Annotated in this window: 244 protein-coding genes, 4 tRNA genes and 1 pseudogene; 130 read left to right on the top strand and 119 right to left on the bottom strand. The window is 58.5% G+C overall.

Annotated elements, in window-relative coordinates:
• Positions 1 to 113 precede the first annotated feature (113 nt).
• From H8B15_RS03050 to H8B15_RS03060, 3 genes are all read right to left on the bottom strand, one after another.
• A complete protein-coding gene (locus H8B15_RS03050) occupies positions 114 to 521 on the bottom strand; it encodes a hypothetical protein (RefSeq protein WP_187318190.1) in 408 nt (135 codons plus the stop codon).
• A 36-nt stretch (positions 522 to 557) separates the two neighbouring features.
• The gene (locus H8B15_RS03055; RefSeq protein WP_187318191.1) at positions 558 to 1,403 is read right to left on the bottom strand and encodes a cyanophycinase; all 846 of its coding nucleotides are present in this window, start codon (positions 1,401 to 1,403) and stop codon (positions 558 to 560) included.
• Between the two features lie 295 nt (positions 1,404 to 1,698).
• Entirely contained in the window at positions 1,699 to 2,130 is a 432-nt protein-coding gene (locus H8B15_RS03060; protein ID WP_187318192.1) for a hypothetical protein, read from the bottom strand.
• Positions 2,131 to 2,488: 358 nt separating this feature from the next.
• On the opposite strand from H8B15_RS03060, the gene H8B15_RS03065 reads away from it, so the two are divergent.
• Positions 2,489 to 3,181: a YetF domain-containing protein gene (locus H8B15_RS03065; protein WP_187318193.1), complete on the top strand. Its 693-nt coding sequence runs from the start codon at positions 2,489 to 2,491 to the stop codon at positions 3,179 to 3,181.
• Between the two features lie 6 nt (positions 3,182 to 3,187).
• Positions 3,188 to 3,880, top strand: coding sequence for a DUF421 domain-containing protein (locus H8B15_RS03070; RefSeq protein ID WP_187318194.1), 693 nt, complete (start codon positions 3,188 to 3,190; stop codon positions 3,878 to 3,880).
• A 64-nt stretch (positions 3,881 to 3,944) separates the two neighbouring features.
• On the opposite strand, the gene H8B15_RS03075 is transcribed toward H8B15_RS03070, so the two are convergent.
• The gene (locus H8B15_RS03075) at positions 3,945 to 5,333 is read right to left on the bottom strand and encodes a UDP-N-acetylmuramate--L-alanine ligase (protein ID WP_187318432.1); all 1,389 of its coding nucleotides are present in this window, start codon (positions 5,331 to 5,333) and stop codon (positions 3,945 to 3,947) included.
• A gap of 442 nt (positions 5,334 to 5,775) precedes the next feature.
• On the opposite strand from H8B15_RS03075, the gene dnaB reads away from it, so the two are divergent.
• From dnaB to H8B15_RS03100, 5 genes are all read left to right on the top strand, one after another.
• Entirely contained in the window at positions 5,776 to 8,340 is a 2,565-nt protein-coding gene (gene dnaB / locus H8B15_RS03080; protein WP_246455311.1) for a replicative DNA helicase, read from the top strand.
• Positions 8,341 to 8,497: 157 nt separating this feature from the next.
• Positions 8,498 to 9,301 (top strand): pyrroline-5-carboxylate reductase, encoded by an 804-nt coding sequence (gene proC, locus H8B15_RS03085; RefSeq protein WP_187318196.1) that lies wholly within the window; start codon positions 8,498 to 8,500, stop codon positions 9,299 to 9,301.
• Positions 9,302 to 9,320: 19 nt separating this feature from the next.
• Positions 9,321 to 9,908 (top strand): Crp/Fnr family transcriptional regulator, encoded by a 588-nt coding sequence (locus H8B15_RS03090; protein ID WP_187318197.1) that lies wholly within the window; start codon positions 9,321 to 9,323, stop codon positions 9,906 to 9,908.
• A gap of 112 nt (positions 9,909 to 10,020) precedes the next feature.
• The gene (gene ygiD, locus H8B15_RS03095; RefSeq protein ID WP_216859060.1) at positions 10,021 to 10,908 is read left to right on the top strand and encodes a 4,5-DOPA-extradiol-dioxygenase; all 888 of its coding nucleotides are present in this window, start codon (positions 10,021 to 10,023) and stop codon (positions 10,906 to 10,908) included.
• A 96-nt stretch (positions 10,909 to 11,004) separates the two neighbouring features.
• Positions 11,005 to 13,464 carry a M1 family metallopeptidase gene (locus H8B15_RS03100; RefSeq protein ID WP_187318198.1) on the top strand — a complete coding sequence of 820 codons (2,460 nt, stop codon included), beginning with the start codon at positions 11,005 to 11,007 and terminating at the stop codon, positions 13,462 to 13,464.
• 38 nt (positions 13,465 to 13,502) lie between these two features.
• Here the strand turns inward: H8B15_RS03100 and H8B15_RS03105 are convergent, their stop codons facing one another.
• Positions 13,503 to 13,937, bottom strand: a complete 435-nt coding sequence (locus H8B15_RS03105) for a winged helix-turn-helix transcriptional regulator (RefSeq protein ID WP_187318199.1) — start codon at positions 13,935 to 13,937, stop codon at positions 13,503 to 13,505.
• 99 nt (positions 13,938 to 14,036) lie between these two features.
• On the opposite strand from H8B15_RS03105, the gene H8B15_RS03110 reads away from it, so the two are divergent.
• On the top strand, positions 14,037 to 14,897 hold the full coding sequence (locus H8B15_RS03110; protein WP_187318200.1) for an SDR family oxidoreductase: 861 nt from the start codon (positions 14,037 to 14,039) through the stop codon (positions 14,895 to 14,897).
• 141 nt (positions 14,898 to 15,038) lie between these two features.
• Here H8B15_RS03110 and H8B15_RS03115 read toward each other — a convergent pair whose 3' ends face one another.
• Together H8B15_RS03115 and H8B15_RS03120 are read right to left on the bottom strand one after the other, a co-directional pair.
• On the bottom strand, positions 15,039 to 15,875 hold the full coding sequence (locus H8B15_RS03115) for an MIP/aquaporin family protein (protein WP_187318201.1): 837 nt from the start codon (positions 15,873 to 15,875) through the stop codon (positions 15,039 to 15,041).
• 106 nt (positions 15,876 to 15,981) lie between these two features.
• Positions 15,982 to 18,405 carry a TonB-dependent receptor gene (locus H8B15_RS03120; RefSeq protein ID WP_187318202.1) on the bottom strand — a complete coding sequence of 808 codons (2,424 nt, stop codon included), beginning with the start codon at positions 18,403 to 18,405 and terminating at the stop codon, positions 15,982 to 15,984.
• Between the two features lie 247 nt (positions 18,406 to 18,652).
• On the opposite strand from H8B15_RS03120, the gene H8B15_RS03125 reads away from it, so the two are divergent.
• Positions 18,653 to 20,008 (top strand): PepSY domain-containing protein, encoded by a 1,356-nt coding sequence (locus tag H8B15_RS03125; RefSeq protein ID WP_187318203.1) that lies wholly within the window; start codon positions 18,653 to 18,655, stop codon positions 20,006 to 20,008.
• A 10-nt stretch (positions 20,009 to 20,018) separates the two neighbouring features.
• Here H8B15_RS03125 and H8B15_RS03130 read toward each other — a convergent pair whose 3' ends face one another.
• Positions 20,019 to 20,471 carry an ankyrin repeat domain-containing protein gene (locus H8B15_RS03130; protein WP_187318204.1) on the bottom strand — a complete coding sequence of 151 codons (453 nt, stop codon included), beginning with the start codon at positions 20,469 to 20,471 and terminating at the stop codon, positions 20,019 to 20,021.
• 72 nt (positions 20,472 to 20,543) lie between these two features.
• Entirely contained in the window at positions 20,544 to 21,578 is a 1,035-nt protein-coding gene (locus tag H8B15_RS03135) for a bile acid:sodium symporter family protein (protein WP_187318205.1), read from the bottom strand.
• Positions 21,579 to 21,803: 225 nt separating this feature from the next.
• On the opposite strand from H8B15_RS03135, the gene H8B15_RS03140 reads away from it, so the two are divergent.
• Genes H8B15_RS03140 through H8B15_RS03150 form a run of 3 tightly spaced genes read left to right on the top strand, consistent with a single transcriptional unit; the run spans position 21,804 to position 28,068 of the window.
• Positions 21,804 to 24,479, top strand: a complete 2,676-nt coding sequence (locus H8B15_RS03140; protein ID WP_246455297.1) for a TonB-dependent receptor — start codon at positions 21,804 to 21,806, stop codon at positions 24,477 to 24,479.
• 37 nt (positions 24,480 to 24,516) lie between these two features.
• A complete protein-coding gene (locus tag H8B15_RS03145) occupies positions 24,517 to 25,632 on the top strand; it encodes a DUF4249 domain-containing protein (protein WP_187318207.1) in 1,116 nt (371 codons plus the stop codon).
• A 21-nt stretch (positions 25,633 to 25,653) separates the two neighbouring features.
• The gene (locus H8B15_RS03150) at positions 25,654 to 28,068 is read left to right on the top strand and encodes a hypothetical protein (protein WP_187318208.1); all 2,415 of its coding nucleotides are present in this window, start codon (positions 25,654 to 25,656) and stop codon (positions 28,066 to 28,068) included.
• A gap of 80 nt (positions 28,069 to 28,148) precedes the next feature.
• Here the strand turns inward: H8B15_RS03150 and H8B15_RS03155 are convergent, their stop codons facing one another.
• Both H8B15_RS03155 and H8B15_RS03160 read right to left on the bottom strand, forming a co-directional pair.
• Positions 28,149 to 29,195, bottom strand: coding sequence for an LLM class flavin-dependent oxidoreductase (locus H8B15_RS03155; RefSeq protein ID WP_187318209.1), 1,047 nt, complete (start codon positions 29,193 to 29,195; stop codon positions 28,149 to 28,151).
• A gap of 138 nt (positions 29,196 to 29,333) precedes the next feature.
• Positions 29,334 to 30,944 carry an MDR family MFS transporter gene (locus H8B15_RS03160; RefSeq protein WP_187318210.1) on the bottom strand — a complete coding sequence of 537 codons (1,611 nt, stop codon included), beginning with the start codon at positions 30,942 to 30,944 and terminating at the stop codon, positions 29,334 to 29,336.
• Between the two features lie 138 nt (positions 30,945 to 31,082).
• On the opposite strand from H8B15_RS03160, the gene H8B15_RS03165 reads away from it, so the two are divergent.
• Entirely contained in the window at positions 31,083 to 31,862 is a 780-nt protein-coding gene (locus tag H8B15_RS03165) for a sulfite exporter TauE/SafE family protein (protein ID WP_187318211.1), read from the top strand.
• A 158-nt stretch (positions 31,863 to 32,020) separates the two neighbouring features.
• Here the strand turns inward: H8B15_RS03165 and H8B15_RS03170 are convergent, their stop codons facing one another.
• Positions 32,021 to 32,479, bottom strand: a complete 459-nt coding sequence (locus H8B15_RS03170; RefSeq protein WP_187318212.1) for a hypothetical protein — start codon at positions 32,477 to 32,479, stop codon at positions 32,021 to 32,023.
• A 196-nt stretch (positions 32,480 to 32,675) separates the two neighbouring features.
• On the opposite strand from H8B15_RS03170, the gene H8B15_RS03175 reads away from it, so the two are divergent.
• The 9 genes from H8B15_RS03175 (at position 32,676) to H8B15_RS03215 (ending at position 45,241) form a co-directional block, all read left to right on the top strand.
• Positions 32,676 to 33,701 carry an SDR family NAD(P)-dependent oxidoreductase gene (locus tag H8B15_RS03175; RefSeq protein ID WP_187318213.1) on the top strand — a complete coding sequence of 342 codons (1,026 nt, stop codon included), beginning with the start codon at positions 32,676 to 32,678 and terminating at the stop codon, positions 33,699 to 33,701.
• A 410-nt stretch (positions 33,702 to 34,111) separates the two neighbouring features.
• Positions 34,112 to 36,136: a tetratricopeptide repeat-containing sensor histidine kinase gene (locus H8B15_RS03180; protein ID WP_187318214.1), complete on the top strand. Its 2,025-nt coding sequence runs from the start codon at positions 34,112 to 34,114 to the stop codon at positions 36,134 to 36,136.
• A 203-nt stretch (positions 36,137 to 36,339) separates the two neighbouring features.
• Positions 36,340 to 37,506: a hypothetical protein gene (locus H8B15_RS03185; protein WP_187318215.1), complete on the top strand. Its 1,167-nt coding sequence runs from the start codon at positions 36,340 to 36,342 to the stop codon at positions 37,504 to 37,506.
• Between the two features lie 171 nt (positions 37,507 to 37,677).
• Positions 37,678 to 38,313, top strand: a complete 636-nt coding sequence (locus H8B15_RS03190) for a response regulator (RefSeq protein WP_187318216.1) — start codon at positions 37,678 to 37,680, stop codon at positions 38,311 to 38,313.
• A gap of 65 nt (positions 38,314 to 38,378) precedes the next feature.
• Positions 38,379 to 39,977 carry an autotransporter outer membrane beta-barrel domain-containing protein gene (locus H8B15_RS03195; RefSeq protein ID WP_187318217.1) on the top strand — a complete coding sequence of 533 codons (1,599 nt, stop codon included), beginning with the start codon at positions 38,379 to 38,381 and terminating at the stop codon, positions 39,975 to 39,977.
• A complete protein-coding gene (locus tag H8B15_RS03200; RefSeq protein WP_187318218.1) occupies positions 39,952 to 40,230 on the top strand; it encodes a hypothetical protein in 279 nt (92 codons plus the stop codon). The genes H8B15_RS03195 and H8B15_RS03200 overlap by 26 nt, the downstream gene beginning before the upstream one ends.
• Before the next feature lie 55 nt (positions 40,231 to 40,285).
• Positions 40,286 to 42,025 (top strand): LVIVD repeat-containing protein, encoded by a 1,740-nt coding sequence (locus tag H8B15_RS03205; RefSeq protein ID WP_187318219.1) that lies wholly within the window; start codon positions 40,286 to 40,288, stop codon positions 42,023 to 42,025.
• A gap of 42 nt (positions 42,026 to 42,067) precedes the next feature.
• Positions 42,068 to 43,819, top strand: a complete 1,752-nt coding sequence (locus H8B15_RS03210; protein WP_187318220.1) for an LVIVD repeat-containing protein — start codon at positions 42,068 to 42,070, stop codon at positions 43,817 to 43,819.
• A gap of 12 nt (positions 43,820 to 43,831) precedes the next feature.
• Complete coding sequence (locus tag H8B15_RS03215) at positions 43,832 to 45,241, top strand: T9SS type A sorting domain-containing protein (RefSeq protein WP_187318221.1); 1,410 nt, start codon at positions 43,832 to 43,834, stop codon at positions 45,239 to 45,241.
• A gap of 745 nt (positions 45,242 to 45,986) precedes the next feature.
• Here H8B15_RS03215 and H8B15_RS03220 read toward each other — a convergent pair.
• From H8B15_RS03220 to tkt, 6 genes are all read right to left on the bottom strand, one after another.
• Positions 45,987 to 46,598, bottom strand: coding sequence for a hypothetical protein (locus tag H8B15_RS03220; protein ID WP_187318222.1), 612 nt, complete (start codon positions 46,596 to 46,598; stop codon positions 45,987 to 45,989).
• 92 nt (positions 46,599 to 46,690) lie between these two features.
• Complete coding sequence (locus H8B15_RS03225) at positions 46,691 to 48,286, bottom strand: MutS-related protein (protein WP_187318223.1); 1,596 nt, start codon at positions 48,284 to 48,286, stop codon at positions 46,691 to 46,693.
• 173 nt (positions 48,287 to 48,459) lie between these two features.
• Positions 48,460 to 48,969 carry a Riean_0653 family protein gene (locus H8B15_RS03230; protein WP_187318224.1) on the bottom strand — a complete coding sequence of 170 codons (510 nt, stop codon included), beginning with the start codon at positions 48,967 to 48,969 and terminating at the stop codon, positions 48,460 to 48,462.
• A gap of 129 nt (positions 48,970 to 49,098) precedes the next feature.
• Positions 49,099 to 49,452 (bottom strand): spore germination protein GerW family protein, encoded by a 354-nt coding sequence (locus H8B15_RS03235; RefSeq protein ID WP_187318225.1) that lies wholly within the window; start codon positions 49,450 to 49,452, stop codon positions 49,099 to 49,101.
• A gap of 189 nt (positions 49,453 to 49,641) precedes the next feature.
• Positions 49,642 to 52,452, bottom strand: a complete 2,811-nt coding sequence (locus H8B15_RS03240) for a bifunctional transaldolase/phosoglucose isomerase (RefSeq protein WP_187318226.1) — start codon at positions 52,450 to 52,452, stop codon at positions 49,642 to 49,644.
• A 388-nt stretch (positions 52,453 to 52,840) separates the two neighbouring features.
• On the bottom strand, positions 52,841 to 54,892 hold the full coding sequence (gene tkt, locus H8B15_RS03245) for a transketolase (RefSeq protein WP_187318227.1): 2,052 nt from the start codon (positions 54,890 to 54,892) through the stop codon (positions 52,841 to 52,843).
• A 229-nt stretch (positions 54,893 to 55,121) separates the two neighbouring features.
• On the opposite strand from tkt, the gene modA reads away from it, so the two are divergent.
• The 5 genes from modA to H8B15_RS03270 all read left to right on the top strand — a co-directional run bounded on the left by modA (position 55,122) and on the right by H8B15_RS03270 (position 59,206).
• Positions 55,122 to 55,889 carry a molybdate ABC transporter substrate-binding protein gene (gene modA, locus H8B15_RS03250; RefSeq protein WP_187318228.1) on the top strand — a complete coding sequence of 256 codons (768 nt, stop codon included), beginning with the start codon at positions 55,122 to 55,124 and terminating at the stop codon, positions 55,887 to 55,889.
• Between the two features lie 171 nt (positions 55,890 to 56,060).
• Complete coding sequence (modB, locus tag H8B15_RS03255) at positions 56,061 to 56,735, top strand: molybdate ABC transporter permease subunit (protein ID WP_187318229.1); 675 nt, start codon at positions 56,061 to 56,063, stop codon at positions 56,733 to 56,735.
• Positions 56,732 to 57,586 carry an ATP-binding cassette domain-containing protein gene (locus tag H8B15_RS03260; RefSeq protein WP_187318230.1) on the top strand — a complete coding sequence of 285 codons (855 nt, stop codon included), beginning with the start codon at positions 56,732 to 56,734 and terminating at the stop codon, positions 57,584 to 57,586. Before modB ends, H8B15_RS03260 begins: the two co-directional genes overlap by 4 nt.
• Before the next feature lie 310 nt (positions 57,587 to 57,896).
• Entirely contained in the window at positions 57,897 to 58,757 is an 861-nt protein-coding gene (gene mutM / locus H8B15_RS03265; RefSeq protein ID WP_187318231.1) for a DNA-formamidopyrimidine glycosylase, read from the top strand.
• 44 nt (positions 58,758 to 58,801) lie between these two features.
• Positions 58,802 to 59,206: a SpoIIAA family protein gene (locus H8B15_RS03270; protein ID WP_187318232.1), complete on the top strand. Its 405-nt coding sequence runs from the start codon at positions 58,802 to 58,804 to the stop codon at positions 59,204 to 59,206.
• Positions 59,207 to 59,302: 96 nt separating this feature from the next.
• Here the strand turns inward: H8B15_RS03270 and H8B15_RS03275 are convergent, their stop codons facing one another.
• Positions 59,303 to 60,181: a M48 family metalloprotease gene (locus H8B15_RS03275; protein WP_187318233.1), complete on the bottom strand. Its 879-nt coding sequence runs from the start codon at positions 60,179 to 60,181 to the stop codon at positions 59,303 to 59,305.
• 219 nt (positions 60,182 to 60,400) lie between these two features.
• The gene (locus H8B15_RS03280) at positions 60,401 to 62,689 is read right to left on the bottom strand and encodes a hypothetical protein (protein WP_187318234.1); all 2,289 of its coding nucleotides are present in this window, start codon (positions 62,687 to 62,689) and stop codon (positions 60,401 to 60,403) included.
• Positions 62,690 to 63,108: 419 nt separating this feature from the next.
• On the opposite strand from H8B15_RS03280, the gene H8B15_RS03285 reads away from it, so the two are divergent.
• From H8B15_RS03285 to H8B15_RS03295, 3 genes are all read left to right on the top strand, one after another.
• Positions 63,109 to 63,540 (top strand): YsnF/AvaK domain-containing protein, encoded by a 432-nt coding sequence (locus H8B15_RS03285; RefSeq protein WP_187318235.1) that lies wholly within the window; start codon positions 63,109 to 63,111, stop codon positions 63,538 to 63,540.
• Between the two features lie 40 nt (positions 63,541 to 63,580).
• Positions 63,581 to 64,429, top strand: a complete 849-nt coding sequence (locus H8B15_RS03290; RefSeq protein ID WP_187318236.1) for a YsnF/AvaK domain-containing protein — start codon at positions 63,581 to 63,583, stop codon at positions 64,427 to 64,429.
• Positions 64,430 to 64,619: 190 nt separating this feature from the next.
• Complete coding sequence (locus tag H8B15_RS03295; protein ID WP_187318237.1) at positions 64,620 to 66,422, top strand: glycoside hydrolase family 15 protein; 1,803 nt, start codon at positions 64,620 to 64,622, stop codon at positions 66,420 to 66,422.
• Between the two features lie 207 nt (positions 66,423 to 66,629).
• On the opposite strand, the gene H8B15_RS03300 is transcribed toward H8B15_RS03295, so the two are convergent.
• From H8B15_RS03300 to H8B15_RS03310, 3 genes are all read right to left on the bottom strand, one after another.
• Positions 66,630 to 68,822 (bottom strand): bifunctional alpha,alpha-trehalose-phosphate synthase (UDP-forming)/trehalose-phosphatase, encoded by a 2,193-nt coding sequence (locus tag H8B15_RS03300; protein WP_187318238.1) that lies wholly within the window; start codon positions 68,820 to 68,822, stop codon positions 66,630 to 66,632.
• A 567-nt stretch (positions 68,823 to 69,389) separates the two neighbouring features.
• Positions 69,390 to 69,617 carry a hypothetical protein gene (locus H8B15_RS03305; protein WP_187318239.1) on the bottom strand — a complete coding sequence of 76 codons (228 nt, stop codon included), beginning with the start codon at positions 69,615 to 69,617 and terminating at the stop codon, positions 69,390 to 69,392.
• 375 nt (positions 69,618 to 69,992) lie between these two features.
• A complete protein-coding gene (locus H8B15_RS03310) occupies positions 69,993 to 71,006 on the bottom strand; it encodes a chemotaxis protein CheB (protein WP_187318240.1) in 1,014 nt (337 codons plus the stop codon).
• 177 nt (positions 71,007 to 71,183) lie between these two features.
• Between H8B15_RS03310 and H8B15_RS03315 the strand changes: the two genes are divergently transcribed.
• On the top strand, positions 71,184 to 74,255 hold the full coding sequence (locus H8B15_RS03315; protein WP_187318241.1) for a CheR family methyltransferase: 3,072 nt from the start codon (positions 71,184 to 71,186) through the stop codon (positions 74,253 to 74,255).
• A gap of 55 nt (positions 74,256 to 74,310) precedes the next feature.
• Entirely contained in the window at positions 74,311 to 75,966 is a 1,656-nt protein-coding gene (locus tag H8B15_RS03320) for a PAS domain-containing sensor histidine kinase (protein WP_187318242.1), read from the top strand.
• A 7-nt stretch (positions 75,967 to 75,973) separates the two neighbouring features.
• On the opposite strand, the gene H8B15_RS03325 is transcribed toward H8B15_RS03320, so the two are convergent.
• The 3 genes from H8B15_RS03325 to H8B15_RS03335 all read right to left on the bottom strand — a co-directional run bounded on the left by H8B15_RS03325 (position 75,974) and on the right by H8B15_RS03335 (position 76,933).
• Positions 75,974 to 76,213 (bottom strand): hypothetical protein, encoded by a 240-nt coding sequence (locus H8B15_RS03325; protein WP_187318243.1) that lies wholly within the window; start codon positions 76,211 to 76,213, stop codon positions 75,974 to 75,976.
• A gap of 249 nt (positions 76,214 to 76,462) precedes the next feature.
• Positions 76,463 to 76,534, bottom strand: a tRNA-Glu gene (locus H8B15_RS03330).
• A gap of 327 nt (positions 76,535 to 76,861) precedes the next feature.
• A tRNA-Glu gene (locus tag H8B15_RS03335) sits at positions 76,862 to 76,933 on the bottom strand.
• A gap of 337 nt (positions 76,934 to 77,270) precedes the next feature.
• On the opposite strand from H8B15_RS03335, the gene gap reads away from it, so the two are divergent.
• From gap to H8B15_RS03360, 5 genes are all read left to right on the top strand, one after another.
• Positions 77,271 to 78,278, top strand: coding sequence for a type I glyceraldehyde-3-phosphate dehydrogenase (gap, locus tag H8B15_RS03340; RefSeq protein ID WP_187318244.1), 1,008 nt, complete (start codon positions 77,271 to 77,273; stop codon positions 78,276 to 78,278).
• Positions 78,279 to 78,442: 164 nt separating this feature from the next.
• The gene (locus tag H8B15_RS03345) at positions 78,443 to 79,309 is read left to right on the top strand and encodes a diacylglycerol/lipid kinase family protein (RefSeq protein WP_281383869.1); all 867 of its coding nucleotides are present in this window, start codon (positions 78,443 to 78,445) and stop codon (positions 79,307 to 79,309) included.
• Positions 79,310 to 79,438: 129 nt separating this feature from the next.
• On the top strand, positions 79,439 to 79,789 hold the full coding sequence (locus H8B15_RS03350; protein WP_187318246.1) for a translation initiation factor: 351 nt from the start codon (positions 79,439 to 79,441) through the stop codon (positions 79,787 to 79,789).
• Positions 79,790 to 79,824: 35 nt separating this feature from the next.
• Entirely contained in the window at positions 79,825 to 80,388 is a 564-nt protein-coding gene (locus tag H8B15_RS03355) for an HPP family protein (RefSeq protein WP_187318247.1), read from the top strand.
• Entirely contained in the window at positions 80,385 to 80,786 is a 402-nt protein-coding gene (locus H8B15_RS03360; RefSeq protein WP_187318248.1) for a DUF1622 domain-containing protein, read from the top strand. The genes H8B15_RS03355 and H8B15_RS03360 overlap by 4 nt, the downstream gene beginning before the upstream one ends.
• Positions 80,787 to 80,940: 154 nt before the next feature.
• Here the strand turns inward: H8B15_RS03360 and kdsB are convergent, their stop codons facing one another.
• Positions 80,941 to 81,684, bottom strand: a complete 744-nt coding sequence (kdsB, locus tag H8B15_RS03365; RefSeq protein ID WP_187318249.1) for a 3-deoxy-manno-octulosonate cytidylyltransferase — start codon at positions 81,682 to 81,684, stop codon at positions 80,941 to 80,943.
• Positions 81,685 to 81,858: 174 nt separating this feature from the next.
• On the opposite strand from kdsB, the gene H8B15_RS03370 reads away from it, so the two are divergent.
• The 4 genes from H8B15_RS03370 to H8B15_RS03385 all read left to right on the top strand — a co-directional run bounded on the left by H8B15_RS03370 (position 81,859) and on the right by H8B15_RS03385 (position 87,224).
• Positions 81,859 to 82,848 carry a LysM peptidoglycan-binding domain-containing protein gene (locus tag H8B15_RS03370; RefSeq protein ID WP_187318250.1) on the top strand — a complete coding sequence of 330 codons (990 nt, stop codon included), beginning with the start codon at positions 81,859 to 81,861 and terminating at the stop codon, positions 82,846 to 82,848.
• Between the two features lie 125 nt (positions 82,849 to 82,973).
• Entirely contained in the window at positions 82,974 to 83,759 is a 786-nt protein-coding gene (locus H8B15_RS03375) for a TIGR02757 family protein (protein WP_187318251.1), read from the top strand.
• A gap of 127 nt (positions 83,760 to 83,886) precedes the next feature.
• A complete protein-coding gene (locus H8B15_RS03380; protein ID WP_187318252.1) occupies positions 83,887 to 84,510 on the top strand; it encodes a DUF4136 domain-containing protein in 624 nt (207 codons plus the stop codon).
• Positions 84,511 to 84,776: 266 nt separating this feature from the next.
• Complete coding sequence (locus H8B15_RS03385; protein WP_187318253.1) at positions 84,777 to 87,224, top strand: endonuclease MutS2; 2,448 nt, start codon at positions 84,777 to 84,779, stop codon at positions 87,222 to 87,224.
• 207 nt (positions 87,225 to 87,431) lie between these two features.
• Here the strand turns inward: H8B15_RS03385 and H8B15_RS03390 are convergent, their stop codons facing one another.
• The 3 genes from H8B15_RS03390 to H8B15_RS03400 form a co-directional block, all read right to left on the bottom strand.
• Entirely contained in the window at positions 87,432 to 88,415 is a 984-nt protein-coding gene (locus H8B15_RS03390) for a mechanosensitive ion channel family protein (protein ID WP_187318254.1), read from the bottom strand.
• A 104-nt stretch (positions 88,416 to 88,519) separates the two neighbouring features.
• Positions 88,520 to 89,551 (bottom strand): UDP-N-acetylmuramate dehydrogenase, encoded by a 1,032-nt coding sequence (gene murB / locus H8B15_RS03395; protein ID WP_187318255.1) that lies wholly within the window; start codon positions 89,549 to 89,551, stop codon positions 88,520 to 88,522.
• 44 nt (positions 89,552 to 89,595) lie between these two features.
• Positions 89,596 to 90,993, bottom strand: a complete 1,398-nt coding sequence (locus tag H8B15_RS03400; RefSeq protein ID WP_187318256.1) for a sugar MFS transporter — start codon at positions 90,991 to 90,993, stop codon at positions 89,596 to 89,598.
• Positions 90,994 to 91,161: 168 nt separating this feature from the next.
• Between H8B15_RS03400 and H8B15_RS03405 the strand changes: the two genes are divergently transcribed.
• The gene (locus tag H8B15_RS03405) at positions 91,162 to 91,527 is read left to right on the top strand and encodes a transposase (protein WP_187318257.1); all 366 of its coding nucleotides are present in this window, start codon (positions 91,162 to 91,164) and stop codon (positions 91,525 to 91,527) included.
• Positions 91,524 to 92,024: a transposase gene (locus H8B15_RS03410; protein WP_187318258.1), complete on the top strand. Its 501-nt coding sequence runs from the start codon at positions 91,524 to 91,526 to the stop codon at positions 92,022 to 92,024. The genes H8B15_RS03405 and H8B15_RS03410 overlap by 4 nt, the downstream gene beginning before the upstream one ends.
• Here the strand turns inward: H8B15_RS03410 and H8B15_RS03415 are convergent.
• Together H8B15_RS03415 and H8B15_RS03420 are read right to left on the bottom strand one after the other, a co-directional pair.
• A complete protein-coding gene (locus tag H8B15_RS03415; RefSeq protein ID WP_187318259.1) occupies positions 92,013 to 92,426 on the bottom strand; it encodes a DUF1810 domain-containing protein in 414 nt (137 codons plus the stop codon). The two genes, H8B15_RS03410 and H8B15_RS03415, sit on opposite strands and share 12 nt — an antisense overlap.
• Before the next feature lie 1,267 nt (positions 92,427 to 93,693).
• On the bottom strand, positions 93,694 to 94,671 hold the full coding sequence (locus H8B15_RS03420; protein WP_187318260.1) for a hypothetical protein: 978 nt from the start codon (positions 94,669 to 94,671) through the stop codon (positions 93,694 to 93,696).
• Positions 94,672 to 94,851: 180 nt separating this feature from the next.
• Here H8B15_RS03420 and H8B15_RS03425 point away from each other — a divergent pair, with 180 nt between their 5' ends.
• The 3 genes from H8B15_RS03425 to H8B15_RS03435 all read left to right on the top strand — a co-directional run bounded on the left by H8B15_RS03425 (position 94,852) and on the right by H8B15_RS03435 (position 98,883).
• Positions 94,852 to 96,036 (top strand): THUMP domain-containing class I SAM-dependent RNA methyltransferase, encoded by a 1,185-nt coding sequence (locus H8B15_RS03425; protein ID WP_187318261.1) that lies wholly within the window; start codon positions 94,852 to 94,854, stop codon positions 96,034 to 96,036.
• A 49-nt stretch (positions 96,037 to 96,085) separates the two neighbouring features.
• Entirely contained in the window at positions 96,086 to 97,846 is a 1,761-nt protein-coding gene (locus H8B15_RS03430) for a M14 family metallopeptidase (RefSeq protein ID WP_187318262.1), read from the top strand.
• Positions 97,847 to 98,223: 377 nt separating this feature from the next.
• A complete protein-coding gene (locus H8B15_RS03435) occupies positions 98,224 to 98,883 on the top strand; it encodes a sugar transferase (protein WP_246455298.1) in 660 nt (219 codons plus the stop codon).
• On the opposite strand, the gene H8B15_RS03440 is transcribed toward H8B15_RS03435, so the two are convergent.
• The 7 genes from H8B15_RS03440 to H8B15_RS03470 all read right to left on the bottom strand — a co-directional run bounded on the left by H8B15_RS03440 (position 98,880) and on the right by H8B15_RS03470 (position 107,085).
• Positions 98,880 to 99,122, bottom strand: a complete 243-nt coding sequence (locus H8B15_RS03440) for a hypothetical protein (RefSeq protein ID WP_187318263.1) — start codon at positions 99,120 to 99,122, stop codon at positions 98,880 to 98,882. The genes H8B15_RS03435 and H8B15_RS03440 overlap by 4 nt on opposite strands.
• A 307-nt stretch (positions 99,123 to 99,429) precedes the next feature.
• Complete coding sequence (locus H8B15_RS03445) at positions 99,430 to 100,233, bottom strand: hypothetical protein (RefSeq protein WP_187318264.1); 804 nt, start codon at positions 100,231 to 100,233, stop codon at positions 99,430 to 99,432.
• A 136-nt stretch (positions 100,234 to 100,369) separates the two neighbouring features.
• Positions 100,370 to 101,608 (bottom strand): bifunctional 3,4-dihydroxy-2-butanone-4-phosphate synthase/GTP cyclohydrolase II, encoded by a 1,239-nt coding sequence (locus tag H8B15_RS03450; protein ID WP_187318265.1) that lies wholly within the window; start codon positions 101,606 to 101,608, stop codon positions 100,370 to 100,372.
• A 60-nt stretch (positions 101,609 to 101,668) separates the two neighbouring features.
• The gene (locus tag H8B15_RS03455; protein WP_187318266.1) at positions 101,669 to 102,892 is read right to left on the bottom strand and encodes a glycosyltransferase; all 1,224 of its coding nucleotides are present in this window, start codon (positions 102,890 to 102,892) and stop codon (positions 101,669 to 101,671) included.
• An 11-nt stretch (positions 102,893 to 102,903) separates the two neighbouring features.
• A complete protein-coding gene (locus H8B15_RS03460; protein WP_187318267.1) occupies positions 102,904 to 104,154 on the bottom strand; it encodes a glycosyltransferase family 4 protein in 1,251 nt (416 codons plus the stop codon).
• A gap of 129 nt (positions 104,155 to 104,283) precedes the next feature.
• Entirely contained in the window at positions 104,284 to 106,323 is a 2,040-nt protein-coding gene (gene dnaG, locus H8B15_RS03465) for a DNA primase (protein WP_187318268.1), read from the bottom strand.
• Between the two features lie 102 nt (positions 106,324 to 106,425).
• Positions 106,426 to 107,085: a head GIN domain-containing protein gene (locus H8B15_RS03470; protein WP_187318269.1), complete on the bottom strand. Its 660-nt coding sequence runs from the start codon at positions 107,083 to 107,085 to the stop codon at positions 106,426 to 106,428.
• Positions 107,086 to 107,226: 141 nt separating this feature from the next.
• Here H8B15_RS03470 and H8B15_RS03475 point away from each other — a divergent pair, with 141 nt between their 5' ends.
• The 3 genes from H8B15_RS03475 (at position 107,227) to H8B15_RS03485 (ending at position 109,928) form a co-directional block, all read left to right on the top strand.
• Positions 107,227 to 108,327 (top strand): Mrp/NBP35 family ATP-binding protein, encoded by a 1,101-nt coding sequence (locus tag H8B15_RS03475; protein WP_187318270.1) that lies wholly within the window; start codon positions 107,227 to 107,229, stop codon positions 108,325 to 108,327.
• Positions 108,328 to 108,382: 55 nt separating this feature from the next.
• On the top strand, positions 108,383 to 108,718 hold the full coding sequence (locus H8B15_RS03480; RefSeq protein ID WP_187318271.1) for a NifU family protein: 336 nt from the start codon (positions 108,383 to 108,385) through the stop codon (positions 108,716 to 108,718).
• A 253-nt stretch (positions 108,719 to 108,971) separates the two neighbouring features.
• Entirely contained in the window at positions 108,972 to 109,928 is a 957-nt protein-coding gene (locus H8B15_RS03485; RefSeq protein ID WP_187318272.1) for an ADP-ribosylglycohydrolase family protein, read from the top strand.
• On the opposite strand, the gene H8B15_RS03490 is transcribed toward H8B15_RS03485, so the two are convergent.
• The 3 genes from H8B15_RS03490 to H8B15_RS03500 all read right to left on the bottom strand — a co-directional run bounded on the left by H8B15_RS03490 (position 109,919) and on the right by H8B15_RS03500 (position 112,843).
• Positions 109,919 to 110,959 carry a DoxX family protein gene (locus H8B15_RS03490; RefSeq protein ID WP_187318273.1) on the bottom strand — a complete coding sequence of 347 codons (1,041 nt, stop codon included), beginning with the start codon at positions 110,957 to 110,959 and terminating at the stop codon, positions 109,919 to 109,921. The two genes, H8B15_RS03485 and H8B15_RS03490, sit on opposite strands and share 10 nt — an antisense overlap.
• Before the next feature lie 87 nt (positions 110,960 to 111,046).
• Complete coding sequence (locus H8B15_RS03495) at positions 111,047 to 112,366, bottom strand: helix-turn-helix domain-containing protein (protein WP_187318274.1); 1,320 nt, start codon at positions 112,364 to 112,366, stop codon at positions 111,047 to 111,049.
• A 120-nt stretch (positions 112,367 to 112,486) separates the two neighbouring features.
• On the bottom strand, positions 112,487 to 112,843 hold the full coding sequence (locus tag H8B15_RS03500; protein ID WP_187318275.1) for a four-helix bundle copper-binding protein: 357 nt from the start codon (positions 112,841 to 112,843) through the stop codon (positions 112,487 to 112,489).
• A 178-nt stretch (positions 112,844 to 113,021) separates the two neighbouring features.
• Between H8B15_RS03500 and recQ the strand changes: the two genes are divergently transcribed.
• On the top strand, positions 113,022 to 115,253 hold the full coding sequence (gene recQ / locus H8B15_RS03505; protein WP_187318276.1) for a DNA helicase RecQ: 2,232 nt from the start codon (positions 113,022 to 113,024) through the stop codon (positions 115,251 to 115,253).
• A 106-nt stretch (positions 115,254 to 115,359) separates the two neighbouring features.
• Here the strand turns inward: recQ and H8B15_RS03510 are convergent, their stop codons facing one another.
• Positions 115,360 to 116,067, bottom strand: a complete 708-nt coding sequence (locus H8B15_RS03510; RefSeq protein WP_343069127.1) for a precorrin-2 dehydrogenase/sirohydrochlorin ferrochelatase family protein — start codon at positions 116,065 to 116,067, stop codon at positions 115,360 to 115,362.
• Positions 116,068 to 116,365: 298 nt separating this feature from the next.
• Here H8B15_RS03510 and H8B15_RS03515 point away from each other — a divergent pair, with 298 nt between their 5' ends.
• On the top strand, positions 116,366 to 117,172 hold the full coding sequence (locus tag H8B15_RS03515) for a LexA family transcriptional regulator (protein ID WP_187318277.1): 807 nt from the start codon (positions 116,366 to 116,368) through the stop codon (positions 117,170 to 117,172).
• A gap of 177 nt (positions 117,173 to 117,349) precedes the next feature.
• Positions 117,350 to 118,069, top strand: coding sequence for a pirin family protein (locus H8B15_RS03520; RefSeq protein ID WP_187318278.1), 720 nt, complete (start codon positions 117,350 to 117,352; stop codon positions 118,067 to 118,069).
• Positions 118,070 to 118,189: 120 nt separating this feature from the next.
• On the opposite strand, the gene H8B15_RS03525 is transcribed toward H8B15_RS03520, so the two are convergent.
• Positions 118,190 to 118,438, bottom strand: a complete 249-nt coding sequence (locus H8B15_RS03525) for a hypothetical protein (protein ID WP_187318279.1) — start codon at positions 118,436 to 118,438, stop codon at positions 118,190 to 118,192.
• A gap of 240 nt (positions 118,439 to 118,678) precedes the next feature.
• Here H8B15_RS03525 and H8B15_RS03530 point away from each other — a divergent pair, with 240 nt between their 5' ends.
• The gene (locus H8B15_RS03530; protein WP_187318280.1) at positions 118,679 to 119,362 is read left to right on the top strand and encodes a GAF domain-containing protein; all 684 of its coding nucleotides are present in this window, start codon (positions 118,679 to 118,681) and stop codon (positions 119,360 to 119,362) included.
• Positions 119,363 to 119,590: 228 nt separating this feature from the next.
• Here the strand turns inward: H8B15_RS03530 and H8B15_RS03535 are convergent, their stop codons facing one another.
• The gene (locus H8B15_RS03535) at positions 119,591 to 121,447 is read right to left on the bottom strand and encodes a M2 family metallopeptidase (protein WP_187318281.1); all 1,857 of its coding nucleotides are present in this window, start codon (positions 121,445 to 121,447) and stop codon (positions 119,591 to 119,593) included.
• Positions 121,448 to 121,553: 106 nt separating this feature from the next.
• Positions 121,554 to 122,240, bottom strand: coding sequence for a GNAT family N-acetyltransferase (locus tag H8B15_RS03540; protein WP_187318282.1), 687 nt, complete (start codon positions 122,238 to 122,240; stop codon positions 121,554 to 121,556).
• Positions 122,241 to 122,443: 203 nt separating this feature from the next.
• On the opposite strand from H8B15_RS03540, the gene H8B15_RS03545 reads away from it, so the two are divergent.
• Positions 122,444 to 123,220, top strand: a complete 777-nt coding sequence (locus tag H8B15_RS03545; RefSeq protein ID WP_187318283.1) for a sterol desaturase family protein — start codon at positions 122,444 to 122,446, stop codon at positions 123,218 to 123,220.
• Between the two features lie 152 nt (positions 123,221 to 123,372).
• On the opposite strand, the gene H8B15_RS03550 is transcribed toward H8B15_RS03545, so the two are convergent.
• Positions 123,373 to 124,320 carry a zinc-dependent peptidase gene (locus H8B15_RS03550; protein WP_187318284.1) on the bottom strand — a complete coding sequence of 316 codons (948 nt, stop codon included), beginning with the start codon at positions 124,318 to 124,320 and terminating at the stop codon, positions 123,373 to 123,375.
• A gap of 204 nt (positions 124,321 to 124,524) precedes the next feature.
• Between H8B15_RS03550 and H8B15_RS03555 the strand changes: the two genes are divergently transcribed.
• Positions 124,525 to 124,782, top strand: coding sequence for a hypothetical protein (locus H8B15_RS03555; protein ID WP_187318285.1), 258 nt, complete (start codon positions 124,525 to 124,527; stop codon positions 124,780 to 124,782).
• A gap of 23 nt (positions 124,783 to 124,805) precedes the next feature.
• Here the strand turns inward: H8B15_RS03555 and H8B15_RS03560 are convergent, their stop codons facing one another.
• Entirely contained in the window at positions 124,806 to 125,171 is a 366-nt protein-coding gene (locus H8B15_RS03560; protein WP_187318286.1) for a low molecular weight protein tyrosine phosphatase family protein, read from the bottom strand.
• A gap of 97 nt (positions 125,172 to 125,268) precedes the next feature.
• Between H8B15_RS03560 and H8B15_RS03565 the strand changes: the two genes are divergently transcribed.
• Positions 125,269 to 127,533, top strand: a complete 2,265-nt coding sequence (locus H8B15_RS03565) for a glycoside hydrolase family 3 N-terminal domain-containing protein (protein ID WP_187318287.1) — start codon at positions 125,269 to 125,271, stop codon at positions 127,531 to 127,533.
• Between the two features lie 125 nt (positions 127,534 to 127,658).
• Here the strand turns inward: H8B15_RS03565 and H8B15_RS03570 are convergent, their stop codons facing one another.
• On the bottom strand, positions 127,659 to 127,859 hold the full coding sequence (locus H8B15_RS03570; protein ID WP_187318288.1) for a hypothetical protein: 201 nt from the start codon (positions 127,857 to 127,859) through the stop codon (positions 127,659 to 127,661).
• A 127-nt stretch (positions 127,860 to 127,986) separates the two neighbouring features.
• Complete coding sequence (locus tag H8B15_RS03575; RefSeq protein WP_187318289.1) at positions 127,987 to 129,390, bottom strand: DEAD/DEAH box helicase; 1,404 nt, start codon at positions 129,388 to 129,390, stop codon at positions 127,987 to 127,989.
• Positions 129,391 to 129,562: 172 nt separating this feature from the next.
• On the opposite strand from H8B15_RS03575, the gene H8B15_RS03580 reads away from it, so the two are divergent.
• The gene (locus H8B15_RS03580; protein WP_187318290.1) at positions 129,563 to 130,906 is read left to right on the top strand and encodes an NAD(P)/FAD-dependent oxidoreductase; all 1,344 of its coding nucleotides are present in this window, start codon (positions 129,563 to 129,565) and stop codon (positions 130,904 to 130,906) included.
• Between the two features lie 175 nt (positions 130,907 to 131,081).
• Here the strand turns inward: H8B15_RS03580 and H8B15_RS03585 are convergent, their stop codons facing one another.
• A complete protein-coding gene (locus H8B15_RS03585) occupies positions 131,082 to 132,023 on the bottom strand; it encodes a YihY/virulence factor BrkB family protein (RefSeq protein ID WP_187318291.1) in 942 nt (313 codons plus the stop codon).
• A 100-nt stretch (positions 132,024 to 132,123) separates the two neighbouring features.
• Between H8B15_RS03585 and H8B15_RS03590 the strand changes: the two genes are divergently transcribed.
• Positions 132,124 to 132,645, top strand: a complete 522-nt coding sequence (locus H8B15_RS03590) for a DUF2062 domain-containing protein (RefSeq protein WP_187318292.1) — start codon at positions 132,124 to 132,126, stop codon at positions 132,643 to 132,645.
• A gap of 133 nt (positions 132,646 to 132,778) precedes the next feature.
• Here H8B15_RS03590 and H8B15_RS03595 read toward each other — a convergent pair whose 3' ends face one another.
• The 4 genes from H8B15_RS03595 to H8B15_RS03610 all read right to left on the bottom strand — a co-directional run bounded on the left by H8B15_RS03595 (position 132,779) and on the right by H8B15_RS03610 (position 135,356).
• A complete protein-coding gene (locus H8B15_RS03595; RefSeq protein ID WP_187318293.1) occupies positions 132,779 to 133,735 on the bottom strand; it encodes an enhanced serine sensitivity protein SseB C-terminal domain-containing protein in 957 nt (318 codons plus the stop codon).
• Between the two features lie 75 nt (positions 133,736 to 133,810).
• Positions 133,811 to 134,227, bottom strand: a complete 417-nt coding sequence (locus tag H8B15_RS03600; RefSeq protein ID WP_187318294.1) for a c-type cytochrome — start codon at positions 134,225 to 134,227, stop codon at positions 133,811 to 133,813.
• Positions 134,224 to 134,928 carry an SCO family protein gene (locus tag H8B15_RS03605; protein ID WP_187318295.1) on the bottom strand — a complete coding sequence of 235 codons (705 nt, stop codon included), beginning with the start codon at positions 134,926 to 134,928 and terminating at the stop codon, positions 134,224 to 134,226. Before H8B15_RS03605 ends, H8B15_RS03600 begins: the two co-directional genes overlap by 4 nt.
• Positions 134,925 to 135,356: a hypothetical protein gene (locus H8B15_RS03610; RefSeq protein WP_187318296.1), complete on the bottom strand. Its 432-nt coding sequence runs from the start codon at positions 135,354 to 135,356 to the stop codon at positions 134,925 to 134,927. The genes H8B15_RS03605 and H8B15_RS03610 overlap by 4 nt, the downstream gene beginning before the upstream one ends.
• A gap of 227 nt (positions 135,357 to 135,583) precedes the next feature.
• On the opposite strand from H8B15_RS03610, the gene H8B15_RS03615 reads away from it, so the two are divergent.
• The 6 genes from H8B15_RS03615 to H8B15_RS03640 all read left to right on the top strand — a co-directional run bounded on the left by H8B15_RS03615 (position 135,584) and on the right by H8B15_RS03640 (position 144,648).
• On the top strand, positions 135,584 to 136,261 hold the full coding sequence (locus tag H8B15_RS03615) for a winged helix-turn-helix domain-containing protein (RefSeq protein ID WP_187318297.1): 678 nt from the start codon (positions 135,584 to 135,586) through the stop codon (positions 136,259 to 136,261).
• Positions 136,262 to 136,542: 281 nt separating this feature from the next.
• Positions 136,543 to 137,907, top strand: a complete 1,365-nt coding sequence (locus tag H8B15_RS03620) for a HAMP domain-containing sensor histidine kinase (protein WP_187318298.1) — start codon at positions 136,543 to 136,545, stop codon at positions 137,905 to 137,907.
• Between the two features lie 152 nt (positions 137,908 to 138,059).
• Positions 138,060 to 138,359, top strand: coding sequence for a hypothetical protein (locus tag H8B15_RS03625; RefSeq protein WP_187318299.1), 300 nt, complete (start codon positions 138,060 to 138,062; stop codon positions 138,357 to 138,359).
• A 63-nt stretch (positions 138,360 to 138,422) separates the two neighbouring features.
• A complete protein-coding gene (locus H8B15_RS03630; RefSeq protein WP_187318300.1) occupies positions 138,423 to 139,574 on the top strand; it encodes an efflux RND transporter periplasmic adaptor subunit in 1,152 nt (383 codons plus the stop codon).
• 161 nt (positions 139,575 to 139,735) lie between these two features.
• On the top strand, positions 139,736 to 142,903 hold the full coding sequence (locus tag H8B15_RS03635; RefSeq protein ID WP_187318301.1) for an efflux RND transporter permease subunit: 3,168 nt from the start codon (positions 139,736 to 139,738) through the stop codon (positions 142,901 to 142,903).
• Positions 142,904 to 143,178: 275 nt separating this feature from the next.
• A complete protein-coding gene (locus H8B15_RS03640) occupies positions 143,179 to 144,648 on the top strand; it encodes a TolC family protein (RefSeq protein WP_187318302.1) in 1,470 nt (489 codons plus the stop codon).
• A 185-nt stretch (positions 144,649 to 144,833) separates the two neighbouring features.
• Here the strand turns inward: H8B15_RS03640 and H8B15_RS03645 are convergent, their stop codons facing one another.
• Positions 144,834 to 145,994 carry a LacI family DNA-binding transcriptional regulator gene (locus tag H8B15_RS03645; RefSeq protein ID WP_187318303.1) on the bottom strand — a complete coding sequence of 387 codons (1,161 nt, stop codon included), beginning with the start codon at positions 145,992 to 145,994 and terminating at the stop codon, positions 144,834 to 144,836.
• A gap of 325 nt (positions 145,995 to 146,319) precedes the next feature.
• On the opposite strand from H8B15_RS03645, the gene uxuA reads away from it, so the two are divergent.
• The 24 genes from uxuA (at position 146,320) to H8B15_RS03765 (ending at position 191,979) form a co-directional block, all read left to right on the top strand.
• Complete coding sequence (uxuA, locus tag H8B15_RS03650; protein WP_187318304.1) at positions 146,320 to 147,570, top strand: mannonate dehydratase; 1,251 nt, start codon at positions 146,320 to 146,322, stop codon at positions 147,568 to 147,570.
• A gap of 79 nt (positions 147,571 to 147,649) precedes the next feature.
• Positions 147,650 to 149,752, top strand: a complete 2,103-nt coding sequence (locus H8B15_RS03655; RefSeq protein WP_187318305.1) for an alpha-glucuronidase family glycosyl hydrolase — start codon at positions 147,650 to 147,652, stop codon at positions 149,750 to 149,752.
• 43 nt (positions 149,753 to 149,795) lie between these two features.
• The gene (locus tag H8B15_RS03660) at positions 149,796 to 150,614 is read left to right on the top strand and encodes an SDR family NAD(P)-dependent oxidoreductase (protein WP_187318306.1); all 819 of its coding nucleotides are present in this window, start codon (positions 149,796 to 149,798) and stop codon (positions 150,612 to 150,614) included.
• A 30-nt stretch (positions 150,615 to 150,644) separates the two neighbouring features.
• A complete protein-coding gene (locus H8B15_RS03665; RefSeq protein ID WP_187318307.1) occupies positions 150,645 to 153,773 on the top strand; it encodes a SusC/RagA family TonB-linked outer membrane protein in 3,129 nt (1,042 codons plus the stop codon).
• Positions 153,774 to 153,832: 59 nt separating this feature from the next.
• Positions 153,833 to 155,746 carry a RagB/SusD family nutrient uptake outer membrane protein gene (locus tag H8B15_RS03670; RefSeq protein ID WP_246455299.1) on the top strand — a complete coding sequence of 638 codons (1,914 nt, stop codon included), beginning with the start codon at positions 153,833 to 153,835 and terminating at the stop codon, positions 155,744 to 155,746.
• A 233-nt stretch (positions 155,747 to 155,979) separates the two neighbouring features.
• A complete protein-coding gene (locus tag H8B15_RS03675) occupies positions 155,980 to 157,929 on the top strand; it encodes a sialate O-acetylesterase (protein WP_187318309.1) in 1,950 nt (649 codons plus the stop codon).
• Positions 157,919 to 160,114, top strand: coding sequence for a glycoside hydrolase family 3 N-terminal domain-containing protein (locus H8B15_RS03680; protein WP_187318310.1), 2,196 nt, complete (start codon positions 157,919 to 157,921; stop codon positions 160,112 to 160,114). The genes H8B15_RS03675 and H8B15_RS03680 overlap by 11 nt, the downstream gene beginning before the upstream one ends.
• Before the next feature lie 120 nt (positions 160,115 to 160,234).
• Complete coding sequence (locus H8B15_RS03685; RefSeq protein WP_187318311.1) at positions 160,235 to 162,103, top strand: endo-1,4-beta-xylanase; 1,869 nt, start codon at positions 160,235 to 160,237, stop codon at positions 162,101 to 162,103.
• A 168-nt stretch (positions 162,104 to 162,271) separates the two neighbouring features.
• Positions 162,272 to 163,798, top strand: coding sequence for a xylulokinase (locus tag H8B15_RS03690; protein ID WP_187318312.1), 1,527 nt, complete (start codon positions 162,272 to 162,274; stop codon positions 163,796 to 163,798).
• Positions 163,776 to 165,107: a xylose isomerase gene (gene xylA / locus H8B15_RS03695; protein ID WP_187318313.1), complete on the top strand. Its 1,332-nt coding sequence runs from the start codon at positions 163,776 to 163,778 to the stop codon at positions 165,105 to 165,107. The genes H8B15_RS03690 and xylA overlap by 23 nt, the downstream gene beginning before the upstream one ends.
• Before the next feature lie 152 nt (positions 165,108 to 165,259).
• Positions 165,260 to 166,375, top strand: coding sequence for an endo-1,4-beta-xylanase (locus H8B15_RS03700; RefSeq protein WP_187318314.1), 1,116 nt, complete (start codon positions 165,260 to 165,262; stop codon positions 166,373 to 166,375).
• Positions 166,376 to 166,478: 103 nt separating this feature from the next.
• Positions 166,479 to 169,196, top strand: a complete 2,718-nt coding sequence (locus tag H8B15_RS03705; protein ID WP_246455300.1) for a glycosyl hydrolase 115 family protein — start codon at positions 166,479 to 166,481, stop codon at positions 169,194 to 169,196.
• Between the two features lie 385 nt (positions 169,197 to 169,581).
• Positions 169,582 to 171,948, top strand: a complete 2,367-nt coding sequence (locus tag H8B15_RS03710) for a glycoside hydrolase family 127 protein (protein ID WP_187318315.1) — start codon at positions 169,582 to 169,584, stop codon at positions 171,946 to 171,948.
• A 73-nt stretch (positions 171,949 to 172,021) separates the two neighbouring features.
• Positions 172,022 to 173,698: a glycoside hydrolase family 43 protein gene (locus H8B15_RS03715; protein ID WP_187318316.1), complete on the top strand. Its 1,677-nt coding sequence runs from the start codon at positions 172,022 to 172,024 to the stop codon at positions 173,696 to 173,698.
• Positions 173,699 to 173,788: 90 nt separating this feature from the next.
• Positions 173,789 to 175,096, top strand: a complete 1,308-nt coding sequence (locus H8B15_RS03720) for a glycoside hydrolase family 43 protein (RefSeq protein WP_187318317.1) — start codon at positions 173,789 to 173,791, stop codon at positions 175,094 to 175,096.
• Between the two features lie 89 nt (positions 175,097 to 175,185).
• Positions 175,186 to 176,478, top strand: a complete 1,293-nt coding sequence (locus H8B15_RS03725; RefSeq protein WP_187318318.1) for a family 8 glycosyl hydrolase — start codon at positions 175,186 to 175,188, stop codon at positions 176,476 to 176,478.
• A 100-nt stretch (positions 176,479 to 176,578) separates the two neighbouring features.
• Positions 176,579 to 178,099, top strand: coding sequence for a glycoside hydrolase family 43 protein (locus H8B15_RS03730; protein WP_246455315.1), 1,521 nt, complete (start codon positions 176,579 to 176,581; stop codon positions 178,097 to 178,099).
• Positions 178,100 to 178,250: 151 nt separating this feature from the next.
• Entirely contained in the window at positions 178,251 to 179,597 is a 1,347-nt protein-coding gene (locus H8B15_RS03735; RefSeq protein ID WP_187318320.1) for a family 43 glycosylhydrolase, read from the top strand.
• A gap of 144 nt (positions 179,598 to 179,741) precedes the next feature.
• Entirely contained in the window at positions 179,742 to 182,372 is a 2,631-nt protein-coding gene (locus H8B15_RS03740) for a TIM-barrel domain-containing protein (RefSeq protein ID WP_216859061.1), read from the top strand.
• 33 nt (positions 182,373 to 182,405) lie between these two features.
• Positions 182,406 to 184,484, top strand: coding sequence for an alpha-glucuronidase (locus H8B15_RS03745; protein WP_187318321.1), 2,079 nt, complete (start codon positions 182,406 to 182,408; stop codon positions 184,482 to 184,484).
• A gap of 60 nt (positions 184,485 to 184,544) precedes the next feature.
• Positions 184,545 to 186,173, top strand: coding sequence for a glycoside hydrolase family 43 protein (locus H8B15_RS03750; RefSeq protein WP_187318322.1), 1,629 nt, complete (start codon positions 184,545 to 184,547; stop codon positions 186,171 to 186,173).
• A gap of 88 nt (positions 186,174 to 186,261) precedes the next feature.
• Positions 186,262 to 188,190 (top strand): alpha/beta hydrolase-fold protein, encoded by a 1,929-nt coding sequence (locus H8B15_RS03755; RefSeq protein WP_187318323.1) that lies wholly within the window; start codon positions 186,262 to 186,264, stop codon positions 188,188 to 188,190.
• 293 nt (positions 188,191 to 188,483) lie between these two features.
• Positions 188,484 to 190,973, top strand: a complete 2,490-nt coding sequence (locus tag H8B15_RS03760) for a glycoside hydrolase family 95 protein (protein WP_187318324.1) — start codon at positions 188,484 to 188,486, stop codon at positions 190,971 to 190,973.
• A 49-nt stretch (positions 190,974 to 191,022) separates the two neighbouring features.
• Positions 191,023 to 191,979 carry a glycoside hydrolase family 43 protein gene (locus tag H8B15_RS03765; RefSeq protein ID WP_187318325.1) on the top strand — a complete coding sequence of 319 codons (957 nt, stop codon included), beginning with the start codon at positions 191,023 to 191,025 and terminating at the stop codon, positions 191,977 to 191,979.
• Between the two features lie 89 nt (positions 191,980 to 192,068).
• On the opposite strand, the gene H8B15_RS03770 is transcribed toward H8B15_RS03765, so the two are convergent.
• The 5 genes from H8B15_RS03770 to H8B15_RS03790 form a co-directional block, all read right to left on the bottom strand.
• Complete coding sequence (locus H8B15_RS03770; RefSeq protein WP_187318326.1) at positions 192,069 to 193,550, bottom strand: hypothetical protein; 1,482 nt, start codon at positions 193,548 to 193,550, stop codon at positions 192,069 to 192,071.
• A 42-nt stretch (positions 193,551 to 193,592) separates the two neighbouring features.
• Entirely contained in the window at positions 193,593 to 194,024 is a 432-nt protein-coding gene (locus H8B15_RS03775; protein ID WP_187318327.1) for a hypothetical protein, read from the bottom strand.
• A gap of 6 nt (positions 194,025 to 194,030) precedes the next feature.
• Positions 194,031 to 195,488, bottom strand: coding sequence for a GMC oxidoreductase (locus H8B15_RS03780; protein ID WP_187318328.1), 1,458 nt, complete (start codon positions 195,486 to 195,488; stop codon positions 194,031 to 194,033).
• A gap of 168 nt (positions 195,489 to 195,656) precedes the next feature.
• On the bottom strand, positions 195,657 to 196,157 hold the full coding sequence (locus H8B15_RS03785; RefSeq protein ID WP_187318329.1) for a DUF4112 domain-containing protein: 501 nt from the start codon (positions 196,155 to 196,157) through the stop codon (positions 195,657 to 195,659).
• A gap of 131 nt (positions 196,158 to 196,288) precedes the next feature.
• Positions 196,289 to 197,734 (bottom strand): DNA integrity scanning protein DisA nucleotide-binding domain protein, encoded by a 1,446-nt coding sequence (locus H8B15_RS03790; protein WP_187318330.1) that lies wholly within the window; start codon positions 197,732 to 197,734, stop codon positions 196,289 to 196,291.
• 155 nt (positions 197,735 to 197,889) lie between these two features.
• On the opposite strand from H8B15_RS03790, the gene H8B15_RS03795 reads away from it, so the two are divergent.
• Positions 197,890 to 198,129: a hypothetical protein gene (locus tag H8B15_RS03795; RefSeq protein ID WP_187318331.1), complete on the top strand. Its 240-nt coding sequence runs from the start codon at positions 197,890 to 197,892 to the stop codon at positions 198,127 to 198,129.
• 153 nt (positions 198,130 to 198,282) lie between these two features.
• Here H8B15_RS03795 and H8B15_RS03800 read toward each other — a convergent pair whose 3' ends face one another.
• Positions 198,283 to 199,518 (bottom strand): BaiN/RdsA family NAD(P)/FAD-dependent oxidoreductase, encoded by a 1,236-nt coding sequence (locus H8B15_RS03800; protein WP_187318332.1) that lies wholly within the window; start codon positions 199,516 to 199,518, stop codon positions 198,283 to 198,285.
• A 163-nt stretch (positions 199,519 to 199,681) separates the two neighbouring features.
• Here H8B15_RS03800 and H8B15_RS03805 point away from each other — a divergent pair, with 163 nt between their 5' ends.
• On the top strand, positions 199,682 to 200,869 hold the full coding sequence (locus H8B15_RS03805) for a cation:proton antiporter domain-containing protein (protein WP_187318333.1): 1,188 nt from the start codon (positions 199,682 to 199,684) through the stop codon (positions 200,867 to 200,869).
• Positions 200,870 to 201,043: 174 nt separating this feature from the next.
• On the opposite strand, the gene H8B15_RS03810 is transcribed toward H8B15_RS03805, so the two are convergent.
• The 13 genes from H8B15_RS03810 to fbaA form a co-directional block, all read right to left on the bottom strand.
• Complete coding sequence (locus tag H8B15_RS03810; protein ID WP_187318334.1) at positions 201,044 to 202,825, bottom strand: chloride channel protein; 1,782 nt, start codon at positions 202,823 to 202,825, stop codon at positions 201,044 to 201,046.
• Positions 202,826 to 203,028: 203 nt separating this feature from the next.
• The gene (locus H8B15_RS03815; protein WP_187318335.1) at positions 203,029 to 203,856 is read right to left on the bottom strand and encodes a mechanosensitive ion channel family protein; all 828 of its coding nucleotides are present in this window, start codon (positions 203,854 to 203,856) and stop codon (positions 203,029 to 203,031) included.
• 104 nt (positions 203,857 to 203,960) lie between these two features.
• Complete coding sequence (locus tag H8B15_RS03820; RefSeq protein ID WP_187318336.1) at positions 203,961 to 204,734, bottom strand: enoyl-CoA hydratase/isomerase family protein; 774 nt, start codon at positions 204,732 to 204,734, stop codon at positions 203,961 to 203,963.
• Positions 204,735 to 204,837: 103 nt separating this feature from the next.
• A complete protein-coding gene (paaZ, locus tag H8B15_RS03825; protein WP_187318337.1) occupies positions 204,838 to 206,889 on the bottom strand; it encodes a phenylacetic acid degradation bifunctional protein PaaZ in 2,052 nt (683 codons plus the stop codon).
• Positions 206,890 to 207,117: 228 nt separating this feature from the next.
• Positions 207,118 to 208,305 carry a 3-hydroxyacyl-CoA dehydrogenase NAD-binding domain-containing protein gene (locus tag H8B15_RS03830; protein WP_187318338.1) on the bottom strand — a complete coding sequence of 396 codons (1,188 nt, stop codon included), beginning with the start codon at positions 208,303 to 208,305 and terminating at the stop codon, positions 207,118 to 207,120.
• 160 nt (positions 208,306 to 208,465) lie between these two features.
• Positions 208,466 to 209,248 carry an enoyl-CoA hydratase-related protein gene (locus H8B15_RS03835; protein ID WP_187318339.1) on the bottom strand — a complete coding sequence of 261 codons (783 nt, stop codon included), beginning with the start codon at positions 209,246 to 209,248 and terminating at the stop codon, positions 208,466 to 208,468.
• A gap of 23 nt (positions 209,249 to 209,271) precedes the next feature.
• Complete coding sequence (paaD, locus tag H8B15_RS03840; RefSeq protein ID WP_187318340.1) at positions 209,272 to 209,814, bottom strand: 1,2-phenylacetyl-CoA epoxidase subunit PaaD; 543 nt, start codon at positions 209,812 to 209,814, stop codon at positions 209,272 to 209,274.
• Positions 209,815 to 209,871: 57 nt separating this feature from the next.
• A complete protein-coding gene (gene paaC / locus H8B15_RS03845) occupies positions 209,872 to 210,675 on the bottom strand; it encodes a 1,2-phenylacetyl-CoA epoxidase subunit PaaC (protein WP_187318341.1) in 804 nt (267 codons plus the stop codon).
• A gap of 11 nt (positions 210,676 to 210,686) precedes the next feature.
• The gene (gene paaB, locus H8B15_RS03850) at positions 210,687 to 210,974 is read right to left on the bottom strand and encodes a 1,2-phenylacetyl-CoA epoxidase subunit PaaB (protein ID WP_187318342.1); all 288 of its coding nucleotides are present in this window, start codon (positions 210,972 to 210,974) and stop codon (positions 210,687 to 210,689) included.
• A gap of 83 nt (positions 210,975 to 211,057) precedes the next feature.
• On the bottom strand, positions 211,058 to 212,002 hold the full coding sequence (gene paaA / locus H8B15_RS03855) for a 1,2-phenylacetyl-CoA epoxidase subunit PaaA (RefSeq protein ID WP_187318343.1): 945 nt from the start codon (positions 212,000 to 212,002) through the stop codon (positions 211,058 to 211,060).
• Positions 212,003 to 212,158: 156 nt separating this feature from the next.
• Complete coding sequence (gene paaE / locus H8B15_RS03860; protein WP_187318344.1) at positions 212,159 to 213,235, bottom strand: 1,2-phenylacetyl-CoA epoxidase subunit PaaE; 1,077 nt, start codon at positions 213,233 to 213,235, stop codon at positions 212,159 to 212,161.
• 144 nt (positions 213,236 to 213,379) lie between these two features.
• Positions 213,380 to 213,961, bottom strand: a complete 582-nt coding sequence (locus tag H8B15_RS03865; RefSeq protein WP_187318345.1) for a TetR/AcrR family transcriptional regulator — start codon at positions 213,959 to 213,961, stop codon at positions 213,380 to 213,382.
• A 287-nt stretch (positions 213,962 to 214,248) separates the two neighbouring features.
• A complete protein-coding gene (gene fbaA / locus H8B15_RS03870; protein ID WP_187318346.1) occupies positions 214,249 to 215,331 on the bottom strand; it encodes a class II fructose-bisphosphate aldolase in 1,083 nt (360 codons plus the stop codon).
• 274 nt (positions 215,332 to 215,605) lie between these two features.
• Between fbaA and H8B15_RS03875 the strand changes: the two genes are divergently transcribed.
• Positions 215,606 to 216,436: a phosphatase PAP2 family protein gene (locus H8B15_RS03875; RefSeq protein WP_187318347.1), complete on the top strand. Its 831-nt coding sequence runs from the start codon at positions 215,606 to 215,608 to the stop codon at positions 216,434 to 216,436.
• 174 nt (positions 216,437 to 216,610) lie between these two features.
• Here the strand turns inward: H8B15_RS03875 and H8B15_RS03880 are convergent, their stop codons facing one another.
• Together H8B15_RS03880 and H8B15_RS03885 are read right to left on the bottom strand one after the other, a co-directional pair.
• Positions 216,611 to 217,048: a nucleoside deaminase gene (locus H8B15_RS03880; protein WP_216859062.1), complete on the bottom strand. Its 438-nt coding sequence runs from the start codon at positions 217,046 to 217,048 to the stop codon at positions 216,611 to 216,613.
• Between the two features lie 178 nt (positions 217,049 to 217,226).
• Entirely contained in the window at positions 217,227 to 220,247 is a 3,021-nt protein-coding gene (locus H8B15_RS03885; RefSeq protein ID WP_187318348.1) for a PD-(D/E)XK nuclease family protein, read from the bottom strand.
• A gap of 57 nt (positions 220,248 to 220,304) precedes the next feature.
• Here H8B15_RS03885 and H8B15_RS03890 point away from each other — a divergent pair, with 57 nt between their 5' ends.
• On the top strand, positions 220,305 to 221,231 hold the full coding sequence (locus tag H8B15_RS03890; RefSeq protein ID WP_187318349.1) for an alpha/beta hydrolase: 927 nt from the start codon (positions 220,305 to 220,307) through the stop codon (positions 221,229 to 221,231).
• A 58-nt stretch (positions 221,232 to 221,289) separates the two neighbouring features.
• On the opposite strand, the gene H8B15_RS03895 is transcribed toward H8B15_RS03890, so the two are convergent.
• From H8B15_RS03895 to H8B15_RS03940, 10 genes are all read right to left on the bottom strand, one after another.
• Positions 221,290 to 223,155 carry a glycoside hydrolase family 97 protein gene (locus H8B15_RS03895; RefSeq protein WP_187318350.1) on the bottom strand — a complete coding sequence of 622 codons (1,866 nt, stop codon included), beginning with the start codon at positions 223,153 to 223,155 and terminating at the stop codon, positions 221,290 to 221,292.
• Between the two features lie 276 nt (positions 223,156 to 223,431).
• Positions 223,432 to 225,630: a GH92 family glycosyl hydrolase gene (locus H8B15_RS03900; RefSeq protein ID WP_187318351.1), complete on the bottom strand. Its 2,199-nt coding sequence runs from the start codon at positions 225,628 to 225,630 to the stop codon at positions 223,432 to 223,434.
• 84 nt (positions 225,631 to 225,714) lie between these two features.
• Positions 225,715 to 226,878: a glycoside hydrolase family 76 protein gene (locus tag H8B15_RS03905; protein ID WP_187318352.1), complete on the bottom strand. Its 1,164-nt coding sequence runs from the start codon at positions 226,876 to 226,878 to the stop codon at positions 225,715 to 225,717.
• 106 nt (positions 226,879 to 226,984) lie between these two features.
• Positions 226,985 to 228,124: a SusE domain-containing protein gene (locus tag H8B15_RS03910; protein ID WP_187318353.1), complete on the bottom strand. Its 1,140-nt coding sequence runs from the start codon at positions 228,122 to 228,124 to the stop codon at positions 226,985 to 226,987.
• Positions 228,125 to 228,305: 181 nt separating this feature from the next.
• Entirely contained in the window at positions 228,306 to 229,910 is a 1,605-nt protein-coding gene (locus H8B15_RS03915; protein ID WP_187318354.1) for a RagB/SusD family nutrient uptake outer membrane protein, read from the bottom strand.
• Positions 229,911 to 230,103: 193 nt separating this feature from the next.
• The gene (locus H8B15_RS03920; RefSeq protein WP_187318355.1) at positions 230,104 to 233,553 is read right to left on the bottom strand and encodes a TonB-dependent receptor; all 3,450 of its coding nucleotides are present in this window, start codon (positions 233,551 to 233,553) and stop codon (positions 230,104 to 230,106) included.
• A gap of 95 nt (positions 233,554 to 233,648) precedes the next feature.
• Positions 233,649 to 234,713, bottom strand: coding sequence for a FecR family protein (locus H8B15_RS03925; protein WP_187318356.1), 1,065 nt, complete (start codon positions 234,711 to 234,713; stop codon positions 233,649 to 233,651).
• A 117-nt stretch (positions 234,714 to 234,830) separates the two neighbouring features.
• On the bottom strand, positions 234,831 to 235,436 hold the full coding sequence (locus H8B15_RS03930; RefSeq protein ID WP_187318357.1) for an RNA polymerase sigma-70 factor: 606 nt from the start codon (positions 235,434 to 235,436) through the stop codon (positions 234,831 to 234,833).
• 99 nt (positions 235,437 to 235,535) lie between these two features.
• Entirely contained in the window at positions 235,536 to 237,728 is a 2,193-nt protein-coding gene (locus H8B15_RS03935) for a xanthine dehydrogenase family protein molybdopterin-binding subunit (RefSeq protein ID WP_187318358.1), read from the bottom strand.
• Between the two features lie 180 nt (positions 237,729 to 237,908).
• The gene (locus tag H8B15_RS03940) at positions 237,909 to 238,388 is read right to left on the bottom strand and encodes a (2Fe-2S)-binding protein (RefSeq protein WP_187318359.1); all 480 of its coding nucleotides are present in this window, start codon (positions 238,386 to 238,388) and stop codon (positions 237,909 to 237,911) included.
• 140 nt (positions 238,389 to 238,528) lie between these two features.
• On the opposite strand from H8B15_RS03940, the gene H8B15_RS03945 reads away from it, so the two are divergent.
• A complete protein-coding gene (locus tag H8B15_RS03945) occupies positions 238,529 to 239,032 on the top strand; it encodes a vitamin K epoxide reductase family protein (protein ID WP_187318360.1) in 504 nt (167 codons plus the stop codon).
• 229 nt (positions 239,033 to 239,261) lie between these two features.
• Here the strand turns inward: H8B15_RS03945 and H8B15_RS03950 are convergent, their stop codons facing one another.
• Both H8B15_RS03950 and H8B15_RS03955 read right to left on the bottom strand, forming a co-directional pair.
• Positions 239,262 to 240,464, bottom strand: a complete 1,203-nt coding sequence (locus tag H8B15_RS03950; protein WP_187318361.1) for a TCR/Tet family MFS transporter — start codon at positions 240,462 to 240,464, stop codon at positions 239,262 to 239,264.
• Between the two features lie 62 nt (positions 240,465 to 240,526).
• Positions 240,527 to 243,961, bottom strand: coding sequence for a UvrD-helicase domain-containing protein (locus tag H8B15_RS03955; protein WP_187318362.1), 3,435 nt, complete (start codon positions 243,959 to 243,961; stop codon positions 240,527 to 240,529).
• 52 nt (positions 243,962 to 244,013) lie between these two features.
• Here H8B15_RS03955 and H8B15_RS03960 point away from each other — a divergent pair, with 52 nt between their 5' ends.
• The gene (locus H8B15_RS03960; RefSeq protein ID WP_187318363.1) at positions 244,014 to 244,763 is read left to right on the top strand and encodes a hypothetical protein; all 750 of its coding nucleotides are present in this window, start codon (positions 244,014 to 244,016) and stop codon (positions 244,761 to 244,763) included.
• Between the two features lies 1 nt (position 244,764).
• Here H8B15_RS03960 and H8B15_RS03965 read toward each other — a convergent pair whose 3' ends face one another.
• Positions 244,765 to 245,190 carry an acyl-CoA thioesterase gene (locus H8B15_RS03965; RefSeq protein ID WP_187318364.1) on the bottom strand — a complete coding sequence of 142 codons (426 nt, stop codon included), beginning with the start codon at positions 245,188 to 245,190 and terminating at the stop codon, positions 244,765 to 244,767.
• A gap of 204 nt (positions 245,191 to 245,394) precedes the next feature.
• Here H8B15_RS03965 and H8B15_RS03970 point away from each other — a divergent pair, with 204 nt between their 5' ends.
• Both H8B15_RS03970 and H8B15_RS03975 read left to right on the top strand, forming a co-directional pair.
• A complete protein-coding gene (locus tag H8B15_RS03970; protein WP_187318365.1) occupies positions 245,395 to 245,589 on the top strand; it encodes a cold-shock protein in 195 nt (64 codons plus the stop codon).
• Between the two features lie 388 nt (positions 245,590 to 245,977).
• Entirely contained in the window at positions 245,978 to 247,912 is a 1,935-nt protein-coding gene (locus H8B15_RS03975) for a DEAD/DEAH box helicase (protein WP_187318366.1), read from the top strand.
• Between the two features lie 177 nt (positions 247,913 to 248,089).
• Here H8B15_RS03975 and H8B15_RS03980 read toward each other — a convergent pair whose 3' ends face one another.
• Complete coding sequence (locus H8B15_RS03980) at positions 248,090 to 248,545, bottom strand: PA2169 family four-helix-bundle protein (RefSeq protein WP_187318367.1); 456 nt, start codon at positions 248,543 to 248,545, stop codon at positions 248,090 to 248,092.
• Positions 248,546 to 249,096: 551 nt separating this feature from the next.
• Here H8B15_RS03980 and H8B15_RS03985 point away from each other — a divergent pair.
• A complete protein-coding gene (locus H8B15_RS03985; protein ID WP_187318368.1) occupies positions 249,097 to 249,813 on the top strand; it encodes a bacteriorhodopsin in 717 nt (238 codons plus the stop codon).
• A 32-nt stretch (positions 249,814 to 249,845) separates the two neighbouring features.
• Positions 249,846 to 250,844: a Brp/Blh family beta-carotene 15,15'-dioxygenase gene (locus H8B15_RS03990; RefSeq protein WP_187318369.1), complete on the top strand. Its 999-nt coding sequence runs from the start codon at positions 249,846 to 249,848 to the stop codon at positions 250,842 to 250,844.
• On the opposite strand, the gene H8B15_RS03995 is transcribed toward H8B15_RS03990, so the two are convergent.
• On the bottom strand, positions 250,841 to 252,088 hold the full coding sequence (locus H8B15_RS03995) for an aminoacetone oxidase family FAD-binding enzyme (protein WP_187318370.1): 1,248 nt from the start codon (positions 252,086 to 252,088) through the stop codon (positions 250,841 to 250,843). The two genes, H8B15_RS03990 and H8B15_RS03995, sit on opposite strands and share 4 nt — an antisense overlap.
• 60 nt (positions 252,089 to 252,148) lie before the next feature.
• Positions 252,149 to 252,994 carry an SDR family oxidoreductase gene (locus H8B15_RS04000; RefSeq protein ID WP_187318371.1) on the bottom strand — a complete coding sequence of 282 codons (846 nt, stop codon included), beginning with the start codon at positions 252,992 to 252,994 and terminating at the stop codon, positions 252,149 to 252,151.
• 108 nt (positions 252,995 to 253,102) lie between these two features.
• On the opposite strand from H8B15_RS04000, the gene H8B15_RS04005 reads away from it, so the two are divergent.
• The gene (locus tag H8B15_RS04005; protein WP_187318372.1) at positions 253,103 to 253,972 is read left to right on the top strand and encodes an SDR family oxidoreductase; all 870 of its coding nucleotides are present in this window, start codon (positions 253,103 to 253,105) and stop codon (positions 253,970 to 253,972) included.
• A 182-nt stretch (positions 253,973 to 254,154) separates the two neighbouring features.
• On the opposite strand, the gene H8B15_RS04010 is transcribed toward H8B15_RS04005, so the two are convergent.
• Both H8B15_RS04010 and H8B15_RS04015 read right to left on the bottom strand, forming a co-directional pair.
• Positions 254,155 to 255,009 carry a LysM peptidoglycan-binding domain-containing protein gene (locus tag H8B15_RS04010; protein WP_187318373.1) on the bottom strand — a complete coding sequence of 285 codons (855 nt, stop codon included), beginning with the start codon at positions 255,007 to 255,009 and terminating at the stop codon, positions 254,155 to 254,157.
• A 56-nt stretch (positions 255,010 to 255,065) separates the two neighbouring features.
• Complete coding sequence (locus tag H8B15_RS04015) at positions 255,066 to 255,365, bottom strand: YciI family protein (protein WP_187318374.1); 300 nt, start codon at positions 255,363 to 255,365, stop codon at positions 255,066 to 255,068.
• 107 nt (positions 255,366 to 255,472) lie between these two features.
• On the opposite strand from H8B15_RS04015, the gene H8B15_RS04020 reads away from it, so the two are divergent.
• Complete coding sequence (locus tag H8B15_RS04020) at positions 255,473 to 256,228, top strand: glycosyltransferase family 2 protein (RefSeq protein ID WP_187318375.1); 756 nt, start codon at positions 255,473 to 255,475, stop codon at positions 256,226 to 256,228.
• Positions 256,229 to 256,364: 136 nt separating this feature from the next.
• Here the strand turns inward: H8B15_RS04020 and H8B15_RS04025 are convergent, their stop codons facing one another.
• Together H8B15_RS04025 and H8B15_RS04030 are read right to left on the bottom strand one after the other, a co-directional pair.
• Positions 256,365 to 257,654, bottom strand: a complete 1,290-nt coding sequence (locus H8B15_RS04025) for a metal-dependent hydrolase family protein (protein ID WP_187318376.1) — start codon at positions 257,652 to 257,654, stop codon at positions 256,365 to 256,367.
• 109 nt (positions 257,655 to 257,763) lie between these two features.
• Complete coding sequence (locus H8B15_RS04030) at positions 257,764 to 259,998, bottom strand: S46 family peptidase (RefSeq protein ID WP_187318377.1); 2,235 nt, start codon at positions 259,996 to 259,998, stop codon at positions 257,764 to 257,766.
• A gap of 183 nt (positions 259,999 to 260,181) precedes the next feature.
• On the opposite strand from H8B15_RS04030, the gene H8B15_RS04035 reads away from it, so the two are divergent.
• Positions 260,182 to 260,670: a DUF421 domain-containing protein gene (locus H8B15_RS04035; RefSeq protein WP_216859063.1), complete on the top strand. Its 489-nt coding sequence runs from the start codon at positions 260,182 to 260,184 to the stop codon at positions 260,668 to 260,670.
• A 125-nt stretch (positions 260,671 to 260,795) separates the two neighbouring features.
• On the opposite strand, the gene H8B15_RS04040 is transcribed toward H8B15_RS04035, so the two are convergent.
• The 7 genes from H8B15_RS04040 to H8B15_RS04070 form a co-directional block, all read right to left on the bottom strand.
• Positions 260,796 to 261,293 (bottom strand): YkvA family protein, encoded by a 498-nt coding sequence (locus H8B15_RS04040; RefSeq protein WP_187318379.1) that lies wholly within the window; start codon positions 261,291 to 261,293, stop codon positions 260,796 to 260,798.
• Positions 261,294 to 261,425: 132 nt separating this feature from the next.
• Entirely contained in the window at positions 261,426 to 264,476 is a 3,051-nt protein-coding gene (locus H8B15_RS04045) for a T9SS-dependent choice-of-anchor J family protein (protein ID WP_187318380.1), read from the bottom strand.
• 201 nt (positions 264,477 to 264,677) lie between these two features.
• Entirely contained in the window at positions 264,678 to 265,874 is a 1,197-nt protein-coding gene (locus tag H8B15_RS04050; protein ID WP_187318381.1) for a hypothetical protein, read from the bottom strand.
• Between the two features lie 145 nt (positions 265,875 to 266,019).
• Entirely contained in the window at positions 266,020 to 266,853 is an 834-nt protein-coding gene (locus tag H8B15_RS04055; protein WP_187318382.1) for a type 1 glutamine amidotransferase, read from the bottom strand.
• Positions 266,854 to 266,967: 114 nt separating this feature from the next.
• Positions 266,968 to 268,065: a carboxylate-amine ligase gene (locus H8B15_RS04060; protein WP_187318439.1), complete on the bottom strand. Its 1,098-nt coding sequence runs from the start codon at positions 268,063 to 268,065 to the stop codon at positions 266,968 to 266,970.
• Between the two features lie 260 nt (positions 268,066 to 268,325).
• Positions 268,326 to 269,327, bottom strand: a complete 1,002-nt coding sequence (locus H8B15_RS04065; protein ID WP_187318383.1) for an ATP-grasp domain-containing protein — start codon at positions 269,325 to 269,327, stop codon at positions 268,326 to 268,328.
• A gap of 163 nt (positions 269,328 to 269,490) precedes the next feature.
• Positions 269,491 to 270,201, bottom strand: coding sequence for an alpha/beta hydrolase-fold protein (locus H8B15_RS04070; RefSeq protein ID WP_187318384.1), 711 nt, complete (start codon positions 270,199 to 270,201; stop codon positions 269,491 to 269,493).
• Between the two features lie 137 nt (positions 270,202 to 270,338).
• Between H8B15_RS04070 and H8B15_RS20940 the strand changes: the two genes are divergently transcribed.
• Positions 270,339 to 271,862: an alpha/beta hydrolase-fold protein gene (locus tag H8B15_RS20940; RefSeq protein ID WP_246455301.1), complete on the top strand. Its 1,524-nt coding sequence runs from the start codon at positions 270,339 to 270,341 to the stop codon at positions 271,860 to 271,862.
• A gap of 390 nt (positions 271,863 to 272,252) precedes the next feature.
• Here H8B15_RS20940 and H8B15_RS04085 read toward each other — a convergent pair whose 3' ends face one another.
• Complete coding sequence (locus H8B15_RS04085) at positions 272,253 to 272,876, bottom strand: AlbA family DNA-binding domain-containing protein (RefSeq protein WP_187318385.1); 624 nt, start codon at positions 272,874 to 272,876, stop codon at positions 272,253 to 272,255.
• 162 nt (positions 272,877 to 273,038) lie between these two features.
• The gene (locus tag H8B15_RS04090; RefSeq protein ID WP_187318386.1) at positions 273,039 to 273,470 is read right to left on the bottom strand and encodes a DUF3127 domain-containing protein; all 432 of its coding nucleotides are present in this window, start codon (positions 273,468 to 273,470) and stop codon (positions 273,039 to 273,041) included.
• 162 nt (positions 273,471 to 273,632) lie between these two features.
• On the opposite strand from H8B15_RS04090, the gene H8B15_RS04095 reads away from it, so the two are divergent.
• Entirely contained in the window at positions 273,633 to 274,592 is a 960-nt protein-coding gene (locus H8B15_RS04095; RefSeq protein ID WP_187318387.1) for an isoaspartyl peptidase/L-asparaginase family protein, read from the top strand.
• A 178-nt stretch (positions 274,593 to 274,770) separates the two neighbouring features.
• Here H8B15_RS04095 and H8B15_RS04100 read toward each other — a convergent pair whose 3' ends face one another.
• The 3 genes from H8B15_RS04100 to H8B15_RS04110 all read right to left on the bottom strand — a co-directional run bounded on the left by H8B15_RS04100 (position 274,771) and on the right by H8B15_RS04110 (position 278,468).
• On the bottom strand, positions 274,771 to 275,619 hold the full coding sequence (locus tag H8B15_RS04100; protein WP_187318388.1) for a hypothetical protein: 849 nt from the start codon (positions 275,617 to 275,619) through the stop codon (positions 274,771 to 274,773).
• A gap of 54 nt (positions 275,620 to 275,673) precedes the next feature.
• Positions 275,674 to 276,582 carry a cyanophycinase gene (locus H8B15_RS04105; RefSeq protein WP_187318389.1) on the bottom strand — a complete coding sequence of 303 codons (909 nt, stop codon included), beginning with the start codon at positions 276,580 to 276,582 and terminating at the stop codon, positions 275,674 to 275,676.
• A gap of 89 nt (positions 276,583 to 276,671) precedes the next feature.
• On the bottom strand, positions 276,672 to 278,468 hold the full coding sequence (locus H8B15_RS04110; protein ID WP_187318390.1) for a M1 family metallopeptidase: 1,797 nt from the start codon (positions 278,466 to 278,468) through the stop codon (positions 276,672 to 276,674).
• 393 nt (positions 278,469 to 278,861) lie between these two features.
• Between H8B15_RS04110 and H8B15_RS04115 the strand changes: the two genes are divergently transcribed.
• The 4 genes and pseudogenes from H8B15_RS04115 to H8B15_RS04125 all read left to right on the top strand — a co-directional run bounded on the left by H8B15_RS04115 (position 278,862) and on the right by H8B15_RS04125 (position 282,526).
• Entirely contained in the window at positions 278,862 to 280,628 is a 1,767-nt protein-coding gene (locus tag H8B15_RS04115; RefSeq protein WP_187318391.1) for a L,D-transpeptidase family protein, read from the top strand.
• 427 nt (positions 280,629 to 281,055) lie between these two features.
• Positions 281,056 to 281,202 (top strand): annotated as a pseudogene (locus H8B15_RS21345) (helix-turn-helix domain-containing protein); the annotation flags it as partial.
• 288 nt (positions 281,203 to 281,490) lie between these two features.
• Complete coding sequence (locus H8B15_RS20945; protein WP_246455302.1) at positions 281,491 to 281,628, top strand: hypothetical protein; 138 nt, start codon at positions 281,491 to 281,493, stop codon at positions 281,626 to 281,628.
• Between the two features lie 724 nt (positions 281,629 to 282,352).
• A complete protein-coding gene (locus H8B15_RS04125) occupies positions 282,353 to 282,526 on the top strand; it encodes a hypothetical protein (protein WP_185283885.1) in 174 nt (57 codons plus the stop codon).
• Between the two features lie 115 nt (positions 282,527 to 282,641).
• Here H8B15_RS04125 and H8B15_RS04130 read toward each other — a convergent pair whose 3' ends face one another.
• Both H8B15_RS04130 and H8B15_RS04135 read right to left on the bottom strand, forming a co-directional pair.
• Entirely contained in the window at positions 282,642 to 283,118 is a 477-nt protein-coding gene (locus tag H8B15_RS04130; protein WP_187318393.1) for a hypothetical protein, read from the bottom strand.
• A 142-nt stretch (positions 283,119 to 283,260) separates the two neighbouring features.
• On the bottom strand, positions 283,261 to 284,679 hold the full coding sequence (locus H8B15_RS04135; protein WP_187318394.1) for a DEAD/DEAH box helicase: 1,419 nt from the start codon (positions 284,677 to 284,679) through the stop codon (positions 283,261 to 283,263).
• A 309-nt stretch (positions 284,680 to 284,988) separates the two neighbouring features.
• Between H8B15_RS04135 and H8B15_RS04140 the strand changes: the two genes are divergently transcribed.
• Entirely contained in the window at positions 284,989 to 285,519 is a 531-nt protein-coding gene (locus H8B15_RS04140; protein WP_187318395.1) for an NUDIX domain-containing protein, read from the top strand.
• Positions 285,520 to 285,623: 104 nt separating this feature from the next.
• Here the strand turns inward: H8B15_RS04140 and H8B15_RS04145 are convergent, their stop codons facing one another.
• A complete protein-coding gene (locus H8B15_RS04145; protein WP_187318396.1) occupies positions 285,624 to 286,181 on the bottom strand; it encodes a hypothetical protein in 558 nt (185 codons plus the stop codon).
• A 309-nt stretch (positions 286,182 to 286,490) separates the two neighbouring features.
• On the opposite strand from H8B15_RS04145, the gene H8B15_RS04150 reads away from it, so the two are divergent.
• The 3 genes from H8B15_RS04150 to H8B15_RS04160 all read left to right on the top strand — a co-directional run bounded on the left by H8B15_RS04150 (position 286,491) and on the right by H8B15_RS04160 (position 291,455).
• Positions 286,491 to 287,960 carry a PhoX family protein gene (locus H8B15_RS04150; RefSeq protein ID WP_187318397.1) on the top strand — a complete coding sequence of 490 codons (1,470 nt, stop codon included), beginning with the start codon at positions 286,491 to 286,493 and terminating at the stop codon, positions 287,958 to 287,960.
• A gap of 112 nt (positions 287,961 to 288,072) precedes the next feature.
• Positions 288,073 to 289,929, top strand: coding sequence for a cytochrome c peroxidase (locus H8B15_RS04155; protein ID WP_187318398.1), 1,857 nt, complete (start codon positions 288,073 to 288,075; stop codon positions 289,927 to 289,929).
• Positions 289,930 to 290,018: 89 nt separating this feature from the next.
• Positions 290,019 to 291,455: a 3' terminal RNA ribose 2'-O-methyltransferase Hen1 gene (locus H8B15_RS04160; protein WP_187318399.1), complete on the top strand. Its 1,437-nt coding sequence runs from the start codon at positions 290,019 to 290,021 to the stop codon at positions 291,453 to 291,455.
• Between the two features lie 123 nt (positions 291,456 to 291,578).
• On the opposite strand, the gene tnpA is transcribed toward H8B15_RS04160, so the two are convergent.
• Positions 291,579 to 292,040 carry an IS200/IS605 family transposase gene (tnpA, locus tag H8B15_RS04165; RefSeq protein WP_187318400.1) on the bottom strand — a complete coding sequence of 154 codons (462 nt, stop codon included), beginning with the start codon at positions 292,038 to 292,040 and terminating at the stop codon, positions 291,579 to 291,581.
• A 348-nt stretch (positions 292,041 to 292,388) separates the two neighbouring features.
• Positions 292,389 to 292,802, bottom strand: coding sequence for a hypothetical protein (locus H8B15_RS04170; protein ID WP_187318401.1), 414 nt, complete (start codon positions 292,800 to 292,802; stop codon positions 292,389 to 292,391).
• 24 nt (positions 292,803 to 292,826) lie between these two features.
• Between H8B15_RS04170 and H8B15_RS04175 the strand changes: the two genes are divergently transcribed.
• The 4 genes from H8B15_RS04175 to H8B15_RS04190 all read left to right on the top strand — a co-directional run bounded on the left by H8B15_RS04175 (position 292,827) and on the right by H8B15_RS04190 (position 298,773).
• On the top strand, positions 292,827 to 295,484 hold the full coding sequence (locus H8B15_RS04175; RefSeq protein WP_187318402.1) for a polynucleotide kinase-phosphatase: 2,658 nt from the start codon (positions 292,827 to 292,829) through the stop codon (positions 295,482 to 295,484).
• A gap of 20 nt (positions 295,485 to 295,504) precedes the next feature.
• Positions 295,505 to 296,758: a hypothetical protein gene (locus H8B15_RS04180; protein ID WP_187318403.1), complete on the top strand. Its 1,254-nt coding sequence runs from the start codon at positions 295,505 to 295,507 to the stop codon at positions 296,756 to 296,758.
• A gap of 13 nt (positions 296,759 to 296,771) precedes the next feature.
• Positions 296,772 to 297,545, top strand: coding sequence for a nucleotidyltransferase domain-containing protein (locus H8B15_RS04185; protein WP_187318404.1), 774 nt, complete (start codon positions 296,772 to 296,774; stop codon positions 297,543 to 297,545).
• A gap of 142 nt (positions 297,546 to 297,687) precedes the next feature.
• On the top strand, positions 297,688 to 298,773 hold the full coding sequence (locus H8B15_RS04190) for a DNA polymerase beta superfamily protein (RefSeq protein ID WP_187318405.1): 1,086 nt from the start codon (positions 297,688 to 297,690) through the stop codon (positions 298,771 to 298,773).
• A gap of 632 nt (positions 298,774 to 299,405) precedes the next feature.
• Here H8B15_RS04190 and H8B15_RS04195 read toward each other — a convergent pair.
• Entirely contained in the window at positions 299,406 to 300,431 is a 1,026-nt protein-coding gene (locus H8B15_RS04195) for a LacI family DNA-binding transcriptional regulator (protein ID WP_187318406.1), read from the bottom strand.
• 395 nt (positions 300,432 to 300,826) lie between these two features.
• On the opposite strand from H8B15_RS04195, the gene H8B15_RS04200 reads away from it, so the two are divergent.
• From H8B15_RS04200 to H8B15_RS04275, 15 genes are all read left to right on the top strand, one after another.
• On the top strand, positions 300,827 to 304,099 hold the full coding sequence (locus tag H8B15_RS04200; protein WP_187318407.1) for a SusC/RagA family TonB-linked outer membrane protein: 3,273 nt from the start codon (positions 300,827 to 300,829) through the stop codon (positions 304,097 to 304,099).
• Positions 304,100 to 304,265: 166 nt separating this feature from the next.
• Entirely contained in the window at positions 304,266 to 306,128 is a 1,863-nt protein-coding gene (locus tag H8B15_RS04205) for a RagB/SusD family nutrient uptake outer membrane protein (protein ID WP_187318408.1), read from the top strand.
• A 155-nt stretch (positions 306,129 to 306,283) separates the two neighbouring features.
• On the top strand, positions 306,284 to 306,628 hold the full coding sequence (locus tag H8B15_RS04210) for a cupin domain-containing protein (RefSeq protein ID WP_187318409.1): 345 nt from the start codon (positions 306,284 to 306,286) through the stop codon (positions 306,626 to 306,628).
• A 25-nt stretch (positions 306,629 to 306,653) separates the two neighbouring features.
• A complete protein-coding gene (gene pelA, locus H8B15_RS20950) occupies positions 306,654 to 308,693 on the top strand; it encodes a pectate lyase (RefSeq protein ID WP_246455303.1) in 2,040 nt (679 codons plus the stop codon).
• A gap of 33 nt (positions 308,694 to 308,726) precedes the next feature.
• Positions 308,727 to 310,259, top strand: coding sequence for a tagaturonate reductase (locus H8B15_RS04225; RefSeq protein WP_187318410.1), 1,533 nt, complete (start codon positions 308,727 to 308,729; stop codon positions 310,257 to 310,259).
• A 6-nt stretch (positions 310,260 to 310,265) separates the two neighbouring features.
• Complete coding sequence (locus tag H8B15_RS04230) at positions 310,266 to 311,915, top strand: UxaA family hydrolase (protein WP_187318411.1); 1,650 nt, start codon at positions 310,266 to 310,268, stop codon at positions 311,913 to 311,915.
• A gap of 305 nt (positions 311,916 to 312,220) precedes the next feature.
• The gene (uxaC, locus tag H8B15_RS04235) at positions 312,221 to 313,660 is read left to right on the top strand and encodes a glucuronate isomerase (protein ID WP_187318412.1); all 1,440 of its coding nucleotides are present in this window, start codon (positions 312,221 to 312,223) and stop codon (positions 313,658 to 313,660) included.
• 148 nt (positions 313,661 to 313,808) lie between these two features.
• Positions 313,809 to 314,822 (top strand): sugar kinase, encoded by a 1,014-nt coding sequence (locus tag H8B15_RS04240; protein WP_246455304.1) that lies wholly within the window; start codon positions 313,809 to 313,811, stop codon positions 314,820 to 314,822.
• A 91-nt stretch (positions 314,823 to 314,913) separates the two neighbouring features.
• On the top strand, positions 314,914 to 315,573 hold the full coding sequence (locus H8B15_RS04245) for a beta/alpha barrel domain-containing protein (RefSeq protein ID WP_187318414.1): 660 nt from the start codon (positions 314,914 to 314,916) through the stop codon (positions 315,571 to 315,573).
• 4 nt (positions 315,574 to 315,577) lie between these two features.
• On the top strand, positions 315,578 to 316,900 hold the full coding sequence (locus H8B15_RS04250) for an MFS transporter (protein WP_187318415.1): 1,323 nt from the start codon (positions 315,578 to 315,580) through the stop codon (positions 316,898 to 316,900).
• A 2-nt stretch (positions 316,901 to 316,902) separates the two neighbouring features.
• Positions 316,903 to 317,370: a nuclear transport factor 2 family protein gene (locus H8B15_RS04255; protein ID WP_187318416.1), complete on the top strand. Its 468-nt coding sequence runs from the start codon at positions 316,903 to 316,905 to the stop codon at positions 317,368 to 317,370.
• A 44-nt stretch (positions 317,371 to 317,414) separates the two neighbouring features.
• Complete coding sequence (gene fbp / locus H8B15_RS04260) at positions 317,415 to 318,428, top strand: class 1 fructose-bisphosphatase (RefSeq protein ID WP_187318417.1); 1,014 nt, start codon at positions 317,415 to 317,417, stop codon at positions 318,426 to 318,428.
• Positions 318,429 to 318,466: 38 nt separating this feature from the next.
• Entirely contained in the window at positions 318,467 to 320,125 is a 1,659-nt protein-coding gene (locus H8B15_RS04265; RefSeq protein WP_187318418.1) for a glycoside hydrolase family 28 protein, read from the top strand.
• Positions 320,126 to 320,419: 294 nt separating this feature from the next.
• Positions 320,420 to 322,339, top strand: a complete 1,920-nt coding sequence (locus H8B15_RS04270; protein WP_187318419.1) for a glycoside hydrolase family 88 protein — start codon at positions 320,420 to 320,422, stop codon at positions 322,337 to 322,339.
• A gap of 146 nt (positions 322,340 to 322,485) precedes the next feature.
• The gene (locus H8B15_RS04275; RefSeq protein ID WP_187318420.1) at positions 322,486 to 324,102 is read left to right on the top strand and encodes a glycoside hydrolase family 43 protein; all 1,617 of its coding nucleotides are present in this window, start codon (positions 322,486 to 322,488) and stop codon (positions 324,100 to 324,102) included.
• Between the two features lie 183 nt (positions 324,103 to 324,285).
• Here the strand turns inward: H8B15_RS04275 and H8B15_RS04280 are convergent, their stop codons facing one another.
• The 4 genes from H8B15_RS04280 to H8B15_RS04295 form a co-directional block, all read right to left on the bottom strand.
• A complete protein-coding gene (locus H8B15_RS04280) occupies positions 324,286 to 324,996 on the bottom strand; it encodes an SDR family oxidoreductase (protein WP_187318421.1) in 711 nt (236 codons plus the stop codon).
• A gap of 102 nt (positions 324,997 to 325,098) precedes the next feature.
• Positions 325,099 to 326,034 carry a helix-turn-helix domain-containing protein gene (locus H8B15_RS04285; RefSeq protein WP_187318422.1) on the bottom strand — a complete coding sequence of 312 codons (936 nt, stop codon included), beginning with the start codon at positions 326,032 to 326,034 and terminating at the stop codon, positions 325,099 to 325,101.
• A 271-nt stretch (positions 326,035 to 326,305) separates the two neighbouring features.
• Positions 326,306 to 326,379 (bottom strand) — tRNA-Asp (locus H8B15_RS04290).
• Between the two features lie 47 nt (positions 326,380 to 326,426).
• A tRNA-Asp gene (locus H8B15_RS04295) sits at positions 326,427 to 326,500 on the bottom strand.

The raw sequence follows: 326,500 nt of genomic DNA on the forward strand, positions 1-326,500 counted from the left end.
CCTGCACAAAGTCGGTCTAACGGGATGCCTCCCGTGGGGCACCTTCCTCAGCTGGCACAGCCGAGCGAGTGTAGAAAGGGCAGAAGTTCTACCTGAATACAAAAAGCACAGCACTAGACCTTGACAGCCGTTTGCATGTCTACTGCCTCTGGTTGGAGCAGGCTACCTAGCAGCTGGCGCACAGTAGCCACGTTTGCCACAGCGTAGCGGGTCAGCGAGCGGGGCGTGGGGCCTACCTTCAGGGTATATGCTTCTGGAGGTAGGGCCGCAAAGGTGTCCTCGTCGGTACGGTCGTCGCCTAGGGCCATGCTGTCGGCGCGCAGTTGCTCACGTACGTGGTCCTGCTCGGCGGGCTCGTCTACGGAGAGGCCGGGCCAGCCTACCCACACGTTGCCCTCGGCCCGGTAGATGGAGCCCAAGCCCGTGGCCAGCCCGCCTTCGCTGGGCTGAAAGGTGAGGCCCGTGGCCGTGCGCTGTATTTTGGTAGGTAGGCGGTTGGAAATGATGATGGTTCTGGACATCAGTCGAAAGCGATAGGCAGGGTAGGACAGAAGACCTTATTCTGCCTCGTTGAAATCCGGCAGCGTGAAGCGCTGGCCCTTGGAAAGTAAGTGCAGGCGCAGGTCGCGGATGGAAAACACCTCGCCGGGCGCAATGTCGGGGATGGTGTTGCCGGTGCAATGATGCCCATCGAGCACTACCACTATGCCGTTGCCGATAACCTCCACCTCGCGGCCTTTGCTTATCAATACCGCCGTGTCTTCTTCCAGCCCCAGGCCAATGCAGCCGGGGTTGGTAGCAATAATCTGGGCCATGCGCACGATGCGGCCACGGGCAATAAAGTGGGTGTCGATGGCCACATCGCGCAGCAGTTGCAGGCCGGTGGTGATGTGAATTTCGTCTTTGACAAACCTGGCATCGTTGCGGCCTTGGTAGATCATGGGTGTGCTCATGGCCGTGGCCCCGGCGCTGGTGCCGGCAATAAGCAGGGGCTCGTGGAGGTAGCGCTCGGTGAGGCGGTGCAGCAGCTGGGTGCCGCCAAGCAAGGCCGTGAGGCGCAGCTGGTCGCCGCCCGTAAACAGCACCCCGTCGGCCCGGTTGAGAACGTCCAGCGCCTCGGGGCTGTTGGCCTGCTCGCGGCTCTGTATGTCGAGCACTTCCACTTGCTCAATTCCCAGGGAGGAAAACACCTCTACGTAGTCCTGCGCTGCCGCGGCAGCGTCTTCGGCCGCCGTGGGGATGACCACGATGATGCGGGAGCCGTGTAGTTCATCCACAAAGCGCTGCAAAATAAAATCGGCCGATCTATCGTGGTCCGATGCGTGCTCATCGGTCTTGTGGCGCTGTTCGTGGCCGCCAATAGCCAGTAGGCGGCCCTTTGGTGGTGGGGTATGGGTAGGCATGAAGGGAAGGCAAGGAAAAGAGAGGCAGCAAACACGCTCCTACCCGCTGTAGTGGGTAGGAGCGTGCACACTAATAGTTTGGGGACAACAACGGCGGCGTGGTAGCCAACCACGTCCCCAGCCCTTCGATACGGGGTGCCGTAAGGACGGACTCAGCTTGTTGTACGGTGCGAAAAGCCAGCTGGAAACGTCAAAAACACGGATTCGGCACAGGAGAAATGCGTATTTTCTTCAACGAGTACTAGTGCTTTCAGTCGGTGGGTAAGACGCTGCCTACCCCTCGCCACCCGCAGGTTCAGTTTGCCGGCGTGCCTGCGTACCCTACGGGGGGGAGCTGCCACAGCCGCCCGCCGCCGGTAGGCAAGCACTGCAGGCGATAGTAGCCACGAAGCCGCTGCCCGGCAAAGGCGAGACGGAGCATGCCGCGGGCCAGTTGGGTGCGCAGCTGGGCGCCAGCGCCAGCGGCCGGTATCACTTGAACCGAGCCGGTTTCCAGGCACCGTAAAGAGGGCGTAGCATTCTCGATAGCGAATTGCCAGAGTAGGACCGGGTGCTTGGCTACCTGCTGTAGTGGTTGAGACAACACCCAGCTAGCCACCACCCCCGTGCCATCTTCCAGTACCAGCTCATGGTAGGTAGGAATACTGGGCGAGCAGCGAATAGCAAAGCAAAGAGCCAGGTGGGGTGGTACTACCACTACATCGGCAAACATGAGTTCGGGATTCATAGCGAGGGTAGGACGAGATAGAAGCATGCTCTGTATAACGGTACCTGCCCCGATACAGCGGTACAGAAAATACGGATTTCCGAAGGCGCATTCTCTCGTATACTCCGAATTTGTACCTAATACGCTCAGCAGAAATTGTCTAAAATATTGATAAGAAGAGAGTTGATTAGTACGTATTTTCTGCGAAACACCCCTTTGGGCAACGCTTGACCATAACTATTAGACGCGCCAAGCAGTAAAGCGTTGGTGGTTAAACGATAGGTAGTGAGACTGTCCTAGTACCTGAGCCAATACGCTAATGCCGCGGCGGTAGCGCGCTTGCCGGCGGGTGATGGAAGGGGAGGGCCTCACACAGGATATGAAGAAAGAGGAGATACAGATAACCGATTGGCAACGCATTCTGCTGGGGCAGGCCCCAGTTGAGTTTCTGTTGGAAGTGGTTGTGCGCACGCTCATCATCTACTTGGTGCTGGTGCTGGCCATGCGCGTGTTGGGTAAGCGCATGAATGCGCAACTCTCAGTGGCCGAGCTGTCGGTGATGATTATGCTGGGGGGCATTGTATCGGTGCCCATGCAGGTACCCAACCGGGGGCTACTGCACGGTATACTGGTGCTATCGTGCATGGTGGGTATGTACCGGGGCATCAACTGGCTGGCCTACCGGTTTCGGCGCGTCGAGCAGCTGACCCAGGGCAACCTGCACATCGTCGTCACCGATGGCGTGCTGGATCTGGAAGCCATGACCCGCGTCCGGCTCTCGCGGCAGCAGCTGTTTGCCAACCTGCGCGCCGCCGAAATGCAGCAGCTTGGGCAGGTGAAGCGGGTGTATATGGAGGCCAATGGTAAGTTCAGCATCTACCCGCAGGAGCCGCCCCGCCCCGGATTATCGCTCCTGCCCGAGAAAGATCCGGCCATTCGGCAGGCCGAACCTGAAGACAGCGCCGTGAAAGTCTGCCTGCAGTGCGGCCACCCCGAGCCGGCCGACCACAAGCCCTGGCAATGCCCGCACTGCGGCCACCAGCACTGGACATATGGGGTACATACGCTCTGATTTGTTATGAAACCAGAAGACATTCACCTCACCGATTGGCTCCGCATCTTGGTAGGCGAAGTGCCGGTTAGCTTCTACCTCGAAGCCATGCTGCGCGTGGTGTTCATCTACGTGCTGCTGCTGGTCTGCATGCGCCTCATGGGTAGCCGCATGGGCTCGGTACTGACCCGCAACGAGATGGTAGCCATGGTGTCGTTGGCGGCGGCCAATGGCGTTGCCCTCATGGCCCCCGACCGCGGCCTGCTGCCGGTGGTAGTGGTGGCGGCCATCATTGTAGGCTACCAGCGCCTGATTGCGTGGTGGGCACTCCGTAGCAAGAAGTTTGAGAGTGTGGTGCTAGATGATGTGCGCATACTGGTGCAGGATGGTTGCTTGGAGCTTAATGGACTGCAAAACAGTGTATTGTCGCGGGAACAAATGCTCTCGAAGCTGCGGCAGGCCAGTGTTGCCAACCTAGGTATGGTGCAACGTGCCTACCAAGAGGCCAGCGGATCATTTTCTATCCTGACGTTCACAGCGCCACGGCCCGGCCTGTCCATTCTGCCAACAGAAGACACGGCTTTTCGGGACGAGCAGCAGAAAGCCGAGGACCAATTTGCCTGCGCCAGCTGTGGCCACCTGGAGTCCGATAAGCAAGCCCCTGCCCACCAGTGTACCCGCTGCGGCGAGCAGGAGTGGCAGCCCGCCGTGCTAGGGTAGGAGGCGGCCAAGCGCAGGCCATTGAACTACCCCAGCACAGCGGCTGCCACAGTCACATTTGTCTTTACTTATCAACCACCTCTGTTGCTAAGGCTGTCAGATCCAGCCCATCAAACGTACCAGAGGTCATCATCAGCAGATTGGTGTCTTGCCAGTGTTGTTGATGCAGAAACTCAGCCAGGGCCTTGCTATCGGTGAAAACCTGCAAATCGGGGCGTTGGAAAGCCTGCTGCACAGCCTCAGGGGGTAGGGCCGGTAAGCGCTTGTGCTCCAGCACGTGCGGGTTGAAATACACCACTGCTACGTCGGGCGCGTCGAAGGTATGGGCGTATTGGGGTAGGAAAGCCGGGTTGAGCGAGCTGAATGTATGCAGCTCCAGGCAGGCCACCAGACGCCGTTTCGGGAACTGCTGCTTCAGGGCCGTGGCGGTGGCTTTCAGCTTGCTGGGTGAGTGCGCAAAGTCCTTGTATACCACCGAATCCTGGCCCTCGCGTACCAGCTCCAGGCGGCGTGCAGCGCCTTTGAAAGTGGCAATGGCTTCGTAAAAATCCTTGCCTTTGATGCCTAACTGCTTGCAGACCTCCTTGGCTGCCGAGATGTTGCGCAGGTTGTGCGCGCCAAACACCTGCACCGGCACCTGCTCGTCGCGCTTGGTGAGAAGGTAGGTCTTGCCGTCGCGCAGCACGTGCTCGTGCGGGCCGTAGCCCACGTACTTCACGTCGGGCGAGGTAGGCACGGTCACGAGCTGCACCTGCTCGTCGTCCTGGTCGTAGATGAGGGTGCCGGCCTTGGGCGTCATCTCCGCGAAGATTTTGAACTGCTCGCGGTAGATTTCCTCCGTCGGAAACACGTTGATGTGGTCCCAGCTAATGCCGGAAATCACGCCGATGTGGTGCTGGTAGAGGTGAAACTTCGGCCGTCGGTCGATGGGCGACGACAGGTACTCATCGCCCTCGATGATGATAATGGGCGCATCCTCCGTGAGCTGCACCATCAGATCGAAGCCCGCCAGCTGGGCACCCACGGCGTAGTCGAACTTGCGCTGGTGGTAGCGCAACACGTGCAGAATCAGCGAGGTGATGCTGGTTTTGCCGTGCGAGCCGCCAATCACGATGCGCTGCTTGTCCTTGCTGGCCTCGTAGATGAACTCCGGGAACGAGTACACGCGCAGGCCCAACTCCTGAGCGCGCAGCAGCTCGGGGTTGTCGGGGCGGGCGTGCATGCCCACAATCACGGCGTCGAGGTCGGCGGTTATTTTCTCCGGAAACCAGCCTTCTGCAGCCGGCAGCAAGCCGGCGGCTTGTAGGCGGCTTTTGGCTGGCTCAAATATCTCGTCGTCGGAGCCCGTGACGTGGGTACCGCGCTGGCGCAGGGCCAGGGCCAGATTGTGCATGATGCTGCCGCCGGTAGCAATCAGATGAAGGCGCTGGAAGGAGGAGGGGGTAGCAGGCATTGGGTAAGCAAAACGATAGGCAAGCAGATGGGCGGCAAAGGTAGGCAGATAGAACATACCAGCCAGGGTAGAGGTTAGGAAGGAAGTAGTTGGCGAAGGCTGGTTATGATTAGAGCAGGCGCGGCGTGCGGTTGCCTACCAACGCAACCAATCAATTGCTCCCAGCGTCTGGCTGGCACGCAGCAAGGAACATAGTAAAAGAAACTGTATTTCCCACACCTGTTTTCTTCGCGTTAGCCGTTAGTTTTGTACCCCTTTTGCCCGGCCTGGCCGGGTGCGTGCCGGGCACGTCCGACTGAGCATTTTTTGGTGCAGTCGCCGATTGCTCCCCTAGTTCTGCTTACCTTGTATTTCCCCTCACCCCATGAACGACCGGATGGATGACCGCCTGAAACAATCGGCCTCGCGGGCCAAAGCCGCCTGGAACAGCCGCCCCCCGGCCATGACCATGGCGGCGCCCGCCGGCAAATTGCCCCCGCAGGCCCGCGAGCTGGAAGCGGCCGTGCTCGGCGCGCTCATGCTCGAAAAGGACGCCCTCACCACCGTTATCGACATCCTGAAGCCCCAAAGCTTCTACGATGACCGCCACCAGAGCATTTTCAAGGCTATTCTGAGCCTATTCGATAAATCGGAGCCCATTGACCTGCTCACTGTCAACCAGGAGCTAAAGGAGCTGGGTGAGCTGGAAATGGCCGGCGGCACGCACTACGTGGCCAACCTTACTTTCAAGGTGAACTCGGCGGCCAACATCGAGTACCACGCCCGCATCATCACCGAAAACGCCATCAAGCGCGAGCTGATCCGCATTGCCAGCGAGATTCACCGCGACGCGTTCGAGGACACCACCGACGTGTTTAACCTGTTGGACGCCACCGAGCAGGCGCTGTTTGAAGTGTCGGAATCCAACATCCGCAAGAACTTCGACGACATGCGCTCTTTGATGGGCAAGGCCATCAAGGAGCTGGAAGAAAAGAAGAATCAGAAGGACGGTCTCACCGGCGTGCCCTCCGGCTTTTCGGCCCTGGACCGCGTAACCAGCGGCTGGCAACCATCTGACCTAGTGATTATTGCAGCACGCCCCGGCATGGGCAAGTGTCTCGGCAAAGGCACGAAAGTGCTGATGTACGATGGCACCCTGCGCAACGTGGAAGACGTGCAGGCCGGTGAGCTGCTGATGGGCGACGACTCCACGCCCCGCCGCGTGCGCAGCATTGCGCGGGGTAGGGAGAATATGTATTGGGTGCGCCAGAACAAGGCCGAGGACTACCGCGTCAACGAAAGCCACATTCTGTCTTTGAAGCGCAGCCGCACCGAAGGCCCGCACCGCAAGGGCGACGTGCTGAACATTACAGTAAAGGACTGGCTGACGAAGTCCGACAAGTTCCGCTCGAACTACAAAGGCTATAAAGTGCCCGTGGCATTTGCCGCGCAGGACGTTCCTGTGGATCCGTATTTTCTGGGTGTATGGCTGGGCGATGGTAGCTCCGCCAACTGTCGCATCACGGCCCAGGATGCAGAAATCATTGAATACCTGAATGAATACGCCGATGCGCTGGACCTGCAAGTGACGGTAGGCGTAGTGGCCGACCGCTGCAACAGCTACGGTATTACCCGCGGGCGACAGGGCGGTAGCCTAGCGCAGTTTTCTTTGCAAGACGAGCTGCGCCAGCTAGGCGTGCTCGGCGACAAGCATATTCCGCAGACTTACCTGATCAACAGTCGCGAGAACCGCCTGCGCCTACTGGCCGGTCTCATCGACTCCGACGGTCACCTCGACCCGGTGAGCAACGGCTACGAAATCACCCAGAAAAACCATCGCCTGGCCCGGCAGATTAAGTTTCTGGCCGATTCGCTGGGTTTCCGCACGTCGCTGAAGAAAAAGCGCGCCGCTATCAGCGCCATTGGCTACGAGAGCGAAGTGTACCGCGTGCGCATCTACGGCGACATCAGCTGCGTGCCGGTGCGCATTGCCCGCAAAAAAGCACAGCCTTGGCAAAGCCCGGTGGACTGGCGCGTGACGGGCATCACGGTCGAGTTTGATCAGGAAGACGACTACTACGGCTTCGAAATCGACGGCAACCGCTTGTTTCTGCTCCAGGACATGACGGTGACGCACAACACGGCTTTCGTGGTGTCGGCCATGCGCAACGCGGCCGTGGACCACAAGAAGCCGGTGGCTATTTTCTCGCTGGAAATGTCGTCTATTCAGCTGGTAAACCGTCTGATTTCGGCGGAGGCGGAGCTGGATTCGGAGAAGATCAAGAAAGGCAACCTGGCCGACTACGAGTGGGCGCAGCTCAACCACAAGATTTCCTCGCTGTCGTCGGCGCCGATTTTCATTGACGACACGCCCGCGCTCAGCATCCGCGAGCTGCGCACCAAGTGCCGCCGCCTCAAGGCCCACCACGATATTCAGATGATTATCATCGACTACTTGCAGTTGATGACGGGCAACTCGGACGGGGGCAAGGGCGCTGGCAACCGCGAACAGGAAATTGCCTCTATCTCGCGGGCGCTCAAGGGCATTGCCAAAGAGCTGAACGTGCCCGTGCTGGCGCTGTCGCAGCTCTCGCGCTCCGTGGAGACCCGCGGCGGCGACAAGAAACCGCAGCTGAGTGACCTGCGTGAATCCGGTTCTATCGAGCAGGATGCTGATATGGTGGTGTTCCTGTATCGCCCGGAATACTATAAGATTACGGAGGATGAAATGGGCAACCCAACCCAGGGCATGGGCGAGGTGATTATTGCCAAGCACCGGAATGGCTCCCTGGAAACCGTTCAGCTCAAGTTCATTGGTCGCTTCACCAAGTTTGCCGACCTGGACGGGGTAGGCGGCTTCGAGGGCGGCGACTACAACCCCGGCGCCTTCCCCACCAGCACGTTCGACGAAGAACCCGGCGCCTTTGCCCCGAACACCATTCGCCTGGGTTCGCGCATCAACAACGACGGGCCCGCTCCGCAGGCCTTCCCCCGCAGCAACTTCGGCAACGAAGACCCGCCGTTTTAGAATAAAAACTCCTGTCATCCTGAGCACAGCGAAGGACCTTCTCACGCGTGGACGACTGACGTACTAACGACTCGTTCACACGTGAGAAGGTCCTTCGCTGTGCTCAGGATGACAGGAGTTTCCTACCTTGTCAATCCAACCTTCTACCCTCACAGCAATGCGCGTAGCAATTATTGGATGCGGCAATATGGGCATGGCCTACGCCAAATCCTTCCTGCAAAACAACCTGGTGAAGCCCGAGAACATGCTGCTGGTGGCCAGGAGCCCGGCCCGGCAGACGGAGCTGGAGGGTAGGCAGGCCGGGCGCGTGATGCTAGGCATCACGCAGGAGGTAGGCCAGTATGATCTGGTGATTGTGGCCGTGAAGCCCCAGGATTTCAGCGCGGTAGCGCGGGAGCTGCGGGAGGTGGTGCAGCCTCAGCAGATGGTGCTGTCCATCATGGCTGGCATCCCCATTGCACGGTTGCAGCAGGAGCTGGGGCATCCGCTCATCATCCGGGCTATGCCCAACACGCCGGCCCTCATTGGGCTGGGCATGACGGCCTACGCCGCCGCCGAGGGCCTCACGGTGCGGCAAATTCGGCAGGTAGAAAACCTGATCAACTCCACCGGGCGGGCCGTGTTTTTGGAACAGGAAAACCTGCTGGATGCCGCTACGGCCGTGAGCGGCAGCGGCCCGGCGTATTTCTTCTACATCGTGCGGGCCATGATTGAGGCCGGCCGACAGCTGGGGTTCGACGAAGCCCTGGCCGCGCAGCTGGTGAAACAAACGATGCTGGGCTCCTTTCACCTGCTCAACAACTCCGAAAAGTCGTTGGATGAGCTGATTAAGGCCGTGGCTTCCAAAGGCGGCACCACCGAGGCAGCCCTCACGGTGTTTGGCGAGCGGGATTTGGCGGGGGCGCTCATTGGGGGCATCAGCGCCGCCGAGCGCCGGGCGGGGGAGCTGTCGAAGGGGTAGGAGCAGGATACCATTTTGCATGATGCCACTTGCTGCCTTTCAGAGTTACCTTCAGCGCCACTTGCCCGGCTTGCTTGAGGAGGAAGTAGCAGTATTTACGGGGCTATTTACTCCACGTACGCTCCGGCGGCAGGAGGTATTGGTGCACCAGGACGAAGTAGGGCGACACGGTGCGTTTGTACTTTCAGGTTGCCTGCGCGCCTACGTGACGGACGCCAAGGGCAAGGAGCATATCCTGCAATTTGCCCCCGAAAGCTGGTGGATAGCTGATCAGTATAGTCTGCTGCACCAAGCGCCCGCGCAATTCTCCATCGACGCCGTCGAGGCTTCCAATGTGCTGCTCTTCGACCCCGCTTTCTACCCCCGGCTGCGGCAGCTGGGGCCGGAACTACAGCAGTTTTTCTACGAGCTGCTGCAAAACAGCGTGGCTGCCATGCAGCATCGCCTTATCGGGGTGCTCAGCGCCACTGCCGAAGCCCGCTACCTTGATTTTCAGCAGCGTTACCCTACGCTGGCGCAACGGTTGCCGCTTCGCCATATTGCGGCCTACCTAGGCATCACGCCGGAGTCGCTAAGTAGGCTGCGCAAGGAGTTAGCGCGAGGATAGGAGCGGGTAGCTTTCGTGAAGGGCGCATCACCAAATGGGCCATTTCTTATCCTACATCAAGGCCTTGCACTCCTAGGTAGGGTACTTTTGTTATCATCAAATGGATAACCCCATGCACCGCAGAGACTGCTTGAAAACACTGGCGGTGCTACCCTTCGCTTCAGCCATGAACTCCCTGCAAGACCTCCACAAAACCGCCTCTACCTTCCAGAAAACCGATAAAATGCCGGTGCTTTTCGTCGGGCACGGTTCGCCGATGAACGCGCTGGCTGATAACCCCTTCACCCAAACCCTGCACCAGCTGGGTAGGGATATCCGGGACCGGCAGCCGCCGCGGGCGGTGCTGGTGGTGTCGGCGCACTGGCTCACGCGCGGCACCTACGTGGCCGTGAACGAGCGGCCCGAAACCATCCACGACTTCGGCGGCTTCCCCGACGAGCTGTTTGCCATGCAGTACCCCGCACTCGGCGCACCCGACGTGGCCCAGGAGGTGCTGGCCGCCCTCCCCGACGCCCAACCCACCGACGAGTGGGGCCTCGACCACGGCACCTGGACGGTGTTGCACCACTTGTTTCCGGAGGCCGATATTCCGGTGTTCCAGCTCAGTATCGATTACGGCCGGCCGCTTACTTTTCATGCCGAGTTGGCCCGGCAGCTCCAGTTTCTGCGGCGGCGCGGGGTGCTGGTGGTAGGCAGCGGCAACATTGTGCACAACCTGCGGCAGAGCATGCCCCATTTTATGCAGAACAACCCCGCGCCCCACGCCTGGGCCGTGGAGTTTGATGCCTGGGCCAAGCAGAAAATCGACCAGCGCGACCTGCTGGCGCTGGCGCACTACCAGCAAGCTGGTGCCGCCGGCCCCCTCGCCGTGCCTACCCCCGACCACTACATCCCGATGCTCTACAGCCTGGCTCTGGCCGAAGCTGACGACGACATTCGGCACGCCTTCGAGGAGGTGAGCTTTGGGGGCATGAGCATGCGCACGTTTGTGGTAGGGTAGGGGCAGCGTGCGGGGCTGACTACCCAAGGCAGCAGGCAACCCTCTGTGCGGGCCGCGCATCTGCTATAGCGCAAGTTTCTTCATCTTGTGCTGCTGATGCGAAACCTACTCCTGCTGCTGCTCGCTTTTTTTGTTGCTACCCCGGCGGTTGCCCAGCAACCAACCGACACCGTGTATCGCGCCACGCCGCGTAAAATCAACGACCTGGTGCACACGCGGCTGGACCTGCGCTTCGACTACCCCAAGCGCTACGCTTACGGCAAGGAGTGGCTGACGCTGAAGCCGCACGCCTACCCCACCGACTCGCTGCGGCTGGATGCGCAGGGCATGGATATTCAGGCAGTGGCCTTGATGAACGGGGATGCGCCGCAACCACTCCAATACGACTACAACCAGCAGCAACTGCTGATCCGGCTGGGCCGACTGGTGCCGACGGGCGAGGCGTACACCATCTACATCGAGTACACGGCCAAACCCGACGAGCTACACGCGAAGGGCTCGGCGGCTATTCGGGATGCCAAGGGCCTTTATTTCATCAACCCCGACAGCGCGGAGGCCGGCAAGCCTGTGCAAATCTGGACGCAGGGCGAGACGGAAGCCAACTCGGCCTGGTTCCCGACCATCGACAAGCCCAACCAGAAGTCCACCTCCGAAATCAGCCTGACAGTACCCGCCAAGTACGCTACCCTCAGCAATGGCCTGCTGGTGAGCCAAGTGCCCGCTGGCCCCGGTCTGCGCCGCGACACCTGGAAAATGGCGCAGCCCCACGCGCCCTACCTGTTTATGCTGGCCGTAGGCGACTTCCGCAAGACCACCGATACCTGGCGCGGCAAGGAGGCGAGCTACTACCTGGAGCCGCAGTACGCGGCGCAGGCCCGCGCTATTTTCGGCCAGACGCCCCGCATGCTGGAGTTCTTTTCGGAGCGTTTGGGCGTGGAATTTCCGTGGCAGAAGTACGCCCAAGTGGTGGTGCGCGACTACGTGAGCGGGGCGATGGAAAATACCACGGCTTCCTTATATGGACCGCACGCCCAGGGCACCGCCCGCGAGCAGCTGGACTGGGAGTACGCCGATGTGGAGCGCGAAATGGCCCACGAGCTATTTCACCAGTGGTTTGGCGACTACGTGACGGCCGAGGGCTGGAGCAACCTGACCATGAACGAGTCGTTTGCCAACTTCTCGGAGGTGCTGTGGGCCGAGTACGCCCACGGCCCCGACGCCGGCGCCGCCCAGGCCGACCGCAGCCTGCGCAACTACCTGAGCAATGCCGGCAACTATGCCAAGCCGCTCGTGCGCTTCACCTACGCCGACAAGGAGGACATGTTCGACGGGGTAAGCTACCAAAAGGGCGGCAGCATCCTGAACATGCTGCGCAGCTACCTGGGCGAAGACGTCTTTTTTAAAGGCCTGCGACGCTATTTGACGCAAAACGCTTTCGGAACCGGCGAGGCCCAGCAGCTGCGGCTGGCCCTGGAAGAGGCATCGGGGCAGGATCTGAACTGGTTTTTCAACCAGTGGTACTACCGCGCCGGCCACCCCATCGTCACGATTGACTACGCTTGGGATGCGGCCCGCAAAGAGCAGCAAGTCACCATCAAACAAACCCAGCCGGGGCCGGCGTTTCAGCTGCCACTGGCGGTGGATGTATACGCGAATGGCCAGCCCACGCGCCACCACATTACCGTGCGGAAGGCCGCCGAAACCTTCCGCTTTCCGTCGGTCAGCAAGCCGGATCTGGTGAACGTGGATGCCGAAAAGGTGTTGGTCTGGCAAAAAACCGACAACAAGCCGCTGGCCGCGTACGCCTACCAGTTCCGCCACGCCCCGCGCTACCTCGACCGTCGCGAAGCCCTGGCCACCGCCCAAACGCAGCGCGCCCAGCCAGTAGCCCAACAGCTATTGGTGGCGGGTCTGGCCGATCGGTCGCCGGTGCTGCGGCAGTTTGCTATCGAAGCCCTGGAACTCCAGCAGGTGGGTTTGCGCAAAGCGGCTGCGCATGTGCTACGCAGGCTCGCCACCACCGATTCGTCGGTGCAGGTGCGGGCGGCGGCGCTGCTGGCGTTGGGTTCGCTCAAGGAGAAGCAGTACGCCCCGCTGTTTGTGCAGGCCCTGGAAAGTCCATCGTACCGGGTGCAGGGGGCGGCGCTGCAAGGGTTGCTGCCGCTGAACCCAAAGCTGGCGCTGGCTCGCGCGTTGGCCCTGGAAGCCGACAATACGGGTGCCCTCACGGTGGCCCTGGTGCAGGTATACGGCCAGGTAGGCACCCTGGCGCAATGGCCCCTCATGCGGACAAAGTACGACGCCGCTGCCCCTATCAGGCGCCTCGACATGCTGCCCGGCCTGGGCGAAATCCTAGGCCGCCTCGACGACCCTACCGCCCTCACCGAAGGCATTACCCGTATCAAAGACCTGACGGTGGGCTTTAAACCCTACCTGGATTATAAACGGCTGATTGGCCTGCTCCGCCAGATTCAGCAGCGCCAGGCCGGCCGCCCCAATGCGGCGCTTGCGGCCACACTGGTAGCGCAGGCCGTAGCAGAAATTGAAGCAGCGTAGGCGAGGGTAGGGCGAAAAAACAGTGACGAGGGCGGGCTCTACCCGTCGCCTTTCTCCCGCGCCGCAAATGCCTGCCGGGCCTGGGCTACCTCCTGCGCGTGCGCATTGGCCCAGGTGCCCAGTCCCGAAAAGGCTACGAGCAGACTGTGGCCCAGCGGCGTGAGCTGATATTCCACGCGGGGCGGCACCTCGGCGTATACGTGGCGCTGCACTAGCCCATCGGCTTCCAGGGAGCGGAGCGTGACGGTAAGCATCCGCTGCGATACGTCGCCGATTTGCTTGCGCAACTCGTTGAAGCGCAGCGTGTCGGCGGCGCCCAGATGCAGGATGCAGAGAAAAGACCACTTATCGCCGATGCGGTCTAAGACGTGGCGCACGGGGCAGATGCTGGTGGCCGTTTGGATATTCTGTAAAATTTTTTTTGCCTCGGCTTGAAAAGTAATTGGCTGATTTTCAGTGATAGTTACGTGCATGTGCCTTAGGAAGAAGTAAATGCCTTCTTGCGGACGCAAAACGCGTCTACTAGTTTTGAGTTACTAAAAGTAACTATTGTACTTAAAAGAACCAAGCTCATGATTGCTATTACCGGAGCTACCGGCCACCTGGGCCGCGCCACCCTCAACGCCTTATTGTCTAAAGTTCCTGCTAACCAACTAATTGCTTTGGTGCGGGATCCGCAAAAAGCCACCGACCTGAGTGATCAGGGCGTGCAGGTACGGCAGGGCAACTACAACGACCCCGCCACGCTACAAGCGGCCTTCCAAGGCGCAGAAAAAGTGCTGCTGATTTCTGGCGACGATCTGGAAAACCGCTTGCAGCAGCACAAGAACGTGATTGACGCGGCCAAGAAAGCCGGGGTGCGCCACGTGCTCTATACCAGCGTTACGAACCCCTCGGCCGATTCGCACTTCGGAGCCTCGCCCAGCCACGTGGCTACCGAGGCCTACCTCAAAGAGTCAGGGCTGACGTATACTATGCTGCGCAACACACTGTACCTGGATATTCTGCCCATGATGATAGGCGAAAATGCGCTACCCAGCGGCCAGCTCTACGCCGCAGCTGGTGAGGGCAAAGTGAGCTACGCCCTGCGCCAGGACCTGGCCGAAGCCACCGCTGCCATTCTGGCTACCCCCGGCCACGACAATCAGACCTACGACCTGGCGCCTGCGCCGGCCTACTCCTTTCAGGATGTTGCGGCTACGCTGAGCGAGGTTGCCGGGCAGCCGGTGCAGTACGTACCCATCTCGCCGGAAGCCCTGGCCGCCGGCATGCGCGAGCACCACGTGCCCGAACCCGTAGTGATGATGATGGTCGGCTTATCAAAAGCCATGGCCGCTGATGAGTTCAACCTCAGCAGCCCTACCCTGGAGCAACTGCTGGGCCGCCGCCCCACCGACTTGAAAACGTTCCTGACGGGCGTTTACGGCAAGTAATGGGCGCACCTTATCAGGCCATGCATCCCAGGGCTGAAGCCCTGGGCTACGGAGCGGTTTCATTCTTGCTTCTGCTCCGCTGACTAGCCCAGGGCTTCAGCCCTGGGATGCATGGCCTGATAAGGTATTGGAACCAGCTGGCTACTCGTCGCCCTGCGGATCGGGGAACTGGGGCTGTTGCCGGGCATACGGACCGGCTTCGGCGGGGGTGGCGCAGCCGGCCAAAACGGCGCACTCAAATGTCGCGCCGTGGTAGTAGCGTTGAAACAGCACCGCCACCAGCCACATGGAGGCAATGGGCGCCACAAAATACACCCATAGCCCCGTGAAATTGCCAGCCGCCACGGCTGTGCCCAGCGACCGGGCGGGGTTCAGGCTCATCCCCGACAGCGGCGTTTCGAAACCAATATACAAGGCCAGCAAGCCGGCCAGCAGCCAGCCAGCATACTTGCGCCGCTGCTCGGAGTGCAGCGCCCAGAGCAGCACAAACATGAAAAAGGCCGAAATAGCGGCTTCGGCCAGCAGTGCCACACCCACGCCCCAGTCGCCGGGCACCGTCACGTTCTGCTTGATATCTGGGTGAGTATACCAAGGCGCCAATACCTGCTCCATCAGGAAGCCGCCGGTCAGAGCGCCCCCAAACTGAAACACCACGTACCAAAACGTATCGGTGGCGCTGAGGCTACCCAACTGCCAGAACGCCAGCGTGACGGCCGGATTGAGGTGCGCCCCCGAGCGTTGCCCCCAGGCGCTGTACGTCATGAGGGCAACGGCCAGGCCAATGGGTAGGCCCAGCACCACGTGGCGCAGCAGGTCGTTGTCGCCCAGCCACTGCCGCACCGGCGAGGTAGGGTGTTGCACCACCACCGCCGCGCACGACGCCACAATGATAAATGTGGCCGCTCCGGCTGCTTCCGCTACATAGTAGGTCCAATGGCGCCGGAGGGTAGCGAGCAGGCCAGAAGTGGAGGTGGACATAAACGGGAGCTGCGTGAAGCAAATAGTATTCGCTTAACGCAGCCCCGGTTAAAGTGTTGGCGTCGCTACGGTCGGGCTTTACTTTGGGAGGAGCTGCCGCGGTTTTTTACAATTGGTAGGTGAGCGTGGCGGCCAGCTGGCGCGGCGCAATGGGGTTGATGCTGTTGTCGTCGTGGGCGTTATAGCTGAGCTTGTTGAGCAGGTTGGAAAGCTTCAGGCGCAGCGTGAGGCGCTGGTAGGCATAGCCCACCGACGCATCAAATTGCGTGTAGCCAGGCAGCGGAATCAGCTGAAACGTGTCGTTGAGGCGGGGCTGGCCGTCGGGGGTCACCTTGCGCGTGTTGCGGCCCGCCTGCCGCTCGCCCACATAGTAAGCCGTGAAGCCGGCTTGCAGCCCGCGCAGCGTGGAGTGGTCGAGGGTGTAGAACACGCTCAGGTTGGCTGTGTGGTTGGGGTTGTAGCGCAGCAGGCTTCCTACCTCGTAAATGTTGCTTTTGGTGTAGGAAGTGTGGTTGTAGCTGTAGCCCCCAATCAACGACCAGCCCTGGTAGGGCTTGCTAAGAATGTCCACTTCCAGGCCTTTGCTGGTCACCTCGCCCGCCAGTTCCTGGGCGTTGGGGAAGTCGGCGTTGTAGCGCGGGTCGTTTTGCAGAATGGTCTGCGCTTGCCCGTCGTTCACGATGTGGTAGGCCGTCACGTTGGCCGACAGTGCCCCGTCGAACAGGTCGTTTTTCACGCCTACCTCCAACTGGTTGAGGGTAGAAGGCGGCAGTGCTGCCCCGTTCTGGTCGGTGCCCGAGTTCAGCACAAACGAGTTGGAGTAGGAGGCAAAGACGGAGCTGGTCTTGATGGGCTGATACACAAGGCCCAGGCGCGGCGAAAAAGCATCATCATACCGCTTGCTCTGCGTGAGGGAGTAGTCCTTGTAAGCCAGCGACTTGGTGCCGGTTTCCTGGTAGGTGTAGCGCACCCCGGCCAGCACTTTCACTTTCTCACCCACACTAATCAGGTCTTGCACGTAGGCCCCTACCCGCCGGATGGGCGTATGGTTGCGCGAGGCCAGCGCCAGGGCGGGCAAATCGGCCCGCTGCTTGTACTTGTCTAGGTCCAGGATGTTGATTTTATCGTAGGCCACGGCCGTGTACGAGGGCGTGGTGGTGTTGTACTTATCGGCATCCATACCTACCAGCACGGCGTGGCTGAGGAAGTACGTCTTGAACTTGCCCGTTACGTCCAACTCGCCCAAAAAGTAGTCCTGCATGGTCTGGCTGCCTTGCGCGTTGCGGCTCCAGTCGCCGTTTTCGAGCACGCCAATGGGGCGGGACGTGCTGCGCTGGTCGTTGTCGTAGCCCTGGTAGCCACCGATCAGGCGCACCTGCCAATTGTCGGAGAGGTGGTGGGTGAGGGTGGTGGTGAGGCTGGTTTGGTCGGTACGGTTGTACGCCCATTTTGGCCCCAGGAACCGGCTGCGCGGCACGTCCACGATGCGGTAGTTGATGGTGCCAATGCCGTAGTCGGGCGTGCGCTCGTCGTGCAGGTAGTCGCCCTCCACCAGTAAATCAGTCTTTTGACCTACCTTAAATAGCAGCGACGGATTCACGTAGAAGCGGTTTGATGAAACGCCCTGACGGAAGCTGCGGGCGTTTTCGTAGGTGGCATTCACCCGGTAGGCCACGTGCTCAGAGCTATTCACGGCCCCGTACACATCCACAAAAGGCTTATAAAAATCATAGCTACCCACGCGCATGCCCACCTGGCCGCCTTGCTCGAAGCGGGGCTTTTTAGTGACCAAGTTGATAACGCCGCCGGCCGCCACGTTGCCGTACAAAATGGCGTTGCTGCCCTTCATCACCTCGAAGCTTTCCAAAGCCGTGGCTTCTGGCAGAGCGCCGTTGTTGTAGCGCACCCCGTTTTTGAAAGTGTTATTGCTACCCATCGAGAAGCCCCGGCTAGCCAACTCTTCCTGGGTGCCACCGGTAGTACCCATCACGTACACGCCACTCACGTTGGCCAGCGCGTCGCTCACGCGCAGCACCTGCTGCTGCTCCAGCACCCCCTGGTCGATGGTCACGATGCTCTGAGGCAAATCCAATGGCCGCACCGGTAGCTTGCCCGCGGCCACCGGCTTTTCGTTGATGGTGCGGTTGCCTGTCACGGTTACTTCCGAAAGCTGGCGCTGGTCTTTCGCCAGCGTGAGGGGGGGTAGCGTAACCGATTCACCTGCTTTTATTTGCACCGTCAGGAGCTGGGTCACGTAGCTCACATGCGTCACGGCTACTTTCAGCCAGCCAGCCGGGGCCTGCAAGCGAAAACTGCCTTCCGCATCTGTGCTAGTACCCAGTGAAGTGCCCTGCACCAGTACCGAAACCGACTCCGCCGCTTGCCCGTCGGCTAGCTTTATCTGTCCAGTCAGCGTGCCGGTTGCTTGCTGCATCTGTCCGGCCGCCTCCCGCGGTGCCGACTGCGCCCAGCCAGTTGCGGGCAAGGAAAAACCAAGAAGTAAGGAAAGGGAGAGGAGACGTGCTGCCATGCGCTATTTAGATAGATTCAAAATATGAGCAAAGCAACTGTTAAATTAGAATTAAACCAAATAAGTCAACTATTATTTTTATAAATTCTAAATAAGATAGTAAGTTTGGCTTGTCGGAGATAAGCACCTGCGCCTAGACAAACCAGCGCGATAAACACGCGCATACGCCGTGCTGTAACTCATCGTCTGTTTGACTGATCTGCGCTTCTCCTTTCAGCTTTCCTCTTTATCCTTCATTTTCCTTTCCGTGAAACCTGAGAAAAAAAATTACACGCTTCGCCGGTTTATCCTAGACATTCACCTATGGCTGGGGGTAGGCAGTGGCCTGATCCTGTTCGTAGTGTGCCTGAGCGGTACCTTGTATACCTTCCGCACCGAAATTGTGCAGGCCGTGGAGGCACAGGCCTACCACATCGCGCCACCTGCTACCGGGCAGCCGTTGCCAGCTGCTACCCTGGTAAGCCGGCTGGAGCAGGCCTACCCCGCCAGCAAAGTGGTAGCCCTTAGCATTCCCGCTGATGCTGAGCGGGCCTGGACTTTCTCACTCACCACCCGCGAAGCCCTGGCGCGCCAGCAGGCCGAGGAAAAAGCCGAGCAGCAAGCGGGCGGCAAGCCCGGTGGCGAAGGCCATAAAAAGGGCGGTGGCAAGGAAGGCCGGGGCGGTAAGGGAGGACATGGCGGCAAGCGCGGCAACCAGGACTCACAAACGCTCCTCGTAAATCCCTACACCGCCGCCGTGCAAGGCAACACCGACACCGGCCTGTCGGAGTTCTTTCGGAGCGTGATGGGTCTGCACCGCTGGCTGCTGATGGAAGGCGGGGTAGGGCAGCTGCTGGTGGGTAGCGCCACGCTCATCTTTATCGTGTTGCAGCTGACCGGGTTGGCGCTGTGGGTGCCGGCCAAGCTGAAGCAATGGAGCAAGTGGAAAATGTGGCGGCCCGGTTTCGTGATTAAGACCAACGCCAGCCGCAAGCGCCTCAACCACGACCTGCACAATACGCTGGGATTCTACGCGCTGGGTCTGCTCACGGTGATGTCGCTCACGGGCCTGTGCTGGTCGTTTGAGTGGTACTGCGACGGCCTGAGCAGCCTGCTGGGCGCCAAGGTGTTTGGCGGGCGGGGCGAAAAGCCGCTGCCCTCGGCCGTGCCCGCCACCGCGGGCCGCACCCTCTCTGCCGACGACTACCTGGCCCTGGCCAACCGCCAGCTGGCCTACCCCGGCGACGTGCGCCTGACCCTACCCAAGGGCCCCGAGGGCTCGGTGAGCGTGCAGAAAACCAAAACGGGCTTCTTCGCCCTGGCCGCCGCCGACCGCCTCACGCTGGACCAGTACAGCGGCGCCGTGCTCAAGGCCGATATCTTCGCCGCCAAGCCCTTCAACGAGCAGCTAACCAGCCTCATCAAGCCCCTGCACACGGGCGAGGTAGCGGGTACTTTTTCTAAGATTCTCTACTTTCTGGCCTGCCTGATAGCCACCAGCCTACCCATTACGGGCGTCATTATCTGGCTGAACAAGCGGCAGAAAAGCACCCGGCGCGCTACCCGGCGGGCGGCCGCGCCCGAGGTACTTGGCCAGCCGGCCACCGTGGGCCGACCGGCGTAGCAGGCTGAAATTACTTGGTTTTGGGTTCGAGGAGGGCAACTACGGCGGCGTGGTTGCCCTCTTTGGCATAGGCCAGGGCCGTTTTGCCTTCCTCATCTTTGGCCTTGGCGTCGGCGCCGTTGGTAAGCAGGAGCTGTACCATTTCGAGGTAGCCCTTAGCAGCGGCGGCCATCAGAGGCGTCAGCTGAAATTTGTCGCCTTTGTTTACCTGGGCTTTGTGTTGCAGCAGGCTCTTGGCCACGTCTAGGTGGTTGTTGTCAGCGGCAATGAAAAGGTAGGAGGTAGGGAAGCCCGGCACCATCTCCACGGGGGTATTGGCATCGGCGCCGCTTGTGAGTAGCGTTTGTACCTCCGTGGGCTTGTTTTTCAGTACGGCGGTGCGCAGGTCTTTAGCGGGCGTTTGGGCGAGGGCGGAACCAGCTATAAATACAAAAAAAGCAAGAATAACTATACGTTTGGGCATAGAAAAAAGGGAAAGTCAAAACGGTGGGACAACAAAAGTACAAATCGCCCGTCAACTTTCTGGCCACAAATTCTAGGCGCTTACCGGCGCCGCGGCAGGCTGTTGGCTCATGCGCTGGGCCATAGTGCTGGCCACAATAATTTGCAGCGCGTGGTAGAGCATCAGCGGAAGCAGCAGTGCCCCCGTAGCCGCCCCCGGAAACAGCAAACTGGCAAAGACGCTACCGTGCACCAACGATTTTTTGGAGCCGCAAAAAACAGCCGTAATCCGGTCTTCATGCGGAAAGCCGAGTAGGCGTCCCAACCCCCACACCAGCCCAAATACGGCAAAATACAGTGCTATCATGCCCACGCTTAGCAATACCACGTCCTGTATGGCATAGCTACGAAATACACCTTCGGCAAAAGACTCGCAGAAAGCTGTAAAGACGATCAGCAGAATAATTACTTGATCGGAAGTGCGCAGCAGTTTGCCATTGCGCTCGGCAAAGGCACCCAGCCAACGGTTGAGCAGCACCCCTGCCGCTACGGGCACAATCACCTGTCCAACCAGATCGAGGATAAGGTCCTGCAACGGAATACCCGCAGCGCTGGTGTGCAGCACCAGCCCAGCCAGCAGCGGCGTAAGCACAATGCCCAGCAGCCCCGAAAGAGTAGCGTTGAAAATAGCCGCCGGAATGTTGCCCAGCGCAATGCTCACCATCACCACCGAGGTGGAAACCGTGCTGGGCAACGCGCATAGAAAGAAAATGCTTTGCCAGAGCAGTTGCCCTTCCTCACCCGTAAAAAAAGGCCGTACGGCCAGCGCCAGCAGCGGAAATAGCGCAAACGTAGTCAGCTGCGTGAGCATGTGCAGCTGCCAGTTGCGCATGCCGGCCTTCAGCTTGGCCGGGCTCAGGCGCAGGCCATAGGCAAAGAAGATAATGCTCACGCCCACCGTGGTAATGGTGTGCCAGGGTAGGGGGCTGGCGGCGCTGCCAGCATCCGGAAACAGATAAGCGAGTAGCACCACGCCACCCAGGCCAAGCAAAAACCATTCGCTGGCAATGCGAGCTAGCAGGGCAGAAAAGCCAGTAAGAGGGGTAGGCACAGGAGTTGGCTGGGACATGAAAAGGAAGAATAGTATGCCAGCAAAAATACTACGACTATGAGGGAGCTGCTATTAGAATTTCTCTAATGGTCGAAATGGAAATAGCGTTACCTTAACAGGAGTATATAAATTATTACTACTCTTTAGATGAAGAATAAATATCTGTTATGCTGGTATACTATATTGGTATGCTGGCTTTTACCTTGGCAATTAATAGCGCAAACGGCTTCATCCAAAGGGCTTATGCTTAGCCTTGCCGATGAACCTTTTGAGATACTAGTGCAGAAAGTAGAAGCACAATCGACGTATCACTTTTACTATGATACCACGCAAGTACAGGGACTGCGCATTACGATACAGGTAGTAGGGCAACCACTGCCTAGTGTGCTGAAGGCAGTATTAAAGGATTCTAAATTATACTTTGCTATTGATGAGCAACATAACGTCTTCATCACAAAAGGCACTCCTGTCTATACACAATTGCCTGGAGAACAGAGTGCCACTTCGGTGACGACACATATTCTCCCAGTTAAAAAATCCGAAAGGCTGATATCTGACCCAGATCATTTTAGTGCCTTGGAGCGTCGTCTATACGAAATTGGGAATGGAAATCGGCAGCTAAGCGAGAAAAGTACTATATCGGGATACGTGCGACTTGCAACGTCTGGAGAGCCAATTGTGGGCGCTGCTGTGTATGTCGAGCCATCTGGCCTAAGTACAGCTACGGATGCTGAGGGGCGTTATTCGCTAACGCTACCAAGCACGCGCTACGAATTGTGGGTGAAAGGTATTGGGTTGCGTAGCACCAAACGTCAGATTTTGCTTCGTGCCGATGGCCGCCTGGACATTGTAGTAGACAACAACAATACAACCTTACAGGAGGTAATAATTCAAGGGCAACATAACAAGAATGTGACTAGTACACAGATGGGTATTGAGCAGTTGGATATCAAAACCATTCGTCAGGTGCCCACGGCTCTTGGTGAGGCAGACGTATTGCGGGTCTTGCTTACGTTGCCCGGAGTGAAATCAGTAGGAGAAGGCAGTACAGGTTTGAATGTGCGCGGCGGCGGCACCGACCAAAACCTAATTCTTTTCAACTCGGCGACTATCTACAATCCTTCCCACTTATTTGGTTTTTTCTCAGCGTTCAATCCCGACATAGTTGATAAGGTAGAATTATATAAAGCCGCCATTCCAGCGCAGTTTGGAGGTCGATTATCATCGGTATTGGATATTACCTCCCGCGATGGCAACACGGAGAAACTCCATGGCACAGGTGGTATAGGGTTGCTCACTAGTCGATTGGCCTTGGAAGGACCCATTGTGAATAAGAAGAATACTTTTTTGGTAGGTGGCCGCACCACTTATTCAGATTGGCTTCTGAAACAATTGCCGAGTAAAGAATTCAATCGGAGTGCGGCCGCTTTCTATGACGGCAATGTCCAGTTGAAGCACATATTCAATAATCATAATACGCTTACAGGCAGCGCTTATATCAGCCGTGACCGTTTTCGGCTGGCGTCAGATACTGTCTATCGGTATACCAATCAGGCGGCAAGTTTAAAATGGCAGCACGTTGTGAATGAACGTTTAGCTGGGAATATCACTGGGACATACAGTCGATATTATTATGACATTACCAATCAGAACAACCCGGCCGTAGCCTCAGCTCTATCTTATAGCTTGCTACAGGCTTCAGTCCAGGCAGATGCTAGCTACTTACTTAGTGATAAGCACACAATTGAATTCGGAGCCGGTTCTACCCTCTACAACATAGAACCTGGCAGTCTAAAGCCCTTAGGTAATGAATCTTTGATAGCAGGTACGACACTAGCTCATGAAAAAGCTCTGGAAAGTGCTCTATATGTATCAGATAAAATAACTATAGGGCCGCGTTTATTAGCGACAGTTGGGCTGCGTTACTCATTTTTCAATGCACTAGGACCACGCAACGTATATCGTTATTTATCCGGCGCGGCCCGCTCAGAATCGACTATTATCGACACGGTAGCGTACGGTGCTTCGCAAGTGCTGGCTACTTACCATGGTCCAGAATATCGCGTGGCCGCGCGTTATGCATTCAACGACAATTCTTCTGTAAAACTAAGTTATAATCGGACGCGTCAGTACATCCATATGCTGTCAAATACGACAGTCATGTCGCCTACCGATGTCTGGAAACTGAGTGATGCTAACGTGCGTCCTCAAGTTGGTGATCAAGCAGCCATTGGTTATTACCGAGACGCTAAACAACACACTATTGAAACATCAGTAGAAATATATTATAAGAAATTACATGACGTAGTAGATTATAAAAGCGGCGCTTTGCTATTGCTTAACTCACATATCGAAACAGATATTATCAATGCACAGGGTAGAGCGTATGGAGTAGAGTTTTTAGTTCGTAAGCTAACGGGAAAAATTAATGGCTGGTTAAGTTATACCTATTCCCGATCTTTAATCAGAACTAAAGGGCTGTCGTCAGATGAAATTATTAACCAAGGTAAATACTATCCTAGTAATTTTGATAAGCCGCATGATGTAAGCTTAGTTGGTAACTATCGATTCAATAAACGATTTAGTACATCTCTTAATTTTGTCTATAATACTGGAAGACCCATTACATTGCCTTTAGCTAAATATTATGTAAATAATACAGTGCGTGTATATTATTCGGAACGCAATGCATATAGAGTCCCCGATTATTATCGTTTCGATATAGCGTTAAATATTGAAGGAAATCATAAAATAACTAAGTTTTCACATAGCTCATGGAATATAGGTATTTATAATTTGACAGGGCGTAAAAATCCATATTCTATTTATTTCAAATCCGTAGATGGCGTAGTAAAAGGATACAAGTTGTCTATTTTTGGGCGACCTATCCCTACGGTTACATATAATTTTAAGTTCTAACTATATGATCTGTATAAGACTATTACTTGGGGGAATAATGCTACTACTAGCAAGCTGTGTAGAAACATTTGATCCGGAAGTAGCTGCTAGGCAAACGACTCTACTCGTAGTCGATGGTTTCATTAACAGTAGGGGTGTCACAACTATTAAGCTTTCGCGCACAGCGAACTTACAGGATACTGCAACAACAGCACTACCGGAAAAATCTGCTACTGTGCAAATAGAAGAGGAACTTGGCCGGAAAGTACCTTTAGTTGAAACGCTTCCAGGTACTTATACTTCACCAAATCTTACACTAGAGATAGGAAGGAAATACCGCATATGCCTGCGTACAGCAACACAAAAGGAATATGTATCGGATTATGTAGCAGCTATTACTACACCTGTTATTGATCATATTTATTGGCGTCCTACGAGGGATGGTGCAGCTATTTATGTCGATTCTCACGACGAGCCTACCAATACGCGTTACTATCGGTGGGCTTTTGAAGAAACATGGGAATTTACGTCAGCTTTCAGATCTCTAGTTGAATATAACGTAGAAGCAGATACAGTCGTGCCTCGTAAGGATAACATCTATAATTGCTGGGCAAGTAGTTATTCATCGTCTATAAATCTAGTTAACACAAATTCGCTTGTTGAGAATAAAATAGTTAGGCATACCCTAACAACAGTACCATCTAACTCTGTTAAGCTTCGTTTTAAATATAGTGTGCTAGCGAAGCAGTATGCGCAGACTAAAGAAGAATATGATTATTGGGCTTTATTAAAAAAGAATACCGAAGATATTGGGAGTATATACGGACCATTGCCAGTGCAACTGTCAGGGAATGTGCATGCTGTGGAGAGTACAGAAGAAGCGGTAATTGGATTCGTTGGAGTATATTCTCAGGAGGAAAAAAGGCTATTTATTGATCGTAGCGAAATCCCGGCTGATTGGGAACCCGCTGCTGGCTTAGCAGATCGATGCATTGGCCCTGATACGTTGTTGCCCAGAGATAAATATTTGTTTGCATTGCCTAATGTGCGCCCTATTGGTTACATTCGGAATGAGAGAAACTATTTTCAGATATTAGCTTATACATACTCTTCAGATATATGTGTTGATTGTCGAAAAACAGGTGCAAATGTTAAACCCTCTTTTTGGCGTTGATATTTGCCCTATTGAGAAACTATGATAGGATACATTGAAAAGTATTTCTGCAACTATAGTAGCAGTGTTCTAGCGATTTTGGTAATGCTAGTTTTGCATGCTCAGCATAGTATCGCGCAAACACCCGGCGAGCAGCTATTAAATTATAATAAACGTGCGCTGACTGAGAAAATATACTTGCACACTGATCGAAATACATACCTCAGTGGCGATGTTATATGGTTTAAGCTATATATAGTTGATGGTACGAATCACCAGCCATTGAATTTGAGTCGGGTAGCGTATGTGGAGGTCCTGAATGATGCCGATCAGCCAGTAATACGGGGTAAAATTGCAGTGAATAAGGGGCATGGGAATGGTTCGTTTACTTTGCCTTATCCTACTATTTCGGGGCGTTATAGAGTCAGAGCCTATACCAGCTGGATGAAGAACTTCAGTGCCGATTACTACTTCCATACAGCCATCGATGTGATAAATCCAGCAGAAGCAGTGTCTCATGTTGCAACTGCCTCGGCTGCTAGTGCATACGATGTGCAGTTTTTTCCCGAAGGCGGTAGCTTGGTACAGGGTATAACCAGTAAAGTAGCTTTCAAGCTAACCGACCAATGGGGACGCGGTGTGACAGGCAAAGGAGAAATTCTAAATCAGCAAGGGAAGAGAGTTGCAACGTTTGAGTCGCAACACCTAGGAATGGGCTTTTTTGAATTGACTCCAGCCAGTACACAAGACCTGTATACGGCTGTAGTACAGATAGGTAGCATACGCATTAGAAAAGAATTGCCAGCTGCCCAAGCCCAGGGAATTGCTCTGCGGTTGATAGATGAATCGCCTACCCAACTCCGCATGGTAGTGCAAACGGGGAATACAGAATTGGTTGAGCCAGTTCTACTGCTGCAACATACACGGCAGCACCCACCTACGCTGACTAGCGGACAACTAGTGAATGGGCAAGCTGAATTTTGGGTAGACAAGCAGAAGCTGCCCGAAGGTATCTCGCATTTTACCGTGTTCAATGCCGCTGCACAACCGGTTTGTGAGAGGTTGTACTTTAAGGCGCCGCAACACACGCTTCGGCTTAAAGCGGCAACTACCACCCGCGTTTATGGTAGCCGGCAACGAGTAATAGTAGATATTCATACAACAGCACCAGCAGGCCAGTCAGAACCCGCAAATGTCTCGATAGCCGCATATCGGGTTGATTCTTTAACGAGCGGTAATCCCACGGCGTCTATTGACAATTATCTGTGGTTGACTTCCGATCTTAGAGGCTGGATAGAACAGCCGGAGTATTATTTTACAGGTACCACTGCTGCTACTGCAGCTGCCGACAACCTCATGCTAACTCAGGGCTGGAGCCGTTTTACGTGGCAAGATGTACCAACCAGCTCAAAGCCAACAGTAGTATACTTGCCCGAACAAACTGGGCATCTGCTACAGGGAACCGTACTGAAGCGTGGCACCGACGAACCTAGCTCGAATATCACAGTTTATCTGGCCAGTCCTGATAAAGTAAAACGACTCTACAATAGCGTTAGTAAGATAGACGGCTCGGTATTATTCGAGATGGAAGACTTTTATGGACCTCGAGAGGTAGTAGTGCAACCCAATAATAGTGTAGACAGCACTTATTATGTTGTGCTAAAGGATCCATTCTCGCTGCAGTATAGTACAAACTACTCGGCCAAAAGGGTGAGTTTAACGCCAAGAATGATCGATTTGCGTCGAGACTATGTAGCACAACAGGTAACAGCAGCTTTGCCCTTAGTTTCTCAAATACATTATCGTTGGCCAGAAATTGATAGCACTGCATTTTACGGGAAACCGGACCATTCGTATCAGTTAGACAAGTACGTACGCTTCAAAACGATGGAGGAAGTGATGCGAGAGTACATACGGGGCGTACAGGTACGCAATCGTAAAGGCAAGTTCCGTTATATGTTATATAATCACGTAGATAACACCTTGTTCAAAGAGAATCCGTTGGTGATAGTGGATGGTGTGCCAATGTTTGACCTGAATGCAGTAATAGCTATTGATCCATTGAAAATAAAACAAATAGATGTGGTTACTGCTCGTTACTTTCAAGGCAATACTGCCTACAATGGTATTGTAAGTTACTCCACGTATCAGGGCGATTTGCAAGGCGTAGCCCTTGATGCTCATGCCCTGTTGCAGACCTACGACGGTCTACAATATCAACGGGAGTTCTACTCTCCTCGCTATGATACGAACCAAACTAAGCAGAGTCGCCTACCCGATTTTCGAAACCTACTATACTGGAATCCGGAGGTAGTAACTGGTTCTGATGGTAAGCAGGAAGTGGAATTCTATACTTCGGACCAGCCCGGTACCTACCGTGTGGTGGTGCAAGGTCTTTCCACCAACGGCCTTGCTGGCAGCACCAGCTACACATTTGAAGTGAAAAAACCTTTGTAGACGCAAGGAGAAAACCAACCAAAGAAAAGGCCCGATACGACTGTATCGGGCCTTTTCTTACAACCGAAGGGACGAAAAAGCTAGACCAATGTTGGTTGAACTGCCGTAGATGGCTGCAACGCGAATGCCTCGGCCAGCAGCTCGTAGGACCGGAGCCGGTCCTGGAAATCGTAGGTGATGGTGACGGCAATGATTTCCTCTACACCGTATTCAGCCGCCAGCTTTTCCAGCTGCATTTTCACTTGCAGGGGCGTGCCGCTCACCATGCGCTGGCGGTTGTACTCCAGACGGGCACGCTGGGCAGAGGCCAGCGGATAGTCGCGCACGGTGGCGTAGGGTGGAATGGGGCCGCGCATGCCGGTTTCGAGCAAAGTCATTTGCAGGGCCAGGGTGTCTTCCAGTTCCTGCGCCTTTTCCTCCGTATCAGCACACAGCACAAAAATGGCCATGCTAGCTTCGGGCCGAGGTAGGCGCGTGGATGGCCGGAATTTCTCGCGGTACTGCTGCACCGCCTCGGGGCCGCCGTGGGGGTTGATAAAGTGCGCGAAGGTGAAGGCCATGCCTAGGTAGGCCGCAAACAGCCCGCTTTGCCCACTGCTGCTCAACAGCCACAGCTCGGGTACAGTGTCAATCAGCGGGGCGGCTTTAATTTTGGTTTGGATAGTTTCTGGGTCGGCGCGGTCGGTGAGGTAGCGGTCCAGGTCCATGAGCTGCTCGATGAAGTCCTGCTCGCTGAACTGATTGCTGGGGTTGAGTACCTGCGCCGTGAGGCGGTCGGCGCCGGGTGCCCGGCCAATGCCCAGGTCGATGCGGTTGGGAAACAGGCCTTCGAGCAGGCGGAAGTTTTCGGCTACCTTCAGGGCCGAGTAATGCGGCAGCATCACCCCACCCGAGCCAATGCGGATGTGCTGGGTCTGCCCCGCTAAATGGGCCATTAACACCTCCGGCGTAGTGCCGGCCAGCGACTCGGAGTTGTGGTGCTCCGACACCCAGAAGCGGGTGTAGCCCAGGGCCTCGGCGTGCTGGGCCAGCTGCACGGTTTCCAGCAGGGCCTGCCGCGCCGTGCCGCCCTGCCTAACTGGCGACTGGTCGAGCACACTCAGGCGGATAGAAGAAGGAGTTTTCATGAGTAGTTTGCCAAGTATAACACGTCATTTCGACCAGCGGGAGAAATCTCGCGTGCTGATGTGAGACACTGAAATTACTGCCAAGCGAGGTTTCTCCCGCTGGTCGAAATGACGAACTGTATGAATTAACAGCCATCCCTACCCAAAGTTCTGCTCGGCTATAGCAGGCTCGCCTACCTCGTTGGTTTTGCGCAATGGGCGTTCGGGCACAAACCACGTGGCCGCCCAGCCCAGCGACGCCAGCACAATCACCACCAGATACACTCGGTGAATGGCCTTAGAAAACGCGTGGCGCACGGCGGGCGTGGGGCCGGCCGCGCTGGGCGCCGCCGCTAGCTCGGGCGAGAGGGTAGGACTATCGGAGGTAGTGGCGGCGGTGCGCGAAGCGGCACCGGCCGTAGCTTGAGCGGCGGCGGGTAGGGACTGAGCCAGCGTGAGCGTGAGCACCGTACCCAGCAGCGCCGTGGTAATGGCCCCGCCAATCTGCCGGAAAAACTGGCTGGCGGAAGTAGCCTGACCCATCAGCGGCTGCTCTACGGCATTCTGAATGGCCAGCGTATACAGCGGCATGGTAGGCCCCAACCCCAGGCCGCAAATGGCCAGATACACTAGCACGCGCGTGTAAGAAACGCCTTCGGGCATGGTAGCCAGCAGGCTCAGGCCTGTGAGCAATACCACGCCGCCGCCCAGCATCCAGCGCTTGTAGTGCCCAAAGCGCGACACCATCTGCCCGGCCACCACCGAGCCCGTTACAACCCCCAACGACTGCGGAATCAGGCTAATACCGGCCTTGGTGGCCGATACGCCCATCACATTCACCATAAAGAGCGGTACAAAAATGACGAGCCCCAGAAACGCCCCGCCCAACAGAAAAATAGCCACGTTGGCCGCCCGGAACACCGGGTTCTCAAATAGGCTAAAGGCCAAGATGGGATTGTCGGAGCGGAGGGAACGGAGCACGAACAGCACCAGCGATACGGCCGCTCCCACTAGTAGCCCCAGCGTGAGCGGGGAGGTCCAGGGGTAGGTGGCCTTGTTGAGCTGCAGGGCTACCACCAGCGGCACCAGCCCCACTAGCAGCAGCAGAGCCGCCAGGTAGTCGAGGCGGCGGCCGGTTTCCTGCGGGGCCAGCTTGGGCATGTAGGTGAGGATAAACCACAGGGCCAGCGCACCCAGCGGCAGGTTCACGTAGAATACCAGCCGCCAGCCCGCCACACCCGGAATCCAGCCGGTGCCGTGGTCGGTCAGCAACCCGCCCAAAAACGGCCCCAGCACCGACGACGTGCCGAACACCGCTCCTGTAAAGCCTTGGTATTTGCCCCGCTCGGCAGGCGGAAACAGATCAGCAATGATGATGAAGGCCAGCGCAAACAGCCCCGCGCCGCCCAGCCCCTGGATGCCCCGAAAAATGACCAGCTGGTTCATGCCGTCGCCCAGCAGGGGTAGGGGGCCAAACTCGCCCGCCAGCCCGCACAGTGCCGAGCCGATCAAGAAAATAATGACCACCGTAATTTCCAGTGTGCGCCGCGGGTACATATCGGCCAGCTTGCCGTAGATGGGTACCAGGGCAGTGCTGGCCACCAGGTAGGCCGTGGCCACCCATGTGAAGCGGTCGAGGCCGTTGAGGTCGGCCACAATGCGGGGTAGGGCGGTGGAAACGATGGTTTGGTCGAGCGCGCCCAGAAACATGGCCAGCAGCACGCCGGCCAGCGTCAGGAGTTTTTCGCGGTGGGAGAGGGTCTCCGTCATACGGGGGAGGGTAGGATTCCCGCAGAGGTACGCGCCCGGTGCGTGGAGGTTGGATGGACTAGCTGTTAGCCTTCGTTCTGAAAAGCTATTCGCTCATAGCCACTAGCTAACAGCTAAATCAACTCTATCTTCGCCCGCATGATTGCCACGAGTACCATTGCCCTATTGTGCGGGTTTGCCTTTCTGGCCGGTTTCATCGATTCCATTGTGGGCGGCGGCGGCCTGATTCAGACGCCTGCTATGCTCCTGCTGCTACCCGGTGTGCCGGTGCCTACGGTGCTGGGCACGGGCAAAGTATCGTCGATGATGGGTACGCTGATTGCCCTGCGCCGCTACGCCGGGCAGGTGCCCATTCGGTGGCGGGTGGTGGGACTGGCGGCGGGCACAGCGGGCGTATTTGCGCTGCTGGGCGCACGCGCCGTGAGCCACTTACCGCAAGATTTGGTGCGGCCGTTGGTGCTGGGGCTGCTGGTGGTTATTGCCGTGTATACCTTCTGGCGCAAGGATTTTGGGCAGCTGCACGCCCCGCGCCTGTCTGCCCGGCGCGAGCTGCTCTACGGCGTGCTGATAGGGGTAGGGTTGGGCTTCTACGACGGCTTTTTTGGTCCTGGCATGGGCAGTATGCTGCTATTTGCATTTGTAGGCCTGTTTGGCTACGATTTCCTCACGGCCTCCGGCTCGGCCAAAATGGTGAATGCCGCCACCAACTTCACCAGCCTCGCCTACTTCGCCATCACCGGCCAAATCATCTACCGCGTGGCCCTCCCCATGGCCGCCTGCAACATGCTGGGCGCCACCCTGGGCTCCCGCCTCGCCCTGAAAAAAGGGGTAGGCTTCGTGCGCGTGCTGTTTCTGGTAGTCGTCAGCGGCGTTATTCTGAAGCTGGCTTGGGAGATGTTTGGGGAAATGGTGAGATAGTGAAATGGTGAGTTGAAAAAGCATCTGTCATTCTGAGCTTGCGAAGGACCTTATGCCCGCAGAACAAGTCGTTGTTACGGTGGTCGTTCTCGCGTGAGAAGGTCCTTCGCAAGCTCAGAATGACAGACGCTTTTTCAACTCACCATCTCACCATTTCACTACTCACTCCCATACCCCGGAGCTGGGTTGCCCTGAGCGGCGCTGCCGCTGGGCACACCCATTTTCTCCTCGCGCTTACGCTGGTAGCGGTCAAACTGAGTAGGCGATAACACCTCCTTCAGCGCGGCCAGGCGCGACTGGCTCACATCTTCCACGATGCCAGCCATCTTGCGCAGGTCGCGGCGGTACTGGGCGCGGGCGGTTTCCACGGCCCGCATGCTGGTTAGGTTGATTTTCTGCACTTTCTCCACCTGCTGCGGATTCAGGCCCAGGCCTTTTTGCATATTGGCGGTGAGGGTAGTGGCGCGCTCCGTGAGCTGGGTTTCGTTGAGGGCCGGCGTGGCAGCAGCGGCAGCCGGCGTGGCGGTTCGGCTAGGTAGGGGCTTGGTATTCTGCGCCAGCAGGGTAGCCGGCGCGGCCAGTAAAAAGGCTGATAAAAGCAGGGAACTTGATTTCATATCGGATGTAAAACTACGGCAGAAAGCGAAAGGTAGGCTGGGCGTAAGCACGCCGGCTGTGCTACTTCCTCTAAAGATAGTGCCAGACTAATCGGCTATGCCTAACGCGCCCCGAGCTGTTTTGATGCCCGGCACCGCAGATTCTGTACGCGCCGGGCGCAACCTTTTCGGCGCACTTCGCATACAGCTTTCTATTATGAAGCGAGAAACCCGAAACAACTGGCTGACTGCCCTTGGCGCCGGTGCCGCGCTGGCCGCCGCTACCCTCTACACCAACCGCCGGGGCAGCTACGAGCTGCGCAACCGGGTAGTGCTCATCACGGGCGGCTCGCGCGGGCTGGGCCTGCTGCTGGCCCGCCAGGCAGTGGCCGAAGGCGCTAAAGTAGCCATCTGCGCCCGCGACGCCGACGAGCTGGAACGCGCCCAACGCGAGCTGACCGCCGAGGGCGGCGAGGTGGTAGCCCTGGTGCGCGACCTCACCGACCCCGTAGCCGTGCGTACGCTCGTGACGGAAGTGCAGGGCCACCTCGGCCCCATCGATGTACTCATCAACAACGCCGGCATCATCTCCACCGGTCCGCTCGACAACCTGGACGAGCGCGACTTTCAGGACTCGATGAACACGCACTTTTGGGCACCCCTGCACGCCATGCAGGCCGTATTGCCCGATATGCGCCGCCGCGGCGAGGGCCGCATCGTGAACATTGCCTCGCTGGGTGGCAAAGTGGCCGTGCCGCATCTGATACCCTACAGCGCCAGCAAATTTGCATTGGTCGGGCTTTCCGAAGGCTTCCGGAGCGAGCTGAGCCAGCACGGCATCAAGGTAACTACCGTGTGCCCTGGCCTGATGCGCACGGGTAGCCCGCGCAATGCCATCGTGAAGGGTCAGCACCGCAAGGAGTACGCCTGGTTTATGATTGCCGACTCCTTACCCGCCATTTCCATGAACGCCGAAACGGCGGCCCGCCAGATCTGGAACGCCTGCCGCCGCGGCGACGCCGAGTTGATCTTGGGTCTGCCTGCTAAGCTGCTGGCTACCTTCCATGGCCTGTTCCCCGGCCTCGCCGCCGACGTGCTGGGCTGGGTCAACCAAACCCTACCCGACCCCGCCGGCGACCTGGGCGACGTGCGCCGCCGCGGTAGCGAACTGGAATCGGATATCACGCGCTCCTGGATAACCACCCTGACGCAAGAAGCGGAGGAGGAGAATAATGAGGTGTAGGGCCTTGTTGCTAACAAGCCGTCTTTTTGTGAAACGAGGCTCCAATACGGTTTTGCATAAGCCGTGTTGGAGCCTCGTTTCAGCGTTTTTACTGCACTGACCTACACAAAGACAAGGGCATTAGACTTGTTCTTCGATTAAAATCCGCACGAAAAAGAACGTCCTGCTTCGACAAACGGACGCCAGATGAAGCAGGACAGACGTTCTTTTCAATTCTTATTCTTCAGGAACAAGTCTATTCTGTATCTGCTTCAAAAAATAGACAATAAGCTGTTGCAGAGATGAATAATTGGGCTGCCAGCAGGCCGCGTGTTGGCGCCTGTAGGTGCTTTGCTGAGTGGCAATATGTCGCGCATGTATTTTCCTACTGACATAGGCAAAAAGCGCGGTTGTTTTGTTTCTTTGCCTGCATGGCGCAACGGTATCCATTTAATTTATTCTGGATCATACTGTTGCTGGTATACCCCCTTGCGGGTGCTGGTCAAACCGTGCCGCTTCCCCCGGTTCCGGATAGTTTACGTGCCGTAGTATCTGCCACCAGTCCTCCCACGGCTGCGGCCTTGCTGCGGGTAGCGCAGGCCTATTTGGCACCGTTCGACTCGGCCGGCGTGGTAGGGTACGCACGCGCTGCTGAGCGCGCTGCGCGCCGGGCCCGGCAGCCCCACGTTGCCGGGCTGGCCCTGGACCTGCAGGGCGACTATTACCGCCAGGCCGGTCGGCCGGCGCTGGCACTGCCGCTGTTGCAACGCGCTGGGCAACAGCTTATTGGTGCCTCAGCCCGGCTGCAGGCCGAGACCCGCTACCACTTGGGCATGGCCCTGGGCGACCTGGGCCAGCCCGGCCGGGCCCTGGTGCTATACGGCGAAGCTGGCCGCCTGGACCCCACCAACAGCGAGTTGCAGGCACAGCTGCTAAACTCCACGGGCCTGATTTACGCCCGGCAAAGCCAGCTCGATTCGGCGGCAGCCTGCTTTTTCCGTTCGTTGCGGCGGGCCGAGGGGTTGCCGGCGGGTACTGGTCCCGCGGCCGCCACACTCGGTAATCTGGGGCGGGTATACCTGCGGCAGGGCCGCTGGCGCGAGTCGGCCCGCTACCTGCGCCGGGGCATGGCCCTGGAAGCGGCCGACCTCGACACGATGGGGCTGGCCTCCTCCTGGCAGTTCTTGGGCGAGGCGCTGCTGGCCCAGCCCGATAGCCTGGCAGCAGCGCTGGCCTGCTTCCGGCGCTCAGAGCGGCTGGCCCGGCGCAGCCACTTAGCCAACTACCTTCCCGCTGCCTGGCTGCTGTTGGGCAAGGCTTATGAGCAGCGTGGCCAGCTCGACTCGGCCCAGTACTATCTAACGCGGGCCGTGGCGGCCCAGCAGGCTCGTGGGGCGGCGGGTACGCTGGCCCCGGCCCTGATGGCGCTGGCCGAATTTAGGGGGCGGCGGGGCCAGTGGCCGGCCGCCGAGCAGGCGGCTCGGCAAGCCGAAGTGGCCTCTGGTACCACGCTGCCCCTGCGGGCTGAGGGCTGGGAGGTGCGCCGCCGCGCCGCCCTGGCCCGCCACGACTACCCGGCCGCCTACGCCGCCCTGGTGCGCCAGCAAGCCGTGCTAGACTCCGTACGGGCCCGCGACAATCAGCAACTCACGGAGCTGATGCGGGCCGCGTACGAAACCGACGAGGCTGAGGCCCAGGTAGGGGCACTGCGCCACGAGGGCGAACTGCTGCGCCTGCGCCAGCAGCGGCTGCTGTTGGTGTTGGTGCTGGGGGCAGTGCTGCTACTGGCAGGCGCGGGGCTGCTGCTGAGTGCCTACCGCCGCCGCCAGTTGCGCCAGGAGCTGGCCTTGCGCACCCGGCTCTCGGCCGATTTGCACGATGAAGTAGGGGGCTTGCTGACGCAGATTTCAATGCAAACCAACCTACTGGGAGCCGGCCTCTACTCGCCCGCCGAGCAGCAGGTGCAGCTGCAAGAAGTGGCTACGGCCAGCCGCGCCGCTGCTGCTCAGCTGCAAGACGTGGTGTGGGGCTACGATGCCCACAACGACACGACCAGCAGCCTGCTCGACCGCATGCGCGACTACGCCTACGAGCTACTAGGCAGTGGCGAACGGACCCTGCTCTTCACAGCCGACGCGGCCCAGCTGCCGCCGCAGCTACCCATGGAAACGCGCCGCGCCCTGTATCTGATTTTCAAAGAAGCCCTGCACAATGTAGCCAAGCACGCCCCGGCTGCCCAGCAGGTGAGCGTGACGCTGGCTGCCGCGGAAGCCGAGCTGGTGCTAACGGTGGCCGACGATGCCCCCGCCCCGGTTCGGGCGCCGCGGGCCAGCGGCCACGGGCTGCGCAACATGGCTGCCCGGGCCGAGGCGGTAGGCGGTAGTTGCAACGCGGGCTACAGCGCCGTGCCGGGCCACCCGGGCTGGGGCGTGCAGGTGCGCGTGCCGGTGGGATAGGGTAGGAGGGTAGGAGGTTTTGGGTCAACATTCCTGACCTGCCTGCGCCCTGCCCCGAGGTTGGAGAGGGTAGGGAGGTAGGGGCTCAGGGGGTACAAACTTCAACTAGTAGCAACTTCCAGACTCCCAACCTCCTACCCCTTCACCACTGGTACATCAAGATGTACTACCGCCGTATGGGGGTAGGGCCGTGCTTTGCAGACATGAAACACACCTACCTGCTCTGCGCGCTGTTGGCTCCGCTGGCCGCTACGGCCCAAACCGGCGGCGTGGGTATTGGCACGAGTGCGCCTGATGGCTCGGCCGTGCTGGAGCTGTCGGCGGCGAACAAGGGGCTGCTCGTGCCCCGGCTGGATTCGGCCGCACGCGTGGGCATTGCCAATCCGGCCACGGGCCTGCTCGTGTTCCAGACTGCGCCACGCCTGGGCTTCTATTACTACGGCGGCGCGGCCGGCTGGCTGTTTCTGGCTGATAAGGCCCGTGGCGGCGACAACCTAGGCAGTCACACCGCCACCCGTAACCTGAACCTGGGCGCCCACCAGCTGGTGGGCAACGGCGGCACAGCGGGCCTGGCCGTCAGCAGCATCGGCCACGTGGGCATCGGTACGGGTGGCACTGCCCCGCGCGGGCCGTTAGACGTGGCCAGCGCCGGCGACACGTATTTGGTGCGGGACCCCGCCAATAGCAGACTCCAGAGCGTGTACCTGCCCGGCCACCTGTACCTGGCCCCGTACAGCAGCGCCGATCCGGTGGCCTATGTGCAGGCCCGCGTGCCTAGTCCCACGCCCAGCACCAACCTGGGCCTGACCCTGCGCACCACTCATGCCGGCACGCTCACGGATGCCCTGACCCTGAACGCCGATGGCAGCGCCAGAACCGCTGGCCCGCTCAGCACCCAGGGTAGCGTAACGGTGCCTGCCACCAGCGCCTTCGCCTACGCCGCTCCCAAAGCCTACGTCCTGCACCTGAGCCGGGCCGACTTTACAGCGCAGAGCGGCGGGGCAGCGCGGCAGGACGGCGTCTTGCGTACGTTCTACCTGAGCAGTGGGGAAGGCGTGTTCGAGGCCCCGGTGCATCTTCCTCAAGGCGCTTCCATCACCAGCTACGACGTGTTTTTGCGGGATACCAATGCCAGCAGCCAGCTGACCGTGTCCCTGCAAGCGGCCGACTTCACGGCCAGCACCCAGATTACGCTAGGGGCCTTATCGTCGGTGGACAACGCCAATTACCAAACCATCAACCTACCGGTGAGAGGGGTAGTCGACAACACTATGTATAGCTACTTCCTGCTAGTACGCTTTCCTACCAACAGCGCCAACCTGAGCGTGGGCAGCGTACGGATACACTACACCATTACCCAGGCCGAGTAAGCCCCGGCCGGGCCGGGTCGCTGACGCTTTACAACGGGCCGGGCTTCGTTAGCTTCGCGGGTGGTAGCAGCACTGGAAAGTTGCTGATGCGCACCTACAATGCAGGCGGCACGTTCACCAACCGGGACTTCATTTTTTGGTATTTCAACCCTGATATTTCTACCGTTCTTTATGTCTATGTTGTTGACCCTGGCCATCATCGAAGACCTACCCGCCGTGCGCCGGGGGCTGGAAACTTACCTCTGCGCCCAGCCCGAGTTCAGCTGCACGCTGGTGGTGGGCTCGGTGGAAGAGTTTCTGGAAAAAGTCGGGCAGGAGGCTACGCCGCCCCGGCTGGTGCTCTCCGATATTGGCCTACCCGGCCGCTCGGGCATCGAGGGCGTGGCCCTGATCAAGCAGCGCCTACCCCACACCGAGGTAGTACTCCTCACGGCCACCATGGGCGACCCGGCCCGCGTGTTTCAGGGGCTGTGTGCCGGGGCGGTGGGCTTCTTTCTGAAAACCACCCCGCTGCCCGACCTCAAGGCGGGACTGCTGGCCGTGGCCGAGGGCGGCAGCAGCATGAGCCCGGCCGTGGCCCGCGAGGTGGTCAAGTACTTCCAGCCTGCCCCCGACCCCACGCAGGTGCTTTCAGCCCGCGAGCTGCAAGTGGTGCGCGCCATCGAGCAGGGCCTGAGCTACAAGCTGATTGCCGACCAGCTCGGCATCAGCCTCAACACCGTACGCCGCCACATCAAAAGCGTGTACGCCAAGCTGCACATCAACAGCAAAGGCGAGCTGCTGGCCCGCAACGTGCGCCGCGGTTAAACCCGCCCGGCAGGTACATCAAGATGTACTTTCGCCATATAAAGTAGGACGCGTGCTTTGTAAACATGAAAGCACTTCTCCTCCCTGCCCCTTGCCGGCTGCTGTTGCTTGTGCTGCTGAGCGTGCTGGCTGGCCCTACCCTGGCGCAAACGGGTGGTAGCGTGGGCATCGGCACTGCCACTCCGGACGCCTCGGCCGTGCTCGACTTGTCGGCCCCGAACAAGGGCCTGCTCATCCCGCGCCTGGACTCGGCGCAGCGCGTGCGCATCGCGGCCCCGGCCACGGGTCTGCTCGTGTTTCAGACCAGCCCGCGGGTAGGCTTTTACTACTACGCCGGCAGTGCCGCGGGCTGGCGCTACCTGCCCGACCAGACACGCAGCAGCGGCGGCGACAACCTGGGCAACGGGGTAGCCACCACCGTGAACCTGCAAGGCAATGCGCTGGTAGGCAATGGGGCCGAGCTGCCGGCCGGCGTGCGGGGGGTAGGCGTACGCGCTGATGGAGGCCTGAATGTAGGCCAACACACGCCAGGCGAGAATCTGTACCTGGGCTACCAGGCCGGGCAGGCTAACACGACCGGCTACTACAACCAGTTTATTGGCTACCAGGCCGGGCAGGCTAGCACTGCCGGCAATTACAACCAGTTTATTGGCTACCAGAGCGGCTATTATAACACGACCGGCAGCTATAATCAGTTCAGCGGCTATGGCAGCGGCTTTTATAACACGACGGGCGAACTAAATCAATTCAGCGGCTACGAGAGCGGTGTTTTTAATAGGGCGGGCAGCAATAACATATTTACTGGCTACCAGAGTGGCTACAACAACACGACCGGAAGCTATAATCAGTTTAGCGGTTACCAGAGCGGCTACAACAACAACGGTAGCTATAATCGGTTCGGCGGCTACCTGAGCGGCTACAGCAATACGACTGGTAACTTCAACGAGTTCAGCGGCTACCGGAGCGGCTTCTACAACACAACGGGCAGTAATAACTGGGCCTTCGGCTACCTGGCCGGCCCTACCACAGGCGACCTGACCAACGCCGGGGCTATCGGCAACCAAGCCCAGGTCAGCCAGAGCAACTCGCTGGTGCTGGGTGGCACGGGCCGCAACGCCGTGCGCGTGGGCATCGGCACTACGGCGCCGTATTCGCAGCTCAGCAACACGGCCGACAACGTGGTGGGCAGCGACGGCTTCGGCGTGAGCAGCCCCTCACTGACGTGGAGCAGTCCCGAGCAGGGCTACACGGCCGCCTTCTACAACGGCAACACGAGTGGGGCCGGTGGTGGGGCGCTGGCCGTGAAGGTGGCCTCGGCCTCGGCCGGTACCGCAGTCCTGGACGTGAGCCGGGGAAGCACGCAGAACGCCACGGGTACGACGCTGCTGCGCGTGCGTGCTGATGGTAACGTGGGCATCGGTACGAGCAGCCCGGCCTACATGCTGGATGTGGCCGGCACCATTCGCGGCAACAACGTGTCGCCTTCTGATGTGCGTTTCAAGCAGCAGGTGCGGCCGCTAACCGGGGCCCTGGCTGCGCTAACGCTGGAACGCGCTGGGCGTGGCCCACGGCGGGGTAGCCGGGGCCGAACAGGTAGGCTTGCTGGCACAAGAGGTGGAGCAGGTCTATCCGGAGCTGGTGAGCACAGATGCGCAGGGTTATAAGGCCGTCAACTACGCCCAGCTCACGCCTGTGCTGCTGGAGGCAATTCGGGAGCTGGCGGCCCAAAACGAGGTGCTACAGGCGCAGCTACGCCTGCAGCAGCAGCGCACCGATACCAGCACAACCGCCTTCGAGCAGCGCCTGCGGACCCTGGAGGCCGCCGCCGACCGCGCCGCCGTGCTCACGCTGCAAGCCCAACTGGCCCGGCTCCTGGGCGAAGCCCCGCCGTCTGCGCCAGCCCCCGCCGCCCGCTGATTCGCCTGTATTCTACGTCTCATCGCCTACCCTCCTTATTAGCACGCTACCCTTTATGAAAAAGGCATTTCTGATACCCCTGGCCTTCCTGCTGCTGGGCTACCGGCCGGCGCGGGCCCAGCAGGAGCGGGTGGGCATCGGTACCCTCAACCCAACCCAGACGCTCGACGTGAATGGCAACCTGCGTGTGCGCCCGCTCAAGCCGCCCGGCGGCAACCAGCTACTGGTGGCCCAGCCTGATGGTACCCTGGGCCTGAGCCAGCCGCTGTCGGCCACGGCGGGCCTGGGGCTGTATACCCAGGTGGCCAGTACCTCCCCCGTTACGGTAGGACCCGTCAGCGGCACGGCCTACACGCAGGTAGCAGCAGCCGGGCGCTACCTGTTCGTGGCCGGCGGCAACCAGTTCCGCGCCTACGACGTGCAGGCCGTTCCCACCGTACCCGCTTTCTTAACCAACACCACGGCGTCCGGCACCATAGGGGCGCTGGCCGTCAGCGGCAGCGCCGTGTACGCGGTTAATTCAACGGAGCTGGAAATATTCAGCCTTTCCAGCAGCTCCCCCCTGTCACTCTCCCGCCAACGTTCCGTGCCGCTGACTCCGCCCGGCACCACGAGCACCACCATCTACGATGCCGTACTGGCCGGCGGCTACCTCTACGTGGCGGCCAGCTTCAGCGGCTCCAGCTACGGCACCGCCGCAGTAGTGCGCGTCTTCGACCTGACCAACCCCTTGCAGCCTGTGGCCGCCGCCACGCTGCCGCTGGGCCTGACCGGCCGGGTGCAGCTGGCGACCGACGAAAGCCGCGGCCGTTTGCTGGTGGTCCCCGATGCCGGCTCCTTGCAGGTGTACGCCCTGGCCACGCCGACAGCGCCTACCCCTGTGCTGATTGCCACGGCTCCGGCTACGGCGCCGCGCCTACCCACCTTTGAGGGAGGGGTAGCGGTGGTGGGCGGCATCCTGTACGGGGTCAACAACGCCACCACCCCGCCCACCCTCGACGTGTACGACGAAGCCAGCCCGGCCGACCCCTCGCAGCCCGCGGCGCTGGGCGCGGTGCGCCTGCCCAAGAAGGTGCGCGGCCTGGCTGTGGCCGGCGAATATGCCTACCTGCTCACGGCCGATGCCAGCAGCTACGAGCTGGTGGCGGTGCGGGTGGCGGCCCCGGCCCTGGTGGGCCTCGACGCGGCCGGTAACGTGGCCAGCGTGGCGCCGGTGCTGCCACCCACCGACAACCTGGGCAACCACCGCGCCACCCAAAACCTGAACCTGGCGGGCTTCCAGCTCGTGGGGAACGGCGGTAGCCAGGGCCTGCGCCTCGACGCGAGCGGGCGGGTAGGCGTGCTGACGGCCCCCAGCAACAGCTTCCGCCTCGACGTGGGCGGGGCGTTGCGCACCACCAATATGGCGGTGACGGGCACCCTCGCCACACCGACGCTCACAGCCAGTACCAGCCTAAGCACGCCCAGCCTGCTGGCCCCCGTTACCGGCGCGCACCCGTGCCTGGCGGCGGCCACCGGCCAGGTAATCGTCAGCGGGAACAACACGGCGAGCAGCGGCAGCGACAATTACTCGGTGGCGCGCACCGGCACGGGCACCTACCGCCTCACGTTCACGGCCGGCCCGCTGGCAACGGGCAATCTGCAGGCGGCCGCCTTTTTGGCCGCGCTGGTGGGCACCCCGGGGTTCGTTACGTTCACCGCCTCCACTACCAATCCCTACATCGACGTGTACACCCGCAACCCCAACGGGACGCTGACCGACCGGGACTTCACTTTCAGCGTGTTTCTACCTTAATCCCAGCCCGACCTTTTCTTTCTACCCACGCTTTTTTCTGATATGACTACACCTTCTACCCTCTTATGGTGGCGAATGGGGCTGTTGCTAGTGAGCTTGCTGCTGAGCGGCACCGTGGCCCTGGCCCAGCACATTGGCATCGGCACCAACGCCCCAACCCAAACCCTCGACGTGAACGGCAACCTGCGCGTGCGGAGCCTGAGCAACCCTGGCAGCAACGGTCGCCTGCTCTCGGTGCTGCCCGATGGCACACTCACGGCGGGCGAGCGGCTGGGCACGCTGTCGGGCCTGGGGGCCAGCTCGCAGCTGCTGCCCTCGCCTGTGCTGTCCCCGATACCTCTGGGCAACAACACGTTCTATGCCGATGAGGCAACCGACGGCCGCTACTTATACATACTGGGCGATAACGAGGTGCGCGTGTACGACATGGCGACGCCCACCCAACCCACGCTGGCGGCCCAGCCGACGGCCTTGCGCCCCAATGCGGGGGGGATACGGCTAGCCGTGGCCAACGGCTACGCCTACGTCGTCAACGGCACCGATATGATGGACGTGTACCAGCTTACCACGCCCACCACTTTTACCTTCCGGCGCACCATCGTCAACCGGCCGGCCGGGGCCTCCGCAACGGCGTACATGGACATGACGGTGTCCGGCAACTACCTGTATTACGTGGGTAACTTCCCCGGTCTTAGCCCGACTGTTAAGCTGCTGACCTATGACCTGACCGACCCGGCTAATCCTGCGCTGCTGAACATGCTGGACGTGCCCAATAGCCGGGGGGAAATCCGCCCCGTACACCTGGCCGCCGACGAGCGCACCAATACGCTGTACGCCCACATCGGGGGGTACCCCTATTCACTATACCAAATGGCCGCGCCGGGTGTTCCTACGACGCTGCGCACCACCGGCTCCTCGAGCAGCACGAGCCCGCGCCTGCTGCTGAAAATGAGCATCTTGGGCGGAACACTCTACCAGATAAATGTCGACGCGCAGCAGCTCCACATACTCGACGTAAGCAACAGCCCGGCTTCCCCTCAGGATATTGTCACGATACCTACGCCCGCCCGCGTGTATGGCATAGACATTATCGGCCGCTACGCTTACCTTTTCAGCCAATCGAGCAGCGGGTATGCCATCTACGCGGTTCAGGTAGGGGCGCCCTCGGTGCTGGCCTTCGACCCCAACGGTAACATCAGCACCCAGTCGGCGGTACTGCCCACCATCTCTGACAATCTGGGCAACCACACGGCCGTGCAAAACCTGAACCTGGCCAGCTACCAGCTCGTCGGCAACGGCGGCGGCAGCGGCCTGAGCATCAGCAGCAGCGGCCAGGTGGGCATTGGCACCACCACGCCCGCTGCTACCCTCGACGTGAACGGCGCCACCCGCGCCACCAACCTAACGGCCACCGACGCCGTCCAGGCCGGTACGGTGCTAGCCAGCACCAACGTGCAAACTTTTGCCGTGCTCACGCCCGCCACCGGCAACCACAACATGCTGGTGCAGGCCTACGGCTCCATCGGCAGTGCGGGCAACGCCTACGGCTCTACCGACAACTATTCTGTGAACCACACGCCCGGCAGCAACACCTACCGCATCCGTTTCACCCCCGCCAGCGGCCTGGGTTCTACTACCCTCAGCGCCGCCGTGGTCAACCTCACGCTCTACGGTACCAACCCCGGCTTTGCCACCTACACGGCCACCGAGTCGGGTAGTATCGACGTGACGACAACCAACGCCAACGGCCAGGCGGCCGAGCGGGGCTTCAGCTTTACCGTGTACCTACCCTAACCCGTCATCGCTATGCAACAATTCATTTCAATGGCGGGTCTGCTGCTAGGACTCACGGCAGGCACCGCCGCCGCCCAAACCCTTACGACCACCGCCGGCAGCAGCCTGACCGTGCAAAGCGGCGCCACGCTCTACGTGGTGGGCGGCGTGCAGCAGGCCAGCGGGGCTACCCTCACCAACGCCGGCACCGTGCAGCTCACGGGCGACCTACTCAACGCCGGCACGCTGACTTCGCCGGGCCTGCTGTTGTTCAGCGGTAGCCAGAATCAGACCTTCTCGCCCGGCTCCGCTACCGTAGAAAAGCTGACGGTGGCCAACACCGGTGGCGCTGGCAATAACCGCCTGCTGCTACCGGCCGACCTCACCATCGGCACCCAACTCACGCTCACGCAGGGCTTGCTGCGTACCCAGGGTAGTGCCACCCTGCTGATCCCCAACGGCGCCCGCGTGGAGGGCGAGGCCGACGGCCGGTACGTACAGGGCCGTCTGCAAGTGAAGCGAACGGCAGTAAATGGCACCGTGGACTTCACCAACGGCTTCACGCTCACTACCAACGGCCAAAACCTAGGAACTGTGACAGTAACGCGCACGGCGGGTCTGCAACTAGGTGGGGTCAGCTACGGGCAGAGCGGTACCAACCAGGGCATCGACCGGATGTGGCAGGTGGAAGCTACCCAGCCGCTCGGCCCAGCTACTCCGGCCACCGTGAAGGTGAGTTGGGTGGCCGACGACGACCACGGACTGACGCTGCCGACCACGGCGCAGCTCTGGCGTGCCGAGCAAGGCACGGGCCCGTGGGCGCCGCAGGGCGCGCCGGTCAGCGTCAGTGCCCGTTCGTTTACGGCCAGCGTTGGGCAGCTGGGTATGCTTACCCTTAGCAGCTCCAACCAGCCCCTACCCGTGGAGCTGGTGCGCTTCACGGCCGAGCGCCGCGGTGCCGCGGCGCTGTTGCGGTGGAGCACCGCCTCGGAGGTGAACAACGACCGATTTGAGGTAGAAGTGAGCGAGGACGGGTACGCGTTTCGGCGTATTGGCCAGGTGTCGGGCCACGGCACCAGCAGCCTACCCCACGAGTACCAACTACTTGACTCAGAGCTGGCTCGCTACGGGGCGGCGCTGGTCTACTACCGCCTGCGCCAGGTAGACCACGATGGCACCACCCACTTTTCGCCCGTGCGCACCCTAGTTGTCAGTGGGCAGCTGGAGCTGGCTTTGTTTCCAAACCCAACCAGTGGAGCTACCACACTAACGGGTGCGCTACCCGGCGCAGCGGTGAGCGTGTACGATTCTATGGGCCGCCTGGTGCACACGAGCACCACCGATGCAGCTGGCTCGGCCCAGCTACGACTGCCGGCTGGTAGCGCCGCGGGTGTGTACATGGTGCGAACTGGTCAGCACGCTTTGCGCCTAATAAGGCAATAGGTAGGCGGTAGCTATTCTCTCATGGGCTTTGCTTAGCCTCCACAATCCATCCGCTGCCGTGCTGGGCCGGTCTAAACCGTGACGCAGGAAGTGAAGAAACGGGAAGGGTAGCGCAAGAAGTTGAGCAGTGCAAACTACTCAGGTCCTCAATCCGTTATGTTGAGGACCTGAGTAGTTTCCGTATATTCCACCAACAAACCAGGTCAAACGCATGAAAACCATCTCGATTCTCCTTGCTAGCGCTGCGCTGCTTTATATCTCGGTTTCAGCCGCTGCTCAAACAGCTCCGAAGCCAAAGACCAAAACGACTACATCTTCTCAACCGCGCACCAGTAAGAAAGCAGCTTCTAAAAATCTGGCTGTTATTAGAGACACGGCTGCTTTCCGCCGTTCGAGCCGACCCGACGCGATACCACTACGAGTACGGCCTACAAATAGTAAGTATGAATAGAGGATTCTGGCAGTATCGGGCTAGCGTAATCTAATAATTTGTCACATCGCCTTGCCGGCCTCGCCGTCGACGTATTGGACTATATCTGCCCGGCCCCGTCGGCGTGTGCCGCTGCGGCAGCGAAACCCACGCGCTCCTGGCCTGAATAATTATGCTGACGCAGGAAGCAGAAGAGAAGTAGGCATTTCTACTACTTCAAGGAATAAAGTAGCTTCGAATACTGGTGAAAGCGGGTTATTATCATTGCAGTGCTTTGTAGAAAGATGAGCAGCACAAGTGATTTAGTAGATTTGATTAGCGCCCCTGTCTAAGGAGTCGTTGTAGCGTGTTGGTGACCCGAATAGCTTGCTGTCGGCCGGCATCTTTGCCAGCACACGCTTCAAAAAAGACGGGCGCGTAAAAGCGGGCGCTCCGAATCGATTTCTTGTCGATGAACCATAAGGTGACGTCCTCTCCATCCTCCACGACACACTTCCCCAAAACTCTTCTTGCTTGCTCGTCACTTTGGACCGACCACAAAAGAACAGGCTTCAAGCTTTGCCAGCTATATCGAAGCGAATCAGATGCAATTGGTTGGGGCAGTAGGTAGCGGTTTGTATCGGGCGTGGTAGCACGAAAACGCGCTTCTTCCTTACTGAATTTCTGTACAAGCTGACCAGGAAAATAATGGCCAAGTATATTCCGGTATGGGCTGCGATAAGTGAAGAAAGCAAGTCGACTATGATGGATAGCCAGGATAAGGTAGCTCGCTGACTCGTTCCAGACGGAACTGCTTTGGTAGACGATTGTACTGTCAAAGTTTTGCTGAAAGAAGGTATGTAGAGGAGTCGTTACTTGTGCCTGGCTTGGAAAGGCAGCACGCAACAAACCAAGTGAAAGAGCAAAACGAATCCAGTAGGAGAACATGCAGATGCGGAAAGTGCAATGGGGTATTATGAAATGAAAGCCATAATTCCTCCAGGAAGGTACTTACTGAGTAGATAGTAGGCTCATCACGTCTACCCCCGTACGGTCAGGTGCGTACTATTCGGCTGCACCCGCGTAGCCAAGGAGGCGCTGAGCGCCTGCGCCGCCGCTACCACCTGCGCCGGGTAGTGCAGGCGCGCCAACAACCGAATGGCATTGCGCGTGGTGAGCGGACCGGACTTGAGGCGGTAGTCGAAATACCAGTCTTCCTCCGTCACGGTTTCGCAAAAGTGGTATTCAATAAAGCACGACTGCAAGAGCGAGCCCAGCTCCCCATCGTGGGTGGCTGCCACTACCCAGCTGCGGGGCTGCAAGTATTCTAGCACCGCCTTGTTGGCAGCGATGCGCTCCTGCGTGTTTGTGCCTTTGAACAGCTCATCCAGCAGCAGCAGATAACTGCCGGGGGCCGCGTCGCAGGCAAGCAGCAACTGCCGCATGGTTTCGGCCTCGACCAAATAATAGCTTTTGCCCGTGGACAGGCTGTCGGCCATGTTGAGGCTGGTGAGTACCCGGCAAAAAGGGGCGCGATAAGCGGTGGCGGGGCACGTGGCTATTGTTTGGGCCAGTAAGGCGTTTATGCCCAGCGTGCGCATGAAGGTAGTTTTGCCCGCCATATTCGAACCGGTAAGCAGGACGCCGAATTCGGTCAACGTGAGGTCGTTGGGCACGCACCCCGGCACCAGCGGGTGGTAGCCGCCTTGCAGTTGGACACCCTCGGTAGATGGCCCAAAGTGCGGTACGCAGGTAGCGTGGCGCTGGCGGAAGCTGGCCACCGCCAGGGCGCTATCTACATAGCCCACGGCCTCAAAGACAGCCCGAATGGCGGGCGCCTGCCGCTGTACGGCCACCCGGCAGCGGGCATATAACAGCTGGTCAACCAGCAGCAGCATCTTGAGCAGTTCCAGTATCCCCATATTATCCTCTACCTGAAAGAAAGCCGCTTGCCGCAAAACACCTCCCAAAAGGGTCAGGGGCGCGGCCAGCAGTTGCAGCGGCTGTAGGGGTAGGGCTGTCCGGTGCAACTGCTGGCCTGTCCGGTGCAAGCGACCCAGTTGCAACAGCGGCCGAACATAAAGCTGAATCCGGGTGCGATGCCGAAGGTGAAACACCGCATTGAAGCAACCAAACGCAAGCGTGACCAACCAAAGCACGGGGAACCAAAAGCCTCCGAACACCGTGGCCAACAGCCCTAGCGAGAGCAGCGCCGCGAAGCGTACGTTGGGCAACGCGGGTAGGGGCTCCTCGCTCAGCAAATCGACCAGGTAGTACGCCTCTGGGGCCGTCAGCTGGTCGAGGGCGAGCAGGGCTTGGCCGCGGGGTTCGGGTTGCTGCGCCAGCAGGGTCGCGGCGGCGTCAAACTCATGCAGAGCAGCTTCATCGCCGAGCGGGCTACGCAGGCGGTGGTAGAGGCATTGCTCGCCTACCGGGCTCACAGTGGCGTTGAGCAAGGTAAAGAGCGAGTCGCCGTTCAGGTCGGCCCAGGTTTGGTCGGGTAGGCGGTGGTAGGCGGGCTCGTGCTGCACATGGTTGTAGTAGCGGGCCACTAGGGGAATACGTGGAGTATGCGCAGCCGGCTGTTGCCAGGCTGCCTCTAGGCGTTGTAAGCGCTTGCGGGAAGAAGTCCACATAAGAGGATAGGATAGCTACTAGGGCGTAAGTAATAGGAATAGTTGGTAGCTGTAAGTAGTTCTAAAGGTAGCTAAGTGCTGTTGCTTTAATAAATCAGATTCTCAATTACTACTTAGGAAATAAAGATCATCGAGAGTGATATAGATAGTGCCATATTTCATGATTGTACTTATTAATAGCGGAAGTCGAATCGGCCATCCGTGACGTGAATATGTTGGCCAGTAGCGCTTTGTGTGCCTGTAAATTGAAATCTGCCTGCAATAATATGCTGTGCACTATCTAGGCGCGTAATAGTTAATTCGCCCGGATTTGTATCCCGAGTTTGATAGTCGCTACCAAGAAAAAACGTTGCCTGAGACTCTCCTTGGTATGTACCTAAATGGTACGTACGGCCCTGTTCTAAACGGATATTTCGAATATTAATAATTACTGCGGGATACTCACTGTCCTGCGCATCTACAAAAGAAAAGTATAGGTTTGAAACCTGCTTGGCGTGTAAAAAAGTATAGCCAAATTGTAGTCCCTGCGTCGGCCACTTGCTACGAGGAATCAAAATCTTATCATCTGCTTTGCAGCCGGCTGTATTGGTTCCGGTAGTGGTTTCGGGCGGTAGCGCTGGTGTCAGATTAGCCTTAGAGCATGCAGCTAGGTAGAATAGAAGACAAGGAAGAAGGTAACGCATAGGTGTAAAATAGAGAATGTTTTATGCTAAAGTAAAAGCCTGTGGCGGAAGGAATATTATATTATCTGATTTTTTAACTGCTTGATATAATGATATGGTATTTACAAGCAGATAATATGTTCATCTCATCTACCGCCACAGCTTCGGCAGGCTCCGCAGCAGCGCCCACGCTACCACCCCACTTACAGCAATAATAGAAGCCGTAGAGCTACGAATCGGCCGGAAGCGAGAGGTGCCTTCTTTTAACTCGATATAGCCAACGGGCGTGACGACCACGCCCCCACCACCGCCGGAGCCAGCGGCTTCGGGCAGGCGGCCGCCACCACCGCCCCCAAAGCCGTAGCACACCCGCGCCACGGGAATCACCGTAAGGCCGTTGCGTTCTACGGGGTCACCGTATACGGTGCGGGCGGTGGCCGTGGTGCTGAGTTGTTCTGCCAGACGTTGGGCTACTGTGAGGGTAGGGGAATCGGAAGGAATCATGAGAAAAGCATTTGATAAAAGAACGTCATGCTGAGCCTGTCGAAGCATCTCGCGTGCTGACGAAAGATACTATCTAGCATCAGCACGCGAGATGCTTCGACAGGCTCAGCATGACAACTGGACGAAAATAACAAAAGAAGCCAGCGGCATACACCGCTGGCTTCTTCATGATTCAACCAAAAACCTGCTCTAGAAAGCTGCCAGCAGCGTTTTCAGCCCAGCGGCGGCATCGTTGCCGAGGTGCACGTGCAGGGTGCGGCGGTCGGCGCTTTGCAAGGCTTCCAGGTCGCCTTGGGCCTGGGCGTCTTGCAGGGTGCCGAAGGAGTAGGAACGGCCGGGGAGGGGCAGATCCTGCGGGTGGCCGGCCGTGAGTTGCAGGAACAAGCCCGTGTTGGGGCCGCCCTTGTGGTACTGACCGGTAGAGTGCAGGAAGCGCGGACCATAGCCAAACGTGGTAGCTACGTGCATCTTGTCCTGAATCTTCTGGCGCAGCTCCGCCGTCTCCTCGTTCACCTTTTCCGACTCGGTTAGGTAGGCCTGAATGGAAACGTAGTCGCCAGCCTTCGCCTGGGCGAAGAACTGCTGCACCAGCTCCTGGGCCGAGCTGCCCGATACGCTGCTGTAGTAGTCCAGTCCGCCTTCCGACAGCGCTTTTTCCTGCTCCGGCAGGCTGCCTTTCTCGGCTACCTCCTTCATAATCTTGTCGGTAGCGGTTTTGGCGGCCTGCACGTTGGGTTGGTCGAAGGGGTTGATGCCCAGCACCGCGCCGGCAATGGCCGTAGCGGCTTCCCAGCGGAAGAACTCGGCGCCCAGGTCCAGCGCATCCTTCATGCGGATGGTGATAACCGGGTGGCCGGCCTCTTGCAGCGTCTTCAGCTTCTGCGTGTTGTTCTCGTCGGCTTCGTTTTCGTAGCCCACGTACACAAACACGCGGTCCTGGCCGTACACTTCGGGCTTGCCCAAGTGCTCGCCGGCTACCGGCAGAATGCCTTTGCCTTCTTTGCCGGTGCTTTCGGCCAGCAACTGCTCCAGCCACAGGCCCAGGTCGCTGAGCGACTTCGGTACCACCAGCGTGAGCTTGTCGCGGCCTTTGGTGGACAGCACGCCCAGGGCCGTGCCCAACTGCAAGCCGGGGTTGTTGTCGCTGGGACCGTAGGCACCGCAGGCGCGCATCATGATGATGGCGCGGGCCAGCAGCTCGCCCACGTTGATGCCGTAGAGAGCGGCCGGCACTAGGCCGAAGAACGTGAGAGCCGAGAAACGGCCGCCTACCTCGGGGAAGTTCAGGAACACCTTGCGGTAGCCCAGCTCCTTGGCCGTCTCGATGAACGGAGAGCCGGGGTCGGTGATGCCGATGAAGTTTTCGCCGGCTTTGTCGCCTTTCACAGCCTTCACCTTCTCGTAGAAATAGTCGCCAAAGGCCAGCGGCTCGGCCGTGGTGCCCGATTTGCTGGCCACGATGAACAGCGTGTGCTCCAAGGGTACGGCCTTCTCAATTTCCTGCACCGTGCCGGGGTTGGTGGTGTCCAGAATCAGCACGTCGAGGCCGTTTTCGCCTTTCGGGAATGACTTTTTGAACACAATGGGCGCCATGGTGCTGCCGCCCATGCCCATTACCACCACGTGCGTGAAGCCCTCGGCCTTGGCTTCCTGGGCAAACTGCTCCAGGCGGCCTACCTCGTCTACCATCGTTTCGGCCACGCGCAGCCAGCCCATGTAGCTGCGGATGCTCTCCTGGGCTTTCGCGTCCTGGGTCCACAGGTCAGCCTGCTTATTCCAGAAGCCGGTGATGAAGTCGGAATCTTTGTATTCTTTGATTTTGGCGTCTACCTCTTGCTGGTACTCACCCAGCTGCATATCGGCCTCAACCGGCTGCAAATCCAGTGCTTGCACGCGTTTTTTCTCAATCGAGTCGATCAACTTGGCGAAGGGCTCCTTGAATTTTTTGCCGCCATCTTCTTCCAAGAACTGGGTACGCTCTTTCAAGTCGATGCCCAGCTTAGGTAGGGCGTTCAGCACTTCGTCTGCCTGGTCGAGGTTGGTTTCCAGCGTGTTGGCTACCTTGCCTTTCTCGCGGAACAGGTCCAGCGTTTCCACCGGAATGGTGTTTACCGTCTCCGGACCAATGAGGCCGTCTACGTAGCGTAGGTCGTCGTACTTGGGGTTTTTGTTGCCGGTGCTGGCCCACAGCAGGCGCTGCGAGTTGGCGCCTTTCTCTTTGAGCGCTTCCCAGCGCGGACCAGCAAAAATGCCTTTGTAGAGTTGGTAAGCCTTCTTGGCGCTGGCCAAAGCCACCTCGCCCACCAGGGGCTCAGCTATTTTGGCTTTGTCGCCGCCTTCTTCCACCATTTTCTCCAGCACAGGGTCCAGCAGCACGTCGATGCGCGAGAGGAAGAAGCTGGCTACGGAATTGATGTTGTCGATGGCGCCGCCGGCTTTCACGCGGTCTTCTAGGCCCGAAATGTAGGCTTCAGCCACTGCCTCGTAGCGCTCCAGCCCAAAAATCAGCGTCACGTTCACGTTCACGCCTTCCGAGATGAGCTTGCGGATGGCGGGTAGGCCTTCCAGGGTAGCCGGCACCTTAATCATCACGTTGGGGCGGTCTACGGCTTTCCAAAAGCGCAGGCCTTCCTCAATGGTACCCTCAGTGTCGTTGATGAGGTTGGGGCCTACCTCCAGGCTCACGTAGCCGTCACCGGAGTTGTCGTGGCTGTCGTAAAGTGGGCGGAACAGGTCGCAGGCGTGCTGCACGTCGGCCACAGCCAATTCGGCGTAAATATCGTCGGCCGATTTGCCTTGCAAGGCCAAGGCCCGGATGGTGGTATCGTAGTCGTCGCTGCCGCCGATGGCTTTTTCAAAAATAGCCGGGTTCGACGTCACGCCGCGCAAATCTTCTTCCTTGATGCGCTTTTCCAGCTCCCCGTTGATGAGGATTTTGCGACGGATAAAGTCCAGCCAGATGCTCTGGTCGAATTCGCGGATTTTGTTGAGTGCGTTCATAAAAAATGGGTAGAAGCTGGGGCCGGAGCCCCGGCCGGAAACGTGTTAGGACAGTTCGCGGCGCTAAGCTAGGGAAAACCAAATATTCAGACTAATGGATATCGGAGGTAGAAGACCGAAACCGTTGCCGAGGTAGGGAAGGGGGAAGTAGAACAAGAACGTCACTTCGAGCGCAGCGAGAAATCTCGCGTGCTGATGATAGGTAGTAATGTCATGCTGAGCTTGTCGAAGCATCTCGCGTGCTGATGGTAGATAGTATCTCTCGTCAGCACGCGAGATGCTTCGACAAGCTCAGCATGACATTACTACCTATCATCAGCACGCGAGATTTCTCCTCCTTGCTTGATACGCAACATGGTCGAAATGACGTTCTTTTGGTACTGATATCCTACTTCAGCACTTCCTTCTTCTCAATACCCACGTCGTTGTCTTTCAACAGCTCGCGGGCTTGATTCACTACGTTTTCTACGCTGAAGCCAAATTCGGCCATCACTTCCTCGCCGGGGCCGGATTCGCCGAAGCGGTTCATGCTGATGGTGGTGCCTTCGTCGGTCACGTACTTGTGCCAGCCGATGGGCGAACCGGCCTCGATGGCAATGCGCTTGCGCACGTTGGGGGGTAGGACTTTGTGCTGGTAGTCAGTTTCTTCCAGCTCAAACAGCTCCCACGAGGGCATGCTCACCACGCGCACAGCCACGCCTTCCTGTGCGAGTTTCTCCTGGGCCTCCAGCGCCAGCGACACTTCCGAGCCCGTACCAATCAAAATCAACTCCGGCTTACCGTTGTCGGCGTCTTTCAGGATGTAGGCGCCTTTGGCTACGCCCTCGCGGGCCGAGCCCATGGTGCTCTGGTCCAGCACCGGTAGCTTCTGGCGGGATAGGATAAGCGCCACCGGCGTTTCGGCTTGGGTGAGGGCAATGCGCCACGATTCCACGGTTTCGTTGGCATCGGCGGGGCGCAGCACAATCAGGTTGGGCACCGTGCGCAGGCCAATTACTTGCTCCACTGGCTGGTGGGTAGGGCCGTCCTCGCCCAAGCCAATGCTGTCGTGGGTGAACACGAACGTAGCCGTGGACTGGGCCAGCGCCGTGAGGCGAATGGAGCCGCGCATGTAGTCGGAGAAGTTCAGGAACGTGCCGCCGTAGGGACGCACGCCGCCGTGGCGGGCCATGCCGTTGAGGGCACCGCCCATGGCGTGCTCGCGCACCCCAAACCAAATGTTGCTGTCCTCGTAGCGGCCCGGCTGGAAGCTTTCCTCGCCTTTGGTCGACATTTCGTTGGACGAGGCCAGGTCGGCGGAACCGCCGAACAGGTAGGGCACGCTTTTCTTAAGGGCCGTGAGGGCCTTACCCGAGGCTTGGCGGGTAGCCAAGGGGCCGTCTTCGGGCTTAAATACGGGTAATTCAGCATCCCAACCATCAGGCAGGTCGTGGCTGAACGCGGTTTCAAATGCTTTTGCTTCGGCGGCAAACTCTTTTTTATAAGCGGCAAATTGCTCGTTCCATTCCTGTTGCAGCTTGGCGCCGCGCTGGCCGGGCTCCAGCAAGTGCTGCTTCACCTCGTCGGGCACAAAGAACTTCTCGTCGGGATTCCAACCCAGGAACTCCTTGGTTTTTCGCAGGTTTTCGGGGCCGAGGGGCGAGCCGTGCACTTTATTGGTGTTTTCCAGCGGCGAGCCGAAGCCAATAATCGTCTTCACGGCAATAATGGATGGGCGGTCCGTTTCGTTTTGGGCTTCGCGGATGGCAGCCTCAATGGCGTCGAGGTCGTTGCCGTCGCCTACCGTTTGGGTGTGCCAGCCGTAGGCATCGAAGCGGGCCATGGGGTCCTCGGTGTAGGCCAAGCTGGTGGGGCCGTCGAGCGAGATGCTGTTGTCGTCGTACAGATAAATCATCTTGCCCAACTTGAGGTGACCCGCCAGCGAGGCGGCCTCAGAAGCAATGCCTTCCATCAGGTCGCCGTCGCTCACCAGCACGTAAGTGTAGTGGTCGACTACGTTGTGGCCGGACTTATTATAGGTAGCAGCTTGGAAAGCTTCTGTCATGGCCATGCCTAGGCCATTGGCAAAGCCCTGGCCCAGCGGTCCGGTGGTTACCTCCACGCCCGCCGTCAGGTTCGACTCGGGGTGGCCGGGCGTTTTGGAGCCCATCTGCCGGAAACGCTTCAGCTCCGACATCGGCAAATCATAGCCGTAGAGGTGCAACATGCTGTAGAGCAGCGCCGAGCCGTGTCCAGCCGACAAGATAAACCGGTCGCGGTTGGGCCAGTTTGGGTCTTGCGGGTTGAAGCGCAGGAAGCGCGACCACAGCACATAGGCCATGGGCGCGGCACCCAGCGGCAGGCCGGGGTGGCCGGAGTTGGCCTCCTGCACCATATCAACGGATAACAGACGTAGGGTGTTGACGCTCAGCTGGTCCAGGGATTGTTGGTTTTCGGGCATGGTACAAAAACGTTGAAAGAAAGTAAGGTGCGAAAGAAGGATAATCGGCCTAGGTGCCGGTAGCCGCCGCGGCTGGTTGCGCCAAGGGGCATTGCTACTTAGTACGGGAAAAACGACGCAAACGATGAATAAAACCTAGGGTCGACGGCCGAAAGCCCAGCCAAAAAACCAGATTCGTCGTTATACCTTTGCGTATACAACGCTTATTCCTACCCCGCTCCTACGTATAATGTCCCGTTTGCCTTTCGTGTTGCCGGCGTTGCTGCTCCTGCTGAGTCTGGCCAGCGCCACGCCGCCCCTGCCGGCAGCACCCGCGCCCCTCACCATCGCCGCCGCCTCCGATTTGCAGTACGTGATGGATTCGCTGCTCGTCCTCTACCGCCGGCAGCAGCCCCGGCAGCAGGTGAAGGTAGTGTATGGCTCATCAGGCAAGTTCTACCAGCAGCTCAGCCACGGTGCGCCGTTCGATATGTTCTTTTCAGCTGATAAGAGCTACCCGCTCAAGCTGCAACAGCAAGGCCTCACGGCCAGCGCGCCCCAGCGCTACGCCACCGGCCGGCTGGTGGTGTGGAGCAAGAAGCTCGACCCGCGTAAACAGGGTATGAACGCGTTGTTGAATCCGGCCATCCACAAAATAGCCATGGCTAACCCCGCCCACGCGCCCTACGGCCAGAAAGCCCAAGAAGCTCTACAACATTACAACCTGTACGATAAGCTGAAACCGCGCCTCGTGCTGGGCGAAAATATCAGCCAAACGGCCCAGTACGCCACCACCGGCGCCGCCGACGTGGGGATACTCGCGTTGTCCCTGGCCCGCAGCCCGCAACTGCGTCGGCAGGGGCATTACTACCTCATTCCCGCTGACGCACACACGCCTCTGGAACAGGCGTATGTGGTGATGAAGCGCGCCGCTGGCAATCCGGCAGCGGCTTCGTTCACGGCGTTTATCAGTGGCGCTTCGGCTAAGGCTGCATTGAAGCGGTATGGGTTTGAGTAGGAGTGAAGCAGAAGGCCGTCATGCTGAGCGTAGCGCAGCAGAGTCGAAGCATCTCGCATGCTCCCGGTAATTTTCTGGCGATTGAGATTAGCGTAGCACGCGAGATGCTTCGACTCCGCTGCGCTGCGCTCAGCATGACGTTCTGTTTTACCTTATTCCTACCCTCTCCCTTTGTCCGACTTCGCCCAAACCCTACTCCTCACGGCCAAGCTCGCTACCCTCACTACCCTGCTACTGTTGCTGCTGGGCGTGCCGCTGGCGTACTGGCTGGCATATGCCCGCTTTCGGGGGAAGGCAGTGGTGGAAGCGCTGGTGAGTTTGCCACTGGTGCTGCCGCCCACGGTGATTGGGTTTTACCTGCTGCTGGCGTTTAGCGCCGATAGTGGGGTAGGACGCTTCTTGGTGCATACGTTGGGGCTAGAGCTGAACTTTACGTTCGGCGGCATTCTGATTGGGTCGTTGGTGTATAGCCTACCCTTTATGGTGCAGCCGGTGCAGGCGGCCTTGCACAATCTGCCCCACTCCTTGCGGGAGGCAGCGTATACGCTGGGCAAGTCGCGGCTGACGACCTTGTGGCGGGTGCTGCTACCTAACATCCGGCCGGCCCTGCTCAGCGCCTCGGTCCTGACGTTTGCGCATACCGTGGGCGAGTTTGGGGTGGTGCTGATGATTGGCGGCAACATTCCGGGCCAGACACGGGTTGCTTCCATCGCCATCTACGACGCCGCCGAAAGCCTCGACTACGCCCGCGCCAATCACTACGCGCTGGTGCTGGTGGGGCTGTCTTTCGCGGGGCTACTGCTGCTGGCCGCTTTCACCAAACGCTCCGCCAGCCGCCTGCTGTGATTGACCTGCACCTCACCAAACCCCTGCAAACCGCGCACGGCCCGGCCCTGCTGGACGTGCGCCTAACCGTGGCGGCCGGCGAGCTGACGGCCATCTACGGTGCCTCGGGCGCCGGCAAAACCACGCTGCTGCGCCTGCTGGCCGGCCTGAGCCGACCGGCCAGCGGCCATTTGCGGGTAGGCGAGGAGGTGTGGTACGATCAGGCCCGCGGCATCTGGCTGCCGCCGCAGCGTCGCAGCATCGGATTTGTATTTCAGGATTACGCACTGTTTCCGAATATGACGGTGCGCCAGAACCTGGAGTTTGCCCTACCCGATACATCGGGTAAAGCGTTGGTGGATGAGCTGTTGGAGCTGATGGACCTGGGCGAGCTGGCCCGGCAGCGGCCGCAGCAACTTTCGGGGGGGCAGCAGCAGCGCGTGGCCCTGGCGCGGGCCCTGGCCCGGCAGCCTCGCGTGTTGCTGCTCGATGAGCCCCTGGCCGCCCTGGACGTGCCTACCCGCCTGCGGCTGCAAGCGGCGCTAGCGGCGGCGCACCAGCGCTTCCAGCTCACTACCCTGCTCGTAAGCCACGACTACGCCGAAATAACCCGCCTGGCCACCCGCGCCGTGGAGCTGGACGGGGGTAGGGTAGTGCGCGATGGGGTACCGGCGGTAGTGCTGCCCGTCGCTAATGCCACACCCGGCTTCCGGCTGACCGGCACCGTTGTAGCGGCCGTGCCTTCGGCTACCGGCCAAACGTTGCAGGTAAGGGTAGGGGAGGAAGTGATACGTGTAGAAGTGGATGCCACCACGCCCTACCAACCCGGCGACATGCTGGTGCTAACGGGTAGCGTGCAACGGGGGAGGTAGCTATTTGTCTGAGTTAACTACCGCACGATGTAGAGACGCATACTTGCGTCTCGTCGTTGCTGATGTTGGTTGCTGGAACGGTGCTGACGCGAGTTGTTCAACGACGAGACGCAAGTATGCGTCTCTACACATCTTTTCAGCTAATTCAAATAGCCGCTAACGCAAAGGTATTTGAGTGTTTGAATAAAGGCGAAACTCCACAGTAAGACAGCGCGTTTCTTACTCACCATCTCACCATCTCACAATTTCACCACTCACCATCTCACCATCTCACCATCTCACCATCTCACCACTCACCACTCACCTTCCTGTGCCCGAACTACCCGAAGTCGAAACCTACCGCCGGTTTCTGGATGACCTTATTTTGCATCAGCCCATCACGGCGGTAGAAGTGCGCGACGCCCACGTGCTCACCACCGACGAGGATACGCTGCGGCGCTACCTGGTAGGGCGGCACGTAACGGCCACACGGCGCCTGGGCAAAAACTGCTTCCTCGAACTCGACAACGACACCGTGCTGGCCCTGCACTTCGGCATGACCGGCGACGTGGGTGCCTACCGCGACGACCCCGACGCCCCGCGCTTCACCCGCGTGGCCCTGCACCTGGCCGACGGTATGCGCATTGCCTTCGTGGACCCGCGCAAGTTTGGCCGCATCCGGCTGGCCGGCAGCGTAGCGGAATACCAGAAGCTCAAAAAGATTGGCCCCGATGCCCTCGATATCACCTGGGAGCAACTGCAGGCGGCGCTCAGCAAGAAAAAAACCTTGCTGAAACCTGCTTTGCTAGACCAGCGCATCACCGCTGGCCTTGGCAATTGGATTGTGGATGAGGTGCTGTTTCAGGCCAAAATCAACCCCGAACGGCTGTGCAACACGCTTACCCAAAAGGAGTTTAAGGCCCTGCACGCGGCCATTCAGCTGGTGTTGCAAACGGCCATTCAACACGAAGCTACCTACCGACACTTCCCGGCGTCGTTCCTGATTCATGCCCGCGAGTGGGACGACTCAGCCACGCCGGGCACCGACAAGCACCGGTTCTGTCCGCGCCACCCGCGCACCGAAATTGAGAAGAAATACGTGGGCGGTCGGGCTACCTATTACTGCCCCAAATGTCAGCCAGTGCCTGCCACGGCCAGCGAAACACCGGATAGTAGCAGAACCTCGGGGTAGGGAAAGCGTAAGAAGTATCCCCTCCACTTTTAACGAATTCGCTTATGTTTCGCGCTGTTGACTACCCCGACGAAAACCTGCTGGCCTTATACATTGGCGGCATGCTCACCAAAGCTGACTACCAAGGCGTGGTGCCTACCCTCGAAAAAAAGGTACAGCAATACGGTAAGGTAAATGCCTACCTCGAATATGAAGGTATTGAGGATGTGACGCTGAAAGCCTTATGGGAAGAACTGAAAGAAGACGTAAAACACTTCACTAGCTTCAACCGCGTGGCCGTGGTCAGCAACGACAATGCACTGGTGAAAGCCGGGGCCGCGCTCAGCTCCGTCATCACGCCCACCGATGTGAAGCACTTCAACCCCGAAGAAAAAACGGTAGCCCTGCAATGGGTGCGCGGCGAAAACGCCGTGGCCTCGCCGCATACGGTAGACGTGTATTCCTCGTAGGATCAGTAGAGGCGCATTATACGCACCCCTACAACGCAAAAGAGCCAACCGCGTGCGGTTGGCTCTTTTGCATTTCATGCTACGCCCGCCTTCTGCTTACGAAGCGTCGGTGAGCATCGCCACTAAGCGGCCGTTGGGGTTATATACCGCCCCAGAGGTATCAATATATAAGCGGCGCTGCTTGGAGTCGACCAGGATCAGGGGGAAATCCTCGTCGTCGGAGCGGGTAATGCGGCCTACCACCTCGGCGGTGCGGGTGCCGGGCTCTACGTGCACCACGTTCAGGCGGTCGGTGAGGTAGAAGGGCTCATCGGGGGCATCGCGGAAGGTGAGCTTGCCCACAATGGCAGTGCGACTGGATACGTTGCGGGCCACGGCGGGTGCCGTAGTCTGCGGACGTAGCACAGCGGGTGCAGCCGAAGGCGCCGTGGTGCGGCTAGCAGCCGCAATCTGCGTGTTCGACTGCTGCCAGCCGCGGCTGATAGCAGCCAAGCGCTGGGTGCGGCCAGGGTGGGTAGCCGAACCATACTCGTCCGATACGACGGCCATAGCAGCCTGAGCCTGCGCCAAGCTGGCGCCCATCTTGCGTAGCACGAAACCCGAAAACTCATCGGCTTCCAACTCGTCGGCGGGGTTGGAGCCGCGGCCCGTGAGGGTGTGGCCGTTGAGGTGGTGCCCCATTTCGTGGGCCAAAATGCTGGTGCCGGCCCAGTCGGTGCGGCCGGCGCGGTTTACGGCCGCTACAAACTGCGGATTATACAATAAGTAGCGCTGGCCATTGTAAACCACGGCCGCGGCATTGTCTACCTCCGAGGTAGCCTGCAACTCGAAGCGTGGTTTCAGGCCTACCACCGAGGTGATATCGCGCAGCACGTCGCGCTGGCCGGTGGACGTTTGGGCGTAGGAGGTGCTGGTCAACAGTACCCCCAGCACCAGAAAAAGACCCGCCAAGCGGCGGAAGAAGGCGTAGGACATGGAAGTGAGTTCTGAGTAGTTGATAGCAGAAGGTGCGTACTGCGCCAAATAATCCTATCTGGCCGTGGTATTTGCTTCTATCTATACAACGCCGAAACCTGCCTGTTTCGTTTACTTTTCCTGTGGTGAGGAGCCTTTTTTACAGAAAATACACCAAAAAAAACGAGGCGCCTCCCATCCGGAAAGCGCCCCGCTGTGTAGTCAGTAGGAAGGTAGGGCCTACAAGCGAATACCGATGCCTGGCCCGAATAGGAAGAACATTTTTCCTTTGTTCATCAAATAGCCCCCGCCCAGGTAAAGCGGGAAGGTGAGCTTGGCGTCGCTGCGGGTAGGGTATACAGAGCCCAGTACCACTAAGCCCAAGTCGCGGGAAGCATTGGCGTCTTGGCTTAGGTTGAAGGCATTGAGGGCCACAAAGCCGGCGCCTACCTTATACGGCCGGGGCTTATTGATTTTGTTGGGGTTGTAGAACGTGAGCTGGGCCAGCGTAGCCAAGCTGATACCGCCAAAAGAAGTATAGCCCTTCACGTCGCTATTAATCTGCTTGGTGAGCAAACCAGCTGGGAAGCTGATGTCAATATCAAACTTCACTTTGCGCTGCAACACCAGGTCCAGGGTCTGCGTGTATCCTTTGTCGCCGTACTGGCTAGCTTGGTGCTGCACCGTCACGTAGATGTGCGCCCAGTCATCGAGGTCGTAGGTTTTGCGCGAGAGCAGGCTGTTGAGGTTGATGTTGCCTACCTGGCACTGCGGGTCGCGGTAGAAGGCAGCGCGCACCGAGTTGTCGCCGGGGCACACCACCACGTTTTCGATGGTTCGCATCTCAATCAGGTTGCCTTTCGCATCCTGGGTTCTGATCTGAAACGTGAGGTATTGCTTGCCATACAGCTGCTGGTCGGCGTCGATGGCGTTGGCATCAAAGGAAAACACTACATCGCGAACGGTGCGGGGGTAGAGAATAGGGCCGTTGAGGGTCGTGACGGGGCGCGCGGCCTCTCCAAAAGTCACCTTCACGAAATCCAGCGGATGGGGGCGCTGAAACTCGCGCACGTTCAGCCCCTGGCCGGTGTTCTGGTTGCCGTTGTAAATGGCTACGCGCTTCTTATCAATGCCTATGGGCACCTGCAAGCGGTAAATCACGGCCGCCTCGGAGCGCACCGACGAGTCGGAGGGTACCACGCGCACGTCCTCGAAGCGAAACGGCGCCTTTAGCAGCGACTCACCCTCCAGGCGCACGTCCACGGTTTCGCCGGGGTTCACGTTGGTGTTGGTGGTCCAGTCGCCGCCGCGGTGGCGCACGCTCACGGTCGTGATGGTCGTCTTAGGCGAGATGTTGAAGTTGGTGATGTACTTGGGTTGGTCACCGTCTTTGATGTAGAGGTAGCTATCCGTTTGGCGGTGCGTGTTGTAGACACGCAGCCAGCACAGCACCCGGTCGTTGGAGAGGTACTGGCGCGTAAAGATTTCGGCGATAAGTGCCCCGCCGGTTTCCTCCTGGTCCTCTACCCGGTAGGTATGCTTCAGGTCGAAGGTGCGGCCGTTATCGAGGATAATTTCCACGCCTTTGCGGCGCGAGCTTTCATCCAGCGTAATTTCTTTTTTATCGACGCTGAGGAAGCGCAAGCGGCTGCTCTTCACCGTGAATTCCTGCCGGATAGGGGGTAGGGAATAGCTCAGCTTCCGGCCATTCTCAATCAGAAAAGGCCGCTCGGTTTGCATGCGTAGCGTAATGGAGCGCGTGCCCGTTACGTTGGGTAGCACGTGCAGCTTCAAGCCACCGTTTTCCTGGGCCACGCGGTAGTCAATATCCTGGCCGTGGGTCCACTCGCCGGTGGCGCGCACGTTTTTCACGTTGTTGCTGGTCAGATCGAATACCTTTTCCTCGCCCACAAACAGCTCCGTATCGGTGGGCCGAAAGTCGAGGGAAGTGTGCGTTACGGGCAGCAATTGCACCGTTTGGGTGAACTGGGGGCCGCGCAAGCTGTCGAGGTTGGGCTGGGCAAAGGTGAGATTAAGGTAGCGCACCCCGGTTAGGCCCTTGAAGCGGATTTTGGTGCGGTAGTACTCGTTGTTGACTGGCGTAAGCGAATCCAGCTGCTGGAAGTCGGCCGAGCGCACCAAGCGCAGCGGCGCGCTGGGGTTCATGCGCACGGGGTAGGCCATAATCTCGGCCGTTTCGTCTTCCTGGCGATAATAGAAATACAGGTTCAGCTCGCCCTGCACGGCAATCATATTGCGGCTGAGAGCATAGTTGGTGGTATCGGTGCGCAGCAGTAGCTCGCGCAGCAGGGTGGCGCTACGGGTAGCGGCGGGGCTGACCGTTGCCGGGGCCGGCGACTGACTAGTGCGGTAGGAGGGCGCTGGGGTGGAAGCCGGCACATCGGGCGCCGGCGCCGGGCTGGTAGGCTGCTGCGCCCAGCTAAAAAAAGGAAATAACCACAACAGCACGAAAAACGACAACCCACCTGCACCCCGTAGGGCACGACGCAACGAAGAAGGCAATAGCACGGACAGCAAAACAGAGGCGAACAAACAAAGCAAGCGCCGAAGCGCAAGCAAAGGTAGGGCCACGAGGCCGATTCGCGCAGAAATTTGGCGTGTCTCTCCTGCATTTGCCAGCCTGCAATGAAAGAGCAGGTTGGTCGCAGAAGCCTGTTTCAACTTTTTCTTTGCCCGCAAATGCCTACGGAGTACAGCCATTTTCTCCAACTTCTGGCGCACTGTAGCAATCAGGCCAAACGGACTGGTATAGTGCAGGGAAGGGCTAATAAGAGCCTGTGGGAAGGTACGTGTTCTATAAGAATAGTTCTATCAAACAATTTATAGGGTGCTCGACAGTAGATTGATTTTCAATAACTTGATAGAGTAGTGTGCGTAGGAATAGAACAGATAGTTTTGAATCTGATCCAGGCCAAAGCCTGCTGCCAATGCCTACCAATGACTTTGCTAATCAGCCGCCGCTTTCGTCAGCGAAAGTCCCTATACTCGAGGAGCGAGCAGTGGTTCACCGCGAGGTAGTAGAAAGTGGTCGAGTACGCTTATCCAAGACCGTACACGAGCACCAGGAAGATGTAGACGTTGTGCTGCGCCACGAAGAAGTGCAGGTGGAACGCGTAGCCGTCAACCAGTTTGTGGCTGATGGTGTGGCCCCGCCAACACCGCGATACGAGGGTAATACACTCATTGTACCAGTTGTGCGGGAGGTCGTCATGAAGCGCCTGTTGATTGTAGAAGAGTTGCATATTCTAAAGCATCAAGTGGAAACCCGCGAAACGGAAACCGTGACGCTCCGCCACGAAGAAGTAGATGTGCTGCGCTACCCCGCCAACGACACCACCAACGCCTCCCCTGATCAGTGATTTTCTGTCATACTTATTTTACCACCTAACCCCTAAAACCATGACTCATACCGTAATTGGAATGTTCGATACCGCCGACCAGGCAAAATCTGCTGCTCAACAACTTGCTAGCGCTGGCTTCAGCCTAGACCATGTAGATGTGGCCTCGCGTAACGACGATACAACTGATACGAATAATGTAAATCGCGGCCGGTATCGCAGCAATACCAACCGCAACGAAGAAAGCACCAGCGACAGCATCAGCGACTTCTTCAGCAACCTGTTCAGCGATGATGACGACAACGCCCATCGCTATGCCCATGCGGCCCGTGAAAGCGGTTCGTTGGTAACCGTGCATGCACACTCAGCTGAAAATGCCCATCAGGCGGCTGAAATTCTGGACCGTTGCGGTGCAGTAGATGTAAACGAGCGCGCCGAGCAGTCTGGCTACAAAGGCAAGGCTACGAACGCAAACAATGCGAATGCCAACGCCAACGTAACCAACCAAAACACCAATGATCAGGTGTCGGCGAAGGTAATCGAGGAAAACCTACAGGTAGGCAAGCGCGTGGAGCAAACGGGCGGTGCCCGCCTGCGTAGCCGTATCATTGAGCGTCCCGTAGAAGCCAGCGTGCGTCTGCGTGAGGAGCACGTAAATGTGGACCGCAAACCCGTAGACCGCCCCGCTACCGAGGCCGATTTCGCAGCTTTCAAGGAAGGAAACATTGAAGTAACCGAAAGCGCCGAGCGCGCCGTAGTGGGTAAAGAAGCCCGCGTAGTGGAAGAAGTAACGCTGGGCAAAGAAGTGACCGAGCGTGAAGAAACCATTCACGACACGGTGCGCAAGACAGAAGTAGATGTAGAAAACCTGAACAAAGGCACTGCTAACGACCCACGTCGCCAGAGCTAAGCTTGTTTGTGTAAATACACTTGTAAAAAAGACGGCTGCTTGCAGCCGTCTTTTTTATTATAGATGCAGTGGGATAGACACCCCAACAGCGTAAGAGTACCGGGTTGCGTAACCCAACACTACCCAGCACGGTATTAGAAAAGCACTAGGTGCCCACCATAGTGGCTGGGCCATTTCTTTTTCCTCTCGAATGACCACACTTCCCCCTACCTCCCGCACCCATACTTACAACATGGGCCTGATTGGCAACTGCGCCTTCCTGGGCCTGATTGGAACCGATACGGCCGTGCGTTGGCTGTGCTGGCCCCGCTTCGACAGCAGCTTTGTGTTTGGCAGCCTGCTCGACTCACAGAAGGGTGGTGAATACAGCATCCGGCCGGCCGAGGGGGAGTTTCGGAGTAACCAGTACTACCTTGACAATACCAACGTACTATGCACCGAGATTGAAACCCGCGACGGCCGATACCGCGTCACGGACTTTGCCCCACGCTTCGCGCAGTACGACCGCAATTACAAGCCGCTGATGTTTGTGCGCAAGGTAGAGCCCTTGCAGGGCACGCCCCGCGTGCACGTGCGCTGCCAGCCGGTAGGGCAATATGGCGAGCAGGCGCTCAGCCGCCGCCGCAGCTCCAACCACATTGCCTTTCTAGGGTTGGAAGAGGAAATTCGCCTCACGACCAATATTCCGCTCACGTATGTGTTGGATGATCAGAGCTTTGTGCTGAATGAAACGTTCTATCTGGTGCTCACGTACGGTGCCCCGCTGGAAGCGCCGTTGGAAAGCACTGCGGAGCGGTTTCTGCGCGAAACCACTCAGTATTGGCGCAAGTGGGTGAAAAGCATGAGCATTGGCACGTTCCATCAGGCGGCAGTAATTCGCTCGGCCTTGGCCCTCAAGTTGCACCAGTACGAGGACACGGGCGCCATCATTGCCGCTACCACTACCTCCCTACCCGAAGCGCCCGGCTCGGGCCGCAACTGGGATTACCGCTTCTGCTGGATGCGCGACACGTATTATATCCTCACGGCCTTCAACAACATTGGTCACTTCGAGGAGATGGAGCGCTACTTCCACTACATCGCGAATATCTCGACGAAGGTAGGCGACAAGTACCAGCCGCTCTACAGCATCAGCGGGGCATCGAAGCTGATTGAGGAGGAGCTGGATTTGGAAGGCTACCTCGGTAACCGCCCCGTGCGCATCGGCAACGACGCCTATACGCACATCCAAAACGACGTGTATGGGCAGGTGCTGGTGGCGCTGCTGCCGCTCTACGTGGACAGGCGCTTCATCGACTTCGAGCGCACCCACACCGAAAAGCTGATTTATGATGCCCTGCGCCTGATCCGGCAGACAATGAACCAGCCCGATGCGGGTTTGTGGGAATTCCGGACCCTCTCGCAGTACCACGCCTACACTTACCTGTTCCATTGGGCCGGCAGCCACGCCGCGTGCAAGGTGGCCAGCTACTTCCAGAACCCCGAGATTCAGCGGATGGCGCAGGAGCTGATGGACGAGTCCGCCGACAAGATTGAACAATGCTACAACCAGCAGCGCGGCGTATACACCAATGCCATCGGCTCGCCCCACCTCGATGCCAGCACCATGCAGCTGATCTTGATGGGCTACCTCGATCCGTCCTCCGAGAAAGCCAAGCAGCACCTAGTAGAGCTGGAGAAAGAGTTGATGACACCCGAAGGCCTGTTTTACCGCTACCGCCACGCCGACGACTTCGGCACGCCCGAAACCACCTTCCTGATCTGCTCCTATTGGTACGTGGAGGCCCTGGCCGCTGTTGGCCGCCTCGACGACGCCATTCGCGAGTTTGAGAAGCTACTTAAGTATACCAACCACCTGGGCTTGCTCTCGGAAGACGTAGATGCCAAAACTGGCTCGCAGTGGGGCAACTTCCCGCAGGCTTACAGCCATGTGGGCTTAGTAAACGCCGCCTACCGCATCTCTAAAAAGCTGGACCGCCCCAATTTCTTGTAGGGTGTACCTCACCCCCCGGCCCCCTCTCCTCGGGGAGAGGGGGAGACACGGCGGATTTCTTCTGAATAAAGAACGAGTATATTGGAAGTCAAAAGCCTCTCCGGTACTGAACAACTGTTCAGTACCGGAGAGGCTTTTTTGTATGCAGTTTTGCTGCCGTGGCTCCCCCTCTCCCTGAGGAGAGGGGGCCGGGGGGTGAGGTAAGCCCTACTGCGGCACTTTCGCTTCAGCCAGACCTTGCAGCAACTCCTGCACCTCCACCGTACTGGGCACGTGGAAGCGCGCCAGCGAGCGGCTGTTGCGGCCTACCTTAATAGTATAAGCATCCTTGGGCATGGCGCCGAACGTATCCTCATCGGTGCGGTCGTCGCCGATGGCTAGGATAAAATCGGGCTCGTAGGTGGCTACCCAGCGGGCGGCGGCGGTGCCCTTGTTGAGGCCGGCGGCTTTAATCTCAATCACCTTGTTGCCTTCCAGCACCTGCAAGTCGCTGTTGCTAGTTAGGAAGTTGAGGTGGCTGATCAGTTCGCGCACGCGCACAGCGGCCAGTTCGGCATCGGCGCGGCGGTAGTGCCACACCAGCGAGAAGTCCTTGTCCTCGATAAACGACCCCGCCGTGCGGCTCACGTACAGCTCTAGGGTAGGGCGGATTTCCTTCATCCAGTCGTTGCGCATGGGCTGAAACAGTGTCCAGTCCTGGCCCGCGGCCCGCAGCCACACGCCGTGCTCGGCAATGAAATCGACTGGCAAGTGGCCCAGCCATTTCTGCAGCGTCTGCCGGTCACGCCCACTGATAATCACCACCCGATTATGCGGGTCGGCGCTCAAAGCTGTCAAAATGTCTAAAATCTCAGGTGATGGGGCAGCCTTCTGCGGATTGGGGTGAAAGGGAGCCAGCGTGCCGTCGTAGTCGAGCAGGAGCAGGCGTTGCGAAGCGGCAGTATAGTGTTGGCGGAGGGCGGCGTTTTCTGCCTCGTCCAGCATTTCAGTGGCCAGGGTCATCTGTTTGATTTTAGTGTAGGCCAGACGGTTCATAAACAGCTCCGTCCAGTGATATACATTGTAGTGCTGCACCAACGCCTGCATGTTGTGCAGACGCACTTTTTGTTCTTCCTCGGGCATTTCCAGCGCCTCGTGCATGGCCTCGGCCAGCTGGTTCATGTCGGAGGGATTGATGAGCAGTGCGTCGGACAGCTCGCGGGCGGCACCGGCCCGCTCACTCAAAATCAGCACCCCGCTGCGGTCGGCTTTGCTGGCAATAAACTCCTTAGATACCAAGTTCATACCGTCGCGGATGGGCGTTACCAGCGCTACCTCGGCCATGCGGTACAGGGCCGTTAGCTCCTCCAGGGGTAGGGAGCGGTAGAAGTAGTGAATGGGGTTCCAGGTGATGGTGCGGTAGTCGGCGTTGATGCGCCCCACCAGTTCGTCGATTTCCTCCTTCAGCTCCTGGTACTGCGCCACCTGGTCGCGCGAGGGTACTACCAGCATAATCAGCGTGGCACGGCCCTGCCACTCGGGGTAGCGCTGAAGCAGCAGCTCAAAGGCCCGCAGCCGCTGGGCAATGCCCTTGGTATAGTCGAGCCGGTCGATGGACAGGATAATGCGGGCGTTGGGTAGGGCTGCCAGGTAGTTCTGCTCGTGCTCTTGCGCTGCCTCCGAGGCCGCCGCGTTGGCGTAGCGCTCGTAGTCAATACCCATCGGAAAAGCATCAATCAGCACTGTGCGGTTCTTCAGCTCCAGGCGGCCGTTCTGGCTGGGGTAGCCCAGCAGTTGCGACACCGAGCTGAGGAAGTGGCGCATGTAGCCAAACGTGTGAAAGCCAATCAAGTCGGCACCCAGCATGCCTTCCAGTAGCTGCGTGCGCCAGGGTAGGGCGCGCAACAACTCATAGGACGGAAACGGAATGTGCAGGAAAAACCCGATGGTGCTGTGCGGCCGGGCCTTGCGCAGCATCTGGGGTAGCAGCAGCAGTTGGTAGTCGTGCACCCAAATGGTGTCGTCGTCGCCGGCCGTTTCCAGCACAGCGTCGCAGTATTTCTGATTTACGGCCACGTACGTCTCCCAGTGCTGCTCGTTGTACACGGCATACTGGCTGAAATAGTGGAAGGTAGGCCACAGCGTTTCATTGCTGAACCCCTCGTAAAAACCTTTAATCTCGTCGTCGGTCAGGAAGACCGGCTGCATGCTGTCGGCCTGTAGTTTGGTGGTAATCTGCCGCCGCTCCGTTTCGTCGTCTGCTACCAGGCCGGGCCAGCCAATCCAGACGTTACCCTCGGCCCGGTAAATAGAGCCCAGCCCTGTCGCCAATCCGCCTTCGCTGGGGGTAAAGGCCAGGTCATCATCGGTGCGCTGTACTTTAGTAGGCAAACGGTTAGAGACAATAATAGTACGCGACATAGAAAGGAAGCTTGGTGAAAGAAAGAGTAGGCATTCAAATACTAAGTAGTACGGAGCAGAATTGTTTATTACTGATTGGGAATAACGATTATTACAAACGATAGGTTAGGCTAAGGTTATCAGATACAATCTACCGCCGCAAGAATTCAGTTTTCAGCAGCATAGCTGAGTTTGCTGCTATTTATAGAATACCATAAAAAGTAATATAATGCTACTCTAGTCAGCCGTAATGCTATCTTTTTGTGACTCGCTGTACGGCTGTGCTACCAACCGTGCAGTGCGAATATTCTGACAGGTGCTGGTAGTAAACAGTATTGATTTTAGTTACACTCTACTGCGCACATATAGAATACTGCAAACCCGTTAAGGCCTTGTAGATAAAGAAAAAATATAGGGGTAGAATATCTCATAGCCAAATAACCAAGCGCATACGTTGTGTTGCATTGGCTGCTTGCTGTAATAGAACGGTATTGTTGCGTAGTTTACGTAAGAACAATCAGCGGCACTAAAAACAAAAATCCGACTAGCTGGTGCTGGTCGGATTTTTTAAAACAAGAGTTGGGTAAACTACTCAGCAGTTTCGGTCTTGCGCGGACGGCCGGGCTTGCGGGCACCTTCCGCGCGTGGCTTACGCTCCTTAGGGGTAGGGGTATAGCCGGGTTGCAGCATTTCGTTTAGCTCTTCCAACAGCGAATTTACTTTCGTAACGTTTTTGCGAATCTGGTTGAGTAGTTGCTCGTTGGTAGCAGCATTATCAACAATTTCCTGCAGGCGGGCAATATCCATGGTTGCCATTATGAGTTAAGTTGTGAGTTTAAATTAACGTGTTGTAAATGTTACGTGACAAATATAGTGTTAGTTCCTACGTGGAAACAATAAAAAATAAATTAATTAGTAAGAGTGCGCATTTATAGGATGCGCATAAGATTGTGCCTGCTGCTGTTTTCCTGCTTTTTTATTCTGCCGATGCGTGCAGCTGTTGTAGCGAGCGGCTACAAAACAATTTGTTTTTGCTGATACCATCATCTAAAAGGATGAAATACTACACCTGCTATTGATGGTTTACTTAAAATGATAGTCATCTACAAGTGATTCAGTAGTAGCAGCTAAAGGTGAAATGCACCTTCTGAGAACTGCTTAGCTGTTGCCACTCGCAACCACAACAAGCCATTATTTTTTTTCCGCAGACGAACTACCATTTTCGCTGCCGCTCAATAAAAATTCGCGCAGCCGGTTAATATGCCGTTTGATTTCTTCGAGGCGTTCTGCCTGTTGTATGCTCCAGTATCCTTCGCCGCGGCTGGCCATGTTGCTGAGCAGGTTTTTGCGCTCTTCCATCATGCGCAGTGCTACCCACAGCGTTTCCTCCATTTCGTGCTGCGAAGATTCGAGCAGGGCCTCGGCAGTATAGGCGTGGCCGGTGTGGCAGCGAAAGCGCAACACGTTTCCTTCGTTCACTTCCCATAGGTTGCCACCGCAGCCGGGGCAGGTGAGGGGTACCTGGTGCCCAATCTCACTAACTTGCTCTACTGTTCCCATAACACGCTCGGCAATAGCCGCTTCTAGTTGCAAATCATGCGGAATATGTAATGGATCCTCTGGCTCATAGGCTTTCTGCCCTACCAGCTCCGTTAGCAGCGCGCCCATCTGGCTGATGGGCACCACGTAATCAACGGCCACGTGGCGCAGGGCACTTTCGGGCATGCTGGTAAACGCAGCATCAGCGGGGTCTTGCACCACGGCAGTGCCGCCGCAGCGCTTCACAAAGTCGAGGCCGGCAGTGCCGTCGTGCAGCATTCCCGTTAGTACTATGCCAATGACGTGGGAACCGAAAGCCACGGCGGCCGAGCGAAACAGCGCATCGGCGGCAGGGCGGTAGTTGTTCTCGTGCGGGCCTTTGGTAACCAATATGCGGTTTTCGCGCGTGAGCAGGTGCCGATCGGGCGGGGCCAGGTAGAGGCTGCCGGCCAGCAAAGGCATCTGGTCTTCAGCCAGCTGACAGTGCAGAGACGTGTGCATCGACAGCCTATGCACCAGAGGCTCACCCGTAGAATCGGGCGCCAAGTGTTGCACCACCAGTACGGCTGCCGGAAGCGTAGCGGGGAGCTGCGCTACCAACCGCGTGAGAACCGGCATACCGCCAGCGGAGGTACCAATAACAATAAGAAAAGAAGGAGTAGCCACGAAAATGTAGAAGGATAAGGTGGAATGCCAGGCGTAGAATACCTGTATACTTACGCGCCGAAACGACAGGCCGCCTATGCCGAATTAACTTAATTTAGTGAAAATTTGCTGATACGTGTCGTGTACTACGCGTACTGTTCTGCTGATTTTCTACTTCTATCGTCATTCTATAGTAGCATGAGTTCACCCAAGCAGCCCACTACGCAACTGAACAGTGACCAAGCTGCACACCCTGTGGAGGATGCCGCCGCAGCTACTACACTAGCCCATCTGAGTCGAAAGCCGTCGGGGGTAGGGGTGGTGCCCGCCGGTAGCGAAGAAGACCGGTTTACGGTGGTAGCAATGGGAGGCTCGGCGGGGGCTTTGGAGGCTTTTGAGCGGTTTTTTCAACATTTGCCCTCGCATACAGGGTTGGCCTACGTGGTGGTCACGCACTTGTCGCCCACGCAAGATGGGGAGCTGGCGCAGGTAATTCAGCACTTCACCACCATGCCCGTGCTTGAGGCCAAAGACGGTATGCGGGTGCGCCCCAATCATGTGTATGTGATTCCGCCCAAACACGACCTGAGCCTGCTGCATGGGGTGCTCTACCTGCTTAAGCCCACTCACACGCCGAGACACCGCCTACCCATCGACTTTTTCTTGCAGAGCCTGGCCAAAGACGTACGCGAGCGGGCGGTGTGCATCATCTTCTCTGGGATGGGCGCCGATGGTAGCCTGGGGCTGAAGCTGGTGATGGAAAACTTTGGGATGGTGATGGTGCAGGATCCCGAAACGGCTGTCTACGACTCGATGCCTCGCGCCGCCATGGCCACCGAGTTTGTAGACTTTGTGCTGGCGCCGGAAATGATGCCCGCCAAGCTGCTCGACTACGTGGAGCGGCCCCTGCTGGGGCGCCCGCCCCGCCCCAGCGAAAACCGGGACGACACCACTAGCAAACCAGCTCACGCCCTACAAAAAATCTTCCTGCTAATTCGCTCCCAAACCGGGCACGACTTCAGCTACTACAAGCGCAATACGGTGTTTCGGCGCATCGAGCGGCGCATGAATGCGCATCAGATCAAGGAATTCACCCACTACGCGCGCTACTTGCAGGAAAACCCCCACGAGGTAGAGCAGCTGTTTCGGGAATTACTGATTGGCGTCACCAAGTTCTTCCGCGACCACGAGGCTTTTGAGCACCTGAAAACGCATCTGCGGCCCGTGTTGCAGCGTAAGGAAACCGACAGCACCATTCGGGTGTGGGCGCCCGGCTGCTCTACCGGCGAGGAGGCCTACTCCCTGGCCATGCTACTGCTCGAATGCCTGGACGCGGTAGACCCCAGCCGCTACCTCAAAATCCAGCTGTTCGCCACCGATATCAGCGCCGAAAGCATCGACTTTGCCCGTAATGGACTTTACCCCGAGAATATCGCGGCTGATGTGAGCCCGGAACGCTTAGAGCGTTTTTTTCAGAAGGTAGATGGCCGCTACCAGATTCGCAAAGAAGTGCGCGATTTGGTGGTGTTTGCCCTGCACAACATCAACAAAGACGCGCCCTTCACGAAGCTGGACCTGCTGTGCTGCCGCAACCTGCTGATTTACTTGAGCGGGGAGCTGCAAGAAAACCTGTTGCCCGTGTTTCACTACGCGCTCAACCCCAACGGTATTCTGTTCCTGGGGCCGAGCGAAAACATTACGGGTTTCCAGGATTTGTTTCAGCCCCTGGATATGAAGTGGAAGATTTCGCGCCGCACCGAGACGGCCGCGTCGTTGCCGCGACTTGCCAATTTCCCATTTTCTTTATCGAGCCATCCCATGGCTTCGCCCGTACCGCCCGTGCTTACTCCCACTTCTGCCGCCGCTCGCCGCGATGGCGGCCCCTTTGCCTCTCTTGTTCAGAGAGAGTTGCTACGCGCCTATGCGCCGCCGGCTGTAGTCATCAACAGCAAGGGCGAAATCCTGTACGTGAATGGCCGCACGGGCAAGTACCTGGAGCCGGCTCCCGGCATGAGCGGCATGAATCTGTTTGAGATGGCCCGCGAGGAGCTGAACTTTGAAATCAGTGGGGCCGTGTACCGGGCTACCCAGTCGCGCGAGGATGTGGTGGTTGAAAACGTGCGGGTGCGCACGGATACGGGGTTGCAGGTGTTGCGGCTATCGGTGCGGCACCTAGGCGAAACTGACAGCCTAACGGGCTTGCTGCTGGTGGTATTCGAGGATCAGCCTACCCCTCGCCGCCTGCGCTTGGGTAAGCAGAGTACTTCCCTCGAGCAGCGCAACGATGTGGCTTCGGCCCTCGAAAAAGAGTTGCAATACACCAAGCACCGTCTCCAGACCACCATTGAGGAAATGGAAAGCAGCCTGGAGGAGCTGAAAAGTACCAACGAAGAGCTGCAATCGGCCAACGAGGAGTTGCAAAGCACCAACGAGGAGGCCATGACTAATAAGGAGGAGATGCAGAGCCTGAACGAAGAGCTGCTGACCTTGAACATGCAGTATATGGCGCGCACGGAGGAGCTAACGCAGTCGGCTAACGACATGAAAAACTTGCTCGACGCCACCGAAATTGCCATTATCTTCCTCGATAACGACATGTTGGTGAAGCGCTTCACGCCGCCCGTGGGCCGCATCATCAACCTGATGCCCAGCGACGTGGGGAGGCCCCTCATGCACTTTGCTTCCAACCTGCGCTACGAGCACCTCATCCGCGATGTGCAGCAGGTACTCAGCCGCCTCACCAGCCTGGAGGCCAACATACAGACCGTGAACGGGCAGTGGTACACCATGCGCATTTTGCCTTACCGTACCCTCGATAATTATATCAGCGGTGCCGTTATCACGTTCACGGAAATCACCAGCCTGAAGCAAATGGAGCAGCAGCTACAGGAAAGTGCCCGCTTTGCCGCCAGCATTCACGAGGCAGTGCGCGAGCCCCAGCTCACGCTCGACCAACATTTGCGGGTGCTCACGGCCAGCCGCTCCTTTGCCGACGCCTTTCGGGAGCCGAGCGACCAGTTGCCGGGCAAACCGCTCATCAGCCTCAACGGCGGTGCCTGGGACAAACTGGCCCTGCGCCACCAGCTGCACCAGTTGCTCGATCCTAAATCGGAGCAGATGGAGTTCAACGACTTGCTACTGGATATGGTGCTGCCAGAGATAGGGCAGCGGCAGGTGGTGCTGTATGGCCGGCGCCTGCTACACCAGGGCCAGCCCACCAACCAAGTGCTGCTAGGCGTGAAAGCCATAGTAGAGGGTGCCGCGCTCTGAGCCGCACACCGCACTTGGGTATCGCTAATTTTAGAAATTTCAATCTGCTTGGAGTATGGGAAGGATTGAAGAAGAGCAACCGCAGGACGACTCCCGCGCTAAACTAGCGCTGAGCGCGCTGCGTCAGCGGGCCGAGGAACGGCGGCAGCTGACTACGCGGCCTGCACCAGCTGGTACACCGGCCGAGGTGCGGCAGCTGGTGCAGGAGCTGCAAGTGCACCAGATTGAGCTGGAAATGCAGTATGAGGAACTGTTGCTGGCTCAAGTGGAGGCCGAGAAAAGCCGCGCGCAGTATGTTGATCTATACGAGTTTGCGCCCGTGGGCTACTGCACCATCGCCGTCGACGGTCAGCTACAGCAGTTGAATTTGCGCGCCAGCCAGCTATTGGGTGCGCCGAGGCAGCAGCTGGTAGGGCGGCGCTTGACGTTGTTCGTAGAGATGAGCAGTCGGGAGTCGTTTATGGTGTTTCTACAGCAGCTGCTCATCACTGAGCAAGGCCAGACCCTGATACTGCCCATGCGCCGCATTGATGACAGCGTGTTTTATGCCCGTCTGGAAGGTATGTCTGTACTCACGGGCACCACCGAGCCGCAGTGCCGCTTGGCCCTGTTCGATGTAACGGAGCAATACCAGGCGCAACAAGCACTAACCATCAGCATGAAGCGGTTTCGTACGCTCTTTGAGCAGAGTGAAGACGGTATGCTGCTGCTGCGCAACAATCGGTTTGTAGACTGCAACAACAGCGTCCTGCGCCTGCTGCAACTACCCCATAAAGAAGCTTTGCTTGGCCAACATGCCTCGGCTTTCTCGCCCGAGCGGCAGCCCAATGGCTTGCAGTCCTTTGCCCTGGCCGATCATTACTGGGATGAGGTACTGCTGCGCGGCTCCTTGCAATTTGAGTGGTGTCGACTGCGGGCCAACGGAGAGCCGTTTTGGGAGGAAGTGCTGCTCACCTCAATTCCCGAGGAAGAGGGTAGCGCATTGGTGCACGCCAACTGGCGCGACATCACAGACCGCAAGCTGGCGGAGGTTGAGCGGGCTACCCAGCAGCAGCGCCTCGCCGATGCCGTACTGAACGCCCAAGAAGTTGAGAAGCGCCGTATTGCGGAGTCGTTGCACAACGGGCTGGGACAGTCGCTGTATGCCGCCAAGTTGCACCTAGACCATATCCAGGTAGGGAACGAGCAAGCCTCGCAGCAAGCCAAATCGAAGGTAGGGCAGCTGTTGTCCAGTGCCATCAAGCAGGCCCGCACGTTGTCGCACCAGCTTGTGCCCACCATGCTGGACGACTTTGGGCTGGAAGCGGCCATGAAAGATATCTGCCGGATTTGCAGCAGCCCGGTCTTACAGCTACGCTGCCACGTGCAGCCCCTACCCGCCAGCCTGCCCAAAAACCTGCAAATTGCCGTGTATCGCATGGCGCAGGAGCTAACCAACAATATCGTAAAACACGCCCAAGCTACGCAAGCACAGCTGCGCCTATATAAGGAGGGTAGCTACCTCATTCTTCAGGCTCTCGACAACGGCCGCGGCTTCGACGCGCAGCAGTCATCTTCCTCCGATAGCTTGGGGCTGAGTGCTATCCGCGACCGGGTGCGCCTGCTAAACGGCAACCTGAACATCGACTCGGAGACCGGGCAGGGGACGGACGTCACGGTTTCTCTACCCTTGGCCCAGGACAGATTCACTACGGCGGCCTCCGCAGGCTGAGCGCCGCCTAAAGCGACTGGCGGTCGGAACCGAAGGGTACAGGTGAGGGTAGGGCGCAGGGCGCGGCCAGCAAATCGCAGACTTCCTGCCAGCTCAGCTCGCCGGCCACATACCGCTGATACAGAGCCTGGGCGCGGGCCGGCGTTTTGAGGCCCATATTTTCCCGCACAATTAGCATCTGCCGAAGCACGTGTGCCCGCTGCTGCTGCGTCTGGGCAAAGGGGCCGAATTTAGGATTGTGAGCCATAAGAATACTGGAAAGGAGAGGATAGGACGAGTAGCAAATTTGCTAAATTGTATATAGAGAATCAATCGTATAAACCCGTAAGTGGCTTAGTGACAATTACGTAATTAACCTCGTTTTAGAAATCAGTATCGAAAGCAGGAGTAGGTAACCGTGGTAAGCAAATACACGGCAGTAGTCAGTGGGAACACATTTTTGGAACAAAAAAAGGCCATCTGCCGGAGGGCAGATGGCCTTGCAAAGCGGGGGAAGTAGTCCGTAGGGGAATCGAACCCCTGTTGGCAGAATGAAAATCTGCAGTCCTAACCCCTAGACGAACGGACCAGATAACTGTGCCCCGATGCGCTTTGGTGCTGCAAAGGTAATATCAGATCATAAGAATGCAAGTAGGCAGCAGAAAAAAATATTATGCAAGCTATTTCCGTGCTTTCTGGGCTTGTTTAGCTTACCGAAAATTAGTGCTGGCGCTGCTAAACGGCTGGCGGCGCTTCAGCCTATACCGGAAGTAGATGTTGCTAGTCGCCGGGTGTATAACAGAACCGTCGGGTAACACGCCCCACCCGTGTTGTAAAGAAAAGTGAATAATGAAACCATAGGACAATAAAAAAGGCCTTCTGCTGGGGAGCAGAAGGCCTTGCAAAGCGGGGGAAGTAGTCCGTAGGGGAATCGAACCCCTGTTGGCAGAATGAAAATCTGCAGTCCTAACCCCTAGACGAACGGACCAGATAACTGTGCCCCGATGCGCTTTGGTGCTGCAAAAGTAGCGTAGGGAAACTTCAACGCAATATCTGATGCGAAAAAAAAGTGTACTCGCTGGCAAATAGATTGATTTACAGGTAGAAAATTTTTCGTTTTTACCTCATCATACGAAGCGGAATAGCTACGAACTGCCATCTGTACGTACTAAAGGCATTTACCTGCCAGCGCGGAAACACTTCCGAAACACTTGTCCTACCTGGCTGGTTAATTTGGCGAAGTTAAGGAGGCCCTTTACCTTCGCCTCGCCTAACCCTAAACCCGACCCGCACTTGTGCGGGCCGATTAACCCCTTTTTCCTGCTATGGCTAAGATTAAAGTCGCCATCAACGGATTTGGCCGCATTGGCCGCCTCACGTTCCGGTCGCTGCTCAAGCGCGACAACGTGGAGGTGGTTGCCATCAACGACCTGACCGATAACAAGACCCTCGCCCACCTGCTCAAGTACGACTCGCTGCACGGCCGCTTCGACGGCACGGTATCGTACGATGAGGACAGCCTGACCGTGAACGGCCAGCGCATCACAGCTCTGGCCGAGCGCGACCCCAAGCTGCTGCCCTGGGGCGACATGGGTATTGATGTAGTGCTGGAATCGACCGGCCGCTTTGTAGACGAGGCAGGCGCTGGCCAGCACCTCACGGCTGGTGCCAAAAAGGTAGTGATTTCGGCTCCGGCTACCGGCAACATCCCCACGGTTGTGCTGGGCGTGAACGAAGATATCCTGACCGGCGACGAGACCATCCTCTCCAACGCCAGCTGCACCACCAACTGCTTGGCCCCCATGGCGAAGGTGCTGGATGATGCGTTCGGTATTGAGAAAGGCTACATCACCACGGTGCACGCCTACACTTCGGACCAGAACCTGCAAGACGCGCCACACAAAGACCTGCGTCGTGCCCGCGCTGCTGCCTATAGCATCATCCCTACCAGCACTGGCGCCGCTAAGGCCGTGGGTTTGGTATTGCCCCAGCTGAAAGGCAAGCTCGATGGTATTGCCATGCGCGTGCCTATTCCAGACGGTTCTACCACCGACCTGACGGTAATCCTGAAAACGGAAGCTACCAAAGAGCAGATCAACGAGGCCATCAAGAAGGCCGCCGAAGGTCCCCTGAAAGGCATCCTGGAGTACAGCACCGATCCGCTGGTAAGCATCGACATTGTAGGCAACACGCACTCGTGTATCTTCGACTCGCAGCTGACGGCCGCCAACGGCACGCTGGTGAAAGTTGTAGGCTGGTACGACAACGAAATCGGCTACAGCTCGCGCACCGCTGACCTCATCGAGAAGCTCGGTGTGAAAATGCAGGGCTAAGCTCCGCTCACAGTGCATGAGAAAGCGGCCTACCCACACCGGGTAGGCCGCTTTTTTGTAAGGGCATACCAATAGAATTGCCGACTTTTGAACCCCAAACGAATCCTCTACCCACTACTCACTACTCACTACTCACCATCTCACCATCTCACCATCTCACCACCTTGCGCATCTGTTTTATTCTGAATCCGATGTCTGGCACCAATCGTCGGCAAGATGTAGCGGGGCTACTGTCGCGCTACCTCGATCCGGCGCGGGTGACCTACGAAGTGCGCCACACCGAATACGCCGGCCACGCCGTACAGCTGGCCCGCGACGCCGCCGAAGCTGGCTGCCGGGTGGTGGTGGCCGTGGGGGGCGATGGCACGGTGAACGAGGTAGGGCGGGGGCTGCTGGGCACGGGGGCTGCCCTAGGCATTTTGCCCCGTGGCTCTGGCAACGGCCTGGCCCGCCACCTGCGCGTGCCGATGGCGCTTACAGCCGCCATCAAACGTCTGAACGCCCCGAAATTCCAGCGGATTGATGCGGGTTGTATCAATGGGCATCAGTTTTTTTGCACAGCGGGGGTAGGGTTCGATGCCCATGTGAGCAAGTGCTTTGCCGTAGCGGGTACTCGCGGGCTGGCTACTTATGTGAAGGTAGCCCTACACGAATATCGCCGCTACCAACCTACGCCGGTGCAGGTGCATTTTGCTGATAACGTGTTAGAAACCAGTTGCTACGTGTTGGCCTTTGCCAATGCTGCGCAGTATGGCAATAACGCTTACATCGCTCCAAACGCCAACATTCAGGACGGTTTGCTGGATTTGTGCCTGATTGATGCATTACCCTTGCTGCGGGCAGTGCGTGTAGGGGTAGGGCTGGCGCTGGGCAACTTGCCTACCTCGGGTGCCGCCGTATACCACACTGCGCAGCAGGTACGGGTGGAGGCCGCGCAGCCGCTCGGCTTCCACGTAGATGGCGACTACGTTGGCGAAGACACTCACTTTGCCGTGGAGCTAACCCCACTGGCGCTGGAAGTGGCCGTTTGAAATAGTAGTGAGATGGTGAAGTTGTGAAATAGTGAGTTTGCTGTTTTGTCACACAATCCACACCATCTCGCCTACACCATGTCGTCAGAACCTCAAACTCACCATTTCACAACTTCACCATCTCACCTGATGAAAGCTGATAAAAATCGGAAAGGCCGCGAAGGCATTGTGTACTCGACTAGTAGTGACTTTGAATACCAGTACAACGACGAAGCCGCAGTGACGACGTTGCCGCCTCAGCAGCAAAATCTGCGCGTGCAGCTCGACAAAAAAGCCCGCGCCGGCAAGCAAGTCACCCTCGTAACCGGCTTCGTAGGCACCGATGCCGACTTGCAAACGCTAGGTAAGCTGCTAAAAACGAAATGTGGGGTAGGCGGCAATGCTAAAGACGGCGAAATCCTCATTCAGGGTGACTTCCGCGATAAAGTAATGGCCGTGCTACTAGCTGCCGGCTACAAGGCAAAAAAGGCGGGCGGCTAAACCAGCCTGACTCGTGGGCGTATGCACAAGTCAGTATGGCCGCCTCTGCTCCCTCCAAATCAACCGCTCCGCTCGCCGATGCACCCCGTGGCATGGGCCGCAAGCGCCTGAGCGTGCGCGCCGAGCTGCTGCTGGCCTTGCTGCCCACAGCTACGGTGCTGGCGGTGCTGGCTCTGGTGGAGGTATATAGCCACCAGCGGCTACTGTTTGCCTCTTTGGCTTCCAGCGCTTTCCTCATCTACCTCGACCCCGAACACGCCACCAACAGCGGCCGTACGCTGCTGCTCTCGCAGTGCGCGGCGGCCGTGGCCGGCTTTGGCTTCTACGCGTGGCTGGGGCCGGGCTACCTCCCCGCCGCGCTGGCCATGCTCACGGTGATTGGGCTGATGGTGGTGCTGGATGCGGTGCACCCGCCGGCCGTATCCACGGCCCTCAGCTTCGCCTTTCAGGGGCAGAAGGCCGATAACCTGCTGCTATTTGGGGCCGCCGTGGGGCTGATTCTGGTGCTGGTGGCTCTGCAACGAGGCTCGGTGTGGCTGTTGCGCCGTCTCACTCACACGTCGTCTGCCGCTGCCGCGGCCCTTACCCAACCCCGATGATTGCTACCCCCGAAAGTCTGGGAGTTGAAGGCTCCGTCATTGCTGCCGTGCAGTGGATCAAGCTGACTGTGGAGGCCATTGGTGCCTGCATCATTGGCCTGGGCGTAATAATTGCCGGCAGTCAGTTTGTGTGGGCGCTATTGCGTCGCCAGCCCGCCAACTTCAATGCCATTCGATTGATGCTGGCCCGTTATCTGGCCGTAGCGCTGGAATTTCAACTCGGCGCCGATGTATTGAGTACAGCCATTGCGCCAGGGTGGGAAGAAATTGGGAAGCTCGGCGCCATTGCTGTGATTCGTACGGCGCTTAACTACTTCTTATCTATTGAGATGAAGCAGGAAAGCGCATCCGAACACGAGGAGCGCGTAGCCGCTCAGGCCTCGGGGGAGGAGAAGTAGGGTAGGAGGGTGTGAGGGTAGGTAAGGTAGGAAGTCTGTCATCCTGAGCTTGCGAAGGACCTTATCATGGTTGAACGGGTCGTTGTGATGCCTGTCGTTCTCACGTGAGAAGGTCCTTCGCAAGCTCAGGATGACAGCCTTCTCCTACACCCTCTTACCCTATCATCTGCGCCAGCGCCCGCGTCACATCCTCTGGCGTATCAATGCCTAGAGTAGCCAACTCGGTTTCGGCGGTGCGGATACGGTAGCCGTGCTCCAGCCACCGCAGCTGCTCCAGGCTCTCGGCTAGTTCGAGGGGAGAGGGGGGTAGGCGGGTTAGCTCGGCCAGCACAGCGGGACGGTAGGCGTAGAGGCCGATGTGGCGCAGATAGTGGTGGTAGGCCAGCCAGTCGGCGGGGTTGTGCTGGCGCTGGTAGGGTAGGGGGTGGCGGCTGAAATACAGCGCCTCGCCCCGCGTGTTCAGCACCACTTTGGGCAAATGTGGGCTGCGGAGCTCCTCCTCGCTCACCACGTGCTTCACTAGCGTACCAATCTGGGTTTCAGCGTCAGTAAATAAATCCAGTAGCAAATTGATCTGTGCGGGATGGATAAACGGCTCGTCGCCCTGAATATTCACCACGCAATCGGCCGTTTCGCCCAATTGCTGGTAGGCCTCATACACGCGGTCGGTACCGCTGGGGTGGTCGGAGGACGTCAGCACGGCCTCGCCGCCAAAATCCAGCACATGCTGGTGAATGCGGGTATCATCGGTGGCCACTACCACGCGGCTGAGGTTAGCTTGCCGGGCCTGATTCACCACCCGCTGAATCATGGACTGACCACCCAAATCAATTAATGGCTTGCCGGGTAGGCGGGTGGAAGCATAGCGAGCCGGAATGATACCAATGGCGTGTAGCATGGGCGGGAGGGTAGGGAAAATCTGGAACAGCGCAAAATAAGCATCTTTCCGCCCGCGTTTCCTATTGAGGAATGGTACTGTGCGGAGATTAATCTTTATCTTTCGGCCTTATTACGGGTAAAAAGCGTGGGCTGGAGCGTGAGGTTGCCCGGTGCTCTTTTCCACGATATAGTTATGATGATTCGTCTTTCTTTTTTGCTGGTGCTACTTGTAGGTACGAGCCGTGCCGTTTGTGCCACCGTATTGCCACCAGCTGTGCTGCCCGATTCGATTGGGGTAGAATACCGGGGCAATAAAATGCTAATCAAGCACTTGGTAACTGCCGGTGAAACGCTATACGGCTTGTCGCGGCGCTATAAGGTGACGGTGGAAAGCATTGTGGAAGCCAATCCACAGTTGCAGGGTGCCCTAGTGAAAGGCCAGGTGGTGCTAGTGCCCCGCACCCGCGTGGTCCTGACGCCCGCTCCGGCTACCAGGGCCACAGCCGCCGCGTCCTCTGCCACAACGCCTGCCGCCCGCGCCCTACCCACCGATGCCCGCGGCAACCATGTGTATACTGTGAAGCCCGGCCAGACGCTGTTTTCCATTGCCCAACGCTACGGCGTGAGTACCACGGAGCTGATTCGGCTGAACCGCCTACCCGCCTCGGGTGTCGTGAATGCCAACCAGACACTGATTATCGTGCCGGCCGCTGCTGGTAGCGTGGCTGCGGCCAAGGCAGCGCCTACCCGGCCCGCGCCAACGGTTGTAGCACCACCGGCCGCTGCTGCCGCGCCCCGTCCCGAAGACCCCGACCGCAACCGCCCAAAAGAAACTCCAGCGCCCGCACCCGTTGAAGCTCCTACCACCGACGACCCCGAGGACGAACGTGCCCCGGAGCATGCCAGCGAAATTGTGAGCCGTGTGCGCGAAAGTGGCCTGGCTGCCATCATCGAAGGCTCTACCACCGAAAAGTACCTGGCTCTGCACAAAACCGCGCCCGTAGGCACCATCATGCAGGTGCGCAATATCATGAACGGCCAGTCGGTGTACGTGCGCGTGATTGGCCACCTGCCCGATACCGGCGACAATGCCAACATGCTGGTGCGCCTCTCGCCCCGCGCGGTGCAACGCCTCGTCACCCCCGATCAACGCTTCCGCGTGGAGACGTCCTACGTGCCGTAAGTGGTGAGATGGTGAACTAGTGAAATGGTGAGTTTGATATTTTATCGGCGCCACTTGCGCGAACTGCACTAATAGCACCAGTAGAACGTCAAACTCACCATTTCACTAGTTCACCATCTCACCACATGAACACCGCCCAGCTGCGGGACTTTCTGGAGGAGCACTATGACCGCTACGACCAGCCCGCTTTCATCGAAAACGACCCCATTAGCCTACCGCACCGCTTCACCCAGAAGCAGGATATTGAAATCAGTGGGTTGTTTGCAGCGCTGCTGGCCTGGGGGCAACGCAAAACCATCATCAACAAAACCAGCGAACTGCTGCGTCGCATGGACGACGCGCCCCACCAGTTCGTGCTGCACCACTCCGACGACGACCTAAAGCAGCTGCTAGGCTTCTGCCACCGCACCTTCTGTGATACGGATCTGCTCTACTTCGTACACTGGCTGCGGTGGTATTACCAACAGCATGAGTCGTTGGAGGATGCCTTTTTACATGGCGACACGCAAAAGGAGCGGTTGCAAAACTTTCACAACCTGTTTTTTAGCTTAGCCGACGCCCCTCAGCGCACCCGCAAGCACGTGGCTACTCCAGCCCGCGGTTCGGCCTGCAAACGGGTGAATATGTACTTGCGCTGGATGGTGCGCCCCGACGTGCGTGGCGTAGATTTTGGCCTCTGGACGCGCCTAGCGCCCGCCAACCTCATTTGTCCCTGCGATGTGCACGTAGAGCGTATTGCTCGCCGCCTGGGCCTGATGACGCGCACCGTGGTAGACTGGCAGGCTGCCGAAGACCTCACAGCTCACTTGCGCACTTTCGATCCACTGGACCCAGTGAAGTATGATTTCGCGCTGTTTGGACTAGGGGTAGAGGAAAAAATGGAGAACAAACAAAACCCAATTTTTAGGTAAGAAAGCATTGAAATGGTATTAGCATAATTCTGCTAAATATTTATAAAATATTGTCATGCTTTAAACAGCTCGCTATCATCGGCGTAAAGTGTAATAGAACTTTTATTTCACAGAAACTCTGATAATCATGAAAATAGCTTCTTTATTTCTCGTTTGCGGTTTGGCTGCCGGTATGGCTGGTTGCTCCGGTTCAGAGTCGGCCGTGGTAGTAGGTAGCGACCAGCGTGGCGACGCCAACCAAGCCACGAATGCGTACAGTAGTGTGCCTTCCACGGCAAGTTCTGACGCCGTAGACTTCTCAAAGTATAAAACGTATTCCTGGGCCTCGCAAGTACGCGATGAGGGCAATACGGTATACTTTCTCAACGATTTGGTATTCAAAGCCATGGTGCGCGATGCCGTAGACCACGAAATGGTTTCGCGGGGTTACACCTACTCTCCTAGCGGTGGCGACCTGCTGTTGAACTTCCGGGTATTCGACCAACCCACTGAAATCAGATCCAACGAGAACCTAGGCAACGGCTACTGGGGCACCAGCGAAACCTACGCTTATAACCCACGCAATCAGGTGAAACTGGATCGGGGTAGCATTTTGGTGCAGATGATTGACCGCGACAAGAGCGTGGAAGTGTGGCAGGGCTACGCCTCAGGCTTAACCAACGGTAATGCCTTCGACAAAGACAAAAACAAAGTATACACGGCTGTCGGGCAGATATTTAATAAGTACGAATATCGCGGCGATAAACTGTAGTGTCTTGCTGCCAATTAGTTATGCGAATAAAAGGCCAATGCTGATGCGTTGGCCTTTTGCGTTGTGCTGCATGTTAGTGATAATGCATAGGTAAAGAGACTTGGACAATAGAACCGGCACGCGACTCCTGTAAAAGAAATACTACCCGCCTACCCAATGGCACTGCCGTAAAAACCACGCTATATATCGTGCAAGGCGAATCTTTCTACCGGATATCGGTGTTTATCTTTGTACGTTCTATCAAAACCGCAACGCGCGCTTTACTATTGATTTTCCCGAATAACTTCGAACATAAAATAGGCTTCTCGCAGCTGCGGGAGCTACTGGATTCGCTCTGCTTGAGCCCGCTGGGACGGCAGTTTGTAGCCAAGATGCAGTTTCAGACCAAGCACGACCAACTGCTGAAGCTGCTCCAACAAACCGATGAGTTTCGGCAGCTGCTGCAATCGGGTGCCGATTTTCCTGGGCAGCACTACCACGATGTGCACCCGCACCTGGTGCGCGCCAACCTGCCCGGCGCCTACCTCGACGTAACGGCGTTTTTCGCCATTAAAATGTCGTTGCGGACTATCCGCGAGGCATTAGTGTTCTTTGTGCACGCCGAGGAAGGACTCTATCCTACGCTGCGCCTGCTGGGGATTGGCGTGCAGGTAGACCGCAACCTGCTGGCTACTTTGGACAAGGTAGTGGACGACGACGGCCACGTGCGCGACAATGCGTCGCCGCTGCTTTTCCAATTGCGCCAGGAGCTGATTAACCGTCAGGGGATGCTGCGCAAGCAGATTGCCGGGGTGCTGCGCCACGCCCGCGAGCAGGGTTGGGTGCCTGATGGCGCCGAGCCAACCATCCGGGGCGGCCGCCTGGTGCTGCCGGTGCTGGCTGAGCATAAACGCCGCGTGAAGGGCCTAATCCATGATGAATCGGCGACGGGCCAGACGGTGTATATCGAGCCGGAAGCGGTATTTGAGCTGAACAACGACATTAAGGACCTCGACAATGCCTACCAGCGCGAGCTGATTCGCATCCTGACCTCGCTTACCGACCAGCTTCGTCCGCACATTCCCGATTTGCGCAAGGCCTATCAGTATCTGGGGCTGATTGATTTCATTCGGGCTAAAGCCCGCCTGGCGCAGCGCCTAGAGGCCACGCTGCCTACCTTGCACCCGCGCCCGCTGATGCAGTGGCGCACGGTGCGCCACCCGCTGCTCTTCCTCGCATTTCAGGAACAAAGTAAGAAAAAACGCGCTTCGGATGAGCCGCAGGAGGCGCCCCGCGAGGTGGTGCCGCTGGATATCGACCTGACGCCAGAGCAGCGCATTTTGCTGATTTCGGGGCCGAACGCCGGAGGTAAGTCGGTGGCGATGAAGACGGTAGGATTGGTACAGTACATGCTGCAATGCGGCCTGCTGATTCCGGCCGACGGCACCTCCGAGGCGGGCGTGTTCGAGGATGTGTTCCTGGACATCGGCGATGAGCAGAGCCTGGAAAACGACCTGAGTACCTACTCCTCGCACTTGCTGAACATGAAGCAGTTCCTGCTTTTTGCCGGCAAGCGCAGCCTGATTCTGATTGACGAATTTGGTACCGGTACCGAGCCGGTACTAGGCGGCGCCATTGCCGAAGCCGTGCTAAATCAGCTGAATCAGGTGCGGGCGTTTGGGGTAGTCACCACGCACTACACCAATCTCAAGAACTTCGCCGAGCGTACCGCGGGCATCGTGAACGGCGCCATGCGCTACGACCCCGAGCAGCTACAACCGCTCTACCGCCTGGAAATCGGTAAGCCGGGCTCGTCGTTTGCCATCGAAATTGCCCGCAAAATTGGGCTGCCTAAGCAGATTGTGGAGCGCGCTACCCAGCTGGTAGGCAAGGATAAAATCCGCTACGACCGCCTGCTCGAAGGTCTTGAAAAAGAGAAAACCGAGCTGGAGCAACGCACTGCCGAAGCCACCAAGCAGGAGCGCCGCCTAAAGAAGGCCGCGCAGGAGTATCAGGACCTGAAGCGCTACCTCGAGGAAACCCAACTCGATGTGCTGCGCGACGCCAAGCAAAAAGCCAAAGCGCTGCTGAAGGACACCAATCAGCAGATCGAAGCCACCATCACCGAAATCCGCCGCTCGCAGGCCGAGAAGGAGCAGACCAAGGAGGCTCGTCAGAAGCTCGACACGTTTGTGCGTGAGAAGCTGCAAATCGAGCCGCCTAAGCCTCGCCCTACCCGCGAAATGGCCGATGCGGCTACCCTGAAAGCCGGCGACCGGGTGGCCCTGCTGGGGCAGGAAGGTCACGGCGAAATCATCGGGGTGAAGGGTAAAAATGCCGAGGTGCTGTTTGGTGGCATGAAAACCTTTGTGAAGGTGAATCAGCTGGAAAAGCTGAGCCGGGCCGAGGTGCGCGAGCGGGAAAAGAAGGCCGAAAAAGCCGTGTACTCTGGTGCCGGTGCGGGCCTCGACCTCACGGGCCGCATGGCCGACTTCAGTCCTACCCTCGACCTGCGCGGTGAGCGGGCTGAGGACGCCCTACACAAGGTAATGGCCTTCGTAGACGACGCCGTGATGTTCGGCATTCCCGAAATCAAAGTGCTGCACGGCCGCGGCAACGGCATACTACGCCAAGTGGTGCGCGACTATTTGCGCTCCGTGCGTAGCATTGCCACCGTAGGCGACGAGCACGCCGACCGCGGCGGCGACGGCGTAACGCTGGCCGTGCTGAAGTAAACGGGTAGGAAAATATGTAAGAACGTCATGCTGAGCGCAGCGTAGCGGAGTCGAAGCATCTCGCGTGCTCCCGGTAATTTCCTGACGTTTGAGATTAGTGTAGCACGCGAGATGTTTCGGCAAGCTCAGCATGACGGACTATCTCATGCAAAAAGCCCCACGCTTCCTGTAAGCGTGGGGCCTTTTGCATGAGATAATTCCCAATACTTACGCGGGCTTTTCTTCCGCAACAGACTTCTCGGCAGCCGATTTTGCTAGGATTTCCTGCTCCACCACGCGGGCGGGCCGGGGCACGTCGCCTTTGCCGGCAGGCCAGCCTTCGCGCTGGGCACTCCGGTCGCCGTCGGTTTCTTCAGTCTGGTCGTGCAGCAGAATTTGCTGGGTAGGGAAGGGTAGGTCGATGCCATTGAGCACCAGCTTGTTTTTAATGGCCTCGAGCACGCCGTCCATCGATTCCATATAGTCGGAGCGGCGGGGTGGGTTGATCCACCAGCGGGCGCGCAGGTTCACGGTGCTATCAGCCAAATCCACTACTAATGCTTCGGGGGCTGGATCTTGTAGCACTCCTTCCACCTCGCGCATGGCCTCCAACATCAGTTGGCGTGCTTTAGCAATATCATCGCCGTAGCCAATGCCCACATCATACTGCAAGCGGCGCTTTTCGTAGGCCGTATTCACGGTTACGGAGTTGATAAATAGCTCGGCGTTGGGAATTACTACCCGGCGGCCATCGTAGGTTTTGATGGTGGTAGCGCGGGTCTGGATGGTTTCGACGGTACCCTCAAAGTCCTTGTACTTGATTTGGTCGTCGATGCGAAACGGCTCGGTGAGCAGGAGCAGGATACCCGCCAGAAAATTCTGGAAAATGTCTTTGAACGCAAAGCCAATGGCTACGCCGCCTACCCCCAGCGCACTGATGAGCGTGGTAGGGGTGAAGCTGGGAATCATGACGGTGAACGTGACCAGGATGCCCACAATCAGCATAAACACGTAGGCCAGCCGGCTCAGCAAGAGCGTCAGGCTTTGGCTATGCTGGCGGCTGGCCGTCACTTTCTGTACCAACGACCGGACGCCGCTGGCAATAAACAGGAAGACAATAAAGACAACAACACCCAAAATCAGATTGGGGAGCAGGGCCATAAAATCCCTGCCCATGGCGTTTATTTTCTGCCAGGCAATAGAAAAATTCATAGAAATACGTGCTGGTAACCTGCCAGCAGCATAGCGGGCAGTGAGTAGGAGCTTGACAGTAGACACGTAAGTTGCCGCTCCAGGGTTACCAGCAAGGACTCCTGCTACATAATATTTACCTCGGGGTGCAGCTCCACGCCAAACTTGGCCCGCACCGACGCGATAATCTCATACGCCAGCGCTTGGATATCGGCGCCCCGCGCGCCGCCGTGGTTCACCAACACCAGCGCCTGCCGGTCGTGCACGCCGTAGTCGCCGCGGCGGTGGCCCTTCCAGCCGCTGTGCTCGATAAGCCAAGCGGCGGGCACCTTCACGCCGCCGGGCACGGGGTAGCCGGGCAAGTCGGGGTAGGCGGCTTTCAGCTCGTCGTATTTATGCTGGGAGAGCTCGGGGTTTTTAAAAAACGAGCCGGCGTTGCCGATTTCGGCGGGGTCGGGGAGCTTGCTGCGCCGGATGCTGATAACGGCCTCACTCACCTGCCGCGGAGTAGGCTCTGCGTCGATGCCCATGTCCTGCAAGGTGGTAGCAATGGCACCGTAGCTGACGTTGGGCCGGGCTTCGCGCAGCAACCGAAATACCACGCTGGTCACGATAAACTGGTTTTTCAGTGGGCCTTTAAACACGCTTTCGCGGTAGCCGAAACCGCAGGCAGCCCGGTCGAACGTGCGTACCGCGCCGGTACCGATTTCCATCGCTTCCAGGTACTCAAACGTATCTTGCAACTCGGCCCCATAGGCCCCAATGTTTTGCAGCGGCGCCGCGCCCACCGTACCCGGAATCAGCGACAGGTTCTCAATCCCGCTCAGGTCCTGATCCAGCGCAAACTGCACCAGCCCGTGCCACGACTCGCCCGCCCCGGCCCGCACCAGCGCCGTGCCGCTGGCCGTGTCTTCCTCCGTAATCTCCAGCCCACGAATCTCGTTTTTGAGCACTATGCCATCGAAATCCTTGGTAAATAGCAAGTTGCTGCCACCACCGAGTACCAGCTTCTCGGCTTGCTGTACTTCGGGCAGTTGCAGCAGCAGCCGCAACTCTTCGGCGCTGGCAAAACGGGCAAACAGCCGGGCATGGGCATCAATGCCGAAGGTGTTGTAGGGGCGGAGAGAAATGTTGGCTTCGAGGGTAGGAGTACGCATGGCGCAAAGATACGCCCTAACGCTAACAGGCGCTTTATCCAGCGTTAGCGCACCCGGTAGCCACTCGCTGCATAAAACAGCAGGTAGGCGTAGCATAGCGCGGGTATGATGAAGGCGATGCGTAGCCCACCGCCGTTGGTGGCGATGAAACCCATAAGGGGCGGAATGATAGCGCCACCCACAATGGCCATAATCAGGTAGGAAGAGCCTTGTTTAGTGAAGGCCCCCAATCCTTTGATAGCCAGCGGAAAAACGACCGGCCATATAATTGAGTTCATCAGGCCGCAGAGCACAATCAGCCACAGTGCCGTTTCGCCGGCTGTAAGCACTGATGTGAGCACCAGTCCTACCCCCATGGTGCACACGCCTATCAGCAGAAAACGGTCGTTGAAGCGGCGCAGCAACGGAATGCCCACAATGCGTCCTATCATCGACCCAAACCAATAGGAGGCCACTAGCACGGCCCCCACCGCTTTGGTGAAGCCAGCGGTGGTGTCAATCGGATCGGGCGCCTGGCCAAATAGAGCCGCTGCCCAACCCGTAGCCGCGCTCAGGCCGCGCACCAGTTGCTGCGTGAAGTCGCTCAGCTGTGTAATGCCCTGCGATTCGCCGTAGCGAATCAGGAAGGAGCCCAGGCCTACCTCCACACCCACATATAGGAAGATAGCCCCGATGCCCAGCACCAAGTGGCGAAAATCCAGTGCCGAGCGGCGGCCAGCTATGGGTGCCGCCACGGCCTCGGTTTCATCCACTGGAATGCTGTCGATTTCGGGCAGCTTTAGCAGGAAAAATAAGCCCGCCAGCACTGCCAGGAAAATAGCCAAACCCAGGTAGGGCGTCTTCACCAGCGCCGATTCTTCGGCCAGGCGCTGGGCAGTAGGTAGGGCCGCCAGCCGCGCCTTCAGCACCGCAGAGCCACCAAATAGCAACAGCCCGCCCACCAGCGGCGACAAGGTGCCACCCAGGTTGTTGGCCACACCCACAATGCTCACGCGGCTGGCTGCCTGCCGCGCCGGACCCAGCACTGCTACATAGGGGTTGGCGGCTACTTGCAGCAGCGTAACGCCCGCGCCCAGCGCTGCTAAGCCCGCCAGAAATAACCCAAACGCCCGCGAGTTGGCCGCCGGAATAAACAGCAGCGCTCCGCACGCCATAATCAGCAGCCCCAACACAATGCCGCGCTTATAGCCTACCTTCTCCAAGATGCGCCCCGCCGGCAGCGACATCAGAAAATACGCCCCAAAAAACGCCGATTGCACCGCCGTTGACTCAAAGTCGGTGAGCTGGCACACGTCTTTGAGGTAGGGCATCAGCACGTCGTTGAAATTCGTGACGGCCCCAAACAGGAAGAACAAGGCCGTCATGGCAGCCATGGGCACAAAGTAGCTGCCCGTAGTAGCCGTAGCGGCGGTAGGCGAGGAGGTAGTAATAGGAGCAGCCATGCAGGCAAGAATAAGCGACGAAACAACAGGACGGCCCTTGCGGGCCGGGAGTAATGTTACGGAATTTGGGAGTAACTACTTTAAGAGCATGTTGGGGAATTGGCTAAAGTGATAAATAAAAACGAGTCAGTAAGTTGCGCAGGGAGTTCCTAGGCTCCGCTTCGCTTTATGGTTGACGGCTATCAACCTCTTACTGACTCGCAGTGGCAAGTTATTGGTTCGCTGCTACTCGTGCAACGCCGACGTCGTCTGTGTTTGCGTCAGGTCTTCAATGCGGTGCTGTACGTGTGTCGCACCGGCTGCCAATGGCGGGCTTTACCACCCACATTCCCGGCCTGGACAGCCGTGTACTACTACTTCTATCAGTGGCAACGCACCGGCCGTTGGCAACGACTCAACCATGTGTTGAACGTGTTAGACCGGCTGCGCGAAGGACGGCAGGCCTTGCCCTCGCTGGCCTGCGTAGATAGCCAAAGTGTGCGCCTGGCTCCACGTATCTTCGAACACCGGGGCCTGGATGGGGCAAGTGCGTGAACGGGCGTAAACGCCAGATTCTGACCGACTCGGCGGGCCGTATCTGGGCAGCGCACGTGCACGCGGCGCACCAGCACGACTCGGGCTGCGGCCCGGCCCTGCTGCCCCACCGCAGTTGGTGGATGGCGCGCCTAACCACGGTGCTCACCGATCAAGCCTACCGCGGCCGCTTCGCCCAGCACGTGGCCGGCTTGGGCTTATGCCAGGAACTGGCCAGTCGCCCACCCTCCGCTACGGGCTTTGTGCCCATCGCCAAACGCTGGGTCGTCGAGCGTACCTTTGCCTGGCTCACCAGCTTCCGCCGCCTAGCCCTGGACTACGAATTCACCCCAGCCAGTCATAGTACGTGGCTACTCGTCGCTAACTTGACCATCTGTCTAAACCGCCTAACGCAAATTCCCCAACACGCTCTAATACATCGCTACAACGTGTTGCATGTTGCCCTGCCTGGCTACTCTGCGGCTATGTGGCGCAGTTGCTTTTATCTATGGAAGTAGTTGCAGCGTTTTGTTGTCCTTGGCGCCGTTGAAAAACTTGTCCAGCACGGATTGAAAAACCGGGTCAGCTTTGGGTAGGGAAGCAAATAACGTCATAGAGGATTTCAGTTTCAGATCATCAGGGCTACCAAAGATACTAGTAGCGTTGCTGGAGCTGAGCTTCAGTAATGCACTGCTGATTTCCAGTAATCTGCTTCCCAAAACAGGATGCGTGAGATACGCTTCGGCTTCTGCCGCGTCTTGTATAGCGTAGAATTTCGACGTTTCGCTAAAACCTAAGCCTTGTATCTGTGGAAAAATATACCACATCCAATGGCTACGCTTGCGGCCGTTTTTTATTTCGGATAAGGCAGTTTGATAATCGGACTGTTGGGCATCGAGGAAACGGGAGAGGTTGGGCATAATAAGGTTGATATTACAGAAAGCGAAAGATGCAATGTTAATAATATTTAATTTCTCTCTTTCTTAGATAAATAGGCTTATTATCAACTATTTTTAACTGCTCAATTCAGTTGTTGTGATTGTCAAATTTATAGTTAAAAGTTATTATTTTTTTGTCTTTTCCATCAATGTAAATTATTTTTGATATATTTTTATATTTATCATAGTAATATTCTACGGAAGTTGATTTAATATTTTTAAATATTCTATAGTCTGACTTTAGTAATCCGTTTTTGTAATAAGAGTATATCTTATGAAATGTGGTGTCATTAGCTGCATCTGTATGATACTCTTCCGCTTTTCTGCCCTTGCTGTCGTATTGGTGATATACGATGTTATATAATCTAGATTCGTTAGGGTTGTGAAAATCTTCATTGTAATACTCTATTTTAGCAATGCTGTCATTGCTGTTATAGAAGTACTTTTTCTCAGCCGTATCAACTCCATTCTCATCTCTCTGTTGAATTTTAGACTTATCAGCTAATTCTACCCAGATAAAGGGAGAATGGGTTGCCTTTTCTTTTATTTTTCCAGATGGTATATAGTGATATATGGTTCCGTAGCTTTCTCCATATTCGTCAAAATTCTTCGCCTTGATTAGCTTGTTATCTTTGTCGTATATATATGTTATGTATTTGTATTGTCCTATAAACTGAGGTGAATATAAAATTGAGCTTATAATGTTATTAGCGTTATATTTGTAGTTTGTTATAACGAAAAGAGAATCGTTTAAGCTAACCTTTTTTTTGAGTTATTTTACTATTTTAGTTATATAGATAAATAAAATTTTGTAGTATATTTCCATTTTTATAATACCATGTTTCCTCTACGATATTTCTGTTTTTATCATAAGTTCTATTATAATTTAAATAATGCGTCCATGGAGTATGAAACCAGAAAGTATTAAATCTGGAGAAAGTAAAATCTGGGCTAGAGAAACCATAATGCCCGTATTCGCCCTCGGTGCTGAATAGCTTTATATTCTGCTTGACACTGTCTAAGAAGATTAGCTTCTCTCTTATTGTTCTCACATTACCCTTAATGCTGTCTGACTGAGCAAATGTGAGATATGGAAAAAATAGAAAAATGATAAATAGTGTCTTGTTCATTTGCTGTTTGACAATGGTCATTGGATCGATATGGAATAGTAAGTGACTGTAGATGTTCGTTATTATTGAATTAGCTCAAGATACTTATTCTTGGTCTCAACCAAAATACTACACGTCTCCTACAGCGGTACGCGGCACCGCAACTCCCGGTAAGCGGGCATATCATCTTGCCCCGTTAGCGACTCGAACATACTAATGAAAGTGCGCACCAGCTCAGGGTCGGCGGTTTGCATGGCGCGAGCGTCGGCTACCCGGTCGAGGTTGTACTGGCCCAGAAAGACCAACAGCGCGCGGAATGGTTCGTTAGCCTGCGCATCGGCACGAATAAATAGCTGTAGCGGGAGCACAGAGGTGGCATAGTGCGGCGGTAGCTGCGCCTGGGTTTGATTGGTGTGCTGCGCGGCGCTTTCCTGGAAGGCCTGCTCCACGGCGTGCAGCACCTGATAGTGCGCTTGGCGGTGCTCATTCCACTCGGTAGCTGTGATTTGCAGCTCCGGATGAAACTGCTGCCACACGCCCTGCGCATAGCTGTGAAACAGCGTATTAGCCTCTTTGGGGGGCGGGAATAGCTCTGAGGTTTCTTCGGTGGTGAGGGTAGCCAAATAGAACTCGCGGGCATCGCGGGCGCGGTCTACTAATAAGGATTGGATGCGGTCGGTGAGAGCCTGCGTCTCGCGAGGATTAAGCGGAGGATGGTGGTGCCGGGCATAGAAAGTGCCAATGGAGGCCGAGTCGGTGAGCACAGCGACGTATTCGCTATCCTTGGCATCAGCGAGAAAGTCGCGAATTTCCGTCATAATTGGCTGAAAGCCACGGTAGAGCTGGCGGGTAGCGTCGCTGATAGTTGTCACAGCCTGATCGATGTGGCTTTCTACAGTAGTGCTGCGCTCCACTAATTGCTGCGTTTCCTGACTGATCTGCTGCATTTGCTGTAGCGCCTCGTCGGTTTTGCGGGAGGCATTGTCGGCTGCTTTCCAGCTCTGAAACGCCACAAAAAGCGCCAGAAACGACGCCACACTACCAATAATGGAGTAACGGGAACCTAGCAGTTCAGAAGCAGCTAGCCCTACCCCAATCAGCACTAGAAACAATGCCATGTAGAACAGGCTACTCTTATTCGGGTCAAAAAGAAAGGAAGGATGCATGAGAGTAGCGCAAGTAGTTGGCGAAGCTAGGCTAAGGATAGGAGAAGCTCTACTTCTAGCTCCCAACGATACGCGAACTGCAAAGTTCGCGCTACTCCCGACCTTTGCGCTTTCACTTATTTCCTTTGCTCTATGGCCAACCGCCGTTCTCGCCCGTTTCAGATGACTGCCACCACCCAATTTGGCCTCGAAGAGGTGCTGGCCGATGAGCTGCACCAGCTGGGTGCCCACATCGAAAAGGTAGGGCAACGGGCCGTGGAGTTTAGTGGCGACAAGCAGCTACTCTACGAAGCCGTACTCTGGTGCCGTACCGCCATGCGGATTTTGGTGCCCTTCGCCGGCTTCTACGCCCGCGACGAAAAAGCCCTCTACCGCGAGGTAGGCCGCATCGACTGGCAGGAATTTATTGGTCCCGACCAGACGTTTGCCATTACGGCCGTGGTCAATAAGTCATCGTTTGAGCACTCGTTATTCGTAGCCCAGCTCACCAAGGATGCTATTGTGGACCAGTTCCGCAACCGCACCGGTCAGCGCCCCAGCGTGGACGTGAGAAACCCCGACATCCGCCTGCACCTGCACATGCTGGAAAACGAGGTGACCCTGAGCCTCGACGCGGCCGGCGACTCGCTGCACCGGCGCGGCTACCGCCAGCAAACCAACGTGGCCCCGCTCAACGAAGTATTGGCCGCTGGCCTGCTGCTACTCACGGGCTGGGACGGCAAAAGGACGCTCATCGACCCCATGTGCGGCTCGGGTACGCTGCTCACCGAGGCCGCGCTCATTGCTCAGCACATTGCGCCGGGCCTCTACCATCAGGGAAAGTTTGGCTTCGAGAACTGGCCCGATTTCGAGGCGGCTCTCTGGGAATCGGTGCAACTAGATGCTCGTCAAATGCGCCTGGAGGAGCCGCAAGCCTACCTCGCCGGCTCCGATATTTCCCGCGAATATATTGAGCTGGCCCGCGAAAACGTGGCCGCCGCCGACTTGGAAGATTTTATTCGCCTGGGTGTGCGCGACGTGGCCGAGGCCAAAGCCCCCGTTAAAGAGGCCCCCGGTATTGTCATCATGAATCCGCCCTACGGAGAGCGAATCGGGCAGGAATCGGAGATGGAAGCTCTTTACAAAACCATTGGCGACACGCTCAAATCCGGTTTCCAGGGCTACGACGCCTATATCTTCACCGGCAACCTGGAAGCCGCCAAGCGCATTGGCCTGAAAACTTCCCGCCGCATTCCGCTCTACAACGGGCCGATTGAGTGTCGATTATTGAAGTACGAGCTGTACCAAGGCTCTCGCAAAGCGGCACGCCCGGAGTAGGGTAGGGGTACTTTTTTCTAGCTTCACGCCGTCATTGTTGTCATCTGCTATGTTGCCACTCGTTCTTTCCGCGCTGCTTCTCGCGTCTTCACCCGCCACACCGCCCGCCGATTGGAGCACGCCGTTCGAGCGTAGCAGCGGCAACACAACGGCCACGTATGCCCAGTGCATTGCCTACTACCAGCGCCTCGATAAAGCCTACAAGGAAATCACCGTGCGCGAAGCTGGTGAGACTGACTCTGGCCGCCCGCTACACGAGGTAGTAATTTCGACGGGCGGTGGCAAGGCCGACCCTGCTACTGCTCGTCGGCAGGGCCACCGGGTGGTATTAATTCAAAACGGAATTCATCCCGGCGAGCCAGAAGGCATCGACGCAAGTATGATGCTGGCCCGCGACCTGGTGCAGAAGCCCGAGTTGCGTCAGCTGTTGCGCAATACCACCATCGTGCTTATACCTATATATAATGTAGGTGGGGCACTGAATCGCAATAGCACTACCCGCGTGAATCAGAATGGCCCCGAAAGCTACGGCTTCCGGGGCAACGCCCGTAACCTCGACCTGAACCGCGATTACGTGAAGCAGGATTCGCGCAATGCCCGCGCCTTTGCGGAGCTGTTTCGGCGCTGGCAGCCCGATGTGTTTCTGGACAACCACACGTCTAATGGCGCTGATTATCAGTATACTATGACGCTGATTCCAACACAGAAAGATAAATTACACCCTTCGCTCAGCCAGTATCTGACCACGCAGATGCTACCCGCTCTGTACCAGGGTATGAGCCAGAAGCAGTGGCCCCTAACGCCCTACGTCGATTTTCTGGGCCGCACGCCCGATGCCCGTGGGCTGGTTGGTTTTCTGGAAACGCCACGGTACTCCACGGGCTACGCGGCGCTGTTCAATACCATTGGTTTTGTAACGGAAACCCACATGCTGAAGGCTTTCGCGCCTCGCGTGCGGGCCACCTATGATTTTATGACGGTGCTGCTGCAAACTATGCAAGCGCAGGATGCCGCCCTGACGCAGGCACGCACTGCGGCTGCACAGCAAATGGCAACGCAGCAGGAGTTTCCGCTGGCCTGGCAGCTCGACACTACGCGCGCCGAGACATTCACGTTCCGCGGGTATCTCGGTCACCTGAAGCCGAGTGAGGTGAGTGGTCAGCCGCGCCTGTACTATAACCAACAGGAGCCATACACCAAGCCCATTCCCTTCTACAATACGTTCCGGGCAACCATTACGGCGCGTCGGCCGGTAGCCTATCTTATCCCGCAGGCCTGGGGTGAGGTAGTGGAGCGGTTACAGCGAGCTGGGGTGCAGCTTCAGCGTCTGCGTCAGGATACTACCCTCACGGCCGATTTTTACCAAATCAATGATTATAAAACCAGCGCACGACCATACGAAGGGCACTATCTGCACTCGCAGGTGCAAATAACTGCACAGCCACAAACCGTGCGTTTCCTCCGCGGCGATTATGTAGCCCAACTCAACCAACCAACTGCCCGATATCTAATGGAGATGCTTGAGCCACAAGCTACTGATTCCTTTTTTGCGTGGGGGTTCTTCGACAGTATCCTGCAGCAAAAAGAACACTTTTCGGACTATGTGTTCGAGGATCTAGCGGCTGAGTTACTCAGACAGCAGCCAATGCTACGGATACAACTGGAGAAAATGAAACAGGAAGACGCTGCTTTTGCAGCTAATGGTATGGCCCAGTTGGAATGGGTATACCGCAACTCCCCGTACTATGAAGCGGCCTATCTACGCTACCCCATAGCGCGTTGGTTGGGAAAAGAACTGTTAACAGACTAATAATATAATATAACCTGCATTATCCAGGAAAATTGCAGGCATATCCATATTGTATTATAGGTGCTACTTAAACCATAGATGTTGTAGCTGCGTATCAGGCAAAGTAGCTACTAAATATGGCTACCCGCGCGGATATAGCGCAATCTGCACTACCCTCTCCCAATAGGTCCCACCCGCTGTATTGTCTTCTATAATACTACCTGCAAGGGTTGATTACACGGGTGTGCCCCAATAATGAGCTTGTGCAGCAAGTAGTACACTTAAGGATTACAGAGGTTAAATGTTGTTTTTTTGAAAGATTTTTTTGTGTTATTTTTGAATTAAATAGTATTGCACTATATTTATAAAAAATTTCAGAAAAAGAACAGTCAGCAGGAATGGTACAAGTTGTAAAATCATCCCTAGTGAAAGGCCACAATAAAATGCGTCAGACGCCTGTTGTTCGGGTTTTTTGGCGGAAGCGGGTGTTTGATATGGTCTTTGCCTCTCTTGTGACAGCTTTATTACTAAGCTGGTTACTCCCGTTGTTGGCAATCTTAATCAAGATGGAGTCCCGTGGTCCCGTGCTGTTTAAGCAACTCCGGACAGGTAAAGACGGCAAACCCTTCTATTGCTACAAACTGCGTACGATGTATCTCAACGACGATAGCGAACAGCGGCAAGCCAGCCGCGGCGATAGTCGGATTACGAGAATAGGTGGCTTGCTACGCAAAACCAGTTTGGATGAATTACCACAATTTATCAATGTACTCCGCGGAGAAATGTCTGTAGTAGGGCCTCGGCCACACATGCTACAGCATACGATGATCTACTCCCAAATCATCGACAACTTCATGGACCGCCATGCTGTAGTACCTGGTATTACGGGGCTAGCACAAGTAGCAGGTCATCGGGGCGAAACCCGGGAAACGGAGGCGATGGTGAAGCGTGTGCACGCTGATATTTTTTACATCAGCAACTGGTCCTTCGCTTTAGACCTGAAAATAGTATTGCTTACTATACGGCAAGCTATACGCGGCCACGAAAACGCGTTCTAAGCCTGCTGTTGTCTGGTCGAATAAGCCGGCGTCTTACCAGTAGCACGCTCGCGGGTAGCGTATTCTCGTTTGAGTCGCTTTACATCGGCCAGCAGCTCCTCTAGCTCGGTGGCAATAGTTTCAGCTGTGGCACCATAGACGGTACGCCGATTGGTCCAGTCCATAAACTGCTTAATCTCCTTCCTGGCGTAGTCAATCATCATGGAAGCATTCTCCAAAAAGTCATTTTCAGGTTCCATAAGGAAATAGTGTTTAATACAGGTAGAGACTGCCAGCTGAGAAGTGTGCAAGATTACAAGCAATAGTGGGGCCGATTTGCAGTATTCCAATCTTATTCCGTGCAAAAGGCCTTGCTTGCTTATCTCTCTACTATATACGAAAGATTGCGTGAAAAAGTGCAATTCGTTTGCGATAAGGTTATTTCTTCTAAATAAATAACCGCAATCGTTTCCGTAATCTGGACAAAAAATATAATTATATAAAGATTATATTAGTGTTATTTTACAAATACAGCAGATAAGTCCTATTTTGAAACTATAAAAATTATTATCGAACAGCACTATGCAAGGAGTTTACATAATTCACGATGTAGGCTAATTCACGAGCATTAGTGTAGTCCAAATGATTAATCTTCGCATATGCCTCTATCTGGCGCTGCTGTTGGTGAAAGGTATTGAGTAGATCCTTTTTGGGATTACGTAAGGCGATAATACGTCCATCTGGGAAACCCAGGTAAAAATCATCTTTAATATCTGTGTAGAATTGGGTTGGAGGAATACCGGCACCATACGGATATCCTCCACGGTAGGCGCCGTATCCATACGGAGAGCCATAGGTGGCAGCGCGTTGTACCAATGATTCCCGGCGAAGAAGTACCGTAGGGCCGTTGCTCAGCTGTTCGAAAAAGCCTGGCGACTTGAAATCACTATAGTCATTGTCCCGATTCCAGCGATATACCTGAAACACCCGCACCAAGCTGGTATCGGGGCGCTCCTGGCGGCGCCGTAATGGGCGGGTACTGTAGAAAGGATTGCCGTAGTAATAACCAGCACGGGCATCGTAGAAGTCATCGTAATAATACGGATTGCGACGACGGTCAATTTGCTCACCCTTCACAGCAAAGCTTTGCACCGCTATGGCCGACAGGGTGCGCACGGAGCCATCAGCAAGCTGAATCTGTACTACATCCTCGCGGCGGTTGAGGGTGAGAGGGCCCTCTAATGTATCGCCGGTAGTTAATAGAATAGAGCTATCGGTGAATTGCTGAACTAAGCCCTGCTGTTGGGCCTGCGCCGAAACCTGCCACAGCCAGCTTACTAGGAAAACGAGAAAAGGAGCGAAGCGTTTCATAAGCGTAAGCAAGTAAAATCTCACAACAATCGTCGTATCAGCTTCATTCCACCACACAAAGCCGGATATCCAGTCTTCTTAAACAACGGTAGTTTAAGAAGACTGGATATCCGGCTTTGTGTGGTATAATATGAATCTACTCGGCAGCAGGCGAGCCAGGTTGCTCTGACAGTAGTTGGCTCAGAATCGTGTGGCCCAATTTGTCGCGCTTCGTTGTAAGGTAGCGCTGGTTGTGTTCATTGGGTGCAATTTCAATCGGCACAGTATCAACCACTTCAAGGTTGTAAGCAGCCAGACCCGTACGCTTGCGCGGATTGTTGGTGAGCAGGCGCATCTGCGAAATACCCAAATCGCGCAGAATGGAAGCGCCTACCCCGTAGTCGCGTTCGTCCATCTTGAAGCCCAGCTCCAGGTTGGCTTCTACCGTATCGCGACCTTGCTCCTGTAATTTGTAGGCCTTCAGCTTGTTAAGAAGTCCGATGCCCCGACCTTCCTGGTTCATGTAGACGATGACACCTCTGCCTTCGCGCTCAATCTGCTGCATGGCTTGGTGGAGCTGCGGACCGCAGTCGCAGCGGCAGCTACCGAAGATGTCGCCGGTTACGCAGGAGCTGTGCACCCGCACCAGCACCGGTTCGGGACCGGCAATATCACCCTTCACCAAGGCCAAGTGCTGGGCGCCATTAGAACGCTGGGTATAGGCAATCAGGTCGAAGTCGCCCCAGTCGGTAGGCATCTTCACAGATATTTCGCGGGTGATGAGGCTTTCCTTTTCGAGGCGATACTTGATAAGGTCCTGCACCGAAATAAGCTTCAGGTTCCACTTATCGGCTATTTGGCGCAGCTCTGGCAAGCGGGCCATTTCGCCGTCTTCGCGCAGGATTTCCACCAACACACCCGCTGGCTCGAAACCTGCCAGACGGGCCAAGTCTACGGCTGCTTCGGTGTGACCAGCGCGGCGTAGGACGCCTTCTTTGCGGGCCTTCAGCGGAAAAATATGACCGGGTTTGCCCAAATCCTCCGGCTTGGTTTCGGGGTCGATGAGGGCCAGAATGGTCTTGCTGCGGTCGGATGCCGAAATACCGGTCGTGACACCGTTCTTGAGCAAATCAATGCTAACGGTGAAGGGAGTAGCGTGCAGGGCCGTATTACGGCCCACCATTAAGTCCAGTTCCAGCTCGTTGCAGCGGACTTCGGTGAGGGGCGCGCATACCAATCCGCGGCCATGGGTGGCCATAAAGTTGATGACCTCAGGGGTAGCGCAACGGGCGGCGCAGATGAAGTCGCCCTCGTTTTCGCGGTCTTCGTCGTCGACAACAACGACCACCTTGCCAGCGCGGATATCGGCAATGGCATCTTCTATGGAATCAAGCATCAGAGTAGTATTCGAAAAATGAGCAGTCAGCTACTCTACAACCAGTAGCAGGCCGCGAAGTTACGGCGCAGGCTCCGGAGAATCGGCAGGAGAAGTTACGGCATCTGCTATAGCGTGCGTACGCATGATGTCTTCTAGCCGGATGGTGGCAGCGCTCCAGTTATAGTGAGTGCGCACAAACTGTAATCCTTGCTCAGCGAGGGTAGCGGCTGCTTCGGGGTAGGAGAGAAGTTGTATGATATGCGCGGCTAGGGCAACGGCGGTGTCGCCGATCAGTATCTGCTCGGTAGGAGTGCCGCGCAGTGCCGCGTTGGCCAGCGTAGTCGTGACGCAGGGTAGACGCATCGCCATGGCTTCCAGTAACTTGTTCTGTAGGCCAGTGCCCGTGCGCATGGGTGCTACAAACACCCTGGCGCCTGCGTAAGCAGTGCGGATATCGGGTAACCACCCACTGACCGTGACGCCTTCCGTGGCAAGTGCCAGCACGCGTGCGGTAGGGGTAGTGCCCGCAATCAGGAGCCGAGCGTGTGGGTGTTGCCGGCGCACCAGCGGCAGAATTTCCTCGGCTAGAAACACGGCCGCATCTATATTAGGCGGGTAGGCCATGTTACCACAGAATAACAGCTCGTATTCTTTGGGTGCCTTGGTAGGCTGAAAATGTGTGGTGTCGATGCCATTTAGCACCACCCGGATTTGCTGGCGTTGGGGGTGATTGATGAGCTGGCGGTCTTGGTCGGAGATGATGGTATGCGCATGAAACCACTCGAAGACCAGCGCTTCGTAGCGCCGCAAACGCTGCGCCTCTAGCTGAAACACAGGGCGTTGCCAGCGAGGTGACCGCGCCGCCCGGCGCGCTACCCCAGCCGAGAATACATCCATGTAGTCGAGCGTGCAGGGCAACTGCTGGTAGTGGGGGCGTAGGTACTCCGCCATCCGTATCAGCTGACAGTACACGTGGTCGGGCCGGAAAGTGTGGAGCAGCCGGGTAAGCAGCCGTTGTGCCGCCGGGTCCTGGAAGTATCCAATTTGCAAGGGTAGGGCACAGGCCAGCGCAGTGGCCAGGCCGCGGGCCATGCCAGCGCGGCGCAGGCGGTGCACATGCACGCCGCCTGCACAAAATGGGGCTACCTGTGCGTAGGAAGCCGCTGGTACGTCCTCATCGGTGAGAGCCAGCAGGCAAATGGTGTGGCGCTGGGCCAGCTCGCGCAGTTGGTAAAAGGCCCGCAGCTTATCGCCTTTGTCGAGGGGGTAGGGAAAACGAGACAGCAGAACCAGCAGCTTCATACGCCGCAAACTTACGCGCTTTCGCGCAGGCGGCCCAGGCTCTCGTATAATTGCAGAAAACGCTCAATCACTCGGCGGTTGTCGTAAAGGCGGGCAATAGTACGTTGTGCCTCACAGCCAATCTGTTGGTAGGGAAGCTCGCCTTCGTAGTAGGCCCGCAGCCGCGCCACCCACACTTGCGGCTCATCGCAGAGCAAAATGTCGTGTCCTTCGCGCACGGCAATGCCTTCGGACCCCAGGCCAGTACTTAAAATACACTTGCCCAGTGCCATGCCTTCAATAATCTTGATGCGCATGCCGCCGCCCGAGAGCAAGGGCACCAGCATCAGCTCGTACTGCTGCATGAAGTGGGCGGCCGACTCCACAAAGCCGTGCACGTGAATGTTGTCGCGGCCGTGGCGCTGCTGGATGCTGGGCGGCGTAGACTTGCCGGCCAGGTGCAGCTCCAGCTTGGGCAGCTGCTCGTGCACCTGCGGCCAGATGTTCGTCAGAAACCACTCTACGCCTTCGCGGTTGGGTAGCCAGTCGAGCGAGCCGATGATGCAGGCTGTGCGCGGCCGTGGGTGTTGGGTAGGATCGGGCGCCAGGCGCGTGGCATCTACGCCGGCCGGAATAAATGTAACCGGCTCGGGGCAGCCCAGTGCCAGCAGCCGACGCCGGTCAGGCTCCGTGATGGCGGCTGTGGCATCGAAACGGGGTAGGTAGTGGCGCTCAAATTGCTCTAGGCGCCGGGCCAGGTGGCGCAGATACCAGGCTTTTGCGAAGTTATATTCCCGTCCGGCCAACATCTGCCAAATCGTGTGTTCCACGTTGTGAGCCCGTAGTACCACCGGCACATGGGGCGCCGCTCGTCGGATGGTATCGATATACCACGCTACAAACGTGCCTTCTACCTGCACTACGTCGATGGTTTCGGTGTGCAAAATTTTCGTGAGCTGTTCGGCAAGCGCCGGGCTCACGAAGCGCTCCACATTGTACGGAATGCTACCCAGCAGCAAGTTGCGCAGGGCACGGACAGGCCGCAGGCGCGTATCCACGGGCACCGTCACCAACCGTACGTTGGGGCCGAGATGGTGGAGTACATCGGTGGGCTGCGCATGCTTGGGCGTGTTGGCAGCCATTACCGTTACGCGGTGCCCTGCCTGTGCCAATCCGGCTACCACATCATACATGGCAATGGCGCCCCCATCGTGGGGTGGGAACGGGACGCGCGGACAAAGTTGCAGGATGTGCAAGGGTAGGAAGGTAGAGTAAGCCGACAAAGCTACAAAGAAGCCAAAGGCATTCCCGGCCCGAACTCAATCAAATTGTGACACGCACCACAGGCGCCGACGTAGCATTTCTTACGGTTGCGGGCCATCCAAAAGACCAACTGCAACCAGGAGTAGGCGCTACGCCCGGCGCGGAATAACAGTGCCCAAATGGCTGGCAAGCTCATTATCAAGCCGTTTGTAGAGCATCAGGGCTTCCAGAATTTTATCAACGGCGGCCGGGTCGGTGGCGTCGCGCAGCTCTTGTTGCAACTGGTCTAGCTCGCGCTGCACGGTTTCTTTTTTCAGGCGCAGCAGGGCGTTGTCGCAAGCAATTTGCAGCTGGTCCAGCTCGCGGGGCACGTAAATCTGGTGGGTGCTCCAGTTGGGACTCAGCTCGTACTTCTCCGTCGCCAGGTCGCTCACCAGGGCCCGAATGTCGCCGCGGCTGTGCTGGATGAAGTGGCGCACGTCGGGCCAGCGGCCCTCGTTCATTTCTTCCTGGCAGAGGTGCAGCAAATCGGCGTAGATGGGTGTGCGCAAGGGCGTTTCCTCTAGCTGCGCCAGCAGGTAGTGCGCTACCGTTACCTCGGGTTGCAATAATTGAGGCGCGTAGAGCAAAAGCAGCCGCACAATTTCCCGCTCGCACACGGCTAGCACGTCTTCGATAGGCTCTATTTCTTCCTTGGGTGTGGCGGCACCCAGCTCCTCGGGAGTAGCGCCGTACATTAGCATCTCGGCAGCTTCCTCGTCGGAAAGGGGAAGGGCCGGGGCGGCGGATTGCTGCCGGCCAGGGGTAGGCAGGGCCGATGGGGTAGGGGCCGCCGGGCTACCCCCGGGCGCCTTGCCCGAGGCCGTGCGCACCAGCTTGTTGTACTCCGTAATCAGCACCTGCTCATCAATGCTGAACGCGGCGCTGGTTTGCTGCAAAAACACCTGCCGCTTGATGGGGTCGGGCACTTTGGCTATGCTCTGGAGCACGTCGCGGATGGCCTCGGCCTTCTTCACGGGGTCTTGCGCCGCCTCGCGGGCTACCAGCTTGGTTTTGAAGCTGATGAAATCCTGGCTTTGCTGGTCGAGGTGTTCCTGGAAGCGCTGGTCGCCTACCTTGCGGATGTAGCTGTCGGGGTCGTCGCCGTCCGGGAATAGCACCACGCGCACGTTCAAGCCGCCTTCCAGCAGCATATCCACCCCCCGCAACGAGGCTTTGATACCGGCCGCGTCGCCGTCGTAGAGCACCGTCACGTTATCCGAATAGCGCTTGATGAGGCGAATCTGCCCGTCGGTGAGCGAGGTGCCCGACGACGCCACCACGTTCTTTATGCCGCCCTGGTGCAGGCTCAGCACGTCGAGGTAGCCTTCTACCAGGTAGCACACTTCCTCCGTGCGGATGGCTTGCCGCGCCTGGTACAGCCCGTAGAGGATATCCGACTTATGGTAAATCTCCGACTCCGGCGAGTTCAGGTACTTGGCCGTCTTGTCGTTGGGCTTGAGCGTGCGTGCCCCGAAGCCCACCACGCGCCCCGAGATATTATGAATCGGGAACATCACGCGCCCCCGGAATCGGTCGTAGCGGCGGCCGGTGTCCTGGCCCGCGTCGTCGGTGCGGGTCACCACGAGGCCGGTTTTTTCCAGGTACTTGCGGTCGTAGCCGGCCTGTTCGGCAGTTTTCAGCAGGTCGTCCCACTGGTCGAGGGAGTAGCCCAACTCGAAGGTGGTAATCGTAGTCTGATTCAGGCCGCGCTGGCGCAGGTAGCTTAGCCCAATGCCCTGGCCCTCATCTGATTTCAGCAGCAACTTGTGGTAGTGGTCTTTGGCCCAGCTCGAAATGATGTATTGCGAATCCTTCTCGTTCTGGGCCAGCTGCTGCTCGGGCGTTTTTTCTTCCTCCTGAACGTCGATGCCATATTTCTTCGCCAAGTACTTCAGCGCCTCCACATAGCTGGTGCCCTCAATATCCATGATGAACTGCACCACCCCGCCAGCCTTGCCGCACCCAAAGCACTTATACAGGCCCTTGGCCGGCGCCACCGAGAAGCTGGGCGACTTCTCGTGGTGAAACGGGCAGCATGCCCACAGATTCTGGCCTTTCTTTTTCAGGGGTACAAAATCGCCTACCACCTCCACAATGTCGGCGTGGTGGATGATCTGATCAACGGTTTCTTTCGGGATGCGGGCCATAGGGTAGCAAAGATAACACGGCTTCGCGGCGGCTCAGGTGGAGCCGCCGCGAAGCCGTGTATACGGATGTATTGCCAAGTGTTCCGGGCGCTGCCCGGCAGCTTACTTGCGGTTGTGAATATCACTGCTACCCGACGCCCGCGACGACAGCTTCACGGCCGATACATAGGCGTCGCTGCTGCCGCTGGCTTGCACGCTGGCCTGCTGGCTCACCAGCTTAGCGGCGTGGTAGTCGCTGCTGCCACTGATCTGTACCTGCTGGCGCTCTACCTGGCCGGTGAGGTATACGTCGCTTGCCCCGGAGGCCTGCACGTTCAGGCTTTTGGCGTTCAGTTGAAGGGTCACGTCGCTGGCGCCGCTGGCCTGAATCGCGAAGTTGTCGGCCGTGAAGGGCGTTTTGCCCTTCACATCGGTGGCGCCGCTCAGCTTCAGGGCCGTCAGGCTGGAGCAGGTAATGTAGACTTTTACCCCGTTCTTTTCGCCGTTCAGTAGGTTGCGAAGGGCGGCGGTCATGCCCTCACTTTCGCGGTAGATGCGCAGCACGCCGTTGCGCACTTCGGTTTTGATGTACGCTTGCGCTTCCTCAGGCGCTTCCACCACCACGCTTGTCTGTGGGCCCTGCGTCAGGTAAATGGTAGTAGCCCCGCTAGCCTCCAGCTGGGTGAAAGCTTCGAGTGAGCGGTCTTGTTTGGTTTGCGCAACGGCTGAGGTAGCGAGCAAGCCCAGAACCAACATCCAGAGAGTGAGTGCAAAGAGTTTCATGGCGAAGAAGGGTGTATAGGTTGTCGATTGAAAGGGTAGATGTGTGGTTGCCATTTTTGGTTGCCTGAGTCCCGTAAAAAGGTAGGGCAACTTCCGCCCGCGTTTCTGGGTTATCTTTGCACCTCGGAAACACTCCTACTTATGGCTATTACTACCGAAGACGTCCTAAAAGCCCTCAGCTACGTCGAAGAACCGGATTTGGGCAAAGACCTCGTGACCCTCAATATGGTGGAGGACGTGCAGGTAGACGGCAAAAATGTGTCGTTCACCGTCGTGCTCACTACCCCCGCCTGCCCGCTTAAAGAGCTGATTCACAACGCCTGCGTGCGCGCCGTGCATACGATGGTCGACAAAGACGCGGAGGTGAAGATCAACATGACCTCGCGCGTGACCACCATGCGCCAGAACCGCGACATCCTGCCCGGCGTGAAAAATATCATCGCCATTGCCTCTGGCAAAGGCGGGGTAGGCAAGAGCACCGTCACGGCCAACCTGGCCCTGGCCCTGGCCCGCACCGGCGCAAGGGTAGGCCTGGTCGACGCCGATATTTCCGGGCCCAGCATGCCGTTGATGTTTGGCGTGGAAGATGCCCGTCCGCACGTATTTCAGGGCCCCGACGGCCGCAACCTGATTCAGCCCATTGAGCGCTACGGCGTGAAGCTAATGAGTATTGGCTTCCTGGCCCCGGCCGAGTCGGCCATTGTGTGGCGCGGCCCGATGGCGTCGTCGGCGCTCAAGCAGTTCATTACAGAAGTCGACTGGGGCGAACTGGACTACCTGCTACTCGATATGCCCCCCGGCACCTCCGACATTCACCTGACCATGGTGCAAACCGTGCCCGTCACGGGTTCCCTCATCGTGACCACGCCGCAAAAAGTGGCCCTGGCCGATGCTGAGAAGGGCTTGCAGATGTTCCGCCTACCCCAAATCAACGTGCCCGTGCTGGGCGTGGTGGAAAATATGGCGTGGTTTACGCCCGCCGAATTACCCGATAACAAATACTTCATCTTCGGCGAAGGCGGCGGCGCGGCCCTGGCCGATAAGCACGGTGTGGCCCTGCTGGGCCAGATTCCGCTGGTGCAGAGCATCCGCGAAAACGGCGACCAGGGTACACCCGCCATTTTGCAGGAAGGCACGGCCGTGGCCGCTACCTTCGAGCAGCTGGCTGAGGAGCTGGCCCGTCAGGTGAGTATCCGCAACGCCGTGGCACCGCGCACCAATGTGGTGCAGATGAACTCCTAACCCGGTATCCGAATATTTTTTCGAACTTCGCGGACCGCCCACTTGTATAGTTAGTATGACGCATACCCCCACTATTGCCGACCATCCGCTGTTGCCGCGCATCGAGCAGGCCCTGGATGGCATCCGCCCCTACCTGGCCGCCGACGGAGGCAACGTGCGCGTGCTCGACATTACCGACGATATGGTGTTGCAACTGGAACTGCTAGGCGCCTGCGGCACCTGCCCCATGTCGCCGATGACACTGAAAGCCGGCGTAGAGGAATCGGTAAAGAAAGCCGTACCGGAAATTCGCTCGGTGCAGGCCATCAACTCTACGCCCATGGCCGAACAGCCCGCTGGCCAGACCGGCCACCCGCTGCCGCCCACGCCCGTGCCTACCCCAGAATTTTAGCATTCCTGCTATTGGCTTATAAAACAGCGCCAGCTTTCTACGCAGAAAGCTGGCGCTGTTTGTTTATAGCATTATATCTGTCTGTATTTCTTCGCTTGTCATCCTGAGCTTGCGAAGGACCTTCTCACAGTAGAACGAGTCGTTGAAACGTCTATCGTTCATGCGTGAGAAGGTCCTTCATCACTGGCTTAATGCGCCACATGTTCAGGATGACAGATGTAAAAGGATAACTAAACGAATTGCAATAAGTACTATGACAACTATTTCTACCCTGGAATTCCAGATTCGCGCCGCCTTACTTGGTCTGGCCGTAGGCGACGCGCTGGGTGTGCCCGTAGAGTTTGAAAGTCGTGCCCGCCGCAAGCTCGACCCGGTAGTAACTATGCGAGATTACGGCACCCACCAGCAGCCCGCCGGCACCTGGTCCGACGATGCCTCGCTGACGTTCTGCCTAGCCGAGGCCATTGCCGATGGCTACACGGTGCAGAAAGTGGCCCAAAACAGCGTCCGTTGGTACTCCGAAAATTTCTGGACGCCGCACGGCCGCGTGTTCGATATTGGCATTACCACAAGGGAGGCGCTGCAACGACTGCACACTGAGAAAAACCTGCTTTTCGCGGGCGGCACCGACGAATATAGCAACGGCAACGGTGCCCTAATGCGCATTCTGCCGCTGGCCTTTTACCGGCTGGACGCCCCCGTGACAGAGCGTTTTTGGCTGATACGGGAAGTGTCGGCCATTACGCACGGGCACATGCGCTCGGCGGTAGCGTGCCTGCTATGCCTGGAAATGGCTAGGCATCTCCTCGCTGACTTGACGCCCGCCGCGGCCTATCAGCGTCTGTGTCAGGAGGCGCCCGCGCAGCTTCAGGCGTTGCGCATTCCAACGCAGGAAGTGCAGCATTTTCAGATCGTGCTAAGTGGCCGCCTACCCGACTTACCCGCACAAAGCATCAATAGCGGCGGCTACGTGCTGCACACGCTGGAAGCGGCGCTATGGTGCCTGCTGCGCCACGAAACCTACGCCGAAACGGTGCTAGCCGCCGTCAACCTCGGCGACGATACCGATACGACCGGGGCGGTAGCGGGCGGCTTGGCGGGGCTGTATTATGGCGAAGCGGCTATTCCGGTGGAGTGGCTGCAAGTGCTGGCGCGCCGTGCGGATATTGAAGCGTTGTGCCGCCGGATGGCGCAGGCTATTCAGCGCTGAAGCTGGTACTCGTGGCGCAGTAAAAACGTGGTGTCGCTGGCGAAGCGTACTTCTTTGCGTACTGAGTAGCGCTGGTCTGCTAGAAGTACCGTGTGGCGGATGGTAGCCGGGCGGTTATCGTCCTGCCCTTCCCCAACCAGCACAAGCTGCAACGTATGGCCCGGCAACTGTTGCTTGTGGTGCAGCTGCATCAACAGGCCATCCCACTCCATACGGGTGCCATCGGCGAGTATGCGCAGGTGGTCCGTACCAGCAACCGTTCGGCCATCTGGTTCGCGGTAGCTGTACTGTAGCCGCAGGTCTTGCGGGGCGGTTTGCGTGGCATGTAGCTGCGTAGCCAGCGTCACAAGCTGTTGGCTGCGGTAGTCGCGGTAGGTAAGGGTGCCGTGCCAATCGGCATGGAGCAAGGGTTGCCAGTCGGCGGACGTGATGGTAGACAGCGGGCGGGCGAATTGAGCCGCGGCTGGTTGTGTGAAGAATACGACAAGCACAGAGGCGGCAGCTATAACCGCTTGCCGCGGGTGGCTGCCAGCGGCGGTGCGGGCCGAGCGGCGGGCCAGCCAATAATCGAACGAGTAGCGCCCGCCGCCGATTGCTGCTATCAACACAAATGCCCAGAACAGCAGCTGTTGGTAATACATACCCACGATAAGTTCGGGCGATTCGTACCAGAAAAAAGCAATGATGAGAAACTGAATGGCCAGTTGTGCCGCAGCTACCCGGGTGAAAAGGCCAGCCGCCACCAGCAAGCCGCCCACTAGCTCGCCCCAAATGGCTAGCACCGCCCAGAAGTAGGGCGAGGGGTAGGTGAAGCCCAGTTGCGCCACCTGCGCCACAAACCAGTCGGGAGCCGTGAGAGCCCCAGGCTGCCACAGAAGCTTGCTCAACTCGTTGGTAGAAGTAAAGTTGATGAGCTTCGACCAGCCCGCGCCAAGGGCAATGGAAACGCCCAGGTGCAGACGCAGGCAGAGGTAGGCGACATCGAGCGCGTGGCCGCCCAGCGGAGCGGTGGCAGGTAGGAGGGTTTTCATGGGGATACGTTGAGGTGAAACGATAGGCCAAAAGAAGCCCCTAGCTCACCTCATGGCGCCCCGGTATATAACCTGGGACGTCCCAATTTATAGATTGCGCCCTGCGGCTTCGCTGGGCGTGAGGCCGCGCAGCTTGCGAAACACGCGGTTGAAAGTGGATTTGGAATTGAAGCCCGACTCCAGCGCCACCGCCAGCAGCGTATAGTGCCGAAATCGGGCATCTTGCAGCCGCTGCTCGGCTTCTTGCACCCGATACTCGTTGACGAAGTCGTTGAAATTTTGCCCGCAGCCAGTGTTAATGACTTTCGAGAGCCACGAGGTATTGGTTCGGAGTTGCGCAGCCAGTTCGGCCAGGGTAAGCTCGGGCGCCAGGTAGGGCTGGGCAGCGCGCATGTGTAGCAGCAGGCGCTCGGTCCAGCGTTGCAGCTCCGGTGTGGCTTCGGCGAGAACTGGCGGCTGGCTTTCGGTTGGTGGCAGTGTCACGGCCGTGCCATGAGCGAGTGCACCAGGCACCTGCGCCATATCACTGGTTGCCACCGTTGGCGTCTGCGCCGGGGTAGGGATGGGCGCGGTATCGCCGGCAATTTCCGGCAGAGTCGGGTCTGGCTGAAAGTGCAGCGGAGCCGTGAGACGGTGGTGGGTGAGCAGGCCGGCAATGCTGAGGTAGTATAACAGAATGCCGGTGAAGAGGTAATCATACCAGGCCTGGTAGTAGCTGAGCGTGGCAATAGCTGCATTCACCACTGCAAACCCACAGGCCATGCCTACCGCTATAGGCACGGCCACCACCACGTTGCGCAGCCACACAAAGCGAATGCGCTCCGTATCGGAAAAGTTGTTATTAAGGTACTGACGATACGCCCGGTAGTCGCGCAACGTCAGCAAGGCGTAGCCCGCAACGGATGCGTAGCCCAGCAGCTCAGCCCAGGTAGTAACGCGCACGGTATCGAGCCAGGTCAGCCAGGTACCCTTCGTGCCAAAGTGCTCGGGTAGGAGTAGGCCCAGCGCAAGGTGCTGCCAAACAATATCGTGCAAAAACAGCAGCAGGCACCACCCCAGATACAGCAGCGCCGGCACAAAGTGCCAGCCATCGGCGCGACGAAAGCGAAAGTCCTGGTTGGTGAGGCTGCGGAAGTAGAAATACAGCACCGGTCCGACGGTCAGCCAGTTGTTGAACGGAAAATAGAACATGAAGGTGCTGAACGCATTATGCGCGTCGTACCACCCCGCAAACCCCAGCATCCACTGCGCCACCCGAGCCGTGCTCAGCAGCAAGAGCACCGCCAGCCAGCTATCGGCCGGCGTGCCGTGCTGCCGGCCCCGCGTGAGCAGCACCACGCTCACCACCAGCCCTTGCACAAAGAAGGGTAGGAGCAGCGCGCTATAGGCGTTGAAAATGAATGGCATAGCCCCAAAGGACGACGCTAGCTAGCGTCTTTGCAAGCGCCGTATGCGGCAAAACAAAAACGGTTACGCCGAGCACTGCTCAGCATAACCGTTTCAACGTCTGGTATGGAAAAGGGGGTGCTACGCGGCAGCGTACTGCTTGCAGGCATCCACGCAAGCCTGGCAGGCCTCGGCGCAGTGCTTGCAGTGGTCGGCTTCGTGCTGACCGCACTCGTCGGCGCACTTCTGGCAGATTTCGATGCACTCTTTGATGACGTGCTTGGCGTGGTCGGAGTTGCGGGCGATGAAGGCGGCGGTGAGGCGGCAGATGTCGGCGCAGTCGCGGTCCAGCTCGATGCAGGGCACCATCATCTGGATGTTGTCTTCGTGCAGGCAGGCGTCGGAGCACATTTCGCAGGCTACGATGCAGCGGCTGAGCGCATCGAGGACAGCTTGATTCTTTTGCAGATTGGCAATGGAGGCGGGAACGTGACCCATAGGAGGAGAGCTTTAAAATGAATGAAAAAAGGCGGCGCAGATTGCCCGGCGCCTTTTTTGTATACGCAGGGTAGGGGTAGGACGCCGGTGCAGAATTGTGCGGGATGTGTGCACGATTTCCGCGCCTATCCGGTTTACATAAGCTGCAATTCCCGCCAAATCGCCGTATTTTTACCCAATGCTATTCACCCCCGAACCGCTCGCCCCTACCCTCGACTCAGCCCGCCGCGTGCTGAAGCAATACTACGGCTACGACCAGTTTCGGCCCATGCAAGGCCAGATTATCGAGTCGATACTGGGCGGGCAGGATACGGTGGTGCTCATGCCCACGGGTGGTGGTAAGTCGGTGTGCTTCCAGGTGCCGGCCGTGGTGCAGGCCGGCGTATGCGTGGTGGTGTCGCCGCTGATTGCCCTGATGAAGGACCAAGTAGAAGCACTGAAAGCTAACGGCATTCCAGCCGCCTACATCAATAGTAGCGTGGGCCTGAGCGAGCAGCAAAGCATCACCTCCGACTGCTATAACGGCGCTCTAAAGCTGCTGTACGTTTCGCCGGAAAAACTGCTGTCGGAAGGCTTTTTGACTTTTCTGCAACGCCTCAAAGTCAGCATGTTTGCTATAGACGAGGCGCACTGCATCTCCTCGTGGGGCCACGACTTCCGGCCCGAGTACACGCAGCTGCGTGTGCTGCGCGAGCAGTTTCCGCAGGTGCCCATCATTGCCCTCACCGCCACCGCCGACCGCCTCACGCAGCGCGACATCCAGCAGCAGCTGCGCCTGAACCAGCCGCAGGTGTTCTTGTCCTCGTTCGACCGCCCCAACATCAACCTCATTGTACGGCCCGGCCAAAACCGGGTAGGGGGTGTGCTGGAGTTCATTGAGCGCCACCCCGGCGAGGCGGGTATCATTTACTGCCTCTCGCGCAAGCAGTGCGAAACGGTGGCCGGCAAGCTCAAGGAGAAAGGCATCCGGGCCAACCACTACCACGCCGGCCTCACGCCCAACCAGCGCGCCAGCGTGCAGGAAGCCTTCCTGCGCGACGATTTGCAGGTGATTGTGGCCACCATTGCCTTCGGTATGGGCATCGACAAGAGCAACGTGCGTTGGGTGATTCACTACAACCTGCCCAAGAATATTGAGGGCTACTACCAGGAAATAGGCCGCGCCGGGCGCGATGGCGCGCCGGCCACGGCGGTATTGTTCTATAGCTTCGGCGACGTGATGAGCCTGCGCGACATGCTCTCCAAGGACGATCCGCGCCTCACGCAGCTCAACCTCACCAAGCTGGAACGCATGCAGCAGTTTGCCGAAGCGGCCTCCTGCCGGCGCAAAATTCTGCTCAACTATTTCAGCGAAACCCTACCCCAGGACTGCGGCAACTGCGACATTTGTCGCAACCCACCCACTACCTTCGATGGTACGCTACTGGCCCAGAAGGCCTTGTCGGCGGTGGTGCGCATGCGCGAGCGGGCCAGCATTGGCTTGCTCATCGACGTGCTGCGCGGCATGCGCAACCAAGCGGTGCTCAGCGGCGGCTACGACCAGATCAAAACCTACGGCGCCGGTGCCGACCTGCCCTACCTCGACTGGTACAGCTACATCCATCAGATGCTGAACGATGGCCTGCTCTATATTGCCTACGAGGAAGGCTACGCGCTAAAAATCACGGAATTGGGCAAGGAAGTGCTGCAAGGGCAGCGCCAAGTGCCCATGAAGCAGTTCAAGCCCGCCGAAAAGGCTGTGAAAGGCAAGAAGGCTCCCCGCGAGGCCACGCCCGTGGCTGCCACACCCGAAGCCCGACTGTTCGAGGCCCTGCGTACCCTGCGCAAGCAGCTAGCCGATGAGCAAAACGTGCCGCCCTACGTTATCTTCACCGACACCACGCTCCAGGAAATGGCCGTGGAGAAGCCCGTGACGCGCACGGCCATGCTGGGCATTTCGGGGGTAGGCATGAAGAAGTTCGAGAACTACGGCGAGGCATTCATCCGGGAAATCCTGGCGCACGGCGGCGTGCCCAGCCCCGACGATGCCGAGGACACCATTGACTCGGATGATACGGTAGGTAGTCGTCCGCGCCGCCGCGAGGAGAAAGACAAAGAGGGCCCCAACGATACCCAGCAGGCTACCTTCCAGCTGCACCGCATGGGCCTTAGTCCCGAGGCCATTGCCGAGCGCCGCAACATGGCCGTGTCTACCATTCAGGGGCACCTGTTTACGGCCTACACCAAGGGCCTAGACCTGCGCCTACAAGACTTCTTCACGCCCGACCAGTTCGCCGAAATCCAGCTCGGCATCGACCAGCTCGGTGGCGCGCCCGCTCTGCGCGACCTGTTCGACCACCTGCGCGAGAAATATGACTATTTCACGCTGCGGCTGGCTTCGGCGTATAATAAGAAGCTACGCGGGGAGTAGGATTCGGCGTATAATAAGAAGCTACGCGGGGAGTAGGATATACTTGTAATTTAAACCGTCATGCTGAGCGGAGTCGAAGCATGACGGTCGTTCTGCGCAGAATAGCCTACCGCTTCCGCCACGCCACTGCTACCACCGCGCCCAGTGCCAGCAGCGAGCCGGTAGCCACGCGCCGCCAGCGCCGCGTGGCCGGCGACTCGTAGGCGGGGCCGCCGGTTAGCTCGGCCGTTACGGCGTTCAAGGACTTCACTTTGGCGGCAAAATCGCCCCGGATCTGCCCGCGGATGACGGTCATTTGCTGCAGCACCGTGTCCAGCTCGTCGGGTAGGGTTTCTTCCAGCATGGCGCGCAGGCGCTTGGCTACCGTGGGCGACTTGCCATTGGTGGAAATAGCAATTTTCAAATCGCCCTTTTGCACCACCGACGACAGGTAGAAGTCACACTCGGCGGGCGTGTCGGCTACGTTAGTGAGCAGGCCGCGGGCCGTGGCGGCAGCTTTGATGCGGCGGTGCAGCACGGGGTCGTCGGTGGCGGCAAAAACGAAATCGTGGTTTTCTAAGTCTGTTTCCTGGAAGGGCCGCTCGTGGAGGCGGATGCGGGGGTAGGGCGCCGCCAGGGTGCGTAAGGCAGGGGAAATCCAGGTGGCAACTACCGTTACAGCCGTGGCCGGGCTGCTGCGCAAGATGGCCGTCAGCTTTTCCAGACCCACGTTGCCGCCGCCCACCAGCAGTACCCGAAACTGCTCCAACTTCAAAAAGACCGGAAAGAGTGGGTTGAAACCGGCGGGAGTAGGGGTAGGAGAGGACATCGACATATATTAGGTAGAGGGGTGCTAGAGCGAAGAATGAGGCGAAAATAGGAGTGCGAACCGGGATGCCAGCGCCACATACTATGACTCCGGAAGTGCCAATTGCATACAAATGTTTAGCACAGAAGAAGATACTTCTCTTCAAAGGGAAGTATAAGTGAGGAATTTTGTGGGTAGAAAGGCAGAAGGTCAAAAAATAATAGCAAAAAATTTAGCTAATTGAATTAGTATTCGCGTAAGCACGTTCGTACTTTCGTGAGCCGGTGCTTTACCGATGCAGCCATTTCCCCGGCTCCCTACTCCGATGATCAATACGAACTTAAAATTCTGGCGGCGCGAACTTGGCCTGACGCAGGCCCAGATGGCCGAGAAACTAGGTATCAAACGCTCCCTGGTGGGTGCCTACGAAGAAGGCCGCGCCGAGCCTAAGCTCCTGACGCTGGTGAACATGGCCCGCCTATTCGGCATCACGCTCGATGCGCTGGTGACGACCGACTTCAGTAAGAAGCGCAACGCCAAGGCTGCTATTTTGCAGATGCAGGCCCAGAAAAGCACCGACCCCACGCCTACCCGCCCCGGTGGCGCCCTGCGTGTGCTGGCGCTGACTGTTGATAAAGAGGAAAACGAAAACATCGAGTTGGTGCCCCAAAAAGCCGCTGCCGGCTACCTCAACGGCTACGCCGACCCCGAATACCTCGAAGAGCTGCCCAAGTTCCGCCTGCCTATGCTGGGCACGGGCGGCACCTACCGCGCCTTCGAAATTGCCGGCGACTCCATGCTTCCTATTGCCTCCGGCACTGTGATTGTGGGCCGCTATGTAGATGACTGGCTGACGCTGAAGGACGGTACGCCTTGCATCGTGGTCAGCTCCAAGGAGGGCATCGTGTTCAAACGCGTGTTCAACCGCCTCAAAGACGGCGCTATGTTGGCTCTGCACTCCGATAACCCCGTGTACTCGCCCTACGAAATCAGCGTGGAGGACGTGGTGGAAATCTGGGAGGCTAAGGCCTACATCAGCAGCACGTTCCCCATTGCTGACCTGTCGCTGACCCGCCTGGCCAGCATTGTGCTGGACTTGCAGCAGCAAGTAAGCACGCTGAAAAAGGCGTAGCCTACCTGTGGTTCCGAGCCTGGCGAGGAATGACAAATCGTTTCAAAAAGCCTCACTAGCCTTGTCGCTGGTGAGGCTTTTTGGTGTATGGGTGGGAAGTACATTGCCCGCGCACTTTCAACTTCCCAGCCCTACCCTGCGTATGTTTGACCAACTTTTGGTTTGACTTCTACCCCTATGCTAACATACATTCCTGCCATCAAACGCCATCATGCCGCGCCGGTTGCCTGGCTCAATAGCTACTTCCTGTTCAGCTTTGCGGATTACTACGACCCAAAGAATATCCATTTCGGGCCGTTGCGGGTGTTCAATGACGATACGGTTCAGGCAAAATCGGGCTTCCCACAACATCCACATTCCGAAATGGAAATTGTGACGCTAGTGCTGGAAGGCGAAGTAGCTCATGAGGATACAATGGGCAATAAAACGCTTATACAAAAAGGGGAAGTGCAGCGTATGACGGCTGGCACCGGCATTGCGCACTCCGAATTCAACCACACTGATAAGCCGCTGCATATCTACCAGCTGTGGTTCTTGCCAAACCAGAAAGGACTTGCACCCAGCTACGAGCAGAAAGACATAGACTTTTTGAGTCACAAAAACGAACTGATTCCGCTGGTAACGGGACAGCGCGTGCTGGAGGACGTGGTGTATATGAACTCCAATACCACCGTGTATTGGGCCAATCTGCGCGAGGACAAGGAAATCGAGTTCAAGACCTTCCCCATCCGCAACACGTTTGTGTACGTGAAAGAAGGTACGATTTTTATCAACGGCTCCGAAATTGGCCCCAACGACCAAGCCCGCCTGACCGACGAAAACGTGGTGCACATTCGCGCCGAAAAAGATTCGCAGTTTATTCTGATTGATCTACCAGCCACAGAGGCGAATTACTAAAGAATAGTGTAGGGCGGATTGCAAAGTCCGCCCTACACTATTCTTTAGTAGCTGCGCGGAGCTGTCGTTTATCTCAAAGGCGTGCTGCTCCCTACAGCACTGCGAGAAAATAGGCATAGGTCAATTCCCGTACGGCTTCACGGTGGTATTGCGTGGACTATTGTTCCAGTCTAGCGTGCCGTGCTCACGCGGCTTCAGCGTCACCGCCGACGGGCCGCCGTTGAGCTGCGGGCGCTTCACGGCCAGGATGAAGGTGCGCGTCACAAACTTGCCCGGCCTAGTGGTCAGCGGCTCCAGCAGCAACCGCCGCGACTCGGCCTTGGGGGCGGTAGCCGTGGTGGCCCGCTCATCGCCCAGTTTCACCGTCACGTATGTGCTTCAGCTACGCCGAATAACAGCGTTCCGCTGCGCTCGACCGTCCTGTAGTTTGCTGGCCGAAAACAGGGTGCGCATACGGGCAGGGGTGCCTATAGACGCAAGCAATTGGTAGTACGCAGGTGAGGTACAACCTTTTACTAGTGAGGTCGTAGCCAGTTGAGCTTAGGTATGCCTACCTTTATCAACTTTGCTTTACCTTTTTACCTCGCAATGCCTCCGCTACCTACCTCTTTGATTCCTGCTGATGATGCGGCGCGTTTGCGGGTGTTGCATCAGTACCAGATTGTGAATACCACGCCGGAGAAGATCTTCGACGACTACGTGGCCCTGACGGCGCGCCTGCTCAATCTGCCTATTTCGCTGATTTCGCTGGTGGATGAGGAGCGGGTGTGGTTCAAGGCCAGCGTGGGCGCACCGGCCGGCGTCACCTCCCTGGCCCGCCCCGATAGCATGTGCTCGGCGGCTATTCTTCAAGATACGCCCGTGTTCTTCTCCGACTACACCCGCGAGAGTTGCGAGCTGGTGAACCCCGCCACTGCCGAGGCGCTGGGCCTACACTTCTACGCCGGCACTGCCCTGCTTACTTCAGAAGGCACCAAAATCGGCGTGTTAGCGGTTATTGGCCGCGAAAAGCGAGTGTTCACGCCAGCAGAATCGGTGTTGCTACAGGCGCTGGCGCAGCTGGTCAGCCAGACCATCGAGCTACGCGCCCGCTACCTATCTGCCGACGACCTCGACGGTTGGGAAAAAGCGCAGCGCGAGTTGGAAACTACCCTAGACGACAACTTCGCGCTGGCCCGCTACCTGGCTACCCGCGCGCAGGGCATCAACCTGGAAGACGAAGAAGTAGCGCGGCTGCTCAAGCTGCGGCTGGAAAGAATGAGTGAGGTGCTGAGAAACAGATTGGAATCCTGATAGACCTAATGGCGCGAGGCTGTGCCCCGTGCCGTCTATGCGCAGGCCTCTGGCCTGCCACCGTTCGCGTCGTTTGAGTGTTTCGGGCAAGTCGTTCTGGCGGGCAGGCCAGAGGCCTGCGCATAAACGGCACGGGGCGCAGCCCCGCGCCATTAGCAGCTATAGTAGTACCGCCATTAAACAACAAAGCCTGCTTTCATAGCAGGCTTTGTTGTTTGTAGATATTGTTTACATCGTGTATTTCCTACCCTTGTTTTGCTCCTTCAGGTAGGCCATTAGCGGCTGAAAATACTCCACCATGGCGCGAGCCGAGAGGTCTTCGCCAGTCTTTTCTTTCAGTACCAGGCGCCAGTCTTTGCTGGAGCCGGGGCGCATAATATCGGCCAGGAAGGCACCTACCTCCTTGCTGCCGTAGTAATTGGTGGCGTGCGGGTCCTGGTGCAGAATCTGCTTGGCAATGTGGTCGTGCAGCTGAAACAGGATGACGTACGATAGGGCGTAGTCGTAGTACTGCGCAGGGTCGTCGTTGATGTGGGTTTTGGTAGCGGGGTCGAGGAAGTCCTCGCCGCGGGGAGTAGGGGGCACAATGCCCTGGTATTGCTTGCTGAGCGCCCACCACTTGGCGTTGAGCTGGTCGGCGGGCAGGTTGTCGGCGTAGAAGCTGTTTTCCCACTCGCTCATCACCCCCGACGCAAACGGGATAAACACCACCGAGCCCAGCGCCTCTTTCAGGAGCGTCTGCATCTCGTTGGTTTTCACCTTGGGGTCAATCAGCCCTAGGCCGGCCAGAAAAGGCTTTTGGCGGGCGGCTAGGCCCATCAGGCTACCCATGGCCTCGTGGTAGGCGCGGTTGGCGCCCTGGCGAAGCAGCACGGGCACCTCGGGGTTGGTGTAGGTGAGGTAGTAGTAGATGTGGCCCAGCTCGTGGTGGGTGGTTTCGTACCACTCGGTATTGGCCTCCACGCTCATCAGGCTGCGCACGTCCTGCTCCAGGTTCATGTGCCAGGCTGAGGCGTGATTATTCTTTTTGTAGTTGGCGCCTTTAGGTAGGGGGTAGAGGCTCGACTTTTCCCAGAACACCGGCGGCAGCGCCTGAAAGCCCAGGCTCTGGTAGAAGCGCTCGGCCTGCTGCATCTGCCACTCGGCGCCCTTTTTGGCCAGCACGGGGTCCAGGTTCAGCCCCTTCACCTCTACCATGCTGCTCCAGTCCTGGCCCCAGCGGTTGGGCAGCCAGGAGGCAGGTAGGTAGTCGGGCACTTGCTTTGCGCCGTACTGCTTGGCCAGCTCGTAGCGGGCGTAGGTGTGCAGCTCGCGGTAGAGCGGGCGCAGTTCTTGGTTGATTTTGCGCACCAGCGCCATCATCTCCTCCCGGCTCATGCCGTAGTCGGATGCCTGGTAGGTGAAGTAGTCGGGGTAGCCGAGGGCCTGCACGGTTTGGTTGCGCAGGTCGCGCAGGCTGAGCAAGCCGGGTTTCAGGGTAGGGCCGATGGCCTTGCTGGCCTCCCAGATCTGCTGGCGCTTCTGCGGGTTCTTCTCCTTGCGCAGCAGCTCGTCCAGATCGTTCGTCGTCACCGACTTGCCCTGGTATTTGTAGTCGAAACCGTAGAGCTTTTCCGTTTGCTCGGTTTCGGCCTTGATGCGGCGCTTTACTACGTCGGCGGCAGTTTGGGGCGAGTTGGCGGCGTTGTACAGGGCCGTTTCCAGCTGCTTCACCTGAATAGGTGTGAGGTCCTGCTTATGCTCCAGCAGCTCGCGCAGGCGGTTGATGTTGGCGGTGCTGCCTGCAAAAGCAGCCATGCGTTCGTTGGCGCGGGCCGTTGCGGCGGCGTTGGTGGTATCGCCGGGCACAATGTGGGTGTTGGAGCGCCACTCTGCTTCCGAGGATTGCGTGTAGAGCTTCTGGTATTCGGCAGAGTAGGCCGTAAGAAACTCCTGCGCCTGCTGCTGCCAATTAACTGGCGCGGCCGTCGGCGGCGCTGGTGTGGTGGAAGCAGCTGAATCGGTAGTAACGGCGGGCGTTTTGGCGGTAGGGGCGCAGGCGGCAAGTAGGGCCGCCGTGAGCAGAGGTAAATAGGACTTCTTCATAAACACTGCAAAGAAACGACGAAAAAGGTGGCAGAGCTCCGCACCTATTACGGAGCGTTAGTCCTACCTAGCAACCTAAGAGAGGCGGAATGAACAGTTGAGCAAACTACTTCATCCGCTTTTCCAGCACATAAATCTGCAACTGTCGGCGGGTTTGAAAGCCGAGGCGCTCGTACACGGCGCGGGCGCGAGTGTTTTCGGGGAGCACGTGCAAGAACGGCACGCGTCCCGCCGCTAGTATGCGGTGCATCTGGTGTTGCAGCAGGCGGGCAGCATAGCCTCTGCCTAGGTGCGCCGGGTGGGTGCACACAGCGCTTAGCTCGGTGTAGGGTAGGGGTTGCAGCCGTTCGCCCGCCATAGCTACCAGCTCGTCGCCCTCAAAAATGCCGTGGTACTCGCCAAACTCGATGGTGCGTTGCAGAAACGGGCCGGGATTGGTTTGGGCCGTGAGGGCCAGCATGGCGGGAATGTGCGGCGGCTGCAAGGCCACCACGCCCGTACTGTCGAAGGTCGGCAAAGCAGGGTGCTCACACACGAGTTGCAGCAAGTCTTTCTGTACCACTATCTTCCAATTATCTGGAATAGCTACCTCACCGGCCGTGAATAACACGGTAACCGCACCGGCTGGCGTCAGGTCATGCAAATCGGCGAAGGCGCTGGCCGAGTACTCGCGCAGACCAGCGAAAGCGCCCACTTCCTTCTGCACATACCGAGCCTGCTCGTTGCCTAGGGCAAGATGTTTATTGCCAGTGCATAAGGCATTCCAGATGGGGTTATCGAGGACGTGCTGCATAGCGGAGGGTAGGGGATAATGGGCAATAGTAGCGCAAAGCTACTCCCTACCCAACAAACAGGCAGCTAATTACCCTTCCGTCTGTGCCTGCCGCAAATGGTAGCTTTATTGGGTTTGTTTCTGGCTGAAATTGCTTTAGGAGAAGATCAGGCACATTTTTCGCCGCCTTTTGTGTTATACACGCAGCATCTTATCACCACCGTATGTTTTTATCCTCCATAGCTGCCAGTGTTAGCAGCCATTACCTGTCCAACTTGGTGTTGCTGACCGTGCGCTACCTCGTGTTTGCGGGTGTGGCTTACGTGGTTTTCTGGGTGTGGCGCCGCGAGAAGTGGCAGCACCGCCGCATTCAGCCCAAATTTCCCGAGCGTAAGCATATCGATACGGAAATCAAGTATTCGATGCTCACCTGCCTGATTTTTGCGATGGTAGGCGCGGGTATCTTCGTGGCGAAGCAGCATGGTTACACGCTCATTTACAATAAAATAAGTGACTATGGCTGGCTCTATATGGTGTTCAGCCTGCTGGTAGCCATTGTAGCGCACGATACCTATTTCTACTGGACGCACCGGTTTATGCACCTTCCGGCGGTGTTTCGGCACGTGCACCGGGTGCACCATCTCTCGCACAATCCGTCGCCGTGGGCGTCGTTTTCGTTTCACCCGCTGGAGGCCGTAATTGAGGCGGGTATTGTGCCGCTGCTGGTGTTTGTCCTACCCATTCACCCAATTACGCTAGGCGTTTTTATGGTGTATCAGATGGGTATGAACGTGCTAGGCCACCTGGGCTATGAGCCCTACCCACAAAACTTTTTGCGCAGCCGTTGGGGCCGCCTGCATAATACCAGCACGCACCACAACATGCACCACCAGCTAGTGAAGTGCAACTACGGTCTCTACTTCAACTGGTGGGACCGGCTCATGGGTACCAACCACGCTAAGTACCCCGAGCGGTTCGAAAAAGCCGCGGGGCGGAAGTAGTGAAGTAGAGAGGCAGAACGTCATTTCGAGCTTGTCGAGAAATCTCGCTCGTGAGTAGTCACAATCGATAGAGTTACTACCTATCATCAGCACGCGAGATTTCTCGACAAGCTCGAAATGACGTTCAGTACGTGGTCGAATGGACGTGTTGCCTACGCCGCCTGTTGCTCCTGCTGCAAATGGCAGTCCTTGTATTTCTTGCCGCTGCCGCAGGGGCAGGGCGAGTTGCGACCGAACTTTTTGTGGCGGCTGCGCAGGCTCCGGATCCACTCGCGCGGGTCGGTGGCGAAGCGTAGGAAGCGCTTCTTGGGGTTCTGCCGAAACGCCCGCATCAGCAGTTGGTACAGCTCGGGGTGATGCTCTTGCAGCTTCTCCGGCTTCTCAAAGAAATACTCCGTCACCACAGCAAAGAACTCGGCCTCGTTGGTGGCGGCGTAGTTGTTGATTTCAGACTGGCCGGCCCGGATGGCTTCCATTTCGCGGTGCATCACCTCGGTCCATGGTTTCAACAGCTCGGTGGGTAGGGCCAGCTTGGGCACGCCGTCAATCACGCCGTCGGCTTGGTCCAGTATGTGCGCAAACTCGTGAATGCCTACGTTTTGCTTATCGATGGTATCGGCAAAGCCTTGTTCCAAGGAGGCTTTGGATAAGTGCATGTAGTGTGCGCCCTGGAAGCCCCGCACCGAACCCAACAATGTGCCGGCCAAGGGCTTCACTTCCTTGTTGGGGTCGTCGGGACTCTGCCAGGCATCGGGCACAATCAGCACCTCGCCCAGGTTGCCATATTCCCAATCGGGAAAGCCAAATGTTGGAATAACAGCCGAGGCGGCCACCAGCAGGCGCGTGGTGTCGTCTACCTCTGTCTGAATACCGCGCACGCTGGTTTGGGCCAGAAACACCTGAATTTTGCGCTCGAAGCGGTGTTTGTCGTCTTTGGTCAGCGACAGATAAAAGGCAATACGCTCCGTGAGAATTCGGCGCCAGTCGTCCGGAAACTCCTGCGCCAGCGCGGCTTCCCGTAGGCGGCTGTCGCGGGTGGCGTAGCGGTAAAACAGAAAGATAACCCCAGCCACGAAGGCCGCGAAGAGTAGGTAATTCATAGCCCGTTGCTAACGGACATCTCAGGCGAAGGTTGGTAGCCGCAACGAATAAAGTGGAATGGCAGCGCCGCAACAAGGCGCAAGGCCTACAGCTAGCAGAAAATACGGAGTACGCTTCTGGTAAAACTACTGAAAAAGCACAGCTGCCTGTCTGCCAAAAAACAAGCAGTCGTACACAGGAAATCAACCAACCCTACCTACCCAATGCCACTACACCGCGAGCTAGACAAGAAACTGAGCAAAACGTACGAGCCTTCGACCAGCATCGACGACGTTTTCAAAGGCTACGACATCACCTTCGTTACCAATGAGCACGGCGAGCCGGTAACGCTGTTTTTTGGTAAGCGCCGCCCCGATGGTTTGATAGCCGGCGAACGATACACCCGCACCATCAAGCGCCAGCCCAATAGCTTGGAAGTGAAGTCGAGCCACTGGGATAATCGAGGCAAAATCATGCGATAGAGCGGCGGGAGCAGCTACGCAGGCTATTCGAAACCTGTTGTAAAGTCAGGTAGGTGCTCCGCCAGCCGCTCCCGTAGCAAATCCTGAAGTACGGTATCCAGGAACTGGAATTTGTCGGGAATGCGCAGGTTGATGATGTGCTTGCCTTCCAGTTCCGTTGCAAACTTCTGGCGCAGGATGTCGGTGTGCTTTTTCTCCATCACAAAGACCATATCGGCCCAACCCAGGTGCCCGGCCGTGACGCGCACCCTGGCCCCCGGCTCCGTGCCCGCCGAGCGGGCCTGGTAGTGCGGGTGGCCGTCGAACAGCCGCTCGGCCGTGAGGCTGCGCCAGCGGTTCTGGCTGCAAATGAACAGGATCTGGCGCGGTGGGGTAGGCGGAGTAGACATGAGGGAAAGTTGGATCGGGGTGAGCCCCACACAAACTTCGGCAATTGCTGCTAACTTGCCGCCGCCCTAGCCTCACCTACAACCACTTTTACCACGCATGTTTTCCTGTTTTCGCCGCGTTGTAGCGGCCGGCTTAGTAGCTAGCACCACGCTGGCTGTGGCACCCGCGTACGCGCAAAAATCCAAGAAAAAGGCAGTCCTACCCCGCAAAACCATCGAGCAGCGCGTCGATTCCGTGCTGGCGTTGATGACGCTTGATGAGAAGGTAGGCCAGCTCAACCAGTACACCGGCGACGCCGCCACCGGCCCCGCCTTCAACGACCCCAACAAGGTAGAGCAACTGCGCACCGGTCGCATCGGGTCTATGTTGAACGTGAAAGGTGCCCAGCGCACCCGCGAGCTGCAAGCCGAGGCATTGAAGTCGCGCCTGAAAATTCCGCTGCTGTTCGGCCTCGATGTGGTACACGGCTACCAGACTACCTTCCCGATTCCGCTGGGCGAAGCCGCCAGCTGGGATTTGGAAGCCATGCGCCAGTCGGCGCACGTGGCGGCCACGGAAGCGGCGGCGGCCGGGCAGCACTGGACCTTTGCGCCGATGGTAGACATTGCCCGCGACCCGCGTTGGGGCCGCGTGATGGAAGGTGCCGGCGAAGACCCCTACCTCGGCTCCGAAATCGCCAAGGCCCGCGTGTTGGGTTTCCAAGGTGAGAAGCTAGGCGCTACCGACGCCGTGATGGCCTGCGCCAAGCACTTTGCGGCCTATGGTGCCGCCCAGGCCGGCCGCGACTACAACACCGTGGATATCAGCCGCCGGGCGCTCTGGGAAACCTACCTGCCGCCCTTCAAAGCCGCCCTCGACGCGGGCGCGGCCACGTTCATGAACTCGTTCAATGAGCTGGACGGCATCCCGGCCACCGGCAACGCCTACTTGCAGCGCGACATCCTGAAGGGCCGCTGGAATTTCCCAGGCATCGTGGTGTCGGACTGGGGCAGCATTGGCGAAATGGTTGCCCACGGCTATGCAAAAGATGGTGCTGACGCGGCCCTGAAAGCCATAACGGCTGGCTCCGACATCGACATGGAAAGCCGCGCTTACAGCAGCCATCTGGACCAGCTGGTGCAGAGCGGCCAAGTGAAGCAAACGCTGGTAGACGACGCCGTGCGCCGCGTGTTGCGCAAGAAGTTCGAGTTGGGCTTGTTCGACAATCCCTACAAGTTCTCGGACGTGAAGCGCGAAAAAGCGGCCCTCAACAACCCCCAGCACCGCCAGATTGCCCGCGATGTGGCCCGTAAGTCCATTGTGCTGCTCAAGAACGAAGGCAACGTGCTGCCGCTGGCCAAATCGGCTAAAAATATTGCGCTGATTGGTCCCTTGGGCAAGTCGAAGCTCGATATGGCGGGTTTTTGGTCGGTGAACTACGACTCCACTACCTACGTGAGCGTGTATGAGGGCTTGCAAAATAAGCTGGGCAAGCAAGCTACCATCCGCTACGCCAAAGGCTGCGGCATCAAAGGCGAGTCGCAGGCGGGTTTTGCCGAAGCCGTGCAAGCGGCCAAGGCTGCCGACGTGGTAGTAATGGCCGTGGGCGAAGCCTACAACATGAGCGGCGAGGCCAAGTCCCGCGCCGACATCAACCTACCCGGTCAGCAGGAAGAGCTGATGGAGGCAGTGCTGGCTACCGGCAAGCCCGTGGTAGTGCTGATGATGGCCGGCCGCCCTCTCACCTTCGCCTACACCGCTGAGCACGCACCCGCCATTCTCTACACATGGTGGCTGGGCACCGAGGCTGGCAACGCCATTGCCGACGTGCTGGTAGGCGACTACAACCCCGCCGGTAAGCTGCCCATGACGTTCCCGCGCTCCGTGGGTCAGGTGCCGCTCTACTACGCTGCCAAAAGCACCGGCCGCCCTTCCCAAAACGACAAGGACACCAACTACCGCTCGGCCTACATCGACCAGGTAAACAGCCCGCAGTATGCCTTTGGCCACGGCCTGAGCTACACGCAGTTCGAGTACAGCAACCTGAAGCTGAGTAAGAACGAGGTAGGCGATGGCGAGACGTTCACCGCCAGCTTCACGCTCACCAACAAAGGCAAGGTAGCCGGCGAAGAGGTAGCCCAGCTCTACCTCCACGACCTGTTTGCCAGCGCTACGCGCCCCGTAAAAGAGCTGAAAGGGTTCCAGAAAGTGATGCTGAAACCCGGCGAAAGTCGCACCATTACCTTCACCATTGATAAGGATAAGTTATCTTTCTACAACAATGACCTGCAATGGATTACCGAGCCCGGCGAGTTCAACCTGATGATTGGCAGCGCCTCGGATGCCATTCGCCTGGAGCAGAAGTTTACGTTGGTGAAGTAGGTAAGGTAGGCGAGGTAGGGGCGGCTTGCAGCCGCCCGCCGTTGAGGCTACTTGGTAATCCCCACAAAACCGCCCATCGTTGAAAACCAGTAAGCCCGTTTTATAGCGTAAACCAGAAGTTCGCGCTATAAAACGGGCTTTTGTTTACCAAAGGCTTGGAGCAGCAACAGCATAATCAACCCGCCGCTGATAGCCAGCGGTAAATAGGCCGCTGAAGACAGCATCGTGCCCGTTTCAGCAGTAGCAAGGCCAGCCCCTAAACTGATTCCAAAGCTAATGCCGGCGAAAAGCAGGCCGATAAGGAGAAGAGGGTGAATGAGCTTCATGCTGAAAAAAATGATTGGATTATAACTACTTGGTTGAAGTAGAAAGCATACCGATTTTTAGCCTAACAACTACCCAAACAACTGGCGGCTTGCAGCCGCCCCTACCTCGCCGCCAGCTCGTTCTCGGTTACGCCACAACCGACACCCGCACTTTCTTACCCTTCACCTTGGCCCCAGCCAGGCGCTCGGCTACCTCCTGGGCCTGTTGGCGCGGTACGGCTACGTAGCTGTAATAATCGAACACCTCGATGTGGCCGACTTGCTCGCGGGCCACGCCGCCTACGTTTACGAAGGCGCCTACCAGGTCGTGGGCGCTTACTTTGTCCTTCTTACCAGCCGACACGTGCAGGGTCACATTCTCGGGACGGGGGGCTTTGGGGAGGGCTTCGGGTAGCTTACCAGCCTTTACGGGTTGCCACTTGATGGTTTCGGCCACAGGCCACTTCTGTACGTGCGCTTGCTCCTTGGGGGTAGCCAGCAGGTGAGCCGTGCCCGCGGCACCAGCCCGCGCCGTACGGCCGGCGCGATGCTGGAACGAATCGGCCTTGTCGGGCGCGTCGTATTGAATCACGCTGTCGAGGGCGGTTACGTCGAGGCCGCGGGCGGCTACGTCGGTGGCTACCAGCACTTGGCTGGAGCCGTTGCGTAGTTTCAGCAGGGCTTTGTCGCGCTCGGGCTGGGGCATTTTGCCGTGCAGGGTTTCGGCTGCGATGCCGCGGCCTTGCAGGAAGCGTGTGAGTTCCTGGCACCGCTCGCGGGTGTTGCAGAACACCAGGGCACGGCCCGTATCGGGGCGCTGCAAGAGATGGTAGAGGGCAGCGGGCTTTTGCTCGGCGGTGCCCACGTGGCCCAGCAGGGTCAGATTTTCGGGTAGCTCGGCGGTGTCTTCGCCGGCATTCACCACGCGGGGACGGGTCAGGTTCTTACGAATCAGCTCCACCACCTTCTCCGACATGGTAGCCGAGAACAGCAGCGTCTGGCGCCGCCGGGGTAGGCGCTTCACAATCTCCACCAGTTCATCCTGAAAACCCAGCTCCAACAGCTTGTCCGCCTCATCCAATACCAAGGATTTCAGCTGATTGGGCACTACGGTGCGGCGCTCAAAGTGGTCGAGCAGGCGGCCGGGTGTAGCCACTACCACGTGCGGGGCTTGCTTCAGTGAAGCCGTTTCTTCCCGGAATGCGTGGCCGCCATAGAACGCTGCCACGCGCAGGTTAGGCAAATATTTCCCTAGCTTTTTAAGGGCGTCGCGCACTTGCAGGGCCAACTCCCGGGCGGGCACCAGTACAATAATCTGCACCGCATCCTGCTGCACATCAACCTGCTGAAGTACAGCCAGGCCGTAAGCGGCCGTTTTACCCGAGCCGGTGGGCGCTTGCCCGGCCACATCCTGGCCGTCGAGGGCCAGGGGCAGTACCTGCGCCTGCACGGGGGTAGGGGCCGCAAACTGTAGCTCGTCGAGGGCTTGCAGCAGGGTAGGAGCGAGGCCGAGGTCGGCGAAGGTAGGGGCGGGCGCGGGGGTAGCAGTCATACAAGTAGAAACGAAACCGCAAAGGTAGCCCGAAGCGGCGGAAGTGCGGGCATAAGCCCAACAGCGAGGAGAAGTTACCTAAAACCACAGGGGCGTTTTTGCAGTTAATGCCTGAAGGCGGTGGTCTGTTCACCCCTCTTGGTTCTCTCCCTCTACTGTTCTCTTTCGCCATATGGTAACTCCCGAAACGCTTTCTCTGAATATTCCGGCTACTAAAAAGCCACGCGTCGTTATTATCGGCAGCGGCTTTGGGGGCGTTAATCTGGCCAAGAAGCTGGCGGGCCACGAGTTTCAGGTGGTGATGTTCAGTAAGCTGAATTACTTCGGTTTCTGGCCGTTGCTCTACCAGGTAGCCACAGCCCGCCTAGAGCCAGATACAGTTGCTGAGCCCATCCGCAAGCTGTTCGACAAAGACTACCCCGACTTTCACTTCCGCCCGGTGCGCGTTACCAGCGTCGACCCGGCGGCCAAAACCGTGACCACGCTGGTAGGCGAGCTGAGCTACGACTACCTGGTAATTGCCACCGGCACGCGTACCAACTACTTCGGCAACGACCAGGTGAAACAGTTTGCGTTTCCGCTGAAGCAGGTGTCGGACGCGGTAAACCTGCGCAGCCAGCTGTTGCAGGCATTTGAGCAGGCCAACATGACCAGCGACCCCGCCGTGCGCGAGCAGCTGCTGAACGTGGTGGTGGTAGGCGCCGGCCCTACGGGTGTAGAAATGGCCGGTTCTATTGCCGAAATGCGCGCCCACGTGCTGCCCGAAGACTATCCCGGTCTGGATTTCAGCCAGATGCATATCTACTTGGTAGAGGGCCTCGACCGCGTGTTACCGCCGATGTCGCCCGTGTCCAGCGCCCACACCTATGAAGACCTAAAGGAGCTGGGTGTGATTGTGAAGACCAACACGCTGGTTGAAAACTACGATGGGCAGGTGGTGAAGCTGAAAAACGGGGAAGAAATCCGGGCGCGGACGCTGATTTGGGCCGCCGGCGTAACGGGCGCCACACTAGAGGGCATGCCCAAGGAAACCGTGGAACGCGGCCGCTACCTAGTCAACCTCTTCAACCAGGTGCAGGGCTACCCCGACGTATTTGCCATTGGCGATATTGCCCTGATGCGGAGCGAGAAATGGCCCAATGGCCACCCTGGCGTGGCGCAACCCGCCATCCAGCAGGGCGTGCACCTGGCCAAGAACCTGCACCGCCTACGTCGGGGCGAGATACTGGAGCCGTTTTCTTATTTCGATAAAGGGTCTTTGGCCATTACCGGCCGCAACCGCGCCGTGGCTGACCTTCCTGGCGGCAAGCACCTAAGCGGCTTTATAGCCTGGGCCGCGTGGCTGTTCGTGCACATCTTCTACCTCATTGGTTTCCGCAGTAAGCTGGTGGTAATGGCCAACTGGGTGTACCGCTTCTTCACCTATCAAAGCGGCACCCGCGTGATTATCAGCCCGTTTGTGCGGAAAGATGATGTGAAGACGCAGGAATTCATGCAGCGCCAGCAGATGGAATAAATGGTGAAGTGGTGAGATGGTGAAGTGGTGAATGAAAAATACGGCTGTCATCCTGAGTGCAGCGAAGGACCTTCTCACGTGAGAACGACAGTCGTAACAACAACTCGCTCTAGCGTGAGAAGGTCCTTCGCAAGCTCAGGATGACAGTCGTATTTTTCATTCACCACTTCACCATTTATTCCTCTTCCGGCAAATTCACCAACCGGTAGCGCGTGGCGTGGCGCTTGGGCTTGATATCGTGGCCGATGTAGTGGGCGTATACTTTCGTGAAACAGGCTCCGTAATAGAAAATCATGGCGCAATAGAATACGAAGAGTAGTACCAGGACCATACTGGAGGCTGGACCGTAAATAGGACCGAGGTTGCGCGGCACCAGTAGATAGCCCAAGATAAACTCGCCCAGATCAATGAGTACGGCCGTGAGCACTGCACCGGGTAGTACTGCCCGCCACGACACAATGGCGAGGCTAAGCGTGCGAAACGTGAAGGCGAACCACGCTATCAAAATCAGCAAAGAAGCCAATCGGTTGAGGGTTTGCACAACGTAGTAGCCGAACGAGGCGTTGAAATCGACCAGGGAATGGGCAAACAGGGAGAGCAACGCATCCACCAAAAAGGCCAGCATAGAAAGGCCCGCCGTGGCCAGCAGTACGCGCAACGAGCGCCCCCGCTCCTTAAGCAGATTAGAAAAGGGAGAGAATCCATTCTCCGGCCGGATGCTCCAGAGCTGATTTAGAGAGTGTTGAATAACGACGAACAGCGTAGTAGCAATGAATAGCAGGAACGCAAAACCCAGCCACGTAACGGTGCGGCTGCGCTCCACGTTGGTCACGTTCTGCAGAATCTGCTGTACCAGTCCCGCCGCCGAGGCGCCCAGCAAATCGGCCACTTTGGTGAGCAGCATCTGCCGCACAATAGATTTGGAATAGAGCGACCCCAGCACCTGAATCAGAATGATAACGATGGGGGGTAGGGCAAACGTGGTGAAAAACGCCGTGGCCGCTCCCAGCCGCAGCGGGTCGTTGGCCGACAGCATCCGGCCGGCGCGGCGCAGCAGCACCAAGAAATCCGTCCACTCTTTTGGCCGTGGCTGGCCCGGCACGCGTACTTTTGTCATTCCCTGATTGATTCGCTGGCCGAGTAGAGCCGGAGCGAACTGCGAAGATACAATGCGGGGATGCCCGTCACTTATCATCGCCTCAAAAAACTGCCTTGCTTTGGTTGAACTTACCACCCCGCCGCCCCCGCCAGAACCATCGCCTTCCTGGCTACGCCGCCGGGTGCTATTGCCCTTGCAAAATCTGCTCAAGCAGGGACTTACCCCGCACCAGCTGGCCCTTACCACGGCCGTGGGCGTAGCTGTGGGCGTGGTACCGGTGCTGGGGTTTACTACCCTGCTAGGTACGCTGGCAGCCGTGCGCCTACGCCTGAACGTAGCCGCCATGCTGCTTATCAGCCACTTGATGAGCCCCTTGCAATTGCTGTTTATGCTGCCGCTGCTGCGGTTTGGAGCGCCCCTACTGGGCGCCAACGCCCAAACACTTACTCTGGCTCGCGTGCGCTACCTGTTCACGCATGATTTGGGCGGCGCCTTCACGCTACTATGGCGCGCTGAGCTGGGCGCCCTGCTGTTGTGGCTACTGTCGGCGGTGCCACTGGGTTTCCTCCTGTATTTCGGCGCCCGGCCCATCTACCAGCAGCTGTTGCGGAAAAAAGCGCTGGAGGAGGCAGAAGGGTAGAGAATATAGGATACAAAAAGGCTGTCATGCTGAGCGGAGTCGAAGCATCTCGCGTGCTGATGAAAGATAGTATCCCACATCAGCACGCGAGATGCTTTGACTCCGCTCAGCATGACAGCCTTTCTTATTTCTTCTACTTCTGATAAATTGGCTCGCTTTGCAGGAAATACTGGTTGATAGGCTCGCCTGATGCCGGGTCGATGAGCATCATGTCCAATTGGGGCTGGTTGGTGAGGTGCTCTTGCAGCGTGGGGCCGAATTCCTGCAGGAAATCTGGATTAGCAGTAGCGGAGTGGAAGGCCAGCAGCAGGCGCGGCGGCTCTGGCGAGTTCTGAATCTGCATCTGCGCCAGGTAGGCGGCCTCAATGTCGGGGTTGGTGGCGCAGTAGGTGCGCACGGCCTCCACCAAGCCAGCCGTCGACTCGTGAGGCGGACCCAGCATCACCTGCATTTCCTGGCCTTCGCCCTCCCCAGGGATGTTGGTGAGGTTGCCGGCCAGCAAATCGGCCAGCTCGGCGGCGGGCAGCAGCTTGCCTACTGGCGAGAAGGGGTTGAGAGCACAATCGGCGCCCTGCACCATCTGAAACAGGTCGATGCCGCGCAGGCGCAGGTAGGAAATGGTTTCCTGCTCCACGGCGCCGTCGCTCACACGCTCCAGCGACGTGAACACCGGAATCTTACCGTCGTTGAGCACTTGCAACTGAATTTCCATGCCCTCAGTAGGCGTCACCTCGCCGGGCTCCAAGTCTTCGCGGGGGTGCAGCACCACCACTACTTCTTCCTGTAGCAGCGCCCGGTAGAAGATAGGGCGAGCATGAGGTTCGGCAGCGGCGCGCATCAGCAACTCCTCGAGCACGTTGGTGGGCTCGAAAGCAGGCATAGGGGGCATGGGCGGAATATATGGCTCCGGCATAGGCGGCATGGGCGGCGCCGGCACACCGGCTTGCGGCGGCGAGGTGTAATTGGAACCTTTGTAGCGCGGGCCACTAGGGGCCGCTGGCTGCTCGGGGGTAGAAGGGGTAGGCGTAGCCGACGGCGTAGGAGTAGAAGCCGGCTCGTTTTTAGGTTTCAGAAAGTCAAACAGACCCATAGGAAAGGAATCAATAACGAATTAGAAAGGCCAAGCTAGGCAATTTGGGACAAATTTGCGCGGTTGCGCAGCCAATTACTGGCCGTCGCTGCCGTGGCAGGCATCCAGCAGCTCCGACACTTCTCGGATGGTGTAGGTTTGGTTCTGGTTGCCCCACTGCTGCTGCACAAAGTTGAGGATGTTGGTGATCTGCGAGTCGGTAAGGTCGTTGTGGCCGGGCATCACCTGGTTGAAGGTCACCCCGTTCACCACAATGGGTCCTTGCTGGCCCTTGCGGATCAGGCAGGGTAGGGCGGCGCGCTGCTTCGCCAGGTAGTCGGCACCAGCCAGGGGCGGAATCAGGCGGCGCAGGCCCTCGCCTTGCTCACCGTGACAGCTGGCGCAGTGCGTGGCGTAGAGCTTCTCGCCCTCATTTTGGCGGGTAGAAAAACAGCTAACCAGTACGCTGGCGGCTGCCAGACCTGCTGCGCCGCGCAGCCACCAGCGCCTCACGGCTGCGGGGCCGTAGCGGTGGCCGGGGTAGCACTCACCTCCTGCAACAACACCGGAATTTCCTTAATCAGGCGGTCCACCTCATCCTTATTCAAACCATCGTAGATGCCGCGCACGTGGCGGTTGGGGTCTACCAGCGCAAAGGCACCAGTGTGGGCAAAGCCGCCGGGCGCTTCTTTATCTACTTGAGCACCCGTCATGTAGGCGCGCGCCAGCGCAAAAACGGTGTCGTGAGGGGCCGTAGCAAAGTGCCAGCGCGAGGCGTCGGTTACGCCCAGGCGCTCAGCGTAGTCGCGCAGCACGGGAATGGAGTCATGGGCCGGGTCGATGGTATGCGACAGGAACACCACGCGCGGGTTGTCCTTGTATTTCTCGTACACGCGCAGCAGCTCGCTCTGCATTTTGGGGCAGATGCTGGGGCAGGTAGCGAAGAAGAAATCGGTGATGTATACCTTGTCTTTGAACGTAGCGTTGGTGACGGGCTGCCCGGCCTGATCGGTGAGATGGAAGGTAGGGATGGTGGCGTACACTGTGTCGGCGGGTCCGCCGGTGGGGCTGGGCACCACTTCCCGCTCGCCGATGTAGGGCAGCTGGGCAGTTTGCTGATCAGCGGAAGACGACGAGCAGGCGGGCAGCAGCGCGAGGCTGCCGAGGCCAACAAACAGCGGGCCGAGGGCACGGCGCAGGGCAAAACGAATCATGGAGCGGAACTAGGGGTAGGCGCCGCGCCGGCGGCCAGCACTTGCCGGGCCGAGTCGAGGCTACTGGAAATGAGAACAGCCACGGAGTCGATTTTGTGCTGCTGCTGGGCATAATACTGCAACTTCTGCTCGTGGGCGGTAGAGTCGGCCGGGCGGCGGTACTGGTGCATCCAGCCAGTCATGGCGGCTTCGGCGCGGAGCAGGCTGCGTACCTGCCGGCCTGTGCGGGCCGTGTCGGGGCCGGGTTGCTGCTGGAGCTGCTGGCGCAGCTCGTACACCGGGCCAGTGGTTTGGGCCATGGCTTCGTCGTGCTTGCTGAGCACAGCTTTTTCGGCGGCTTCTTCTTTTTGCTTATCGCTTTCCAGCGACAAACAGGCGGGTAGGGCAGCCAGCGTCAGCAGCCCTAGCAGGAAAGTGGACGTTCTCACGCGGGCAAAGGTATAAAAGAGTGCGTGAGGGTAGGAGGGTGTGGGGGTGGGGGGTGGGGGGTAGGGCGTTTGTCATCCTGAGCGCAGCGAAGGACCTTCTCACGTGTGGACGAGTCGTTGTTGCGCTTGCCGTTCTTACGTGAGAAGGTCCTTCGCTGTGCTCAGGCTGACAGAGTTCTTATCCCCATTCCTCCTTTTCTCACTCTCCCCACCTCTATCTTTACAGCATGAAACTGCTGCTCGTCGAAGACGAACCCAAGCTGGCCTCGTTTATTCAGAAAGGCTTTGCCAATGAAGGCTACGACATTGAAGTGGCCTACGACGGGCGCGTGGGCCAGTCGCTGCTGCGGCAGAACAGCTACGCGCTGGTGATTCTGGACGTGAACCTGCCCTACCTCAACGGCCTGGAGCTGTGCCGCCTGAGCCGCCAGCTGCACCCCACCGTGCCCGTGCTGCTGCTCACCGCCCTCGACAGCCTCGACGACAAAGTGCTGGGTTTCGAGGCCGGCGCCGACGACTACCTCGTGAAGCCCTTCGAGTTCAAAGAGCTGCTGCTGCGCACGCGCGTGCTCACGCGCCGCGCCACCGAGGCCAGCGCCGTGCGCCGCGTGCTGCGCATGGCCGACCTGGAGCTGAATCTGGAATCGAAAATCGTGACCCGCGGCGGCCAGCGCATCGAGCTAACTACCAAGGAATACGCCCTGCTGGAATACCTGCTGCTGAACCGCGGCAAGGTGATTTCGCGGGTGGATATTGCTGAAAAAGTGTGGGAGCTAAACTTCGATACCAACACCAACGTCATCGACGTATACGTGAGCTACCTGCGCAAAAAGCTCGACAAAGGCTACCCTATTAAGCTCATCCACACGGTGGTAGGCATGGGCTATGTGATGCGGGAAGGGTGAATGGTGAGTGGTGAACTTGTGAAATTGTGAGTTTTTGCCCTCGTTTTTCGTACTCGCTTTTTTCGCACTCGCACTCGCTCTCGCTCTCCGCACTCGCTCGGCTATGCCGAGTGAGCCTTACGTTTGAGGGGCTGTGCCCCGAATCCGTCCGCGCCGCTTGCACCATATCAACCCAGCGTCAGGCAGACGCGCGCAGCACAGCTGCTGGATCGTAGTGCTCACTCGGCATAGCCGAGCGAGGGCGGTACCGTTCTTTTTTCACAACTTCACCATTTTGCCTCTTGCTGATTCGGAATAAGCTGTTGTTGCGCTTTACGCTGCTGGTGGTAGGCATTCAGCTGGCGCTGTCGGCGTTTATTTACTATTTCAGCGCGTTTTCGCGAGAGCAGCGCTACTACCATCGCCTAGAAGGTAAGGCAGTACTGGCGGCGCGGCTGCTCATCCGGCGGGCCAACCTGGATACGGCCGTACTGCGCAGCTTCCGCCGCGCTGATCTGCTGACCATGCACCAGGAGTACATCGGCATTTACGACGAGCAGAATCAGTTGGTATACGGTTTAGGCAAGCCATTGCACCCCTTGTCCGATTCTGTCTACCTCAAGCAAATTAAAAGCACGCGGCCGGCGCATTTTCAGCTAAATGGGCGCGAGGGGGTAGGCATCCTCTACCCGCACCAAGGCCGGAGCTATCGTGTGCTGCTGGTGGGGCAGGATGTGTTTGGGGCGCGGGAGTTTGCCAAGCTGCGGCTGTTGCTGCTGGTGGGCAATCTGGGGGCGTTGGTATTGATTATCCTGGCGGGCTGGTACTTCACAGACCAAGCCCTGCGCCCCATTGCCCGCGTGGTGCGACAGGTGAAGCGCATCACGGCCTCCAACCTGAGCCGGCGCGTAGCCGAAGGCAACCGCCGCGACGAAATTGCCCAGCTAGCCATCACCTTCAATGAAATGCTGAGCGGTCTGGAACAGGCCTTTGAGTCGCAGAAAAGCTTTCTGTCGCACGCCTCGCACGAGCTGCGCACACCCCTGGCCAACCTGCTGGGCACGCTGGAAACTTCCCTGGCCTACGACCACGACCTCACCGAGGCCCGCCAGAGTACCGCGTCGGCGATGGAGGAAATCCGCCGCCTGATTGCTCTCACCAACGACCTGCTGGCCCTGGCCAAAGCCGATGATACGGCCTTTCGGCGCGAGCCCGTACGCCTGGATGAGTGCGTGACCCAGGCCCTGACGCTGTGCAAGGCCAAATACCCTACCCGTACCATTCGCCTCGATTTCGACGATTTGCCTGACGATGTGGAGGACCCGTTTATGGTGACCGGCAACGCGCACCTGCTCACCACCGTGGTGTTCAACCTGCTGGACAATGCCTGCAAATACTCCGGTGGGGCTGTACGCAGTACGCTGGGCTACGCCGACCCCGCCACCGTGCGCCTTACCATCACTGATGCCGGCAGCGGCATGAGCCCCGCCGAGCTGGCGCACGTATTTGAGCCCCTGTACCGCGGTGAGAGCGGCCGCCACGTGCCCGGCCATGGCCTGGGCCTGCCCATCACCCGCAAGATTGTGCAGCGCCACGGCGGGCACCTCACGCTGGCCTCGGAGCCTGGCACAGGCACCACGGCCACGGTGCTGCTGGCCGCTGCGTGAGGGATTGGGTTGTGGAAGGACAGAGGGGCTGGGCTAAGGAAGAACGTTATTTCTTCCTTAGCCCAGTCACCATTTTAATCTTTTCTAATGTTGTTCTAAGACGGTTCTAACGCCGGGCGGGTTCTTTTGTAGTACACAAGCCCGAAAACCGAATGCAACAAGATAGCCGGCACATCATGCTGATTTGGCTGCTGTTGGGAGCCCTGTTGCTCTCCACGGCGCTGAATTGCTACCTCGTGCTGCCGCAGAACGACACCACCTGGGTAGGCTGGCTGGGTTCCGACGACGACGAGGACGACGACGAGTTGCCCAGCGTGCCCAATGCCACCGAAGAATTACGTCTCACTCGGGCCATGTTGGCTCGCTGTCAGGCCGAACATTTACGTAAGGATAGCTTACTAGTAAGTGAAGCCACTCATGAGGCGGCGGCCACGGCAGCGGCAGGTCTCTGACGACCACGGGCCGCTTTTTTCTGTTTGTGAATCAATCCTTTTACACCTTTTTACTCTCTCTCCGTGTCTTTTTCGGATTCCTCCTTCCGCCAGTTTTTCTGGGTTGTTTTACCGCTGGCCGCTGCTACACTAGGCAGTTGTTCTGAAAAAAGTCAGGCCGATACCAACAAATCGGAAGTGTCGGAGGTGCCGGTGGTGCAGCTAGCCCCCCGCGACACCATCCTGCACCACGATTATGTAGCCGATATTGAAGCGGTGCGCAACGTGGATGTGCGGGCACGGGTACCGGGTTTTCTGGAGCACATCTACGTGGATGAAGGCCAGGTTGTGAAGAAAGGCCAGCCTTTGTTCCGCATCAATGCCAGCGAGTACAAAGAGCGCCTGGCCAGTTCAGCGGCCAACGTGCGCAACGCTCAGGCGCAGGAGCAGGTAGCAGAGTTGGAGTTGAACCGGGTGCAGATGCTGGTAAAGAAAAACATCATTGCTTCTTCCGAGCTAGACGTGGCAAAAGCCAAGCTGCGCGCCGCCCAATCGATGGTGCAGGAGGCTCGTGCTGCCCGCGCCAATGCCAACTTCAACCTATCATACACCCTCATCAAAGCCCCCTTTGATGGTATCATCGACCGGATTCCGCTGAAAACGGGTAGCCTCGTGGACAACGGCACGCTGCTCACCAGCGTGTCGGACCTGGGCGCCGTGTACGCTTACTTCAATGTGGCCGAGAATGAGTACCTGGAGTATGCCAAAACCCGCCAGCGTACCAAGCAGTCAGGCAAAGACTCGGTGACGCTGGTATTGGCCGACGGCACGCCCTACCGCCACGGCGGCCGCATCGAAACGATGGAAGGCGAGTTTGAGGAAACCACCGGTTCCATTGCGTTCCGGGCACGTTTTCCTAACCCCGAGGGCCTACTCAAGCACAACGCCAGCGGCCGGGTGCGTCTCCAAAACGCCGTGAAAGATGCCCTGCTAGTGCCCCAGCGCGCCGTGTTTGAGACCCAGGACAAAAACTACGTGTTTGTGGTAGGCGCAAATGGCAAAATCAAGCAGCAGTCCTTCACGCCCCAGGCCCGCCTGTCGGACTTCTATGTAGTGAAATCGGGCCTGAAACCCGGCGAGCGAATCGTGTACGAAGGCGTGCAGGATCTGCGCGACGGCAACACCATTCAGGCCCGGCCCGTGGCCATGAAGACCCTGCTGGCCGAAGCGCAGTAAGGCTATTGTCATGTTGAGCGCAGCCGAAGCATCTCGCGTGCTGACGACAGATAGTAAATGGATTACTAGCAAGCAAGATACTTCGACTTCGCTCCGCTCCGCATGACGGGCAACATACTACTCTTCCCCACTACCTCACCTAAGCATCCCTACCCTCCTTTATGTTCGATATCTTCATTCGCCGGCCGGTACTGTCGCTGGTTATTTCGTTGGTTATCGTGTTTCTGGGCCTGCTGGCCCTGATTCAGCTGCCCATCACTCAGTTTCCCGACATCGTGCCGCCATCCGTAACCGTGACGGCGCGCTACACCGGCGCCAACGCGGAGGTGTGTACCAAAGCCGTGGCTACGCCCCTGGAACGCGCCATCAACGGGGTGCCGGGCATGTCCTACCTCACCTCGGTGAGTACCAACAGCGGCATCACGCTCATCACCGTGTTCTTCCAGGTAGGCACCGACCCCGACCTGGCGGCCGTGAACGTGCAGAACCGCGTGCAAACGGTAATTGACGAGCTGCCGGAGGAAGTAATTAAGGCAGGCGTAAGCACCGAGAAAGAGGTGAACAGCATGCTGCTCTACCTCAATATTATGAGCGACGATAAGTCGGTGGGGGAGAAGTTTATCTACAACTTCGCCGATATCAACGTGTTGCAGGAGTTGAAGCGCATTGACGGGGTAGGATTCGCCGAAATCATGGGCTCGCGCGAGTACTCCATGCGCGTATGGTTGCAACCCGACCGCATGGTGGCCCTGAACGTGTCGGCCGACGAGGTGATTGAAGCCATTCGGGCGCAGAACGTAGAGGCGGCCCCCGGTAAATCGGGCGAAAGCTCGGGCGGCGCCGACCAGGAACTACAGTACGTGCTGCGCTACACGGGTAAGCTGTTTGAGCCCAAGCAGTACGAAAACATTGTGGTGCGCGCTACCCCCGATGGTTCGGTGCTGCGCCTCAAAGACGTGGCCCGCATCGAGTTCGGCTCCCTGAACTACGGCATGACGTCGAAGATTGACGGGCGCCCCTCGGCGGCCATCATGCTCAAGCAGCGCCCCGGCTCCAACGCCTCGGAGGTAATCGAAAACGTGAAGAAGCGCATGGCCGAGCTGAAAGGCACAAGCTTCCCGCCCGGCATGACCTACAACATCGCCTACGACGTGTCACGCTTCCTCGATGCCAGTATTCATGAGGTGCTGCGCACGCTGGTAGAGGCCTTTGTGCTGGTGTTCCTGGTGGTGTTTATCTTCCTGCAAGACTGGCGCTCTACCCTCATTTCGGCCCTGGCCGTGCCGGTGGCGCTCATTGGTACGCTGTTCTTTATGCAGCTGCTGGACTTCAGTATCAACCTGCTCACGCTGTTTGCGCTGGTGCTGGCCATTGGTATTGTGGTCGATAACGCCATTGTGGTGGTAGAGGCCGTGCACGTGAAAATGACCGAGGACCACATGAGTCCGAAGGAAGCCACGTTTGCGGCCATGCACGAGATTGGCGGCGCCATTATCGCCATCACGCTGGTGATGTCGGCGGTGTTCGTGCCGGTGTCGTTTATGGATGGTCCGGTGGGCGTGTTCTACCGGCAGTTCTCGCTTACGCTGGCATTTTCTATTGTCATTTCGGGTATCAATGCCCTTACGCTCACGCCGGCGTTGTGCGCGCTGCTGCTGCGCCACGCGCCGGAGGGCGAGCAAAAAGGCCTCATGGGCCGCTTTTTTGGTGGCTTCAACCGCTACTACGAGGGCCTGGCCCTGCGCTACCAGAAGCTGGTGCGCGTGGTGGCCAACCGCCGCGTGGTGACCATTGGATTGATGCTGGTGTTCTTTGTAGCCACTTACGGCATCACCACCATCCTACCCACGGGCTTCATCCCAACCGAAGACCAGGGCATGATCTACGTGAACGTGACCACGCCGCCCGGCGCCACTGTGGAGCGCACTGAGAAAATACTCGACGAGGTGCAGCGCATTGCTGAAAAGCTGGGGCCAGTGGAATCAGTATCGACGCTGGCTGGCTACAGCCTGACCACGGAAGTGGCCGGCGCCTCCTACGGCATGGGCATGATCAACCTGAAACCCTGGGACGACCGCGAGGAGTCGGTGCAGGACATGATTGCCCAGCTGGAGGAGAAGACGCGCTACCTCAAAGACGCGGATATTCAGTTCCTACCCCCGCCCACGGTGCCGGGCTTCGGCAACAGCAGCGGCTTCGAGCTGCGCCTGCTGGACCGCACTGGCCGCGGCGACCTGCAACAGACCGCGCAGGTTTCAAACGACTTCATTCAGGCCTTACAAAAAACGCCCGCCGTGGGCTCGGCCTTCACCAGCTTCGACGCCAGCTTCCCGCAGTACCTCATCCACGTAGACCAGGAGCAGGCCGCCAAGAAAGGCGTGACCATCGACAAGGCCATGAGCACCCTGCAAACCCTGATGGGGTCGTTTTACGCCTCCAACTTCATCCGTTTCGGGCAGATGTATAAGGTGATGGTGCAGGCCGCGCCCGGCTTCCGCACCAAGCCCGAGGACGTGCTGAAAATGTACGTGAAAAATGACCGGGGCGAGATGGTGCCCTACTCCACCTTTGTGCGCCTGGAGCGCGTGTACGGTCCCGAGCAGCTCACGCGCTACAACATGTATACCTCGGCCATGCTCAACGGCGACGCCGCCAACGGCTTCTCCTCCGGCGACGTGATTAACACCGTGGCGCAGGTAGCGGCCAAAGAGCTGCCCCGCGGCTACAGCTACGAGTGGTCGGGCATGACGCGCGAGCAGGTACTGTCCGGCGACCAGGCCCTGTACGTGTTTGCGGTGGTGCTCTTGTTTGTGTACCTGCTGCTGGCCGCTCAGTACGAGAGCTTCCTGCTGCCGCTGCCGGTTATCCTGAGCCTGCCGGCCGGTATTTTCGGGGCGTTCTTGTTCCTGAAGCTGCTGGGGCTGGAAAACAACATCTACGCCCAGGTGTCGCTGGTGATGCTGATTGGCTTGCTGGGTAAAAACGCCATCCTCATTATTGAGTTTGCGGTGCTGCGCCGCAAGCAGGGCGCCTCGGTGCTGGATGCGGCCGTGGAGGGCGGCTACTCCCGCCTGCGCCCCATCCTGATGACCTCCTTCGCCTTTATTGCCGGTCTGCTGCCACTTACCATTGCCACCGGCGCCGGTGCGCTCGGCAACCGCAGCATCGGTACGGCGGCGGCGGGCGGTATGCTCATCGGTACGCTGGTAGGGGTAGTGTTGATTCCGGGGCTGTACGTGCTGTTTTCGCGAGACAAGAAAGAGCCTGTGGAGGATGAGCACAGTCCGGTAGAACCCGTGCCCGAAGAAACCGCCCATGCTATAGCATAATGCGGTTGAGAAGCTAGAACGAATTCCCCTCCTTTTTTAAGGAGGAGTGCCCGCAGGGCGGGGTGGTAAACGTCGTTGAACGACATTCAGAACGTAGCTTTTCTAGCCTTTAGCTTCTAGTTCTAGCACCCTCCTGACGGATTTACCACCCCAGCCTTCGGCCACCCCTCCTTGAAAAAAGGAGGGGAACTAACCTAGTTCCTAGCTTCTCTAGCCTTAGCTCTTAAACAACCAATATATACTCGCTGCCGCTGCCTTCTCTCCTCCATACCTGCATGAACCCATCTTCTATGACCCGCCGTTTCCTACCCCTAGCTGCTAGTCTGGCCCTGTTGCTAGCTGGTAGCTGCCGCTCGGTAGGCCCGGTGACGATGCCCCGCGCCACTCCCATTCCTACTACCTTCGGCACCGTAACGGACACTACCAGCGTCACTGATACGGTGAGCATGGCCAATCAGCAGTGGCAACACTTCTTTGCCGACCCCAACCTGGTAGCGCTGCTCGATACGGCTATTCGCTCTAATCCAGATCTGGGCATTGCCATGCAGCGTGTGGAGGCGGCCCGTGCCAACGTGTTTATTACGCGCGGTGCCATGCTACCGGCCGTCACGGGCGTGGCCTCGGCCGGGGTAGAGCGCTACGGCAAATATACCCTCAACGGCACCGGCAACTACGACACCAATCTGTCGCCGAATATCGACGGCCGCCGCCTCATCCCGAACCCTACCCCCGATTTCTTTCTGGGCCTAAGAAGTGCCTGGGAACTGGATATCTGGGGCAAGCTACGCAACCGCCGTCGTGCCGCCTTCCTGCGCGTGTTGGCCACCGAAAAAGGCCGTCAGTTTGTGCAAACGGCGCTGGTAGCCGAGGTAGCCCGCCTCTACTACACCCTGCTGGCCCTCGACAACGAGCTGGTGGTGCTGGGTAAAAACCGGGCGTTGCAGGAGCGCGCTGTGGAGATTGTGAAGATCCAAAAGGCCGGCGGACGGGCTACGGAACTAGCTGTGCAGCAGTTTATTGCTCAACTCTTGCGCACCCAAAGCCTGCAATACGAAGCCCGCCAGCGGGTGGTGGCTGCCGAGAATGAGCTGAATCGCTTGCTGGGGCGCTACCCCCAGCCCATCACCCGCGGCGAGCCCATTGGCGTGCAGCCCCTACCCGCCAGCGTGGCCACCGGTGTGCCCACCACCATGCTCCTGCGCCGCCCCGACGTGCAACAGGCCGAGCTGGAGCTAACAGCCGCCAAAGCCGACGTAGCCGCCGCCCGTGCTGCTTTCCTACCTTCACTGGTACTCACGCCCTATGTAGGCTTCAATGCTTACCGCACCTCTGTATTGCTGAATCCTAGCTCGTTAGCCTACGGCCTGCTGGGCGGCCTCACGGGCCCCCTCGTCAACCGCGCCCCCCTGCGCGCCGATTATGCCCGCAGTGCCGCCGAGCAGCGCACGGCCTACTACGAATACCAGAAAGCCGTGCAAACTGGTTTCGAGGAGGTAGTTACCAACCTGAAAGGCATTGAGAACTACCAACGCATGTACGAGCTGCAGCAGCAGGAAGTGGAAGCCCTCAACAAAGCCGTCGACATCTCCAACGACCTCTACGGCGTGAATTACTCGTCCTATCTCGAAGTAATTACGGCCCAGCGCAACGTATTAGAAGCGGAGCTAAACATCACCAAAACCCGTCGCGAGCAATTCCTCCTCCTCATCGACCTCTACCGCGCCCTCGGCGGCGGTTGGGAGTAAGGTGGTGAAGTTGTGAGTTTGTGAAGTTGTGAATAAGGCCTCTGTCATCCTGAGCACAGCGAAGGACCTTATGCCAGTTGAACGAGTCGTTGCTACGTCAGTCGTTCTGCTGTGATAAGGTCCTTCGCTGCGCTCAGGATGACATATTTCCACCTCACGCCTTCCTACCCACCCCTCTTACCCCTTCAACAACTTCCCTTCAACGACGACTGCCGCACGACCAAGTCGCCGGCGATGACGAAAGTGCGGGGTTGGAAGCTCTCTTTCTGTTGCATCTGCTCCAGAAACAGGCGAGCCGCTTGCTGCCCGATGCGGTAGGGGTGTAGGTCGATGGTGGTAAGCCCCGGCTCGATAAGGGCCGCCAGAAACTCGTCGCCGAAGCCTACAATGGCCACGTCTTGCGGTACGCGCAGATTGCGCTGTTTCAGGGCCAGAATCAGGTCGAAAGCGTTGGTGTAATTGATGGCGAAAATGGCATCTGGTGGCTCGGGTAGGGCCAGCCAGGTAGCCAGGGCTGCTTCGGCCGCCTCTGTCCGGAAGTTGATGTGCGTCCGCAGCTCCGGCAGCACCGGCAAGCCATGCTTTTGCAAGGCGCTGAGGTAGCCCGCCTCCCGTTGCTGGCTGATGAGCAGGGAAGGAGGCCCGGCCAGAATAGCTATCCGCTGGCAGCCCTGCTCAATCAAATGCTCCGTGAGCACAAAGGCGGCGTGCCAATCGTCCAGAATTACCTTGGCGCTATTTATCTCGTCGCTTACTCTGTCAAAATGCACCACCGGAATGCCCCGACTGGCGGGAGGCTTTACGTGGTCAAAGTTTTCCGTTTCGCGGGAGTGGCAGATCAGCAGGCCATCTACCCGGCTGGCCACCAGCGCCTGCACATTGCTCACCTCCGTTTGGTACGATTCCTTCGACTGGCAGATCATCACGCGGTAGCCCGCCTCGGCCGCTACTTGCTGAATACCGCTGACGGCCGTAGCAAAAAAAGGCCGCTCAATATCGGGTATTACCACACCAATGGTATTGGTTTCGCTGCTTTTTAGGCTCTGTGCCAGCAAGTTGGGCTGATAATCAAGTTGGCGGGCCACCTCCAGTATAGCTTGGCGCGTGTTGGCGTTGATATCGGTGTGCCCATTCATAGCCCGCGACACGGTGGAGGGCGCTACGCCCAGCACTTTGGCCACGTCACTGATGGTGGTCTGGTGGCGCTTGCGGGGTGGGGTAGGGGGAGCCGATGCGGCATCGGTGAAGTGGTAGTCGCAGGCCTTGCAGAAGTAGCGCTGGCGGCCCCGGATAAATCCGGCTCGCATCACAGAATCGGCTAGGCCGCATTTGCTGCACTTCATCATAGTTGAATGGTATTTTAAAGGAAGAGAGTCTTATTGAACAAGTAAACCTATAGGAATAGTCGTTTCATTATTCAAAGATAAACTACAAATATTTTTTTGATGGAATAATGAAAAAAATACCTATCGAAACCGTTTTCGAAAACGTTTACGATACTTTTATTTCTGTATATGGCCTTTTAGCGAGTTACTGTAACGTTTGCGGAGACGATTGTATAGTTAACTTCGACAGAAATCGAGGCGCAAATCTATCAGAGCGGCTTACGACTTCAGTGGTATGTAAATGGTCGTTTCACGGCCAAGAATTGTATTATAATAATATAAGGTCATGTTGCAAACTATGCGTTGGTTCGGTCCGCAAGATCCGGTTTCGTTGGCTACCCTGCGGCAGGCAGGCTGCGCGGGAGTGGTTACGGCACTGCATCAAATGCCAGTGGGCGCGGTGTGGAGCGTGGCAGCTATTCAGGAGCGTCAGCAACTCATTGAAGCCGACAACGACCAACTGGTTCCCCTGCACTGGGCAGTAGTCGAAAGTCTGCCCGTGCACGAGGACATCAAGAAAGGCCGCCCTACCCGCGACCAGTACATTGCCAACTATCAGGAATCGTTGCGCAACCTGGCGGCCTGCGGCATCCGCACAGTGTGCTACAATTTTATGCCCGTGCTGGACTGGTCGCGCACCAATCTGAGCTACCCCATGCCTGATGGCTCGCGTGCACTGCGCTTTGTGTGGCAAGACTTTGCTCTGTTCGATCTATGCATTCTGCGCCGCTCCGGTGCCGAGGCCGACTATGAGCCTGCCGTGGCCGAAGCCGCCCGCCAGCAATTTGCCACCATGTCGGTGGAAGAAATACAAACGCTTACCAACGTAGTACTGCTGGGCCTGCCTGGCTCGGAAGAAGCGTTTGAACTGCACCAGTTTCAATCCTTACTGAACGAATACGCTGCCATCGACGCGACTGCGCTGCGCGAGAACCTGCACTACTTCGTGCGGGCCGTGGCTCCCGTGGCCGAGGAGTTGGGCATTGGCCTGTGCATCCACCCCGACGACCCGCCCTACCCCTTGCTGGGCCTACCCCGCGTGGTGAGCACCGAGGCCGACCTTACGGCCCTGCTGGCCGCCTGCGACGTGCCCGCCAACGGCATTACGTTTTGCACCGGTTCGTTGGGCGTGCGCACCGACAACGACCTGCCCGGCATGGTGCAGCGCCTGGGCCACCGCATCCACTTTGTGCACCTACGCTCCACCAAACGCGAGGAAAACCCACGCAACTTCCACGAAGCCGACCACCTCACCGGCGACGTGGATATGTACGCCGTGGTGCGGGCTTTAGTAGAGGAGGAACTGCGCCGCGAAGCTGCCGGTGAAGAAAAGATTACCCTGCCCATGCGCCCCGACCACGGCCACCAGATGCTCGACGACCTGGAAAAGCGCACCTACCCTGGCTACTCAGCCATTGGCCGTTTGCGTGGCTTAGCCGAGCTACGTGGGCTGGAACTAGGCATCCGCCGTGGCCTACTGGACCAGGCATCTGGGGAGCAATCTGCTACAACATCATCTTACGCCATGGAGCGCTAAGCTGATAAGTAAATAGTTGATTAACAGAAAGTAAAACACAAGAATTGCTGGCCGAACGGCTGGTTGCCTCACTTCCTCTATGCTGCACCGCTACCTTCTGCTACTGTTCCTAAGCCTACTAGCCCACCGCGGCATCGCCGACGATGGCTACCGGCTGTGGCTGAAGTACGATCAGTTGCCGGAGACCAGCCAGCGCAAGGCAGCGTTGCGTAGTACACGGTTCATTGCCGTGCCGGCTAATGCATCGCCTACCTTGCAAACCGCTGCCCACGAGCTGCAAACAGGTTTGCAAGCGCTGCTGGGGCAGGCGGTACCGGTAGGAGGGGAGGCCCGTGGCAAAGGCGGTATTGTGCTGGCTGTAGCCGCTGACCCCGCCTTGGGCCGTGAGGGCTACCGGGTAGCCATGCAGGATGGCAATATCCGCATCAGTGGTGCTACCGACGCGGGTGTGCTCTACGGTGGCTTTGCGTTGCTGCGCCACCTGCAAACCAGTCAGTCGCTGGCAAATATCAACCTGAGTAGCCAGCCGAAAATTCAATATCGCCTGCTCAACCATTGGGACAACCCCAACGGCACCGTGGAGCGCGGCTACGCGGGCTCCAGCATCTGGAAGTGGCAGGAGCTGCCCGAAGTGCTCGACCCGCGCTACCAGGACTACGCCCGTGCCAATGCTTCTATTGGCATCAATGGGGTAGTACTCAACAACGTGAATGCCAGCCCTCGCCTGCTTACGGCCGAGTACCTGCGTAAAGTAGCCGCCTTGGCCGGCGTAATGCGCCCCTACGGCATTCGGGTGTATTTGTCGGTGTTTTGGGCGGCGCCCAAAGTACTGGGTGGTCTCCCTACCTCTGATCCGTTGGACCCCCAGGTGAAGCGCTGGTGGGCGGCTAAAATGGACGAAATATACCGGGCCGTACCCGACTTTGGAGGCTTTGTAGTGAAGGCGAATTCGGAGGGCGAACCAGGCCCGCAGGACTACGTCCGTACCCACGCCCAAGGCGCCAACATGCTGGCCGAAGCCCTGGGCCAACACGATGGCATTGTGATGTGGCGGGCTTTTGTGTATAAGGCCGACGGCAGCGGCGACCGGTTCAAAGAGGCCTACCAGGAATTTCAGCCCCTGGATGGGCAGTTCAACCCCAAGGTGCTGGTGCAGGTGAAAAACGGGCCGATTGATTTTCAGGCACGGGAGCCGTTTCACCCGCTGTTTGGCAAGATGCCCCGCACCCCGCTGGTGCTGGAAGTGCAGCTGACGCAGGAATACCTCGGTTTTGCGACCCACCTGGTCTACCTGGCGCCGCTGATTAAAGAATGCCTCGAAGCCGATACCTACGCGAAAGGGCAGGGCTCGACGGTGGCCAAGGTAGTAGATGGCAGCCTCGACCAACACCGCATCAGCGGCATTGCCGGCGTAGCCAACATCGGCGCCGACCGCAACTGGACGGGACACCCCATGGGGCAGGCCAACTGGTACGCCTTCGGACGTCTGGCCTGGGACCACACGCTGACCGCCAAGGCTATTGCGCAGGAATGGACGCAGATGACGCTGACCCAAGAACCCAAAGCCGCCGCTACTATTGTAGAGTTGCTGGAGCAGTCGCGTAGCATCTATGTGCGCTACACTATGCCTCTGGGCTTGCACCACATCATGGGCCAGACCCTGCACTACGGCCCCGAGCCCTGGCTGGCCAAGAGCGCCCGCCCCGACTGGACCGCCGTGTACTACCACCGCGCCGACGCCGAGGGCCTGGGCTTCGACCGTACTGCGCAGGGTAGCAATGCGCTCAGCCTGTATTACCCACCCGTGCAGCAGCAGTGGGGCACGCTGGCTAGCTGCCCGCTCAACTACTTGCTTTGGTTTCATCACGTGCCCTGGGACTATAAGCTGAGCACCGGCCGCACGCTCTGGAACGAGCTGACTACCCGCTACTACACCGGCGCCGACTCGGTGCAGTGGATGCAGAAACAGTGGGCGCAAGTGCAGCCCGCCGTGGACCCCGCCTTGCACGCCGATGTGACGGCTCGCTTAAACGTGCAGCAACGCGAAGCCCTATGGTGGCGCGATGCCTGCGTGCTCTACTTCCAGTCCGTGGCACGCCGGCCCCTGCCACCCGGCTTATCGCCGCCTACCCGCACCCTGGCCGACATCAAAGAGCAAGTCGATACTTATCAACTCCGCTAGTATTTCTCTCATTATCAACTGTCTCGCTTCTTGGTACATGAATATGCATTTGGTTTCTCCGGTTTCTAATGGCCACGCGTCGCACCCGGCGCCGACAGCGCAGCCGCACAACGTTTTTTCCCTAGAAGGCCACCTGGCCCTAATTACAGGTGGTGGCAGCGGTATTGGGCTGGAAATAGCTCGATGCATGCTCACGGCGGGCGCGTCAGTGGTGATTACCGGCCGGCGAGAGGAGGTTTTGAAAGAGGCCGTAGCCGATCTGGGCGAGCGGGCTGCCTACCTGGTGAACGACGTGACCGAGCGGGCCTCGCTGGAGGAGCTGGTAGAACAGATTGAAACCACCCACGGCCCGCTGGATATCCTCGTCAACAACGCCGGCATCAACATGAAAAAGCCGGCGCTGGAAGTCACCGACGAGGAGTTTGACCGCATCGTGCACACCAACCTGAACGCGGTGTTTGCCCTCACCCGCGTGTGCGCCCAGCGCATGATGGCCCGCCAGCGCGGCGTGATTCTGATGATTTCGTCGATGGCCGCCTATTACGGTATTGACCGGGTAGCCGCCTACGCGGCCTCCAAGGCCGGGCTGGAAGGCATGGTGAAGGTGCTGGCCTCGGAATTTTCGGGCGCCGGAGTGCGCGTGAATGCCATTGCTCCCGGCTTCATCGAAACGGCCATGAGCCGCACCGCCATGAACAACGACCCCGACCGCCGCGACCGGGCCATGCGCCGCACACCCATGGGCAAGTTCGGCCAGCCCGAGGACATCGGCCACGCCGCCGTGTTCCTGGCTTCCGACGCGGCCCGCTACATCACCGGCGCCTCCCTGCCCGTGGATGGTGGCAACTCTATTGGATTCTAGTTTTTAATGTTTCCCCAAATTCCTACCATCATGCATTCACCATTACGAAAAACGGTCTTAGGCCTGAGTTTGCCGCTGTTTGCGGCCGTAGGACTACCAACTGTTAGTCTGTTTCTACCGACTGCGCAGGTGATGGCGCAAGCCTCACAAACAGTTTCCGGCCAGGTTGTCGGGGCGGATAGCAACGAAGGGATTCCCGGCGTTACGGTTCTGCAAAAAGGTACTACCAATGGCGTCTCCACCAATAGCAGCGGCGAGTTTACGCTGTCGGTTCCTGCCGGAAGCACGCTGGTTTTTAGTGCTATCGGTTATGTAAGCCAGGAAGCAGTTGTTTCGGGTGCCACTGTGAACATCAAGCTGGCTTCTGATACCAAGGCGTTGGATGAGGTAGTCGTGGTGGGATATGGCACCCAGCGTGCAGAAGCCGTAACGGGTTCGGTGGCTTCTATCAGCGGCGAAAACCTCCGCGAAGTGCCCTCGGCTAACATTTCACAGGCTCTGCAAGGCCGGTTACCGGGTGTGCAATTCTCGCAAACCTCCTCGCAGCCGGGCGCTGCCACGCAGATTCGCATCCGGGGCGTACGCTCCCTTACGGCTAGTAATGATCCGCTGATCGTACTGGACGGCATCCCATTCCCGGGCTCTATCGGCGACATCAACCCCAACGATATCCAGAGCGTTGACATTCTGAAAGATGCCTCAGCCACCGCTATCTACGGCTCGCGTGGCGCCAACGGCGTGGTGCTCGTAACCACCAAGCGGGGCAAAGTTGGGCAGAAGCCGCAGGTAGTGTACGATGGATTTGTGGGCGCGAAAACACTGTTCGCCAAATACCCCATGATGAGTGGGCCCGAGTTTGTTGAGCTTCGTCGGGCCGCGGGCCTGTACTCCAACCCCACCACTGGCGTTGTGCAGTACGGCTTAGATGAGGCGGCTGACGTAAATACCGACTGGCAGGACAAGCTCTACCGGACTGGGATGCAGATCAACCAGAACGTGGGGATTTCCGGCGGTACCCAGAACGGGCGGTACAACTTCAACGCGGGCTATTATCAAGAAGAAGGCGTAATTCCTACCCAGCAGTATACCCGCTATACCGTGCGCGGAGGACTGGACCAGGGCGTGGGCAAGTATGTGCGGTTGGGTTTCACAGTAAACAATAGCTATAGCTTAACGGAAGGCTCCAACGTAGGTATATACGGCACGTTGGCTTCAACCCCCATTGCCAATCCATACAATGCCGACGGCTCTTTGAAAAGAGTTATCAGCATGGTACAGGACAACCAATGGGTGTATACCAAAGATGTAGTAGAGGCGAATCAGGATAGATGGTTGAGCCAATCACGAAGCCTGGCCAGCTACAACTCTATCTACGGGGAGTTTAAGATTCCGGGAGTAGAAGGATTGAAGTACCGCCTCAATCTGGGCGTGAACTACCGCCAGAGTCAGGGTGGTTCTTATACCGGGCAGGGTATCGGATCCGACAACCCTACGAACCCTTCTACGGCCTCGGTTAGCAACTCCGTTACGACCGATTATACCGTCGAAAACCTGCTGACCTACGACCGCACTTTTGCTGGCAAGCATAATATAAACGCGGTGGCGCTGTACTCGGCTTCTAATAACGTGTTTAACCGGTCGCAGATTAATGCCCGGGATATTCCATCCGACGCCTTCCAGTTCTATAACCTGGGGCTGACGACGCCCGATTTAATTACGGTAAATCCTGGTGACCAACAGTACCAAAAATTTGGTTTGTTGTCTTACATGGGCCGCGTGATGTACTCCTACGACGACCGGTATTTGCTGTCGGCTACGGTTCGTTCGGATGGCTCCTCGCGCCTCTCGCCGGGCTATCAATGGAATACCTATCCTGCTGTATCGGTAGGCTGGAACGTGGCCCGCGAGTCGTTTATGCAGGACGTGACGGCCATTAACCTGCTGAAGTTCCGGGCTGGCTACGGCGTCACGTCAAACCAGGCGGTTGCACCGTACGCTACCCTGGGCCGGTTAACGACCCGTCCCTACAACTTTGGCCCGACTAACTACCAGACTGGCCTGTTTGTGACCCAGCTGCCTAACTCAAGATTGGGCTGGGAATACTCGAAAACCTGGAACTACGGGGTGGATTTTGCGGTCCTGAACAACCGTCTTTCCGGTACGGTCGAGTACTATGTCACCAAAACCGAAGACCTGTTGCTTAGTGTAGGCTTGCCGGCCACTTCGGGCGTAGGAAGCTACACGGCCAACGTGGGCTCTACCCAAAACAAAGGCATTGAGCTTTCGCTGAACGGGGTAATCCTGGAAAATCTTAACGGCTGGACTTGGGAAGCGGGCCTCAACATGTACGCCAACCGCAACAAGATTACGTCGCTGGCCGGCGAGCAAACCCGGGACGAAGGAAACTGGTGGTTTGTAGGTAAACCAATCAACGTAGTGTTTGACTACGAGAAAGTAGGGCTCTGGCAGCAAGAAGACCCATATCGGGACATTTTGGAGCCCGGCGGAGCCCCAGGGATGATTAAGGTGAAATACACCGGTACCTACAATGCGGATGGTACTCCTACCCGTGCCATTGGTGCCGCCGACCGGCAGATTCTGGATACTAACCCCAAATTCCAGGGAGGATTTAATACCCGGGTTGCCTACAAAGGCTTTGATCTGAGCGCGGTGGCTGCCTTCCAAAACGGTGGCCTGCTCAACAGCACCATTTACGGCTCGGCGGGTTACCTGAACATGCTGACTGGTCGTCGCGGAAACGTGAAGGTGGATTACTGGACGCCTGAAAATACGGATGCCAAATACCCCAATCCCGCTGGTCCCAGAAGCGGCGACAACCCGAAGTATGGCAGCACGCTGGGCTACTTCGATGCCTCATATATGAAGATTCGCACCATCACCCTCGGCTATAACTTCGATAATATCAGCTGGTTGCAAAACAAGGGCGTGAGCAGAATGCGTTTTTACGTGACGGCCCAGAACCCATTTGTTTTCTTCTCGCCTTATAAGCGCGAGTCGGGCATGGATCCAGAAACCAACTCGTTCGGCGACCAGAATGCGGCCGTGCCTTACAGTGGCAACCTGAGCCGGATCCTGACTTTGGGTACCAACGCGCCTGCCACCCGCACCTACCTCGCAGGTCTTAACCTTACTTTCTAAGAAAATCAGACATGAAACGCTCTACTATAAAATTTCTGATTGGCGCAGCCGTAATATCGATGTCTGCGACCGGGTGTGATGATCTTCTGGATGAGCAGCCCAGAAGTTTTTACGAGCCGGGCTTCTTTCAAACCGAACGAGGCGTTAGCGGAGGGGTTACATCCTTATACGCTCACCTACGCTACATCTACGGGGATGCTTATTATTATAACGCCACCGAAACCGGGACGGACGAAGTAACCTACGGGCAAAGCGCCGATGAGAACTTCCTGGCCATGGACTTATCGGGCAGAGCGGTGCTGAATGCCAACAACAGCCGCGCTGACCGGGTATGGTATGCGGCATTTCCTAACATCAATACGGCTAGTGGCATTATTCAGAATGCTACCGCCGTGGGTACCGTCTCGCCGGCCTTGGTGGCTGAGGCACGGTTCTTCCGGGCCTTCGACTACTTCCTATTGGTCCAAACCTTTGGTGGGGTGCCATTGGATTTAGGTTCGGGAGAATTGGAGTTCAACACCAACCCGATTAGAACTTCAGTCCGCAACACGGTACCCGAAGTCTACACCAAAGCAGTTTTCCCGGATCTGTTGAAGGCAATTGCTGATTTGCCAGCTAATCCGCGGGTTACGGGCGGCGTAACCAAAACGGTTGCCCGCCTGTACCTGGCCAAAGCCTACCTGACGTATGCCTGGTGGCTGGAAAACCCGAACAATATTCCAACGTATCCGGCCGCGCAGCGAGTAGATCCGAACGGTAAAAACGCCCAGTGGTATTACCAGGAGGCATACAACGTGGCCACCGAGGGTATTGATAACCCAGGACCATATCGTTTGATGCCTACGTACTACGACGTGAACGTGGGCACGAATGACCGCAATGCGGAAACGATGTTGTACGCCGACCACACCGAAACTAGCGAGCAGTACAACGGAAGCAGTTTAAGCTTTGGTAGCGGTGGGGCACCTGATAACTTTGCCGGCTGGATGCTGACTTGGAACTACACCGCCATCAGAAGCTTCAAAACGGCCGATGGAACCGGTACCGGCAATGCCTCTTCGGTGCAGCGGGAAGCCGTGCAGCCGTTGGGTCGTCCTTGGGTGCGGATGGCTCCTACCATTGGCGCCGTTGCCACCACCTTTGCCGACAAAACCAACGATTCGCGCTACGATGGTACGTTTACGACAGTATACCGTGGCAACTGGCTGAAAGGAACGGGTGTTCCGGAAACGACTTTGTATAACGCCAATAAGCTGCCGGTAAGCCAGGGCGATGCCGTCCTGACGTTCCTGAACACCGATCCGGCTACTGCTATCACCTACCCCAGCGGGGCTGGTGGCAGCGGGGTAGGCGCCGGCGTACTACCTGGCCGCGCCGATTGGGTGATTGCACCAAATGGCATCAGCCGAATTGTTTATCCAGGTCTGTGGAAGCTTGGTCCTTACCGCACGGATAACGGTACGGGCTTAGGACAACCCAATGCCGCCAGCACGCGTCCGTTCAACATCGCCAAGTTCTCGGAGCTATACTTTGTAGCGGCAGAAGCAGCCGTAAAAGGGGCAACTCCTAAAACGGGCAAGAGTGCCCGCGAACTGATCAACGTGATTCGGGCCCGGGCCGGCAAGTGGCGTTTCGACAACAACGGCAACGTGGCGAAAGTGCAGGACAACAGTGCTGCCATGGTAGCAGCTACTCCAAACACGATAGATATCAACTACATCCTGGCCGAGCGTTCACGCGAGTACTATGGCGAAGGCTACCGTTGGTTTGATCTGGTGCGCACCCAGAAATGGAACGAGCTGGCTGGCACCTACCGTATTGCGGGCAACAACTACGGCGACCATACGCCCGCTACCGTCACGCGGACTATCCAACCCTACCACTACCTGCGCCCCATTCCGCAGGGGCAGCTGGATGCCTTGGACGTACCAGCAGAGGTGAAGGCCACTTACCAAAACCCCAGCTACCAATAGGCTGATGCAAAAGATTGGCTGCCCGTATTGGGCAGCCAATCTTTTCTTTTTTTCCTCTGCGGCATTGTGTGCGCAGAGGGAAAGCAAACTGTATAGCAGCACGAACGGCAAGTCGCTGGTACGTGTGAGGAAGCGTGAGCCCGCCTTTTAGTAGGTATTGAGACTATCAGCTGCTGCGGGCCTTCCTGGCAGCTACGGATTGACCGCGAGCAAGCGCATTCAAATACTGACGCATGAATCCCTTTCTAAGAGTAGTAGTATTGTTTTCCTGCACCTGCGTGCTGCCCGCCCCGGCGGCATTCAGCCAGATTCGCCTGCCGAAGCTCGTGAGTAATGGCATGGTGTTGCAGCGCGAGAAGCCCGTTACCATCTGGGGCTGGGCCGCAGTAGGGGAGAAGGTCACCATCACGTTTCAGGGTAAAACCTACCGCGCCACTGCCGATACGCAAGGGCAATGGCGCGTGAGCCTACCCGCTATGAAAGCCGGTGGCCCTTACGATATGACCCTGACGGCTAGCAACCAGCTGAAAGTAAGCGATATTCTGGTTGGGGACGTGTGGCTGTGCTCGGGGCAGTCGAACATGGAAACTACTATGACCCGCGTGCGCGACAAGTACCCCGAGGAGGTAGCCACCGCCAACAACCCGCGCATCCGCCAGTTCAACGTGCCGATGAGCTACGCTTTCACCGGCCCCAAGGCCGACCTGAAAGGCGGCAGCTGGGTGCCCGTAACGCCGCAAACCATTGGCGACTACTCGGCCGTGGCCTACTTCTTTGCCAAGGACCTCTACGCCAAGTACAAGGTGCCCATTGGCATTATCAAGGATGCGGTGGGTGGCTCGCCGGCCGAAGCTTGGCTGAGCGCCGACGCCCTCAAGCAATTCCCTACTTACCAACAAGCTGCCGAGAAATACAAGGATAGTACCCTGGTAGCCAGCACCCAGCAGCGCGACCAGGCCGCCGGCCGCGACTGGCAGCAGCGCCTCTACAGAGCCGACCAGGGCGAAGCCCCCGGCCAAACCAAATGGTCGGACCCCAACTATAAGGCCACCGATTGGGCCACTATGAACGTGCCCGGCTACTGGGCCAGCCAAACCCCACTCGGCCCCGTGAACGGCGTGCTGTGGTTCCGGAAGGAAGTGGAGGTGCCGGCCAGCATGGTAGGCAAGCCCGCCCGCCTGGAGCTGGGCACGCTGGTTGATGCCGACTCCACCTATATCAACGGGCAGCTGGTGGGCACTACCGGCTACCAGTACCCGCCCCGCAAGTACGATTTTGGGCCGGGTGTGCTGAAGCCGGGTAAGAACACGGTGGTGGTGCGCTTGGTCAGCAATGGCGGGCGCGGAGGCTTCACCCTCGACAAGGAGTACCGCTTGATGGCTGGCGGCCAGACGCTGGATTTGCGCGGCCCCTGGCAGTACAAGGTAGGCGCTACCATGTCGCCCGCGCCCGGTGGCACCGCCTTTCAGTACCAGCCCGGCGGGTTGTACAACGGCATGATTGCCCCCGTAACGCCCTACGCCATCAAAGGCATTCTGTGGTACCAGGGCGAGTCGAATGCCGGCCGTACGCAGGACTACCAAGCGCTGATGACCAGCCTGATTGCCGACTGGCGTCAGCACTTGCAACAGCCCAACCTACCCTTCCTCTTCGTGCAGCTGCCCAACTTTAATGCCGCCAGAAAGGAGCCCGGTGAGAGCGGCTGGGCCATGATTCGTGATATTCAGCGCCGCCTGCTGGCAGTGCCCAACACGGGCATGGCCGTAACGCTGGGCCTGGGCGAGTGGAACGACATTCACCCCGTCACCAAGCAGCCTGTGGGGCACCGCCTGGCCCTGGCCGCCCAGAAAGTAGCCTACGGCGAGAAGAACGTGGTGGCCTCGGGGCCCCTCTACCAGTCGATGCAAAAGAACGGCAATAAGGCTACCCTCACGTTTTCGGGAGTAGGCAGCGGCTTGGTAACCCAAGGTAAGGGGCCGTTGGAGGGCTTTGCCGTGGCCGGAACCGACCACAAGTTTCACTGGGCGCAGGCTCGCATCGAAGGCAATAAAGTAGTGGTGTGGAGCGACCAGGTAAAAGACCCCGTGGCCGTGCGCTACGCCTGGGCCGACAATCCCGAAAACGCCAACCTAGCCAACAAAGAAGGCCTTCCCGCTTCCACATTCCGCACCGATGATTTCTAATTCCAAACGCTTTCTAGCGAGTCTGTTGCTGGCAGGCCTGAGCCTCAGTGCCCAGGCCCAGCAGTCGGCTACGGCCCTCTACCTCGACCCCAAGCAGCCGCTGAACGCCCGCGTCAACGACCTGATCAGCAAGCTCACGCTGGAAGAGAAGGCCGACCAGATGATGTATAACAGCAAGGCCATTGAGCGGCTGAACATCCCGGCGTATAACTGGTGGAACGAGGCCCTGCACGGGGTAGGGCGGGCCGGCGCGGCCACCGTATTTCCGCAGGCTATCGGACTGGGCGCTACCTTCGATGAGGACCTGGCTCAGCGCGTATCCACGGCCATATCCGACGAAGCACGGGCCATGTACAACGTGGCCGTGGCCAAGGGCTACCGCCAGCAGTATAGCGGCCTCACGTTCTGGACGCCCAACATCAACATCTTTCGCGACCCGCGCTGGGGTAGGGGACAGGAAACCTACGGCGAAGACCCTACCCTGACCGGCCGCCTGGGCGTGGCCTTTGTGCAGGGCTTGCAGGGCAACGATCCGCGCTACCTCAAAACCGCTGCTTGCGCCAAGCACTTTGCCGTGCACAGCGGCCCCGAGAAGCTACGCCACGAGTTCAACGCCCAGGCCTCGCCCCAGGATTTGTGGGAAACCTACCTGCCCGCGTTTCATCAGCTGGTGAATGCCAAAGTAGAAGCCGTAATGTGCGCCTACAATGCCACCAACGGCGAACCATGCTGCGGCAATAGCTACCTGCTGCAAGATGTGCTGCGCGGCCAATGGAAATTTAAGGGACACTTGGTGAGCGACTGCTGGGCGCTGGTAGACTTTTATCAAGGGCACAAAGTGGTGAAAACGCCCGCCGAGGCCGCCGCCCTGGCCTTGGAGCGGGGCGTGAACCTGAACTGCGGCAGCGTGTACCCCTCCCTGCCCGAAGCCGTGCAAAAAGGTCTCACCACCGAAGCAAAAATGGATAGCTCCCTGGCTATTTTGCTGCGCACCCGCTTCAAGCTAGGCTTGTTCGATCCGCAGGGTAGTAGCCCCTACGACAAGCTAGGCGCCGAAACCATCAACAGCGACAAGCACCGCGCTCTGGCCCGCGAGGCGGCCCAAAAGTCGATTGTGCTGCTGAAAAACAACGGCGTGCTGCCTCTGCGCAACGACCTGGCCAAGTACTTCGTGACCGGCCCCAACGCCGCCAACCTAGACGCGCTGCTGGGCAATTACTACGGCGTGAACCCCTCCATGAGCACCATTCTGGAAGGCTTGGTGGCCGGTGTGAGCCCCGCCAGCCAGATGCAGTACCGCCCCGGCGCCCTACTAGACCGCCCCAACCAAAACGGCGTGGACTGGGTGAGCGGCACGGCCCGCACCGTAGATGCTACGTTTGTGGTGCTGGGTATCAATGGGTTGCTGGAAGGGGAGGAGGGCGAATCCATTGCCTCGCCCTCGTTCGGCGACCGGCTCGACTACAACCTACCCAAAAACCAGATTGACTTCCTGCGCGGCCTGCGCAAAAACAACGATAAGCCCCTTATTGCCATCGTCACGGGCGGCTCGCCCATGAACCTGGCCGAAGTGCACGAGCTGGCTGATGCCGTGGTGCTGGCCTGGTACCCCGGTCAGGAAGGCGGCAACGCCATTGCCGACGTGGTATTTGGCAAGGTGGCGCCCTCGGGCAAGCTGCCCATTACCTTCCCCAAGTCCCTGGACCAGCTGCCGGCCTATGAAAACTACGCCATGCAAGGCCGCACCTACCGCTACATGACCCAGGAACCGCTCTACCCCTTCGGCTTTGGGCTGAGCTACGCTAAGTTCGAGTACGGCGGGTTGAAGTTGCCCAAGAAGGTGGCCAAAAATAAGCCGGTGGAAGTGGAAGCTACCGTGCGCAACACCGGCAAGATGGCCGGCGAGGAAGTGGTGCAGCTCTACGTAACGCACGCGCCCCGCGCCGGCCAGCAGGTGCCGTTGTTCGCGCTCAAGAACTTCCGCCGCGTGCGGCTGGAGCCAGGGGCTAGCACTACCGTGAAGTTTACGCTCACGCCCGAGCAACTGGCGCTAATTGATGCCCAGGGCAAAACGGTGGCCGCCAGCGGGCCGGTTACCGTTTCGGTGGGCGGTGCCCTACCCGGCAAGCGCAGTCAGGCGCTGGGCGCCAGCGCCCCGGCGGTGGCTACCGTCGCCATTCGGTAGAAGGCCAGCCAGATTGTGTCCGTGGTCTGGTAGAGTGTGTTGCGGGCAGATGCCCAGGATGAATACGCGTCTGATACTGAGATTTTTCAATGTTCACGTTCCACTTCCTTTCCATTTGTTATGCGTATACTCTCTACTCTACTCATGGGGTGCCTACTGGCCTGGGCGGGTGCCGCCCAGGCCCAAAACGCGCCGGTCCGGCTAGAGGCTGAATCAGGTACATTGGGTGCTGATTGGACTTCGCCCACTCAGGCGGGCGTGCAGTACGTAACCATCACGCCTACAGCCACCATCAACGCCCAAAATCCCGGTACGGCGGCGCGGGTGGTGTCCTACTCTGTTACGTTTCCGGGACCGGGCAGCTACGACCTTTACGCCCGCGTGCGGGTAGGCGCCGCCGCCGCCAACGACGACAGCTTTTACTACGCCAACGGCTTCGGCACCAAGGCGCCCACCGACGATACCAGCTGGATTATCTGCAACAATCTGAACGTGGCTGGCTACACCGACGGCGGCGTGGCCGTGGATGGTGCCGGGGCTGCCACCAACAACGTGTGGAAGTGGATCAATCTGTCTAAATTCAACGGGGGTGAAGCACCGGTTAGCTTCACCGTCGACGCCAACAACCTCACCCAGACTTTCCAGATTGGCGCCCGGGAAGATGGGTTTGATATCGACAAATTTGTGTTTGGCGCTACTGGCTTGTATTTCACGGTGCCCGATCTGGATGCCGGTGCGCAGGGCTCTACTACGCCACCCGTGGTGTTTACGCCTACTGGCCAGCCCATTGCGCAAGGCAAGAGCAAATTTCTGGGCGGCGTGTACAGCACGCCCCAGTTGCCGTTCTTCACAGTGTACTGGAACCAGGTAGTTCCCGAAAATGCGGGTAAGTGGGGTAGTGTAGAAGCCACCCGCGACCAAATGAACTGGACCGAGCTGGACGCGGCCTACAAGCTGGCCAAGGACAACAACTTCCCGTTCCGCTTTCACGTGCTGCTCTGGGGCAGTCAGCAACCTGTGTGGATAGAGAACCTGCCCGCCGCCGAGCAGCTAGCCGAAATCAACCAGTGGATGGCCGCCGTAGCCCAGCGCTACCCCGACCTAGATCTGGTGGAAGTAGTAAACGAACCCACCAACGACCCGCCCCTAAACGGCTACACCGGCAACAACGGCACCAACACGCCCGGTGGCGGGGGAGGTAACTACTACGAGGCGCTGGGCGGCGCTGGTTCCACGGGTTGGGACTGGATAATCAAAGGGTTTGAGCTGGCCCGCCAGCACTTTCCCAAAGCCCGCCTGATGCTGAATGACTACGGGGTAGCCAGCTCTACGGCCAACGCCCAACGCTACCTCTCCATCATCAACCTGCTGAAAGAGCGTAATTTGATTGATGCCGTGGGCATTCAGGGCCACGCGTTTGAAACCCGCAACATCACGGCTGCGAATCTGGGGGCCAACCTGGATATCATTGCCTCGGCCGGCAAGCCGCTCTACGTCACCGAAATGGACATCGACGGGGTGAATGCCGCCGGGCAGCTGGACGATGCTGCGCAGCTGGCCGAGTATCAGCGCATTTTTCCGGTGTTCTGGACCCACCCGGCCGTGCGGGGCGTCACCCTCTGGGGCTACCGCCCCGGTCACTGGCGCACCAACCAGGGCGCCTACCTGGCCAAGGCCGATAACACTGAGCGCGCGGCCCTTACCTGGCTGCGCTCCTACGTGGCCAACACCGTACTCAGCCGCCGTCAGGCCTTGGCTTCGTCGGTGCAGCTCTACCCCAATCCGACGGTGGATGGACACTTTTTGCTCAACCGCACCGATAAAGTAACGGCTCTACGCGTGTTTGATACGCAGGGGCGCCTGGTGCATCAGCAAACCCCTCATCGTCGGTCTACCCTGGAAGTACGCCTGGCCCTGGCTCCAGGCCTGTACGTAGTACAACTGGAAGAAGCCGGCCACCTCACCACCCGCTCTCTAATAGTAAATTAACTGAAAACCTACTTGCAAAAAATAGCGTCAACGTTGCTATCGGAACCGTTTTCGAAAACGGTTCCGATATAAAAATGCCTTTTTTGTGTTGTTTAAGGCCTTTTTTGAGTAGTACACTGTTTCATACTAGTGTATCTTTCCAGAATCTTACTTCTACTTTTTCCCCCTATGAACTACCTGCTTGGGTATGATATCGGCAGCTCGTCGGTGAAAGTGGCCCTCTTGGATGCCGACACGGGCAAGTGTCTGGCCAGTGCTACCTCACCCCGGCAGGAGATGGAAATCCTGGCCGCGCAGGCCGGCTGGGCTGAGCAGCGCCCCGAGCGCTGGTGGCAGGAAGCCATCAACGCCACCCAGGACCTGAAAACCAGCTACGGCTTCGACGCGACGCAGGTAGCGGGCATCGGCATCACCTACCAGATGCACGGCCTGGTGCTCATCGACGAGGCCGGCAAGGTGTTGCGCCCCGCCATCATCTGGTGCGACAGCCGCGCCGTGGACTATGGCAACGCGGCCTTCGAGGCACTGGGAGAGGAGTATTGCCTGCAAAACTTCCTCAACTCGCCCGGCAACTTCACGGCTTCCAAGCTGAAGTGGGTGCACGACAACGAGCCGGAACTGTACGCGCAAATCCACAAAATCCAACTACCCGGCGACTACATCGCCTTTCAGATGACGGGCGAGATGCAAACCACCGTGTCGGGCTTGTCGGAGGGCGTGTTCTGGAACTTCCGCGAGCAGGCTGTGGCCCAGGAACTGCTGGACTACTACGGCCTCGACCGTGACCTGCTGCCTACCCTGGTAGACACCTTTGCCGAGCAGGGCCGCCTGACTGACGCAGCCGCCCAGGCGCTGGGTCTGGCGCCCGGCACGCCCGTGAGCTACCGCGCCGGCGACCAGCCCAACAACGCCTTCTCGCTGAACGTGTTGGAGCCCGGCGAAATAGCCGCCACGGCCGGCACTTCGGGCGTGGTCTACGGCATCAGCGACCAGCCGGTGGTAGACCCCCGCTCCCGCGTAAATGCCTTTGTGCACGTGAACAGCCAGCCCGACCAGCCCCGCAACGGCATGCTCATGTGCATGAACGGCACGGGCATTCTCAACAGCTGGCTGCGCAGAATTGTGGGCGAGTTGCCTTATGATGAGATGAACCGCCTGGCCGCCCAGGCGCCGGTGGGGGCCGAGCAGCTGCTGTTCCTACCCTTTGGCAACGGCGCCGAGCGAATCCTCGAAAACGAGCCCACCACTGCCGAGCTGCTGGGCCTCAGCCTCACGCGTCACGACCGCACCCACGTGTTGCGCGCCGCCCAGGAGGGCATCGTGTACGCCCTCAATTACGGCATCGACATTATGCGGGCGGCGGGCGTGCAAGTGCACACCGTGCGCGCCGGTAATGCTAATATGTTCTTGAGTCCGGTGTTTCGGGAGGCCTTCGTGAATACGGCCAACGTGACGCTGGAACTCTACAACACCGACGCCGCCCAGGGTGCGGCCCGCGGCGCGGGGGTAGGAGTGGGGCTCTACGCCTCGCCCGCCGACGCTTTTGTGGGCCTGGAGCGCATCCTCACGCTGGCGCCTACCCCCGAATTGCAAACCCAATATCAGGACGCCTATGCCCGGTGGCACCAGGCGCTTACCCAACAGATTCTTTCAACTTCAACCATTTCCCACCATGTCGAGCAGCACGCTAACTAAGACGGAGTATTTCAAGGGCATTGACGTTATCAAGTACGAAGGGCGCGAGTCGGACAACCCGCTGGCGTTCAAGTGGTACGATGAGAACCGCGTGGTAGCCGGCAAAACCATGAAGGAGCACCTGCGCTTTGCCGTTTCCTACTGGCACACGTTCACCGGCACTGGCGGCGACCCATTTGGTCCTGGCACCAAGGAGTTTAGCTGGGATGCCAAAGGCGACATTCTGGGCCGCGCCCACGACAAGATGGACGCCGCCTTCGAGTTCTTCACCAAGCTGGGCACGCCCTACTACTGCTTCCACGACGTGGACCTGGTAGACGAGGCTTCTAGCCTGAAAGAATACGAAAGCAACCTGCAAGCCATTGTGAGCTACGCCAAGCAGAAGCAGCAGGAAACCGGCGTGAAGCTACTGTGGGGCACGGCCAACGTGTTCTCGAACCCGCGCTACATGAACGGCGCCAGCACCAACCCCGACTTCTCGGTGTTGACCTACGCCGCTACCCAGGTGAAAAACTCCCTGGACGCCACCATCGCGCTGGGCGGTGAAAACTACGTGTTCTGGGGTGGCCGTGAGGGCTACATGACCCTGCTCAACACCAACATGAAGCGCGAGCTGGCGCACATGGGCCGCTTCCTGGCCACGGCCCGCGACTACGCCCGCCAGCAGGGCTTCCAGGGCAAGTTCTTCATTGAGCCCAAGCCCGCCGAGCCCACCAAGCACCAGTACGACTTCGACGCCGCTACCGTAATCGGCTTCCTGAAGGAGTACGGCCTCGAAAACGACTTCATGCTGAACCTGGAAGTGAACCACGCCACGCTGGCCGGCCACACCTTCCAGCACGAGCTGCAAGTGGCCGCCGACGCCAATATGCTGGGCTCGATGGACGCCAACCGCGGCGACTATCAGAACGGCTGGGACACCGACCAGTTCCCCAACAACCTGAACGAACTGGCGGAATCGATGCTGGTGATTCTGGAGGCCGGCGGCTTCAAGCACGGCGGCATCAACTTCGACGCCAAAACCCGCCGCAACTCCACCGACCTGGAGGACATCTTCATCGCCCACATTTCGGGCATGGATGCCTTCGCCCGTTCGCTGGTCATTGCCAACGATATCCTGGAAAAGTCGGCCTACAAGAAATTCCGCACCGAGCGCTATGCTTCCTTCGACTCGGGTGCGGGCGCGGCCTTCGAGCGCGGCGAGCTGACTCTGGAGGATCTGCGCCGCCTGGCCTTCGAGCACGGCGAGCCTACCCCCCGTAGCGGCAAGCAGGAGTGGCTGGAAAGCCTGATCAACCAATACATTTAATGCGCTGAAACAGCAAACTCCCCCTGGCGGCCTAACGGGCTACCACGGGGGAGTTTCTGTTTGCGGGCAATGGCCTCCTACCGGCTGCTGGCGGGTAGGGTAGATGGCTACGTCTTACAGTGTCTAGTTATAATCCCTATAGCAACCTACCTATGCAAACGAAAAAAGGCCTATTGTATCTCGGAATGGCCGGTTTTTGTCTGGGCTTCATGCAGAAGTCGGAGCCGACACTGAAAGATGCCTACAAGAAGGATTTCTACGTGGGGGCGGCGCTCAACTACCGGCAAATCGGCGGGCAAGACGCCAAAGCCACGGCCCTGATTACGCAGCAGTTCAACACCATCAGCCCCGAAAACCTGCTGAAGTGGGGCTCGGTGCACCCGCAGCCTGACAAGTACAACTTCAAGCCCGCCGACGACTACGTGGCCTTTGGGCAGCGAAACAAGATGTTCATCGTGGGGCACACGCTGGTGTGGCACCAGCAAACGCCCAGGTGGGTGTTTGAGGGCGAAAACGGTCAGCCTGCCAGCCGCGAGGTGCTGCTGAAACGCTTGGAAGACCACATCAACACCGTAGTGGGCCGCTACAAGGGCAAAATTGGCGGTTGGGACGTGCTCAACGAAGCCATAGACGACCAGCAGGGCGACCTGCGCAAGACCAAGTGGCTGGAAATTCTGGGTGAGGACTTCGCCGCCAAAGCCTTCGAATACGCTCACAAAGCCGACCCCAAGGCCGAACTGTACTACAACGACTACAGCCTCTACCGCCCCGAAAAGCGCGCTGGTGTGATTAAGCTGGTGAAAAGCCTGCAAGCCAAGGGCATCAAGGTAGCCGCTATTGGCATGCAGGGCCACTACGGCCTCACCAAGCCCAGCCTGGAGCAAGTGGAGGAAAGCATTGTGGCCTTCTCGAAACTCGGCGTGCACGTCAACTTCACGGAGCTGGACATCGACGTGCTGCCCAACCCCAGCCGCCGCCAGGGCGCCGACATTGCTGAGACCTTCGGCGCCGACGCCAAATACAACGTCTACACCGCCGGCCTACCCGACTCGGTGCAGCAGCAGCTCACGAAACGATATGCCGACCTATTTGCGTTGTTCCGGAAGCACCGCGACGTGATTGACCGCATCACCCTCTGGGGCGTGACGGATTCGGACTCCTGGCTGAATGACTGGCCCATCCGGGGCCGCACCAGCTACCCGCTGCTCTTCGACCGCAACTACCAGCCCAAGCCCGCTTTCCGGGCCGTGGTGCAGGCAGCGAAGTAGGGGCGGCTTGCAGCCGCCCATCGTTGCTGACGTTGTGGCAGTTCCACAAACGGCACCCTCATATTCCGCTCCGTAGCCCAGGGCTTCAGCCTTGGGACAGTAGATGAAAAGAAACCAGCCCTACCCCCACGGGCGCGTGCAACGCGCCCCTACCCACCCAACCGCTATGTCTATGCTTTCCTTCACTATCCCCCAACGCCTCACCTGCCTGCTCCTCACCGGCCTGACGCTCACGGCTGCCCTACCTGCCCTAGCGCTGGATGGTACTTCCTACGTCACGTCGAAAAAGCAGAAGGGCAGCTTTGCGCTGGAAGCAGGTGGCAAGGCCGCGCCGCTGTTTGCCAGCGCCCAGGACTGGCCCGGCGTGTTGCGCGCCGCCAAAGACTTGCAGGCCGACATCAACCGCGTAACCAGCGTGACGCCTGCCCTCACCACCGACAAGGCGCCGAAGGGTAAGGAGGTGGTGCTGATTGGCACCATCGGCAAAAGCCCGCTCATCGACCAGCTGGTACGCGACAAAAAGCTCGACGTGTCGGCGGTATCGGGCAAGTGGGAGATGTTTGTGGAGCAGATTGTGGAGAAGCCCATGCCGGGCGTGGACCGAGCGCTGGTCATTGCCGGCAGTGACAAGCGCGGTACCATCTACGGCATCTACGACTTGTCGGAGCAGATGGGCGTGTCGCCGTGGTACTGGTGGGCCGATGTTCCTACCCCGCACCAAAAGGCGCTGTACGTGGCCAGCGGGCGGCACACCCAGGGCGAGCCGAAAGTGAAGTACCGCGGCATCTTCATCAACGACGAGGCCCCAGCGCTGTCGGGCTGGTCGAAGGAGAAGTTTGGGGGCGTGAACTCGAAGATGTACACCCACATGTTTGAGCTGATTTTGCGCCTGAAGGGCAACTACCTGTGGCCCGCCATGTGGGGCAACGCGTTCAGCGCCGACGACCCGCAGAACCCCGCCCTGGCCGACGAGTACGGCATTGTGATGGGCACTTCCCACCACGAGCCGCTTACCCGCGCCCACGACGAGTGGCGCCGCTTCGGCAAAGGCCCCTGGAACTACCAAACCAACCCCGACGTGCTGCGCGACTTCTGGCGCGGCGGTATGCAGCGCATGGGTACCCGCGAAAACGTGGTAACCATTGGCATGCGCGGCGACGGCGACGAGCCCATGAGTGAGGGTAGCAACATTGCGTTGTTGGAAAAAATCGTGGCCGATCAGCGCCAGATCATTGCCGACGTAACCGGCAAGCCCGCCGAGCAAACGCCCCAGATGTGGGCGCTCTACAAGGAGGTGCAGGACTACTACGACAAAGGCATGCGCGTGCCCGACGACGTGACCCTACTGCTCTGCGACGACAACTGGGGCAACATCCGCAAGCTGCCCAAGCCCGGCGAAAAGCCCCGCGCCGGAGGCTACGGCATCTACTACCACTTCGACTACGTGGGCGGGCCGCGCAACTACAAGTGGCTCAATACCAACCCGCTGCCGCGCATCTGGGAGCAGATGCACCTGGCTCACGAGTACGGCGCCAACCAGATTTGGGTGGTAAACGTGGGCGACCTGAAACCGGTGGAGCTGCCCATCAGCTTCTTCCTCGACTACGCCTGGAACCCCGACAACATCAAGGCCGACGAGGTAGGCGAGTACACCCGGCAGTGGGCCGCCCAGCAGTTTGGCGACAAGCACGCCGCCGCTATTGCCGACATTCTGGCCAAGTACGCCAAGTACAACGCCCGCCGCAAGCCCGAGCTGCTGAGTCCGAACACCTACAGCCTGACCAATTACAACGAGTTTGCTACGGTGGTGGCCGACTACAATCAGCTCGCCACGCAGGCCGAAGCCATTGGCCGCCAGCTGCCCGCCGCCGACCAGGACGCCTACTTCGAGCTGGTGCTGCACCCGGTATTGGCCTGCGCCAACCTCAACGAGCTGTACTACACCGTGGCCCTGAACCAGGAGGCCGCCAAGAACAACCGCAAGAACACCAACGAGTTGGCCGCTAAAGCCAAGACGCTGTTTGAGAAAGACGCCGAGCTGTCGAAGCGCTACAACGCCATTGCCGGCGGCAAGTGGAACCACATGATGGACCAGATGCACATCGGCTACCGGAGCTGGCACGACGAGAAGGAAGACAAAATGCCGGAAGTGCAGACCATTGCCGAGTCGGTGGCTACCGCACCCGCGCTGGCAGTGACGATGACCGCACAGAAGCCCCAGCCTACCTCCACGCCGGGTGCGCCCTTCGTGGAGGCCGATGGCTACGTGTCGATAGAAGCCCCGCACTACAGCAAGGCGGTGGAGGGTAGCGGCGTGAAGTGGCAGACGATTCCCGACCTGGGCCGTACGCTGTCGGCTGTTTCCACCTACCCTGTCACGGCTCCCAGCACCACGCCCGGCGGCAACAGCCCGCACCTGGAGTACCAGGTGCAGCTCACCACGGCCGGCCCCGTGACGGTGCAGGCCTACCTGGCGCCTACCCTTAACTTTACCAGCGGCGAGGGGCTGCGCTACGCCGTGTCGTTCGACGACGAAACGCCGCAGATTGTGAACCTGCACACCGGCATGGTGGCCGACAATGGCAACCGCCCCTGGGAAAAAGCCGTGGCCGAAAGTATCATCCTGAAAACCACCAAACACACCCTGGCCACGCCCGGCACGCACACGCTGAAATTCTGGCGCGTCGATCCGGCCGTAGTACTGGAAAAGCTGGTAGTAGACTGCGGCGGGCTGAAACCCAGCTATCTGGGGCCACCGGAAAGCGCTACGGGTGGCAAAGCGGCATCAGCAGAAGCTAAAAACAGCGTAGGGCGGCGCTAGCGGTACTGTCATGCTGAGCGAAGTCGAAGCATCTCGCGTGCAGCGCTAATCTCAATCGTTAGAAACTACTTACGGTCGAGAGGCTTCGACTTCGCTCAGCATGACGTTCTAGTAAAGCATGCGATTTTCCTCCCGCTAATCGAAATGACAGGCTATCTTTTTATCTAGCTGATGAGCTTCTAAAAAGCTCCTGTTTGCAGTAGCTTTCCGGGGCTATCCTTGCGGCGGCGTAGCGACGCATTCTCGCGTTTCGTGGTTGAACGACTTGCGTCAGCATCGTTTTAGCGAACAACATCAGCAACGACAAGACATAAGGATGTGTCTTTATGTCGCGCCAGACCAACGCAAACAGCCTCTAGAGTCAAATAATTTGAGCTTATATAGTATGAAGCGTCGTTTTCTGCTCCTTTCTACCTGCCTATTGCCCCTGCTCACCCACGCGCAAACGACTGCCTTGCAGAGCTTTCCGGTGTCGGCGGTGCACCTGCTGGACAGCCCGTTTCAGCAGGCGCAGCAGACCGACAAGGCCTACATGCTGGCCCTCAGCGCCGACCGGCTGCTGGCGCCCTACCAGACCGAGGCCGGAATTCAGCCGAAGGCGGAGCGCTACGGCAACTGGGAAAACACCGGTCTTGACGGCCACATGGGCGGCCACTACCTCTCGGCGCTGGCCCTCATGTACGCCGCCACCGGCGACGCGCAGGTGCAACAGCGCCTCACCTACATGGTGGACGAGCTGGACCGCTGTCAGCAGCAAAACGGCAACGGCTACCTTGGTGGCGTGCCCGGCGGCAAGGCCATGTGGGCGCAGGTGAAAGCCGGCAACATCAAGGCCAACAGCTTTGGGCTGAACGACAAGTGGGTGCCGCTCTACAACCTGCACAAAACCATTGCCGGCCTGCGCGACGCCTACCTGATTGGGGGCAATGCCAAGGCCAAAGGCATGCTCATCAAGCTGACGGACTGGTTTGTGGACCTCACCGCGGGCCTCACCGACGCCCAGATTCAGGATATGCTGCGCAGTGAGCACGGCGGCCTGAACGAGGTGTTTGCCGACGTAGCCAGCCTCACCGGCGACGCGAAGTACCTGAAGCTAGCTCAGCGCTTCTCGCACCGGGTGGTGCTGGAGCCGCTGCTGGCGGGCAAGGACGTGCTCAACGGCATGCACGCCAACACCCAGATTCCGAAAGTCATTGGCTTTGAGCGCGTGGCGGAGGTAGGCGGCGACCCAGTCTGGGGCAATGCCGCTGCATTTTTCTGGAAAACGGTGGTAGACAATCGCACGGTGAGCATTGGGGGCAACAGCGTGAGTGAGCACTTCAACCCGGCCGACAACTTCACCTCTATGCTGGAAAGCACGGAAGGCCCGGAGACGTGCAACACGTATAACATGCTCAAGCTCAGCAAGGAGCTGTATCTGGCTAGCGGCGACACCAAATACCTCGATTTCTACGAGCGGGCCACCTATAACCACATTCTGTCGTCGCAGCACCCCAGCGAGGGTGGGTTTGTGTACTTCACGCCCATGCGCCCGCGCCACTACCGCGTGTACTCGCAGCCGCAGGAAGGCTTCTGGTGCTGCGTGGGCTCGGGGCTGGAAAACCACGGCAAGTACGGCGAGCTGGTGTACGCGCACCGCGACCAGAAAGAGCTGCTGGTGAACCTGTTCCTACCCTCGCGCCTCACCTGGGCCGAGCAGGGCCTGACGCTGACGCAGCAAACCAAGTTTCCGTTTGAAGAACAGTCGCAGCTTCAGTTGCAGCTGAAAAAGCCGCGCACGTTTGCGCTCAGCATCCGGCAGCCCAGCTGGGTGCCGGCCGGCCAACTCACCTTGAAAGTGAATGGCAAACCCGTGACGCCGACCACCACCGAGCCGGGCTACGCCACCCTCACGCGCAAGTGGCGCTCGGGCGACGTGGTGACGGTGGCCCTCCCCATGCACACCACCGCCGAGTACATGCCCGACCACTCGCCCTGGGTATCGTTTGTGCACGGGCCGGTAGTGCTGGCCGCCGTGACGGACACCACCGACCTGGCCGGCCTGCACGCCGACAGCAAGCGCATGGCGCACGTGCCCAGCGGCCCGCTCTACCCCGTAGAGGAAGCGCCGCTGCTGGTGTCTACCAGTCAGAATGTGGCCGATGGCATCAAGCCCGTGGCCGGCAAGCCGCTGACGTTCAGCGCCGCCGGTCTGATCAACTCCGAGCAGTACCGCAACGTGCAGCTGGTGCCGTTCTATCAGATTCAGGATGCCCGCTACATGGTGTACTGGCCCGTGACGACGCCCGAGGGCCTGGCTGCCCGCAAGGAGGAAATCCGCCGCCGCGACGCCGAGAAGCGCGCCTTGGAGGCCCGCACTGTTGACCAAGTGACGCCTGGCGAGCAGCAGCCCGAGTCGGACCACAACTTCCAGAGCGACCGGTCGGAGACGGGTGTGTACCGCAACCGCCACTGGCGCCACGCCGCGGGCTGGTTCAGCTACCAGCTGCGCAACCCCAAGCGGGAGGCCCGCGCCCTGCGCGTGACCTACTCCGGCGGCGACCGAAACCGGCAGTTCACGATTCTCATCAACGGCACGCCACTGGCCAAAGTGGAGCTGAAAGGCAATCAGAAAAGCGACTTCTACGACCAAGAATATGCCTTGCCCGAGGCACTGCGTGGCACCAACGCCTCTACCACGCTCACCGTGAAGTTTGAGGCCGCGCCGGGCTCCACGGCGGGCGGCGTCTACGACGTGCGGCTGCTGCGCTGAGTAGGCGTGCAGCCCCTTCTGTGAATTCACTACTTTAAAATATTCGTATTCCTGCTTCCATCGAATTTCCCACATGAAACGTTTTCTTACCGCGCTAGCCGTCCCGCTGCTGTCTTCTTTCTCGCTGTTTGCACAATCGATTGAGTTACCGAATCCCATTCTAAGCGGCTTCTACCCCGACCCTAGCATCGTGAAGGTAGGGCCCGATTATTACCTGGTGAACTCCACGTTTTCCTACTTTCCCGGCCTGCCCGTGATGCACAGCCGCGACCTGAAGAACTGGCAGCAGGTGGGCAACGTCATCAGCCGGCCCTCGCAGATGAACTTTATGGGCGACCGGATGACGCGCGGACTGTTTGCCCCGGCCATCGACTACCACAACGGCACGTACTACGTCACCTGCACCTTCATCGACCATAAGGGCAACTTCGTGGTGACGGCCAAGAACCCGGCCGGTCCCTGGAGCGACCCTACCTACCTGCCCGAAGTACGCGGCATCGACCCCTCGTTGTTTTTTGAGGGCGACAAGGCCTACGTTATCTACAACAGCGACCCACCCGACAACAAGCCGCTGTACTCGGGCCACCGCTCCATCAAAGTAATCGAGCTGAACCCGAAGATGTTGCAAACCGTGGGCGAGGCCAAAATCGTGGTGAACGGCGGCGTGGACCTGAGCAAAAAGCCCGTCTGGATTGAGGGGCCGCACATTATGAAGCGCGGCAACTGGTACTACCTCTACGCCGCCGAGGGTGGCACCTCGGTAAACCACACGGAAGTAGTGTTCCGGGGCACGTCGCCGATGGGGCCGTTCACGCCCTACGAGCACAACCCCATCCTGTCGCAGCGCGAGCTACCCAAGGACCGCAAGGACCCCATTACCTCGGCCGGGCACGCGCAGTTTGTGGAAGGGCCCGATGGCAAAACCTACGCCGTGTTCCTGGCTGTGCGCCCCTACGAGGGCAACCACTATAACACAGGCCGTGAGACGTTTATCGTGCCGGTGGAGTGGAAAAACGAGTGGCCCGTGATGGAGCCCGGCCCCAATGGCGTGCAATATTCCTACACTGCCAAGTTTCCGGAGGTGAAGCAGAAGGGTGCCCTGCCGCAGAATGGCAACTTCAGCTACACCCTGAACTTTGACAAGCAGCTAGCCCCCGAGCTGCTGTTTCTGCGTACCGTGGACAGCGCTAATTTTTTGCTGAACAAAGCCAACGGCCTCACCCTCAAGCTCAAGCCCGAAACGGTGGCCGAGTTTGGCAACCCCGCCTTCGTGGGCAAGCGCCAGCAGCACCTATACTGCACCACCGAAACCGAGCTGGCGTTTGCGCCCAAATCGGCGGACGAGAAGGCGGGGCTGGTGGTCTTTCAGGACGAAAAGCACTTCTACTACCTCTGCAAATCAACTGACGGTAGCAAGCCGGTGCTCCAGCTTTTTAAAAGCACCGACGACCCCAAAAAGCCGGAACTGCTGAGCTCAGCCCCGCTGAAGTCGGCCGCTGGCAAGGTGCAGCTGCGCGTCACGGCTGCCGGCGACACGTACGGCTTCGCCTACTCGGAGAATGGCAAGACGTGGACGACGCTGAAAGACAAGGTGGACGCCCGCTTCCTGAGCACCCAAACGGCGGGCGGCTTCATCGGCTGCGTGATTGGGATGTACGCTACCTCCTCGGGGCAGCCGACGAGCAACACAGCGGCTTTCAAGTACTTGAAATACAGCGGTAACGACCCGATGTATAAGCCGGCGCAGTAAAGGTTGCTTTTCCCGACGGGCGAGTTAATTCGGAGGGTAGCAGGCCGGGCTGCCCAGTCTCTTTCCACTTCCTACCCCTGCCTCACTTCTATGAAATTCCCCCTCTTTGCCGCTATTCTGACTCTAGTCGCCTGCACTACGCTGCAAGCGCAAAACCCCATCATCCAAACCAAGTTTACGGCCGACCCGGCGCCGATGGTCTACCGCGACACCGTGTTCCTCTACACCAGCCACGACGAGGACGATGCCACCGGGTTCAAGATGTACAACTGGCTGCTGTACACCTCCACCGACATGATGAACTGGACCGACCACGGCTCGGTCGCCTCCACGAAGAGCTTCAGCTGGTCGCCGCAAAATGGCGCGTGGGCGCCGCAGGCCATCGAACGCAACGGCAAGTTTTACCTGTACTGCCCCATCCACGTCAAGGGTATCGGCGTGCTGGTGTCGGATAGTCCCTACGGTCCCTTCACCGATCCGCTGGGCAAGCCGTTGATTCAGAACAGTATCGATGATATTGACCCGACCGTCTACATCGACGACGATGGCCAGGCCTACCTGTACTGGGGCAATCCGAACCTATACTACGTCAAGCTGAACGAGGACATGATTTCCTACTCGGGTGGCATTGTCAAGTCGCCTACCAAGCCGAAGGACTACCAGGAAGGCCCGTGGTTTTACAAGCGCAAAGACAAGTACTACGTGGCCTATGCCTCCACCTGCTGCCCCGAGGGCATCGGCTACAGCATGAGCACCAGCCCCACAGGCCCCTGGAACTATACCGGTACGCTCATGGACCACGACCGGCGGTCGAACGGCAACCACCCGGGCATCATCGATTACAAGGGCAATTCCTACCTGTTCGGCTTCAACTACGCCATTTCCAAGGCCCTGTCGCCGACGCACACCGAGCGCCGCTCCGTGTGCGTGGCCAAGCTTACGTACAATCCCGACGGCACCATTCAACAGCTGCCGTTTTGGTCGGAAGAAGGCGTAGAGCGCGTGGCGACCTTGAACCCCTACCAGCGTACTGAGGCAGAAACCATTGCCTTGAGCCAGGGCCTGAAAACCAGTAAGGGCCCGGATGGCATGTACGTAACGAGCATCGACAGTGGTGATTACATCAAAGTCAAAGGCGTTGATTTTGAGAAGGGAGCAAAGGAGTTCATGGCTTCAGTTGCTAGCACTTCTGCCAATTCAGCCATTGAAATACACCTGGACAGCCCCACGGGCGCGTTGCTGGGGACCTTGAAAGTGAAGGACACCGGTACGCTGGGAAGCTGGGTGGTGCAGTCGTGCAAAGTCAGCCGGAAAAGTGGCATCCACGACGTGTACTTCGTCTTCAAAGGGGCCAGTAACAACGCGCTCCGGTTCGACTGGTGGCAGTTTACGCACTAGATAAGGCCGAGGTAGCCGCCAGCGAGTACGGCAAGCTGGCCGGTGCCTTGCGCTTTAACCTCTATCCCATGCTCGCTATCCTTTTCCATATGAATTCCCACCTTACTTCGCTTTTTCGGACGGGTCGGCTGCTCGGGCTACTTGCCTTACTAGGCCTAGGAGCAACCACGGCAGTGGCGCAACGCCCGGCTAAGCAACCGGCGGCAGGTGCCTTTTACACCGGCAAGTACCCCAACCTGCTCCGCGAAGCCGGCTACAGCCAGGCCGCCATCGACCAGAAAGTGGCCCAGGCCTATCACGATGTGTTTGAAGGGCCCAACAAGGTGTACTTCGAGGTGGGCGACTCGATGGCCTACGTGTCGGACGTGAAAAACCACGACGCCCGCACCGAGGGCATGTCGTATGGGATGATGGTGGCCGTGCAGCTGGATAAGAAGGAGGTGTTTGACCGGCTGTGGCGGTGGTCGAAGAAGAACTTGCAGCACCAAAGCGGGCCGCTGGAAGGTTATTTTGCTTGGAGCTTCAGCACCACGACGATGAAGCTCAATTCGGAGGGGCCGGCTTCGGATGGGGAGCTGTATTTCGTTACGAGCCTGCTGTTTGCCGCCAACCGCTGGGGTAACAACACGGGCATCAACTACTACCGGGAGGCCCGCCGCATTCTGGATGCGTCGTGGAAGAAAGACGGTACTGGCGGCGTGCGCAACCTGTTTAACACCGAGCACAAGCAAATTACTTTCGTGCCGGTAGGGGATATGTACAACTGGACCGACCCCTCGTACCACGTGCCGGCGTTTCTGGAGGCGTGGGCCGCCTACGCCAAGGATGGGCACGAGCCGTTCTACCGGGCCTGCGCCGATACAGCGCGGGCGTTTCTGCACCGCGCCTGCGCCGCGCCCACGGGTCTCAACTACGACTACACCGAGTTCAGCGGCAAGCCCCACGCCACCAAGTGGGCGCCGCCGGCCTTTCGCTACGATTCGTGGCGCGTGCCCATGAACATTGCCATGGACTACGTTTGGTTTGGTAAGGACAAAGCCTGGCAGCAGCAGTACGCGCGGCGCTTCCAGGGCTTTCTGCGCTCGAAAGGCATCAACACCTTCGAGGACCAGTTCAACGTGGACGGCTCGCGCCCCGAGTTCATCTTGCAGGCCGGCGACGTGAAGAAGCTGCGGCACTCGCTGGGCTTGGTAGCCACCAGCGCTGCCGCCTCGCTCATGCACCAAGACAAGGACCTGGCCTTTGTGCACGCCCTCTGGAACGACAAGCTGGCGCCCTACGAGGACGGTTACTTCGACCCCTACTACGACGGTCTACTGTACCTGTTCAGCCTGATGCACCTAAGCGGCAAGTATCAGGCTATCAAGCCTGCTCAGCACTAATACACTTAGCTCTAGCACTTCCCCACCCATGCTCTATACCCTGAAACGCCGTATTTTATTCGTTGGAGTGGTCCTCGCCTCGGCCGCTGCTACGCCCCTAATGGCACAGCAGCAACAAGCGCACAACCCCATCATCTACGCCGACGTGCCGGACCTGTCGATGATTCGGGTAGGGGACACCTACTACATGAGCAGCACCACCATGCACATGACGCCGGGCGTGCCCATTATGAAGTCGAAAGACCTGGTAAACTGGCAGTTGGTAAGCTACGCCTCCGACACGCTGGGTACCCAGGACGAGCTGACGCTGCGCAACGGCAAAAGCACTTACGGACGCGGCTCGTGGGCCAGCAGCCTGCGTTTTCACAACGGCACGTACTACGTCTCGACCTTCGCCCAAACGACCGGCAAGACGTATATCTATTCGACCAAGAACATCGAGAAAGGGTCCTGGAAAGCCGTGTCGTTCAAGCCGAGCTACCACGACCACTCCCTGTTTTTTGACGACGATGGCCGCGTGTATATGCTCTACGGCGCCGGCAAACTGCGGCTGGTCGAGTTGAAAGCCGACGCCTCGGGCGTGAAGCCCGGCGCCACGGAGCAGGTGCTGATTGAAAACGCCAGCGCCCCAGCCGGTCCCAACCTCGGCCTACCCGCCGAGGGCTCGCAGCTGTTCAAGATTAAAGGCAAGTATTACCTCTTCAACATCACCTGGCCCAAGGGCGGCATGCGCACCGTGGTGGTGCACCGCGCCGATAAGCTCACCGGCCCCTACGAAGGCCGCGTGGCCCTGCAAGACCTTGGCGTGGCCCAGGGCGGCCTCATCGACACGCCCGATGGCCGGTGGTTTTCCTACCTGTTCCGCGACTACGGCGCCGTGGGCCGCATTCCGTACCTGGTGCCCGTGACCTGGACCGATGGCTGGCCGGTGCTGGGCAACCCCGCCGGCAAGGTGCCTGAAACCCTCGACCTACCCCCCAGCAAAGGCCTGATACCCGGCATCGTCGCCTCAGATGAGTTCAGCCGCCGCAAGGGCGAGCCGGCCCTACCGCTGGTGTGGCAGTGGAACCACAACCCCGAAAACTCCCTCTGGTCGCTGACGGACCGCAAGGGCTACCTGCGCCTGAAAACCGGCCGCGTGGATACCAGCTTCGTGCTGGCGCGCAACACCCTCACCCAGCGAACCATCGGTCCCACCAGCGCCGGCACCACGTCCCTGGACGTGTCGCACCTGAAAGATGGCGATTTTGCTGGCCTGGCCCTGCTGCAAAAGCGCTATGGCCTGGTAGGCGTGCAGCAGCAAAACGGCGCCAAATCCATCGTCATGATCAGCGCCGAAACGGAGCGGCCCGTGGAGCTACAACGGCTACCGCTGACGCAGAACACGGTGTACTTCAAGGCCGAATGCGACTTCACGGACCGCAAGGACGTGGCGAACTTCTTCTATAGCCTCGACGGCAAAACCTGGAAAGCCATCGGCGGGCCGCTCAAAATGGCCTACACGCTACCCCACTTCATGGGCTACCGGTTCGGGTTGTTCAACTATGCCACGAAGCAGGCGGGCGGCTACGCTGACTTCGACTACTTCCGGATTGCGGACACCATTGCCGGGGCGAAGTAAGCAGCCGTACGTCCCAGGGCTGAAGCCCTGGGCTAAGCAGTGAGATATTAAACCAAAGCCGCTCCGTAGCCCAGGGCTTCAGCCCTGGGACACATGGTTTGCTTTTCGTTGAACAGAGAGCCAACAGCTAAACCAACTATTCCTACCCAACATGCTGACACACAAACTATCCACTATCCTGACTGGCCTGGCCTGCCTGCTGGGCGGCGCGGCCCAGGCGCAAAACCCAATTATCACCAACCAATTCACGGCCGACCCTACGGCGCGCGTGTTCAACGGGCGGGTGTATGTGTATCCCTCGCACGATATTCCAGCCACGCCGGGGCACGGGCGGGCCGGCTGGTTTGTGATGGAGGACTACCACGTATTTTCCTCCGCCAACCTCACCGACTGGACCGACCACGGCGTCATCGTCACGCAAAACAAAGTACCCTGGGTGAAGCCCGACAGCTACGCCATGTGGGCGCCCGACTGCGTAGCGCGCAACGGCAAGTACTACTTCTACTTTCCCGCTACTCCGCAGGATACTACCAGCGGCCGGGGATTCCGCATCGGGGTGGCCGTAGCCGATAAGCCTACCGGCCCGTTTGTGCCCCAGCCTCAGCCCATTGCCGACGTACGCGGCATCGACCCCAACGTGTTTATCGACCAGGATGGACAGGCCTACCTGTACTGGTCGCAGGGCAATATCTACGGGGCCAAGCTGAAAGCCAACATGCTGGAGCTGGCTGAGGCGCCGCACACGCTGGGTGAGCTGCCGACCAAAGGCTTGAAGGAAGGCCCGTTTTTGTTTAAGCGCAACGGCACCTATTACCTGACCTACCCGCACGTAGCCAACAAAACCGAGCGCCTCGAATACGCCACCAGCACCAGCCCCCTAGGTCCGTTTACCGTGAAAGGCGTGATTATGGACGAGTCGCCGACGGGCTGCTGGACCAACCATCACTCTTTGCTAGAGCTCAACAAGCAGTGGTATCTATTTTACCACCACAACGACTTGTCGCCCGACTTCGACAAAAACCGGTCGGTGCGCATCGACAGCTTGTTTTTTGAGCCCGACGGGGCCATCCGCAAAGTGACGCCTACCCTGCGCGGCGTGGGCCTGACCGATGCCAAGCAGAAAATCCAGCTGGACCGCTACAGCCGCCTGAGCAGCAGCGGCGCAAGCATTGCCTTCCTGGATACCGCCAACCGGTTTCAGGGTTGGAAAACGGTGTTTGCCAACAACCAGGGCTGGGTGCAATATAATGGCGTCGCTTTCGGCAAGCAGCCGCTCAAGACGGCTACCCTGCGCGTAGCGGCCCCGGCCGGTGCCACGCTGCAACTCCGGGTAGACGGTGCCACGGGGCCGGTGCTTGCCCAAGTGACCGTACCCAAAGGTCAGCAATGGCGGGAAGTAAAAGCGCCTTTAACCGCCTTTAAGCCTGGCACGCACACGTTGGTAGTCTCCTCGAAAACAAACAGCCCTGTGGAAATCGACTGGGTCAAGTTTGAGTGAGGTAGCCGGACCTAGCACCCTAGCCTCTTGCTGAACGCCCGGCTGACAACCCCGACGGCACCACCCAGCCCATGGTGTAGACGACTATAGGCGTGGCGCCGGTGAAGTAGCCTGGCTTCCTTCGTTTCTGTAACCAACTCTCCCGTGCACAACTCTTTACGCAAAGACAAGCTGCTGGCAGTGCTGCTGGCGGTGAGCTGGCCCCTGACTGGTTTTGGGCAGAGCGTGCAGCGCTACACCCGCGCCACCGACCGGGTCACGCTTACCCTGGCTGACGGGCAGCTGGTGTTGCGCCCGCTGGCGGAAAACGCCGTGCGGGTGCAGTTTGCTAACGCGGCCCGGCCGGAACTGCCTGAGTTGGTGTTGACGAGCCCAGCGACGGTGCCGGCGTTCAAGGTAATGGAAACGAGCACGGCGGTGCAGCTCGCTACCAAGCAGATGCAGGTGCAGGTAGACAAAGCCACCGGAGCCGTGCGCTACCTCAACAAGGCCGGCCAGGTGTTTTTGCAGGAGCAGCCCACCACCCGCCTGCGGGCCGCCGAGCCCGTACTGGGTGAGGCCAACGTGGTGGCCGAGCAGCAGTTCCTCACCGCGCCTGACGAGCTGCTGCTAGGCCTAGGGCAGTTTCAGGATGGGCACTTCAACCTGCGGAGCGTGACCCGGCAGCTGACGCAGGTGAACACCCAAATAGCCCTGCCTTTTATCTACTCCAGCAAAGGGTATGGCTTGCTGTGGCACCAATACGGCCTCACCGATTTCAACCCCGCCGATGCACTTATTCCGCTGGAAAAGCAGCTAGCCGCAGCGCCGGCCGGCCAGGCGGTAGATGCCACCACCTCCACGGGCACCCAGAAAGTAGCACAAGACCAGGCCACGTACAGCGGCACCGTCACGCTGCCGGCGGCGGGCACGTACGCCGTCATGCTCGACCTAGGTGGCATGGGCAACCGGCACTACGTGGCTATTGATGGCGTGGCCTGCATCGACCACAGCAATTTCTGGCTACCTCCTACGGCTAGTGCCAAGGTGACCCTGCCCGCCGGGCAACACACCATCCGGGTGGTGTGCAAGGCCAACAATACGCCCCGCCTTACCTACAAGCGGGTGGATGAGCTGACCACCTTCCGCTCGCCGAATGCCCAACTGCTGGATTACGTAGTGTTTTATGGGCCGCAGGCCGACGCCGTTATTCAGACTTACCGCAACTTGTCGGGCCAGGTGCCGCTGCTGCCGCAGTGGGCCTACGGCTTCTGGCAGTGCCGCGAGCGGTACACCTCCAGCGCACACCTACAGGAAACGGTGCAGGAGTTTCGGCGGCGCAACATTCCGATGGATGTGATTGTGCAGGACTGGCAGTATTGGGGCAAATATGGCTGGGGCGTCATGCAGTTCGACGAGGCGAAGTACCCCGACCCGGCTGCGCTGATGCAGAACCTGCACGCCCAGCACGCCCGATTCAATATTTCGGTGTGGGAGAATCTGAACAAGGAGTCAGCCATCGGCAAAAGCCACGTGGCCAATAACTTCTACATCCTCGATAGCCCGTGGCTGGACCTCACCAACCCAGCGGCGCGCACGGCCCACTGGGCGGCCATCAACCAGCATTTGTTCCGCTACGGGGTCGATTCATGGTGGCTGGACGCCACGGAGCCGGAAAACGACGCCCTGCACGGCAAAAAGCTGTTCGTGGGGCCCGGCGACTTTTACCGGCTCACGTACCCGCTCTACGTCAACCAGGCCGTGTACGAGGGCCAGCGCGCCACCAGCCCCGACAAGCGTGTGTGCATTCTCACGCGCTCGGCCTTTCTGGGGCAGCAGCGCTACGGCACCATCAGCTGGTCGGGCGACATTGGCGGCACCTGGGATACGTTCAAGCGCCAGATTCCGGCTGGCCTAGGTTTCAGTATCACCGGCCTGCCATACTGGACCACCGACATCGGCGGATTCTTCCGCCCTGGCGCGGGCCAGTACACCGACCCACAGTACAATGAGCTGCTGATGCGCTGGTACCAGTGGGGCGCGTTCACGCCCATCTTCCGGGTGCACGGCTACCAGACCGAAACTGAGCCCTGGAAAAATGGTCCGGTGGTGGAAGCCAACATCCGGCAGCTGCTCGACGTGCGCTACCGCCTGCTGCCCTACCTCTACTCGGCGGCTTGGCAGGTGCACCAGAACGGCTCGACACTTATGCGCCCGCTGGTGATGGACTTCCCAACCGACACCGCCGCCACGCACCAAGCGTACGAGTACGCGTTTGGCCCGGCTTTCCTGGTGGCACCTGTCACCAAGCCGAGCGTGACGACGTGGCCTGTGTATTTGCCAAAGGCCGCCGCATGGTACAACTTCTGGACTGGCCAGCGCCACGCGGGCGGGCAAACCGTGGCAGCGCCGGCGTCGCAAACCACGACGCCAGTTTTCGTGAAAGCAGGCGCTATTGTGCCCCTAGGTAAACGCCTACAATACACCGGACAGAAAGCCGCTGATACCTTAGAAATCAGGGTGTACGCTGGCGCCGATGGCCGGTTTGCTTTGTATGAGGACGAAGGCGACAGTTACCGCTACGAGCAGGGACAATATACGCTCATCGACTTTGCCTGGGATGAGAAACGCCAAACCCTGACCATTGGCCCGTGCCAGGGCACGTATCCCGGCGCGTTGCCGCGGCGGGTGTTCAACCTCGTGTGGCCGAGCGAGACTACCGGGCTAGGTGCCGCATTCGGCACGCCTCAGAAGCAAGTGATTTACACCGGCAAACGATTGACAATTAAACGGTAGCGTCGACTACCTTCTCGGCTTGAAATCAATGTTATGAAGAAGAGTTTTCTTAGTTTCCTGTTCGCTGTTGCCGCTTTTCAGCTGCGCGCCGAAGACGGCCACCAGCTCTGGCTGCGTCCGCACGCGACGGTGCCCGTTACGGTAGTGGCGCCTGCTTCCCGCTCAGTTTTGCTTGCTACGGCTAAGCAGGAGCTTCAGCAAGGCTGGCAGGGCAACGCCGGTGCCACCGTGACACTAACGCTCAAAAAGGACAAGGCCATTAGGTACGACGGCTACCGCATAAGTCCCAGTGGGGTGCAGGCCGTCACCGAACGGGGGCTGCTGTACGGGGTGTTTGAGTTGATACGTTGCCAGCAAACGGGCCAGGCCGCGCAAGCTGGCGTGTCGAATCCATCCTACGAATACCGTCTGCTCAACCACTGGGACAATCCCGATGGGTCAGTGGAACGCGGCTACGCGGGGCAATCCATCTTCTGGCGCAAAGACAGCTCGTTTGTCACCACCAGCCGCGACAAAACTCTGTGGCAAGAATACGCCCGCGCCAATGCGTCGGTAGGCATCAACGGCGCCGTTGTCAACAACGTGAATGCGTCGCCGCGCATTTTATCGGCCGAGTACCTAGCTCGCGTGAAGGCTATTGCCGATGTGCTACGGCCGTATGGGGTGAAAACCTTCTTGGCCGTGAAGTTTTCGTCGCCCGTTCTGCTCGGTGGCCTAAAAACCGCTGACCCCCTGGACCCCGCCGTGGTGAAATGGTGGCAGGCGAAGGCCAAGGAGATTTACCAGCAGATTCCGGATTTCGGCGGCTTCCTGGTGAAAGCCAGCAGCGAAGGCCAGCCCGGCCCGCAGGACTACGGCCGCACCCACGCCGACGGGGCCAATATGCTGGCCGATGCTGTGCGGCCCTACGGCGGCCTGGTGATGTGGCGGGCCTTCGTATACAGCCCTAGCGATAAAGACCGCGCCAAGCAGGCCTACAACGAGTTCGTGCCGCTCGATGGCAAATTCCGCGACAACGTCATCATTCAGGTGAAAAACGGGCCGGTCGATTTTCAGCCACGCGAGCCGTTTAGCCCGCTGTTTGGGGCGATGAAGAAGACTTCCGTCATGCCGGAGTTTCAGATTACGCAGGAGTACCTGGGGCACTCCATCGACCTAGCTTTTCTCTCGACCATGTGGGAGGAGTGCCTGGGTAGCGACACTTACCAGGCGGGCCCCGGCAGCACGGTGGCCCGCGTCACCGATGGCAGCGTGTACCCGCAAAAGCACACCGCCATGGCCGGCGTTGCCAACACCGGCCTAGACCGGAACTGGACCGGCCAGGACTTCGGCCAGGCCAACTGGTACGCCTTTGGCCGCCTGGCCTGGAACAACCAGTTGAAAAGCGCCCAGATTGCCGATGAGTGGCTCAAGCAAACCTTTGCCGGGGCCGCCGACCAGCAGGCAACCGCTTCTGCTGCGGACTGGAACGCCAACTTTCTGGCCCCAGTCACGCAGATGATGCTGGACAGCCGGGAAGCCGTTGTGAACTATTCGATGCCCTTGGGCTTGCACCACATCATGTCGGCCACGCACGACCACTACGGCCCCGGCCCGTGGTGGGCGCCGCCCAAGATGCGCGCCGACTGGACGCCGCCTTACTACCACCAGGCCGACGCGCAGGGGGTAGGCTTCAACCGCACCACCACCGGCAGCAACGCCGTGAGCCAGTACCACGAGCCGCTGGCCTCGCAGCTGAATGACCCCGCTACCTGCCCCGACGAGTACCTGCTCTGGTTCCACCACTTGCCCTGGGATTTCAAGATGAAATCGGGTAACACCCTCTGGAATGAGCTGTGCGCGCATTACGATAAGGGCGTGCACCAGGTGCGGCAGTTTCAACAGACTTGGGACCAGACCCGACCCTACGTGGATGCCGAGCGCTTTGCGGCGGTGCAGAACAAGCTGCGCGCCCAGAGCGGTGCCGCCGTGCTGTGGAAAGATGCCTGCCTGCTCTACTTTCAGCAGTTTAGCAAGCTCCCGATACCAGCTTCCGTCGAGCCGCCGATGCACACGCTCGATGGCGTCATTGCCAACGATATGGTACGCCCTAGGCCACTGCCACGCCCCTAAGGCTTCTACCTGTTGCCCAGCGGCAAATGAGCCGCCCGCCCTACCATCTACTGTATTTCTATGCATAGGTACCTTCTAGCTACTGCTCTACTTTTCATACTTGGGCAAGCCGCCCTCGCCCCGTGCAGCTACGGCCAGGCGGCCGCCAAGCCGGGCGCAAACCCGATTATCCGGGACGTGTTTACCGCCGACCCGGCGCCGCTGGTGTACAAAGACAGGCTCTACCTCTACGTAGGCCACGACGAGGCCAAGGAGGGCCAGATGTTCAACATGAACGACTGGCTGTGCTACTCCACCACCGACATGAAAAACTGGACCGCGCACGGCCCCATCATGAACGTGCGCGACTTTAAGTGGGCAACGAAGGATGCCTGGGCCTCGCAGGTGGTGGCCCGCAATGGCAAGTTTTACTTTTATGCGGCGGTGCAGGAGGGTGCCCCGGCCAATGCTAAAGCCATTGGAGTGGCCGTGTCGGATAGTCCTACCGGCCCCTTCGTGGATGCCCGTGGCTCGGCGCTCGTCTCCGACAAAACCACGCCCGGCCCCAACGGCTGGGACGACATCGACCCCACCGTGTTTGTAGATGACGACGGCACGGCGTGGCTGGCCTGGGGAAACCCCAACTGCTACCTGGCCAAGCTCAAGCCCAACATGACGGAGCTCGACGGCCCCATTCAGCGCATCGAGCTGCCCAACTACACCGAAGGCCCGTGGCTGCACAAGCGCGGCAAGCTATACTACCTCACCTACGCGGCCTTCGCGCACCAGGGCATGTCGGAGAAAATGTGCTACGCCACCGCCCCCAAAATCACCGGCCCCTGGACCTACCGCGGCATCCTGACCGACCAGGCCAAGAACAGCTACACCATTCACCCTGGCATTGTTGAGTTTAAGAAGCAGTGGTACTTCTTCTACCACAACGCCACGCTCACCCTACCCACCGGCGAAAGCGGGGCCCTGGGGCGCCGCAGCGTGTGCGTGGAGTACCTGTATTACAACCCCGACGGCACCATTCAGCCCATCACCCACACCGTAGCCGGCGTGAGTGTGCCGCCTACTCTCAACGCTAATCGCCCCGCGCCGCCCGCCGACGCGCCCGCTACTACCGCCCCTGGCGTTACCGTCGTGCAAAACATCCAGCCGCGCCCCGCGCAGTGGCCCGGCGCACCCCTGCTGAGCACCATGGCTGATCCGGCCAACACGGCCCTCGACAACATCAGCTTCAATCACGACAAGGGCGGCACCAGCCTGGGCCAGACTTTCCGGGTGTCGGCTGATGGCAAGCTGACCCGCATCGACCTGTTTGGGGGCGATGGTTTTGGCACTGATGCCAAGCAGCCCGTGACGCTGGCCCTCTACGACCTCGGCACGCAGGAAAATCCGGCCTATACTCCTGGTACCAACCTGCTAGGGGGCGGGAAGGGGCTAGCTATTGCCTACAAACCGCAGCCCGCTGGGCTGTTGCAGTTCGACTTTACGGGTGCCAACCAGGTGCCCCTGCAGGCCGGGCATACCTATGCTTTCGAGCTGCAAGGCCTGGAAAAGTCGGCGCCGCTTTTCTGGCGCGCGAGTCGGCAGGAGGCCTACCCGGCCGGGGGCGCCTACTTCAACCGGCAGCCGCTACGCCTGAACGACAAGCCCGGCTGCGACTTTGGCCTGGCAGTGTACACTACGGCTAACTTGAAATAACAAGCGCCATTGTGCGGCTGACTACCTAGAAGCTTTTCTCTATTCTTCACCTGGCTGCCCGCGGGCGGCGCACTTCCTACCCACCACTATGAGAATATGGTTTCCCCTACTGGCAAGCGTGGCCCTGCTGAGTGCTGAGCCAGCGCTGGCCCAAAAAATGGTGATGGAGGCCCCAAAGGGCTTCGACCAGCCCAAGGCGGGCATTGCCACCGGCCGCATCGACAGCATCAGCTACCCCTCCAAGACCGTGGGCACGGTGCGCAAGGCGCTGGTGTACACCCCGCCGGGCTACTCCAAAAAGAAGAAGTACCCGGTGCTCTACCTGCTGCACGGCATCGGGGGCGACGAGAAAGAGTGGCTGAAGGGCGGGCACCCGCAGGTGATTCTGGATAACCTGTACGCGGCGGGTAAGCTCAAGCCCATGCTGGTGGTGATGCCCAACGGCCGCGCCATGAAGGACGACCGGCCCGTGGGCAATATCTACGGCCCCGACAAAGTGGCCGCCTTTGCCAACTTCGAGCAAGACCTGCTCACCGACCTCATTCCCTACATCGAAAAGCACTACCCAGCCCTCAAAAACCGCGAGGACCGGGCCATTGCCGGCCTGTCGATGGGCGGGGGGCAGTCGCTGGATTTTGGCTTAGGCCACCTCGATAAGTTCGCCTGGGTGGGCGGCTTCTCGTCGGCCCCGAACACCAAGATGCCCGAGCAGCTGGTGCCCGACCCCGAAAAGGCCAAGAAGCAACTCAAGCTACTCTGGATTTCGTGCGGCGACGCCGACGGCCTGCTGCCCATCAGCCAGCGCACCCACGACTACCTCTACGAACACAACGTGCCCCACGTGTACTACCTCGAAGCCGGCGGGCACGACTTCAAGGTGTGGAAAAACGGGCTGTACATGTTCTCGCAGCAGCTCTTTAAGCCCGTGGATGTGGCCGCCCTACCCACCTATACCGTGCTAGGGGCGCCGGCCGCCACCAACGTGCGCAACGCCAAGTACCCCCAGATTCTACCCGACAATCGCGCCGTATTTCGCCTCAAAGCCCCCGGCGTGCAGAAAGCGCAGCTGGACCTAGGCCATAAATATGACATGGTGAAGGACAGTACCGGCACCTGGACCGTGACCACCGACACCCTGAGCCGCGGCCTGCACTATTACTCGCTCATTCTCGACGGCCTACCCATTGCCGACCCCGCCAGCGATACGTTCTACGGCATGGGCCGCATGGCCAGCGGCATTGAAATTCCCGGCCGCGGCACCGCCTTCTACGCTATGCGCGACGTGCCCCACGGCGAGGTGCGCGAGCGGCGGTTCTTCTCCAAAGTCACCAATTCGTGGCGGCGGTTTTTTGTGTACACCCCGCCGGGCTACGATGCTAATACCGCCGAGAAGTACCCGGTGCTCTACCTGCTGCACGGCGGCGGCGAAGACGAAACCGGCTGGGCCAAGCAAGGCAAAACCGACCTCATTCTGGACAACCTGATTGCCGATAAAAAGGCCAAACCTATGCTCGTGGTGATGCTCGACGGCAACATGGGCGGCTCCGGTGGCTTGGCCGGCTTCGGCGAGCAAACGCTGAAGCGCTTCGAGGACGAGCTCAAACAAACCGTGCTGCCGGTAGTGGAAAGCAACTACCGCGTAGCCCCCGGCGCCCAAAACCGCGCCCTGGCCGGCCTATCGATGGGTGGCCTACAGACGCTGTACGCGGGCATGAAGAACACCGACCAGTTTGCCTACCTAGGGGTGTTCAGCTCGGGCTTCTTCGCGAACAACGCAGCCCTGTCGGACCCGCAGTATGCCTACATGAAGGCCAACGCCAATACCATCAACACCAACCTCAAGCAATTGTGGCTCTCGATGGGCGGCCCGGAGGACATTGCCTACGCCAACAACAAGGTGATGCGCGCCAAGATGGATGAGCTCGGCATTAAGTACGTGTACAGCGAGTACCCTGGTGGCCACACCTGGCCTGTCTGGCGCCACGATTTGTATATGTTTGCCCAGAAGCTGTTTTAGACTGCTATCCGCAGCTAAGAAGCATGATGGTAACGTCATGCTGAGCCTGTCGAAACATCTCTCCCGCTTCGCCTAGCGGTTATAGAGACGCATACTTGCGTCTCCCGCGTGCTGGTGTTGTTTAGCTAGCGGTTCTAGGCCAGTCGTTCAACAAGGAGACGCAAGTATGCGTCTCTACATCGTCCTTACAAAGCAGGAGGGATGCTTAGGCTCAACCTAATTGCCTTTAGCCTAGAAAACCTATTCCAACCCTCACTTTCCTCGAAAGTCAGCGCTTATCCACTCACCTACCTATGAAAACAATCCCACGCTTAGCCAAGACCTTTCTGCTGCTGCTCTGCTGGGCAGGTGCTCTTGGGACGGTGGCGGGCAAGCCAAAGCCTACCCCGTTGCGGCTGTGGTACGATAAACCCGCTGCTAACTGGAATGAGGCCCTACCCCTCGGCAACGGCCGCCTGGGCGTCATGGTGTTTGGCGGGCCCCAGCGCGAGCGGCTGCAGCTAAATGAGGAAACCATCTGGGGCGGCGGACCCAACAACAACGTGAAGGCCAATGCGCTGCCCGTAGTGCGGCAGCTCCGCGAGCAGCTGCTGGCTGGGCACCTAGTGGAAGCGCAGGCACTGGCCCAAGCGCAGATGCAGCCCGCCGGCAACAGCGGCATGCCCTACCAGACGGCCTCAAACGTGTACCTCGACTTTGCCGGCCACGACAGCCCTACCCACTACCAGCGCGACCTGGACATCAGCCGGGCCGTGGCCTCGGTGAGCTACGAGGTAGGCGGCATCACTTACCGGCGCGAGGTATTTAGCTCCTTACCCGACCAGGTGATGATCGTGCGCCTCACGGCCAGCAAGCCGGGCAGTATTAGCTGCCAGCTCAGCGAGGAAAGTCCGATGCAGCACACCCAGCACGCCGAGCAAAACCAGCTGGTGCTGGATGGCCGCGGCAGTGAGCACGAAGGGCAGGAGGGCAAGGTGCGCTTTCAAACGCGGGTGCAGGCTGTAACCGAAGGCGGCACCACGCAAGCCACCGACGCAGGCATTCGGATTCAGAATGCCAACAGCGCCACGCTCTACATTTCTATCGGCACCAACTTCGTGAACTACCACGATGTGAGCGGCGACCCGGCCGCGCGGGCCACGGCCTACCTGGCGGCCGCCGTGCGCAAGCCCTACAAGCAAGCCCTGGCCGACCACGTAGCCGCCTACCAGCGTTACTTCAACCGCGTGACGCTAAACCTGGGCGTGACGCCCGCCGCCGAACTGCCTACACCCCAGCGTATTGCCAATTTTGCCCAGGGCAACGACCCCGCGCTGGCGGCCTTGTATTTCCAATACGGGCGCTACCTGCTCATCAGCTCGTCGCAGCCGGGCGGGCAGCCGGCCAACCTGCAAGGCATTTGGAACGACCAGCTCAAGGGGCCTTGGGACAGCAAGTACACGGTGAACATCAACACCGAAATGAACTACTGGCCGGCCGAAGTTACCAACCTGACCGAGCTGCACGAGCCGCTGTTTGGGATGATAAAGGACCTGAGCGTGACCGGGCAGCAGAGCGCCCAGCAGCTATACGGCGCCCGTGGCTGGAACCTGCACCACAACACCGACATCTGGCGCATCACGGGGCAGGTCGACCCGCCGCAGTACGGCCTCTGGCCCATGGGCGGCGCCTGGCTGAGCCAGCACCTCTGGGACCATTACCAGTTCACCGGCGACCTGGCTTTCCTGCGCGACTACTACCCCGTGCTGAAAGGCGCGGCTACCTACTTCGTCGATGCCTTGCAGGAGGAGCCTACCCACCATTGGCTGGTGGTGGCGCCCTCGGTGTCGCCCGAAAACACGTATCAGCTTCAGGGCAAGCAGATTGCGCTGGTGGCCGGCACCACCATGGACAACCAGCTGGTGTTCGACCTGTTCTCGAAAACCATCCGGGCCGCCGAGCTGCTGCAGCTGGATACGCCCTTTACCGACACCCTGCGCACCCTGCGCGAGCGGCTGCCCCCCATGCAGATTGGCCAGTACGGACAGGTGCAGGAGTGGCTGCAAGACGTGGACAACCCCCAGGACCAGCACCGCCACATTTCCCACCTCTACGGCCTCTACCCCAGCGGGCAGATTTCGCCCTACCGCACGCCCGCGCTGTTTGAGGCCGCCCGCGTGACGCTCACCCAGCGCGGCGACGTGAGTACGGGGTGGTCGATGGGGTGGAAGGTGAACTTTTGGGCCCGCATGCAGGATGGCAACCACGCCTACAAGCTGCTCACCGAGCAGTTGCGGCTGCGCTCCGGCGCGGGCGGCAACCGGGGCGAGGGCGGCGGCACCTACCCCAACCTGCTGGACGCGCACCCGCCCTTCCAGATTGACGGCAACTTTGGCTGCACCGCCGGCCTGGCCGAGCTGTTCGTGCAGAGCTACGACGGCACCCTCGACCTATTGCCCGCCCTACCCGACGCCTGGCCTACCGGCGAGGTAACGGGCCTGGTAGCCCGCGGCGGCTACGTGGTAGACCTGGCCTGGGACAAGGGCCACGTGACGCGGGTGCGCATCACCTCCCGCCTCGGGGGCAACTGCCGGGTGCGGGTGCACAGCCCCATCAAAGCCACCGGCGGCACCAAGCTGCAAGAGGCGCAGGGCGACAACCCCAACCCGTTTTACCAAACCCTGGCCGTGAAGCCGCCGCTGGTATCCGGCAAAACTACGCCGAAGCAGCCCACGCTGGCCCCGTCGTTTGTGTATGATTTTCCCACCGAAGCCGGCAAAACCTACTCCCTACGAGCACGCTAGCTCCGTGGCATTTGCCTGCTTCTCTCTCCCTTGCCTACCACTTCGCTCTATGAAAAAGATCTTGCTCGTTGCCCTGCTGGCTCTCGGCGCCTACCTGCCTTCCCAAGCGCAAAACCCCATTATCCGCGGCGTATTCACGGCCGATCCGGCGCCGCTGGTGTACCACGATACGCTGTTCCTGTACACCGGCCACGACACGGCCTCGGTGCAGGAAACCAACTACAAGATGCCCGACTGGCGCGTGTACTCCACTACCGACATGGTGCACTGGAAGGATTACGGCACCCGTCTTTCGCCTCGCACCTTTGCCTGGGCCACTGGCGATGCCTACGCGGCGCAGTGCGTGTACCACAAGGGCAAGTTCTACTGGTTTGTGTCCACGTTTCATAAGAAGGACGACAACAGCCAGGGCGGCGCGGCCATTGGGGTAGCGGTGTCGGACCGCCCCACGGGGCCGTTCAAGGATGCCATTGGCAAAGCGCTTATTGTCAATGAAATGACCAAGGACAAGCCCCACGCCTGGGACGACATCGACCCTACCGTGTTCATCGACGACGATGGCCAAGCCTACCTGTACTGGGGTAACTTAAGCTGCCGCTACGTGAAGCTCAAGGACAACCTGACGGAGCTGGCTGGCCCCATCACGGTGCTGAACATCAAGAACTACATCGAAGGCCCCTGGGTGTACAAGCGCAAGAAGCTCTACTACCTGGTGTACGCCAGCGCCGGTACCAAACCCGAAATGATTGAGTACTGCACCGCCCCCACGGCCACCGGCCCCTGGACCTACCGCGGCATCATCCAGCAAAACGTGCCCAACAGCTTCACCACGCACCCCGGCATCATCGACTACAAGGGCAAGAGCTACTTCTTCTACCACAACGGGGCCCTGCCCACCGGCGGCAGCTACCGCCGCTCTATCTGTGTGGATGAAATGCACTACAACAAGGACGGCTCCATCCAACCCATCGTGCAGACGACGCAGGGAGTAGGGCCCGTGAAGTAAGATGCTGGGCCGAAGCGCAGAACATGCCTAAACAATAAGGGCTGCCAACAAGAGGTAGGATTCTGGTAGTCCGCGTGTGGGGTAGGCGGCTAGTGCTGGCAGGGCTGCGGATCCACCTTGTTGATCATGCGGAAGCGCATGAACTTGCGCAACAACGACGGGCTCTTATGTAATAGCTCGTCGTTGGGTGAGGCTGTGGCTAGCGCAAACGTGCGGTGCTGCCCGTTGCGGACGTACTCCACGCGCGCGGGCCGCACATCGGCTATCCGGTTTTTGAGCTGAAAAAACGTTATCAGCTTGCCTTCGTCGGCAATGTGCTGCAGCTCCGTATCCGACGAGGCTATTACCTCGATCATGTCTCTTTGAAAACCAAATACTTGCGCCTTTACGGGGATAAATAAGTGGTTGGTAATGCCACCTTCTGTGCGCAGATTGGAAAACATGGCAAACGAAGACTCCGTTTTCAGGCCGATATAAGGACTGATGCCATTCAGAAAAACCAGCAAGGGAAACAGCAAAAATAGCGCGTGCGGGAGCGAAAAAGTGCGGGTAGGAAAATACTGCCGGGCCTTGTATAGCGAAAGCAACAGCAGCAGGATATATAAAAAACTATACGCGCCCCACACCAACCGAAAATAATCGGTAGATACTTTGGTTACTACTTTGATGCTTCCAATAAATACAGCAAAAACAAGTATCCAAAATGCACCATGTGAGAAAGAAAAATTTGAAAATCGCTGCTTTATTATGTGCCAGATGGAAAATGAATTACTGCGGAATTGACGAAGGGTAGAAATGAACGTATAACTAGTAAATAGAAAATAGACAGCAAAAATCATGGATGAGAAATCATAAAATCCATTATAAGAATTGAACGCAATAACGCAGTGAAAAACAAGCCCGACAACCAGACCAATAGTGCGCGTTTGCCTGAAAATAAGCAGCACCGGAATCAGGGTTTCGATGACAAGCGTTAGGTAGATATTTGCCAGGATAAACGCGGGCGAAGAGGGTAGGAGGGCTTCTGCGTGCTGGGCCTTATACAACATAGCTGCGCAACTGGCACTAGGCGAGAGAAAGGCCCAGTTGAGCTTGTGCAATACCACGAAGAAGTAAAGAATCAGCAGCTCCAGGCGCACGGCCGGCGCAAAAGCACGCAGCAACGCCCCACGGTCTACCGACAGCCGCCGCTCCTTAAACGCCGTCCAGACCAATGCCTGTAGAATGGTGAGGTTCACGAAGGTGGTAAACAACCAGTGGTTGCTGATGTCGGGCAGTCGGGAAAATACCTCGTATAGCTGCAGGCCAATGAGCGCCAACAGCCGCACGATAGAGGAGGGCTTAGCAAGTACCGCCAACGCTGCCAACGTCAGCAACAGATAATGCAGCTGAGTGGTATATAGCCGCGACTGCGCCATATGAAACAACGTAGCAATGGCCCACAACGCGCAGAATACGGCGTAGCGTGTGGTGTCGGCCGCGGCGGCATCGGCGGCCGAGGGATGGGTTGCAGCAGGCGCTGCAGAGTGCCGGCCGGCTAGCGGCGGTACGGTGCTGGTGATGGAAGGCATGCCAGAGTAGCGTTATATCATGCAGAGGAAATATAGATTCAATTAGGCAGCCGGTGCTGGCGGATAATACAGCGCGGAAAAAGGGTTGGCACAAGGCGTTTTATAGGGGTCGTAAATACCTTGGTACCGCACGATTTTACGCTCATCCATGCGGTTCTGAAAAAAATCAGTTGATAATAGATACAGTGTAGTGATAGTGCGGACCAGCTGCGACTGATCGGAATTTATATTCAGCATATAATAGCCACGCATTTTCACATGCGCAAAGGCCGACCGGCTCGATCCTTCCTGTTGGTAATAATCCAGAACAAACTGCTCGACGCCTTTTCTGTCCAGATCCAGAAAATGAAACTGATGCAGGATAATGCCGGCCGTGGCCTCGTTGAGTGACACGGCGTAGGCGCCAAGGCTAGGGAGCACCACGGCAGCAGCAGCGCCAAGCCCGGCTATTTTCAGGAATTTGCGGCGGAACATACCCAATTAGGTTGCAGAGTGGCTGGAAGGGAAAGACTGATCGGCGGCCAGGAGCGACAAGGCCGAGAGCGTGAGGGTAGGGTTGGCGGGGGTGTAGGTAGTGAAGCTGCTGGCCCCCAGCACAAACAGGTTGCGGTACTGATGATGGCGCAAGTGCTTGTCTACCACGCTGTCCTGCGTGCTGGTGCCCATACGGGCCGTGCCCAGGATGTGCGCCTCGGTAGCATACGGGTCGTTGTAAATAATTTTCTCGACGGGTAGGCAGGACAGGATTTCTGGTAGTTGCTGCTTCATGCGCTCGATGCCGCGCAGAGCGTAGTCGGAGGGGCCGCCGAAGAACACGGCAGGCTGCAGCACATCGTCGGAGGTGGTTACGTAGTTTGCGGGGGTAGGCAGGTCTTCAAATACCATCCGGAAGCTGGCCATCTGGCGCCATTTGCCGCTTTCGGGGCGGAAGAAGGGGGCATTGCTGGACTCAATCAGGCAGGCGGCCGCCTCCCGGCGATGGTCGCCGTCGTAGAGCATGTAGCCGTTGGCATTCACCCAAGTGCTACCCCCCACGTTCTCCAGGTTGTCGAGGTACACATGTGCCTGCAAGCCCAACTGCTCGCCCAGGCCTTGCCCAGTGAAGGCGTTGGTATCGCCGGAGTTGAGCAGAATGTTGGCGTTGAACAGGGCATTGGCTCCCAGCGCCACCACCTCGCCGGCCACGTGGTAGTCGCGGTTGTCGCGGCGGAAGCTCACCTTGCGTACCCGGTCCTGCACCAGCTCCAGGCCGTAGACCTGCGCCCCGGTCAGCAGCTCCACGCGCGGGTCCTCGTACACCCCCATGTTGGAGTTGTCGATGGTGAATTTGGCATTCACCGGGCACACGCTGCACACGCCGCTGGCGCAGCAGGGGTTGCGGCCATTCGTGGCCACGCGGGCGCGGGCCGTGGGCTGATTAATATACAGGTTGCCGTATTTCTGGTGCAGGCGCTTGTCGACTTCCGTGAACAGATGCGGCGGCTGCGCATAGGCTTTCTTGCGGGGAAACGGCGTGTCGGCTGGCCCAGAAACCGCCATAATGTCTTCTACCTGCTCATAATAAGGGTCTAGCTCCTCATAGTGCACGGGCCAGTCGTTGCCCACGCCATAGAGCGTTTTCATCCGAAAATCGTTGGGTAGGAACCGGGGCGTGCAGGCATACCAGCAGTGCGAGCTGCCCCCGAACCCTACCGTAAACATCCAGTCCTTACGGGGCTGCTTGTTCACGAACGTACTGCGCCAATCGGGGTTTTGGCCGGTATAAGCGGTCTGCTCGCCCCGTTTCTCCTTCACCCGTTCGGCCCAGGGCACGGGGTAGCCGCGCTCCAGTACTAAAATTTTTTCTGTAGCGGGACGCTTTGCAAGATATTGATACAGAAAAAACGTGGAGGCGAATCCCGTCCCCACCACGATTAGGTCGTACGCGGTGTGCTTCATGTGCTACTGGCTAGTAGCAGTAAAGTAAAGCACTTTATTGCTTTTATAATAAAGTATATAAGAAAAATAATAAATTTTTAACGTTCCCTGAGTACAATTCTAGTCTGATACTTCAGAAATTGTATAACAGAGGGAGTTGTTAAGGTAAATAGTTAAGCAGCTGCGTTATCAAGCGCCTTGCACTGCGTGCCACAGCCAAGCAAAAAATACAAACAAGCCCCACGCCAGCAGTCCGAATACTGCTAGTAATCCAATTAGCACCACTGCAATGAGACCTTTGCCGCTGCCTTGGTATTTGCCCTCCACGTAGTGCTCCCGTAGCAAGCGCACGTTCCGGTCGTTGGCTTTATAGGCGAAGTCGAAGATGTTGCCGAGGATAGGGCTGGCGCCTATTATGGTATCCAGGAGCACATTTAAAATCATGCGCACCACCACGCTACCTTTGGCGCCGTGGCGCATCATGGTCAGAATCAGCACGGCCGAGATGGCAAAGCTCGACAGGTCGCCCACAACGGGTAGCAGGCCCAGCACGGGGTCGAGGCCGAAGCGGAAACGGGTGCCGGGCAGCCGGAACTGACTGTCCATCAGCCGGGAGACGCGCGCTACCCATACGAGGCGGTCATCTTCAACAAGTATAGGTGTGCGGGGCGAAGTAGGGGTAGTGGGCATGGCAGTGGTGAAATGATAAGCCGGTGAGTGGTGAGTAATGAAAAAATGAAGGGCGCCAGTTGTGCTGAGCATGCGAAGGACCTTTGCACGCTCAGCACAACTGGCTTTTGTCAACTCACCATCTCACACAGTCACTTTTTGGTAGGCAACAGATCAATCCAGCCATCTTCGCTGACGACGATGGCCAGGCAGGGGTACTGGCTAGACTCTACGTAGCGCAAGGCCGAGTTGTAGCGCGAGCCGCGCGAAGAGTCGCCCTTGGCCGTGGCCAGACCGTCGAGAATTGCCCCAATACCGTAGCAGGTGCCGGCCGGGTCGATGAGCACGGCCCCGTCGATATTGGTAACCAGGCGCAGCAGACCGGGCGTCATCAGGCGGGGCGCCACTTGAAAGCACTGCCGCGTAAGGCGGGCCGCTTCCTGCGCCGCGCCTTCCGAAATCAATAGAATAGTGCCGTTGGATTGCGTAGTGGCCTTCTGCGTGAGCAGCCAGAGTCGGTCTACACCCTCGGTTTCCAGATGCGGAAACACAAGTTGCACTACGCGCCCAAAGTTGTCCTGGGCCACGGTGCCCTGGGGTAGGCGGGGCGTGTTCGATACCACCCGCATCATTACGTTGCCGTCGTGGCTCAGCTCCCAGCTGTAGTGGCGGGTGAAGTGCACCGTGAACACCGGCTCGTACTGCGGGTCGTTGGTGTCTACGAGGTAGCCCAAGCCAAACACGTCGGTGGCGTCGCTCACCAGTGAGGCGCGGTCTTCGCTCATTTCCAATAGCTTGCGAATAGAGCGATGGTCGCGCAGCGGAATGGGGGCGTCCAGCGTCAGCACGGGTTTGATGGCCGGGTGGTGGCGCCGCCCTACCAGCATGGTGCCCACGCCCTCGTCGCCCTCGTGGCGTAGGGCAGCCACGCCGTTGCAGGCATCGTAGAGACCGTGGGTGCCGGCGGCGGCGCGCAGCATAAAGCGGCGCCCGGCGGCGCGCAGCACCTCGTTGTAGTCGCGGTCGAGGATGGGGTGGTCCTCGTCGTTTTCGGTTTCGCGCAGGGCACGGCCGCAGTCGTGCAAAAACTCCTGCACCACAGCATCGAGCAAGGAGTTGGCTCTTCCGCCCGGCACCGGCGGCAGGATGTAATAGCTGTGGTAGGCCTCAGAGGATAGCTGCAGCACCACAAACACCAAATACCCGTGCACGTTGATGGGGGCCGAGCAGAAGTTTACCCGGTTTTCTTGCTGCTGCTCCACCAATTCCGTGAGTGTGTGCTCGGTGGAGCGGCGGAGCAGCTCATACCAACGGGCTTTTTCATACCGGTCGTGGTCGAGGGGATGCAGGTGGTAGACCACTTCGCGGGGCCCCTCGGGCTCCAGGGAAGCCGCGTATTCTTTCACCCCGGCAAAGTAATTGGGGGCATAGCGGTGCTTGGCAGGTTCTACCACAATGGCGCCGGGGTCGTCGGCCTCCTTGGCAGAGGCCAGACCCAGCAGCAGCACTTCGGGCTTCAGGTTACGGTCGAGTAGATTGAAAACGCCATCGGCCGAAAGCTGGGCCGAGACGCGAAATAAGCTTTGATGTTCCCACATAGGGTAGGGCGGGTCGGGAGAGAATAGGAAGTATACGGAAAAAGTGGCCCAATAGTCGGACGCGGCGCCCTAAAGCCGCGTACCAGTTAGTTTGGGAAACGCCGGGGTATCTTGTATCTTCGGTGCAGAAGTCGTCCACCGTTACCCCCGCCCGTATGCTGGTTGATTTACTGCTAGGTGGTCTATGTGCCCTGATGTTCCTACCCCTTACCACGGGGTATTGCGCCTATAGCTACGGGCGTTCGTTCTGGCTGTGGTTTGCCCTGGGCTGCTTCCTTCCCATTGTTTCCTTCTTCGTGCTATTCGCTCTCATTGCTCGCCGCCAGCTCAACCCCGGCCAGCAGCTCGTCGACGAAGCCAAGCAAATCCTGGCACAAGCGGCGGTGAAGAAGTGAAATGGTGAGATGGTGAAATAGTGAGTTTAAAAAAGGGTGTCATCCTGAGCTTGCGAAGGACCTTCTCACGTGAGAACGACAAACGTAACAACGACTCGTTCTACGGGCATAAGGCCCTTCGCAAGCTCAGGATGACACCCTTTTTTAAACTCACTATTTCACCATCTCACCACTCAAAAACTCCCCTATCCCCCGTGCGGCCCAGGCGCCGGTGCTGAAGCAGCCTTGTAGCAGATAGCCGCCGGTGGGGGCTTCCCAGTCCAGCATCTCGCCGGCCACGAAGGTGCCGGGCTTATGGCGCAGCATCAGGTGCTCGTCTACGGCTTCCCAAGCCACACCCCCGGCGGTGCTGATGGCCTCGTCGAGCGGGCGCAAGCCGGTGACGGGTAAGGGTAGGGCAGTGAGCAGGGAAAAAAGGCCATCGGGAGTAGTAGGCAGCGGGCCGGCCGGGGCCAGCTCGCGTAGCAGGGTAGGCACGGGCGGCCCCAGGCGCAGTGTCTTGCTCAGAAACGAAGCCAACGACGCGCCGGCGGGCCGGCGAGCTAGGTGCTGGCGCAGCTGCGCATCGGGCAGGTCGGGTTTGAGGTGCAGGTGCAGCAGGGCCGGTTCACCGGTGGCTAGGGCGGCGCGCAGGTAGGAGGTGAGGGCGTACACGGGCGTGCCCTCCACGCCGTAGTCGGTGAGCAGCAGCTCGCCGCGCACCGTGTGGGTGCCGCAGCGCAGGGCAATGTTCTTGAGTGGCTGGCGCCCTACCTTCTCCCGAAAAAAAGCCGACCACGCCACCTCCGCCCCGCAGTTGGCCGGTGCAAAAGGCACGCACTCTACCCCGGCTGCCTGGAGCAGGGGTAGCCAGCGGCCATCGGAGCCGGTTTTGGCCCAACTGGCACCGCCCAGGGTCAGCAGGGTAGCAGCGGGCCGAATGACAAATTCCTCACCCGTCGCCTCGCGGCGCAGGCGGTGCGTGCCGGGCTCGGGACCAAAGCCCAGCCAGCGGTGGCGCGTGTGCAACTGCACGCCTAGTGCCCGCAGCCGGTCCAGCCAGGCCCGCAGCACGTGGGCGGGCTTGTGATTGGGGGTAGGAAACACGCGCCCGCTGGTGCCCACAAACGTATCGATGCCCAACTCGGCCAGCAGGCGGCGCAGGGCATCGGGCGAGAATTGGTGCAGATAGCGCGCAAACTCGGGGTGGCGCGCGCCGTAGCGGGCGGCAAAGGCGGCCGTTGGCTCGCTGTTGCTGAGGTTGAAGCCGCCGTGGCCGGCCACCAGAAACTTGCGCCCCACGGTGGCCTGCGCTTCGTAAAGAGCCACGGCGTGGCCGGCTTCGGCCAACTGCCAAGCGGCCAGCAGGCCGGCGGGGCCGCCCCCTATAATGGCAACGGTAGCGGGCATGGGTACGGGTAACTTGTCAGAACTATCCGGGAGCAAGCCGGTTTACGGGTGCAAGATACGGTAGGCAGCAGGCTATATCGTGAGTGTACGCGAAATAGCGTAAGTTTCGGCTTTGCGGCCCCGATTGCCGTATAGGCAGCTACTGTTGGCTTTACTTTTCTGTATGGGTTCATACACTATTCTGATTGGCTTAAGTATAGCCGTCATTCTTTCTTACCTGTTCAACCTGGCCGCCCGGGCCACCAAAATTCCGTCGGTGCTGATGTTGCTGCTCACAGGCATTGCCCTGAAGCAGGTAGCCGAGTACACCGATTTTGGACTGGGCATTCCGAAGGTCGTGCTGGAGATATTTGGCATTATCGGGCTGATTATGATTGTGCTGGAAGGCGCACTGGACCTCAAGCTCAGCCGCGACAAAGCCCCCCTGATCCGGCGCTCTTTTATTGCGGCGGCTATTATGCTGGTGGTGCAATCGGTGGCCATTGCCTGGCTGTTGCAGCTGTACGTGGGGGCGCCGTTTCAGAGCTGTCTGATTAATGCCGTGCCGCTGGCCGTGGTGAGTAGCGCGGTGGCCATTCCAAGCGTGGCTAGCCTAGTGGGTGAGAAACAGGAGTTTATCATCTACGAAAGCACGTTTTCTGACATCATCGGCATCTTGTTTTTCAACTTTGCCATTCAGGACAACTTCGCGCAGGGCGCCTCTATTCTCACCTTCTCGCGCGACGTTATTGCGGTGCTCATTGTGGCGGTGGTCAGCACGGCGGTACTCACGTTTCTGCTCTCGCGCATCACGCTGCACATCAAGTTCTTCCTGATCTTCGCCTTCCTGATTCTGCTCTACAGCCTGGCCAAGGAGTTGCACCTGTCGTCGCTGGTGCTGGTGCTGGCCTTTGGCCTGGCCGTCAACAATGCCGAGCTGTTCCTGAAGGGTAAGCTGCGCGAATGGTTTCACCCCGAGCGCCTGGCCAACGACCTGCACCAGTTCAAGAACATCACCGGCGAGTCGGCTTTTCTGATCCGGACGTTCTTTTTCCTTCTGTTCGGCTTTTCCATCAACCTCAACAGCATCATCAATATCACGCTGCTGGAGCAGGGCCTCCTCATCGTAGCCATCCTCACCCTGATTCGCTACATCTTCCTGCGCTACGTAGCTAAAACTGACTTGATGCCAGAGCTTTTTATTGCACCCAAGGGACTGATTACCATTCTGTTATTCTATAGTATTCCGCCCCAGCACTTCATTGGCGAAGTCAGCGAAAGTATCCTGTTCGTCGTTATCCTCCTCACTGGTGTGCTGATGATGGTTGGGCTGCTGATTACGCCCAAACAGCCGGAGCTAGGAGAATATTGAATGGTGAAGTTGTGAATAGAAATACGCGTGTCATCCTGAGCGCAGCGAAGGACCTTATGACGTGAGAACGAATAGCGTGGCAACGACTTGTTCTGGCGTGATAAGGTCCTTCACTGCGCTCAGGATGACAGCATTTTTTTAACTCACCATTTCACCATCTCATTATCTCACCACTCAGTCCACCTCGCGGAGGAGCTGGCGGCGGTAGCCGGCCAGGATGGAGGCGCGCAGGATGAAGCCCATGTAGCGGCCCTCGGAGCTGAGTACGGGGAGGGCGTAGGCGTCGTGGTCTTCCAGCAGGTGCAGCGTGTCGAGGATGCTGTCGGAGGCGTGGATGATGGCGGCGGGGTCGCGCATCAGCTCGTGCACGTGGGTGGTGGTGTAGTGCTCGTCGTCGAAAAGGGCGTCGCGCACCGAATCGAGCGACACCACGCCGAGCAGGTGGTTGTCTTTGTCGAGCACCGGAAAGATGTTGCGGGTGGCGTGGCGGAACACGTTCACCAGCTCGCCCAGGGTATCGTCGGGGTGCACGGGGATAAAGTCGGTTTGCAAGAGGGCGCGCAGGTCCAGTTGCGAGAGCAGGCCCCGGTCGCGGTCTTGGTGCATCACCACGCCCTGCTTTACCAGCTTACGCGTGTATACGGAGTAGGGCTCGAAGTACTTGGCTACCAGGTAGGAGCATGAGGTCACCACCATCAACGGCACAAACAGCGCGTAGCCACCCGTGATTTCAGCAATGAGGAAGATGGCCGAGAGGGGAGCGTGCACTACCCCGGCCAGCATACCGGCCATGCCCAAGGCAATGAAGTGCACCTCCGGTACCGGGTGCACGCCGCTCATGTTCAGGAAGCGGGCGTATACGAAGCCTGCCATAGCGCCCACAAACAGCGAGGAACCGAACATGCCCCCGTTGCCGCCTGCCCCGAAGGTGAAGGTGGTAGCGAATACCTTAAACAACACGCTACCAATGGCTACAGCCAAGATCAGCCACACGCTTTGGTCGCCGTACACTGAGAATAGCGAGCCGTCGATGATGCGCTCGGGGTGGCCGTTGAGCAGGAACTGCACCATCTCGTAGCCCTCGCCGTAGAGCGGCGGGAAGATGAACACCAGAATGCCCAGCAGCGTGCCGCCCATCAGCACCTTCCGAAACGTGCCGGTTTGCTTTTCCCAGAACTTATCGGCCATGAAGTACACCCGGATCATGTACACCGACAGCAAGGCCGTGAACAACGCCAGCATGAGGTAGTAGGGAATGGCCTCTACAGGCCAGCTGGTGGTAATCAGCACGAACGGCTGGCCCGCGTACAGGGCTTTCGACACCACGGTGGCCGTAGCTGAGGAAATCAGCAGCGGAATGAAAAACGGCGCCGACAGCTCCGACAGAATGGCTTCCACGGCAAATAGCACGCCCGCAATAGGGCTGTTGAAGATGGCCGCCACGCCCGCCGCCGCGCCGCACCCTACCAACAAGCGCCGCTCGCGCCGCCCAATGTGCAGCAGCCGCGCCATGTTGGAGCCAATGGCCGCGCCGGTCACAGAAATAGGAGCTTCGGTACCCGCCGAGCCGCCAAACGTGACGGTGAAAAAGGCCGTGACCATCTGGGAATACAGCTTGCTGCGCGGGATGATGCTACCCTGCCGCGAGATATTATAGATGATGGGCGTGATGCCCCGGCTAAGCGTGCCCCCCAGAAACCAGCGCGTAAATAGCACCGACAGCGAAATACCAATGATGGGGTAGAGCGAACGGGCAAAGACCACGTACTGTTCGGGCACCCACTCAAAAATCAGATGCTGGGAAAAATGAATGGAGTTTTTGAGCACTACCGCCGCCAGACCCGCCAGAATGCCCACCAGAATGCTGAGAATGATAAGATAAAGCCGGTCGTTGATATGGCGCACGCGCCACAGCAAGAGCGGCCGCAGCAATCGGTGCAGACGACTTTTAGGCATGGAAACAGAAAAAAAGAAACAAAGTCCTCAATAAGTGCAAAGGACACGAAAAGCCGGCAATATCCGCGCCGCAAGGTGAAAGCCGCGTGAAATAATACGAGAATGAGTTAGAGAATCAGCTGCTTCCGGCCAAAACGCGTTATTTCACTACTCACTACTCACTACTCACTACTCACTACTCACTACTCGCTACTCACTACTCACTACTGCGTGGCATTGGGTAGGGTGTAGCCGGCTTGCTGCAAGGCGGTGCGGGTTTCTTGCATCAGGTTGCTTTTCAGCTCCAGCACCACGCGGCGGTAGTCCTCGGAGAACGTCCAGAAGTACACGCGCAGGTCGACGGTGGTGCCGGTGGCTTTTTCCTGTAGCACGTAGGGCGTGCGCGGCTCCTGGCGTTGCACGCCCTCAGTATTTTGTACTTGTTTGAGGATGAGGGCCATTACCTTTTCGGGGCTGGCGTCCTGGCCGTAGTCCACGCTGAGCAGGAAGTCCTGGCGGATGCTGCCGTCGCGGGTGAAGTTGGTGAGGGGTTCCTTCAGTACCACCGAGTTGGGTAGGTAGATGTGCTTGCCGTCGAAGGTTTTGATGATGGTAGTGCGCAGGTTCAGGGCTTCTACGTGGCCCTGCAATCCCTTCACTTCCACGGTGTCATGAATCTGGAAAGGCCGATTGAAGGCCAGAATTACGCCCGCCAGAAAGTTCTCGGCAATATCTTTGAACGCAAAGCCCACAATAAACGCCGACAGTCCCGCCGCGCTCAGGAGCCCCGTTACTACCCCCGAGAAGCCAATGATTTGCAGGGCCAGCAGAAAGCCCGCCAGCACCAGTACCCACTTGCTGAACTGAATCAGGAAATCGGCCAGCAGCAGGTCGTCGGAATGGTTGCGCACCCGCGCGCCCAGCAGCTTGCTGGCACGGTTGGCTACTACCAGGGCCACCGCTACGATAACCAGTGCAATAATGAGTTTGGGGGTTAGATACAGGAACTGTTTCCAATAGGTGGCCAGTACCCGTTGCATATCATGCAGCATAAAAGGCAGGGAAGAGTAACTACACAAAAAGCCCCGACCAGCGGGGCAGAGACACTATGTACTCTACGCGGGGTCGGGGCAATGTGTTAGGCAGAACAGTAACCCTACCTGGTTTTGAACTGCTGAATGGCGCGGCGCGTGAAGTCAGACAGCACAAGTCGTCCGCTGATGGCGGCCCGCTCGGCCAGGAGCGCATCCCAGTGCTCGGTGCCGGCCCAAAGCACTTGCTTCAGCTCCGCCAGCGCCTCGGGGTTATAGGCAACCAGCGTGGCGGCAAAATCAGCCACGGCCGCATCCAGTGCCTCAATGGAGTCGGTGAGGGTAGCGTACAGGCCTTTCTCCTGGGCCCATTCGGCGCTGCGGAACTCGGTGGCATCCAGAGCTAACTGCGCAAAGGCGGCAGTCCCGATCTTACGCTCCACGGCCGGCCCCACCACAAACGGCCCGATGCCGATAATCAGCTCGCTCAGCTTCACGGCGGCCTGGGTGGTGGCAAAGCAGTAGTCAGTAGAGGCCGCCACGCCTACCCCGCCGCCGATGGCCTTGCCCTGTACCCGCCCGATGATAATTTTGGGGCATGTCCGGCAGGCGTTTATCACCTTGGCAAAGCCTGAGAAAAACGTCAGTCCCTGCGCTTCGTCCTGGATAGCTATTAGCTCGTCGAAGCTGGCGCCGGCGCAGAAGGTCCGGTCGCCTTCGCTCCTTAGGATGATGACTTTCGTAGCGGGGTCTTGCCCGGCGGTGGTAATAGCTTCGGCTAGCTGCGTGAGCAGGGCGCCGGGTAGGGAGTTGTGACTGGGATGGAAAAAGGAAATGGTGCTGATGCCCTGGGCATCGGTGGTGGCTGCTACTTGGCCGGCGGTGAGCGTATCGTTCATGGGGAGTTTCTCGCAGAGGTTCGCGGAGAGTTTGCGCAGAGGTACGCAGTGGCCGACTTCCGCGAACCTCTGCGGAAAGCCTCTGCGTACCTCTGCGAGAAATCTAGTCTTGGTTTTTCTTTTTCACCATGGTCAAAATCGTCGCCACGGCCACGGTTTCGTCGGTTTCGTCGGTCACGGTAACCAGCCAGCGCACAATGCCCTTGGCCACGTTGTCGGCGTCGCGCTTTTCCTGGGCTATTTTTTCCTTCACGGTGAGCTGCACGCCGATGGTGGTGCCGGGGTAGACGGGCTTGGTGAAGCGGCATTCATCCAGGCCATAGTTCAGCAATACGGGACCCTTGCGCGGGTCCACAAACATGCCGGCGGCTTTGCTTAGGATGTAGTAGCCGTGCGCCACCCGGCCCGTGAAGAGCGTGCCTTCCAGGGAAGTAGCGTCCACGTGGGCGTAGAAATTGTCGCCGGATACCTGGGCGAAGTTGGTGATGTCGGCCTCCGTGACGGTGTGGCGGTGGGTGGTGTACGTCTGCCCGATTTCCAGCTCCTCGAAGTAGTGCTGAAACGGGTGCTTGTCGCGCTCCACCTGCTTGGCTTTGGGCTGATACACGTCCGTAATGGCCGTAATCATCGATGGCGACCCTTGAATAGCCACGCGCTGCATGAAGTGCTCTACGCCCCGGATGCCGCCCATTTCCTGCCCGCCGCCGGCCCTACCCGGTCCGCCGTGGATGAGCAGGGGTAGGGGCGAGCCGTGCCCGGTGCTCTCCTTCGCCATTTCCTCGTTCAGGACCAGAATGCGGCCGTGGTGGGTGGCCGCACCCAGCAAAAATTCCTGGGCCACACCTGGGTCGTTGGTCGCCACAGAGCACACCAAGGAGCCTTTGCCCAGGTTAGCCAACGCAATGGCCTCGTCCACATCATGGTAGGGCATGAGGGTAGCCACCGGCCCGAAGGCCTCTACCTCATGCGTATCCATGAACCGGAACGGTTCGGGGTTCAGCAGCACAATGGGCGACACAAACGCGCCTACCTGGCAGTCGCCCCCTACCACGGCCACCTGGTCCAGGTCGCCGTACACGATGGGCGTGTGCTGGGCCAAGCGCTGCACCTGCTCGCGCAGGCGTTGCACCTGCGCCCGGCCGGCCAGCGCGCCCATGCGCACACCCTCGGCCAGCGGGTGCCCAATGGTGGTCTGGGCCAGGGCTTTACCCAAGGCAATCTGCACGTCTTCCACCAGATTTTCGGGCACCACAATGCGACGAATGGCGGTGCATTTCTGCCCGGTTTTGGCCGTCATCTCGCGGCGTACCTCCTTGATAAATAGATCAAACTCCGGGGTGCCCGGCGTGGCGTCGGGACCGAGCACGGCGGCGTTCAGCGAGTCGGCCTCCATCGTAAACGGCACAGCTTCCTGGATGATGCGTGGATGCGCCCGCAGCTTGCGCCCGGTTTCAGCCGAGCCCGTAAACGTGACTACATCCTGATAATTCACGTGGTCGAGAATACCTTCGCCCGAGCCGCAGACCAGCTGCAACGCGCCTTCGGGTAGGATGTTGGAGGCGATAATCTCGCGCACCACGGCCTCGGTGAGGTAGGCGGTAGGCACGGCGGGCTTCACAATGGCGGGCATCCCGGCCAGCAGGTTCACGGCAATCTTCTCCAGCATCCCCCACACAGGAAAATTGTAGGCGTTGATGTGCACCGCCACGCCCTCCTTGGGCACCAGCAAATGGTGCCCGATGAAGTTGCCGCCTTTCGACAGCGCAATCGGGTCCGACTCCACGTAAAATGGCTTGTCGGGGAATTTGCGGCGCAGCGAGGCGTTGGCAAACAGGTTGCCGATGCCGCCCTCAATGTCGATCCAGCTGTCGGCGCGGGTGGCGCCGGAGCGGTAGCTCAGGGTGTAGAAATCTTCCTTTTTGCTGTCGAGGTGAAAAGCTAGCGCCTTCAGCATACGGCCCCGCTCGTGGAAGGTCATCTTGCGCAGGGCCTTGTTGCCGGTGCAGCGGGCGTAGTCGAGCATAGCGGCGTAGTCGAGGCCTTCGCCGTTGGCAATGGCTACTACCTCGCCGGTGCTGGCGTCGTACAGTTCCTGCTGCTCGCCGGTGCCGGGCATCCAGCGGCCGAGGACATAGTTTTCGAGTAGGGTAGGCATGGGTGGGAGTGGTAAGATGGATTTCTCGCGGAGGTCTTTACTAGTGGCTTACGCACTCGCTCGGCTGTGCCGAGTGAGCACTGCGCTCCAGCAGCTATGCTGCGCGCGTCTGTTTCGTCTGCTCTACCTTGGGTAGCGTCATTCAAATGGCGCGGACGGATTCGGGGCGGAGCCCCTCAAGCGTAGGCCTCACTCGGCACAGCCGAGCGAGTGCAGAGTGCGGTTTACTTATGCACGGTTGTCGGCACTAGCTTTTTCAACCTGAAAAAAACTTTGCCCTGCTTGCGCCAAGCGGCGCAGCAGCGGACTGGCGCGGTAGCGTTCCTCGTGGTACTCGTGATAGAGTTCGTCGAGCATTTGTAACACCTGCGGCAGACCCAGCGCATCGGCCCAGGCCAGCAGGCCTTTGGGGTAGTTCACGCCAGTGGTCATAGCGGTTTCCAGGTCGGCGGCCGAGGCTACGCGCAGGTACAGAGCGTCGGCGGCCTCGTTGATGAGTATGGCCAGGATGCGGTGCAGGATGCGTTGGCCCAGGGCATCATTGGTGGTAGGCGCGGGGGTAGGGGCGCCGGGCACGTAGTCGTAGAAGCCGCGGCCCGACTTACGACCCAGGTAGCCAGCTTCCAGCAGCCGTTTTTGGGTGAGCGAGGGGCGGTAGCGCGGGTCGTAGTAAAAGGCAGTCCACACCGATTCCGTCACGCGGTAGTTCACGTCGTGCCCGATGAAATCCATGAGCGCAAACGGCCCCATGCGGAAGCCACCCAGCTCCGTCATGGCCCAGTCGATGGTGGCGGCGTCGGCTACACCTTCTTCCAGCAGCCGGATGGCCTCACCGTAGAACGGCCGCGCCACGCGGTTCACGATGAAGCCCGGCGTATCCTGCACCAGCACCGGGCGCTTGCCCCAACGCTGCACCAGTGCGTGCACCTCCTCGGCCAGACCGGGGCGGGTTTGCACGGCCGGCACCACTTCCACCAGCTGCATCAGCGGCGCCGGATTAAAAAAGTGAATCCCCACAAACCGCTCCGGCCGTTGGCACGCCGCGGCAATAGAGGTAATCGACAAAGAAGACGTGTTGGTAGCCAGCACGCAATTGGCACTCACCACGCGCTCTACCGCCTGAAACACCTGCTGCTTCGCGGCCAGATTTTCCACAATGGCCTCTAGCACCAAGCCGCAATTCGCAAAGTCCTGCTGGTTTTCAGTGAATTGGATACGGGCGAAGGCCGCCACGGCATCTTCTGCCGTCAGCTTGCCTTTCTCGGCTAGCTTATCCAGGCTCTGCCGGATGCGTTGGGCCGCTTGTTGCAGGGCCGCCTGGTGTTGGTCGAGCAGCCACACGGGGTGCCCGGCAGTGGCTGCTACTTGCGCAATGCCCGCACCCATCGCGCCGCTGCCGATTATGCCAATGGTCATGGTTTGTTGGTTGTTTTATTTCAGATGATTGGTATCGAAAAGCCCGTCATGCTGAGCCTGTCGAAGCATCTCGCGTGCTGGTGAAAGGTAGTATCTCACGTCAGCACGCGAGATGCTTCGACAGGCTCAGCATGACGGGCTTTTAGCATAACGGAATCACTCAACACCCTTTAAACACCGGCTGGCGCTTTTCCATGAAGGCCGCTACGCCTTCCTGATAGTCGGCGGTGTGGCCGGCGCGGAGCTGGTAGTCGGCCTCGGCGCGGAGTTGCTGGGTGAGGTCGTTGGTGGCGCTGAGGTTCAGCAACTGCTTGGTGTAGGCGAGGGCGCGGGTGGGTAGGGCGGCCAGCTTCTGGGCGATTTTGGCGACTTCGTCGTCAAACATATCATCAGCAAACGCTTTGTAAATCATGCCCATCTGCACGGCTTCGGCGGCGCCTACCTTGTCGCCGAGTAGCATGAGAGCTGAGGCGCGCTGCTGCCCCACTAGGCGGGGTAGGAAATACGTGCCGCCGCTATCCGGTATCAACCCTATCTTGCTGAATGCCTGAATAAAGGACGCCGATTCCTTGGCCACTACCACGTCGCAAGCCAGGGCCAGGTTGGCACCCGCGCCGGCTGCCACGCCGTTCACGGCCGCCACCACGGGCTTCTCCAGGTTCCGAATCAGTTCTACAATGGGGTTGTAGTGCCGCTCCACAATCTCCGACACCTCGGGGCGGTCCGGCCCGGTGATTTCCGCCAGGTCCTGCCCGGCGCAGAAAGCCCGGCCGGTGCCCGTGAGCACCACAGCGCGCACGCTTTCGTCTTGCTGGCAGGCTTGCAACTGCTCCTGCAAGGCCAGCGCCAGCGGCTTATGGATGCTGTTGAACAGGTCGGGGCGGTTGAGGCGCAACGTGGCTACGCCGGCGTCGAGGGAGAGATGGAGAGAGTTTTCAGACATAAGCAGAAGAATTCAGAAGAAGATCAGGCGTGACATTTGAAGTAATCGAACGGCTCGCGGCAGTCGTCGCACTGGTAGAGGGCTTTGCAGGCCGTGGAGCCAAACTGGCTGACCAGGTGCGTGTTATCGGACTTGCACAGCGGGCAGCGCACGGCCGTATCAGCCCCAAACAGGTTGAGCAGGTGGCCCGTGGCGGTGCCGTCTACGGGCGGGGCAATGCCATATTCCTCCAGCTTCTGGCGGCCGGCGGCACTCATCCAATCGGTGGTCCAGGCGGGGCGCAGCTGGGTACGGATGGTTACGTTGGAATACCCCTCGGCCAACAGCCGCAGCCGGATGTCGGTGGCAATGGTGTTCATAGCCGGGCAACCCGAGTAGGTAGGCGTGATGGTGATGCTCACTTGGTCGCCCTCAACGGCCACGCCGCGCACAATGCCCAAATCCAAGATGCTCAGCACCGGCACCTCCGGGTCCGATACCTCTTCCAGCAACTGCCAGATATTGTTGGCTATTAGCTGTTGGCTGTTAGCTATTAGCTTTTGGGTTTCGGCTATTGGTTTGTGCATTGATCGGATTCCATCGAAAAGCTATCAGCTAATAGCCAATAGCTAACAGCTAAAAGATTACCAGGTCATGCCGGGGTAGGCGCGTTGCATGTACTGCAACTCAGCCAGCAAGTAACCCAGGTGCTCGGAGTGGCGGCCTAGCTTGCCGCCCTGCTGCATCACCACGCCCTCGGGCAGGGGTAGGGTGGCGTCCGCAAATACGCGGGCGGTATGTGCCTGCATGGCGGGCAGCAGAGAGGCATAATCGGGGAGGAGACCGGCGGTTTGGAGGGTCTGCTCGGCGGGGGTAGGAGTGGTCAGCTCGTCGGCGTAGCGCCAGAGGGTACGCAGGGCTTTTTCCAGGCGCTGGCGGCTTTCCTCGGTGCCGTCACCCAGCCGAATCATCCATTCTGAGCTCCATTTCAAATGATAGGCGGCTTCCTTCACCGACTTTTCGGCAATAGCGGCCAGCCGCTCATCGGGCTTATGCTGAAGCTGTTGCAGCAAATGGTAATGAAAGTTGTCGAAGAGGAACTGCCGCACAATGGTGTGGGCAAAGTCGCCGTTGGGCTGCTCCACCAGTAAGGGGTTGCGGTACTCAGTAGCTGGGCGCAAGAAAGCCAGGTCGTCCTCGGTGCGGCCCTGGCCTTCCAGCTCAGCGGCGTACTGGTAGAGGCTGCGGGTTTCGCCCAGCAAATCCAGCGCAATGTTGGCCAGCGCCAAGTCCTGCTCCAGCACCGGCCCATGCCCGCACCACTCCGACAAGCGGTGACCCAGCACCAAGCTTGTATCGGCTAGCTGCACCAGATAGGTCAGCAGGGCCACGTGCACCTCAGGCGGATACGTGGGTAGGGCTTGGGTAGAAGTCGAAACAGGCTGCATAACCAACAGATTTACATGTGCTTAATAGAATCCGGTACCTCGAAAAAGGTAGGGTGCCGATACACCTTATCCGCCGCCGGATCGAAAAAGGCCGCCGCATCGTCGGGGTTGGAGGCGTGGATGTGGCGCGACTCCACCACCCAGATGCTCACGCCTTCGAGGCGGCGCGTGTACACGTCGCGGGCGTTTTGCATGGCCATGGCGGCGTCGGCGGCGTGCAGGCTACCCACGTGCTTGTGGTCGAGGCCCTGCTTGCTGCGGATGAAAACTTCCCACAGGGGCCATTCTTGTTGGGTCATGTTATTAAGCTCTTAGCTAATGGCTGATAGCTGTTAGCCACGTGTGGTAAATCAAAAACGACAGAGCTAGTAGCTAATAGCCATCAGCTAACAGCTTTTTCTGCTCGTTTCCTGGCGTGGGCCAGGGCGGCTTCGCGCACCCAGGCGCCGTCTTCGTGGGCCTGCACGCGGGCTTGCAGCCGGTCGTGGTTGCAGAGGCCGTTGCCTTTCACCACCTGCCAGAACTCGTCCCAATTCACTTCGCCGAAATCGTAGGCCTTCTTGTCTTCGTTCCAATGCAGGTCTTTATCAGGCACCTGCAGGCCCAGAAACTCGGCCTGGGGCACCATCATATCCACGAATTTCTGGCGCAGCTCGTCGTTGGTGAAGCGCTTGATGCGCCACTGCATGGAGCGCTCGGTGTTGGGCGAGTCCTCGTCCTTCGGCCCGAACATCATCAGGGTAGGCCACCACCAGCGGTTGAAGGCTTCCTGAGCCATGGCTTTTTGCTCGGGCGCACCCTCACACAAGGTCTGCATAATCTCGAAGCCCTGGCGCTGGTGGAAACTCTCCTCCTTGCACACGCGCACCATGGCGCGGGCATAGGGGCCATACGACGTGCGGCACAGCGGCACCTGGTTCAGAATGGCCGCGCCATCTACCAGCCAGCCCACGCAGCCAATATCGGCCCAGCTGAGGGTGGGGTAGTTGAAAATGCTGGAATACTTGGCTTTGCCTGAGTGCAGGTCGGCCAGCATTTGGTCGCGGGAGGCACCCAGGGTTTCGGCGGCCGAGTAGAGGTAGAGGCCGTGACCGGCTTCGTCCTGCACCTTCGCTAGTAGAATGGCTTTGCGCTTCAGAGAGGGCGCCCGCGTAATCCAGTTGCCCTCCGGCAGCATGCCCACCAGCTCAGAATGCGCGTGCTGGGAAATCTGCCGAATCAGGGTTTTACGGTAGGCATCGGGCATCCAGTCCTTGGGCTCAATGCGCTCATCGGCGTCGATGCGGGCCTGAAACTGTTCTTCCTGGGTGAGTTCTAGCGTTTCCATAGTTATTTAACAATGGTTAACTAACATTTGTTAGTTAAAGGTAGGAAAATTGCTGATTTGTCGTTCCGAGCGCAGCGAGGAGTCTGGGACAGTCACTAGATTTCTTCCGAGTCAAACCCGGATTTCTCGCTGCGCTCGGAATGACAGCCATAACACCTACTGATCAAAATCTACTCCTACCTCTGCCGAAACCGGCCGGGCTTGGCATGTGAGTACGTAGCCTTTTGCTACTTCAGTATCAGACAGTGAATAGTTTACGTCCATTTCCACTTGGCCGGCCATCACGCGGGCGCGGCAGGTGCTGCACATGCCGTTTTTGCAGGAGTAGGGGGCATCTACGCCGGTAGCCAGCAGCTCGTCTAGGATAGTGTTGCCGTAGTACGACATCGGCAGCACGTGCGTGTGGCCATCGAGCTGCACCGTTACCTGGCTTTGTTGGTCGTTGTGGCCGGGGGGTGGGGTAGGAGCGGCGGTAGCGGGCCGGGGCGCGCTGGTCCCGAACAGCTCGAAATGTACCTTCTCGGGTGCTACACCGGCCTCCGATAAGGCAGCACGCACGTCCTGAATCATCTGCTCGGGGCCGCAGATAAAGCATTCGTCAATCTGCTCGGCGGGTACTAGCTTCGTCAGAAATTGCTGCACCTTCGCTTGGTCGAGGCGGCCGAAGAACAGGTCGGTGTCGCCCTGCTCGCGGCTGAGGACGTGGTAGACGCGCAGGCGCTGCAAGAACATATTCTTCAGCGCTTCAATGGCTTCCTTGAAAATAATGCTGTTGCGGCCCCGGTTGCCGTACACCAGTGTCACGCGACTGTGGGGCTCCGTGCGCAGCACCGTTTTGATGATGCTTAGGATGGGCGTGATGCCGCTGCCCGCCGCAAAGGCCACGTAGTGTAGGGCCTGGGTAGGGAGTAGGGTGGTCGGCCCAAAGCTACCAGCCGGGGGCATCACCTCCACCGTGTCGCCCGCCCGCAACTCGTCTACGGCCAGCTGCGAGAACCGCCCGCCGGGTACTTTCTTCACCGCCACGCGCCATTCTTCGTCCAAAGGGCTGCTACACAGTGAGTAGGAACGCCGCACTTCCTCGCCGCCTACCTCTCGCCGAAACGTGAGGTACTGCCCCGGACGGAACTGAAACGCCGTCCGCAGCTCGGCGGGCACATCCAGCGTGAGGGCCACGCAGTCGGGCGTTTCGCGGGTGATGTGCTTGATAGTAAGGGTATGAAAGCGGGGCATTTTGTTAACTTTTTTTGATCTGTCATCCTGAGCTTGCGAAGGACCCTCTCACAGCAAAACGACCGACATAACAACGACCCGTTCTTGCGTGACAAGGTCCTTCGCAAGCTCAGGATGACAATGCATAGTAAGCTGACTCACAACTCACTTCGCCAATCCATGCAGCAGAATCGTCATGATATTTTCCTCCAGCTCCTCGGGTGTCACGTTGCGGCCGGGGCGGTACCACAGCTCCACCCAGCGCACCGCCGACAGGATGGTGAACAGCGCCACTGACACGTTGACGGCGTGCAGCTCACCGGCTGCTATGCCCTGCTCAATGAGCGCAGCAAAGCCTTTCTCGTAGCGTTTGCGGGCGGTTTTGAAGGCTTCCAGCGTGTCGCCGGTGAGGTACTTCCAGTCGTTGTTGCCCACGGATACGGCCGCGCCGTCCTCTATCATGAGCTGAATATGACGGCCAACCAACGCCCGGATTTTTTCCACGTACGTGGCTGCCATCTGCTCTACCTCCGTGAGCTGCCGGATGTAAGTGTCCGATATGTGAAAGCAAATCAGCTCCAGAATCTCGTCTTTCGAGCGGATGTGGTTGTACATACTAGCGGCTTCCATCCCTACCTGGGCGGCCAGGTCGCGCATGGAGGTGCCGCCAAAACCCTTCAGCTTAAATAGCTTAGCCGCTTCATCCAGAATCAGCTGGCGCTTGGCGGAGTTCGTTCGTTTGCTCATGCAACGAGGCGGAGATAGTAACTACGTAGAACCAGTGCTGCTTGCGCAGCGGCCCAAAGATAACTCAACTAACAAACATTAGTTGTTAAAGTTGGCGTGAAGTAGAGACGCATATTTGCGTCTTGTCGTTGAACAACACATATCGGCATCGTTCTAGTAAACAACATCAGCAACGACGAGACGCAAGTATGCGTCTCTACATCGTGCATCAATACAAACGCCAACTGCCCGGCTACCCGCGCTTTCAGAAGCAGGGTAGCCGGGCAGTTAGAGCGTACCCCTAAAAACTAGGGGCGGCGGTTGATGGCGTTCAAATCTTCGAACGCGTGCTTAAGACGCTCTACGAAGGTGGTTTCGGCCGAGCGCAGCCACACGCGGGGGTCGTAGTACTTCTTGTTGGGCGAGTCGGCGCCGCTGGGGTTACCGATCTGGCCTTGCAGGTAGCCTTCGTTTTTCACGTAGTAGTCGCGGATGCCCTGCCAGAACGCCCATTGTAGGTCGGTGTCGAGGTTCATCTTCACGGCGCCGTAGCTGATGGCCTCACGGATTTCCTCACGCGAAGAGCCCGAACCGCCGTGGAACACGAAGTTGATGGGCTGCGGGCCGGTGTTGAAGTGCTCCTGCACGTACTCCTGCGAGTTTTTCAGGATGATGGGTTGCAGCTTCACGTTGCCGGGCTTGTACACGCCGTGCACGTTGCCGAAGGCCGCGGCAATGGTGAAGCGCGGGCTCACTTTGCTCAGCTCCTCGTAGGCGTAGGCCACCTCCGAAGGTTGGGTGTAGAGCTTGGAAGAGTCCACGTCGGAGTTGTCGACGCCGTCTTCCTCGCCGCCGGTCACGCCCAGCTCAATTTCCAGGGTCATGCCCAGCTTGTCCATGCGCTCGAGGTAGCGCTTGCAGATTTCGATGTTTTCTTCGATTGGCTCCTCCGACAGATCCAGCATGTGCGAGCTGTAGAGCGGCTGGCCGTGGGTCTGGAAGTGCTTTTCGCCGGCGGCCAGCAGGCCGTCGATCCAAGGTAGGAGCTTTTTGGCAGCGTGGTCGGTGTGCAGAATCACAGGCACATCGTAGAGAGCAGCCATCTGGTGCACGTGCTGCGCGCCCGAAATAGCGCCGGCAATGCTGGCGCGCTGGTCGGAGTTGGACACGTACTTCCCCGCAAAGAACTGCGCGCCGCCGTTCGAGAACTGCACAATCACAGGCGAATTCACTTCGTGGGCGGCTTCCAGCACGCCGTTCACGGTGTTGCTACCCGTCACGTTCACGGCGGGTAGGGCGAAGGCGTTATCCTTGGCGTATTGGAACAACGACTGTACTTCGTCGCCGTGGAGCACACCAGCGCGCAGCTTGGTTAGGGTTTGGTCGGCCATAGGGCAAAATATAGAGGCAATGAAAAAAGAATCTGTGGGAGCGTCAAACCTACGAAAACCGACCGGGAGTTGCTAATAAACCACTCAAACGGCCCATCGGCTGACAATATAGTAACAGCAGATGGGCTCTATCGTTTAAGCAAAATGTCAGTGGGACGTAACAATTTGGTAACGTTCAACGTGTGTCGGGCAGTGGCTGCCGGCTAAAGTGGGGCTAGTGGTGCCCTATACGGCCGCTACGCTGCTGCCTTTTTTCGCTCCGTAATTTGTGTTTATGCGTGCATTTGTATCCCGCAGTCTGGTTGGACTAGCTCTGTGGCTCTCGGTTTTTACGCCTTCGCTGGCCCAGATAACGCCGGCCCCCACGACGCCCATCACGCCGGCCGACACCATCACCCGTCCCTACGAAAACCCCAACGGCATCCCAACGCCGCCCGCCGCGCGGCCGCCCTGGTACAAAGGCAAGCTAGTGCGGGCCAGCATCGTGCCGGCCATTCTGATTACCTACGGCGCCACTACCATCAACGGCAACGGCCTATACAGTAGCTACCAGGCTAACCGCGACATTCACAAGCTGTTCCCTACCTTCCGCACCCGCGCCGATGATATCCTGATCTTTGCGCCCTACCTGGAGCTGGGCGCCGTGCTGCTAGCCGGCGTCGAGTCGCGCGACGATAACCTGAACATCGGACTGGTGATTCTCAAGAGCGAGGCCATTATGCTCAGCAGCGTGTTTGCGCTGAAAAACCTCACCAAAATTCGCCGGCCCGATAATTCCGACATGCTTTCGTTTCCCTCGGGGCACACGGCACAGGCGTTTCTGGCGGCTAGCATCGTGCACAACGAGTTTCGGCACAAAAGCCAGTGGTACGGCATTGGCGCCTACACCATTGCCACCAGTGTGGCGGCGTTGCGCATGATCAACAGCAAGCACTGGCAGAGCGACGTGGTGGCCGGCGCAGGCATCGGCATTTTGTCGGCGCACATTGGCTACCTCACCCACCGCAACCGCTGGGGCCGCAAGCCCATCCTGCCCAAAGGCATGAGCTTTTCGCCTACCTGGCAATACAACGCGCCTGGCTTGGGCATGGTGTGGCAGCTGTGAGATGGTGAGGTGGTGAAATGGTGAGATAGTGAGTAAAAAAACGTGTGTCATCCTGAGCTTGCGAAGGACCTTATGCTAGTTGAACGAGTCGTTGTTGCGCCTGTCGTTCACGCGTGAGAAGGTCCTTCGCAAGCTCAGGATGACACACGTTTTTTTACTCACTATCTCACCACCTCACAATTCCATTATATCCTCATTCCAGAGGGTAGGCTCGGCTTCGATGAACTCCTGCATCATCTCCACGCACTCGGGTAGGTTGAGGATTTCCACTTCCACGCCGTGTGATTGCAAGAACTCCAATGACTCGCCGAAGGTCTGAGCTTCGCCTACCACTACTTTCGGGATTTTGAACTGCACGATGGTGCCGGCGCACATGTAGCAGGGCATCAGGGTAGTGTAGAGCACTGTGTCGCGGTAGGTGCGCTGGCGGCCGGCGTTGTTGAGGCAGTCCATTTCGCCGTGCAGAATAGGGTTGCCCTCTTGCACGCGCTTGTTGTGGCCGCTGGCCACCAGCTCGTCGCCGCGGCGCAACGCGGAGCCGATGGGAATGCCGCCTTCTTTCCGGCCAGCGCGGGCTTCGTCGATGGCGGCTTGCATGAATTGATCTTTCATAGTGGGGTAGGGAGTGTTGTTGAAGTATAGTAAAGCTATGCTAATGGAATATCTAGCACGTCATTCCGAGCTTGTCGAGGAATCTCGCGTGCTGATGTTGGATTACTAATCAAAAGTCAGCACGCGAGATTCCTCGACAAGCTCGGAATGACGTTCTTGTGACCACAACGACATCCTATCAGCGTGCACAAATGCCCCGGTAGGCGCAATACTGGCACCTATCCAAATCGTCGGTTTTGCGGATGGGTTCCAGCGGGTCGAGGATGCGGTGGACCAGCTGGCCTAGTAGTTCCTCGCTGGCTTGTCGAAACGACTGACCATCTTCCGTCAGAAACGACATATCGGCCGTGAGCAGGCCACCGGGTAGGTTGCGCATGGAGAGGATGGCTGCGTCGGCGGCGGGGTGGTCGTTGGCTTCCAGCATGAAGCGGTAGAGCCAGAGCTGGCGCACCTTCTCGGCGCCCGAACTAGCCTCTAGCAGCAGGCGTTCTATAGCGGCTGTGGCGGGTTCTTTGGCTTTTTGCAGCTTCAACTCGAAACCCTGCACCATGCCGGTTTTGTAGTCTACCACCCGCAGGCTGCCGTTGGGTAGGCGGTCCAGCCGGTCGGCGTAGCCGATGAGGCGCACGGGCAGCTTTTCGCCGTCGGGCATGGGCACAAACACCGTGGCAAAAAGCTGTTGCTCCAGTGCATGAATCTGCAAGGGTAGGGCGCCAGGCTGCGTGAGCAGGCTCTCGAAGTAGCGCCGCACCAGTTGCACCGCCACCTGGCCCAGCACGTAGTTCAAGCCTTCGTCGGCGCGGGCGTGGCGCTCTTTTTCCTCGCGGCGCAGGGCGCGGGCCACTTCTTTATCGGTTTGCTTGAGGAGGGCCGGAATATCCTCGGCCGTGAGCGGGCGTTGCTCCTGCACAAAGGGCTGCAACAGCTTCTCCAATGCCGCGTGCACCGCCGTCCCGAATCCATCGACACCCAGCGTTTCCTCCACCTCCTCGGCCTCCTGAAACCGCGCAATGCGCGAGAAATAAAACTGCAACGAGCAGCCCACAAACTGGTTGAGCGCCGAGGGCGACAGACCGCGCTCCAACGCCCCACGCAGGGCCGCCAGCATTTCGGGGTCTTTGGCAAGCGTGAGGTCGCCCAGTGCCGTTTCCACCACTTCAGTGCTAGCGGGACGTTTGGGTTCTAGTGAGGGTAGGGCAGACGGGACTGTTTCCACCGTCACATCGCACAGCACCAGTCGAGGATTTTGCAGGCGTAAGTCGTTCTCTATCTGCAATAAAAAGCGGCTACGCTCGCCGGTGCGGCTGCCGTCGGCGCCGGGCAGCACGTGCAGCAGATCGACGCGGCGGGCGCGCTGCAAGAGGCGCCAGAACTGGTAGGCCGTGGCCGCTTCGTGGTCGGCGTAGGTGGGCATGTTGAACGCCGTGAGCACGTCGTAGGGAAATAGCGAGGCGTGGTTTTTGGGCGCCGGCAACACCCGCTCGTTGCAGCTCAGGATGATGATATGGTCGAAGTCCAAGGCCCTGGTTTCCAGCAGGCCCATCACCTGCACATCGGCAATGGGCTCGCCGGAAAAGGGTAGGCGAGTGCGGGCCATCTGCTCGTAGAGAAACCGCCGGAACGAGCGCACCGACAGCCGCTGCTCCCGGCAGTCAAACACTGAATCGAGCCGCTTCACCAACGTGAAAAACAGGTACAGGTACTCCGCCTCGATAGCCGAGTGTTGATCCTGGTAGGCCTTTTTGAGTAGGTCGATGAGCGTGTAGCAAGCGGCAATGATGTCGTCGCAGGTGTCCCAGGTGGCAAACAGCGCCTCAATAAGTGGGTGTTGTTTACCCATTTCCAGCAGCTCGGTGGCAGGAAGCAGCACGGCCTGGCGCTTGATAATCTGCTGGCAAATCTGGTCGAGCAGGTGGTGGGGCTGCTTGGGCTGCTGATCGAGCCAGTGCTGGTAGCGCCGCAAAAAGGGGTGCGTAAGCAGCTTCTGTACGGCCAAATGATGATAGCGCGGCACACCGTAGCCCGTTTCCAAAGAGCCTTCCCGAATGCCGGTCAGGTGCACCTCAAACAGTAAATCCACCAGGTTAAACAGGGGCGTGCTCTGGAAGCTCAGGCCCATGGTCACGTTGTACTCCGGCACGGCATCCAGGGGTAGGCCGTGCAGCACGGGTAGGAGCAGGGTTTCGTCGGGTAGCACCACGGCTACCTTGGCTTTGAGGTCGAGGCGGCGCGACTCGGCCAGCAACTGCCCGGCCACTTTGCCCTGCATAGAGGAGTTGGCCACGCCCACAAACTGCACCTGGCGGGGTAGGCCGCGTAGCAACTCCGGCAGGCCATGGCCGGGTATGCCGCCAAACGCCTCGGCTGGCAGGTCCCAGTCTTTGGCGTAGCGGCGCAGGTGCTGGCCGGCGCGGTTGGGCGAGTTGGATTCCAGGTAAAACGCGTCGCCGTCGAACAACACCTCGGCCCGACCGGCTTTGCGCAGGCGCCGGATCAGCCGTTCCTCCGACTTCGACAGTGAGCCGAGGCCCAGAAACACGTGCTGGGGCAGGGTTTCGCCGGCTTCCAAACGGTGCTTGATGCGGCGCGTAGCCAGGCGGTAGGCCAGGCCAGGATAGGCGAGGTGGTCGTGCTCCATGCGCCGACGCAGGCGCCAGTACACCTTTTCCAGGTCGTCCCAGAAGCGGAAGTAGGCAGCGGTGGTGCTGGTTTCGGGCGGCGTCAAAGACAAATCCCAGCGCTCTAAGGCCTTGGCCTGGGTGAGGTACTCGAAGACTTTCTTCGGGTTAGCCAGGTTCTGGTCGAGGTTGGAGAAGTCCTGCAACAGCAGCCCCGACCACCCCACAAACTGGTCGAAATCCAGGTGGGCGTCGATGTCGCGCAGGATGTCGAACAGCAAGAGTTGGAGGGCAATGGGCTCTTCTACCTGCACACCGGCCAGCTCTACCATGTAGTCTTCCATGGCCGCAATGCGCGGGCTCCACACGGCCTGGCCTACCTCGGCGGCCAGGGCCAGCTCATTCTTCAGATACACCACCGCCCGGCGCGTGGGCACCACCACCACCACATCCGACAGCTCGCCGCCGGGGTAGCGCGCCAGCAGGTGCCGGGCAGCCTGGGCAAGGAAGGGTAGGGGCCGCACGGTGGGTACCACTATGGTATTTTCGGGAAGAGTAGCAGTAGATTGGGTAGAAGGCATATACTTGGTGGAGCAAACGGCAACTTAAAGGTACGCTACTCCGTCAACCCTCACACCATGAAAAAATTCCTCTTCGCTACGTTCCTCCTCGCTGCTTCTGCTGGGCCGCTCGCTGCCCAGCAGCAAATCCTGCCGCTTTACACGGGAACCATTCCCGATTCTAAGCCGAACAAAAGCGTTACGGAAACCGCCGAGAAGCGTCCCGATGGCGCTGAGTTTGTGCGGCAGGTGGTGCAGCCTAAGCTGTTGGTGTACCCTGCCCCGGCCGACAAAGCCAACGGCACGGCCGTGGTGGTGTGCCCCGGCGGCGGCTACGGCTTTCTGTCGATGGTGAACGAGGGCTACCAAGTGGCCGAGAAGCTAAACGCCATGGGTATCACGGTGTTCGTACTGAAATACCGCCTGCCCGACGACCACACCCAGCCCGACAAAAGCATCGCGCCGCTGCTGGATGTGCAGCAGGCTGTGCGAATGGTGCGCGAGCAGGCCGCCAAGTTCAACGTCAACCCCAACCGCATTGGGGTGGCGGGTTTTTCGGCCGGCGGGCACCTGGCCAGCACCGCGGGCACGCACTTCGCGCAGCCGGTGGGCCCCAAGCCTGGTCCTACCTCCGTGCGCCCCGATTTTTTAATTCTGGCCTACCCCGTCATCACCTTCAACGACAGCCTCACGCACCGGGGCTCACGGGAAAACCTGATCGGCAAAAACGGGTCGGCCGAGCAAGTGCGGCTGTATTCCAACGAGTTGCAAGTGACGGCCCAAACGCCGCCTACCTTCCTCGTGCACACCCAGGACGACGGGGTGGTGCCCGTGCAAAATAGCCTGCTGTTCTACCAGGCCTGCCTGCGCCACAAGGTACCCGTGGAGATGCACCTCTACCCCAAGGGCGGCCACGGCTACGGCTTCTACAATCGCACTACCAAAGACGATTGGGCGGAGCGCCTGCGTAACTGGTTGGATATGAATGGGTGGCTGACGAAATAAAAAACGGACGCCCCTCCTTATCATAAGGAGGGGCGTCCGTTTTTAGGCACTATAGAACCTACTCTTTGTTAAATCGGCCGAGGTAGCCGCCGCCTTCTGTCAGGTTGAGCGTCAGCTTGCTTTGCTTGCTCATACTGCTGGTTTTCAGTGCATCGGCTTTCGGGTTACCGGCTTCATCGGCCAGTGAAGTGGCCTTGTAGTTTCCGGCTCCCAAAAAGCTCATATCCACTGTCACTTGCTGCGCCTTTTCGCCGTTTAGGGCGGCCAGGTACCAGGTGGTGCCGTTGCGCCGGGCCAGTAGGGAGAGGCCGCCGATTTCGCTGGCAGGTAGCACGCGGGTTTCGTCCCATACATTGGGGATGTTCACAATCAGGTCTTTGGCTTGGCTGGCCAGAATGGCTTCCGGGTTGGCGGCCACGCACAGGAAGGGCGAGGTGAAGGTGGCCATGCTGGCTACCTGGTGGGCCAGGGTAGTGCCCTTGCCAATGTCGCGGAAGGTGAGGGGGGTGTAGTCGCCGTGGCCGGCCAGGTAGCGGGTGAAGGGTAGGGTAGCGTTGTGGGCGGGCCACACGGTTTCGTTTTCCAACCCCCGCACGCCCTCGCGCGACACCTCGTTGGGCCAGGTGCGCGCTTCGCCGGTAGGCTTGTTGGCGCCGTGGAAGTCCAGCATCAGCTGCAACTCGGCCGCGTCGTGCAAAGCAGCTTGGTAGAAGTCGATGATTTCCTGCGACTCCGTATTGAAAAAGTCGATTTTCAACCCCACTACCCCAATGTCTTTGCAACGCTTGAAGAAGGCTTTGCGGGCGGCTGGGTCTTTCAGGCCGGGGGTGCCGTCGTGGTCGGGGTAGGCTTTCCACACCCAGACTTTCACGTTTTGCGCAGCGGAGTAGGTCACCAGTTCCTGCATCAGCTGCCACGGGTCTTTGCCGCCATCCTGCCAGCGCGACCAACCTTCATCCACCAAGTTATACTGAAAGCCCAGCTGACCAGCCCACTGCGAAAAGCGCTTCATGTTCTCGAACGTGACGCCGCCGTTGCCAGCCAGCCACGACCACACGCTTTTGCCCGGCTTAATCCAGCTGGTGGCCATGCCCTGCGGAAACAGCTGCGGGTCGGGCTTGGGCGCCACGTTGTGCACAATGTCGCAGTTGACGAGCGTGTTCAAGTCAGGCCCTACCTCAATGATGCGCCAGGGCGTTTCGACGGGGCCGGTTTTCTTGGTGTTGCCACTCAGGTGAGCCTTAAACACGCGCTTGCCCTCGGCCACCAACGACATGCCCGCAAAGTCGGTGAGGCCACCCTCGGTGATGGCCAGGTAGCCCTGCTTGCCGGGCAGTTGCACCGTGAGCGGCGGCCCCGCTTTCAGCCCAGCCTGCACGTCTTCGATACGCTGCTTTTGGTACTTGCCTTCGTAGTTGCCGATGTCCGGCTGGCTCCAGACAATGCTACCCGCAGGTAGAGTAAAGCGGGTGTTATCGGCCGTGGTGGTGCTGGCGCCGGTTTGGCCAACCACGTAGCGTAGGGCTACGCCATCATTGAACACGCGCGCTTCCACTTGAAAGGCAGGCGTATTGCTGCTGCCCTTAACTGGCACCACGGCCCCGTTGTAGTGGTTTAGTGCCTTGCTGTGTACGCCGCGCCAGGCGTAAGTTTCGTTTACAGAAGTCCGCTTTACGGCACCAAAGGAGCTGCCTTTGCCTATGTCTTGCTGATCCAGTTGTAGCCCCAGCGTGGAGGGCTCCATCACCGGTTTACCCTTGTACACCACACGGTATTGCAGCTGGCCCTGGGTGAAGAATAGCTCCATTTGCAGGTTCTTGTCGGGGCTGACCACGGTGGTTGGTTTGGTCTGCGCCAGCACGTGGTGGAGGGGTAGTGCTTGACTCAGCAAGAGAGCAAAGCTGAATAAGGGAAGTTTGTGCATATCGGGGTTGAAAGATGGTTAGGGTAAGGTGCGGAATACTATTAATTAGAAGCTAGGACTAGAACTCCCCTCCTTTTTTAAGGAGGGGGGGCGCAGGGCGGGGTGGTAAAACCGTTGAACGACAGCTAGAACTAATAAACTAAAGACTATATAATGTTAGAGCTAGCATCGTTCTGGCGGCTTTACCACCCCGCCCTGCGGGCACCCCTCCTTAAAAAAGGAGGGGAACTAGCCCTAGCTTCTAGCTACTAACTTCTAGTTTCTAGCAATAGCCTGTTACTGCGTGATGACGGCTACCTCACCACCATCACGGAACAGGCTAAAAGGTACAAAATACCCCTGGTTGGCGGCGCCGTTCACCTGGATGCTGCGCAGGTTGCGGCCCGTGCCGGAGTGCTTCACCGTTAGGGTCTTGCCGCCGGGCATGTGCCACTGCACCTCATCAAACACGGGCACGCTCACGATGTAGCGTGTATCGGCCGCCGAGAAGGGGTAGAGGCCCGTGGCGCTGAACACGTACCAGGCCGACATCTCGCCGGCGTCGTCCATGCCGGAGTAGCCCAGCTGGTTTTTGCCCATGCCGTAGAAGCGGTCCATAATCTCATCCAGCCGGCGTTGCGACTTCTCGGGCTTGCCCACGAAGTAGTAGGAAAACGGCGCTTCGTGGTCGGGCTGGTTGCCGTGGCAATATTGCCCAATGAAGCCCGACACGTTGCGGGCAATGTAGCTCGTGTTCCAGGGCACCGTAAACAGCGAGTCGAGCTTAGCCTCAAAAGCCTGCGGGCCACCGTACAGCTTCACCAGGCCGGGCATATCGTGGGGCGCGAAGAACGACACTTGCCAGGCATTGGCCTCGCGGAACATGTACTCGTAGTAAGGATACTCCGGATTGAAGTTCTTCACCCACTGCCCGTTGGCCAGGCGGCCGCGCATAAAGTTGGTGCCGTGGTCGAACACGTTGCGGTAGTTCTTCGAGCGCGCCATCAGGGTGCGGTAGTTGGCCGTATCTTTCAAGGCTTTAGCCATCTGAGCCACGGCGTAGTCGTCGAAAGCGTATTCCAGCGTCTTCGACACGCCGGCCTTGCCCTTGCTTTCCACGTGTGGGTTGGGTACTTCCTCAGTGGCGATATAGCCTTTTTCAATATACTCCTTGATGAAAGGGCGCGTGCCGCCCTCCACGTTGGCGTTGCGCAGCATCAGGCGGTACACATCCTGCACGTCGAAATTGGTGAGGCCGCGCTGGTAGGCGCCCGCAATAAAGGACGCCGCGTGGTCGCCGTGGAAGAAGGTAGGCAGGAACCCGGTTTTCTTGCCTTCATCGTGCATCGACTTAATGACATCGGTGGTAGCCTCGGGCGCAAGCATGCTCATCAGCACGTCCTTGTTGCGGTAGGTGTCCCACAGCGAAGGCTCGGTGTAGTAGTTGAAGTCGGCCTTCACCACGTTGCCTTTCGTGTCGCGGAACTCGCCGTTCAGGTCGCTGCGCAAGGCCGGCCACAGGAAGGAGCGGTACAGGCAGCTGTAGAACATTTCCTTCTGCTTGGGCGTGCCGCCCTTCACGTCTACCCGCGCCAGCATCTTCTCCCAGGTGTCGGCGGCAGCGCGGCGCACCTCGTCAAACGAGCGGCTACCTATTTCCTGCGCCAGGTTTTGCTTGGCATTCTCGATGCTCACGAACGAGATGCCGATGCGCAGCTCTACCGGTTTTTTGCCCCCATCGGGGAGGCGCACCACGGCCAGGCCGTCTTTGGTGCCCGGGCCGCGCACATCCAGGTTCTGAATATTTTCGCTCAGCATCCCGTAGAAAAACACCGTCTGCCGGCCGGTTTCCTGAAAGCCCTGCACGGCCGCGTCGCCGGCCTTTTCCATGGCCCAGTTCGTCACCCGCTCGTTGGACTGCGCCAGCTTGAATACGATGCTGCGGTTGTCTTGTTTTTCGAACCGATACCGGTGAAAGCCACAGCGCAGGGTCGAGGTCAGTCCTACCCACACGTCGTAGTCGCGCAGTATCACGCCGTAGTAGCCCGGCGAGGCCGATTCGGTCTTTTTGTCGAAGCGCGAGGAGTAGTCGCCTTTGGCGTTGGCCGCGCCCGTTACGGGCAAAATAGGCAGGTGGCACAGGTTCCAGTGGCCTTTGTTGGTGTGCGTGAAGGCCACAATCACGGAGTCCTCGTAGTCGTAGCCCGCGCCGGTATGAAACTCCGTGATGGGACTCAGCTGCACCATGGCGTTGGGTAGGGCACTGCCCGGAAATACCAGTCCGGCCCAGGCGCCGCGCCAGTCCGGGGGCGTGGTGTAGCCCATGTCTTTGGGGTCGTTGAGCGGCCCCGTACCCATAAAAGGGTTGGCGTATTGCAGGTGGCCGCCCACCTGCTCGCCCCACTCATTGTTGTTGGCGCTAGTAGGTGGGGTGGTTTTGGTGCAGGAGAAAACGGCCAGAGTGGAAAGAAGAACGTAGCTAGGTCGTTTCAGCATGAGTGAGGAGGTAAGAATAACCCTGACAGGGGCTTGAAATCCTGTCAGGGCTAAGGGTTTTTGAAATCAAAGGGATGAACTTTTTTACAGCACGTTGCGGGCCTGCAAATCGGCCAGCGCTTCCAGCATCATCACGCCGCTCATTTCGGTAGAGCCATCTACGGTGCTGCCAGGTAGGGTGGTCCAGTTGGTGTTGAAGATATACTGTGGCCGGCGCGTGCCCTTCGAGTAAAGACTTTCGCCGTTAAACTTCAGAAAAGACACATAATTAGCTCGGTTGGTGGCACTCACGGCCGGCTCGGTAGCCAGAATGGTGAGGTAGCGCACCAGAACACCTTTGAACAAACCGCCGTCGCCATTGCCTTCATCCTTCATCACACCACCTGGCGAGAGCTGGGTGTTGTTGAGCACGTAGGCGGCCGTGCGGTTGGCATCGTCGAGGTAGGAGGTTTGCTGAGTGGCCCGGTACAAGGCCACGCCCGCTCCTATAAAGGTGCCCTGGTTGTAGGTGAAAATCCAGTTCTTGTCAATCTGGTTGTTGCCCTCCCGGTTCACGCCATCCCATACGGCGCCATCGGCGGGGTCTACCAGCTTGGATTTCTGCCAGCTGTAGATCTTTTTCGCCCACTCCAGGTCGTCGGGGTTGCGGTCGAGCATATAAAGACGGGCGGCCAGAATGGCTGCGGGGGCGTTGGCGGGCGTGTTTTTGTAGCTGCGCTGCGTTTTTTTCCACGCAATGCCGCCGCCCTGCTGCTCGTTCCAGCCCAGCTTAATGTCGTTCCAGAGCAGGGTAGCAATGTTTTTGTACTCGGTTTCCCTGGTCACCTCGTAAGCGCGCAGGCAGGCCAGCGCATGCCACTCCATGTCGTCGTAGAACTCGTTGAGGTAGGTGTTGCCGTTTTTGGCTTTTGCCCCCTGTATCACCTGCCGCATACGGGTAAGGTAGTCGGCGCTGCTGGTGCGCTGGAAGCCATCAATCAAGATATCGAGGCCGTGCGCTTGCCACCAGTAGTTGAAATTGGTTTGGCCGGCATTGTTTTGCCGATAGTAGTTTTCGTTGGCGACGTAGAAGTTCTGCTGCAACGCGGCCTGGGCCGAGTCGGCGCGGGCCGACCAGTTGGCCGTGGCCACCACGGGCGGCGCGGTGGGCGGGGCCACGTAGTCGTCTACGGGGTCTTTGCAGGCGGTCAGTAACAGGCCCAACAAGACGCTGCTACCTATGCGGGAATACCAGGAAGTCAAGATCATATCAATTAGTTGCTTAGGGAAAGTGAGTTTGAGCGGGTAGGCGGTGAGCCAGGCTATCAGCTGGTTTGCTGGTTACCAGTCTCACCGCCGCCTCTCAAAAGCCGCATTAGCGAATCACGACCTGGTGCGTGTAAGGGCCGTCGGGCTGCATGCGCACGGTCACGTCCACGCTCTTTTTATCAGCTTCCGTCTGAAACTTGTAGGTGTAGTCGTACGACGCGGCCGTCACGGGCATTAGATAGTAGTACGAGGCCGGCGTACTGGCTGTAGCGCGCTGGTTATCAGAGTTGCTGCTGCCGTAGAACTGTTGGGTGGTAGCGCCGGCAGCGTTTTTCTCCGTGAACCGGAACTTGTAACGCTCATCGCGGCCCCAGCTTTCCTGGAAAAACTCGATGGGCGTATTCTCTACTTTCCACACGCCTTTACCCACATAAGGTAGGGTCACCAGGATCTTGCTTTGGGGCGCAAACCACAGGCCCACGGACTCGATTTCGGTGAGGGTAGCGGCGGCGTTGTTGAAATCCAAACGGATGCGGTACACTTTGGGCGTGGTAGTGGGGCTGGTGCCCTGGTTGCCTTCCACCAGCTTGTTACCGTCGATGGCGTAAGTAGTGGATGTGCCGCTGGTTTGGTCAATCAGCTTCACATCGCCGGCGCTCAGGCGGGTATACAGCTCAAACACACCGGCCGAGATGCTCTTGAATTGGATGGCCTGGCTGGCATTGGCACCCGCCTCCGTGCCCGAGCCCGTGAGGTAGAGGGTAGGGGGCAGGGTAGAGAAGCCCGCGGGCCGCTCCAGCGTCATCATCCGCGTCTCGGTGCCCTTCTGCACGTTCAGGCCCTTCGAGGCATTCACCGTCCAGATCAGTTTGCCCTGCTGCTGCGACTTGATGCCGGCAATATCGGCAATGCGGTTCAAGTCGCCGTGGCTGAGCACCAGGCGGTTATCGAGGCCGTTGGTGCCCGAGGCAATGCTGTACACGGGCTTCGAAAAGTCACCGCCTTCTTTGTCGAACACCAGCTCGTAGAGCACCACCGTGCCGTCGGCGGCGCGGGCTTGGCCCCACTCAAACGTCACGGCCGCGTTGGACGGCGGGTCGAGGCGGATAAACGCGTTGTTGACGGGCGAAATCAGGTTCGATACCGGCGTAATGGTCTCGTCCAGGGCGTTGTCGTCGTCGTTGCAGGCTGAGAAAATGCCGGTCAGGAAAAGAAAGAGAAAGAGAAATATGGGACGGGTTTTCATTATGAGTAGTTGTTGATTGTTAGTTGCTTATTTCTTGATGAGAACGTCATGCCGCTCGCACGTCATTCCGAGATTTCTCACTCCATTCAAAATGACGTCCTGATGGAGCGGTAGAGATGCTTCGGCTGCGCGGACGCCAGATAGAGCATGACGTTCTTTCATAGTCACGCAGTCACTTGGTTTACCAGCCTGGGTTTTGCTCCAGGTTGCCGTTGATGTCCCGCTCGCGCTGAGGGATGGGCCAGAGGTAGTGGCGGGCCGGATCGAAGGTGCGCTGGTCTACGCGCAGGTAGCCGTTGTCCACGTTCGGGTCGCCGGCCTTGATGCCGTGGGCGAAGCCGTTGAGCGCGGTTTCGGCCGTGCGCCAACGACGGAGGTCGAAGATGCGCAGGCCTTCCATGGCCAATTCTGTGCGCCGCTCGCGGCGGATGGTGGCTTGCAGGCTGGCTTTGTCGCCGCCAGGAAAGGTGAGGGCCGCAGCATCCGTAAAGCCCGCCCGACGCCGTAGCGCCCCGATGGTGTTGTTCCAGTCAGTGGCCGTAAACTGGCCCAGCTCGTTCTTGGCCTCCGCGTTCATTAGCAGCACATCGGCGTAGCGAATCAGAATCAGGTTCAGGCCCGAGTTCAGGTTGGCGTCGGAGGTGGGGTCGAAGTACTTCGAGGAATAGTAGCCGGTAGGGCTGGCGTCCTGGCGGTCGATGGAGTTGTCGCCGGTGCCGGGGAAGGTGCGGATGGTGATGGTCGAGTTATCGGGGCGGCGCCACACGTAACCGTCGTACACCAGCGTAGCCATAAAGCGCGGGTCGCGGCCCTGGTAGGGCGTGGCCTCGTTGTAGCCTGAGCCGGCTTCGGTAATGGCTTTGCCATTGGCCATCAGGTAGCTGTTCACCAACTCCTGGGTAGGGGCAATAGACGTGACCAACTTACCCTCGGTGCGCGGAATAAACTGCCGCTGCACCGAGTGCGTGCGCGTGGGGAAGGCATACTGCAAATCCAGCATGTCCTCGTTGTTGTTCTCGTTGCTGGGTGCGAATACGCCCATATAGCTCGGAAACAGGCTATATGTGCCCATCGAGCCACTCATCAGCTGTGTCGTAACGGTCACTACATCGGCCCAACGGCCTTCATACAGCAGTACGCGGGCTTTCAGCGCCATGGCGCCACCCTTCGTGAAGCGGCCTTTATCCTCGGCCCCATAGGCTGTATTCAGGGGTAGAACGGCGGCAGCGGCATCCAGCTCCTTCAACACAAAATCCAGGACCTCGGGGCGGGGCGTGCGGGTTACGCTGTTGGCCTCCGTCACGCTCAGCTCGGTGGTGATGAGGGGCACGGCGCCGTACCAAGTCATCAGCTGAAAGTAGTGGAACGCCCGAATAGCCTGCGCCTCTGCAATGTAGCGGGCCTTCAGGCCCGCGTCGAGCGACGTAATCTTGTCGATGTTGGTCAGCAGGCGGTTGCAGGCGCGGATGCCGCCGTAGTGGTAACCCCACTCATTGGTGATGCGCGCCTGGTTGGTGCCGTAGGCGCCCTCGGCCACGTTGCGCACGTTGGAGCCGTCCACGTCGCTTTTGTTATAGGCGTTGTCGGAGAGGGCTTCGTTGAAGAAGAAGTACTCGCTGGGGTAGAGGCCGGCGTAGCAGGAGTTGAGCACGTTGGCCGCATCGCTGGGCTGTGTCCAGAACGTGGCGTCGGTGGGGCGGTCGGTGGGGGGTAGGTCCAGGTCCTGGCAAGCCGTGAAGCTTAGTCCAAGGCCCAGCAGGAAGATATAAGGAAGGGTACGTTTCATCGTCTGTTATCTATTTACCTATGATTATTAAATGGCTGTTCGTCATGCTTCGTCTGGCGTCCGCTTGTCGAAGCATCTCCTACCGTCAGTAGTTCCTCACAAGTGAGATTACCGTTGCGGTAGAGATGCTTCGACTCCGCTGCGTCCCTTGCTTGATGCGCAACATGCTCAGCATGACAGTGCATTCATCCATTTAAAAAGAAACCGTGAGGCCCAGGGTGGTCACGCGTACGCTGGGGTACACGCGGCCGCTGCTGCCTACACCACCGCCCAGGCCCACGCTCTCGCTGAACTCCGAGATTTCGGGGTCGAAGCCAATGCTGCGCAAGTGCGTGATGGTGAACAGGTCCTGGCCCGATACAAACACGCGCAATTGCTGGATACCCGCCTTAGAAGTTAGAGCTGAGGGTAGGGTGTAACCCAACTGCACGTTTTTGAGGCGAGCGTAGGCGCCGTTGCGCAGCCAGTAGTTGGAGCCCTGGTTGTTGTTGGTAGAGGCCGTACCCACAGTCAGGCGGGGGTAGGAGGCATCGGGGTTGGTAGGAGTCCACCGGTCGAGGTGCTGCTTATACACGTTCTCCCAGTTGTTGTGGAACGCTTCTACGCCCTCACCACGGATGTAGAGGTTACGACGGCCTACCCCCTGCACAAACACCACCAGGTCGAAGCCCTTGTAGGTGGCCGTGTAGTTGGCGCCAAACGTCAGGCGTGGGAAGGGGTTGCCCAGCACGTAGCGGTCGTCCTGGTTGATGACGCCGTCGCCGTTGCGGTCCACGTAGCGGATGTCGCCGGGGCGCAGGCTGCCGGGCGTTACGAAGGCTGGCTTGGGGCCGTTGGCAATTTCCTCCGTGTTCTGGTAGAAGCCATCGGTGCGGTAGCCATAGTAGGAGTTGATGGGGTAGCCCTCACGGATGATGTTGGTGGCATCGCCACCCCGGATGGTTTCCACGCCTTTGGTGTCGCGCACCAGGTTGCGGGTGTCGGCTGCGTTCAGCGTCAGGGTCTGGTTGAAGCCGCGGGCGGTGTTCATGCGGTACGTAGCCGATACTTCCCAGCCTTGGTTTTGTACGCTGGCTGCGTTCTGGGTAGGAGCGCCGGCGCCATAGGCCCCAGCCACTGGCAGGTCAATCAGAATGTCGTTGGTGCGCTTGTCGAAGTAGTCGAAGCTCACCGACAGGGCGTTCTGCAAGAAAGCCACGTCTACCCCCACGTTGCCCATGGTAGCTGTTTCCCAGGTAATACCTTGGTTGGCGGTGCTAAAGTTGACGCCTGCTACTGGCTGGTTGCCAAAGGCATACGCGCCCGGTGCCGTGCTAATCGTGCTCAGGTAGCGATACAGACCGATGTTCTGGTTGCCGAGCTGCCCGATAGAGCCGCGTACTTTCAGGTCGCTAAACGTGGGTTGCAGGAAGTCCAGGAAGTTTTCTTCCAGCGGCCGCCAGCCCACCGATACCGATGGGAAGAAGCCCCAGCGCTTGTCGCTGGCAAAGCGCGACGAGCCATCGTAGCGGAAGCTACCCTCGATGAGGTATTTGTTAGCAAAAGCGTAGTTCACGCGGCCGAATACTGAGTTCAACGCCCACTGCTCGTTGTTGCCGTAGGTGCCATTGGGGTGGAAGCCGCCGCTGGGGTCCGAAATGCCGGTGTAGGTGGTGCCGTTGCTAATCACCCCGAAGTCGTTGCCGGGGATGTTGATAACGGCAATACCCGACCGGTCATCGTTGAAATGCTCGCTGGAATAGCCTACTAGCACCTTCACATCGTGCTTGTCGGCAAACAGGTGCTCGTAGTTAAGGGTAGCTTGGTAGTTGGTGAGCAGGGTGCGCTGGGTGCGGTTGGTCACGGCGTTGTTGCCGTCGCCGCCGGAGGTAGGCGAGCCGTCGGGCGTCACGTACTGCAAGCTGCGCCGAAACTCGTCCATGCGGTAGTTCCACAGGTCGCCGCCCACCAGGCCGCGTAGTTTCAGGCCTTTGATGATTTCGTACTCGGCATTGAGGTTGGCGTAGCCGTTGTCGTCGGCGAAGGTGCGCTGGCCACCATTGCGCAAGCGGTTCACGGGGTTGGCGGTAGAGGTAGGGGCCGTCAGATACCGGCCGGCCGAGTCTTGCAGCGGGTAGATAACCGGGATGCGCACGGCGTCGCCGATAATCCAGTCGGTGCCGTAGGCGTGCTCCTTACGGTTCACGCGGGCGTAGGCCAGAATAGCGCCTACCGACAGCTTATCCGTTACCTGCGTGTTCAGGTTCAGGCGGGCGTTCAAACGCTTATAGCCGTAGTTGTCACCCACAAACAGGCTATTTTGGTCCACGTAGCCCAGCGACACCAGGTAGCGCGTCTTGCCCGAGCCACCACTTAGGCTGAGGTTGTGGTTTTGCTGCAACGCCTGCTTTTTCAGCACCGCGTCCAAATACCACTCGTTGTCGCCGCGGGCCACCTGCTCGCGAATCTGCTGGGGCGAAAACTGCGGAGCCTGGCCCGAGTTTACCAACGCCTCGTTCTTGAGCTGCATAAACTCCAGGCCCGTTACCGGCCGGCGCAGGAAGGTAGGCGTCTGCAAGCCCACAAGGGTATTGTAGGTCACCACGGGCTTTTGGTTGAGGGCGCCTTTCTTAGTGGTCACCAGCAGCACGCCATTGGCCCCGCGCGAACCGTAAATGGCCGCCGAGGCGGCATCTTTCAGTACCGTAACGCTCTCAATATCATTGGGGTTGATGGAGTTTAGCGAGCCGGCAATGCCGTCCACAATTACCAGTGGCGAGGCATTGCCCAGTGTGCCTACCCCCCGGATGTTGATGTTGAGGCCCGCGCCCGGCTCGGCGCTGCTCTGCTGAATGGTCAGGTTGGGGGCAGTGCCCTGCAGGGCCTGCGACACGTTGGTTACGGGCCGGTTTTCCAGCGCTTTCGCCGATACCGTGTTCAAGGCGCCCGTCACCTCGGCTTTCTGCTGGGTGCCGTAGCCTACCACCACTACTTCTTCCAGCGCTTTCACGTCCTCGCGGAGCGTGATGGTGAGGTTACTGCCGGCATCTGCCACGGCTACTTCCTGGCGTACATAGCCTACAAAGCTGAACGTGAGGGTGCTACCCTCGGGTGCCTGCAGCGAGAAGTTGCCCTCTGCATCGGTGCTGGTACCAGTAGTAGTGCCCTTCACCACCACCGAAACACCCGGCAGACCGGCCCCGTTGGCATCCACGACGCGCCCCGATACGGGCGGTGCTTTGGAGGCGGAAACGTTTGCGCGTACATTGCCTACGTTGGAATCGATTGCAGATGTGGGTTTAGAAAGCACGCGCAATACCACGCGGTCCTCGTCCACATCATACTGAATTTTGAGGGGGGCCAGCAGCTCGTCGAGCACTGCCGACAGGGGCTCGTCCTGCACGCGCAGGCTCACTTTGCGCTCGGCTTTCACCAGCTGTTGGCTATACACAAAGCGTACGTTGTAGTGATGCGCAATCTGGCTCAGGGTAGACTTAATGGTCTGCGCTTCAACTTTCAGCGTAATTTTTTTCTCGAGGACCGCCTGCATGGGCTGCGAATGGGCAACGGCCTGGCCAGGCAGTCCTCCGCCTAGCACCGCCAGCAACAGCAGTACACGTAAGCAATACCCGACCAATGGTGGAAGGTGTACAGAATTTTTCATAGGGATAGTGGAAATGGGTAGGTGGGGGTTAGCGGTGAGGGTAGGGAAACATGCGTTGGGAAAAATTGAAAGTGAAAACATACTAACATGGAGCGCTAGCTGGCAGGTACTAGCTGGCAGCCGTTGCTGTGGAGGAGAATCTGCGCATCAGAAATGGAATAGCTGGCACCCAGAGACTTGCACAGCAAATCAAGCTTGCCAAACAGGGGTTCGTCGTAGAACGTGATGCTCACCGTGCAGTGCGCCAACGTGGCTCGGTCGTACACAATGTCGACGCCGTAGGCTTTTTCCAAGGCGGCGAGAACTTCCGCCACGGGGCGCTCTTCAAACTCGAAGGGCTGCGGCACCAGTACGGCGGGTTGTGCCACTAGCTCCTTCGTAAACCGCCGCTTGGCCGCAGAGTATACCGCTTGCTGATTGGGTAGCAACAGTACACCCGCCGCGGCCGGGCGCTTGGGCGTAGCCGACAAATCAGCCCCCGCGCGGGTTTGCACGGCCACTTTGCCTTCGCGCACCGATACCGATGCCTGCGCCGCATTGTGGTAGGCCTTCACCCGAAAACTAGTGCCTAATACCGTGGTTACCACTTGGTTGGTGAACACTAGAAAGGGCCGCTGAGGGTTTTTGCTTACCTGAAAATAGGCCTCGCCTATCAAGTGTACCTCCCGCCGTGTGCCAGCCAAGGCAACGGGGTAGCGCAGGCTGCTGCCAGGATGCAGCGTAACGCGGCTATTATCGGGTAGGCGCACGGCCTGAGGCTGCTGCGAGGTGTTGGTTTGCTGTGTCCAGCCATTGGCTACGGTCACGGCAATAGGCGCCGCAGGAGCCCAGTTGCGACGCACGGCGGGCCAGAGCAGACCAAGCGCTACGGCCACCAACACCAGGGCTGCAGCGATGCGCAGGGTAGGAGCCTGCCACCAAGCGGCAGGGTGCCGTACCACCTTCGTCTCGGCGGGCACTGGAATATTCTGAGTAGCCAGACGCTGCCAGATGGCATCTTCCACTGCTTCCTGGTTTTGGCCGGGCAACTGCATCCCCTCCGGTTCTTCCAGGCAGTCGTACCACCGCTCCACTGCGGCCCGTTCCTGGGGCGTGCAGCGGCCATCGAGGTAGCGTTGTAGTAGCAGTTGAAATTCGGCTTCCGTCACGGTTTCGGGCAAGAGTAGAGAAGTGCTTCTATCTACTAAGTCAACAAACCGTGTGGTACCCCTAAAATAAGGTTGTCTTTTTTTGAAAAAAACGAATTAATAAATGTTAAGTATTTATGATTCAGTATTTTAAATTTTAGTAATCCAGATCAATAAAGGCCAAGTGACCAATAAAAAATCCTGCAAGTAGCCCCGCAGCAGCTTCAGCGACTTGGTGATATGGTACTCGATAGCCTTCTCCGATAGATGCAAGCGCCCGGAAATTTCGGGCACGGTGCGGTGCTCCAGGCGACTCAGGCGAAACACCTCCCGCGACTTTTCGGGTAGGCGGTCGAGGCCGGCTTTCAGAGCTGTGTTCAGGTCTTGTTGCGCCAACTGCTCCTCGGTGTTATGAGTAGCGTCGGACTGCGCTATGCGGCAGTACAGCGCGTAGCCATCCCGCACTCGTTGCGACTTCACATAATTGATAATGCGGTAGCGCAGGGCTGTGAAAAGGTAAGCCTCCAAATTCTGAATAGGTCCCTCGGTACGCTTGGCCCAGAGGACGGCAAACAGGTCCTGTACCAGCTCCTCGGCCACTTCTCTACTCTTGAGCTTGCGGTAGGCCATTGTGAACAGCCGGTAGCAATAGCGCTTATACACTTCCTCAAAAGCACCTTCATTGCCCGTTTGTACTGCATCGAGCAAGGCAGTATCCGGCCAGAGAGAGTATTGCAGAAGGCCAGAACGATTCATAAGCAGCGGAATGAAAAAATCGGGACTTATAAGTGAAGGTACATTTTTATATTCGTTTGTGGAAGAAAACGACAAGGTAATGCTCGTTAAGCGAGATAATTACACTTCTCGTGTTAGTTTTTCAGGTCGAAGGGGCAATTCACGCACGCGTTTGCCGGTAGCGCGGTACACCGCATTGGCCAGCGCCGCGGCCGTGGGGCCCTGCGCGGCCTCGCCTGCACCCAGCGGTGGCTCGGTAGGCCGGTTGATTACCGTCACGTCCACGTATGGAATCTCATCGAAGTGAAAGATGGGGTAGGCCTCCCAGTGGCGGCTGCGTACCTGGTGTTGGTCGAACTTCACTTCCTCCATCAGCGTCCAGCTAGCCGACTGAATCATGCCGCCCTCCGTCTGGTTTTTCAGACCATCGAGGTTGATAACCTCACCCGCATCGATTACTGCCCATAGCTGCGGACGGTAGGGCGTGCCCTCCTCGTGAATGCTGACTTTAGCTACCACCGCCACGTAGGCTGCCTTGTTTTTGTACTGCGCGAAGGCAAACCCCAAGCCTTCGTTCTCGCCAGTTTGCTGCTGGCGGGCAATGGCGCGGGCGCGCTCCACCACGGCAATGGCCCGCTTGTCTTGCAAATTGCGCAACCGAAAGTCCCAGGCGTCGAGGCCGGCCTTCTCGGCCAGCTCATCCATAAACGATTCAATGGCAAACACATTGCCGTAGGCACCCAAGGCACGTAGCGCCGACACACGCAATGGCCCCCGGAAGAAGTACGCATCCACGCGCAGGTTGGGAATGGCGTAGAGCGGGTCGGCGTTGCGGTAGCCGCCTGCGCTGGGGTCGGTGGTTCCGTCGTTTGCTGGGCGGCGTGGATGGGCCAGATATTGGGCAGGTAGGAGCTTGTCGGCGTTGCCGCCGGGGCGGTTGCTGTGCGTATCGGTCCAGACCTGCTGGTGCCAGTGCGTGAGGCGGCCGGTAGTAGGGTCGAGGCGGGCCGCGAGGTCCAGCACCATCGCCGAGCCGTAGGGCTCCCAGCAATGCTCATCTTCGCGGGCCCACTGCACGCGCACGTGGCGGCCGGGCGTGGCCACAGCCAGCAGAGCGGCATCGGCGGCCACATCGTCGGCGCCGTTGTGGCCGTAGCAGCCCGAGCCGGGCACCCCTTTTACGTGGATGCTATCAACTGGTATTTTCAGCAGATCAGCCAGCGCTTCGCGCAGGGGGTACACGCCCTGGCTGTGCGTCCATACCTCCAGGCGTCGCTGGGCGTCATCGAAGCGGGCCACGGCGCAGCTTGGCCCAATAGAGCCGTGCATGAGGTAGGGCTTATAGTAGCTGGCGCGTAGGGTAGGGGCGTTGGTGGGTGTGCCCTTGTCCTGCACGCGCTTGGGGGTGTTGGGCAGGGTGCGGAGGTAGTCTTTCAGAGGCTGTCCGGCCGGCAGCGCTTTCCCTTCCGTCCAGCGGACATTCAGCTTGCCCCAGTCCTGCGCCAGTTTGGCATCGTACTCGCGCTCGGCCAGCAGGCCCACGAAGCTGCCATTTACCACCACTTTTGCCAGGCCGGGCACGGCGCGCTTCAGCTCTTTCTCGTCAAACTGCACCAGCTTGGAGTCGTAGTTGAGGGGCCGCAACACGCGGGCGTGCAGCATATCAGGAAAGCGCAGATCCTGCACGTAATATTCCTGGGCGCGCACCATACGCTCCATCTCCGGGCGCGGCACGGCTTTGCCTACATATTGGTAGTCGGCTTTGGGCTTGAGGGCTATGGGGAGGCGCACTTCGTCGGTGAGCTTCTGGCCGTTGAGCAGCTGCGCGAAGGTGCGCGTTTGGCCATTGGGAGCCGTTACCACGCCATTCTGTGTCTTCAGCTGAAATGCCCGCGCCTGCAACTGGGTAGCAGCTAGGGCCAGCAGCTTCTGGCGGGCGGCGGCAGCGGCGTAGCGCACGGCCGTGGCGCTGTTTTCGATGGAGCCGCTGCCAGCAGTGTAGCCTTCATTGGGCGTACGGTCGGTTTCAGCCAGCACTACCTCCACGCGGCTTAGGGGGAGGTTCAGCTCTTCGGCGGCCATCTGGGCCACGGCAATTCGGATGCCCTGCCCCAGCTCAATCTTGCCCGTAAGCACGCGCACGCGGCCATCGGCCAGCACCTCCAGCCACGAGTCGATGCGGGGGTAGTCGCCGAGGCTGCCAGGTAGCTCGTCGGCGGCTTCCGCGGCCATAGCCCAGGTAGAACCCAGCAAGGAAAAGCCGATGGTCAGGCAGCCGGCGGTTTGGAGGAAGTGGCGGCGGGAGGTAGGCATGGGGTAGGGTGCTAACTAAACAGAAGAAGGCCGTCATGCCCATCTGGCGTCCGCTTGTCGAGGCATCTCTACCGATTCGTTGCAATCAAATTAACAAGGAATTACTCACGGTAGAGATACTTCGACTGCGCTCCGCTACGCTCAGCCTGACGGTCATGTTTTCACTACGTTATATCAAAATCACGACTTTTTATTGGCTGCCACGACCTTCTGCGCGGCCCGGATGGCGCGGTGCTGCACGCAGCAGCGGCACAGCACGCGCATCATGCCGTTGCGAATGGTTTCTTCGTCGGCGTGGGGGTATTGTTGCAGAGTAGCAACCGTCGACATCACCATGCCATTGAGGCAGAAGCCGCACTGGGCGGCCTGCTCGTCTACAAAGGCTTGCTGCACAGGGTGCAGGGTGCCATCGGGTTTGGCCAAGCCTTCGAGGGTAGTGATGCGGATGCCGCCCGTTACGTCGTGCACGGGCAGCTGGCAGCTGGGCCAGGCCACATCGTCGAGTATCACCATGCAGGCGCCGCATTGCATCAACCCGCAGCCAAACTTAGGGCCGTTGAGCTGCAATTGGTCGCGCAGCACGTAGAGCAGGGGCGTGGCCGGATCGACGCGCACCGTCTGGGACTGGCCATTGACGATAAGAGTAATATCAGCTTCCATAAGGAGAAAAGGCTTTGGCACAAGATACTCCGAAACAGGCCGAAAGGATACTGCCGACCCAGCGCTACGCGGTAAGCGGGGCCTAACTAAAGCCCTCCCGGCGCGTACTGTAAATAGAACGTTTCAACTGTCTATTCCTTATGAATCCTACTCAACTAAGCCACGAGCTGCGCAATGGCCAGAGCCCCGATCTGAAGCGCCGCCGCTGGATTATCGGCCTGTCGATGGTGACCGTAGCCGCCGGCCAGATGGTAACCCTGTACCAGACTGGCATCATCAAGCACCTGCCCGACCCACCGCTGGATGTTTTCGACTCCGATAAAGTGGACGCCTCCGACTACGGCTACAAGCGCCTCGACACGCCCGACGCGGGACCCATGATGATAACCGGGGCCCTCACCGCCACCCTGGCCGCCGCCGGAGGCATGGAACGGGCCACCACCATGCCGTGGTTACCCGTTGCCATGGGCGTGAAAACAGTAGTAGATGCCGTAACAAATATTACTCTGGGCCGGGAGGAGTGGAAAGAAAACAAAGCCCTGTGCTTCTACTGCCAGGCTTCTACCGTAGCTGCCCTGGCTACCGTGGCTCTGGCCGCGCCAGAAGTTATCAAGGCTGTTAAGAACCTGCTGGGTAGGAAGTAGTGTAGTGGTTGCGGATTGCGCCTGCAACTACACACGTTGCGGCCGTAGCGCAGTCAAAGTATATAGTAATAAAAACAGCAAGATTGGTTGCGCCGCGTAGCGGTGCAAGAGTACATGGCGTATTCTTGCCCGCTACGCGGCGCTTGTTTCTGACGGTAGCAAATAACCTACAAACCTTTGACCGCTCCATGGCCCCACACGTACCGTTATCGGCAATCAGCAAGCCTGACTATTGCTTGGCCAGGGCGCGGGCGGCTAGCAGGCCACTGAGCACAGCCAGCACGGCTGCTGTCAGGAAGGCCGCACCGGGGAAATGGATTGGCGCTTTCGGACTGGTAAAGTACGAAAACAGCCCCGTCATCAGGGGTGGGCCGATAATGGCCGTGACGCTTACTAGGCTGGTAAGAGCGCCTTGCAGCTCGCCCTGCTCGTTGGCCGGCACCTGCCCCGACATAATGCCTTGGAGCGCCGGCCCCGCGATGCCGCCCAGGCAGTAGGGCACCAGAAACACAAACATCTGCCAGCCCTGCCCGGCAAAAGCAAATAGCAGGAGCCCCACCGCGTAGAGGCTCAACCCCAGCACCACTGAGCGCGTAGGCCCCAGCCGCGGGTTGATATAGCGAATCAGGACGCCTTGCACCAGGCCCGTGAGGGCGCCAATGACCCCCAGGGAGTAGCCTACCCACTTCTCATCCCAGCCAAAGCGGTACATCGTGAAGTAGGACCAGGTGCTTTGGGTAGCGTGGCTGGCAAGGTAGATGAGTACCAGCGAAGCCACCATGCCCAGAATAACCGGGTAGCGGCCCAGCTGCCGCAACGACCCAACAGGGTTGGCCCGCTGCCAGTCGAAGGGCCGCCGGCTTTCCTCGGGTAGCGACTCGGGCAGCACAAAGTAGCCGTAGAGCCAATTGAGCAGCGTGAGACCCGCCGCCGCCAGAAACGGTACCCGCGGCCCAAACTGCCCCAGCAAGCCCCCTACCACCGGCCCAATAATAAAGCCCATGCCAAAGGCGGCCCCAATCAGCCCGAAGTTCTCGGCTCGCTTTTCGGGCGGACTTATATCGGCGATGTAGGCGCCGGCCGTGGTGAAGCTGGCCCCGGTGATGCCGGCAATGATGCGCCCCACAAACAGCCACGCAATGCTGGGCGCAAAAGCCAGAAACAGGTAGTCGAGGCCAAAGCCGAACAAGGCCGTGAGCAGCACCGGCCGCCGCCCGTATTGGTCGGAGAGGTTGCCCAGCACCGGCGAAAACAGGAACTGCATTCCCGCAAACGCGAAGCCCAGCAAGCCGCCGTAGCGCGCCGCCTCGCTGAGGCCCTCGCCGGTGAGCTGCTCAATGAGCTTGGGCAATACGGGAATGATGATGCCAAACCCGATGACATCGAGCAGGAGGGTAATAAAAATAAACCCGAGCGCGGCTTTCGGTTTCATGGGGCGCTAAAGTAGGGGTTTGCCGCGGAGTATATTGCCGAAACGCCTTCGCGCCGAAAATTCTAAAATAGCACTACCTCGTCTGTATCGAAATAATACAGCACGCACTGCACATCGGCAAAGCCCAGCTGCCGAAACAGATCTGCATAGCGGGCGAGTTGGTGGCGGTGGCGGGGCTCGGGCGGCGGCACCTTAAAATCAAGCAGCGTCACGCGGCCGGGCGCGCCTACCTCAAACACAATACGGTCGGGCTTGTACTCCTGCCGCCGCGTGCCACCCACCAGAATCTCGCGCTCCGTTTCGGGCTGCACCGCCGGACTGAAGTAGTGCGCCAGCCGCGGGTTCTCTACTACCTGCTGTAGCTTCTGGAGCAGCTCGGGCCGTTCCTTGCTGCTGATTAGCCCCTCGGCCACCAGCTGCCCGGCCACGCGGTGGGCGTCGGAGGCGTAGAGGGTGCGGCGCAGGGCGTAGTGCAGCTTGCGGTTCCACTCCTGCTGCACCTGCTGGGCATCAAAGTCGAAAACCGTATGGGCGTGCCGGCGCAGGCGCAGGCGTTCTTCCCAAGGGGTGCTGCTGAGGTTGGTGAGGGGAAGTGTTGCGTGATTAGTTGTCAGTGGGGAGTTAGAAGCGGTGGGTTGTGGTTTGGTGTCCACTGGCAACTCACCACTCGCAACATGCAACACATCCATTGCCAGCGGATACCGCAGCACTTCCGGGTCGTACGCGCCTTGCGCCACCAGGTAGCGGTGCAGCAGCTCGGCCACGTTTTTGGCGGGTTCGGTGAGGTCAACTTCCGGATCTTCGGTTTTGCTACCGGCTTTCTTTTTAGGCTGGCGGCTGATAAGGTAGAGGCGGTGCTTTGGGCGCGTGAGGGCCACGTACAGCATATTCAGGCCTTCGAGGAAAGTTTTTTCCAGCTCCTCGGCGTACTGTCCGGCCAGGGCCGTGCGCTGCAACGCCTGCACCTGCGAAACCACCGCCACGGGAGGCATCTCGGCCATGGGTTTGGCCTCGTCGGGTAGGCGGCCCCAGAGCAGGGTGTTGCGGTGGGGCGTCAGGCTCCAGTCGGCGAAGGGCACAATCACCACGCCGTAGGCCAACCCCTTGGCCTTGTGCACGGTGGTGATGGTGATGGCGTCGCGGCCGGCCGGCGCGTTAATGCTCAGCGCGCTTTTCTTCTGCTGCCAGTAGGCCAGGAAATTGTTGAGGTTGTTGCCGTGGCGCAGGCTGAACTCCAGCGTCAGGTCCAGAAACCGGAACAGGTATTCGCTTTCTCCCTCGCGTCCCAGCAGGCTAAACGTGCCAATCAAGCGTTCCGTCAATTCGTAGAGGCCCAGGTTGCCGGTTTCGCGCTCCTGCAAGTCAAAGCCCAGGGCCCGCAGCTCGTCGAAGAAGGGTAGGGCATCGGGCACGTTGGCTACCTCGGCAATGTACCGGGCCCGCACCGGAGTAGGCGCCAAACCGCGCACTACTTTATCTACCAGCAGCAAGGCTTCGGCCTTGGCCAGTGTATCGGCTGGCTGGTTCAGCACCCGAAACACAGCCACTAGCAAGTTCACTACCTCGGCAAATTCCAGGGACAGCGAGTCGGCGGAAATAATGTCGTAGCCGCGCTCCTTCAGAAACTTCGCCACCCGGCGGCTTTGGTCGCGGCGGCGGCACAGCACGGCCACGTCCTGCTGCCGGAAACCGTGTTGCAGCGCTTCCTCTACAAGTTGCAGCGTGAGATAGAGCGTGCTTTCATCGTAGCTGAGTAGCTGCTCGGGTAGGGTAGGGTGGGGAGCATCGTCGTGGGTCAGAAGGAGTTCGACGATGGCCTCCTGTCCTGCGCTTTTCGCGGAGCCAGAGACTGGCAATTGTTGCGGCGCCTCCTGTCGAAAATCCTCATCATAAATGCTTTGCACCAGCGGCAGCTGCGGGTGCGTGGCGCTGATATGGCCAAAGAAATCATTGTTAAACGTAATAATGTCCGGGGCCGAGCGGTAATTGGTATTCAGATTTTTCGCCTGTAATGCCCCGTTCAGCGTGTAGTAGCGGCCTTGCAACAGGTCGCGCAGCTCCTCGTCGGCTACGCGGCCGTACAGGTGCTCGGTTTCGTTTTTATAGAGGCGCAGAATCTGCTCCATCTCGCCGCCCCGCCAGCGGTAAATGGCCTGCTTTGCATCGCCCACAGCCAAGGAAAGGTTGCCGTTGGCCACGGCGTTTTCCACCAGCGGCAGCAGGTTATTCCATTGCAACACAGAGGTATCCTGAAACTCATCAATCAGCAGGTGCTGGTACCGCTCGCCTAAACGCTCGTACAGAAACGGCACCGGCTCACGCAGCACAATGTTGGCAATACGCCTGTTGAACTCGGCAATCAAGACCACATTTCGCTCTCGGCTGAGCTGGTCCACGGCCTTGTTCAGCTCACTCAGCAGCGACACATGGAAGATGTAGGGTAGCATGCCCGTCACTAGCAGGTAGTCGGGTAGGAGGCGGGCACGCAAGTCCTCCAGCTCCTGGTAGGCCGCCGTAAGGTCAAGTTTCACGGCATCCACGCGCTGCTTGTCGGCAGCGGTTTTTACTTTGCCGCTGTACCATTTATCCTGCTCCACGGTGGCCCGCACGTAGCTGTTGGCCTCTTTATCGGGTAGGAGGCGTTCCTCCCAGCGCGTCACGTAGCCAATGATGCCGCTTTTGCCTTGATAAAGGTCGGTTTCCGTCACGCCAGCAGCATCCAGCGCCGCCAGCGCCCGCACACTTACCGCCCGAAACTCCTGCTCAATTTCCTCCCGGCGCTTGCGCAGATTTTCGTGCAGGCGCCGGTAGTCCTGCAACGAGAGTTGCTGCAACTGCGCCACGGCCTCGTGCACCGGCTCCGAAAGCAGAAACTGCCCAAAACTGACCAGCTCCTCGGGCAGCGTGTTCCAGCTGCGGCCTTCCTCGGCTTTGCTCAGGGCATAATCGGCCAGGGAGCGGGCCAACAGCTTGCTGTTGGGGTCGCGGTTTACTTTGTCCAGCAGCAAGGCCACGGCGCTTTGCAGCACCGCTTCGCCGTCCAGCTCTACCTCGAAGGCCGCGGGCAGCCCTAACTCCCGCGTAAATGCCTGCACAATGCGCTGCACAAACGAGTCGATGGTGCTCACCGCGAAATCGGCGTAGTGATAGAGCACCAGCCGAAACGTAGCCGCCGCCCGTTGCCGCAGTTCCTGCTGTTGCTGCTCGGGCGTGTCGGCGCGGCGCGGCAGCTTGCCTTCCGCAGCCAGCTCGTTGGCAATATCGCGCAATAGCATATCTTCTTTGCCGTTGGTATCAGGGTAGGTAAAGCGCCGCAACGCCCCAATGATGCGCTCCTTCATCTCGCCCGCCGCATCATTAGTGAAGGTGATGGCCAGAATGCTTTTAAAATACGCCGCGTCTTCAGCGCCAAGCGCCAGCTTTAAATATTCTTTGGTGAGTTGGTAGGTTTTGCCAGAGCCGGCGGAAGAAGAATAGATACGGAAGGTAGGGGGCATGAGGGAAGTAATTATTACATTGGACTATGTTTCATCGATAAATAATAATTAAATGATAACGACAGCTAGAGTACTAATATTATTTGTTCTAATTTTCCTGTTTTATTCTTGTAAGGGACAGTCTACAAATGATATTCCGCAATTCAAAAAGAATAACGATTTAGTGTATTCTGCAAAACAAATAAAAGTATACAATGATATATTAAATGACTTAATAAAAAATCATTTTTACGGATACTATCTAGGTGACGCATCTGATACGCTTTATAGCAAAAACAACAGAGTCAGGACAGATACTAGTGCTATAAACACGGATGCACGCATTTTAACCCTAGCGCTGCTGAGTGACAGTACTAAGTTGTGTACAATTTACCTCAATGAGGACCCTGCTAGTGAAAAGATACTTTCCTGGAAAATAGATATGAATACTAGTTACGGGCAGAAGATAGAAAATATGTTAAAAAAATATAGTGATAATGTGTCCGGAATAATAACTAAGTTGAGTATGCGACAATCCTTATATAAGTCAAAAGATTTTCACTCGTCAATAGCCAGAATATCTAGTGTTTATAATATGAAAGAATACAATATAGATACCAGAACGATACGAGGTAAGGAAGATAAATGTGTGGTCGGAATAGTGAGTTTATCTAATATTGTGCTAAATAAAAACAAAGATAAAGGGATTATGTATTACGAATTTTATTGCGGAGGAAGATGTGGGAGAGGGGAGTTAGCAGAGATAGAACAGGTAGATGGCAGATGGCATATCGTGAATACCGAAATGTTTTGGATTTCATAACCTACCCCACCGGCTCCCACAGCCGCCGCTCCACCTCCGCTTCCACCCGCCTAGGTCGTTGCGTCTCGGGGTCCAGCAGCACCCACTGGGTTTCGGCTTCGCAGAGTAGCACGCCATCGGTGGCCCGCTCGATGCGGACGAAGCGCTGGCATTGCGCCCCGCGGATTTCGCCTATCCAAGTGGTGCAGCGGAGCTGGTCGCCCAGCAGTGCGGGGCGGTGGTAGCGCACATGGTGCTCCCGCACCACCCATATATAGGAGGTGCCCTCGCTGCCGGGGTAGGCGGCCCGCCAATGCGCGGTGGCCGTATCCTGCGCCCAACGCACGTACTCCACGTTGTTAGCATGGTGTAGCTCGTCTATAGCCGAAGCCGGTACTACAATTTCGTGGGTAAAGCGGAAAGCGGGATGGTTGTGGTGGGTAGGCATACTAGTAGGTACAAATACAACGCAAGTAGGGAAAAACCCGTAAATGATGCTGTTGATAGCTGAAGTCCGCCGAATGGTGTATATTTGGCTCAACTTAAGACAATGTGCCTTTGTTAGCCTGCCAGATACCTAGAGTTTCAGCAGTTTTCAGTAGCTGCATTTGCTTAATGAAACTCTTTTTTTAACCCCGTAGTAAGTAGTACGATGCCAACCGGAACCGTAAAATTCTTCAATGATGCCAAAGGCTTTGGCTTCATCAAAAACGACGAAAATGGTCAAGACATTTTCGTTCACATCAGTGACCTGCTGGTAAACGAAATCCGTGAAAACGACAAGGTACAATACGAAGTAGCGCAAGGCAAAAAAGGCCCGAACGCTGTGAAAGTTCAGCTCCTCTAAGGACTAGCTTGCTTCGCAAGATTTTTGAAAAGCACGCCCCAGGGCGTGCTTTTTTTTGTCTAAACCACGGATTCTTGCGGATTTTTCGGATGACACGGATTTTGTGGATGACGTAACCTTAAAATAGCGCCATCCACAAAATCCGTGTCATTCGAAAAAAGCGCAAGAATCCGTGGTTTAGATAATATTTTTTCCTTACCTTTGCACCCGCATTGAGAACGGCCCGGTTCCGCGCAGCTAGCGTGGCCCTTAGCTAAGCTAAATAGATTGGCCGCCTGTATCTTCCGTAGTTGCTTCCGTCACTTGTCGTTGTTGTGAGAGTGGGAGAGGAGCGTCGCTGAATTCGCTGTTTTCAGAGCTATTCTCTCCACTCCATCTAACATCAGACATGGAAAAAGTAAAATTTGAAGAGCTTCCGCTCTCCGAGGAAATGCAGCGCGCTATTACGGAAGTAGGCTATGAAGAAGCCTCTCCCATCCAAACGGCTGCTATTCCAGTATTGCTGGAAGGCAAAGACGTAATTGGCCAGGCCCAGACGGGTACCGGCAAAACGGCTGCCTTCTCTATTCCCGCCATCGAAAAAATTGATACCGATTCGCGTGAGGTGCAAGCCCTGGTGCTGTGCCCTACCCGCGAACTAGCCGTACAGGTTTCGGGCGAAATTCAAAAATTAGGTAAGTACAAGCGCGGTCTGGCTGTGGTGCCAATTTATGGTGGCTCCAGCTACGACCGCCAGTTCCGCGCCCTGGAGCGCGGTGTGCAAATCGTGATTGGTACGCCCGGTCGCGTGATGGACCACCTGGAGCGCGGTACTCTGAAGCTCGACAGCTGCAAGATGATTATTCTTGACGAAGCCGACGAGATGCTGGACATGGGCTTCCGCGACGATATCGAAACGGTGCTGAAGCAAATGCCGGAGGAGCGCCAGACGGTGTTTTTCTCGGCTACCATGAGCAAGCCCATTATGGACCTGACCAAGCGTTACCAGCGCGATCCGCAAATCGTGAAGGTCAACCATCAGGAGATGACCGTTACGAACATTGAGCAGAGCTACTACGAGGTGCGCGGCCCCCAGAAAAAGGATGTGCTCACCCGCCTAGTAGATATGTACAACTTGAAGTCGACCATCGTTTTCGCTAACACGAAGCGCATGGTAGACGATATCGTAGCTGATTTGCAGGCAAAAGGCTACTTCGCCGACGGTTTGCACGGCGACATGAGCCAGCAACAGCGCCAGAACACGCTGGATAAATTCCGCAAAGGCACGCTGGAAATCCTGGTGGCCACGGACGTAGCCGCCCGCGGCATCGACGTGGACAATGTGGAAGCCGTAGTGAACTACGACCTGCCTGCCGACGAGGAATACTACGTACACCGCATCGGCCGTACGGGCCGCGCCGGCAAATCGGGCCGCGCCTTCACGTTTGTGAGTGGCCGCGACATCTACAAACTGCGCGATATCATGCGCTTCACCAAGGCTACCATCAAGCAGGAGCGCGTGCCTTCCTTCGAGGATGTGTCGGAGGTGAAAACCACGCTCATGCTGGAGTCGATTAAGGAAGTAATTGAAAAGGGCAACCTCGACAAGTACATCAGCCGCGTGCAGCGCCTCATTGATCAGGACAGCGAAGAAGGTATCACGTCGCTGGACATTGCCGCTGCTCTGCTCAAGATGACGATGAAGGAGGACAAGCGCGCCCAGGAAAGCCTCGACGCTACCCGTGCCCACGGTGCCCCGCGCCCCGGCTTCACGCGTTTGTTCGTGACGATGGGTAAGAAAGACCGCATCCACCCACGCGACATTGTGGACCTGATTGCGGAAAACACCTCTCTCACGGCGGGTAAGGTAGGCGACATTTCGCTCTACGATAAGTTCAGCTTCGTGGAAGTGCCTTCTGAGTTTACGGAGGAAGTTACCGGCGCACTAGCCCGCACGAATATCAACGGCCGCCCGGTATCCTTCAACGTGGCTACGCCGCGGCAAGAAGGTGATGCACAGCAGGAAGGTGGTCGCGGCGGCTTCGGCGGTGGCGACCGTCCACGTCGCACGGGCGGCTACGGCGGTGGCGGCGACCGTCGCGACGGTGCGTTTGGCAACCGCAGCTACGGCAACAACCGCGGCGGTGGCAGCTACGGCGGCGACCGGCGTGAAGGGGGTAGCAGCTACGGTGGCAACCGGGGCGGCAGCAGCTACGGCGGTGGCTACAAAGGCAACCGCGATGGTGGTGGCAGCAACTACGGTGGCAACCGGGGTGGCAGCTATGGCGGCAACCGCGAAGGTGGCTATAAGCCCCGTCGCGACAACCAAGGCTACGACGAGTAGCATCGCAACTGGTGCAGATTGATTGGATTATATAGATTCAATCAATCTGCAACGCTGGGTTAATAGACTACCCGATAAAAAAAGCCGCTGATAAGTCAGCGGCTTTTTTGTTTCTACGGGCAGAATGATTGCACACAAAAAGCTGTGTAACCCAATCAAGCTGCACCTGTTGCGATGTTACTTGGAAGCGTCGCGCAGGTCGCGGATTTCGTTGTGCGCTTGTAGGATGCCTTCGGCTTGCTTGTCGATAATCGACTTCAGCTCAGCGGGTAGGCCGTCAAACTTCTTGGCGTTTTCGTAGGCCTCTTTGGCGTGGTCCTCGCCCCGCTCGCACTCAGCCAGGATGCTATGACGGTCTTTGCCCGTTACAATGCCTTTCAGGTTGATAAAAGCGCGGTGCACGGTGCCGGCTACCGTGTTGTTGCCTTCGTTGGTGTCTACTTTCAGGTCCAGCTTGTACATCTGGTCCTCCAGCTCCGTGATATAGCTGGCGCGCTGGGCGGCGTATTTCTTGAAGAGGTCTTTCAGATCGGCATCTTCTACGTCGGTCATTGCTTCGGCGTAGCCTTTCTGGCCTTCTTTCAGGGTAGCAACGAGGTCGTTCAGTTCGGATTGGGCTGCTTTAGCGTCCATAATTGTGGTTCGTTTTTAGGTGGTAGGGAGAATGTATTGTGTGTCTTTGTACTAGCTATTCACGTGCAGGGTTGCGCTGAAGCCAACACAAACCGTATCCCTTTTACACTAACAGTATTCGAAACGCAGTTTATTGCTTGGCCGCAGAAGCGCTGAGCTTATGATGCTTATTGGACAGGGCCAGAGTCAGTCTACCAAAAAGATTGGCTTTCTAGGGCTGAGTAGAGCGAAATAAGGTGAGCAAGTTGTTGGTTTCAATCGTCGGAGGGGCAGTGCGTAGCAGCAGGCTACAGGCAAAGCGGTGGTATTAGTAGAGACCATATTGACTTAGCGCTCAACACTATTTTTTTGTCTTATTAGAAAGATATACCTACATCTGAGTGTTTCTCAGAACGAGTTGATTACTATTTCGCTACACAGCAATGGTAGACTATCTATTGAATCACTAGCTTGAATCAATTCTCAATTCTGTACTTAAGTAGCAGATTAAAAAGAACTTAAAGAGAAGGAGAAAAGTAGAAAGTGGTATTCTCATTTTTTACTCTCTCCTAATGGAAACACAAACACTACTTCACTGGCTATATGTCGCCTCTATGATAGGCGGTACACTCCTGTTTTGGGTTTGGAGTCGCAACCCCAAAGGCGTCCCGCAATACGAATACAGCATTGCCATGATGATTCCTATCTGGTCGGCGCTGGCGTATATGGCTATGGGCCTGGGCCAGGGCAAGACGGAAGTGGCAGGGCAAACCACGCACTATGCCCGCTACATCGACTGGGTGGTAAGTACGCCCTTGCTGCTGCTAGCACTGGCTTTCACAGCCATGTTTTATGTACCGAAGCAAGAGCGCAAACCCAACCTGCTGTTTAGTCTGGTGGCTGCCGATGTGGTGATGATTGTGTGCGGGCTGCTGGCTGATTTATCAGAAAGCAGCACGGCGCGGCTCCTATGGTATAGCTGTGGGGTAGGGGCATTCCTGTGCGTGCTGGTTCTTATCTGGGGTAAGCTGCGGCAGATTGCCATCAACAGTGACGCGGAGCTAGGGGGTATCTACACTAAACTGGCTGGCTTCCTGACTGTTCTGTGGTTCTGCTACCCTGCCATCTGGGCTATCGGACCTTCGGGCCTGGGCATAATCGGCCAGACTACCGAAACCATTTTGTTTGTGGTGGTGCCCTTCTTCTCGAAGGTAGGCTTTAGCATTCTTGACCTAAGTTACCTGCGCGATTTAGCTCCGCGTAAGCCCGCCTATCACCACGCGGCGTAACAGAGCGTATACAGCAGGATAACGCCTGCCTTATGAAAACGCCTGCTCCTATTGCCACTAGTTTCGCGCCGCACATGCTGTACTCCTACGGGGCGGTAGTAGCAGCAATGGCGGTAGGCGTGGTAGCGCCAGCAGCAGCAGCAGTCTTCTTAGGGCCGCTGCTGCTGCTGGGGTTGGTGGTATTGGGGTTGGCCCACGGCGCCTGCGACCAACTGGTATTTCCGGCCTACCACCCTGTGCGGGGCAAGGCGTGGTGGTTATATCTGGCGCGTTTTCTGGTGAGCTACCTGGCGCTGGCAGCAGCAGAGGTGATAGGATGGTGGCTGTGGCCAAGTGCGGCCGTCTTGTTCTTTTTCCTGCTCACTATTTGGCACTGGGGCTCTGCCGATGCGCCCACGCAACCCGGGCGCCCGGCGCTGTGGGTAGCGCATAGCATATTGCGGGGCACGCTGTTGTTTGTTATTCCGGCTTTTGCTTGGCCTGCCGCGATGCTGCACATTATCAACAGCTTACTGCGTTTTACGGGCGGCCAGTTGGTGACAGCAACCGTATTTACTACCGTGGCACAAGCAGTTGGGTGGGTTGTAGTGCTGGGCCACCTGGGCCTGTGGGTAGGGTATGCTAGACTGAACAAAGCACACCGCTGGCGCATCGATGCGCTGGAGGTGCTGCTGCTTACGGGACTATTTGTGGTCCTACCGCCGTTGCTGGCAGTGGGGATATACTTCTGCTTTTGGCACAGCTTGCAGCATGTGCTACGCCTCAACCCGCTGCTAGGCTACACGGCACAAACAGGTAGTAGGCGCGCAAAATGGGGAGACTTGCTGCGCGAAATAGGTTTTTTTGTGCGCCGCTCATTGCCTATTTTACTTATCAGTCTGGTAGCATTGGCTGTGTTGTACGTGCTATTCGCTACCAGGCTTTCCACCCCCGACGCAGTGGTTAGCTTGGCGCTGGTGGTGGCTTCCGTGGTTACGCTACCCCACGCGTTGCTAGTGAGCCTGGTGATGGACCGCAAAGCAGCCAGCTAGCCAGTAGGTACATCGGCCATGGCTCGGCCCGCCAGATAGCCCGTAGTCCAGGCTGCTTGAAAATTAAAGCCGCCTGTGATGCCGTCGATGTCCAGCACCTCACCGGCAAAATACAGGCCCGGTACGCGGCGGCTTTGCATGGTTTTCATGTCCACTTCGCCGAGCACCACGCCGCCGCAGGTCACAAATTCGTCCTTGTAAGTGGTTTTGCCCTGCACGGGTAGGGCTGTGCGCAGCAGGCTTTCAATCAACCGATTCTGTTGTTTGGCAGGCAACTCGTTCCACTTCACCTCGGGGCCAATGCCGGCCTGTTCCGTGAGCGTGCGCCACAGCCGCTGGGGGAGGCCAAAAAGCGGATTGGAAGTTACTTGCTTCTTACCGTGCTGCCCCCGAAACTCCAGCAGCCACTGCCGCAACGAGTCCTCGGTGTGGGTAGGGAGCCAACTGACGAGGGCCGTGTGCCGGTGCTCCAACTCATGCAGGCGGCGGGCACCCCAGGCCGAGAGTTTCAGCACAGCCGGCCCGCTCACGCCCCAGTGTGTCACCAAGATAGGGCCTTCATACTCCAGCTTTTCGCCGGCAATGCGCACGCGGGCGTGGGGCACGCTCACGCCCGGCAGCTCCCGGAGCGGCGACTCCGGCACGTTGAACGTGAACAGCGAAGGTACTGGCTCGGCAATGGTGTGCCCCAGGGCGCGTAGCCAGTCGTACTGAGCTGCTTTGGGGGCGCCGCCGGTAGCAATCAGCAGGCGCGCTACCTCTAGCTCCTGCGCGTGGGTGCCGGTAAGGTGCAGTCGAAAGCCACCTGTGGGTAGGGTAGTAATGCGCTCAGCGGTGGTGTGCGTGAGAATGCGCACGCCCGCTTTGTCGGCGGCCATGAGCAGGGATTGGGCAATAGTTTCCGAAGAGTCCGTCACCGGAAACATGCGGCCGTCGGCTTCCGTTTTGAGGCGCACGCCGCGCCGCTCAAACCAGCGCACAGTGTCTACCGCCCCAAACTGCTTGAAGGGCTCCTTGAGTTGCTTGGCCCCACGGGGATAGTGCTGTATCAGCTGGGCAGGCGTGTCGGCGGCGTGCGTTACGTTGCAGCGCCCGCCCCCCGAAATACGTACCTTGCTGAGCAGCTTGCCGGTTTTTTCTATTAGATAGACCTGCAAACGTGGATTGGCCTCGGCGCAGGCAATGGCCCCAAAAAAACCAGCCGCGCCACCGCCTAAAATAGCTACTACCTCCTTGTTGTTCACGAGCGCAAAGATACGAGGTAGAGGGCTGAAAATTGGCGCGAAAACAGCGCAACCGGCGTGCTAACAGTGCTGCATAGCCTCGTTCAGATCATCAAACTGAAACATATAGCCGGTTTTTTGGCGCAGCAATTCGCTGTCGATGCGCTTGCCCAGGGTGTCTTCCTCCGCGAAGGTAGGGGGCGCTAGGCCCAAGTGCGCGGCGGCGGCAGTGTAAAACTCCTGCCGGGTAGGGTGGTGCGCCGCGCTGGCGTTAAAGGTGTGCCCCCAGGCGCTTTGACGGATAATGCGGCATAGGATGCCGAGGCAATCGGTGAGGTGAATGAGGTTGACGGGGGCCTGTGGCTTGGGTAGATTTGTGCGGCCCGCCAGAAAGCGGCCGGGGGCACGTTGGGGGCCAATCAGGCCAGCCAAGCGCACCACGGTGGTGGCAAACGGCGCATCCGGATGCGCAAACAGGTTTTCGGCCCGCAGCAATTCCGAGTCGGCATCGGGGGCGGCCAGGGCGTCGGTTTCGGTCATGGCGCGGGGCTCATCGGCATACACGCCAGTGCTACTCACAAATAGCACTTGCCGCACGCCGCAGTCGGCAGCGACCTGGTACACAGGCTGTAGCAGCTTCACGTAGTGCCCCCGAGCGGTGCTGGGTGGTACGTTTAGTACCAACACCCGCGCGCCGGTAAGCAAGGTGTGCAGCGTGTCTTGGTCAGTAGCCGTAAGGGTAGGGCCCAGCTCCAGCAGGTAGGGTGTAATGCCCGCGTCGCGCATTTTCAGGAGTCGGCCGGGGGTGGTAGTGGAGCCAGCCACGGCATACCCTTCATCCACCAGCGCCTGCGCCAGAGGTAGGCCGAGCCAGCCGCAGCCCAATACGGCAATCAGGGGTTGTAGGAGAGTTGGAGTAGGAGCCATGCGGGGCTAAAGGTGAAGAAAAATTCTTAGCCCGCATACATCTTGAGCAAATCCAGTAAATCCCGTTCTTGCGCCTTTGCTGCTTCATCTCCTAAAACCCACCTCCTTATGTCAGCCTATTCCCAACCCATGCTCCGCGACAATGCCCTGCAAGGCAAAACCATTGTGGTGACGGGCGGCGGCACCGGCCTGGGCCGGGCCATGACTACCTACTTTCTACAGCTCGGTGCCAACGTCACCATCAGCTCGCGCAAGCTGGATGTGCTGGAAAAAACCGCTGCCGAGCTGCGCGAGCAGACCGGCGGCCAGGTGCTGGCCGTGCAGTGCGACGTGCGCAAATACGACGAGGTAGAGCGTATGCTCCAGCAAACCATCGACACGTTTGGCGCCGTGGACGTGCTGCTGAACAATGCCGCCGGTAACTTCATTTCGCCAACGGAGCGCCTGAGCCACAAGGCATTTGATGTGATTGTGGACATTGTGCTGAAAGGCAGCTACAACTGCACGCTGGCCTTCGGCAAGCGTTGGATTGCCGACCAGCGCCCCGGCACCATCCTCAATATCGTGACGACGTATGCCTCTGTGGGCTCAGCCTATGTGGTGCCGTCGGCGGCGGCGAAGGCAGGCGTGCTGGCCCTCACCCGCTCGCTGGCCGTGGAATGGGCCAAGTACGGCATCCGTTCCAACGCCATTGCGCCCGGCCCCTTCCCCACGGAAGGCGCCTGGAGTCGCCTCTTCCCCGAGCCGCTGGCCGCCAAGCTCGACCCCGCCGCCTCGGTGCCCCTTAAGCGGGTAGGCGACCACCAGGAGCTGGCCAATTTGGCCGCCTACATGGTATCGGATTTCGCGGCCTACATGAACGGTGAGGTAGTCACCCTCGACGGCGGCGAATGGCTGAACGGGGCCGGCGAGTTCAACAAGCTGGAAGCCATTCCGGCCCCCATGTGGGATGAGATTGAGAAGAAAATGCGCCGCTAGCTCACGGATTAAAGCGGATTTTTCGGATTAATCGGATTTCGTGGACGAGTCAAACGAAAAGCGCTTGCCATTTGGCAAGCGCTTTTTTATAGGCTTTTCGTCAAAAGCCTAGGGAACTTCAATTACATTCTATAATCGTCCACAAAATCCGATTAATCCGAAAAATCCGCTTTAATCCGTGATTATAGTTTATACCCCTTGTACCCCTTCGCAAACTCCTCCTGGGGAATAGGCTGGTTGGCGATGATATTCGAGAACTCAAACCGCTCAAACAAACCTTTGTCATCCAGCACTTCCACCACTAGGGGTAGGAAAAGCTTCTGATCGACGCAGACGGTGGTACGACGACCGTAGGCGTTGGGCACTTGGATGGTTTTGCCTGCCGGCACGGGCTTGTCGTACGACAGGTCGTTGCGTTCCACAATCCGAAACTCGCCGCAGCCAAATTTATTGGCAATCTGCGTGAGGGTTTCGGCTTTGGCAGGCGTGTAGGGCACGTACCGAAACTGCGGAAAGTTGGATAGCAACACGTGGCACGGCCGCCCGGCCACAATAGTGTCGCCGGCGTAGCGGAAGGAACGCTCGAAGGCGTGGTCCTGGCGCTGGGTAGAGCCGCGGATGATATCGGAAATGCTGCCAAAACCGGCGTCCAGTAAGCTGTGGTGCTGGTCGCGGCGCATGAGGGTGCCGTTGGGGTCTAGGTTGAGCGTCACGTAGGGGAAGCTATTGGGATATACCCAGGCGTCACCGCCATTTTGCCCCGTTACCCACAGTGCCTCAATACCTTTCTGGTTGCGCAGATACACCTGTAGGGGGCTGCTGCTGAGCTTTAGGGTAGACTGCGCCGCAACGTATTTACCATCCACCCGTTCCTTTGCCCGCACCGTGCAGCGCAGTGTTTTGAGGTTGTCGATGGCGGCGCTGAGGCGGCTCAGCAACTGCTCGGTGGAAATCTTATCAGTAGGAGCCGGGGCAGCGGCGAGCGAAGAGGCCAGCAAAACAACGGCCAGCGCAACCAGCCGAATAGTACGCATCATAGGAAAAATAGGAAAACGTTAGCAGGCGCCCCCATGCACAAACCGCGCCGAATAGCCTAGTTGAGGCTAATGCGTGGAAACCGAAACGTATTGCTATCAAACACGAATAGCTCGTGCATTTCAATTTGCCAGAAATAAGGATATAAAGGCAACTGCTCTAACACAGCCCGCGCCTCGGCCTCCGTTTCCCCATTGATGGTGAGCCAGCCGTGCCGGTAATCGGCGCTGATGGCGTAGTTTTCCAGCACACTCTCGTCTAGTAACTGGCTCACGTGGGCGCGATGACTGGGAATCAGTTCTATAAAATCCTCAGAAAAATGAGGGGGTAGGGAAAGCGTAACGATGAACTTGGGCATATAGTGAAGCAGATAATGCTAAGTCGGATAAACGGTACTATTCCTAGAAAGTTGGCTTTTTGCCGCAATGGTGCAACTTTTTAACCATAATTGTAGAATAGGAAGGCATGTACTTCTCCATCATCACCCCGACCCGCAACCGTCGGCAGTATTTGCCCGAGGCCATTGAGAGCGTCCGCGCTACTGTTTCGGCCCCCATCGATTTTTCCTACGAGCACCTGATCAACGAGTTGGCCAGCGACGACGACACCGCCGCCTACCTAGAGGAGGTAGCCGCCCAGGACGGCCCGCCGCTGCGCTACTGGAAACAGCCGGAGAAAATGCTGCCTGGCCCCGCTCGCAACCAGATCATCCGCGAGGCGCAGCCCGGCGGTTGGCTCGTACCCCTCGACGACGACGATGTAATGCTACAACGCAACCTCTACCACTACGCCGACCTCATCCAGCAGCATCCCGACCAACCGTGGTTCGTAGCCGACTTCCTGCGTATGGACGAGGAGCGGCGCTACCTGCTACGCGAAGACTACTACGCCTGGAAATTTGACACACCCACGGACATGCTGCGCGCCATTTTCCGGGCCGAAAACTTCATTCAGGGCAACGTGTGCTACTCGCACGAGCTGTTTGATCAGGTAGGCGGCTACAGCGAAGACATTGAAATGGCTGAGGATTTGGAGCTGTACGTGCGCTTCCTGCTGGCTGGTCACTTGCCCGTCATTTCGCCCCATATCAGCCACCTGCACCGCTTCCACACCAACAACATCAGCGTGGGCGTAGACGCCGAAAAGCACGGCAACGACCTGCGCGCCATCTACGACCTGCACGCGGCGGAACTGGGCAAGCTGGGCATTGAACGGCCATAGCATAACTCATTAGCAGCCTATTTACTCTGTCATCCTGAGCTTGCGAAGGACCTTCTCACGCATGAACGAGTCGTTGGTACGATGGTCGTTCTAGCGTTAGAAGGTCCTTCGCAAGCTCAGGATGACAGGTAGTTATTTATGGCTGTTTATATAACACCCCGCCCTTCATCACTAGCCGCACCTGCCGTAATGCCATCACGTCGCGGGTAGGGTCGCCTTGCACGGCCACGAGGTCGGCCAGGAGGCCGGGCTGAATGCGTCCCCGATCAATAAGGCCGAAAATGCGGGCATTGCCGCTGGTGGCTTGGCGCAAGACGGCCAGGGGCGTGAGGCCGTAGTCCTGCACCAGCAGCTCGGCCTCGCGCACGTTGTCGCCGTGCGCAAATACGCCCACGTCGCCGCCAAACGCCAGCGTGACGCCGCTTTTCAGGGCGGCTTCCATGCTGATGTGCTTTTGCTGCACGCGCTCGGGTAGGGCGCCCTGCCCCTTATGCCAGCCCTGGTACTGCGCAATGGCGTCGCCGGCTGCCACGGTGGGGCAGAGGGCCACACCGCGCTGCTTCATCAGCTTGAATACTTCCAGCGTGCCGCCGTCGCCGTGCTCAATGGTTTGCACGCCGGCCAGTGTGGCGCGGCGCATGCCTTCGGGGGTAGAAGAATGCGCTACTACGGGCCGGCCGGCGGCGTTGGCCGTTTGCACGATCAGGTTCAGCTCCTCCTGCGAGAAGGTAGGGCGCGCCGGTTCGCCCTTGCCCCAGCGGTAGTCGGCGTATACTTTAATGATATCGGCGCCGCGCCCGATTTGCTCGCGTACGGCCCGTACCACGCCTTCGGGGCCGTCGGCCTCCTGGGCGCCCTGGGGCACCTCCACGTCGGTAGAGAGCTTGGGTCCGTAGCTGCCAGTTGCCACCAGCGCCCGGGTAGCCACCAGCAGCCGCGGGCCGGGAGTAATGCCTTGGTCAATAGCCTGTTTGATGCCCACATCGGCGTAGCCGGCGCCCTCGGTGCCCAGGTCGCGGGCGGTAGTGAAGCCAGCGAGCAGCGTGCGTTGGGCATGGGTCGTGGCTCGCGCCACCCGCAACGCCTGCGACTCCAGCAGCACTTGGTCGTTCCACGGGGTTTCGTTGTAGGGGTGCAGCAGTAGGTGGGAGTGCCCTTCTATCAGACCGGGGAGTAGGGTAAGGCCGGGTAGCTCCAGCGTGCGGGCGCCGGCGGGGGTAAGCAGGTTGGGGCCAACGGCTTTTATCCGGTCGCCTTCCACCAGCACCTGCCAGCCGGTGTGCAGCGTTTCACCATCGAAGACGGCGGCGGGGCGCAGAAGGGTAGAGGTGGGGGAGGTTTGGGCTAGTAGCGGCTGTGCGCTGCTCAGCAGAAAACCGAATAGGAAAAGCCAGCAGCATCTGTAGCTATGAGAGAGCGAGAGCATAGAGCGGGAATATATTCTTGGTCAATAAACACAAAAAAGAGACGTCAGTAGCTGACGTCTCTTTGTAAGTAGGGATAGAGATACAAGAGGTTGTTCGCTACCACTGGCTTTACGCTTTTTGTTTGCGCTTGCCCTTCTTCACTTTCGCTTCCTTCGCTGGTTTGCCGTTGGCTTCTGGCTTGCCTACCAGCGTCATTTCCTGAATAAGGCGGGTGGCGCCGGCGTATTTATCCACTACAAACAACATGTAGCGCACATCAAGGGTGATATTGCGCACCTGGTCGGGGTCGAACATGATGTCGGACATGGTGCCTTCCCAGTTGCGGTCGAAGTTGGTGCCAATCAGCTCGCCGCGGCCGTTGATGACGGGCGAACCGGAGTTGCCGCCGGTGGTGTGGTTGGTGGCGATGAAGGCTACCGGCACGGTGCCGTCCACGGCATATGGCCCGTAGTCTTTCTTCTGATACAGCTCTGCGAGGCGGGCCGGCACCTGAAAATCAGGGTTCGTGGGGTCGGCCTTTTCCATGATGCCGTCGAGGGTAGTGTAGTACGCATACTTCACACCATCGCGGGGCTCGTAGCCGGCTACCTGGCCATAGGCCACGCGCAGGGTAGAGTTGGCGTCGGGGTAGAAGGTTTTATCGGTCTGCATCTGGCGCAGGCCGGCCATGTAGGTGCGCGAGAGCAGCGTGATGTTGTCGTTGGCAATCTGATAGGGCGGCAGGATGTTGGCCCGGTAGTTCGTCACGATGGCCGAGGCCAACTGGTAGGCCGGGTCGTTGGTAAGGGCGGCCACGTTGCCCTTAGCCACTTCATCCAACACGGCGTTAGCGCTTTCCGGTGTCGTCAGCCGTGATTTGCTGTAGAGGTGGTCGGCGTAGGCGGTCCAGCCATTTTTGCCCGGATACTGCTTCTGCAAGGCCTTCACGTAATCAGGCAGGAGGGTAGGTGGCGTATTTTCAGCATACAGCGCCAGCAATGCCGCCGCTACTTTCTGATCGGTTGGCTTGCTGTAGTTCCGAAAGAAGCCATTCACGCCGGTTTTGAGCTTCTGCACGGCAGTGGTGCGGTCGGCGGCGTTTTTGATATCCGCCACGGCCAGCAGGCTGTTGGCATAGAGCATCAGCTCCACACCCAAGGCGGCTTCGGTCACGTAGTCGCGGGCTAGCGACACGTCGCGCTCGGCGCGGTAGTTTTTCTCAAACTCGGGCAGCAACCCGGCGTAGGCGGCGCGGCGGGCCGCATCGCCCTGGGTAGCCCACTGCTGAAAGCGGGCTTCCTGCTCCTGCTTGCGCGCCACGGCATCCAGGCGCTTCAGACCGCGCATTTCGCCTTGCCACTTCTTCCAGTAATTGGCCAGCGAGGCATATTTCGCGGCGTACTGAATCCGCACTTTATCCGAAGCCTTCATGTCGGCGTCCAGGATGCGCAGCTTGGTGTCGCGCACCTGTACCTTGGCCGGGTCCGAGAGAGAGTAGATTTCGTCTACCCCCCACGAGGTCAGGTACTCGTTGGTACGGCCGGGAAAGCCAAATACCAGCGTGAAGTCGCCGGGCTTGATGCCGCCGAGCGAGATGGGCAGATGATGACGGGGCTTGAAAGGCTTATTCTGGGGCGAGTAAGGCGCGGGCTTGTTGTTGGGGCCGGCGTAGATGCGGAACAGGGAAAAGTCGCCAGTATGACGGGGCCACATCCAGTTGTCGGTATCACCGCCAAACTTACCAATGCTGCTCGGCGGGGCACCTACCAAGCGCACATCCTCAAACACCTCCGTCACAAACAGATAATACTCGTTGCCGCCAAACATGGGCCGCACAAAGGCGCGGTAGTGCGTGCCCTGCACGGCCGCTTGTGCCACCTGCTGGCTGTGCTGCTGCACCAGCCGCTCGCGGGCATCTTCTGAAATGCCAGTGGCGGGCACATCTTGCAATACCTGCTTGGTTACATCCTCCATGCGCACAATGAAGGTAGCGGTGAGGCCTTGGTTGGGCAGCTCCTCGCTGGGCGACATGGCCCAGTAGCCGTTGGTGAGGTAGTCTTTCTCCACCGACGAATGGCTCTGGATGGAGCTGTAGCCGCAATGGTGGTTGGTGAGCAGCAGGCCCTGATCGGAAATGATTTCGCCGGTGCAGCCACCGCCGAACTGCACCACGGCGTCTTTCAGGCTGCCTTTGTTGACGCTGTAGATGTCTTCGGCCGTCAGTTTGAGGCCTTTTTGCCGCATGTCGGCTTCGTTGAGTTGCTTGAGCAGCAGAGGTAGCCACATGCCTTCGTCGGCACGGGCGGAGGGTAGGAAGGAAAGGAGCGTAAGGGCCAGCAACGCCAGCCGGTTGGGAATGGGCATGAACAAAAATTGGGTGAACGAAACCCGAAAATACGGTTTTTTGAGCGCCCACCCGACGCAGAAGGTCGAAGAAACCGCGTCCAAACGTCGCCAAAAGCATGGCTGGCACGTACTCATAGTTCACAGATAGAGCAGAGGAATATGTTTTTTAGTAGCTGGGCCAGCATTGGCCGCACGGCGCTTATGGCCGTTGCCGTTTATGTTGCCATCATTGTTTTGATTCGGCTGTCGGGCAAGCGCACCCTGGCCAAGATGAATGCCTTCGATTTGGTGGTAACGGTGGCGCTGGGCTCCAGTCTGGCTACGGTAGCGCTATCCAAAAGCACGAAGCTGGTAGAAGGCGTGCTGGGTATTGCCGTGCTATTGGGGCTGCAATACGTGGTGGCGTGGCTATCCATTCGCTCCAAAAAAGTGCGCCAACTAGTGAAGGCCGAACCGCAGATGCTGCTGCACAACGGACAGTTTCTGGAAAGAGCGCTCCGGAAAGAACGCGTTACGCACGACGAAGTACGCGCAGCCGTGCGCCAGCAAGGAGTTCTTGCGCTGGACCAGGTGGCGGCCGTAGTGCTGGAAACCGATGGTAGTATGAGCGTAATTCAGCACTCCGACCAGTCGCAATCGGCCTCGGCTTTGGAGGACGTGCAGGGACAGGTAGGAAAAGAGCAATCCTGAAGAAAGCCTGTCATCCTGAATGAAGTGAAGGACCTTCTGCCGGTAGAACGATACTCGCATCAACGATTCGTTCTACCGGCAGAAGGTCCTTCACTTCATTCAGGATGACGGGTAAGCTACACTACTTACGAGTGGCCCAACTCCGCCACGGCGGGCAGTTCTTTGTTAGGGCGGGCAGGCGCTTGGGCATCCTCGGCTACCATGGCCGAAGTTTCTTCCCACGACTTGAAGTGCTCCAGCTCCACCCGGAAACGGTCCATAAACCAGGCAATCAGCGCGGCGTCGTCCAAAAAGCCCAGGATGGGTAGGGCGTCGGGCACCAAGTCAATCGGCGACAGTACGTAAAGCAGTACTGCCAGCCCCGATATGGCCGTCGTTTTGGAAAGTTCGCGGTAAGAGCCATTGATGAACGCCGTTACCAGCCGAATTAGCAGCCGGCCCACATCAATTACCTGCTGAATAGGACCTTTCTTGCTGTCCTGGTCGTCCAGCTTCTGGGCTACGTCGTGCAGGGCCGTAGCCACCAGAAAAGGCTTGCCCAGCATCTTGGTGGCACGCCCCATAAAAGCAGAGAAAGCAGCGTTTTTAGCGATTTTAAAACCTTTTTCGGCAAGTGTAGCCATGAGGAGAAAAGTGAAGGATGAAAGTACAAGCTGGTGTACGTAGCCCCTCCGGTCGCCGTTGTATCAGGTGCCGCACACAAAAAGAGCCCGCCGGTTGCGGCGGGCTCTTTTGCAAGGGCGCAGTTGATGACGCTACTGTTTGATGAAGCGCTTCACGTAGGTCTGTGTGCCGCCATCCACCTGGATGATGTACATGCCAGCTTTCAGCTGAGTCAGGTTCTGGTTCAATTGCTGATTCAGTTGCTCCAGCGAGCCGGTGCCCGTTGCCACCTGGCGGCCATCTACGGACGATACGCGCAGGTGCAGCGTCTTAGACGTCGGCTCGGGTAGGCTCAAGCGCACGGCGCTGGTCACCGGATTCGGATACACGTCGAACTGCTTGCTGGCTGTTGCTTGTTTGGTAGGCAGCGTGGCCTGCGCAAAGCTAAAGCGCGTGAGCACTGGGTAATGGTCACTGGTGGTGTTGCCGAAGTCCGCAACCTGTGCGGCTACGTCGGAGCGGATTTGCACGGAGTTCGACACATAGTAAGCGGCCATTTCGCTGGATACTATCACGTTGTCAATCACCGAGCTGTAGTCTACTGTCGAGCGTTGGCCGGCCACCGCCAGGGGTAGGGTAAGGGCTTGGTAGTTAGCGGCATCGTTGAGGAATACGCTGTACGACGAAGCCGTAGTGGGTGTACCGGTAGCAATGGTGCGGTACAGGTCGTCGTTGTAGTCACCCAAAATCACCACGTTGGCCGTCGCATAATCAGCATCTAGCAGGGCTTTGAGGCCCGTGGCCCCGCCTACCCGGCGGTTGTACGACTCCAGCGAGCCGGCCGCATCGCTCTCATTAGCTTTGGCATGAATCACGATGAAGGTTACGGGCTTGGTCTGGCCGTTCATGGTCACGTTGGCCGTCATCAGGTAGGGGAAACGGCCCGAGGCCCAGTAGTTGTACTGGTCGCAGGAAGTGCACTGCAAGGGGTTCGAGAAGGTAGGGTTGGCTACTACGCTGGTGCGGTACACAAAGGCCAGCTTCTGGGCCGTGCCAAACGTGTTGCCGCTCACGTACTCCGATACCTTGTAACGGTAGCCGCCCGGCATCTGGCGCACCACGGTGCCCAGGCGCACGGTGTCCACAATTTCAGCCAGCGCAATTACGTCGGCATTCAGAGCAGAAAGGGTAGCCAGGGCGTTGGCTTGCTGCAAGTTGTCGTCGGCGGGGTTTTGGGCCGACGAGCCAAACCACTCGATGTTCCAGTTCACTACGTCCAGCGTCACGGCGGGGTCTACGCTGTTGCCGTACAGCATCACTGTGCGGCTGTCGGCGCCGGTTGTGGCCACGCTCAGCGGAGTGCTGTAGCTGGCAGCGGCCTGAGCGGGCGCAAAGCGCACCGTGACGGTAGCCGTGTTGGCCTCTGCGGCGGTATAAGAAACGGTATTGCTGAAAGCGGTACCGTCCTTGGAAACCTGGAAAACCGGGCTTTGCGAAGTGATGGTAACCGGCCCCGTCAGGTTGCGGGCCGACAGGGCAAAGGTACGCGTGGCAGCAGTAGCGGCGCCTACCATCTGGTAGCCAAAGTCCAGGCGAGAGGTCGATGCCGATAGCAGCACCTGCGCGGGCGTGCTGGAGTTTTGCAGGCGGATATCGTCCAGCGTCCAGCGGGCGGCGGCGCTAGTGGTGCTGGTATACACAAAGGCCACGTGCACGTTGCTACCCTTGTAGGCCGAGAGGTCTACGTTGTCGGTCAGCATCCAGGCGTCAGCAGAGGCGAAGGGTACGGGTAGGGTCGTCCAGGTAACGCCGGCGGCGCTAGGCGAGCCAGTACCCGAGTAATTGGTAGAAACGCGTAGCGACAAGCCCGGGCCCGTGAAAGCCACTCGGCTCCAGAATGAAAACAACGGGTTCTGAAAGTTGCTCAGATCAAATGCTGGCGAGATAAACCAGTCTTCGTTTTCGCGGGCGCTACCGGAGTAGCCGTTGATCTGCACGCCATTGGGGGCCGAAGCCGTGCCCGAGGCGTCTGCGGCATTGTGGCCGAAAGTGGTGCAGCCCCAGGTTTGGTCGCCGGTTATGCTGAACTGCGTCCAGCCATCAAACGAGGTAGCGGAAGCTGGGCACTCATCGAATGCAAACAAATTGTTGTTTGGGTCGACGCCCGTGCCGCTTACCGCCACTGTTTTATCAGTGGCGCCGGCCGTGCTGTTGGTGATGGTACCCGATACAAAACCAGCCGCGGTTGGCACAAAGCGCACGTACACGGTTTGTGGCGTAGCTAACTCAGCCACAGTGTAGGTCAGAGTAGAGCCAAAGGTGCCGGTGGCAGTTTTAGAAACACTGAAACCTGCTGGCGCTGTAACCGTGGTGGCGTCCGTGAGGTTGGCGCCCGTGAGTGCGTAGCCGACTACAGTTGAGGTAGCTGCCAGATTAATACGGCCAAATCCTATGCCGTTCGGCAACACGGTCAGGGTAGGCGCATCGGGTGCCGTAGCAGTCCAGGTCAGCGAGAAATCGTCGATGGCAGAGGACGCACGGGTATTGGACCCTGTAGTAGCACTTGGTGCTACAATCCGAATCCAGACAACGTCATTGATATTATCAAGCTGATTACCAAAATCAATAGAAACCGGGGTGCTGCTGAAGGTACTGTTGCCCGTTGTGAATGTAGCCGTTCCTGCCTGCGTGAATGTTGTGGGGGTAGCGCCCGTGGCATAGTCTACCCGCCAGGTGGTTGTGCGGGTAGAGCTGGCATCCAACGACTGCAACAAGAAGTTGAGTTTGAATCCAGTGCGGGCACTGGTATTGGCAAGCTGGAAAACAAAGGCCGGACCGGCATTTGCCGAGCCATCGGCAAACGAGCCCGTTTGCCGCACGCCTAGCGCCCGATTGGTGGAGGCATTTTGCGCTGTAGGGTCTGCCGCAGCAGTAAGGCCGGTGGCCGAAGCAAAGTTTTTGAAGGCTCCACTAGTGTTATTCCACTCCGTTGGAGTGGTGGTGAGCGTCGCCACGCTGCCTAGGGCATCGGCCTTAGCAGCTGTACGTACGCTAAAACCAGCGGGCAAACCAGTGCCAATCTGATCAAAGTTTTCTGTATATGAGCTGCCGCTTAGCGTTACCTGCGCCGCAGCGCTACCGATGCTGCAGAGCAACGCCAGGGCTGTTGCAGCGCTTCGCATCCTGAGTAAAAAGTGTTTCATGAGAAAACGGTGTTGGTTGCAGAAAGGACACACAAAGGTACCCGCAGTGGGTACGGTGCTATGTTAAGATAAGGTTATCAAATATAACGTTTCCTGAAAAGTATTATTCATTATTGATAACTAGTTGAGTATCAATAAACGTGAAAACGCCGCCCCTGTTCGGGAGCGGCGTTTTTTATTATGGTGCGCTACGGCAAAAAGCTATTGTGCAAACAGACCTACTGTGCCGCCTACCCAATCCTTGTTCTTGTTGAAGTCGACGCCAATCATGGCGCCGCGGCTGAGGCGGGCCAGGTTGGTGAGCAGCACCGGGCGGGGCGCATTTTCGGGCCAGATATAAAGCAGGCGGATTTCACACTTCACCAGCTCACCATCGGCGGCCAGTACCACGGGCTCGTAGGCTACCTTGCGCTGCAAGAGGTAGTTGTGCTTGTCCTCGATGGCATCCAACTCGGTGGGCGTCACGTTCAGCTTCACGCCGGCCCCGGCAAAGGAAAAAAGGGGCTTGAGCACGTAGTTGTCGAGGTCGGCGGGGTAGGCACTTAACTCATGCAAATAGTGGCTGGGCGGCACAAAGGGACTGTGCAGCAGCGGCAGGGTGTACTTGCTGATGCGAAAAAACCAGTTGGGGTGCCCTACCCAGGTCACATCCACATCCTCGTCGGTAAGGCGGAAGTCCAGCTTGAGATCGGGGTAGCGCAGCAGCTCGTCAAAAATCAGACGGTTATAAATGCGCTTGATGTCGATGCGGCAGCCGTCCTTTTCGTAGTACAGCTGCCGGCCGTCCTTGCGTACGTCGGTGATGCACACGGCCTCTACCCCCAGCTCGCGCTTGGTAAGGGCAAAGTCGATGCGGGTTTTCTGCTTGTCCGGAAACAGCTCCAGCAGCACCACATTTTCCGGGTTTTCATTGCCCACTAGCAGCTCCCGCAGTTTCGCCAGGTAGTCCGCCGAACTCAGCCCGCCAAACAAATGCGTTACTGAATCGGGTATCGGTAAAAACTTCCGAAACGTGTGGGCCAAATAGTCCTGAAAGACATAGAGCGACGGAAAGCCCTGCAACTCAATAAGCTGGGGCTCCAGTTCGCCTTGCGCATCGCGGCACACAGCAAAGTCGATAGCCAGAAATTGGGTGTGGGCGTCTTCGTGAGGTACGCGCTGGGCCGGCGGTACGGCCGCCTCGGTGCGCTCCTTGAAATCGGGCGCCACCAGCGCATCAATGATATCCTCGCCCGCCTGCAACAGCTTGTCGCGCAGCACAGCCGGTACGAAAATCGGCGTTTCCGCCACCCGAAAATCCAACTGCCCCGGCAGTTCCTCATCCACGGAGTCAATCAGCTCCTGAAACCGTTGCGGTGTGAAAGCCGCGTTATACGTCTGGCGAAATTCCGGAATCATGCTGGGAGATGGGGTGAGGGTAAGGTAGGGACTATTAGAACGTCATGCTGAGCTTGTCGAAGCATCTCTACCGTGAGTAATCTCAATCGTTAAAAATTACTCACGGTAGAGATGCTTCGACAAGCTCAGCATGACGTTCCTGTATTTATAATGTAACCGGCTGATCAAAAGTCGTTAGCGCTGCTGCCGACTGCCGCAGGAAGGCCGGTACCAGAATGCGCTCCGTCAGCTCGATGGCGTCGGGGTCTTGGAGTAGGCGCACCATGTCGTCGTATTTTTGCTGGCCGTGGGTATCAATCACCTGCTGGCGGCGCTCGGTGGTCAGCATGTAGTGCAGCATACCTTCACTGTCGGCCTCGGGGTGAAACTGCGTACCCACCATCTCCGGTGTGAAGCGCAGCGCCATAATAGCGCGGTCAAAGGGCAGGTGGGGGCGGTCTTTCTCCAGAGCCAGCACCTGCACGCCCAACTGCTGCAAATGCGCTTCATCGGGGTTCGTCACCTGAAAATCGCGCGAGTCGACGGCCATAAACGGATTAGGCAATAGGCCCAGCAACGGGTCTTGCTGGCCGGCCTCGGTCATGTGCATCGGGAAGATGCCGAAGGAAGTAGACTTGCGGGCGCTCAGCTCGCCTACCTGCAAGTGGCGGCTCACCAGCTGGAAGGAATGGCAAATCAGCAGCACGTATTTCTTTTGCTCATGCTCACGGTTCCAGGCCAGCAGCTGGTCGATGAGCGCGAAGTAAGGCGTCTCCCAGGCTTCGTCGGAGGGTAGGGGCGAGCCGGGCCCGCCCGATGAAATGTAGATATCGTAGTCGAGGCCTGGCACCGCCATCTCGGCGCGCACGTTGAACACGTCGTAGCTAACGGGCACCGATACGTCGGCCTGCAACTGGTGCAGGATTTTCAGAATACAGCGCATTCCCTGGTTCGGGAAATTGTTGTACATATCCAGAACGGCAATTTTCAATGATTTCATGCGGTAGCAACTGCCCAGCTGGGGGCTGGGGATAATGGCAAAAAAGCAGAGCGACAGCAAAGATGTGGCCGAACCTGCCTCAGGTTCCAACGTGGAAGCCTGACAGGTAGAACATTACAACCCGTGAGAGGTTTCCTGCACAATGAAATCAACAACTTTCTTCAGGTCGCCGGTTTCACGGAATACCTTCAGTTGACGGTCGGCGCCGGTGCCCATTTCCATCATTTTGTGGATGTATTCCACCTCGTGGCGGCTGCCCAGCTCGTCGAGCACGTCGTCTACAAAGTCCAACAATTCCTGAATCAGGTTGCGGGTAGGGAGTTCTTCCTGCTTGCCAAAATCGATGAGCTTGCCGTCGAGGCCATAGCGGGCGGCGCGCCACTTGTTTTCGTTGATGAGGGCCTTACGGTACTGCCGGAAGGTCAGGTTGCTGATCATCAGCTTATACACCTTGGCCACCAGCGCCTGCATGAGTGCAGCCATGGCCACGGCTTCGTCCACGCGCAGCATCATGTCGCACACGCGGTATTCAATGGTGTTGAAGAATGGGTGCAGGCGCAAGTCCCACCAAATCTTCTTGCCGTTATCAATACAGCCCGTTTTGATGAGTAGATTGATGTAGGCGTCGTATTCGCTGGCGCTGCCGAAGTGCTCGGGAATGCCCGTACGTGGAAACCGTTCGAACACCTTGGTCCTGAAAGACTTGTAGCCCGTTTCGCGGCCTTCCCAGAAGGGCGAGTTGGTGCTCAGCGCAAAGATGTGGGGTAAGAAATAGCGCAGGGCATTCATCATGTACACGCCCAGCTCGCGGGTTTCGACGCCCACGTGCACGTGCATCCCGAAAACCAGGTTGGAGCGGGCGGCCTCCTGCAATTCCTCCACAATCTTGTCGTAGCGCGCATCTACTGTGATGGGCTGGTCCTGCCACCGCGAAAACGGGTGCGTGCCCGCCGCCGCAATTTTCAGCCCTACCCGGTCGGCCAGCTCAATCACTTGGCGGCGCAGGTGCGTTACCTGGTGGCGGGCCTCCTCGATGTTGTTGCACACCGTGGTGCCCACCTCCACCACCGACTGGTGCATCTCGGCCTTCACCTGCTCCTGCAAAATCATCTTGCCCCCCTCCACAATCTGCGACATGTGGGAGCGAAGGTCGCGCGTTTCCGGATCAATTGTCTGAAACTCTTCTTCTATTCCGAGGGTGAAAGTTGGCAGGCCCATGATAGTAACAATGTAGAAATGAACGAATAATAGGGCGTTTGGGGTAGGTTTTTTAGAAGCTAGAACAAACTCCCCTCCTTTTTTAAGGAGGGGTGCCCGTAGGGCGGGGTGGTAAAGTCGTTGAACGATACTAGAGCTAGAAACTTAAAAATTAGAAAATCTAAATTCTAGCTGTCGTCCTAGCGGTTTTACCACCCCGGCCTCCGGCCACCCCTCCTTAAAAAAGGAGGGGAACTAGCCTTAATCTCTAGCTCTTAATCTTCTTTTTTAGCTGCTACCTTTTTCGGCGCAGCCGGCTTCTTAGCGGGAGCCGCAGCCGTAGGATGCACAAACGTGCCCCAGGTAAGATTGTCTTTACCAGGCTTCTGCGTCTGAGCGCGCTTAATAGCCATGTTGGCTGCCGCTTCCACTACCCACTCAAAGTTTTCCTGCCCCACAGAATGAATGTCAGCATCGGGAGCGGGGTTGCCGAAGTCGATAGCCAGCGGAATACCGTCGCGCACGGCAAACTCTACGGTGTTGAAGTCGTAGCCGAGGCCCTGGTTGAGCTTCAGTACGTAGTCCTTCATCGTGGCTAGCAGCTTTTTACCGGCGGCACCCGTCGTTTTCATCTCGGTAGCGTAGCGCTGGTGAAACTCGTTGCGGGGCTCATAGGGCATAATGCGCACGTCCTTGCCGCCGATGCAGTAGCAGCGGAAATAGTCGGTAAACTCCACGGCTTCCTGGAGCAGCATTACCAGCTGGCCGGTTTCGTTGTAGGCGCTGAAAAACTGCTCGGGGTTGTCGAGCTTATACACGTTTTTCCAGCCGCCGCCCGAGTGCGGCTTCATAAATACGGGCCAGCCCAGCTTCTCGAAAGCGGCGTCCCAGTCCGTCATTTTCAGGTTGCGGAACGACTGGTCCGAGGTATCGTCGGGGCGGTTTTTGGAGGGTAGGAGCAGGGTTTTGGGCACTGGCACGCCCAACTGCACAGCCAAGGCATTGTTGAAGAATTTCTCATCAGCCGACCACCAGAAGGGGTTATTGATAACGGCCGTGCCGCCCAGCGCGGCATTTTTGAGGTAGGCGCGGTAGAAAGGCACGTCCTGCGAAATCCGGTCGATAATCACCGCGTAATCGGTCGGAACGCTCTGCTCTACCAGGCCAATTTGCACAAACTCGGCCTGTATGCCGCTGGGTGCTTTCTCATTTACACGGTCGACGAATGCCTGGGGAAAGCTGTTTTCCCGGCCGAAGAGGATGCCAATTTTTTTCATAGTGTAGGGTCTTGGGGTCTTGGGATCTTAGGGTTTTGGTTGTGGGTAGGCTTGGGGCTATCAGAACGTCATTCCGAGCTTGTCGAGGAATCCCGCGTGCTGATGTGAAATACTATCTTTTGTCAGCACGCGAGATGCTTCGGCTGCGCTCAGCATGACGGGCTTATGCCTCAATTTGCGCTAAATATTCCGGGAACATATCGCGCCACACGGGCCAGTCGTGGGTGCCGTAGGGGCGGATGTCGAGCCAATGCCGAATGCCCTTACGGTTCAGAATTTCCGACATTTCGATGTTACCCTGCTTGCAGAAATCATCTACGGCCGAACCCAGCACGATGCCCATCTGGTAGAAGTTATCGTCCTGCGCAGCGGGTATATAAGCCGGTGGGTTGTTGAAGTAGAGGTCGTCGTTGTGGTAGCCGCCCAAGAAGTTGCTGATGTCGAACTTAGCGCCCATCGAGAATAGATAGCTCACTTGGCTGGGGTGGCGAAAGGCGAAGTTGAGGGCGTGGTAGCCCCCGAAGCTGCACCCGGCCACTGCTACCTTGGGCACGCTGTTTTCGCGTTGTAGCATGGGCACCAGCTCCTGGGTCAGCATCTGGTCGTAGCGGTTGTGGTTGTGCAGGCGCTCCTGGGGCGAAAGGTGCTGGCCGTACCAGCTGTAGCCATCCACGCTATCCACGCAGTAGAGGCGGATGCGGCCTTGCTCAATCAGGGGGCGGGCGGCGTCCACCAACCCAAAATCCTTGGCCTGGTAGTAGCGGCCGCCGGAGGTAGGAAACACAATCACGGGGTGCCCATGCTCGCCAAAGACCAGCATTTCAACGTCGTGACCAAGGGCGGGAGAGTAGAAGGGGCGGTAGGTTTCCTGCACGGTAAGAGGAAGTTATGGGACGAAGAATGCGGTAGAATTCAACTATAAACTTTCATTTCTCCGGGTAATCTACGGCATGGAAGCGGAATAAAGTACCTTGCGGTCTTAAAATCGTTCGTGAAGCTATTCCCCGGCGAATGAATCAGCCTGTTTCCCTTTCTACGCAAAACACGACCGTCACGGTGGTCCGCCGCTTGCGGCTGGCCTCGCGGGCCCTGCGCCGCACCGTGCGGTTTGATGTGGTGCTGCCCCCTGGCTACGATGCCGCCGCGCCCGCTCCCTATCCCGTGCTCTACCTCAACGACGGGCAGGACCTGCGCCGCCTGCACCTACCGGCTACCCTCAACGCGCTCTACCGCCACCGGGCCGTGCGGCCGTTTGTGCTGGTGGCCATCCAGGCCGGGGTGCGGGTGCAAGAGTACGGCACCGCGGCCTACGCCGACTACCTGGGCCGGGGCAGCCGCGCCAAACACTACACCGAGTTTCTGCTCACCGAAATGCTACCCTACGCCCAAACGCGCTACCACGTGAGTGCCGACCCCAGCCAGGTGGTGGTAGCGGGCTTCTCGCTCAGCGGATTAGCGGCGTTTGATTTTGTGTGGCACCACCCCGAGGCCGCCTTGCGGGCGGGCGTGTTTTCGGGCTCGTTCTGGTGGCGCCGCCGCGCCCTCGACCAAGGCTACACCGACGCCGACCGCCTTATGCACCTGCTCGTGCGCGAAGGTCAGGCCACGCCCGGCCAGCGGTTCTGGCTGCAAACCGGCACCCTCGACGAAACCAACGACCGGAACCACAACGGCATCATCGACGCCATTGAAGACACGCTGGACCTGATGAAGGAGCTGGAGCAACATGGCCTGCGCCCTAACCAAGAGGTGCGCTACGTGGAGGTGGTAGACGGCCGCCACAACCAAGCCACGTGGGGCCGTATCCTACCCGATTTTTTGCAGTGGGCCTTCGGGCCGGCGGAGGTAGGGAAGTGGCTCACGGCAGACGAACTGCTGGGTAGTCGTCGGGTGTGGGGCAGCCCCAGCCGCTTGGCCCGGCACCGGCGGCGCCTGCGGCCGCAGCCCGCTACCCTGCCGCCCTATCCCAACGCCGCCAGCCTCGCCGATTTTCCGCTGCAAACCACCATCCCGCGCCCGCAGCCGGGGCAATATCCAGCGTATTTCGATGCCTCGTACATCCCGCGCGTGCCTGTGGGCGCCAACCCGTTGGTGCAACTGGAGCAGCAGCTCCAGGAGGTGCAGCAGCTAGTAGGCCAGCTCACCGACGTGCAGGCCCTCACCAACTACGACCCCGGCAAGTGGAGCATCAAGGAAATGCTGCTGCACGTGCTGGATTCCGAAAGGGTCTTTGCCTACCGCGCCCTGTGCTTTGCCCGCGGCGAGCAGCAAACCCTACCTGGCTTCGACCAGGATGCCTACGCCCCCGAGGCCGGGGCCAACAACCGCCCCCTGGCCGATATTCTGACCGAATACGCCGCCGTGCGCAGCGCCACGCTGGCGCTGTTCCGCTCGTTCACGCCCGCGCAGCTGGATAGGGTAGGCACCACGGCCAGCGGCCCCGTAAGCGTGCGTGCGTTGCTGTTTGCCATTCCCGGCCACGAGGCGCATCACCTGCATATCCTGCGCGAGCGGTACTTGCCACTGTTGCCGTAAAGCCCTACTTTGCGCACAACAAGGGCGTATTTCTCCGCGTTGAGGGAGAAAGCAACCTGATTCTGCCACCCCTAACTCATTGTAATCATGGCGAAAGCACAAGACGCCCGCAAAGAAAAAAAGAAGGAGCCCACCAAAACCACCAAGGAAAAAAAGGCCGCGAAAGAGGAAAAGAAAAAGCTCCGCGACCGAGCTGAGTAAATGGTGAAATGGTGAGTTTGTGAAATTGTGAATTAGAAAACGCGTGTCATCCTGAGCTTGCGAAGGACCTTCTCACATCAGAACGATACTCGTAACAACGACTCGTTCAACTGGCATAAGGTCCTTCGCAAGCTCAGGATGAGAGAAGGCTTTTGCATTCACAACTTCACAAACTCACAACTTCACCATTCACAACGTATAATACGGCTCCCGCTCTTTATCATGATGGCGGATGTAGCCGTGGAGCGTGAGTTTAATGAGAGTACGAAAGGCCCGCCGCTTGCCGATATTCAACAGTTTCATATACTGCGGCAGCGTGATGCGCGCGTGTGTGCGCAGGTAATCCAGCACGGCCGACTCTTCTTTGTTGAGAGGCATCCATTCCACGCCTGTGCTTGGCTCGCTGCGCTCTAACACCTTCTCGGTGAGGCCGCTGGCCTGCACGCTCTCGTCGCGCACACGCACATAGCTGCGCCAGTCGCCATCGGCTACCTGGGCGCGGTGCGGCTTGCGGAGGCTTTCGGGCACCGTTACCACTACCACTACCCGGCCATCTTCCTCCACCTCCCGAAAACGCAGAGTGGTAAGCGGCGGATCCACGAAATGCTCGGCCGCCTGCCGTAGCACGTAGATTTCTTCCTCCGCATCGCGCACACCCACCACACGCCCGTCGTCATCAACGCCTACCAGCACCTGCCCGCCGTGCGTGTTGGCCAGCGACGCCAGCGTGCGGGAAATGCGCGTGGGATGCGTGGTTTTCTTCTTGAATTCCAGCCGCTCGCCTTCGCCCTGCCGGATTAATTCTTGTAGCATATTCTTGAGCTGTTAGCTACTAGCTGATGGCTGTTAGCTTCTTTCTTGTAATGAACGAAAAAAAGCCACTTTCCGGTCCGGAAAGTGGCTTTTTCTTGCAGTGGGTAATAGTCTACCCTTCAACAGGCTAACAGCTAATAGCCATCAGCTAACAGCTCAACACTAGAAAGGCAGGTCGTTGTCGTCGTCGCCGGCGATGGGCGCGGCAGGTTGGGCTCGCAGGTTAGGGTTCTGATTCTGCTGAGCAGGAGCAGCGGCGCGAGGCGCAGCAGCTGGCTGCGAGTAGCCACCACCAGCCGGCGCCGAAGCCCCACCAGCGGCCGCCTCCAAACGCCATGCCTCCAGGTTGGTGAAGTACAGCATCTGGCCGTTTTTGTTGAACCCACGACCACGCAGGTTGAAGGTCACTTTAATTTCGTCACCGATTTTGTAAGGGTCGATGAGCGCGGTTTTGTCCTGCACCAGTTGAAACTTGATATGCTCAGGGTACTGACCATCTATAACCTCCAGTACGAACTCGCGCTTGCGGAATTTCTCGCTCACCTGTTGCTCGTCGAAAATCTCGTGCAGGCGGCCGGTAGCATCGTAAGCCATAAAACAGAATATTAGGGAATGTGAAAACAGTTAATCAAACGTACGAAAAAAAACCGACGGCAGCCATGTCCGGCGGGTATCTTGTACGGGGTAGGCGGCGGGATTGGGTAGGATAGTTTGCGTATTTTTCGGCCGATTTCTCCCACTGTTTTTCGTCTGCTTATGTCTACTACCTGGGCGCTGGCCCTGCACGGCGGCGCCGGCACCATTGCCCGCACCTCCATGACGGCCGAGGCCGAGCGCGCCTACCGCGCCGCCCTGCAAACAGCCCTCGAAGCCGGCGCCGACGTGCTTCGCCGCCACGGCTCGGCCCTCGACGCCGTGGAACTGGCCGTGTGCAGCCTCGAAGATTGCCCGCTGTTCAACGCCGGCCGCGGGGCCGTGTTCACCCACGAGGGCCACCACGAAATGGACGCGTCTATTATGGATGGCCGCACCGGTCTGGCCGGGGCGGTGGCCGGCGTGCGCGCCGTGCAAAACCCCATCCGGGCCGCTCGCCTCGTGATGGAGCACACCGACCACGTGCTGCTGGCCTACCCCGGCGCCGACGAGCTGGCCCGCCAGCACAATCTGCCTACCCAGCCCGCCGAGTACTTCTTCACCCAGCACCGCTACGACCAGTTGCAGGAGGCGTTGCAAGAAGGCCGCATGCGCCTCGACCACTCCGAAGCCCAGCTACCCAACGAAGACCCCAAAAAGAAAATGGGCACCGTGGGCGCCGTGGCCCGCGACCAGCACGGCCACCTGGCCGCCGCCACCAGCACCGGCGGCATGACCAACAAGCGCTACTCCCGCATCGGCGACTCGCCCATCATCGGCAGCGGCACCTGGGCGAGCGACCGGACCTGCGCCATCAGCTGCACCGGCCACGGCGAATATTTTCTGCGCGCCGTAGTGGCCCACGACATTGCCTGCCTGATGGAGTACCGCGGCCTGAGCCTCACCGAAGCCTGCCGCATCGTGGTGCACGACAAGCTGGCCCCGGTAGGCGGCGAGGGCGGCCTGGTGGCAGTAGACGCCGCCGGCCACGTGGCCCTACCCTTCAACTCCGAAGGCATGTACCGCGCCAGCCTCACCGATTCCACTCCTATATATATAGGTATCTACGGCGACGAAGGATAGGGAACGTATATAATAAGGAGTGGCTGGTTGTAACGGGTTGTTATTGGTGGCTACTCCTTATTATATATAGATGCACAAAGTTACTTTCGATTCAAGGCGCTTTATATAAGAGTGCATATCGGATAATCATAAGCTTTCCTACTTACTCTAAGAGAATGGCCACAGATTATTGACTTGCTTATTTCTCAAAAGCGAAGCCATATAAATACTGGCTTTGCAAAGAGGCTGTGGGAGCCACGATGAAAGTGAAATCAGTGTTATTCTTCTCTCTGACCAAAACCCCAGCCATACGCACAAACTGTTCGGTACCGCTAGATAGATTCTGTTGCATGAACTCGAAGCCCTGCAGACTAAACTCCTTAACACTACCATACTCTCGGTCAGCAGCGATAAAGGTAGGTTTGGCCTGCTGCCATTCTGAAGGGGAAGATGCCTGCGGATTGCCTTTCGCCAGAAAGCGGTTGTAATCCTGCGCACGTATGTCGTTGACGGAATGTGTAACCAAGGACATTGCTTGCTCTACCTTTGCTAGATCTTGCATAGCAAACTCATAATTGGTTTTTTCTCCTTCAATATTGACACGAATGAAAGCGTAATTTTGCCTTTCTTCTGACGACAAAGCTTCATAAAATAAATATGCACAGTTAGATGCAGGCAATTGAAAGGAGGTAAAATGTTGCTTAATTTTCTCGCCTATCCCAGTGAGCTTAAGTTCATAAAATTTTCCTTGCAGTTTGTCTTCTGTCGTTGCTGAAACCCCTTTCGCATAGTTGAGCTTGCCGCCATAGAAAGCAAGTATTGCATCTACTCCTTTAGATTCAGTAGCAGAGGTACAACTTCCCAAGGTCAAGGTTAAGGCTAGTAGAATAAAAAGGTGTTTCATATAGAATGCTGATTGTTTATGTATGATCGTTACGCAAGGCAAATGAATAACCAAAGATAGATAAGGAGCTAAAGCAACGTAAAAACTTGAGGATGGTGCTAGAGGAACTTGATTCATTTTCTTCGATAAAAGCAGAGCCGCCATTCTAAGTTTAGCTTAGAATGGCGGCTCTGCTTTTATACACAAGCTTAACAATTCCTACACTTGTCCCGGCTGCTCAATACTCACCGTTTCGGCAAAGTTGGTTTTGCCGGCATAGAATTTCCGCTCGTCGATGTCGTACACGTTGCCTTTGGCCAGCACGTGCATGGTCATGTTCTCCACGGATAGCGCCGCGCCTTTTTTCGCGGCGGCGGCGTTATTGTGCCGAATGGTATGGCCGTCCATGATGATGACCAGGTTGGAGCCGATGGTTTCGATGAGGTTGCCGCCGGTGATGAGCACGCCCGTGTCTTCGCCCAGCCCGATGCCGATGAGCTTGGGGTGCAGACTCACGGCTTCGATGAGTCGGCCGAAGCGGCCGCGCTTCACGAAGTGCGAGTCAATCACCACGTCGTCGATCAGGCCCAGGCCGCTACCGATTTTCACGGCGCCCTTCATCAGCGCGTCGGGCACCGAGCCGCCCCGAATCATAATCTGCGACATGGCCATGGCCCCGGCGCTGGTGCCGGCCACCACAAAGTTCGACTCGCGGTGGTAACGGCCGTTCAGGATTTCCAGAAACTCGCCTTCCCCAAACATCTCGCGCAGCCGCGACTGGTTGCCGCCGCTGAACATCACCACGTCGGCGCGGCGCAGGCGCTCCAGGTACATGGGAATGCGGGCATGCTCGGGCGTGCGGATATCCATCACGCCCACGTTGCGGCAATTCAGCATGCCAAACGAGGCCACGTAAATCTTCCCGATTTCCTCCGGAATCATGGAGGCCGTAGTCACTACCTCTATGCGCGGGTCTTCCTTGCCCGACTCCTGCACCACGCGACGCAGGATGCCCAGCTCGAAAAAGTTGAGGTAGTATTTCTTGCGCACACTGGCGCTGGAGTAGGTGCCTTTATCTTCGTTGCCACCGATGGCAATCAGCTTACCGAGGGGTTTTTGATTGTTCAACGTTACGACTGTTTTTTATCAACTCACAAATTACAACGTACCAGTCCGGGCTGCAAGCATCGGGCCGGAGTAGGGTAGGGCGACGCCGATTAGCCAAGTAGCGCGTCGAGGGTGTTGGTAGCCACGGCGTGGTAGTTGGGCCGAGCCTCCTGATAGATCTGCCGGGCCCGCTCCTGGCCGCCGGGGGTAGCCAGCACCGCCCGGTAGAGCGGCACCAAAAACTTGCGCCGGCCCACGCGCACCAGAAACTGGTGCAAAGCTTCGTCGGCAGGGGAGTAGCCGGCGGCCAGCGCCAACGGAAACCACGCCGCCAGAATTTCGGCGTTGCCGGAATGGGTAAGGTCGAAGGCGTCGTCTAGCTCTGCCAGTTGCGCGTGCGTCAGGGAGTGGGGGAGACCTTGCAGGAAATGCACCCATTCGTGGCTGCTCCACTCGGCGGTGGATAGGGCAGGAGCCGCTTCGCCATCCAGCCACTGTTGGCGGGCAGCGTCCACTGCCTCGAAGCGAGCCGAGGCCACGGGTGGTGCTACCCCCGGCACACCCGGACCGTTTATCCAGGCATCGAGCTGAAGCTGTTCTTCTAGCCCCGGCTCTTGGTCTAACAAGGCTTGCCGCAGATAAGTTATGAAGCCCGCCGTATCCATCGACTGAAAGCTGTGGCGGGTGAAGTACTCCTTAATAAAGGAGTCGAGGCGCGGGCGCCCTACCAAGTGCTCTAGCGTGAGCAGGAAGTAGTCGCCCTTTTCGTAAGCAATTTCCGTCATGCCCTCGTCGGGGTCTCGGCCGGTCAGGTGCAGGCGAAGGTGCGTGTCGGCGCTGGTGGGGCCTAGCTCCGCGAGGGTGTGCTGCAAATCGGTAAAGCCTGATACTTGCAACATATCGGCATACTTGCGGCCGTATAGCTGCTCCATAATGCGCCTTTCAAAATACACCGTAAAGCCCTCATTCAGCCAGAAATCGTCCCAGGTGGCATTGGTGACGAGATTGCCTGACCACGAATGCGCTAACTCATGAGCTACCAGACTGGTCAGGCTTCGGTCGCGGGCCAGAATAGTAGGTGTAACAAATGTTAAAAATGGGTTTTCCATACCACCAAATGGGAAAGACGGCGGAAGCACCAATAAATCGTAGCGTCCCCAGCGGTAGGGGCCATATAAGGCCTCGGCAGCGGCCACCATTTTTTCCAGATCCACGAACTCGTGCGTGGCCAGGGGTAGGGTAGCGGGCTCGGCATAAATACCGGTGCGCTCACTTAGCGGCGCAAAGGTCAGGTCGCCTACGGCCAGGGCCATCAGGTAGGCCGGGATAGGGTAGGGCTGCCGGAACTGGTAACGCCCGGCGGCGTCGAGCTGCTGCGGGTTGTCGGCGGCGCTCATCAGGGCCAGCAGGTGGGCGGGCGCTTCAATGTGGGCCTCGTAGGTGAAGCGCACGCCCGGCGAGTCCTGACACGGCAGCCAGGTGCGCGCCAGAATGGCCTGCGACTGGGTGAACAGAAACGGCTGTTCGCGCCCGGCCGTTTGCTCAGGCGTCAGCCACTGCAAGGCCGCGGCGCCCGGCGTGGTGCGGTAGCGGATGGTCACGTGCTCGGTGTCCGGCTCTACGGCGATGCGCAAGGCTTGGCCCAGCACCGAATCAGCAGGGGCCAGGTAGAAGGGGGTAGGCGAACCATCGGGGCCGCCGAGTAGCACGGCTTCCACGAGCAGGTCGCGGGTGTCGAGGTAGAGCTCGGTGCCACCGGCCGGGTTGTGGAGCTGCCAGGTGGCATGGCCGGCAAACGTGCGGCTGGCAAAATCAACGCGCAGCTGGAGCTGCAAATGGCGGACGACTATCTCACCCGGGCGGGCGTAGCTGTGCGGGTCGGAAGAAGCGGGAATGGAAGCAGTCATAATAGAAATGGAAATCAGGAAATAGTCGGGCGGTGCGGCGCTAGTTGTGGCAACGTGGGTAGGGTATACGACCAGCGCGCTCATTCGCTACAATAGGTTTCCGCCGAAGCGCGGGCGAGTGGCTCGCAGCAACGGCGCGGTCGTCTGGCCCCAGTGCTGCCGAAGTGCAAGCTACTCGCCCGCGCTTCGGCACCTACCCACCACCAATCTGAGGATGCGTATGGATAGCGGCAAAACCCCTACCTTGCATGTCGACGGAGTGCGCCTACCCCGGAACGCAATAACCCTACGGTAGCGTTTGGAGTAGAACGGGCACGCACCGGGCTGGAGCCGGGAATATAATTTTCCGGAGTCGGGCGGCGCGGCTATCATTCCTTCCACTTTACCGAATTCATGAAATCACTGTTTCACTCCGCTTTCCTGACTACGCTGCTCTGCTGGCTCTGCGGCCTGACGCTGTTGGCGTCGGCTACCAGCTGCAGCCAGGAGCAGAAGGCGAAAGTTCAGGACGCGCTACCCGGCGTACTTACCGGCAACCAGGGCCCGCAGCCCACGCTCGACAGCGTGTATGTGGCGCGCCAGATGCTGGCCGAACCCGCTTTCAAAAACCAGCTCGACTGGGCCAAGAAATTTTACAAAGCCCGCGACTACCGCCTGGGCTGGTTTAAAAACCACGAGGTAGTACCGCAGGCCAAGAAGCTACTTGAGGTCATCAACCAAGCCGGCGACGAAGGTTTGGATCCGAAGAAGTATAAGATCAAAAACTTCGATAAGATGTTTGCGGAGCTGGATAAAGCCCGCGGTGACACCACCCAGCGCAACGACCTGGAAAAGCAAATCGACGTGGCGCTGTCGGGCACGTACTTCGCCTGGGCCTCCGATTTTTATAGGGGCATAGTAAATCCTAGAGAGGTCAAAAACATCGATTGGGACGTAAAACGCAACAAAATCAAGTTGCACAAAGCCCTCATGACCATTTTGCAGGAGCGCGAAAGCACGTATCCCTACTACGAGTTCGAGCCCTTGCACCCCGAGTACGACCGGTTGAAAAAGGCTTTGGCCGAGTACCGCGCCATCCAGCGCAACGGCGGCTGGCCTACCCTGCCGGCTGGTACCAAGCTCAAGCCGGGCGATACGTCGCCGACCGTAGCGCTGCTGCGCCGCCGCCTGCTCGACGAGCCCGGCACGCCCGCCCAGGGCGTGGCTACGCCCGTGCAGACGGTAGCCAATAATGGCCCCTCTGATGGCGCGGCACCTGCACCCGCCGCCCAGCAATACGACGGTGAGCTGGTAGCTGCAGTAAAGAAGTTTCAGCAGCAAACCGGGCAGCGGGCCGATGGGATTGTGGGTGGCGAAACCCTGCGCCTGCTCAACATTCCACTCGATAAACGTATCGATCAGATCATCCTGAACATGGAGCGCTGGCGCTGGATTCCGAAGCGTTTTGAGCAAAATTATTTGCTCGTAAACATCCCGGACTACAAGCTGCACTTAGTGGAAGATGGCAAGGAAGTGATGACCATGAATGTGATTGTGGGCAAGACTCTGAATGCAACGCCGGTCTTCAGCGACAAGATGGAGTACGTGGTATTGGCTCCTTACTGGAACGTGCCATTCAGCATTATCGACAAAGAAATGCGCCCGAAACTGGTGGCCAATCCACAAGCCTACCTCGACCGTTTGGACATGGAAGTGGTGAAGGGCTGGGGCGCCAAGGCTACCCCCATCGACCCCACTACAGTGGACTGGGCCAACCTCACGCAGGCAAATTGGAAGTACACATTGCGCCGCCGCCCCGGCCCCAAAAACGACCTGGGCGACGTGAAGTTTATCTTCCCCAACTCCAACGATATTTACCTGCACGACACGCCCCACGACGAGCTGTTCAGCCAAACTAAGCGCAACTTCAGCCACGGCTGTGTCCGCGTGGCCGAGCCTATTAAGCTGGCTACGTACCTGCTGCGCAACAAGCCCGGCTATGATGAAAATACGATCCTGAGCACCATTGGAGAGCGGCAGGAGAAGTACATTACGCTACCCGAAAAACTGCCCGTGTACCTCGTGTATTTCACGGCGTGGGTAGACGATGCCGGCCACCTGAATTTCCGTGACGACATCTACGGACACGACAAGAACCTAGCGAAAGAGTATTTCAACTAGGTGCCACTGTGTGGCTGTGCCGTAGCCACACACGAACCCCCTTCTACCAAGCAGAGCATAGCGCAAAGCCTGGCAGGAGGGGGTTCGTGTTTTATGTGTGATGCGTAGAGTAACCGAATAAAATAGACGCCGCAGAGCAGGCTCTCCGCCAAGCACCATAGAAGCCGGCTGGTGCTATGCACGCAGTCAGCTTCTATGGTGCTTGGCATCGACGAACGGGGCATGCATAATAATGCTGAATAAGAAAGATAGGGGCAGAAGGAGCTGGGAAACAGTTTACATATGTATTACATATGTAAACTGTTGATTACCATTGTAAATACATATGTAATCAGTAGGAATATGCAAGGAACAAGAGCAGCGTGCTGGGGTAAACGGACTGGTTACGTACATTTGTGAAGCTGACCCTTGTTATTGCAGCTTTAGCATGATTGAACGCATCCGGCAGATTCTGGCTACGCGCGCACTTTCTCCTACCCAGTTCGCGGATACTATTGGTATCGGCCGGCCTGTAGTCAGCCACATTCTGAGTGGGCGGAATAAGCCCAGTTTGGAGGTGATGCAGAAAATAATGGATGCCTTTCCGGATTTAGCGCTACCCTGGCTGCTAAAAGGAGAAGGTCCTATGCTAGTATCTGCGTTAACCGAAACGCCTAGTGGTGCCACGCAAGCTATTTCTACGTCCGTAGTAAGCTCTAATAAGAAAAGGCAGCACGGAACGTCTCCTACTTCATCGGAGCTCAGCAGCGAAGCTATAAAGCCAAAAAAAGGTGCTGTCAACCATTCGCATCGACAGATAGGCTCTGCTGAGCGTGAAGAAAGCGCCGTTGTGGAACAGGAAACGGCTACGCCTGAGTCACCCATGCCAATTGCTCAGGCGTCTCAGGTAGCTGCTGCATTGCCCCTCGCATTGGCGGCTACCCCCACCGATAAGGCTATCCGCCGCATCATTATCTTCTATCAGGACGGCACGTTCACGGACTACCAGCCGGAGAAGTAACTACTGTTATTTGCGTGTTTTAACAGCGCATGGACTAGATGTGGCAAGGATGTTGTTTAGCGCTGTTAATTACTATAATCCAATTTGGCAGATCCCTTTGCTTTGTATTGTTCAGCCAGCCGAATGGATTCATTAGCAGAAGATACTTAGTTGTTTTGTTGAGGTGCTAAAATTCGATAAATCTGATGTGTATTTGCTGATATGACTCGGCTAACATAATGATTATTTGCCTGTATAAGTGACTATTTTTCAGATAATTATATTGAATGATCGTAACTATGGCTTTAGAATAAAAGCATTAGTACCTGTTTTTATTAAAAAAAGGAATAGTTATATAAAATAATTAGATTGTTTATCTCTGGAAAGCGCAGTGCTGATGCTAAATTTGTTAACAGGTAGGATGGCTTGTTAAAACAATAAATACTACTTACAGCGTTTGGCCAAAGCAGTTAGTAGGGGCCTTTTATTCGCGACTACATCTGAAGGCGTAACAAAAGTAACTCGGCCCTTATGCAGAGAGCATGTCAAAGCAATAAGCGCTTACCTGATGACATAACCCTAGCTTACATACCTCCGCAATGTTTTTGGCGTCAAGTACGCGTCGTTCACTTTTGTAACAGAAAGACCTGGTAGCCACTTGGCACGATACTCTTGCCACTACTGCGGGAAAAGCATCCTATAAATCCGGCTTGGCGTTATTAGCGTGGATGCTTACCTTTGGGCCATGAAAACGTCTCGCCTGTTTCTTCTGCTTGCTGCCAGCGCCACGCTGCTATTTGCTTCTTCTTGCGCGCAACAGCCCGATCCTGAGAAAGACCCCGATGCCGACGCTGCCTATAAGCGCAGCCACCGCCCCGAAATGTACCGGGAGGCGCAGCGCAGCAACGTAAATTACTAAGCTGTTTTCGCTCTGTTCTCTGTAGAAAGATGAGCAGCTAGCACGTAGAAAGCCCCGCCGGAAGTAATCTGGCGGGGCTTTCTACGTGCTGAATACTGTAGATTGAAGTGGGACGCTAGGCAACGCTAACCGTAGCCGGGGTAGGCAACAGCGGCGGCAGCGTAATAGCCTGCAATAGGGGCTGCTCCAGCAGATCGGCCCAGGTACGCAGGTAGAGTACTACATCGTCGCGCTGATTGTGGCGCAATGCGTTGCGTCGCTCCAACGGCAAGGCACCCCGGATAACAGGGTCGGAGAGGCGCTCCAGGTGGGCCAGATCCTGCCGGGTGAAGCCTGCGGCCAGCATCTCATCAATCGTATCATCGATGGGCAGGCCGCTGGAGGGGCAGTAATCGATGAGCTGCCGCTCCCAGTCGCCGTAGCGCTGCATGGCCCGACGGTGAATTTCGGCTTTGGTGAGGTGAGTGATGGTTTGCGCCAGGTGGCCGCAGTTGCAACTGCCCATGTGCCCCCACTGGTAGGGCGCTTGCGTGGCTAGGCGCTGCGCCGTGGCGCGCAACGCCTGAATAACGGGAAGAGTGCTGATAGCCATACAGTGAAAGAAAAGGATGTCCGGAAATATAAGCCAATAGCCGGATTTTTTGTTTCCTTTCGACTCTCTCAAAGACACAAAAAAACCGAACGTCTGCGGAGACGTTCGGTTTTTTAATACAGTCAAGCTAAATCTAATGAGGCTAGCGTTGCCCGCCGTTGCCGCCCCGGTACCGACGACGATTGCCGCCACCGTTGCTGCCTGCCGTTGCAGGCCGGTTACCACCCGAAGTTGAACGCTGAGCACTACTACCCGCGCTGGGCGAACTAGTGCGGCTGGTAGCAGCCCCTTGTCCGCCGGAACGGCCTCCGCCGTGGCTATTACCATTACCCCCCCGGCCGGGGCGGGGCGGGCGCCCCGCCGGGCCTTTGGGCCGCTGAATATTTTTGCCGCTGTGCAGCATCACGGGCTCCACGTTGGTGGTCTTGTAGGGGTGCTCAAACACCACATCGATCTGGCGCTTAATCAGGCGCTGGATGTCCTGTAGGTAGGCGCGCTCCTCATCTTCCACAAACGACAGGGCCATGCCATCGGCGCCGGCCCGGCCGGTGCGGCCGATGCGGTGCACGTAGGTTTCGGGCTCGTTGGGCATTTCGTAGTTGATAACGTGGGTCAGCTCATCTACGTCGATGCCGCGAGCCGCAATATCGGTGGCCACCAGCACGCGGGTAGTACCGGCTTTGAAGTTGCTGAGCGCCCGTTGCCGGTGGTTCTGCGACTTGTTGCCGTGGATGGCCTCGGCCGGAATATTAGCCTTTGCTAACGTCTTCACTACGCGGTCGGCGCCGTGCTTGGTGCGTGTGAAGACCAGCACGCGGCGGATGTTTTTATCGGCCAGCACGTGCTCGAGCAAGGCCGGCTTATCGTTTTTCTCTACCAGATATACGGCTTGCGATACCGTATCGGCAGTGCTCGAAACGGGCGTCACGGCTACCTTCACCGGGTTGGGACGCAGCAGCGAGTTGGCCAGCTCCTGAATCTGACCGGGCATGGTAGCCGAGAAAAACAGCGTTTGCCGCTTGGCCGGCAGCTTAGGCAGAATGCGCTTGATGTCATGAATGAAGCCCATGTCCAGCATGCGGTCGGCCTCGTCCAGCACAAACACGTCGAGATGACGCAGGTCGATATAGCCCTGGTTCATAAGGTCGAGCAGGCGGCCAGGAGTGGCAATCAGCACCTCCACACCGCGCCGCAGCGCCTGCGTTTGGGGCAGCTGGCCTACTCCGCCAAAAATAACCGTGTGGCGCAGCTTCAGGTGGCGGCCGTACGCCGCAAAGCTCTCCCCGATTTGAATGGCCAGCTCGCGGGTAGGCGTGAGCACCAAGCAGCGAATGCGGGAGTGCGAGTGCTGCGCTACCTGTGCCGTTTGGTGCAGAATCTGCAGAATAGGAACTGTAAAGGCGGCCGTTTTGCCGGTGCCGGTTTGCGCCACGCCCAGCAGATCGTGGCCTTCCAGCACCTGCGGAATGGCCTGCGCCTGAATAGGGGTAGGCGTGGTGTACCCTTCCTCGTGCAAGGCGCGCAGGATGGGGTCAATCAGATTAAGTTCGTCGAAGGACATTAAAAAAAGTAGAAAAATGCCCGCGAACGGGCCACTGACCGCAGGCCAGCGCGTGAATAGAGCCCGCAAAGGTCGGAAGGTTTGCGGTAGAAATTGGTGCACACCAGAAAATCAGGCAGAACCAAAGCGCCTATGCAGGCGCAAAGAATAGCCAGCAGAGAGAGTTGTGCTTGATTAGCAGCAGGCTACCAGCAGTGAAGGGTAGGAGACTGTGCATATTGCCGCCTCATCTACCGCAACACGACAAGCTACCGCCCGTTTTTGTTCGTATTAGCTGATAATCTTTCAAGAACTGTCTTTCTTCCTACCATGAAAATAACTGATCGAAACATTGCCTACGATGGTCACTACAAGCTCAGCAAGCTTACGGTGCAGGACGGCGACAAAAGGCTGCAACGGGAACGTTTTGAGCCAGGGCAGGCTGTGGCCGCGCTGGTATTCGACACGGAAAAAGAGAAGTTTTTGCTGGTGCGGCAGTATCGGGTAGGCGCTGAAGCCGATGTGTTGGAAATTGTGGCGGGCATGATTGACCCGGACGATAAAAACCCGGAAGAAGCGCTGCGCCGTGAAATACAGGAGGAGCTAGGCTACCCTACCGATGCGCTAACCCCCATTGCCGAGGTATACCCCTCGCCCGGCAACTCCGCCGAGCGGCATTATATCTACTATGCCGAAGTAAGTAAGCAAACGGAAGCCGGCGGCGGCGTAGCCAGCGAAAATGAACACCTCGAATTGGTGGAGCTAACAGCCGAGGAATTGTATAAGGAAAAGCTACTGGATGCAAAGACACTGCTGGCTACACAATGGCACCAATTGTTTAAACAAAAGGATATACATTAATGAGTCTCTGTATTATATAACATTTGTATAAAAAAAGCATCCCGTGTCACCTAAACCCTCAGGCGGCACGGGATGCTTTTTCAGTGAAGCTAATGTCTGTTCTGCTACTGTGCGTTTACGATATATTCAAAGTCTTGCTTTAGTTTCGCATCATTAAGCGTCACGTATACAGACTGTTGATCTTCTGTTTTAACAAATGGTATAGAGCGTTTACTCATATATAAATCTCGGTTCCAGAAGCGGCCTTGGCCTTCGGGTAGGGCTGGTACAGCTAGCAGCTCCTTGCCAGCTTTATCACGAGCGGTAACGCTGAGCAGGGCCGGGTCGGCGTTCTGGGCACCCCGCCGATACATGGTAACTACTAGCATCCCGCCAGCTGGCAAAGCCTGAAATCGGCGCTGATAGGTGCTATCGGCCCAGTTATTTAGGCGGCGCAGCTCCGTAATTTCTGTGAGCAACTCGGCGTAGGGGCGATAGGCTAGGCGTGTAACGGAGGCGCTGATTTCGGCGTCCTCGTCGGTGTTCTTGGTTACGTTGAGCACGTAAGCGCATTCTTCGTCTTTTTTGGGGCGCAGGTATTTTTTGCGCGGCGTGCCCGGCAGCATTTGGGCAGAGGCTTCAAAGCTGATAAGGCCAGCCAACAACAGTAGATAATGTTTCATAAGACAACACAGGTCAAACACACGGCGTTTTATTGAGAAAACACAAATGTACGGAATCCGGCTTGCTGACTTGATATAAGTATTATCTGTTTGTTTTAATGAAATAAAGCTTAAAAGATCTAGGCAGCTTTGTAGGATGGTGAGAAGCTAAACATAGTATTGTACAAATAATAGGTTGAGTAGGAGTCTTATGAGAAGATTGAGCTGACGAAGCAAGTCGACAAACATAGCCAAGTGGTAAAGTAGGCGTAACCATCAGGTAATGGTAGGGTGAGTCCTTTGCGCATCTTTTCTACAACCACTCCCCATATGTTTTCAAACCGCTACACTTTCACCGCCAAATTACCCGCTCTTCTTCTGTTTGCGCTGCTGGGCTGCAACGACGACACAGACTCAACTAATGCCAACCCTACAGAGGTGCAGCTGCAGGCGCACTCCGTGAATCCGGCGCTGGTGAAGGCGCTGCCGGGCTACGAGAACCTGGAAATCCTACCCCTGATCAGCTCCGATGATAAGCTGCCCGAATCACCGGACTTTATCTTCGGTGCCCAGCCCGACGGCTCGGGGCTACTGAAAAACCCGAACGGGGAAGGCTACGTGCTCATCAACAACCACGAGATTATGTGGTCGGTGTCGCGGGTGTATCTGGACAAGACGTTTAAGCCGGTGAAGGGCGAATATATCCTGGACGGCGACGGCGGCGGCTTCCGGCTATGCTCGGCTACGCTGGCTACCCCGCAGGAACACGGCTTTGGCCCTACCTTCCTGACGGCCGGCGAAACCGATGGCGAATCGATGGTGCACGCGCTGGACCCGCTGGGGCCCATCAACAAGAAAGACCGGAGCCGCATGCTGCCGGCCCTGGGTAAGGCCTCCATGGAAAACGCCGTGCCCTTGCCCAAGGACGCCTACCCCGGCAAGACCATGATTATCATTGGCGAGGACAATAGCGACGGGCAACTGGTGGCCTACCTAAGCAACGCGGTGGGCGACCTGCAAAACGGCAAGCTCTACTTCCTGAAGCGTACCAACAGCAACCCCGTGGAGACGGACATGGTAGCCGGCCAGCAGTACGACGTGGAGTTTGTGGAAATTGACAACGCCAAAACGTCGACAGGCGCGCAGATTGCCGCGCAGTCGATGGCGAAGAAGACCATTCAGTTTGCGCGGGTAGAGGACATCGACTACCGCAAGGGCGGCAATGGCGCCGGTCGCGAAGTGTACTTCACTGCCACCGGCGTCAGCCAGAGCGATAAGGTGACGCCCGTAACCGGCAAAACCATGTGGGGGCGCGTGTACCGCTTACAGCTGGATGCCAGCAATGCGCTGAAGGGCAAGCTGGAAGTGGTGGTCGACGGTAGCACCGACCCCGGCAACAGCATTGTAAACCCCGACAACCTGTGCGTAACCCAAAACTTTGTCTACATCCAGGAAGACGGCGACTCCTATTATAAGGAGAACAAGCACGATGGCCGCGTATGGCAATACAACATGGGCAGCAAGCAGTTGAAGCCGATGCTGGAAATGAACCACCGCCGCAACGACCCTACCTTCCAGGCCAAATACAACAAAAGCAACGACACCCGCCTGAGCAGCTGGGAATACGGCGCCATGCAGGATATCTCCGACATCGTGGGCGTACCCAATACCTTCCTGCTCAACCTGCACCCGCACACCTGGCAGGACGATAAGTACCTGAACGCGGACGGCTCCAACGAAACCCGCAACAAAAACAAGGAGGGTGGCCAGGTAGTGATTGTGCGTGGCGTACAACAGTAAAGTCAGCCGCAAGAAATAGCTCCGGTTACGCATTTTCTGATTTTTTAAAAAGCCCCCTACCAGGCCTACTGGTAGGGGGCTAGCTGCTATGTCACTTCGCGCTTTGTATTGCATGCACTATACCGTGCTGGTGGGCTACCTGCGGTGGGTAGCCCTGGGCATCTGGCTGCTGGCGGCCTGCACCTCCTCGGGGCCGGCTACGGCACCCGCGCCGCCCCCTACCCAACTGGTGCACCAGCATGTGGCCCACAACCTGGATACGCTACTTTGGCACGTAGAGCATGAACTGCTGCCGCTCGCCCAGCGCACCCCGATGCCCACCGATTCGTTGCGCCAACGCTTTCGGGCGTGTCGGTTGCTGTACAAGCGGGTGGAGCCATTCACTGAGTACTTCATGCCAGGCACGGCCCGGCTGCTGAACGGACCACCCATAGGCGAAATCGAGGTGGCCGAAAACAAGGAGTTTGACCCTGCCGGGTTGCAGGTGATAGAGGAGTGTCTCTACCCAGAGGTAGACCCCAGCCAACAGCCCGAGTTGGTACGGGAGGTGAAAAAGCTGCGGCAGGAGCTGCGCCGTGCCCAAACGGTGTGGCAAGTGCTGGAGTTTACCGACGCGCACGTATTCGACGTGCTGCGCCAGCAAGTGTTTCGGGTGGTGGCGTTGGGCATTACGGGGTTTGATACGCCGCTGACGCCCGATGCCGCCCTACCCGAAGCGGCGACGGCCGTAGCGGCGCTGCGCCCGTTGCTGGCCGCCTATGCCCCCACCGATACGAGTGCCGCGGCAGCCCGCACGCGCTACGCCGTGGCTCAGCAAGCCCTGATTCAGGCCGAACGCTACCTGCGGCAGGGGGTAGGGTTTGCTGAGTTCGACCGGATGGCGTTTATCACCGGCTACGCCAATCCGTTGGGTAGGGCCTTGCTGGCGTGCCAGCGCGGACTGGATATTGCGCCTTTTCAGGAAGTGCGTGCCCTGCGCCCCGATGCCGCTACCCTGTTCGACTCGGCCGCGTTCAACCCCGATTTCTACGCGCCCACGGCGGCGCAGTACCGCACCGCGGCCCGCGTGGCGCTGGGTCGCCGCCTGTTTCACGACCCGGTGCTGTCGCGCAGCAACACGCGCTCCTGCGCCAGCTGCCACCAGCCTGACAAGGCGTTTACCGATGGCTTAGCGAAAAACGTGACCTTGACCGAAACCGGCCTCGTGCACCGCAACACGCCTACCATTCTCAACGCCGCCTTGCAGGCCGGGCAGTTCTACGATCTGCGCGCCACTACCCTCGAAAACCAGGCCGTGGATGTAGTCGGCAACCGCGATGAGATGCACGGCTCGCTGGAAAGCGCCGCCCACGACCTGCAACGCCAACCTGCGTACGTGCGACTGTTTCTGGGAGCCTTCCCGGAGGAACCTGCCGGCCGCATCAACCCCGTGCAGATCCAAACGGCGCTGGCCAGCTACGAGCGGTCGTTGGTAGCGCTCAACTCGCGTTTCGATCAGTACATGCGCGGCCGGCGCACGGCGCTCAACGCGCAGGAAATTCAGGGCTTCAACCTCTTTATGGGCAAAGCCAAGTGTGGCACCTGCCACTTTGCTCCGCTGTTCAACGGCACGGTGCCGCCGGGCTTCACCAAAACGGAATCGGAGGTGCTGGGCGTGCCGGCTACCCCGGCCGCACAGCGCCTCGATCCTGACCTAGGCCGCTATGCACATACCCAACTCGAGCAGCTTCGTCACGCATTCAAAACGCCTACCGTGCGCAACGTGGCCCATACGGCCCCCTATATGCACAATGGGGCCTACCGCACCCTGGAGCAAGTGCTTACTTTTTATAATGAAGGTGGTGGGCGTGGTTTAGGGTTGACGGTGGAGAATCAAACCTTATCGGATGAAAAGCTCCATCTGACGACGGCAGAGCAGCAGGCTATCCAAGCCTTTTTGCTGGCCCTAACGGATATGCCACCACGCTAATCAATGGCCGCCAGCAGGATTGAAAAACAGGTAAAAGTCTATCTTGCTTCCCCGCGAGGCAATCTGCTGGCTATCCTTCTTATTTCTCGATGCTGCTAACTATCACGACCACCCACCAGCCCGCTACTGATCTGGGCTACCTATTACATAAGAATCCTGCCCGCTTGCAATCGGTGGATATTGCCTATGGGCAGGCGCACGTGTTCTACCCTGAAGCCACGGCCGAGCGCTGCACCGCCGCTCTACTGCTCGATATTGATCCTATTGCGCTGGTGCGCAACCACCGTGGGCCGGCCGGCGAGGGCTTTGCCCTGGAGCAGTACGTCAACGACCGGCCCTATGCCTCGTCGTCGTTTCTGAGCACGGCCCTGGCCAAAGCCTTCAATACGGCCATGAACGGCACCTGCAAGGACCGCCCCGAATTGCCCGATGTTTTGTTGCCGCTGGAAGCCACCGTGGCCGCCCTACCCGCCACCAGCGCCGAGCAGTTCCAGCGCCTGTTTGCGCCCTTGGGCTACGAGATAGAAGTGGAAGAGCATCCGCTCGACCCTACCGTGCCGCAGTGGGGTGCCAGCCGCTACCACACGCTGCGCCTGCGCCACCCGGCCCTGCGTCTGCGCGACCTGCTGAGCCACCTCTACGTGCTCATTCCGGTGCTCGACCGCGGCGATAAGCACTACTGGATCAGTCAGGATGAGGCCGAAAAGCTGTTGCGCCGGGGTGCCGAGTGGCTGCCGGGCCACCCCGACCGGGAGTTTATCACGCGGCGCTACCTGCGCTTTGCCGAATTCGTGAACCCTACCCTGCGGCGGCTACTAGCCTTGGATGCCGAGGCCTCGGACGATGCGCCGGAACCGGAGTCACTCACTGAAGCAACTGCTACTGCGGAAACTGCTACCGCGTCCGCTGAAACCGCCGCCAAGCAAAACCTGCACGATCTGCGCCTGGACCGCGTGGCCGACGAAATCCGGCAGCTAGGCGCAAAACGGGTGCTGGATTTGGGGTGCGGAGAGGGCAAGCTGACGCGCCGGCTGTTAAAAAATGGCCAGATTGAGCACGTGTTGGCAATGGACGTATCGTGGCGGGAGCTGGAGCGGGCCCAGCAGCGCCTGCATGTGGCCGAAATGCCCCCACGCCAGCGCGAGCGGCTTACCCTCACGCAAGGCTCCTTGCTCTACCACGACCCGCGCTTAGCCGGCTACGACGCGGCCGCCGTGGTCGAAGTCATCGAGCACCTCGACGAAAGCCGGCTGGCGGCGTTCGAGGAAGTCGTATTTGCCCGCGCCCGCCCCGGCGCCGTGCTCGTCACCACCCCCAACGCCGACTATAACCAGCGCTACGAAACCCTCTCCGCCGGCGACTTCCGCCACCACGACCACCGCTTCGAATGGACGCGGGCACAGTTCACCGCCTGGGCCGAGGGTGTAGCCGAGCGCCACGGCTACCGCGTGCGCCTGGAGCCGTTGGGTCCGGAAGAAGAGGAGGTAGGAGCTCCGTCGCAGTTGGCGGTGTTTGAGGTAGGGTAGGAGCAAATGAATTGTAGTCCGATCGGAGCGCTGTTCCTAGCCGCGTAGCGGCCATAGGTTTGTAGAAACGGGGTACATTGAACAATCGCGCCGCGTAGCGGTGTAAGAAGCGTTGAACGACTGCTATTCTATCCACTCAAATACATACCGCTCATCGTATTCAACGGCAAATTTTTGCAACAATGCGATGTATTCCTCCCGAAAACTAACGCGGGCATGATGCGCTGGTTGCCGTTGAATGTACTGCACTACCGCATCCACCTGCGACCGAGCGTATGAGAATGCGCCGTACCCGCGCTGCCAGGCAAAGCGGGTCGGAAGCAGCCGATTTTCGTTCAGCCACATGCTGGAACTGCTTTTGATATCCCGTACCAAATCAGCAATAGCCTGATCGGGGTGCAAGCCTATCAGCAAGTGCAAGTGGTCTGGCATGCAATAGATGGCCAGTGGTTTGTGGTGTTTTTCGCGCACGATGCCGCAGATATATTGCTGTAGCCTTTCCCGGATAGATTCACGGATCAGTCGTTCCCGACCGTGTACTGCAAATATTAAATGAATATATAGTTGGGTATAAGTATTCGCCATAAGGCCTTGCTAGGGTTCTTGCACCGCTACGCGGCGCGTTCGTTCTGCTGTCTACTTGCTCTACCAACCTATGGCCGCTACGCGGCCGGTCGTTCGGTATGCACGTTTCTACAAACCTTGTACCGCTACGCGGTGCGGTTCATCCTTGCCTCTGTTTTCTACACACTGCTATGCGGTAGGCAGATAGCTGAAGAGTGGTAGACACTGAACGACCGGCCGCGTAGCGGTCATAGGATTGTAGCAAGTAGACAGCAGAATGACCGGCCGCGTAGCGGTCATAGGGTTGTAGCAAGCAGACAGCAGAACGACCGCGCCGCGTAGCGGTGCAAGAGATAGAAGCACTTTTTCTTACTCCACCGCCCGTTGTAAGCGAGTTTGAATTACAGCTAGTTCGTCGGGACGGCTTAGGTTTACTGTAAGCAGTCGGTTAGCAACGCCATTGGCTTGCAGATAGGCTAATTCTGTCTGAAACGGTTGGTCATCAAGCCAGTAAAAATCTGCCTTTACGTCGATAGCCTCCGTTTTCAGCGTATCCCAAGTGGTAGGCCGCACGACATGCCGGAGCCGCTCCACCGTAGCTGGCTGCAAGTAGCGCGCAAGGTAGCGTAGTGCTGGGGCACTATCTCCCTTACAATGAGTAGTCAGCCAGTAACATGCAAAAGATGAGGTGACAAAATCAATAAAAGTATCAACTCCTGGCGCAGCCTGCGTATTTTTCGCCGTCAATAGAACCCCGTCTATATCTAAATAAAGCTTTACCATCCGGCTAAATTATTCCTTGTTGTAATGCCCCAAGATACCCTCAAACTTCCCGAACTCTCCCTGGTCCTGCTCATTGGCACTTCGGGGGCAGGCAAAAGTACGTTTGCGCACCGTTTGTTTCAGCCCACGGAAATTGTATCGTCGGACCGGTGCCGGGCCTTGGTGGCCGACGATGAGAACAACCAGTCAGCCACGCCCGATGCCTTTGCCTTGCTGCACTACCTGGTAGGGCTGCGCCTGAAGCGTGGCCTGCTGACGGTGGTAGACGCCACCAACGTGCAGCCCGAGGCCCGCAAAACCCTCGTACAGCTGGCCCGCGACTACCACGTGCTGCCCACCGCCATCATTCTCGACGTGCCCGACCGCGTAGCCGAGGACCGCAACCGCCAGCGTGCCGAGCGCCAGCACCTGGGCCGCCACGTGGTGCCTCAGCAACGCCAGCAGCTGCGCCGCAGCCTCAAGACGCTCCGGCAGGAAGGCTTCCGCCACATCTACCACCTGCGCGGCCCCGAGGAAATCGACGCCGTGCAAGCTATTGTGCGCGACCCGCTCTACAACAACCGCAAGCAGGATACCGGGCCGTTCGATATTATCGGCGACGTGCACGGCTGTTATGCCGAGCTGGTGCAGCTACTCACGGAATTGGGCTACGTGGTGAAGGAAGAACCCGTGACGGATGCGCGCGACTTAGGCGTGCGCGTAACGGCACCGGCCGGCCGCCGCGCCCTGTTCCTCGGCGACTTGGTAGACCGCGGGCCGGCCTCGCCGCAGGTGCTGCGGCTGGTGATGCACATGGTGCAGGACGGCCTGGCCCTGTGCGTGCCCGGCAACCACGACATCAAGCTGCTGCGCTACCTCAACGGCAAAAACGTGAATGAAAACCACGGCTTCGCCGAAACGGTGGCCCAGCTGGCCAGCGAATCGGACACGTTCAAAAGCCAGGTGCGGCAGTTTCTGGATGGGCTGGTGAGCCACTACGTACTGGACGGCGGCAAGCTGGTGGTGGCCCACGCGGGCATGCGCGAGGAAATGCAGGGTCGCGGCTCGGGCGCCGTGCGGGCCTTCGCGCTGTTTGGCGAAACCACCGGCGAAATAGACGAGTTTGGCCTACCCGTGCGCTACAACTGGGCCGCCGAGTACCGCGGCCGCGCCATGGTGGTATACGGCCACACCCCCGTGCCCGCGCCTGAATGGCTCAACAATACCATCGATATTGATACCGGCTGCGTATTCGGCGGACGCCTCACGGCCCTGCGCTACCCCGAGCGGGAGCTGGTGTCGGTGCCGGCGCAGCAGGTGTACTGCGAGCCGATGCGTAAGCTGTTAGCTGATAGCTCTCAGCTGTTAGCTTCTTCTCAAATGAACCCAGACGACGAGCTATCAGCTAACAGCCAACAGCTAATAGCTGAAGGACTCACCGCCCAGCAAGCCCACGACGACCTGCTCGACATCCGTGACGTGACGGGCAAGCAGATCATCCAGACGCGGCTGCTGCCTTCCGTCACCATTCGGGAGGAAAACGCGGTGGCGGCGCTGGAGGTGATGTCGCGCTTTGCCCTGAACCCGAAGTGGCTGCTGTACCTGCCGCCTACCATGTCGCCCACCGAAACCTCGGCGCTGCCCGATATGCTGGAGCACCCCGCCGAGGCCTTCGACTACTTCCGCCGCCAGGGCCTGGAGCGGGTGGTGTGTGAGGAAAAGCACATGGGCAGCCGCGTGGTGGTGGTGCTGGCGCGCAGTGAGGACGCCGCCCGGCGCCGCTTTGGGGTGGTAGGCGAGGGGCCGGGCAAGTGCTACACCCGTACCGGCCGCAATTTCTTCACCAACGAAGCCCTGGAAGAAGCCTTCCTCAACCGTTTGCAAGATGCCCTCACGGCCAGCGGCTTCTGGGAGCGATTCCAGACCGATTGGGTGTGCCTGGATGCCGAGCTGCTGCCGTGGTCGGCCAAGGCCCAGGAGCTGATTAAGACGCAGTACGCCGCTGTGGCCGCCGCCGCTACCGCCGCCCTACCCCTGGCCGAGGCCGCCCTGGCGCAAGCCGCCGGCCGTGGCCTCGATGGAGTAGAAGCCCTGCTGGCCCGCACCAGCGCCCGCCGCACCGCCGCCGCGCACTACGCCGACGCCTACCGCCGCTACTGCTGGCCCGTGGAAAGCCTCGCCGACCTGCGCCTGGCGCCCTTCCACCTGCTCGCCACCGAGGGCCGCACCTACTTCGACAAAGACCACGCCTGGCACATGGAAACCCTGCGCGCCCTCTGCCTGGCCGATGAAAGCCTGCTCCGCGCCACGCCCTACCGCGTGGTGCACCTGCACGATATTGCCGACGTAGAAGCCGCCACCCAATGGTGGCTCGACCTCACGGCCAGCGGCGGCGAAGGCATGGTGGTGAAGCCCTACGATTTCATTTCGACCACCAAAAAAGGCCTCATCCAACCCGCCCTCAAGTGCCGCGGCCGCGAGTACCTGCGCATCATCTACGGCCCCGACTACCTGCTGCCCGGCAATCTGGAGCGCCTGCGCGAGCGAAACGTGAAGTCCAAGCGCAACCTGGCCCTGCGCGAATTCACCCTCGGCGTGGAAGGCCTGGAGCGTTTCGTGGCCGGCCAGCCGCTGCGGGCGGTGCACCAGTGTGTTTTCGGCGTGTTGGCCCTGGAAAGCGAGGCCGTGGACCCGCGGTTGTAGGTGGATGCTAGCTGCTAGGTATGAAAAAGCTACTATCTCCATTTAGCATACTGGGACTGTTGGTTGTGCTAGGGATAGGTGTATATGGATATTATTCCTCTACGGGTATAGTGCTCCGCAACCGATATTATTCTTTGCCACCCGAATTTCGGAAGCTACTGAAGCGTTTTCAGCGGATAAGAATGGGGGATGAGAGTGAATTACTCGCCCTACCATTTATCTATAAGCGGCAGTATCCAGACCAATTTAATATTGCATTGGCAGATAAGCCGTTAGGTTTGCGTAAAAGCCAAGTACTACTGCGTAATCCATTCGCGGCAGCTCCTTACCCATTGTCATTTTCGGTGGTCTATCGGGGCAATCTGGTTACATTGTTTGAGCCAGGAACTTTTGCGTGTTACCGGCTTCCCGGCTTAATAAGAAACCGGCAATTGGAAAAGCAGCTGAACACTCAGAATTTTGAGTACCACTGGTTGCTGAATGGACAGCTAGTTGCTCTATCCGGCAGTCATTATGTTACCTTTTCTGAAAGCGGTAGTTGGAAGCCGTATGCTGGCCCGATGCCACTCAACAAGCAGCCCAAGCTGTTTGAAGATGCCCGCTACATTGTCTGTATGACGTGCCACGGCGAGTGGGGTGGAGAAGTGTATTTCTATGATAAAGAGAAGCATCTCTATTATATAGCCGAAGCGACCTGCTCAAATTCTATTATAAAGCGGGACGGCAAATATTTCGTTGTTTCTTCACTGGCGCACATGATGGGTTCTGCGGAGGTACAGCAGATTGACAACCCAACGGAGATGACGCGTTGGAGCGGTAAAATCAAGCCTCAGGATCGGGATTTTGAAATATCCTACGGTGCCAAGCTAAATCATGGCAAGACAGTATTCGATTATCGAGAAGTACTGCTGCTAGCCGGCTTTAATCTGAACCAAGAAGTAGTATATCTGGTCAATTGGAATAATATAGCCTTCCTGGCCACTTGGCAAAGCGGTACTTTCTATGTTGTAGATCCGCTGTTTTTCGATGATTTATACGCCCATAATCCCGTAACCACGGCTTACGGGCCGGACACTGTTTTAGTGAATTTAGGATTAGGTTCTAATGAGGCAGAAAGAGCCTGTTTATTATTTTTTGATAAAAAAGCTATCAAGATTAACTGGAGCAACGAAAGTATTTTAAAAGGATATTCTGTTGATCTGTTGCCAGATAGTTTAAATGAAGGTGGTGCAATCCAGATTGTTGATTCGGTGGAGGTTAAAGAAATAAAGTAATTTTCTCCCTCTAATGCACGCCCGTATCCAAACCGCCCTCCACCAACTCGAAGTCACGCACGGTATCCGCATCCTCTACGCCTGCGAGTCGGGTAGCCGGGCCTGGGGCTTCCCCTCGCCGGATGCCGACTATGATGTGCGCTTCCTCTACAGTCACCCGCCCGACTGGTACCTGACCCTCGACGCCGGCCCCGACACGCTTGACTTCCCCGTGGACGACGAACTGGACCTGGCCGGCTGGGAGTTGCGTAAGGCCCTGAAGCTGCTGCGCGGCGGCAACGCGGCCTTCTTTGAGTGGCTACAGTCGCCGGTAATATACCGGGAGGCGGCCGGGTTTCGGGAGGCGCTGGGGCCGCTGCTGCCCGCTTGCTGGAACCCGCGAGCCGGCCTGCATCACTACCTGGGCCTGATGCGGCGCGGGCTGACGGACGACCTGACCACCGAGCACGTACGCCTGAAACGCCTGTTCTACGCCCTGCGCTCCACGCTGGCGGCCCACTGGATTCGGCAGCGCCCCGCTGAGGTGCCGCCGATGGAGTTCCGGGTGCTGCGCGAGTTGCTGCCGACGGAGCTGCATGGCACTGTAGACGAACTACTCGTCCGCAAAGCCACCGCCGACGAGAAAACCACCGTGCCGCGCCCTACGGCGCTAGTCGAGTATTTACAGACCGAGTACGAAGCCGCCTTGGCCGCCCACAACACTCTACCTATCACCCGGCAGGCCGACCCCACGCCGGCGCTGGATGCGCTGTTTCGGGCGTGGCTACCTGACGCGGGCATTATGTAGAGACGCGTATTCGCGTCTCGGCGTCAGAACGAACAGATGGATTTACAGTAGAACCACGCCGCCCTTTCCCGCCAGTACAGCCCGCTCTAACTAAACAACATCAGCAACGACGAGACGCGAATACGCGTCTCTACACCCGCCCATGACTATTGCCGACCTGCGCAAGCGCGGCCTTCTTCTCTTCGAAGCCATCAGCGGCAGCCGCGCCTACGGCACCCACCTGCCGCACTCCGACACCGACCTGAAAGGCGTATTTATCCTGCCCGAAGCCGAGTTCTACGGCCTCGACTACGTGCCCCAGGTAGCCAACGACACCAACGATGAGGTGTTTTACGAACTGCGCCGCTTCGTGGAGCTGCTGCTCAAAAACAACCCCACCATGCTGGAGCTGCTCGGCACGCCCGAAGACTGTGTGGTGTACCGACACCTACTGTTTGCGGCGTTTCGGGCCGAGGATTTTCTGTCGAAGCTGTGCCGCCAAAGCTTCGCCGAGTACGCCGTGGCGCAGATCCGGAAGGCGAAAGGGTTGAACAAGAAAATCAACCACCCCGAGCCGCCCAGCCGTAAGTCGGTGCTGGATTTCTGCTACGTGACGGTAGGCGCGGGTGCCCAGCCGGTAACCGCCTGGCTGACCCGGCACGGCTACGCGGCCGCGCAGTGCGGCCTTGCCAACGTGCCTCACCTCACCGACTTATACGCCCTATTCGTGGACGACACACCCGACCAACGCCACCACTACCGCGGCTTGGTGCGCGACCCGGAAACGTCGCAGGACGTGCAGCTGTCCACGGTGCCGAAAGGGGAGATGCCGGCCGCCTACCTCAGCTTCAACCGCAACGGTTACAGCACCTATTGCCGCGTGTACCGCGAGTACAAGGAATGGGAGCAGAAGCGCAACCCCGAGCACTACCAGAACACTGTGCAGCACGGCAAAAACTACGACGCCAAAAACATGCTGCACGTGTTTCGGCTGCTGCGCATGGCCGAAGAAATTGCCCGCGAAGGCCGCCTGCACGTGCGCCGTCCCGACCGGGACTTTCTGCTGCAAATCCGCCACGGCGAGTTTGAGTACGAGCAGTTGGTAAGCGAAGCCGAAGCCCTGGTAGTCCGCGTGGATGCTGCCTTCGCCACCTCCGCGCTACCCGAAACCCCTGATAAACAAGCCGCCGAGCAGCTGCTGGTACAAACGCGGCGGGCGTGGTATGCCGAACAGCAGCGCTTGGGGTAGAGACACAATAGTTTGTGTCTCGTCGTTGCTGATGTTGTGGCGTTGAACGACTAACGCTGGTATTGTTCAACGACAAGACACAAGTTATGCGCCTACGCCATATGCGACTCTATAAAGAAGGTAGGGCGCCCAACGCGAGAGATATTTCTCGCGTTGGGCGCCCTACCTTCTTGTATGGCTAGGTCAATGACAATACTAGAATCGACGGGCGCGTACCGTAGAGCGGAGCTTATGGCTGCGTTTCTTATGGAAGAACTTCAAGCCTTTGCGATTCCCCTTCCGAAAGCCCCTGTACACTTTATAGCTGGGGCGGTGCGTATACACGCGGCCTTTTGCTTTGGCCCGGGCGTAGGGCGTACCGGGATTAGATGCCTGTGAGGGCTGAAGCCCACTTAGCAGGAACAAGGCGAGAACGAGCAGCAGGGCTTTATACATGCGGGCAGAGAGTATGATGAGAGTAACAAAGAATAGAACTCTGATAAGAGTAGAAAATTGCGTGCCAGATCCCCAGGGAATAAGAAATAACACGGTGCGGCCTTTTTAAAAATGAAAAGCCTCCCGGGTGGAATCGGGAGGCTTTTAGTCGTAAGGCGTGCCTGGCCAGGCCGGGGTGGGAGCAGCGGGCCGGCGACTTACGAGTGGACGACCGACCGGGTGGATTCTCGGACAATCAAGCGCGTGGGAATTTTAACGGTAGAGGGTGGGGCAGCTTTTTGTTTCTTTTCAATCAACTCAATTAGGCGCTCTACGGCCACCTGCCCAATTTCCTGGGCTGGTTGCACCACGGTGCTGAGCGCCGGGTTCAGCAGGTCGGCGGCGTTGAGGTTGGTGAAGCCGATCAGCGACACGTCGTCGGGAATGGCGATGTGGCGTTGGTGCAACGACGCCAGACAACCCAGGGCCAGCCGGTCGCTGGCCGTGAAAAATGCGTCGGGTGGGGAGGGTAGGGCCAGCAGCTCATCCACCATGGGGCCGGTTTCGTTTTGCCCAAAGGTGCCGTAGCGTACCAGAGTCTCATCATAGGGGAGGCCGTACTGCTCCAGGGCGGCGCGGTAGCCTGCCAGGCGCTCCTGCGTGATGCTCAGCCACGGCGGAATGGTGAGATGGGCAATGCGCTGACGGCCAGCCTTAATCAGGTGCTCGGTAGCTGCAAAGGCCCCGCCGAAGTTGTCGGCCACAATGCAGGTGGTGTCCAACTCGTGCGATACCCGGTCGAACTGCACGATGGGTAGGCCCTGCTCCTGCAACGCCCGTAGGTGCGACACATCGGAAGTCTCGCTCGACAGCGAAATCAGCAGGCCGTCTACCTTGCGGTCCATTGCCTGCTGCATGTTGGCAGCTTCCCGCTCGTACGACTCCTGACTCTGGAAGATAATCACGTGATAGCCGCGGTTGTAGGCAATAGCCTCAATGCCATTAATAGCCTGCGAAAAGAAGTAATTGGCAATCTGCGGTACAATCACGCCAATGGCCCGGCTGCGGTTTTCCTTCAGGCTAAGCGCAATGGGGTTAGGGCGGTAGTTCAGCCGCTCGGCGTACTCCAGCACCAGTTCCTTCGTCTCCTGATTTATCTCGTAGCTACCCCGCAACGCCCGCGAAACCGTGGAAGTGGAGATATTCAGAGCGCGGGCGATATCCTTAATAGTGACGGTACTCAAAGCAGGCGATACTTCTAAAATGCTATTTTAAAGAGAGAAGTGGGTGGGGTGGAGGGTAGGGACAGAAACGCAAGAAAAAGTCTTGGAGAGCAAATCTAACAACTTATTGCGTAACAGCAACTGCGCTTGACATCGTTCCCGGCAACGTTTGCGGTAATAAATACCACCAAGCGTTTTCTTTCCTTGGTGATGCAATGTAATCTTAAAGAGCCGGGTTTCGAGCGTTGCTCCGAAAAAAAGACGGTTGCTTCTTCGAATAGGTACGAAATCGTTTACTCCGCTTCGGAACCGTTACCAGGCCAGTTGTACTGCATTCACTTACGCAAAGTTGCGCTGGCCGGACCGGCAAATTTCCGTGCTTCATTCCAATTCCCACTCTTATATATTCTAATTTCATGAAGAAATATCTACTGTCGCTCTGGCTACTGCTGGGGATAGTGTCGCTGGCCGTGGCCCAGCAACGACAGGTAACGGGCGTGGTGCGCTCGGCCGACAAGGCGGAAGCCCTACCCGGCGTGACGGTGGTAGAGATAGGAACCACCAACGGCGCCACCACCGACGGAGAAGGGCGTTTTGTACTGACCGTGGCCGGCCCGGACGCCAAATTGCGCCTGAGCTACATCGGGTTTATATCGCAAGACGTGACGGTAGGCACGCGCAGCAGCATCACCGTAGAGCTGCGCGAGGATTCCAAGGCCCTCGACGACGTGGTGGTGATTGGCTACCAGGCTGTGCAGCGTCGCGATGTGACGGGCTCGGTGTCGTCGGTTAGTGCCCAGCAAATCAAGGATATACCCGTCAACTCCGCCGCCGAGGCCCTGACGGGCCGCCTGGCCGGGGTGCAGCTGACCTCGGCTGAGGGCACGCCCGGCAACCTGAACGTGCAGGTGCGCGTGCGCGGCGGTGGCTCCGTGACCCAGGATAACTCGCCTTTATATGTAGTCGACGGCATTCAGATTGAAAACGCGCTGACCGTTATTGCGCCCCAGGACATTGCCTCGGTGGACGTGCTGAAAGACGCTTCGGCCACTGCCATCTATGGTGCCCGCGGTGCTAACGGCGTCGTGATTATCACCACCAAGAAAGGCCAGGAAGGCCGTACGGTGGTGAGCTACAACGGCTTTGCCGGTGTGCGTCAGCTCAGCAACTCGCTGGGCGTGCTCGGTCCCGATGACTACTTGAACTACCAATATGAGCGCGCTGCTATCATCGGCAACGCCTCGGGTGGTTTGCCTACCTTCAAGACGCTGTTTGGCAGCTCCAACTTCAACAGTGATACGCTGCAGCGGGTGCGCAACTCGCCCAACATCGACTGGCAGGACCGGGTATTTGGCCGCAACGCGTTTCAGCAGACACACAACGTATCCATTGCGGGCGGTGTGAAGGGCACGACCTACGCCCTGAGCCTGACGCGCAACACCGAAGACGGCATCCAGCGCGGGTCTGATTACGTGCGCAACCTGATCAACTTTCGCTTTGATACTAAAGCCTCGGAGCGTTTCCGGGTAGGGCTGAATGTGCGCTTCAACGACCAGGAAACCAACGGTGCGGGTACGTCCTCCACGGGCTCCAACACCACCTCGCGCCTGCGCAACACGGTGCAGTACCAGCCCTTTCAGAACATCCGCCCCGATGGCACGGTGGTAGACGTATCGACCTTCGACCCGGATTTCTTCGAAACCTCGTCGCTGGTGAATCCCATCCTGACCATCGACAACGAGTACCGCAACGACCAGCGCCGCACCATTAACATTGGTGCCAACGCCTCGTTCGAGATTGTGAAGAATCTGACCTTCCGCTCCACGGCTGGTTTTGACATCACCAACTTCAACCTGAGCACCTTCAATGGCCGCTACTCGCCCACGTTACGCTCGCCCGCGGGCGGCTACGCCAACCTGCCGTTTGCCACTATCACAACCACCACCCAAACCACGCTCAATAACTCCAACGTGCTGGACTATAACACTGTGATAGGCAAGCACTCCATTGGCGTATTGGTAGGGGAGGAAACCTACGAGCAGCTCAACAAGCAGCAGTACATCCAGACCAACTTTCTCCCCCTCGATATCACCGCCGAGCGGGCGCTGGCCAACATCAACCAGGGGGTATTGCCCGCCGGCCAGACGGCCCAGCCGGTGCTACCCCAAACCAGCATTCCGCAGAACTACCGCCTGCTCTCGGGCTTCGGCCGCCTAACGTATTCCTACGATGACCGCTACCTGTTTACGGGTACGTTCCGGGCCGATGGCTCCTCCAAGTTTGCCCGCGGCAACCGGGTAGGTTTCTTCCCCGGCGCCTCGGTAGCATGGCGTATTTCCAAGGAAAACTTCTTCCAGGACGTGCCGGTGGTATCGGACCTGAAGCTGCGCCTGAGCTACGGCGAGGCCGGCAACAACCGCATCAACGACTTCCTCTACGCCCAGCTCTACCAAGCGGGCAGCGCGCCCTACGCCCTCAACAACAGCATCGTGCTGGGCTCGGCGGCGTCTACCCTGCCTAACCCCAATCTAAAGTGGGAGTCGACCACTTCGCGCAACATCGGTATCGACCTGGCCCTGCTCCAGAACCGCGTGCAGTTCACGGCCGATGTGTACTACAACACCACCCACGACCTGCTGCTGAACAAGCCCATTCCGGCGTTCCTGGGCTATACCACGCAGCTCCAGAACATTGGCGAAACCTCGAACCGCGGCGTGGAATTGCAGCTGACGGGCACCGTAATTCAAAGCAGAAACTTCACTTGGACGGCCACGGCCAACACCTCCTTCAACCGTGGCCGCATCGAGAGCCTGGGCGGCGGACAGACCGAAATCAACGGTATTTCGTCGGGCTGGGCGGGTTCTACTGCTTCGCTGATTCCCGACTATGTGGCGCGGGTAGGGCAGCCGGTAGGTCAGATGTACGGCTACGTAACCGACGGCTTCCTGACTGCTGCTGACTTTGAGGGCTACACGCCTTCGGCCACGCCCGGCGCGCTGGGCACCTGGACGCCCAAAGCGGGCCTCGTGAACAACCTGGGCCTGATTGGCGAATCGGCGTTCCGGCCGGGCCTGCTGAAGCTGAAGGACCTGAACGGCGACGGAAAGATTGATGCCAACGACCAGACTGTTATCGGCAACGCCAACCCGAAGGCTGTGGGCGGCCTCAACCAGCAGTTCACCTACAAAAACTTTGATGCCAGCATCTTCATGAATTTCGTGCTGGGCAACGACGTGTACAACGCCAACAAAATCGAGTTCACCTCGAACACGGCCAACACGGCGTTCAGCAACGTGCTCGATATCATGGCCGACCGGTACCGCGTGATTGAGGCCGACGGTAGCCCCATCACCACCCTCGACCGCCTGAATGAGGTGAACCAGAACGCCAGCATCTGGACGCCTACCCGCAATTTTCTGCTGCACTCGTGGGCCGTGGAAGATGGCTCGTTCCTGCGCATCAACAACGTGACCATTGGCTACACGCTGCCAAAAGCGCTGACCCAGCGCGCTAAGATCAACTCGGTGCGCTTCTACGCTACGGCCAACAACGTGTACACCTTCACGAAGTACTCGGGCTACGACCCAGAGGTGAACACCCGCCGCGGCACGCCTCTCACACCCGGCGTCGACTACGCCGCCTACCCCCGCAGCCGCGCCTTCCTGCTCGGCGTGAACCTGTCTTTGTAATGTGCTGATGAGTTGATGTGCTGATTTCTGATGAATTGATGCGGTGATTTTCAACGTGATAAATCCCGTAATCGACTCATCAACATAGCAATAGCCAGCATATCAACTCATCAAAAATCAGCACATCAGCCCCCCATCAATCCATCAGCATATCACCACTTGTTATATGAAACCGATTTTCTTTTTTCGTACTGCGCTGACTGTAGGAATGCTGGCTGGTGGCGCCAGCCTGCTTACGGCCTGCAAAGATTACCTCGACGTGGACCCGGTGGCCCTGAACACCACGGAATATACCTTTAGCACAGTGGCCGGCGCTACGGCTGCCGTCATTGGCGCCTACGACCCGCTCTCGGGCGACAACGGCTACGGCACCCGCGTGAGCATGTACTACCCTTACGACACCGACGAGCTGATTGGCTCCTCGGGGGCGTCGGACGGGGGGCGGCGTAGCATTGCCCGCTACAACGCGCTGGCCACCAACTCGGAAATCAACAACCCCTGGAACCAGCTCTACCAGGGCGTGGAGCGGGCCAACATCTGCATTCAGCAGATTCCGCAGATGGCCCTCTACACCAGCGGCACCGCCGCCGACACGGCCGCTCTGCACCGCCTGCACGGCGAGGTCCTGACCTTGCGGGCGCAGTATCTTTTTGAGCTGGTGCGCAACTGGGGCGACGTGCCCGCGCAGTTCACGCCCTCGGTATCGGGCCAGGACTTCAACCTTCCCAATTCCGACCGCAACGAAACCCTGAGCAAGCTACTGGCCGATTTGCAGCAAGCCGAGAAGCTGGTGCCCTGGCGCTCCAAGGTGGCTGCCGACGAGCGTATTACCAAAGGCGCCGTGAAGGCCCTGCGCGCCCGCATTGCCCTGTTCCGGGGCGGTTATTCGCTGAAGGGTAGCACCATGCAGCGCCCCGCCGATTACCTCGATTTCTACCGCATAGCCCGCCAGGAGTGCGACGAATTGATGGCGAAGCCCTCGGAGCATAAACTGAACGCGAGCTTCGAAGAAGTATTCAAGAGCATCAACCAACTGCGCTCGGAGTCGGCCAACGAGATTATGTTTCAGGTGGGCATGGCCACGGCCACGAATACCTCGGGTAGCAAACTGGGATACTACAACGGGCCGCGCCTGCGCAATGCCACGGGCATTTACGGCTCCACTCAGGGTGCTGTCACCATCGCGCCGCCCTACTTCTACGCCTTCGATTCCACGGATACGCGTCTGCCGGTCACGATTACCACCTACGAAATTCCGGCCAATAGCAACTTCCAGGCGGGGGTGCAGCTTAGCAACGTGACCGATGGCAAGTTCCGCCGCGACTGGCACGTGCCGCCCGTGACGGGCTCCGTGAACTACCTGGACTACAACTGGCCCATTATCCGATTCGCCGACGTGCTGCTGATGTTTGCCGAGGCTGAAAACGAGTTGAACGGCCCAACGCAAGCGGCTCAGGCGGCCTTTATGCAGGTGCGTAACCGCGCCTTCGGCACGCCAGCGCTGGCGCAGTCTACCCTCACCAAAGCCGGTTTCAGCCTGGGCAGTAAGGAAAGCTTCTTCGACGCCCTGGTGAACGAGCGTTACCTGGAGTTTGGCAGCGAAGGCATCCGCAAGTACGATTTGCTGCGCTGGAACCTGCTGGCGACCAAGCTGGCCGAGGTGAAGTCGAACATTGAGAAAATGGCCCGCGGCGTGGCGCCCTACCAAAACGTGCCCCAGTACATGTATTTCCGCACGCCCTCGGCCAGCCCCGTGCAGTGGACCCGCTCGTTCTACCGGCCTTCGCCAGCCAATGCCACGGCGCCCAGCGGTACTACCCGCGTGAACTGGCGGCTGGCCATTGGCGCGGCGTACGTGGCCAACACCATGCCCGCGGGCGCTACCTACACGCTGGGTGCCACCACCGAAAAGAGCACCGGCGCCGGCCTGGCAGCCGAGTACGTGCCCGGCAAGGGTAAAGAGCTATTGCCCATCCCGCAGGCTACCCTCAGCTCTGATCCGGCTCTGACCCAAAACTTCGGTTACTAATGTGCTGATGTGGTGATTATTAATGTGCTGACTGTTGCTAAATCGAATTTGTGCCATCAATAATCAACACATCAGCAATTCACACTAGGCAGGACAGTGCAGGACATTGCCCGCGCTATATCTGACTACTTTTCCTTCCGTTTGCTGCTCCTCTCATGAATACTTCCCCTTTCACTACCCATAATACTGCCTGGCAAGACTTGGGCGGCGGCCTGCGCCGGCAGGTGCTCACCTACGGCCCTGAGCTGATGCTGGTGAAGGTAGCCTTTGAGGCAGGTGGGGTAGGCGCCCCGCACCAGCACCCGCACGTGCAGATCAGCTACGTGGAAAGCGGCGTGTTTGAGGCCACGGTGGGGGAGCAAACGCAGGTGTTGCGCATCGGCGACACGTTCTACGCCCCCTCCAACGTGCGCCACGGCGTGGTGTGCCTGGAGGCGGGCGTGCTGCTGGACGTGTTCAACCCCCTGCGGGAAGATTTTTTACAACCGCAGGAAGGGTAGGGCTATGCACAACAGACCACAACGAATGACGCGATTTTTTACAGTATTGCTCCTGCTGGTTACAGGAGTAATCGGGGGAAGAAATTCCCTTGCTTATGCGCCGACGGTTAGGGTAGCGCAGGATGGTTCGGGAGATTTCCGGACCATCCAAGCCGCCCTGAACAGCCTGAGTGCCCACGCCGACCAGCAGCGCATCGTCTACATCCAAAACGGCACCTACCCCGAGAAAGTCTACCTCGATGGCAAAGACCACGTGACCCTGCGCGGGCAGAGCGAAAAAGGCGTGGTCATCACCATCAGCCAGGCCCGCGACGCCGCCCGCTGCGAGGGCAACCTCGACGACTGGGGCGTGGCAACCCTGAACCTGCGCAACGCCCCTGACGTGACGCTGGAAAAGCTCACCGTGGTGAATAGCTACGGTTTCAATGCCGCCGGCGACGTGACTATTCCTTGCCCCGCCGATGCCAGCGGGCAGAAAAAAATCAGCAAAACCGGCCACCAAATGGCCCTGCGCACCTTTCCCGGTACTACGCGCTTAGTAGTAAAGAACTGCACCTTCCGAGCCCTGGGCGGCGACACTGTGAGCCCCTGGGACGTGGAAGCCGGCCTGTACTACTTCAAGGACTGCACGCTGGAAGGCGGCGTGGATTTCTACTGCCCCCGCGGCTGGGCCTACGCCGAAAACTGCCGCTTTATCTGCCACAGCAAGAGCGCGGCCATCTGGCACGATGGCTCGGCCGATAAAGACTCGAAAACGGTGCTGGTGAACTGCCGCTTCGAGGGTGACGACCAGTTTAAGCTGGGCCGTTTTCACCGGGAGGCGCAGTTTTATTTGATTGGCTGCCGCTTTCCTAAGAACATGGCTGATACCGATATATACTGGGCCGAGTCGGGGCCGGGGGCCAAGCAGTGGGGGCGGCGCGTGTACTACGCCAACGCCCACCGCCGCGGCGGTAACTACGCCTGGATGGCCGACAACCTGGCCACGGCCGAGGGTAGCCCTACCATCAAGCAGATTACGCCTAACTGGACCTTTGGCGGCCGCTGGAATGTGGACCCCAAAGCGCCCGCCCTACCTGCGCCGCCGGTAGTGGCCGTGCAGAAAGACTCGGTGGCCGAGCGTATGCTGCTCTACCAGCGTAGCGTGGGCGGCTGGCCCAAGGCCGTGGGCGACGTGAAGGTGAAGTACGACCACCCGCTGACGCCCGCGCAGAAAGCCACCATCCTGGACGATAAAGGCCGCAACGACCCCACCATCGACAACAACGCCACCACCCGCGAAATCCGCTACCTAGTGGAGGCCGCTAAGCGCACCGGCAACCTGGCCTACCGCCGCGCCGCCGAGGATGGCATCCGCTACCTGCTGAAAATGCAGTACGCCAACGGCGGCTTCCCGCAGTACTACCCCGACCATAGCAACTACCGCCACCAGATCACCTACAACGACAACGCCATGATTCAGGCGATGCAGGTGCTGCGCGACCTGGCCGAGCAGCGCGGCGACTACACCCTGCTGGACCAGGGCCTGGTAGCGCCGGCCCGCACGGCCGTGGCCCGCGGCATCGACTGCATCTTGAAAACCCAGTACGTGCAGCACGGCCAACTCACGGCCTGGGCCGCGCAGTACGACGAGAAAACCCTGCAACCGGCCAAGGCTCGCGCCTTCGAGCTAGCCTCGCTCAGCGGCGACGAAACGGTGCCCATCGTGGAGTTTCTGATGGATATCAAAAACCCGTCGCCGGAAATCAAAAAGTCCATTGAAGCCGCCGTGGCGTGGCTGGATAAGGTGAAGCTAACCGGCTACGCCATCCGCGACGTGGACGACCCCAAGCAACCCAGCGGCCGCGACCGGTTGATAGTACCCGAATCCGGTTCTACCATCTGGGCGCGCTTCTACGACCTCGACACCAACCGCCCTATCTACGTGGGCCGCGACAGCCAAGTGCACTACTCGCTGGCCGAGATTGAAAACGAGCGGCGTGTGGGCTATGGCTACGCTGGCACCTGGCCTGCCAAGCTCCTCAACCGCGAGTATCCCAAGTGGAAAAAGCAGCAGGGCATTTAATCTTCTTTTGCATACTCCTTAGTCTAGTTTTATATGAAAAATCTGTCGCAACGCCTGCTTGCCGAAGATGCACCGGTTGCCGTAGAAATGCCCCAGGCCGCCTCGTTTGCGCTGCCCGAGAAAGTGTTGCAGTTTGGTACCGGCGTGCTGTTGCGCGGCCTGCCCGACTACCTCATCGACAAGGCCAACCAGCAGGGCGTATTCAATGGCCGCGTGGTGGTCGTGAAATCCACCGACGGCGGCGACATCACGGCATTTGGGCGGCAGGATGGGTTGTATACCGTGGGCATTCGGGGGGTAGAGGACGAGGAGACGATTGAGCGCAACGTGGTGTGCGCGGCCATCAGCCGGGTGCTGTCGGCCAAAAGCCAATGGGCCGAGGTGCTGGCCTTTGCCGCCGCCTCGGAGCTGCAAGTGGTCATTTCCAACACTACGGAGGTAGGCATTCAGTTTGCGCCCGATGATATTCGACAGGATACCGCCCCCAGCTCGTTTCCGGGCAAGCTGCTGGCCGTGCTCTACGCCCGCTGGCAGGCGTTTGGGGGCGATAAGAGTAAGGGTCTGGTGATTGTACCCACCGAGCTGATTCCGGACAACGGCACGCAGCTGGAGAAAATCCTGCTGGAGCTGGCCCACCGCAACCAACTCGAAAGCGAATTCATCGACTGGCTGGAAACCGCCAACACCTGCTGCAACTCTCTGGTAGACCGTATTGTGCCGGGCCTACCCGCCGCCGACGCCCACCAACAACTGACCCAGGAGCTCGGCTACCAGGACGACCTGCTGACCATGTCGGAAGCCTACCTGCTGTGGGCCATCGAGGGCGACGCGCGGGTGCGGGAGGTGCTGTCGTTTCACCAGGTTGACAAGGGCGTATTCATCCAGCCTGATATCAACCAGTTTCGGGAGCTGAAGCTGCGTTTGCTGAATGGCACGCACACGCTGAGCTGCGGGCTGGCCTTCCTGAGCGGTTTTGCCACCGTGCGCGCCGCCATGGAGGACAAGGCCATGGCCGGCTTCATCTCCAACCTGATGCTGGCCGACCTGCTGCCCGGCATTCCCTACCCCGTAGACGAGAAGATAGCCCAGCGCTTTGCCATGCAGGTGCTCGACCGGTTCCGCAACCCTTACATTGAGCACCGCTGGCTGGCCATCACGCTCAACTACACGGCCAAACTGCGCATGCGCGTGGTGGCCGATTTACTGCATTACTACGAGCGGTTCGGCAAGGTGCCGCAGTACGTGGCCCTGGGTTTTGCGGCCTACCTGTTGTTCCTGCGCGCCACCGAGCAGCAAAACGGCAAGTGGCACGGCGAGCTACACGGCGAAAGTTATCCGATTGAGGACTCACAGGCCGGTTATTTTGCCAATCTTTGGGACAAGCACGCCGACGCGCCGGCCGACTTAACCCATGAAGTACTCGCCAACGAAGCCCTGTGGGGCCACGACCTGACCGAGCTGCCGGGTTTTGCCGACCGCGTGACCCACTTCCTGCACCAATTGCTGGAGGTAGGCGGCCACGACGCCGTGAAAGCGTGCTTTATCTCAAAAGCTGCTGTGAGCTAAAAAAACATGAAGCATTTAGTTGCCAAAATTCATCCGGCCGATAACGTACTGGTGGCCCTTACGGACCTACCCGCCGGCACGCCCGTGACCTGGGACGGCGCCACCGTCACCACCACCGAGGCCATTCCGGCCAAGCACAAGCTGGCCCTGCAACCCCTGGCCCCCGGCGACCCGGTGACCATGTACGGGGTGCTGGTGGGCAAGGCTGCCTCGGCCATTGGGGTAGGCGGCCGCCTCACCACCGCCAACCTGCACCACGCCACCAACTCCTACGCCGAAGCCGGCCAGCGCCCCGCCTGGCAGGCCCCCGACGTGAGCCGCTGGCAGGAACGCACGTTCCTGGGCTACCACCGCGCCGACGGCAAGGTAGGCACCGCCAACTATTGGCTGGTGATACCTATGGTGTTTTGCGAAAATCGCAACATTCAGGTGCTGGAAGATGCCTTGGTGAAAGACCTGGGCTACGCCCGCCAGAAGTCCTACCAGCCCCAGACCCAGGAGCTGATTGCGCTGATGCAGGCCGGTAAATCGGTGGAGGAAATCCTGAGCGTGGACTTGCAGGCCGCCGAGAGCAGCCGCCAGAAAGCCCGCCTGTTTCCGAACGTGGACGGCATCCGGTTCCTGACCCACGAAGGCGGCTGCGGCGGCATCCGCCAGGATGCCCAGTCGCTATGCGGGTTGTTGGCCGGCTACATCACCCACCCCAACGTGGCCGGTGCTACCATCCTCAGCCTGGGCTGCCAGAATGCCCAGGTGACCATGTTGCAGGACGAAATCAACCGGCGCAGCCCGCAGTTCAGCAAGCCGCTCTATATCATGGAGCAGCAGAAAATGGGCACCGAGGAAAACATGATCAGCGCGGCCCTGCGCCAGACGTTTGCCGGCCTGATGCTGGCCAACCAGCAGCACCGCCAGCCAGCCCCGCTCAGCAAGCTGTGCATCGGGCTGGAGTGCGGCGGCTCCGATGGCTTCTCGGGCATCTCGGCCAACCCGGCGGTAGGGCACGTGTCGGACACGCTGGTGGCGCTGGGCGGCTCGGTTATTCTGGCCGAATTCCCGGAGCTGTGCGGCGTGGAGCAGGAAATCGTGGACCGCTCGGTGAACCCCGAAACGGCCCAGCGCTTCAGCTCCCTCATGAAAGCCTACGGCGACGCAGCCGTAGCCGTAGGCTCGGGCTTCGATATGAATCCCTCGCCCGGCAACATCCGCGACGGCCTGATTACCGACGCGATGAAATCGGCCGGGGCGGCGCGCAAGGGTGGCTCCTCGCCCGTAGTAGCCGTGCTCGACTACCCCGAGCTGGTGACCCAGCCCGGCCTGAACCTGCTCTGCACCCCCGGCAACGACGTGGAATCCACGACGGCCGAGGTAGGGTCGGGGGCCAACGTGGTGCTGTTCACCACCGGCCTGGGCACGCCCACCGGCAACCCCATCGCCCCGGTTATCAAAATCGCCACCAACACGCCCCTGGCCAAGCGCATGCCCGACATCATCGACGTGAACACGGGCACCGTGATTGATGGCGAGGAAACCATCGAGCAAGCCGGCGAGCGAATTCTGGAGTACGTCATCCGCGTAGCCAGCGGAGAGGAAGTAGCCGCCGTCCGCCACGACCAAACCGACTTTATCCCTTGGAAACGAGGGGTTTCGCTGTAAGCTAAAAGAACGAAACTCCCCTCCTCAGATGAGGAGGGGACGTTGCGAGTTTACTCGCAACTGGGGTGGTTGACGTCGTTGCTGATGTTGTTTAGTTGACCATATATAATGAGAATGAGTGTTCCAAACATAAAAAGCCCGTCATGCTGAGCGAAGCCGAAGCATCTCGCGTGCTGACATTGAATTACTAATCCGGTGTCAGCACGCGAGATGCTTCGACAAGCTCAGCATGACGGTCAACCCTCCCCCAAAAAACACCCGGCTAACCACCGCTTTCCTACCCACTGCCTAACCCAGCAACCCGTATGAAAAAGCCCTTTCTCGGCCCCGATTTTCTGCTCCAAACGGAAACCGCCCGGCAGCTCTACCACGTGCACGCCGAGCACCAGCCCATCATCGACTACCACTGCCACCTGCCCCCCGATCAGATTGCCGAAGACCGGCAGTTTGACAACCTGACGCAGATTTGGCTCTACGGCGACCATTACAAGTGGCGCGCCATGCGGGCCAATGGCGTGGATGAGCGCTATATCACGGGCGATGCGTCGGACTGGGAAAAGTTTGAGAAGTGGGCCGAAACCGTGCCCTACACCGCCCGCAACCCCCTCTACCACTGGACGCACCTAGAGCTACAGCGCTACTTCGACGTGCACGAGCTGCTGGACAAAGACAGCGCCCGCCGCATCTACGATGAGTGCTCCCTGAAGCTGCGTACGCCCGAGTACTCAGTGCGTAGCCTGATGCGCAAGATGAACGTGAAGGTGGTGTGCACCACCGACGACCCCGCCGACTCGCTGGAATATCACCAGGCTATCCGAGATTCCGACTTTGAGGTGCAGGTGCTGCCTACCTTCCGGGCCGACAAGGCGATGTCGCCGGAAGACGAGGAGGCGTACAACGCCTACCTCGACAAGCTGGGCGCGGCCGCAGGGGTAGATATTCAGACCTTTGCCGATCTGGAAAAAGCCCTGCGCCAGCGCCACGATTTCTTCGCCGAAATGGGCGGTAAGCTCTCCGACCACGGCCTGGAGCAGCTCTACGCCGCCGACTACACCAATGAGGAAATTGATACGATTTTCGCTAAAGTGCGCAGCGGCGAGTCATTGGATTCAACTGAGGTATTGAAATTTAAGTCCAAAATGCTGGTGCTGCTGGCCGAAATGGACTGGGAAAAAGGCTGGACCCAGCAATACCACATCGGTGCGCTGCGCAACAACAACGCCCGCATGCTGCGCCAACTCGGCCCCGATACGGGTTGGGACTCCATTGGTGACTTCCCGCAGGGTGTAGCCCTGTCGAAGTTTTTCGACCGCCTCGACACCCAGGACAAGCTGGCCAAAACCATCATCTACAACCTGAACCCCGCCGACAACGAGCTGATTGCCACCATGATCGGTAACTTCAACGACGGCTCGGTGGCGGGCAAGATGCAGTTTGGCTCGGGCTGGTGGTTCCTGGATCAGAAGGATGGTATGGAACGTCAGATCAACGCCTTATCCAACATGGGCCTGCTGAGCCGCTTTGTGGGCATGCTCACCGACTCGCGCAGCTTCCTATCTTACCCCCGCCACGAGTATTTCCGCCGGGTACTATGCAACCTGCTCGGCAGCGACGTGGAAAACGGCGAGCTGCCCGACAACATGAACTGGCTGGGCGAGATGGTCGGTAACATTTGCTACGGCAACGCCAGCACCTATTTTGGCTTCGCGCCGGTAGGGGAGCAGGTAGCTGCTGAGCAGGCGTAAGGAGCGTAGGGCAGGTAGTAGAACGTCATTTCGAACGTAGTGAGAAATCTCGCGTGCTGACGTTGAATTTACTACCTGCCATCAGCACGCGAGATTTCTCACTGCGTTCGAAATGACGTTCTACTACCCGCACTCAACACACCTCCTTTTGAAACAAGTTGTAACCTTCGGCGAAATCATGATGCGGTTGTCGCCGCCGCTCAACCTGCGCCTCACCCAAGCCAGCAGCCTGGACGTGAACTACGGCGGCGGCGACGCTAACGTGGCGGCTGCCCTGGCCCAACTGGGCCAGCCAGCCGCCCACGCCGGCTGCTTCCCCGACAACGACCTGGGCCGCGCCGCCGCCCAGCACTTCCAGCGCCTGGGCGTGGATATGCAGCATTGCGTGTTTCGGGGGCAGCGGTTGGGGCTCTACTTCCTGGAGGTAGGGGCCTCGTTGCGGGGTAGCAAAATCGTGTACGACCGTGCCGATTCGGCTTTTGCGAACCTCGACCCCGCGTGGTTCAACTGGGAGGAAATCCTGAAAGACGCCCAGTGGCTGCACTGGACGGGCATCACGCCCGCCATTTCGGTCAGTGCCGCGCAGGCTACCCGCGAGGCTATTCAGGCGGCTCGGCGCCTAGGCATCACCGTGTCGGCCGACGTGAACTACCGCCGCAACCTGTGGCAGTACGGCCAGAAGGCGCAGGACGTGATGCTTGAGCTGGTAGCCGGCTGCGACGTGGTGGTGTGCACCGAGGGCGACGCCGAGGACTTGTTTGGCATTCGGCCCGAGGAGGGTAGGGAAGACCGTTTCGTGAGCATGTGCGAGCAGCTGCAACAGCGCTTCCCGCAGATCAAGCAGGTGATTGCCACCCGCCGCGAAACCCAAAGTGCCTCCCACGAGCGCATCCGCGGGCTGCTCTACGACCAGGGCGCCTACCACGAAACCACGCCCTACGACATCGTGCCGGTAATAGACCGCATCGGCGGCGGCGACTCGTTCATTTCGGGCTTCATCTACGGCTGGCTGCACTACGGGCAGGACCCGGCGCGGGCGCTGGGCTTTGCCACGGCGGCCTCGGCCCTCAAGCACACCATCGTCGGCGACATTAACCTGGTGACGGCCGCGGAGGTGGAGCATATTGTGCAAGGCAACGTGACCGGACGGTTATTACGCTAACCACCTCATAACTAAATATTCTTTTCCCTGGCGCCTAGAACCAGATAGGTGCTGTATTCGCTCTTTTCTCTTTTTCTACCCTACCTCGCTTATGGCTCGATTCTCACGTACTGATGCATTAAAAACCTTGCTGGCGCACCCGCTAGTACCGGTGTTTTATCATCCCGACTTATCCCACGCCCAGCAAATTGTGCAAGCCTGCTACAACGGCGGTATCCGGGTATTTGAGTTCACCAATCGGGGCGCGCAGGCCTTCGACGTGTTTACGCAGTTGCAATCGTTTGTGCAGGCCAACTGCCCGGAGATGCTGCTCGGCATCGGGACGATTTATGAAGGCGAAGAAGCCCAACGCTTCATCCAGGCCGGCGCCGATTTCGTGGTGCAGCCCGTCACCACTGAGTCGGTGGCGCACGCGTGCAAGCACGCCGACGTGGCCTGGCTGCCCGGCGCCATGACGTTAAACGAAATCTACCGCGCCCACCAGCTGGGCGCCGACGTGGTGAAGGTATTTCCCGGCAACACCGTGGGCCCCGGCTACATCAAAGCCGTGCGCGGCCCCCTGCCCGACGTGCCCCTGATGGTGACCGGCGGGGTAGAGCCCACGGAGGAAAGCATTGGCGAGTGGCTGACGGCGGGTGTACAGGCCGTGGGCATTGGCTCCCAACTCTTTAAGGGCGACGCGGGCGCCGACGCGCTGACGGCCAAAGTGGCTGGCCTCGTGCAATTCATTCAACAACGTGCGCAGCAGTAGACCTATGGAAAAGAAACTCGGAACCTACCGCTGGACCGTTGTGGCGCTGCTGTTCTTCGCCACCAGCATCAACTACCTCGACCGCCAGGTAATCGGCCTGCTCAAGCCTACCCTCGAAACCCAGTTCAACTGGACGGAGAGCAGCTACAGCTACATCGTCATGGCCTTTTCGGCGGCCTATGCCATTGGGTTGCTGGCCTTTGGGCGAATTATTGATTTCATCGGCACCAAGAAAGGCTACATTATTTCCATCATTGCCTGGAGCGGGGCCGCCATTGCGCACGCCTTTGCTACTAGCACGCTGGGGTTTGGCGTGGCGCGCGCCGCGCTGGGTTTGGGTGAAGCCGGCAACTTCCCGGCCGCCATCAAAACCGTGGCCGAGTGGTTCCCGAAGAAGGAGCGCGCCTTGGCCACGGGTATTTTCAACTCCGGCGCCAACATTGGAGCCGTGGTAGCGCCCATCATGGTGCCCTGGATTTTGGGTGCCTACGGCTGGGAAGAGGCCTTCCTGATTACGGGTGGTATTGGGTTTATCTGGTTGATCTTCTGGTGGGTGTCCTACCAGATACCTTCCAAGCAGCCCAAGCTGGGGGCCGAGGAATACGCCTACATTCACAGCGACAACGAGCCGGAAGCCGCCGAGGGCGACCACGGCAAAACGATTTCGTGGGGCAAGCTGCTGAGCGTGCGCCAGACCTGGGCCTTCGTGTTCGGCAAGATGCTGACGGACCCTATCTGGTGGTTTTTCCTGTTCTGGCTGCCGTCCTATTTCGCCACTACCTTCGATCTGGACCTGAAAAAGCCCAGCTTGCCGCTGGTGGTGGTGTATACCCTGACTACGGTAGGCAGCATTGGGGGCGGCTACTTCTCCTCGTTTCTGATTAAGCGGGGCTGGAGCGTGTATAAAGCGCGCAAAACGGCCATGCTGGTTTTTGCCCTGCTGGTAGTGCCCATTATGCTGGCCCGCTACGCCACCAGCATCTGGCCCGCCGTGGCCCTCATTAGCTTGGCTGCCGCCGCGCACCAGGCCTGGAGTGCCAACATCTTCACCGTGGCCTCCGATATGTTCCCCAAAAAGGCCGTTAGCTCCATTGTGGGCATCGGCAGCATGGCCGGCTCGGTGGGCGGCATCCTGTTTCCGCTGCTCATCGGCTACCTGCTCGATACCTACAAGGCTGCCGGCAACATCAACGGCGGCTACAACATCATTTTTCTGATCTGCGGCTCGGCCTATCTATTGGCCTGGGTGGTGATGCACTTGTTTGTGCCGCGCATGGCGCCCGTGAATCTGGGCGAACCAACTAAGTCAAGTACTGTAACCGTATAAAAATGAAAAGATTAGCGATTTTTTTACTCCTCCTGCTGGGTGGGGTAGGGGTGGCCTTTGCCCAAACCCCCACGGCCAAAGACAAAGCAGCCGTGCAGGAAGTAGAGCGCCTGGAGCGCCAACGCTTTGAGGCGCAGGTGAAAAAAGACTACGCCTTCCTGGAAAAAGTCTTTGCCGACGACCTGGTGTACACCCACGCCAGCGGCAAGCAAAACGGCAAAACCGATTACATCCAGAGCATCCGCGACGGCAAGAGCCAGTACGAGAAAATCGACGTGGAAGCCCTGAACGTGCGCGCCTATAACAACGGCCAGGCCGCCTTGGTGAACGGCACCATCACCATCACCCTACCCCCCACGGCCGACGCCAACCCCAATCTGGCCCACCTCAAGTACGTGGTGGTGCAGATCAAAGACCCCAAGAAAGGCTGGCAGGTAGTGCTGTGGCAGTCGCAGAAACAGGCGAAGTAAACGCTGGCGCTATTCGCGCATCATATCTCTAAGTTGCTATTTCCATGAGTCATCGTCCGTTAGAAGACAGCATTGCCCAGCCCGTGGGTACCACCCTGGAGCGCTACATTATGCGTACCCAAAGCGAGTTTCCGTACGCCACCGGGGAGCTGTCGCAGCTGCTGCGCGACATTGCCCTGGCCGGAAAAATCGTGAGCCGAGAGATTAATCGGGCGGGGCTGGCGGAAGTAGCGGGCGCCTTTGGGCAGCAAAACGTGCAGGGCGAGCAGCAGCAAAAGCTGGACGTGGTAGCCAATATTCGCTTCATTCGGGCGCTGACCAACGGTGGCCAAGCCTGCGCGGTGCTTTCCGAGGAGGAAGACGGAATTGTGCATACCGGCAACGTGCAGGGCAAATACGTGGTAGCCATCGACCCGCTGGATGGCTCGTCTAATATCGATGTGAACGTGAGCATCGGCACCATTTTCAGCATCTACCGCCGGGTGTCGCCCTACGGCGCGCCGGCCACGGAGGCCGATTTCCTGCAGGGTGGCCGTCGGCAGATAGCGGCGGGCTATATTTTGTATGGCTCCAGCACCATGCTGGTGTACACCACCGGGCACGGCGTGGCGGGCTTCACCTACGAAAGCTCGTTGGGCGAGTTTTTCCTCTCGCACCCGCGCATGCTCATTCCGGAAACCGGCAGCATCTTCTCCTGCAATGAGGGCAACTGGCACGACTACCCCGAGTACGTGCGCGACTACCTCACGCGCTGCAAGGAGCGCCGGTGCAGCGGCCGCTACGTGGGCTCCCTGGTGGCCGACTACCATCGCAACCTGCTGGTAGGAGGCATCTATCTCTACCCGCCCACCCAGAAAAACCCCGATGGCAAGCTGCGCCTGCTCTACGAATCATTCCCGCTGGCCTTCGTGATTGAGCAGGCCGGGGGTAGGGCCGAAGCCGGTCCCGGCCTGGGCCGGGTAATGGACCTAATGCCCACGCACTTTCATCAACGCACGCCTTTGTTCACGGGCTCCTACTCGTTGGTAGATGAGCTGCTGGGCATGGAAACGACCTAGCTTCGGCGCCTTTTTTCGCATATCTAAATTCCCATAGCATGACCTATCAACTCCCTTTTCTGCTTTCTGTAGCTGCCGCGCTAACTGCTGCGGCCCCCGCCGCCGGGCAAGCTCGCCCTACCTTCTCGGTGAAGCCTACCCAGTTCGCGGCCGACACGGTGAGCCTGCTCAGCTACGGCGGCAAGGCCGACGGCCAGACCCTGAACACCAAAGCGTTTCAGCAGGCCATAGCCGCCGCCAGTCAGAAGAAAGGGGTAGTGGTGGTGCCGGCCGGCCTGTGGTTAACCGGGCCTATCGAGCTGAAAGACAACGTGAACCTGCACCTAGCCAAAGGCGCGCTGGTGCAGTTTACGGCCGACAAAAGCCAGTATCCGCTCATCAAAACCAACTGGGAAGGGGTAGACGCCGTGCGCAACCAGTCGCCCATCTCGGGCATGGACCTGACCAACATTGCCATCACCGGCCCCGGCGTGCTCGACGGCAACGGCGACGTGTGGCGTCCCGTGAAAAAAGACAAGCTCACGGCCGGGCAGTGGAAGCAGCGCGTAGCGGCGGGCGGCGCCTTAAATGAAAAAAAGGACTACTGGTACCCATCGGAACAGGCCCTGAAAGCGTCGACCATGCCGGAGCCCGGCGTCATCAAGCCGGGCAAAACCGAGCCGGCTGACTTTGCCGACATCAAGGATTTCCTACGGCCCAACATGCTCAGCCTGCAACGCTGCAAGCAAGTGCTGCTGGAAGATTTCACCATTCAGAACTCGCCGGCCTGGACCATACACCCCCTGTTGTGCGAGGACGTGACCATCCGCCGCGTGACGGCTAAAAACCCCTGGTACGGCCAGAACACCGATGCCCTGGACCTGGAATCCTGCCGGAATGGGCTGGTGGAGGACTGCACCTTCGACGTGGGCGACGATGGTATCTGCATCAAATCGGGCAAAAACGAGCAGGGTCGCAAGCGCGGCGTGCCCACCGAGAACTTCGTGTTTCGCAACTGCAAAGTCTACCACGCCCACGGCGGCTTCGTGATTGGCTCGGAGATGTCGGGCGGGGCGCGCAACCTGTTTGTGTACAACTGCACCTTCATCGGCACCGACGTGGGCCTGCGCTTCAAGACCACGCGGGGTAGGGGCGGCGTGGTGGAGAAAATCTACGTCGACGGCGTGGCCATGACCGACATTGCCGGGCAGGCCATCCTGTTTGATATGTACTATGCCGCCAAGGACCCCGTGCCCGCCAACGGCGAGCCGGAGGCCCTACCCGAAATCAAGGCCGAGCCGCTGAACGAGGGCACCCCGCAGTTCCGCGACTTCACCATCAACAACGTGGTGTGCAAAGGCGCCGAAACCGGCATTCTCATCCGGGGCCTACCCGAAATGAGCATCAAGAACATCCTGATTCAGAACACGGTACTGGAAAGCGAGAAAGGCATGGTATGCCAGGAAGCCGAAGGCGTGACGCTAAAAAACGTGGCCCTGCTGACGTCGAATACCAAGCCCGTAATAGAAATCCAGAACAGCCAAAATGTATCGGTAGATAACCTGCGCTATACTAACAGCGCCGACCTACTGGTGCGCCTCAGCGGCGACCGAACCAAGGCCGTGAAGCTGACCAACACCGACACCAAAGCCGCCAAAAAAGACGTGGAGCTGGGCCAGAAGGTGTCGAAGAAAGTCATTACGGTTTCCAAACGATAGTCGGCCGTCAGAACGAAACTCCCCTCCTCAGCTGAGGAGGGGATGTTGCGACTAAAGTCGCAACTGGGGTGGTTGGCGTCGTTGCTGACGTTGTTTCGTTGTCATTCCGAACGCAGTGAGGACTTGGCATACTTCGTTGAACGTCATTCCGAGCTTGCCGAGGAATCTCGCGTGCTGATGAAAGATAGTATTCAACATCAGCACGCGAGATTCCTCGGCAAGCTCGGAATGACGGCCTATTCCATAATTCCAGCGACAAGACCGACTGTCGCTTTTGACTTATACTTTTCCTATATGCTCTTTTCCCGCCTGCTTCTTTCCGGCTTACTGCTGACCTCGGCCGCCACCGTGGCCCAAACGCCTACCCCCGCGCCGCCCATGTCGCAGCGCATGGCCGACGCGTTCATCTCCTGGTATCCCGATTCCATCGTCATTAGCAACCGCAAAACCGCCCGCTGGGACTACGAGCAGGGCCTGATGCTGAAGGCGTTGGAGCGCGTGTGGCAGCGCTCCGGCGACGGAAAATACTTCGCCTACATTCAGCAAGACCTCGACCAGTTTGTGCAGCCCGACGGCAGCATCCGCACCTACAAACCCGCCGACTATAACCTTGACAACCTCGCCACCGGCCACGCCCTGCTGCTGCTCAGCCAGGTTTCCCTACTCAAAAAAACCGATAAGTATCAGAAAGCGGCCCAACTGCTACGGCAGCAAATTGAAGGTCAGCCGCGCACCAAGGCGGGCGGCTTCTGGCACAAGAAGGTGTATCCCAATCAGATGTGGCTCGATGGCCTGTACATGGCCGAGCCCTTCTACGCCGAGTACAGCCAGGTATTCAATCAGCCCCAGGGCTTCGACGATGTGGCCAAGCAGTTTGCGCTGATTGAGAAGAACCTGGTAGACCCCAAAACCGGCCTGCTCTACCACGGCTACGACGAAAGTCGTGAGCAAAAGTGGGCCAACAAGCAAACTGGCCAGTCGCCCAATTTCTGGGACCGGGGCATGGGCTGGTATGCCATGGCGCTGGTCGATGTGCTCGATTATTTTCCTAAGGACCATCCGCAGCGGCAGCAGCTCATTAAAGACGTGCAGCGCCTGGCGCCGGTGCTGGCTAAGTATCAGGATCCGAAAACCGGCACCTGGTCGCTGGTGATGGACCAGGCCGGGCGCAAAGGCAACTACGCCGAGGCCTCGGGCAGCAGCATGTTTGTGTACGCGCTGGCCAAGGGCGTACGGATGGGCTACCTCGACAAGAAATACCTGCAAACCGCCCAGAAAGGCTACGACGGCCTGCTCAAAACCTTCGTCTCGACAGAAAACAACGCCCTGGCCCTCAACGGCACGGTGAGCGTGGGCGGCTTGGGCGGCAACCCCTACCGCGACGGCAGCTACGAATACTACCTCTCCGAGCCCCTGCGCAAAAACGACCTGAAGGGGATAGGACCGTTCATTCTAGCGAGCGTGGAAATGGAAATTGCCCGCGAAAACGGCGTGGGCCAGGGAAAAACGGTGGGCCTGGACTACTATTTCAACCACGAGCTGCGCCAAAACCCGATTACGGGGCAGCAGGAGCAGTGGCACTACACCTGGGAAGACCGCACGCATGGCGGCTTCTGGCTGTGGGGCAATCAGTTTCGGGAGCTGGGCGCCCGCACCGTGGCGGTGCCCACCGCGCCTACCACCGCCGCCCTCAAAGGCTTAAACGTCTACATCATCGTAGACCCCGACACGAAAAAGGAAACGCCCCAGCCCAACTACGTGCAAGCCGCTGACCGCAAGGCCATAACGGACTGGGTACGCGGCGGCGGCACGCTGGTGCTGATGGCCAATGACACGTCGAACTGTGAGATTCCGCGCTTCAACGAGCTGGCGAAGAATTTCGGCGTGCAGTTCCTACCCCAGAACATCAACATGGTGAAAGGCAGCCAGTTTGAGCAGGGCCGCGTGGATATTCCGGCCGGTAACGCCATTTTCAGGCATGCCCGTGCGGCCTACATCAAGGAGCTGGCGCCACTAGGGCTATCGGGTCCGGCCAAGGCCAGCGTTTCGCAAGGTGGCAACGTGATTATCGCCACGGCCAAGGTTGGGAAGGGAACGGTCTTCGCTGTGGGTGACCCGTGGCTATATAATGAGTACGTGGACGGCCGCAAGATTCCGGCCGTGTATGAGAACTTCAACGCTGGTAAGGATTTGGCGGAGTGGCTGTTGTGGTAGAAATAGTTGATTAACAATAATTAAAATAGAACGTTATGCTGAGCTTGTCGAAGCATCTCGCGTGCTGATGAAAGATAGTATCTAGCATCAGTACGCGAGATGCTTCGACAAGCTCAGCATGACGTTCTTTTACCCCTGTTATTGCGATGCGCCACTTGTTCTTTCTGCTGGTTCTGCTACCTACCCTGACCCTGGCCCAAACCAACACGCTCTCCAAAGTGTGGGTGCCGGACCTGGGCAACGGTACCTATAAAAACCCGGTACTCTACGCCGATTACTCAGACCCCGACGTGATTCGGGTAGGGGAGGACTATTACCTGGTATCGTCGAGCTTCAACAGCGTGCCCGGTTTGCAGATTCTGCATTCCAAAGACCTGGTAAACTGGACGTTGCTCAGTGCGGTGTTCGGCGAGCAGCAGCCCGCCGAACGGTTCCAAAAGCCCCAGCACGGCGGGGGCGTGTGGGCGCCCGCCATCCGCTACCACAAGGGCCTCTACTACATCTACTACCCCGATCCTGACCTGGGCATCTTCGTGACCCGCGCCCAGCACCCGGCCGGCCCCTGGGAGCCGCCTATGCTGGTGAAAGAGGCAAAGGGCTGGATCGACCCCTGCCCGTTTTGGGACGACAATGGCCGCGCCTACCTCGTGCACGCCTTTGCTGGCTCGCGGGCGGGCTTCAAAAGCGTGCTGGCCGTGAGCGAGATGACGCCCGATGGGCTGCAACTGCTCGGCGACGAGGTGCTGGTGTTTGATGGCCACGCTAAGCATCCTACCCTGGAAGGTCCTAAATTCTACAAGCGCAATGGCTACTATTATATTTTTGCGCCGGGCGGGGGCGTCACGCCGGGTTGGCAGGTGGTGCTGCGCTCCAGAAACATATTTGGTCCGTACGAAGACCGCATTGTGCTGGCCCAGGGCAACACGCTCATCAACGGGCCGCACCAAGGCGCCTGGGTCGACACCAACACCGGCCAGGACTGGTTTTTACACTTTCAGGACCAGGGCGCCTACGGCCGAGTGGTGCACTTGCAGCCCCTGCGCTGGCAAAACGACTGGCCCATCATCGGCGACGACCCGGATGGCGACGGCACCGGCCAGCCCGTGCTGACCCATAAAAAGCCGAATATCAAGGGCAAAGCCCAACCCCTGGCCACGCCTGCTACCTCCGACGAGTTCGACGCGCCCGCGCTGGGCTTGCAGTGGCAGTGGCACGCCAACCCGCAGGACGGCTGGGCTTTCCCAATGCCCGCGCTAAGCCAGCTGCGCCTGTACACGGTGCCGCTGCCCGCCGATTTTAGGAGCCTGTGGCAGGTGCCCAACCTGCTGTTGCAAAAGCTGCCCGCCGAAACCTTCACTACCACCGCCAAAGTCACCTTCACCCCGCGCCTGGAAGGCGAAAAAGCCGGCCTGCTCATGATGGGCCTGGATTACGCCTACCTGTCGCTCACCAACCAAAACGGCCAGCTCCACATCGGTCAGACCGTTTGTCGCAATGCCGACAAGCTCACGCCCGAAACCGTGGCGCCGCCCGTGGCTACGCTACCCGCCGGCCAACCCGTGTACCTGCGCGTAGCTGTGCGCCCCGGCGCCAAGTGCCAGTTCAGCTACAGCACCGATGGCACCACGTTTCAGCCGGTAGGCGCTGAGTTTCAGGCCCGCGAAGGCCGCTGGATAGGGGCCAAAATGGGCCTGTTCGCCCTCCGTCCCGGTCAAACCAACGACGCCGGCAGCCTAGACGTGGACTGGTTTCGGGTGGAGTAGAACCTGTTTAGGTGTAGAGACGCATACTTGCGTCTCGTCGCTGAACGATTTCGGCTATATGGTGCGCTCGATGAGACGCAAGTATGCGTCTCTACACCCCGCTGAAGGTTCTTTTTGTTAACTCAAACCCCTTCCAAGGAGTAAGGGTCAACCTGTTGTCTGAACAGGTTGACCAACTAGCGCTTACCAAGGTAGGGAGGCCGTGGAAGAAGAGCTTGTGCCGGTGGGGCCCTCGGCGGGCAGCAAAGCCAACCGGATAGCTTCCGCTGCACCTTGCTCGGGAGTATCGGTGCCCGCAAAGTCGTTCAGATCGGTGGCCGTGTAGCCGGGGTTAGCCGAGTTAACTTTGATGGCCGTATCCCGCAGCTCGTGGGCAAGCTGCACGGTGAGCATGTTTACAGCTGCTTTCGAGGCTGAGTAGCCCAGCAACCCCCAGTCGTTCTGACTGCTAAGCGTGAGCGAGCCCAACGGACTGGATACGTTGACAATGCGCCCCGCCGCAGCCTGCCGGAGTAGGGGCAAAAAGGCCTGAGTAGCTGTCAGTGTCCCCACAAAATTGGTCTTCATGACCTGCTCCACACGTTGAATGGCTGCCGTGCTAGGCGCGCCGTCGCCTTCCACGTTGATACCCGCATTGTTCACCAGAATATCGAGGTGGCCTACCTCATGCTGTACGCGGGCGACGGCAGCGTCTAGCGTTGCTTGGTTGTTCAGGTCCAGCTCAATAACTTGCACGTCGCCTGCCGCTGCCAGCTCTGCCGCGACTTGCTGACCTTTCGCCACCTCGCGGGCACCCAGATATACCCGGCAGCCTGCCTGCAGCAGTCCGCGCACAATAGCCAAGCCAATGCCTTTGTTGCCGCCCGAAACCAGCGCAGTTTTCTTGTTTTCCATAAAGTCTTTGCTTGTTTTCTCCGCATCAGCGTGATGCGCGAGTGCCCTGCAAAGGTCCGGAGGGTAGGCGAGCAGTAAACTTCGCCAATCAATCCAATTACTTTATATTTCAAACACCGCCGTGCTGCGAAAATCGCCCGGCGTTTGAGCGGCGTATCGTTTAAAAAACGTACAGAAATGCGCTACATCGGCAAAGCCCAGGCTATCGGCAACCTCTGAGATGCTCCAGTTCGTTTGTCGAAGCAATAGCTTGGCTTCCTGCGTTAGGCGCTGGCTTAGCAGGGCCGTGGTGGTATGGCCGGTCGTTTCTTTTAGCACCCGATTGAGGTGGTTGATATGCACAGCCAGCTGGTCGGCATAGTCGGCGGCGGTGCGTAGGCGCAGGGGGGGCTGCGGGCTCTGACGAGGAAACTGGCGGTCCAGCAAGTCAGCAAACTGGGTCGTAACCCGCTCGGCGGCGCTGTGCGTGGCCAACCGGGCGGGCACGGGTTGCAGCTTCTGCACCAGATGAATCAATTCCCACAAATAGGTACGCAGCAGGTCGTATTTGTAGGCGTAGTTGGAAGGAAGCTCGCGCGCCATTTTGTCGAAAATCGCTTCAACTGCTACGCAATCGGCCTCGGTTGCTTCCCATACCGGGTAGGCTTCAGGTTGGAAAATAGGGAGTTCTGCCACCGCTACCCCGGTGCGGGTGGGTAACAAAAAGGCATCGTCGAAAAGGCAACAGTAGCCCTCGGGCGTCTCCGTGAGCGGCAACCACCGGTAGGACACGCGCGGGGTTACCAGAAACAAGGTATTCGGCGCGCTGTGCGGGTCACGGTCGGCGTATTCTACCCGGCTGTGGCTGCGGCAGAGCACGATTTTGTGGTAGGCGCGCCGGGTAAATGGCATAGGCGGCGCCCCCCGCAGGTCGGCTAACGGGAAGACGTTGAAATGGCCGACTCCCTGCGTCATATCCGGCGGCGGCAGAACGCCGGCCGGCGTTTCCGGCGTCGGAGCGCAGGCAGCGTAAAAAGCAGCTAAGGAATTTGGTTGCATACGGTTCAGTATACGCCATCATCGGCAGCCCGGCTAGGAAAGCCGACTGCTCTCCCCAAGAAAATAGAGTAGCTCGGAGTCAGTGTATCTGTAGGAAGTAGAGACACAATATCTTGTGTCTCGTCGTTGAACGTCTCCTGGCTGTATTCTATGCAAACAATGTCAGCAACGACGAGACACAACATCTTGTGTCTCTACCCATTAAAACCGAAACGGCTGAAACGCAAAAAGGCCCTGCATCAAACTGATGCAGGGCCTTTTGCTAGAAGAGCGGTCCGGACGGGACTCGAACCCGCGACCTCCGCCGTGACAGGGCGGCATTCTAACCAACTGAACTACCGAACCTTCTAACTTTAACGGAGCAACTTCTTGTTTCTCTGGGCGCACAAGAGCGGTCCGGACGGGACTCGAACCCGCGACCTCCGCCGTGACAGGGCGGCATTCTAACCAACTGAACTACCGAACC

It is taken from the genome of Hymenobacter citatus, assembly GCF_014333615.1.
Taxonomy (GTDB): Bacteria; Bacteroidota; Bacteroidia; order Cytophagales; family Hymenobacteraceae; genus Hymenobacter; species Hymenobacter citatus.

Excerpts from the sequence above, each read along its gene's own strand:
- H8B15_RS03050 (WP_187318190.1), bottom strand. The coding sequence starts at position 521 with ATGTCCAGAACCATCATCATTTCCAACCGCCTACCTACCAAAATACAG.
- H8B15_RS03055 (WP_187318191.1), bottom strand. The coding sequence starts at position 1,403 with ATGCCTACCCATACCCCACCACCAAAGGGCCGCCTACTGGCTATTGGC.
- H8B15_RS03060 (WP_187318192.1), bottom strand. The coding sequence starts at position 2,130 with ATGAATCCCGAACTCATGTTTGCCGATGTAGTGGTAGTACCACCCCAC.
- H8B15_RS03065 (WP_187318193.1), top strand. The coding sequence starts at position 2,489 with ATGAAGAAAGAGGAGATACAGATAACCGATTGGCAACGCATTCTGCTG.
- H8B15_RS03070 (WP_187318194.1), top strand. The coding sequence starts at position 3,188 with ATGAAACCAGAAGACATTCACCTCACCGATTGGCTCCGCATCTTGGTA.
- H8B15_RS03075 (WP_187318432.1), bottom strand. The coding sequence starts at position 5,333 with ATGCCTGCTACCCCCTCCTCCTTCCAGCGCCTTCATCTGATTGCTACC.
- dnaB (WP_246455311.1), top strand. The coding sequence starts at position 5,776 with ATGACCATGGCGGCGCCCGCCGGCAAATTGCCCCCGCAGGCCCGCGAG.
- proC (WP_187318196.1), top strand. The coding sequence starts at position 8,498 with ATGCGCGTAGCAATTATTGGATGCGGCAATATGGGCATGGCCTACGCC.
- H8B15_RS03090 (WP_187318197.1), top strand. The coding sequence starts at position 9,321 with ATGATGCCACTTGCTGCCTTTCAGAGTTACCTTCAGCGCCACTTGCCC.
- ygiD (WP_216859060.1), top strand. The coding sequence starts at position 10,021 with ATGCACCGCAGAGACTGCTTGAAAACACTGGCGGTGCTACCCTTCGCT.
- H8B15_RS03100 (WP_187318198.1), top strand. The coding sequence starts at position 11,005 with ATGCGAAACCTACTCCTGCTGCTGCTCGCTTTTTTTGTTGCTACCCCG.
- H8B15_RS03105 (WP_187318199.1), bottom strand. The coding sequence starts at position 13,937 with ATGCACGTAACTATCACTGAAAATCAGCCAATTACTTTTCAAGCCGAG.
- H8B15_RS03110 (WP_187318200.1), top strand. The coding sequence starts at position 14,037 with ATGATTGCTATTACCGGAGCTACCGGCCACCTGGGCCGCGCCACCCTC.
- H8B15_RS03115 (WP_187318201.1), bottom strand. The coding sequence starts at position 15,875 with ATGTCCACCTCCACTTCTGGCCTGCTCGCTACCCTCCGGCGCCATTGG.
- H8B15_RS03120 (WP_187318202.1), bottom strand. The coding sequence starts at position 18,405 with ATGGCAGCACGTCTCCTCTCCCTTTCCTTACTTCTTGGTTTTTCCTTG.
- H8B15_RS03130 (WP_187318204.1), bottom strand. The coding sequence starts at position 20,471 with ATGCCCAAACGTATAGTTATTCTTGCTTTTTTTGTATTTATAGCTGGT.
- H8B15_RS03135 (WP_187318205.1), bottom strand. The coding sequence starts at position 21,578 with ATGTCCCAGCCAACTCCTGTGCCTACCCCTCTTACTGGCTTTTCTGCC.
- H8B15_RS03140 (WP_246455297.1), top strand. The coding sequence starts at position 21,804 with ATGCTTAGCCTTGCCGATGAACCTTTTGAGATACTAGTGCAGAAAGTA.
- H8B15_RS03145 (WP_187318207.1), top strand. The coding sequence starts at position 24,517 with ATGCTACTACTAGCAAGCTGTGTAGAAACATTTGATCCGGAAGTAGCT.
- H8B15_RS03150 (WP_187318208.1), top strand. The coding sequence starts at position 25,654 with ATGATAGGATACATTGAAAAGTATTTCTGCAACTATAGTAGCAGTGTT.
- H8B15_RS03155 (WP_187318209.1), bottom strand. The coding sequence starts at position 29,195 with ATGAAAACTCCTTCTTCTATCCGCCTGAGTGTGCTCGACCAGTCGCCA.
- H8B15_RS03160 (WP_187318210.1), bottom strand. The coding sequence starts at position 30,944 with ATGACGGAGACCCTCTCCCACCGCGAAAAACTCCTGACGCTGGCCGGC.
- H8B15_RS03165 (WP_187318211.1), top strand. The coding sequence starts at position 31,083 with ATGATTGCCACGAGTACCATTGCCCTATTGTGCGGGTTTGCCTTTCTG.
- H8B15_RS03170 (WP_187318212.1), bottom strand. The coding sequence starts at position 32,479 with ATGAAATCAAGTTCCCTGCTTTTATCAGCCTTTTTACTGGCCGCGCCG.
- H8B15_RS03175 (WP_187318213.1), top strand. The coding sequence starts at position 32,676 with ATGAAGCGAGAAACCCGAAACAACTGGCTGACTGCCCTTGGCGCCGGT.
- H8B15_RS03180 (WP_187318214.1), top strand. The coding sequence starts at position 34,112 with ATGGCGCAACGGTATCCATTTAATTTATTCTGGATCATACTGTTGCTG.
- H8B15_RS03185 (WP_187318215.1), top strand. The coding sequence starts at position 36,340 with ATGAAACACACCTACCTGCTCTGCGCGCTGTTGGCTCCGCTGGCCGCT.
- H8B15_RS03190 (WP_187318216.1), top strand. The coding sequence starts at position 37,678 with ATGTCTATGTTGTTGACCCTGGCCATCATCGAAGACCTACCCGCCGTG.
- H8B15_RS03195 (WP_187318217.1), top strand. The coding sequence starts at position 38,379 with ATGAAAGCACTTCTCCTCCCTGCCCCTTGCCGGCTGCTGTTGCTTGTG.
- H8B15_RS03205 (WP_187318219.1), top strand. The coding sequence starts at position 40,286 with ATGAAAAAGGCATTTCTGATACCCCTGGCCTTCCTGCTGCTGGGCTAC.
- H8B15_RS03210 (WP_187318220.1), top strand. The coding sequence starts at position 42,068 with ATGACTACACCTTCTACCCTCTTATGGTGGCGAATGGGGCTGTTGCTA.
- H8B15_RS03215 (WP_187318221.1), top strand. The coding sequence starts at position 43,832 with ATGCAACAATTCATTTCAATGGCGGGTCTGCTGCTAGGACTCACGGCA.
- H8B15_RS03220 (WP_187318222.1), bottom strand. The coding sequence starts at position 46,598 with ATGTTCTCCTACTGGATTCGTTTTGCTCTTTCACTTGGTTTGTTGCGT.
- H8B15_RS03225 (WP_187318223.1), bottom strand. The coding sequence starts at position 48,286 with ATGTGGACTTCTTCCCGCAAGCGCTTACAACGCCTAGAGGCAGCCTGG.
- H8B15_RS03230 (WP_187318224.1), bottom strand. The coding sequence starts at position 48,969 with ATGCGTTACCTTCTTCCTTGTCTTCTATTCTACCTAGCTGCATGCTCT.
- H8B15_RS03235 (WP_187318225.1), bottom strand. The coding sequence starts at position 49,452 with ATGATTCCTTCCGATTCCCCTACCCTCACAGTAGCCCAACGTCTGGCA.
- H8B15_RS03240 (WP_187318226.1), bottom strand. The coding sequence starts at position 52,452 with ATGAACGCACTCAACAAAATCCGCGAATTCGACCAGAGCATCTGGCTG.
- tkt (WP_187318227.1), bottom strand. The coding sequence starts at position 54,892 with ATGCCCGAAAACCAACAATCCCTGGACCAGCTGAGCGTCAACACCCTA.
- modA (WP_187318228.1), top strand. The coding sequence starts at position 55,122 with ATGTCCCGTTTGCCTTTCGTGTTGCCGGCGTTGCTGCTCCTGCTGAGT.
- H8B15_RS03270 (WP_187318232.1), top strand. The coding sequence starts at position 58,802 with ATGTTTCGCGCTGTTGACTACCCCGACGAAAACCTGCTGGCCTTATAC.
- H8B15_RS03275 (WP_187318233.1), bottom strand. The coding sequence starts at position 60,181 with ATGTCCTACGCCTTCTTCCGCCGCTTGGCGGGTCTTTTTCTGGTGCTG.
- H8B15_RS03285 (WP_187318235.1), top strand. The coding sequence starts at position 63,109 with ATGCCTACCAATGACTTTGCTAATCAGCCGCCGCTTTCGTCAGCGAAA.
- H8B15_RS03290 (WP_187318236.1), top strand. The coding sequence starts at position 63,581 with ATGACTCATACCGTAATTGGAATGTTCGATACCGCCGACCAGGCAAAA.
- H8B15_RS03295 (WP_187318237.1), top strand. The coding sequence starts at position 64,620 with ATGACCACACTTCCCCCTACCTCCCGCACCCATACTTACAACATGGGC.
- H8B15_RS03300 (WP_187318238.1), bottom strand. The coding sequence starts at position 68,822 with ATGTCGCGTACTATTATTGTCTCTAACCGTTTGCCTACTAAAGTACAG.
- H8B15_RS03305 (WP_187318239.1), bottom strand. The coding sequence starts at position 69,617 with ATGGCAACCATGGATATTGCCCGCCTGCAGGAAATTGTTGATAATGCT.
- H8B15_RS03315 (WP_187318241.1), top strand. The coding sequence starts at position 71,184 with ATGAGTTCACCCAAGCAGCCCACTACGCAACTGAACAGTGACCAAGCT.
- H8B15_RS03320 (WP_187318242.1), top strand. The coding sequence starts at position 74,311 with ATGGGAAGGATTGAAGAAGAGCAACCGCAGGACGACTCCCGCGCTAAA.
- H8B15_RS03325 (WP_187318243.1), bottom strand. The coding sequence starts at position 76,213 with ATGGCTCACAATCCTAAATTCGGCCCCTTTGCCCAGACGCAGCAGCAG.
- gap (WP_187318244.1), top strand. The coding sequence starts at position 77,271 with ATGGCTAAGATTAAAGTCGCCATCAACGGATTTGGCCGCATTGGCCGC.
- H8B15_RS03350 (WP_187318246.1), top strand. The coding sequence starts at position 79,439 with ATGAAAGCTGATAAAAATCGGAAAGGCCGCGAAGGCATTGTGTACTCG.
- H8B15_RS03355 (WP_187318247.1), top strand. The coding sequence starts at position 79,825 with ATGGCCGCCTCTGCTCCCTCCAAATCAACCGCTCCGCTCGCCGATGCA.
- H8B15_RS03360 (WP_187318248.1), top strand. The coding sequence starts at position 80,385 with ATGATTGCTACCCCCGAAAGTCTGGGAGTTGAAGGCTCCGTCATTGCT.
- kdsB (WP_187318249.1), bottom strand. The coding sequence starts at position 81,684 with ATGCTACACGCCATTGGTATCATTCCGGCTCGCTATGCTTCCACCCGC.
- H8B15_RS03370 (WP_187318250.1), top strand. The coding sequence starts at position 81,859 with ATGATGATTCGTCTTTCTTTTTTGCTGGTGCTACTTGTAGGTACGAGC.
- H8B15_RS03375 (WP_187318251.1), top strand. The coding sequence starts at position 82,974 with ATGAACACCGCCCAGCTGCGGGACTTTCTGGAGGAGCACTATGACCGC.
- H8B15_RS03380 (WP_187318252.1), top strand. The coding sequence starts at position 83,887 with ATGAAAATAGCTTCTTTATTTCTCGTTTGCGGTTTGGCTGCCGGTATG.
- H8B15_RS03390 (WP_187318254.1), bottom strand. The coding sequence starts at position 88,415 with ATGAATTTTTCTATTGCCTGGCAGAAAATAAACGCCATGGGCAGGGAT.
- murB (WP_187318255.1), bottom strand. The coding sequence starts at position 89,551 with ATGCGTACTCCTACCCTCGAAGCCAACATTTCTCTCCGCCCCTACAAC.
- H8B15_RS03400 (WP_187318256.1), bottom strand. The coding sequence starts at position 90,993 with ATGGCTGCTCCTATTACTACCTCCTCGCCTACCGCCGCTACGGCTACT.
- H8B15_RS03405 (WP_187318257.1), top strand. The coding sequence starts at position 91,162 with ATGGTTGACGGCTATCAACCTCTTACTGACTCGCAGTGGCAAGTTATT.
- H8B15_RS03415 (WP_187318259.1), bottom strand. The coding sequence starts at position 92,426 with ATGCCCAACCTCTCCCGTTTCCTCGATGCCCAACAGTCCGATTATCAA.
- H8B15_RS03420 (WP_187318260.1), bottom strand. The coding sequence starts at position 94,671 with ATGGCATTGTTTCTAGTGCTGATTGGGGTAGGGCTAGCTGCTTCTGAA.
- H8B15_RS03425 (WP_187318261.1), top strand. The coding sequence starts at position 94,852 with ATGGCCAACCGCCGTTCTCGCCCGTTTCAGATGACTGCCACCACCCAA.
- H8B15_RS03430 (WP_187318262.1), top strand. The coding sequence starts at position 96,086 with ATGTTGCCACTCGTTCTTTCCGCGCTGCTTCTCGCGTCTTCACCCGCC.
- H8B15_RS03435 (WP_246455298.1), top strand. The coding sequence starts at position 98,224 with ATGGTACAAGTTGTAAAATCATCCCTAGTGAAAGGCCACAATAAAATG.
- H8B15_RS03440 (WP_187318263.1), bottom strand. The coding sequence starts at position 99,122 with ATGGAACCTGAAAATGACTTTTTGGAGAATGCTTCCATGATGATTGAC.
- H8B15_RS03445 (WP_187318264.1), bottom strand. The coding sequence starts at position 100,233 with ATGAAACGCTTCGCTCCTTTTCTCGTTTTCCTAGTAAGCTGGCTGTGG.
- H8B15_RS03450 (WP_187318265.1), bottom strand. The coding sequence starts at position 101,608 with ATGCTTGATTCCATAGAAGATGCCATTGCCGATATCCGCGCTGGCAAG.
- H8B15_RS03455 (WP_187318266.1), bottom strand. The coding sequence starts at position 102,892 with ATGAAGCTGCTGGTTCTGCTGTCTCGTTTTCCCTACCCCCTCGACAAA.
- dnaG (WP_187318268.1), bottom strand. The coding sequence starts at position 106,323 with ATGGCCCGCATCCCGAAAGAAACCGTTGATCAGATCATCCACCACGCC.
- H8B15_RS03470 (WP_187318269.1), bottom strand. The coding sequence starts at position 107,085 with ATGAAACTCTTTGCACTCACTCTCTGGATGTTGGTTCTGGGCTTGCTC.
- H8B15_RS03475 (WP_187318270.1), top strand. The coding sequence starts at position 107,227 with ATGGCTATTACTACCGAAGACGTCCTAAAAGCCCTCAGCTACGTCGAA.
- H8B15_RS03480 (WP_187318271.1), top strand. The coding sequence starts at position 108,383 with ATGACGCATACCCCCACTATTGCCGACCATCCGCTGTTGCCGCGCATC.
- H8B15_RS03485 (WP_187318272.1), top strand. The coding sequence starts at position 108,972 with ATGACAACTATTTCTACCCTGGAATTCCAGATTCGCGCCGCCTTACTT.
- H8B15_RS03490 (WP_187318273.1), bottom strand. The coding sequence starts at position 110,959 with ATGAAAACCCTCCTACCTGCCACCGCTCCGCTGGGCGGCCACGCGCTC.
- H8B15_RS03495 (WP_187318274.1), bottom strand. The coding sequence starts at position 112,366 with ATGCCATTCATTTTCAACGCCTATAGCGCGCTGCTCCTACCCTTCTTT.
- H8B15_RS03500 (WP_187318275.1), bottom strand. The coding sequence starts at position 112,843 with ATGGGTCACGTTCCCGCCTCCATTGCCAATCTGCAAAAGAATCAAGCT.
- recQ (WP_187318276.1), top strand. The coding sequence starts at position 113,022 with ATGCTATTCACCCCCGAACCGCTCGCCCCTACCCTCGACTCAGCCCGC.
- H8B15_RS03510 (WP_343069127.1), bottom strand. The coding sequence starts at position 116,067 with ATGTCGATGTCCTCTCCTACCCCTACTCCCGCCGGTTTCAACCCACTC.
- H8B15_RS03515 (WP_187318277.1), top strand. The coding sequence starts at position 116,366 with ATGATCAATACGAACTTAAAATTCTGGCGGCGCGAACTTGGCCTGACG.
- H8B15_RS03520 (WP_187318278.1), top strand. The coding sequence starts at position 117,350 with ATGCTAACATACATTCCTGCCATCAAACGCCATCATGCCGCGCCGGTT.
- H8B15_RS03535 (WP_187318281.1), bottom strand. The coding sequence starts at position 121,447 with ATGAAGAAGTCCTATTTACCTCTGCTCACGGCGGCCCTACTTGCCGCC.
- H8B15_RS03540 (WP_187318282.1), bottom strand. The coding sequence starts at position 122,240 with ATGCAGCACGTCCTCGATAACCCCATCTGGAATGCCTTATGCACTGGC.
- H8B15_RS03545 (WP_187318283.1), top strand. The coding sequence starts at position 122,444 with ATGTTTTTATCCTCCATAGCTGCCAGTGTTAGCAGCCATTACCTGTCC.
- H8B15_RS03550 (WP_187318284.1), bottom strand. The coding sequence starts at position 124,320 with ATGAATTACCTACTCTTCGCGGCCTTCGTGGCTGGGGTTATCTTTCTG.
- H8B15_RS03555 (WP_187318285.1), top strand. The coding sequence starts at position 124,525 with ATGCCACTACACCGCGAGCTAGACAAGAAACTGAGCAAAACGTACGAG.
- H8B15_RS03560 (WP_187318286.1), bottom strand. The coding sequence starts at position 125,171 with ATGTCTACTCCGCCTACCCCACCGCGCCAGATCCTGTTCATTTGCAGC.
- H8B15_RS03565 (WP_187318287.1), top strand. The coding sequence starts at position 125,269 with ATGTTTTCCTGTTTTCGCCGCGTTGTAGCGGCCGGCTTAGTAGCTAGC.
- H8B15_RS03570 (WP_187318288.1), bottom strand. The coding sequence starts at position 127,859 with ATGAAGCTCATTCACCCTCTTCTCCTTATCGGCCTGCTTTTCGCCGGC.
- H8B15_RS03575 (WP_187318289.1), bottom strand. The coding sequence starts at position 129,390 with ATGACTGCTACCCCCGCGCCCGCCCCTACCTTCGCCGACCTCGGCCTC.
- H8B15_RS03580 (WP_187318290.1), top strand. The coding sequence starts at position 129,563 with ATGGTAACTCCCGAAACGCTTTCTCTGAATATTCCGGCTACTAAAAAG.
- H8B15_RS03585 (WP_187318291.1), bottom strand. The coding sequence starts at position 132,023 with ATGACAAAAGTACGCGTGCCGGGCCAGCCACGGCCAAAAGAGTGGACG.
- H8B15_RS03595 (WP_187318293.1), bottom strand. The coding sequence starts at position 133,735 with ATGGGTCTGTTTGACTTTCTGAAACCTAAAAACGAGCCGGCTTCTACT.
- H8B15_RS03605 (WP_187318295.1), bottom strand. The coding sequence starts at position 134,928 with ATGATTCGTTTTGCCCTGCGCCGTGCCCTCGGCCCGCTGTTTGTTGGC.
- H8B15_RS03615 (WP_187318297.1), top strand. The coding sequence starts at position 135,584 with ATGAAACTGCTGCTCGTCGAAGACGAACCCAAGCTGGCCTCGTTTATT.
- H8B15_RS03625 (WP_187318299.1), top strand. The coding sequence starts at position 138,060 with ATGCAACAAGATAGCCGGCACATCATGCTGATTTGGCTGCTGTTGGGA.
- H8B15_RS03635 (WP_187318301.1), top strand. The coding sequence starts at position 139,736 with ATGTTCGATATCTTCATTCGCCGGCCGGTACTGTCGCTGGTTATTTCG.
- H8B15_RS03640 (WP_187318302.1), top strand. The coding sequence starts at position 143,179 with ATGAACCCATCTTCTATGACCCGCCGTTTCCTACCCCTAGCTGCTAGT.
- H8B15_RS03645 (WP_187318303.1), bottom strand. The coding sequence starts at position 145,994 with ATGATGAAGTGCAGCAAATGCGGCCTAGCCGATTCTGTGATGCGAGCC.
- uxuA (WP_187318304.1), top strand. The coding sequence starts at position 146,320 with ATGTTGCAAACTATGCGTTGGTTCGGTCCGCAAGATCCGGTTTCGTTG.
- H8B15_RS03655 (WP_187318305.1), top strand. The coding sequence starts at position 147,650 with ATGCTGCACCGCTACCTTCTGCTACTGTTCCTAAGCCTACTAGCCCAC.
- H8B15_RS03660 (WP_187318306.1), top strand. The coding sequence starts at position 149,796 with ATGCATTTGGTTTCTCCGGTTTCTAATGGCCACGCGTCGCACCCGGCG.
- H8B15_RS03665 (WP_187318307.1), top strand. The coding sequence starts at position 150,645 with ATGCATTCACCATTACGAAAAACGGTCTTAGGCCTGAGTTTGCCGCTG.
- H8B15_RS03670 (WP_246455299.1), top strand. The coding sequence starts at position 153,833 with ATGTCTGCGACCGGGTGTGATGATCTTCTGGATGAGCAGCCCAGAAGT.
- H8B15_RS03675 (WP_187318309.1), top strand. The coding sequence starts at position 155,980 with ATGAATCCCTTTCTAAGAGTAGTAGTATTGTTTTCCTGCACCTGCGTG.
- H8B15_RS03680 (WP_187318310.1), top strand. The coding sequence starts at position 157,919 with ATGATTTCTAATTCCAAACGCTTTCTAGCGAGTCTGTTGCTGGCAGGC.
- H8B15_RS03685 (WP_187318311.1), top strand. The coding sequence starts at position 160,235 with ATGCGTATACTCTCTACTCTACTCATGGGGTGCCTACTGGCCTGGGCG.
- H8B15_RS03690 (WP_187318312.1), top strand. The coding sequence starts at position 162,272 with ATGAACTACCTGCTTGGGTATGATATCGGCAGCTCGTCGGTGAAAGTG.
- xylA (WP_187318313.1), top strand. The coding sequence starts at position 163,776 with ATGTCGAGCAGCACGCTAACTAAGACGGAGTATTTCAAGGGCATTGAC.
- H8B15_RS03700 (WP_187318314.1), top strand. The coding sequence starts at position 165,260 with ATGCAAACGAAAAAAGGCCTATTGTATCTCGGAATGGCCGGTTTTTGT.
- H8B15_RS03705 (WP_246455300.1), top strand. The coding sequence starts at position 166,479 with ATGAAAAGAAACCAGCCCTACCCCCACGGGCGCGTGCAACGCGCCCCT.
- H8B15_RS03710 (WP_187318315.1), top strand. The coding sequence starts at position 169,582 with ATGAAGCGTCGTTTTCTGCTCCTTTCTACCTGCCTATTGCCCCTGCTC.
- H8B15_RS03715 (WP_187318316.1), top strand. The coding sequence starts at position 172,022 with ATGAAACGTTTTCTTACCGCGCTAGCCGTCCCGCTGCTGTCTTCTTTC.
- H8B15_RS03720 (WP_187318317.1), top strand. The coding sequence starts at position 173,789 with ATGAAATTCCCCCTCTTTGCCGCTATTCTGACTCTAGTCGCCTGCACT.
- H8B15_RS03725 (WP_187318318.1), top strand. The coding sequence starts at position 175,186 with ATGAATTCCCACCTTACTTCGCTTTTTCGGACGGGTCGGCTGCTCGGG.
- H8B15_RS03730 (WP_246455315.1), top strand. The coding sequence starts at position 176,579 with ATGGCACAGCAGCAACAAGCGCACAACCCCATCATCTACGCCGACGTG.
- H8B15_RS03735 (WP_187318320.1), top strand. The coding sequence starts at position 178,251 with ATGCTGACACACAAACTATCCACTATCCTGACTGGCCTGGCCTGCCTG.
- H8B15_RS03745 (WP_187318321.1), top strand. The coding sequence starts at position 182,406 with ATGAAGAAGAGTTTTCTTAGTTTCCTGTTCGCTGTTGCCGCTTTTCAG.
- H8B15_RS03750 (WP_187318322.1), top strand. The coding sequence starts at position 184,545 with ATGCATAGGTACCTTCTAGCTACTGCTCTACTTTTCATACTTGGGCAA.
- H8B15_RS03755 (WP_187318323.1), top strand. The coding sequence starts at position 186,262 with ATGAGAATATGGTTTCCCCTACTGGCAAGCGTGGCCCTGCTGAGTGCT.
- H8B15_RS03760 (WP_187318324.1), top strand. The coding sequence starts at position 188,484 with ATGAAAACAATCCCACGCTTAGCCAAGACCTTTCTGCTGCTGCTCTGC.
- H8B15_RS03765 (WP_187318325.1), top strand. The coding sequence starts at position 191,023 with ATGAAAAAGATCTTGCTCGTTGCCCTGCTGGCTCTCGGCGCCTACCTG.
- H8B15_RS03770 (WP_187318326.1), bottom strand. The coding sequence starts at position 193,550 with ATGCCTTCCATCACCAGCACCGTACCGCCGCTAGCCGGCCGGCACTCT.
- H8B15_RS03775 (WP_187318327.1), bottom strand. The coding sequence starts at position 194,024 with ATGTTCCGCCGCAAATTCCTGAAAATAGCCGGGCTTGGCGCTGCTGCT.
- H8B15_RS03780 (WP_187318328.1), bottom strand. The coding sequence starts at position 195,488 with ATGAAGCACACCGCGTACGACCTAATCGTGGTGGGGACGGGATTCGCC.
- H8B15_RS03785 (WP_187318329.1), bottom strand. The coding sequence starts at position 196,157 with ATGCCCACTACCCCTACTTCGCCCCGCACACCTATACTTGTTGAAGAT.
- H8B15_RS03790 (WP_187318330.1), bottom strand. The coding sequence starts at position 197,734 with ATGTGGGAACATCAAAGCTTATTTCGCGTCTCGGCCCAGCTTTCGGCC.
- H8B15_RS03795 (WP_187318331.1), top strand. The coding sequence starts at position 197,890 with ATGCTGGTTGATTTACTGCTAGGTGGTCTATGTGCCCTGATGTTCCTA.
- H8B15_RS03800 (WP_187318332.1), bottom strand. The coding sequence starts at position 199,518 with ATGCCCGCTACCGTTGCCATTATAGGGGGCGGCCCCGCCGGCCTGCTG.
- H8B15_RS03805 (WP_187318333.1), top strand. The coding sequence starts at position 199,682 with ATGGGTTCATACACTATTCTGATTGGCTTAAGTATAGCCGTCATTCTT.
- H8B15_RS03810 (WP_187318334.1), bottom strand. The coding sequence starts at position 202,825 with ATGCCTAAAAGTCGTCTGCACCGATTGCTGCGGCCGCTCTTGCTGTGG.
- H8B15_RS03815 (WP_187318335.1), bottom strand. The coding sequence starts at position 203,856 with ATGCTGCATGATATGCAACGGGTACTGGCCACCTATTGGAAACAGTTC.
- H8B15_RS03820 (WP_187318336.1), bottom strand. The coding sequence starts at position 204,734 with ATGAACGATACGCTCACCGCCGGCCAAGTAGCAGCCACCACCGATGCC.
- paaZ (WP_187318337.1), bottom strand. The coding sequence starts at position 206,889 with ATGCCTACCCTACTCGAAAACTATGTCCTCGGCCGCTGGATGCCCGGC.
- H8B15_RS03830 (WP_187318338.1), bottom strand. The coding sequence starts at position 208,305 with ATGACCATTGGCATAATCGGCAGCGGCGCGATGGGTGCGGGCATTGCG.
- H8B15_RS03835 (WP_187318339.1), bottom strand. The coding sequence starts at position 209,248 with ATGTCTGAAAACTCTCTCCATCTCTCCCTCGACGCCGGCGTAGCCACG.
- paaD (WP_187318340.1), bottom strand. The coding sequence starts at position 209,814 with ATGCACAAACCAATAGCCGAAACCCAAAAGCTAATAGCTAACAGCCAA.
- paaC (WP_187318341.1), bottom strand. The coding sequence starts at position 210,675 with ATGCAGCCTGTTTCGACTTCTACCCAAGCCCTACCCACGTATCCGCCT.
- paaB (WP_187318342.1), bottom strand. The coding sequence starts at position 210,974 with ATGACCCAACAAGAATGGCCCCTGTGGGAAGTTTTCATCCGCAGCAAG.
- paaA (WP_187318343.1), bottom strand. The coding sequence starts at position 212,002 with ATGGAAACGCTAGAACTCACCCAGGAAGAACAGTTTCAGGCCCGCATC.
- paaE (WP_187318344.1), bottom strand. The coding sequence starts at position 213,235 with ATGCCCCGCTTTCATACCCTTACTATCAAGCACATCACCCGCGAAACG.
- H8B15_RS03865 (WP_187318345.1), bottom strand. The coding sequence starts at position 213,961 with ATGAGCAAACGAACGAACTCCGCCAAGCGCCAGCTGATTCTGGATGAA.
- fbaA (WP_187318346.1), bottom strand. The coding sequence starts at position 215,331 with ATGGCCGACCAAACCCTAACCAAGCTGCGCGCTGGTGTGCTCCACGGC.
- H8B15_RS03875 (WP_187318347.1), top strand. The coding sequence starts at position 215,606 with ATGCGTGCATTTGTATCCCGCAGTCTGGTTGGACTAGCTCTGTGGCTC.
- H8B15_RS03880 (WP_216859062.1), bottom strand. The coding sequence starts at position 217,048 with ATGAAAGATCAATTCATGCAAGCCGCCATCGACGAAGCCCGCGCTGGC.
- H8B15_RS03885 (WP_187318348.1), bottom strand. The coding sequence starts at position 220,247 with ATGCCTTCTACCCAATCTACTGCTACTCTTCCCGAAAATACCATAGTG.
- H8B15_RS03890 (WP_187318349.1), top strand. The coding sequence starts at position 220,305 with ATGAAAAAATTCCTCTTCGCTACGTTCCTCCTCGCTGCTTCTGCTGGG.
- H8B15_RS03895 (WP_187318350.1), bottom strand. The coding sequence starts at position 223,155 with ATGCACAAACTTCCCTTATTCAGCTTTGCTCTCTTGCTGAGTCAAGCA.
- H8B15_RS03900 (WP_187318351.1), bottom strand. The coding sequence starts at position 225,630 with ATGCTGAAACGACCTAGCTACGTTCTTCTTTCCACTCTGGCCGTTTTC.
- H8B15_RS03905 (WP_187318352.1), bottom strand. The coding sequence starts at position 226,878 with ATGATCTTGACTTCCTGGTATTCCCGCATAGGTAGCAGCGTCTTGTTG.
- H8B15_RS03910 (WP_187318353.1), bottom strand. The coding sequence starts at position 228,124 with ATGAAAACCCGTCCCATATTTCTCTTTCTCTTTCTTTTCCTGACCGGC.
- H8B15_RS03915 (WP_187318354.1), bottom strand. The coding sequence starts at position 229,910 with ATGAAACGTACCCTTCCTTATATCTTCCTGCTGGGCCTTGGACTAAGC.
- H8B15_RS03920 (WP_187318355.1), bottom strand. The coding sequence starts at position 233,553 with ATGAAAAATTCTGTACACCTTCCACCATTGGTCGGGTATTGCTTACGT.
- H8B15_RS03930 (WP_187318357.1), bottom strand. The coding sequence starts at position 235,436 with ATGAATCGTTCTGGCCTTCTGCAATACTCTCTCTGGCCGGATACTGCC.
- H8B15_RS03935 (WP_187318358.1), bottom strand. The coding sequence starts at position 237,728 with ATGCCTACCTCCCGCCGCCACTTCCTCCAAACCGCCGGCTGCCTGACC.
- H8B15_RS03940 (WP_187318359.1), bottom strand. The coding sequence starts at position 238,388 with ATGGAAGCTGATATTACTCTTATCGTCAATGGCCAGTCCCAGACGGTG.
- H8B15_RS03945 (WP_187318360.1), top strand. The coding sequence starts at position 238,529 with ATGAATCCTACTCAACTAAGCCACGAGCTGCGCAATGGCCAGAGCCCC.
- H8B15_RS03950 (WP_187318361.1), bottom strand. The coding sequence starts at position 240,464 with ATGAAACCGAAAGCCGCGCTCGGGTTTATTTTTATTACCCTCCTGCTC.
- H8B15_RS03955 (WP_187318362.1), bottom strand. The coding sequence starts at position 243,961 with ATGCCCCCTACCTTCCGTATCTATTCTTCTTCCGCCGGCTCTGGCAAA.
- H8B15_RS03960 (WP_187318363.1), top strand. The coding sequence starts at position 244,014 with ATGATAACGACAGCTAGAGTACTAATATTATTTGTTCTAATTTTCCTG.
- H8B15_RS03965 (WP_187318364.1), bottom strand. The coding sequence starts at position 245,190 with ATGCCTACCCACCACAACCATCCCGCTTTCCGCTTTACCCACGAAATT.
- H8B15_RS03970 (WP_187318365.1), top strand. The coding sequence starts at position 245,395 with ATGCCAACCGGAACCGTAAAATTCTTCAATGATGCCAAAGGCTTTGGC.
- H8B15_RS03975 (WP_187318366.1), top strand. The coding sequence starts at position 245,978 with ATGGAAAAAGTAAAATTTGAAGAGCTTCCGCTCTCCGAGGAAATGCAG.
- H8B15_RS03980 (WP_187318367.1), bottom strand. The coding sequence starts at position 248,545 with ATGGACGCTAAAGCAGCCCAATCCGAACTGAACGACCTCGTTGCTACC.
- H8B15_RS03985 (WP_187318368.1), top strand. The coding sequence starts at position 249,097 with ATGGAAACACAAACACTACTTCACTGGCTATATGTCGCCTCTATGATA.
- H8B15_RS03990 (WP_187318369.1), top strand. The coding sequence starts at position 249,846 with ATGAAAACGCCTGCTCCTATTGCCACTAGTTTCGCGCCGCACATGCTG.
- H8B15_RS04000 (WP_187318371.1), bottom strand. The coding sequence starts at position 252,994 with ATGGCTCCTACTCCAACTCTCCTACAACCCCTGATTGCCGTATTGGGC.
- H8B15_RS04005 (WP_187318372.1), top strand. The coding sequence starts at position 253,103 with ATGTCAGCCTATTCCCAACCCATGCTCCGCGACAATGCCCTGCAAGGC.
- H8B15_RS04010 (WP_187318373.1), bottom strand. The coding sequence starts at position 255,009 with ATGATGCGTACTATTCGGCTGGTTGCGCTGGCCGTTGTTTTGCTGGCC.
- H8B15_RS04015 (WP_187318374.1), bottom strand. The coding sequence starts at position 255,365 with ATGCCCAAGTTCATCGTTACGCTTTCCCTACCCCCTCATTTTTCTGAG.
- H8B15_RS04020 (WP_187318375.1), top strand. The coding sequence starts at position 255,473 with ATGTACTTCTCCATCATCACCCCGACCCGCAACCGTCGGCAGTATTTG.
- H8B15_RS04025 (WP_187318376.1), bottom strand. The coding sequence starts at position 257,654 with ATGCTCTCGCTCTCTCATAGCTACAGATGCTGCTGGCTTTTCCTATTC.
- H8B15_RS04030 (WP_187318377.1), bottom strand. The coding sequence starts at position 259,998 with ATGCCCATTCCCAACCGGCTGGCGTTGCTGGCCCTTACGCTCCTTTCC.
- H8B15_RS04035 (WP_216859063.1), top strand. The coding sequence starts at position 260,182 with ATGGCCGTTGCCGTTTATGTTGCCATCATTGTTTTGATTCGGCTGTCG.
- H8B15_RS04040 (WP_187318379.1), bottom strand. The coding sequence starts at position 261,293 with ATGGCTACACTTGCCGAAAAAGGTTTTAAAATCGCTAAAAACGCTGCT.
- H8B15_RS04045 (WP_187318380.1), bottom strand. The coding sequence starts at position 264,476 with ATGAAACACTTTTTACTCAGGATGCGAAGCGCTGCAACAGCCCTGGCG.
- H8B15_RS04050 (WP_187318381.1), bottom strand. The coding sequence starts at position 265,874 with ATGATTCCGGAATTTCGCCAGACGTATAACGCGGCTTTCACACCGCAA.
- H8B15_RS04055 (WP_187318382.1), bottom strand. The coding sequence starts at position 266,853 with ATGAAATCATTGAAAATTGCCGTTCTGGATATGTACAACAATTTCCCG.
- H8B15_RS04065 (WP_187318383.1), bottom strand. The coding sequence starts at position 269,327 with ATGAAAAAAATTGGCATCCTCTTCGGCCGGGAAAACAGCTTTCCCCAG.
- H8B15_RS20940 (WP_246455301.1), top strand. The coding sequence starts at position 270,339 with ATGAATCAGCCTGTTTCCCTTTCTACGCAAAACACGACCGTCACGGTG.
- H8B15_RS04085 (WP_187318385.1), bottom strand. The coding sequence starts at position 272,876 with ATGCTACAAGAATTAATCCGGCAGGGCGAAGGCGAGCGGCTGGAATTC.
- H8B15_RS04090 (WP_187318386.1), bottom strand. The coding sequence starts at position 273,470 with ATGGCTTACGATGCTACCGGCCGCCTGCACGAGATTTTCGACGAGCAA.
- H8B15_RS04095 (WP_187318387.1), top strand. The coding sequence starts at position 273,633 with ATGTCTACTACCTGGGCGCTGGCCCTGCACGGCGGCGCCGGCACCATT.
- H8B15_RS04100 (WP_187318388.1), bottom strand. The coding sequence starts at position 275,619 with ATGGCGGCTCTGCTTTTATCGAAGAAAATGAATCAAGTTCCTCTAGCA.
- H8B15_RS04110 (WP_187318390.1), bottom strand. The coding sequence starts at position 278,468 with ATGACTGCTTCCATTCCCGCTTCTTCCGACCCGCACAGCTACGCCCGC.
- H8B15_RS04115 (WP_187318391.1), top strand. The coding sequence starts at position 278,862 with ATGAAATCACTGTTTCACTCCGCTTTCCTGACTACGCTGCTCTGCTGG.
- H8B15_RS20945 (WP_246455302.1), top strand. The coding sequence starts at position 281,491 with ATGCCAATTGCTCAGGCGTCTCAGGTAGCTGCTGCATTGCCCCTCGCA.
- H8B15_RS04125 (WP_185283885.1), top strand. The coding sequence starts at position 282,353 with ATGAAAACGTCTCGCCTGTTTCTTCTGCTTGCTGCCAGCGCCACGCTG.
- H8B15_RS04130 (WP_187318393.1), bottom strand. The coding sequence starts at position 283,118 with ATGGCTATCAGCACTCTTCCCGTTATTCAGGCGTTGCGCGCCACGGCG.
- H8B15_RS04135 (WP_187318394.1), bottom strand. The coding sequence starts at position 284,679 with ATGTCCTTCGACGAACTTAATCTGATTGACCCCATCCTGCGCGCCTTG.
- H8B15_RS04140 (WP_187318395.1), top strand. The coding sequence starts at position 284,989 with ATGAAAATAACTGATCGAAACATTGCCTACGATGGTCACTACAAGCTC.
- H8B15_RS04145 (WP_187318396.1), bottom strand. The coding sequence starts at position 286,181 with ATGAAACATTATCTACTGTTGTTGGCTGGCCTTATCAGCTTTGAAGCC.
- H8B15_RS04150 (WP_187318397.1), top strand. The coding sequence starts at position 286,491 with ATGTTTTCAAACCGCTACACTTTCACCGCCAAATTACCCGCTCTTCTT.
- H8B15_RS04155 (WP_187318398.1), top strand. The coding sequence starts at position 288,073 with ATGCACTATACCGTGCTGGTGGGCTACCTGCGGTGGGTAGCCCTGGGC.
- H8B15_RS04160 (WP_187318399.1), top strand. The coding sequence starts at position 290,019 with ATGCTGCTAACTATCACGACCACCCACCAGCCCGCTACTGATCTGGGC.
- tnpA (WP_187318400.1), bottom strand. The coding sequence starts at position 292,040 with ATGGCGAATACTTATACCCAACTATATATTCATTTAATATTTGCAGTA.
- H8B15_RS04170 (WP_187318401.1), bottom strand. The coding sequence starts at position 292,802 with ATGGTAAAGCTTTATTTAGATATAGACGGGGTTCTATTGACGGCGAAA.
- H8B15_RS04175 (WP_187318402.1), top strand. The coding sequence starts at position 292,827 with ATGCCCCAAGATACCCTCAAACTTCCCGAACTCTCCCTGGTCCTGCTC.
- H8B15_RS04180 (WP_187318403.1), top strand. The coding sequence starts at position 295,505 with ATGAAAAAGCTACTATCTCCATTTAGCATACTGGGACTGTTGGTTGTG.
- H8B15_RS04185 (WP_187318404.1), top strand. The coding sequence starts at position 296,772 with ATGCACGCCCGTATCCAAACCGCCCTCCACCAACTCGAAGTCACGCAC.
- H8B15_RS04190 (WP_187318405.1), top strand. The coding sequence starts at position 297,688 with ATGACTATTGCCGACCTGCGCAAGCGCGGCCTTCTTCTCTTCGAAGCC.
- H8B15_RS04200 (WP_187318407.1), top strand. The coding sequence starts at position 300,827 with ATGAAGAAATATCTACTGTCGCTCTGGCTACTGCTGGGGATAGTGTCG.
- H8B15_RS04205 (WP_187318408.1), top strand. The coding sequence starts at position 304,266 with ATGAAACCGATTTTCTTTTTTCGTACTGCGCTGACTGTAGGAATGCTG.
- H8B15_RS04210 (WP_187318409.1), top strand. The coding sequence starts at position 306,284 with ATGAATACTTCCCCTTTCACTACCCATAATACTGCCTGGCAAGACTTG.
- pelA (WP_246455303.1), top strand. The coding sequence starts at position 306,654 with ATGACGCGATTTTTTACAGTATTGCTCCTGCTGGTTACAGGAGTAATC.
- H8B15_RS04225 (WP_187318410.1), top strand. The coding sequence starts at position 308,727 with ATGAAAAATCTGTCGCAACGCCTGCTTGCCGAAGATGCACCGGTTGCC.
- H8B15_RS04230 (WP_187318411.1), top strand. The coding sequence starts at position 310,266 with ATGAAGCATTTAGTTGCCAAAATTCATCCGGCCGATAACGTACTGGTG.
- uxaC (WP_187318412.1), top strand. The coding sequence starts at position 312,221 with ATGAAAAAGCCCTTTCTCGGCCCCGATTTTCTGCTCCAAACGGAAACC.
- H8B15_RS04245 (WP_187318414.1), top strand. The coding sequence starts at position 314,914 with ATGGCTCGATTCTCACGTACTGATGCATTAAAAACCTTGCTGGCGCAC.
- H8B15_RS04250 (WP_187318415.1), top strand. The coding sequence starts at position 315,578 with ATGGAAAAGAAACTCGGAACCTACCGCTGGACCGTTGTGGCGCTGCTG.
- H8B15_RS04255 (WP_187318416.1), top strand. The coding sequence starts at position 316,903 with ATGAAAAGATTAGCGATTTTTTTACTCCTCCTGCTGGGTGGGGTAGGG.
- fbp (WP_187318417.1), top strand. The coding sequence starts at position 317,415 with ATGAGTCATCGTCCGTTAGAAGACAGCATTGCCCAGCCCGTGGGTACC.
- H8B15_RS04265 (WP_187318418.1), top strand. The coding sequence starts at position 318,467 with ATGACCTATCAACTCCCTTTTCTGCTTTCTGTAGCTGCCGCGCTAACT.
- H8B15_RS04270 (WP_187318419.1), top strand. The coding sequence starts at position 320,420 with ATGCTCTTTTCCCGCCTGCTTCTTTCCGGCTTACTGCTGACCTCGGCC.
- H8B15_RS04275 (WP_187318420.1), top strand. The coding sequence starts at position 322,486 with ATGCGCCACTTGTTCTTTCTGCTGGTTCTGCTACCTACCCTGACCCTG.
- H8B15_RS04280 (WP_187318421.1), bottom strand. The coding sequence starts at position 324,996 with ATGGAAAACAAGAAAACTGCGCTGGTTTCGGGCGGCAACAAAGGCATT.
- H8B15_RS04285 (WP_187318422.1), bottom strand. The coding sequence starts at position 326,034 with ATGCAACCAAATTCCTTAGCTGCTTTTTACGCTGCCTGCGCTCCGACG.